Here is a 459,685-nt window from a genome sequence, read left to right as displayed (position 1 = left end):
GGCTCACGGGTGATCCCGATCAGCTTGGACCGGCGGTAGTGGCTGCCGTAGGACACATTGAAGTAGTCGGCCAGCCCGGCGTCCTCGAGCCGGCCCATCACCGCGACCACGTCGTCGGCGGTGGTGAGATTGTCGGCGCCATCCGGCGAGAGGCGCACGCCGACGACGAAGTCGGGACCGACCGCGGCACGGACGGCCTGCAGGGCCTCGACCAGGATCCGCATCCGGTTCTCCAGCGGACCGCCGTACTCGTCGGTGCGCAGGTTGGTGCCGGGGGCGAGGAACGAGCTGAACAGGTAGCTGTGGCCGCCGTGGATCTCCACGCCGTCCAGGCCGGCCTGCTGCACCCGGGACGCGGCAGCCGCGAAGCCCGCGACCACCTCGTCGATCATGGCCTTGGTCATCGGGTGCGGCACGATGCCCAGCACCGGGTCGGTGACCGCGGACGCGGCCCAGGGCGCCGAGCCGTCGTGGGCGTAGAGCGTCGGGCCGCCGTGCATCAGCTGCTGGAAGAACTTCATCCCCTCCGCCTGCACCGACGAGGCGAGATCGGCGAGACCGTCGATGACCGCGTCGCTCGACAGGTCGAGGAAGCCCGGCGAGCTCCAGTGCACCTGGCCGCCCTCGCCGAAGCTGAGCGCGACCCCGCCGCGCGCCCGCGCGAGGTGGTACTGCTTGAGCGTGTCGGTGACCATGCCGCGCGCGAAGCCGGTGCCGTGCGCGGAGCGGACGATCCGGTTGCGCAGCGTGACGTTCCTGATGGTCAGGGGCTGCCAGACCAGCTCGAGGTCCTGCTCGGCCCGGTCCTGGATGTCGACGCTCACGAGTGCTCCTCCTCTTGGGGCGACCGTCGTCAGACGATCTGGTCGCGCAGGACGTTCTTCTGGATCTTGCCGGTGACATTGCGCGGGAAGTCGTCGACGACGATCACCCGCGTGGGCACCTTGTACTTGGCGAGCCGGGCCGCGACGTGGGCGAGCACGTCGCCCTCGTCGACCAGCTGACCGGACTCGGCGACCACGACGGCGTACCCGACCTCGCCCCAGCGCTCGTGGGGCACGCCGACCACGGCTACGTCCTGGACGGCCGGGTGGCTGACGATGACCCGCTCCACCTCGGCGCAGAAGACGTTCTCGCCCCCGGACTTGTACATGTCCTTGAACCGGCCGCGCAGCGCGACATAGCCGTCGTCGTCGATCGACACCGCGTCACCGCACTTGAACCACCCGGCCTGGGTGTCCGCGTCGGTGTCGGCCTCGCGGCGCCAGTAGCCGGGCGAGATGGACGGACCGCGCACCCATGCCTCGCCGACCTCTCCCGGAGCCACGTCCTGGTTGGTCACCGGGTCGACGACCCGGATCTGCACGTGCTGCACCGGGAAGCCGACGGTGTGTGCCTTGGCGACCCGGGACGCCTTCGGCATCAGGGTCATGCTCGGCCCCATCTCGGTCGCGCCCCAGCCGGCCTGCAGCTCGAGGCCACGCTCGCTGAAGTAGGCGCCGACGTCGGCCGGGATCGCGCCGCCGCCGACCATGCCGGCGCGGATGTGGGAGAAGTCGGCGTCGGGGCCGGCCGCCTCCATGATCGCGCGATACATCACCGGAGCGGCGTTGAAGTTCGTGAACCCGTGGCTCGCGGCGCCGAGGAGAGCGGCCGCGGCGGCGGGGTCGAAGCGGCGCTGGATGCTGACCCGGCCGCCCGCGAGCAGTGTCGGGTTGGCGATCGCGTTGAGCCCGGCCGCGTGGAAGAGCGGCAGCGAGCTGAGGTAGCGGGAGGGCGGCCCGCCGATCGCCATCTCGTGCTGGACGTTCATCGCGTGCCAGGCCATCCCACCGAGCGTGATCAGCGCGCCCTTCGGGAGCCCGGTGGTGCCCGAGGTGTAGAGCATCTGGGTGTACTGGTCGCCGCGGTACTGCCCGGGTCCCCGGTACGGCGCCGCCGCGTCCAGCAGCGCGTCGAGGTCCGCCTCGGCGTCGGCGCAGGACCACGACAGGCTCGCGATCCCCTGCTGGCGCGCCAGGCCGCGGGCGGTCTCGGCCCAGGTCCCGTCGTGCAGGATCAGTGCTGGCTCGGCGTCCTTGACCAGGACCTCGATCTCGCCGGACGTCAGCCGCCAGTTGAAGGGGACGTACATCGCGCCGATCCGGATGCAGGCGAACTGCACCGCGAGGATGTGCCAGTCGTCCTCGGCGATCAGGCCGACCCGGTCGCCCTCGCCCACGCCCTGGTCCCGCAGGACGGTGCTGAGGCGGGCGACCCGGTCCGCGAAGCGGGCCCAGGTCAGCTCCTCACCGGTGTCGAGGTTGTCGACCGCGATCTCGTCGGCGAAGCGGACGGCGTTGAAGGCGACCCAGTCGGTGAGATGCGTGACCACGCGGACTCCTTGGTCTCGGGGGATCGGAGAGGGCGTCCAGCAGGTGTGGTGCCGGTCACGCCGAACAAAAACCTAACAGCATCTGGTTATCGGGTCAATGGCCTCCCGGCGGCCACCGTCGGCGCGCGTTCACACCACCCGATTCTCCCTCGTCACCAGGCAGGCCGCGACACCGACGGGAAAGGCCGGCGCCGCCGCGACCAGGCGGTCCGCGGCATCGGTGGCGGCGACGGTCTCCGTGAACCACAGCTCGAGCAGTGCGTCGTACGCCCGCGCCTCGCCTCCGCCGGGAGCGAGCCCGGGGTCGCGGTCCAGCGCCAGGCTCCACGCAGATCCGACGGCCGATCGGGTGACGTCGCCCAGGTCCGCGACGAGCGTCCGACCTGCCTGCGGGTCGAGCCGGCACTCCCCCCGGACGAAGAGCAGCAGGCTCGCACTCACCAGGTCCGGCGCGGGCGTCGGCTCCACCCACCCGTCGACGAGCAGCACCGCAGCCATGGACGCCCGGTCGACGAACTCAGCCTCGTCGACCACCGCCCGAGCCCGGTAGCCGGCGTCGGCGCGCATCCGCTCCAGTGCGTCCAGATCGGCGAACCCGGCCAGAGCGGCGCCGTCATAGCGCCATGACGCCGGGAGCCCCGCGGGCTGCAGCTCGGGCCGTGCGTGGGCCTGCACATAGCTGGTCATGCCATCGAGTGCCCTCGCGATCGCGGCGTGCTCCTCGCGCCAGTGCCGGGAGAACTCCGGCCAGTCGAGGTCGGCGCGACGGCGGACCAGTGCGACGGACCGGAGCAGGCCGGACGGCGACGAGGGGCGACGAGCGCGTGTGGTCATGGACGAACGCTGACTCGTCGAGGAAAAAACGTCAAGCCTTTGACATTTGGTTCGTCGAGTGGCACCGTCGACCTATCGCGTCGGCACGGACCGACGCGGTCGATCCAGCCGCCGTGGCCGGACCCGTACTCCCGCCATCTCCAGGAGGAGGCGCCGTGATTCACCACCTCGCCATCACGCCGAAGGACTTCGACGTGTCGCACAAGTTCTATACCGAGGTCATGGGCTTCGAGCTCGTCAAGATCGTCAAGCGCCAGGCCATGGGCGGCGCCAAGGCAGGCTGGACCAAGCACGTCTTCTACGAGACCGCGCCCGGTTCCGGCTCGTACTTCGTGCTCTGGGACCTGCACCTCAACGGCGTCGAGCTGGCCGACGACTGGGATCCGTCCATCTCCGTGGGCCTGGGCCTGCCGTGGTGGATCAACCACATCGCGTTCGAGGTCAAGGATCTCGACGAGCTCGAGACCAAGAAGCAGCACTGGCTCGCGTCCGGCCAGAAGGTCAGCGAGGTCGTGCACGAGTTCATCACCTCGATCTACACCAAGGACCCCGACGGCAACATGGTCGAGTTCACCACCAACACCCGTCCCCTCACCGAGGAGGACAAGGTCGAGGCGCTCGAGCTGCTGGCCAACGACAACCCGGCCACCGACCCCGACTACCCGGGCGTCATCTACCTCCCCGACGGCCGGATCATCGAGGCTCCCTCCTCGGAGTGAGACGTCTCGGAGAGCTCACCGGCCCGCTCACACCGAGCGGGCCGGTCCCGTACCCACGCCCCGGCCGGGGCACCCAGGAAAGGCGATGACCATGGGCTGGTCGATGTACACCGCGCGCTTCGGCGCGACGAAGCCGGCGTTCCTCCCCGCCGTCGAGGATCCGGTTGCCGTCAGCGAGTCGGTCCGCCACGGTCTCGACTGGATGTTCCCCGAGGTCGACATCACGACCGACACCGCGACCGTGCGGCTGTCGATGAACGCGCCCTCCGCCGAGGCCGCGCTCGCGCACCTCCGCGGCAGCTACAAGTCCGCGCTCTACACAGCCGGGGTGTGGCAGGTCGGCAACTGGCCGCTGCACCTGCTCAGCGTCGAGGCCGGCCTGCCGCAGGAGGTCCAGGACGCCGTCGACTCCGGCGCCGAGGTCGCCGGCGCCGCGTCGGCCGGCCTTCACCTGGTCGGCTGAGCACCGAGGCCGAGCGGTGACCAGGACCCGTCCGGCGCCCGGGTCAGGACTTGCGCCGCTTGGAGGCGCGGCGGGTCTCCTTGAGCTGCACCGCTCCCTCGACGATCGAGATCATCGAGTTGGCCATCACCTCGAACAGCTCCGTGGACGACATGCCACGCGCCTTCAGGGCCGCGTCCAGCGCAGGCGTCTCCGACTGACCGGACTCCTCGTCGGCGGCCCCGCCGGCGTTGCCGACCTCCTGCAGGGCGCTGCTGATGGCCAGCAGCTCGAGGCTCTCCATGAGCGGCACGATCATCGGCAGCGGGACGCCCTCGTCCTGCAGGCGGGTCACGCTCGCCTCGACCTCCGCCGAGCCGATGCCCAGGGGCGCGCGCCGCAGCATGATCGGGATCAGCTCGGGATGGGAGACCAGCGCCTCACGAGTGCGATAGGCGTTCAGCGGCAGCCAGACCCGCCAGCTCTCGCCCTCCGTCCGCGGGGCGGCCACGTCGGCGAGCGCGAGGTGCGTGACGCCGACGAGGATCTCCTCCTTGTTGCGGAAGTGGTGGTACAGCGAGGCGCCGTTGACGTTCAGCGCCTCGCCGAGGCGCCGGATGCTCAACGCGTTCAGCCCCTCGGTGTCAGCGATCTCGAGCGCAGCCTCGAGCGCCTTGCGGCGCGAGATCAGCGGGACCTTCGGTCGTGCCATCTGCGACTCTCCTTCCTCCGAGGACGACGACGTCGTCGGCGTACCTTATTCGATCGGCGTTGGTTGGCGCCCGTCCGGCGCGCCGATCGCCCCTACCGACGACAGGGAGTGCGATGACCGCCGCCGAGACCCCGCTCACCGGACTCACCACGCCGGCGGGGCACCGTACGGCCCCGGTGCTGGCCGTGGTCGCCACCTTGATGGCACTGGCGCCGTTCAGCATGGACATGTACCTGCCGGCCCTGCCGCGGATGGCAGCCGACCTGGGCACCACCCCCTCGCACGTGCAGCTCTCGCTCACCGGGATGCTCGTCGGACTGGCGGTCGGACAGCTGCTGGTGGGTCCGCTCGCCGACGTCGTGGGGCGGCGCACGCCCGTCCTGGTCGGCCTGAGCTGTCACGTCGGCGCCTCCCTGCTCTGCTACCTGGCCGCCGACGCGACCGTGCTCGCCGGCGTCCGCGTGCTCCAGGGGCTGTCCTGCGCGGCCGTGACGGTGGTGTCGATGGCGACCGTGCGCGACCTGTTCGCCGGTGGCGACTACGCCCGGGTGATGTCGCGGATGTTCCTCGTCATCGGCGTCGCCCCCGTCATCGCGCCCGCGGCCGGCGGGATCGTGATCGCGCACGCGGACTGGCCGAACGTCTTCCTGGTGCTCGCCGCGCTCGGCGTGGCCCTGCTCGCCCTCGCGCTGATGGCCTTCCCCGAGACGCTGCCCACGTCGCGGCGGGCGCCGGCGGGACTGACCGCCACCCGCGCGTCGTACGGCGAGCTGTTGCGCGACCGCGGCTACCTGAGCCTGATCCTGGTCGGCGGGCTGATGTTCAGCACGCTGTTCTGCTACGTCAGCGGCGCCTCCTTCCTGTTCCAGGACCGCTTCGGCCTGAGCGAGCAGCAGTCCGGGCTGATGTTCGCGGCCAACGCCGTCGGGCTGACCGTGCTCGCCCAGCTCAACCCGCGGCTGATCCGGGCCTTCGGACCGGCCCGGGTCCTCATCGTGGCCACGAGCGCGGGCGTGCTCAGCGCCGGCACCCTGCTCGTCCTGCTGTCGGCCGACGCCCCCTTCGGCTGGGTGGTCGCCGCGCTCGGCGTCTCCGTCGCCGGCTACGGACTGAGCATGCCCAACAGCCAGGCCCTGGCCCTGGCCCGCCAGGGCCACCGAGCGGGGACCGCCGCCGCGCTGATGGGGTTCACCCAGTTCGTCATCGGCAGCGCGGTCGCGCCGGCGGTCGGCCTCGGCGGGGCCGACGGTGTCGCGATGGCCGTGGTGATGCTCGCCGCCACGGCAGGCGCCGCCATCTTGATGTGGGCCGTCGTACGGCGCGACGAGGGCACCATGGCGGTGCGCTGACCGCGACCGGCTCGCGCCCAGCCTCGGGCCGAGGTTTACGGCTCAACCAATCATTGTTAAGTTTAGCGCCATGTCAGCTGCCCCAGACCCGCGTCCCCTGGTCGTCGGCATCGGCGGCACGATGCGGGCCGCGTCGAGCTCGGAGACCGGCCTGCGCGCCGCCCTCGCCGCGGCCGAGGCCGCCGGCGCCCGCACGCTCTGCCTGTCCGCGCACGACATCACCATCCCGTTCTACGAGCAGCACACGACCCGGACGGCCCAGGCCGCCCGGCTGGTCGACGCGCTGCGCGCCGCCGACGGCGTCATCGTCGCCAGTCCCGGCTACCACGGCTCGATCTCGGGCCTGGTCAAGAACGCGCTGGACTACGCCGAGGACCTCGCCGGCGACCCGCGGCCCTATCTCGACGGCCTCCCGGTGGGCTGCATCTCGGTGGCCTACGGCAACCAGGCCGCCGTGGCCGTGCTCGACCAGCTGCGCACCGTCGCGCACGCGCTGCGCGGGTTCCCGACGCCGTACGGCGCCGCCGTGGTGGCCCGACGCGGCATCTTCCACGAGGGCCGGTGCATCGACCCCGACGTGCTCGGCCAGTTCGCCATGGTCGGCACCCAGGTCGCCGGCTTCGCGGCACGCACCCGCGACCACGCGACCTTCGAGCCGGTCGCGTGAGCGGTTTCGCCCCCGGCGCCCGATCGGTCGGCGTCTGGGCCGGGCACTTCCGCCTCGACCCGGCGCCGGTCGCCGACGCCGCGGCCGAGCTGGAGCAGCTCGGGTACGCCGCCCTGTGGTATCCCGGCGGCCTGCGCCGGGTCTTCGAGCCCGCCGAGGTGCTGCTCAACGCCACCCGGTCCCTGACCGTCGCGACCGGGATCGCCAGCATCTGGGTGAGCACGGCAGCGCAGGCCGCGGCCGCCTGGTCCGGGCTCGAGGAGCGCCACCCCGGCCGCTTCGTGCTCGGCCTCGGTGTCAGCCACGGCCCCGCGGTCGAGCGCTACGCCCTCGGCCACTACGACCGGCCGCTGCAGCGGATGCGCGGCTACCTCGACGAGCTCGACGCAGCCGGCGCGCCGCCCGCCGGCGCCCGGGTCCTCGGCGCGCTCGGCCCCCGGATGCTGCAACTGGCCGAGGAGCGCACCTTGGGCTCGCACCCCTACCTGGTCACGCCCGACCAGACCGGCGTCCTGCGCTGGCAGCTCGGCCCCGACGCCCGGCTGCTGCCCGAGCAGGGCGTGGTCCTGGAGACCGACCCGGCCCGCGCCCGCGAGCTCGCGCGGGCCGCGCTGGCGCCGTACCTGGCCCTGCCGAACTACGTGAACAGCTGGCTGCGCGCGGGATTCACCGACGCGGACGTCAGCGACGACGGCAGCGACCGCCTGGTCGACGCCCTGGTCGCCTGGGGCGAGCCGGAGCAGATCGCCGCCCGGGTCCGCGCCCACCACGACGCGGGAGCGGACCACGTCTGCGTCCAGGTCCTCGGGGCCGACCCGCAGGTCCCACCGCTCGCGCAGTGGCGCCGGGTGGCCGCGGCGCTCGAGCTCTGAGCCGAGCGGCCGGGCCTCAGCGGTTCCGGTACGACGCCGGCCGTTTCTCGAGGAAGGCGGCGACCGCCTCCCGGTGGTCCTCGGTGTAGGCCGCCGCCACCTGGGTGCGGTTCTCCAGGTCGAGACCGGCGGCCTGGCTGGGGATCTCCAGCTCCGACCACATCACCTGCTTGGTCATCCGCACGCCGAACGGCGTGTGCTCGGCGATCGCACGGGCGACCTCCATCGCCGCGTCGAGCAGCTCGGCACGCGGCACCACGCGCGACACCAGGCCGATCCGGTCGGCCTCCTCGGCCGGGACGAAGCGACCGGTGAGCATGATCTCGAAGGCCCGGCTGGCGCCGACCAGCCGCGGCAGCACCCAGCTGACGCCGACGTCGCAGGCGGACAGGCCGATCTTGACGAATGCGGCGTTGAACCGCGCGTCGTCGCTGCAGACCCGGATGTCGCTGGCGAGGGCCAGCGCGAAGCCGCCGCCGGTCGCCGCGCCCTGGACGGCCGCGATCACGGGCATCCGCAGCGACCGGAGCCGGGTCACCAGCGAGGCGATGTGCTCCTGCACGGACATCCAGTCCGGCACCGCTCGTGAGCCGTCGCCACCCGGGGCGGCACCGTGGCCGTGCAAGTTCGCCCCGGCGCAGAAGTGCTTCCCGGCCCCGGTGAGCACCACGACCCGGACGTCGGTCCGCGCGGCGAGCTCGCCGAGGACGGCATGCAGGTCCTCGACCAGCACCGCCTCGAGCGTGTTGAACCGGTCCGGCTCGTCGAGGCGCACCTCGGCGATGCCCTCCCCGAGGTCGTGGACCGACACCGACGTCCGGCTGGCCGGCAGGCTCGTGCTCATCGGGCGGTCTCCTGTCGATCGGGGGTGCGGCCGGACGCGCGGTCCAGGGCAGAGAACTCGTCGCCACCCAGCAGGGCGCCGCCGTCGACGGTGAGGACCTGGCCGGTGATCCACGAGCCGCCCGGGCCCACGAGCAGCTCCGCGGCGGCGGCGATGTCCTCCGGCTGGCCGAAGCGCGGCACCGGCCAACTGCCGTACACCTGGACGCCGTGGGCCACCAGGGGCGCCGCGAAGCTCGTGTCGACGACGCCGGGGGCGATCCCGTTGACCCGGACCCGCGGCGCGAGCTCGACGGCGAGCTGGGAGGTGAGGTAGTCGAGGGCCGCCTTGCTCATGCCGTAGACGCCGGAGGGGCTGCCGGGGGTCTGGGCCAGGTTCGACGACACCATCAGCACGGCGCCCGGCCGCTCGGCCCCGAGTCCCGCCTCGACGGCGAGCTGGGTCCAGCGCAACGGCGCCCAGAGGTTGACGTCGAGGATCTTCTGCCACCGGCCGCGGTCGACGCCGGCCGTCGGGCCGAAGTGCGGGTTGGCGGCGGCGTTGTTGACCAGCACGTCGAGACCGCCGAACTGCTCGCGCACCCGCGCGAGGAGCGCGGCCGCGGCGTCCTCGTCGGAGACGTGCACCGCCGCGCCGATCGCCGTGGCGCCGGTCGGGTCGAGCTCGCGGGCCGCGGCCGCGACGGCGTCCGCCGACCGCGCGCACAGCACGACAGCGGCGCCGCGCTCGTGGAGGCGGCGGGCGATGCCCAGCCCGATCCCGCGGGAGGCTCCGGTGACCACCGCGACCCGTCCGTCCAGCGACTCCATCTGCGTCTCCTGTCCGGCCGGCATCGTTGACACGGTCACCCGGCCTGCCTAGCATCCTAAAACAAATGTTGATTGGTTTTCCAGCCTCCGAGCGCAGGGCGGTGCGATGACAGCCGAGATGTTCGACCACACCACGCAGGCCCATGCCGCGCGCTGGCGCGAGATCTACGCCGACGCTCGACGGGACCAGCCGGTGATCCGCTCCGAGCGGCACGGCGGCTACTACGTGCTGACCCGCCACGCCGACGTCACGGCCGCGCTGCGCAACCACCAGGCGTTCTCCTCCGAGCGCTCCTGGCACGAGGACGGCACCGACCGCGGCCTCGGCGTGGCCATCCCGCACCAGCCGGTCCGCGTCGGCATCTTGGAGATGGACCCACCCGAGCACCTCAAGTACCGCCGGCTGCTGACTCCGTGGTTCACCCGCCAGGCGATCGAGCGCGGCCGGGAGCGGATCGGCCAGATCGCGACCTGGGCCATCGATCGCGTCATCGAGAAGGGCGAGTGCGACATCGTCGCCGACCTCGCCGGCCCGTTCCAGGCGATCGTGATCCTCGACCTGCTCGGCATCCCGCTCGAGCGATGGGCGGCGTACGCCGACGTCGCGGAGCGGATGGTGCGCCAGACCGAGGACCGGGCCGAGGGCGCGCTGTGGATGCGCGAGGACGTCCGCGCCGAGGTGGAGCGACAGCGCCGGGAGCCCCTGTCCGGCCTGATCGCCGGGCTCAACGAGGCCGTCGTCGACGGTGAGCGACTGAGCGTGGACTGGGCGACCGAGCTGGCCAACATGCTGCTGCTCGGCGGCGAGGGCACCACGATCGCCACCATCGCGCACATGCTGCAGCACCTCCACGAGCACCCCGGGGACCGCGCCCGGGTGGCCGCCGACCCGGCCCTGCTGCCCACGGCGGTCGACGAGATGATGCGCTTCCACGCGCCCTCGCCCGGCCTGGCGCGCACCGTCGTCCAGGAGGTCGAGGTGGGCGGACACCGCTTCGTGCCGGGCGACCGGGTGCTGCTGTCCTATGCGTCGGCCAACTACGACGAGGCCGTGTTCCCCGACGCCGGCGTCGCGGACGTGACCCGCTCCCCCAACCCGCACCTCGCGTTCGGCGGCGGCGTCCACCGGTGCCCGGGCGCGCTGCTCGCCGCCGCGAACGCCGAGATGTTCCTCGGTGAGGTGCTGCGCCGGACCCCGGAGTACGCCATCACGGGCCAGCACGCCTACGAGCGGATCCCGCTCACCAACGGCTTCTACTCCATGACCATGACCTACCCACCGGGTCCGCGCGAAGGCACCGACCTCGGCGATCTGCCGCAGCTCACCGCGCCGCGCGTGCGCCCCGCGGACTGACCGAACCACGAGAGACGAGAGCCCCATGATCCAGCCCTCCCCGACGCCGATCGAGCCTCCGGGCGCCGAGCCCTTCGACCACCACACCCCCGAGTTCGCGGAGCACTGGCCCGAGGTCTACCGGGCGATGCGCGAGGGCGGCTGCCCGGTGGTCCACTCGCCCCGGCACGGCGGCTTCCACGCCGTCGCCGGGTACGACGACATCCGGCGGATCCTGCAGGAGCCGGAGACCTTCGCCTCCGGTCGCGAGCTCGAGTTCGACGGCCAGGTGGTCGGCGGCGCGACGGTTCCCGTCACGGCGTCCCGGCTCGGGATGATGGAGATGGACCCGCCCCGGTCGCTCGACTACCGGCGGCTGATCGCGCCGTACTTCTCCGCCCGGACGGTGCGGGAGTACCAGCCCCGCCTCGACCACATCGTCGACTGGGTCCTCGACCGGGTGATCGAGTCCGGCCGGATGGACGTGGTCGGCGACCTCGGCGCGATGCTGCCGCCGCTGGTGATCGTCGACCTGCTCGGCCTGCCGCTGGAGCGCTGGGAGCACTACGCGCACGCCCTGCACCTCGGCGTGAGCCACCAGAAGGGCTCCGCACGCGCGATCGTCGCCGTCATGCAGGAGATGCGCGACCTCGTCGGGCAGTGGCGCGCAGCCGGCAGCGGGCCGGCCGGCGTCTGCACGGCGCTCCTCGAGGCCGAGGTCGACGGCGCCCCGATCGACGACGACCTGGTCGCCGAGCTGGTCTTCATGCTCCTCACCGGCGGCGTCGACACGACGACCGCCCAGATCAGCAATGTCGTCGTCCACCTCGACGGCGACCCGGACCTGCGCCGCCTGCTCCTCGACGACCCCGACGCGATCGACCCCGTGACCGACGAGCTGCTCCGGCTCTACACCCCCGGCACCGGCGCCGCCCGCACCGTGGTCGCCCCGACCGAGATCGCCGGCAGCCCGCTGCGACCCGGCGACCGGGTCTTCCTCGGGATCGGCTCCGGCAACCGCGACGAGAGCGTCTTCCCTGACGCCGAGCGGGTCGACCCGGCCCGCGCCAACACCCACAGGCACCTGGCGTTCGGGTACGGCATCCACCGCTGCGTCGGCGCCTACCTCGCGAAGGCCGAGCTGGTCACGGTCACTCGTGCGCTGCTCGACCGGATGCCCGACTTCGCCGTCGACCGCGCCGGCCTCACGCATCGTCCGACCATCCCGCTGGTCAACGGCTGGACCACGGTGCCGGTCCGCTTCACCCCCGGCCCCCGGGCGGCCGACGGACTGGCCACGGCCCTCCCGTCGGCCTAGCTCGGCGTACCGGTCAGGCCCGGGCGGCCTTCAGCGCCGGCAGCGAGGCCGCGGTCACCTCGAGCAGTCCGATCGCCTCGTCCATCATCCGCTCGAGCAGCACCGCCACGGGGACGATGTCGTGGATCGCGGCGGAGACCTGGCCGGCCACGACGATGCCGTTCTCGACATCGCCCTCCATCTGGGCGTCGTAGCCGCGGTCCTCCTTCCACTGGTTGAGCTCGTCGATGCTGACGCCCGAGGCCTTCTTGGCCGGCAGGTCCTCGAGGAGGGCCTTGTTCTTCAGGCCACGGCTCGGCGCGTAGTAGCCGGGGTAGGTCATGTCCTGCCACTCGCCGGCGTCGACGATGAACTGCTTGTAGTTGTGGTGCCACTCGTGCTCCTCGGTGGCGATGAAGCGGGTGCCCATCGCCACCCCGGCCGCACCCATCGCGAGCATCGCGGCCAGGCCGTAGCCGTCGTGGATGCCGCCGGAGACGATGACCGGCACGTCGAGCTCCTTGACCGCCTGCGCGGCCAGGACCATGGTCGAGACCGGGTTCAGGTGGGTGTGCCCGCCCATCTCGTAGCCGGACGCGATCACGACGTCGACGCCGGCCTCGGCGGCCTTGACCGCGTGCCGGACCGAGCCTGCCTTGTGGATGTGCAGCAGGCCGGCCTCCTTGATCCGCTCGGTGAACGCGCCCGGGAAGCCCGCGCTGGTCGTGATCGCCCGGAAGTGGTCACTGGTCGGGCCGCCCGCCAGCTTCACCCGGATCGCCTCGTCGATGCACGCCTCGGAGGCCGGGAGCATCTCGCCGGACTCGAGCGTGCCGACGGGCACGTTGACGGCGAAGGAGCCGGCGCCGTTGACCGCGACCTGCTCCATCCGGTCACGCAGCTTCTTGCGCAGCTCCGCCTCGGGCGTGAGCAGCCCGGGCGTCGACACCGATCCGAGGCCGCCGGCGGCGGAGACCGCCGTCGCGAGCGACGTCGTCGGCGACGGCCCCATCCCGTCCTGCATGATCGGGTACTTCGTCCCCAGACGGGCGCACAGCTGCTGCCAGGTCGCTTCCACGTCGATCCCTTCCTCGCGGTTCCCGCCCGTGGTTCGCTCGGGCGGCGCCTCACTCTAACGCTGTTGGATTAGTGGGACAAGGGACTTGGAGCCGGTCGTCGAAAGCCATGGGAAAGAGAATCAAACTCTGTTAGGTTTATCCCACTGCCGTTTCCCCGTGAGGTGAACCATGACGAGCACCACCACTCCCCCGGCCCACGACTCACGCCACTTCCGCGACGTGCTCGGCCGGTTCCCCACCGGCGTCGCGGTCGTGACCGCGCTCGACGAGAGCGGCACCCCGGTCGGGATGGCCGTCGGCTCGTTCGGGTCGGTGTCGCTCGACCCTCCGCTGGTCGAGTTCATGCCGGCCCGCAGCTCCAGCACCTACCCCGCGATCGCGCGGGCCGGCCGGTTCTGCGTCAGCATCCTGGGCGCCGACCAGGAGGACGTCTGCCGGACGATGGCGACCAAGGGCGCCGACAAGTTCGCCGAGATCGACTGGCATCCGGCCCCGTCGGGTGCGCCGATCATCGCGGGCGCACTGGCCTGGATCGACTGCACCACCGTGCAGGAGCACGAGGCCGGCGACCACCTGATCGTGATCGGGCAGGTCGAGCAGCTCTCGGAGCTGCGCCCCACCACCCCGCTGGTCTTCTTCCGCGGTGGGTACGGCGGCTTCAGCGCCCCGTCCCTCGTCGCCGCGCCCGAGCGCGACCTGATCGAGCCGATCCGGCTCGCCGGACTGGCCAGGCACGCCATGGAGCAGCTGGCCCAGGAGGTCCGGGCCGAGGTGATCGCGGTCGGCGACGTGGCCGGTCACACGGTCAGCCTCGCCGTCGCCGACAGCCCGGGCGGCGACTACGTGCCGACCGTGGTCGGCTACCGCACCCCCTTCGTGTTCCCGGTCGGCTCGGTCTTCATCGCCTGGGACGAGGCGGCGACCGACGCCTGGCTGCCGGCTGCCGAGCCAGCCCGCGGCCAGGGCATCGCAGCGCTCGACCGGGTCCGCCGGCGGGGCTGGGCGATCGCCATCGGCGACGTTCACTACGACCAGCTGGAGCGCTCGGTGAGCCGGCTGTTCGCCCACGACGAGCAGGCGTCGATCGCGACCGCGATGCAGCGCCTGGACGGCGGACTGTTCGACCTCGAGCTCGAGCGCGGCGCGACGTACGACGTGCGGATGCTGATGGCGCCCGTCTTCGGCGCGGACGGCGGGGTGGCGCTCGGACTGATGCTCCGCGGCTTCACCCAGCACCTCGACAGCACCGAGATCCTGGCGATCGCGGACACCCTGACGGCGACGGCCGACGAGGTGTCCCGCGCCATCGGCGGCGGCGCCCACGTGCCACCGCCGTCGCGGGGCGGCGTGGAGGAGGTCGGTCGTGGCTGAGCGGGTAGGCGTCGACACCGCCCTGCCCCTGCGGGGCGGGGATCCGAGCCTCGCGGCCAGTGTCGCGGAGGCGGCCGGCTACGACCGGATCTGGGCCAGCGAGATCGGGCACGACCCATTCCTCCAGCTCACCGCGGCCGCGCTCGCCACCCGGTCGATCGGACTCGGCACCGGCATCGCCGTGGCCTTCGCCCGCAACCCGATGAACACCGCCCACCTGGCCCACGACCTGCAGGCCCTCTCGCACGGACGGTTCGCCCTGGGCCTCGGCACCCAGGTCAAGGCGCACGTCACCCGGCGGTTCTCGATGCCCTGGAGCCGACCGGCCGCGCGGATGCGGGAGTACGTGCTGGCCCTGCGCGCGATCTGGGACGCCTGGGAGACCGGCGGCCGACTGTCCTTCGACGGCGAGTTCTACACCCACACGCTGATGACCCCGATGTTCGTCCCCGACGACCACGGCCACGGTGCCCCGCCGGTGGTCGTCGCCGCCGTCGGCGACGTGATGGCCGAGACCGCGGGCGAGGTCGGGGACGGCATGCTCTGCCACAGCTTCCTCACCGAGAGATACCTGCGCGAGGCCACTCTGCCCGCGATCGAACGTGGCCGCGCCCGCTCCGACGTGGCGGCCTTCGAGATCGTCGGCGGTCCGTTCGTGGCGACCGGCGGCTCGCCCGAGCAGATCGAGGCGGCGACGGCCGCGGTCCGGGCGCAGGTCGCGTTCTACGCCTCCACGCCGGCGTACCGGCCGGTGCTGGAGTGCCACGGCTGGGGCGACCTGGGCGGCCGTCTGCACGAGCTGTCCCGCGCCGGCGACTGGGCCGCCATGGCGGCCGCGGTGCCCGACGAGGTGCTGCACGAGTTCGCCGCAGTCGGCGAGCCGGACCAGGCCGCCGACCTGCTCTGGCAGCGGTACGGCGACCTGGTCGACCGGTTCGCGATCGTGACGCCGTACGAGCTGGACGACGCCGCCCGGCTCCGGGTGGCGCAACGGCTGCGGACCCACGCCGACGACTCCTTGTCGGCGTGACCGGCGCCACAGTAGACTAACGATGTTTGATTCCTGCTAGCGACGAGGACACGATGACCCAGACCCAAGCCGCCGGGCGGCACCCGGAGCACTCCTACTTCCTGGACAACACCGACCCGACGCTGGCACCGCACCTGTTCGCCACCCTCAAGCAGGTCCAGGAGACCGAGCCGGTCGCCTGGAGCGACGCCGTCGGCGGCTTCTGGATGCTGACCAAGTACACCGACATCACCGCCGCCGCCAACGACTGGGAGACCTACACCGTCGAGGAGGGACACACCATCCCGTCGACCGGGAAGTCGGTGATGCTGCCGCTCGCCGAGGTCGACCCGCCGATGCACACCACCTGGCGCCGGTTCCTGGTCCCGTACTTCACTCCCAAGACGGTCGCGACCTACCGCCCGATCGTCGAGCGGATCGTCACCGAGGCGTTCGCCGACCTCGCCGAGCGCGGCTCCGGCGACCTCTCCGAGGTCGCCCGCCGGATCCCCACCTCCGTCATCTCCGCGGTGCTCGGCTTCACCCAGGACTGGGCCTACATCTCCTCGATCACCGAGGAGTGGATGGCCTCGACCGGCGACACTGCCCACCCCGAGCGGGCCCAGCGGGCCGCGAAGGCGGTCGAGGACGTCGTGCGCGAGGAGGTCGCCGCTCGCCGCGGCAAGCCCGCCACCGACGTGCTCGGCGAGATCATGCAGGCCGAGGTCGACGGGCGTCCCCTCAGCGACGACGAGCTGCTCGGCCTGTGCATCGTGTTCATCGTCGCCGGCCACGGCACCACCGTCGACGGGATCACCAACACCGTGCACCGGCTGCTCGCCGAGCCCGGTCTCCTCGCCTCGCTCCAGGACGACCGCGACCGGGTCGGCGCCGTCATCGACGAGTCGCTGCGGATCAACCCGCCGGTGTGGAACATGGGTCGCACCGCCCGCCGGCCCGCCGAGGTCCGGGGCGTGGCGATCTCGCCCGGCGAGAAGGTCATGCTGACCTTCGGCGCGGGCAACTACGACCCGGAGAAGTTCGCCGACCCCGACGTGTTCGACCCGGACCGTCCCGGCGTGCACGGGCACCTCACCTTCGGCTTCGGCCGGCACCGCTGCATCGGCGAGGCACTGGCCAAGCTGGAGATGACCGTGGCCGTGGACTACATCCTCGACCACTTCCCCGACCTGGAGCTGGCCGACGGCGTCACCCCGCGGACCCACTTCACGACGTACGGGCTCACCAACCTGCCGGTGCGTCGCGGCGCCTGACCGCTCGCCTACGAAGCACGGGAGCCGGTGTCCCGTTCGGGACACCGGCTCCCGTGCTTCGGGGGCCGATCGCTCAGAGCGTGCTGCCGGAGTTGTAGGCGGCCAGGTCCATCCGCTCCGCGAACCGCCAGGCGCCGTCGACATCACGCACGATGACGTCCTCGTAGCGGCCGAACTGGTGGATCGCGCCGTCCGGCGACAGGACCACGAAGTACGCCGACCCGAGCGCCCGGTCTCCCTCGTAGGACGACACGTGCGCGTTCATCGTCAGGTGGCGGTAGAGCGGCTGGCCGGGCCGCTTGGTCGCCACCGCCGTCAGGTTCGCCCGGCCCCGCACCTTCCCCGTCTCGTCCAGGCAGTTCAGCCCACGCTCCCGGAAGGACGCGGCGGTGTGCCCGAAGGAGGAGATGTCGGTCCAGCCGTCCTCGGTGAAGCAGGAGGCGTACGCCGCGCCGTCCTCGAGGTCGGCCGCCTGCGCGTACCGCGCGTAGAGCTCGTAGATCGCGAGCCGGTCAGCGACCTCGCGCGGGCTCCGCTCGGTCGGCGCGCTCACGCCGGCGCCGCCACGCCGACGGCGGTCCGCGCCGCCACCCGGCCGAAGACCAGGGCGTTGCCGATCGAGGTGCCGCCGCCGGCGTACACGTCGGCGTCCAGGCCGCCGGCGACCTCACCGGCCGCGTGCAGCCCCGGGATCGGGCGTCCCGCGGTGTCCAGGACCCGCGCGGCGTCGTCGATCCGGAGCCCGCCGAAGGTGATCCCGATGATGGCGGGGCGCAGCTCCACGGCGTAGAACGGGCCGCTCTCGACGGCGACCAGCTCGCCGCTCTTGTCGAAGACGCTGTCGCGCCCGGCGGCGACGTCGGCGTTCCAGAGCTCGACCGTCGCGGCGAGGCCGTCCGCGGCGATCCCCGTGCCCTCCGCGAGCTCGGCCAGGGTCGCGCCGGTCCTCACGACGCCCGCGTCGATCTGGCGGCGCAGCATCGCACCGGTCCAGTTCGACTCGAGGTCGACGCCGAGACCGTACGGGTCGACGTGCCCGCCGTCGGCCACCTTGCGCAGCGCGGCGTCGTCGAAGACCGCCCAGCACACGCCGCCGGGCTGCCGCGCGATCACGTGCGGCATCACGCAGTAGGTGTCGGTCTCGTCCACGAACCGATGGCCGCGCTGGTTGACGTAGATCAGCCACGGGGGTGTGAAGGCGTCGTTGAGCCGGCCGAAGTTGGGCGTCTCCAGCAGCGTCCCGCCGTAGCCCCGGAGCTCGGCGCCGGCGGCGAGGCCCATCCGCAGGCCGTCACCGACATTCGTGTCGGGGCCGAGGTACCAGTGCCAGTCGCCGTGCCGGGTGGCCTCCGGCCAGTGCGCGGCCAGCATCTCCGCGCCGGCGCCGAACCCGCCGGAGGCGAGGACGACGGCGTCGGCCCGCTCCTCGGTGCCGTCGGCCAGGCGCACACCGGCGACCCGGCCGTCCTCGACCAGCAGGTCCGCCACCCGGGTGCGGGTGCGGATCTCCACCTCGGGGCGCTCCTCGACCGCGGTCAGCAGCGCGGCGACGATCATCGCGCCGCCGGCCGGGCCCAGCCCCCGGGTGTCGCCCGAGGGCAGGTGTCCGCGCGGGTCGAACTCCAGCCCGGCGACATACAGCCGCTCGGGCTCCCAGCTGATCCCGAGCTCCTCGAGCCAGCCGATCACCTCGCGGGTGCCCTCGGCCGAGCGGCGCATCAGCCGCGGCTCCAGCTCGTGTCGGCTCACCGTGGCGTAGTAGTTCACCAGGCGGTCGACCGAGTCCTCGATGCCGCGTGCCTTCTGCACGGGGGTGTCGGCCGCGTAGACCACGCCGCCCGCCCGCGCGGTGGCGCCGCCGACCTGGTCGCCCGCCTCCAGGAGCAGGACCCGGGCGCCGGCCCGGGCCGCCTCGAGACCGGCCGCCAGGCCGGCGCCGCCGGCGCCGACCACGATGACGCGCCGACCCGTGTCAGCCGGAGAACGCATCGAAGAAGTCCCCGTCGGGCACGATCTGGCCGTCGACGACGGCGCTGGTGCCGACCTGGAAGGACGCGACCCGCGGGTACTCCGCGACCGGCGGCGGGTCCTGGATGCCCGGGTAGTCGGGGTAGGCGCCGCCGAGGCTGATCGGCTGGTCGATGTCGGCGAGGGCGTCGATCACCGAGGCGCCGTCGGAGATGTCATGGTCCTTGGCCACGGCGGCGAAGAGCTTGACGGAGAGCCAGCCGTTGAGGCCGATGTCGTCGATGTTGACCTTCGGATCGGCGGCCCGCATGGCGTCGTTGAACGCCTTGATCTCGGCGTTCGAGGTGTCCGACGGCGCGAGGCCGCGCGAGGTGAGCACGATGTCGCCCGCCTTGTCGCCGAGCGACTCGAGGACGCCCGGGGTGACGATCGAGGAGGGTCCGGTGATCAGGCCGTCGTAGCCCGCGTCGCGCAGTGAGAGCACGACCCGGCCCATGTCGGTGCCCGAGCCCTGGAGCGTCACGGCGTCCGGCTCGGCGTCGATCGCCTTGGCGGCCACCGCGGCGTAGTCGGGGGCGCCGAGCGGCGCCGCGACCATGGTCGCCTTGCCACCGGCCTCGTCGATGCCCATCTTGGCCCACTCGCCACCGGCCCGGGCCGTGTCGTTGTCGCCGTGGACGATGACCACGTTCGGGCCGCCCCGGTCGACGGCCAGGCGTCCGGCTCCGACGCCGAAGCCGACCGGCGTGGCGTTGATCGGGTACGACATCTCGTTGGTGGTCTCGTTGGCGCCGTCGGCGCCACCGGGACCGATGATCGGGATGTGCGCCTGCTTCATCACGGCGGCGATCGGCCCGATATTCGGCGAGAGCGGGCCGACGATCGCGACCACCTTCTCGGAGACGGCACGCTGCGCGCAGGCGGTCGCCTCGTTGGGGTCGAACTTGTCGTTGCAGGTGAGGAGCTCGACCTTGCGGCCGTCGATGCCCCCGTCGGCGTTCAGCTTGGCGACCGCCTCGGTGACCGCGGTCTTCAGCCATGGGACCGAGTAGACCGGGCTCTCGAAGGACGCGATGGTCATGATCTTGATCGGGCCGTCGCTGCTGCCGGCGGCCTTGCTGTCGTCGCCGCACGCGGCGAGCGACAGCGGCAGGGCCAGGACGGCGATCGCACCGACCGCCTTGCGCAGGGGGCTGAGTCGCATGGACATGGATGGTCTCTTCTCTGTCAGGCCCGAGCCGTGTGGACGACTTGCTGTTCGGTGAAGGAGCGAAGCCCGTCCTCACCGTTCGCGACCCCGAGGCCGCTGTGCTTGGCGCCGGAGAACGGCGCGTGGGAGGGCAGCAGGGCATGGCAGTTGACCCACGCCGTACCGCACTCCAGCTGCCCGGCGATGCCCCGGGCACGGTCCTCGTCGGCCGACCAGACCGACCCCGAGAGCCCGTAGCAGGTCGCATTGGCGCGCTGCACCGCCTCCTCGACGGTGTCGTAGCGCAGCAGCGGGACGGCCGGCCCGAACTGCTCCTCGTCGACGATCCGGACTCCCTCGGCGACATCGGCCAGGACCGTGGCACCGAAGAAGTACCCGTCGCCGTCGAGGGCCTTGCCGCCCGCGACGACCCGCGCCCCGGACGAGATCGCGTCGTCGACCAGCGCGCTGACGCGCTCGTACTGCGGCCGCGTGGTCAGCGGCCCCATGCCGGTGGCCGGGTCCATCGGGTCACCGACGACGAGCGAGCGGGCGGCGACGCCGAAGGCCTCCACGAACTCCTCGTAGCGCCCCGAGGGCACGAAGATCCGCTTCGGGATGCAGCAGATCTGCCCGCAGTTGAACATCGAGAACGCGAACAGCGTGCCGACCGTGCGCTCGAGGTCCGCGTCGTCGAGGACGATGGCGGCGTCGTTGCCGCCGAGCTCGAGGGTGACCCGCTTGAGGTCCTGGGCTGCGTTCACCGCGACCGAGCGGCCGGCGCCGATCGAGCCGGTGAAGCTGACCTTGCGCGGCGTCGGGTGCGCGGTCATCGCCTTGCCGAGCTCGTCGCCGCCGGTGACGACGTTGATGACGCCCGGCGGCAGCACCTCGGCACCGATCTCCCCGAGGAGAAGGGTGGCCAGCGGCGTGAACGGCGACGGTTTGAGCACGACCGTGTTCCCGCCGCGCAGCGCCGGGGCGATCTTCCAGCTCCACATCCCGACCGGACCGTTCCACGGGGTGATCGCGGCGACCACGCCGAGCGGGCGGTGCTCCACCTCGATCAGCGCGCTGGGGTCGTCCTGGACCACCCGGCGCGGCCACTCGAGGTCGGCGTAGTAGCGGATCCACGGCGCGGCCGACGCGACCTCGCCGGCGGCGACGCCGAGCGGCTTCCCGGTCTCCTGGACGAGGAGCTCGGTCAGCTCGCCCTGGCGCGCGTCCACGGCGTCGGCGAGCGCGTGCATCGCCGTACGACGCGCGTCGTCGTCGCGCCGCCATTCCCCGAACGCGGTCTGGGCGCTGGCCATCGCCCGGTCGAGCTGCTCCGGCGCGCACTCCGGGGCCTGGGCCTCCACCTGGCCCGTGGCCGGATTGACGACGTCGAAGGCGTCGATGGTGTCGACGGGCTTGCCGTCGATGGTCATGCTCAGCATGCGCACTGCCTTCCGGCTCGAGTCGGCGCGGATCGGGGACCGATCCGGGAACGTGACGCGGCACACATTATTCTGACAGTGATTGGTTTACAAGCCCTGGGCGACCCGAGTCGCCTCCCGAGTTCCCGCGACCACGCCGCGCGGCGCGACGACGTCGCCGACGAGATGCACCGCCAGCCCCTCCTCGCGGAGCGCGGCCGCCAGACCGTCGACGGGGATCGGGTGGACGGCGGCCACGACGGTGGCGACAGGGATCCGCTCCTGGTTCACTCCGTCGGGGTCGACCAGCGTGGCGACACCGTCGGCCACCCCGCCCAGGTCCCGCAACACATGGACAGTGACCCGCTCCGAGCGCCGGAACAGGTCGACGAGGTCGAGGCGGTGCGTGTAGCCGGCGTTCGTGACCACGCGCTCGAAGGTGGTGGCGTAGTGCACATCCACACCCGCATCCGCCAGCCGCTCGACCAGGAGGCCCGCGGCGTTGTCCCCGATCCGGTCGACGACCAGCACCGGTCCGGTCAGCTCGGCGTCGATGGCCTCGTCGACGGAGAGCAGCCCATCGAGGCCGTGGTGGCTCACGTCGGGAGCCGCGCCCGTGGCGAGGATGACCTCGTCGGGAGCCAGCGCGGCGACCGCGGCGACCGACGCCGGCTCGCCGAGCCGCACCTCCACCCCGAGCCGCTCGAGCTCGGCGGCCAGGAAGTCGACGGTGTGCAGGAGCCGGCGGGCCGAGGTGCCGGCGACCAGCCGCAGCCGGCCGCCCAGCTCGGGCCTCGCCTCCAGGAGCGTCACCCGGTGACCACGGGTCGCCGCCACCTGCGCGGCCTGGAGGCCGGCAGGACCACCTCCGACCACGACGACCCGCCTGCTTCGGACCGCAGGCGCCAGCAGGGCGAACGCCCCCTCGCGGGCGTACTCCGGGTTGTGCCAGCAGGCCATCGGCTTGGCGTCCACCCGGCGGTTGACACACTCGTTCGCGCGCACGCACCGGCGCACCAGCCCGGTCTCGCCCCGCATGATCTTCAGGCCGAGATCGGGGTCGGAGATGTAGGCACGGGTCATCCCGACCAGGTCACACACGCCGCCGGCCAGCGCCCGCTCGGCCATCGCCGGGTCGGTGACACCACCCAGCCCGACCACCGGGATTCGGGCGCCGATCGCCTCGCGCAGCGCGGCGGCGTACTGCAGCTCGTAGCCGTCGGGATAGCGGTACGACGCCACCGCCGGCTGCGAGTAGGCCGGCGCCTTGGTGCCGATGCTCGAGTCGAGGAAGTCGACCTCCCCGGTGTCCACGATCTCGGCGGCGACGGCGCGCAGCGCCTCGTCGCTCAACCCGCCCTCGTCCGGTCGGAGCAGGTCGGCAGCGCAGACCCGGTAGCCGAGGATGCCGTCGCCGAGCCCGGCGCGGGTCGCGTCGATGACGGCCCGGACGAACCGCAGGTGCTCGCCCCACTCGTCCTCGCGGCGGTTGCCCCACGGACTGTGCGACTGCTGCAGCAGATAGCCATGGGCGCCGTGCAGCTCCACCCCGTCCAGCCCGGCCTCCATGACGACCTGCGCAAGCCGGCCGTGCGCGTCGACCATCTGCTGCACCTCGGCCGTGGTCATCCGGTGCGACGCCTCACCGAACTCGTCCTGCCGGCCGTCGAAGGACCACATCGCCCGTTCGTCGAGGTGCACCGCCGAGCCGATCTGACCACCGAAGCTGACCACCTGGATGACACAGGTGCCGCCCTCGCCGTGGATGGCGTCGGCGAGCGCTCGCAGCCGATCGAAGACGGGGCGCGGCCAGTCGTGGAAGGGCTCGACGATCAGCGGCTGCACGATCTGCATGCCGACGCCCCCGCGCGCCCGGCGGCGGCAGTACTCGATGTAGGGATCGGCCGACATCCCCGGAGTCCAGGGCGCCATGATGCTGTGCCCCGTCGTCACGGTGCGGTTGCGCAGCACCCGCCCCCGGATCTCGAAGGCCTGGTTCAGGAGCGGGAGGACCGCAGGTGCGGTGGATCCGGGCGCGGAGAGGGTGGTCATGGAACTCCTTGAAAGGGACCGGGGATGTGAGGCGCGACACACGCGCTACCATCCTTAGCCCATCATTGTTTGGTTTACAAGGAGTGGTCCATGCCCACAGCAGAGATGACCGGTCGGGTCGTCGTCATCACCGGCGGCGCCAATGGTATGGGCGAGGCGACCGCGCACACCTTCGCCCGCGCGGGCGCGACCGTCGTGATCGCCGACATCGACACCGAGCGCTCGCCCCTGGTCGAGGCCGAGGTCCGCGAGCGCGGCGGCGACGCGCACGCGATCGTCACCGACGTCCGCGAGCCGGAGCAGGTGGCCGACCTGATCGCCCGGGTCCGCGCGCGCTGGGGCCGGGTCGACGTCCTGCACAACAACGCCGCCTCGCTCGAGCTCACCGCGCACGATCGGACCGTGCTCGACACCGAGCCCGGACTCTTCCTCGAGACCTTGCGCGGCAACCTCTACTCGATCTTCCTGACGACCCGAGCCGTGCTGCCCACCATGCTCGAACAGGGCAGCGGCAGCATCGTCAACATCGCCTCGGCCTCCGCCCTGGCCGGCGAGGTCCAGCTGACGTCGTACGGCGTCTCGAAGGCCGCCGTCGTCCAGCTGACCCGGGCGACCGCGGTCCAGTACGGCAAGCAGGGGGTGCGCTGCAACGCGATCGCGCCGGCCGTCGTGAAGACCCGCAACGTCGAGACCTACGGCACCCCGCAGGGCGAGATCATCTACCGGCGCGCGATGGCCACGCCGGACGTCGCCCAGCCCCAGGACGTCGCCGATGCGGTGTACTTCCTCGGCTCCGACGCCTCGCGGATGATCACCGGTCAGGTACTGGCGGTCGACGGCGGCCTGCACGCCTCGCAGCCGATCAACGCCGACTACCGAGCCTGGCTCACGGAGGGCCGCGAGCCGGTGGCCTGAGCCAGATGCGGTTCGTCAAACCCTTGACATCTGAAACCCAACTTTGTTCCATTGGCTCCTCGGGCGTCACTGTGAGGGGAGTCACACATGAAGACCAAGGCCGCCATCCTCTGGGAGACGGGTCAGCCCTGGAGCGTCGAGGAGATCGAGCTCGACCCGCCCCTGGAGAACGAGGTCCTGGTCCGCATCGAGGCGGCCGGGATGTGTCACTCCGACGACCACGTCCGGCTCGGTGACGGGTACGCCGCACTGCCGACCATCGGCGGCCACGAGGGTGCCGGCGTGATCGAGCAGGTCGGCCCGGGGATCACCGACCTCGCTGTCGGCGACCACGTCGTCTTCTCCTTCACGCCCGCCTGCGGCCGCTGTCGTTGGTGCGTGAACGGCCGGTCGAACCTGTGCGACTACGGCCAGTTCCTGATGGAGGGCTCGATGATCAGCGGGGGCTACCGGGCCCACGCTCGCGGCCGCGACGTCGGCACGCTGTCGCTGGTCGGCACCTTCGCCGAGCGCACCGTCGTCCACGAGACCTCGGTGATCAGGGTCGACCCCGAGCTGCCCTTCGAGGTCGCCTGCCTGCTGGGCTGCGGAGTCCCGACCGGCTGGGGATCGGCCGTCAACATCGGCCGGGTGCAGCCCGGCGACACCGTCGTCGTGGTCGGCATCGGCGGGATCGGCGCCAACGCCGTCCAGGGCGCCCTGCTGTGCGGCGCGCAGAACGTCGTCGCGGTGGACCCCGTCCCGTTCAAGCTCGAGCAGGCCAAGCTCCTCGGGGCGACGCACACCGCGGCCTCGATGGAGGAGGCGCTCCCGCTGGTCACCGACCTCACCCGGGGCGTGATGGCCGAGGTCGGCGTGTGCACGATCGGCGTCGTCGAGGGCCGGATGATCCAGCCCTTCGTCAACCTGGTCTCCAAGGGCGGACGCGCGGTGCTCACCGGCATGGCCCGCAATGTCGACGACAAGCCGGTCCTGGGACTGCAGATGTTCTCGCTCTTCGAGAAGTCCCTGCTCGGCACCGTGTACGGCGGCTGCAACCCGCGCTCGGACATCCCGCGCCTCGGCGCGCTCTACAAGGCCGGCCGGCTCCGCCTCGACGAGCTGGTCACCCGCACCTACGCCCTCGACGAGATCAACCAGGGCTACGCCGACATGCTCGCCGGCAAGAACATCCGCGGCGTCATCGTCAACAGCTTCTGACCAGCCCAGCGCGAACCGAGAGGTGATCCCGTGACCACGACCCACGACCGGCTCCGCCACTTCAACTACTTCGACCCCGCCGACACCGCCGACAAGTGGGCGCTGTTCGACCACGCGCGCAGCCACGCGCCGGTCGTCCGCACCGACCACGAGGCCAGCGGCGGGCCGTTCTACCTGCTCACCCGGTACGACGACGTACGCCGGGTCATGGAGGACTGGGAGACCTTCTCCTCGACCCAATCCCCGCTGGTTGCGACCGGCGTGCCGTCGCTGAGCCCGATCGACGACGACCCGCCCTTCCAGGGGGAGGTGCGCAAGCTGCTCAACCCGCTGTTCTCGCGCAGCGCGCTGGCGCCGTACGAACAGGCGATGCACGACACCGCCCGTTCGCTCATCGAGGAGTGGCTCGACGACGGCCAGGTCGAGATCCTCAACAGGTACGCCGGCCCCTACATCGGCCGGATGCTGATCAAGGTCATCTTCAACGACCTCACCCGAGAGGAGCTCGACGTCGCGCAGGAGATCGCCCTCGAGGTCGCCGAGGCCGCGAACCCTGAGGTCTTCGCGCGACTGTTCGGCATCTGCTCGGAGTACCTCGAGCGCGCCAAGCGGCGCGGGATCAACGGCGACGGCGTCCTCGCGCGACTGGTCAACGCCCGCATCGACGGTGCGCCGATCCCCACCGAGAAGCAGATCGGCTGCCTCGGCATCCTGGTCCTCGGCGGCCTCGACACCACCAGGGCGGCGATCGGCAACATCACCTACCGGCTCACCCAGCAGCCCGAGCTCGAGCAGCGGCTGCGCGACCCGCGCTGGGTCCGCCGCGACATGGACGAGTTCCTGCGCCTCGACTCGCCCGTCGGCGCGATGGCGCGCGTCGCCACCCGGGACGTGGAGCTCAACGGCGTCCTGATCCGCAAGGGCGAACGGGTCCAGGCCCGCTTCGACGCCGCCAACCGCGACCCGGAGAAGTTCACGGACCCGGGCTCGCTGCACTTCGACGAGGCTCGCAGCGGGCACGCGGCGTTCGGCATGGGCGTGCACCGGTGCCTCGGCTCCAACATGGCGCGGATGCAGATCGAGATCGCCTTCCAGGAGCTGCTGGCCCGGATCACGCGGCTGCGCCTGGCCCCTGGCGCCGAGGTGGCGTGGGCGCCGGGCCAGAGCAACTGCCTCCACGCCGTCGACATCGAGTTCGACCGAGTCTGACCCGGCCGCCGACCAGGAGGACCGAGATGCAGGTGCAGGCGGATGTCGAGCGCTGCCAGGGACACGGCCGGTGCGCGCTGCTCGCGCCCGACGTGTTCGACGTCGACGACCTCGGCAAGGTGCTGGTGCTGCGCAAGGAGGTCGGCGACGAGCTCGCCGGCGACGTCGACGAGGCGGTCACCAGCTGTCCCGAGGCCGCGCTCGGCGTCAGTCGGGGCTGAGGCGTCCCCCGAGCGGTCAGCCGGCGGCGGGATCGCCGATCCAGCCACCGGTGGCCCACAGGGTGGTCGCGTGACGCTCCTGGAAGCGCCAGCCGGCGGCGGTGCGGACGTAGCTGTCGTCGTACCAGGCGAAGTACTCCGTGGTCCGGGCCGGGCCGTCACCCTCACGCAGCTGGAACTGGTGCAGGTAGACCCGACCGGTCGCCAGGTCGCCGTCGATGTCGAAGAGGTGGTTCGACATCCGGTGCAGGGTGCGCAGCGGCGCCTGGATCCGGCGCATCGCGTCGATCATCGCCTCGGGCGTCTCGTAGCTGAGGTCGCCGCGGTCGACGCCCGCATTGCCGGTGCCATAGCTGGTCCGGGCGGTGGCGGTGAAGCAGGTCCGCAGGAGCGCGTAGTCCTTGTCGTCGAGCCCGCGCGCGTAGCGCGCCGACAGCGCGGTGAGCTCGCGCCAGTCGCTGTCGAGTTCCATGCCGGTCTCCTCCTCGGTCGCCGTGCTCAGGGGGTGTCGTCGGTGATGCCGTAGCGCGGATAGGCGCCGAGCAGGCTGGCGTCCACGTGGCAGGTGCCGCCGTCGACGGTCTCCCCGCGCGGGGTGCGCACGGTGACATGGCAGGTGAGCACGGTCCCGGTCTCGGGCCGGTCGGCCGCGGAGCGCATCGCAAACCGGTCCTCGCCGGGCTCCAGCGCCACATTGGTCAGCGCCGGCATCGGCTGTACCGAGATGTCGACCGGTTCGTCCCACTCCAGCGCGAGGTCGGTCGCGCCGTGGAAGGAGTGGAAGTTGCCGCCGTCGCGCCAACCGCCCGGCGAGTAGCCCAGCGTCCGGGCCGACCACGGCATCATCGCCCGGACGAAGTCGATCGACCAGACCTCGTCGTTCTCGTCGACCAGGCGGAACCGGGCCTCGCGCAGCAGTCGGGTCCCGGGCTCGAAGGTCATCTCGTGCTCGTACGTCGACAGCCGGACCCCCGGGTCGTCGTACCCCTGGTGGATGCGGCCCTCGAACGGGCTGCTGAACACGTCGAGCATCCCGGCCTCGGTGCCGTCGGACAGCTCGTTGACCTGGAAGAACCCGCTCGGCCCGGCGCCGGGGGTCGAGAAGATGGTCCAGAAGCGCAGCGCCCGCCTCCGCTGCGGGGGTGCGGCCGGCGGCAGCCAGCGCGGGTCCGGCGCGAACGGCGGGCGCTGGACGTAGATCCCCCACGAGTGGTCCCGCGCCGCGCCCCACACGTCGGGCGTGAGCTCCACCCGGTCCCCCCGGAAGTCGATGGCGCCGGAGGCACGGCCGGCCTGGTTGTAGCGCGACTGGTCGGTCATCACCCGGCCGCGCTGGTGGACCAGATGGTGGGCCTCCAGGATCGGGGGCGAGGCACCCTGCCAGCACACGTCGAAGGCCAGCCCGGAGTCGTTCTCCTCCAGCCGCAGCCGCCAGGACCGCAGCGGCTCCAGCACCTCCAGCGACAGCGGCCCGATGCGCAAGGCGAAGTCGTCGCGCCAGACCCGGTTCAGGCGCAGCACGAACTGCCGGTCGCCGCGCACGAAGACCGCGGCACCGCCGACCATGTCGGTGTTCGGGTTCACCCGGAAGTTCACGTCGAGGAACATCCGGTCCCGCGCGTTCATCATCCCGAAGTAATAGCCGTCGTCCCAGCCGTAGTCGGTCGACGGGATCATGCTGAACGGGCGCGAGCTCTGGTGCACGGGGAACTCGTCGTAGGGCGTCAACACGCGCGCAGTCAAGCAGCACTCGGCCTAAAATGCAACGCCGTTTGGAACAGGATCGGCTGCCCCTGCCCAACACTGCTAGATTGATCGCGGCCGGCGCCTGCCGACCTGGAAGGAGGCCGGCGTGACATCGCGGACCCGGCGAGGCAGCCCCGCACTCACGCTGAGCGTCCTCACTGTCGCGGTGTTCGCGTTCTCCGCGCTCCAGTCCCTCTTCGTGCCCGTGCTGCCCCAGATCCAGCAGCAGTACGACGTCGGCCAGCGCGGCGCCACCTGGATCCTCACTGCCTACCTGCTCTCCGCATCGGTGTGCACGCCGCTGCTGGGCCGGGTCGGCGACATCGTCGGCAAGCGGCGGGTGCTCCTGCTCGCCCTGGCTGCGCTCACCCTGGGCTCCCTGCTCGCCGCGCTCGCGCCCAGCTTCGCGGTCCTCGTTGCCGCCCGCGTCGTGCAGGGCATCGGCGGCGGCGTGATGCCCCTCGCCTTCGGTATCGTGCGCGACGAGATCGCCGGCCACCGGGTCGGCCGCGCCATCGGCATCCTGGCGGCGCTCGGCTCCCTCGGCTACGGCGCCGGCCTCGTCGCCGCCGGACCGGTCGTCGACCACCTCGGCTTCCACTGGCTGTTCTGGCTGCCGATGATCGTGACCGCGCTCGCCGCTGCCGCGACCCTGTTCGTCCCCGAGTCCCCTCGGGGTGCTCCCAGCGGACTGCCCTACGGACCGGCCCTGCTCCTCGCGCTGTGGCTGGTGCTGCTGCTCCTCGCACTCAGCCAGGGCAACGTCTGGGGCTGGACCTCCGCCGAGGTCCTCGGGCTGCTGGCGGCCGCGCTCGTGATCGCGGCACTCTGGGCGCTGCTCGAGACCCGGGTCGCCACACCCATGATCGACCTCGCCCTGATGCGCCGGCGCGGGGTCTGGACGTCCAACCTGGTCGCGACCATGCTCGGCTTCTGCATGTTCGCGGGCTATGGGTTCATCCCGCAGCTGGTGCAGACACCTCCCGAGGCGGGCTACGGCTTCGGCTCCACCCTCACCGAGTCCGGCCGGATGCTGCTGCCCTCGACCTTCGCCATGTTCGCCGTGGGCTTCGCCACCTCCTGGCTGGTGCGCACCTTCGGCTCCCGGACCGCGACCGCCGCCGGCTGCGTGATCGGCGCGCTCTCCTTCGTCGCCCTGGCCGCGCTCCACGACCACCCGTGGCAGGTCACCGTCTTCATGACGACGCTCGGTGCCGGACTCGGGACGGTCTTCGCGACGCTGGCCGGCGTGGTCGTCGAGGCGGTCCCTCCCGACCAGACCGGCGTCGCCAGCGGCATGAACGCGAACGTCCGCACCATCGGCGGATCCCTCGGGGCCGCCGTCATGGCGGGCCTGGTCACCGCGCGCCACGGGACGAGCGGTTACCCCGTCGAGTCCGGGTACGTCGCCGGCCTGGTCGTTCTCGCCGCCGCGCTCTGCCTGGCCGCCGTCGCGGCACTGTGGGTTCCCGACAGCCACCACCAGGCCACCGGCGGGCGGCTGCTCGACGCCGACAACGCCGAGCTCGGGCTGCTCCCGATGAGCCACACCCGCTGAGCGGCTGTCAGACGCGGTCGCGGACCTCGGGACGCGCGGCGAAGCGGAGCAGCGAGTCCGACCAGCTCGTCCGGCGCCTCCAGGGCCGGGAAGTGCCCACCCCGGCGCGGCTCGTCCCACTGCACGACGGCGAAGCTTCGCTCGACCAGCGAGCGCGGCGGAACCAGCGCGAGCGGATCCGGGAAGGCCGCGGCACCGACCGGCACGCGCAGGCCCGAGCCCGGGTAGGACGCGGGATCGCGGCCGGCAGCGAGGTACATCCAGGTCGAGGTGACCAGGGTCGAGGTCGTCAGGTAGAGCATCGCGATGTCGACCAGCAGGTCCGCGCCGAACGTCTCCAGAACGTCGTCGACGCTCGGCCAGCGCGCGCCGGGTGGGCGCGCCAGGCCCGCCCACTCGGCGTACTTCTCCCAGATCCAGGCCGCGGCCCCGACCGGGCTGTCGGCGAGGGCGAAGCCGAGCGTCTGCGGCCTGGTGCGCTGGATGGCCTGGTAGCCGCCGGCCCGGTCCAGGCCGGCGCGGAACCGCTCCCGCCACGCCTGCTCCTCGGCAGTCTCCACTCGGGCGTCCTCGGCCCGCGACGTCAGCATCGACAGGTGTACCCCGGCGCAGGCGTCGGCGTGGTCGATGCCGAGCCAACCGGCGACGCGCGAGCCCCAGTCGGTGCCGTGCACGACGTACGCCGGATGGCCCAGGCCGTCGGTGACGACCCGGTGCACGAGGTGCGCGACCTCGCGTGGCGACACCGGCCGCGGCAGGGGCGAGGCGAACCCGTAGCCCGGCAGCGACAAGACGATCACCTCGTGACCGGCGGTGAGCAGCGGGTCGAGGACCCGCTCGAACTCGAAGACCGTGCCGGGCCAGCCATGGAGCAGCACTATCGGCAGGCCGTCGGCCCCGGGTCGCCGGCGCTCGTGGATCAGGTGGACCGGCAGATCCCCCGCGCGCCCGGCCACCTGGCGGCGACGGCGCAGCCGTGCGACCCAGGCGTCGGGGTCCCAGCGGTCGCACCAATGCGCACACAGCCGGCTGACCAGGTCGCGGTCGATGCCGCCCTGCCAACCGGTCAGGTCCGGCATGGCCGCCCAGTCGAATTCCCGCACCCGGCCGCGGATCCGGTCCACCCGGTCGCGCTCGACGACGGGCTCGAACTCCTCGAGCAGCAGCTCCGACATCCGGCTCACCCCTTCAGCGGGCCGAGGGAGAGTCCCGCGGCGAGGAACGGCCCGACCGCCTCGCCCGCCGTCCTGTGCCCGTCGCCCGCGCCGGCGCCCGCCCGGAAGCGGTGGTCGATCCCGGCCGCGATCACGGCCACCTTGTAATAGCCGAGTGCGCGGTGGACCGTCCAGTCCCGCAGGGGCGCGCCGTCGGCGGCCTCGTAGGCAGCGGCGATTCCGTCGGGGCCGGGCAGGAGCGGGCTGGTCCAGGCGCACGGCTCCCCACGATGAGGTCGAACGCGGGGTCGCGGTAGGCGCACATCATCGCCACGTCGGCGACGGGATCGCCGATCGTGGACAGCTCCCAGTCGAGCACCGCGGCGACCTGCACGTCGCCGGGCTCGATCTGCAGGATGGTGTTGTCGATCCGGTAGTCGCCATGCACCACCGCAGCCGCGTGCTGCTCGGGAAGCGCTCCGGACAGCCGGTCCTCGAGCTCTGCGGCGGCCGCGCGGGCACCCGGATCCGCGGGCGCCACCAGGTCCCACTGACCGCTCCACCGCCGCAGCTGGCGCGCGGCGTACCCGTCGGGACGGCCGAATCCGCTCAGGCCGACGGCCGCGTGGTCGACCGCGTGCAGCGCGGCGAGGGCGGAGACGAGGGCCTCGACGGTGCGCCCCAGCCGATCGGGGCCGAGCCTGTCGAGCTCCTCCCGGCTCTGCACGCTCGCACCCGCGACGTGCTCCGCCACGACATAGGGGCCGCCCAGGTCGGCGTCGTCCTCGACCGACATCACCTGGCGCGGCACCGGGACCGCCGTGTCCTCCAGTGCCCGGCAGACGCGGAACTCGCGGCCGACGTCGTGGGCGGACGGCGTCCGGCCGGCCCGGGGTGGCGTCCGCAGCACCCAGCGGGTGGTGCCGTCGGTCAGCAGGAAGGTGAGGTTGGACCGGCCGCCGGCGATCCGGTCGGCACGCAGCGGCCCGGCGAGGTCGATGCCCGTGGACACGAGCCGGCGGGAGACCGCGGCCAGCTCGGCGGCGGTCAGGTCCACGGAGGTGGTGGTGCTCGCTTTCATGTCCGGCTCACCCCGCGTACGGCCGGTCGGCGCGCAGCTCGGCGCGTGCGATGGTGCGCCGATGGACGGCGTCCGGCCCGTCCACGATTCGCAGCACCCGCGCCCAGGCGTAGAAGTAGGCGAGCGGCGTGTCGTCGCTGACGCCCGCGGCGCCGTGAACCTCGATCGCCCGGTCGATCACGCGCAGCGCCGCGGCGGGCGCGGCGATCTTGATCTGGGAGATCTCGGTGCGGGCGCCCTGCGCGCCGCGCTCGTCGATGAGGGCCGCGGTGTGCTGCACCAGCAGCCGGGCCTGGTCGATGTCCATCCGGGAGTCCGCGATGTGCTGCTGCACGACCGGGTTGTCGGCCAGGGGCGCACCGAAGGCGACCCGCTGCTGGGCCCGCCGCACCATCAGCGCCAGCGCTCGCTCCGCCATGCCGATGGCGCGCATGGCGTGGTGGATCCGGCCGGGGCCGAGACGCGCCTGGGCGATCGTGAAGCCGTCGCCCTCCGCCGCGAGCAGGTTGGCCGCGGGCACCCGGACGTCGTCGAAGACCAGCTCGGAGTGCCCGTGCTGGTCCTGGTAGCCGAAGATCGGCAGGTGCCGCTCGATGGACAGCCCGGGCGTGTCCCGGGGCACCAACAGCATCGACTGCTGGCGGTGCGGCGCGGCGTCCGGATCGGTCTTGCCCATCACGATGAAGATCTCGCACCGCTCGTCGGCGACGCCGGTGATCCACCACTTGCGGCCGTTGACGACGTACTCGTCGCCGTCGCGACGCATGGTCATCGCGATATTGGTGGCGTCCGACGACGCGACATCGGGCTCGGTCATCGCGAACGCCGAGCGGATCCGGCCCTCCAGCAGGGGCTCCAGCCAGCGCCTACGCTGCTCGTCGGTCGCGAACAGCGCGAGCGTCTCCATGTTGCCGGTGTCGGGAGCCTGGCAGTTGATCGCCTCGGGTGCGATCACCGGCGACCAGCCGGTGATCTCCGCGATCGGCGCGTACGCCGCGTTGCCGAGCCCCGAGGCCGACGGCAGGAAGAGGTTCCACAGGCCGCGCTCGCGCGCCGACGCCTTGAGGTCCTCCATCACGTCGGGGTAGCTGTGCGCGCCGTGCTCACGCAGGTGCGCGGCCCAGACCGGCTCCGCGGGGAAGACCTCCTCCCGCATGAACGCCCACATCCGCTCCTGCAGCTCGGTGTCGCCCACCGGCTGTGCCTGCTCGCCCATCGTCTGCTGACCTCCTGGTCGCGGTCCATTGCGGATTAAATCTACCGACGTTAGATTGCTGGGGTCGTTGTCTCGCGATTCGAGTCAGGAGTTCCCCATGGACAAGCTCACCGTCGACGTCGTCTGCGTCGGGTCCGGCGTCGGAGGCTGTGCCGCGGCCGCCACGGCGGCGCACGCCGGCGCGAGCGTGCTGCTGGTCGAGAAGGCCTCCCTGGTGGGCGGCGTGACGGCGTACTCCGGCGGGCAGGTGTGGATCCCCGGGACCCGCCAGCAGGCCGAGCTCGGGATCACCGACACCGTCGAGGACGGCATCGCCTATCTCGAGGAGCTCGCGGGCGGCTGGGGCGACCCCGAGCGCACCGCCAACCTGGTCCGCGCCGCGAAGGAGGCGCTGGAGTACTTCGAGGCCGAGCACGGCTTCGCGGCCCGCGTCATCAAGGACCTCCCGGACTACTACTACCCGCACTTCCCTCACGCCGCCGCCGACGGGCGGTACGTCGAGCCCGAGGAGATCGACCTCGAGACGCTCGGCGAGCTGGGCCCGCTGCTGCGCCGCTCTCCCATCGGGTCCAGCGGCGGCGGCCTCGGCAAGGACGGCGTCGACGGCAGCGTCGGCGGCCGATTCGTGCAGATGGGCGAGGGACTCGCCGCCCACTTCCTGCACGCCGCACAGCGGGCCGGCGTCGAGATCTGGACCCGCAGCCCCGCCCGGGAGCTGGTCATCGAGGACGGCCGGGTCACGGGCGTGGTCGTCTCGCGCGACGGCGAGGACGTCGTCGTGGCGGCGCGCAAGGGTGTCGTCCTGGCCACCGGTGGCTACGACTGGAACCCGGACCTGGTGCATCGGTTCGAGGGCGTCCTGGACGCGCACGGCAGCGCCGCGCCGGCCGGGATCGAGGGCGACCACCTGGTCATGGCCGCGCCCGCGGGGGCCGCCATCTCCTACCAGCCGGCCTCCCGCAACGTGATGCAGGTCGGTTTCCCGACCGGAATCATCGACGAGGACGGCCACGACCTGCACTCGTCGTACCGGGCCGTCAACCCGCACGAGATCATCGTCAACCGCTCCGGGCGCCGGTTCGCCAACGAGTCCTTCTATCCCGCGCTGTCGGCGGCGATGCAGACCCTCGACGGCGCCGACCACAGCCTGCCGAACTGGCCGTGCTGGCTGGTGTTCGACGCCGCCTACCTCGAGGTCGGCGCCGCCCGGGCGCCGTCCCTCGAACTGGCGGTCAGCGGCGACACCATCGCCGAGGTGGCCGAGGCGGCGGGCATCGACCCGGTCGCGCTCGAGGAGACAGTGACCCGCTACAACGCGATGTGCGCGGAGGGGCGCGACTCCGAGTGGGGCCGCGGCGAGCAGCCGTGGTCGATGGAGCTGTTCACCGACTCCGAGACCACCGCCGACCACAACCCGAGCCTCGGCCCCATCAGCCGGCCGCCGTTCTACGCCGCCCGGATGTCGCGGGTGCAGTTCGGCATCGGCTCCGCGGGGCTCTCGGTCAACAAGGACGCTCAGGTGACGACGTACGCCGGCGACCCGATCGAGGGCCTGTACGCCGTCGGGAACTCGGCCGGGCGCGACGACCTCGGCGCCGCCCTGCAGAGCGGCGTCGCCAACATGAGGGGTCTGGCCTACGGCTATCTGGCCGGTCGGCACGCCGCGTCGCGATGAGCGCGCCGGAGCACATCGTCGTCGTCGGTGCCTCCCTCGCCGGCCTGCGGGTGGTCGAGGCGCTGCGTCGCCAGGGCCACGAGGGGCGGGTCACGCTCATCGGCGACGAGACCCACCTCCCCTACGACCGACCGCCATTGTCCAAGCAGGTGCTGCTCGGCAGCTGGGAGCCGGAGCGGACGGCGCTCACCACGCCCGAGCGGCTCGCCGAGGCCGATGTCGACCTGGTCCTCGGCCGTCGCGCGGTGGCCGCCCATGCCGAGGCGATCCGGCTCGAGGACGGGGCGATCATCCCCTACTCCCACCTGGTCGTCGCGACCGGCGCCCGGGCCCGGTCCTGGCCGGGCATGGCGACCCACGACCGGGTCCACGGACTCCGCACCCTCGACGACGCCCTGCGCCTGCGCGCGGCCCTCGCCGCCGATCCCGGCTGTCCCGTCGTCGTGGTGGGCGGCGGGTTCATCGGCCTCGAGGTGGCTGCCGCCGCCCGCGCCGGCGGCCACGAGGTCACCGTCGTCGAGGCCGCCAGCCGCCCCCTCGAGCGAGCCGTCGGCCCCCTCGTCGGCGATCACTTCGTCCGCCTGCACGCGGCCGCGGGCGTCGTACTGCGCTGCGGGACGGCGATCTCCGCGATCACGCCCGACCCGGACGGCGTCTCCGTGTGGCGCGACGACGGCAGTGAGCTGCGCGCCCGGCACGCCGTGGTCGGCATCGGCTCGGTCCCCAACACCGAGTGGACGGCCGGCCTCGGCCTGGACACGACCGACGGCATCGCCTGCGACGAGGGCGGCCGGGCCGCGCCCCGGGTGTGGGCGGTGGGCGACGTCGCGCGGTGGCGTCAGCGGCCGTTCGGCGACCTCGCGCGCCATGAGCATTGGACGAGTGCCGCCGAGCAGGCCGCCGTCGTCGCCGCCGGGCTCCTCGGCCACGAGCCGAACGCGCCGTGCGACGTGCCGTACTTCTGGAGCACCCAGTACGACGTCAACTTCCAGCTGGCCGGCCGCCCCGACCTCGCCGACAGCGTCGACGTGACCGAGCCCGGTGACCCACAGACAGGCCGCGGCACGCTGTTCACCTACCGCCGTGCGGGTCGGACGGTCGCGGTCGCGGCATTCCACCAGCCGGGCCGATTCCTGAGGCTGCGCCGGACCCTGCAAGAGGAGCTCGCGGCGCCGGCGGCGATCGCGCCTTGAGCGCATCGGACCGCCCGAGAAGGCGGTCTCAGCCCTGCAACCACCGATTCGTCGCATAGCGAGCGAAACGGTGAATCCAAGCGCAGCCTGAGTCCATCGATGTCCGGCTGGTTCGACGCCTCAACGCACGCGGCGAGCTCTGAGACAACGCGGGTCGCGCCGCGTGAGCGCGCCCCACCACAGGCCGGCGCCGTAGGCGAGGTCGTCGAGCCGGCGGGCGAGGAGTGCGGTGCCGGGGTCGACGCCCGGGCGCTCGTGGAGGAAGCAGGCGAGGTCGACGAGGACGGCGGTGAGCAGCGCCCGGCGGACGGGCCGGCTGAAGGGGCGGCCAGGGCGGCGGCCGGCCACCAGTGGCGGAGCAGCAGAGCGCTCTCCTGACGCACGGCCCACCACAGGCCGCGGCCGGCGAGCCGGACCGCGACCCGGGTGGTGTCGGCGGTGTCGTCCTCGGCGGGGAGGTGGCGGCGGAGGGCGCGGGCGGCGGAGGCCGTCACGGCGGCGGCGACGGGGGCGGACCACCAGCGGCGCTGGAGGACGGCCGCGGCGCCGAGGGCCATGGGGAGGGAGAGGACGGCGGGGGCGACCTTGTCACCGTGACGGGCGGCGAGGTCGGCGCCACCCGTGCCGTAGACGAGCTTGCGGCCGAGCCAGCCGCGCAGGGTCGGCCGGACGTCGTGGCGCACCTCGACCGACGGGTCGTAGCGCACGACGTGGCCGGCATCGACGAGCCGCCAGACCAGGTCGACGTCCTCGGCGACGCGCCAGTCGTCCTCGAACCCTCCGATGTCACCGATGTCACCGTTCAGCAGGGCCGTGCGGCCGACGAGACAGGCAGAGGGCAGCCAGCCGATCGCGGCGCCGGGGCGGACCTGGCCGCCGACCCGGCCGAGGTCGAGCGAGGAGGCGACGGCGTCGTACCGCTCGAACCAGCGTGGCCGCTCGCTGCGCGCGAATCCCACGACACGGGGGCCGGCGAGGGCGACGCGGGGGTCGGCGCAGTGGCGGGCCAGGTCGAGCAGTGCGCCGGAGTCGGCCTCCACATCGGAGTCGACGAAGGCGACCAGGGGCGTGCGCACCCGCGCGAGTCCGGCGTTGCGGGCGCCGGCGGGTCCGCGGTTGCGGGCCAGCGGGAGCAGGGCGGCGCCGTGGCGGCGGGCCACCTCGGCGACGGCGGCCGGGTCGTGGGAGGCGTCGTCGACGACGATCACCGGCAGCGGGGCCAGGGCGGCGAGGCAGCGGTCGAGCTGGTCGGGCCGGTCGCGAACGGGTACGACGACGGTGAGGTCGGCCGGCGGCGCGTCGATCCGGTCGAGCACGGGCTCGGCGAGGTTGCCGTCCAGCAGGCGCGCGGCGAGGGCGGCGGTGGCGGGCCCGTCGACCTCCAGCCGGCCGCCGGCGAGCAGCCGCCGCGCCTGCGGGCTCAGCCGGACCACCCGCACCGGCGAGCCGCCGACGAGCACCCGGCCCCGGTCGGCGGTGAGCAGGTCGTCGCGGAGCCGGACCACGAAGCCGTCGGGCAGGGACCGCGCCACGACGTCGGCGACGGTCATGCCGAGAAGCCGCCGTCGGCCTGGACGACGGAGCCGTTGAGGGCGGCGGCCTCGCGGCTGCAGCAGAACGCGAGGGTGGCGGCGATGTCCTCGGGCTCGAGGATCCGCCGCAGGAGCTGGTGGTCGGCGAATCCCTCGACGTCGGCCAGGTCGTACAGCTGCGCGGTGGCGTCGAGCATCGGCGTCCGGGTGGAGCCGGGCGAGACCGCGCAGGCGGTGACGCCGGTGCCGACCAGGTCGGCGGCGAGGCCCTTCACGATGCCGACGACCGCGTGCTTGGCGGCGTTGTAGGCCGCTAGGTGGTACAGACCGTGGTGGGCGGCGGCCGAGCCGACCGCCACGAACCGGCATCCTGCCGGGTCGGGGCCGGCGAGCATCGCCGGCACGCAGGCGGCGGCGGTGTTCCAGACCCCTTTGACGTCGACGTCCCAGAGCAGGTCGAGGTCGGCCTCGGGGGTCTCCCACAGCGGGCGGCCGCCGGCGATGACCGCGGCGGCCGCGACGGCCGCGTCGAGCCGGCCCCAGCGGTCGAGGGCCGTGTCGACGGCTGCCGCCAACGCACGGCGGTCCCGTACGTCGGCCCGGTGCACGAGGACGTCCTCGCCATCGGCGACCCCATCGGCGACGCTGTCGGCGATCTCGAGCTCGTCGACCGCCACCACCTTCTCGCCGCGCGCGACGAGGGCGCGGACCGTCGCGGCGCCGATCCCGCGGGCGGCGCCGGTGACGAGCACGACCCGGCTCACGGCGTACCGCCTCCACCGCCCAGGGCCGCGACGACGTCGCCCACCATCGCGGCGAGCACGGCCGCGCCCTCCTCGGCGCTGGCCCCGGCGGGATCGCCGAGGACGCCGTTGGGCGAGACCGCCTTGACCCCGCCGGCCATCATCAGCGGCAGCAGCTCCCCGAGACTGCCGGTGTTGCCGGGCTCCGCGCGGTCGAGCCGGACGGCGGCGGGTCGCAGGTGCAGCATGAGAGAAGTCTCGGTCCGGCCGGCATGCAGGTCCACCTCCTCGGTCGCGCAGGCGACCCAGGCCACGTCGTGCCCCTCGTCGACCAGCTGGCGCACGGCGCCGCGCAGGGCCGCGACATTGCCGCCGTGGGCGTTGACGAGCACGACCCGGGACGCCCAGGTCCGCATCGACCGGGTGAGCTCGACGACGACGTCGTGGAGCACGCTCGTGCCGATCGAGCTGGTGCCGGGGAAGTCCTGGTGCTCGCCGCTCGACCCGTAGGAGAGCGCGGGTGCGACGAGCACCGAGGCTCCCTCCGCGACCAGGGTCTCGGCCGCGCGGGTCGCCACCTCCGTCGCGATCACCGTGTCGGTGTCGAGCGGCAGGTGCGGCCCGTGCTGCTCGATCGAGCCGACCGGCACCAGCACCGTCGGCCCGGCCGGCAGGCTCGGCGAGGTGGCCGCGGCGAGGTCGGCAGTCATCGCGGTCAGCCCCGCAGGACAGCCGTCTCGGGTACGCCGAGGGCGCGGTCGAAGCCGTCGGGGATCAGCAGGTGCTCGGGCCGCAGCTCGGCGGTCGAGGAGAGCGCGAGCCCGCGCAGGGCGGAGTCGATGCCGCCGGAGAGGACGTCGAGGACGTTCTCCACGCCGGCCTGGCCGTTGGCCGCGAGACCCCAGAGGTACGCGCGGCCGATCAGCACCGCCTTCGCACCGAGCGCGAGCGCCTTGACGACGTCCGAGCCGCGGCGCACGCCGCCGTCCATGACCACGTCGATCTGCTCGCCCACCGCGTCGGCGATCGGGCGGACCATCCGGATCGCGGCCGGCGTACCGTCGAGGTTGTTGCCGCCGTGGTTGGACACCGAGATCCCCGCGACCCCGGCGTCCACCGCCCGCAGTGCGTCGTCGACACGGCACACGCCCTTGAGCACGAACGGCGTCCCGGAGATCTGCGCCCACGTCCGGCGCATCCACGCCACGTCCTCCCACGACGGCGGTGGCGTGGTCATCCACTCGTAGTAGGCGCCGAAGAAGGTCGGCGCCTCCCCCATCTGCCCGTTCTCGCCCGGCGGCGCGAGGTTCGGGGCGGTCAGGTCCGGGAGCCTGCCGGTCGCGCGGAACTCCTTGCCGAACTGCCACAGCCAGCGGCCCTTGGTCGCCACCTTGGGCGCGAGCCGGACCATCGCCTTGAGGTCGACCTTCTCCGGGATCTCGGGGCTGCCCCAGTCCCGGCCCATCGAGAACGACCAGTCCAGGGTGGCGATCAGTCCCTTCGCGCCGGCGTCGTGGGCCCGCGTCATCCGCTGGATCATCGTGTCGCGATCGCCGGTCCAGTACATCTGGAAGAAGGTCGTCGCCCCGGTGGCGGTGACCTCCTCGACGCTCTTGGAGGCGAAGTTCGACAGCCCCATGATCGTGCCCCGCGCGGCCGCGGCGCGGGCGACGGCGACCTCGCCGTCGGGGTGCACCGCCTGGACGCCGGTCGGGCTGATGATCACCGGGCTCCCGATCTGCTGGCCGAACACCGTCGTGGCCTGGGACCGCTCGGGGAGCTGGCCGACGACGTGCGGCGCGAGGCCGAGCTCGGCGAACGCGGCCTGGTTGTCCGCGACCGACTGGCCGCGCTCGGAGCCCGCCACCAGCGCGCCGTACACGGGCTGCGGGAGCCTCTTGCGCGCCCGCTCCTGGGCGACCGCGACGGACTCGAACCAGGGGTTCTGCTTCCAGGGGTTCTCGAGCTTCATCACGGGTCCGTTCAGGTCTGGTCGGGGTCGAAGCCGGCGAGCGGGCTCTCGGCACAGGCCGACACCGGCGGCCCGGACGGTCGATGGGTGAGGAGCTGCAGCATGACCGGCTGGTTGCGGGTGGGCGCGGTCTTGGAGTGGTCCTGGCTCGCGGCGGGAACGACCCGGTCACCGGCCAGGGCGGACTCGCCGTACCCCTGCACGCACTCGGGATCCGGGCCGTCGAGGGGCAGGCCGGTGAAGAACTTCGCGGCCATGCACCCACCCCGGCAGGAGTCGAAGAACTGGCACTTCGCGCACGCACCACCGGTCTGCGGCGAGCGCAGCTCCTGGAAGAGCGCCGAGTCCTGCCAGACCCGCTGGAAGCCGCCGTCGGCCAGCAGGTTGCCGGCGAGGAAGTTGTCGTGGATCGCGAACGGGCACGCGTAGACGTCGCCGACCGGGTCGATCAGGCAGACCACGCGGCCGGCGCCGCACAGGTTGAGGCCGGGCAACGACTCGCCGAACGCGGCGAGATGGAAGAACGAGTCGCCCGTGAGCACGTCCTCGCCGTGGGCCATCAGCCAGTCGTAGAGCTCGCGCTGCTGCTCCGGGAGCGGGTGCAGCTCGTCCCACACATCGGCGCCGCGTCCGCTGGGGCGCAGCCGGGTCAGGCGCAGTGTGGCGCCGTACCGGTCGGCGAGCGCCTTGAACTCGTCGAGCTGGCCGATGTTCTCGCGGGTGCAGACCACCGAGATCTTCGCGTCGGCGAACCCGGCGTCCTGGAGGTTCCGCAGGGCGCGCAGGGCGGTGTCGTACGAGCCCGGGCCGCGCACGTAGTCGTTGACCTCGGCGGTCGCGCCGTCGAGGGAGATCTGGACGTCGACGTAGTCGGTGGAGGCCAGGAAGCGGGCTCGCTCGGGGGTGATCCGCACCCCGTTGGTGGAGAACTTCACGCCGACCTGGTGGTCGACGGCGTACTCCAGCAGCTCCCAGAAGTCCGGGCGGATGGTCGGCTCACCGCCGCCGATGTTGACGTAGAACACCTGCATCCGCTGCAGCTCGTCGATGACCGCCTTGCACTGCTCGGTCGACAGCTCGCGCGGGTCCCGGCGTCCCGAGGACGACAGGCAGTGCGCGCACTCGAGGTTGCAGGCGTAGGTCAGCTCCCAGGTCAGGCAGATCGGCGCGTCCAGGCCGTACTCGAACTGCTGCACCAGGCTCCCGGCCTCCGGGCGCTGGACGGGTCGTTCGGGCGCCCGATCGATCAAGGCGGTCATGCGGCCACGTCCTTCCGGGGACGGATCATGGCGGTCGCGGCCAGCCCGCGCAGGGCCGCCGCGTAGGCGGCGTGCTGGGAGGCCGGGACGCCCGCGTCCTCGAGCGCGGTCCGTACGTCAGGGGCCGAGGCCAGCGCCCGGACGACGGCGACCAGCTCGGGCCGCTTGAGGAAGGTCAGCTTCCGGTTGCCGAAGTGGTAGGCCAGCGCCCCGAACGGCTCCGGGCGCAGCGCCACCGACGGCGAGAGCGTCCACGGCTCCCCCAGCAGTTCATCCATCAGCTCATCCACCGCAGAGTCCTGTGCAGCCTCAGTAGACGCCGCACATGCCGTCGATCGAGACCTCCTCGATGAGGTCCTCGGCGACCAACTCGACCGGGGCGTCCGTGTCGTTCTCGAGCTCGGGGTTCATGGCGATCCTCCTGGGTGTGTGTGGTCCGGCACACACTAATGGCACTCATGGCCAAAAAGGAAGGGGTGGCGCGTGCTAACTTGCGACGCCATGGCCGAACCCACGCGGACGTCGGCGCGTGGCCGCCCCGTCGCCACCAGCCACGCCGCCATCGAGCAGGCAGCCTTCCGGCTGTTCAGCGAGCGCGGGTTCGCGGCCACGACGCTCGACGACATCGCCCGCGAGACCGGCGTCGGACGGCGGACCCTGTTCCGCTACTACCAGTCGAAGAACGACATCCCCTGGGGACAGTTCGACCGCACCCTCGACCACTTCCGGGCGCTGCTCGACGAGCAGCCGGCCGACCTGCCCGTGCACGAGGCGGTCCACCGCGCCGTCGTCGAGTTCAACCGCTTCCCCGCCGACGCCCACCCGCCCCACCGCGAGCGGATGCGGCTGATCCTCACCACGCCCGAGCTCGAGGCCCACTCCGTGCTGAGGTACGCCGAGTGGCGCCAGGTCATCGCCGAACACGTCGCCGCGCGCACCGGCGCCCGGCCCGACGACCTGGTCCCCCAGGTGGCCGGCCACGTGTCGCTGGCCATCTCGCTCTCGGCGTACGACGCCTGGCTGGGCCGGCCCGACGCCGGCGCCGGCGAGCTCCTCGAGCTCATCGACGCTGCCATGGCCGCGCTGCGGTCCTACCTCGACGGGTAGTCCGAAGCGGGCTCGGTGCAGCCGGCAGCGTGGCGGACGGCGGCGCGGCCGCATCGACCGAAGCCCGTGGTCCGAGCGCAGCGAGCGGCCGGGCGGCGAGGTCGATATCCGACACGCTCGGCCCCGTGAGCTCCGTGGCCGGCAGCGTGGCGGACGGCGGCGCGGCCGCATCGACCGAAGCCCGTGGTCCGAGCGCAGCGAGCGGCCGGGCGGCGAGGTCGATATCCGACACGCTCGGCCCCGTGAGCTCCGTGGCCGGCAGCGTGGCGGACGGCGGCGCGGCCGCATCGACCGAAGCCCGTGGCCCGAGCGCAGCGAGCGGCCGGGCGGCGAGGTCGATATCCGACACGCTCGGCCCCGTGAGCTCCGTGGCCGGCAGCGTGGCGGACGGCGGCGCGGCCGCATCGACCGAAGCCCGTGGCCCGAGCGCAGCGAGCGGCCGGGCGGCGAGGTCGATATCCGACACGCTCGGCCCAGTGAGTCAGTGCAGGACGACCGGCGTCCCGCCCGACTCCTCGTCGTCGAGCAGGTGGGACTCCTCGCGCCTGCGCGGCAGGAACGCGACGGGGATCAGGGTGAGGACCAGCGCGATCGCGGCGAGGAGGTACGGCGCCCGGAAGGAGCCGGCGAGGTCGGCCGACGCCTTCTGCTGGTTGGTGAGCACGACCGACATCACCGCGACGCCCACCGAGCTCGCGACCTGCTGGAGCACGTTGATCAGCGTGGAGCCGCGGGCGACCTGGTGGGTCCGCAGCGTCTTCAGGGCGGAGGTGAAGACCGGCATCATCGTGCCGCCCATGCCGAGGCCCATGATGAACAGGAACACGATGATCTGCCAGTACGGCGTGTCCACCGAGGTGCTGAACGCCAGGCCGCCCACGCCGACGATGATCCCGATGAACCCGAACGGCACGATCCGGCCGACCGGCACCTTGTCGGCGAGGGTGCCCGCCAACGGCATCGTCAGCATGGCCCCGATGCCCTGCGGCGCCACCAGGAGACCGGCCTTGAGCACGCTCTCGCCGCGGACCTGCTGGAAGTACGTCGGCACCAGCAGCAGCGCGCCGAAGAACGAGGCAGCGAACAGGAACATGACGATGGTCGCGACGGTGAGGTTGCGGTCCTGGAACAGCCGCAGGTCGAGCAGTGGGTGCTCGGGCCGGAACGCCCAGAACACGAACCCGATGACCAGCGCCAGTCCGATGAGGCCGGGCACGAGCACCTTCGTCGCCGCCACGGTCCCCTCATCGGGGATGCTCGAGACGCCGTACAGGAAGAGCGCGAGACCGGGTGACATCAGCAGCATGCCGATGACGTCGAAGGACTCGCTCGGCTCGGGGGCGTCGCCCGGCAGCGCCCACAGGGCGTAGACGATCGCCGCGATGCCCAGCGGCAGGTTGATCAGGAAGATCCAGTGCCACGAGGCGGCGTCGATCAGCCAGCCGCCGACGATCGGCCCCAGGATCGGTCCCAGCAGCATCGGGATGCCGAGGATCGCCATCAGCCGCCCGATCCGGTGCGGCCCCGCCGCCTTGGTCATGATCGTCATGCCGAGCGGCATCAGCATGCCGCCGCCGAGGCCCTGCAGCACCCGGAACAGGATGAGCGACTCGATGCTCCACGCCGTCGCGCACAGCACCGAGCCGAGCGTGAACAGCGTCAGCGCCGCGATATAGAGCCGCTTCGTGCCGAACCGGTCGGCCGCCCAGCCCGTGGCCGGGATGACCGCCGCGAGCGCCAGCGTGTAGCCGGTGATCGTCCACGCGACCGTGGAGTACGCGTCGACCTCGAACTCGGTGATGAAGGTCGGCAGCGCGACGTTCACGACCGTCGTGTCGAGGATCGCCATGATCGACCCGAGGACGACGACGCCGGCGACCTTGAGGATCTCCGGGGTGATCCGGTCGTCGTCGGCGTTGCCGAGCGACTCGGGACTGGCTGGCGCGGACATGGGCCCTCCATGGGGGTCGAGTGAACCTTCTCCAGAAGGTACAGGGAGGCCCGGACAGCCCTCGGGGCGAGGGTCCACCAGGCCCCGGCGGTCCCCGGAGCTCGCGTACAGAGATTCCGCCAGTAGGTGGCGGCGTCGCGAGCGTCGCGAGGCGCGTGCGATGGCAAAGGCCACTTCGTTCAGACCTGGACGCGAAGGCAGGCTGGATCGCCTTCCGAGAGGCCGCAACGCCGCCAGTGTGCGTGCGTCGCGGCGCGCAGCAGGCGGCACCTGCTGGCGGAATCTCTCAGTCGGACCGCGCGGACGCCACCATCGTCGCGGCCGCCCGAACCAGTCGGGCACGGTGCAGACCGGTGGCGGTCTCGGCGATCACCAGCAGCGCCATGACGACCTCGAGCAGGCCGGCGCAGAGCTCCTCGAAGCCTCGCGGCAGCTCGTCGGCTCCCTGGGTGATCGTGCGCGCGAAGAGCTCCGCGTCGGCGTCCGCCGCGCCCCCCAGCGCCAGGGCGGTCACGACGCGCATCGCCGCGTCGACACTGGCGTCTGACGACACGCGCGGCTCCCTTCGGTCACGGCCGGCCACCGGGCGCGGACTTCGCGGCATCGGGCCCTCCGGGTGTTTAGTATAGCTGAACACCCCCCGATGGCCCCGGCGTCGCCGGGGAGAGGAGCACATCCATGGCCATGGTCCCCCTCACCGCGGACGACGACTTCGCCGCGGCCGACCGCCCGGTGCTGGACGCGGGCGTGAGCGCCTACGGGCAGATCCTCCACACCTGGTCCGCGATCGGGAACAGCCCCGGCCTGCTCTCGGCGTACCTGCCCTTCGTACGTCGCGTCGCGGGCCCCGGACGCCTCGACCAGCGCATCAAGGAGCTGACGGCCGTTCGCGTCGCCGTCCTCAACCACTGCCGCTACACCGCGAGCCACCGCTGCACCTCCGCGGTCAAGGCGGGGGTGCGGGAGGACGAGCTGGTCGCTGTCGCGCGAGGCTCGTTCGACCGGTTCGACGAGCGTGAGCAGGTCGCCCTCATGCTGGCCGAGGAGATGACGATCGCGCCCCCTGTCGTCCCGTGGGAGATCAGTGCGAGTGGCATCACGGCGGACCTGCGCACCCGGGCGCAGCAGCTGTTCGACCCTGCCGAGCTGGTCGAGCTCGCCATGGGCATCGGCCTGTGGAACGCCCTGGCCCGGTTCCATCGCTTGATGGAGTTCGAGCTCGACCTGCCGGACGCACCTGCGGGTGTCGTCGAGCACCTCTGACCCTCAGGGCGAGCGCGGCGTCACCCCGGGCCCGCCCGCCCGAGGCGCTCCGGTCTCAGACCGATGACGAGACCGGCGCTGCACCGCGGATCCGCCGCACGCCGAGCGCAGCAAGCACCACGACGCCCAGCCCTGCCACCGCTGCCGGAATGGCGGCGGTGCCGATGATCGCGTTCACCTCGAGCCCTGAGGCGACGAGGAGCCCGCTGAGGGTCGGCCCCACGATCGACCCGACCCGGCCGATCGCGTACGCCCAGCCGACGCCCGCACCGCGGACCCGCGGCGGGTAGAGCGCGACAGCCAGCGCGCTGATTCCCGTCTGGCCCCCGACCACGCCGACGCCCGCCAGGACGATCCCGAGCATGAGCAGCGCCGTCCGGTCCGCGGTGGCGACGGTCGCGATGCCGATCAACCCGAGCACGTAGGCGAGGACCAGGATGGCGTGGGGCCGACCGAGTCGGTCCATGAGAAGGCCGATGACGACGCCCCCGGCGAAACCGCCGAGCGCGAACAGGGAGCCGCCGATGGTCGCGGTCCCCTCGGAGTGCCCCGCCTTCACGAACAACGTGGGCAGCCAGTTGAGCAGCGCGTACATGACGAGCAGGTTCGCGAAGAAGACCGTCCACAGGACCAGCGTGCTGCCACCGCGACCGGATCGGAAGAGCTCAGCGGGCGACGACGATCCTGCGGTGGCGCCTTCCTTCGGCACCGAGGTCTCCAGACGCCGGAGCCCGACCATCATCACCACGACGAGGACCAGTGGAACGACCCCACCGACGACGAAGATCGAGCGCCAGCCATGGGCGGGGATCATCCAGCGCGCGACGATGCCGCCGAAGAAGGCGCCCAGGGAGAGACAACCCACGGCGGCCGTGACCGACATCGAGCGCGAGCGGAGCGGCGTGTTCTCGGCGATCATCGCGATCAAGCTCGGCGTCACGCCCCCAAGCCCGATTCCGGCGAGGAATCGGATCACCATGAACGAGGAGATGCTGTCGGCGTACGCCGGGATGAGCAGTGTGGCGAAGGCGAAGGTCGACGTCGCGACGACCATGACCGGCTTGCGACCGATGCGGTCGGCCAGCATGCCGAAGACGACGCTGCCGAGCGCCATCCCGAGCAGACTGGAGGAGAACACGACCCCGAAGGAGGCCGGCCCGAAACCGAACTCCTTGACGATCGACGGCGCCGCATAGGCGATGAGCTGCGCATCGAGTCCATCGAGCACGGCGATGAGCAGGCAGATGCCGACGGCGACGACCTGCGCGCGCGACATCCGGTCGACGACGGTTGACGATGTGGTGACGGGTTGCACCATCGGAGAACCTCCGGGACGGGCGCCGCCGACTCGGTGAGGGCGGCGAGGGGACGAGGATCCGCGGAAGTTAGCAACCTGGCCGACCCGCGACAGGCCACGAAGCGAACCGCGACAGGCCAGATGACGAAGCGCGCTTCCGGTCGACCGTTCAGCCCCGGCGGTTGAGCGTCTGCGAAGGCAGCACGCCGAAGTGCTGCTGGTAGAGACCGGCGAACCGGCCGACGTTCGAGAAGCCCCAGCGGACGGCCACCGCGGTCACCGTCGTCCCCGGGTTCCCACCGGCCGCCAGCAGCTCCTGTCGCGCCTTCTCGAGGCGCACGCGCTGGAGGAACGCATGCGGCGTCGTACCCAGATCTCGCCTGAACGCGACCTCGAGTGCCCGCACTCCGACCCCGGCCGCCGTTGCCAGGGCGCTCACCGTGTACGTCGCCTCGGTCTCGGCCGCGACCAGGTCCAGCACGCGGCGGACAGAGGAGCGCAGGCCGGGAGTCTGGTCGAGGAGCTGCTCGGTGCTGGAGTTCGGAACGGCCAGGAGGATCGCGACCAGCGCCTGTTCACCCAGATGGCGCCTGATCAGGCCCGGCATCGCCTCGGGTGGCCCGCAGGCCTGACAGAGGTGGACCAGCAACTCGGTGAGTCCGGCCAGCACGGCAGCCTCGGATCCCACCACCCTCGACGGCCTGAAGGTGAGCGCATCGTGCCTGCCGTACGGTGCGATCCGGTCAGCCAGCGCGCGCAGCGCGCCGGTCTGCGCACGCAGGACGAGCGCCTGGCTGTCAGCGCTCCACCGCATGTGGAGGTTCGGCTCGCTCGCCACGGCGGCGAAGGAGCCCCCGTTCGTCGCGACGACCTCCTGACCGGCCTGTCGGACGACGACGGACCCGCTGAGCGGCACCACGACACCCACATAGTCCTGGCTTCCTCCCCGGTCGATCACGACCTCGGTGCCGTAGGAGACATACGCGAGGGACACGGCGCCGAGCTCGACGTGGTCGCCGACCGCGCGGAAGCGCTCCCGGCCCTCGGCCACGGTGAGGTGATGAGGCGCGAGGAAGGTCGAGACGATGTCACGGGCCACCCGGGGGTCCGTGGTCTCGTGATGCCGGCTCAGTGGAGCAGCAGCGGAGAAGCCCCGGAACGAACCCCCGCGCACGACCGCCATGCCGGCCACCCCTCACCTGAGACGAGGACGAACGGCCTCCAGCCGCCATCCGACGCAGCGCCGCCCCGAGCCCCGACAAGTTCAGTGTCACTGTACGTCGCCATGGACAAGCGCTCCACCCTCCGGTGCTGCGCTCCGAGCCGACCGCGTACCGGTCGGGGCTGCGCGCACCCGGTCGAGGAACGCACCGAGCAGGTCCCGACCGCGCGGCGTCAGGATCGACTCCGGGTGGAACTGGATGCCTTCGATCGGCCGGTCGCGATGTCGGACCCCCATCACCAGACCTGACGGTGTGCGCGCGGTGACCTCGAGCGCGGTGCCGACGAGAGACCCCTCGTCGATCACCAGCGAGTGGTAGCGACCCGCCAGGATCGGGCCGTCCGTGCCGGCGAACACCCCTGAACCGTCGTGGTGAACGAGCGACCGGCAACCGTGCGCCGGTCGCGGAGCACGCACGATCCGCGCACCGAAAGCGGCTCCGATCGCCTGGTGGCCCAGGCACACCCCGAGGAGCGGCAGAGCAGGAGGCAGCCTGCGGATCAGCTCCACACACGCTCCCGCGTCGCTCGGATCGCCGGGGCCGGGCGACACCACCACCCCGTCCCACCGCTCGCCCGTCGACCGGGCGAGCGCGTCGACGTCGAGCCGATCGTTGCGGACCACCTCCACGAGGGCACCCAGCTCGAGGAGACACTGAGCCACGTTGAACACGAAGGAGTCGTAGTTGTCCACGAGCAGGATCCTGCTCGTCCGACCGGCGACACCTCGGTGCGGCGGCGGGTCGGTCGGCGCGGCGCGAGCGACGGCGTCCTCCAGCCAGCGCTGGAGCGGTCCGGCCGCCGCCAGCCGGGAGCGCACCTCCGGCACGGCCGAGCGACCGAGCAGCTCGAAGCCGAACTCCTCGCTCACCCGCGACCTCTCGCCGGCCGCCAGCGGGCGGATCTCCACGGGGAGGCCGGAGCGCCGGAGCAGGTCCACGATGCGTACGCCGCCGGATGGGGGACGGCGACCCCAGTCGACGACGACATGCTCGTCGAGGACGTGGATCCGGCCCTCGCCCCGATCACCGACGTCGTCCAGGAGCCGCGGCGCGCCCACCGTCCGCGATCCCACCGGCGCAGGCCCGGCAGAAGACCTCAGCCCGGCGAATGCTCGCTGCGCGTCGGGTGCCAACCTCGCGCCGACGGCATCGAGGAGAGGGGCCGCCTTGACGAGGCACTCGTCGACCTCTCCGTCAGGAACCGAGTCGGCAACGATGCCTGCACCGACTCCGAGAACGGCCCGACCGGCGCCGAACTCGAAGGTGCGGATCGCCACGTTGAACTCCATGCCCGTGGGACCGGACCAGCCGATGGCGCCGGTGTACACCTCGCGAGCGGCCGTCTCGACCGAGCCGATCACCTCCATCGCCCGGATCTTCGGAGCGCCGGTGACCGAACCGGGCGGGAAGGTGGCCTCGATGATGGCTCGGTCGTCCACGCCGTCCGCGATCTCGCCCCGGATCCGAGAGACCAGGTGCCAGACGCCGGCCTGCGCGCGGACCTCGGCCACGTCCTCCACCTCGACCGTGCCCGGGGCACAGATCCTGCCGAGATCGTTGCGCATGAGGTCCACGATCATGACGTTCTCCGCCCGCTCCTTCCGCGAGCTCTCCAGGTCGGCCGGGTCGGAGGCGATCGACGCGGTCCCCTTGATCGGGGCCGTTCGCACCTCGCGGCCACGGCGCCGCAGGTAGAGCTCGGGGAGAGGCTGGCGACCGCTCCGTCGTCCGCGTCCACGAAGGCGGCATAGGCCGGGCGGAGCGCCTCGGCTCCCGAGATGAAGACCTCCAGCGGATCACCGGCGAAGGATGCGTCGAGCCGCAGGCACGCATTGGCCTGGAAGATGTCGCCGGCCGCGATGTGCTCGATGACCCGGGAGACGGCCTCCCGATGCGCTGCGACGGAGGGAGTCGTGTGGAAATCCCCGAAGACGTACCCCCGTCGCGCACGCGCTGGTCGCGCGGTCAGCGCCTCCACGACCGCCGCGTACTGACGCCGCAGGCGACCTTCGTCCTCCAGCACGAGCGCCTCGAAGTACCACTCGCCCGTCTTGGCGACGTACCTCAGCACCTGGTCGTAGAACGCCAGATCGCATTCCGCCCGTGGGGCGTCACGCTCGGGCTTCGCGGGGAGGTCCTCGAGCACCGCGCCGAGCTGGTAGCCCAGGATCCCGAACCAGCCTCCGGCCACGACGCCGGTGGAGGCGCCGCTCACCGGCTGCGCCGGACGCTGGCCGATGTGCCTGCCGTCCGGCAGCGTTCCGAGAACGGCAGGCGATCGCGACCGACGCAGAGGGTCGAAGGCGATCACGGCTCCACCCGACGCCCAATCGCCGAACAGCGCCACGAGCCGATCACGGGGACCGAGCGCACGCAACACCTCGGTGGGCTTCAGCCCGACGTCCAGTGGCCACCGCACGACATCCGGATCCGTCATCGAGCCGGGTCTCCGATCAGCCGGTCGACCACCCGCAGCGCGAGGACCGTCGACGCGACGTCGTGGACCCGGAGGTACGACGCGTGCGCCGCGACCAGGGCGGCGAGGAGCGCTGACGCCTGGTCGCGCTCGGCCAGGTCGAGGTCGTCGCCGATCGCTCGGAGGAGCGACTTCCGCGAGACGCCGACCATGAGGGGGTGGCCCAGGCCACGGAGGGAAGGCAACGCGCCCAGCAGTGTCCAGCTCTGCTCGCTCGTCTTGGCGAACCCGATCCCGGGATCGAGGACGACCAGATCCGGCTCCACACCCTGGGCCACGATCGCGTCCCTGCGCATCCGGAGCTCGTTCCGCACCTCGGCGACGACATCGCTGTACCGCGCGCGCCGCAGCATCCGCTCACTGTGCCCCCTCCAGTGAGTCACGACGAAGAGCACCTCGCCGTCTCGCACGACGCTCGCCATGCGCCGGTCGGCGAGTCCCCCACTCACGTCGTTCACGACGGCTGCCCCGGCCTCGATGGCGAGCTCGGCGACTCGGGACCGCATGGTGTCGATGCTGACCTTCACTCCTGCGCGGGCAAGCTCGCCCACCACCGGGATGACCCTGCTCAGCTCGACCTCCTCGGGAACGCGCGCCGCTCCCGGGCGCGTCGACTCGCCACCGATGTCGACGATGTCCGCCCCCTCTGCGACGAGCCGCAGGGCGTGCGCTACCGCGTTCTCCCGATCGACGTAGAGGCCGCCGTCCGAGAAGGAGTCCGTCGTCACGTTGACGATCCCCACGATCTGCGGGCGGATTGCCAGGGCGCGCATGGCGGCGTCAGCCGCCAGCGCGGCGTTCCGCCGCCGTCACCGTCTGCTCGAGCAGCATGGCGATGGTCATCGGACCGACCCCGCCGGGGACGGGCGACAGCCATCCGGCAACCTCGCGGGCGGCCGGCTGCTCCACGTCACCGCGGTCGCCGGCGCTGTATCCGGCGTCGACGACCACCGCTCCCGGCTTGAGCCAGCGGGCACGAACCAGCTCGGGCGTTCCCACCGCTGCGACCACGACGTCGGCACGACCGAGGATCTCGGCCAGCCCGCGAGTACGGGAATGGCAGTACGTGACCGTCGCGTCCCTCCCGAGGAGAAGCATCCCCATCGGCAGTCCGAGGATGTGGCTGCGTCCCACCACCACCGCATGCCTCCCTTCGAGCGGTATCTCGTACGCGTCGAGCAGACGGAGGATCCCGCCCGGCGTGCAGGACTGGAAGCCCGGGTTGCCCAGCGCCATCGCAGCGAACGACGTCCGCGTCACGCCGTCGACGTCCTTGGCTGGATCGATCGCCTCGAATGCGGCGCGCTCGTCGATGTGGCCGGGCACGGGATGCTGGAGCAGAATGCCGTCGATCGCGGGATCGGCCGACAGCGCCTCGATCTGCGCCACGAGAACAGGCGTCGAGATCTCCGCGTCGAGGTCGATCCGGACGGACTCGATCCCTACCTCGGAGCACCTGTTGACCTTCATCCGCACATAGGTCTTCGACGCGTCGTCATCTCCGACCAGCACCGTCGCCAAGCGCGGCGCCCGACCCGCGTCCCGCAGGACCGAGGCCCGACGGGACACCCCCTTCAGGATCTCCTTCGCGACCGCAACGCCGTCGAGGACCTGGCTGGTCACATCCATCTCCTTCTTCCTCAACCGTCAGCCGAGTGCACGGACGATGTCCTCCACGCGGGCCGTGGTGCCGCCCGTGACACCTCGATGCCGGCGCCACAGGCGGGCTGGCTCAGTCGAATGCTTCGGGCGTCTTGAGGTACGCCTTGCCGTTCGGGTACGACACCAGCTCGCAGTTGAGGCCCCAGGGCGACACGAAGTACACCCAGCGCTGGCCCTCGTGCGGTCCCTTGCTCGCGGTCGGACCCGCGAGCACCCGCACGCCGCGCGCCCGCAGCTCGTCGGCCGCAGCGTCGAGGTCGTCGACATAGAACGCGATGTGGTGGCCACCGACGTCGCTGTTCAGCGGGACGTCGCGCCGCTGCGCAGGGGCCTGGTACTCGAAGACCTCGAGCATCGCCTGCTCCCCCACCCGGAAGAAGTAGATGCGGGGGGCGACGGCATCGTCCGGCACGTTGAGGTGGTCACTCATCCAGGTGCCGTCGCCGCGGAGCGGCCCGAGCCGGTAGAGGTACTCGAAGCCGAGGACCTGCTCGAAGAACTCACGAGCCTGCTCGAGGTCGGGAACGGTGATGCCGATGTGATCGACGCGCTTGATGCCGAACGTGGGCATGGCGTCTCCCTTCTCAGTGGTTGTGGTCGACGCAGCCGCCGGCAGCGGCGGGCGGGAAGAAGACGACCGATGGTTGGGCGTTCTCATCGAGACGGAGGCTGTGATACATCGTCAGCGTGTGGTTGACGCCCAGGGTGTCCACACCTCCGAGGCGACCGAGCCACTTGTCGAGGACCGGCTTCGCAGCCTCCGCCGCCGCGGCCTCGTACATGGTCTTGAAGTAGCGGTAGATGTGCTCGGTCCCCACCTCCGCGCGGGCGACGTCGCGCTTCTCCGCGGTGATCTCCAGCGCATGCTGTGCGGCGTCACGGACGTCGTGCATGTACTCGCGTTGGATCTCGACGTCCTCACGCGTGCCGAGCCGCGTGAGGTGTCCGGTGATCATGGTGTCGAAGTCGAACTCGAGCGCGTGGTCGTGGTGCGCCATGAACCCTGGGATGTTCTTCGACTGCGCGATGTTGGTGAACGGCACCCAACCCGGGTAGATGACGTCGACGAGCATCAGCACGCGGTGCTGCGGTGCGTGGATGAAGATGTTGCCCGGTGCATGGTTGTCGCCGCGGTAGACGAGGTCCAGGACCTGCCCACCGACCTCGAGGCGGTGTGAGTCCCCGAACGTCACGTCCGGGAGCCTTCGCGCCGGGTCACCGGCCTCCTTCAGCTTCCCCCACGTGTCCTGGTGCGCGACCCGGACAGCCCCGCTCGGGAACTGGTCGACCGCGCCGATGTGGTCGCCGTGGAAGTGCGAGTAGACGACGTGGGTGATCGGCTTGTCCGTCACGTCCCGGATCGCTCGCGTGACCAGGCTCCCGAGGCATGGGGGCGCGTCGATCGCCACGACACCGTGGTCGTGCACGACGAACGCGCACTGGTAGCCGCCGTCGGTGATCCAATGGATGCCACCGGTCACCTCGTCGACCAGGTAGCCCGAGGCGGGGACCTCCGGCCCGCGGGCGCCATCGGGAACCAACGGCAGGTCGAATCCTCCAGGAACGTTCATCTCTGTCTCCTCGTGGCGCGGCCCGGCGGGCCGCGATGGATGGTGGACCCGCGTCGCGCGCGGCAGACGCGGGCCGTCGATGGCAGACCCTGGGACGCGAAGGGATGGTGCGTCCAGGGTCGGGCGATCTCGGCTCTCCTCAGCTCGCCTCGGGAGCCGCGCGCCGCTATCGGGGACAGGAAGGCATGGTCTGCTCGCCTGTCATCGTGCGGCAGCTGTCGAGTCACGGACGATGAGACTGGGTTGGAGGGTCGTGACCACCGGAGGGTCATTGTGAAGGAGCTTCGACAGCAGCGTGTCCGCGGCGGTACGGCCGGTCTGGACGAACGGCAGCGAGATCGTCGTGAGGGAGGGTGCGAGATGCTGGCTGAGCGGGTTGTCGTTGTAGCCGACGACCGAGACATCGTCGGGACAGCGCATCCCTGCCCGCCGGATCGCCTGCAGGGCGCCGATGGCCATCAGGTCGTTGTGGGCGAACACCGACGTGAACGCGGGGCCGGCCGCGAGGGCTGCGGACATGACTCGATCGGCTTCGTCGACCGTCGGCTGGTCGACGACATGACTGTGGAGTGCGACGGAATCGCCCGACCTCTCCACGACCGCCTGCGCCCCTTCCGCCCTGCTCTTGAAGGGGCCCACGGAACCAGGACCGCAGATCTGGACGATGCTCCGATGTCCACGCTGGACCAGGTGGGAGACGGCCAGCTCGCCGCCCCTGACGTCATCGACGAGCACCTTCGGCACGTCCAGGCCGGGCAGGTCACGACCGGCGAGGACGGTCGGTGTCCTGGCGACGAAAGCAGTCAGCCGCTTCTTGTCGGTGAGCCGCACCGCCGCGTTGATCATGCCGTCCACCCGTCGATCCGTCAGGATCTCCAGAGCACGATCGAACCGTCGTCGATCGTCCTTGGTCTCGATGATCACCGGCGTGTAGTCGCGCTCCTGCAGGGTCTCGCCGAGGCCGGCCAGGAGCGACGCCCAGATGGGGTTGCTGAAGTCGGGGATCACCACGCCGATCGTCATGGTTCTGCCCGTCCGCAGACTCGCCGCTGTCAGGTCCGGCGTGTACCCCAACTCACGTGCGGCCGCCAGGACACGCTCCCGCGTCTTGGCGCCGATCCGCCCGGACTGCTCCTGGCTGAGACTTCGGGACGCGGTGGAAGGGTGAACTCCCGCCAACCGAGCCACGTCCTCGAGTCTCGGTACACGTCCCGAAGCCATCAGGGCAACTCCTAGGGTTGAGGGTCTTCGTAGGCCACAGCGGCCCTACTCAGTGTGCTCTGGCAGGTCGCGCCAGTTGTCGGGGAAGTAGAACGCGTCCGAGACCGGCGGGACGGGCGACTGGACCTCGATCCACCGTGCGTCGACCTCGTTCTCATCATTCACGAAGCCATGCGTGCTGCCGGTGCCGACCCACACGAGGTCCCCGGTCGTCATTCGCTCGTGATTTCCGTCAAGCCAGCCGTGCATCCCACCCTGGGTGTAGAAGTAGATCTCCTCGAACGGGTGGTAGTGCACCGACGCGGCGCGTCCGGGTCCCATGCCCTGGGCGATCTTCGCCATGAAGACCGTGTGCTGATGGGCCCCGAGAAGTTGATCGACCATCATGCGGATCGAGATGTTCTTGATGCAGGGGCCGTGGTAGCCGGGCATGTTCAGATCACCGACCGGCGCCATGTCGGCGTCATCGAAGTGGCCGGCCCAGCGGTGGCGTGGATCGGTCTCCGACGGACGTCCCAGCTTCTCTCCGATGATCGGCGGGCCGCTGATGAAGTTCCGAGCGCCGTCATAGCCCGGTGGCCTCGGAGACTTCACCCAGAAGAGCTCCAGGCCGTCGTCACCCGCGGTGAGCGTGTGCGGCAGCGCCGGCGGCGCGACCGCGTAGTCGTCGACGGCGATGTCGTACTCCAGACCGACGATCGAGACGGTGCCCGAGCCTCCACGAACCACGAACGACTCCTCGAAAGGGCTCCGGTACCACGGCATGGACGCTCCGGGCGCCAGCTTCCGCAACGACACCTCCATGTGGTGGGACCCGTGCTCCTCCCCCACCATCACGGCCTCGCTGAGCCCTGGGAACTCCTTGACCTCGTGAAAGACCCGTTCCGCTGCGCGGGAGATGTGATACGTCATTCCGCTCGTTTCCTCCTGAGCGCTCAGTGCGCTCGACTTGTGCATTCGATTGCGCAATTATTGCGCCCCGGATCCAGGTGTGTCAAGGGTTCATTTCGCCTCTCCACGCCCAGTTCGGGCAAACGACCCGATTCCGCGCGGCTTTACGCATCCTCTTCGCCGAGAACAGAGGGCGCAGGTCCCTCCGGTGTTTGCGCAGTCGATTGCGCAAGTAGGCGCTTTTTCAGCGCCGGAGCTGGGTGACCAGTCGGCGCACCTCTGCCGACGGCGCCACGCCGAGTCCACGCATGGCCGAGACGTAGCGTTGGTAGAGGGCGAGGACCGCGTCGTCGCTTCCGCTGGCATGGGCGAGCGAGATGGCGAGCTGCCAGGCCTGCTCCCGATGCGGGCTCTCTCGGAGGACGGTCTCGACCAACTGCCGGCCCTCCCGATAGCGGCTGAGCCGGAAGGCGAGCCTGGCGGCGTCGATCCGTCCGCTCGTGACGCGCTCGCCGATCTCGACTCGCCGTGCCTCGACCCACTGGCTGTTCAGGGTCGCCAAATAGGGGCCGCGAGCGGCGTGGGTCAGTACCTCGACCATCCTGCGAAGACGCACCTCGTCGTCCTGCCGATCCGCCTGGACGAGCGAGTCCAGCACGACCTGCGTCGTGCCGCAGACCAGGTCCGGGTTCTTCATCGAGAGGATCTCGCCTTCCTGACGGGGCATCAGCTCCTCGGGCAGCACCTCCCGCAAGCGGTAGAGGGCCTGTCGGAGATAGCTTCGGCCGGCCGCGTCGTTGCTGCTCTCGAAGAGCTGGCCCAACAGCTCCCGCCGACTCACCTCCCGCCGGGCATCGATCAGATAGCTGAGCAGCTCGATGCTCTTGCTCAGCCGAATCAGTACCGGCTCACCGTCGACGGTGAGGACGGGGTCGCCGAACTCCTCGAGCAGCAACCGCGGCGCGCGCGCCGTCACGCGGAGCGACCCCTGGTCCGACAACATCGCCGTCAGCTCGTGCCACCGGGACAGGCGCGTGGGCGACGCATCGGCAGCCCGGACGGCCACCGCCGGCACATCGTGCAGCGCGGTGAGGAGCAGGTGCTGCGAGCCGCCGGTCGTCGCCTCGGCCAGCGCCATCTCGGCAGCCGCGTCGGATGCCTCCTCGTCGCCGATCCGCCAGCACGCCTCGGCGAGGTAGATGGCGGCCGTGGCCAACTCGAGTCGACGGTCGCCGGACTGCATCGAGTCGACGCACGCAGCCAGCTCCGCGCGTGCCTCGACGTCGCGATCCTCCAACAGATAGGAGAAGCCACGCCAGAGCTGGGAGAGCTCGCGGCTGAACGCGTGCTCCAAGGCACCGTCGTCCTCGGCGTCGGCCAGTGCTCGACGAGCTGCCTCGGCGTCGCGATGCAGGCGCAGGCTCAGCTTCGCCTCGTTGAGGTGTCCGATGATCCGGTACATCTTCGAGCCGGTCTCGGCGATCAGACGACTTCCCCTGGTCAGGGCGGCCCAGGCCTCGTCGCGTCGGCCGAGGTCGATCATGAGGTCGACGGCGTCGAACGCATGCAGCCAGGGGGGCTGCCATGAGCCGCGAAGCACGTCGTAGAGCTCCATGGCCTCGTCGAGTCGGCCCTTGGCCCTGAGGCCGGCGATGACCCACGGGACGCCGAGCGCCGGGGTCCCGTCGCCGGTGGTCGACCTTCGTTCGAGCTCGCGCAGGCGACCTCGGTAGTAGCCGATCCGCATCAACAGCGTGTCCACGGTCTCGGAACGGGTCGAGGAGAAGTCGGGGAACGGCGGAGCACTTCCGTCCGAGAGTGCGATCAGGTTCTCGGCGGTCTCCCGAGCACGACCAGGCGGCAGCCTGTCCGCCAGAGCACGCGCCTCGGCCAGCTCTCCCGCGTGCCACCGGCACCATGCTGCGAGCAGCAGCGCTTCCTCGGCGAACGGGGCGCCGGGTCCCGGAAGCCAGTCGAAACCGTGGGCCTCGAGCAGCGCGTTGCCGCGGCCACACTGCTCGAGCGCGAACGAGACGCGCAGCACCACCGCACCGACCTCCGCCGTCGGCGTCCGGCTGACGACGTCCAGCTCGTCGAGCCACCGCGCAGCCGACGTGAAGTCCATCCGCGCCACCAGGCTGGGCAGCGCCTGGGCCGCGCGCTGCCAGGCGAGCTCGGTCTCGCCGAGCTCGAGCAGTGCGTCGACCGCCTCCTCCAGCCTGCCCTCGCGGGCAAGCAGGTCAGCGTGCGCGCGCCGGACCCGGCGAACAGACTCGGCCGGCTCGGTCCTGACGAGCTCGACCTCGAGGAACTCGCGAACCTGCGGATACATGACGAATCGGCTGCGGTCCGCCGACCACCACGCCGGGAGGTGGATCTCCTCGAGCGCCGCCAGCATGCGCGGCGCCTCCTCCTCCCCCAAGGCCAGGGCGCTGGACGTCGAGACCTCCGGGAGGATGCTGGTCCGGGCGAGAAAGCCCCTCAAGGGCGCCGATGCCGGGCCGAGGACCTCCGCAGAGAGGTAGCTCTCGAACTCGACGGACCGCCCCGCGTCCGGGCGCTCCGCCCGCTCGCCCTCGAACAGGACGCCGGCCACCCAGCCATGCGTCAGCCCGAGCAGGACGTCGAGGTCTCCCGGGACGTCGCCCCGGCGGCGCAGGGCCTGCTCGGCCTCGTCCCGGTCGAAGTCGAGAACGTCCTGGCCGACCTCGACGACTCTCCGATCGAGCAACGCGGTCGCGTCGACGGGTAGCCGGATGCGGGAGATCAGGACGAGGCTCACGTCGGCCGGCAGGTAGCTGACCAAGGACGACAGAGTGGCCCACGAGCCAGCGTCGCGGGCCACCTTCTCGACGTTGTCGCAGACGAGGACCAGGCCCGTGCCGGACCAGCTCTCGGCCAGCACGCCGGCCACCTCGGCCGGGAGCAGCCCGTCTTCCAGGGCGCCGGCGACCATACGGGGCGCGCTGGTCAGCGGGATGGTCACCGCCTCCTCGAGGTAGGCCAGGAGGCGTCCCGGTGCCAGCTCCGTCCCATCGAACGACAACCAGGCCACCGGGCGCTCGAGGCGCCGGGTCGCCATGGCCACCGCCGTGGTCTTCCCGCTGCCCGCCGCCGCCTGCACGAGCACGACATGCCGTTCGGCCAGGAGGTCGTCGAGGTGCGAGACCACCCGAGCGCGGTCGGCAACGCTGTCGCCCAACCGCGGAGACATGATCTTCCGGCGGATCACGTACGGTCCGCTCGGCTTCCGATCGTCCATCGTCATGACCTGCCTGTCCCCGGTAGAGGATATGCCGCCCACCGCGAGGATCGTCCCGGTCTCGCTGCTGGGTCACCGCGGCGACGGAGATGCTCCGCCCCGCAGGGCGGCCTCGATCACGGGAAGACCACGGTCCTGCTGCCGTCCAGCAACACACGGTTCTCGGTGTGCCAGCGAACGGCCCGAGACAGGGCGAGGCACTCGACGTCCCGGCCCAGGGTGCGCACCTGCGCCGCGGTCATCCCGTGATCGACCCGAGCCACCTCCTGCTCGATGATCGGGCCTTCATCGAGGTCGGCAGTCACGTAGTGCGCGGTCGCGCCGATCAGCTTCACGCCCCGGGCATGGGCCTGGTCATAGGGTCGAGCCCCTTTGAAGCTCGGCAGCATCGAGTGGTGGATGTTGATCACCCTCCCTTCGAGTGCCTTGCACAGGTCGCCGGACAGCACCTGCATGTACCGCGCCAGGACCACGAGGTCGACATCGAGATCGACCACGAGGTCGAGCAGCTCGCGCTCCGCCTGCACCTTGGTCTGCGCGTCCACCGGGATGTGGTGGTACGGCACTCCGTAGGTGTCGGCGAGGTAGCGGAGCTCGTCGTGGTTGGACACGACAGCGGAGATCTCGACGTCCAGGCCACCGTTGAAGGTCCGGAAGAGGAGATCGTTCAAGCAGTGGCCCGCCGTGCTCGCCATCACCAGGACCCGCTGTCGCCGGGCAGCGTCGAGGAACTGGTCCTCCATCGAGTACGCCCGGCGGACGGTGGCGAAGCCCTCTCGAAGGGACTCGGCGCTGACGGCGTCGTCGAGTACCTCGAGCTCGACCCGCATGAAGAAGTTGCCCGACTGCCGGTCGAGGAACTGCTGGCTCTCGACGATCGAACAGCCGCTCTCGTGGAGGAACCGCGAGACCGCGTACACGATGCCCGGCTGGTCGGGACAGGTGAGGGTCAAGACGACCTTCGCATCAGTCATGGCCGACACATCCCGTGCTCGCACTCGTCACCGCTGTCACACCAACGGACTGGTTCGGAGCGTCGCGCGGATCGCTCGCTGTACGTGGCGTTCGACCGTCGGCTTGGCGGAGCCGCCGTTCTCCTCACCGATCAGGACGGTGACCTCCCGCCCGTCGACGGCGTCATCCTCGGCAACCATCCCGTGCGAGGACCAGCCCCCGACGTTGACCGTGTATCCCGAGCTGGCCGAGAAGCCGATCAGCCGGCCGTCCGCGAGGACCTGGTCGTAGGAGTTGGTGCCATAGTTCGAGACCGGCATCTCGAGGTACTTGGTGTGCGGGCCCGAGCCGAAGAGGCTGTCCGCGATGAGGTCCGCGACGTCGCGGTCGTTCCACCGCAGCCAGACCTTCTGCCGATGCGGCTGGTCGACCATCTTCTCGAGCGCCGCACGGCCGATGAAGTCGTGGTCGAACCGGATCACCCGGCCGTAGCCGAGGTCCCACGGCGTCACGTAGTAGTCCTCGATGTCGTCGGACACGAAGCTGCCGGCGATCGACGCGTTGGCCTCGAACCCGTTGCCGGGGAGCCACTCACGGAAGGCCCGCATCGCGTCGCCGGTGTAGATGGCAGGCACCGGCGCCGCGATCCAGCCCGACTCGATCGCGGTCGAGGGATACGCCCGGGCGCCACCCAGCCGGAGGCCGAACTCCTCCCCCGCCGCGATCAGTGCCTCGCGCACGCGCTCAGCACCGTCCGAGGGGCCGACCAGCTCGAGCCCGGTGAACTCCAGGCCGGGCACACCGGCCATCGTGTGGTTGAGGGCACGGATCGGGACGCCGGCGATCTCGATCTCGCCCATCGCGAAGAATCTGATCGTGGGCAGCGGGGAGCCCACGGCCCGCTCCACGATCTTGTGCGTGGCCGGACCGTTCAGCTGGAAGCGGAAGGAGAGCCGCCGACCGTCGTTCGCGACCGAGCGCTCGTCGCGGGTCACCTCGACGTCGTAGTCGCCGGTCTCCGCCTGGAACGCCGCCCAGTTCGGTGCGACCGGGCGGCCGACCAGACTGTAGTGGTCCTCCTCGAACGCGAACAGGATCGCATCGCCCAGGAAGTACCCGTCGTAGTTGCAGGCGATCAGCTGCTTGGCCTTGTTCCGTCCGAAGTTCTTGAATCCGTTCACACCGATGTCGGACATCAGTCGCAATACGTCGGGGCCTTTGAAATGGATATCGGTCATATGCAGCGACTGGTCGAACATGACCGCGGTCTCGCTCCACGCCCTCTGCTCGTCGCGCCAGTTGGTGTATTCCGACTGCATCGGAAAGACATAGGGTCCCTGCGGCGCGTTCCGGAGCATCCGGGCGACATTTCCGGCCTGCTTGATCTTGTCTTCGAGGTTCATTTCGTTCGCACGTGCTTTCTGATGTCGTTGGTCAGTTGATGGCGATGCTGGAGTCGTCGGGCGCATCCGGATCGCAGAGCTCGCCGGCGCGGGAGAGCCACCCGAGGGTCGGCTCGACCTGGTTGAACGAGAAGAGGTGCAGGCCCTCGACACCGTCCTGGGCGAAGGAGATCTCGCGGCTCAGCTCGGTGACGAGGTCGAGGGGCTCGTAGGCACGCCCGAGGAGGAGGTTCCCGACGATGCCGTGCTGCTTCGAGAGGAACCGAACCGATTGGCCGACCCCGATCCTCAGGGAGAGCTCGATCAGCTTCCGCGTCTGCAACGGAGCGGCGACGCCGAGCCGCAGGGGCAGCCTGACACCGCCCGCGCGGGCGGATCTGAGCCAGCGGGCCACAGCCCCGGAGTCGAAGCAGAGCTGGCTGACCATGTAGTCGGCGTGCTCCTGCTTCCGGAGCAGGGCCTCGTGCAGCACGCCGTCGTCGATCTTCGGGTGGCCCTCGGGATAGCACCCGACACCGAGGCGGCGCAGGCCGTGGTCGAACTCGGCGAGGTCCTGCAGGATCCCGAGCGCGTCGCCGTAGGGACCGACCGGCAGGTCGCCGTCACCGCCGACGACGTACAGGTCGTCCACACCCAGGTCGACGACCTGGCGCACGAACGACCTCAGCTCCTGACGGCCCCCGACCATGCGAGCGGCGAGATGGGGGACGACGCGGTGGCCGGCCCGCCGCGCGCGGGCGACGTGCTGCAGGGTGCGCTCCAGGCCGAACCTCGGCGAGCACGTGATCGTCAGCGGCCGGTCGACCGGCAGGTCGGCGACCACCTGGTCGGCGCCCTTCAGCGGAATGATCTCGATGCTGGAATTCCTGATGACTGCGTTGAGCTCCGCACTTTGTGCACCTGGTCGTGCCATACGTGATCCCCACTCGCTTGAAGGCGGCCGTGCCGCGTCGGTATCGCCGTCGGTCGGGCTCGTCGTGTGCCCGAACTCGCCGTTGCCGGAGTGTTCTATGTCACCTCGAGTTAGGCGGTCGTTAATCCGGCGGCGGCGCAGTTAGAAGCCCGTTAATGACCTTTGCGGCGCCGGCGGTGCCTCTTCACACTGGCTCGGGAAGCGATGCCGGCCGCGGCGTCGGAGCACACGCGTGAAGGACGTACAGCAATGACATTGGGAATTCGCCTCGACGGACGCACCGCACTGGTCACGGGCGGTGGCAGCGGCCTGGGGCTCGCGATCGCGCACGCCCTGCACGAGCAGGGAGCGTCGGTCGCCATCCTGGGTAGGACCGAGCAGAAGCTGAAGGACGCCGCCCGTCAGATCTCGCCCGACTCGGACCGCGTCCTGACGCTGGTCGCCGACGTCACGGACGATGCCGCCGTCGCCGGCGCCTTCGACGCGGTCGCTGCGTGGACCGGCGGCCTGGACGTACTCGTCAACAGCGCCGCGCCGTTGCTCGTCAACAGCGCACTCAGCGAGGCAGAGGAATCGGCTCTCACCGATGCTCTCGAGGGCAAGGCCACGGGCTACCTGCGCGTCTCCCGTGCGGCGCTGCCGCTGCTGCAGAAGAGTGGGGCCGGGCGGATCGTCAACATCGCGGGCATGGCCGCGCATGTCCTCGTGCCCGGCATCGGCATCGCCGCCGCCGTGAACGCCGCGGTGGTCGCCATGACGAGCTACCTCGCCGCGGAGGCCGCCCCGCACGGCGTTCTCGTCAACGGCATCTCGCCCGGCATGACCCTCACCCAGGTCTGGAAGGATCGCCACGCCGCGGCGGCCGAGCAGAACGGCTCCACCGCCGAGGCCGTGCGCGACGGCATGGTCGAGCGCCTCGGCATCCGGCTGGGACGGTGGGCCGACCCCGCCGAGATCGCCGCCACCGCCCTGTTCCTGGCGTCGGACCTCTCGTCGTACGTCACGGGCCAGGTGCTCCAGGTCGACGGGGGGCTCGGCAAGTCGGTGATCTGACAGCCATCGCCCACGACGACCCCGGCCCGCATCCACGGGCCGAGCAACACGAACGAGAGAGGAAGCACCGTCATGGCACTGATTCCGTTGGCGACCCGGGAGGAGGTCTCCCCCGTCGACCTGCCCGCGCTGGAGGCGGGCGAGGCCGGTTTCGGCACCCTGCTGAACACCTGGCTGGCGATCGCGACCCGTCCCGGGATGCTGTCGACCTACCTGCCGTTCATCCGACACGTGTCCGGGCCGGGGTCGATCGAGCCGAGGATCAAGGAGCTCACAGCGGTCTACGTGGCGCTCCTGAACCACTGTCGCTATACGACGAGCCACCGCTGCTACTCGGCCCTGGCGAAGGGGGTCGACGAGAGCGACCTGGGACGCCTGGCATCCGGCGACCACAGCATGTTCTCGAGCACGGAACGAGTCGCTCTCGAGTTCACCAGGGCCCTGACACTGGACCTGGCGGTGACCGAGATCGCAACCTGTCCGCAGGGCGTCGCACCGGACTTGCTCGAGAAGGTCCGCGCCGCCTTCGCTCCCGACGAGCTCGTCGAGCTCACGATGTCCATCTCGCTGTGGAACGCACTCAGCCGATTCCACCGGGTCCTGGGCCTGGATCTCGATCTCGGTGAGCCACCGGCCGGGGTCGACCCCCATGTCTGACCGAACACGGCGCACGCGAGGCGATGCGTTCGCGAGGCTGGTGCGGCGGGTCCAGCGCGCCTACGTGCTCGGCGCGACGGCTCTGTGGGCCCCCGACGTGGTCCGGGCCGATGCGCTCGATCGCGGACGCACGGCTCCCCTGAACGCTCGCGAACCCGACCGGAATCACATGATCGTGTGATGTGACCCACGCGACTCCCGGTCCACGATGGCCTGGCACGCGACGCCCCCTCGGCGATCGCTTCCGGTTCCGGACGATCAGGAGACACCCGTGACTGCCCTCGGACTCATCGACGAAGCCGTCGCCTTCCGCGCCACGATGTCCCGCCTGCCGTCGGGCGTGTCGATCATCACCACCCGGGTCGCCGACGCGCCGGTCGGCATGACGGCGAGCTCGGTGACTCCCCTGTCCCTGGACCCGCTGCAGCTGCTCGTCTGCGTCGGGAACCACCTGTTCACCCGCTCGGCCATCTCCGAGCACGGTCGCTTCGGCGTCAACGTGCTCGGCGAGGAGCACCAGGACCTGGCGCGGCAGTTCGCCTCTCGGGGGGACCGGTTCGCCGGCGTCTCGTACGACGAGGAGCAGGGTGTCCCCGTCCTCCACGACGCCATCGCGTCCATCGTCTGCGACGTCGCGGAGGAACTCCCCGGCGGGGACCACACGATCTTCATCGGCACCGTCGTGTCCTACGAGCACATCGACCGGGTGCGGCCGTTGATCCACTGTGGCGGCGAGTTCGGCCGCATCGCTTGAGCGATGATGCGGCGCCCCTCTCCGCTGCGTCCGCACCCTCCCGCGCACGGACGTGGGGCCGAGCTCCTCAGGCGTCTCGACGACGAGGACCGCCGGGTCGTCGTCGTCAGCGGCCCGCCCGGCTCGGGCAAGACGACGCTCGTCGCCGCGTGGGCGAGGAACCGCTCGGAGGCGAGACGGGTCGACCTGACCCGGCGCGACGACACCCCGATCGCCCTGGCCCGGACGATCCTGGCGCATCTGGAACCCGGCGCCGTCGAGCCCGGGGCCGAGCCGGTGGACCCCGACGGCTGCGGCCGGCTCGTCCTCCAGGCCCTCGAGGCGGTGGCGAGGAGCGGACCGTGCTGCCTCGTCCTCGACGGCGCGGACCTGATCACCGCACCGGAGGCCCAGCAGCTCCTGGCCGATCTGGTCGAGTGCGGTCCGGCCGGAGTCCGTTGGGTGATCGCGACGCGTCATCGCTGCCTTCCCTGGTTGATCAGGAGTCACCAGGACGGCCTCGTCGCCACGACGATCCGCGCGGACGACCTGAGGATGAGCGACGCCGAGGTCGAGGCGAGACTGGGGTACCCGGCGCCCGAGCTCGCCGGCTGGGCGATCGGCGTGCAGGCCTACGCCGACCTCGGTCCGGCCGCGGGCGAGGAGGCGCTGCGCGACTACGTGCACGGGGAGGTCATGCAGAAGGTCACCACGGAGCTGCACCGCGTGCTCCACGCCGTGGCGATCGCGGGCTCGGCCGGTCCGGCGCTCGCACTGCACCTGACGGCGAACCCGGCGTGCGGCCGGCTCCTGGCCGGCTTCGCGGCGTCGACGCAGCTGGCGACGACGTCCGCCGGTGCCGTCGTCACCCTCCACCCGGTGCTGGCGCGGCACCTCCACGACGAGCTCCGGGCCGAGAACTGGTCGAGGTACGGCCACCTGAAGGAGCGGTACGCCGCCTGGCTGGCCGCCAACGGCCGGCTCGACGAGGCGGTGGGCGCGTACGCCGACCTGGAGCTCTACGACGCCGCCGCGGCCGCCCTGCTCGACGGCTGGCAGCGCACGGTGCTGTCGGGCCGGTGCGATCAGGTGCTCGCCGCCGTCGGCCTGATCCCGGAGCACCGCATCATCGCGGATCCACGGCTCTGCCTGATCGTGGCCATGGCCAACCTCGCCGCGGGCGACCATGTCCGGTGGCGCCGTTGGAGCGATGTCGCCCGGGTCCAGGGCGACCCCGGGCTGATGGTCGAGCCGGGCGTCACCCTCGAGCACGCGCTGCGTGCGTCCCGGCGTCTCACCGAGGCCCTGCTCGACGACGTCCTCAGCCCGCCGCCCCCGATCGCCGGGCTCCGCGGCGCATGGCTCGCCATCGACCAGGTGGCGACCGGCCTCGACCTCCTGCGGGCCGGCCGGGCATGCGAGGCGGCCGCGAGCTTCGGCATCGCCGAGGTGTCCTCGCGCGCGTCCGGGGACCAGCTCGCCCTGGTGCACGCCCTGGCCGGCGGCGCCCTCGCTGCCGCGGCCCGGGGACTTCCGGCCGCGGCCGCGGCCGCGGAGGAGGCCATCGCCACGGCCGGCGGCCTGTGCGTCAGGAGTCGCTGGGTGGTGGCGAACGCGCACCTCGCGCTCGCCGAGCTGAGCAGCGCGGCCGGAGACGTCCGCGCTGCTCACGCGGCGGCGCAGGCGGTGCTCGACGTACTCGACACGACAGCGGCCGGGCTGGAGCCGAGGGCCCGTCGGCGGGCCGAGCAGCTCCGCGCGGCGTGCGACATCGGTCGGTCGCGGCGGGCGGTCACGCCGACGCCCGGGCTCTCCGAGCGGGAGCGCCGCATCCTGCGCGCCCTCAGCGGCCCGCTGACACTGCGGGAGATCGCCGCGGAGCTCCACGTGTCGCACAACACCGTCAAGACCCAGGTGAGCTCGATCTTCAGGAAGCTCGAGGTCCACGACCGGGCGACGGCTGTCGCCGCCGCCCGGTCGCGCAGCCTGATGACCGGTTGACCCGACGGACGCCGTCCGTCAGCGCCCGGCCGCGCTGTCCTGGAGGCGCGCGTACTCCGCCTGGGCGAGGTACTCCGTCTGCTCGGGACGCTCGGGGTTCTCGATCCCGCAGATGGAGCGTGCGAGATCGGCGATCGGTCCGGCGGCGGAGATCTCGGCACGCCGGATCGTGAGCTCCCGGATGAGCAGGATCGGGGTCCCGTTGAACCCCTCGAACGCCGCCATCCGGTCGCCCCAGTCGGACATGAAGTAGTCCCGGATCACCCGGCTGATCTTCAGGCGGTCGTGGGGCCGCCCGACCGGGCCCGACTGCAGCGCCTCCAGCCACGGCCTGAACTCGGGGTTCTGCCACTGCCCCTCGGTGGGGAACACCAGCGACGCGCGACCGCACAGGTCGAGGAGCTCCGCGGTCAGCCGGCTGATGTTCTCCAGGTAGAACACCCGGCCGAAGTCGAACATGAGCACGTTCGGCTTGTAGGTGCCTCCAGGAGTCATGAACCCGTCCTCCTCCGAGGCGACGACGTGCGCCTTCAGGGTCTGCATGAAGCCCACGAACTGGGACACCCGGGCCCGCACCGGCGGGATCGCGTAGGTGCCCGTGTGCTCGGTGATCAGCAGAGCGAGGCCCAGCATCAGCTCGGCCCGCACCATCTCCCGTACGACGGCCTGGTAGTGCACCCAGTCGAAGACCCGCTGCGGGTAGTAGCTGGCGTGCTCGGGGTTGCCGAGGTGGAACACCCGCTCCCAAGGGATGAAGACGTTGTCGAAGATGATCGTGGTGTCGAGCTCGTCGCCCTGGGAGGACATCGGGTGCTCGGTCTCCTCGCCGTCCCGTCCGTTGGCCTCGCGGTTGATCATGGTCACGCCCGGGGCGTTGGCGGGCACGCCGGCGAACACGATCTGCTCCGAGGTCACGCCGGGCTTGTAGAACGTGCCCAGGTTGATGTAGTCGGCGAAGACCGCGCCGGTCGCGACCGACTTCACCCCCGACACGACGATGCCGTCGTCGTTCGTCGAGACGACGTGCACGTTCGGCGACTCGGCCTGAGCGGAATCGCGCGACCGGTCGGTCTGCGGGTCGACGAACGCGATCGCGGCGTTGAGGTCCCCCTCGCGCAGCAGGTCGCAGAACTCGAGGATGCCCGGGACCAGGTCGCGGCCGTCGGTCCCGACGGACTGGTCGCTCCACGGACGCGGGTCGTCGACGTAGGTCCGGAACACCGAGTTGTTCACGTCGGGGGACCTCGGCGCGGCGCCCGCGCCGAGGTTGCGCAGCACGGTCTCGTGGTAGCGACGCTTGCGCCGCAGCGACTCCTTGTCGGTCGGCTTGAACCACATCATCGACCGGCGGACCCCGTCCTCGTCCACGAACGTCATGACGTCCTCGAGCTCGGGGCGGTGGTGCAGGTCGTAGAAGTCGGCGGTGAGCTTCGCGAACGCGCGCGTCTTGGGGTGCGTGGCGACGTTGTCGATGAACTCGTCCCCCACCCAGACCCGTCGGCCGTCGTTCAGTGCCTCGAGGTACTCCTTGCCAGTACGCATGGTCTTCCTTCTCTGTCGGCGTTGTCCGGTCCTCGCACAGTGGCGGTCGACGGGGTGAGCGCCGGCCGCGTCCCCTTCCGATCACCTGGGTGAAAATCCCCGGACCTCCGCCGGTGGACCCTGCTGTGGCTCATGCTGGGGGCATGCCTCCGGTCCCTCCTCCCAAGGTCGCCGAGGCCCTCCGGCATCTCGAGGTCGGCGCATCCGCTGCGCTCGTCGTGGAGCTCGACGAGCGCACGCGCGATGCCGACGCCTTCGACGACGTCAGAGCCGTGGCGGGCGATCTCGGCTTCGCCACCGTCAGCGTCGCCGCGGTCGAGACCGACGAGGTCTCCTCGCGCTCGAGGCTGCTGGAGGAGCTGGCGACGATCGCGACCTCCGCGCTGCACGAGGACGGCCTGCAGAGCGACCGTACGGCGGAGATGCTCGAGGCGCTCTCGCGGAGCAGGCCGGTCGTCGTCATCATCGAGGACCTACGGTGGACGGACCCGGTCACCCTCCAGTCGCTCCGGACGCTGCCCGAGCCGCTTCGGCACCTCCCCATCTGCTGGGTCGTCGGCGTCAGCCCCGGCTCACGCAGGGGCGACCGGGTGCTCTCCGTGCTCCGACGCCTGAAGACCTACACGCTTCCCCGCCACGACCCGACGGATCAGCGCGTGGTCGCCTCGATGCCGCTGGCCTTCCTGCAGGTCGCCGCCGTGGTGGGCGTCGAGTTCGACCTCGACGTGGTCGCCCGAGTCCTCGAGCGGACGGTCGGCAGCCTGCTGGGCGAGGTGGACGACGCCCTGCAGAGCGGTGTTCTCGCCGACGCCGGACCGCGCCTGCGCTTCGCCGACCCGAGCCTCCGCACCGACATCTACGCCGGCCTGTCGGACCCGGTCCGTCGCGCCCTCCATCACGACGTCGCCCGTGAGCTCCGGCGCCCGGGCTCGGAGTCCGACGCCGTCTGGCACCTGATCCGCTCGACCCGGCATCTCAGCGAGGACGAGCTGGCCCTGATCCGCGCCGCGATCGCCCGCCTGTCTCCGGTGGCGCCCGAGGACGCCGCCGAGCTCGCGCTCCGGGTCAGTCGGCTCTTCGACCCCTACGACCCGCACCACATCGAGTTCGTCACGTCGGCCGCGCGCGACCTCGGGAACACCAGTCGTGTGGGCGAGGCGCTCGCCCTCGTGGAGCAGCGTCGTACGGCGGGCCTGAGCGACCAGGACGAGGCGAGACTGCGACTCGTCGCCGCCCACCTGCACCAGGCGGCCGGCGACGACGCGGATGCGATGGATCATGTCGACCGGGCGCTCGCACTGCCCGGAACCGACGACCAGCTGCGGATCGCGCTCCTGAAGACCCGGGCCGTCGGCCACGTGAACCTGGGCGAGGTCGACGCGGCCACGCGACTGTCGGAGGTGCTGGCCGAGTCCATCGAGCTCAGCGACGATCCGGCCGTCGAGCTCAGCGCCGGGCTCTTCAGGTCCCAGCTCGCGTTCAGCAAGGGCCAGGTGAGTACGGCGCTCGAGCTGGCCGAGCGCGCCGCTCACTCCTTCGAGGTGTCCGCCGCCCGCCCCCTGCCGGCTCCTCGCATCCCGGAGCTGTGGCTCGCCACGGTCATGCTGTCGAGCGACCGGGCGTCGGAGGCATCGGAGCTCCTCCTCGCCGGCCAGCGCCAGGCGGAACGGCGGGGCTTCGTCTGGTCGGTGCCGTACTGGCACACCGTGCGGGCCATCGAGCGGTGGCTGCTCGAGGAGCTCGACGACGCGGCCGCGGAGGCCGAGACGGCGATCCACGTCGCCGATGCCCTCGAGATCGCCAGGTACGTCCCGATGAGCCGGTCGGTCCTCAGCATCGTCGAGGCGGACCGGGGGAACGTCAGTCGCGCGCGCCGGCTGATGGCGGACGCGACCCTGCCCGCACGACCGCGGACCTACGACATCTGGACCGCCGCCGCGCTGATCCGGCTCGGTGGCAGCGAGGCGCAGGCCGGCCGCCCCTGGCTGCATCGGTACGCCAACACCGCACGGATCATGTCCCTGCCGCCACGACTGTGGCCGATGCTGGTCGCGGACGGCCCCGAGAGCGGGCCGCTCCGTCGCGCGTTCGACGAGATCGCGCACGTGGCGAGCGACCAGGCCGTGGTGGTCGAGGCGCTGAAGGCCACGACGAGACAGCAGGCGCACCGGCCACAGGCCCGCGGCGCCGGCGGTGCCCCGGCCACCGGATGGGACAGCCTGACGGCGTCGGAGCTCAGGGTCGCCTCGCTCGTCGTGGCCGGACACACCAACCGGGCGATCGCGTCCCTGCTCCAGGTCTCGATCCACACCGTCGGCACCCACTTGCGCCACGTCTTCACCAAGCTCGACATCAACACCCGCGTCGAGCTGACCAGGCTGGCCCTGCAACGGAACGAGACCGGACGCGGCCTGCTGGAGGAGTGAGCTCCTCGCGGACGACGACGGTCCCGATCCGTCAGCAGGCGGACCTCAGCCTGCATTCACCGATCTGCGGCTACTGCGCGCCACCACATGGGCGCGCTGGCTGCGTTGCAGACGCTCGATGGTGCAACCAGACCGCCGTCGCGCCTACGCCTTGCCATCGCACCCATCTGGTGACGCTCGCTACGCCGCAGATCGGTGAATACAGGCTCAGCCTGCATTCACCGACTCAGTCGAACAGTGCCAGGAACCGCGGCACGGACGCATCCAGCGCGTCGTCGTACGACATGTCCGCGAACTCGTAGAGGGACGGTCGCCCGTCGCGGGCGGCACCTGGGGCGCGCGAGGCGCTCTCCAGCCAGGCCAGGGCCGCAGCGACCTCGTCGCCCGCGGCCACGACCTGCTGGACCAGGCCCAGCTCCCGCGCGCGGGCCGCGGTGAACGGCTCACCCGAGCCGACGTTCTCGATCGCGCGGCGCGCGCCGAGCCGATGGATGACGGGCACCTGGGCGATCATCGGCCACAGGCCGGCACTGACCTCCACGGTGCCGATCCGCGCGTGCTCCGCGGCGACGGCGTAGTCGGAGGCCGCCACCAAGGACGCGCCGGACGCGAGGCCGTCGCCGTTGACCGCCGACGCGACCGGCACGCCCAGCCTGGGGATGGTCCGCAGCAGCTCCGCGAGCGTGAGGGCGAAGTCGCGGGGGTCGGCGCCCTGCTTGATCGCGGCGATGTCCAGCCCGCCGCAGTAGGTGTCCCCGGCGCCGGTGAGCAGGATCGCATGGACCTGCTCATCCGTGTCCGCCTCCAGCAGCAGCGATCGCAGCTGGTCCATCAACGGCGGGTCGAGGAGGTTCCTCTCGCCGTTGTCGATCGTGAGGACGCGGGTCGCGCCCTCCGTCCGTACCTCGATCCTCGCGCTCATCGCATTCCTCTCCGTCCGGTCGCGGTCATGGTCGTGGCGAAGGACGGGCCGAGCATCGCCGCCGCCCCGTCGAGTCGGCCCGCGCCGATGGCGGCCCTGATCCTGGTGGAGGAGATGGCGTCCTCGCCGTGCAGCGCGAGCTCCGGGCAGACCACGTCGAACCCGCGGCCCGGGCCCAGCGCCCGCAGCGTCGACGGATCGCCCGTCGCTCCCCGGCCGAACCTGAAGTTGGTCCCGACCACGACCGCCGCCACGTCCAGGGTGCCGGAGAGCACGTCGTCGACGAACTCCCGCGGCTCGGTCGCGAGCAGCGCGTGCCCCACCTCGAGGACGACGACGAGGTCGAGGCCCGCGTCGAGCAGGAGCGCGATCCTCTCGTCGAGCGAGGTCAGCTCGACAGGTGCCGCTCCGGGCGCGAGCACCTGCAGCGGATGGCGATCGAAGGTGACCGCCCCTGCCGGGGCGCCGATCGCGGTCGCACGCCGCCTCGCCTCGTCGAGCAGGAGCCGATGGCCCAGGTGGACGCCGTCGAACTGCCCGATCGCGACCACCGGCCGGCCGGACGCCTCGGCACCGGGCCGGCGGTACGACCTACCGCGCAGCCCGGCGGGGGTGACGAACGCCGTGCCGGAAGCGGAGCCCATGGCCACCGTCCTCTCGTTCGTCCCGCCGGTCGATCCGCCGGTCACCGCATCGTCGCCGGAGCCGGCCCGGCCCCACATCACGCGAACGCGTGATCTTCCGCTCCGCCGCGGATCGTCGTCCCGGATCTCATCCGGGGATGCCGCCGCGCCCCGCCTCGGTGTTCAGGTGGGACTGGGCGTCGCGCAGGGTGGGCAGCTCGCCGCCCACGGCGTAGTACTTGCGGCCGGCGACGATGAGGTCCTCGGCGGGGAACTTGGTGATCACCTTGCACCCGTCCGCCGTGACGACGACCTCCTCCTCGATGCGGGCGGCGCCGACGCCGTCCGCCGAGGGCCAGTAGGTCTCCAGGGCGAAGACCATGCCCTCCTCGAGCACCTCCGGGTGGTCGAGGGAGACGAGGCGGGAGAAGATCGGCTTCTCCCAGATCGACAGCCCGACGCCGTGGCCGTACTGGAGGGCGAACGCCGCCTCCTCGTCGGGGAAGCCGAACTCCTGGGCGGTCGGCCAGACCGAGACGATGTCGGCCGTGGTGGCGCCGGGGCGCACCAGCGCGATGGCGTGGTCCATGTACTCGCGCGCCCGCTTGTACGCGTCGTGCTGCGCCCGGCTCGCCGAGCCGACGGCGAAGGTCCGGTAGTAGCAGGTGCGGTAGCCGTTGAAGCTGTGCAGGATGTCGAAGAAGGCGGGGTCGCCGGGCCGGATCAGCCGGTCGGAGAAGACATGCGGGTGCGGCGAGCACCGCTCGCCGCTGATGGCGTTGACGCCCTCGACGTACTCCGAGCCCAGGTCGTAGAGGGTCTTGGCGACCAGGCCGACGCACTCGTTCTCCCTGACCCCGGGGCGGAGGAACCGGTAGAGGTCCTCGTACGCCGCGTCCACCATCGAGGCGGCCTGGGTGAGCAGCGCGATCTCGTCGTGGGTCTTGACGCGGCGGGCCTCCATGAAGATCTGCTGGGCGTCGACCACCTCGATGCCCTCGTCCTGGAGGGCGAACAGGACCGGCATCTCGATGACGTCGACGCCGAGCGGCTCGTTCTGGAGGCCGAACTTCTCCAGCTCCCGCTTGATCTTCCGGGCGACCGAGCGGGCGATCTCCGCGTCGGGGCTGAAGGCGCCGCGCAGGGTGGAGATGCCGGCGCGGGCGCCGGTCTCGAGGCGGGGCCGGACGGCGCCGTGGTGCGGGGCGTGCGGGTCGGCGTCCGCCTCCGCCGTGGTCTCGGACAGCCAGGGGTTGTACAGCAGGTGGTGCTTGGCCGCCGACCCGAAGTCCCACACCACGGGGTCGGTGCGCCGGGTGAGCAGGCTGAACCGGATCAGCTTGTCCATCGCCCAGGTGCCGATGTGGGTGGCGCTCATGTAGCGGATGTTGGAGAAGTCGAACGCGAGGACGGCACCGCACTCCGAGGCCTCGAGCTCGGCCTTGAGCCGCGCCAGGCGCTCGCTGCGCAGCCGGTCGAAGTCGATGCGCTCCTCCCAGTCGACGGCGTTCGTTCCGGTGCTCGCGGTGCTGCTCAACATCTGGTGCTCCTCTGGATGCTCCCCGTCGCCCGGTTGCGCGGAGAGGGTGGGTTGCTGCCGAAGCGGTGGGTCACCGCCCGTCGACCGGGAAGGGTGAGGACCGGTCGACGGGCGGAGGTCAGGGCCCCTCGGGCGGGGTGCGGGTGACCTCGGCGATCGCCGACCAGTCCGCGCCCGGAGGTACGACGTCCCGGAGGGCGTCCGCGAAGACGGAGCGGAGGACGTCGACCGAGGGGAGCTCGACGCCGGCCTCCTCGGCCGTCACGGCGGCGAGCTCCAGGTCCTTGAGCCCCAGCTCGAGGGTGAACCCCGCGGGCCAGTAGCTCCTCTCGGCGATGATGCGGCCGTACACCTGGTGCACGACCCCGCCGAACATCGTGCTGCTGAGCAGCTCGGTGAACTCGGCCGCCGAGCCGCCGTGCCGCTCGACGAGCGACACCGACTCACCCAGCGCGTGGAGCGCGTGGATGATGTTGTAGTTCACCGCCACCTTGACCACGTTCGCGGTCCGGGGCACCTCGCCGACGCGCCAGGTCCGGCAGCCGACGACGTCGAGCACGGGCTGCACCTGGTCGATCACGTCCGCGGGACCGGCGGCGACGACGTTGAGGTCGCCGCGGGCGGCCACCTCCGGGCGTCCCAGCACCGGCGCCGCCACGTACGAGACGCCCCGCTCGCGGCAGATCTGCTCGAGCCGGTCCGACGCCCGGGGCTGATGGACGCGGTGCAGAGGTGGATGCAGCCCGCGGCGGCCGTCAGCGCGTCGGGGGTCAGCACCTGGTCGACCGCGTCGTCGTTGGCGAGCATCGAGATGGACACCGGCTGCCGCAGCGCCTCCTCGGCCGAGTCCGCGGCCCGCGCGCCGAGGGCGACGAGCGGCGCCACCCGCTCCGGGGAGCGGTTCCAGACGACGACGTCGATGCCCTGCCGGAGCAGGTTCGACGCGATGGCGCTCCCCATCGACCCCAGCCCGAGGAACCCGATCGCCGTCATGACGCGGTCCAGACGGTCTTCAGGTTGCAGAACTCCCTGATCCCCTCGGCGGCGAGCTCGCGGCCGATGCCCGAGTCCTTGATGCCGCCGAACGGCAGCTCGGGATAGGAGATCGTCATCCCGTTCACGAACACGGCCCCGGCCTCGAGCCCGGCGATGAAGCGGTCCGCCTCCTCCTGGTCCGAGGTCCACACCGAGGAGCTCAGCCCGAACGAGGTGTCGTTGGCGATCGCGAGCGCATGATCGGCGTCGGTCGCCCGGAGCACCGTCGCCACCGGCCCGAACGTCTCCTCCCGGTAGACCCGCATCCGGTCGGTGACGTCCTCGAGGACCGTCGGTGGGTAGTACCAGCCGTCGCCCGGCACGGTCTGGCCGACCGTGGCGGTCGCGCCGGCCTCGATCGCGTCGGCCACCAGCTCGACCAGGTCGCGGCGCCCCGCCTCGGTGGCGATCGGGCCGACGTCCGTGGCCTCGTCGAGGGGGTCGCCGACGCGCAGCCCGCCCATCTGCTTGACGAAGGCCGCGACGAACTCGTCGTAGACGTCCTGGTGCACGATGAACCGCTTCGCGGCGATGCACGACTGCCCGTTGTTGACCACCCGGGCCGCGACGGCGGTCGCCGCGGCCCGGTCCAGGTCGGCGCTGGGCAGGACGATGAAGGGATCGGCTCCGCCCAGCTCGAGGACGACCTTCTTGACCTCCGCGCCGGCGGCCGCCGCCACCGAGCGGCCGGCCGGCTCGGACCCGGTGAGGGTCACCGCCCGGACCCGGTGGTCCCGGATGACCCCGTCCACCCGCGCCGCGCCGATCATCAGCGTCTGGAACGCACCCGAGGGGAAGCCGGAGCGCTCGAACAGGGAGTCGAGGTACAGCGCGGCCTGGGGGACGTTGGACGCGTGCTTGAGCAGGCCCGCGTTACCGGCCATCAGGGCCGGTGCGGCGAACCGGACGACCTGCCACAACGGGTAGTTCCAGGGCATCACGGCGAGCACCGGCCCCAATGGCTCGTACCGCGTCCACGCCCGCTCGGCGCCGACGACGCTCGCGTCGTCCAACGGCGAGTCGGCCAGCATCGCCGCGCCGTGGTCGGCGTAGAACCGCAGTCCCTTGGCGCACTTCGCGACCTCGGCACGGGCCTGGGAGATGGTCTTGCCCATCTCCGTCGTCAGGATCCGCGCCGTCTGCTCCGCCTCCTCCTCGAGCAGGCCGGCGGCGGCGTGCAGCCAGGCCGAGCGCTGCGCGTACGAGGTACGGCGCAGCTCCCAGCTCGCCTGCTCGGCGAGCTGGAGCCGCCGCTCGACCTCGGCCGCGTCGTGCTCCTCGAAGGTGCGCTCGACGCGTCCCGTCGCGGGGTTGGTGGTGGCGATCGCCATCGTCGGTGTTCCTCGATCTGCTTGCTGTTGCTGGTACGGGTGAGCTGATGCGCGAGGTGACGAGCGGTCCGGGTCTCGTCACCTCGCGCGCCGCACGACATCGTGCGGTGGACGGGAGCGCACAGGAGCTCCCGTCGGTCCTCAGGCGTCGAGCGCGGGGTAGTCGATGTAGCCCCGGCTGTCGCCGCCGTAGAAGGTGTCCGGGTCCGGCTGGTTCAGCGGGTGGCCGCCCTTGAGCCGGACGGCGAGGTCCGGGTTCGCGATGTGCAGGGCGCCCAGCGACAGGATGTCCGCCAGACCGTTCGCCAGGTCGTCCAGGCGCGGCTCCAGTGGCTGGCGGGCGTGGTTGACGATCAGCGGGTTCGGCCACGCCGCGCGGATCGCCTTGACGAAGTCGTCGTCGGCCGGGCGGACCAGGTGCAGGTAGGCGAGGTCGAGGCCGGCGAGCTGCTCGACCAGGTGGAGGTAGAGGGACCGCGGGTCGGTCTCCTGGATGTCGTTGAACGGGTTGCCGGGCGCGATGCGGAACCCGGTGCGCTCCGCACCGATCTCGGCGGCGACGGCCTGGGCCACCTCGAGCGCGAACCGTGCCTTGTTCTCGTCGGACCCGCCGTACTCGTCGGTGCGCAGGTTGGTGTTCGGCGCCAGGAACTGGTGGATCAGGTAGCCGTTGGCTCCGTGGATCTCGACGCCGTCGGCGCCGGCCTCCATGGCCGCGGCCGCGGCGCGGCGGTAGTCGTCGACCACGCCGGGGATCTCGGCGGTGTCGATCTCGCGCGGGACCGGGAGCTCGAGCGGTCCGTCGTAGGTGACGATCGTGCCGGCCGCCCGGACCGGGGACGGCGCGATGGGCGTGCGGCCGTGCGGGGTGTTGACCGGGTGCCCGACGCGTCCGACGTGCATGAGCTGGATGAAGATCCGGCCCCCGGCGTCGTGGACGGCGTCGGTGACCTTGCGCCAGCCGTTGATCTGGGCGGCGGTGTAGATGCCGGGGGTCAGCAGGTAGCCCTGGCCGTCGTCCGACGGCTGCGTCCCCTCGGTGATGATCAGCGCCGTCGCTCCCGCGCGCTGCGCGTAGTACTCGACGTTCATCGGGTTCGGGACGCCCTCCGGCGTCGACCGGTTGCGGGTCATCGGCGCCATGACGATCCGGTGGTCGAGGTCCAGGCCGCCGACCTTGATCGGCTGCCACAGGCTGTCGTGCATGCTCTCCAGCTCCTTGCGAGTCATTCCGCCGCGGACCCCGCAGCGTTCAGTGGGTATTCATGATGTTGAGTGCTACTTCACACTTTGTCAAGAGAATCTGCGACGCCGTGTGCCTTGCCCGCCCTTGGCGGACGGAGGAAGAGGAGCGCATCCTCGGCAGAGGTCCTGCGCTAGTGTTTTCCAGTGCTGAACAGCGCGGCCTCATCGACCGTCGCGCAGACCGGAGGAAGGTGCCGATGACCAGCAGCGAGCCCGTCGACGGAGCAGCGCCCGTCGACCTGATCGGCCCGAACGTCCGCGCCGCACGCGAGGCGCAGGGGATGTCGCTGCGCGAGCTCGCGCGCCGCATCGGCGTGTCGCCCAGCTTCATCTCCCAGCTCGAGCGCAACAAGGCCAACGCCAGCGTCGGCACGCTCTACGCGCTGGTCGACGTGCTGGGCCTCTCGATCGACCAGCTGATGGCCGAGCAGGGCCCGGGGACCGAGCAGCCGGCGGGCGGACGGGCCTCGGGCGCCCCCGCGCGCGGGTTCCGGGTGGACCAGCCGCTGCAGCCCGCGGAGGGACGGGCGCGGATCCAGTTCCCCGGCGTGGTGTGGGAGCGGCTGACCCAGGCGGCCGACCCGCAGGTCGACTTCCTGCACGTCACCTACGCGCCCGGCAGCGCATCGTGCCCGGAGGAGGACATGATGCGCCACGGCGGGCACGAGTACGGCTTCGTGGTCTCCGGCAGCCTGACCGTGCAGGTCGGGTTCGAGAGCTACGCGATGACGGCCGGCGACGCGATCACCTTCGACTCGATGACGCCGCACCGGCTGAGCAACGACGGCACCGGGGACTGCGTCGCGATCTGGGTCGTCGTCGGGCGCCGCGACGACGTCCGCGGGCACGACGTCCCCGTCCCGCCGGGCTCGGTGACGCACCTGCCGTCGTTGAGCTCCTGACCGCGGGAGCGGCCCGCGCACGCCGCTCACGCGTCCTGCTCCCTCAGCCCCATGGCGATACCGACGGTCGCATTGCCCCACGGCACCGCATAGGTCAGGAAGACCTTGACGGCGAGACCGACCGTGAAGGGCTCCGCGACCAGACGGCCGCCGAGGTTCGCGATCAGCAGCGTCGTGCCGACCACCCCCGCGGCGATCGCCGAGCGCTTCAGCGAGGGCGGACGCATCGCCTCGCGGAGCGCACTGCCCCACGAGCGCCGGGCGGCGACCGAGGAGGCCGGGGTCACCACGGCGCGCCCCGCTCGACGTACCGGAGGACGACGTCACGGCCGGCCGAGCGCAGCACCCAGGAGACGACGTCCGGCGGCGGGGTCGCGGCGGCGCGCGGCAACGTGACCTCCAGCCTCCCCCTCGCGTTGGGCACCAGGAGCCCGCGGACCTCGTACGGCCGGCCGAGCATCGCGGCGACCGCACGCATCGCTCCGTCGTCGATCGCCGCGCGCACGGCGCTGGACGACACCGCGTCGCCGCCACGCGTGACCAAGGCAGGGACCCGTACGTCGAAGCCGTGGGCGGCGCCGTACTCCCGCAGGACGGCGACATCGCCGGTGGCCCGGTGACCGAACCGGAAGTTCGGGCCGACGACGACGCCGCGGGCGCCCAGCGCCCCGAGCAGCACGTCCTCGACGAACTCCCCCGGGCGCATCCGCAGGAGCGGCGCGGTGGCCGTCAGCACCGCGACGAAGGCGGCGCCGTGGTGGAGCAGGAGCTGCACCTTGTCGTCGGCCCTGGTCAGGAAGCGCGGCGCCTGGGCGGCGTCGAGGACCGACCTCGGATGCCGGTCGAAGGTGACCGCGCCGGGGAGCACGCCCAGCCGCGCCGCCTCCTCCGCCGCCAGGCCCAGCAGGTGCTGGTGCCCGCGGTGCACCCCGTCGAACTGCCCGATGGTGAGCGCCGCGCCGCCGCCGGTCCACGGCTCCGAGCGGCGGGTGTAGACCGAGCCGACGCGAGCCCCGCCGACGACGAGCGGAGTGCCGCGGAGATCGCGGGCGGCCGACGATCCGGGGTGCAGCCGGTCCAGCGGCTCGGGGAGCGTGGCGGGCTCCGACAGCGTGGTCACGAGGTCAGGGGTCGCGTTGCTCAGAGCGAGGCCGCGAGCTGCCACTCGAAGGCCATGCGGGCGTGCGACTCGGGGTCGCAGAGGCTGTTGAACCGGCCGCCGAAGTAGACGAGCGGGTCGGACTCGGCGTCGTAGGCGCAGCTGACGACCTCGCCGATGAAGATGGTGTGGTCGCCCCCGGCCACCTCCTCGTGGACCGTGCAGGCGAAGTGCGCGACGGCGCCGTCGACGACCGGCAGCCCGTGGTCGGACCGGAAGTCGACGCCGGCGAACTTGTCGTCGCACCGGCTCGCGAACCGCAGCGCGGTGCGCTCCTGGCCGTTCGCGAGGACGCTCACCGCGAACGCGCCCGCCTCGGAGATGGCGTCCCTGCTCGCCAGGTCGTTGCCGACGCAGATCAGCAGCATCAGCGGGTCCAGCGAGACCGAGGCCACGGCGCTGGCGGTCATCCCCGCCGGGCCGTCCGGCGTGCGGGTGGTGATGATGGTGACGCCCGTGGTGAAGCGAGCCATCGCGCCGCGATAGGTCGCCTGCCTGTCCTGGGCGAAGGTCGTGTGCATGGATGCCCTCCGTACGGCTCGACACTGGGAGTCCGAGTGTGAGGAGGGACATGTTTATGGAGGCGAAATCGGCACGGTCCTCACCGGCGGAACTGCGTCACCAGGCGTCGTACGTCGTCCGACGGCGGGACGCCCAGCTCCCGCATCCGTGCGGCGTAGCGCTGGTACAGCGCGAGCACGGCGTCGTCGCTCCCGGTCCCCTGGGCGAGCCTGATCGCCAGCTGCCAGGCCTGCTCGCGGTAGGGATCCTCCTGCAGGACCTCGTCGATCCATCCCTTCGCCTCCCGGTACCGGCTGAGCTGGTAGGCGATCGTCGCCGCGTCGACCCGGGCGGCGAGGAGCGCCTCCCGCAGGTCCTCGCGCCGCTGGTTCAGCCACTCCCCCGACATCGACTTCAGGAACGGCCCGGACCGGGTCGCGGCGATGGCCCGCTCGAGCGTCGCCAGACGGGTCGTGCCGTCCTGCCGACCGGCCTGGGCGATGAGGTCGACGGTGAGCTGGGCCGTTCCCAGTGCGAGGTCCGGGCCGGCCAGGCTGAAGACGTCGCCGTCCTGGGCGGGCGACAGCTCCTCGGGCAGCACCTCCCGCAGGCGGTAGAGGGCCTGTCGCAGGTAGCTGCGCCCGGCACCGTCGTTGCGACCGCCGAACAGGGCGCCGAGCAGCTCCACGCGGCTGGCCCGGCGCGCGGGCGCGCCCAGCAGGTAGCTGAGGAGCTCCACGCTCTTCGTCAGCCGGGGCTGCACCACGGCGCCGTCGACGGTCAGGACGGGGTCGCCGAACTCCTCCAGCACGAGCCGGGGGGCCTCGACGTGGACGCTGACATGGCTCTGTCCCGAGAGGACCGCGAGGGCGCGGTGCCACGGCGACGTGCGGGTCGCGACATTGTCGGCCGACCGGGTGGCGACGGCCGGCATGTCGGCGAGGGCGGTCAGCAGCAGGTGCTGCGACCCGAGCTGGGTGGCGCACTCCATCGCGAACTCCGCGGTCTCGTCCGACTCGTCCTCGAGGCCCAGGCGCCACTGTGCCTCGGCCAGGTAGACGGCGGCCGCCGGCAGGTCGAGCTGCCGGTCGCCGCGTCTCATGCTGCCGAGGCAGGCGGCGAGCAGGTCGTGCGCCTCGGTGTCGCGGTCCTGGTGGAGCAGCGACAGGCCGGACCACAGCCGCCAGGCGTCGCGGGTGAAGGCGTAGTCGAGCGCTCCGCCGGACGCCGCGTCGGCGAGGACCCGGTCCGCTGCCGGGGCGTTCCGCTCCAGGCGGAGGAGGAGCTTCGCCTCCGCCAGCAGGCTCATGTTGTGGAACACCACCGAGCCGGTCGTGGCGATCAGCTCCCTGCCGTGCCGGAGCAGCGCCCAGGCCTCGTCGGCCCGGCCGACGTCCAGCATCAGGTCGACGGCGTCGATCGCGTGGAGCCAGACGGGCTGGTCGGCGCCGCTGCGCTCGGCGTACTTCGTCATGGCCTCGTCGAGGCGCCCGGTCGCGCGCAGCGCGGCGACCACCCAGGGACCGCCCAGGATGGTCCGCCAGGGGTCGAACGAGCCCGGCTCGTCGAGCCCGTCGAAGCGGCCCCGCATGTAGGCCAGGCGCATCAGGAGGCCGTCGAGCGGGCCCGACGGCATCGTCGACAGCTGGGGGAGCTCGGGCGGGCGCTCGTCGGCGGCGAGCCCGATCAGGGTCTGGACGATCTCGCGGTTGCGCCCCTCGGGCACCCGGCCGGCGATCACCCGGGCCTCGGACAGCCGGCCGGAGTGCCACAGGCACCACGCGGCGAGCACGTGCGCCTCCTCGAAGCCCGGCTCGCCCGGCGCGGGGAGCCAGGCGTCGCCGTACCGGTCGATGAGGTCGACGCCCCGGCCGCACTGCTCGAGGGCGAACGCCACGCGCAGGACGACGGACCCGATGACGGGATTCGGAGGCTGTGACGTCGCGCCGAGGGTGTCCAGCCATCGCGCCGCCAGCGAGAAGTCCATCCGCGCCACGAGATGGGGCAGGGCGTCCGCGGCCAGGCGGCCGGCCGCATCCAGGTCGCCGAGCCGCAGCAGCTCGTCGACGGCCTCCTCGCGCTCGCCACGCGCGATCAGCACCTCGGCGTACCGGCGCCGCACCTGGTCGCGCGTCGTCGCGTCCTCGCTGTCGAGCGTCGCGCGCAGGAAGTCCCGGAAGACGGGGTGCGGGGTCAGCCGCTGGCGGTCCGCCGACCAGGTCACGGGGAGATGCCGCTGGCGCAGGCGGGCGACGAGCTGCGCGGCGTTCGCCTGGCCGAGCGACCGGGCGCCGTCGATCGTCACCTCGCCGAGGAGACTGGTGTGGACGAGGAAGGTCTGCTCGGCCGGCGTGAGCGAGCCGAAGATGTTGGCCGACACGTAGGCACGCACGGAGTCCGGATCGGTCGGGCCGGCCTCGGGGCGCGCCCAGCCCTCGAAGAGCACGCCGGTCACCCACCCGCCGGTGGCGGCGAGCACGCGGTCCGGGTCGGCGTCCTCGCGGCCGACCGAGACGAGCGCGGAACGGGCCTCCTCGCGGTCGAAGGCCAGGTCCTCCTCGGTGAGCCGGCCGACCAGCCGGTGCTCACCGGACGATCCGAGGTCGAGGTGCAGGTCCTCGCGCGAGACCAGCACCAGGTTCACCTCGGGCGGCAGGTACTTCGCGAACGAGGAGAGGACCGCGAGGCAGCCCTCGTCGGCGGCCACCCGCTCGACGTTGTCGCACACTACGACCATGCCGCTGCCCTGGAGGCTCTCGGCGAGCAGCCCGGCGGCCTCGCCGATCTGGAGGTTGCTGCTCAGCGCGTCCGAGGCGACGTCCGCGGCGCCGGGCACGTGCGCACCGACCGCGGCCTCCAGATAGACCAGGAGGCGGCCGGCGGCCTGCTCGGTCCCGTCCAGCGTCAGCCAGGCGACCGGGCGGTCCAGGCCGCGGAGGGCGAGGACGACCGCCGTGGTCTTGCCGGCGCCGGCGGTGCCCAGCACCTCGACGACCCGGTGGTCCCCGAGGAGGTCGCGCAGCCGGACCGTGAGCCGGTCGCGGACCACGACGTCGTGGGCGGGCTCGGGACGCTGGAGCTTGCGCCGGATGATGAAGCGGTGCGCGCGATCCGGGGCGGGGCACCCGCAGGCCTGGTCTCGTCACGGCTATCCACCACGCGCACGCCTCCGACCATCGGACCGACTGCCCCACGATCCGGGACACAGTACTGGAGCGGGATCCCGCCCGCCGCCGACCCCGAGAACGCGGCCCGGTACGGCGACGGGCGACCCCGGGACGAGACCCGGTGGCCGCCCGTGCCGGACCGGCTCAGCGAGCGGCAGCGTTGTCGAGGGCCCGGGCATAGTCCGCCTGCGCGGTGTAGTCCGTCTCCTCGACCGTCTCCTTGCCGATGCCGCACACCTTGCGCGCGAGGTCCGCGAACGGGCCCGACGGCGCGAGCTCGGCGCGCTTCATGGTGAGCATGCGCGTGCTCAGCATGGGCGTGCCGTTGAACTGCTCGAAGGTGCTGATCCGGTCGCCCCAGTCGGAGAGGAAGAGGTCGCGGATGACCCGCGAGATCTTGACCCGGTCGTGGGGCTCTCCGACGGCACCCCGCTGCAGCGGCTCCAGCCAGTCGTGGAGCTCGGGGTTGTTCCACTGCTCCTCGGTGGGGAAGAGGAGCGAGGCCCGGCCGGCGAGGTCGACCACCTCGTTGCGCATCTCGGCGAACCGCTCGAGGTAGTACGAGCGGCCGAAGTCGAACAGCAGCACGTTCGGCTTGTAGAGGCCGGCCGGCGAGACGAAGCCCTCGGTCTCCGAGGCGACGACATGCGCCTTGAGGGTCTGGTGGAACTCGACCAGGCGCGCGATCCGGGCCTGGACGGGCGGCAGCTGGTAGGTGCCGATGTGCTCGGTCATCAGCAGCGCGAGCCCGACCATCAGCTCGGCCCGGACCATCTTCCGCACGAGCGCCTCGTAGTGCACCCAGTCGAAGATGCGCTGCGGGTAGAGCGCGGCGTGGTCGGGGTTGCCGATGTGGAAGACCCGCTTCCAGGGGATGAAGACGTTGTCGAACAGGACGATGCAGTCCAGCTCGTCGCCGCTGGAGGCCAGCGGGTGGTTCTCCGGGTCCCCGTCCCGCACGGTGCTCTCCCGGGCGACGATCGTGACGCCGGCCTCGTTGGCCGGCACCGCGGCGTAGATGACCTGCTCCGACGGCATGCCGGGGCGGAAGAAGACGCCGAGGTGGATGTAGTCGGCGAAGGGCGTGCCGGTGCTGACGGCCTTGACGCCGGAGACGACGATGCCGTCGTCGCGGGTCTCGACGATCCGCAGCATGGTCGAGTTCTTGGCGGCGTCGGGGTCCGACCGGTTCAGCTGGGGGTCGATGAACGCGAAGCAGGCGTTCAGGTCGCCGGCCTCGACCTCCGCGAGGAACTCCCGGATGCCGACGGTGAGATCGCGGCCGTCGGTGCCCACCGACGTGTCGCTCCACGGCTGCGGGTCCTCCTCGTAGGTGATGAGGCACATGGCGTTCGCCGCGGGCGTGCGCGGCGCCGAGCCGGCGCCGAGCTCGCGGATCACGGTCTCGAGGTACGCACGGCGGCGGCGCAGCCCCTCGAGGTCGGTGTGCTTGAACCACATCATCGACTTCCGCTCGCCGTCGGCGTCGACGAAGGTCACCACGTCCTGGAGGTCCGGCCGGTGGTGGAGGTCGTAGAACTGCGCCGTCCGCCGCGCGAAGGCGCGCGTCGACGGGTGCGTCGTGACGTCGTCGACGCGCTCGCCGCCGACCCAAAGGACCCGGCCGTCCCGCAGGGACTCCAGGTACTGCTCTCCAGTTCGCATGGACAATTCCTCTTCCGAATCAACGGCGAGCACACTGTGTGCCCGCTCCTGCGGCGCTCTCGGGATCCCGACCGCCGGCCCGCGCCGGCCCGTCCCGGACCGTGGGATGTGACGCTAGGCACGTCGTGTTAGCGCCGGCGTAATCGCTCGGCCGCCCTCGTGGGGCCGGATACGCCGACAGCACCGCTTCACGACGGTGACCGTGCGGGCGCGGCCCGTCCCCGGCGGCCGGGAGCCGCCTGTTAGCCGGGCTGTTAAGCGTCCTTGCCCCCGCGCTCGGCTGTGACTTAGATCATGCCGTCTCGGAAGTGTCACTTAACGCCAACAGCAATCCTTAACACGCAAGGAGACAGCGCGTGATCAGCTCATCCCAGCCCGGCTCACCGCCGGCGACCGGCCTCCCCGACGCCGTACCCGGTCCCGTCCCCACGACGATCGGGGGAGGTCATGGCTGACTCCCGGCGCGCCGGCGCCCGAGCGCCGTGGGTCGTGGTCGCCCTCGGCTTCTCCGCGGTCGTCTTCGACGGCTACGACCTCATCGTCTACGGCTCGGCCGTGCCGTCGCTGCTCGGCCACCCCACGTGGGACCTGAACCCGACCCAGGTCGGGAGCATCGGCAGCATGGCGCTGGTCGGCATGTTCTTCGGCGCGGTCGGCATCGGAGCGGTCACCAACCGCATCGGGAGCCGGCGCGCTTTCATCGGGTGCCTGATCTGGTTCTCGGTCATGATGCTCGCGGTCTCCGCGGCGCCGACGCCGCTCCTGCTGGGGCTCACCCGCTTCCTCGCGGGCCTGGGCTTCGGGGGCATCGCGCCGGTGGCGATCGCGCTGGTGACCGAGGTGGCGCCGGCCCACCGCCGCGGACTCTTCAACGCCATCATGCTCAGCGGCTTCCCGATCGGCGGCGTGTTCGCGGCCATCGCGGGCATCACGATGCTGGAGCCCTTCGGGTTCCGGACCCTGTTCGCCCTCGGCGGCCTGCCCCTGGTCACCCTGGTGCCGATCGCCCTGCTGTACCTGCCGGAGTCGCCGCGGTTCCAGGAGCAGGACCGGGCGACGGCCTCGACCCAGGGCCTGCTCCGCGGCCGCTCGGCCGTCGCCCTGGCGCTGCTGGCGGTCGCCAATGTCGCCGGCTTCCTCCTGGTGTTCGGGCTCAACACGTGGCTGCCGCAGCTGATGCGGGAGGCCGGCTACCCGCTCCAGTCCGCGATCGGCTTCCTGCTGGTGTTCAACGTGGGGGCCGTGGGCGGCGGGCTGCTCGGCAGCGCCCTGGCCGACCGCCGCGGCCCGCGCGGCGTGGCCACCGTCGCCTTCCTCGTCGGCGTGGTCTCCATCGGGCTGCTCGCCGTCGAGCTGCCGACGGCCGTGCTGTACCTCCTGATCGGGATCGCCGGCGCCGCCTCGGTGGGGACACAGATGGTCGTGTTCGGGTACGTCGCCGTGCACTTCCCGGCCGATCACCGCCCGGCGGCCCTCGGCATCGCGACCGGGTTCGGCCGGCTGGGCTCCGTCGCCGGCCCCATCGTCGGCGGCGTCCTGGTCAGCTCGGGCGTGAGCTTCGGGTGGAACTTCGCGGCCTTCGCCTCCGTGGCGCTCGTCGGCGCCGTGGCGGCCGCCGCCGTCCCGACGCTGGCCGCTCGCGAGGACCGCGTCGAGGCCGCCGTCGGCGTGGCGGACGCACCCGCCGTGGGCTGACCCGGCGTACGCACATCGGCCCTGGGACCGCGTGGCACCCCACGCGGTCCCAGGGCCGATCGTCGTCGACGGCCGGACGCGGCCGGTCAGCCGAGCGGCGTCAGGTCCGCCCAGTCGTTGTGGAACGTGAAGCCGTTGGCGGCCGGCGGCAGCGGCGACTGGGCCTCGATCCAGCAGACCGGCTCGTCGCCGATCGGCGTGAAGCCGTGCGAGGCGCCGGTGGGCGCGAAGATGAGGTCGCCCGCCTGGACCGGCGTCGTCACACCGTCGAAGGAGGCCATCGCCTTCCCGCCGATGAGGTAGTAGAGCTCCTCGAAGGTGTGGAAGTGCTCCTTCGCCGTCACCGGGATCGCGTCGGACGGCGTGAACTGGACCATGAACATGGTGTGCTGCCGGGCACCCAGCAGGTCGTCGACCATCATCCTGATCTGCACGTTCTGGATGTTCGCCCCGTGGTAGCCGGGCATCGAGATCGACCCGGGAGGCGCCATGTCGGACTCCTCGAAGTGGCCGACGTACGGGTTCAGCGGGCTGAGCTCCACGACGGCGCGGCCGGAGGTCGGCGGCTCGACGTCGGGGGCGGCGTACACGCCCCACGGCGCGCGGCCGTTCATCGGGCGGGGCTGCGGGGCGTAGAGCCGGAGCAGGCGGACCGGCTCGTCGGAGAGGTTCGCCCAGGCGTGTCCGTGGGCGAACGGCACCAGGCCGAAGTCCCGCTCGGTGAGCTGGTAGTGCGTGCCCGCGAGGTTCAGCAGCGGCGTGCCCTGCAGGACGAAGAAGGACTCCTCGAACGGGTGCAGGTGGCCCTGCACGTGGCCGCCCGGCGCGATCTCGACGATCGCCACCGCGATGTGGGTCGCCGCGTTCGCGTGCCCGAGCACCTCCGTCACCGTCACCCCCGTCCCCGGCTCACTGGGGTGGTCGGTGGCCGGCGTGGTGTCCTCGGGCCGGATGATCGTCGATGCTCGTGGTGCTGCGGGCGTTGCCATGGTTGCGGTCCCTACTTCCGGTGGGTGGGTCGGGCGCAGGGAACGGCCCCCTGCGCACGTCGGGCGATCGTCGTCGACCACCCGTTAGCGGGCGGTGAGACGAACCGCCCCGGCTCGGGCGGGCTCATCCGTGGGCATGCAGCGGCCGGCCCGCCAGGGCCATCGCCGCCTCGCCCAGCGCCTCGTTCTGCGTGGGATGGGCGTGGATGTACAGCGCGAGGTCCTCCGCGGTCGCCTCCCAGCCCACGGCCAGCGCGGCCTCGCCGACCTGCTCCCCCATCCGGGCGCCGATCATGTGCACGCCGAGGATCGGTCCGCCGGCGAGCGCCACCAGCTTGACGGTGCCGGCTGTCTCCAGGATCTGGCTCCGGCCGTTGCCCGCCAGGTCGTACTCGACGACCTCGACCCCGTCGCCGTACCGCTCCCGGGCCTGGGGCTCGGTCAGGCCGACCGAGGCGAGCTCCGGGGTGCAGTAGGTGACCCGCGGGATCTGGCTGTCGACCACGACCGCGGGTGCGAGTCCCGCGATCTCCTCGGCGACGAAGATGCCGTGCGCGAAGCCGCGGTGGGCGAGCTGCAGCCCCCGGACCACGTCGCCGACGGCCCACACCCCGGGCACGCCGGTCGCGAGCCGCTCCGTGGTCTCGACCCAGCCGCGGTCGGTCCGGATCCCGGCGTCCTCCAGCCCGAGGCCCGCGGTGTTCGGGCCGCGGCCGACCGCGACGAGGACGACATCGGCCTCCAGCCGCGTGCCGTCGCCCAGGGTGACCGTGGCGTCCGCGCCCTCGCGGTCGACGCCGGTCACGGCCGTGCCGGTCCGGACGTCGATGCCGCGCCGCCGGAAGGCCCGCTCGAGCTGCCTGCCCAGGGTCGGGTCCTCCAGCGGGACCAGGCCCGCGAGCGCCTCGACGACGGTGACCTCGGCACCCAGCGAGCGCCAGGCCGAGGCGAACTCGACGCCGATCACGCTGCCGCCGATCACCACCGCGCGGCGGGGGACCCGGGTCAGCGCGAGGGCCTCGCGGCTGGTGACCACCGGCCCGCCCACCTCGATCCCCGGGAGTGAGCGCGCGACGGACCCGGTGGCGATCACCAGGTGGCTGCCGTCGTACCGCACGCCGTCGACGTCGACCGCATGCGACGAGACGAGCCGGCCCTCGCCCCGGATGACGACCACCCCGCTCGAGCGCAGGAGACCGGAGAGGCCCTTGTGGAGCCGGCCGACCACGCCGTCCTTGAACCGGTTGACCGCGGCGGCGTCGATGCCGCCGAGCGTGGCGTCCACGCCCACGCTGCCCGCCTCGCGGACGACGTCGGCGACCTCCGCGGCGTGCAGCACCGCCTTGGTGGGCACGCACCCCTGGTGGAGGCAGGTGCCGCCGACCTCGTCGCGCTCGACGAGCCCGACGGTCAGGCCGAGCTGTGCGGCGCGCAGCGCGCAGGCGTACCCGGCGCTGCCCGCTCCGAGGATCAGGACGTCGAAGGACGTCGTGGTGTCCTGGCTCATCGGCGTTCTCCTTCGTCCGCGCCGCTCAGACGAGCAGCCGGTAGGGGTTCTCCAGCGCCTCGACGAGGGCGCCCATCCAGCGGGCCGCGAGCGCGCCGTCGATCGCCCGGTGGTCGACCGAGAGCACGAGCGACACGACGGTGCCGACCTCCAGCGCCCCGTCGACGACGACGGGCTGGGGCGTCGCGGCCCCCACGGCGAGGATCGCGGAGTGCGGCGGGTTGATGATCGCGCTGAACTCGTCGACGCCGAACATGCCGAGGTTGGTGACGCTGATCGTGCCGCCCTCGAGCTCGTGCTGCTTCAGCGCTCCCGCGTTCGCCCGCTCGACGAGCGCGCGGACCTCGGTGGACACGGCGCCGAGGGCCATCCGCTCCACCGAGCGCAGCACGGGCGTGACCAGTCCGCGCTCCGAGGCCACGGCCACCGCGATGTCGGCCGTGTCGTAGCGGAGCATCGCGTCGTCGGACCACACGACATTGGCCTCGGGCACGGCGACGAGGGCCTCGGCCACCGCGCGCAGGACGAAGTCGTTGACCGAGATCCTGTGCCCGGTGCGCTCGTTCAGCTCCGCACGGAGCGCCAGGAGGGTGTCCAGGCGCGCGGTCCGCTTGAGGTAGAAGTGCGGGACCGTCTGCTTGCTCTCCGACAGGCGGCGGGCGACCGTGCGGCGGAGCCGGCTGTGCTCGATCGTCTCGACGGGCTCGCCGGCGGCGGGGCGGTCCGCGCGGCCGGTGGGCGCCGGCGCGGGGGCGTCCTGCGCGGGGGCGTCGGGCGCTGCCTGCGCCGCGATGTGCTGCTCCACGTCACGGCGTACGACGCGGCCACCGGGCCCGGTGCCGCTGATCCCCGCACCGTCGAGCCCGGCCTCGCGCAGCAGGCGCCGGGCGATCGGGCTGATGAACGGGCGCGATGTCGCCGGAGCAGGCGCGGCGGCGGGGACCGGTGCCTCCGCCGCCGGAGGTGCGGGGCGCGCGGGTGGCGCGGGCGGCCCGGCGGGGATGGCCGGGGCGGGCTCGGGGACGTCGCGCCGCTCCGGGGCGGGGACGCCGGCGCCCGACCCGGCGTCGACGCCCAGCCCGCGGAGCAGCTCGTCCGGGTCGCCGGCGAGCTCCGCGCGCGACCCGAGGAGCGCGATCGGGGAGCCGACCTCCACCTGACGGGACTCCTCGACCAGGAGCCGGATCACGACGCCCTCGGTCTCGGCCTCCACCTCGACCTGGGCCTTGTCGGTCTCGATGACGGCCACCGGATCCCCGGCCGCCACGGCGGCGCCCTGCTCGACCAGCCACTGGGACAGCACGGCCTCGGCCGCCCCGGCGGCGACCTCCGGCATTCTCATCAGTTCGGCCACGACGCTGCTCTCTTCCTGGAGGGACTCAGAGGTTGGGGAGGTCACGCAGTGCTGCGACGACCTCCTCGGTCCGGGCGATCGCCGCGCGCTCGAGCACCTTGCTGATGCTGGGCGAGGCCTCGCGGCCGGTCACGCGCCCGACCGGCGCGTCCAGCCAGTCGAAGAGGCGCCGCTGGATCTCGTCGGCCAGCCAGCCGCCGTACGACGTGCCGGTGGCGCCCTGCTCGACGATGAGGACCCGGTTGGTCTTGCGGACGCTGCGCTCGATCGTCTCCCAGTCGAGCGAGGCGCGGTCGAGCCAGCGCAGGTCGATGAGGTCCGCCCGGACGTCGGTCACGATGTCGAGCGCCTCGAGGCAGTGGTTCACCATGCTCAGGTAGGAGATGACCGTGACGTCGTCGCCCTCCCGGCGCAGGGCCGCCTTCCCGACCGGCAGGCGGTAGTCGAGGTCGTCGACCGGGCCGGGGCCGGACGACGCGTAGAGGTCGACGTGCTCGAGGACGACGACGGGGTCGGCGCAGGCGAGGGCGGTGTTCATCAGGCCGACGTAGTCGAAGGGGTTGGAGGGGGCGACCACCCGCAGCCCGGGCGCCGTGGTCAGCACCCCGGCCGGGTCCATCGAGTGCTGCGAGCCGTAGCCGGTCCCGGCCGCCAGCTTGCTGCGGAGCACGAACGGCACGGCCGCGTCGCCCCCGAACATGTGCCGTGCCTTGGCCACCTGGTTGAACAGCTGATCGGCGGCGACCCACATGAAGTCGGCGTACATGTACTCGACGACGGGCCGGAACCGCCCGTCCAGCGCCATCCCTCCGGCGAGGCCGGTGAAGGCGTTCTCGCTGATCGGCGTGCCGATCACGCGCTCCGGGAACAGCTCGAGCGGACGGCGGGTGGCGCCGTTGGTGCCGCCCTTGAGCCCGTCGACGTCCTCGCCGAGCACCACGACGGACGCATCGGTCTCCATCCGCCGGGCCATGACGTCGGAGACCACGTCGATGAACCGGCGCTCGGCGATCTCGCCGTCGAAGGCGTCGCTGTCGGCGTACCGGCTCCCCGCCAGCTCGCCGAGATCGCCCCGCACGCCGACGTCGACGAAGCCGGGGTCGGGCCAGCGGTCGGCCACGATCCGGCGCTGGCCGGGCTTCCCGTCCGGGTCCGCCTCGAGGAACGAGTCGCCGATCCGCGCCATCGCGGCGGCGATCGCCTCCTCCAGGTCGACGACGGCCTGCTCCTCGACGAGCCCCCGGTCGAGGACGTGCGCTCGCAGCTGCGCGATCGGGTCGCGTTCGCGCCAGGCCTGCTCCTCCGCCTTGTCGCGATAGCCGAACGCGCTGCCCGGGTAGGGCCCGTTCTGGTGGAAGTAGCGGTACATGTCCGCCTCGACGATCGTCGGGCCGTTGCCGGCGCGCATGTGGGCCACGGCCTCCTGCATGGCGGCGTGGACCGCGAGCGCGTCCATCCCGTCGACGCGCCAGCTGGGGATGCCGAAGCCCAGGCCCCGCGCGGACAGGCGGGTCTCTGCGGTCGACTTCCCGACCGGGGTCGAGACGGCGTACTGGTTGTTCTCGATGAAGAAGCACACCGGCAGCCGCCACGCGGCCGCCAGGTTGAAGGTCTCGAGGACGGAGCCGATGTTGACCGCGCCGTCGCCGAAGTAGGTGACGGTGACGGCATCGGTCCCGGCGTGGAGCTGGTTCCACGCGAAGCCCGCCGCCTGCGGGACACCGCCGCCCACGATGGCGTTGGTCCCCATCGCGCCCGCGTCCTTCCACTGCAGGTGCATCGAGCCGCCCCGGCCACGGCAGTAGCCCTCCGCGAGACCGCAGATCTCGGCGAGCGTGCGGCGCAGGACGTCGTCGACCGCGGGGGTGAGCGTGGGCAGCGCGCCGGGCGTGGGCTCGAGGACGTGCTCGAACGCCTTCGCCAGGAACTGGTGGTGGCCGCGGTGGGAGCCGTTGACGTAGTCGTCGGACCGGAGGCCGACGATCGAGCCGACCGCGCCGCCCTCCTGGCCGATGCTGGAGTGCGCCGGGCCGTGGACCAGGCCCTGGGCCGCCAGCTCGAGGACGTACTCCTCGAAGGTGCGGATCCACTGCGCCTCGGCGAACAGGCGGAGCAGCAGGTCGCCGTCGGCCTTCCTGCGGTCCGCGTCGGTCAGGGCCAGCTGCACCCAGGGAGCTCCGGGTCGGAGGTTGGACCGGCGTGCCATGGCGTGCTCCTTCGATCGAGTCAGCGTCAGATGCATCCATTCACTGCGGGAGTGATGGTGATTTGACGCTTAACACCGTACAGTGACGCTAAACATAGACCTCTCTTTGGATCCATTGCAACCGGAGGAACGCGATGAGCAAGCCCCCCGCCCTGCCGGCGGTCCGACGCGTCGACCACATCGGCTTCACCGTCCCGGACCTCGAGGAGGCGCACGACTTCCTGGTCGACGTGCTCGGCTGCGCGTACCTCTACCGCCTCGGGCCGTTCGCCGACGGCGGCTCGTGGATGAGCACCCACCTGCGGGTCGAGGACCGCACCGTGATGCGCGAGCTCCGCTTCTACCGCCTCGGCGGACAGGCGATCTTCGAGGTCTTCGCGTACGACGCCGCGGACCAGGCCCGCCGGGTGCCCCGCAACAGCGACGTCGGCGGGCACCACGTCGCGCTCTACGTCGACGACCTCGACGCCGCGATCGCCGTCCTGCACGCCCACGGGGTCGAGGTCATGGCCGGCCCGACGGCCAGTCGCGGGCCGAGCGAGGGGCAGCGGTGGATCTACTTCCTCGCGCCGTGGGGCATGCAGTTCGAGCTAGTCTCCTACCCCGGCGGCAAGGCGTTCGACCACGAGCCGTCCGCCTTCGAGTGAGGAGCCGAGCGAGCCCGCATGAGCGACCATGAGTGAGGCCGAGGACGCCCGCCGCGAGGTGGCGAGCGAGCGCGTCGCCAACATCCTCGCCGCCCGGATCCTGGACGGGTCGCTGCCGCCGGGGACCCGGATCCGGCAGGACGAGCTCGCCGAGGAGCTCGGCGCCAGCCGCATCCCCGTCCGGGAGGCGCTGCGCATCCTCTCCTCCCGCGGCCTGGTCACGCTGCGGGCCAACGTCGGCGCCTGGGTGTCGCAGATGACCCTGCAGGACCTCGGTCTCTCCTACAAGGTCCGCGAGCGGATCGAGCCCCTCCTCCTGGCCGAGAGCATGCCCCGGCTCACCGACGCCGACCTCGACCACATGGAGTCGCTCCAGCAGCAGATCGAGGAGAACGACGACGTCGAGGAGTTCCTCCGCCTCGACCGCGAGCTCCACTGGACGTCGTACCGCGGACACGACGCGCCCCAGCTCGCCGACATGGTCCACCGGCTCTGGGACACCACGCAGCACTACCGGCGCGCCTTCGTGCGCCTGGCCCGCTCGCAGGGCTCGTGGGTGATCAGCGCCGAGCACCGTCTGCTCCTGCAGGCCCTGCGCGCCGGCGACGAGGAGACTGCGGGCACCGTGCTGACCATGCACATCCGGCGTACCCGCCTCGCGCTCGCCGACCATCCCGAGCTGTTCGCCGCGTCCGACAGCACGCCCGGCTGAGCCTCGTCAGGGGCGCGCCGGGCGGCGAGCACGACCGGCCCGTCCCCCGGACGAGCGGCCCGAGCCTGCCACCTCGCGCGCGACATCGGCGACGACGCCGCGGACCCAGGACAGGACCGGGTCCGTGGTCCGGCTGGGGCTCCACCACAGGGTCTCCACGATCGGCGGGATCGCGACGGGCGGGTCCAGCACCCGGATGTCGGCGGTCCGCTCGACGTGCGGGAGGGCGCGCTCGAGGACCAGGGTGACGAGCTCGGTGCCCTGGAGCAGGATCGGGGCAAGTAGGAAGCTCTCCACCCGCAGCTCGACGTTCCGGCGCAGGTCGATGCTCTCGAGGTAGGCGTCCACGAGGGAGACGGGCTGGCCGGCGCCCATCGAGTACACGACGTGCGAGAGGTCGAGATAGGTCGCGAGGTCGAGGTCGTCGCCCACCCGCTCGTTGCCCTCCCAGACGCAGCACCGCCACCGGTCCTCGAACAGGCTCTCCGAGGCGAGGGTCGCCCCGTCCATCACCTCCACCGGCTCGATCACCAGGTCGACGTCGCCGCGGCGCAGCATCGCGGCGGGCTCGGCCGCGCGCGGCAGCAGCTGGACGGCGACGCCGGGCGCCTCCGCCGCCAGGCGCCGGATCAGCGGAGCGACGATCAGCAGCGCGCTGTAGTCGGAGCAGCTCACGCTGACCGTCCCGCTGTCCGTGGCCGGATCGAAGGCGACCCGGTCGTTCAGGGCCACCTCGATCACGGTCAGCGCCGTCCGCACCGGCTCGACGAGGGACCGGCCGCGGGCGGTGGGCACGAGGCCGTTCCCCTCCCGCACGAGGAGCGGGTCGCCGAGGAGCTTGCGCAGTCGGGCGAGGGCACTGCTCATGCCCGGCTGGCTGATCCCCACCCGTCGCGCGGCCCTGGTGACGTTCCGCTCCGCGAGGAGGGCGTCGAGGGCGACGAGGAGGTTCAGGTCCACGCCCGCGAGGTTCATTGCTGGAGGATACGGCGGCGCCCGGCGGCCGTCAGCGCAGGATCGCCTTCAGCTCGGTGAACTCCTCGACGCCCTCCTTGCCCATCTCCCGGCCCACGCCCGACTGCCGGAACCCGCCGAACGGCGCGAGGGGGTTGAACGCCGCCCCGTTGACGTAGACCTGGCCGGCCACCAGCCCGCGCGCGAAGGACAGCGCGCGGGCTGGGTCGCCGTACACGGCCGCCGTCAGCCCGTACGCCGTCCCGTTGGCGATGCGCAGGGCGTCGGCCTCGTCCTCGTAGGTCAGCACGCTGAGCACCGGCCCGAAGACCTCCTCCTGGGCGATGGTGGACGACGGGTCGACGTGGGTGAGGATCGTCGGCCGGACGAACGCGCCGGCCTCCAGGCCGGGGATCCGCCCGGGTCCGCCGTACGCGACGACGGCGCCCTCGGCGACGGCGGTCTCGAGGTAGCCGTTCACCCGGCTCCACTGCGCCTCCGACGCGAGCGGGCCCACGAGCGTGGACTCCTCGGCGGGGTGGCCGGGCGCGAACGCGGCGGCCGCGGCCGTGAGTCTCCGCACGACGTCGTCGTGTCGCGCCGCGGGCACGAGGAGCCGCGACCACGCGCCGCACGCCTGGCCGGCGTTGCTCCACGCGAACTGCAGCGTCTCCGCGATCGCCCGGTCGAGGTCCGCGTCGTCGAGCAGGATCGCCGCCGTCTTCCCGCCGAGCTCCAGCGCGACCTTCTTGACCGTGCGGGCGGCCGTCGCCGCGAGGTGCCTCCCGACGGCCGTCGACCCGGTGAAGGAGACCATGTCCACGTCGGGGTGCGCGGCGATCGCCTCGCCGACGACCGGGCCGTCGCCGTACACGATGTTCAGCACGCCTGCCGGCAGGCCCGCCGCGGTCGCCGCCTCGGCGAGGATCGGCCCGGTCAGCGGCGAGGTCTCGGCCGGCTTGAGGACCACGGCGTTGCCCGCGAGGAGAGCCGGGACGATCTTCGTGACGGTCTGCTGGAGGGGGAAGTTCCACGGGGTGATGGCGCCGACGACGCCCACCGGCTCGCGCACCACGAGCGCGTTGCCCCGCTCGGCCTCCCACTCGACCTCGTCGACCAGGCCGGCGGTCGCGGCCGTCACGATCGCCGGGAAGGTCGCCTGCGCGGCGCGCGAGAAGGAGATGGGCACGCCGATCTCCGTCGTGATCGCCCACGCGATCTCCTCCTGGCGGCGGGTCAGCTCGTCGGCGAGCCGGCGCAGCACCTCCGCCCTCGCCCCCGGCGCCGTCGCCGCCCAGGCGGGCAGCGCGGCCCGGGCCGCCCGCACGGCGCGGTCCACCGTCTCCGGCGTCCCGACCGGGGACCGCCCCACCACGCGCCCGTCGACCGGGCTGAGGAGCTCCCTGACGTCGCCGGGCCCGGCGACCACCGTCCCGCCGATCCAGTGTCCGGGGACCTCCAGCACGGACGTGCCGCGCTCCAGCTGCTGTTCGTGAGTGTTCGTCATGACACCACCGTGCGGCGCCCCACGGGCGGCAACCATGCCACGATCGGGCATCCCTGACCGCGCGCCCGCCGGGAGTGGGCCGGGAGTAGAACGACGGGTCCCGGCGTTGGGCCCGCGGACGGTGGAGACACCCGGGGAGGTGCGGCATGGATCGTGGTCGACTGGCGCTGTTCCTGCGCTCGCGCCGGGAGGCGACCCAGCCGGAGGACGTCGGCCTGCCCCGCACCGGCCGGCGCCGTACGCCCGGGCTGCGCCGCGAGGAGGTGGCCGCGCTCAGTGGTGTCGCGACCCACTACTACACACGGATCGAGCAGCCCCGCGGGCCGGTTCCGTCCCCGTCGGTCCTCGCCGCGATCGGCAAGGCGCTGCGCCTCTCCGACGAGGAGAGCACGTACCTGAACCTGCTCGCCGGCTACGCGCCGGGCGGCTCCGGCACCGATGAGGACAGCACGCTCGAGCACGTCGACGAGGGCCTCCTCCGGGTGTTCGACCAGGTCCGCGACGCACCGGCGATGATCGTCACCGATCTCGGCGAGACGATCGCGCAGACGCCCCTGGCAGCACGGATCCTCGGGGACGAGACGGGGTACACCGGCCTGGCCCGCGCGCGCGTGCACCGGTGGTTCACCCGACCGTCCGAGCGTGCGCTGACCCCCGCGGCGGACCACGCCGCGCACAGCCGGGCGCTCGTCGCCCAGCTCGCCTCCGTCAGCGCCGGAGCGGGCTCCGGCTCGCGTGCCGACCGCATCGTCGCCGACCTCCTGCGGTCCAGCGACGAGTTCCGGACGCTCTGGCGCGAGCATCCGGTGTCCGGGCCGCGGTGCGCCCCGAAGCGGATCCGGCACGCGGAGTCGGGCGAGATCACCCTGCGCGGGGAGACGCTGCTGGACCCCGACGGGCGGCACGCCCTGCTCCTCCTGCACATCACTGCTGACGATGGGTGACATCACTACCATCAGTCTTGCTGATATGCCGCGGCGCTCCTACCTTGAGCGACATGACACAGATCGATCGCGACGACGTGCAGGTCCTCGTCATCGGAGGAAGCCTGGTGGGGCTCACCACCGCGATGTTCCTGGCGCGCCAGGGGGTCGACGTCCTCGCCGTGGAGCGCCATCCCGGCACGGCGATCCATCCCCGGGCCGGGCATCTCCATCTCCGCACCCTCGAGCTGATGCGGTCGGTCGACCTGGAGGAGCCGCTGCGGCGCCTGTCGGCGGAGCGCTACTTCCCCAACGGGTGCGTCAACGAGGTGCGCTCCCTCAGCGGCGGTGAGATCGCGACCTTCATCCCCGACCTCAACGGGGGCGTCGACGAGTTCAGCCCGTCCCGCCGGCTGTTCGTCGCCCAGGACGCCATCGAGCCCCTGCTCCGCGCGCGGGCGCTCGAGTACGGCGCCACCCTGCTCTACGGCTCGGAGGCGTCGATCGAGAGCAGCGGGGACGACGGCGTGGTCACCGTCGTTCGTGACCTGACGACCGGCGCGGAGCGACGGGTCCGCGCCCAGTACGTCGTCGCGGCCGACGGCAACCGCAGTCCGGTCCGGTCGTCGCTGGGGATCGAGATGGTCGGCCACGGCGAGCTGTCGCGGAGCGCCACGATCTACTTCTCCGCCGACTTCCGCCACCTCCTCGGCGACCAGGAGCTCGGCGTCACCTACGTGACCAACGACGACCTGCGCGGCTTCTTCCGGTTCGAGAGGTCTGGCCGGTCCGGGTTCCTGGTCGTCAACACCCTGGGCGACCCGACCGTACCGGCGAACCTCGACGTCTGGCAGGGCCTGACGCCCGAGCGCGCCGAGGACCTGGTCCGCAGCGCGCTCGGCGACGCCTCCATCCAGATCACGGTGGACGACATCGCGCTCTGGCGGGCGACCGCCGACGTCGCGACCAGCTACGGCACGGACCGGGTCTTCCTGGTCGGGGACGCCGCCCACGTCGTCCCCCCGAACGGCGGGTTCGGCGGGAACACCGGGATCCACGACGCGCACAACCTCGCCTGGAAGCTGGCGATGGTCGTCCACGGCCAGGCGGGAGCCGCCCTCCTCGCGTCGTACGACGCCGAGCGACGCCCCATCGGCCGGTTCACGATCGACCAGGCCTACACCCGGTTCCGGCGCCGGGTGACCCCCGAGCTCATCGACGACGGTCTCCCGGCGCTCGTCGACGACTTCAGCGCGGAGATCGGCTACCGCAACTTCTCCGACGCCGTCGACGCCGAGTCCCCCACCCCGGCTCCCGCCGATCTGGCCGTCCACCCGCGCGAGGCCGCCGGCGAGCCCGGCACCCGTGCCGCCCACTTCTGGGAGGACGAGGGACTCTCCGTCCTCGACCTGTACGGCGACGGCTTCGTCCTCCTCACCGGCGAGGACGGGACGGCGTGGCACGAGGCCGCGGCCGAGCTGACGCGGCGTGCGGACGTCCCGCTGGCGGCCCACACGGCCGGCGTGCCGGCGGCCGAGCTCCAGCGGCTCTACGGCATCACGCCCGGCGGGGCCTCACTGATCCGTCCGGACGGGTTCGTCTGCTGGCGGAGCAGGGAGCGCGAGGCGGACGCGGGCAAGGCCCTGGCGACCGCACTGGGCCGGGTCCTCGCCCGCCCCTGGCCTGACCTCCCGACCGGACTCCCCTTCGCGGGGGCGCGGCGTACCTCACCGTCGGTACGCCGCGCCCCCGCGAACGGCGTTCTCGAGGGTCTCGGACGGCAGCTCGCCGAACTGCGCCTGGTAGGCCCGGGCGAACCGGCCGAGGTTCGAGAACCCCCAGCCGTAGGCGACGGTGGAGACCGTGCCCTGGCCCTGGCGGAGCTCCGCGCGAGCCCGCATCAGCCGCTCGCGCCGCAGGTACTGCATCGGGCTCATCCCGAACCGCTCCTGGAACTGCGTCTGGAGCGCACGCGCGCTCGCACAGCCGATCCGGCACAGGTCGGCCAGCGAGTAGGGACGCTCGGGGAAGGACGTGATCGCGTCGACCACCCGGTCGACCGCCGAGCTGGGCACCCGGTACTCGGCGCCCTCGAACAGGAGCTCGCTGTAGGAGTGCGGCTGGGCGAGCAGCAGCCCGCTGATCAGGCTGCGCTCGAGCAGCTCCGCGTGCCGTCGTACGGCGGGACCGCCCTCCGAGCCGCTGTTGAGGAACGCCACGAAGCCGGCCAGGGAGGCGACCCACGCGCGTCCGGGACCGGCGACCGTCGGCATGGCCATCCGGAACTGCAGCGGCTCCACGACCGGTCGGCGCAGCAGTCCCTCGAGCTCGTACTCGACGCTGCGCGGGTTCAGCTTGATCAGGAGCTGGGCGGCGTCCTTGGCCCACGCCGGCACGTAGGTGTGCCGGCGCGGCGAGAAAACGGCCGCCTGGCGCGGGCTGGCCACGGTCTCCTCGTGGCCGCAGCGGGAGACCACCTCGCCCTGCAGGGGTACGTCGACGTGGTAGCCCAGCAGGTCGCCCGCGTCGATGCTGACGGCGGTGCCGAACCGCACGTAGCCGATGGTGATGTGCTCGAGCTCGACCGCGGACAGCCGCGGGTCCTCGAGCAGGCCGCGGCCGTCGAGGGGCCGGACCCGCGCCGGGTAGTAGTGGCCCTGCAGGCGGTCGCGGAACAGGCCGAAGTCGGCGTCCGCCACCTCGTTGGGCATCCGGTCGAGGGCCCACGACCCGGAGGCACGGCCGACCGGTCCCTCCTCCACGACGGCGGGGGACTCTCCTTCATCTCTCGGCTCGCGGCTCACGCAGATCCTTACGCCACAGCCTCATCGGCGCTGAACCAGACGGTCTTACGACCCTCAGCGTAAGCGGGTTCGGGCCCCGGTGACACGACTCACAGAAGACTTTGCGCAATCCGTCCGACGGGCCGCGCAATCCGTCTCGTGGCCGGGGTCGCCGCGTTCCTACCGTGATCGGACCCCGTGACCCACCGCACGAACCGGAGGACCCGCGATGCGCATCGATCCACGAGAGCTCCGCAACTGCCTGGGCCATTTCGCGACCGGCGTCACCGTGGTGACCTGCCACACCCCGGACGGCACCGCGCACGGCGCGACCGTCAACGCCTTCACCGGCGTCTCCCTCGAGCCTCCGCTGGTCCTGGTGTGCGTCAACAACGGCTCCCGGATGAGCAGCTACCTCGACGGCGTGCCGTTCGCGGTGAACGTGCTGCACCGCGACCAGCAGGACCTCGCCCTCCACTTCGCGGGCCGGCCCCAGGTCGACGAGATCGACTGGCGCACGCGCACGCCCGGCGACGGTGCGCCGGTCCTCGCGGGGTGCCTCGCCACGATCTCGTGCACGCCGTGGCGGACCTACGACGGCGGCGACCACACCCTCTTCCTGGGCGAGGTCCAGGAGATCCACCGGGCGGCGGGCCGACCGCTGCTCTTCCACTCCGGCCAGTTCCACGACCTCCACCACGACCCGGGCCCGGCCCCGTGGGAGGGCTCGGGCGACGCGCCCGCGGCGATGGCCTGGATCGCGGAGGCCGCAGCGCTGCTGGAGCAGCGCATCTGAGACGTCCCGGGCCCTCCCGGGCGACGCACCACACCGCAAGTCACATCAACACGAAGGAGCCGAGCGATGACTCTGCAGGAGTCCGTTCCACCGTCGGCGGAGGACGTCGCGCAGCGCGTGACCCGCCCGATGACGGGAAGCGAATACATCGAGAGCCTGAGGGACGGACGGGAGGTCTACCTCTACGGCGAGCGCGTCGAGGACGTGACCACCCACCCCGCGTTCCGGAACCCGGTCCGGATGACCGCGCGGCTCTACGACGCCCTGCACGACCCGGACCGCCAGGACGTGCTGACCACCCCGACGGACACCGGGAGCAACGGATTCACGCACCCGTTCTTCCGCACGCCGCGGACCATCGAGGACCTCAAGGCCGACCAGACCGCGATCGCCGAGTGGGCGCGGATGACCTACGGCTTCATGGGCCGCAGCCCCGACTACAAGGCGAGCTTCCTCGGGACGCTCGGCGCCAACTCGGAGTTCTACGGCGAGTACGCCGGCAACGCGCAGCGCTGGTACCGGGAGTCCCAGGAGACGCTGGCGTACTGGAACCACGCCATCATCAACCCGCCCGTCGACCGGCACCGCAACCCGGACGACGTCAGCGACGTCTTCCTGCACGTCGAGAAGGAGACCGATGCCGGCCTGATCGTGAGCGGCGCGAAGGTGGTCGCCACCGGATCGGCGATCACGAACTACAACTTCATCGCGCACTACGGCCTGCCCATCAAGAAGCGCGAGTTCGCCCTGGTGTGCGCGGTTCCCGCGGGCGCGCCGGGCATGAAGCTGATCTGCCGGCCGTCGTACACGAACCAGGCCGCGGTCACCGGGTCGCCGTTCGACTACCCGCTCTCCAGCCGCCTGGACGAGAACGACACCATCTTCGTGATGGACAAGGTCCTGGTCCCGTGGGAGGACGTCCTCATCTACGGCGACACCGAGGCCGCCAGCAGCTTCCTGCCGCACTCCGGCTTCCTGCACCGGCTCACCTTCCACGGCGTCACCCGGCTGGCCGTCAAGCTCGACTTCCTGGCCGGGCTGCTGCTCAAGGGGCTCGAGGCCACCGGCACCAAGGACTTCCGCGGCGTGCAGACACGGGTCGGCGAGGTCATCAACTGGCGCAACCTGATGTGGTCGCTCTCCGACGTCCAGGTCGCCCAGCCGGCGGAGTGGAAGGACGGGGCGCTGCTCCCCAACCTGGACTACGGGATGGTCTACCGCTGGTTCATGACCCAGGGCTACCCGAAGATCCGCGAGATCATCATGCGCGACCTGGGCTCGGCGCTGGTCTACCTGCCCTCGAGCGCCGCCGACTTCAAGAACGAGAACATCCGCCCGTACCTCGACAAGTACGTCCGCGGCTCGCACGGCATGGACGCCGTCGAGCGGGTCAAGCTGATGAAGCTGATCTGGGACTCGATCGGCTCGGAGTTCGGCGGGCGTCACGAGCTCTACGAGATGAACTACGCCGGCAACCACGAGCAGATCCGGGTGGAGGCGCTGCTCAACGCCGAGCAGTCCGGCGCCGCCGACCGGATGCGCGGGTACGCCGAGCAGTGCATGGCGGAGTACGACCTCGACGGGTGGACCGTGCCGGACCTGATCGGCAACGACGACGTCTCCTTCCTCAACCGGAGGTGACCTCGCCCGGGCGTGCCTGGTCCGGAGCCGCGGTCCTACGTCGCCAGGATCTGCCGCAGGCCGCTGGTGTCCAGCGTCCCTGCCAGCTGGGCGATCGTGGTCTCCGCCAGCGACCGGCGCCAGGCACGCTCGGCGTCCGCCATCACGCGGGCGATCCCGCACGGCGTACGGCACTCCCGGGGCGGCAGCGCGAGCTCACCCTGCTGGCGGATCTCGGTGCAGCGGAAGGCGGGATCGGTGCCGTCGATCGCCTGGACGACGTCGAGGACCGTGATCCGCGTGGGCTCCCGCATCAGGACGTAGCCGCCATCCCGGCCCTCGCTCGGGCGGGCGATCCCCGCACGGGCGAGGGCCTGCAGGTGCTTGGCGAGGTAGGTCTTCGAGACGCCGTGCAGCTCCGCCAGCCGGGCACTGGGCACCGGCTGCTCGGCCTGGCTGAGCACCACGCAGCAGTGCAGGGCCCACTCCACCCCCGCCGAGAGCCTCACGCGATCACTCCCTCCGACAGCCGTCCCCGCCCGCGCAGCGGCGCGGGCAGGGACAGCATCCTCGCATCAGTCAGGCTTGGTACGTGTTGAAGAAGGTCCTGGCCTGCTGCGCGCCGCCCCGTCGGCGCCTCGCGGCGGTGCAGATGCTCGATGGTGCAACCAGACCGCCGTCGCATCTAGGGCGCGTCTGACAAATCATGTCCTGCTGCGCGCCGCCCGACACGCACGCTGGCGGCGTTGCCGACGCTCGACAGACGCCCGGTATGCCTTCGCATCGGCGCCTTGCCATCGGACGCGTCGGACGACGCTCGCGACGGACAGCATTTGCCAGACACGCCCTAGGTCTGAACGAAGTGGCCTTGGCGAGCCACTCGACGGATGCGACGCTCGCGACGATCAGGACTTCTTAAACACGTACTTGGTGCTCACGCACGGTCGCGGAGCCAGGCGGCGAGCGTCGTGGGACCGATCCAGGCGTCGACGCCCGGCGTCGGGACGAGCGCGACGTCGTCGAGCTGGGCACCGAAGTACCCGGCCGCGGCGTCCGACACGACACGCCGCTCGTCGCCGGTGGCCGCGAAGAGACGACCGACGAGCTCGTCGATCCCCTGCGCCTCCGGGCCGGCGATCTCGAGCGTGCCGTTGACCGGTGCGCCGGTGACGACCTCGGCCAGCCGGGCCACGACGTCCTGGGACGCGATCGGCTGGAGACGGCCGGGCGTGGCCCGGACCTCGCCGTCGACGGTGGTGGAGTCGGCGATGCCCGGGAGGAACTCGAAGAACTGGGTCGACCGGACGATGGTGTACGGCACCGAGCCGGCCTCGACCCCCGCCTCCTGGGCCAGCTTGGCCCGCATGTAGCCGGAGTCGGTGAGCCGGTCGGCGCCCACGATGGAGAGGATCACGTGGTGGCCGACGCCCGCCTCCGCCTCGGCGGTCACGAGCTCCCGGGTCGAGTCCCGGAAGAACGCGAGCACGTCGTCGTCGGCCCACGAGGGCGAGTTGGTCAGGTCGACCACGACGTCGGCACCGGCGACCGCGCCGGCCACGCCGGCGCCGGTGGTCGTGTCGATGCCGTCCTCACGGCCGAGCGCGACGACGTCGTGGCCGGCCGCGCCGAGCCGGTCCCGCAGCTGGCCGCCGATCAGGCCGGCACCGAAGATCACGATCTTCATCTCTTCCTCCATTTACTAAGACAGATTGAGTCTTAGTTATCTCAGACAATCAATGTCCGAGTCAAGACCGGCTCGGGATGCCGCCCCTCGGCGCCTCGCGCCGGCGGACGATCAGCCTCCGGGCGCCTCCTCGACCACCATCACCGCCGCATGGAGGCTGCGGAGCCGGACGCCGTACGCCCGCAGCTCCACCTCCTCCACGCCGGCGCGGGCCTCGGCCGAGGCCAGGCGGGCGAGCTCCAGGTCGAGCTCGGCGTGCAGGTGCTCTCGCTCCGTCATCGGTCTGCTCCTTCGGTGCGGGCCCCGGCAGGTCGCCGGGGACACACCGTCGACCGGGATCGGCGCGCACGCGTGACGGCACCGTCGTCCGGCGGCGCTGTCACGGGACCTGCCGCGCCGCGGTCGTTCCGGGCATGGACCAGCCGATCACCACACCACGCCTGTCCCTGCGGCCCTGGCGTCGCGCCGACGCGCCCGCGGCGACGCGGATCTTCGGTGATCCGCAGGTCGCGCGCTGGCTGGCGCCCGCGCTCCCGCCCGTGCCCGACGAGACGGAGATGACGCGGACGATCGTCCGCTGGCAGGCGGAGACGGGCGTGCCCGGCGAGCCGGTCGGGCACTGGGCGATCACGTCCCGCGGCGGCGACGACGTCGTGGGCGGCGTGGCCGTCCGCGACCTCGGGACCGGCGACGGCGACTACGAGCTGGCATGGCAGCTGGCACCCGCGGCCTGGGGTCGCGGGTACGCCGCCGAGGCCGCCCGGGCACTGGCCGTCGCGGTGCTCGACCGCAGCCCCGTCGACGAGCTGCTGGCCCTGGTCCGCCCCCGCAACCGGCGCGCCGCCGCGACGGCACGGCGCCTGGGCATGGAGTGGGTCGGCGAGACCGACAAGTTCCACCGGCTCCGGCTCCAGGTCTACCGCCTCAGGCGCGCCGACCTGCTGCCGTCGCTGCTGAAGGAGGCAGCGCGGTCACGCGTGCTCCGCGACGGACAGCTGGCCGTGGCGCATCCGGAAGACCTGCTGCCGGCGCTCCGCATCCCCTGACTCGCCGATCCACTCCATGCCGATCCGGCGAGCGGTGGCGGACGCGCGCTCGTTGTCGAGCTGCACGATGGCGAAGACCTCGGTCACCGGACCCTCGTGCAGCGCCCAGTCGATGAGTCCCTCGGCCGCCTCGGCGGCGTACCCGCGACCCCAGGCCGCGGGCGCCAGCGCCCAGGCGATGGTCAGGTCCCCGTCGGCCGACGGCACGAACTGGAGGGACAGGCCGCCGACGACCCGCCCGCCCTCGCTCAGCTCGACCGCCCAGTGACCCTCCGGCACCGGCCGGCCGTCCTCGGCGGACCAGCGGACCAGCGTCCTGCGGAGCGCCGCCGGAGTCGACAGGGACAGCCGCGGATCCAGCCGCGAGTGCACCGCGGGCGATCCGTAGACCCTGCTCGCGGACGGGTGGTCCACAGCCCGCCACGGCCGCAGGGTCAGCCGCGAGGTCTCGATGACGCGTGACATGTCGTGTCCTCTCACGTGGCGTGCCGCAGGACCTCGGACGAGGCCCTGCGGCACGGAGGGAAGGTGACGAGCGGGTCCAATCGCTCTCTGCTTCCGGCGTGGCGGCGTGCGCCGCCCCGGTGAAACCCGGTCGGACTCGTCCTTACCTGCGACTCGACCTTCGCTCCGGGTGCTCTCCGCCGGGCTCTCGCCGGCGGCGGTACGACGCTCGGTCAGCGGGCCGCCGTGGCGGCGGCCACGCCGGCGAGCCACTCCGCGAACGACGGGCCCACCAGGTGAGCCCCCTCCCCGGGCAGCAGGACGCCGTCCCGGACCAGGTCGCCGACCGGTCCCGCGGTCACCTCGACGGTGTCGCCCGTCGAGCGCGCGAACGCGGTCGACATCGCGGTCAGCGACTCCCGGCCCGGACCGCCCACCTCGTTCAGGTCGCCGGCGATCTCGCCGGTGGCGACGCCGAGGAGGACCTGCACCATCGCGTCGACCGCGACGGGCTGGGTCACCAGGTCGGGGACCACCGTGCGGTCGCCGTCCCTGCCCCAGCCGATGGCCTGCCGGGCGATGTCGTGGAACTGCGTCGACCGCACGACGTGCGGCGAGGGGGCGTGGGCGGCGGTGGCCTGCTCCTGCGCGTACTTCGCGCGGTAGTAGCCGTCGAAGCCGGTGCCCGCCTCCTCGTCGGTCGCGGCGATCCGGTCGACGCCGATGATCGACAGCACGACCGAGCGGCCGACGCCGGCCTGGGCGGCGGCCGTGCCGAGGTTCCGGGACGCCTCGGTGAAGAAGGCCGTGGCCTCCGCCTCGTCGAGCGTGGGACTCTGCATGACGTCGACGACGGCGTCGGCTCCTTCGAGGGCCTCGACCAGGCCGTCGGGCCGGAGGATGTCGAAGCCGGTCTCCTTGGCGAGCGGGACGACCTGGTGGCCGGCGGCTTCGGCCGCCCGGGCGAGGGACGACCCGACCAGTCCGGTCGCGCCGGCGATGGCGATGCGCATGATGTCTCCTTCGGGAGTTCGGTGACGGTCTGTGGGACTTGCGATCAACCGACCGTGGACGCACGGCGGCTGTGACAGCCCGGCGCCGTGTCCTATCACTGCGCGCCGGATGTCACGGATCGGCGGCCTGTCCGGTCGGAGCGCACGTGAGGACGCGTACTCCCCTGCACCTGCCCATGCGCGCGAGGACCACCGACGAGCGCCACCGGGTGGCGACGCCCCTGGAGCTCCTCGTCGACCTGACCTTCGTCGTCGCCGTCGCCCAGACCTCCGCGAACCTGGCCGAGCAGGTGGTCCACGGCCGGGTCGCCGGCGGGTACGCCGCCTTCACGATGGCCTTCTTCGCCATCTGGTGGGCGTGGATGAACTTCACCTGGTTCACCTCGGCGTACGACACCGACGACGTCGCCTACCGCATCGCCACCTTCGTGCAGATGGCCGGCGTGCTGGTCCTGGCGGCCGGCGTGGGCGACAGCTTCGCGTCCGGCCACCTCGTCACCGTGACGATCGGCTACGTGGTGATGCGCCTGGGCCTGGTGAGCCTCTGGCTGCGCGCCGCCGTCCAGCACCGGCCGGGCCGGCGTACCGCCCTCCGGTACGCCGCCGGGATCTCGGTGCTCCAGGGACTCTGGCTGCTCCGCCTGTTCCTGGGCGGCGGCGTCGCCGGCGACCTCGGGTCCTTCGTCGTGCTCGCCGGGCTGGAGATGGCGCTGCCGGTGTGGGCCGAGCGCGCCGGCGGCACCTCCTGGCACCCCCACCACATCGCCGAGCGCTACGGCCTCTTCGCGATCGTCCTGCTCGGCGAGAGCGTGCTGGCCGCGACCAACGCGGTGGCGGGCCTCGCCGACAGCCGGCCGCGGCTGCGGCTCGTCGCGCTCTCGGCCGCCGGCCTCACGATCCTGGTCGGACTGTGGTGGCTGTACTTCGCCGGTCCCGCGGGCGAGCTGCTGGAGGAGCGGAGGGCCTGGTCGTTCGTCTGGGGCTACGGGCACCTGGCCGTCTTCGCGGCGATCGCGGCGGTCGGCGCCGGCCTGGAGGTCGTGGTGCTGGCGACCGAGGCGGGCCACCACGACCCGCCGCCGGTCTCCGCCCACCTCGCGGCCGGCGCGGTGCTGGTCCCCCTCGCGCTCACGCTCGCGTCCCTCGCGCTGGTCCACCTGCCCGGCGGCCGCAGCCCGATCGCCGGCGCCGGTCTCGCGGTCGCCGCGACCGCGCTCGCGGCCCTCGCCTGGGCCGCCGGGACCATCGGCGCGGTACCGGCGGTCTGCGGCGCCGCACTGGTGGTGGCGGTCCTCGTGGCCGGCAGTGCGGTCGGCCGCACGGCCGGAGCGGCGTGAGCGGAGCACCGGGTGCCCGCTCACGCCGCTCGGTCCCGCCGGGCTCAGGCGGCACGCGGCGTGCGCGCCGTCTCCGGTGCGGGCATCAGGAACCAGTGGCGGTCGACGCACTGGATGCGCACGTGCTCGACCGGTCCGTCGGTCCCGATGAGGAAGCAGCGCTCGACGACCTCCGCCGGGCGCTCGCACTCCGGGCACGGCACGACCTCCAGGGAGGGCTCCCCCGAGGCCGCTCGGGCCCGTGCCTCAGGCCGCATCGGCCGCGGCCGTGGCGGACAGCGCCTCGAGGATGCTCGCGGCGACCTCCTCGGGCCGGGACACGGTGAGGGCGTGCGACGCGCCCGCCACCTCGCGGACACCGCGGGCGCCGGCCCGCTCGGCCTCGGCGCGCAGCGCGGCCGGGGGGATGTTGCGGTCCTCGTCGCCGAAGACGAACCAGGACGGCAGGGTCCGCCACGCCGGGCTGCCGGTGGGCAGCCCCTCGCTGAGCGCGAGCTCGGTGACGGGACGCTGCGTGCGTCCCATCTTGCCCGCCACCGGAAGCGGTACGTCGGCCGCGAACTGCTCGCGGAACCGGTCGAGCCGGATCGCGAACTCGTTGCCGCCGCTGCTGACCGGGTAGGCGACGAGTGCCTCGCCGAGCGTGCTGCCCGGGTGGCTGGTGGAGAGCGTCAGCGCGCTCTCGCCGGTGTCCGGCGCGAACGCGGCGACGTACACGAGACCGACGACGGCCGGGTTCTCGGCCGCGGCCTCGGTGATGACGATGCCGCCGTACGAGTGGCCGACGAGCAGGACCGGCCGGTCGAGGCCGGCGATCACGTCGCGGACGTAGGCGGCGTCGTTGGCGACGCCGCGCAGCGGGTTGGCCACGGCGATCGCCTCGACGCCCTTGCCGTAGAGCTGCTCGATCACTCCGTTCCAGCTGGCGGACTCGGCGAAGGCTCCGTGGACCAGGACGACGGTCGGGGACTGGTGGTTCATTGCGTTTTCCTCTTCTGTGTGGGTGGTGGGTCCTGCCGGTCAGGCAGGGGTGAACGCCTTGCGCAGGACGTGGACGGCCTGCTCGATCGCCGCGGTGCTGGCGGCGGACGTGCGCAGCGGGTTGAGCATCATGAAGTCGTGGATCGTCGCGTTGTAGCGGACGACGGTCGTCCGCACCCCGGCGGCGCCGAGCTTGCGCGCGTAGGCCTCGCCCTCGTCGCGGAGCACGTCGTTCTCGACCACGAGGACCAGCGCCTCGGGCAGGCCGGCGAGATCCTCCGAGGTCGCCCGCAGCGGCGACGCGGTGATCTCCGCGCGCCTCTCCTCGTCGGGGAGGTAGGCGTCCCAGAACCAGGCCATGGACTTCGCCAGCAGGAAGGGGCCCTCCGCGAACGCCGCGTAGCTCGCGGTGTCCTGGGCCGCGTCCGTCACCGGGTAGTACAGCGACTGGTGGCAGAAGGAGACGTCGCCGCGGCGCTTCGCCATGATCGTCAGCGCAGCGGCCATGTTGCCGCCCACCGAGTCGCCGGCCACGGCGATGCGGCTCCCGTCGAGGCCCTCCTCGGCGCCGTGGGAGGTGATCCACTGCGCCGCGGCGTAGGCCTGCTCGAGGGCGCGGGGGTACTGCGCCTCGGGCGAGCGGTCGTACTCCACGAAGACGACGGCCGCGCCCGCGCCGACCGCGAGCTCGCGGACCAGCCGGTCGTGGGTGCCGGCGTTGCCCAGCACCCATCCGCCGCCGTGGAGGTAGACGACCGCCGGGAGCGGCTCGGTGGCCGCCGGCGGCCGGACGATCCGGACCCGGACGTCGGCGACGGGCGACGTGACGTCGACCCACTTCTCGTCGACGTCGGGAACGGGCACGGGCTGTGCCTGGACGTCGTCGAGCACCGCGCGTGCCTGGTCCGGCGTCATCTCGTAGAAGTACGGCGGGTTCGCGGTCGCCTCCGCCATCTTCCGGGCCTCGGTCTCGAGGTGGTTGTTCATCTGTTCTCCCCTTTCCTGGGTGTCGTCGGTTTCGACAGGTCTCGGCTGCGGGTTGTGACGAGTCGCGGCGCCGGCTGTGCGCGTGCGGAGGAGCGCGGCTCCACGGCGACGACGCCGCGCAGGAGCGCCGCGTGCAGGCGTCGGCGGCGCGCCGCGCGGCCGGCGGCGGCGCGGGCGGTGGGCGTCATCGCGCTACTCGAGGAGCTTCCCCTCGGCGGAGACGTCGTGCATCAGCGCCGCGAGGTCGGTCGGGATCGGGGGGATGGCCTCCTGGCGCACGCCGGTCGACGGGGACCACACCAGGTTGACCTGCAGCTCGGGGTCGAGCTCGGGGAAGTCGGAGCGGTTGTGGCAGCCGCGGGTCTCGCGCCGCTCCAGGGCGCACAGGAGCGTCGCGCGGGCGGCGAGCAGGCCCGAGCGGAGGTCGTAGGCGTGTGCGAGGTCCTGGAACCCACTGATGTCGACATGGACGCCCACGTCGGCGGCGCGTGACTCGAGGTCCTCGAGCGCGGCCAGGCCCGCCCGCAGGCCGTCCTCGTCGCGGACGACGCCGGCGTGCTCGGTCATCAGGTTGCGCAGGGTGCGCTGCAGGGCGCGGACGTTCTGCCCGCCGTCCAGCGACAGCGTCCGGTCGACCTCGGCCTCCGCGTCCCGGACGGCGCCGAGCGAGCGGCGCTGACCGGTCAGTCCCGTCGAGTAGTCCCCGGCGGCCTGCCCGGCGAGCCGGCCGTAGACGAGCAGCTCGACCAGCGAGTTCCCGCCCAGCCGGTTGGCGCCGTGGAGCCCGCTGGCGGCCTCGCCGATCGCGTACAGCCCCTCGACGTCGGTCCCGTGGTCCTCGGGGCGGACCCAGACCCCTCCCATGGAGTAGTGCGCGGTGGGCGCGACCTCGATCGGGTCGCTGGTGATGTCCAGCATCTGCAGCTCGAGCAGCGTCTGGTGCACCCGGGGCAGCCGGGTGAGGATCGTCTCGCGCGGGAGGTGGGACAGGTCGAGCCACACCCCGCCGGCGTCGGTGCCCCGTCCCTCCTTGATCTCGGTGTACGACGCCAGCGCCACCCGGTCGCGGCTGGACAGCTCCATCCGCTCGGGGTCGTAGCGCGCCATGAAGCGCTCGCCGAGGCTGTTGAGCAGCACCCCGCCCTCGCCTCGCGCGGCCTCGCTGACGAGCGTGCCCGCGGCGTTCTCCGGCTCCAGGATCCCCGACGGGTGGAACTGGACCAGCTCGGCGTCGCGGAGCCGGGCGCCCGCCTCGACGGCGAGCCGCAGGGAGTCGCCGGTGTTCTCGTCGCGCCGCGACGACGTGCGCCGCCAGATCCGGGTGTGGCCGCCGGTCGCCAGGATCACGGCGTCCGCGTGGATGACGTACCGCGACCCGTCGACCAGGTCGAAGCCGTAGGCGCCGAACACCACGCCGTCGTCGACGAGCAGCTCGGTCACGTAGACGGTGGACAGCACCGGGATCGCGAGACGGGAGACGTGCTGCAGGAGGGCGCGCTGCACCTCGAGGCCGGTGTAGTCGCCCGCGAAGGCGGTCCGGCGGTAGGTGTGCGCGCCGAAGTACCGCTGGGCGATCCGGCCGTCCGGCTGGCGGTCGAACCGCATGCCGTACCGCTCGAGGTCGTGGATCCCCTGCGCCGCGCCCTGCGCCACGATCTGCACGGTGCGGGGGTCGGCGAGCAGGTAGCCCTCCTGCAGGGTGTCGGCCGCGTGCTGCTCCCAGGTGTCGGCGGCGTCGGTGGTCGCGAGGGCGGCGTTGATCCCGCCCGCCGCCAGCACCGTGTGGGCGTCGTCGAGCCCCCGCTTGCCCACCGCGAGCGCCGAGACGCCGGTCTCGGCGAGCTCGATGGCCGCCCGCAGGCCGGACCCTCCGGTGCCGATCACGAGGACGGACGTGGCCAGCTGGTGCTTCCGTGCGCGCATGCGGGACCTCCTGTGTGCCTGACGCGTACCTGCCGTACCGACCGCGCGGGCGCACTCCCCGTGACAGGGCGCTACCGTGCTCCTGGGACCTGCCGGGCGCCAGGTCCGCGACCGCCCCCGCAGGAGACCGATGAGCACTCCCCCGCTTCCCCACCTGGTCGGTCGGCGCCGCGAGTGCGCGGCGCTGGACGATCTGCTGGGCGCGCTGCGCGCCGGGGACTCCGCGGTCCGCGTGCTCCGGGGCGAGGCGGGCATCGGGAAGTCGGTCCTCCTCTCCTACGTCGCCGAGCAGGCGGCGGGCGTCACCGTGAGCCGGGCCCAGGGCGTCGAGGCGGACATGGAGCTCGCCTACGCGAGCCTGCACCAGCTCTGCGCGCCGTTCCTGGCCGGGATCGACGCGCTCCCCCCACCCCAGCGCGACGCCCTCCAGGTCGCGTTCGGGACGGCCGCCGGCGACCCGCCCGATCGCTTCCTCGTCGGCCTGGCGGTGCTCAGCCTCCTCACCCGGGCGTCCGAGACCCGGCCGGTGCTCCTGGTCGTCGACGACGCGCAGTGGCTGGACCAGGTGTCGCTGCAGACACTGGAGTTCGTGGCCCGCCGCCTCCTCGCCGAGGCCGTGGCCATGGTGTTCGCGGTGCGCGACCCGGAGGGGGCGGCGGTGCTGCTCGACCTCCCCCACCTGCCGGTCGGCGGCCTCGACGCGGGGGCCTCGGCCGAACTCCTCGCCGCCGTGTTCGGCGGGCGGCTCGACAAGCGGATCCGCGACCGGGTGGTCGCCGAGACCCACGGCAACCCGCTCGCCCTGCGCGAGCTCGCCCGCGGCCGGAGCGCCGCCGAGCTGGCCTACGGCGTCGAGGACGTCGAGCCGGTCTCGGTCTCCGGCCGGGTCGAGCAGGACTTCGCGCAGCGCGTCGAGGCGCTGCCGGCCCAGACCCGGAAGCTCCTCCTGCTCGCGGCCGCGGAGCCGATCGGCGACGCCCGGCTCCTGGTCCGCGCCTCCGAGGCCCTCGGCATCACCCCGGACGCCGCCCCCGCCAAGGCCGCCGGGCTGGTCGAGTTCGGCGAGTCCGTCCGGTTCCGCCACCCGCTGGCGCGCTCCGCGGTCTACCGCCACGCCGACCCGGCCGAGCGTCGCTCCGCCCACCGGGCGCTGGCGGCCGCGACGGACCCGGTGCTGGACCCGGACCGGCGCGCGTGGCACGCCGCCCAGGCCGCCGCGGGACCCGACGAGGAGGTGGCCGCCGGGCTGGTCCAGGCCGCCGGCCGCGCCCGGCAGCGTGGTGGCGTGGCCGCCGAGGCCGTGCTCCTCGAGCGCGCCGCCGTCCTCACGCCGGACGCCTGGGCGCGAGGTAGCCGGGCGCTGGCGGCGGCCGAGGCGCACTTCTCCGCGGCCTCGCTGGACCGGGCGACGGAGATGTCCGCGCTGGCCGACCTGTGCCCGCTCGAGCCGCTGGACCGGGCACGGCTGACCCGCCTGCGCGCCCGCATCCTGTTCACCCGCAGCCGCAGCGACGAGGCCGCGCCGCTGCTGCTCGACGCGGCCGCACGGTTCGACGACACCGGCTCCCCGCTCGCGCGGGAGACCTATCTCGAGGCCATCAGCGCGACCGTGTTCGCCGGCCGGGTCCACGGCCCCTCCGGCGCCCGCGCGGCGGCCGTCGCCGCCCGCTCCGCCCGGGTGACCGCCTCCGGCTCGGCCGCCTCCGACCTGCTCCTGGACGGCGTCGCGACGCTCCTCGCCGACGGACACGAGCCCGGCATCCCCGCGCTGCGCCGGGCGCTCGAGCCCTTCGTGGGCGAGGAGCTGGACGGCCGCGACGCGATCATGCGCTGGCTGCTGCTGGTCCCGGTGGCGCTGGAGGCCTTCATCCACTACGCGTGGGACCTGCCCGCGTGGGACGCCCTCTCAGGCCGGGCCGTGCGGCTGGCCCGGGACATCGGCGCGCTGGGCGTGCTGCCGCCCGCCCTCATCTACGCCGGCGGCGTCCGCATCCACCACGGCGACTTCGCCACCGCCGACGCGATGATCAACGAGGCCGACGCGATCGCCACGGCGACCGGGAACGCCCCGCACAAGTACGCCGCGCTGGTGCTGGCCGCCTGGCGGGGCGAGGCAGGCCCCGCCGCGGGCGTGATCGACGAGGCGCGGGTGAGCGCCACACAGCACGGCGAGGTCTCGCTCCTGGGGGTCACCGGCTACGTCCAGGGCGTCCTCAACAACGGTCTCGGGCGCTACGAGGAGGCGCTGGTCGCGGCACGCGCCGGCATCGAGCACGACGGCTTCAACTTCACCGGGCTGTCGCTGGTCGAGCACATCGAGGCCGCGGCGCGCTGCGGCGAGCTGGCCGAGGCCCGCGAGTCCCTGGCCCGGCTGACCGAGCTCACCGAGCCGGTCCCGTCGGGCTGGGCGCGCGGCGTCCGGGCCCGCAGCCGGGCGCTGCTCGCCGAGACCGACGACGTCGACGCGTCGTACCGGCACGGCCTGGAGCTGCTGGCCCAGGACCGGGTCGTGGTGGAGGTCGCCCGGACCCACCTGCTGTACGGCGAGTGGCTGCGCCGCAGCCAGCGGCGGGCCGAGGCGCGGACCCAGCTGCGCACGTCGTACGAGATGTTCGACGGCATGGGCGCGCGGGCCTTCGCGGAGCGGGCGCGCCGCGAGCTCGAGGCCACCGGCGAGCACATCCGCGTGCGGGAGTCGCAGCCGGCGACGCGGCTGACCCCGCAGGAGTCGCAGATCGCGGTGCTCGCGGCCGGCGGGATGACCAACCCGCAGATCGGCGCGGAGCTGTTCCTCAGCCCGCACACGATCGAGTGGCACCTCCGCAAGGTGTACACGAAGCTGGGCGTGGGCTCGCGGCGCGAGCTGCCCGCGGCGCTGGAGGCCCTGGGCCTGGCCACGCCCGCCTGACCCCGGGACCCCACGCGGCGCACCAGGGTGGTGCGTGGTCCCCGGGGTCTCGTGGCCCGGGTGGCCACGTACCGGGCCAGGGGGTCGACCACGCGACTCCGGGGCGCGGTGCGCCCCCGTGGGCGCGAAGGGTGGAGCACACGGCACCGAGAGGGCCGTTCACAGGAGGAATCCACCCATGTCTCTCCCCATCCCGAGTACGACGGCCGGGCCCGGCGCACCGGCATCCCACGAGCCGGCGCTCGCCAGCTTCCTCGCCCTGCGGCCCCACCTGTTCCGCATCGCCTACCGCGTGACCGGCGACGCCTGCGGCGCGGACGACGTGGTCCAGGAGGCATGGCTGCGCTGGCAGCGCACCGACCTGGAGGCGATCCGGAACCCGGCCGCCTTCCTGACCACGACCACGACCCGCCTCGCCATCAACGTCATCCAGTCGGCCCGGCACCGCCACGAGGTCGCCATGGACGCACCGGTCTCGGAGGTCCCCGACGGGACCCAGGACCTCACCCTCGGGGTCGAGCAGGCCGGCGACGTGGCGGACTCCCTGTGGCTGCTGATGGCGCGCCTGTCACCGGCCGAGCTGGCGGCGTACCTGCTGCGCAAGTGCTTCGACTACAGCTACCACGACATCGCCGACCTGCTCGGCACGAGCAGCCCGAACGCACGACAGCTCGTGCACCGGGCCCAGCCGCGGATCCGGACCGGGCGGGACCGCCCGGTCGACCGGCTGGCGCACCGCCGGCTGACGACGGCCTTCGCGGCGGCGGCGGGCGGCCGCGGCCTCGACGACCTGGAGCGGCTGCTCTGCCAGGGGACCTGGCAGCGGAACACGGCACAGCAGGAGCAGTCGCGAGCCGCCTGAGCGCCGCCCGGGACCCGCGCCTGCCGGTAGGCTCCCCAGCAGCCATGGAGCGAACGACTGGGGCGCACGGAGGCCTGCTCGGCCGGCGCCGCGAGTGCACCGCCCTCGACGAGCTCGTCACGAGCGCCAAGGGCGGACACGGTGCCGCCCTGCTGGTCCACGGCGACGCCGGGATCGGCAAGACCGCCCTGCTCGACCACGTCCAGGAGCACGCGTCCGGCTGCCGGGTGATGCGCATCTCCGGGGTCGAGGCCGAGGTCGAGCTGGCCTTCGGCGGGCTGCACCAGCTCTGTGCGCCGCTGCTCCGCAACCTCGACCGCCTCGCGGAGCCGCAGCGCAGCGCGCTCGAGACCGCGTTCGGGATGAGCGCCGGCGACCCGCCGGACCGCTTCCTCGTCGGCCTGGCGGTCCTCAACCTCCTCGCCGACGCCGCCGCCACGCAGCCCGTGGTGTGCCTGGTCGACGACGGTCAGTGGCTGGACCAGGTGTCGGCCCAGACCCTGGCCTTCGTGGCGCGGCGGCTGCTCGCCGAGCGGGTCGCACTCGTGTTCGCGCTCCGCGAGCCGATCGCCGGACACCCCCTCCAGGGCCTGCCCCGGATGCTCGTCGAGGGGCTCGGCGACCCCGACGCCCGCGCCCTGCTCGCCCGGACCAGCCCGGGACGCTTCGACGACCGCGTGCTCGACCGCATCCTGGCCGAGGCGCGGGGGAACCCGCTGGCCCTCCTCGAGCTCCCCCGCGGCCTCACCGCGACGGAGGAGGCCGGGGAGCCCGGCACACCCCAGGCCCTCCCGCTCGCCCACCAGATCGAGCGCGGCTTCCTGGACCGGATCGAGGAGCTGACGCCCGCCACCCAGCAGTTCCTGCTCACCGCGGCGGCCGAGCCCGCCGGCGATCCCGCCGTGCTGCGGCGGGCGGTGGCGCTGCTCGGCATCGAGTTCGAGCCCGCGGCGGCCGAGGCCGAGGCGACCGGGCTGGTCCTGGTCCGCAGCATGGTCCGCTTCCGCCATCCCCTCGTGCGCTCGGCGGCGTACGGCACGGCCTCTCCCACCCGCCGCCAGCAGGTCCACCACGCCCTCGCCGAGGCCACGGATCCCGACCACGACCCGGAGCGGCGGGCCTGGCACCTGGCGAGCGCCGTCCCCGAGGCGGACGAGGCCGTCGCGGCCGGGCTCGAGCAGGCCGCCGAGCGCGCTCGTGCCCGGGGTGGCATCGCCGCCGCGGCGGCGTTCCTCGACCGGGCCGCGCAGTTGACCCCGGACCCGGCGAGGCGCGGCTCCCGCACCGTGGCGGCCGCCCAGGCCAAGACCCAGGCCGGGGCGTTCGACCAGGCCGTCGAGCTGCTCGACCTCGCCCGGTTCGCGCCCCTCGGCGAGTACGACGCCGCCCAGGCCGACCTGGCCCGCGGGCGGATCCTGTTCGCCTCGCAGAGTGCGAGCTCCGGCCTGCCGCTGCTGCTCTCCGCCGCGCGGCGCCTGGAGCCGCTGGACCCCGCCCTCGCCACCGAGACCTACCGCGACGCCATGTACGCGGCGCTGACCGCGGGCCAGATGGCCGGGGAGGTCGGCCTGCCCGAGGTGGCGGCGGCCGTGCTCGGCATGCCCGAGCCGCTGACGCACCGCCGCGTGGACCGGCTGCTCCGGGGCATCGCACTCGTGGTCGCGGAGGGGTACGCCGCCGGCGTACCCCTCGTCCAGCAGGCCCTGACCCAGCTCGGCCAGGGACCCACGCTCGGCGCGGACGAGGGCGTCGGCTGGCTCCCGCTGGCGTGCCGGGCGGCGCACGACGCCTGGGACTTCGGCAGCTGGACGACCTTCTCCACCACGCTGGTGGAGCTGGCGCGGGAGCTCGGGGCGCTGGCGGTGCTGCCGTCCGCCCTCCTGCTGCGACTCTCGGCCCGGGTGTACGCCGGGGACCTGGTCACCGCGGAGTCGCTGGCCGCCCAGGCCGCGACCCTGGGCGAGATCACCGGGAGCAGCTTCTTCGCGCACTACGGCGCCCTGGTCGTCGCGCCGTGGCGCGGACAGGAGACGGAGACCCAGCGCGCGATCGACGCCGTGGCCCAGGACGTCCAGCTGCGCGACGACGGGAAGGCGATCACCGCCAGCGAGTGGTCCGCCGCCGTGCTGTTCAACGGGCTGGGCCGTCACGAGGAGGCGCTCGCCGCGGCCCGACGCGGTGCGGCCCATCCCGCCGAGATGGGCCTGTCCACCTGGTCGATGCTCGAGCTCGCCGAGGCCGCGGCGCGGCTGGGCCGACCCGAGGAGGCGTCCGCCGCGGTGGCCGACCTCCGCAGCCGCGCGGAGGCCGGCCGCACCGACTGGGCGGCCGGCACCGCGGCGTACGTCACGGCGCTGGTGAGCGAGCCCGACGCCGCCGAGCCGTACTACCGGGAGGCGCTCGAGCGGCTCGCGCCGGCGCAGGTCGGCATGCAGGTGGCGCGGGCGCATCTCGTCTACGGCGAGTGGCTGCGCCGGCAGGAGCGGACGCCCGAGGCGCGGCGGATGCTCGGGCGGGCCCACCACCTGCTGACCCAGATCGGCGCGACCGCCTTCGCCGAGCGTGCCCGCCGCGAGCTCGCCGCCACCGGCGCCGCCGCGCCGCGGCCGGCACCTCCCAGGGTCCCCGACGCGCTCACGACGCAGGAGGCCCAGATCGCCCGGCTGGCCGCCGACGGCCTGAAGAACGCCGAGATCGGCGCGGAGCTGTTCATCAGCTCCCACACCGTCGACTGGCACCTGCGGAAGGTGTTCGCGAAGCTCGGGGTCCGCTCGCGCCGCCAGATCGGGGCCGCTCTCGCAGCGCGGGACCAGGGCGGCCGGGACCAGGGAGAGCGTCACAGCTGAGGCCGGGCCGCGGTCGATCAGGTACGACATCCGCGACACCCGCGGCGACCGACCCCGGTGACGACTCATGCTGAACGATTGGGAAAGACGCTCCCTCGCCTCCATCGAGGACGAGCTGCGCCGCGACCGGCACCTGGCCGCGCTCCTGGAGCGCCTGGGCGAGCCGGAGGGCCGGCGCGCCGCCTTCGCGCGGCGGTTCTACCCGCTCGGCTACCTCGCCTGCGCGGTGGCCTACATGGTGGCCTCCACCGGGCTCGGCGACGGCAGCGTGCTGTGGTCGGGGCTGCTGTGCGGCCTCGGCCTGTGGGGTCTCGTCGAGTGGCGCGCCCGGCCCTGAGGACAGGACATCCCATGACCCCCACCATCGTGCTCGTCCACGGCGCCTGGTCCGACACGTCGGCCTGGGCGCCGGTGCTGCGGCGGCTCCACTCGCTGGGGTACCCCGTCCTGGCGCACCCCTGCCCGCTCCGCTCCCTGGCCGGCGACGCCGTACACCTGCAGCAGCGGCTCGAGACCATCGACGGTCCCCTCGTCCTGGTCGGGCACTCGTACGGCGCCGGCGTCGTCGCCAACGCCGTGACCGACGACCCGGACGTGCAGGCGCTCGTCTTCGTCAACGGACTGGTGCCGACCGAGGGGGAGACGATCACCGAGCTCGTCGGGCACGACTCGATCTACTCCGCCGACGCCGCGGACCGAGCGCTCGACATCGTCCCGCGCCACCACCGGCGCCGGTGGGACAGCGACTGCTACCTCCCGGAGCGCACCTTCGTCGACACCTTCGCCTCGGGACTGCGCCGGGCGCACCGCCAGGTCCTGTGGGCGGCGCAGCGGCCGATCTCGCTCGGCGCGCTCGACGAGGTGTCCGCCATGCCGGCCTCGGACCGGCTCCCGAGCTGGTTCCTCATCGGCACCGAGGACCGCGTCCTCCCGCCGGAGACTCAGGAGGCGATGGCGGCCCGCGCGGGCGGGACCGTCGTCCACCACCGGGCCGGACACCTCGGTCACCTCGCGGACCCGGACGCCGTGGTCCGTGTCGTCACCGCGGCTGTCACGGAGACCGGCCCCGTCCGGTCGGAGTGGGCATGAGGATCGTCATCGCCGGAGGAACCGGCCGACTGGGAGCACGCATCGTCGAGTCGCTGGCCGACCACGGGCACGAGGTGGTCGTCGCCAGCCCGAGCCGCGGCGTCGACGCACTGTCCGGCCGCGGGCTCGAGGACGCGCTCGCGGGCGCACAGGTGCTCGTGAACGCGGTCAACCTGCCCCGCCGGACGCCGTACCGCGAGGCGTTCGCGTTCTTCGACACGACCACGAGGAACCTGCTGACGGCCGCCGGCCGGGCCGGCGTCGAGCATCACGTCCTGCTCTCGATCGTCGGCGCGGACCGGGTCAACAGCCCGTACTTCCGCGGCAAGGAGGTCCAGGAGCAGCTGGTCCGGGCCCGCGGCGTGCCCTACACCATCGTGCGCTCCACGACCTACCTCGAGGCCCTCCGGGCATCCCTCGTCAGCGCCCCGGAGTCCGCCGCCGTCCACGTGCCCGACATCCGCGTCCAGCCGGTCGCGGGCGCGGACCTCGCCCGGATCATGGCGCACAGCGTCGCCGCGGACCCCCAGGGCGGGATCGTCCAGGTCGCCGGCCCCGAGGTCATGTCGTTCCCCCGCCTGGCCACGGAGTTCCTGCGCGCGACCGGCGACATGCGCCGGGTCGTCCCGGACACCGGCGCCGAGTACCTCGGCACCACCTTCGGCCCCGGCGAGGCCACCCTCGTCCCCGACCTCCGGGTGGGCGCGACCACGCTCCAGCAGTGGCTCGTGACCGCCGCGGCGTACGCCGCCCGCGGGGCGTGACGCGTCCGGCCGTCAGCGCAGCGGTGGGAACGGCGGCAGCTCGCTCTTCTGCACCTTGCCCGAGGCGGTCATCGGGAGTCGGTCGAGGTGGCCGACCCGCTCGGGCCACTTGGTCTTGCTCACGCCGAGCTCGGCGAGATGCCCGGTGACCTGCTCCTTGCTGAGCGGTGCGCTCCCCGGGGCGGCGACCAGGTAGATCCCGATCCGCTGGCCCAGGACGTCGTCCGGCACCGGTACGACGGCGGCCGCCGCCACCCCCTCGTGGGTCAGCACGAGCTGCTCGACCTCCATGGCGCTGATCTTCAGCCCACCTCGGTTGATCACGTCCTTGACCCGGTCGACGTAGCGGACGAAGCCCTCGGGACCGACCTCGCAGATGTCGCCACTGCGGTACCACCCGTCGGGAGCCAGGTCCCGGGAGGTGGCGTCAGGGTCGTTGAAGTAGCCCAGGAACACGTGGGGTCCGCGGGTCGCGTAGGCGCCGGTCGCGGACCGGCCGGGCCGCCAGGGCCGGCCGCCGATGGCGAGCTCGGCGCCGGGGAAGGGCCGACCGTCGTACCCCTCACGGAACCGGTCGGCGTCCTCGGGTCGGTTCAGGGTGTGGAGAGGGGCCTCGGACTGCCCGAAGCCGCGCAGCACGGACACCCCGATCTCGGCCCGGGCCCTCCTGACGACGTCGGGCGGGATCGGGGTGCCGCCGCAGACGAAGTAGGTCAGTGACCGCAACGGCTCGACGGCGCGCCTGCCCTGGTCCAGCAGACCGGTGAGGAAGGGGGTGGCGCCCACCGTGTAGTGAGCACGCTCGCGCGCCACGATCCGCAGCGCCTCCTCGACGTCCCAGCGCTCCTGCAGGACGAGCGGCGAGCCGGCGAGGAGGGAGACGAAGAGGCCCAGGACCAGGCCCGCGGTATGGGTCACCGGGCTGGGGATCCACAACGGCGTCGACTCGTCCAGGGTCAGGGCGTCCCTGAGCCAGGCGGGCGCGACGAGGTCGGTGTTGTGGGTGTGCACGACGGCCTTGGGGAGCGCCGTCGTGCCGGAGGTGAAGGTGAGGCGCGACAGGGCGTCGGGGTCGGGCCGGAGCCCCGCGGCGGCGGGGGCGTCGACGCTGCCCACGCCGCGGACGCGCTCCAGCACGGGTGCGTCGGCGGCCACGTCGTCGCCCGGCCCGACGTGCGGGCCCGCGACCCGGAGCACGGTACGGACGTGCGGGACCTCCTCGCGCACCTGCGCCACCTCGTGGCGGTAGTCGCGGCCGCCCACCCGCACCGGAAGGATCCAGGTGTCGGCACCGCTCACGCGGAGCATGTGGATCACGTCGCCGCTGGCGTACGAGTAGGCGGTCGGCACCAGGACCGCACCCCGTCGCTGCGCCGCCAGGTAGAGGGTCACGAACTCGGCCCAGTTCGGGAGTTGGAGGGCCACCCGGGACCCGGGGCCGACGCCGAGCTCGCGCAGCACACCCGCCGCCGCACCGACCTGGGCGTCGAGCTCGGCCCACGTGAGCCGCGCTCCCGTGCCGACCACCGCGAGGCCGCCGGGACGGGCGGCGACGTGCCGGCTCAGCAGGTCGGCCAGGGTGAGGTCGGCCCAGCTGCCGCCTGCCTTGTGCGCCGCGATCGTCTCCGCAGGGTAGGCGTCGCGCGCATGGACGGGTGCATCTGCCACGAGAACGTCTCTCCCGCCGGTCTAGGAGCTCATGGACAGGCCGCCGCTGACGCTGAGGGTCTGCCCGGTCACGTAGGAGGCCTCGTCGGTGGCCAGGAAGTAGAGCGCCCGCGCCTGCTCGTCGGGCGTCGAGATGCGGCGCATCGGGACGGCGCGGATGGTGCGGTCGACGACGCGGTCCTGGTCGGCCTGTGCCCGGAGCAGCGGGGTCTCGGTGGGCCCCGGAGCCGTGGCGTTGACCCGGACGCCGTGCCGCGCGACCTCGCGGGCGACGGACTTCACGAATCCGATCACGCCGGCCTTGGCGGCGGCGTACAGCGTCTCGCCCACGGTGCCGACCTTGCCGGCCTCGGACGCGGTCAGCACGATGCTGCCGCCTCCGGCCGGAACCATGACCTCGAGTGCGGCACGGGTGAGGTTGATGCTGCCCATGAGGTTCACGTCGACCACGCGACGCCAGTACTCCGGCTCCTCCTCGAGGAAGGGATGCGTCTCGGTCCAGCCGACGGTGGACACGACGGCGTCCACGCCGCCGAGGTGACGGGTCGCCGCGGCGAGCAGCTCCCGGCAGGACCGCAGATCCGTCGCGTCGAAGCCGATCACCGCCGGGTCGCCCCCGAGGGCCCGGACGGCGGCGCCGGTCTCGTCGAGGCGGTCGACGGAGAGGTCGGCGAGAGCCAGGTGATGGCCGCGCTCCGCGAACAGCGCCGCCGTGGCGGCGCCGATGCCGCTGGCGGCGCCGGCGACGAGGACCCGCGACGTCATCCCCATGACGAGAAGTCCGGCTTGCGCTTCTCCATGAAGGCGTTGGCCCCCTCGGCCTGCTCGCCCGAGGAGATGAACTCCGGGTTGACCTCCTGCAGGAGCGAGACCGAGTCGAGGCGCTCGCGCACGGGCAGCAGGCTGTCGTCGAAGGACCGCTTGACCAGCTTGAGCACGGTCGGGCTGAGGTCGATCATGTCGTCGCACCAGCGACGCACCTCGGCGTCGAGGTCGGCCAGGGGGACGACGGCGTTGACGAGTCCCCACTCGAGGGCCTGCTGGGCGGTGTACCGCCGGCAGAGCATCCAGATCTCCTTGGCCCGCTTGATGCCGATGACGGAGCGCAGGTGGGCGACGATCCAGCCCTCGGCGGGACTGCCGACCCGGGGGCCGTTCTGGCCGAAGACGGCGTGGTCCGCCGCGATGGTGAAGTCGGCCATGTAGGCGAGGTGGTTGCCGCCGCCGATCGCGTAGCCGTTGACCCGCGCGATGATCGGCTTCATGCACTCGCGGTAGACCTCGTACAGCCGCTTGTTCACCCGGGCGAACGCCGTCTCGTCCTCGGCCAGGGCCTCGTTCTCCGTCGACACGTCGCCGCCGGCGCAGAAGGATCGCTCGCCGGCGCCGGTGAGCACGATGACCCGGACCGCGGGATCCTGGCCGGCGCGCTCGATGAGGGCCGTGATGTCACGGAGCGTCTGGATCGTGAAGGCGTTCAGGACGCGGGGGCGGTTGATCGTGATCGTCGCCACCTGGCGGTCGACGTCGTACAGCAGCTCTTCGTTGTGGTCTGTCACGGACGCGATGCTCGTGGGTGGTCGTAGGGGTGGCCATAGGTGTTTCCGGCGAATGGGATGCCGGCGAGCCGATCGGCGTACTCCGCCGCCGCGTGCCGGTAGGCGTCCTCGGCGGCGTAGTCGAACGGGTCACCGAGCTGGCGCTCCTCCTCCCCGCCGGGCCGCGGCCGGTGGCGTGCGTACCACTCGGCGGTCCGCCGCAGTCCCTCGTGGGTGGGGACCGGCTCGACGTAGCCGAGCTCCCGCCGGATCCTCGAGGTGTCGAGCAGCTGGTGTCGCATCGAGGGAGCGCGGTCGGGGAGGTCGTTGAACAGCTCGCGGCCCACGCCCCAGAAGTGCCCCGGCTGCCCGGAGCGGGCCGGGAAGGTCACCAGCTCGACCTCGACCCCCAGGTGGCCGGCCAGCACGGCCACGGTGTCCGCGTCGGAGAGCACGTCGGCGTCCGCCACGTTGTACGCGCGGCCCGCGCTCGCCTCCGGATGGTCGACGACGCTGAGGACGGCGTGGGCGGCGTTGTCCACATAGGACCGGCTCTCGAGCGTGAGGCCGCCGTCGAGGACCGGGATCCACGTGCGGCCGTCGAGGAGCCGGCGGATGATGCTCCACTCGCGCGGCGCCAGCTGACGCGGCCCGTACATGGTGGCGAACCGCAGATGGGTCAGCGAGAAGTCTCCCCGCTCGTGGTGCGCGAAGACGGTCTCCTCGGTCTCGAGCATGCGACGGAACATCGTCGGCTCCGTCAACCGCTCGTGCGCCTCGCCCGCGGGACGTGAGTCCGTCCGCAGGTACGACGGCCCACCGACGCTGATCACCCGCTCCGTCCTGCCCACCAGCGCCGGGGCGAGCAGGCGGAGGCGGCCGTACATGCACACGGCGACGTCGTAGCTGCGGCCCGAGAGCGCGGACTCGATCGACTCCGCGAAGTGGGGGTCGGCGTGCAGGTGCGCGACCTCGTCGGGGAAGGGCGCCTCGTGCGTGCCTCGGTGGAAGACCGTGGTCTCGAAGCCACGCTCGACGAGTCCCGCGACGATCTGGGGTCCGGTCGGGCCGGTACCCCCGACGACCAGTGCCTTCGGCATGTCCGCTCCAGTGCTGTCAGGTCGGGCGACGACCGGGGCGGCCGGTGTTCCGACGAATGGGGTGCGGCCTTGATCCGGGCAGGCACCCGGTCGAGGCTCCGGTGCATTGGTAACCGGACCTGCTCCCGGTGTCAGCGCCGTGGCCCGGCGTGCGGAACAGGTCTCCAGCCCGTGAGGAGTCGCGTTGTCGGTGCTCGAGAGGTTCTCCCTCGCCGGGAGGGTGGCGGTGGTGACCGGCGCCTCGTCCGGGATCGGCGCCCGGGTCGCCGTCGACCTGGCGGGGGCCGGTGCCACGCTCGTCCTGGCGGCGCGTCGCCCCGACCGACTCGAACGGGTCGCGGAGGAGATCCGCGCGCTGGGCGGGGACTGCGCCGCCGTGGTGGCGGACGTATCCGTGCGGGAGGACTGCGAGCGGGTGGCGGCGGAGGCGGCGCAGCGGTTCGGCGCGATCGACGTCCTGGTCAACAACGCCGGCGTGGCGTCCGCCGTCCCGGCCCTGCGGGAGACGGAGGAGGAGTTCCGCGCGGTGGTCGACCTGAACCTGGTCGGGACCTTCTTCATGTCGCAGGCGTGCGCGAGCCGGATGCCCCGCGGCTCCTCGATCGTCAACATCGCCAGCGCCCTCGCGCTCACCACGGCGGGGCTGCCGCAGGCGGCCTACTCCTCCAGCAAGGCCGGGGTGCTGGGCCTGACCCGCGACCTGGCCCAGCAGTGGACCGGACGCCGGGGCATCCGGGTGAACGCCATCGCCCCAGGCTCGTTCCGCACCGAGATGACAGGCACCTACGACGAGAGCTACGAGTCGTACCTGGTCGAGCATCGCGTCCTCGCCGGACGGCTGGGTGAGGCCCACGAGCTGTCCGGGGCGGTGCTCTTCCTCGCGAGCGACGCCGCGGCGTACGTCACCGGCGTCGTCCTGCCGGTGGACGGCGGGCTGCTGGTGACCTGAGGGCACCGGCTCGGACCGGCGCCCCTCAGAGGTCGAGGACGAGCTCTCCGTCGGCGGCGCGGGACACGCAGAGGAACATCACGTCGTTCGCCGCCCGCTCGTCGTCGTCGAGGATCGCGTCCCGGTGGTCCACCCGTCCTCCCAGCACGGCCGTCTCGCAGGTGCCGCAGGTTCCCTCCGCGCAGGAGGACTCCACGACGACGCCGGCGGCCCGCACCGCCTCCAGGACCGACTGGTCCGCCGCGACCTGCACGCGCACGCCCGTCCGCCGGAGCTCCACCTCGAAGGGGGTCGAGGGCCGGTCGAGCGCGTCACTCCGGGGGGCGAACCGCTCCGTGCGGAGCTGGCGGGGCGACCATCCCGGCGTCAGGGCGAGGTGGTCCTCGACGGCCGCGAGCAGCGGCTCGGGCCCGCAGCAGTAGACGAGGGCGGTGGGATCCGGCTCGCCGAGCGCGGCGGGGAGGTCGATGGGACCGCTCTCGTCATGTGCGTGCAGCCGCACGCGGTCGCCGTACGTCGCCGCCTCTCCGGCGAACGCCAGCGCGTCGCGACCCCGGGCGCCGTAGGTCAGCGACCACGCGGCGCCGGCGGCGTCGGCGGCCGCGAGCATCGGGACGATCGGCGTGACGCCGATCCCGCCGGCGATGAAGACGTAGCGACCGGCGGTCTCCAGCTCGAAGTGGTTGCGGGGCGACGACGCCTCGAGGACCAGCCCCTCACGCACCTGGTCGTGCACGAACACAGAGCCGCCCCGCCCGCCCGCCTCGCGCAGCACCGCCACCCGCCACGAGGTCCGGTCGCGGGGATCCCCGCACAGCGAGTACTGCCGGACCAGGGCGCAGGGTCCCAGCACCAGATCGATGTGGGCTCCCGGAGTCCACGCCGGCAGCGGCGCTCCGTCGGCGGGTCCGAGCGTCAGCCGGACGATGTCGTCGGTCAGCCGCTCCCGCTCCCGCACGATGACCGGGAGCCGGCCCTCGGAGGTCCGGCTCATGCGTACCCGCCGTCGACCCGCAGCTGGGCGCCCGTGGTGTAGCTGCTCGCTCCCGACGCCAGGTACAGCGCGGCACCGACGATCTCGTCGACCTCGCCGCCACGCCGGGCCGCGAACTGCTGGACCTCGACCGCGATCTCGTCCATGTCCCAGTGCTTGCTGATGTCGCTGAAGAAGCGGCCGGGGATGATCGCGTTCACCCGCACCGTCGGGCCGTAGGCGTGGGCCATCGCCTCGGTGATCGACAGCACGCCGGACTTCGCGGCGGCGTACGGCAGGAGGTAGTCGCGAGGCTTGAACACCGCCGCCGTGCCGATGTTGACGATGGACCCGCCGCCCCGCTCGACCATGGTGGGAGCGACCAGCTGGCTGAGCCGGAACGGGCCCCGGAGGTTGACGTCGAAGACCTTCTGCCAGAGCTCCTCCGTGATCGACGCGAGATCCGGGTAGACCGGCGACATCCCCGCGTTGTTGACGAGGACGTCGATGCCACCCATCTCGCGGAGGACCGCGTCGACCACGTCGGCCGCCTGGTCCCAGGCGCCGGCGTGCAGCGCGATGGGGAGGGCGCGCCGGCCGGTCTCCCGCCGTACCTCCGCGGCGAGCTCCTCACAGCTCTCGAGCCGGCGGCTGGCGATCACCACGTCCGCGCCGGCCGCGGCGAAGGCCCGGACCATCTCGGCGCCGAGACCGCGACTGCCACCGGTGACCATGGCCACCTTGCCCGCGAGGCTGAACAGCCGGTCGGGCGTGCTGTAGGTCATGTCGTCTCCTGTGCTCGTCGTCCGGCGGCGACCAGACAGGGCACCGAGTCGGCCAGCTGCTCCCATGCGGCGTCCGGTCTCTTGCCGGTGCGGTGCAGGCGCAGGTTGTAGAGGGTGAGCGCGGCGAAGCGGTAGCAGGCCGCGGCACGCGCCCAGGCGAGGCCGGGCGTCCCGCCGCGGAGGGCGGCGTACCGCTCCGTGAGCGCCGCGGTGGGGACGTCGACGCGCATCCGGGCACGCTGGCCGGGCGACCAGCACGACAGGTCGGCGAAGAGCGCGAGCCAGGCGAGGTCCAGCAGCTGGGGACCCGCGCCGGCCAGCTCCCAGTCGACGATCGCCCTGAGGCGGCCGTCGGCGAACAGCAGGTTGTTGGACTGGAAGTCGCCGTGGATCAGCCCGACCTCCAGGGGTGGCGGATCCTCGAGCAGGATCCGTCCCAGCGCCTCCACCGCGGCGATGTCAGCGGGGTCCAGCGGGTCCTGCGCGTCCAGTCTGCCGAGGAGCGACTGCCATCGGCGGACCTCGGTGGTGGCATCGGCTCCTCGGCCGACCCCGTCCGGGACGGGGACCCCGTGGAGCTGTGCCAGCGCGTCCACCGCCTGGAGGAGCAGGTCCGCATGCCGGTCCGCAGGAGCGGGCACCGACAGGTCCTCCCGGAAGAAGTGGAGCGGCTTCGCCTCGACCCACTGATAGGCCACCGCGCTCGATCCGAACCAGTGGTGGTCCGCGGTGCGCCACAGCACGCCCGGGACCGGTACGTCGTGGGCGTGCACGTGCTCGACCAGCCGGGCCTGCCGCAGCACGTCGTTGGTTCCGGTCTCCGCGATGCCCGGGACCGCCAGCCGGACCGCGATCCCGAGCTCCCGGCCGCCGATCGACACCCGGGACAGGTAGCCGCGGCCGGCGTTGCCGGGCGTGGGCTCCACGGACCTGACTCGGACGCCGACGCCTGTCTCGGCGGAGAGCCATCCGGTCAGGGCCGCCTCGACGTCGGGAAGCACCGCGCTCATGACGGCGGGGCCGGCGTCGACGACCTGGCCCGGGCCGCGTCGAGGACGGTCCGGAACCTGACGGTCGCCGCCGCCCGTCGCGCCGGCACGTACTGGCTCGGCAGGGAGCCCGGGGCGAGGCCGGCGTCGCTGCGGAGGAGGCGGCGGGCGACCGACTGGCGGTGGACCTCGTCCGGGCCGTCGTAGATCCGCGCCGCCCGGGCGTCGCGGTACATCGCCTCGAGCGGCATGTCCGTGGAGTACCCCAGCGCGCCGTGCGCCTGCAGGGCCCGGTCGACCACGTCGTGCAGCACCCGCGCACCGAAGTACTTGATCATCGCGACCTCGTTGCGGGCGGCCGCTGCTCCCTGGGTGTCCATCACCCAGGCGGCCTGCAGCGTCATCAGCCTCGCGGCGTGGATCTCCGCCGCCGAGTCCGCCACCCAGTTCTGGATCGTCTGCTTCTCCGCCAGGAGGGATCCGTGGGCGTAGCGCGTGTTCGCACGCTCGCGGAGCATGTCGAAGGCGCGCCCCGCGACACCCAGCCACCTCATGCAGTGATGGATGCGGCCCGGGCCGAGGCGCTGCTGCGCGATCGCGAACCCGTCCCCCTCCTCGCCCAGGCGGTGGCTGACCGGGATCCTGACGGCGTCGTAGCGGACCTCGGCGTGGCCGCCGTGGATCCCGTGTCGCTCGAAGGGCCGCTCCATGGTGGGGACGTCGCGGACGATGGTGACCCCGGGCGTGTCGACGGGGACGACGAACATCGTCGCGCGACGATGCGCCGGCGCGTCCGGGTCCGTCACCGCCATCACGATGAGGAAGTCGGCGACCGAGCCCTCGGAGGTGAACCACTTGGTCCCGTCCAGGACGTACTCGTCGCCGGTGCGGATCGCGCGGGTCGCGAGCAGCGTCGGGTCGGAGCCGGCCGTGTCGGGCTCCGTCATGCTGAACGCCGACTTCAGCTCGCCGGCGAGGAGCGGTGCCAGCCATCGCTCCTTCTGCTCGCGGGTCCCGGCGAGCGCCAGGACCTCGCTGTTGCCGGAGTCCGGTGGGTTGCAGCCGAAGGCGCGGGGCGCCCAACGGGTGCTCGTGCCGAGGATCTCGTTCAGGAGGCCGAGCTTGACCTGGCCGAAGCCCTGCCCACCGTGCTCGGGCGGCAGGTGGGCGGCCCACAGGCCCCGTGCCTTGACCCGCTCCTGCAGTGGTGCGTAGATCGTGTCCAGCGCCTCGGCGTCGAGCTGGTCCTCGATCGTCTCGATCGGCCAGATCTCCGTCCGGACGAACTCCCGCGCCCAGGCGAGCTGCTCGGCGTACTCCTCGTCGGTGCTGAACTCCCAGCTCATGCGGTCGTCCTCCCCTCCGCGCCGGGACGTCGGCCGCGTTCGATCGTCGAGACGACCTCGGAGTTCTCGGCGAACCGTCGCTCCCGGACCTCCTTCCCGCTCGCGCCCAGCCGCCGCGTGTTGCGCAGGCAGGCGACCCGCTCGAGGAACCGGTCGAGCGGAAGGCCGCTGCGCCGCACGCAGTCCTTGACGGAGGCGAAGGTCGCCGGCGCCCGTCGCGCCACCACCGCGGCCACCGCGACGGCTCGGTCGAGGAGCTCGTCGGGCGGGCAGACCTCGAGGGCGAGGCCGAGCTCGACCAGTCGCTCCGGGGCGAGGTGCTCCCCGCTGACGAGGTGCCACAGGGCGCGTTGGGAGCCGATGCGCCGGGGAAGGGCGACGGTCGTTCCGGCCCCCGGGTGGAGGTCGAACTTCACGTGCTGGTCGAGCACGTGCGCGTCCTCCGCCACCAGGACGAAGTCACAGGCCAGGATCATCTCGAAGCCACCGCACACGGTGAGGCCGTTGACGGCCGCGATCGTGGCGAGGGGGCTGCGCCTCAGGGTCCGCACCAGCAGCTTCCACTCGCGGAGCATCGCCCAGTAGCCGAGGGCCGTCAGACCGGGACGCACCTCGGAGCCGGCGCAGAAGGCGCCGCCGTCCCCGGTGATGACGACCGCGCGGACACTACCCTCCAGCCCCCTGACGGCGGTGCGCAGGGCGGCGACGTCCTCGGGGCGCAGGGCGTTGTACGACGCGGGACGGTGCAGGGTGACGATCGCGCAGTCCCCCCGCTCGGCGAGGGAGAAGCTTTCGGTCACGGTTCGACTCCTTGGGTGAGATCGAGGACGAGCTTCCCGTCGGCGGCCCGGCCCTCGAGGAGGCCGAGCACGTCCGTGAGCCGGTCGGCGGCCAGGACGTCGACGGGGAGGCTGACGGAGCCGCACGCCAGGTCGCGCACGGCTCGCTCGAGATACGCGGTCGCCAGGTGGGGCGTGCGGCTGGACAGGGCACCGAGGGACGCGCCCACGACGGCGGTGTTGGCCGCCCGGAGCTCGGCGCCCGTCGGCGGCTCCTCGCTCCCCCGGGACGAGTTCCCGATGGCGACCAGCCTGCCGAAGGGCCGTAGGAGCGCGAAGGAGGCGGCGCGCGTCCAGCCACCCACACCGTCGATGACCACATCGACCGCGCCGCCCGGGACGGTGCCGGGCACCTCGACCGGGAACCGCGTCGCCGACACGACGTGGTCGTAGCCGTGGGCGCGGGCCAGCTCCGCCCGGTCCATGTTGCGCAGGGTGCCGGTCACCGAGCCCGCTCCCGCGCCCTTGAGCACCTGGGCGGCGACGGAGCCGATCCCCCCGCTGGCTCCGTGGACGAGGACGTGCTCGCCGGACTCCATGCGGGCCTGGTCGGCGCACAGCTGGACAGTGGCGACGACGGTCAGCCCGGCCGCCACCGCGAGTGGGTCGGCGTCGTCCGGAAGGGGGACCACGAGGTCGCGGTGGACGCTCACCCGCTCCGCCCAGCCGCCGCTGCCGACGAAGGCGCATACGCGCCGGGGTGTCTCGTCGGGGGACTGCGGGACGACGCGCCCGACGACCTCGACGCCGGGGACCAGCGGGGGGCGGCTGGCGTAGGGGTAGAGGCCGCGGGCGGCCGTGAGGTCGGCGAAGTTGACCGCGGCCCATTCGACCTGGACGACGACCTCGGCGGGACCGGGCCTGGGGTCCTCGATCTCGCGGATCCGCACCTGCGCGGCGGGACCGGGCTGGTCGACGACGAGCGCCTTCACGCCACGGACCCCCCGACCTCGGGCAGCACGTCGTCACAGATCCGGCGCAGCTGCTCACGCTCGTCGGCCCCGGCGAAGTTGAAGACGACGTCGGTCACGCCCGCCGCGACGTACGCCGCGATCCGCTCGGCCACCTCGGTGGGCGTCCCGGCGAGGGCGTAGCGCCGGACCTTGTCGTACGGCATCCGGTAGGCGGAGGCGACCTGCCGCTCGAGGACCTGATCGGCCGCTGCGCGGGACCGCTCCACGCGCGTGAACACATTCAGCCCGATCCGGAGTCCGTGGAGGCGGTGCTGCGCCTCCTGGGCCACCCGTTCCGGGCTGACCCACATCGCCAGCCAACCGTGGCCCCAGCGCGCCGCGCGCGTGATGGCGGCCTCGGAGCGCCCGCCCACCCAGAGCGGGACAGGGCGGGCGGGACGGGGCCCGATCGGGCTCTCGGGGAGCTCGCCGAAGGTCTCCGTGGGCGGGGTGGGTCGGCCCTCCCACAGCGCCGTCACCACGTCGAGGGCGTCGTCGAGACGTCGGCCGGCCCGCCCGGGCGGGATGCCCGCTGCCCGGTACTCGTCCGGGTTCTCACCGCCGACACCCACCCCCAGCTCCAGCCGGCCACCGCTCAGGTGGTCCAGGGTCGCCAGGTCCTTGGCGGCCAGGGCGGGGTGACGCAGGGGCAGGAGATAGACGCCGATCCCGAGGCCGATCCGCTCGGTTCCCCCGGCCACATGCGCCAGCGTGGGCAGCGGCGCGAGCATCTGGCGGTTCCACGTCAGGTGGTCGGCCGCCCAGACATGACGCAGTCCCGCCTGCTCGGCGTCCCTGGCCACCGCGGCGACCTCGCGGACGTCCGGGGCCTCCTCGGCATGGACGGGCAGATAGCAGCCGTACGCCGTCATGTCGCCGCCTCCACGTCGCGGGCGTCGTCGATCGCCCAGCACTCGGGCGAGACCATCTGGGTGGCCAGGCCGCCGTCCACCGGGAGCACGACCCCGCTGACGTAGCGGGACTCGTCAGACGCGAGGAAGACCGCGGCGGCGGCGATCTCCTCCGGCCGTCCCATGCGCCGCGCAGGTGCGAGGCTCTCCTGGCGGCGGCGCAGCTCCGCCGGGTCACCGCCGTACACCGGGAGCAGGCCGAGGTGGGCGGTGGGCGTGTCGATGAGTCCGGGTGCGATGACGTTGCACCGGATGCCGTACCTCGCGTGGTCGTGCGCGATGAGCCGGCTCATCTGGTTCAGCGCCGCCTTGGTGGACGCGTAGGCGACCGACGGCACGCCCCAGTAGGCGAGGCCGGCCAGCGAGGAGATGTTGATGATCGAGCCGCTGCCCTGGGCGATCATCGTGGGCAGCACGGCTCGCGTGGTGAGCAGGACGCTCTTGAGGTTGACCCGGAGGAGGAGGTCCCAGGCCTTGCGGGCCTCGGTCTCCGGCCCTCCCAGCGAGCCGATGCCCACGTTGTTGTGGAGGACGTCCACGCGCCCGAGCTCGGTGAGACAGGTGTCGACCATCGCGGCGACCTGCTCGGGCCGCGAGACGTCGGCCTGGAGGGGGAGGCAGCTGTCCCCGATCGCGGCGGCCGTCGCCTCGGCCGCCTCCAGCGACCTGTCGACGGCGACGACCCGGGCGCCCTCCTGGGCGAACCGGATCGCGACCGCGCGTCCGTTGCTCAGCTCGGCTCCGGTCGAGCCGGCGCCCGTGACGATGGCGACCTTGCCGCTGAGACGTGGGGGTGTGTTCATCGGTGGTGGGTCTCCTCGTCGGTTCTGTCGGGGTGGCGCTCCGGGGTGGCCAGGAGCGACCTGAGCTGCTGCTTGTCGACCTTCCCGGCGGCGTTGGTCGGCAGGTCGGTGAGCAGCTCGAGCCGCTCGGGCCACTTCTGGCGGGTGATCCGCTCCTTCTCGAAGTGCCGGACCAGGTCGTCGAGCTCGAGCGCCTGCCCGGGCGCCAGCACGACGCATGCGCAGGTCCGCTCGCCGAGCCTCTCGTCGGGGACGGGGACGACGGCGCAGGCGCTCACCGCCGGGTGGCGGAGCACCACGGCCTCCACCTCCGCGGCGCTGATCTTGATCCCGCCGCGGTTGACGATGTCCTTGATCCGCCCGAGGTGCTCGAAGAAGCCGTCGTCGTCCACACGGACCAGGTCGCCGCTGTAGTACCAGCCGCGCTCGTCGCGGGCCTCGGCGGTGAGGTCGGGTTCGCCGAGGTAGCCGAGGAACACGTGGGGTCCACGGGTCGCGAACTCGCCGGCCTCCCCCGGCGCCGCGTCCTGCGTCCGGTCGCCGAGACGGGCCACTCTGGCCTCCGCGCCGTCGACGACCCGGCCGTCCCGACGGGCGCGCAGCTCGGCGCGGTCCGCCGGACGGTTGACGACGTGCACGGGGGCCTCGGTCATGCCGAGGGAGCGCAGGACCCGCACGCCGAAGTCGCGCTCGGCCCGCTGGACCAGGTCGGGGGTACGGCCGATCCGCCGGCGACGAACCAGCGCAGGCTGGCCAGCCTCTCGCGTGAAGCATCGGCGGCGTCCAGCAGCTCGGAGGCGAAGATGCGGGAGGAGATCATCACCCGGACCGCGTGACGCTCGACCAGACCGGTGGCGGCGGCGGCCTCCCAGCTCTCCTGCAGGACCAGCGTGGAGCCGCACAGGGCGGTCTGGTGCACGCCGAAGGTGAGTCCGGCGACGTGCGCCAGGGGCTCCCCACCAAGACGTTGCTGTCGCGGTCGAGGCCGAGGATCCGCATCATCCAGGCCGGCGACACCAGATCGGTGTTGCCGGTGTGCACGACGCCCTTGGGGCGACCGCTGGTCCCGGAGGTGAAGGCCACCCGCGACGTCGTGTCGGGGTCGAGCGCCCGCGCGGCGACGAGCTCGTCGGTGAGGGGGACCGAGCGGGCGGCCACGTCGACGAGCGAGATCGCGCCCGGGTGCCGGCCCCCGGTCAGCAGGACGTGCTCGAGCGTCGGTACGGCGCTCGCGACCGCGACCCCCATCGAGGCGTGGTCGTGACCGCGGAAGTCGCCCGCGGTGACCAGGGCGCGGGCACCGACCTGGCCCAGCATGAACTCCAGGTCGGCCTCGCGATAGATGGTCATCAGGGTGACGACGCGGAGCCCGGCGAGCGCCGCGCCGTAGTAGGCCTCCAGGAACGCGACGCGATTGGGGAGCTGGATCCCGATGTAGTCGCCGGGCTCCAGCCCCAGCGCGACGTAGGCGCTCGCGACGGCGCGGGCACGCGCGGCGAGCTCCGACCAGGTGACCTGCTCGTCGGCGTCGACCACCGCGACGTCGTCCGGCTGCTGGGTGGCGTTGCGCAGGAGGAGCCGGCTGACGGGGGTGTCCCGCCAGTCCCCGGTGCGCCGGAAGCGCTCCCTGGTCGCGTCGTCGTAGACGTCCCTCGCGTGGATCGCGGCGCCGCTAGCCGTGGTCATCGGACGTCCTCGGGGCGCGCTCGCCGACGGTGACCTCGCCGGCGTCGGGCTCGACCCCCAGCGAGTTCACGACGTAGCCGAGCATCACGTACGCGCCGACCAGCATCGGGATCTCGATCAGCTGCTGCTCGTCGTGCCCGGCGCGGAGCCGGTCCCACGTGGTCCCGCTGATCACGCCGGTGCCGACCAGCTCGTCGACGGAGCTCAGGAGCGTCGACTCCTCCGGGGTCCACGACGGGGCGTCGGGACCGACCTGCAGCGCGTCGAGCTCGGTCGGACCGAATCCCAGCCCCCGGGAGATCGAGACGTGCGCGACCCACTCGTAGGGAACGCCCACCACGGCCGAGGTCCGCATGATGAGCAGCTCGCGCTCGCGAGGAGTGAGCGTGCTCCTCATGAGGAGCGAGCCGGCGAACGGGATCCAGTGCCGCAGCAGCCGCGGATGCCGCGCCAGGGTCGTGAACAGGTTGAGGCTGTCGCTGTTCTCGACGTCGATCCGGTCCAGCACCTCGCGCTGCGCGTCCGTCCACTCCGAGGCGGGGAGCGGTCGGACGCGGACCGTCGCGGTGCGGGGTCGGAGCGGGTCGACGGGTCGGTGGTCAGAGGGCACTGGACATCCCTCCGTCGACGGCGAGCACCTGCCCGGTGACGTAGTCGGCCGATCTCGAGGCCAGGAACGCCACGATCTCGGCGAGCTGCTCCGGATCCCCGAAGCGGCGCAGCGGGACGTCCCTCAGGACCCGGCGCCGGACGTCCTCGTCGGCCAGGGCGTCGCCGTTCATCTCGGTCAGGAAGAGACCGGGAGCGACCGCGTTGACCGTGACGCCGTGGCGTGCCCACTCCGCGGCCAGGGCCTTGGTCCAGTGCGCGACCGCCGCCTTCGAGGCGCCGTACACGGAGAGCGACGGGATGCCGACCAAGCCTCCGACGGAGGAGACGTTGATGACCTTCCCGCTCCCGCGCTCGACCATCGACCGCCCGAGCTCCCTGGTCAGCGCCATGGCGCCGAAGAGGTTGACCCGGAACACCCGCTCCACGTCCGCGTCGCTGGTCTCGAGGGTGCTCAGGTCCCATCCCGTGCCCGCGTTGTTGACGAGGACGTCGACCGGTCCGTGGTCCGCGACGACGGCCGCCGCGACGTCGCGGACCCGCTCTGGGTCGCCGAGGTCGCACGGGATGGCCGTCGCCGACCCGCCGGCGTCCGCGATCTCGGCCGCGACCGCGGTGAGCCCGGGGAGCGACCGGGCGAGCAGGACCACCGATGCGCCCCTGGCCGCCAGCTCGCGGGCCATGGCGGCGCCGAGGCCGCGGCTGGCGCCGGTGAGGACCGCCGTCCGGCCGGCGAGACCGCCGGCGCTCACACGTCGTCCCACGTGGGGGCCACGACCTGGGTGGTGATCGCTGCGTCGACGGGGAGCAGCACCCCGGTGATGTAGGAGGCGTCCTCGGACGCCAGGAACAAGGAGGCGTAGGCGACGTCCCACACCTGCCCCATCCGGCCGCTCGGCGCCATCCGGTGTCGTCGCTCGCGCATCCGCTCGGCCTCGGCCTCGTCGGTCGTGAGGCCCGCGTAGACCGTCGGGCTGTCGATCAGTCCCGGCAGGACCGCGTTGCAGCGGAGCCCGGTCGCGCCGTACTGCGCCGCGACGACCCTGGTCAGGTGATCGACGCCCGCCTTGGACGCCCCGTACGCGATCAGCGGGACCCCGCTGGTCACCTGGGAGGCGATGGAGGAGACGTTGACGATCGCGCCGCCGCGGGTCGAGCGGAGCAGGTGGGGGATCGCGTGCTTGCAGGCGAGGAAGGTACCCGTGAGGTTCACGTCCATGACCAGGTCCCAGTGCCGCTCCTGTACGTCCGCCAGCGCACCGGGAACGCCGATGCCGACGTTGTTGTGGAGCACGTCGACGCCGCCGAAGGTCGCGGCGCACTCCTCCACCGCGGCCCGGACCTGCTCCTCGACCTGGACGTCGGCCACCGCTCCGGCCGCCTCACCGCCCTCGGCCCGGATGGTCGCGACCGTGCGCCGGAGCGCGTCCGGGTCGCGGTCGACGCAGAAGACCCGGGCACCGGCGCGGGCGAACAGGATGGCCGTCGCCGCGCCGTTGCCGGGGCGGGAGCCGATCGAGCCCGCGCCGACGACCAGGGCGACCGCGTCGCGCAGCCGGCCGGTCACATCGGGCAACGTGGTCTCGTCGAGGTCGTGGTGAGGTGCCGCCAGTGCCATGAGCGGCATCCTTCGCAGCCGCTCCCCGCCCGCTCAAGGAGGTGTTCCAGTCGCTAGGCCACCCCTGCCGCCCACCGGTTCCGGACGGCGGAACCGGTCGTCGCCGTCCACCGGCGGTGTGTCGCAGAGTGCAGCGACCCCCGACGACCAGAGGAGGAACGGTGGCCAACTCCCCCGAGCTCCCGGAGGACCGACTGCGATGGCTGGTCGACCGCGAGCTGATCCGGGACGCCCTGGCGCGGTACGCGCGAGGCGTCGACCGAGTGGACCCGGAGCTGATCCGCAGCGTGTACCACCCGGACAGCTCCGATGAGCACGGCTTCGTGGTCGTCTCGGGAGACGAGTTCGCGGACCAGGAGTGGCGCAGCTCCGCACTGCGCGGACCCTCCCACCATCTGCTCGGCGAGCCCCTCATCGAGATCACCGGGGACTTCGCCGCCGTCGAGACCTACTTCATCGCGCATCAGCGCCACGGACGGCCGCTGCAGGAGGTGCTCGCCGCCCCGGAGCGCGAGGACGCGGACGGCGACCACGTCTCGCTCTTCGTCGGCCGGTACCTCGACCGGTTCGAGCGCCGCGACGGCGAGTGGCGGATCGCCCACCGCAAGGTCGTCATGGATCTCGCCGAGGAGTCGTCCGAGCGGCCCGTGCACCCGCTGGCGGGCTCCTTCCACCAGAGCGCCCGGTTCCCGGACGACGAGGCCTACCACCACCTGGTGCCGTGAGCGGCCCGACCCCGGGCGCGAGCGGTCGCGAGCTCCGCGCCGAGATGGAGGAGTTCCTCTTCCACGAGGCCGATCTCCTCGACCGGTGGCAGCTGATGGAGTGGCTGGAGCTCTTCACGCTCGACTGCCGCTATGTCGTGCCGTCGACGGACCGTCCCGACGGGGATCCGACGCGGGACCTCGTGCTCGTCCACGATGACAGGTTCATGCTGGAGCAGCGCGCGACGTCGCTCCTCACGCGGAGCGCCCACGCGGAGTACCCCCACTCCCGCACCCGCCGGCTGGTCGGCAACGTCCGGGTCGTCGAACGGCCCGGCGAGCTGGACGTGCGGGCGAACTTCATCCTCACCCGGAGCCGCAGCGGCGTCGTCGACACCTACGTCGGCCGCTACGAGCACCGGCTCGTGCGGGAAGGCGCCGAGCTGCGCTTCCGGGAGCGCCGGGCGATCCTCGACCTGGACGCGCTCAGCCCGCAGGGCAAGCTCAGCGTCATCCTATGAACGGCACCGGCCCGCTGGCGGGCAGGACGGCGCTCGTGACGGGCACCAGCCCCCATATCGGCGGCGTCCTCGCCCGAGGCCTGGCGGCCGCGGGAGCGTCGGTCGCGTGCACCGACCTGGTGCCCGGACGGGCGGAGGCCTGTGCCGAGGGCATCCGGCGCACCGGTGGCGAGGCGATCGCCTACCAGGACGACGTGACCGACCCGGAGCGCGTGCAGGGCGTCGTCGACGACCTCGCGCACCGCTGGGGCCGGATCGACGTGCTCGTCAACAACGCGGTCTGGATCCACCATCGCGGGCTTCTCGACATCACCGTCGAGGACTTCCGCCGCCAGGTCGACATCATCCTCACCGGCGCCCTGCTCTACACCCGGACGGTCGCCCGGCTGATGATCGACCGGGGCGACGGCGGATCGGTGATCAACATGCTGTCGACCGCGGCGCTGCAGGGCCAGCCCGGCAACATCGGATACACCACCGCCAAGGCCGGACTGCTCAACTTCACGAGGGCCGCGGCCGTCGAGCTGGCGCGCCACCGCATCCGGGTCAACGGCCTGACGCCGACCGCGACCCGGACGACCAGTCCGGAGGCGGCGAGGATCCAGTCCGGCCGGGCGGACGACCTCGCGCCGGCGTACGACAACGACTTCGAGGGCCTGCTGCCGATGGACCGGCTCCCGGAGCCCGACGACTACGTGGGCGCGCTCGTCTTCCTCTCCTCCGACGACTCACGCATGATGACCGGAGCGAACCTCGTCGTGGACGGAGGCGCGACCGCCAAGTACTGGCCGGTCCGCCCGCCGCGTGGGCGCGTCTGACTCCTGTTCCGTGCCGCGGAACCGGCCCTCGTCCGGCTCGCCGGGCCGCACGAGGATCGAGGGCAGATGGTCGCGCTCGAGCATCGGAGAACAGGAGACGCCCATGTCCCGGTACGTGATCGACGACAGGTCGACGCCGCGCTTCCGCGTGCACCGGTCCACCATGGTGGACCCCGAGGTGTTCGCGCAGGAGCAGGCGAAGATCTTCGAGTCCGCCTGGGTGTACGTCGGCCACGAGTCCGAGGTGCCGGCGCGCAACGACTACCGCACCCGCACCGTCGCCGGCCGCCCGGTGATCCTCGTCAGGGACCAGAAGGAGCAGGTGCGGGTGTTCCTGAACTCCTGCCCCCATCGCGGGACGCTCCTCTGCAGGTCCGACGCGGGGAACGAGCGCTTCCTCAAGTGCTTCTACCACTCCTGGACCTTCGACACGTCGGGACGGCTGCGCGCCATCCCGGACGACGAGTCGTACGGACCCGACTTCGACCGCGAGCACCTCGGCCTGGCCACTCCGCCCCGCCTGGACTCCTACCGCGGCTTCGTCTTCGTCAGCTTCGCCGCCGAGGGGCCGGACCTCCGGAGCTACCTGGGCCGGGCCCGCCACCATCTCGACGTCATCTGCGACCAGGCCCTCGACGGGCTGGAGGTGCTGGACGGCAGCCACCGGTACTCGATGCGAGCCAACTGGAAGCTGCTCGTCGAGAACAGCTTCGACGGCTACCACGCCATCTCCACCCACCAGCGCTACGTCGAGATGATGAAGGCGGGCGGCAAGGAGTTCCGCGGAGCCGGCATCGGCGAGTCCTGGGGACAGGACCTCGGCGGCGGACACGGCCTGATCCAGGGGCGGGGACCGGCCTTCGGCCGGCCGCTCGACGCCGCGGCCCAGGCCGAGCACGACGAGGTCGTCGCTCGCGTGCGCGAGGTCCACGGCGACCGCACCGACGAGATCTTCTACGGCGGCCGCAACCTGGTGATCTTCCCCAACCTGGTCGTCATCGACCTGGTCTCCGCCCTCATCGTCCGGACGATGCAGCCCGTCGCCCCGGACTTCACCGAGATCACGAGCTGGGAGCTGGTGCCCCGCAACGAGGCGGCCCACCTGCGCACGGCGCGACTGGACAACTTCCTGACCTTCTGGGACCCGGCGGCCTCGCGACGCCCGACGACGTGGAAGCCCTCGAGAGCTGTCAGCGGGGCTTCGCCGGCCACCGGGAGCTGCCCTGGTCCGACATCTCCCGCGGGATGCGGCGGGACCTCCCTGGCTCGGCCGACGAGGTGCAGATGCGCGGCTTCTGGCGCCGCTGGAACCAACTCCTCACGGGCGAGGAGCCGCTTCCGGAGCCGCACCGGCAGCCGACGGCGTTCGCGTCGAACGTGGGCTGACGACCGGCGCGAAGGCCCACGATCGTGACCCTCACCCATGGCGTCGCCCCGGACGGCACGCCGGTCACCGAGCTGGACCTCGACGGCCTGGCCTCGAGCGCGGTGGCGGTCCTCGTCGAGGCCTCGGACGAGGACGCCTTCCGGCGGCTGGCGACCCAGGCCGCCCTCAGCCTCGCCGACCGCGGCCTGGAGTGCACGGTGGCGGGGCCGGGCCGGGCCGGACCGCTCGCCTCGGCGTCCCGGGCGCTCACCCGACTCACGGACCGCGGCTGGGAGCCGGACCAGACCGGCCTGCTGTGCTTCGGACGGTCCTCCGCCGACGTGCTGACAGCGGCCGCGGAGCTCCCCGTGGCGGCCGCGGCGAGCTGGACGTCGGTCCTCGAGCTCGTGGGAGAGCCCCGGGTGCCGTGGCTCGGTCTGGTGGGTGCGGAGGGCGTCGAGCCGGAGAGCGTCCGCTCCTGGCTGAGCACGGTACGACGCCGGGCGCGCGTCCACGTCGAGATCGTCCCCTGTGCTCCGCTCCCGGCCTCGTTCCCGGACGCGGACGGCTCGCACTTCGATGCGTGGCAGCGCATCGGCGAGTGGTTCGAGAAGCGCCTCGCCCCGCGTCCCACCCCCCTCGCTGTCCGGCATGACGCCGGCAACCCCCCGCCTGCGTGACGCCGGCGGACCACAAGGAGAGAGAGCAATGACCCTGACCGAAGAAGGCATCGTGCACGTTCCCGGCATGGCGAGCCGGTGGGTACGCCTGGCCAGTGGCGCCAAGGCGCACTACATGACCTCGGGTGACACGGGCCCGGCCGTCGTCCTGCTGCACGGCGGACTTCCGGGATCGAGCGGCACCGCCGGATGGCGGCACATGGCGCCCTTCCTGGGCGCCAACGGCTTCCGTGTCTACTGCCCCGACCAGCCGGCCTTCGGTCTCTCGGACACCCGAGAGGAGTACTGGCCGGCCGGCATCGAGAGCCATGTGGACTTCCTCCACGAGTTCACGACAGCGCTGTGCCTCGACAGGTTCCATCTCGCCGGCAACTCGATGGGCGGCATCAACACGGTCAACTACGTGTGCGCCCACCCCGAGCGTGTCGCCAGCTTCGTCATCATCGCCGCCGACGTGGGCGACGTCGCCCCCGGGAACCGCCCCGAGGGCGCCGTACCGCTGCCCAAGATCGACGGCAACGCCGAGAGCATGCGCGCGGGCATGACCGCGATCACCAGCGGCACGATGAGCGAGGAGCTGATCCAGATGCGGGCCGAGGCCGCGGCCCGGCACGACCAGGCGTTCAAGGCCTTCTTCCCCTCCATGTGGGACTACGCCTTCCTCCAGCTGACGGGCGACCGCGCCGCCCGCCTGGCGACGAAGGGGCGGCTGGACCGGGTGGAGGCGCCCGGGATCTGCCTGTACGGGCAGGACGACGTGCTCCAGCCCGTCGAGTGGGGCTACCACCAGGAGGACCACCTGCCGAGGATCCAGTTCTTCTACCCGGCCGACTGCGGGCACCAGGGCCAGTCCGACCAGCCCGAGCTCTTCAACCAGGTCTTCCTGGAGTTCTTCCGCGACGGCCGAGTCTCCGGCGCCACGGCCGATGCCGCCGGGGTGTCGAGACGGCGCCCCGAGCTGTCCGACCTGGTCGCCCGGCCCTGAGGCCGGTGGCGGGGCCGGCGTGCCGACTCGGTGCGCGGCCCCGCCCGCGTCAGTCCAGGCCGAGGAAGCGCCGGGCGTTCCCGCCCAGTACGCCGGTCGGGTCCACGACGCCGAGGACTCCGTCCGCCGCGGCCGCCCGGACCAGCGCCGGCGCCTGGTCGAGCTGGCCGACGATCAACGGGTCGTCGGTGCCGAGCAGGAGGTGGTCCGCACCGAAGCGGCGCACGAGGAGACGGAGGTGCTCCGGGTCGAACACCAGGGTGTCGACCCACAGCCGCCGGACCGTCTCGGCCACGCGGACGGGGTCGTGGCCCATCGAGCGGCCGATGACCTGCAGCCGCGGCAGCATCCACGGGAGCGCGCCGCAGCCGTGGGCGAGGGCGATCCGGAGCCGCGGGAGCCGGTCCAGCACGCCGCCGAAGACGAGCGCGGTCGCCGCCATGGCCGTGTCGGTGAGCATGCCGACGCCGAAGTCGAAGGGCTGTCCCCGACGGCGGACGGCCCCGCCGTCCGTGGGGTGCACGAACACCGGGAGGTCGTGGTGGGCGACGGCCTCCCAGAACGGGACCAGCCCGTCGTCATCGAGCTCGAGTCCACCCGGCAGCGTCGAGATCTCGATCCCGGTCAGGCGGGGATCGCTCGCGATCCGGGCGACCGCCTCCGCGGCCGCGTCGTGCGAGCGCAGGTCCACGCCGAAGGGGGCGCAGCCCAGACCGAGGAGTCGCCCGTCCCCGTCGGCGACGGATCGCGCGACGGCCTCGTTCATCTCGGCGGTCCATGCGCCGGCCAGGCCGGCGTCCGCCCAGCCGACGAGTCCGACGGGAAGGGGGGAGACGACCTGTTGCTCGACGCCGGCGGCGTCCAGGGCCGCCAGTCGCGCCCCGACGTCCCAGAGAGTGTGCGGCGAGGATCGGAAGGCCGCCCCGTCCACCCGCACCTCCGACGCGTCGCGGCCGATCCTCAGGACCGGCCAGCGCGGGTCGCCGGTGCGCTCCGCGAGGTCGGGCAACCCGCGCGGGAAGACGTGCGCATGGACGTCGATCAGGCGCGGCGCGGTCACCGGAAGACCGCGAAGGCCTTGTTCGAGTTGAAGATGCTGGTCTCGACGAAGTCCGACCACTCGAGCGACAGGCCGAGCTCGGACATCGCCCCCAGGAGGCAGTGCCAGTTGAGCACCTCGTGCTGGCCGGCGTCGATGACGTCGCGGGTGGTGACCGCCCGCCAGGTGTCGTACCGTCCCTCGACCATCGCGTCGTAGAGCGCCCGATCCGCGGCCGTGTCCGGCCTGAGGTGCCACTCCTTGTCGTTCAGGAAGGCGTGCGACCAGCTGGACGAGGCGACGAGCGCCACCCGGAGGTCCGTCGCCCGGGCCCACGTCGCCACCGCCTGGCCGAGCTGGAAGCAGCGCTCGGGGCTCGGCCCCGGCGGGTCGACGTGCTTGCCGAAGTCGATCTCGTCGAAGCGCGCCATGCCACCGCGACGGCTGATGACGTGCTCGCCGTAGCAGTTCACGGCGATCGGCACGATCGGGATCGTGAAGTCCTGGCCGGCGTTGTCGTAGTCGAGGAACAGCTGGGTGTTGGCGAAGGCGTGGGGGAAGTGGATGCCCTCACGCTTCTCGTAGGAGTACGCCGCGTCGAGGCCGCTCTCCAGCAGCGAGCGGACCAGGGTCTTCGCGACGTCCGGGGCGCCCCGCATCGTGAACGCGTAGCCGTCCGGGTGCCCCCAGACGTTGGGCAGGTCGATCTTCTTGAGGATGGCGAGGGGCTCGACCTCGACGTCGCCGTACGCGAGGACGCAGAAGGACGGGATGACCTCCTCGCGGAAGTTCTCGTACTGGTCGTCCCCCCAGACCACGAGGACGTCCGGCTGGAAGTCGAGCACGGCCTGCCGGGTGCGCTCCAGACCGCGGACGAGTGCCGCGCGGTGCACGGCCGCGGAGGCGACGCCCTGGTCGTCGCCCCACTCGAGCCGGCCGTGCTCGGGCCAGACAGCAGGGTCCTTCTCGGCCTCCGGGATCCCGGTGTCGGTGAGGGTGTGCCGGAGCAGGTCGGCCATCCGCTCGTCCGTCGTGGCGAGCATCGGGTAGTGGGTCAGGCCGATGCCGATCACGTCGCCCATGGAGGGTCCTTCCGTCCACCCGGTCCCCCGGCGGGACCGACCTGGATCGATCGTGCTGCGCTCCGCGCGGTCCGGCCATGCCGGGTTTCGGTCGCCGGAACCACGCCGGGCACCCGGCGGCGCGACGGTATCGGCGAGTGGAACGAGGCATTCTGGTTCCGGCACGAGCGTGCTCGGCTGAGCACACTGGGGAGCACCCGCGGACCGAGGAGACCGACATGATCGACCAGTTGCTGAGCGAGGACCAGAAGGCGATCGACGAGGTCCTCACCGGCTTCGCCACCCGGGAGATGCGCGACCACGCGGCGGCCGCCGAGGCGGAGGGTCGCACTCCGCCCGTGGTCGCCGGGCGACTCCACGAGCTCGGGGTGACCGCGCCGCTCCCCGCGTCGGTGGGTGGCGCCGGCCCCATCGCCGCACCCGACTACCTGCTGTGCGTCCAACGGCTGGCGTGGGGCGATCCCGGGATGGCGTACGACGCGGTGGTCTCCGGCCTGCCCGCCGTCGTGGTCGGCCGGCTCGGGACCGCCGCTCAGCACACGCGTCTGCTCGGCGCCGCCCAGGACACGCCCGCCAGGGGATCCCTGCTGGTCCTCGAAGGGCACGGCCGCTCCCCCAGCGAGTACCGGACCACCGTCCGGGCAGCGGGCGAGGACGTCGTCGTGACCGGCCGGAAGCTCGCCGTCCTCCGTGCGGACTCCGCGGATCTCGTGCTGCTGGCGGCCCGCGACGACACCGGGCGCCTCCGCCTCTTCGCGCTCGACGGGCTGCCGGAGGGTGCCGTCGTGGTGTCTCCCGGCGAGGACGCCGACCGGTCCCTCGGTCTCCGTGCGGCCCCGACCCGCACGGTGATCCTGGACGACGTCCGGATCCCGGCGGCCGCGGAGCTGTCCGCCGCGCCGGCGCAGGTCGAGGCGGCGCTCGCGCTCGTCCGGCTGACGACCGCGGCGCTCGCGCTGGGTGCCGGGCGCGCGGCGATCGAGTACGCCTCGACCTACGCCACCGAGCGGATCGCCTTCGGCAAGCCGATCGCCTCCTACCAGGGTGTCGCCTTCCTGCTCGCCGAGGCGGCGATGTCCCACGCGGCCTCGCACGGCGCCGTCCTCGACCTGGCGCGGCTCCTGGACGAGAGCCCGGCGCCGCAGGACCTCGAGCAGCGCACCACGGACGTCGTCGTCCGCGCGTGCGGCCGAGCGGTCGACCAGACCCGTGCCGCCGTCCAGGTGCTGGGCGGTCACGGCTACATCGCGGACCATCCCGTCGAGCGCTGGTACCGCGACGCCATGACCCTGGCCGCCCTCGACCACGACCCGTTGGTCTCGGCGTTCCGGGCACCGTGACATGTCCGCGGCCCCGAGCCCGGCGGAGCCCCCGTCCCCCTTCCTCAGCGAGGAGCTCGTGGTCCGCGCCGTCGAACGGCTCGAGGCCGCCGCCACACGCCTGTCGCCCAGCACGCTGCTGCGCGACCTGATCGGCCAGGACGACCTCGCCCTCGCCTACGCGATCCAGCAGCGCGTGGTCGGGAAGCGGATCGAGTCCGGAGACCGGTGGGTCGGCCGCAAGGTCGGCGCCGTCCCCGGCGCCGGCCGCGCACGCCGGGGCGCGCGGTGCTTGGGGTCCGGCGTCCTCCTCGGCAGCATGCAGGTGCCCAACGACGGGCTCGCGTACACCCACACCTTCCTGCGGCCGCGGCTCAGCGCGGAGCTGATGGTGCACCTGGCGGCCGACCTCGGCCCGGACCCCGGCGATGCGGAGGTCCGCGACGCCATCGGGCACGTCGGGGTGGCCCTCGAGGTCGTCGACAACCGGTTGCGGGACGGGCAGGCCACCCTGGTCGACGCCATCGCCGACAACGGCTCGGCCGCCATCTACGTGCTGGGCGCGTCGGTGCCGCGGACCGACCTCGACCTCGACCGACTGGTCGTGCACCTCCGCGAGGACGGGCGTCCCGTCGCCGTGGGCCACGCCGCGGCCTCCCACGGCGGCCCGGTCCGGGCGCTCCAGTGGCTCGCGAGCACGGTCGCGGGCTACGGCAGTCCGCTACGACGCGGCGAGATCGTGCTGACCGGCGCCGCCGGCCCCACCGTGCCGGTGCACGCCGGTGCGCGGTACGAGGCGTCGGTCCGCCATGTCGGGACCGCCGCCGTCACGTTCTCCGACCCGTACGACGGACCCGCGACTCAGGGCTCGGCGGGGAACCATCCGCTCTGACCTCGGGCCATGGCGCCCTTGGCCTCGCGCGCGATCCGGCCCGCCGCGTCGACCAGTGCGTGCTCCGCCTTCTCCGACACGCCCTGGTCGATCGGGTAGGCGATCGACATCGCCGCCGCCGCGTAGCCGTTGATCACGATCGGGACCCCCACGCACGCGATCCCGGCCTGGGCCTCGCCGACCTCCACGGCGACACCGTCGCGACGGATCTGCCGGAGCTGCTCGACGAGCACGCGCGGGTCGGTGATGGAGCGCGGGGTCAGGCGCGGCAGCCGCTCAGGGGCGTCCTCCTCGAACGAGTCGAGGGAGTTCCAGGCGAGCAGGGCCTTCCCGATCGCCGTGCAGTTCGCCGGGACCCGCGAGCCCACCGACGTGATCGTCACCGGCGCACCCTGCCCGACCAGCTTCTCGAGATAGACGACGTCGAGATCGCGCAGCACGCCGAAGTGCACGCTGTGACGACTCCACCGGTGCAGGGCGGCGAGGTACGGCACGGCGATCTCGCGGATCGCGGCCGACGGCATGCTCGCGGTCAGCTGCAGCAGCCCCACGCCGAGCTTGTAGCCCGACCGGTGCGGCTCCACCGCACCGAGCTCGATCAGCCGCGCGAGCAGTCGGTGGACCGTCGACTTGGCCAGGCCGGACGCGCGGGACAGCTCGCTCAGCGTCATGACCCGGTCCCGGGTGTTGAAGGAGTACAGCAGGTCGAAGGCCTTGGAGAGGATCGACGGCGCCTCCGTCGCCTGGCGAACCTCCGGTTCGATGGTCACCGTTGACCTCCAGTTGCAGTGTCGACGAGCTTCCGGGAGCTGTGTCGCGGGTCACAGTATATCCGCGTTGCGGCGCGCCCGAGCGGTTCTAGCGGACGGCGTTCCGTCCCATCAGCGAGCGGCTGACCATCAGCCGCTGGATCTGCCCCGAGCCCTCGAAGATGTCCATGATCCGCACGTCGCGGAACCACTTCTCGAAGAGGTGCTGCTCGGACACGGCCTCGGGACCGACCAGCTCGATGACGCGGCGGCACACCGCCTCGCCCACGGCGGGGGCGACGGCCTTGGCCGTCGACGCCTCCCGGCGGTTCGGGACACCACGGTTGGCCAGCTCGCACGCCTGCAGCACCAGGGTGCGGGCCTCGGCGATGGCGGTGTCCATCCGCCGCAGGTCGTCCTGCGCCAGCTGCCGCCGGCGGGCGGAGTAGGCGTCGGCGTTCTCGCCGAACCACTCCCTGGCGGCGTCCAGTGCGGCCCCCGCGATCCCCAGCGCCCAGGCGCCCATCAGGGGACGGCTGGTGTTCAGCGTGCCCAGCGCGCCCATCAGTCCGTTCCCACCCGCGTCCTCGCCGCCGAGCAGGGCGTCCGCGGGCACCGCCATCTGCTCGAAGAGCAGCTCGGACGTCTCGTGGGAGCGGATGCCCAGCTTCGTCTCGTTGCGCTTGCCCACGACGTACCCGGGGGTGCCCGTCGGCACCACGAACGCCCGGATCCCGTCGGCGCCGGCCTCCTTGTCGATGGTCGCGAAGACGACGGCGTAGTCGGCGCTCGCGCCGTTCGAGCAGTACATCTTGCGTCCGTTGATCACCCAGCCGTCGCCGTCGCGCGTGGCCGTCGTGGCCACACTCGACGGGTCCGAGCCGAAGTGGGGCTCGGTGAGCGCGAAGGCGGTCCGCCGGAAGGTCCCGGAGTGGCTGCCGACCCACCTCTCCTGCTGCTCAGGGGTGCCGAGCAGCTTCACGACCTTCTCCGCGATGCCCGCGCCTCGCAGCTGGGTGAGGACCCAGCTGTCACCGTAGGGCTGGACCTCCATCATCAGCGCGCCCAGCACGTAGCCGGTCTCGCGCTCGGACGGGAACCACGGCCGGAGCTCCTCGGGCAGCGACGGCAGGGCGGCGACCGCGATCGCCGCCAGGTCGGTCGGGGCTGCCGCAAGCACGGCCTCCACGCCCGGCGGCGGCCCGTGCAGACGGTCCGCCTCACGCGCCAGCGGCCGGACGTGGGCCAGTCCCCAGGCGCGGATCTCCTCCCGCAGAGCGGTGGCCTCGGTCGAGATGGTCATCACCGGCCTCCAGCCCCTTCGGGTACGCCGCCGGTTCGGCCGACCGCCCTCGCGACCAGGTCGGTGGCGGCGGCCGCGTCGGGGGCGACGTCACCGCACCAGACGACGTGGAGGTCGGGCCTGATCAGCAGCACCGAGCAACCATAGGTCCGCGCGGCGTGCTCGTCGTCCAGGGTGACGACCTCGAAGGGGGCGCCCGCCTCGGTCAGGGCGGCCGACAGCGTCCCGGTCTCGGCGTCGGTGCGGAGCACGAGAACGGTGAAGTCCGGTCCGACCGCGTCCAGCGACGAGCGGCCGTCCGCGAGCCACAGGTGGGGCAGGCGGACGCCCGGTCGGCAGCGGCCGCTGTAGACCGTCGTGGCCCACTCGGCGTCCTCCGGGGAGGTCGACGCGATCAGCCCCGACCCCGCGTAGCTGTAGTCCAGCTCGACACCGATCATCTCGTGCACCCGGCGCTGGTGGATCGCCGCTGCGGCGCCCACGATGTCGCGGACCGCCTCCCCCTCGGGCGACTCGGCGTAGGTGTCGTCGGTCGTGAAGACCCGCCACCGGCTCATGCCGTCGGCCGCCCAGCCCGCGGCGTTCACGTTGCGGCGGCCGACCCGCCGCCGCTCGGCCTCGTAGCCGTCGAGGAGGCCGGGGCCTCCCCAGCCCCGGACGGTGCCCGCGAGCTTCCAGGAGAGGTCGATCGCGTCGCCCACGCCGGTGTTCATGCCGAGACCACCCGTGGGGATCACGAGGTGCGCCGCGTCGCCCGCGATGAAGACCCGGCCGTCGCGGTAGCGCTCGGCCAGCAGCAGGTGGAACTTCCACGGCGTCACGTTGGTGACCTCGAACGGCACGTCGAAGCCGATGCGGTCACGCACCTCCTGCTCGACATCGGCGTCGTCGGGGAGCACGGAGTTGAGCGTGAAGTGCCGCCGGCTGCCCTGGACCACGATGGCGCTGCCCTGGGGGTCCGCGAAGTAGTAGTGCCGGGCCTTGCCGATCGGTATCCGGTCGTAGAGCGCGTCGGACTCGATCGCGATCTGCTTGAGCTGCGCGATGCTTCCGTGCCCCTCCAGCGGGATGCCCAATGTCTTGCGCACCGTGCTCTGCCCGCCGTCGCAGCCGACCAGGTAGGAGACCGCGACGGTCTCCTCCCCTCCGTCCGTCCCGCGGAGCGTCGCGGTCACCTGCTCCTCGGTCTGCTCGAAGCTGACCAGCTCGGCACCGAACCGGACCACCACGTTGGGCGTGTTCTTCGCGACGTCGAGGAGAAGCGGCTCGAGGTCGTTCTGCGACACGAGCTGATAGGGCTCGAGCGGCTCCGAGCTGTCGGTCGCGGCCGCGATCATCCGGCGATGCTGGGCGACCGTCGGATAGGTCAGCGTGGCCAGCGGCGGGTCGCTGAGCCGGGTGACCACGAGGACGTCCATCGAGGCCTCGGGCGGGTAGCCCTGCTCCCGGACGCGGTCGGCGATGCCCAGCCGCCGGAAGATCTCCATGGTCCGCGCGTTCGAGCGGTCCATCTTCGGGAACTGCTTGGTCGACGGGTCACGCTCGACCAGGAGCGTGCGAACACCGCGTTGCCCGAGGTCGATGGCCAGCGTGAAGCCCGTCGGCCCGGCGCCGACGACCAGCACATCGAATGAGTTGAGGTCCATTCGCCGGATGTTGCGGGAGCCCGGGACCCGAGGCGAGGCGAGGTTCCGGACGCCAGAACATCGTTTGAGCAGACCTCCACGCTGTGGTGGCATCGGGCCCATGCTGATCCACGCGGACGTGGTGGTCCTCGGCACCGGCGTCGCCGGTCACGCAGCCGCCCTGGTCGCCGCCGACCGGGGCGCGGACGTGCTCGTCCTCGAGCGAGGCCCGACCGTGGGCGGATCGTCGCGGAAGGCCGGTGGCGGCTTCCTGTTCGCGGGCACGGACCATCAGGCGAGGGCCGGGTTCACCGATACCCCCGACGCGTTGCGGGAGGATCTCCTCGCCGCCGGGCGCGGCGACGCCGACCCCGCCACGGTCGACACCTTCGTGGCCCACCAGCTGGCGACGTACCGGTGGCTGGGCGAGCAGGGGGTCGACTTCACCCTGCTCCCGACCCCTCGGGCCGGCGTCCTGCCACGGATCCACGACACCGTCCCCGGCGCGGTGGTGGAGAAGCTGCACGAACGACTCACGGAGCACCCGTCGGTCCGGCTCATCACCGAGGTCGACGTCCAGCGCCTGGTCCGGAGGCCGGGCGGGGAGCGGCGGGTGACGGGGCTCGAGGCCGAGACGAAGGGCCGACTGGTGTCGGTGGTCGCCCGCTCGATCGTCCTGGCCACGGGCGGCTTCTCCCAGAGCCGCGACCTCGTCCGGACCTTCGCACCCGACATCGCGGACGCCGTCCCCCTCGGCGGGCCGCACAACGACGGCGGAGGGCTGCGGCTGGCCTGCTCGCTCGGCGCCCGGCTCCGCGACATGGGCAATCTCCGGGCGACCTTCGGGGCCTCGCTGCCCGGCTGGAGCGCGAGCGGCGAGCGGGTCGCGCCGCGGCTGCTCTATCCGGTCACTCGAGGAGCGGTCCTCGTGAACCGGAGGGGTGAGCGGTTCGTGAGTGAGGATCTGCACTACAAGCTGATGAGCAGCCTCTGTGCTGCGCAGCCCGGGGCCGTCGCCTTCCAGGTCTTCGACGTCAAGGTGATGCGGCGTGGGGCCGAGCTGGCGGGTCCTCTCGACTTCGCCGGCGCCCGCCGGGACGGCGCCCTCGCCGAGGAGCCCGACCTCACCCGGCTCGCCGAGCGCATCGACGTCCCGGCGGACGCTCTCGTTCGAACGATCGGCCACTACAACGACGCGATCGAGGCGGGCCGCGACCTCTTCGGGCGCGCCCACCAGGACTTCGGCGAGCCCGGTGGCGCCCGCGTCGAGGAGTCGCCCTTCTTCGCCTTCCCCTGCACGAACGCGCTGACGACGACCTTCTGTGGTGTCGCCGTCGACCGGGAGCTGCGCGTCGTGGACGTGTTCGACGAGGCGATCGAGGGGCTTCACGCGGCGGGCGAGCTCGTCGGGGGTCTCCACGGCTCGGGGTACCTGAGCGGCAGCGCGCTGAGCGCGGCGGCGACCCTGGGGCGGGCCGCGGGGCTGAGCGTGACGGCATGACGGCGAGCGACCGCGACGACGGGCTCGCCGGATCGGCGGTGGTCGTCACCGGCGGCGCACGCGGGATCGGGCGCGCGGCCGCACTGGCCCTGGCCGGAGCCGGCAGCCGGGTCGCCGTCCTGGATATCGACCTGGCCGCCTCCGTCCGGTACGGGGAGGAGCTGAGCGCCGCATCGATCGGGGAGGAGCTGGAGGCGAGGTCACCGGGTTCGATCGCCCTGACCGTCGATCTCGCGGACCCGGTGGCGTGTACGTCGGCGTTCGACGAGGTGGCCGACCGCTACGGCGGGATCGACGCCGTCGTCGCCGTCGCGGGCGGCATCGTGGCACCGTACGAGCGCAGCCAGGCGAGCGTGACGCCGGACGCGGACGTCACCGTGCTGCTGGACGCCAACCTCCGGACCCTGGTCAACACCTGCCGGGCGGCGGTCCCCCGGCTGCGTCCCGACGGACTCAGGTCGATCGTCGCGCTGTCCAGCGCGGCCGCCGTGGCGGTCGCCCCCCACGGCTACGGTGCCCTGTACGGAGCCAGCAAGGCCGCGGTCGAGCATTACGTCCGCCACCTGGCGGTCGAGCTGGGACCCGCCGGCGTTCGCGCCAACTGCGTCGCGCCGGGCGTCGTCCGGACGGCTCGCGTCCTGGCACAGTCGGCGCGCACCGGTCTCGCCTCGGCGGAGACCGCGCAGGCGGTTCCGCTGGGCCGGCACGCCGAGGTGGCCGAGGTCGTCGACGCCGCCCTGTTCCTCCTCTCCCGACGTGCGTCGTTCGTGACCGGACAGGTGCTGCGGGTCGACGGCGGGGGAACTGTCTGATCCGGCACGACGCCTGCCACGACGGCGCACGGGCCTGAAAGCAGGTGTTCCGGACACTGGCAAAGCGACCGCAGACGCGGTCCGCGTCCCCCTAGGGTCACGGTGACCACCCCCACACCCGAGGAGGAGCCCGGTGCTCGACGACGTGTTCGTGCTGCAGGTAGGAACGACGGACGCCGCGTCCCAGTGCACCCGGATCCTCGCCGACTTCGACGCCAGGGTGGCCCGGATCGAGCCCGCGGGTGGAGACCCGCGACGCGAGAGCGAACCCGGCTACTCACTGTTCCTGCACGGCCGGAAGCAGTCGATCGTGGCGCCCGACGAGGAGACGCTGGCGCGCTGGGTCTCCCGGGCGGACGTGGTCGTGACCGACGACGACGCGGCCGGCCACGTGGTCGACCGGGTCGCTGCCGGCCGGGACGACATCGTCGTGGTCCGCATCTCCGACTACGGGCGCGGAGCGGCCTGGGACCGGCCCACCAGTCCGTTCGTCCTCGAGGCGGAGAGCGGCCTCATGGCGGTGCGCGACACCGGCGACCGCCCGCCCGTGGCCACCACCACCGATCTGTCCGAGACGACGGCGGGACTCTGCGCCGCGGTCGGGGCGCTCAGCGCGATCCTCCACCGCGACCGGACGGGGCGGGGCAACGAGGTCGACGTCTCGCGGCTGGAGGCCCTCATCGCCCATGCCGGCTATCCCTGGCTGCCGCACCAGATCGAGGGACACCTGCCCGACCCGATCCCCTCCCGGTTCATCGCCACCGTCCAGCCGGCGAAGGACGGCTGGGTCTGCGTGCCGGTGGTGAGCCAGCTGCACTGGGAGATCTTCGTCGAGATGGCCGACCTGCAGGAGCTGCGCGACCCCCGGTACGCGACTCTCAGCCAGCGGTTCGCCCACGCCGACGAGCTGACCGAGCTCATCGGTGGCTACACGCGGCAGTTCACGATCGCGGAGCTGATGGACACCTCCGAGCAGCACCGTGCCTCGCTGGTCCCGGTCGTCGAGCCGGCCGATGTCCCCCGGTCCCTCCCGTTCCGCAGCCGCGGGACGTACGTCGAGGCCCCGGTCGACACCCCCGACGGTCCGGCCACCGCGCTGATCCCCCGGCCGGCGTACCGCTTCGGTCACCTGCCGGACTGGGCGCCGGGGGTGCTCGCGGACGTCGACGACCACGACCAGGACCTGTCCTCCCGTGAGCCGGCGCCCCGATCCACCGCCGGCGGCTCCGCCGCCGGCTTCCGGCCGCTCGCCGGCATGCGCGTCGTCCAGTTCGGTCTCTTCCAGGCCGGGCCGCTCGCGGCGAGCTACCTCACCTACCTCGGCGCCGACGTGATCAAGGTCGAGAGCGTGCGCCGTCCCGACCCGATCCGCTTCTCGATGGTGGACCCGCAGCTCCCACGGTTCTGGGACCGCCAGTCGCTGTTCAACCAGTGCAACATGGGCGCCCGCGGCATCACCGCGGAGCTCTCGGACGCACGCGGCGTCGAGGTGCTGCGGCGGCTGGTCGCCTCGGCGGACGTCGTCATCGACAACTACTCGCCGCGGGTGCTCGACCGGCTCGGCCTCGACGCCGCCGGCATGCAGGCCCTGAACCCGGGCGTGATCGTCGTCCGGATGCCGGCCTGGGGGCTCCGGTCCCCCTGGCGCGATCGGCCGGGGACGACCTTCACCGCAGACTCGACGTCGGGTGTCGCGGCCATGACCGGCTATGCGGACGGCCCGCCCGTCCTCACCGGATCGGCCATCGATCCCATGTCGGCGTTCACCACGGCCTCCGCCGTGCTGGCCGCGCTCCGGCGGCGGGACCGGACGGGGCGGGCGACCACGATCGAGGTGGCCCTCTGCGACGCCGCCACCCCGCTCAGCGCGCGCGCCGTGATCGCCGGCTCACTGGGCGCCGAACCCGGCCGGCTCGGCAATCGCCGGGAGGGCCTCGTCGTGCAGGACACCTTCGCCACCGGCAGCGGCGACTGGCTCGCGGTGACGATCCCCGACCGCGAGACGTGGATCTCGCTCGCCGCACTGGGGATCCGGGTCGACCGGGAGCCGTACGCCGAGCTCGCGGCGTGGTGCGCCGCGCACTCCTCGCCCGTGGTGCTGGAGGAGCTGCAGCGCTCGGGGTGGCGGCGGCTCTGGTGGGAAGGGACGCCGAGATCATCGAGCATCCGGCGCTGCAGGCGCGCCAGCGTGTGTTCACCGTGAAGCACCCCCTCAACGGCGACGTCCGGTTCATCGGCTGGCCGATGCGGTTCTCGGCCGCGCCCGCGTCGGCGATGCCCGGACCCGCGCCGATGCTCGGACAGCACAACGACGAGATCCTGGCCGACCTCGGCTTCGACGAGGACGAGCGCGCAGTGCTGCGCCGGGACGGCGTCATCGGGGACGAGTTCGCACCGCAGGCGCGATGACCGGACCCGGCTCGAACGCCCCCTTGATCGTCCACGGCGTCGAGGGCGTCCGGGCCTCGGTCGGTGCGCGTCCGGGCCCGACCCCCTGGACGCGGGTGGACCCGGGGCAGGTGGCCTCCTTCGAGGCCGCGGCGTCGGGGCTCCCAGCGCGCCCGATCCCGTCGGACCCCGCACCACCGGCCCGGCTGCCCGAGCTCCTGCTCCTGGCCCTCTGCAACCACTTCCTTCCCCGGCTCGTGCAGGTCCGGGGCATGCGCCTGGGCGTGAACTACGGGGTCGACGGCGTCACCTTCTCCGCCGTTCCCGCCCCGGCCCGGCTCCGCGGGCGCGGCGAGGTGCTGTCGTGCATCGACGTCCCCGGCGGGGTCCAGCTCGCCGTGCGCGTGGTCCTCGAGGCCGAGCGGCTCGAGCCGCCGGTGTGCACCGCGACGACGCTGAGCAGGTGGCTGGTGTAGACGCCGAGCAGGTGGCTGGTGTAGGTGACCAGACGCTCGGGCTAGGACGTCGCCGACCCGCGCTGCGCGAACGCCTGCAGGCCCTGACCGACGCCTTCGTCGGTGGCGAGCAGGTCGTGCTCCAGGCGGTCGTTGAGGGCCCACAGCTCGGTCTCCGGCAGCGCGAAGGCGCAGTCCGCCACCCGGCGGCTGACCGTGACCGCAGCCGGGCTGTGAGCGCAGACGAGCTCGGCTCGGTGCACAGCAGCGGCGACGACGTCGTCCTCGACGAGGGTGCCCACGAGGCCGAGCGTGTAGGCCCGCTGGGCATCGATCGCCTCACCGGTCAGGATCATGTCCATCGCCGCGGCGGGGCCGATCGCCCACGGCAGCCGGAACAGGCCTCCGGCACCGGCGACCAGCCCCCAGCGGACCTCGGCCAGCGCGAACGACGAGCGCGTCGTCGCGACCACCAGGTCGCAGGCGAGCACCATCTCGAGGCCGCCCGACGTCGCCAGGCCGTCCACCGCGGCGACCAGCGGCTTGGTCCGCTCGTAGCGCGTCATGCCGGCGAAACCGCCCTTCGACGTGGCCGCGAGCTCACCGCCCTCGAGCTCGCCGGGGATCGCCGTGAGGTCGTGACCCGAGCAGAAGACGGGTCGCGGCTCGGTGACGGTGGCGGCCAGGACGGCGGCGCGGATCGTGGGATCCGTCTCGACGCGGTCGAGCGCCGACGCGATGGCGTGCGCCATCCGCGCGTCGATGGCATTCCTCTTCTCGGGCCGGTTCAGGGTGATCACCGCGACCTGGCCGAGCTGCTCGTACGTCACGTTCTCCACGTGCCGAGGCTACGGCCGGGGCGCCGCGACGGTCGCGTGTCGTTTCGGCGGCCGGAACCACGCACGGGGCAGGGCGACGTCGTCATCACCCTGCCCCGCCACGCCGGCACCGCCGGTCGGGCCGCTGTCCAGCTCCTAGCCGTGGCTGGCCACGCCCGTCATCTGCCCTTGGTAGTCGTAGAGCTTGACGTCGTCGAGGATCTTGGTCGACGCGTCGTACTTCGCCATCAGCGTCGACTCGATCGCCACCTGGTCGTCGAGGCCGTCCAGCTGGATCTTCACGCCGTCGGGCATCAGCTCCGACTGGAAGTCGACGTGCGCCGCGGCCACGATGAGCCCCAGCCTGCTCAGCCCCAGCTCCGAGTCCAGGGCGTCGTCGACGGCGGCGAAGAACACGGCCGCGTCGACATATCCGGCCAGCGAGGTCTGGTTGATGGGCGCGCCGGGTTCGTACCTCTTCATGTTGTCCAGCCAGGCGAGGACGTCGGGGTCGTTGTTGTCGGGAGCACGCAACGGGTCCTTCAGGTAGCGGTTGTAGTAGACGCCGTCGGCCGCCTGGCCGGCCTGATCCAGGGCGAGCGTGGGGCAGCTCGCCGTGACGTAGATGTCGGGGTGCCATCCCTGGCTGGCCATCTCGGTCAGCGCGGGCGTGCACTGCGATGCCTGAGGCGCGAGGAACATGACGTCCGCGCCGCTGGACCGGAGGGTCGTGATCTGCGACGCCGGTGCCGCCGTCTCGGTGATCTCGACCGACTCGGTCGCCACCAGCTCGAGATCGGTCCCCTCGAGCTCCCGCTCGACGGCGGCACGATAGTCCTCGCCGGACGCGTCGTTGGAGTAGAGGAACGCGACCTTGGCGCCGTCCGGGTGGGTCTCGACGACGTGGTCCTTCCAGGCACGCACGTCCACCGCCGAGGGCAGCGTCACGACCGCCGTCCACGGGTGCGAGTCGGGACTGTTGGCCGAGACGCCGTTGGAGACCGCCGGGATGAGCGGCGTGCAGGTCTCCTCCATCACGTCCCGGACGGCGAGGACCTGGGGCGTGCCCACCTGGGAGGTGAAGGCGACGGGCTGGTCCTTGGCCACCAGCTCGCGGGAGGCGACCAGCGCCTTGTCAGGGGCGAACTGGTCGTCCTTCTGGACCAGCTCGAAGTCGTGCTCGTAGGCACCGGACTCGTTGGCGACCTCGAACCGTACCTGGACGCCGGCGCCGATCGGGCTGAGCGCGCTCGCGATGGGCCCGGACAGCGGCAGCGTCTGGCCGACCTTGACGGTGCCCTCGACCTCGTCGGTGACGCCGGCGGGGCAGTCGTCGAGGTCGATGCCGAGGTTCTTCGCGGCTGCGGACTCCGCGTCCGACAGCTCGCTCGTCCCACCCGATCCCCCGGGTGCGCCGCATCCCGTCACGACGAGCACACCTACGGCGAGCGCGGCCCCGAACCCGCGGTGCAGTCTCAGCAACTCCACAGTCGCTCTCCTTCGCTATGGCCACACGGGGTCGACGGCCGACCCCTGGTCCCGGCGACAGTGACCCACGTCACGGTGGACGCGCCAAGGCGCGTTCCGGCGGCCAGAACGGCGGGCCGCCGGTTCCGTGGGCCGGAATGCCGGACCGGGCGGCCGGCGCCGTGCTCCTACCGTTCGGCCATGAGCCATTTCGTCCTGGTGCACGGCGCCTGGCACGGCCCGTGGTGCTGGCAGCCGCTCGAGGCCGTGCTGCGCGGCATGGGACACACGACCGAGGCGGTCGAGCTCCACGGCGACGACGCCGGCTCGACCGGCGCGGCGGCCCGGCTGACGCTGGACGCGTCCGCCGGCCGAGTGGTGGCCGCCGTACGCCGCGGCGCTGACGGGGGCTCCCGAACCAGGCCGATCCTGGTGGCCCACAGCATGGGAGGCCTGGCCGCGACCCAGGCCGCGGCCCTGGTCGCCGACGAGCTGGCGGCGCTGGTGTACGTCTGCGCATTCGTGCCAGGTCCCGGCGAGAGCATGCTGGACCTCAGTGCCACCGGCTTCGAGACCTCGGCGGTGCGCGACTGCCGTGTGGTCGACGAGCGGAACGGATGCTCGGCCATCCTGCGCGAGGGCGCGGTGGAGGCCTTCTACGGCTGCTGCGAGCCGAAGGCGGCCGCATGGGCGCAGGAGCGGCTCCGGCCCGAGAGCCTCCTGGTCGAGACGCAGCCGGTGACCGCACCCTCGGTGTCCGGACGCGTTCCCCGCTTCTACGTCGAGTGCACGCGGGACCGGGCGATCCCTCTCGCCAAGCAGCGGTCGATGCACCGGGGCTTCGCCCCCGAGCACGTCCTCACCCTCGATACCGACCACTCCCCCTTCCTCTCCCGACCGGTCGAGCTGGCCGGCCTCCTCGACCGGGTCTCAGGAGACCCGGTCGGCGGCCAGCTCCCTCCGCCGGGCGGCGACCTCTCCTGAGGGATCCGGCTCCGCCGGCGCGGGAGCCACAGGGGAGAAGGTGACGAACCGGGCGGCCGCGCTCTTGGCGAGCCCGACGAGTCCGCTGGGCATGAGGAACACGAGCGCGATCACGACGGCGCCGAACAGCACGCCGGAGATCGGCCCGCCGGTCACGTCGGAGGACCAGATGGGGATGAAGTAGATCGCGAAGCCGCCCAGGATGGGGCCCCAGTAGGTCGAGCTGCCCCCGAGCACCATCGCCACGAGGAAGTAGATGGTGACGAGCAGGGAGAAGCTCTCAGGGGTCAGCAGGCCCGTCTGGACCGCGAACAGCGCTCCCGCGAGCCCGGCGATCCCCGCGGACACCCCGAAGAGGGTGGTCCGGACCAGGGTGCGGTTGACCCCCATGATGATCGCCGCGCGCTCGTTGTCGCGCAGCGCGACGATGGCGCGGCCGGTCCTGCTCCGCACGAGGTTCCAGACCACGAGGCAGCCGAGGCCGAGACAGATCATCGTCATCCAGTACTGCCACAGGATGTTCGCCGTCGGACCACCGAAGTAGGCGATGTCCGGCGGATCGACCCGGATGCCCATGAGTCCGAGCGAGCCTCCGGTCAGCTCGCTGAACCGTCGCACCAGGCTGGGGAACAGAACGCCCAGCGCCAGCGTCACCAGCGCGAGGTACATGCCCCTGACCCGCAGCGCCGGCATCCCGACGAGCACCCCCACGACGAAGCACACCACGACGCTGGCACCGAAGGCGAGGATCCAGCCGACGTCGTACGTCGCGATCAGGATGCCGGTCGTGTAGGCCCCCAGCCCGAAGAACGCCGCGTGGCCCAGGGAGATCTGGCCCCCGTAGCCGGTCAGCAGGTTGAGCCCGACCACGGCCAGGGCCATCACACAGGCGCCGCTGATCTGACTGATGCGGTAGGTGGGCAGGACGTACGGGATCAACAGCACGACGACCACGGTCGCCACGGCCGGAGCCAGCCTGAGCGCCTTGAAGAGGTGGGTGTCACGCGGGATGTCGCGCGGGAGGACAGCCATCAGATTCGCTCCACCTTCTGGGATCCGAACAGTCCCGACGGGCGGATCATGAGCACCGCCAGGAGGATGAGCAGGGTGACGCCTTGCTTCAGGTCCGACCCGACGGCCCCGACGTAGCTGGCGACGATGTTCTCCACCACGCCGAGCATCACGCCCGCGAACACCGTGCCGGCGGGGCTGTCGAACCCGCCCAGGGTCGCCGCCGCGCAGGCGTAGAGGATGAAGTGCAGCATCATCATCGTGTTGAGCGTCGTGCTGGGGGCGACGAGCGGCCCGAGCAGGGCGCCCACGCCGGCCGCGATCGCCCAGCCGAGCGAGTTGATCCGGTGGACCGGGACTCCCAGGAGCAGCGTCGAGTCCGGATTGCTGGACGACGCCCGCATCGCCAGCCCGATCCGCGTGTAGCGGAACAGCGCGTACAGGACGGCGAGGCACGCCGCCAGGAGGCCGGCGATGACCACCTTCTGATAGTGCAGCCGCTGGCCGAGGACGGCTATGTAGTCGTCGGGACCGGACGGGACGACCGTCGGGAACACCAGGGGATCACCGCCCCAGATCACCCCGGCTCCTGCGTTGAGCGCGAGGAATATGCCGACGGTGACGAGCAGGATCGGGTACTCCGCGTCGTGACCGAGGGGACGGATCAGGAACCGCTCGACGGTCGCGCCGCCGACGAACCCGATGGCGACGACCAGCAGGATGGCCAGGGGCACGGGAAGGCCGGCGCCGATGAACGCGTAGGCCAGGAACGCGCAGAACATCGCCATCTCGCCCTGGGCGAGGTTGAGGTGCCCGGTCCCGCGGTAGACGCACACGAGCGCGAGACCGAGGAATCCGTAGATGACCCCGTTGTTGAACCCGTCGAGGACGCGGGCGATCAGCAGATCCACGGTCTCAGCCTCCGAGATATGCGGTCTTGATGGCGTCGTCGCTCATCAGCTCGGCCGCATCCCGGCTGGGGGCGAGCCGCCCGGCCTCCAGCAGATAGGCGCGCGAGGCGATGGCGAGGGCGACCATGGCGTTCTGCTCGACGACCAGGATGGAGAGGTCGAGCTCCTTGTTGAGGGACGCGAGGGACGCGAAGAGCTCCGAGGTGAGGCGCGGCGAGAGGCCGAGGCTCGGCTCGTCGCAGAGCAGCACCCGGGGTCGCGTCATGAGGGTGCGCGCGATGGCCAGCATCTGCTGCTCGCCCCCCGAGAGGAACCCGGCCTTCTGCTTGCGGCGCTCGGCCAGGCGCGGGTAGACGTCGTACCAGTGGGCGAGGTCCTTGGCGACCTCCTTGTCGCGGCGGATGTACGCCCCGAGCCGGAGGTTGTCCTCGACCGAGAGGTCGGCGATGGTGCCGCGGCCCTGCGGCACCTGCACGACCCCGGCCCGCACGATCTGGTCGGGCTTCGCGCGGACCAGGTCGCGGTCTCCGAGCCGGACCGTGCCCCGCCGAGCGATGGTGCCGGAGATCGCGCGCATGAGGGTCGTCTTGCCCGCCCCGTTCGCGCCGAGGATGACCACGATCTCCCCCGGATCGACGCGGAGGCCGACGTCGCCGAGGACGTCGCCGGCGCCGTAGCCGGCGCACACGTCCTCCAGGACCAGGGCGCTCACGCCGCACCACCGAGGTAGGAGGCGATGACCTCGGGATGCTGGCGGATCTCCTCGGGAGAGCCCTCGGCGAGCTTCCTGCCGTAGCTCATCGCGACGATCTTGTCGGAGATGCCCATGACCATCGCCATCCTGTGCTCGACGAGCAGCACCGTCACCCCGAACCGCTCGGGAAGGCTGTCGATCAGCTCCGACAGTTCCCCCACCTCGCTGTCGGTGAGTCCGCCCGCCGGCTCGTCCAGGAGCAGGAGGCGGGGGCCGCTGGCGAGGGCCCGCGCGATCTCGAGGCGCTTGAGCGTCCCGAACGGCTGGTCCTTGGCGAGGCTGAACGCGTGCCGGTCCAGCTCGAGCATCTCCAGGAGGCGATGTGCGCGCGCCTCGAGCTCGCGCTCCTGGGCCGCGATACCGATCCGCAGGATGGACTTGAGGAAGCCGCCGCCGACGCTGGAGTAGGCCCCTGCCATCACGTTCTCGAGGAACGTCAGGGAGGGGAACAGGCCCAGGTTCTGGAAGGTCCGCGCGACCCCCGCGTACGCGATCCGGTGGGCGGGCAGCGCCAGCAGGTCGACGTCCCCGAGACGCACGCTTCCGGCGCTCGGCTGGTACACGCGGCCGACGCAGTTGAAGAGGGTGGTCTTCCCTGCACCGTTCGGCCCGATGAGCCCGCAGATCTGCCCGGCCTCGACGGTCATGGAGAGCGAGTCGAGCGCGGTGATGCCGCCGAACCGCATGGAGAGTTCCTCAACGACGAGGTCGGCCATGTACGCCCCTTCACGAGCTGGTGTCCCGTCGCCTGACCGACGGTGATCGTGACAGTGACGCAGGACACACCTGGCCGGCCACCCGCCGTTCCGGGTGCCGGAACCGCGGCGGGCGCTATCGGGCCGGTCGCGGGCCGGGCAGCATGCCCACCGCGGGGACCGCCAGGAGCACGACGCCGGCCAGGAGGACGAAGCACCCGCGGAAGGCCGCCTCGGAGGCGTCCCCCGCGGAGGTGGCCGAGGCCGCCAGCAGCGCCGAGGTGACGGTGATGCCGAGGGCGCCGCCGATCTGGCGCAGGTTGATGTTCATGCCTCCGGCCACCCCTGTCTGGGCCTGGGGCACGCTCAGCGTCAGATGGGACGCGACCGTCGCGAACACGAGGCCGTGGCCCGCACCCAGGACACCGGTCGCCAGGTACGCCCACCCTTCGCCCGTCCCGATCAGGGCGAGCAGCAGCATCGCCGCGGCACAGGCCGAACAGCCCCACCACAGCACGGAGCGGTTGCCGAACAGGCGACTGAAGCGCGCGGCCAGGGCACCGAAGACGAACATCGTGAAGCCCGACGGGAGGATGAGCAGACCTGCCTCCGTGGTCGTGGAGCCGAAGCCGTACCCGCCGGCGGGCGCCGCCTGGAAGTAGAGCGGCATCAGGGTCAGGGAGGCGAACATCTCGATCCCGACCAGGAAGGCGACGAGATTCAGCAGCGCCACCACCGGCATCGACATCAGCCCCAGGTCGAGGGTCGGGCTGGCGGTTCGCCGCTCGACCCGGATCCACGTGCCGAACGTGAGCGCGCACAGCGCGGCGGTGCCGAGCAGACCCGGTGACAGCCACCCCCACGCCTGGCCCTGGGTGAGCGCCAGCAGCAGGGTCACCAGCCAGGTGCCGAGGAGCAGAGCGGACGCCGGGTTCACCGGCGTCTCCGACCGCACCGGGGACGGCGGCACCACGCGGACACTGGCGACGACGAGGACGGCGAGGACCGCGCCGGGGACCCAGAAGAGCGACCGGATGCCGAGCAGCTGCTCGAGCGGGCCGGCGAGCACCACCCCGATGCCGCCGCCGACGGCGACCAGGGCCGCCAGCACGCCCGTCAGGGTCGCGACCGCATCCGCCGCGAACTCGTCGCGCGCGATGGCGTAGGTCATCGGCGTGATCCCGGCTCCCAGGCCCTGCAGCACGCGGGCCGCCACGAGCACGTGGAAGCCGGGCGCCACAGCGGCGAGCAGGGAGCCGGCCGTCAGCAGGACGAGTGAGCCGACGAGGACGCGGTGCTTGCCCACCCGGTCGCCGACGCGGCCGCTGAGGGGCGTGGCGACGGCGGCGGCGAGCAGGTTCGCGGTGACCAGCCAGGCGATGGAGGACTGGCTCACCCCGAAGCGCTCCCTCAGGAGCGGGAGCACCGGGACGATCAGTGTCTGGAGGAGGGCGAACGCGGTGACCCCGAGGGCGAGCACGACGAAGGTGCCGCCCGGGGCCGAGTCCCCGTCCGTCCGCCTCTGCACCGGCTGCGTCCTACCTGGTCGTCGGGGGGATCGCCGCCGGAGTCGTGCGGACGATGTCGCTCATCACCGGTCGCTGCGGAACCGATCCGTCGACGTCGGTGAAGTCGTAGTCGGATGCCAGGTCGGCGGTGTAGAACGCCCTGCCGGAGCGCTCGGCGATCCGGGCGTCGGTGGCCATCGCGGCGACAGCGCGACCGGAGAGCTCGGGCGTCTCCGCCGCGGAGATGTCCATGATCCCGTGCTCGGACATCCACAGTCCCATCTCGGTGCGTACCTGGCCCGGCCAGATCGACACGACCGAGACGCCGTACGGCGCCAGCTCGTGGGCCATGTCGTGGGACAGCTTGTCCAGGGCCGCCTTGGCGGACCCGTAGGCCGCCGACATGTAGTAGGTGACGGCGCCGGCGGAGGACACGTTCACGATGAGGCCCGACCGCCGGGGCACCATCAGGCGCGCGGCGTACGCACTCGCGACGTAGTGGGAGCGCAGGCCGATGTCGTGGAACTTCTCCCACTCGCCCAGGTCCTGGTCCCAGAAGCCGGGCCGGGACCGCAGCCGGTCCGCCTTGGAGTCCAGGGTCGAGGCGCTGTTGACCAGGATGTCGATCTGCCCGGACTCGTCGGCGACCCGCGCGAAGAGGGCCGCGACGCTGCTGTCGTCGTGGTGGTCGACCCGGACCGGGATGCCCACTCCGCCCCTGCGCGTCACCTCAGCAGCCGTCTCCCCGATCGTGCCCGGCAGCTCCGACGAGCCGCCGGTCACGGTGCGGCCCGTCACGTAGACGGTCGCACCGCGCTCCCCCAGCACGTGGGCCACGCCCTTGCCGATCCCACGACTCGACCCCGTGACGACGGCCACCCGGCCGGTCAGGTCGGATACGGCCCTCACGCGGTACCTCCTCCGAGATAGGCGGCCTCGATCGCCGCGGCGGCTCCCTGCAGCTCCTGCGCCGTCCCTGCGTGCTCGATGCGGCCGTCGACGAGGATGTACCCGCGGTCCGCGACGGCGAGGGCGGCGCTGACGTGCTGCTCGACGAGCAGGACGCCGGCCCCGGTGTCCTGGGCGATCCGCCGGACGGTGGGCAGCAGGCGCTCGACGATGATCGGCGCCAGGCCGAGGCTCAGCTCGTCGAGCATGATCAGGCGGGGCGCCGACAGGAGAGCGCCGGCGATGGCCACCATCTGCTGCTCTCCCCCGGAGAGGACGCCCGCCGTGCGGTCCATCACCTTCTCCAGGGCGGGGAAGTAGCCGAGCACGGACTCCACCGTGACCGGCGACCGCTTGGGATGCCGGATGCGCAGGTTCTCCCGCACGGTCAGCTGCCGGAACAGCCCGCGGCCCTCCGGGACGAGCACCGTGCCGCGCCGGGCGACCAGGTGCGCGCCCGCCTTGGCGACGCGTGCGCCCAGGACCTCGACCTCGCCCCCCAACGGCTTCAGCACGCCGGCCAGGGTCAGCAGCGTCGTGCTCTTCCCGGCGCCGTTGGGGCCGAGGAGCGAGACCACCTCGCCCTCGCGGACGTCGATCGAGACACCCCGTACGGCGGGGATGTTGCCGTAGCCGGCGACCAGTTCCCGAGTCTGCAGCAGGATGCTCACTGGACTACCTTCCTCGCGTCGGTGGTCCTGGATGGGCCGCTGATGCACCCCAGGTGCCGTCGGGTCACTGCCCTGCTCGCTCGACCCAGTGAGGTCCACGATGAGTTCTGCAGGGCCCGGCGGTCACTCGGGACGCCGTGATCGTCGACAGGGCTGAGCGCCAAGGCCGACCCCGTGGCTGGCTGGGAGCGCCGATCAGTGAGCTGACTGACAGATGCGTCCCGGCACCGAAAAGAGGGTGCCTCCCCACTGGGTCTAGCAGCGAGGAGGCTGACGTGAAGTCTGCCAGCACCACCCCGAACAACACCACAGGTAGGAAACTGCCCGACCAGCTGCCTGAGGAGCTGCCTGGGGAGCTGCCTGAGGAGCTGCCTGAGGAGCTGCCTGAGGAGCTGCCTGAGGAGCTGCCTGAGGAGCTGCCTGAGGAGCTGCCTGAGGAGCTGCCTGAGGAGCTGCCTGAGGAGCCCGTCAACAGTGTCACCGCCGGTGTGGACTGGGCCAGCGAGGACCACGCGGTCAGCATCGTCAACGACCGTGGCCTCGAGATCGCCCGCAAGAGCGTCGATCACACCAGCCCCGGACTCCGCGCCCTGGTGAAGTTCCTGGGCCAGCACGGCGTGGGCGAGGTCGCCATCGAGCGCGGCGACGGACCGGTCGTCGACGCCCTGCTCGAGGCGGACATGACCGTGGTCGTGATCAGCCCGAACCGGCTCAAGAACCTGCGCAGCCGCTACGGCTCGGCCGGCAACAAGGACGACCGGTTCGACGCCTACGTCCTGGCCGACACCCTGCGCACCGACCGGACCCGGCTCCGCCCGCTCACCCACAACAGCGAGGCCACGAAGACGCTGCGCGCCACCGTCCGCGCCCGCCGCGAACTGGTCAAGCACCGCGTCGCGCTGTGCAACCAGCTGCGGGCGCACCTGCAGGCCGCGTTCCCCGGCGCGGTCGGGCTCTTCAGTGACTTGGACTCCCAGATCAGCCTGAAGTTCCTGGCCCGCTTCGACTGCCAGGAGCGAGCCGACTGGCTCAGCGTGAAGCGACTGGCTGCCTGGCTTGGCAGTGTCGGCTACTGCGGCCGCAAGGACCCCGCCGACCTGTTCGCGCACCTGCAGGCCGCGCCCCGCGGACCGGTCGGTCCCGATGGCGCTGCGCGCGCGCACGTCACCCGCGCCATGCTGAGCGTCCTGACCGAGATCGTCGAGCAGATCGCCACTCTGGAAGCCCAGATCGCCGAGCAACTCGCCCTGCACGCCGACGCCCACATCTTCCAGTCCCTGCCCCGTGGCGGCACCGTTCGCGCCGCGCGACTGCTCGCCGAAATCGGCGACGTCCGCGGCCGCTTCCCCGACGCCGCGTCCCTGGCCTGTCTGGCCGGCGTCGCGCCCTCGACCAAACAGTCCGGCAAGCACAAGGCCGTCACCTACAGGTGGGCGGTCAACAAGGAGCTCCGCGACGCGGTCTGCGACTTCGCCGGCGACTCCCGACGCGCCAACCCCTGGGCCGCGAAGATCTACAACGACGCCATCGCCCGCGGCAAGGACCATCCCCACGCCACCCGCATCCTGGCCCGCGCCTGGCTCGGCGTCATCTGGCGCTGCTGGCAAGACGGCACCACCTACCAGCCCGACCAACACAACGCGCTCCAAGCCGTTCTCGCGGCCTGACGTTGACACAGGGCTACTCATCGGCGCTGCCCCTCGGTCGCGAGGCCGGACGTCTCGACAGCGGACGCCGCGGCCGAGCCGAGGTAGGCCTGGATGACGCGCGGGTCGCGCCTTACCTCGTCGGGCCTGCCGACGGCGATCACCTCGCCGAACTCGAGCACGTAGAGACGGTCGCAGACGTCGAGGACCAGGCCCATGTCGTGGTCGATGAGGAGGCAGCCCACGCCGGAGGAGGCGATCCGCCGGAGCGTCCCTGCGAACTCGGCGGTCTCGTAGCTGTCCAGTCCCGCCGCGGGCTCGTCGAGGCACAGCATCCGGGGCTCCATGGCGAGCGCCCGCGCGACGCCGACCAGCTTCTGCCGGCCGAGGGAGAGCGCCGTGGCCGGCTGGTCGGCGATGTCGTCCAGGGCCAGCAGCCGGAGCGCATCGGTGACACTCCGCTTGACCGGTCGCGTCGGCCTCACGGCGTCGCGGGCGAGGCCGGCGAGGCCACCCCGCTCGGTCGCCACCCGGACGTTGTCCGCCACGGAGAGATCGCCGAACAGCTCGGTGTTCTGCCAGGTCCGGGCGAGGCCCTCGTGGGCCCGCCGGGTGGGGCCGTGCCTCGAGATCTCGCGGCCGCCGAGGCTGATCGTGCCGTCCGCCTTGCAGAAGCCGGTGATGGCGTCCACGAAGCTGGTCTTGCCCGCCCCGTTCGGTCCGATGAGGCCGACGATCTCCCCGGCCCGCACCTCCAGGTCGACGGCGTCGACCGCCACCAGGCCGGAGTACCGGACGGTGACCCCGCGGGCCTCGAAGCAGGTGCCGCCGATCTCCCGGCGCAGCATCGGTTCGGGATCCGGTGCGGCGGGCGCGGACGCCGGAGGGGTCGCGGTCGCCGGCCCGACGCGACGCCCTCCGCGGAGTCGCGCGGAGAGTCGTCCCAGGTCCCTGCGGAACTGACCGGCGATGCCGCTCGGGTTCTGCAGCACGGTGACGATGAGGAGGAGGCCGCCGGCAAGTGGGTACCAGCTGGCGCCGTTGAGGTCACGGTCGATGAACACGTACAGGACGCCGAGCGGAGCGAGCACGGAGGCCACCACCGCTCCCCCGATGCTCGTGATGCCGCCGACGTAGGCGACGGCGAGGAAGGTGAGGCCGACCACCACTCCGTAGGAGCCGCCGTCGAGCTGTCCTCGGGTGTAGCTGAGGAGCGAACCGCCCAGTCCGGCCAGGAAGGAGGAGACGGCGAACGCCACGATCTTGGTGCGCGCCACGTCGATGCCGGCGAAGGCCGCCGCGCTCTCGTTGGACCGGACCGCGAGGAAGTGACGTCCGGTCTCCCCGCGCAGCACGTTGCCGACGAGGAGCGTGACCACCAGCACGACGGCGAACACGAGGAGACAGAACTCGCGCGTGGCGATCACGCTCCCGCTCTGCGGTGCGATCTCCCATCCGAACAGGGACGGGCTCGGGACGAAGTTCCCGCCCGGGTCGGTGAACGCCGAGTTGGAGAAGACGAACTTCTGGATGGCGAGCGCCGCGGCGAGGCTGACGATGGCCAGCTGCACGCCGCGGATCCGCAGCGCGGGGAGGCCCAGCAGCACGCCGAGTGCCGACGCGGCGAGCGCCGCGACGATCATCGAGATCGGGAACGGCAGGGCGTCGCCGATCTTCGAGAGCGCGAACCCCGCAGCGCCGGCGAACGCCGCCTGGGCGAGGGAGATCTGCCCCACGGCCCCCGTCAGCACGACGAACGAGAGCATGATGAGCAGCGAGGCGAGCGTCGTGACCACGCCGTACCGGTAGACCCCCTCGGTGCCGAGCACCGCGACGAGACCGAGGCCTGCGGTGAGCACGACGACGAGCAGCCGGTTGCGGGGCACGACCACGCTGGGCAGCGAGACCGTGACCTCCGCTGCGCGGCCCGGGATCCGTCGGCCCATGAGGAAGAGCGCCACGACGATGATCGCGAACGGCAGGGCGTCGCCGAGACCCTGCCGCGCCCAGGTCGGCCACCACGGCTCCACGCTGGAGAAGTAGGTGATCTGTGCGGAGGCGACGCCGATGGCGAGGCCGGCGAGGAGGGTCCAGCCGATCGAGCGGAGACGGCCGAGCAGGGCGGCGGCCAGGGCCGGGACGATCAGCATCGGCGGCGCCGTCGGCGTGAGCAGGCCGATCGTCGGACCGGCCAGCACGAACACCAGCGTGGTGGAGACCGTCGCCAGCAGGAGGCTGACGAACGCGACCTTGGCCGGCGAGATGCCGGCCAGTGCGGCGGCGCGCTCGTTCTCCGCCGAGGCCCGGACGGCGAGACCCCAGCGGGTGCGGGCGAGCCAGAGGCTGGTCGCCAGGGACAGCACCACGACGAGGCCTGCCAGCCAGAGGCGCGGCGTGTTGAGGATGGCGCCCCCGACCGTGAGCTCCGGGGACTCGGGCAGCACCGGGAGCAACGGTCGCTGCTCCGCGCCGTACCGCAGGGAGATCCCCTGCGTGATGGCCAGGAACAGGCCGATCGAGGCGACCACCCGCGCCAGCTCGGGTGCGTTGCGCAGCGGGTAGAAGATCACGAGGTGCACCAGGAGGGCGATGAGCGCGCCCTCGGTGAGACTGATGAGCACGGCGACCGGTAGTGGCGGATCCAGCGCCAGGCTGGGCAGGAAGGGCAGGGAGAGCTGTCCGTTCGCGGTCAGGTCGTTGAAGACGTAGACCGGCAGCGTGGCCATGGCCGCGCACGCGAAATTGACCACCCCGGTCCCGCGGTAGGTGACCACGATGGACACGGCCAGGCTGCTGTAGACGGCACCCAGACCCAGTCCCAGGGCCAGGAACACCAAGAAGTTCGACATCTCTCTCGATCCCAGTTGAAGATGTGGCGGCCGCGTGACGGCCGGCGAGCCGTTCCGTGCCCCGCGGACGGGCGGGGCACGGAACAGGTCACTCGGGCAGGGCCGCGTTCGCGTCGATGGGACTGAAGTCGGAGTTCAGGATGGTTCCGTCGTCCTGGACCTGTCCGTACCAGGTCAGGTTGCCGCAGGCGGAGGAGCCCGGCGCGCCGGCGGTCGCGCAGTCGTAGCTCGCGTCCTGCGCGAACAGCGCCCCCTGAGCCGACTTCAGCGCCGCCATCGTGGACACCGACGTGGTCGGGTCGTCGGCCTGGGCCAGCATGCTGGCGGCGTTGAGCGCGAGCGCGAAGCCCTGCATGCCGAACGCGTTGGCGAACTCGCCCTGGCCCTCCTGCTCCATGTAGGCGTTGAAGACCGCGAGGTCCTCCTCCACGCTCTCGGGGAGGTTGCCCACCCACTGCGGCGCGGGCAGCAGGCCGTAGACGTAGATGCCCGCGGTCTGGCTCGACGGGAACTTCTCGATGAAGTCGGAGCAGGATCCGGCCATGATCTTGCCGGCGAAGCCGGCGGCGGCCAGGGCGGGCAGGGTGCCGTCGCAGTCGGTGTCGTTGGCCGCCGGCAGGAGCACGGTGTCGGGATTCTTCGCGACGATGATGGACGCCAGGGTCCCGTAGTCGGCACTCCCCAGCTGGTAGTAGACGACGTCGGCCTTCACGTCGTTCTGGTCGGCCACCGGCTCGTACACGTCCTCCCACTGCTCGTGGTATCCGGAGGTGTCGGGGAGCGCGATGATGACGTTCTTGGAGCCCGTCTCGATCATGCCCTTGAGGGCCGCCGCATCGGTCGCGCGCCGGCTGGCGCCGTAGCTGAACACGGTCCCCTGGGCCCGCTCCACCGCCGGCGAGTCCGCGAGACTGACGATGACCGGGATGCCCGCCTTCTGCAGCGCGGGAAGGCCGGCGTCGAGCGCGATGTCGATGTTGACGAGGACCGCCGCGACACCGTCGTCGACGAACCGGTTGTCGCAGTTGATCGTGGTCTCCGGGGTCAGGTCCGTCTTGCAGCCGTCGGCCTCGAGCGGGTGGCCCTTGACGCCACCGAGGTGCTCGTTGACGTACTTCACCCCGGCCTCGAAGCCGACCCGGAACGCCGGCAGGGCGACCGCGGTCGACTCGAGGTTCTGGTAGCCGACCTTCACCGGCGGAAGGCTGGTGTCAGCCTCCTGGCCAGGCCCCAGCGAGGCGGGAGCGGCGGGACGGTTGGCACGGGGGCCGTCGCCCGCCCTGTCGTCGCCACAGGCCGCCAGAACGGTCGTGACACACAGGAGCGCGGCGAGCGCGCCGATCCGGGCGACCTGCTGGCGGTGCGGCACCGCGCCACTCCGGCGACGTGAGGTGATACGCATGAGAAGAGTTCCTTTCCTTCCCAGGCTCACGGCCTGGAGTGCCGCCCGAGAGTGTGACGGTCGTCGCAGTCGGTGGGTCGATTGTTCGTCCGCACCGTTCCGGCCGACCACCGGAGTTCCGTCGGCCGGAACCGGCACCCGCCCGCCGCCGTGATCAGCCGACGACCTCCTCCGCGAGCTCCCACAGCCGGTCCGCGGTCGCCGGGTCCAGGGCGTGCGGGGCGACGCCGTGGTCGCCGTCCGCGACGACGTCCGCCGGCTGGTTGTCCTCGAAGTAGCGGCCCGTGATCCCGCGTACGTGCGGGGATCCGGCGAGCAGGGCCGCGGTGGAGGCGCCCTGCGCGGGGTCTTGAAGTAGTCGGGCTCGACGAGGTTGCCGGCCTCGTCCATCGCCCCCATGGCGCGCATGGTGTCGTCGTCGACGTGGCGCTGGAGGCCGGTGAGGATGTAGCCGGGGTTCAGGGCGTTGGCGACGATGCCGTCGTCCGCCCAGCGGGTCCCGGCCGCCACCGCCAGCAGGATGTCCGCCGACTTGGACTGGCCGTAGGCGGTCCAGCGGTCGTAGGGCCGGCGGTCGAAGTGCAGGTCGTCGAGGTCGACCGGCGCGGACCGGTGGGCTCCCGAGCTCACGACGACGATGCGCGCGTCCTGCGCGGTGGCGAGGGAGCGGCGCAGGCCCCGCGCCAGCGCGAAGTGGCCGAGGAAGTTGGTGGCCAGCTGCAGCTCCCATCCCTCGGCGGAGAGCTCGCGGGTCGGGACGGCCATGATCCCCGCATTGGCGACCAGGACGTCGAGCGGGCCCTCCCACGTCTCGGCGAACCGGCGCACGGAGGCGAGATCGGTGAGGTCGAGGGGCAGTTGGGCGAGGCCGGGCAGCGCGATGTCCAGCGGACGGCGCACGGCCGCCGTCACCTCGGCGCCGGCGGCGAGCAGGGCGCGGGACGTCTCGAGGCCGAGCCCCGAGGCGCCGCCCGTCACCACCACCCGCTTGCCGCGGAGGTCGGCACCGGCCAGGACATCGGTCGCCGTCGCGCGGGCACCGAACGGAATCGAGGAGTTGCTCATGCTTCGACGATAGGCAGCGAGAGCCGGACGATCCATGACGTGGCGTCCACAATTCTTGCGTGATCGTCCAGAATGGAGGAATGGATCCCTTGGTGGACGTGCTCACCCTGCTCGACGCCCGCAGCCGCCTCTCGAGCCGGTTCGCCGCGGGCGCCGAGCCCTGGCGGGTCGACTTCGAACAACCCGACGGCCTGAAGTTCAACGCGGTGCTGACCGGCACCTGCCTGCTCGCCGTCGACGGACTGGAGCCGATGACGGTCGGCGCGGGCGACTGCTACCTCCTCACCCGCCCCCTGCCCTTCGCCCTCGCCAGCGACCTGTCGGCGCCGGCGGTCCCGGCCGCGGACGTCTTCGCCGGACCGGCCGACGACACCGCGGTCGTCGGCTGCACACCCGGCGAGGAGCCCGCGTTCACCGCGCTGGGCGGGAGCTTCGCCTTCTCCGGCCCGGCCGCGCGGCTGCTCGACGTCCTGCCTCCGGTGCTGCTCGTGCCGAGCGGCGCCGCGGCGTCCGACGGCCTGGCCGAGACCCTGGCGTCCATCGACCGCGAGCTGCGCCAGGACCTGCCCGGCGCGCCCGTGGTGGCCCAGCACCTGGCGATCGTGATGCTGGTACGGATGGTGCGCTGGCACCTCGCGCACGACTCCGTGCTGCCCCAGGGCTGGCTGCGCGGCCTCGCCGACCCGGTCGTGACCGCCGCGCTCTCCGCCATCCACGGTGCACCCGATCACGGCTGGACCGTCGCGGAGCTCGCCCGCGTCGGCCGCGTCTCCCGCTCCACGCTCGCGCAGCGGTTCAGCGACACGGTCGGCATGGGCCCGATCGAGTACCTCGTCGACTGGCGGATGGAGCTCGCCTCCCGCCAGCTCGCGCTGGGGGACGACAGCGTCGCCCGGGTCGGCCGGCGCCTGGGCTACGCCTCCGAGAGCGCGTTCAGCACGGCCTTCAAGCGGATCCGCGGTGTCACTCCGTCGTCCCACCGCCAGCTGCAGCGGCAGGCGGGGTAGCCGTCTCCACCACCCGGCCTGCATCCTCGGACGGTGGAAGATCCTCGGATCGAGTTCCCACCCCGGCCGCGCCCATCCGGCCAAACCGAGGTGGACGCGACGTGGGAGCGCTGTGCCGCGGAAGATCTCGTCGCACCGGGGCGCCGTAGGCGAGGATGTCGAGCCGGCGGGCGAGGAGCGCGTTCACGGCTCGCCAGCAGTGCGCCCATCTCGTTCTCGAGCTGCAGCCCTCGGATCGACGGGGCCGAGCTTGCGCACATTGATGGGCACGTTCGACATCAGAGGCTGCCCTGAGTACGGGTCGTAGACCCGATCGTTCGACAACAGCCTGTTGGCCGAGGTGCCGACCTCGCGGACCAGGTGGTCGCGGTCCGGGGTGTCGCCGAAGCCGTGCGACATCGACACGGTGCCCTCCCTCAGCTCGTCATCGCCGACGACCACCGCGGGCGTCGTGGCACGTGACGAGCTGATCTCGACGAGGTCGCCATCCGAGAGGCCGAGAGCAGCCATGTCAGCGGGGTTCATGAACGCCGGGTTGTACGGGCGGCCCTTGTCGATGGCGGGATGGTGCAGCGCGGAGTTGAGCTGGTGCATGCGCCGGCACAGCAGCCGGAAGTCGTAGCCGCCGGCAAGCTGCTGGGCGGTGTCGCCGTCGGCGAGGACCTCGGCGAGATCTCGCATCATGAGAGAGTTGCCGACGTCCAGCCGACCGGCCCACCCCTCCTGCTTCGGCTGGACCACGAACGGCTCCTCGGGAGGGAACAGCGCGCCTCCGGGGTGGCGCTTCACCTCGCTCAGCGGCACCCGCGAGCCGCGAGACATCAGATCGAGGAGGTCGTCGGTGGAGGGCTTGGTCGTCATGTCGACCTGCGTCGGGTTCGCCACCGGCGGCGCCGGCGGGCCGCTCACGAAGAAGCGCGCCGGGGTCAGGTCCAATTGGAGCCCGAGACGCTGGGCAAGCCCGTAGTAGAGCTCCCATTCCTCGATGAGGTCCGCGCCGTCGGGTGGCTCGACCAGCGCCGGGGTGTAGTGGGCGTAGGCGTCGCTGTAGCCCAGGTAGGAATTGGCGTAGTAGCTCGGTGGGAAGTCGCCCTTGGTCGAGGGCACCTCCAGCTGCATCCGGGGTGCCAGGTTGTAGTGCGCCCGCCGGGCCGTGGCCGTGAGGTGGATGTCGGTGGTCACCAAGAGCTCGAGCGACTCCAGCGCCTCGACGACCTGCAGTTGGTCGGTCACCGTCGCCGCCGGGTTGCCGTTGAGGACGAACAGCGCCCGCACCTGGCCAGGCCCCGGGGTCAACATCTCCTCGGCCATCGCAGAGACCGGAAGCCCCGCGAGGGTGTCGGTGAACCCACGGAACCGGAGCTGGGGCTCGAACCCGAACGCCGCCACCGGTGGATGTGCCTGGGCCCGGAACACGGGCCCGGGGTCAGGGTCCCGGGCGTGCGCACCACCTCGCCGGCACGTAGGTAGTGGCCACACAGGGTGTCGAGCGCCAGGACGAGATATTCGAGAACGGTGCCACGAGCGGTGCCCATGTTGGGTCCGGTGCCGGCGACGACATACCCCCGCTTGGCAGCGGCGAACGTGCGCGCCGTCCACAGCAGGTCCTCGGCCGGTAGGTCGGCCCGCAGGGACACCACCTCGGGCGTGAACGGCGCGACGGCGGCGTTGAGCGCGTCCAGCCCGTCGACGTTCGATTCGACGAACTCACGGTCGTACAGCCCTTCGATCAGGATCGTGCGCACCAGGCACGCCAGGATCGCGACGTCCTGGCCGGGCCGGGGCTGCAGGTGTCTGGTCGACCGGCGTGCTGCCTCGGTGCGCCGCGGGTCCACCATGATCAGCGTCGTACCGCGCTTCTCGCACTCCTTGAAGAAGCGGCGGGGCGAGCCCATCGGTAGCCCCATGTAGGACATCAGCGGGTTGATGCCGACCCACAGCACGACCTCGGGCTCGTCGAAGGCCTGGGGTGGCGCCAGCCAGTACCCGTGCAACCCGTGCGCGATCTGCTTGCCCGGCTGGTCGAGCGTGTTGGCACTCCAGCGTCGGGTCACCCCGATCCGATCGGCGAAGGAATGGGCCAGGGTCAGCAGCGGCTGGCACTTGCTCACCGCCATACCGGTGTACAGCGCAACCGAGTCAGGACCGTGGGTTTCGATGACGCCCTGGAGCCGCTCCGCGATCTCGTCCATCGCCTGGTCCGCGCCCACCCGTCGGCGCGTGCCATCGGGTTGCAGCGCCGTCGAGTGGAGCTGGCGCCGGGGATCGGCCATCAGCTCGGGCAGCGCCCGCCCTCGGAAGCAGGTATAGCCCCGGTAGACCGGGTTAGTCGGGTCGGCCCGCACCTTGGTGGCACGACCGTCCTCGATCCGGACCAGGATCGAGCAGCCGTTGACGCAGACTCGGCAGAACGAGTGCTGCTCGATCACGACATCAGCCCCGCGTGGGCGAGGAAGCCGTCCGCGACGGTGAGACCAGCCAGACATGACACGTGCCGAAATCTAGTTCCAACCGGTTGGCCGGTCAACAACTCTTCCCTACAGGAGCCGACGCTCGGCGAAAGTCACCCATCGACCGCTGCCGGACCAGCAGTGAGCATTTCATCCACCTCGGCCAACTCGAGCGCGGAGAGCCGCCAGGTCGCCGCGGCGGCGTTGCTGCGGACCTGCTCCGCGCTCGTCGCACCCGCGATCACCGTGCTGACCGCACCATGGGAGAGGAGCCAACCGAGCGCCAACTCGAGCAGGCTACGACCGTGCTCCACGGCGTACATCGCCAACCAGTCCACCCGTGCGAGGTTCTCCTCCGTCGCGAACCGCCTTGCCCACGGAAGGGTCGCCAGCCGCGACCCGGCGGCGTAGGGCCGACTCCGATACTTCCCCGTCAGGAGCCCTGACGCCAGTGGGAAGTACGGCACCACCCCGACCCCTCTCGCGCACGCTGTCGGCACGACGGTCCGCTCGACGTCGCGGACGAGCAGGCTCCACTCGACCTGCAGCGCGCAAAACCAGCTCGGCCGCTCGGCCGGGAGAATGCGATCAAGGTAGGGCGCGTCGGCATTCGACACCCCCGCCCGGACGATCTTTCCGGTCTCCACGAGTCGGCCGAGCGCCTCCAGCAACTCCTCGGCCGGCGCGGTGTGATCTGGGAAGTGCTGGTAGTAGAGGTCGATCCGGTCGGTCCCCAGACGCCGGAGGCTCCCATCGCACGCGTCGACCACCCGGCTCGCGAGGTCCCCTGGCCGACCTTCACCCCCGACCCGAGCCGAGAACTTGGTGGCGACGCTGACCCGGCTCCGATCGGCGCCCAGCGCCCGGCCGAGCACGGTCTCCGATACCCCGTCGCCGTACCTCTCCGCCGTGTCGAAGTGGGTGGTCCCTGCGTCGAGCGCGGCCCGCACGACCCGAGCCGAGGCCGGTTCATCGAGTTTCATCCCGAAGTTGTTGCAGCCGAGCCCGAGGGCCGAGACCCTCGGTCCGTCGGCCCCGAGGCGTCGCGCCTCCATCAGCCGACGAGCGGCTCGGTCGTCACGATCGCGAAGACGAGGTCCTCGTCGCCGGTGTTCTCAATCGCGTGGTCCACCCTGGGAGGCACGTACAGCGTGATCCCCGGCGAGAGCCGGTGCCGTACACCGCCGCTCCTCGCGGTCCCGGTGCCGGAGATGATGTAGAAGAGCTGCTCGGCCGACTCGTGCGAGTGCGACTCGTTGCGCCCGCTCACGGGGTAGCGGGAGATCCGGAAGTCGAAGCTCGCACCCGGCACAGTCTCGCGCGTCACCAGGCACTTGGAGTAGGCCCGGACGTGCATCTCGGGCTCGTCCCACCCGAAGTCCGCGGCATCCAGGACCACCATCTCGTCACTCATCGTCTCCGACCTCCCTCCTTGTGGACGACCTGCATCATCGAGCGCACGCGCTCGCCGCCGGTCACCTTGCGGTGCTCGGCCTCGTCCCGGGACATGGCACCGGAGTCGATCGCCCACATGTAGTAGCGCTGCGCGATCGCGAGGTAGCGATAGGTCGCGAAGACCCAGTAGAAGTCGAAGTGCCGTACCGACCGACCAACCAACTCCTCGTAGGTCGCCACCGTCTCGTCGTCGCTGCCGAACCCCGGCGGTCGCGGCCGAGAGTGCACCGGGTCGATCTGGCGTTCGACGTTGTACTGGTAGACGAGGAACGTGACGAGGTCGGCCTCCGGGTTGCCGAGGCCAGCCATCTCCCAGTCCAGGACTGCGGCGACCCAGTGGTCGCGGAAGACGAGGTTGGGCATCCGGACGTCCCCCCACAGCAGCCCTACCGGTTCGTCGGCGGGGCGGTGTGCACGCAGCCAAGCGGCCGCCTCCTCCGCCTCCGGCCACGCCGGTGAACCGACACGACCCGACCACAGCAGCCGCTCGTAGCTGTCGATGTCATGCTCGAGCGGGCTCCGACCGCCGGTCGGCGCCAACCACTGCAACCCTGCGCGCCGCCAGTCCGTACACCCGATCTTCGCGATCGTCTCGACGGTCGACCACCACATACGGCCCTGCTGCTCCTCCGTCGCGTCGGCGATGAGCGGTGTGGTCAGGCAGGGTGGAAAATCCGAGGGGATGTCGCCGGCCACGAAGTCCATGACGTAGAACGGCCCGCCGAACAGGGTCGGGTCCTCGCTGAACCAGCGCACCGGGGCGACGGGGACGTCGGAGTGCTCGGCCAGCGCGCGCATGAGGCGGAACTGCTTGGGAATGTCATAGTCCAAGAACAACGCCCGGGACACATCCGCCGGTCCGCACCTGACCACCAGGTCCAGTTGCCCTCCGTCGTGCGCCACGGTCGCGAAGAAGGTGTCGTTGGACTGCCCAGAGCCTCCTGTGTTCGCGGTCAGCGACAGGATCTCGACCCGACCCAACGCCGGATCCTGTCGCTCGATCCAGCGCCGGAGCGGCTCTCGCACCACAGCGAGGTCGCGCGCGTGGGGGTTCAGGATGGACACGGCGTGCACCTCGATCCGGTGCCCGGGGCCTGGAGCCTCACGTTCTGCTCGGTGAAGCCGCTGGTGACGAGGTTCTCCTGCGCGGCGCCATGGCCAATGGCGCCGTCGGACTCCCAGCGATAGAGGAGGTAGTAGATCTCCATCGCAGCGAACCACCCGACCGAGGTCCCCGAGACCGCCGTGCCGAACAGGCGGTGCAGCCGACCGCGGCAGTCGTGCACGATGAGCTCACGCGCCACAGGGACGTGGCCCACACGCGTCGAGCGCATCGACGCCTCGGTGACCTCGTGCACCTCGCCGTCGTCGAGGACGTAACCGCGGACGAACGTGTACTGCTCGTGCGGGGGGCGCGACCACTCGTAGGTGAACAGGCAGTGCATCGCGCGCTCGGGCGAGAAATGGGCACTGAGCCAGCAGCCACCGGGCCCGGTGCGCCGCTCGGGTCTTGGACCCCAGCTGTGATCCATCGTGTCCACGCAGTCGACGGCCACGACCTGTTCCCCGAGGCGGAGTGTGCCGGTGACCCGCCCGGTGAGATCGAAGTGACCCCGGAAGTGCGTGTCCAGGATGTCGGCCGGTGCCGCACCCTCCGGCGACCCGCCGGCCTGGATGTCGTGCGGCTCCATCAGTGCGGCGAACGCGAGGTCGAATTCGACCCCCTCGGAACCGTGGTAGCTCAGTTCATAGTCATACGGCGGTCGAGTGCTGCGGACCCTCAGCCCTGTCGGTAACGCGTACGACGCGAGGTCGTCCGGTGCGATCAGGTGCTGTCGCGTGTGGCTGTGCAACGAGTCCTTGCGGTCCAGGCTGAGCCGATCGAAGAGCGTGACGTCCGACATCGCGACACCGAGCCCCTGGCGTGCCACGAGATACGTCGCCCCGCACAGGTTGCGCGCAGGCACGTGGAAGCCGAAGAAGTTGGTCTCTGCCCAGTCGGGTTCACCCGGAGGCGGCGGGTGGTAGGCCACGTCGGTCGCGGTGATCAACTGCTTGCTCCAAACTGACCAGCCACCCGGTCGGACATATCGTTCACCATAGCGTCAACCGGCCAGCCGGTCTAGAGTGGCATGCGATGAATACCTCTCCCCGCAGCTTCGCGCTGGACGGCTCCCGCCAGATCACCACACCCGTCCACGGGCTCGACGAGCTGCGCGAGCGTTTCGCAGCCTGGCTCGGCCGCCGGGTCGGCGCACCGGTGTCGCTCGAGGAGTTCGCACCGCCGCGGGGCAGTGGCAGCTCGGCCGTTTCGGTCCTGGTCAGCGCGACCTGGGAGTCGGACGCGGGATCGTCGACGCTGGAGCTGGTGCTCCGCCTTCCCCCACGCGCCGAGGCCGTCCCGCTCTTCCCCACGTACCCCCTCGCCACCCAGGCCGCGGTGCTCGAAGTCCTGGGCGGGCTCGACCGGGTGCCGGTCCCCGCGGTCTACGCGTTCGAGGAGTCTCCGGAGGCGCTGGGCTCGCCGTTCCTCGTGATGGAGCGGGTCCACGGCGAGATTCCAACCGGCAACCCGTCCTACGCGATCGAGGGGTGGCTGCTGGACGCGGCACCCCACGAGCGCCGCCGGGTACAGGACGGAACCATCGGGTGTCTGGCCGCCGTCCACGCCACCCCCGATCCGGCGGCCCGGCTCCCGCACCTGGCGACGAACGGCAACGTCGACGCCCTCCGTGCGCACGTCGCGGCGCAGCAGGACCACTACGCATGGACCGTCAGCCTGGATGGAGTGCGGGTGCCGGTCATCGAGCGAGCCTTCGAGTGGATCGAGTCGCACTGGCCGAGCGATCCGGGGGAGCCGGTCCTGAGCTGGGGTGACGCCAGACTGGGCAACGTGGTTTTCCGCGAGTTCGAGCCGGTCGCGGTCCTCGACTGGGACATGGCCGCCCTCGGGCCGCGTGAGCTCGATCTCGCGTGGTTCCTTCTCTCGCACGAGGTCAACCAGGGCACGGCCGAGGCCATGGGCCTGCCTGGGCTACCGGGGTTCTGCGCGACCGAGGACGTCGTGGCGAGCTACGAGGCACGGACCGGACACCAGGTGCGCGACCTCGACTTCTATCGCGTCTACGCCGCCCTGCGGCTGAGCACCATCCGGGCCCAGGTCACGCGCCGGCTCATCCACCAGGGGCTCGAGCCGCCGGAGTCCGGCGACGACTACGCAGGTCACCCATCGATCCTCGCGACGCTGCTTGAGCAGCTCTCCTAGATCGGAGCGACCGTGCGCCCCTCACCCCTCGACGAGTACCCGATCCACCAGAGCACGCTGTCACTCGGCCGGGTCGGGACGAGCGATACCCGCTTCTACGACCGCGGATACTTCAACGGCCACGACCACGAGTCGGACACGTTCTTCGTGGCCGGCCTCGGCGTCTACCCGAACCTGGGGCTGAGCGACGCCTTCCTCATGGTCCGCCGCGACGACCGACTCCGGACTCTGTGCTTCTCGGACCAGGTCGCGACCCGACGGCTGGAACAAGCCGTCGGACCGTTCCGGGTCGAGGTCGTGGACCCCCTGCGCAGACTGAGGCTGGTCTGCGACGACGGTCCCGACGGCCTGGCCGCCGACCTCACCTGGCACAGCTCCTTCCCGGCCGTCTTCGAACCACCGCAGCTGGTGCTGGGTGACGAGGCGGCCGCCCACCACGCCGCCTACGACACGACGCGCTTCGCCCAGGTCGGCAGGTGGAGCGGTGAGCTCCAGGTGGACGGCGAGCAGATCGTGGTCGGGCGCGAGACCTGGACCGGCTTCCGGGACCGGTCCTGGGGCGTGCGTCCGATGGGTACGCCGACACCACGCGGGAGGTGCCGGAGCGGTGGGCGCATGGCTTCTGGTGGACCTACGTGCCGCTGCAGTTCGAGGACTTCTTCGTCATGGTCGTGGCCAGCGAGTCACCGGACGGGGAGCGACGGATGAACGAGGCGGTGCGAGTCCGCACGGACGGCTCCGTCGAGAATCTCGGCTGGCCGCGGTTCGACATCGCCTACCTCGCCGGTACCCGCTTGCCGGTGGCCGCACGGATCGAGCTGACTGACGCGCGCGGCGAGCCGCTCGTCATCGACATCGAGGTGGCCACGGCCGTGCCGCTGGGGATGGGCTCGGGCTACGTCACCGACTGGGAGTGGGTGCACGGCATGCCGATGGGGCCCAACTGGTCGAGACGGCGCAGCTTCGACCTGCGTGACCCGGAGATCGCCGCACTGGGCGCGATCGGGGTCACCGACCACGCCGTCCGTGCCCGGCTCGGCGACCAGGTCGGCTGGGGCATGTTCGAGCACGCCTGCGTCGGACCGCACCGGCCGTCGGGCTTCTGAGCAGCGCGAGCGTCAGACCGGACGCGGCGCGAGAGCGCCGCCGCTCCGCAACGCGGCGATCCGTGCCTCGTCGTAGCCCGCCTCGAGGAGCAGGTCGTCGGCGTCCTCCCCCAGCAGAGGGGCTCGTCGGAAGGTGTCGACCGGAGTGCCGGCGAGCTTGATCGGGCTGCCCACCACAGCGAGCTCCTGGGAGCTCCCCGGCTGTGCGAGCCGCACCAACATGTCGCGCGCCGCGAAGTGCGCGTCGTGAGTGAGCGACTCCGCGTCGTGGACGGGTCCGCACGGCACCTGTCCACCGAGCACCTCGACCACCTCGTCGCGGGTGCGTGCCGAGGCCCAGTCGGTGATCAGTGTCGCCACGGCGTCGCGGTGCTGGACCCGCGCGGCGTTGGTGGCGTAGTCAGGGTGCGAGGCGAGCTCCGGACGTCCGACGAGCCCGCAGAGCCGAGCCCAGAAGTGGTCCCGGTGCGCCGCGATCGCCACCCACCCGTCGACACACGGGAAGATGTCGAACGGGCTCAGCATCGGGTGCCCGTTGCCCTCCGGAGCTGGAACCGCGCCCGTGTAGGAGTGCTGGTAGACGATCCGCTCACACAGCGCCAACACGGCGTCGGCCATGGCAACGTCGAGGAACTGGCCCCGCCCGGTGCGCTCGGCGTCCCTCAGGGCCGCCAGGATGCCGACGGCAGCCAGCACCGCGGGGAACAGATCGCCGACCCCAGGCCCGGCCTTGGTCGGCTGGCCGGGCCGGCCGTTGATCCCGACCAGTCCGCCGACCGCCTGGGCGACCACGTCGAAGGCCGGCCACTCGCGGTAGGGGCTCGCACCGGTACGCTCGTCGCCGAAGCCACGGATCGCGGCGTAGACCAGGGCCGGATTTCGCTCGGCCAGCATCTCGTAGCCGAGCCCGAGGCGGTCCATCACTCCACTGCGGTAGTTCTCCACCACCACGTGCGCCGAGTCGATCAGGCTGAGGAACGCCTCGCGACCTGCGGGGCTCTTCAGATCCAGGGCGATGCTCCGCTTGTTGCGGTTGACGCTCTGGAAGTAGCCGCCGAACGCCCACATCGTGTCGTCGGAGGCGAAAGGGCCGAGCTCGCGGACCATGTCCCCACTGAGCGGCTCGACCTTGACCACATCGGCCCCGAGGTCGGCGAGCACCATGGTGCAGAAGGGTCCCGCCAGCATCTGGGTGAGGTCGACGACTCGGACGTCGGACAGCGCCCCCGTCCTCGGGGTCATCCGAACCGCTTGTCCACGAAGGCACCGAGCTCGTCGACGGCTTGCTGGCCCTCGGACACCTGGCTCGAGAACAGCGGCCAGTCGTGGACCATCCCCTCCCACACCGACAGGTCGACCTCGCCGCCGTTTCTCTCGATCGTCGCGGCGATCCGTGTCGAGTCGTCATGGAGCGCCTCCTCGGTGCCGACCAGGAGCAGTACCGGCGGCATGCCCGCAAAGTCCCCGAAGACGGGCGATGCGTACGGGTTGCGCAGGTCGTGCCAGCTACGGACGTAGCGAGTCGCGTAGGCGTGGCTGCCCTTGACGGAGACCAGCGGATCCCGGGCAGCCCGCTCCTGTACGGAGGCTCCGGAGTGGGCAAGGTCCCCGAGCGGAGAGATCACCGCGATGCTGGACGGCAGCGGACGACCCAGGTCGCGACAGGCCAGGCCGAGCCCGAGCGCCAGGCCCGCGCCGGCGGAGTCCCCGCTGAAGGAGACCTGCGCACCGACGTACCCCTCCACGTCGAGGAGCCAGTCGTAGGCTGCCAGTCCGTCATCGACGGCCGCGGGGAACCGGTGCTCGGGCGCCAGCCGGTAGTCGACCGACAGCACCGCCGCACGGGCGGCCCGGGAGATCCGGGCCGCCAGGTCGCGGTGAGTGTGGATCGACCCCGTGCCGTAGCCACCGCCGTGGAAGTAGAGGACCACCCGGCCCTCGCCGGCGTCGGGACTGCGCACCCACGCGGACGGGACGCCGCCTGCATCGACCTCGTCGAACGAGTGCTCCGGCGGGTCGTAGAATCGGTCGTTGAGGGCGACCACCTTGGCGCGCAAGTCGGCCATGGTCGGGTCACCGTCGGTCGACCGACCGCGTCGCCTCAAGAAGTCCAGGAGGTCCTGGAACCCTTGACTCGTCATCGTTCGGACATCCTCTCACCACAGGCGGACAAACCACTCACAGATCCTTCAGCGCCGGGATGACGTGCTTGGCGAAGAGGCTCAGGCTGTGCTCGGCCTCGTCGGTCGGCATGCCCCCATGAAGGCGTGGGCGAGGATCTGGCTGCAGTTGGTCCGCTGGTGGGCATGGGTGAGCTTCTCGATCACCTGGTCCGGGGTTCCCCAGGCGTTGCGCTCGATGAAGTCGTTGACGTGACCGTCGGGGTCCGCGGCGATCTTCGTCTCCCACTGGGTGTACCCCTCATAGCCCTTGACCTTCTCCAGCCCCGAGGCACCGAACTTGTAGTGCTTGAGCACCTCACGGTAGTAGGTGCCGAGGTACTGGTGAGCCTTCTGCTTGGCCACCTCCGCGTCCTCATGGACGAAGATGAACTGGTCGAGCAACGGCCGCGGCGCCGGCGTGTCCGGGTGCATCTCGGCCCAGTGGCCGCGGTAGATCCCGGTCTCCTCCTCGATCTGGTCCCACGACTTGCTGGGCACCAGCAGCAGGCCGGCACCGAGCCGCGCCATGATCGGCAGGGACGGGGTCGAGCCGGCCGCGGCCACCAGCCGGCCCTTGAACGACTTGAAAGGCTCGGGCCGGATGTCCCGGGGCGCCATCGGGTAGAACTTGCGTGGCTTCTCCTCGATCCGACCGGTCTCCAGCGCCTCGAGCACGATGTCGGCGATCTCGTCGAACCTCTCGCGCGACTCCTCCATCGGGATCCGCATCCCCTGGTACTCGAAGTCGCAGACCCCACGGCCGATGCCGAAGGTGAACCTGCCGTCGGCGAGGTGGTCGAGGACGGCGACCTCCTCGGCGATGCGCATCGGGTCGTGCCACGGGATGACCAGCACCATGGTGCCGATCTCGATCGAGGACGAGCGGCCGACCACCCAGGAGAGGTACTGCAGCGGATTGGGGCTCATCTCGTAGTCGGTGAAGTGGTGCTCCGTCGCCCAGACGGAGTCGAAGCCGTTGTCGATCACGAAGTCGGTGAGCCGCAGCTCGTCGCGCCAAACGTCGTAGTCGCTGCGGGCCTTGAAGCAATTCTGGAACGTCGCTGCGTAGCCGAACTTCATGCCTGTCTCCTATCGTCGTTGATGTCGGCCAGGCACCGCCTGGCCGGTGGTCACTGCGCGGGGCGAGCGTGTTGCGACGCCTGCTCCCGGCCTCCTGACACAGCCGTGCACGGTCGAGGGTCTGCTCGAAGATCCGAGCGGTGGCGGCGTCGAGCATCACACCGCCGACGCCGACGGCGCCGAGACCGTCGGCCTCGGCCCGGCGCACCATGGACACGACCTCCTCGGCCTGGGCGACCTCGTCGGCCGACGGCGAGAATGCCTTGTTGGCCAGGGGGACCTGGGCCGGGTGAATGCACCACTTGCCGACGCCCCCGATGCTCGCGAACGACGACGCCGACCGCGCGTAGCCCGCGGTGTCCCCATAGTCGGCATACGGACCGTCGACCGGTGCGAGCCCGTGAGCCCGAGCGGCGACGACCACACGCTGCCGGGCGTACTCCCAGATGTCGCCGCCGCGGCTGTCCGTGTCGCTCGGTGCCGCTCCGATGTGCGCACCCGGGACGCCCTGGCTGGCGGCGAGGTCCCCGACCCCGAGGATGAGCGCCTCGAGCCGCGGCGAGGCCGCGGCGATCGAGTGCACATTGAGGAGGGCCTGCGCCTCCTCGATCAGCACCTCGATGCCGATCGCACCGACCTCGATCCCCGCTCGGCGCTCCAGGTGGGTCAGCAGATCGTCGACGAACCACACGTCGCGGGCGGTCATCACCTTGGGCAGGACGATCAGGTCCAGGTGCCGACCAGCGCCGCCGACCACCTCGTGGAGGTCGTCGTAGAACCAGTCCGAGCCGATCGCGTTGACGCGGCAGGCGCGGATCTTGCCTCCCCAGTCGAGCTCGCCGAGCCCGGCGACGACGTTGGCTCGGGCCGCGGCCTTCGCCGACACGGCGACGGAGTCCTCGAGGTCGAGGAAGACCAGGTCCGTCTCACTCGCGGCGGCCTTTGCGATCATCTTGGTACTCGTGGCCGGAACGGCCAGCTCGGAACGTCGCAGCCTCTCGGACTTCTCGACCATCACACTCCCCAGCGATCCCTGGGCACCGCGGTGGTCGTCATGGGACGAGGGGCCAGGCGTTGTCGTGACCGTACACGTTAGTTTGTCAACAAGCAAGTAACTGGAGTGCCATCTCCACCCCGTCCCCCGAGATCCCGCGCGCGGTCCTGAGCCCGGCTCAGCCTGGGATCACCGATCTGGTGAGCGATGCATTGATTCCGGCCCATGGGAGTGGTTGAGGAACGGTCGCTGGTGGGTGGGCAGGTGCGTCCTGCCGGTCTGGCCGGCTTCTCCTGGTCCTCGGGTCGTGGTGGGCGGGTGGAGCGGCTCAGCCGCTGGCGGCGGGCAGTGCCCGGAGCCGCTGCAGGGCGGCGGTGATCTGCTGCGCCCAGGGCCATCGGCGTGGGAGTCGTAGGACGAGGCGCCGGCCGGTGCGGATCATGGTCAGGTTGTGCGCGATGGTGTTGAGGATCAGCCAGGCCGCGTTCACGCCGAAGCTCTTGGTCGAGAAGTGGTTGATCCCCATGTCGTGTTTGAGGTCGCGGATGGTGAGCTCGACCTCGGCGTGACGTCGGTGGTCGGCCTCGACATCGACCAGGTCACCGTCCCGGTCGGTGATCATGGGGTGGTAGTCGTAGATCGGGAACAGTGCCGGTTGCTCAGGGTCCTGGCCGGTCCTGGCCCCTGTCCTTGCTTGGGCGTCGGTGAGCGGGGTGCGGCGCACGATCGTCCGTACGGGGTGGATCTCGCCGCGTTCGGCCAGGAGTTTCCCGCGGGGACCGGTCGCGAACGGGGTGAACTCGAACTCCGCGAGGCCGGCGCCGGGCAGGAAGTAGTCGATCGCGGTCCAGCCGTCATCGGTGATCGCGGCGATCTTGTCCTTGACCGCGGTGCCGATCATCCGTGCGGTGATGGAGAACCTGACATTCTTGTTGCGGCAGATCCTTCTTCAAACCGTAGGTCTCACACAGCGTGGAGTCGATGTCCACGGTCACCGACCCGCTCGGATCGGAGAAGCCGTGATGCGCGCCGGCCGCGACCGCACGGGTGAGGAGTCGCCTGGTCACGGCGTCGAGTTGGCGGGCGTGGCCGTAGCCGAACGCTCGTAGGAACGTCCCGACCGTGGAGGAGGCAGCGACCCGGTGGCCGAGCACCGCGCCGGTCGAGCCCGCGCGCAGAGCGTTGACGTCCTCGATGCAGTCCCCGCCGGCCAGCAGCGAGTGGATCACCGTCAGGCACTTGCGGTCCGGGTTCGCCCCGGCGCTGCCCGGGACGGTGAGGTGCGCTCAAGCGTGCAAGACTTCGTCACCAAGAGGGTGCTCCTTTGGATCCTGCTGATCTTTGGTGTGGCAACCGTGATCGTGCAGGTCAGGAGCACCCTCTTGACTCAGCCGCGCCGCCCAGCGCCGGACCAATCGGTGATTTGAGGCTCAGGACCGATCGTCGAGGGGACGCAGCCGAGCCTCGGTGGACTCGTAGAGGTGGCGCAGGGCAGGGACGGCGGCGAAGCCGAGCGGGTCGATGATCCACTGGTAGCCGATGCCGCGCAGCCCGGAGATCACGGCGGCCGCTTCGTCCTCGACGACGATGCCCGAGCGCACGGAACCGTCCTTGATGCCGCGGCGCAGGATGTCGGCGAGGTCGGCCCGGTAGGCACGGTGCCATTCCACGAACTGCTCGCGGAGCCCCTCCTCTCGCGACTGGACCGCCTCGAACATCAGCGCGTAGAGCAGCCTCACCCCGCGCGTGTCCCGTTCGAACTCGTCGCTGATCGCCTTGATCAGCGCAAGGAAGCCGTCAAGACCGTTCTTGTCCTTGATCTCAGGCAGCCAGCGCTTGTGGCTCCAGCCCGAGGTGATCCGATCGACCACGGCGGCGAGCAGATTGGCCTTGGAGCCGAACTTGATCGTGACGATCCCCCGACTGTAGCCCGCTCGCTCGCCGACGGCCGCCAGCGTCATCCCGGCGTATCCGACCTCGGAGATGAGGTCGCCCGCCGCCTCCAGGAGCAGGCGGGTGGAGGTGTCGGATCGCTCCTGCTGCCGGTTGCGCGACACACTCTGCTCGGACAAGAGCGACTCCTTGCTGTGATATCTGGCGTCCGCGGAAGACACACGCCGACCGACACCGGCGACTCGTGCGTCAGCCCACTCGCCTTGACAGGCTCTCGGCCCAGATGTAGATGATTGCCGTCAAACAAGCATAGCTCAGTGAAGGGTGGCCCGTGGATCCGGCACAGTTCCGATCACACTCATTCTGCATGGGCGCGACGCCCTTCGACGACCAGGGACGCCTCGACGAGGACGCGTTGCGCGCCCACGTGCAATGGCTCTCGTCGGAGGGGATCAGCGTCCTGCCCGCCAGTGCCTCGTCGGGAGAGGGGCCGCTGCTGTCCGACGAGGAGGTCTTCCGGGTCTGGGAGATCGTCGTCGAGGAGGCCGCCGGACGGTTTCCCGTGGTGGTCGCCAACCGCGAGTTCCCGACCGCGGCGGAGAACATCCGGTTCGCCCGGGAGGCGGAGAGTCGCGGCCTCGACGGGATCCAGCTCTACCCGCCGACGCTCGGCCACGTCATCGCACCGACGACCGACGTACTCGAAGCCTTCTACGAGGACGTACTGCCGCACGTGCGGCTGCCCGTGCTCGTCTCGAGCAACCAAGCGACCGGCTTCGAGGTGCCGCTCGCCGTGCACGAGCGACTGCTCGCCCGCCACGAGCACATCTTCGCCTTCTACAAGAACCACTCCGACCTGATGAACTGTGCCAGCGCCTACGCCCGGATGGCACCTCGGACGACCGTTCTCACCGGCTTCGTCAGGCTGCCGATGGCGTTTCTCCTCGGCGCGACTGGCGAGCTCGACCACGTGCAGAACCTGATGCCGCGGACGGCTCGCGCGCTGCACGACGCGCTGCACACCGGAGATCTCGCGCGCGCGAGCACGGCGTATGCACGGATCGTCGAGGCGCAGGCAGCCACGACGCGGTTCGGGCAGGAGGAAGGGCTCAACCGCATGCCGGTCTACAAGGGCGTGCTCCGGGCACTGGGCCGACCGGGGACCTGGGCCACGCGCGCGCCGTACCGACCCCTGTCCGACGAGCAGCAGAGCCGACTCGCCGCGGTCGTCGACCGACTGGGGCTGGCCGAGCTCGAGGGACTGGCCTGAGCCGGGTCGACTCAGCCGCCGGTGACGGCCAGCAACTGGCCGGTCACGTACGACGAGAGGTCACCGGCGAAGAACTCCACCACCTTCGCGATGTCGTCGGGATCACCGAAACGGCGCAGCGCCACACGCTCACGGGCCTCCTCTCGGCCCGCGCCCCGATCAGCCGCCTGAGCGGCGGTGCGCGGCCCCATGACCAACCCGGGCGAAACGGCGTTCACCCTGATGCCGTACTGCCCGATCTCGTTGGCGAGGGAGACGGTGTAGGAGGTGACCGCCGCCTTGGCGGCAAGATAGTGCGCCAGCGAGCCGTCGCGGGGCACGAGGTGACCCACCCCCGAGGTGATGTTGACGACCGAGCCGGAGCCCTGTGCGCGCATTCTCGGCACGGCCGACTGGCAGAAATTGACCGTCGAGCGGTAGTTCGCTGCGAAGAGCAGCTCGAGGTCGGCGTCGGAGATCGTCGAGGCGAAACTGTCCTCGGCGGGCGTGAGGGCGCCCCCGGCGCAGTTGACCAGGACGTCGACGCGATCGAACGCACGCTCGGCCCGCGCCACGACCGACTCCACGAACGAGCGATCGGCAGCATCACCCTCGGCCACGACCACCCGCTGCCCGGCAGCCGTCACCAGCGCGGCGATCTCGGAGGCCGACGCGTGGCCGCCCCACTGGGCCGTGAACGTGAAGTCCCGGTCGACGATCGCGACATCGGCGCCGGCCTTGGCCAGCCGGGACGCGATCGCGCTGCCGATGGCACCGCCGGCGCCGGTGACGATCGCGGCACGACCGGCAAGCGTCTGGCTCTCCATGTGCTCAACGATAGTTGTTAGACAACAAGCAATCAATCGTCTAGGCTTCTGTCGTGCCTCTTGCCGACGTCGCCCCCGGTGCCTTCCCGACCATCGAACGGGGTCACAAGTACGAGGACTTCTCCGTGGGCCAGCGGTTCGACCACCACTGGGGGCGCACGCTCGACCGGTCGGACTCCACGACGTTCTGTGCAGCCACCTGCACCTGGAACCCGCTATACCTCAACCGCGAGTACGCCGTCGCGCATGGTCACCCCGACACCCCGATCCACCCCGCCTTGGTGCTCTCGGTGGTCGTCGGGCTGAGCGTCGAGGACCTCAGCGAGACGGCGGGACCCTTCCTGGGAATGCGCGACTGCGTCTTCCACCACGGGGTCTACCCGGGCGACACGCTGAGCGCCCACTCGGTCGTGCTCGAGTGCCGCACCTCGGCATCACGACCCGGGGCCGGCATCATCACGTGGCACACCGAGGGCCACAACCAGCACGGCGAGAAGGTGGTCGACCTGGTCCGGTCGAACCTGGTCGCGATGCGCGCAGGGGTGACCTCGTGAGCGGCGCGATCCGCAGCCCGGGGACCTGGTTCGAGGACTTCCGCCGGGGCCAGCGGATGCGGCACGCCCGAGGCATGACCGTCGACGCCGTGACCGGCAGCTTCCTGGCGCGCAGCGTGGTGAACACCGCCCAGGTCCACTGGAACGACCGGGCCGATCGGGACGAGGCCCTGGGTTCTGGCTTCGTGGTCTTCGGCCTGATCACGGCGTCGACCGTGCTGGGGCTGGCCAGCCAGGACGCGACCGAGCACGTGGTCGCCGAACTGGGCTACGACGACTTTCGGTTCCTGACACCCGTCTATCAGGGCGACACCCTGTACGCACTGACCGAGGTGCTCGCCGTGCACGCCGCGACCGACCGGAGCGACGCCGGGGTGGTCGAGTTCGCCCACTGGGGGCTCAACCAAGATGACACGTTGGTCTTCAAGGGTCGTCGAACCGTCCTCATCGCACGCCGCCTGCCGGCGTGACAGCGCGCGTCATGCGCACCAACAAAATTCCAAAGCCAGATGCTTCGTCGGGCTGTCGAGATCGTCTTGGTTGACGCAGCCGGGGGCAGTGACCTACGTTACATCTCGACCGGCCGGCTGGTCAGGTCATGCGGACTGAAGCCCTATCGTCCCGTCTTTCGTTTGAGCGGAGAAATCATGAAATCGATCAGAATGGGTGTGGTCGCCGCCGTTGCCGCGACCGCGTTCTTGGCTGCGTGCGGCTCGGGGGGCAACGACGGGAGCGACGGGGGTGACAAGCCCAAGACGGGCGGCACACTCACCTACCTCGCCACCAACCTCGGTCCATCGGTCGACCCGGTGGGCGCGATCCAACTCAACGCCGCGAACCAGTCCGGCTACATCTTCCAGGCCATCTACGACGTACTGCTGAACCCCACGAATGACGGGATCCAGCCCGGCCTGGCGCTCTCGGCCGAGTCCGGGGACGCGATCAACTGGACGCTGAAGCTCCGGCCGGACATCGAGTTCAGCGACGGCACACCGTTCAATGCTGAAGCGGTGAAGAAGACCTGGGAGCGCAACGACAAGCCAGGGACCACGGGCTATACGGTCATGCAGAACGTCGCGAGCCTCACCGCCACCGACGACCTCACGCTCGAGATCGCGCTCAAGTCCCCCGTCGCGGAGTTCCCGCGGCTGATCGCCAACAATCTCAACGCCGTCGGTTCGCCCACGGCGTTCGAGCAGGACCCCGACGGACTCCCCGTCGGCGCAGGCCCCTTCAAGATCGACAAGTGGGTTCCCGACGGGGAGCTGAGTCTGGTCCGCAACGACAACTACTGGGACGCACCGAAGCCGTACCTCGACCGGCTGGTCTTCAAGCCCGTTGCCGACTCCAGCCAGGCGCTGACGGCGCTCGCGACCAACGACGCGCAGGCGATGTTCGCTCTCGACTTCGCGACCCTCGACAAGGCGAAGCAGGCCAACTACACGATCGAGACCTGGCAGCCGACGATCGGATCGTGCCTGCTCTTCAACACCTCGGCCGCACCGCTGGACGATATCCGCGTGCGTGAGGCCCTCGTTCTGGCGTTGAACGCGCAGGGTGAGTCCGACACCATCGAGCAGGGGCTGGCCGTCGTTCCCACGACGCTGTTCACCGAGGACTCGCCCTACTACAACCCGGACATCGCGCTGCCCGAGTACGACAAGGAACGGGCCCAGGAACTGATCGACGAGGTCGTGGCCGAGACCGGTGAGCCGGTGAAGGTGACGCTGGCCGCCACCCCCGGGCCGACGCAGGCGATCGCCGAGTACTTCCAATCCCAGGTGATGACCGATATCGAGGACCTCGAGATCGAGATCACGGTGCCGGACCGGTCGACCTACATCGCCGACATCATGGCCGGAAAGTTCCAGGCGTTCATGTACTCGGTCAACAGTCCCGACCCCGATGCATACACGGCCTTCAGCACCAAGGCCGGGAACATGACTCGCTACGACGACCCTGCGTTCCAGCAGGCCCTGGACGTCGCGCGCTCATCCGCAGACCTCGACGAGCGGAAGGCGGCGTACGACACCATCTCCCAGACGCTCGCCGACGCCTTCCTTGGCAATTTCTACGGCCGCAAGGCCTACAGCACGGTTTACGACAGCACCAAGGTCGGCGGGCTGAAAGTCGTCGGTCAGGGCGCGCCCGACTTCTCCGGCGCGTATCTCAAGTAGTAGCCACCCACCAGTCCATCCCATGACGGGCGCTGATCGCGGTGCCCCGGACCTCATCCCGGTCCGGGCGCCGCGATCGGTCATTTCGCAGCAAGGAGCCTCCATGTCCGCGCCCCAACCCCGAATCACCGAGGCGAGCACACCCGTCGACGGGACCGACGCGGTGCAGTTCGACCAACGCAAGTTCCGCGACGTGCTCGGTCATCTGCCGTCCGGCGTCGTGGCCGTCACCGGTCTCGCCGACGACGGCAACCCCGTCGGAATGGTGGTGGGCACCTTCGCGTCGGTCTCCCTCGAGCCGGCACTCGTCGCCTTCTTCGTCGACCAGAGGTCGACCTCCTTTCCCCGCATCCGCGAGGCCGGGGTCTTCTGCGCCAATGTCCTCTCGGCTCGGCAGGAGCCGCTGTGCCGCGCGCTGGCCGCGCGCGGCGGGGACAAGTTCGCCGGTGTGGAGTGGCGACCAGCCGACTCGGGCGCACCGATGCTGGACGGGGCAGTGGCTTGGGTCGACTGCGACATCGAGTCGATCACGTCGGCCGGTGATCACCTCATCGTCATCGGCCGAGTGCGCGACCTCGGGGTGAGCACCCCCACCATTCCCCTCCTCTTTTTCCAGGGCGGCTTCGGCGGCTGGGCGCCGATGTCCCTCGCCGTCGAGGCACGCAGTGAGCTGTACGGCACGCTGCGGTGCGTGGACCGGGTACGCGCCGGCATGGAGGCGCTCGCGAGCGAGCTCGAGGTCGACTGCCTGGCCCACGCCGCGCACGGCGGCAACTCGGTCGCCGTGGCCGCGGCGTACGCCCCGCGGCGCAGCCGCACCTTCACCCGTGTCGGCTCCCACCTGCCCTTGGTCCCACCGTGGGGCGAGCCGTTCATGACCTGGGCGCCGCAGGAGGAGCTCGAGGACTGGCTGGGCCGTCTGCGTGCCGACCGGCAGGGACGGTACGACGTCGACGACGTCGCGGCGCACGTCAGTGAGATCCGCAGGCACGGATGGGCCTTCACGCTGCGGAGCGCGGCAGCCGACGATGACCGCGCCCTCGAGGACCTGGTGCGCTACGGCTACACGCCCGCAATAGAGCGGGATCTGGTCGACCTCATCAGCACGCGCGGTCGACATGGCGACCCCGCTGCCTTCGACAACCTCCCGACGGGCTCGGTGCGCAACCTCTGCGCTCCGGTCCTCGACGCCGATGGACGCCTGGTCCTCATGCTGGCTCTCCACAACCTGCCTACCGACCTGCCCACCCGGCACGCACGGCGCTACCTCGACCGACTCCTCGACCTCACCGAGGCCGCGACGCCGGCGGAGCGCGCGTAGCCCAGGCTCCCCGCCGACTCCCGCGAGCTCACGAAGGAGTCGACCGGCCGCGACCTCCGGCGCCGGCCGGAGCTGTCCGAGCCTCCTCCGTCACCTCGACCCGCCCGACTGGGAAGTGGCAGGCGACGAAGTGGCCCGCGCCCACCTCACGGACCGCCGGCTCCTCCTCGGCGCACCGCTCCTCGGCGCGCGGGCATCGGGTGCGGAACCGGCAGCCGGAGGGCGGGTTCAGGGGGACGGCAAGTCACCGGCGAGCTCCATCCGAGCGAGCTCCACCGTCGGGTCCGGCACCGGGACCGCCTCGAGCAACGCGGTCGTGTAGGGGTGCCGGGGCTCGGCGAAGAGGCGCTCTACGGGCGCGATCTCACACAGCTTGCCGAGGTACATGACCGCGACCCGGTCGCTGATGTTCTTGACGACCGCAAGGTCGTGTGCAACGAAGAGCAGCGCGATGGAACGCTGCCGTTTGATCTCCCTCAGCAGGTTGAGGATCTGGGCCTGGACCGACACGTCCAGCGCCGAGACCGGCTCGTCGAGGATGAGCAGATCCGGCTCGGCCATCAGGGCACGCGCGATCGCGACGCGCTGGCACTGTCCGCCGGAGAGCTCGTGCGGTCGGCGGTCCCAGACCACGTCGGGATCGAGACCGACCGCGCGAATGGTGGCCGCGATCTCCTCGTCGGTGGGACCGGCTCCCTGGATCACCGCGGCCTCGGCGACCAGTCGATGCACCCGTCTGCGCGGGTTCAGGGAGGAGACCGGGTCCTGCAGGATCAACTGCAGCCCCTTCCGAGCGCGACGCACCTCGCGCTTGCTCAGCGTCGCGAGGTCCTGGCCCCGGTAGTCGATAGCACCCGCCGTGGGTCGGGTGAGCATCATGATCGCGCGCGCGGTCGTGGACTTGCCGCACCCGGACTCGCCCACCAGGCCGAGGGTCTCGCCCTCGGCGATGTCGAGGCTGAGCCCGCTGACCGCCCGGACTCGCTGGAGGCGGCGGCCGTACTCCACGACCAGGTCGGAGACGCGCAGCACGATCTGCGCGACCCCGGCGCCTGCCTCCCTGAGGTGGCTGGACCCGCTACCGGCCATCGGTGTTGCCTCCCACCCGCACTGGTTCGAACTCGGTCACGTCCGGCCCTGGTTCAGGCGGCGGCGCCGGTACCGACATCGGGTGGAAGCACGCGTAGCGGTGTCCGGTACCGGCGCCCGCGGAGAATGGCGGCACCTCGGCGCGGCAGGCGTCCGTCGCGGCCACGCAGCGCGGAGCGAAGCTGCAGCCGGTGCGGGTCTGGAGCTTCGCCGGCGCGGCCGGGATGCTCGCCAGCTCGGTATTGCTCGGCACGTCGAGGCGAGGTACGGCGCGCAGCAGGGCGTCGGTGTAGCGGTGCCGCATGTCGCGGAAGACGTCCTTGGTCGCGCCCGCCTCGACCACTCGGCCGGCGTACATCACGGCGAGCTGCGAGGTACGCCCTGCGACCACACCGAGGTCGTGGCTGATCAGGATCAATGACATGCCTCGCAGCTGCTGCTGGGTCTCGAGCAGGTCGAGGATCTGTCGCTGAACGGTGACGTCCAGCGCGGTGGTCGGCTCGTCGGCGATGAGGATGTCAGGCTCGCACGCGAGCGCCATGGCGATGCAGACCCGCTGCCGCATCCCACCGGACAGCTCGTGCGGATAGGCCCGCATCCGCTGCTCCGGGCTCGGGATGCCGACCTCGCGCAACAGCTGGACCCCGCGCTCGAACGCCTCCTTCTTGGACAGTCCCATCTTCGGACGCATCGCCTCGGTGACCTGCCGGCCGATGCGGACGACGGGGTTGAGCGAGCGCATCGGGTCCTGGGACACGAGCGCGAGACTCGACCCCCACATCGCTCGGAGCTCCTTGGGCGACTTGGCCAGCACGTCCTCGCCGCCCATCGACACCGATCCCGAGACCGACATCGACGACGGGAGAAGCTGCATGATCGTCTTGGCGAGCATGGACTTGCCGGACCCCGACTCGCCGACGACGCCGAGAGTGCTGCCTGCCGGGATGTCGAGGTCCACGTCGCGGAGGATGTGGGTCGTGCGACCGGCCTGCGAGACCTCCAGGGACACGCCCTGCAGGACCAGGTCGTTGCTGCGGTCGTTCATCGAAGCGCCGACTCCTTGACGTCGAACCGCCGGCGTACTGCGTCGCCGACGATGTTGAGCGAGAGGACGGTGAGCACGAACAGCGCTCCGGGCACGAGGACCAGGTGCGGGTCGGTCGAGAGGAACTGGCGACCACCCGCGAGCTGACCTCCCCAACTCGGCGCCGGCGGCTTGATGCCCAACCCCAGAAAGCTGAGGGAGCCCTCCGCCACCACGAGGATCGCGAAGATCAGGAACGAGTAGGACAGGAGGGGGATCACCACGTTCGGGATCAGCTCCTTGAACATGATGCGCGCGGGGGAGGCACCCATCGCCTGAGCGGCAGTGACGAAGTCACGCGAGGCCAACGACATGGTGCTGGCGCGGGACAGGCGGTAGAAGGCCGGGACGGAGATGATCGCCAGCCCGAGAACGAGGGTCTTCTGATCCTGCTCGAGGACCGCGGTGATCGCCAACAGGACGAACAGCGGCGGCAGCGAGACGAGCGCGTCGGCCAGGATGTTGAGGAGACCCTCGGTCTTGCCGCGGACGTAGCCGGAGAGCGCGCCGAGGACGCCGCCCACGACGAGGCCGACGACAGCAGCACTGCCCGCGACGGTGATGGAGGTCCGCGCGCCGTTCACGAGCCTGGACAGCTGGCTGCGTCCCAGCCAGTCCCGACCGAGCGGGTCGCTCCAGTCCTGGAACGGCCCCATCCGTGGGTCCCCCACGATTGCGCCCGCCCCGTGGAGCGGGAGGAGGAAGGCGAACAGCACGGCGAAGAGCACGAGCCCCAGCCAGCCCAGGGAGAGCCAGACCATGACCGGGCGCCGGCCTCCCCGACGACTCCGTCCGGTCGGGGAGGCGTCGTCCACGACGGAGACCGACAGCAGGGGTGAGGGCGTCCCGCCGCCCACGTTGGACGTGGTCACGACACACGCACCCGGGTCCGCGGGTCCACGATGGTGTACGCCGCGTCCGTCAGCGCGTTCACCAGGACGTAGGCGGCGGCGGCGGTGATCACGACCCCTGGACGACCGGGACGTCGCTGGTGGTGACCGAGGTGATCACGAGCTGGCCGAGGCCGGGCAGCGAGAAGATCGACTCGATCACCACCGTCCCGCCGATGATGCGGGCCAGGCTGAGACCGGACAGGGTCATCAGCGGCAGAGTCGAGGGCCGGAGCGCGTGCCGGAAGAGGATGTAGGCGGGGTGCAGCCCCTTGGCCTTCGCGGTCACCACGAAGTCCTCCTGCAGGGTGCTGATGAGGTCGGCGCGGAGCACCCGTGAGAAGACGGCGATCTCGGCCAGGGAGAGCGCCAGCACCGGGAGTGCCGCCGTGCGCAGGTTGCCGCTCAGGCTGTCGCCGAGTGGGACCCAGCCCAGGAGCGGCAGCGCGTGGAGCTGGACGGCCAGGACGTAGGCGAGCACGACACCGGCGACGAACCCGGGGACCGACACGAACAGTGAGGTCGCGGTGGTCCAGGCCCGGTCGAAGAGGCGGTCGGTGCGGAACGCGCAGTAGACGGCGGCCGGGACGCTCACCACGATCGCCAGAAGGGTGGCCAGGACGGCGAGTTCGAGGGTGACCTGGAGCCTGCCGATGATGTCGTCGAAGACCGGCCTCCCGGTAACGATCGAGCTGCCCATGTCACCGTGGAGAAGGCCGTTCACCCAGTGCGTGTAGCGCTCGAAGAACGAGTCCTCCAAGCCGAGCTGCTCGCGCAGTGCGGCCACCCGATCCGGGGTCGCGGACTCGCCGAGCATGACCGCAGCCGGGTCGCCAGGCATCAGATCGAGCAGCAGCACGGTGCCGACGCTGACCAGGAACAGCACCGCCAGCGTGTGAAGCAGCCGTCCGAGGAACGGCAGGGCGAAGAAGCGCACGATACCTCTCGTCTTCATCTCATGTCGGGGACCGGGAACCGGCCGGGGCCGGGCTGCGGATCCGAGTCAGTGCCGGAAGGCCCGAGAACAGCTCGTACGACGAGCGTTTGACCTGCCGCCCCCTCCTTACCCAACCAGCCGACCGGTCATGTTGGTAAGGTACGTCACACGGGAACGACCGTCAACGTTCCGCGGCGGCAACATCGGCAAGCCCCCGCCCTCGGCGTCATAGGTCCACTGGGGCAGATGGGTGCGCTTGCCGATCCGCCACCCCTCGGCCGTCTCGACCAGCTCGTCCTCATAGCGGATGCCGCGCACCCGCACGGCGTATCCGGTGTTGACCGGGCGGGCGAGCGTGGCGACCACGTGGGAGCTCGCGGCGGCCACACCCGGGCCCGTGCTGTCGACGCGCGCATTGGCCAGCACGTGGGTGGAACGGCTCCCGGTGCGGTCGTGGACCTCGGCGATCCAGTCCGCCAGCGCGCGGCCGCCCACGAACCGGTGCGGGAGCACGTCGTAGGCGAGCTCGGCGTCGTCGGTGAAACACGCCGCCAGCCCCGCGTAGTCGCCGGCGTCGAGGCAGTACAGGTAGCGCTCGAGGACCGAGCGCACCAGCGCGGCCGGCTCGTCGGTCGTCCCCCCTTCCATCTCACAGCTCACACGAGTCATCGAGACCCAGCACGTGGGTGAGCCGGCCGAAGGCGAGGTAGCGCCCGGTGAACACGGTCAGGTCCACGATCTCGGAGTCGGAGAACTGCTCCTTGAGCCGTTCGAAGAACGCGTCGTCGAGACGGTGGTGGTCGCAGGTGAACAGCTCGGCGTACTCCACCGCCAGCCGCTCCCGCTCGCCGAACCGACCCGCGAACGCTGGCGTGCCGATACTGGCGTAGTCCTCCTCGGTGAAGCCGTCCTCCCGGGCGTCGCTGGCCCGGTAGGCCTGGCAGAGCAGGCAGCCGTTGATCTGGGCGATCCGGTAGCGCACCGCCTCCTTGGTGCGCGCCGGAAGGATGCTGTCCTCGCGGACGGCGCGGGCCAGTTGGGCCGCCGGCTCGGCATAGGCCGGCTGCAGGGCGTAGACCCGGGCGGTGATATGCGCCTCGGACGCCGAGGCTGGGATATCGACTCGCGGCATGAGCCACCTCCATCTCTCTCATGGTCCCTCGGGCCATCGCCCGCCGTGACAGACTCACGAAAGTACTCGCTTGCTTGCTGACTAGCAAGAGGCTCCGGCCAGGGGCTCACACTCTTCGTGCTCCGCTCCCCGCCAGTGGCCCGCGCAGGCGACAAGGGCACCCGCCCGCCACCTGGGCCGTGTGTTGCGAAACTCCATGGAGGCGCCAGCGACACCCCGTCACGCACGCTGGCGGCGTTGCGCCGACGCTCGAAAGACGTCCGGTCCGTCGTCGTGACGGCGCCTGGCCATCGCACGCGCTGGACGACGCTGGCATCCGCCGAGAGGTTTCGCGACACGGCCTAACCGCCCGGTGAGCCGGTCGGTCATCTATGCTCACATCCGTGACGACTGAGACCCAGGCATCCTCCGACCCGAAGCGGCCGGCGCCGCGCCGCCGCAAGAGCCGGCACACCCGCGAAGAGATGCTGACCCAGGCCGCGGAGCTCTTCGCTGAGCGCGGCTACCGCGTCACGAGCCTGAGCGACCTCGCCGACCGGATCGGTATCGCCAAGGCCACGCTCTTCCACCACTTCCGCACCAAGGAGGAGATCCTCTTCGAGCTCTACACCCAGGCGATGGAGCTCGCCACGGCCCGGATCCGAGCCGTGGACCAGAGCGACGACGAGCCGAGCGTGGTGCTGCGAGGGATGTTCCGGGAGCACACCCTGCTCATCTTGGACAACCGCACGCTGTTCACCATCTTCTTCAGCGAGGAGAGCGAGCTGACCGAGCCACACGCGGCGGCGGTCCGCACCCAGCAGGCCGACTACATCAACATCATCGCCGCGCGGGTCTCTCAACTCATCGACTCCGGCAAGATCAAGCGGTCGGTGCATCCGCGCCTGGCTGTCCAGATCTGCTTGGGCGCCGGCAGCTGGACCTACCGGTGGGTCGAGCCCGGCGCCTCGCGCCGCGACGCTGACCTGTCCTCGGAGGAGATCGCCTCCACCGTCGCGGACGTGATGCTGGACGGACTCTTCGACTAGGGCGCGACGGCCGCCGGCACGACCTCGCCGCCGAGCTGCTCGATGCGAGCCAGCTGCTCCTCGACCGAGCCGGGTAGATTGACGATCGCGTGGTCGACGCCGGCGTCTCGGAGCGCGACGAGCTTCGCGACCGCACGCTCCGGGTCGGGCGAGAGGCCGACCGACGAGCTGAGTTGTACGGCCCCTGGGGCCTTCCCGTACTCGGCGGCCAACTCGTCGAGGCGGGCACGACCGGCGGCCAGCGCCTCCACGTCACCACCCACCGCGTGCCACCCGTCGCCCGAGCGGGCCGCCCGCCTCAGGGCGGCTTCGCTCATTCCGCCCACCAGAACCGGCGGGCCACCCGACTGCACCGGCAAGGGGGTGCACGCGAGCTCGGCGAACCGGTAGTCCGGGCCGTCGTGGGCCAGGACCGGCGAGGTCCAGCAGCCACGCATCACCTCGAGCTGCTCGTCCATCCGGCGACCACGTCCCTCGAACCGCTGCCCGAGGGCCTCGAACTCCTCGCGCCACCATCCGGCGCCGACAGCCAGGACGACACGCCCCGCCGAGAGGACGTCGAGAGTCGCGATCACCTTCGCGGTCAGCAACGGCTCGCGCATCGGCAGCACCAGCACGCTGGTGCCGAGCAGCACCCGCTCCGTCGCCCCGGCGAGGCACGCGAGCGTCGTGAACGCCTCGAGGAAGCCGTCCTCGGCGGTGAACGGCACCCCGTCGGCCCGATAGGGGTAACGGCTCGAGGTCTCGGTGGGGAAGACGACGTGGTCGGCCACCCACACCGAGTCCAACCCGACGGACTCGACCCGACGCGCGATCTCGAGCACCCCGTCCCGGGAGGCCTCGCTGCCCCACTGCGGGACGTGAACACCGACCTTCATGCCGACGGTGCCGCAGATCGCTGCGGCAGCCCCACCAGGTCGCGGTACTCCCGCGGCGTCGCCACGTCGCGCCCCAGCACCTCGGCGAGCTGCTTGGCGACCCGGAACGCCTGCAGATTGCTCGCCAGCTTCTCCTGCCGGTGCGGATAGCGCCACACGGTGTCCTCCATGCCGACCCGGATGTGCAGGCCCAGCGCGGCAGCGACCGTCACCAGATAGATCGAGGCGCGGCCGGCGGCGCACACCAGGATCGTCGCCTCGGGATCGACGTCGTAGATGAGGGAGGCGAAGCGGGTCAGCCCGTCGACCATCTGCCGCGGGTTCTCCATCGGGCTGCAGCCCGGCAGGCCCGGCAGCACGCACCACAGTTGGCCGCTGCCGAGCAGTCCGCTGCGGAACAGGTACCGCTCGGCGTTGTTGACGTCGGCATCGGTGTAGGTAGCGATGATCGGCTTGGAGCCCGCCTCGAGGATCAGCCGGGTCTTCTCGAGCAGAAGAGGCACCGGCTTCGCGAACAACGAGTCACCGTTGTAGACCGCCGTCGTGTTGACCGGCACCGCGTCCAGCACACCGGCGTCGAGGCACCGCTTCATCTCGTCCCACTCCCCGGGCAGCGCGGTGACCAGGCACCCGTCGACGGACAGGTCGGGGTGCGCCTCACGGAGCGGGTGAACGACCTGCTCGAACCGGCTCTGGTCGAGCACGTTGTATCCGTTGTCACCGCGCACGTGAAGGTGGACCGCGCTCGCGCCCTCATCCGCGCAGGCCTTGGCCTCGGCGAAGATCTCCTCGGGCGTGATCGGCTGGTTCGGGTTCGCCGTACGCGTGAAGAAGGCACCGGTGATCGCGGGCTGGATCACGATCTTGTCCGGCACGTCCCACGGCGGCTGCACGTCGCCCTCGAAGAAGGCCGAGCGTTCCGGGTCGATGATCTCGGGAAGGCCGTATGGCTTCCAGATCATCCGACCCTCGGCGCGCGCGACGCCCTCGCTGACGCGGTCCCAGTAGACGCGGTCCTGACCCATCACTGTGCTCCTCTGTTCGTGGTGTCGCGGGCGGGAAGGGGGGATTCGGGAGGGCCGGCGTAGTCGCCGTCCTCGATGTAGCGGAGCGGGACTCCCTCGTTGATCTCCTCGATCACGTGGGCCATCAGGCCGGGGAGCACCGACAGCAGCGCGAAGGCCACCGTCTGGTCGGAGCTCCACCCCAGGTCGGAGCCGACAGCGGCGAGCGCTCCGTCGATGTTGATGGGGATGTTCTGCTTGCCGGTCAGCGCGACGAACGCCTGGTGCAGCGCCTCGAACTGGCGGACCCCGTCGCCAGCCAGGCCGAGCTCGTGCGCCACCTCGAAGACGATGTCGGCTCGGAAGTCGCTGGACTTGTGCACCGGGTGCCCGAAGCCAGGGAGCCGGCGCCTCTCCTGGACGTAGCCCTCGACCACGCGGTGCGCGGCACCGATGAAGTCGAGTCCCTCCGCGGCGCGCAGGTCCGCCGCGGCCCGCAGGAGTCCGTAGGAGTGCTCCGGCGAGAGCGTGTTGCTGCCGGCGGCGAGCAAGCCGCCGGCGACCGCCGGCACGAACTGCGGGTTGCCCGACGCGATGTACCGCGACGCGGTGATCGTCGAGGCGACGTAGCCGTGGTCGAGCAGGCTGTTGAGGGTCACGTCGACCAGGCGTCGCTCCGCGTCGGTCGGCAGCCGACCGATGATGCTGAGGAACGCGCCTTCGGCGTAGGTCAGCTCGCGCATGACCTCGGCAAGCGGATAGCCCCGGAGGTTGACCGAGCCCGGCCCGACCTCACTGACCCGCGTGTGGAACGTCGGCACACTACTTCCCTTCTGTCTGACGTGCGTCGTACGTCGAGCCGGACGGCCCGGCCGACCGGAGGACGTGCTTCTGGACCTTGCCGGTGGTCGTCATCGGCAGGTCGGCGACGATGTCGACGTAGCGCGGGACGGCGTAGCGCGGCATCCGCTCGCGCGCCCAGGCCCACAGCTCTGCGGCCGAGACCGAGCTCGGCTCCCGCAGCGTCACCGCCACCAGCACCTCCTCGCCGACCACCTCCGACGGCACCCCCACCGCGACGGCCTGCTGGACCGCCTCGTGGGCCTCGAAGACGTCCTCGACCTCGGAGGCCGCGATGAACTCACCGAACCGGCGGATCACGTCCTCCGTGCGGCCCTCGAACCAGAGCTCGCCGTCGTCGTCGAACCGACCACGGTCCCCGGTGTGGAACCACAGCCCCCGGAGGACCTCGACAGTCCGCGCCGGGTCGTCGTGGTAGCCCAGGAACATGCTCGCGGGCTCGCGCGGACGAACGCAGATCTCGCCGGTGGCGCCGGTCGGCACCGCACGGCCGCACTCGTCTTGCAGCTCGACCTCGAACTCCGGCACCGTCCACCCGCACGAGCCCGGGGTCGCGACGCGGTCGGTGCCGTCGTCGGACCAGGTCACGATGGTCGCCTCGGTCGATCCGTAGCAGTGCACCAGGCGCACGCCGAACCGGTCGGCGAACTGATCGTGCATCGCCTTCGAGACGGGGATGCCGTAGCCGACGCGGAGCCGGTGCGGCGGCGGCGCGAGATCCTGGCCGGCCAGCAGCGCGAGCATCGCGCCCACGAACGGGAAGGTCGTGGCGCCGGATTCGGCGATCTCGCGCCAGAAGGCCCGCCGGTCGAACCTGCCGGCCAGGTGGACCTGCGCCCCGGCGAGCAGAGCCGGTGCGACGCCGTACCCCTGGGCCATGTTGTGATGGAGTGGCAGGCAGAGGAACACCGTGTCGGCCGAGCTGATCCCGGCGGCCCGCGCCGCCTGGAAGGCGTTCATGTAGTGCTGGCCGTGCGGGACCATCGCAGCCTTGGGCGGGCCGGTCGACCCGGAGGTGTAGAGGAGCGCCGCGAGCCGGCCCGGGTCGACGGGATCCTCACCCTCCCACGGCTCGGCCAGCAGCAGGTCGTCGAACGACGTCGTGGGCAGGTGACGCGAGGCGCCCTCCCCCACCACCACGACTGCCCGCAGCTCGCTCAACCCCTCCGCCAGCTCGTCGAGCCGAGATAGGAGGTGCTCTTCGACCACCGCCACGACGGAGCCGGAGTGGGCCAGCACGTAGCGCAGCCGGTCCCCGAACAGCTCGGGGTTGACCGGCACCTCGACGGCGCCGACCACGCCGGTCGCCAACCAGGCCAACACCGCTTCGCGTGGGCGCTCGAGGAGTACGGCGACCCGCTCCCCCGGCCTCACCCCGACCTGACGCAACCCGCCGGCGACCGCGCGCACGGTCCGTCGGGTCTCGGCGAAGGTGAGCGTGCCGGACCGGTCGCGCAAGAACGGCCGGTCCCCCGAGACACCCGCCGCCCGCCGGTCGAGCAGTGCCGGCAGCGAGCGCTCCTCGACCGGGGCGAGCGTGGTCATCGCAGGTCGCCGTGTGCGTCGATCCGCGTCCGCAGGGTGTGCAGTTCCTCGGCGCTGGGTGCCGGGGTCGTCGCTACCGCCTCGTCGTGCTCGAACGCGAAGCCCGTGCTGTCGACGACCTCCTGCAGTGAGACACCCGGGTGGAGCGACTTGAGCCGCGCCCGCCGGTCCTCCGGGCCGAAGTCGAAGACGCACAACGGCGTGATGATCGACGACGGCCCCGGGTTCTGCAGGCCGAGGGACGCGCGCAGGTCGGGCTCGCCCCGGCCGTAGCCGACGGCGGAGATGAAGTCGACCTGCTCGACGAGCACCCGTGGGGTGTGCGAGGTCGTGACCAGGTGCCACCGACCACTCTGGACTGTCGCGTTGCAGGTGCCGATCGGCCCCGGCCCGCGGAACCTCAGCCGACGGTAGTCGTCACCGATGCCGATCAGGTTCGAGTTGCCGTAGGCGTCGATCTGGATCCCACCGCAGTAGAAGACGCCGTGCGCGCGGTGGCGCTGTTGATTGAGCAGCTGGTCGTGCTGATAGTAGGCCTCGGCCCACCTCATCGCCCCGACGTCGGTGATGAAGGCGAAGTCCTCGATCACCGGCTCGTCGACCAGGTAGGCCTTGGTCATGGCCAGCATCACGGTCATGTTGGGACCCCGCGTGAGGTGGGCGAGCAGCGCGCCGGCCCGCGGCACCGGGAGGTTGGCGCCGACCTCGACCCACTCGCCGTCCTCGAGGTCGTGGGCGATCACGGTGGCCATGACCTCCAGCCGCGAGGCCGGAGCGTCCAGTGCCGTGGTGTTCATGGATCCTCCTCAGAACTCATTCAGGCCGAGCAGCGCCGGGTGGCCGATCCGGTCGAGGTAGTCCGCGTGCACGACGCCCCGCACGTAGCGGTCGAGGTACTCCTCGAGCGGCTCTCGGTCGTCGGTGCGCAGCCACGTGTCGGCAGCGACCAGATAGGTCTTGATGTGGTCGGCGTCGGGGACGTAGAAGCCGTCCGCCGAGAAGGGGTGCGCACCGAACGGCGCGCGGACGACGCCGTCGGCGCCGGCGATCGAGGTGGCCAGCGGGTTGGCGCGGACCTGCTCGGTCGAGCAGATCCGCTCCACCGAGACGAACGTCTTGTCCGAGGCCGCCGACATCGCCGTGTCGCCGTACCGCGTGCCGTTGTGCTGCACGTTGCCGAACTCGTCGCTGGTCGCCGCGTGGAGCAGGCAGACGTCGATGTCGATGGCAGGCACCGCGAGCAGCAGCTCGTCGTTGATCGGGTCGCGGAACTCCTTGATGGCCGGGTTCACCACCGGGATCGAGGTCCCGACCCCCGCACGCCACGGGTTGAACGGCAACCGCTGCGCCGAGGCCCGGAGTCCGGCGTAGAAGTGAGCCTCATCGAGCTCGAAGGTCTCGATGGAGCCGTCCTGGGCGGCCTTGCGGAAGGCCGGGCCGATCCCCGCGAACCCCTCGGCGCCGACGTACGGCGAGACCACCTTCGCCACACAGCCGGCGGCGATCAGTAGATCCACCTCGAGGCCGGACGACGCGGCACCGACGACCACCAGGTCGCGCTTGCCGTCGGTGATCAGCTGGCGAACCAGTGTCATCGGATGGCCTGAGTTGATGAAACCGCCGATGCCCACGGTCATGCCGTCCGCGACGGCGGCGGAGACCGAGGCCGCGTCGGTCACCCGCGACCGGCGGACCGGCGCCGTCACCGCCAGCCCCAGCGAGCCACTCGGAGCCGTGGGCGTCCCGGTGGTCGGTGCGGAACCAGCGCGGGTGGCCGAGGATCGTCTGGCCGCCGTCGACGGGGACGCTGGCGCCGGTGATGAACGCCGCGTCGCCACTGAGCAGGAATGCGACCAGGGCGGCCACGTCGCCGGCCTCCCCCAGGCGGCCGACCGGTGTGTCGGAAAGCAAGAACCCACGATGAGCGGCGCCGTCGGGGCCCTGCAGCATCGGCGCCGTCATACCCGTCTCGATCACCCCCGGCATCACGCAGTTGACCCGGATCCGATGGCTCCCCAGCTCCGACGCCATACCGGTCGCGAGCATCCGCAGGCCCGCCTTGGTCGTGCAGTAGGCCGAGAGCAGGTCAGTGTGCTGGCGCGCGCCCGACGAGGTGTTGACGACGATCGCGCCTCCGGCGCGCGCCGCGACCATGCTCTGGGCCACCGCCTGGCAGATGTTGAAGGTGCCGGTGAGGTTGACCGCGACGTGGCGCTCCCACTCCCGTTGAGGTTGCTCGAGGAACGGCGCGAACTTCCCGTAGCCCGCGTTGGCGAAGAGCCCGTCGATGCGGCCGAACCGCTCGGCCACCGCGGAGACCCCCTCGTCGACCGCCTCACGCCGGGTCTGGTCGACGCCGAGCGCGAGCACGCCGCGGCCGCCGTTGACCTCACGGCACCGGGCGACCGTCTCATCGAGGAGCTCGGGCAGCCGGTCGAAGACGGCCACCTCGGCTCCCTCGCGCGCGACCATCACCGCGAGCTCCTGACCGATGTCTCCGGCAGCACCCGTGACCAGCACGGTGCGACCTGCGAAGCGACTCATTGCGCTGTATACCCTCCGTCGACGTGGATGATGGCGCCGGTCACGTAGCTCGACGCAGGCGAGGCCAGGAACAGCACCGCCCCGCCGATCTCGTCCGGCGCCCCGACCCGGCGCATCGGGATGCGCCGCAGCAGCGCGGTGGTGGACCGCTCGTCAGCGAGCACACTGGCCGGCATGTCGGTGCCGAAGTAGCCCGGCGCGATCGCGTTGACGCGGATGTCGTCGCGGGCCAACTCGACCGCGAGCGCGCGGGTCAGGCTCGCGACCGCACCCTTGCTCGCGACGTACGCCGCCTGGCTCCGGACGCCGGCCACCGAGACGAGGGAGGCGAGGTTGACGATGCTGCGTCCCGGTCGCGCCGGCGCCTTGAGGAACTCGCGCACGCACATGAACGAACCCCGGGCGTTGGCGTCGAGGACCGAGTCCCACTCGTGCTCGGTCACATCGACGACGGCGTGGTCGAGCGCGAACGCCGCGTTGTTGACCAGGACGTCCAGCCGACCCCGAAGGTCGGTGACCTCGGCGAAGACCTGCTCGACCGCGGCCGTGTCGGCCACGTCGAGCTGACGCCACTCCGCCGAGCCACCGGATGCGACGATCGCCGCCACCTCGGTCTCGAGCGGCTCCGGGCGGCGACCCACCACCACCACGTGGGCGCCGGCTCCCGCCAGAGCGGTTGCGGCAGCGGCGCCCAGTCCTGTGCCCCCGCCGGTGACGAGCGCCACCCGGCCGTCCAGCCGCCACGGGTCGGCGGCGATCACAACCGGAATCCCATCGAGCGGCCGATCACGATCTTCTGGATCTCCGAAGAGCCGCCACCGATCTCGAGGTACTTGCAGTCCCGGTAGTGGCGAGAGACGGGGTACTCGTCGGTGAACCCGTAGCCCCCGAAGACCTGTACCGCCTCACGGCAGGCCGAGACGTAGGCCCGTGAGGCGTGCAACTTGGCGACCGACGCGGCCGCGACAGCGGTCGGGTGGTCCGCCTCGACCAGGGCGACGACCTGCTTCACGGTCGCACGCGCGGTGTCGAGCGCCACACGCATCTCGACCAGCTTGTCCGCCACCAACTGGTGGCTCGCCAGGGGGCGACCGAAGGAGGTGCGGGTCAGCGCATGCGCGCTGCACTCCTCGACCAGGCCCCGGAGCGCACCAACGCACAACGCGGCGAGGTACATGCGCTCGAGCGCGAGGCCGGGGGTCAGCCCCTGCCAGCCACGGTCAGCCTCACCGAGTACGGCGCTCGCGGGCACCCGAGCTCCCTGCAGGAAGACCTCACAAAGGTCGAGCCCGCGGATCCCCATCTTGTCGAGCTTGCGGATCTCGACGCCCGGTGCGGTCGGGTCGACCATGACCGTGGTGATGCCGGACTGCTTGCCGCCCTCACCGGACGAGGTGCGCACCGCCGTGATGATCGTGTCGGCGATCGCCGCACCCGTGATGAACACCTTCTGGCCCTCGAGCACGAAGTCGTCCCGGTCGCGGGTGGCCCGCGTGATCAGAGCGGCCGCGTCCGAACCCGAGCCCGGCTCGGTGAGGGCGAAGGCGACGTTCGCCCCGCTCCGCGCGATCCGCGGCAGCCAGTCGGCGCGCTGCTCGGCCGTACCGAGCCGGTCGATCGCCTCGCTGCCGAGGAGCCACATCGAGAAGAAGGCCTGTCCGACTGTGAGACTGCGACGGGCGAGGGTCTCCAGCACCACCACCAGCTCGGCGGGGGAGGCTCCTGAGCCGCCGCAGTCGACCGGGACGCAGGCGCCGGCCCAGCCGGCCTCGGCCAAGGCGGCCATCACCTCGCTCGGATAGCGAGCCTCGCGGTCGGCACGGGTGAGGTAGTCCGCCGTCAGCATCCGGTCGCACAGCTCGTCCAACGCAGCGGCGATGTCGCGCTGCTCCGTGGTGAGGAGCGGGTCGGCGGTGAGCATCGGGCCATCCTTCTGACTGTTCATTGTCAGACAGCACAATGCTAGGCCACTTTGCTTTTGTCAACCGTCTGGCCGGTTTGTTTTAGGTCACCGCCGCGGAGGGAGCCTCCGGAGCGCCCGCGTCACGCGCCAGACCGCGTCGGGTGACGGCATATCCATGAGCGGCGCGGTCCCACGTTCGGACCCCGTTGCCGGTGGCGCGCAGCGTGCCCTTCTCGACCTTTCCGGTCGGGGTGAGCGGCAACTCCTCGGCGAGCTCGAAGAAGCGCGGCACCATGAAATGGGGCAGCCGGTCGACACAGAACTCGAGCAGCTCGGGGAACGCGACCCGCTCCCCGGCCCTCGGCACCACCCAGACCTTGACCTCGTCCTCGACGTCCGGCCGACGCACCGGCACACAGGCGACCTGGGCGATCTGCGGGTGGCCCAGGAGAACCGCTTCGACCTCGAAGCTGGAGATGTTCTCGCCGCGGCGCCGCACCACGTCCTTGTCGCGGTCGACGAAGAAGTAGTAGCCGTCCTCATCCTGTCGCAGGAGGTCGCCGGTGTGGAACCAGCCGTTGCGCCAGGCCTGTGCGGTGGCCACGGGCTGGCCGACGTACTCCGTGGCGATGGTCCACGGCGCGTCGGCGCGGACCACTGCCTGCCCCGGGGTGCCGCGCGGCACCTCACGATCGTGCTCGTCGACCAGCCGGACCTCGAATCCCTCGCGCACGACCCCGATCGAGCCGGCCCGGAAGGGGATCCCGGGGTGGACGTGGATGGCCGCTGGCACCTCGGTCATGCCCCACGCGGTATGCAGCTCAGCGATGCCGAAGCGCGACCGGAAGCCCTCGGAGTCCATCGGCAGCGGGACCCCGCCGACGAGGCGGATCCGGTGCTCACGCTCGGCGGCGCGGACCGGCATCGCGGTCAGCCGCGAGAACATCGAGCTGACCAGCAGGGTCGCGGTCACCCCGGCGTCGCGGGCAACCTCCCAGTAGCGGTCGAGACTCGGTCGGCCACGCACCACGATCGAGGTCCCGACGCCCAGGCTCGCGTGCACGAACCGGAACGCCGCCGCGTGGAAGAGCGGCAGGTCGACCAGGAAGCGGTCGTCGGGGCCGAGACCCCACGGGAGAGAAGAAGACGTCTCCGCCCAGGAAGCAGCCGAACTGGCTGGTGTCCACGAGCTTGGACGGCCCTGTCGTACCCGAGGTCAGCATGTAGACGGCCGAGTGCCACGGGTGCACCTCCACCTCGGCGGCCGGGTCCTCGGAGATCGGCCCGCCCAGCTCGTCATCGAAGACCACCCGTAGATCCGCCAATGCGGGTGGCCGATCCAGCAGACGGTCGACGAAACTCGCGTCGGTCACCAGGACCTTGGGAGCGGCAGGCTCAAGCAGTTGCCAGAGCAGCTCACCTCGGTAGGTCAGGTTCACCGGGACCACGACCGCCCCGAGCAGGGCGGCCCCCACCACGCTCGCAGGAAGGACGGGCCGCTCGGCAGGGCCAGTGCCACCCGGTCCCCGTGGCGCACTCCGAGCTGCCGGAGGCTCGCTGCGGCGCCGTGCGCCCACTCCAGTGACTCCTTCGCGGTCCAGGTCGTCCCATCCTCATAGATGACCGATACGCGGTCCGGGGCGAGACTGGCGTTGCGCCGCAGCAGCGAGGGCAGGGCGGTCAGCTCACGCTCGAACTGGGCAGAGCTCACTGTCGACTCCTTAATAGGCCGGCCAGCCGGTTGGTTATTCGGATCGAGGCTACCCCCGGGTCAACGGCCCGACAAGAGCCGCTACCGGACGCTGAGCGCACGGCCCGGGTTGTCGCCGCCGGGTCGGATGAAGACCGGCGCCGGCTTGTGCACGTCACCGCGGGGGTAGAGATCGGTCTCGGGCGGCGTCAGCACCTCGGCGACCCGCAGGTCGATCCGCTCCACCACCGGCGCCAGCTTGGCCAGGTCGAAGCCGAAGACCTCGGCGGCCGTGAGCCCCAGCATCGCCCGCGCCTCGCTCTCCGGCACACCCACCGCGCCGTACGTTGCCCGGAGGTAGTTCCTGGTCCCTTCGATCATGGTGCCCTCATGGTGCGGATAGTCCATACCGAACATGATCTTGTCCACGCCGAGGAGCTCACGCATGTCGATCTCCGCCTTCGAGAACGTCGACGCGCCGATGTAGCACTGGCGGGCGAAGTACTCGCTCGGCCGGAGCTTGAGGAACGAGCGGATGTCGGAGCGCGCGTAGCTCCCCTGGTAGGTGTAGTCCATGTCCTGCAGGGCACCGGCGATCCAGCCGGAGCCCAGTTCGGTGACGACGATCTTGAGCCGCGGGAACTTCTCGAGCACCCCGCCCCAGATCAGGTGGGTCAGAATGTTCTGGGCATAGAAGAACAGCTCGGGAGCCATCACTCGGGACACGCAGCCAGGGTGGGGAGGATCACCGACGAACATCGGCATGTCGGCGGTCGAGGAGATCGCGATGTGCAGATTCACGACCATGTCGAGGTCGACCAGCGTCTGCCAGACGACATCGAACCGGCTGTCGTAGAGCGGCGCCTCGCGGGAGAACTTCGGCAGCACCACGCCGGTCAGCCCGAGCTTCTTACACCGCCTGATCTCGGCGACTGCCTCATCGGGCTCACGCCAGCTGGCCAGCCCCATCCCAGCGAACCGCTCGGGAGTCTCGCTGCAGAAGTCGGCCAACCAGCTGTTGTAGGCACGGAAGCCCGCCTCCATCTGTGGGGTCGGAGCGGGCGGATGCTTGAGCACGGTCGACATGAGCGGCGAGTACAGCTCGAACGGCAGCCCGAAATCGGGGAAGACCACCTCAGCACACACGCCCTCCCGCTCCATCTCCTCCAGCCGGGCCGTCGGATTCCAGTTGCCCTCGAGCCGGCCGGTGGCGACCATCACCTCCTCCCACTGGTCCACCAACTCAGGATCGAGCCGGTGCCGCAGCGCCCGGAGGTCGAAGCTGCGCGAGCCGCGGTCCTCCCACTCGTCGAGGAAGGCGTCGAAGTCCTCGCGGAACTCCGCCTCGAGGTAGGGCCGGTAGTCACGCATCAGGGCGGTGGCGTGTCCGTCGGAGGAGATCAGTGTCAGAGGAGTCATGGGTCCGTCCAGTCGTCGGTACGGCGGGGCGAGTGCCCCGCCGGAGGTCAAGCAGCGGGGGGCGTGGGTCGCAGCCCGGAATGCTCGTCGGCGCTGCCGAGGGCGAGCAGCGTCTGCTCCACCCGCGCCCGTAGACCTGGGAAGCGCTCGGGGTGGGTGAAGATGTAGAAGCGGTCCTGCTCGACCGCACGCACCACCTGGGCAGCGACGTCGTCCGGCCGACGGAGCCCGGCGTCCGCGCGCCGAGGACCGTCGGACCCCTCCCCGGAGCGGTCGAGGTCGCGAGCGAGCCGGGTGGCCACACCCCCCGGCAGGACCACACCGACACCGATGGGCGCACCCAGGGCGTCGAGCTCCATCGCGAGGGTCTCCGAGATCGAGAGCACCGCCGCCTTGCTGGCGCTGTACGGCGCCATGCCCGGGCGCGGCTCGAAGGCGGTGGTCGAGGAGATGTTGACGACGTACGCCGGCACTCCTGCCTCGATCATGGCCGGGACGAACGCGGTGAGGCCGTGGACGACGCCCTCGACATTGGTGCGCAGTACCCGGTGCCACGCCTCCACCGGTCGCTCCCAGGTGCGTGCGGAGTCCAGCACGCCGGCGTTGTTGCACAGCAGGTGAACCGACCCCAGGCTGGCGCGCACGTCGCGAGCCAGCCTCTCGACAGAGTCCGCCTCACCCACGTCGGCCTGCAGAGCAAGGAGACGAGCCGGATCGAAGAGCCGGCCGAGGCGTCCGGCCTCGGCCCGTAGTCGCTCGGCGTCCAGGTCCGCGAGCGCGACCGTCATGCCGCGCGCGAGCAGCGCCTCCGAAAGGGCCAGACCGAGTCCGCTCGCCGCACCGGTGACAACGGCGACCTTGCCTTCGCAGAGCTCCATAGGCCACACTTTCAAGAGCCTTGACCGACCGGCCAGCCGGACGATCAGGGACGTTACTTGTGAGCGCCATCACCTGTCAACGGCCGGGGTGGCGCGGCCGAGGGCTCGCATCGACCGGCTGGCCGGTCTCAACCTAGGATCGCTCCATGACCCGTCGACACCTGGCCCTGCTGCTCATCGACCTGCAGGAGATCTTCGTGCGACCGCCGCCGGCGGTGGTCGAGGCGGCCGGGGAGCTGCCCGGGATCCATGCCGTCCTCGAGCGGACCGTGAGGCTGCGCGAGCGGGCCCGGGACCGGGGTGTGCCGGTGCTCTACACCCGACACGTGTTCCGGCCCGGCCTGGTCGACGCACCGCTCGCCGCGCGGGACGCCCTACGCGCCCGCGCGCTCGAGCGGGGGCGCCCCACCGCAGAGATCGTCGCGGAGCTCGCGCCGAGCGAGGAGGAGGCCGTGGTCGAGAAGAACCGGCACGACGGCTTCTTCGGGACCGACCTGGCCGCGCGGCTGCGCGAGCTGGGCGTACGGCGGCTCGTCGTGGCCGGCGTGGTGACGAACCTGTGTGTCGAGACGACGGTGCGCTCCGCCGTCCAGCGGGACCTGGACGTGACGGTCGCCGCCGACTGCACCAGTGCGCCGCCACAGGCGCACGCGCGGAGCCTGGCCGCGATGGCCGACGCCTTCGCGGTGGTGGCCGACAGTCCGAGCCTTCTCCTAGGGCATTCCTAGCGCACCAGCGGCGCGTCCTCAACTGCGCGCCACGCCTGTTGTCGGGCCTGGGCCGCTCTCGGGACCAGGAGGGTGGCGAGCACCGCGAGTCCCGCGCAGCAGGCCAGCAGCAGGAACCCGAGCTCGTAGCCCAGCTCGGCGGAGTAGCCCGAGGGCTGCAGGTGGCTGGTGAGCAGTGAGGTCATCAGGGCACTCCCGAGCGCGCCCCCCAGCGTGCGGATGTTGGAGTTCACTCCTGTCGCGACCCCTGTCTCGTGTGGCGCGACGGCGGCCACCACGGCGTTGGGCAGGCACGCGAAGACCAGCCCGGAGCCGAGACCGGTGATCCCACCCGCGACGTACATCTCCCAACGGGCGTCGTGCACGCACGCCGCGAAGGAGATCCCCAGCGCCGAGGTGAGGCACCCGGCACCGATCAGGAGCCGGGCGCCGACCCGCTCGGCCAGGGGCGCCGCGAACACCCCGCACAGGAACGTCATCACCGCGGCGGGCAACAGCATGTGGCCGGCCTCGGTCACGGACGCGCCGAAGCCGTAGCCGGCCGCGGACGGCGTCTGGTTGAACTGCGGGTAGAAGCCCAGCGCGCCGTACATCGCCGCGCCGATCAGCAGCCCGACGAGGTTGGCGGTCCAGACCCCGCGACGTGCCATCAGCCGCAGGTCGATCAGCGGCACGCGCTGGCGCCACTCGACGACCACCCACAGCACGAGCAGCAGGACGGCGAGCGCCAGGGCCAGCAGCACCTGCCATGAGCCCCATCCCCAGTGTGGCGCACGCGAGACCCCGAGCAGCAGCGCGGAGAGCCAACCCGCGAGGAGCGCCGCGGGCAGCACCGGGATGTGCTCGCGGGTACGGACCGGCGACTCGGGGATGAGCAGCAGCGCACCGAGCGCGGCCGCGACCGAGACCAGCATCGGGAGCAGGGCCAGCCAGTGGTAGCCGAGCACCTCGACGATCGGGCCGGCCACCACGATGCCGGCGCCGAAGCCGACGGCGAGCAGCGAGGAGATGAGGCTGATCGCGGTGGGGACCAGCCGCGGCGGCAGCTCGTCGCGCACGATCGCGTACGCCAGCGGCAGGCTGCCCCCGCCCGCCCCTGGACCACCCGGGCCGCGATCATCACGCCGATGTCGGGCGCCACGACCGCCAGGAGGCAACCCGCGGAGAGCAGCGCGAGGCTGAGCACCAGCATCCGCTTCTTGCCGTAGGAGTCACCGAGCCGGCCGACGATCGGCGTCGACACCGACGCCGAGAGGAGGAAGGCGGTGAGGATCCAGCTCGCCCCCGACTGCGAGGTGTCCAGCTCGTGCTGGATCAGCACGATGGTGGGCACGGTGAGCGACTGGAGGAACGAGTACGACGCGACGCCGAGAGCTAGGACGGCGAAGGTGATGCGGTGGTTGCGGCTTCCGGTCACCTCGTCAGGCCAGCTGACCGACGAGACGGTTCGCATCCAGCACGGCCGCAGTGATCCGCCGGGGCGCGATCGCGTCCCCGATCGCGGCGGCCGGGACACCGAGCGCGGCGAGCTCGGCCACGAGACCGTCCTGAGCGACGGGCGTGGTCAGCGCCACGACGTGGTCGGCCGACGCTCGTTCGACCTGTCCGGTGACCACGTCGCGCAGGTCGACCGTGCCGACTCCGACACGGTCCACGACGGTGAACGGCCGGTACGTCGTACCGCCCCTGCGGAGCCGGCGGTGGAGGAGCCCGAGGCTCTCCCGCGGCACGGCGCCGGCGACCGCCGGCGCCGGCGTCACGAACGTGACCTGGGCTCCCTGGGCGAGCAGCAGCTCCGCGGCGCTCACCGCGGGCCAGAAGCCGGTGCCATCGTCCGCCACGACCACGTGTCCGGCGAACGGGCGCGGCGTGCCGTCCAGGAGCTCCCAGACCGAGAGCACGGAGCCCCGGTCCGCCCCCGGCAGCGTCACCGGTGCGTGGACCGCACCGGTGGCGACGACCACCTGGTCGGGCGCCAGCGCGGCGACGTCGTCGGCGGTGGCGGTCCTCCCGGTGACCACCTCGACCCCCAGCCGGTCGAGTTCGGCGCCGAGGAAGTCGACGAAGCCCAGCAGTTGCCCGCGGCCGGGGCCGCGCGCAGCCCGCCGGAGCTGGCCGCCGAGCTCGCGGTCGCCCTCGAAGAGGGTGACGCGGCAGCCGCGCTCGGCCGCCAGGCGGGCGGCCTCGAGCCCGCCGGGACCGCCACCGACGACCACCACGCGCGCCGTCACCGGGGGCCACACCACGCGAGTGCCGAATTCGGCCTCACGGCCGGCTCCGGCGTTGACCGCGCACGCCGCGCCGCCCTGCGCGATCCGGCAGTCCTGCACGAAGCCGATGCATGGCCGGATCGCACCGTGCTTGCGCCCGCTGGCCTTGGCCACCCAGTCGGGGTCGGCGATGAGCCCCCGCCCGACCCCCACCAGGTCAGCGGCGCCGCTGGACAGCACCGACTCGGCATGCTCGGGGAGCACGATCCGGCCCGACACCAGCACCGGGACGTCGCAGACCTGCTTGATGGCGCGGGCCTCGTCCGCCGCCACGGCGTAGGGCCAGGTGTTGTCCTTGATGTAGCCGTTGCGCACCCCGCGGGTGATCGACACATAGTCGACCAGCCCTGCGGCGGTCAGCGCACGGACCATGGCCAGCGTATCCCCGAGCTGGATGCCGTCGGCCGACTCCTCGTGTGCGCTGAGCCGTACGCCGACCGGCACGCCGGACCCGGCCTCGGCGCGAACCCGCTCGAGGATCTCGCGCAGGAACGCCGTCCGCTCGACCGGGGTGTCCCCGCCGTACTCGTCGGTGCGGCGGTTGGTGTCCGGGCTGAGGAACTGTGCGACGAGATACCCGTGGGCGGCGTGCACCTCCAGGCCGTCGTACCCGGCACGCAGGTGGTGGGCGGCGCTCACCGCGAACGCGTCGACGATCTCACGCACCTCGCCGCGTGACATCTCGTGCGGGACGAACGGGTCCCGGGGTGAGCGCACGGCACTCGGCGCGACCTGGGCGAGCTCGGGCTGCCCCTCGATGGTCTCGCGACCGAGATGGAGCAGTTGCCCGAAGATCTTCGCGCCACCTGCGTGGACGGCGTCGACCCGCTCGCTCAGCCCCGGGACGCCCTCGGCCCGCCACCCGTCCAGGCCCCGGTTACCCCGGAAGACCGAGGTCGGGTGGACCGAGGTGCCGCCGGTGATGACCAGCCCCACCCCGCCGTGGGCGCGCTCGGCGTGCCACTCCAGGTCGGTGGCCGAGACCAGGCCACCGGGGGTGTGCCGGCTCCCCATCGGAGGCATCACCACGCGGTTGCGCAGGCTGACCCCTCCGATCTCGAAGGGTTGCAGGAGCAGCAGGTCAGCCACTGATCAGTCCCTCCCGTCCGACGTGGGGGAAGTGTGGGCTTGCGCCGAGCGGGTCGTACGGCGTGATCCCGAGGGAGTCGAAGTGGTGGTTGCGGGTGCCGGTGTAGATGGTGTCGGGACGGGCGTACCGGCAGGCGTAGGCCTCGCGCACCCGGTCCGAGGTGTTCGCGGCGGCGCCGTGAACGGTGAGGTCGAGGTGCACGAGCGCGTCGCCGGCACGCACGGCACGACCGCCGCCGACCGGTAGCTCGAGGAGCTCCGGGTAGGTGTCCGTCACGTCCTCGTCGGCGAACCTCCCGAGCGATCCCAGTCGATGGGATCCCTCCAGGTAGGACAGTGGCCCCATGGCCTCGGTCACGTCGACCAGGGCGACCCACAGGTTGATCGCGCCGGACCGGTCGTACGGAGAGAATGGGAAGTCCTGGTGGTACTGGGTCGGCTCGCCGCCCGGTCCCTTGGCGAAGGTCATGTCCTGGGTGAACACGACCTCGGGCAGCCGCATCAGCCGGGCCGCCACGCCAGCCACCCGACGCGACGTGGCGAGCCGCCGGAACAGCGAGCTCTTCCAGCCCAGGCTCTCGCGCTTGCGGACCGCTGTCTGCTCGGCGTGCTTGAAGATCGAGTCGGTGTGCTCCTGGCCGCGCAGCTCGTCGAGGAGCACGCCACAGGTCGTGGTGTCGAGCAGCCCGGGCAGCAGCACCCAGCCGACCTCCTGCAGCGCCTCGACCTGGGCTCCGGACAGCGGGTAGTCCTCATCGAGCCCCCACTCCTCGCTCATCTCGACGGCCACGGTGTCCTCCTCGTCAACTCGCGGGCACGAGCACCGGCTTGACGGTGCGCCCGCTGGTCAGGTCGACCTCTGCCCGGGCGACGTCGTCGAGTGCGTACGTCGTCACGAGCCGCTCGAAGGGGAAACTGCCCTCGCGCCACAGCGCGAGGAGCTCGGGGATGAAGGTCTGCGGAACCGCCTCGCCCTCCACGACGAAGCCGACCTGGCGGCCGGCGAGCGTGGACGGGTCGATGGGCACCGGTCCGGTCCCGGTGCCGACCAGTGCCAGCCGACCACCCGGCCCCAGAGCTGCCAGCGCGGCCAGGATCGCCTGTGGGGCACCGCTGGTGTCGACCGCATGGTCGACCCGCCCGAGGAGCTCCCGGCCGGTGGCCGGGGTCAGCTGGTCCCCCAGCACGCAGTGGGTGGCGCCGAGCTCGGCGGCGAGCTCGAGTCGGCCCGGGTGCAGGTCGACGGCCACGATGCGCTCGGCTCCCGCCGCCGCGGCGGCCATCACCGCCGCCATGCCCACGGCGCCCGTGCCCACCACCGCAACCGACGAACCGACCGGCACCCGGAGATGGTTGAGCACGGTGCCGGCCCCGGTCAGAAGCCCGCAGCCGAGAGGGCCGAGCAGCTCCAGGGGTAGGTCGCGGTCGACCCGCACGGCGTTGCGCGCCGTCGCTACGGCGTACGACGCGAACGACGACTGGCCGAACCAGCGCGTGCCGACCGCGCCGCCGGCGGAATCGCGCGCCGCGGCCGACCCGTCGGGCGGCGTGCCGACGGCGTTGAGCTCGCGGAAGCGCGCACAGTAGGCGGGCATCGCACGGCCGCAGGACTCACAGCCCCCGCAGGAGTCGAAGCTGAGCACCACGTGGTCGCCGGGCGCGATCGCGGACACGCCCGGACCGACGGCCTCGACCACACCGGCGCCCTCGTGGCCGAGCACCACCGGCAGCGGGACCGGCGAGCCGGTACGCCGGAACATCAGGTCGCTGTGGCAGAAGCCCACCCCAGCGATGCGCACGAGCAGCTCGCCGGGCCGTGGATCGCGCAGCTCGATCTCCTCCACGACCAGCTCGCCGGTCCGTTCGCGCGCGAGCGCCGCGGTCGCCCTCCAGCTCACGGCGCCGGGAAGATCGACTTGATGTTCCGATAGGACTGCAACCCCTCGATCCCGAGCTCCCGCCCGGTGCCGCTGCCCTTGATCCCTCCGAACGGTGCGACCGGATCGCTCCGGTAGCCGTTGATGCCGACCGTCCCGGTCCGGATCCGCCGAGCGACCGCACCGGCTCGCTCCTCGTCCTCACTCCAGACGGTTCCGCCCAGTCCGTAGTCGCTGTCGTTTGCCAGGCGTACGGCGTCGTCCGTGTCGCCGTACGGGATCACGCACAGGACGGGGCCGAACACCTCCTCGCGTGCGATGACCTGGTCGTTGTCGACGTCGCGCAACACCGTCGGCTCGACGTACCAGCCCTGCCCGGCGGTCGGTCGACCCCCACCCGTCGTGGCCGTGGCACCGTCACCACGCGCCTTCCCCAGGTAACCCTCGACGCGGTCGCGTTGCACCTCGGAGACGAGGGGGCCGACGTCGGTCGCAGCGTCCAGCGCGTCGCCGACGACCTGCGAGCCGATGAGATCGGTCACCTGGTCGACGTAGTGGTCGTAGCGGGCAGCCGGGACCAGGACACGGGTGCTCAGATGGCAGGTCTGACCGTTGTTGCGCATCGTCGCCTCGCGGAACTCCGCCACCCGGCTCGTGAGGTCGACGTCCTCGAGGACGATCGCCGCCGACTTGCCGCCCAGCTCGAGCGAGACCGGACGCAGCAGCTCCGCGCATCGTACGGCGATCGCCCGTCCGGCCGCCGTCGAGCCGGTGAACGCCACCTTGTCGACTCCCGGGTGCTCGACCAGGGCGGCACCGACGTCGCGTCCGCCGGGCAGCACGTTGACGACCCCCCGGGGCAGGCCGGACTCGGCGACCGCCTGGGCGATCAGGTAGGAGTCAAGCGAGGTCTCCTCCGCGGGCTTGAGGACGACCGTGCAACCCGCTGCCAGCAGCGGCGCCACCTTCGTGAAGGCGAGCGCCTGCGGATAGTTCCACGGCACGACCGCGGCGACCACCCCGAGGGGCTCACTCCGGACGACATTGTGCCGACCGGTGACCCCGACCCGCACCTCCTCCTCGCTGCGCTCACGAACCATCGCCGCGAAGAAGCGCAGCAGGCCGGCGCCGGCGTGGGCCTCGGAGCGCTGGCTGAGCGAGATCGGCATGCCGTTCTCCAGGCTGACCAGTCGCCCGATCTCCTCGGACTTCGCGGCCAGCCGGTCGGCCAGATCCTCCATCGCCTCGGCCCGGGCGGCCGGCGTCCATGCGGACCAGCCTCCCGGGTCGTCGAAGGCGGCGCGTGCCGCGCCGACGGCACGTGCCACGTCGGCCACGCCCAGCCGCGGGAAGCTCCCGACCGGCTCCCGGGTGCTCGCCGCGCGGACCCGGACCGGGCCGGCCGTCGGGTCCGCGTCGGCGGAGCGGACCCACTCGCCGTCGACGAACCAGGAGTCGAAGTCGTAGTCCACGTGTCTCCCACCTGTGTGCACAGCCGCGTTCTCGGCTTGCACGGACGCTAACCGATCGGTTGGCCGGTCGGCAATAGTGAGGCGTGGTTGGCAGCGCTCGCGGAGGGCGGTAGTCTACTCAATAACCAACCGGCCAGCCGGCTAGTCATCAGCGAGGAGAGACCGTGGGGGTCCAGACAGACCAGACGGCGCACGACGAAGCCTCGACCACGCCGACCGGGTGTCCGGTCTCCGGGCCGTCAGCCGCGGCGGACGTCGACCTCGCCCGTGCGCTCGACACACCGTTCCCCTGGCCCCGGGGGCGGTTCGACCCGCCGGCGGAGTACGGGGCGCTGCGCGAGAAGTGCCCGGTCGCCCGGGCGAAGCTCGCGGACGGCCGTCCGGTCTGGCTGGTCACGAGGTACGACGACGTGCGGGCGGTCCTCACTGACCCACGGGTGAGTGCCGACGAGACCGACCCCGGGTTCCCGGGGATGGGTCCGCGCGCCGGCACCTACTCCAAGATGGACGACCCGCGACATGCCGAGCTGCGCGGCCTGGTGGCGCGCAACTTCGGGATCAAGCACGTAGCGAGCATGCGACCCGCCGTCCAGGCGATGGTCGACCAGGCCATCGATGAGATGCTGGCCACCGAGGGACGACAGGTCGACCTGGTGCCGGCGCTGGCCCTCAGGATCCCGGCGAACGTCCTGGGCAACCTGCTCGGGGTGCCGGTCGAGGACCGCGACCACTTCGCGGAACAGATCCAGTCGATGCTCGACAACGGCAATCCTCTCGACACCGAGGCGCAGGAACGGTCGCGCCGGATCGCCGAGGAGGTCTACGCCTACGTCGGCGAGCTGATCGACCGCGAGCTCGCACGGGAGACGCCGAGCGATGACATCATCGGCCAGCTGGCAGCGGCCCACCGCCGCGGGGACATCTCCCACAAGGACGCGGTCAGCAGCGGGTTCCTGATCATCGGCGCCGGCTTCGACACCACGGCCAACGCTGCCGCCCTCGGCGTGCTGCTCCTCCTCACCCACCCCGACCAGCTGGCCAAGCTCAAGGCCGACCCGTCGCTGCTCGACGTGGCGATCGAGGAGGTGCTGCGCTGGCTCAGCCACGTGCACCTGATCATCGCCCGGGTGGCGACCGACGACATCGAGATCGCTGGGGTCACCATCCCGCGCGGCGAGGGCATCATGCCCCTGAACGCCTCGGCCAACCGCGACGAGTCGCACTACCCCCAGGCCGCGACCTTCGACATCGAGCGTCGTGCCCGCGACCACCTTGCCTTCGGCTTCGGCGTGCACCAGTGCCAGGGCCAGTCGCTGGCCCGGATGGAGCTCTCGGTCATCTTCGAGACGCTGTTCCGCCGGATCCCGGAGCTCCGACTCGCGGTCGACGTCGATGAGATCGAGCTGAAGACCTCGGCCAGGATCCACGGTGTGCGGGCACTTCCCGTCGCCTGGTGAGGCCGCCTGGACCAGGCCGATCCCACATCGGTGATGTGAGACTCAGTCCCAGAGCCGTCGCAGGGCCGTCGTCCGCTCAGCTCGGCTGAGGCCGCGCAGATCGGCACTCCCCCGCTCGGTGACCACGACGTCGACATCGTGAGCGGCGGTCGTCGCCGGTCGGGAGAGCTGTTCGACCAGCGTCGGGCGGCCGGCGTACGACGACGCGAGAGCGATCACGCTGAGCCCGTCCGCCGAGGAGGCCGCCGCTCCCGCGTAGTCCGGGTGCCCGCCGATCCCACCGACGGACGAGGCCGCGGTCCCCTCGACGTTGACCTGGCCGTGCACATCCACCTCGAGCGCGGTGTTGACGGCCACCAGCGCAGGGCCGTCGCCGAGCCGTCCGGCGGAGTGGGTCCACTCCACGGGATGGAGGAGCGGCCGCCCGTCGGCCCAGTCGTAGAGGCGTGCCGACCCGGCGAGGTAGGTGGCAACCGGTACGCCGAGCAGCAGCCCACGCGCCGCGAGGTCGACCACGGCGTCCGGCAGCAGCCCCGAGTCCACGTGGACCGACACCTGGCGCTCCGCGAGCTCGGCCAGCACGGCGGCGCCGAGACGGCCGGGCCCGACCTGGACGCGCGCTCCGGTCGGCACCAGCGCGGCGACCCGGCCCGCGACCGCCTGCTCCACCGGGCCGGGGGCTCGGGGGCGACTTCCCACGGCGCCTGGTCGACTTCGGCGACCACCGTGACCGTCCCGGTGGGCAGCGCCGGTCCGGCGTCAGCGCACGGCGCCGTGGAACTGACCACCGCCGCGACCGGCACGCCGGCCTCGACCAGACGCCGCATCCACGAGCACTCCGACCCGAATCGGAGCCCACCACCGCGGCGGACGAGGGTGGCGACCAGCAGGTCGGGGCGCAGCGGGCCGGCGAGCAGGCCGCCGACCGCCGACATCCGGCTCGCGACCGGCTGAACGGCTCCGGCGTCCGAGGCCTGCCGCAACCCCCACCCCGGCATGAAGGTCCGGACATCGCCGAAGGCGCGGAGCGACTCGCTCGGCACGGGCCGCGGGATCCAGCCGAGAAGCAGGTCGACGGACCCGTGTCGTGCGGCGACCTCCGCGAGCTCGGGGAGCAGCCAGACCGGCGCACCGCTGCCGTCGGCCAGGGCGATCCTGGCCCCGGGCCGGACCAACCGCGCCAGGAGCCCGATGTCGAGGTCGGTCACGAGACCGCCTCGAAGAGGGCAGCGAGCCCCTGCCCGCCCCCGATGCACATCGTCTCGAGACCGTACCGAGCGCCGCGCCGGTCCATCTCCCTCAGGAGGGTCGCCAGGATGCGACCACCGGTCGCCCCCACCGGGTGGCCCAGCGAGATGCCTGATCCGTTGACGTTGACCCTGTCGAGGTCGGCCGGGCCGAGGCCGAGCTCGCGCAGGCACGCGAGCACCTGGACCGCGAACGCCTCGTTGATCTCGATCAGGTCGACGTCAGCCAGGCTCAGTCGGTGGTCGGCCAACAGTCGTCGTACGGCGGGTACGGGGCCGAGCCCCATCAACTCGGGCTCGACGCCGGCCACGGTGGCCCCGACGAGCCGTGCCAGCGGCCGCAGCCCGAGCTCGGCGGCACGCTCCGCGTGGGTGACGATGCAGACGGCCGCACCGTCGTTCTGGCCGCTGGAGTTGCCGGCGGTCACCGTGGCGCCGGGGAAGCGCCCACCCAGGACCGCCCGGAGGGTGGCGAGCTTCTCGGCGGTGGAGTCCGGGCGGATGTGCTCGTCGGCGTCGATCAGCGCGATGCCGCCGCGCACCGGCACCTCCACGGGCACGAGCTCGTCGGCGAACCGGCCCTCCGCCACCGCCGCGCCCGCGCGCTGGTGGCTGGTCACCGCCAGCTCGTCCTGCTCCTCGCGCGAGATCCCGTAGCGCTCGCGGACATGCTCGGCGGTCTCCAGCATCCCGTCGGGGACGGGGTGGTGCCGTCCGCCAGCGGTCGTCCTGCCGCGAGCGAGGGCGTCGTGCAGCAACACGCCGCCACCGCGTCCGGCGCCGCGCCGCATCTCGGCGGAGTAGAAGGGCGCGTTCGACATCGACTCGGCGCCGCCGGCGAGCGCGAGGTCGACCATCCCCGACTGCACCTGGAGCGCGGCGATCAGGACGGCTTGGAGCCCGGAGCCGCAGCGGCGGTCGACCTGGAGCCCCGAGGCGGTCACCGGCAGCCCAGCGTCCAGGGCCGCCACGCGACCGAGCGCGGGGGCCTCCATGGTCGGGTAGCAGTTGCCGAGCAGAACGTCGTCGACCACCTCCGGCGGCAGTCCGGTACGCCGGATCAGCTCGCGGATCACGGTCGCGGCGAGCTCGTGTGCCGAGACGTCCGCGAGCGAGCCGCCGAACGCACCCACGGGCGTGCGCAGAGGCTCGCAGATCACGGCCTCACGCACGGGCGGCCACCCCCGATGCCACGGCGAGCATGAGCTCGAGGTCGGCCGACTTCACGCGCTCGGCACCGCGAGCAGCACCGGCCCGCCGCTCGTGCTCGTCGAGGAGCAGCCACCCCGGCCAGTCGACCGCGCCGGCAGGACTTGCGACCGGCCCGGTGCCGCGTGGCACGGCCACCGCGAGGTCGGCGAGCACCGACGCCGCGGTCTGGTTCGCACACGTCTTGTTGGTGGCGATGACCCCGGTGGCTCCTCGCTTGCACCACCCCGCGACGTACACCCCGGGGACGACGTCCGCTCCCGCCAGCACCCGGCCCTCGGCGTTGGGCACCACCCCGCGGGAGGCGTCGAAGGGCAGCCCTGCGAGCGGGACCGTGTCGTAGCCGATGGCCCGGACGACCAGCCCTGCGGCGAGCCGCTCGGGCGCCGCCGCTGCACCGTGGGTGCCGACGGTGTCGACCCCGACCACCCGTCCGCCCACGCCGACCAGCCGCTCGGCGCGACGGTGGAAGTGGAAGTGCACCCGGCGCGGGCTCGCGTCGGGGCCCTCGTCCTGCCATCGGGCGAACAGGGCGACGTTGCGGCGGAGCTGTTCCGCCTCGGGTCCGGGGCCCAGGTCCTCGTGGACCGGAGCGCGGAGCTCGTCGTGGACCACGCACGTCACGCCTGACATCTCGTCGAGGGTGAGCAGCTCCAGGTGGGTGAAGCGGGCCTGCGCCGGTCCGCGTCGGACCAGGACGTGCACATCGGTCACCGCGCTCGCGCCGAACGCGTCGAGCACCTGCCCGGGCACGTCGGTCGAGCGGAGCTCGCCGGGCGAGCGGGTCAGCACCCGGGCGACGTCGAGGGCGACATTGCCGCCACCCACCACGACCACGTCGCGGCCGGTGAGGTCGACCGGCGGCGCACCGGGCAGCCCGTTGTACCAACCGACGACCTGCGCCGAGCCGACGCTGCCCCGCAGCTCCTCGCCCGCCACGCCGAGCGGCCGGTCCACCTGACTGCCGGTGGCGTAGACGACGGCGTCGTAGCCAGCCACCAGCTCCTCGTGGCCGACCTGGCGGCCCACCTCGACGTTGCCGAGGAAGCGCACCCGCTGATCGGAGAACGACTTGGCGAGCACGCGCGTGACGTTCTTGATGGTGGGGTGGTCGGGGGCGACGCCGTACCGCACCAGACCGTAGGGCGCCGGCAACCGGTCGATCACGTCGATGAGCACCCCCTCATGGCCACGGAGCAGAGCCGCGACGACGTACAGCCCGGACGGGCCGGACCCCACGACCGCGACGCGAGGCGCGGGCTCAGCTGTCCCAGACATGGAACCCCTCCCCCGTCTTCTTGCCGAGCTTGCCCTCGGCGACCAGGCGGCGCAGCAGCTCGGGCGGCGCGAACCGCTCACCGAGCTCGCCCTGCAGATGCTCCGCGACGGCGAGCCGCACGTCGAGTCCGACGAGGTCGGTCAGCTCCAACGGACCCACCGGGTGCCGGTAGCCGAGCACCATGGCGCGGTCGAGGTCCCGTGCGCTGGCCACGCCGGCCTCGTACATCCGGATCGCCTCCAGGCCCAGGGCGAGACCGAGCCGGCTGGTCGCAAAGCCGGGGCTGTCGTCGACCACGATGGACTCCTTGCCCAGCGCGGCGACCAGCTCCCGGACCTGGTCGACGACGCCGGGGTCGGTCCGTGCCCCGGTGACCAGCTCGACCAGGGCCGAGGCCGGCACCGGGTTGAAGAAGTGCATGCCCAAGAAGCGCCCTGGGCGGGCGAGGCGCGACGCGAGCTCGGTGACCGAGAGCGAGCTGGTGTTGGAGGCGAGCACGGCCGTGGCGGGCACCGCCTGCTCGATCGCACCCAGGACCGCCGTCTTGAGCTCGACGAGCTCGGGCACCGCCTCCACCACCAGGTCGCTGTCGGCCGGGATCAGGGCCAGCTGGTCGACGATCCGGAGCCGCGCCAGCTGGGCCGCCGCCTCGTCCTCGTCGAGGCCGCGCTTGGCACAGGTGCGCGAGACGTCGGTGGCGATGCGCTGCTCGGCCCGCCCCGCCGTGTCCGAGTCCGGCTCCACCACGGTCACCGTGGCGCCGAGGACCACGAAGGCGTGGGCGATGCCCGCGCCCATCTGGCCGCCACCCACGACGGCAACGGTCCGCGCCCAGCTCCCGGTCACGAGGTCGACCTCGTGCTCCGCTTGTCGAGGAATGCCTGCATCCGTTCCTTCTTCTCCTCGTCCTCGAACAGCAGCGCATTCGCCAGCAGGTCGGCGTACGGGTGCACCGCGTCGGCGTCGAGGACGTACTTGGACAGCCGCAGTGCGATCGGGGACATCCTGCTCATCCGGTCGATCAGCGCCATCGCCGTTGCCTCGAGCTCCTCCGGCTCGACCACCGCGGCCACCAGCCGCGAGGACAGCGCCTCCGCCGCCTCGATCCGGTGACCGGCGAGCAGCACCAGCTTCGCGAGCGGCATGCCGACGAGCTCCGGCAGTCGCCAGGTCGCTCCGGCACCCGCCACGATGCCGAGGCCGGGCTCGGGGTTGGCGAACGACGCCCGCGTGCTCGCCACCCGGATGTCGCAGGCGTACGCCAGCTCCGCACCTCCGCCGATGGCGTAGCCGTCGACCGCTGCCACGGTCGGCATCGGCAGCCGGTGCACGCGCTCGAACAGCGAGCTGTTGATGCCGGCCAGCGCCTCGTGCCGCCCACGGCCGAGCAGCTGGCCGATGTCGGCACCGGCCGCGAAGCACCCGTCGGCGCCGGTGAGCAGCATCGGCCGGGGCGTCTCCTCGAGCCGCGCACAGACGTCGTGGAGCTCGCGGCCGAGTTCGAGGTCGATGGCGTTGCGCGCCTCGGGCCGGTTCAGCCGAACGATGGTGCGGTCGCCCAGCTCCTCGACGAGGATCCGGGTGTAGTCGGGGAGGGTCATGGCCGCGCCGCCACCAGCGCGGTGTCCGCGCCCACAGGCCCGAGCTCCGCGGCGCCCCCGGGGGACCCCAGCGGCTCGGAGCGTCCCGGCAGCACCGTCGCGAAGAAGTCGGCGTTGTCCTGGCCGAACTCGAGCTCCTCGTCCTGGGCCACCCGCAGTGACGTCACAGCGCTGACCGGACAGACCATCTCGCACGCGCCGCAGTCGATGCACTCGTCGGGCTGGATGTAGAGCTTGCGGCTGCCCTCGTAGATGCAGTCCACGGGGCACTGGTCCACGCACGAGCGATCCAGGACATCGATACAGGCAGCACCGATCATGAAGGCCACGGTCTTGTCTCTCCTCGCTCGTCGGCTCAGCGCCAGCGCACGGCTTCGAACTGCGATCCGCATGCGGCGCACTGCATCAGGGACGTGAGCAGCGAGCCGCCGAAGGCCGCGCTCAGCCGGGTCTCGCGCGAACCGCAGTGCACGCACGGCACGTCGAGCACCGTCCCGCCGTCCAGTGCGCCGGAGGCAGCGCCCCTGCTGTCACCGAGTACCACCGTCGAGTGGTCGAGCCACGGCGCGAGCCGCTTCTCGGTGTCGGTCCGCGTGCTGCGGAACCGCGCCCCGGCCGCGTCCTCCCGCGGAGCCAGCTCGAGCAGGCACCCGGTGAAGAAGTCGGCGTGGCTGCGCTCCTCGACGGCGATCTTCGCCAGGTTGCGCTGCACCTCGGGGTCACCGACGCCGCGCAGGGCCGCGGTCACCGAGGCGAGCGCGACTTCGACCGGTCCGGCGTGTCCGACCAGCGAGGGCCAGTCGGTGACCGCCGCGCCGCCGAGCACCTCGGTCGCATCGATGACGGCCTCGGCCTCTCCGGCGAGCCTGGCGAGCACCCGCGCGTGTCCCGTCTCCTCCTGCGCCATGGCGGCCAGCGCACTGCTGGCCTCCAGCGTCGGCCCGGCGACGCACCACCGCACGTACAAGGCGCGCAGCTCCACCTTGAGCGCGGCCACGTCGGCCAGCAGCGCAGGCAGGCTCGTCGGGTCCGGCGTGTTCACCGTCGTCATGCCCGCTCCTCGACCTTCTTCACCCAGATCGTCGCCGAGCGCGGCACGACCATCATCTCGATCCAGCTGTCCTCGTCGTACGTCGTCCGGGCGTACTGCCGCGCGAGCGCGACGTTCGGCGCCCGCACCGTGCCCAGATGGGCGAGAGGGTCGACGAGCTGCAGGCGCGCGAAGACCAGATAGACCTCCGAGTCCATCACCGAGTCACACCCCGATGCCGATGATCGGCAACGAACGCCGGCCGGACTCCCCGAGCCTGCTGCGGTCCCACGGCGGATCCCACACGACGTCCACCTCGACCTCCCGTACGCCGGGAACCGAGGCCGCCGCCGCGCGGACGTCGTCCACGATCAGGTCGTGGCACGGGCAGCCCATCGACGTGAGGGTCATCTCGACCTCGACCCGACTCCCGCCGTCCGTGGGCTCCTCCACGCGAATGTCGTAGACCAGGCCGAGCTCGACGACGTCGATCGGCAACTCAGGGTCCTGAACCCGTCGCAGCGCGTCGCGCACGACCTCCGGCGTCACTGCGGTGCTCATGCGGCCCCCGCACCGGACATCGCGTCCAGGCCGTGCCGACCTGCCTGCAGGAAGCCCACCAGCTTCTCGTTCCACGGACCGCGGGCCCGCCACCGCTTCAGGACGTCGTCCCACGTGCACGGCTCGTCGAAGTGCCACTGCTTGGTCTCCGCATCGAAGCGGCACGGCAGGGGGAAGTCCAGGACGTACTCGTCACGCTCGGCGTCGTGGTGGGCCGGAACCTGGAAGTCCAGCCGCTCCATCAGCGGCACGACCTGCCCCAGCCACTCCTGTCGCAGCTGGTCGTTGCTCTTGCCCTTGAGCCGGTAGCGCAACTGGTTGTTGCCCGTCTTGAGGGCATCCGGCAGCCCGAACCACTCGACGGTCATGGGGAACATCCAGTCGATCGCGCGCTGCGTGACCGCCTTCTGCTCCGGGTCCTTCGACATCGCCTCGAGGTTGCGCACCCCGAAGTTGATGTGGAAGTGCTCCTCCTTGTTCACCTTCACCAGAGCGCGCCGCCACGGCGCGTAGCTGGTGTTCTCGAAAACGTCGGAGAGCAGGATGTAGCCCGCCCGGTCCATGAACGAGCCGACGACGACCGACTCGTTGAACGACTCGTAGGGCATGTCCATCGCGTAGGGGTGTTTGAACTCCGCCGCCGTACGCCCGTAGAGCAGGTGGTCGAGGTCCTCGCCGAGGTCCTCGAGCATCCGGTAGTCGATGTGGGCGTGGCCCAGCTCGTCCTGGATGATCGCGAGGACCGCGCCCTGCATCTTCTCGGGCACTCGGCCCTCAACGAGGTTGGGGTAGTACATGACCGCCCGAGGAACTCGGTGTCCGCCGATATCAGCAGCGTCCGCTTCAGCTCCCGCAGGTAGGTCGGAGACATCTCCGAGATGTCCTCGACCATGACCCCGGCATCCAGCCGTCGGAGCATCTCCTCTTCGGTGATCACGAACTGCTTCCCTTCCTCAGGTGGCCTCGCCTCAGGCGAACCACGTGACCTTCTCCTCGGTGTACGCCGCGCGGGCCGAGCCGAGCTCACGGCCCAGCCCCGACGCCTTCATGCCGCCCCAGGGGACGGCAGGGTCGTACTGGTTGTGGGTGTTGACCCAGACGGTCCCGACCTGGAGCCCGGCCGCGACCCGCGCGGCCCGCTGTTCGTCGTCGGTGATCACGCCGGCGGCCAGCCCGTAGCGGCTGTCGTTCGCGACCGCGACCGCCTCTTCGACGTCGTCGAACGGCGCGATGCACAGGACCGGGCCGAACACCTCCTCGACCCAGATCGGCGCGTCGCGATCGGCGACCTCAACGATCGTGGGCGGGTAGAACCAGCCCGGCCTCTCGACCGGCACGCCGCCGACCACCGGTCTCGGCGTAGCGGGATCGGTGACGAACGCGTGCACCCGGGCTCGCTGCTCGGCCGAGATGAGAGGACCCATCTGGACACCGTCGGCCAGGCCGTGGTCGAGCCGCACGGATCCGGCCATCGACACCAGCAGCCCGATCACCTCGTCGTACACCGAGCGCTCGACCAGCAGCCGGGAGCCTGCGCTGCAGACCTGCCCGCTGTTGGCGAAGACCGCCCACATCGCGGTGGACACCGCGCGCTTGGCGTTGGCGCGGACCGCGTCGGAGAAGAGCAGCGAGGCACTCTTGCCGCCCAGCTCCAGTCCGACCCGGCGGAAGTCCCGGGCAGAACCGGCGAGGATCTCGTGGCCGATCTCGGTGGACCCCGTGAACGAGATCTTGTCGACGCCGGGGTGGCCGGCCAGCAGGGCGCCCGTCGTAGGACCACGCCCGGGGAGCACGGAGACCACGCCCGCCGGGACTCCCACCTCCTGCACCAGCCGGGCGAGCAGGAGCGTGGTGAGCGGGGTCTGCTCCGCCGGCTTCAGGACGACGGTGTTCCCGAAGGCCAGTGCGGGCGCGAGCTTCCAGACGGCTGTCATCAGAGGCGCGTTCCACGGGACCAGCCCGGCGACCACGCCGAGCGGCACCCGGTCGACGCGCACCCGCGGGCTGGTGCGTCGCGGGATCACCGCCTCGACCTCGTCGGGCGCGTCGAGGGCCGCCAGGTCCGCGAAGCGCCGCAACGTCGCCACGGCGTTCGCGACGTCATGGCCCAACGCGACGGCGTACGGCTTGCCGTTGTCGAGCGTCTCTACGAGGGCCAGGTCGGCCGCCCTCGCCTCGACCTGGTCGGCCAGGGCGGCGAGGAGCACCGCGCGCTCCGCACCGCCGCGGTCGCGCCAGCCCGGCCAGGCGGCGCGTGCGGCACCGACCGCCGCGTCCACGTCGCCCGCGGTGGCCTCGTCCGCCGTGCCGAGGAGCTCGCCGGTGCCGGGGTCGTGGACCGGGATCGCCGCGCCGGCGCCGCCGGCGCGGAGCCATTCGCCGCCGACGAACAGCCCGGACGGGACCAACTCCTCGACCAGGCGCGGTCCGTCGGCGGGGAGCACCGTCGCGGTCACGGGGTCACCACTGCGAGGACCACTTCGGGTCGCGCTTGCTGAGGTAGGCCTCGGCACCCTCGGCGGCATCGGCCGAGCGCAGGAGGTCGTTCTGCTGCATGCGCTCGAGGGAGAAGCCGGCGGGCAACGACATCTCGATGCCCTCGGTGAGCGCGACCTTGGTCGCACCGATCGCGAGGATCGGACCGTCGGCGATCCTCTTCGCGTAGGCGTGCACGTCGTCCCGGAACGTCTCGGCCTCGAGCACGACATCGACGAGGCCCAGCTCGAGCGCCTCGGCCACCGAGAGCGCGGTGTTGTCGAGCATCAGTTTGAGGGCCTTGTTGGGCCCGATGGCCCGACCGAGCAACTGCGAGCCGCCCTCGCCCGGCATGACGCCGAGCACCAGCTCCGGCATGCCGTACTTGTAGGGGCCGTCGCAGGCGAAGCGCAGGTCGCAGGCGAAGGCGAGCTCGAGGCCACCCCCCATGCAGTGCCCGTTGATCGCGGCGATGAAGACCTTCGGGATGCTCCGGGCCTTGAGGATGACCTCCTTGCTGGTCTGACTCAGCAACCCGGTGCGGTGCGGCTTCTCGTCGCGGATCACCGCGATGTCGGCGCCGGCGGAGAAGAACCGCTCGGTCTCGCTGGTCAGCACCACGGCCCGGACCTCGTCGTCGAACCGGACAGCGGTGAACGCCTGGTCCAGCTCGAGGATCATCTGGGTGTTGTGGGCATTGACCGGCGGCCGGTCCAGCTTGAGGTAGCCGACGCCGTCACGGACCTCGGTCTTCACGAACTCCAGGTCGAGGTCGGCGAGGGTAGGGGGCGCCCAGGTGGAAGCGGTCTGCGTCATCGTGGTGTTGTCCTCTCATTGTGACCGGCCGGCCGGTTTATTAAGGTCACAGTAGATCGTTTGCGGTCCGCGGTCAATCCGGACTCGACCCTGGTCTTTGACGTCGGTCCGAACCAAGACCTACAGTGATGAGACTACCGGTCAGCCGGTCGACTAAGCGACGCTGGCCGCCACACCTTCCGAGAGGCGGACATGGACTTCAGCCTGAGCGAGGAACAGCGCGCGATCACCCGGACGGTGCGCGCCTTCGTCGAGCGCGAGCTCTTCCCCTGGGAGGACCTGCTGCTGCGCCGCGGCATGGAGAGCGTCGTCACGAGCCCCGGGCTCACCAAGGACGAGAAGTTGCTCCTGCAGAAGAAGGCCGCGGACCACGGGTTGTGGGGGGTGTCCGCGCCCGAGGAGCTCGGCGGTGCGGACCTCGACCCGTTCACGCAGACCCTGATCAACATGGAGCTCGGCCGGACCTTCATCAGCTTCACCTTCGGCGGAGAGGCCTCGCCGATGCTCTACCGCTGCAACGAGCAGCAGCGACCCGACTACCTCCTGCCCGTCCTTCACGGCGAGAAGGAGATGTGCACCGCGATCAGCGAGCCCGGCGGTGGTTCGGACGTCCGCGCGATGCGGACCACGGCAGTGCGCGACGGGGACGACTTCGTCCTCAACGGCGAGAAGATGTGGATCTCGCGGGCCCTGGAGTCCGACTTCGCCGTGGTCTTCGCACGGACCCCGGAGGAGGGAGCGGGCGGGATCACCGGCTTCCTGGTCGATCGCGACCTGGGCTGGACGGCGCAGCACATCCCGACGATGGGGGCCGAGCAGAAGGTCGCCACCATGCACTTCGAGGACGTCCGGGTACCCGCCGCCAACGTGCTGGAGGGCGTCAACCAGGGATTCGACCAGTTGATGCGCTGGGTCTACGACAACCGCCTGTTCCGCGTCTCGGCCCGCTTGGTCGGTGCCGCCGAGCGGATGCTCGAGATGGGCACCGCGTGGGCCAGCCAGCGAGAGGTGTTCGGCAAGAAGCTGGCCGACTACTCCAACTGGGCGTTCAGCCTCGCCGAGCTGGAGATCGAGCTGCGCGCGGCTCGGCTCCTGACCCTGCAGGGCGCCTGGAAGGCGAGCGCCGGCCTGGACTACCGGCATGAGTCCTACGTCGCCAAGGTCCACACCGCGCGCCTCGCCAATCGGGTGGCCGACGAGATGATCCAGCTCCACGGCGGCATGGGCTACGCGATGGAGCTCCCGCTCGAGCGGTGGTACCGCGACCTGCGGGTGATCCGGATCTACGAGGGCTCCGACGAGGTCAACCTCGCCTCCATCGCCCGCAACCTGTTCCGCGGGAACGTCCGGCTGGGAGCCGTGACCGACTGATCGAGCGAGCGCCGTCCGAGGCGGGCGCCGGTCAGGAGACCGGCGCCTGCGCGCGGATCAGGTGGGAGCGCAGCTCGCGCACCGCCCGCGGGGAGCCGATCCCACCGACCGCGACCACCTCACCCGCCGCGGTCCACACGCCGGCGAAGCGGCGTTCGGCCAGACCGCCCTCGGTCACGGTGAACCCGTCGGCGAGCGCGGGGAACCCGTAGGCCTGCAATCGCAGGGAGTACTGGTCGCTCCAGAAGTACGGCACCGGCGCGAAGACGCGCTCGGGGCCGTGGACCAGGTTGTGGGCGACCACGAGGGCCTGCTCGGACGCGTTGAGCCGGTGCTCGACCCGGACCCGCGCGCCGCGGTCGGGATGCAGCCAGCTCGCCACGTCACCGGCGGCGTACACATCGTCGGCGGCGAGGCAGTGTTCGTCACAGTCGACCCCGTTGCTCAACTCCAGGCCACTGCCGGCCAGCCACTCGGTGTTGGGCAGCGAACCGATGCAGACCAGGACCACGTCGGCGGGATAGGAGTTCCCTTCTCGGTCGACGGCGGCGGCGACACGCCCGTCGACACCGTCGAGCCGGTCGACGAGGACGCCGTTGCGTAGCTCGACGCCCTCCGCCACGTGATGGGCGCCCAGGGCGCCGCCGACCTCGGGACCGAGCACCTCCGTCATCGGAGCGGACTCGGGGAAGAGCCAGGTGACGGCGAGACCGAGGGTGCGGGCCGACGAGACCAGCTCGGCGCCCAGGAAGCCGCCGCCCACGACCGCGACACGGGGCCGGTCGTGCAGCGCGCGGCGGATCCGCTCCGCGTCGTCGAGGGTACGCAGAACGTGCACCCCGGCGAGCTCGTGCCCCTGGCGGAGCAACCGCGGTCGCACTCCCGTCGCGATGACGAGCTGGTCGTAGGTCAGCGAGGGTCCCGGCTCGAGATCGACCCGGTGCTCGGCGAGGTCGACGGCTCGTGCACGGGCACCGAGCCGGAGCTCGACGTCGAGGTCGGCGTACGCCACGGACTCCCGCAGAAGCACGGCGGCGGGCACGTCATCGACCAGGTGCCTCTTCGAGAGCGGGGGCCGGTCGTAGGGCAGGTGCGGCTCCTCCCCGACGAGCACCACCCGCCCGACGTGGCCGGCCCGGCGCAGCGCCTCGACCGTCGAGAGGCCGGCGGCCGACGCCCCGACGACGACCGTCGCGCTAGGCGTCGACAAGGAAGATCGCCCGCGCCGGGCAGATGTCGATGGCTTCGCGGACCGCGGCCTCACCCTCGGCACCGACGGTCTCGGCGAGCATGACCACGGTGCCGTCGTCATCCTGGTCGAAGACCTCGGGCGCGACGAGCACGCACTGGCCGGCGCCGATGCACCGCTCCGAATCCGCTGTGATGCGCACTTCACATCTCCTTATTTGAACCGGCCGGCTGGTCAGTTAATCTGACTGTAGGCGGCCTCCGACCCGTCGTCAAGAACGGTCCCGTACGCCCCGCGATCGCGCAGTCAGCGCATGACCCGACCGCCGTCGACGCGGATCGTCTGGCCGTTGATCCACGCCCCGTCGTCCGAGCAGAGGAACGCCACCAGGGCGCCCACGTCCTCCGGGGTGCCGAGGCGCGGGGAGGGCAGCTCGGCCAGTTGCCGCTCCCGCGACTCCGGTGGGATCACCCGCAACGCCGACACGGTGAGCACCAGCCCCGGCGCCACCGCGTTGCACCGGACTCCCTGCTTCCCGTAGGCCGCGGCAACATGTCGAGTCAGCCCCTCGAGCGCGACCTTGGAGGTGCCGTACGCCGGCCGCTGCTGCTGGGCGAGCCAGGCCGCCGCGGACATGGTGTTCACGATCGAGCCACCACCGCGAGCCACCATCATCGGGATCGCCGACCTGGCCGCCAGCATGTAACCCGTCAGGTTCACCTCCAGGGTCCGCTGCCAGACCTCCAGCGGGAGGGAGACGACATCGTTCCTGCTGTCGACCCCCATCGTGCGTGCCGACAGGTCCGCCGCGACATTGAACAGGCAGTCCAAGCCACCCAACTCGGCGCCGACGAACGTGAACAGCTCGGAGACCGACTCGGCCGAGGAGATGTCGACCGTCCGGGCGACCGCACGCCCCCCGGCGACACAAAGCTCTTCGGCCACCTGCTCGGCGGCCTCCGCAGCAAGGTCGGCGACCACGACCTGCGCCCCCTCCGCCGCCAGCCGCGCCGCAGCCCCGGCACCGATATTGCCGGGGGCGGCACCGACCACGACACTCACCTTGTCGCGCAGTCCTCGCACCGGACCCCTCACCTCCGATCATTCGGGCATGGCCTTGACACGACCTCACCGAGGGTCCTATTTTCACTGACCGGTTAGCCGGTTTGTCAAGGAGGGGCCATGAAAGCTACCGCAGTCGAGCAGGAAGGTGCGCACGACTGGTTCCACGTGATCCGGTTCCGCTATGGCGGACCGGAGGAGCAGCGGGCCGACTGGCAGGCCTGGCTCGAGGACGTGCACATCCCGGCCGTCCTCGCGGTGCCCGGCATGCGCTCCTACACCCGCTACGGCCAGTTGGGCTCGGACCGCGACTTCCTGACGGTCTGGCAGCTCGACGGGCCGCACGTCTTCGACGAGCCGGCGTACGCCGCGGCCCGCGGCTGGGGTCCCTGGGAGGGCCAGATGGAGCACTGGACGATCAGTCTGCTGCAGAGCCAGCGGCCGCCGCGCCGATTCGGCACGGCAGGCCCGCGCAGCGCCCCGCTCTGAGTTGTCGTCGCCGCCCGCCAAGGGGTGAGCGATGGCCTCGGTCAGCGGGCGACGTGCTGGCGCAGGAACGCCAGATGCTGTCCCATCTCGCGTGCGGCCGCCTCCGGCTCTCCCTCCTGGATCGCCGCGTACAGCGCGATGTGGTGCTTGACCGCCTGCGCCCCGAGGTCATGGTCGGTGTCGATGAAAGACAGCGGTCGGGCAACGCTGTGCAGAGCGGTGATGCACGCCTCGAGCATCCGGTTGCGGCTCGCCTGGGCGATCCGCGAGTGGAACTCGGCATTGAGTTCGAGGACCGCCGGATCGTCGACAGTCGTGGCTTTCTCGGCGTCGATCACCGCATGCAGCGCGACGAGGTCGGCTTCGGTCCGGTGCTCGGCGGCGAGCCGCGCACTCGGCACCTCGAGAAGATCCCGGAAGGTCGCCACCTCGTCGTAGGCCATGGTGCCCATCTCGAGGACCCGTTCGACCCGCTCCGACAGCGCGTCCTGGATGAGCCGGTGGTCGACGTACTGCGCGAAGGTGCCCCCCGACCCCCGGGTCTTCATCACCAGCCCGGACGCGGCCAGGGACCGCAGGGCCTCCCGCACCGTCGCGCGGCTGACGCCGAAGTCCTCGGCCAGGCTGGTCTCACTGGGCAACCGCGAGCCCGCGGGGAAGACCCCGCCGAGGATGGCCTCCCGGATCTGGCGCTCGACTTGGTGCCGAGGACCTTGGACGCGCTGCGGAGCGAAAGTCGACACATCCTCGAGCGGCCCGTTCACCCCGACACCTTAACTGTTTATCGTTGAGCAATGAACGTCAGGCCAAGTACCGAGGATGTCGACCCCGTGCCGCCGGTGACGGGCGGGAGCAGCAGACCTGGTGCACTGCTCCACGGGCTCGCGGTGCTCGACATGTTCGCGATGGACCGGCAGAGCGTGACGGCCGCCGAGATCTCCCGTGAGCTCGGGATCCACAAGTCGACCGCCTTCCGGATCGCCGCGAACCTCGTCCTCGCCGGCTACCTGGTCGCCGTCAACGACGGTCCGGGGTTCCGGCTCAGCGGCAAGCTGTCGCGGCTCGGCGCGATCGCCTCGGCCGACATCGACCTGTCCACCGCCGCACTGGAGCACGTGCGGGAACTGGTCGAGGAGACGGGCGAGACCTGTCACGTCGGCGTCCTCGAGGGCCACGAGGCGGTGACCGTCGTCCTGGTCGACGGCTCCTACTCGGTCCGCCTGCACTCGTGGGTCGGCAAGCGCAGCGACGCCTACTCGACCGCGATGGGGAAGGTGCTGCTCGCCGGCCTGTCGGAGGCGACCCTGGACATGCTGCTGCCGGGCAAGAAGCTGCACGCCAAGACCGATCACACGATCGGGACCGTCGCCGAGTTGAAGGAGCAGCTGGCTCATGTGCGCCACCACGGATTCGCCCTGGACGACGAGGAACTCGAGCTGGGCCTGCGGTGCGTGGCGGCCCCCGTGGTGGATCACCGCGGCCACGTGGTCGCCGCACTGACGATCGCCGGCGCGTCCTCGCGCCTCACCATGGCGCGTATCGACAGCTATGTCGAGCAGGTGAAGGAGTACGCCGCCCGGATCAGCTCGACGCTCGGCGCGGTCGTCACGCCGCCCGAAGTCTCCTAGACCCACGCTCGTCCTTGGGCGAGGAGCCGTGCTGTGCGGCCCAGCCCGACACTCACCAGCGTGCCGTCCGCGGCCACCTCGGACCGGGCGGTCAGCCGCCCCGTCGGTCCCACCACCCCCACCTCCGCGGCGCCGCACACGTCGAGCAGCGGGTCGTGCACGAGAGTCCCATGAATCCGGCTCGCCGCGGCCAGTGCGAGCCCGGCAGTGACGGGGACCGTGTGCACAGGCTCGCCCAAAGAGACGGCGAGGATCCGGAGCTCGCTCGGCGTCGGCGCCTCGCGCGGGTGGACCAGCACCACCCTCGGCACGGCAGGCGACAGGGTGCACGCCGACATCGGGTCCGCACACAGCCCCAGCCGCACGCACACGGTGCCGCGCACGCGCTCGATCCGGGCGAGCGTCGCCGGGTCGGAGAGCCGGCGTTCACCGACGACCTCGCCGTGGCGGAGCAGCAGGTAGGGGTGCGTCACGTCCACGAGCGTCGCCTCGCACGCCAGGTCGTCGACCTCGATGACGTCGCGGACGCGACCGGTCGGCAGCATTCGGCCGAGCACGGCTCCACCCGGGTCGAGGAACTCGGTCGTGAGCCGGACCTCCGCGCCCGGCGTCTCGAGCGCGGCGACGTCGAGCACCCCGACCTCGATGAGCCCGTTCGTCGCAAGGTTGCGCAACCTCCAGGCGCCCGACGGCTCACCGGTGAGGAGCCCCGCGGCGTACCCGAAGGGCACCACCGCGGAGGTCATGTTCCCGCAGGTCCCGGACCAGTCGACGGTTGTCGCGTCCGACGACACGTTGCCGACGACATACTCCAGGTCGGCCCCGCTCGGACCTACTCCGACGGCGACGACCTTGTTGGTGACCGGCGACCCGCCGCCGAGGCCCTCGGTCGGTGGACTGCCCACCAGCCGGAGCGTCAGTTCGTCGCGAGCCGGCCCCGGCGGGGGCAGGTCGTCGAGCCGGAGCATCACGCCACGGCTGCTGCCTCCGCGGGCGATCACCACGTCCAGGGCCCGCGGGCGGACGGACATCGCTCAGGACCAGACGAGCCGGCGCGAGTTGTCCTCGAGCGGTCGCAGCTGGCCGCCTCCGGATGGCTGCACCGAGCCCTTGTCCGAGAGGACCGTGAGGACCGCCGGACCGTCCTGTGCCTTTGCCCAAGCGAACGCCGCGTCGAGCTCGGCGGGATCCGCCACGGTCCGCGCCGGGATGCCGCACCCCTGCGCGACGGCCGTGAAGTCGAGCCGGTAGTCGGGGTGCGTTCCCGACCCGTCGAAGTCGGCGAACGCCGAGCGACCCGCCGCTGCCATCTGGGTGTTGTGCACGACGCCATACGACGCGTCGTCGATGACCACGGTCAGCACCGGCAGGCGGTACTCGGCAACGGTCGGGAGCGCAGCGAGCGACATCGCCAGGCCGCCGTCGCCCAGCCAGGCGATCGTCGGCGCCTCGGGTCGGGCGAGCGCGGCGCCGATCGCGCCGGCGAGGCCGATGCCCATCGAAGCGCCGCCCATGCTGCTGATGATCTGGTCGTCCTCCCGCGCCTGGAGCTGCTGCACCACCCACTTGTGGTGCTTGCCGCAGTCGTTGACCATGTTCAGCGGTCCCGGGTACGCGGTGCGTAGCGCCTGGACCACCGCGCCGGTGCCGATCGCCCCGAACCGCCCCGGCGCTCGCGAGCGCCGCACCACCGTCGACCACGCGGTCCGCGCCTGGTCGAGGTGGGCCAGCCAGCCGTCGAGTTCCGGCGCGGACGCGTCGCCGAGCGCGGCGGCGAGGTCGTCCAGGGTGGCGGCCAGGTCACCGATCAGCACCTCCGCGACGGGATAGGCGTTGGCCACCCCGCTCAACTCGGCGTCCGCGTGGATCAGCCGGGTCCCCGGGGTGAAGGTGGCTCCCGGCACCCATGAGCTCGCGGTGGTCTCGGCGAGCCGGGCTCCGAGCACCAAGATCACATCCGCGGAGCGGGCGGCCTCGTTGGCCGTTCCCGTGCCGACCCACCCGAGCACCCCCACCGAGAGCGGGTGGTCCTCGGGGAAGGCCCCTTGCCGGTAGCGGTCGTCGCGACCGGGACACCCAGCCGCTCGGCGAGGGCTCGCAGTCCGACGCGCGCCCGCGCCAGGTTGACGCCGTTGCCGGCCAGCACGAGCGGCCGCTCGGCCTCGAGCAGCACCCGTACGGCGGACTCCACGCTCGACGCGTCTGGACGAGGCCGAGCGGCCTTGAGGAAGCCATGGGTGTTCGGGAGCCGCGAGGCCTCGATCTCCTCCGACCAGATCTCCTGCGAGACATTGAGCGCCACAGGCCCCGGTCGGCCAGTGGTCGCCTCCCTGAGCGCGGCGAGCGCGTTGTGCGCGAGGTCGCCTGCCGTGCGCGGCTGCCAGACCCGCTTCACCGCGGGTCGGATCAACTGGGTCAGGTCGTCGTTGACCTGCCGGGACAGCTCCTGGTAGCCGCCTCGCCCGATCCCCACGGACGCGGTGTTGCCGGTGACCCAGAGCATGCTCGAGTAGTCGGCATAGGCGTTGGCGACACCAGTGAGGCCGTTGGCCGCCCCGGGGAAGGCGTGGGTGAACGGCACCATCAGCCGGCCACTGATCCGGTGGTAGACGTCGGCCGCGAACGTCGCGGTCGCCTCGTGTCGGACGAGCAGGCGGGTGAACGACGCGTCGTCGGCGCCGACGGCCAGCGCGAAGTCGGTGACGGTGTGTCCCGGGATCCCGGAGACGACGGACACGCCTGCGTCCGTGAGGATCGAGGTGAGGAGCTGTGCTCCGGTGAGCTTCATCGGTGGTCGTCTCTCTTGTCTTCGGCGGTCGTTGGATCGCGGGGCGCGGGGGTCAGCCGTCTCCGTAGACGGTGAAGCCGCCGTCGAGGACGAGCTCGGTGCCGGTCGCGAACTCCGCGTCCAGCAGGAACGACACGGCGCGGGCCGCCTCCGCGGGATCGGCACCGCGGTGCAATGGGATCTGTCGAAGCCGTTGTTCGAGCAGTGCGGGCGGGAGCTCGGTACGAACGCGCTCGGTGAGCGTGGTTCCGAGCGCCAAAGTGTTCACCCTGATGCCGATTCCGGCGAGCTCGACGGCGAGTGCGCGGGTCAGAGCGTGCACCGCGCCCTTCGCCGCTGCGTACGCCGAGGTCCCGGCGACACCGGCGAGCGCGTGACTGGTCCCCAGATTCACCACCGCCCCGGACTCTCCTCGATCGCGCACCGACGCCGCGAACGCCTGGGTGAGGAGGAAGACTGACTCGACGTCGACGCGAAGCAGGCGGCGCAGCAGCTCCGGCGAGGTGTCGAAGAACGCGGCGTACTCGACGAGGCCGGCGTTGTTCACCAACGCGTCGGCGCCACCGAGCTCGACGTCCGCCACGGCCACGACCCGCCCGGCGCTGCCGTCCTCGGTCAGGTCTGCCACGCACGCGGCGACCTGGTGCCCCGCTCTGCGGAGCTGCGCGGCGAGCAGCTGGAGCGGCTCGTCGAGCCGGTCGACCACCAGGAGCGCCCGCGAGGTAGGGGCCAAGGCGCAGGCGATGGTGCGGCCGAGCCCCTGGCTCGCGCCCGTCACGATCACCGTCCGCCCGCCGTCGCGGGATCCTCCTGCGCCCATCGGCATCCTTCGCCCTTAACCCGACCGGTTGACAGGTCGGGTAGACGACTATAGAAACAGAGACGCGTATGACGCAACCTGGTCGCACATATCGCGACTGCCTGATCAAGAATCGAGAGAGGCTCGATCGTGAAGATCACCCACTTCGGCCACGCCTGCATCCTCGTGGAGAGCGGTGGCGCCCGAGTGCTGCTCGACCCCGGCACCTTCTCCACCGGCTACACGGAGCTCACCGAGCTCGACGCGGTGCTCGTCACCCACCAGCACTTCGACCACCTCGACACCGAGGCGCTCGCGCCCCTCCTCGACCGCAACCCCGCTGTCACCTTCGTCGTCGAAGCGGCCACCGCAGGCCAGCTGCCGGACGCCGTGTCGGGGCGCGCCCACGTCGTGGCACCCGGGGACCGGTTCGATGTGTCCGGCCTCGACGTGCAGGTCGTGGGCGGGACCCATGCCCTGATCCACGCCGACGTCCCGCGGATCCCGAACGTCGGGTTCTACTTCCACGACTTCGGACTGCTGCACCCCGGCGACGAGCTCACCCCGCCGAACCTGGAGGTCGAGCTGCTCGCCCTGCCCATCTCCGGCCCGTGGCAGAAACTGAGCGATACCGTCGACTACCTGCGTGCTGTCGCGCCGGCGACGGCCTTTCCGATCCACGAGGCGGTCACCTCACGACCGGGCCTGTTCCACGCCTACCTCGAGAGTCTCAAGCCCGCGTCGACGGTCTTCCGCGTCCTCGAGCACGGCGCGTCGACGGAGCTCTGACACCGGTGAGCGAGAGTCGTGCTCACCGAACCCGCCGCCGGCTCCGCGAGGCGCTCACCGAAGACCGGCTGCTCATGCTGCCCGGAGCATTCAACCCTCTGAGCGCGCGTCTCATCCAGGCCAAGGGCTTCGACGGGGTCTACGTCTCAGGAGCGGTGATGAGCGCCGAGCTGGGACTTCCCGACATCGGGCTGACGACGCTCACCGAGGTGACGTCACGAGCGCGCGAGGTCGTGCGGATCACCGACCTGCCGGTCCTGGTCGACGCCGACACCGGATTCGGCGAGGTGGTCAACCTCGGCCGCACCGTGCAGCTGCTGGAGGAGGCCGGGGTCGCGGCGTTCCACGTCGAGGACCAGGTCAACCCCAAGCGGTGCGGCCACCTCGACGGCAAGCAGGTCGTCGACCTCGACACGGCCGTGCGCCGGGTCGCGGCGTGCGTGAACGCGCGACAGGATCCCGCGACCGTGATCGTCGCCCGGACCGACGTGCGCGCGCTCGAGGGAGCGAGCGCGGCGACCGAGCGCGCCAAGGCGCTGGTCGACGCCGGCGCCGACGTGATCTTCCCCGAGGCGCTGGTCTCGCTCGAGGAGTACGGCGCGGTGCGGGCCGCGGTCGACGTGCCGATTCTCGCGAACGTCACGGAGTTCGGGAAGAACCGGCTGTTCACAGCCGCGGAGCTGCGCAGCGTCGGCGTCGACCTGGCGATCTACCCGGTCTCGCTCCTCAGGCTCGCGATGGGCGTCGCCGAGGTCGCCCTCGACCTGCTCCACGCCGAGGGCACGTTGGAGAGCGTCGTGCCCCATATGCAGACGCGGGCCCGGCTCTACGAGGTCCTCGGGTACGACGTGTGGAGGCGGTTCGACAACTCGGTTCACGACTTCAAGCTCGACAGCTGAGGCCGGGCCGGGTCACGTGGCCGACGCGGCCAGTGCCGCCGCGGTCCGACCGGCAGTACGACCGAAGACGGTGCCGGCCATGATCCCGCACCCCGTGGGGTAGTTGCCGAAGAAGAGGCCTCCCACCATCTCGCCCGCGGCGCACAGATTGCCGATCGGCTCGCCGTCCTCAGCCACGACCTGCGCGTCGGCGTCCACCCGCACGCCACCGAAGGTGAACGTGATGCCAGCCGTGACGGGGTAGGCGACGAACGGCGGCTGCACGATCGACGCCGCCCAGTTCGACTTGGGCGGGCTCACCGCGGTCGTGGCGACCCCGTCGATGGTGCGCGGGTCCACGGCAGCGCCGCTGGTCCCCGCGTTGAATCCGTCCACGGTGCGCTCGAGCGCCGCCGCGTTCACGCCGGCCTTGGCCGCGAGCTCGGCGACGGTGTCGGCCACCAGCCTGGTGGCCTGTCGAAGTGCGTACTCGGGACGCAACAACGCCGCGGCCCTGGCGTCGAAGACCTGGAAGGCGACCTGCCCCGGCTGCTCGATGATCCGTTGGCCGACCCACGAGTACGTGCGCGCCTCGAGGTCGGCACCCTCGTCCAGGAACCGCTCGCCGTCACGGTTCACGAGGACCCCGAGGTGGTAGGAGCGGCGGACGAAGGCATCGCTCAGATCGCGGTCGCCGTACAGCGGGGCGTTGAGGTCCAGCGGCGCCGCGTGACAACCGCTCCAGTGGCCGGCCGCCTGGGCACCGACGTCGCGGGCCATCCGGATCCCGTCACCGGTGTTGCCGGCCGCGCCGCGCACTCTGGCCAGGTCCCAGCTCGTCCCGAGGTAGCGCGCTCGCAGCTCCGGGTCGGACTCGAAGCCACCGCAGGCCAGCACGACCGCGCCGGCCTCGATCGTGCGCGCCACCCGACCCTCACGGACCGTCACCGCCGTGACGCGGCCGGCGTCGTCCGTCACCAGCCGGGTCGCGGCGGTGGCGTAGTGGATCGGCAAGCCGATGGACTCGGCCCGCCGGAACAGCGCACCGAGCAGCCCGGCACCACCACCGGACACCTCGACCGCGGGGTGGACGCCACGCATCCGCACCACGCCGGCCGGGTCCGGCGCATGCAGTCCCAGGGTCGGCAGGAAGTGCACCCCCTGCGTGCGCAGCCAGCGGACGCTCTCCAGACTGGCCGAGACCAGGAGGTCGACCAGATCCGGCTCGGACCGGTAGTCGCACAGCTCCGCGACATCGAGGAAGAAGTCTTCGGGCGAATAGCGTCCGACCTCCAGCAGGCGCTCCTCCTCGGCAGTGAGGTCCACCACCGAGCGCAGGTCCTCGATCCCGTCGAACGCGAAGCGCAGGAAGCCGCCGGTGAAGGCGCCGTTCCCGCCTCGGGCGTCGCGCGGCGCCTTCTCGAGGACGACCACCGACGCGCCGGCCTCGACCGCGGTGATAGCGCTGCACAGCGCAGCGTTGCCAGCACCGACCACGACCACGTCGGCACGGCGGGGCAGCGTGAGCGGGCCGCCCACGTCAGCGGTCCGCACCGTCGAAGACCAGCAGCCCACGCAGGTTGCGCCCGGCACGCATGTCGTCGTACCCGCGGTTGATGTCGGCCAGCGGGTAGCGCGCCGTCACGAGTCTCTCCAGCGGCAGCTGTCCGGCGGCATACAGGTCCACCAGGCGCGCGATGGTCCGCTTGGGACTCCCACCGCCGAGCAACACGCCCTTCACCGAGCGCAGATAGCCCCGCAGCTGGGTGACGTTGAGCTTGGCGTCGACCTCGGTCACGTCCCCGGAGGACACGGGTACGACGACTCCGAGCTTGGACGTCATCTCGAGCGCCACCTGAAGCAGTGCGCCCTCCATCCGACCGACGGTGATGATCACCTTCTCCGCCATCACACCCCATGTCTCCTCGCGGACCGCCTCGGTCGCGGTCTGCGCGTTGACGAAGAAGTGCGTGGCGCCCAGCCCGAGGGCCAATTCCCGCTTGCTCGCCACGGGATCGACCACGATCACGCGCTCGGCTCCGGCTCCTACGGCACCGAGCACGGCGGCCGCCCCCACGCCGCCCAGTCCCAGCACGACGACGGTCTCGCCCGCCCGGACCTCGGCGACGTTGACGGCCGCCCCCACCCGGTCGTCACGCCGCAGCCGAGCAGGGCCGCCAGCTCCAGCGGCACGTCCTTCTCGAGCTTGACCAGAGAGTGCTCGTGCACGGTGACATAGGGCGCGAAGGCGCCCAGGTTGCAGAACGGGGCGACCTCCTCGCCCCGCGCCGACGTACGTCGCCGGTTGTCAGCGAGCGCCTCGCCACTCACAGCTCGGTAGCCTTCGTCGCAGATCGCGCCGTAGCCCAGCAGACAGGGCCGACACTGACCACAGCTGGGGATGGCCGACAGGATCACCCGGTCCCCCACGCTGAAGCGCCGCACCCCCGGACCCACATCCACGATCTCGCCAGAACCCTCATGCCCACCGAGGATCGGCCAGTGGGGGACCGGCAGGTCCCCGGTGACGAAGTGCTCCTCGGAATGACACAGCCCGCAAGCGGCGATCCGCACCGTCACCTCGTGATCGACGGGGTCACTCAGGCGGATCTCCTCAACGGACCACTCCTCGCCCGGTCCCCACAGCAGTGCCCCTTGAGTCAGCACGCGATCCCCTCCCAGCCTTACGGCGCTCATGCACGGAGTCGGTGGCCCCGTCGCAGACAGAATAACTTGCTAGTCAACAAGCATTGCGAAAGGCGGTGCCTGCCTCTGGCCGAGCAGCGGAAGGCATGCTGCGTCACTTCGCCTCAGTCACCGCCTGTCACCGCCTGTCACCGCCTGTCACCGCCTGTCACCGCCTGTCACCGCCTGTCACCGCCTGTCACCGCCTGTCGTGTCCTGGCTCCGGACATCGGAATGGGGTGTCGCAACGACATCGGAATGGGATGTGTCGGGTCATCGGCATGGCGCGGCGCCGTGACGGGCCTGCGGCTCGACGCTGATCGGTGTCGAAGCGTCGTCTTGTCATCACTGCCGCCCTCGCCGGCGCCTCGCAGAGCGAGGTAGCCCGCACCTACCATGTCTCCCAGGGCTGGATCAGCCGGCTCATGGCCCGCTGCCGCAAAGAGGGCGAGGCTGCGTTCGAGCCGCGAGCTCCTCGCCCGCGCTCCTCGCCGAAGGCCACCTCGCCCGCGAGCGACCGTCGAACTGGCGCTACGGCTGCGCAAGGAACTGGTTGAACAAGGGCACGACGCGGGCGCAGACACCATCGGCTGGCACCTGCTCCATCATCACCAGATCCGGCCGCCGCGGGCCACCGTCCACCGGATCCTGGTCCGCAACGGCAAGGTCATCCCAGGCCCCTCGAAGCGTCCGAAGAACTCCTACATCCGGTTCGAGGCCGAGCAGCCCAACGAGACCTGGCAGTCCGACTTCGCCCACTACAGACTCACCAGCCCCGGAGACAGCCCCGGCATGGATGTGGAGATCCCGACCTGGCTCGACGACCACTCACGCTACGCGCTGCACGTCAGCGCCCACCTCCGGGTGACCGGCCCGATCGTGCTCACCGCGTTCGGCGAGACCACCCGAGACCACCGAACAGCACGGGTATCCGGCGTCGGTGCTCACCGACAACGGCCCCACAGCACAACCCCGGCCACCGCCTACACCGCCCGACCCAAGGCCGTCCCGTCCACGGACCGCTCCGCCGACGCCCACGACCGGGTCCGTACCGACAAGATCGACCACGTCGGAACCGTGACCCTGCGCCACAACGGCCGGCTGCACCACATCGGTGTCGGGCGAACCTACGCCGGAACCTACGTCCGGATGCTCGTCCACGACCTCGACATCACGATCGTCGACGCCGCCACCGGCGAGATCCTCCGCGAGCTCGTCCTCGACCCGGCCAAGGACTACCAGGGCACCGGGCGACCACCGGGACCAGCACCCCGGAAAACCAACAACGGACCTACGTTTCCGTAGGTCCGTTGTCGCTGATGTCCTGAGACATCACAATGGAGCCGCCTGTCGGAATCGAACCGACGACCTAGTCATTACGAGTGACTCGCTCTACCGACTGAGCTAAGGCGGCGCGCCGCCGGTCGTGACCGGTGACCGCGGAAGCATACCGACCGCGGTCAGCCGCGAGCGAATCGGCCCGGAGGGGTCAGGCGGCGGCAGCGGGGGCAGCGGTGGGAGCGGCGGGGGCGGCGGGGGCGTTGATGCCGGTGACCATCTCCTGCTCGGCGTCGCACCAGCAGGTGAAGTGGACGACGATGCCGTGCGCGGTCGTCTCCATGCCCGTGACCTGGCTGGGGAAGATGAGCTCGCGGCGGTGGCAGGCGGAGCAGGTGTGGGCGAACATGGCGGGCCTCCTTCGACCGTCCGATCCCTTCGGGGGACCTCGGACTGCCTCCATCCTGCGTCAGCGTCTTTCCAAGGGGTAGCCTCTCTTTCCAGTTTGACCTCTAGGAATGCCCTATGAGTACGACGGAGGCCCGCGATGCTGTCGCTGCACCAGCTGACCTGCTTCCTCGCGACCTACGAGCACCGGTCGCTGACCCGGGCGGCGGAGGAGCTGGGGTACGCGCAGCCGTCGGTGTCGGAGCAGGTCCGCGGCCTGGAGAAGTCGCTCGGCGCGCAGCTGTTCCGGCGGGTCGGCCGGGGCGTCGTACCCACGACCGTCGCCGACACCTTCCGTCCGCACGCGGAGAAGGTCCTCGCGGCAGCCGACGAGGCGCAGCGGGCGGTCGCCAGCATCCGGTCGCTCGAGACCGGCACGATCCGGTTCGGGATGTTCGGGGTCGCGCGGCTGTACGGCGGCGCGGGGTTGGTCGCCGACGTACTGGAGCGCTACCCGGGCGTGCGGGTCGAGCTCGTCGGCCGGCACTCGATGGACGTGCAGGAGAACCTGCGCCGCGGGCGGCTCGAGGCGGCGATGATCGCCGTCGCCGGCCTGTCGAGCGAGGGCATGTCGATCACGCCGATCGCCCGCGACGAGCTCGTCTACGTCTCCGCCGACCCCGGCCGCCTGACGTCGCCGGTGACGGCGAAGCGCATCGCCGAGGCGTCGCTGGTCATGCCCGAGAGCACCTATCGCGACTCCGACTCGGCGCGGATCGTGCTGCGCCGGATGCTGCACGAGGCGGGCTACAACCCCGGCACCCGGATCGAGGTCGAGGACGTCGAGACCGCGATCGAGCTGGTCGGCCGCGGCCTGGCCGACACGATCACCAACAAGGGCGCCGCCCTGCAGCTGCTGCCCCGGCTCGCGCCGGACGCCGGCTGGGTGTCCCTGCGGCCGCGCGTCTACGACACGATGGCGATCGTGCACCGGGCGGGCGCGACGCTGTCGCCGGCCGCCCGGCTGATGATCGAGCTGGCGACCCAGCGGATCCAGGGCATCCTCGAGCCCGTGTGAGACCTCAGCAGGTGAGCCCGTCCTCGGGGACGGTGCCGTCGATGAGGTAGGCGTGGACGGCGTCGTCGATGCAGCTGTTGGACTTGTTGTACGCCGTGTGGCCGTCGCCGTCGCGGGTGACGAGGACGGCGGACTCGAGCTGCTCGGCCATCGCCACGGCCTCCTCGTACGGCGTCGCCGGGTCGCGCGTCGTACCGAGGACCATGATCGGCGCGGCGCCCGAGCCGTCGATCTCCAGGTCGGGCTCGTCGGTGGCGGTGAAGGGGATGCCGTTGCAGGCGGTGAGGCCCCAGGCGAAGACGTCGCCGAACGTGGGCGAGGCCTGCTCGAACTCGGCGAAGTTGTCCGGGACCTCGTCGGGGGTGATCGACCAGGGGTCGTCGAGGCAGTTGATGACGGAGATCGCCTCGAGGCTGTTGTCGGTGTAGCGGCCGTTCTCGCGGGAGCCGTAGAAGTCGGCGAGCAGCAGCAGCGTGGAGCCGTCGCCCTTGAGCGCCTTCTGCAGGCCGTCGTCGAGATAGGGCCAGTTGTCCTCGCTGTAGAGCGGGAGGATCAGGCCGTAGAACGCCAGCCCGACGGTCAGGTCGCGCCCCTCGCGGTCGCCGGTCTCCAGCGGCTTGGCGTCGATGCCGGCGAGCAGGTCCTTGATGGTCTTCAGCCCGGCGTCGACGCTGTCGCCGAGGAAGCAGCCGCCGTCGTCGACGCAGCTCTGGATGTAGGAGCGCAGCGCGGTCTCGAAGCCCTTCGCCTGGCTGAGCGCGCCGTCGCGCGCGGACAGCGACGGGTCGACCGCGCCGTCGAGGGCCATCCGGCCGACCTTGTCGGGGAACAGCTCGGCGTACGTCGCGCCCAGGCGGGTGCCGTAGGAGAAGCCGAAGTAGTCGAGCTGGTCCTCGCCGAGCGCGGCCCGCAGGACGTCCATGTCCCGGGCGGCCTCGACGGTGCTGACGTGGCCGCCGACGGCGCCGGAGCGCGCCTCGCAGCCGGTCCAGAACCGCTCGGAGTTCTCCGTCGCCTCCTTCACCTCCTCCGGGGTGTCCGGGTCGGGGTCGGCGGCGACGTACGCGTCGAGGGCCTCGTCGGTGAGGCAGTCGACGGGAGCGGAGTCGCCGGTGCCGCGGGGGTCGAACCCGACGATGTCGTACGCCGCGCGCAGGGCGTCGGCGAAGTAGAAGTCGGCGTCCTTGGCGGTGTCGGTGCCCGGGGCGCCGGGGCCGCCGGGGTTGACGACGAGGGAGCCGATCCGGTCGCCGGTCGCCTTCGTGCGCTCGACCGCGAGCTCGATCGAGCCCTCACCCGGCTGCTGGTAGTCGATGGGGACCTCGAGGGTGCCGCACTCGTTGCTGCCGCATCGCGTCCAGGTGATCTCCTGGTCGTAGAAGTCCTCGAGGCTCCGGCCGTCCGGGCCCTTGGTGGTGACGGTGTCGCCGGCCTCCTCCGAGCCCTTCCCGTCCGAGTCGTCGCCCCTCAGCAGGACGACGCCGACGCCCACGGCGCCGGCGAGCACCAGCGCCCACACGGTGACGACCGCGACGATCAAGGTCCGCTTGCTCACCCACTGCTCCTTCACACCTGGATCCGGGTCACCGTTGTGGCGCCTTCAGTGCCACCATCATCGACTCCAGGGCCAAGGCGACGGGGACGTTGAACTCCAGCATCTGCTCCCGCGCGGCGAAGATCCAGCCGATCCGGCGCAGGTTGAGCTCAGGGGTGGAGGTGTCGACGATCGCCTCGACCTGGTCGCGGATCTCCTCGTTGACCAGATCGCCGGGTGCGTCGCTGGCCAGCGCGATGGCGTCCCGGTAGACCGACATCAGGTCGGTCAGACCCCGGTCGACGACGTCGAGGTGGCGCCGCTTGGCGCGGGTCCGCTGGCCCTTCTCGAGAGCGGCCAGCGCCGGTCCGTACTCCCGGGGACGACGGCCGCGCTCGACCACGCCGTACGCCGCGTCGAGGTCGGTCTTCTCCCGCGCGTCGAGCTCGGCGGTGATCGCGTCGGCCTCCTCCTTGGCGGTCGACGCCAGTCGGGTGGCGGCGTCCATGCACCGGCCGAGCGTGGTCAGCCGGGCCGGCATCGACACGACCTCCTGGCGGCGGTTGCGAACGGCCTCGTCGAGGGCCAGCGCGCGGGCGCGGCCGATGTGGCCCTGGCTCGCCCGGGCGGCGTACGACGCCAGCGACTCCGGCACGCCCCGCCCCATCAGGAACCCGGCGACCTCCTCGGCCGTCGGCGTGGAGAGGGTGACGAGGCGGCAGCGGGACCGGATGGTCGGGAGGACGTCCTCCACTGTGGGCGCGCAGAGCATCCAGATCGTGCGGCCGTTGGGCTCCTCGATCGCCTTGAGCAGCGCGTTGCAGGCCTGCTCGGTGAGCCGGTCGGCGTCCTCGACGATGAGGATCTGCCAACGGTCGCCCATCGGGCTCAGCGAGGCGCGGCGGACCAGGTCGCGGACCTCGTCGACGCCGATCGAGAGCTTCTCGGTGCGTACGACCGAGACGTCGGCGTGGGAGCCGGCGAGCACGGTGCGGCAGGCATGGCAGCCGTCAGGGCAGTCAGGGCCGGCCCCGCCCTGCGGGCACTGCAGCGCCGCGGCGAAGGCGATCGCGGCGTTGGAGCGGCCCGAGCCGGGCGGGCCGGTGAACAGCCAGGCATGGGTCATGCCGTGGCCGGCGACGGCCTGCTCGAGGGCCGCGATGACGGGGCGCTGCCCGACGAGGGTGTCCCAGACGGTCACGGCACACTCCTCCACGCCTGGGCCAGCAGCGGCTCGACCCGGGTCGCGATCTCCTCGGCGATCTCGTCGATCGGCCTTCGCGCGTCGACGACGGCGTAGTGGTCGGGGTTGCGGCCGGCGAGGTCGAGGAAGGACCGTCGGACCCGCTGGTGGAACTCCAGCCCCTCCCCCTCGATCCGGTCGCGCCCCTCGAACCGGCCCAGGCCGGCCTCCGGCTCCAGATCCAGGACGACGGTCAGGTGCGGCCGCAGGTCGCCGGTCGCCCAGCGCGCGACCTCCTCCAGCTCACCGAGATCGAGCGCCCGCCCGGCGCCCTGGTAGGCGAGGGTCGAGTCGACGTACCGGTCGGTGATCACGACCTCGCCCCGCGCGAGCGCCGGCCGCACGAGCGTCTCGACGTGCTCGGCCTTGTCGGCGGCGTACAGCAGGAACTCGGTCTTGTGGGCCAGCGCGCCGGTCTCGGGGCTGAGCACGATCCGGCGCAGGTCCTTGCCGACCGGGGTGTCGCCGGGCTCGTGGGTGAGCCGCACGGCGTAGCCCCCGGCGGTCAGCCGGTCGTGGAGCAGCCGCGACTGCGTCGACTTGCCGCCGCCCTCGCCGCCCTCGAAGCAGACGAAGACGCCGGTGTCGGCGTACTGGCCGGGCCAGCGCTGGTTCGAGGTCACGAGGTGAACCTACGAGACGGGCCCGACACCTGCCACGTCCGGGTGAGGCGTCGTACGCTGCCGGGTGTCATGAGGACTCGGGTCGTCGTCGTTGTCGTGCTGGTGCTGGCGGCTGCCGTGGTGGTCTGGTGGGTCGTGCGCGACAGCTCGGTGGACCACCGGCTCACCCGACCAGGCGACCTCGCCGCGGTGACCGACGCGATCGCCGGCGCCGTACCGGACGCACAGGCCGCGGCGGAGGTCGGCGGAGTCGAGGTCGGGGTCGTGGAGGACGGCGACGTGGCGTGGAGCCGCGGCTTCGGCGTGGACGGTACGACGGTCCTCCAGGCCGGCTCTATCTCCAAGACCGTCGCGGCGGCCGCGATCCTGGCGCTCGTCGACGAGGGCGTGCTCGACCTGGACACCCCGGTGGCGGCGTACCTCCGCGCGTGGCGGCTGCCTGATGACTTCACCGATCCGGACGCTGTGACACTTCGCCGGCTGCTGTCACACACCGCCGGCATCGACACTCCCGGGTACCTCGGCCGGCCCGCGGACCGACCCCTGCCCTCGACGGCGGAGGCGCTGGCCGGCGTACGACAGAGCGAGGAGGTCGGGTCCTATGCGTACTCCGGCGGCGGGTTCACCATCGCCCAGGAGGTCGTCGAGGAGGTCACCGGCGAGCCCTTCGCCGACGTCGTACGACGGACCGTGCTCGCGCCACTCGGCATGACCGCGAGCGGCTACACCTGCACCCAGGGCGGTCCGGAGGCGGGCGCCGGCTACCGGTACGCCGAGGCCGCGGCGGCCGGCCTGTGCACGACGGCGGAGGACCTGGCGCGGTTCGCGATCTGGCTCGGCTCGGACGACCCGCGGGCCGTCGCGATGCGGCGGCCGGCCGACGGGACGGGCGGGCACTACGGCCTCGGCGCCGAGATCGACGGCGACACGGTCGGGCACCTCGGCGTCAACCGCGGCTTCCACGCCGAGCTGCGCGTCGACCCGGGCGCGGGCGTCGGGGTCGTGGTGCTGACGAACGGCGACCGTGGCGGCGAGGTCGTCGACGCCGTCCTCCGCGCCTGGCACGAAGCGGACTGACTTCTTGGCCGGTTCCTTCGCTTCTTGACCGTTGCAACGGGCGAGAAGCGCAGGAATCACCTCTTCAGCGGTGATTCCTGCACCCGCCGGTCAGGCCTTCTTGGCAGCCTTCTTCGCAGCCGTCTTCTTGGCGGGAGCCTTCTTGGCGGTCTTCTTGGCGGCGGTCTTCTTCGCGCCCCGCTTGGCGGCCTTCTTGGCCGGGCCCTTGGCGCGGCGCTCGGCGAGCAGCTCGGCGGCCCGCTCGAGCGTGATGTCCTGGACCGAGTCGTCCTTGCGCAGGGTGGCGTTGTACTCGCCGTCGGTGACGTACTCCCCGAACCGCCCGGCCTTCACGACCACGGGCTGACCCGACACCGGGTCGTTGCCCAGCTCCTTGAGCGGCGGGGCCGCGGCGGCCCGGCCGCGCTGCTTCGGCTGCGCGTAGATCTTGAGCGCCTCGTCCAGGGTGATGCCGAAGATCTGGTCCTCGCTGGTGAGCGAGCGGGAGTCGGAGCCCTTCTTGAGGTACGGGCCGTAGCGGCCGTTCTGGGCGGTGATCTCCTCGCCGCTGGCCGGGTCGGCGCCGACCACGCGCGGCAGCGCGAGCAGCTTGACCGCGTCGTCGAGGGTGACCGTGTCGAGCGACATCGACTTGAACAGCGAGCCGGTCCGGGGCTTCGCGGCCCCCTTCTTTCCACGCTGTGGGGCGTCCTCGGGCAGCACCTCGGTGACGTACGGCCCGAACCGGCCGTTCTTCGCCACGACCTGCAGGCCGGTCTCCGGGTGGATGCCGAGGTCGATCTCCTCGCCAGCGGGGTTGGCGAGCAGCTCGACCGCCTTCTCGGCGGTCAGCTCGTCGGGCGGCAGGTCGTCGGGCACGTTGGCCCGCTTGGCGAAGGCCGTGCCGTCGTCGCCCGGCCCCTCGAGGTAGGGCCCGTACTTGCCCACCCGCAGCTGGATCCCGTCCTCCGGGTCACCGACCGGGAAGGTGGCCAGCTCCTTGGCGTCGATGTCGCCGAGGTCCTCGACCAGCCGCTTGAGGCCGGCCAGCTTGTCGGAGCCGTAGTAGAACTCCGTCAGCTCGGCGACCCGGCTCTTCTCGCCGCGGGCGATGTCGTCGAGGACGTCCTCCATGCCGGCGGTGAAGTCGTAGTCGACCAGCCGGGTGAAGTGCTCCTGCAGCAGCCGGATCACCGAGAAGGCGATCCAGGCCGGCACCAGGGCCGTGCCCTTCTTGTAGACGTAGCCGCGGTTGAGGATCGTCCCGATGATCGAGGCGTACGTCGAGGGCCGGCCGATCTCGCGGTCCTCGAGCTCCTTGATCAGCGTGGCCTCGGTGTAGCGGGCCGGCGGCTTCGTCTCGTGGCCGTTGGCGCTCAGCGAGGCCGCGGACACCGGGTCGCCCTCGGCCAGGTTGGGCAGCCGGGTCTCCTGGTCGTCCTTCGCGGCGTTGTCGTCGGTGCCCTCGACGTAGGCCTTGAGGAAGCCGTGGAAGGTGATGACGCGGCCGGAGGCGGAGAACACCACGTCCTCGCCCGTCGCGGCCGCGCCGCCGAGCCGGATCGTGACCGACTGGCCGACGGCGTCCTTCATCTGCGAGGCGACGGTGCGCATCCAGATCAGCTCGTAGAGCCGGAACTGGTCGCCGGTGAGCCCGGTCTGGGCGGGGGTGCGGAAGGAGTCGCCGGCGGGCCGGATCGCCTCGTGCGCCTCCTGGGCGTTCTTGACCTTGCTGGCGTAGGTGCGGGGCGCGTCGGGGAGGTACTCGCCGCCGTACAGCTCCTGCACCTGCGAGCGCGCCGCGCCGATCGCGCTGCCCGACAGCGTGGTGCTGTCGGTCCGCATGTAGGTGATGAAGCCGTTCTCGTACAGCCGCTGCGCGACCGACATGGTCACCGAGGCGCTCATGCCGAGCTTGCGGCTGGCCTCCTGCTGGAGCGTGGTGGTGCGGAAGGGCGGGTACGGCGAGCGGCGGTACGGCTTGGCCTCGACCGACCGGACGTCGTACGCCGTGTCGGCGAGGGCCGCGACGAGGCCCTGGGCGCGGCGCTGGTCCAGGTGGACGACGTCGGCGCGGGCCTTGAGCTGCCCGTCGGGCCCGAAGTTGGTGCCGGACGCGACCCGGGTGCCGTCGACGGAGTACAGCTTGGCGGGGAACATCCGCTGGTCGTGCTTGCTGCCGGCGTCGAAGGTGCCCTCGAGGTCCCAGTAGGAGGCGACCTTGAAGGCCATCCGGTCCTTCTCGCGGTCGACCACGAGCCGGGTCGCGACCGACTGCACGCGGCCCGCGGACAGGCCGGACATCACCTTGCGCCACAGCACCGGGGAGACCTCGTAGCCGTAGAGCCGGTCGAGCAGGCGGCGGGTCTCCTGGGCTTCGACGAGGTCCATGTCGAGCTCGCGCGGGTTGGCGGCGGCCTCCTGGATGGCGGCCTTGGTGATCTCGTGGAACACCATCCGCTTGACCGGGATGTTCTTCGGCTTCAGCTCGTCGAGCAGGTGCCAGGCGATCGCCTCCCCCTCGCGGTCCTCATCGGTGGCGAGGAAGAGCTCGTCGGCGTCCTTGAGCAGGCTCTTGAGCTTGGAGATGTGGCTCTTCTTGTCGCGGGGGACGACGTAGTAGGGCTCGAAGTCGTTGTCGACGTCGATCGCCAGCCGCCCCCACGGCTTGTCCTTGATCTTCGCCGGCGTGTCCGCGGCGTTGTTCGGGAGGTCACGGATGTGGCCGATGGAGGACTCGACGACGAAGCCGTCGCCGAGGTACCCGCCGATGGTGCGGGCCTTCGCCGGCGACTCGACGATCACCAACTTGTGTGCCACTTCGGACTTCCCAACTACTCGTGCGTTGCCTGATTCGGCGGTTCACGGTAGCGCGTGGTGTCCAGTCCCCCGTCCCCCGGAGTCCCCGGTGGACCCGCGTGGACCCCGGGTCAGCCCACCTCGAGCTGGTCGAGGACGGAGTCGTTGGTGCTGATCAGGTCGTCCTGGCCGATGGTGGCCATCCCGATGTAGATGCCGTACGTGCTCGGGTCGCCGGTGTCCACCACGACGACGTCCGTCACGTCGCCCTCGACGGTGACCTCGGGGTCGGTGACCCGGATCTCGGAGGTGATCCGGTACGCCGGCTTGCCGTCGACCGTGGTCTCCTCGTTGACCGTGTCCGTGCGGCCCGTGAAGCCGCGGTAGACCTTGTCGCTGCCCGTCAGGCACTGCATGACGACCTCGGCGGCGGTGGCGATGTCGTCGAAGCCGTTGGCCTTCGGCAGCCCGCCCACACCGGTGAGACTGATCCAGCTGGCCTCGACCTCGGTGTACTGAAGCACGAACGCGTTGGCGAAGGTGAAGGCCACCCGGTCGCCCGTCACGATCTCGTACGACGGCTGCCGCGGGATCGTCAGCCCGCCGCCCGTGAGCTCGGTGGCGGCGGGGTCGGGGTCCTCCGAGGGCGCCGGCGACCCGCCCGTGCACTGGATGCCAGTGGGCCGGACCGTGCTCGACGAGTCGGTCTCGTCCGACTTCCCCGTCTGCTCCGTCTGCGAGCTGTCGTCGTCGGCCTTCTTGTCGTCGTCGCCGGTCAGCGCCCGGACGCCGAAGAACCCGGCGACACCGAGCAGCACCAGCGCGACCACGGCCGCGAGCACGATCACGACCGTCTTGTTGCCGCCGCCTCCGCCCCGGGGGCCGGCGTGGGGCTCCACTGCTGCGGCTGACCGTAGCCGCCGTACCCGCCGTACCCGCCGCCCTGCTGCTGGGCGTAGGGGTTCGGGGCGGCCGGAGGCGGAGGCGGGCTCGGCACCGCGCCGTACGCCGTCGGCTCGGCCGGGGCCGGGCTCGCCGGCGCCGCGTCCGGTCGCGCGCCGCCGGACGGCTGGGTGGTGGTCATCTGGCTCCAGGCCTGACCGTCCCAGTAGCGGTAGGTGTCGGGCGCGCCAGCGGGGTCGGGGTACCAGCCTGCGTTCGTCACGCGCTCCAGTCTGCCGTATCCGTGGTGTCGGCCGGCGCGAGGAAGCCCTCCGCCACCAGCTCGGCGAGCTCGGGCAGGTACACCTCGCGCAGGCTGGCGGGGTCCCGCTCCAGCAGCTGGCCGACCGCGTCGACGAGCGAGCCCACCGGCAGGTCGCCGTCGCAGGCGCCCACGACCGCCGCGGTGACCGTGTCGACCTGCCGGGCGCGGCGGAAGCCGCGCTGCTGGCGCAGCACGATGGTCGCCGGGTCCTCGGCGCCGACCGGACCGGCCGTCTCCTGGACGACGTCCGCGCGGGTCGCCAGCCGGGTGCCGGCGTCGAGCGAGCGCGCGGCCAGCGCGGAGTCCGCCCAGGCGGCGATGGCCGGCGCGATCGGCTGCTCGACGTCGTACGGCCACTCGAGGAGGTCGGTGGTGCCGCAGCCGGTGCGACGGAGGTTGATCCAGCCGAACCCGATCCCGCCGACGCCCTGCTCCTCCAGCCAGGACAGCCAGGTGTCGTACCGCTGTGCGTACGCCGCCGGGTCCCCGCCCGTCGCGGGGTGGTGGCCGGAGTCCTTGAGCCACAGCTCGACGTACGACGCCGGGTCGAGCACCTCGCGCTGCACGACGAGCGCGTCGCACTCCTCGGGCAGCCAGGTGGCGAGCCGCTCGTCCCAGGGCCGGTCGCACTCGATCACCCAGTTGGCGAGGACCTGGCACCAGCCGCCGTCGGTGAGGTGGTCGGGCGCGGTGCGGACGATGTGCTCGACCACCTGGTCGCCGGGCAGGCCGGAGTCGCGGTAGACGAGCCGCTCGCCGGTCGCCGGGGAGATCACGAACGGCGGGTTGGTGGCGATCAGGTCGAACCGCTCCCCCGCGACCGGTGCGAAGAACGAGCCGTCGCGCACGTCGACCCTGTCGTCGATGTCGTTGAGCGCGGCGTTGAACCGGGCGATCGCCAGCGCCCTCGGGTTGACGTCGGTGGCGACGACCCGGTCGCTGTGGGTGGCCAGGTGCAGGGCCTGGACGCCGCAGCCGGTGCCGAGGTCCAGCGCCGTCCCGACGTCGTGGCGCAGGGTCAGCTGGGCCAGGCTGGAGGAGGCCGGGCTGATCCCGAGGACGTAGTCGCCGGTGACCCGCGTCGGGACGCCGTCGAGGCCGGGCGTCAGGTCGCTGACCACCCACAGGTCGCCCTCCTCGCTGGCGTACGGGCGGACGTCGAGGCGCGCGGCGACCTCGCCTACGCTCTGCGCCAGCGCCCCCGCGTTCGCCAGCCTGTCCACGAGCCCGGGCAGGGCCCGCTCGGCATCGGTGACCGGGACGGCGGTCTGGAGCAGGAACAGCCGGACCAGCGTCGCGAGCCGGCCCCCGTCTGTCGTACCGCCGTCCGTCGTACGGCGGCGGCCGGGCGTCGTCTCGTTGCGGGACAGCGCCTGGTGGGCCTCCGGACCGAGCAGGTCGCTGACCGCGTCGTAGGTGAAGTCGGCGGCGAGGAGGGCGTCGCGCAGCGGGGCGGCGAGGGAGGTCGGCAGCACGGTGCAACGGTAGAGGCTCCGAGAATCTCCCCTGGCGGCTGTCGGATCCGTGTGGTGCCGTTCGTGGTGAGGACAGGAGGCGGTCATCGGGGCCGCCCACAGTTTAAGGAAGCACTGATCAATCTCGCCTGCTACGCGCCACGATGCACGCACACTGGCGGCGTTGCCGACGCTCGACGTGCGCCCAGCATGCCTTCGCGACGGCGCCTTGCCATCGCACGCGCCTCGCGACGCTCGCGACGGCGACATTGATCAGCGCTTCCTTGAGGAGACGACATGACGAACTACCTGATGTCCGTGCACGGGCCCGCCGAGGTGACCGACGAGTTCTACGGCTACGGGTCGAAGGAGGAGATGGAGCAGTCCTTCGCCGACACCGGCGCCTTCAACGACCGGATCAAGGAGGAGGGCTACTGGGTGTTCGCCGGCGGCCTGGCCCCCGCCACGACCGCGACCGTGGTCGACGGGCAGGGCGAGGCGCCGGTCGTGACCGACGGGCCCTACCTCGAGACCAAGGAGGTCATCGGCGGCTTCTGGGTGATCGACGTGCCGGACCTCGCGACGGCGCAGGGCCTGGCCGCCGACGCGTCGAGGGCGTGCCGGGGCAAGGTCGAGGTCCGGCCGTTCGACGGCCTCGCCTGACCCCGGCGAGCCGCCGCGACTACCGGCGTACGACGACCTTCGCCTTCGCGCTCGCGGGGTGCACCGCGGCGTCGCCGGCGTAGCTCACGACGAGCTTGTGCTTGCCGGCCTTGAGCTTCCTCAGCTTCACGACGGCCTTGCCGCCGGCGAGGACACCGGTGCCGATCACCTTGCCCTTGCGCGTGACGGTGACCGTGCCGGAGGCGCCGCGGGCGGAGGAGACGGTGACCGTCAGCTTGCCCTTCCTGCCGGCCCGGAGCTTGCCCTTCGCCTTGGCCTTGACCGTCGCGCTCGCCTTGATCGCGGTCAGCGCGCCGCCGAGGGAGCTGCTGCCGGAGAGGCCCCCGGGCAGTCCACCGCCGGTGCTGCCGAGCGGACCGGTGCCGGTGGACGCGCCGCCGCCGGCGCCGGCCGTTGCGGTCGTGAAGGACTGCCAGGCGCCGTACGTCGTGGTGCCGCCGGTCGGCGTGAACCTGCCGCGCCAGTAATAGGTCGTGCCGGGGCTCAGGGTCGGGAACTCCGGCTCGTTCCAGTCGGTCCACAGGTAGACCGCGGGGTCGCCGCCGCCGTACGCCAGGGACTTCGACCACTGCGGGGTCGAGGCGTTCGTGCTCAGGTCGACGCCGATCGAGCCGCCGAGGTTGTTCGTGATCGCCTGGAAGTAGGAGATGAAGCCGTACCGGGTCGCGCCGCCGTCGGGGTCGGTCGCGGTGTTCACCGAGGACGGGTTGCTGTAGAGCACCTGGTGCGGGGAGCCGGGCTGGCCGGTGCCGCCCGCGCCGAACACGTAGATCGGCGCGCGCAGGGTGACCGTGGCGTCGTTGTTGCCGTCGATCGTCTTGACCCCGATGGTCAGGCTCGCCCCGGACAGCGGCTGGGTCGCCTTCACCGGGAACTGGAACTCCCAGTGGTGGCCCTGCGCCACGCCCCACAGGCCGGAGTCGCGGTCGTTGTAGTAGCTGCCGCCGGACATGTTGGCCCAGCCCGGGCAGTTGCCCTGGGGAGCCGCGCCGCCGCTGCCGTCGTACCCGCACCGGATCTGCTGGGAGGTGTCGAAGGTGACGCCCGCGGGCAGCGAGATCGTCGGGTGGAAGTAGGTGCCGCCGACGCACGGGTTGCCCATGCCGTAGACGGCGTAGTGGATCCAGAACGTCTGCCCGACGGCGGGCACGCCGCTGTCCGGGTCGGCCCAGTAGCCGGCGTACGCACCGATCCCGGCCTCGGTGTACGGCGTGCCCTGGATCAGCCCGAAGCAGTTGATCACCTGCGTGTAGCCGATGCCGCCGTCGTACCAGCCGCCCGGCTGGTCGGCCGCGGCGGGGGCCGGACGGAGCAGGCCGGTCCCGAGGAGGAGCGCGACGAGGACGGCGAGGACGGGGCGCCCGAGGCGCAGGGTCGTGGTCACCGTGCCATTCGGTCACGCCGGCGCGGGCGTCGCGTCAGGGTCCGACCCCAATGTTGGGGTCGTCCCGCCCGGATCCGCCGTTCCGGGGACAGGGCGGCATCGCCCGTGTCAGGGTTCTCCGGGTTCGTCGACTCATCAGCCCGCTGGCACAACCACCGCGGCCGCCGGCACCGGGAGCGCGGCGACCACGGCGGGCAGTCGTACGGCAGGAGCGGCTGGGACGCCAAGGGCCGTCGGTACGTCTGCAAGGGGAACCGGAGCCACCCGCACTGGATGCGCCCCTGATCTCTGCCCGGCCGCCGGCGGCCGGGGGTCAGCGGATGCGGGCAGCGCGGGCGATGCCGCGGCCGGCGACCTTGGTGCGGTAGCGGTGGGTGGTGCGGGCGCCGTACTCGATGGTGACGGCGGCGCCGTACTCGCCGAGCGTGGTGTCGTACCAGGCGGTCAGCGTCGGTGAGTCGGTGCCGGCCGGGTTGCCGACGCCGAGGTGGCGGCGGGGCAGCTTGAGGTTGCGGGCCAGTCGCTTCTCCCAGCCGCCGTGGCCGCCGCGGCCGATCGCGCGGAGCGGCTGGTGGATCGAGGCGATGTAGCGCGGGCGCACCTGGGCCAGGAAGTCGATCATCGCGCGGGTCTCCGGCTCGCTCGCCGGGCGCGGGCCGCCCCAGTAGCGGGTCCCGCGGCGCGCGCTCGACCAGCCGCTGGTGGGCCAGTTGCGGTTGAGGTCGACGCCGCGGGCGTTGGTGCGGGTGCCGCGGGCGTTGCCGTCGGGGTTCATCGTCGGCACCACCCACACACCGGTGCCGGGCCTGGGCCTGATGTGGTCGCGGATCCACCGTGCGGTCGCGATCCCGGCCTTCTCGTCACCGTGCATCTGGCCGAGGACCAGCAGGACGTGCGGGGCGCCCTCCTCGCCGCGGTAGAACGCCCGGATCTTGCGGCCGCGGGCGGACTTCCCGATCACAATGGAGGTCTCGACGTACGAAGCCTCCGCGGCCGTCCGGGCGGGTGCGGGCGCCGCGGCGGCAGGCGTCGCCGTGGCGGGCGACGCGGGGACGATGACGGCGGCGCCGGCGACGGCCACGAGGGCCGCCGCCAGCGCCGCCAGGAAGCGCCTCAAGCCGACTCGGCGACAGCGGGCTCCGAGGCGTCGTCGCCGATCGCGGAGGAGCGCTGCTTGGAGACGTACACCGCAGCGAAGATGCCGGCGGCGGCCGCGACGGCGATGAGGATGCGGACGAGGTCGTTCTCGTTCTCGCCGTAGGTGAGGCTGACGACCGCGCCGACGATCAGCAGCGACACCAGGTTCATCACCTTGAGCAGCGGGTTGATCGCCGGACCGGCGGTGTCCTTGAACGGGTCGCCGACGGTGTCGCCGGTGACGGTGGCGGCGTGGGCCTCGGAGCCCTTGCCGCCATGGTGGCCGTCCTCGACCAGCTTCTTCGCGTTGTCCCAGGCGCCGCCGGCGTTGGCGAGGAAGACCGCCATCAGGGTGCCGGACGCGATCGCACCGACCAGGAAGCCTGCGAGCGGGCCGACACCGAGGCCGAAGCCGACCGCGATCGGGCTCAGGATCGCGAGGATGCCGGGCGTGGCCAGCTCGCGCAGCGAGTCGCGGGTGACGATGTCGACGACCCGGCCGTACTCCGGGCGGCCGGTGCCCTCCATGATCCCAGGGATCTCCCGGAACTGGCGGCGCACCTCGAACACGACCGCGCCCGCCGCGCGGCCGACCGCGTTGATCGCCAGGCCGGAGAACAGGAACACCACGCCCGCGCCGAGCAGGGCGCCGACGATCAGCTTGGCGTCGTAGACGAGGAAGTCGTCGTACAGCACGTCGCCGGCCTCGGCGAAGGCGCTCTGGGTGTACGACGCGAACAGGGCGCTCGCCGCGAGCACGGCGGTCGCGATCGCGATGCCCTTGGTGATCGCCTTGGTGGTGTTGCCGACCGCGTCGAGCTCGGTGAGGATCTGCGCGCCCTCCTCGCTGACGTCGCCGGACATCTCCGCGATGCCCTGGGCGTTGTCGGAGACCGGGCCGAAGGTGTCCATCGCGACGATGACGCCGACGGTGGTGAGCAGGCCGCAGCCGGCGAGCGCGACCGCGAACAGCGCCAGGCCCGTCGTACCGCCGGCGAGGAGCGCGGCGCCGAAGACCGCCGCACCGATCACGACCGCGGTGTAGACCGCCGACTCCAGGCCGACCGAGAGACCGGAGAGGATGACCGTCGCGTGGCCGGTGAGGGAGGTGCGGGCGACGTCGTTGACCGGGCGGTGCTCGGTGCCGGTGAAGTAGCCGGTGAGGGCCAGGATCGCGGCGGCGAGGACGATGCCGATCGCGACCGCGCCCGCGGCGAACAGGGCCGGCGAGAGGTCGGCCTCCGCGCCGGTGCCGAGCTCGCTCCAGTCGCCGGGCAGGTAGACGAACGCGGCGATCGCGCTGGCGACCAGGCCGACGGCGGCGGAGAGGTAGAAGGCCCGGTTGATGGTCTTCAGGCCCCCCTCGCCGGCGCGCGGCTTGGTGAGGTAGACGCCCGCGATCGCGGACAGCGCGCCGATCGCCGGGACGATGAGCGGGAAGACCAGGCCCTTGTCGCCGAACGCCTGCGACCCGAGGATCAGCGCGGCGACCAGCGTGACGGCGTACGACTCGAACAGGTCGGCCGCCATGCCGGCGCAGTCGCCGACGTTGTCGCCGACGTTGTCGGCGATGGTCGCGGCGTTGCGCGGGTCGTCCTCGGGGATGTTCTGCTCGACCTTGCCGACCAGGTCGGCGCCGACGTCGGCGGCCTTGGTGAAGATGCCGCCGCCGACGCGCATGAACATCGCGAGCAGGGCGGCGCCGAAGCCGAAGCCCTCCAGCACGTTGGGTGCCGACTCCTGGAACACGATGACCACGACGCTCGCGCCGAGCAGGCCCAGGCCGACGGTGAACATGCCCACGAAGGCGCCGGTGCGGAAGCCGATGTTCATCGCCGGGTCGCGGCCCTGCTCGTTGGCCGCGGCCGCGACGCGCAGGTTGGCGCGGACGGCGAGCGACATGCCGAGGTAGCCGACGGCCCCGGAGAACCCGGCGCCGACCAGGAAGAAGACCGAGCGGAAGATCCGCACCGCCCACTCCGACTGCAGCCCGCTCCCGTCGTCCGCGGTGTGCGCTGGCAGGGCCAGCAGGACCACGAACGCGATGGCCGCGAAGATCGTCAGGGTGCGGAACTGCCGGGTGAGATAGGCGTTCGCTCCCTCCTGCACGGCCTGGGCGATGCGCTGCATGTTCGGGGTGCCCTCGCCGGCGCGGAGCACCTCCGATCTGAACAGCACGGCCATGCCCAGGGAGCCGAGAGCGATCACGGCCACGATCGCCACGAGGGCGAGATCGCCCCCGGTGACTTCGACATCGACGACGAGCGGACGGGGCATACGACTGCCTCCTGCGGGGGGTTCAGGTGCGGCCACGGGGGCCAGGTCTGAGATCGTGCCCGGAGTCTACGCAGGGTGTGGCGCGGAACACATGGAGGTTGTGACACGAGTCACAAGTTGATGGCGCGAGCGCGTCGCTCGTGCCTCGCGCCCACGCTGCCGCACAGGCGCCACGGTCAGACGGACGCGGCCTCGGGCGTCTCGTGGATGACGAACACCTTGGCCAGGCCGGTGATCTTGAAGATCTTGAGCAGCCGGGCGGCGTTGCAGACCAGCTCGAGGGAGCCGTCGTGGGCGCGGACCTTCTTCAGGCCGCCGACGAGGACGCCGAGGCCGGTGGAGTCGAGGAACTCGACCGCCTGCATGTCCACGACGATGTGGTAGGTCCCGGCCGCCACCAGCTCGGTGATGGTGTCGCGCAGCTTCGGGGCGGTGTAGACGTCGATCTCGCCACCCACGGCAACGACGGTGCGCCCACCGACCTCGCGCGTCGACAGTGTCAGATTCACGACCTCACCCCGGGATAGCTACCTATGTCTGGTGGCACTTATCAAACCATGCCGACCGCGGGCGCGTGCAAGGAGCGCGGCATCTGCTGACATCCCGTCGGTATGCCTGCGCTCCGTGTCGGGGGTTCTTGGGACAATCGGAGCATGACCGCGCAGCCCGAGCTCGACGTCGCCCCCGCGGGGCGGCGTGACCCGGAGGCGCTCCTCGACCGGCTGACCGCGCTGCCGTCCCGGGCGGACCGGCTGACCCATCGCGAGCAGGTCCCGGCGCGGGCCGCGACGACGTCCGCGTGGCCGGGGTGGGCCGATCCGGACGTGGTGGCGGCGTACTCCGCGCGTGGGGTGGTGCTCCCCTGGCGGCACCAGGTCGCGGCGGCCGAGGCCGCCCACCGGGGTGAGCATGTCGTGGTGGCCACCGGTACGGCGTCCGGCAAGTCGCTCGCCTACCTGCTGCCCGCGCTCTCCGACATCCGCGCCGCCCGCGGCCCGCGGGGCCAGCGCGGGGCGTCGGTGCTCTACCTCGCGCCGACCAAGGCGCTCGCCCACGACCAGTGGGCGGCGATCCGCGACCTCGGCCTCGACGTCCGGGTGGCGACCCACGACGGCGACAGCACGGCCGAGGAGCGGGAGTGGACCCGCGACCACGCCGAGTACGTCCTCTCCAATCCCGACATGCTCCACCGCTCGCTGCTGCCCGGGCACGAGCGGTGGACGTCGTTCTTCCGGTCGCTGCGCTATGTCGTCATCGACGAGTGCCACCACTACCGCGGCGTGTTCGGCGCCCACGTCGCCCAGGTCGTCCGGCGGCTGCGCCGGATCTGCGCGTTCCACGGCTCCTCGCCCACCTTCGTGCTCGCCTCGGCCACGGTCGCCGACCCCGACGTGGCGGCCCGCCGGATGACCGGGCTCGACGTGACCGCGGTGACCGAGGACGGCTCGCCCCGCGGCGCGCTCGCGCTCGGGCTGTGGGAGCCGCCGCTGACGTCGTACCAGGGGGAGAACGGCGCTCCCGTCCGCCGGCCCGCGACCGCCGAGACCGCGGACCTCCTCGCCGACCTCGTGATCGAGGACGTCCGCACGCTGGCGTTCGTGCGCTCCCGGCACGGCGTCGAGACCGTCGCCCGGCGGGCGGGCGAGCTGATCGCGGAGGTCGACCCGTCGCTGGCCGGGCGGATCGACTCCTACCGCGGCGGCTACCTCCCCGAGGAGCGCCGGGCCCTGGAGCAGGACCTGCGCAGCGGCCGGCTGCTCGGCATGGCGGCCACCAACGCGCTCGAGCTCGGCATCGACATCAGCGGGCTCGACGCGGTCGTCGTCACCGGCTACCCCGGCACCCGCGCCGCCTTCTGGCAGCAGGTCGGGCGCGCGGGACGCGACGGCGGGGGCGCGCTGGGGCTGTTCGTGGCCCGCGACGACCCGCTCGACACCTACCTCGTGCACCATCCGGACGCGCTGCTCGGCCGGCCGGTCGAGGGCACCCTGTTCGACACCGACAACCCCTATGTCCTCGGGCCGCACCTGTGCGCGGCGGCCCAGGAGCTGCCGGTGACGGTGGCCGACCGGGAGCTGTTCGGGCCGCGGATGCGGGAGGTGCTCGCGTCCCTGGTCGAGCGCGGGCTGCTGCGCCGCCGGACGGCCGGCTGGTACTGGACCGATCGCGCCCGGGCCGCCGACCTCGCCGACATCCGCTCCGCCGGCGGCGCGCAGGTCCAGCTCGTCGAGGCCGGCACCGGCCGCGTGGTCGGCACCGTCGACGGCGGCCGCGCCCACGGCACCGCCCACGAGGGCGCGGTCTACCTCCATCGCGGCGAGACCTGGCTGGTCGAGTCGCTCGACCTCGACGAGCATGTCGCGACCCTCCGCCGCGCCGACGTCGACCACACCACCAGCGCGCGCGAGGTCACCGACATCGAGATCGTCGAGGAGCGCGAGCACGTCGACTGGGGGCCCTGCCGGGTCACGTTCGGCACCGTCGAGGTCACCAGCCGGGTCACGTCGTACCTGCGGCGACGGACCCGCACCGGCGAGGTGATCGACGAGACCCCGCTCGACCTCCCGCCCCGGACGCTCTCCACCGCCGCGGTCTGGTGGACCGTGCCCGACGGCGTCGTCGCCGACCTGCTCACCTCCTCCGGTCTCGCCCCGGCGGACCTGCCCGGCGCGGCCCACGCCGCCGAGCACTGCTCCATCGGCCTCCTTCCTCTCTTCGCCACCTGCGACCGGTGGGACATCGGCGGGGTCTCCACCGCCCACCACCCCGACACCGGCGTCCTCACCGTGTTCGTCCACGACGGCCACCCCGGCGGGGCCGGCTTCGCCGAGCGCGGCTACCGCACCGCCGCGGCCTGGCTGCGCGCCACCCGGGCGACCATCGCCGCCTGCGAGTGCGCCACCGGCTGCCCCTCGTGCATCCAGTCGCCGAAGTGCGGCAACGGCAACGATCCGCTCGACAAGGCCGGCGCCGTCGCCCTGCTCGACGCCCTGCTCCGCGAGGCGCCTCCGGCCCGGGAGGCCGCGGAGTAGCTATCCTGCCGCCATGCTGCTGCTCGGACTGGTGGTGCTGGTCGTCGGTGTGATCGCCCTGGTGCTCAGCTTCTTCGGCGCGAGCATCGACTACAAGCACCGGTCGGCCGAGATCCTGAACTGGGACGTCGCCCCGGGCACGCTCGTCCTGTGGGGCGCTGCCTCGACCCTGCTGGTCGTCGCCGGTCTGTGGATGATGAAGGTCGGCGCCCGGCAGAGCTGGCAGCGGCGCAAGGAGCACAAGCGGCTCGGCGAGCTGTCGGAGAAGCTCGACCAGGTCGAGCTGGAGCGCCGCCGCTCCGAGCTCACTGACGACGACGGCTGAGTGGCCCGGCAACGCACGACGCATCGAGGGCGCCCGCGGTCCGACGCGAAGCGAGGACCGTGCGGTGCTCTCGATCGGGCGACACGCTCGGCCCAAGCACGTCGTGAGGCGTCTGGTCGCCACACAGGCGTGCGCTCAGCCGAGCCCGACCGCGCGGCCGGCAGCGTGGCGTCCCCGCGCGAAGCGCATCGAGGGCGCCCGCGGTCCGACGCGAAGCGAGGACCGTGCGGTGCTCTCGATCGGGCGACACGCTCGGCCCGTCCAAGTCAGCCAGGGCCGGCGCGGGCGGCGGCGACCAGGTCCTGGTCCTGGCCCAGCCACCGGGGGCCGGTGACCCGGACCTCGACGACGACCTCGCGCCCGTCGATCCGGCAGCTGACCAGCGCGGCGCCGTTGGCGGCGGCGACATCGGTGGCCTCCGTGCACGGGTCGCGACCGGGGTGGGCCACCCGTCCGGCCAGGGAGGTCGCGGCCGCGAGGGCGGACAGGTCCGCGGCGGCCTGCGCACGGCGGTGGGCGACGAGGAGCGCACCGACCAGGCCGGTGGCGGCGCCGACGAGCAGCAGCACGCCCGCCAGCGCCACGGCGAGGACAGTTGCGGCGCCGCGGTCGGCCGCGATCCGGCTCACCGTCGATCGCCTCCTTCCTGCTCGGCGGTCGCGACCGCCTCGGCGGCGAGGGTCGCACCGGGGATGGCCCGGAGCAGCCCGCCGGGTCCGCTGATCCGGCCGCGGGCGCGGACGACGACACGGTCGCCCGAGCGGGTGACGGACAGGCGGACGCCGTCCGGGGCGACCCGCTCGCCGAGGGCCACGGCGCGGGCGGTGTCGTCGCCGCGGGCGACGGCCCGCGCGGCCTCGCGGGCCGCGTCGACGGTCCGGACCTGCGCCACGGCGACCGCGAGCAGCCACACCAGGCCCGCGGTGAGGGCGAGCAGCACCGGCAGCGCGAGCGCCAGCTCGGCCGTCACGGCACCCCGCTGGTCCCGCGGCTGGTCCCGCGGCTGGTCCCGCGGCCGGTCAGCGCAGCCCGAGCAGGCCGAGGACATGGTCGAACAGGGTCTTGATGAGCTTGTCGCCGAATCCGCCGCTGAGCAGCTTGTAGAGCAGTCCGGCGAAGCCGGCGCCGGCGGCGGTCGCGACGGCGTACTCCGCTGTGGTGACGCCCCGCTCGTCGCGGCGTGAGGTGCGCAGTGCCAAGGGTCTCTCCGTTCGTCTGCAGCCGCCCGGTGCGGCTGTCGGTCCCCGATCCTGCGCGCCCCGGCCGACCTCGCCCCCTCCACGGCACCGGCCCTGTGGACAGCCACCCCTCGACCACCGGCCTGGGGACGGCCGACGGCTCCCGGTGGTACGGATGGGGCTGGTGAGCACGGTCCGACCGGTCACTGCCCGGCCACGATGCTCCCCGCGAGCGAGACCGCCAGCGGCACGATCCCGAGCAGCAGGAAGGACGGGAGCAGGCACACCCCCAGCGGTACGGCGGCACGCACCCCGACCGCCCGCGCCCGGTCCTCGACCTCCGCCCGGGCGCGGGACCCGAGCTCGTCGGCGAGTCCCTCGACGGCCGCGACCACCGGTGCCCCGGTGCGGTGCGCCCGCCCGAGGGTCCGGCCGAGCGGTCCGAGGTCCGGGTCGTCGGCGAGCCGGCCCCAGATCGTGGCGGCGTCGCCGCCGAGGCGGAGCCGCGCGGCCACGGTGGCGAGCCGGGCGGAGGCGGCACCGGGGAGGGCGCGGCAGACCAGCTCGATCGCCTCGCCCGGCGCCTGGCCCGCCCGCAGGCCGGCGGCGAGCAGGGTGACGACGTGCGGCAGGTCGCGGCGTACCTCCTCGCGGTGCTGCCGCACCGTCCGCGGCTCCAGCCGCCCGGCGACCACCCACACGGCACCGGCCGCGGCGGCGCCTGCGGGCAGCGCGAGCGGACCGCCGAGCAGGACCGCGGCGCCGCCGCCCGCGAGGAGGGCCCAGAGGGCCCGGCCGCGACGCAGCAGCCCGTCGTCGTCCGAGCCCGAGCCCGGGCCCGACGCGCGGGCAGACCGGTCCGGACCGGGGATCCAGCGCGTCCCGGCCCCGGAACCCACCAGCACCGCGCCGGCCACGAGCAGGCCGACCAGGAGCACGTCAGCCATGGCGGTCGACGTCCCGCGCCAGCGCCTCGATCCAGGCGAGCCCGGCGTACCCGGCGGCGAGACCGCCGGCCAGGCAGGCGAGTCCGGCCGGGTGGCCGAGCAGGAACCGCAGCGGATCGGCACCGGCGCCGGATCCCATCACCAGCGCGAGCACCGGCAGGCCCGCGAGGAGGCGGGCGGTGGCGCGGGCGGACGCGAGCTCGCCGCCGACGACCCGGCGGGTGCGCTCGGCGGCGCGCAGGTCGGACGCGACCCGGCCCAGGGTGTCGGCCAGGCCGTGCCCCGTCCGGTGCGCGACCTGCCAGGCCGCGGCGACCACGCGCAGGGCGTCGCCGCCCGGCGTCGCGGCGAGCCCGCGGAGCGCGGCGACCACGTCGCCGCCGGTGCGGGCGGCCCGGGCGGCGGGTGCGACGAGCGGCCACTCGGCCGCGGCGCGGTCGAGCGCACCGGCTGCGGTCTGGCCGGCGGCGAGCTCGGACCGCAGCGCGTCGCAGAGGTCGACGACGCGACGGCGCACCTCCGCCGCCGCGCGGTCCCGGCGCCGCGCGGCGAGACCGCGGACCACCGCGGCGCCGAGGGCGACCGCGAGGAGCGGCAGCACCACCCCCTGCGGGGAGCCGCGACCCGCCATGGCCACCACGGCCGCCACGACCACGGCCGGCAGGAGCCGTCCCCGAGCGGGCCGGCCGCCGTCCCGGTCCGCCGGCCCGGCGAGCCGCTGCCGCGCGGGAGCCAGCAGCACGATGCCTCCGGCGACGGTGACCGCCACGGCGGCCACGACGGTGACCGTCCCAGCGCCGGTCATCGCCTCGTCCCGTCCAGCAGCCCCAGCAGCCGCCGCGCCCCCGGGCCGCTCGTCGGCGTACCGGTGGCGCCGAAGGAGACGGCGACCTCGGTCCGCGCGAGCCCGTCGGGACCGCGGACGACGACCGCGACCTCCCCCAGGCGCCGGCGCCCCGAGCCACGGTCGCGCCGGACGTGGAGGATCGCGTCGAGGCCCGCCGCCAGCTGGCTGTGGGCGGCGTCGCGGGCGAGCCCGGCGCCGAGGGCGAGCGCCTCGACGCGGGCGGGGACGTCGGCGGCGGAGTTGGCGTGCAGGGTGCCGCAGCCGCCCTCGTGGCCGGTGTTCATCGCGGCCAGGAGGTCCACGACGGCGGCGTCGCGGACCTCGCCGACGACCAGCCGGTCGGGTCGCATCCGCAGCGCCTGGCGGACCAGGTCGCGGAGCACGACGGCACCCGTTCCCTCCAGGTTGGCCGGCCGGGCCTCGAGGCCGACGACCTGCGGGTGGTCGGGCCGGAGCTCGGCGGCATCCTCGACCACGACGATCCGCTCCCTCGGGTCGACGGCACCCAGGAGGGCGGCGAGCAGCGTGGTCTTGCCGCCGCCGGTCCCGCCGGTGACCAGGAACGCGAGCCGCGCGTCGACCACCTGCTCGACCAGCGCCAGGCCCTCGTCGGACAGGGCGCCGGCGGCCTGCAGCTCCGCGAGGGAGAAGCCGTCCCGGCGGGGCACGCGCAGCGAGATCGCCGTCCCGGGCTGGGCCAGCGGAGCGAGCAGGGCGTGGCACCGGGTCCCGTCGGGCAGTCGTACGTCGGCCCAGGGCGCGGCGTCGTCGAGCCGGCGGCCGCCGCTGGCGACCAGCCGCTGCGCCAGCCGGCGGCAGGCCTCCTCCGACGGCAGCACCACGCCGGTCTCCTCGACGCCCTCGCCACGGTCGATCCGGACCGGCCCCGGCCCGTTGACGAGGACGTCGGTGACCCCGGGCAGGGCGAGCAGCGGCTCCAGCGGGCCGGCGCCGATGATGTCGCGCCGCAGCGCCTCGTAGACCGCGAGCACGGTCGCGTCGCCGACCGGCCGGCCGGCGGCGCGGAGGGCGTCGGCCACCCGGTGCGGGCTGAGGTCGCCGGGCGTGCGGGCCAGCCGGGCACGGACGTCCTCGACCAGGACGGAGACGTCGCCGCCCGGTCCGACGGCGTCGGCTGTCGACCTCATGCCGCCAGCTCCGCGGCCGAGCCGTCGAGCACCCGCGCGACCGCGCGGGCCAGCGGGCCGCGGTAGGAGCGCAGCGGTCCGAGACCCAGGTCGACCGCCTCGGCGAGCCCCCGCTGGTCGCGCATCTGCGCGAGCACCGGCAGGCCCACCGCCCGCGCGACCTCGTCGGCCGCGAACGCCTCGCCGCGCAGGACGACCCCGGGATCGGCATGGTCGGCGAACCGGGCGCGCATCCGGGCCGCGCCCGCGACCCCGACCACGCTGCCGGCGGTCACGACGAGCAGCTGGTCGCAGCGTGCGGCGACCTCGTCGACCAGCGGGTCCGGCGAGCGTGGGAGGTCGACGACGACCACCCGGTGGCCGCGGCGCGCGGCGGACAGGGCCTCGCGGACGGCGAACGCCTGGAGGCTCTGCACCCGCCCGTCGACGTACCACGACAGCACGCCCAGGCTCCCCCGCCGCGGCAGCGCCTCCCGCAGCGAGCGGGCCGAGAGCCGCCCCGTGGTCTGGCACAGCGCGTCCCAGCGGAAGCCCTCGCACCGCTCGAGGCCGAGCATCCGGTCGAGGCCGGGACCCTGGGGGTCGCAGTCGACGACGACGGCATCGCCGGACCGGGCCGCCCACTGCCCGAGCGCGCAGGCGAAGGTGGTCGCGCCCGCGCCGCCGCTGCCGCCGATCACCCCGATCACCCGGGCGCGGCCGGGCTGGCGCTCGGTGAGGTCGGCGAGCAGCTCGACCACCCAGTCGGCGGAGCCGGGCAGCTCGATGACGCTCTCGGCGCCGAGGTCCAGGGTCGTCCGGAACAGCCGGTCGGGCGGGCGGGATCCGCTCACGACGTAGCTCCGCGGCCGGGACTCGGGGGCCACCTGGACCATCGCGGCCGCGAGGTCGGCGCCGACGAGGACGACCGGCGCGCGCGTCCACGTGACCAGGGCGGTCAGCGGGTCGCGGGCGATCGTCGGGGCCACGTCGGCCGCGGCGGCGAGCGGCAGCAGCTCGGCCAGCAGGTCGTCATCGGCGGTCACCACCAGGGGCGGCACGTCCGCGGCACGGGCGTGCGGGAGAGGGGAGGGTCGGTCGTGGGTCATGCCGAGGTTCTCGCCACCGGCCGACATCGCCATGCCCCGACCGCCGCGGCCTGTGGAGGGAGCGCGCCCGGAGCCCGCCTGTGGACGGCGGACGGCGGCGCGTGTGACGGATGGGGCCGCAGGGGCTCACCTACGATGGACGCATGGCTCCCGCGGGCACGCCGCCCACCGCCGCGTTCTTCGACCTCGACAAGACGATCATCGCCAAGTCGAGCGTGCTCGCGTTCAGCAAGCCGTTCCAGGCGGGCGGGCTGATCTCACGGCGCGCGGTGCTGCGCTCGGCGTACGCCCAGTTCGTGTTCATGATCGGCGGCGCCGACCACGACCAGGTCGAGAAGATGCGGCAGTTCATGTCGCAGCTGTGCGCCGGCTGGGACGTCGCGACGGTCCGCGAGATCGTGGCCGACACGCTGCACAATGTCGTCGACCCTCTCGTGTACGACGAGGCGGTCCGCCTCGTCGACGAGCACCATGAGGCGGGCCGGGACGTGGTCATCGTCTCCACGTCCGGCAGCGAGGTCGTCGAGCCGATCGGCGCGCTCCTCGGCGCGGACCGGGTGGTGGCGACCCGGCTCAAGGTGGAGGACGGCCGGTACACCGGGGAGATCGAGTACTACGCCTACGCGGAGGAGAAGGCGAACGCGATCCGGGCGCTGGCCGAGAGCGTCGGCTACGACCTCGAGGGGTCCTACGGGTACTCCGACTCGGTGACCGACGTACCCATGCTCGAGGCGGTCGGCCACCCGCACGCCGTCAACCCGGACAAGGAGCTGCGCAAGGTCGCGGCGGCGCGGGGCTGGCCGGTCCTGGTGTTCACCCGGCCGGTCGCGCTGCAGTCGCGGCTGCACCTGCCGCCGCCCAAGCCGACCCTCGCGGCGCTCGCCGTCGGGGGCGTCGTCGCCGTCGGCGCGGCGGTCTGGATCGGCGCCCGGCGGCGCGCGCTCAGCGCCTGAGATCCACCCGCCCGAGAGGCGGGCAAGGGGCCGGAGGAGAAACCTCCCCCCAACCCGCCAGCGTTCCCCGTCGGCGCCGAAAAGACAAGCCTTGAAGGTGGCCGGGGAGCGGCGTACAAAGGACTCCAAGAACTCAAGAGCAACACGTGATCCAGGTACCCACGCGGCGATCTACCCTTCTGAATTGGGCGCTGGCGTCCGGAAGACTTCCGGAGCAGTTGTTGATGGTGCACGCCTGGTAGCCAAGGTTCACGTGTCAGCGGTGGCACCCGAGACGATCGAAGGCTCGGGTGCCACCTGCATGTGGGGGCGGGTCAGCCCGCCTCGACCGGGAACTCCAGCACGGAGACCGGGTTCTCGAACTCGCCGAGGCGCAGGGACACCTGGAGCCGCCAGGTGCCGGCCGTGGGGATCACGACCGGGCCGGAGTAGACGCCCGGGGCGACGGAGTCCACGGGCACCGCACCGAGGTCGACGTCGGCACCGGCCAGCCGCAGCCGCGGCGCCTCGAACGCCTCGGTCGGCCGGCCGTCGACGTCGAGCAGCTCGACGCGCACCGTGCCCCGACCCGGTCGCGGCGAGGAGAGGGTCGCGCGGACCTCGATGTGGCCCATCCGAACGGACCGGACGGCGGGCTCGACCGGACCGCCGGAGCCGGCCGGCCCGCCCGCGCCGGCAGCCGAGGCGGCGGGCGCGGCCTCGGGGCTGCGGTCGACGAGGAAGCCGGTCAGCAGCAGCACCGCCACCAGGACGACCGCCTCGGCCGCGGTGGACCGGGCGAGCATCCCGGCGCCGGTACGACGGTCCCTGCGGTGCGCGGCGTCGCGCAGCCGCGGCAGCAGCACGAACCGGTTCCAGCAGGCGATCAGCACCGCCACCGCGGCCGCACCGATCTTGACGAGCAGCAGGCGCCCGTAGCCGGTCGAGAACAGCACGTCCCACGACCCGGCGATCCGCCAGGCGAGCAGGACGCCGGTGACGGCGAGCGCGGCGAGCACCCCGGCGGCGACCACGGAGAACCGGGCCAGCACCTCCGCCGCGAGGGCGCCGCGGCCGCCGAGGTCGGGCAGGACGAGGACGAGCGCGACCAGGCCGCCGAGCCAGATGCTGCCGGCGACCAGGTGCAGCATGTCGGCCCCCACAGCGAGCGCCTCGGGCGTCACGCCGCGGGTGTGGCCGGTGAGCGCGGGCGCGCAGGCCGCGAGCGCGCAGGCGGCCAGCGCGACGAGACGCCGGGTGCGATCGACCAGCCCCCGCCCGAGGAGGACGACGGCGAGGACCAGCCCGGCGGAGACGACCCCGGCGACGACGTACTCCAGGCGGTCCAGCGAGGCCCAGGTCGAGCCCTTGGCCAGGGCGCCGACGCCGGCGCCGACCTGGTAGACGGCGGTGAGCGGGACCTCGGCGAGCCAGGCGACGATCGCGATCCCGGCGCCGATCCGGGAGGAGCGGACCAGGCGGTCGCGGGCCCGGTCGGCGAGGTGGTGCTCGGGGACGAACAGGACCACGAACGCCACCAGTCCCGCGGTCAGCAGGAGCGAGACGTAGCCGGCCCAGGTGGCGATGCTGGAGACCAGGGGCGGACCGGTCGGCCCGCTGTCGGGGACCGGTACGGCGACGACCTGCTCGCTCGGCGCGCCGACACTGAACGCGAGGGACCCGCTGATCGGGTGGCCGTCGGCGGAGACGACCCGCCAGACGACGACGAGCGTCCCGGTGCCGACCTCGTCGGGGAGGTCGACCTCGAGCACCGCGTCGCGGGCGGTGGCCGACGACGCCACCGGGTCGCCTGCGGCGTCGAAGACCCGCACCCCGTCGGGGACGAGGGAGACCTTCTCGTCGAAGGTGAACCGGACCCTGTCGGGCGCGGCCGGGAGGACGGCGCCGGCGGCCGGGTCGGTCGCGATCAGGGTGGCGTGGGCGGCGGCCGGGGCGGCGGGGAGCAGCAGGAGGACGGCGAGGGCGAGGAGCAGCGCGGCCCCGGCGGCTCGTCCAGCTCGTCCCACGGCAGGAGCCTCCTCAGGCGGCGCGTTCGATGACGCGAACCAGGTTCGCGTCAGTGACCGGCGTCACGCCCACACTGAATCAGCGGGCTGAACCATTGTCAAGGACATGAACTAGCGTCCGGCTCCGCCTCGCTCTAGGCTGGCAGTTCACGATACCGAATCAAAGTCGCAGACGTGGCCCGCAGGCGCCGGCCGCACCGCGACCCCGAGAAAGGACCGACATGCCCAACATCACCGTCGAGCTGCTGGCCGGCCGCTCCCTCGAGCAGCGCCGCGCCTTCGCCAAGGCCGTCGCCGACCACGCGGTCGAGATCCTCGGCGCCCGCCGCCAGGACGTCCGCATGGTCTTCAGCGAGATCACCCCCGACATCGTCGCGAACGGCGGCGTGCTCGCCAGCGAGGACGAGAGCCGCGCCGGCGTGGTGGCCGCGCTCGCCGACGACTGACGCGACACCAGCGACCAAGGCCCGTGGGCCCGGAGGACGTCGTCCTCCGGGCCCACGTTCCTTGGCAGGTCAGCGGCTGGCTAGCGCTTGACCTTGATCTTGACCTTCTTCACCACCTTCCCGACGACCGCGCTGCCCTTGTAGACGACCTTGACGCGCAGGACGCCCGGTCGCACGAGCTTCTTCGGCAGCTTGATCACGGCCCGGCCGTCGACGATCTTCGCCTTGACCTTCTTGCCGTTGACCTTGACGACGACCTTGCCGTCCACCGTCACCGTGCCCGCGGCGGACAGGTCGACCGTGACCTTGGCCTTCTTCCCCGGCTTGGCCTTCTTCGGGGCCTTGACCGCCATGGTCGCGCTCGCCTTCTCCACGACCACCTGGACGACACCCGACGAGCCGCTGTGACCCGCGTCGCCGCCGTAGCGGACGGTGAGGGCGTGCGTCCCCGGCAGGAGCGACCCGGCCGGCAGTACGACGGCCGCCTTGCCGCCGGCGAGCGTGCCGGTGGCGACGGACCGACTGCCGTCGAGCACGCTCACCTGACCGGTGGCGGCAGCCGCGGAGACCGTCACGGAGACGCTCCCCTGCTGCCCGTACACCACCGGGCCCGCCGTCGCCGTCAGCGAGGTCGACGCCGGGTCGGGCGCGGCCTGCACGGTGATGGTCACCGTGGTGGGACCGGACTGCGCGGTGCCGTCGCTGGCGCGGTAGGTGAAGGTGTCGGTGCCGGTGAACCCGGCGTCCGGGGTGTAGCTGAACGAGCCGTCCTCGGCGAGCTCGAGCTCGCCGTGGGCGGGCTGCGTCGCCCCGACCGCCGTCAGGTCGTCGCCGTCCGCGTCGGTGTCGTTGGCCAGCACGCCGGGAGCGTCGACCTCCAGCACCTCGCCCTTGGCCGTGGTGTACGCGTCGGCCTCGCCGACGGGGGCCGCGTTCGGCGGCGGACCCTCGTACAGCTCGGTGACCTGCTCGGCGCTGAGCTCGTAGCCGTAGAGCCGGAAGTCGTCGATCGCGCCGTTGAACCGCGGGTCTCCCCAGCTGGTGCCGCCGAGGAAGTTGGCCGTGGTCTGGCCGTTCGGACCGACGTCGCCGATGCTGAGGGTGAAGTCGTTGCGCGTGCCGACGACCTCCCCGTCGAAGTACAGCGTGCCGACGTAGCCGTTCTGGCTGGCCCTCATCGTGAACACCACGTGCGTCCACTCGTTCAGCGGCAGGTCGTTGCCGCCTCCGAGCGTCAGCCGCTCCTGGGCGGTCCCGGGGGTGCCGGGTGCCTTGAACGTGGCCGCGAAACCGGTGGGTCCGTTGGCCTGCGTGGAGGACTGCAGCAGGAAGAAGGTGTCCGTGCTGTCGCCGATCTGGACGAGCGGCACCCAGTTGGGCAGGGCGCGCGGCCGGGCCCACACCGACACGGAGAACTCGTCGTCCATGCCGGCCTGGATGTTGTTCGGCAGCTTCACGTGGTTGCCCGAGCCCGAGGCACCGCCGGGCAGGTCGAGCGCCGCGCCGAACTTCCCGTTCGGGGTCCAGCCGGACTGGCCCATCAGCGTGGCGTCGCCGACCGACGAGTCCAGGCCGGTGTTCGCGGCCGTGGTGCCCTGCCCCTCGTCGAGGGTGTAGTGGACGGGGATGCCCACGCCCGGCGGCGGGCGCTCGACGGTGTGGGTGACCGTCGCGCGGGAGTCCCGCCATCCGTCGGCAGCGGTGAACCGCACCTCGATCTCGTGCTCACCGGGGCTCAGGTTGAGCGCCGGGAACGGCGCCGTGCCGTCCTCGACCTCGACCGTGTCGCCGACGCTCTTGCCGTCGACCCACAGCTCGGCCGTGCCCTGGGCGGACCCGTCGTTCTCGTCCTCGACCGAGGCGGAGACCGTGACCGGCTCCGCGAACGGCGACGGGGACTCCGGCGCGGTCGTGACCGTCGTGGTGGTCCGCAGCGCCGCCCCCTCGTCGTACAGCGCCTCCACGTCGTCCGCGCTGAGCGCCGTCGTGTAGAGCCGTACGTCGTCCATCCGGCCGTTGTACGCCGGGTCGGGGTAGCCGTTGCGCCCCAGCCAGTTGTTGGCGGTCGGACCGATGTCGGTCATGGTGAGGGTGAGGTCGGTGCGCTGGGCGATCTGCTCACCGTTGAGGTAGAGCGTGCCCGTGGCGCCGGTGCGGGTGAACACCACGTGGTTCCACTGGTTCGCGGTCACGTCCCTGGTGGGCGTGGCGTAGACCCGCTCCTGCAGCGTGCTGCCCTTCTTCTTGAAGGTCGCCGCGAGACCGCTGGCGCCCGGGTCGCGGGCCTGGGTCTGCATCTGGACCTGGAAGAAGCTGCCCGCGTCGCCGTTGCCGTCGCCGATGTGGAACATGCCGATCCAGTCGGACTTGGCGTCGGGACGGACCCAGAAGGACGTCGTGAACGTGTCCTCGCCCTGCAGCAGGTTGTCCGGCAGTCGCACCGCGTTGGCGTTGCTGCCGCCGGTCATCCGGAGCGCCTTGCCGAACACGCCGTCGTCGGACCAGCCGGCGTTGCCGACCAGGGTCGCGTCGCCCACGGACGTGTCGGTGCCGGTGTTCGCGGCCGCCGTGCCCGAGCCCTCCGAGAACTCGTAGTGCACCGGAGCCTCGTCGACGCCGGCCTGCTCGCCGATGATCACCAGGTCGTCGACCATCAGGCCCGCGTCGCCACCGGTGAGGGTGAGCGTCTCGGACCGGGCCGAGGCGGTGAAGCTCCCGACGTAGGTCTGGAACGCGTTCTGCGAGGGCGAGTCCGTCCCGGCCGTGAGCGTCGCGTCGAGGTCACCGACCACGAGCGAGGCGTTCGCGGGCGTGCTGCCCGCCGTCCTGCTGTCTCGTGCGTAGCGCAGCGACACGCGGTACTCGTGGCCCGGGGTGAGCCCGGTGAGCTTGCGCTCGATGCTGCCGGTGCTGCCCAGACCCAGCTGGTAGCCGGTCAGGCCCATGCCGCCCATGCTCGCCGAGGCGCCCCGGACCAGCTGGACGGCGCTGTTGACGACCCACGGGGACATCCGGCTGTTGCCCGGCGCCACGTCGATGATGTTCGGCGGGTTGGCCGAGCGCCACTCGACGGGGAGCTTCGGGTACTCGAACTGGTCGACGACCTTCGGCGTCCGCTGGTCCATCTTGACCGTCGGGTCGATGTCGACGATCTTCGCGACCGACGGCGTGCCGTCCGCGTCGAAGACGAAGAGCATGTACGAGCCCGGGGGCGCGTAGGTGCCGTCCTCCGGCGCGGTGATCGACAGCGAGCCGCCGGCCTGCGTGAACTCCAGGTCCTGGAAGTTCTGGTCGTTGTTGAACCCGTGCGTCACCGAGCCGTTGCGGACCAGGGTGACCCGCGAGACGGAGCCGGAGACGTCGACGCCGAAGGTGCCGTCGTACCCGATCTTCTTCGGGGCCCGGGTGATCTCCGGGCGCACGGCGAGCTCGTCGCCGTCGAAGAGGTACGACGGGGAGTAGTACTCGACGTCGGTGTAGTCGCGCGGACCGGGGGCGCCGCCGCCGCCGACCATGACCCGGCCGTCCGGCAGGAGCAGCGCGCTCGAGTGGTAGAGGCGAGCGTGCTCGTACGGCGTCTCGACCTCCGTCCACTCGCCCGTGTCCGGGTTCCAGATCTCGGCCGTGGTGACGTAGCCGCCGTTGGCCGCGTTGTCCCGGCTGCCGCCGGTGACGAGAACGTCGCCGTCCGGCAGGACCGTCGCCGTCGCCCAGTGCCGCTGGTACCTCATCGGCTGGGTGGCCTCGATCACCGGGTCGGCGGTGCCGCCGGTGATGTCGACGGTGAAGCCGGCACGGGCGCCGGCGGGACCGCCGCCGTTGCCCCACCAGCCGCCACCGACCTGCAGGATCTTGCCGGGGCGGTACATCGCGGCCGTGGAGGTCGCGCCGACCGGGTTGCCGAGGCCGCCCTGGTTGGCGATATTGCCCGGAAGCGTGCCCCGCAGGGTCAGCTCGCCGTCACCGCCGTTGCCGTCGGGGTCGAGCTCGAACATCTGCGTGCCGGTGATGTTGAACAGGTTGCCGCTGCCCGGGGCGACGAACGCCCGCGGGTACCACCAGCGGTTCTCGTCCGGGCCGAGGGCGCCGCCACCGTCGCCGTACGCCGCCGCGCTGGTCGCGCCGGTCAGCAGCGTCCAGCCGCTGCCCTGGTCGGGCCGGTACACCTCGGGGGTGAGGACGCCGGGACCACCCGGGCCGCCCTTGAGGGTGCCGCCCTGGACGACGATGTCGCCGTTGGGCATGGTCGTGCCGGTCGGGTACCAGCGCGGGTAGTTCATCGGCGCCTCGTCGCGCAGACCCGTGTTGGTCGAGTAGCTGGTCACGCCGATGGCCGCGTCGTTGGGGGCGTTGCCACCCAGCGAGTCGTCACCACCCACGGTCATCGTGGTCTTGCGGTGCGGGTTCTGCACCTGCATCGAGCAGAACAGGTCCGTGTACGTCGTGTTGGTGATGATCCCGTCGCGGAGGTTCGACAGCGTCCGCTCCTGGCTGGGGTCCCACACGTCGATCTCGGTCTGGCCGCCCTGCGTGACGCAGTTGTTGCCGCTGAAGTCGTAGGGCGCGTTGTCCGTGCACCCGGCGACCGCGACGCTGCCGAAGGACTGCACCTTGCCGTCGGAGGTGAGCGCCATGTTGATCGGCATCAGCGGCCACGGCGTGACGCCGCTCCACGAGCCGTGCTCGTCCTTGGCCGGCGGCGAGCAGTCGGCCTGGAGCAGGCCGGCGGCGTAGGCCAGGCCGCTGCGCATCTGGGTGCGCATGAACGGCTCGCTGTACGCCGTGCCCTCGTGGCCCATCCCGGTGTACCAGGACCGACCCGAGTCGATCTGCTGGCACCACGTGATCGGGTGGTTGGTGCCCTGCTTGCCGAGGGAGCTGTACGACGACTCGTCGACCGAGAGGATCGTGCGCACGTTCTGGGCGGGGTTGACCGTCCAGTCGTACCACTCGTCGCTGCGGGTGATCTCGGCCGGCAGGTCCGCGGCGAGGGGGTGCGTCGCCTCGTTGACGACGACCTTGCCCGGCCGGACGCCCGGGTTCTCCGGGTGGCCCTCGGACATGGCGCCGACGAGCTTCAGGTAGAAGGGGTTGACGTCGTGCTCGCTCTGGCCGACCGACCACCCGGCGTAGTGGAGGCCCAGGTAGCCGCCGCCACCGCGGATGTAGCCCTCGAGGGCGGCCCGCTGCTCGGTGTTGAACAGCACGCCGCCGGTCTGGGCGAAGACCACGGCGTCCTTGGTCGCCAGGTTGCTCGTGGTGAACGCGCCGGCGTCCTGGGTCTCCTGGATCTCGAGGGTCTGGTCGTACTCGTCCGCCAGCTCGGCCGCGAGCTGGTTGACCGCCTGGCGCGCCTGGACGTGCGAGGCGTGGAAGTTGTCCTTGTAGAAGAGGAGGACGCGCAGCACGCCGTCGTCCTCCGCCGCCGCGGCGGGCGCCGCCGTCGCGCCGACGAGCGGGAGCGCCACGGCCATCGCGACGACCGCCGCGAAGGAGTGGGCGACCAGTCGCCGGGAGCGATGACGCAGCCGCGAGCGGACGGACCTGCGATGCACTTTCATCTGGGATCCCCTGTCTCGGGTTCGTTGTGCGCGGGGCCCGAGGGATGGAGGGCCCCCGGCGTGACCGTATGACGCCGGTCACACAAATACAAGAACTAGAAACAGAAACGTGAATTATTGAGACGAACTGTTCACGTATCCGAACTGTGGAGGTCGGCCCGGCGGCCTCCGTGGGCTCCGCTGGCGGCCGGAGTGAGTCCCGCGGCTCAGCGGCGGGTGGCCGCGTCGCCGCCGAGGGCGAGGGCGCGGACCTCGGCGGCGGAGGCCATGGAGGTGTCGCCGGGGGTGCTCATCGCGAGCGCGCCGTGGGCGGCGCCCAGCTCGACGCAGGTCGCCAGGTCCTCGCCGGTGAGCAGGCCGTGGAGGAGGCCGGCGGCGAAGCCGTCGCCGCCGCCGACGCGGTCGAGGACGGGCAGGTGGGGGCGCAGCACGGAGGCCGCGGGACCGGCGTCGCGCGACCAGGCCAGGCCCTGCCAGTCGTTGTCGCCGGCCGAGTGGACGGTACGACGGGTGGTCGCGACGACCTGCAGCCCGGGGAGGTCGGCCGCCAGCAGGGCCGCGGCGGCCGCGAACGTCTCCCCCGACCCGGGCGGCCCGATCGGGTCGGGCGGGTCGCCGGGGAAGTCGGAGCGGTTGCCGATCAGCACGTCGACGTGCGCGGCGAGCTCGGCGTTGACCGCGCGGGCCCGGTCGGGTCCGCCGCGATCGGCCCACAGGCTGGGCCGGTAGTTGGTGTCGTAGGAGACGACGGTGCCGTGGGCGCGGGCGGAGCGCATCGCCTCGTGCGCCACCTCGGCGGTCGTCGGGGAGAGCCCGGCGAACACGCCGCCGGTGTGCAGCCAGCGCACGCCGCGCCGGCCGAAGAGGTCGTCCCAGTCGATCATGCCGGGCGCGAGCTGGCTGACGGCCGTCGCGCCGCGGTCGGAGACGCCGAGGGCCGAGCGCACGCCGTACCCGCGCTCGGTGAAGTTGAGGCCGTTGCGGGCGCGGCGGCCGATCCCGTCGAAGGGCTCCCAGCGGACCAACGAGGTGTCGACCCCGCCCTGCCGGACCAGGCTCTCGACCAGCCGGCCGATCTCGTTGTCCACGAGAGCGGTCACCACCCCGGCCCGGTGGCCGAAGACGGCGGCGAGGGCGCGGGCGACGTTGTACTCGCCCCCGCCCTCCCACACCTCGAACCGGCGGGCTGCCCGGATCCGGCTCTCCCCCGGGTCCAGCCGCAGCATCACCTCGCCGAGCGCGACGACGTCGAGCTCGCACGCGGCCGCCGGGCGGAGCTCGATCACGACGTCACCGGTACGACGACCGGGTCGGCCGCCGTTGCGGCGACCGCCGCGGCGCACAGCGCCGCGACCTCCTCCCAGCGGCCGGCCTTCAGCAGGGCCGGTGGGACCATCCAGGTCCCGCCGACCGCCGCGACGGCGGGATGGGCCAGGTAGTCGGGCGCGCGGGCGGCGGTGATGCCGCCGGTGGGGACGAAGCGCACCTGCCGGAACGCGTCGGCCAGCGCGCTGACCGCGGGCAGGCCGCCGCTCGGCTCGGCCGGGAAGAACTTCACCAGGTCGACGCCCAGCGACAGCGCCTGCATCACCTCGGTGGCGGTGCTCACCCCCGGCAGGACGGGGAGGTCCAGCTGCTGGCAGCGGCGCACGACGTCGGGGCCCAGTCCCGGGCTCACCACGAAGCGAGCACCCGACCGGTGGGCCAGGTCGACCTGCTCCGCGGTGAGCACCGTGCCGGCGCCGACCACGAGGTCCTCGCGGTCGGCCATCCGGCGCAGGACGGCCGGGGCGTCCGGCGACCGGAAGGTCACCTCCGCCACGGGGAGGCCACCCGCGGCCAGGGCCGCGCCGAGGTCGTCGGCGCGGCCCGGGTCGTCGAGGACCACGACGGGGACGACGCGGTGCGGCCCGAAGACGTCGGTCATCGGATCTCGTTCATCGCAGCTCGGCGATGACCGTCTTGAGCTCGGTGTAGTCGTCGAGGCCGAACGAGCCGAGCTCGCGACCCCAGCCGGACTGCTTGAACCCGCCGCGCGGCAGCGTGACGTCGTCGGCGTGCCAGGTGTTGAGCCAGACCGTTCCGGCGCGGAGGCGGGAGCCGACCCGGTGGGCGGTGCCGATGTCCTGCGACCACACGCCGGCGGCGAGCCCGTAGACGGTGTTGTTGGCGGCGGCGACGACCTCGTCCTCGGTGTCGAACGGGATCGCGGTGACGACCGGGCCGAAGATCTCGTCGGTCTGCACCGCCATGTCCTCGGTCACCGAGGTGATCAGGGTCGGCTGGACGAAGTAGCCGCGGTCGCCGAGGCGGTCGCCGCTGCCGGCGCTGAGCACCGCGCCGTCGGCGACGGCGCCCTGGATGTAGCCGAGCACCTTCTCGTGCTGCTCCTGCGACACCAGCGGACCCATGTCGGAGGCGGCGTCGAAGCCGCTGCCCGGCCGGATCGCGCGCGCGGCCGCGGCGACGCCCTCGATCACCTGGTCGAAGACGGCCCGCTGCACGTAGAGGCGCGAGCCGTTGACGCAGCACTGGCCCTCGTTGAAGTAGCCGCCCAGCACGGCGCCGGCGACGGCCGCGTCGAGGTCCGCGTCGGCGAAGATGATGTTGGGCGCCTTGCCGCCGAGCTCGAGCGAGACCTTCTTCAGGTTGCCGGACGCGGCCGCGGCGATCTTCTTGCCGACCTCGGTGCTGCCCGTGAAGGCGACCTTGTCGACGCCGGGGTGGTCGACGAGCGCGGCGCCCGTGTCGCCGTACCCGGGGACGACGTTGACGACGCCCGCCGGCACGCCGGCCTCGAGCAGCAGCTCGCCGAGGCGGAGCGCGGTGAGCGGCGTCTGCTCGGCCGGCTTGAGGACGACGGTGTTGCCGGCCGTGATCGCCGGGACGATCTTGAACGCGGCCATGAGCAGCGGGAAGTTCCACGGGACGATGCCGGCCACGACGCCGATCGGCTCGCGCCGGGTGTAGGCGTGGAAGTCGCGCCCGGGCACCGACATGGGGATCGTGGTGCCCTCCATCTTGGTCGCCCAGCCGGCGAAGTAGCGGAACAGCTCGGCGGCGGTGGCGACGTCGCCGTCGCGCGCCGCCTCGACCCGCTTGCCGTTGTCGAGCGCCTCGAGCTGGGCGAGCTCCTCGGCGTGGGCCTCGATCAGGTCGCCGATGCGCCACAGCAGGTGGGAGCGCTCGCGCGGGGTCATCCGCGCCCACGGCCCGGACTCGAAGGCCGCACGGGCGGCGGCGACGGCACGGTCGACGTCGGCCGCCGAGCCCTGCGCGACCTGGACGAGCTCCTCCTCGGTCGCGGGGTCGACGGTGGCGAAGGTCCGGCCGTCCTGCGCGTCGACCCACTCCCCGTCGATGAGCAGCTTCCGGGGGGAGGAGAGGAACTCGCGGACGGCGGGCAGGAGGGTGGAGCGGTCGTTGCTGACGGTGGTGGTCATGGTGCCTTTCCTTGCGGGATCAGGATCTGTCGGTGTCGTCGTGGAGGGAGGAGGGCTCGGCTACTTGATGACCATCACCTTCGACCGGTCGAGGGTGAGCGCGACCGCGGCGACGATGATCGCGCCGTAGAGGATCTGCTCGTACGCCGAGGGCACGCCGACGATCGGCAGCCCGACGCGCAGCAGGGTCACGACCAGCGCGCCGGCGACGCTGCGCCACAGCCCGCCGTGGCCGCCGGTGATGGCGGTGCCGCCGACGACGATCGCGGCGACCGCGGGCAGCAGCAGGTTGTCGGCCATCGACGGGTTCCCGCTGAAGTTGCGGGAGACCAGCATGACCGCGGCGAGCCCGGCGCAGGCGCCGGAGACGCAGAACGCGCCGATCTTCACCAGGTCCACCGGTGCGCCGGCGAGGCGGGCCGCGGACTCGGAGTAGCCGGTGGCGGTGATCCAGCTGCGCAGCGGGGTCAGCCGCACGACCAGGGCCAGCACGGCGACGACGAGCAGCGCGACGGCCACCGACATCGGGATGTAGCGGGCGACGTACAGGTTGAGCCAGCTGATCGTCGAGTCGTCGGTGACCGGCACCGTGCCGGCGTCGGAGACCACGAGCGCGACCGCCGAGAAGATGCTCATCCCGCCGAGGGTGACGATGAACGACGGGATCCGCAGGTAGACGTGGGCCACGCCCTGCACCGCGCCGAGCAGGGCCGCGACCCCGATCACCGCCGGGGTCGTGAGCGCCCCGAGGTCGGGCAGCCACAGGGCGAGGAACACCGTCGACAGCGAGGCCATCGCGGCGATGGAGAGGTCGATGCCGCCGCACAGCACGACCAGCGTCGCCCCGGCGGCGAGCACGATCAGCGGCGCCGCGGTCATCGTCGCCGCGGTGAGGCTGCGCTGGGTGAAGAAGCCGGGGTCGGCGACGGTCAGGGCCGCGAGGATGGCGGCGAGGGCGATCAGCGGCATCAGCGCGGTCAGCCGCTCCGACACGCTCCGCCCCTTCGGCTGCACGACGGACTCGGCCGCCTGCTCGACGGTGACGCTCATACCATCTCCTTCACCAGGTCCAGCGGCGTCGGCTTGGCGCCGGAGGGACAGCCCACCTCGGCGGTCACCCGCCCGTCGCTCATCACGACGATCCGGTCCGACATGCCGATCGCCTCCTCGAGGCTGTCGGCCAGGAGGACCGTGGCGACGCCGTTGCTCGCGAGCTCCCGCATCAGCCGGTAGACCTCGGAGCGGGCGCCGATGTCGAGCCCGCGGGTCGGGTGGTCGAGCAGCAGCAGGCGTACGTCGCCGCTGACCAGCCAGCGGGCGAGGACCACCTTCTGCTGGTTGCCGCCGGACAGCCGCTGGATGGCGGTGCCGCGGTGCGGCGTGCGGATCGAGAGCCGGCTGATCCAGCTGTCGACCAGCGAGGCCTGCTTGCGCGGCGAGACCAGCGGCCCCGAGCAGCGGGCCCTCTGCCGGGTCAGGGTCATGTTGTCGGCCACCGACATCGGGCCGACCATGCCCTCGATCTTGCGCTCGGCCGGGACGTAGCCGATGCCCGCGGAGCAGGCGGCCCGGGTCCCGGAGAGCTGGAGCGCGTCGCCGTCGAGGGTGACCTCGCCGGCGGTCGTCGGCTCGGCGCCGAACAGGGCGCGGCAGACGTCCTCGCGACCGGAGCCGTGGACGCCGACGATGCCGACGATCTCCCCCGCGTGGACGTCGAGGTCGACGTCGCGGAAGGTGCGCCCCGACAGGCCGCGGACGACGAGCCGTGGACGCGGCTCCTCGCCGGAGCGCTCGAAGGCGGTGTCGTGGTAGTGGTCGTCGGAGCCCGTGGAGCCGATCATCATCCGGTGCAGCTCGGCCGGGGCGGCGTCGGCGGTCGGCACGTCGCCGACCGAGCGGCCGCCGCGCAGGACCGTGACCCGGTCGCACACGTCGAGCACCTCGTCGAGCCGGTGCGAGACGAAGATGACGGAGGCGAACGCGCGCAGGCGTCGTACCTGGGCGAAGAGGGTCTCGATCTCCTTCGACTCCAGCACCGAGGTCGGCTCGTCGAGGATGATCACCGGCGGGTGCTGGCTGCGCTGCTCGATCCGCAGCACCTTCGCGATCTCGACCATCTGGCGGTCGGCGAAGGAGAGCGAGTCGGTGCGCGCGAGCGGGTCGATGGGGGAGCCGATCTTGTCCAGCTGCTCCTGGGCGAGCCGGCGCATCCGGTCCCAGCGGTAGACGCCGCCGCGGACGCCCGCTCCCTCGGAGCCGAGCACGATGTTCTCCGCGGCCGTCAGGTTGGGCACCAGCGACTGCTCCTGGAACACCATGCCGATGCCGTGGTCGGCCGCGTTGACGACGCTGCGCAGCCGGACCTTCTCGCCACGGACGTAGATGTCGCCGGCGTCCGGCTTCACCAGGCCGACGAGGGCCTTGAGCAGGGTGGACTTGCCGGCGCCGTTCTCGCCGGCCAGGCCGAGCACCTCGTTCTGGTGCACGACGAAGTCGACGCCGTCGAGCGCCTTGACGCCCGGGTAGTGCTTGACCAGGCCACGGACCTCGAGGGCGGGGACCGGTGCGGGAGGCGGGGTCACGATCTTCTCCTCCATCTCGATGCTCACTTGACCACCTGGTTCCTGCGCCGCTGCGGGATCACCGCGGCGGCGACCGCGGCGACGACGATGAGGCCCTGCACGCCGCCCTGCCAGTACGGGCTGACGCCGATCTGCACCAGCCCGTTGGTCAGCACGGTGATCAGCAGGACGCCGACGGCGGAGTGCAGCACGCCGCCCCGGCCGCCGGTGAGCAGGGTGCCGCCGACCACGGCCGCGGTGATCGCGGCGAAGTCGTAGCCCTTGCCGGCCTGGACCAGCCCGGCCCCGAGCTGGCTGGTCACCATCACGCCGCCGAGGCCGTAGAACGCGCCGGCCAGGGTGAAGACGGCGACCTTGAAGGGCGCGACCTTCACGCCGGAGAGCGCGAGCACCTCCTCGGCGCCGCCGATCGCGTAGGCGTAGCGGCCCAGCCGGGTGTAGCGCTGGATCAGCCAGCCCACGAGGACGCAGCCGAGCGCGATCCAGGCGAGCCCGGAGAACCCGAGGAACCGCCCGGTCGCCCAGCCCTCGAGCATCTCGTCGGAGATATTGGGCTGGACGCCGCTGAACATGAGGGTGGCGACGCCGAGCCCGATCGCCGAGACCCCGAGGGTCGTCATGAAGGACGGCACCTTGAGCAGCACCAGCGCCAGGCCGCTGAGGGCGCCGAGCCCGGCGGCCAGCAGCACCGCGAGCGCGATGCCGAGCAGCCCGAGGTCGTTGCCGTTGCGATTGTTCTCCACCAGCAGGGCGACCGCGAGCGCGGAGGCCCCCATCACGCCGGCGGCCGAGAGATCGATCGACCCCATCATCAGCACGAACGTGATGCCGCAGGTGACGACGGCCAGCACCGCCGCCGCGTCCATGATGTTCTGCACGTTGGCGACGCTGCGGAACTGCGGGCTCAGCGCCGCGAACACGGCGAAGATGACGACCAGGGCGATCGGGGGACCGGCGTCCCGGAGCGACACCCCCGCCGAGGGCGGGGGCGCCGGGCAACGGCCACGGTGTCACTCGTGTCCTCGGCGGGGGATGTCAGGGTCACGACAGCGGACCAGCCACGCGGTCGAAGACGTTGTCGCACTCGAAGTCGGACTCGTCCGTCTTCGGGGTGGCGAAGTCGCCGACGTTGGCGTCGGTGATCAGGAACTGCTCGGCGAAGAACGCCCGGTTGTCCGCGGGCAGGTCCTTCACGTCCAGCTCGCCGGTCGCCGCGCAGAAGCCGATGGCCAGGCCGATGCCGCCCTGCCACGGACCGTCGCTGGACACCGTGGCGGTCATCGAGCCGTCCTGGATCGCGGTCAGCGCGTCCGGGACCGCGTCGATGCCGACGACGGCCACGTCGCTGCGGCCGGCCTGCTTGAGCGCCTCGAGCGCACCGAGCGCCATGTCGTCGTTCGCGGCCCAGATGCCCTTGACCTTGTCACCGTGCTTGGTGAGCAGGGTCTTGGTCACGTCGAGGGCCTCGGCGCGGGAGAAGTTCGCGGTCTGGTCGTCGAGCAGGGTCACTCCCGGGTTCTTGGCGAGCGAGGCCTCGAGGCCCGCGAAGCGGTCCTTGGCCGCGGCGGTGTCCAGGACTCCCTGGAGGGCGATGATGCCACCCTCGCCGCCGATCGCCTCCGCGAGCGCGTCGCCGATCTGCTGACCGGACTCGACGCCGTTGTAGGTGATGTGGCTGACCCAGCGGTCGTAGTCGGCCGGGTCGAGGTCGGCGGGCTTGTTCCACTGCGTCACGAGGTAGGCACCGGCCTGGTCGGCGCCCTTGACGATCGGGGTGGTGTCGGCGTCGCCGTTGGGCAGCACGTTCATCACCAGGCAGTCGGTGTCGCCGGCGAGGAGCTGGCGGATCTGCTCCTGCTGCTTGGTGGAGTCGCCGTCGTAGGTCAGGCGCTCCTGCTTGAGCCCGACCGACTGCGCGAAGGCGTCGCCGCCGTCGAGCCAGGAGGCCTCGTAGGGGTTCGACTCGTTGCGGACCTGGCCGACGAGCTTGACGTCGGAGGCGTCGCAGGCGCCGGACTCACCGGACGCGGTCGAGCTGCCCTCGCTGCAGCCGGCGAGAGCCATCGCCGCGACGCTGAGACTGAACAACGCGGCGACGGGGCGGGACATGCGGGTCATCGTTGATCCTCGTTTCGTGGTGCCGAATGCTCCGGCGGTGGTTTTCTGGGAGGAAGAGGAGGAGGGGGTACGGCGCCCCGAGCGGCGTCCTGGGGTCCCGAGGCGGTCCTGGGCGGTCCTGGGTTCTCCTGGGTGGAGGGGTGATCTGGTTCAGCGCGCCATCCAGCCTCCGTCGACGACGAGGACGTGTCCGTTGACGTAGTCCGATGCGGAGGAGCTGAGGAAGACGGCGGCGCCCGCGATGTCGCGGGGCGAGCCCCAGCGGCCGGCCGGGATCCGGTCGAGGATCGCCCGCGAGCGGTCCTCGTCCGCACGGAGCGCGGCGGTGTTGTCGGTCGCCATGTAGCCAGGAGCGATCGCGTTGACCTGCACGCCGTGGGGCGCCCACTCGTTGGCCAGCGCCTTGGTGATGCCGGCGACGCCGTGCTTGCTGGCGGCGTACGACACCACCCGGATGCCGCCCTGGAAGGCGAGCAGGCTGGCGATGCTGACGATCTTGCCGCGGCCGCGCTCGACCATCGGGCGGCCGAGGTGCTGGCTGAGGAAGAACAGCCCGCTGAGGTTGATGTCGACGACCTTGTTCCACGACTCCGCGGTGACGTCGACGGTGTCGTGGCGGTCGATGATGCCGGCGTTGTTGACCAGGACGTCGACCTCGTGGCGGGCGTTGATGTCCGCGCAGACGCGCTCGATCGCGGCGTGGTCCGACACGTCGAGGTCGACGACCTCGACGTCGCGGCCGAGGTCGCGGACCTCCTTCTCGGTGTCGGTCTGGCTCCCCGGGAGGCCGACGAGCACCAGGTCGGCGCCCGCCTCGGCCAGGCCGAGGGCCACGCCCTGGCCGAGGCCGCGGCCGGCTCCGGTCACGACCGCGCGCCGGCCGGTCAGGTCGAAGGGCGTGCCCGGGGTGCTCACAGCTCCTCCAGCGCGACGCCGTCGAGGTCGGTGTAGACGTTGTTCTCGCCGGTCATCGCCCAGATGAAGGCGTAGGAGCCGGTGCCGGCACCGGAGTGGATGGACCACGGCGGGGAGATGACGGCCTGGCGGTTGGCGACGAGCAGGTGGCGGGTGGCACCCGGCTGGCCGAGGAAGTGGAAGACCCGGTCCTCCTCGGCGAGGTCGGCGTACAGGTAGATCTCGGTCCGCCGGTCGTGGAGGTGCGGCGGCATGGTGTTCCAGACCGAGCCGTCGGCGATCACGGTCACGCCGAACTGCAGGCCGTAGCTCTGCACGTCCTGGCCCCAGACGTAGCGGTAGAGCTGGCGGGAGCTGGCGCCCGCGTCGGTGCCGATCGCGACCGGCTCGACCTCGTCGTTCTTGAGCACCGTCGTCGGGTACGTCGTGCCCGCGGGCACCGAGACGAAGTAGAAGGCGGCCTCGTCCCCGACGAAGGACACCTCGCTGCCGCGACCGACATAGAGTCCGTCGAGATGGGCGAGCTCGAACTTCTCGCCGTCGACCAGGACGTGCCCCGTCTCGGCGACGTTGATGATCCCCAGCTCCCGCCGCTCGAGGTGGGAGCCGGTCCCGAGCACGTCCCACGCCGGCAGGTCGAGGCGACCCTCGCTCGGCACCGCACCGCCGACGACCATCCGGTCGTCGTGGGTGTAGACCCCGCGGACCTCGCCGGGGAGGAAGAGGTCCTCGATGAGGAAGTTGTCGCGGAGGTCCGCGGCGCGGGCTGTCTCCACGCTCGACGGAGAGGTCGAATAGCGGACCTGGATCACCGATGCTCCTTGGGTTTGTGAACTGCGTTCGTCTATGTGAATCGAGACGCTACACGTGACGGCGGTCACGGTCAAGGAGTTGAAGTTCGTCCACATATGTGGACAGCGGGTAGAGTGGGACCGACCGCCGGAGCGGACCGCTCCGGCACCACGAGGAGAAGCTGGCAGATGACCCAGAACACGACGAACGGCTCCGCCGCAGGACCGGTGAAGTCGGCCGCCCGCGCGCTCGACCTGCTGGACGAGATCGCCGCCCACGGCCCCGGCACCCAGCTGCAGCTGTCGACCCGGCTCGGCATCCCCAAGAGCAGCCTGCACGCGCTGCTGCGGACGATGACCGACCGCGGCTGGCTGCAGACCGACCCCACCGGCAGCGTCTACCAGCTGGGCATCCGCTCCCTCGTCGTCAGCTCGGCCTATCTCGCCGGCGACCCCGTCCTCGCCCGCGCGGCCGCCGTGATGGACGAGATCGCCGGTGCCACCGAGGAGACCGTCAACCTCGGCCGGCTCGCCGGCAACGACGTCATCTACACGGCCAAGCGCGAGTCGCTCCACCCGCTGCGGATGCACACGCCCGTCGGGCGCCGCCTGCCGGCGTACTCCACCGCGCTGGGGCGCGCCATCCTCGCCGAGCGGCCGCGCGACGCCCGCGCCGCGCTGGTGCCGGACCACATCGACCCGATCACCACCCACACGCTGACCGATCGCGACGCCGTGCTGGCGGTCATCGACGACGCCGAGCGCCTCGGGTACGCCTCCGAGAGCGACGAGTCGTGCATCGGCGTGCGCTGCTTCGGGGTCGCGCTGCCGTTCTCCCGGCCCGCCGTCGACGGCATCAGCGTCGCCGTCCCGATCAGCCGGCTGACCGACGGCCGCGAGGCCCACATCATCGAGACGCTGCTCAGCGTCCGGGCCCGGCTCTCCCTGGAGCACGACAACAGCTTCGTCCGGTGAGGTTCGGCCGGTTGTCCAGCCGAACTGGGTGACGAACCAGGTTCGAGTATGCGAACATCGCGGGCATGCTTCTCCGCGTGCCCGCCCTGCCGCTCCGCCTGTCCGTCCTGCTGCTCCTCGTGCTCGGGCTCCTCGCCGTCGCACCGGTCCAGGCGGCGGAGCCGGCGCCGCGGACCTGGGTCGTGGACGCCGTCGACGACGAGGCCGGGAACCGCTGGGAGGCCGAGACCGGCGGCAACGTGATCACGATCCGGCCGGGCGACACCGTCGAGTGGCGCTTCGAGCGGGCCGGACAGGAGCACGACCTGACCTCCGAGGACACCCGCAGCGCGTGGGCCGAGCCGGTCCAGGAGTACCGGGTCCCGGACGGCGAGCCGGTCCGCCGTACCTTCGCGACACCGGGCCAGTACGAGTACGTCTGCTCCCTCCACGGCACCGTGATGTGGGGCACCGTGATCGTCGAGGAGCCCGGCGCCAACAGCGCTCCCACCGGCACCGCGGAGGCCGCGCCCACCACGGGCACCACGCCGCTCACCGTGCAGTTCACCTCCGCGGTCACCGACCCCGACGGGGACCCGCTCACCTACGCCTGGGACTTCGGCACCGCCGACCCCGTCGCCGCGTCGCCCGACGCGGCGCACACCTACACCGAGCCGGGCCACTACACCGCGAGCCTGGAGGTCGGCGACGGGAACGGCGGGACCTTCCGGCGCTCGTTCCCGATCCACGTCGGCGCCCCGGACCAGGCGCTGCCCGCGCTGGACGCCCACGCCCACCACGGCGCGGGCGCGCGTCCGCTCCCGGTGGCGTTCTCCGCGGCGGTCACCACGGACGGCGCGTTCACGCCCTTCGCCGACGGCAGCACGACGTACCCCGACCTGGCCGGCACCGCCACGATGATCCGCTCGCGCGGGCAGACGTACGCCGCCATCGAGGTCACCGGACTGAGGCCGGGCGCCTCGCACCTGGTCCACGTGCACGAGCAGGCCTGCGGATCCGCGAACGGCGGCGCGCACTTCCGGTTCGACGAGGACCGGCCGTTCGCGGAGGAGAACGAGCTCTGGCTGCCCTTCACCAGCGACGCCGAGGGCCGCTCCACGTCGATCGTCGCCACCCATCCCGCGCGCGCGGGCTCGAAGGCCGTCTCGATCGTGGTCCACGACCCCGACAACCCGGCCCTGCGGATCGGGTGCGTCGACCTCGCGCCCGGGACCGCCGACCTCTCCTACCGCTGGGACTTCGGCGACGGGATCACCGGCGTGGGTCCCGACGCCGACCACGTCTACGCGTCGTCGGGCAGCTACACCGCGACCGTGACCATGAGCCGCGACGGGCTGCAGGCCAGCGCGACGGTGGGCGTCGTCGTACCGGAGGCGGTGGGGGTGGTGCCCGCCGACACGACCGGTCCGCGCATCCGCGGCACCAGGCCGTCGGGCACCGTACGGGACCGCACGCCCACGATCCGGGCGAAGATCGCGGACGACTCCGCGATCCGGCGCAGACACGTCCGGCTGCGGGTCGACGGGCGCAGGATCACCGGCTTCCGGTACGCCGCCCGCACCGGCCGGCTGACCTGGACGCCGCATCGCGCGCTGCGCCCCGGCCGGCACAAGGTGCGCCTGGTGGTGGTCGACCCGGCCGGCAACCGGACCGTGCGGGTCTGGCGGTTCCGGATCCGCCGCTGACCCGGCGCGTCCTGACCTCGTGGGGACACCGACCCGGCGCGTCCTGACCTCGTGGGGACACCGACCCGGCGCGTCCTGACCTTTGACGAGGTAAGGATGCGCCGGGTCGACGTGTCTCGGAGGTCAGGATGCGCCGGGTCGGGCTACTCGGCGGCGCGGACGAGCGGGCTGGCCTCGGCGGCGGCCGACCACGCCTCGACGGCGTACAGCAGCCAGGCGTGCATGCCGCCCCGGCCGCCGCTCGCCCAGCCGCGCAGGTTGGACTCGTACTGCGGGCGGAGGGCGAGGTGCGCCGCCTCCGGGACGACGAGCGACTTCTCGTCGACGCCCCGGGCCGCGGCGACCAGCCGCTCGGCGGCGCGGGCCACGATCCCGTTGTGGGAGCCGAACGGGGCGGCGGTGACGAGCTCGGCGTGGACGACCGCGGCGACGGCGAGGGCCGGCGCCTCGGTCGGAGCGGTGACCAGCTCGGCGATCCCGCGCAGCCTGGCCGCGGCCTCGCCGTCGCGGGGCCGGCCGAGCAGCTCGTCGGGCAGGCTGCCGCGGGCGGCGAGGGTGTGCATCCGCGCCAGCGCCTGGAGCGGCTGGCGTCGTACGACGGGGACGAGGGCGAGCAGCTCGGTCGCCAGCCGGACGGCGTCGGCCGCGATCTCGTCGCCCTCCCCCGCGCGCACCTCGGCGAGCGTCGAGCCCGAGCCCTCGAGGACCGCGCTCGCGTGCGCCCCGCGCAGCAGCGACTCGGCGGTCAGCTCGGGGCCGGTCCGGCGCAGGCCGCGGTCGCGGAGCACGACGTCGATGCCGTCACGGGCGCCGGCGAAGCCGGACGGGACCCCCTCGAGGGCGAGCAGCCAGGCGTGGGGGTCGGTGGTCACGACAGAGAGCCTAGGAGGGTGGAAAGGTAGAATCTGTCGGAGGTAGAAAGGTAGAGTTGGCTTAGGAGGTGCGGCAATGAGCCTGAACATCAAGAACGAGCGGGTGCACGCGCTCGCCCGCGAGGCGGCGCGGGTGACCGGGAAGACCCAGACGAGCGTCATCGAGACAGCCTTGGAGCAGTTCCTCGCCAGGCTCGGTGCCGATCCGGTGGAGACGGACCGACAGCGGCGGATCGACATGGCCAACGCGATCAGCCTCCGATGGCGGGAGCGACCTCGGATCCCGGGTGACGAACGGATCCTCGATGAGGAGGATCTCTACGATCCCGAGACCGGCCTGCCTGCATGATCGTCGACACCTCTGCTCTGATCGCCATCCTGGTCAACGAGCCGGAGCGGGAGCTGTTCAACAACATGCTCGGCAACCATCCCTCCCGCATGTCGGCCGCGAACTGGTTCGAGGCAGCCATGGTCGCCGAAGGCCGCGGCGGCCGTCGGGCGACGGTCGACCTCGACCGACTCGTCGACATCTTCGGCATCACGATCGAGCCTGTCACCGTGGAGCAGGCGACAGCGGCCCGCATCGCGTTCCGTCGCTACGGCAAGGGCTCCGGCTCCCCCGCCCGGCTCAACTTCGGCGACTGCTTCGCCTACGCCCTGTCGGCGACCTCCGGCGAGCCGCTGCTCTTCAAGGGCGACGACTTCACCCACACCGACATCCTGCGCGCTGTCTGACCCGAGCCGCCCGCAGGCGTGCCTCCGCGATCCGGGCCGCCCGCCGCCGTACGCTCGGGCCCGATGGCTACCGACTCCACCCCCGACGCACCCGGCCTCTGCTTCGGCGCCGTGGCCGAGTCCTACGACCGCGGCCGCCCGGGCTACCCGCGCGAGGCGGTGGCGTGGCTGACCGGCGAGGAGCCGTTGACGATCCTGGAGCTGGGCGCCGGCACCGGCAAGCTCACCGAGCACCTGGTCGCGCTCGGCCACGACGTGCACGCCACCGACCCGGACCCGCGGATGCTCGACCGGCTCGGCACCCGGCTGCCGGAGCTGCGGGTCTCGCAGACCGCCGCGGAGGAGATCCCGGCGGCGGACGCGACGTACGACCTGGTGGTGGCGGCGGACGCCGACGCGTGGTTCGACCCCGAGCGCGCGCTGCCGGAGATCGCGCGCGTGCTCAAGCGGGGCGGCGTCTTCGCGGTCGTGCGCAACGTGCGTGACGAGCGGATCCCGTGGGTGCGGCGGCTCGGCAACCTGATCGGCCACCACGCGACCGGCGGTGGCGTCGGCGAGGCGATCGAGTCGTCGCCGTACTTCGGGCCGGCCGACGACATGTCCTTCAAGCAGTGGCAGGTCATCGACCGCGCGTCCGTGCAGGATCTCGCCCGCTCGCTGCCCGACGTCGCCACCCTCGACCGCACCGGGCAGGACTCCAAGGTCCGCGAGGTGCTGTCGTTCTACGACGACTTCGGCCGCGGCATGGACGGCATGCAGCTGCCCTGGGTCACCGAGTGCTTCCGCGCGGTCGTCGGCATCCAGCCGAAGACGATCCGCCGGGAGCCGGCCGCCTCCGGCACCCCGGAGACGGGGCCGGCGGTCGAGGACGAGACCGACGCCGAGGTCGGCGAGGACACCGTCCCGGTCGCCCTCGCCCCCGCCGTCGAGCCGCCTGCCGACGACGACTCGGGCATGCTGCTCATCGACTTCCGCTGACGATCCGTCTCACGCGGCCCCGGCGGCCGCGTCCGCGCCCTGGAGCATCAGGCCGGCCACGGCGGTGAGCGCCTCGCTCCATGCCTCGGTCATCGCCTCGGTCCAGGCGTCGCCCCCGAGCTCCGCCATGGCGGCGACCATGCACTCCGCGACGGCGTCGTACATCGGCGGGGTGACGCCCCACCCGGCGTGCCGGGCGCCGAGCTCGCCGAGCGTGGTGGTGAGCCAGTGCGGATCGTCGAGGTGCTCGAGCACGGCCACGACGGCGGTGCGCAGCATCGCCGCCTGGGGGCGGACATCGGCGGAGAACATCGGGCGGACCGCGGGGTGCCGCTCGAAGAGCAGGTCGTAGAAGCGCTCGGTGAGGGACTCGTCCGCGTCGGCGAGCAGCAGGCTGTCGGTGAGGAGTCGCTGGTCCATGGACTCACGTTGCCGGCCGGAGATTTCGGCCGGCGTACCGGCGCGGAAGGAGGTCGTGACGCCTCGCTCACGGCCTCACAGGCGACCCGGACCGCCCGCGTACGGCACCATGACGGGGTGCGCGGTGGACGGTGGTGGCGACGGGACCACCTGGGCAGCGAGGCGGACCGGGCGGCGTTCCGGGCGCTGCACCAGGCCTCGCTGGCGTCGCCCGCGCTGCGGGAGGGCCTGACGACGGCGAGCGCGGAGCGGGCGATCCGGCACCTGCGGGCGCTCTTGGGCACGCCGGCGCTGGCGATCACCGACACCGAGGCGGTGCTGGCGTGGGACGGCGTGGGCAGCCACCACCTCGACCAGGCGGCGGTGGTCGGGCTGCTGGCGATCGAGAAGGGCAGCACCCGCACCATCGACCGCGGCCAGCTCGGCTGCGCGGTCGGGGGCTGCCCGGTGCGAACCGGCGTGGTGAGCCCGCTGGTGGTGGACGGCCGGGTGCTGGGGACGGTGCAGGCGTTCGCGCCGACCCCGACGGCCGGGCTCGTCCGCGCGACCGAGGAGGTCGCGGAGTGGGTGTCGGGGCAGCTGGAGCTGGCCGAGCTGGACGCCCACCGCAACCGGCTGATCGAGGCCGAGGTGCGCGCGCTGCGGGCCCAGATCAGCCCGCACTTCGTCTACAACTCGCTCAACGCGATCGCCAGCTTCGTCCGCACCGACCCCGACCGCGCCCGCGACCTGCTCGTCGAGTTCGCCGACTTCACGCGCTACTCCTTCCGCCGCCACGGCGAGTACACGACGCTGGCCGACGAGCTGCGCTCGATCGAGCGGTACCTCCTGCTCGAGCAGGCCCGCTTCGGGGACCGGCTCCAGGTCACGCTCAACATCGCGCCGGAGGTGCTGCCCGTCGTCGTACCGTTCCTCTGCATCCAGCCCCTCGTCGAGAACGCGGTGCGGCACGGCCTCGAGGGCGCCGACCAGGCCGGCCACCTGACCATCGTCGCCCACGACCGGGGCCACGAGGCGGTGCTCGAGGTGGAGGACAACGGCGTCGGCGAGGACCCTGAGAAGGTACGGCGAGCACTCGCCGGCGACGCCGAGCTGGACTCGGTCGGCCTGGGCAATGTGGACGCCCGGCTGCGCGCGACCTTCGGCGACGACTACGGTCTGGTCGTGGAGACCGCTCCGGGGGCCGGGACCAAGGTGATCGTGCGGGTGCCGAAGTTCGCGCCCGGAGTCACCGCATGAGTTGCCCTGTGTCAACCTCTCCCGTGTCAGGCGGCCTGTGTGGCGTGCTCGTTGAGGACGCGTTGGAGGGCGCGGTGTTGGTGGGGGTTGTAGGCGAGGTGGTTTTGCCAGCAGCGCCAGATGATGTCGACCCAGGCTCGGGCGAGGATCCGTGTGGCGTGGGGGTGGTCGTGGTTGCGGGCTCTGGCGTTGTTGTAGAGCTGGGCGGCCCATGGGTTGGCGTGTCGGGAGTCGGCGGCGAAGTCGCACAGTGCGTCTCTGAGTTCCTTGTCGGCTCCCCAACGGAAGGTCACGGCTTTGACTTTGCCGGACTGGCGTGTGGAGGGAGCGACGCCGGCCAGGCAGGCCAGAGCGTCGGCGGTGGGGAACCGGCCGCGGGCGTCGCCGATTTCTGCGAGCAGCCGGGCGGCGCGCACGGTGCCGGCGCGGGGCAGCGAGGTCACGATGTGAGCATCGGGGTGAATGTCGAGCTGGGCGGCAATCGAGTTGGCCAGGACGGCGATCTGGGTGTTCAGGGTCCGCAGGACTGCGGCGAACGCGAGGGTGGTCTGGGCGTGGAATCCGGCTTCGGGGCCGGTGGTGCCGCGGGGTGCGGCCAGCAGCCGGGCGTGCAGGATCGCGGGGTCGGTGCGGCCGGAGTAGGAGACCTTCTTCAGCCACGCGGCAAGCCGTTCGACGGTGAGCCAGTCGGCCTTGGTCTGGGTGGGGAATCGCTCCAGGAAGGCCAGGCTGATCGCGGAGTCCAGGTCGGCGAAGAGGTCCACGACACCCGGGAAGACGATCTGCAGGTGGGCGCGGAGCTGGTTGGCTGCGGCGACACGGTGCTCGACCAGATCACGACGCGCGCGGACGCTGGATCGCAGGGCCTGCGCGGCCGGGGTCGACCGGGTCAGTGGGGTGAGGCGTCGGCGGTCGGTGCGGACCACGTCGGCCAGGACGTAGGCGTCGAACCGGTCGTCCTTGTTGCCGGCGGAGCCGTATCGGGAGCGCAGGTTCTTGACCTGCGCGGGTGCGATGACCAGCACCGTCAGACCGGCGGCCAGGAGCGCGTCGATGACGGGGCCGTCGGGTCGTTCGATGCCGACCTCGACCACTCCTGCGGCCAGCAGGCGGGCGACCATGCGTCGCAGCCCGGCCGCGGTGTGGTTGACGCTGTACCGGTCGATGGCCTCGCCGTCGGCATCGACGATGCACACGACGTGGTCGTCCTTGGCCCAGTCCACGCCCGCGCACACTCGGCTCTGGGCTCGCGTCGGGGTGGGTTCAGCAGTGACACTCATAGTGGTTTCCTCGCTGTGGCAGCAGTGGGGAGCCACCCGGTGGTCCCGGGACCCCGCTGCCGGTCGCTCACTGATCGGCGCTCGCTGGCGCACAGCCCTGTAGCCGGTCCGAGGGTCCTGGGCCACCGGACCCCGCAGAACTCATGCAGGACCTTGTTGTGGGTCGAGCCGCCGTGGCGGTGGTCCGGTGGGGACCAGGGGTGCATCAGCCGGTCATCTGAACCCGCTGACGTGAGGAAGGTAGTCCAGTGAGCGGCCTGCGCGTGCTCGTCGTGGACGACGAGCGGCCGGCGCTCGACGAGCTGACGTACCTCCTCGACGCCGACGACCGGATCGGCGAGGTGATCGCCTGCCAGTCCGCCACCGACGGCCTGCGGACCCTGCGCGAGCGCGAGGTCGACTGCGTCTTCCTCGACATCCAGATGCCCGGTCTCAGCGGGCTCGAGCTCGCCGAGGTGCTCGGCCGGTTCAAGCAGCCGCCACCGGTCGTGTTCGTCACCGCCCACGAGCAGCATGCCGTCGACGCCTTCGACCTGCGCGCGGTCGACTACGTCCTCAAGCCGGTGCGGCCCGACCGCCTCGCCGAGGCGGTACGACGCGTGCTCGGCGGCGCCTCCCCCCAGCAGGCGGCGACCGACACCCCGATCGCGGTGGAGCGCGGCGGCGTCACCCGGTTCGTGGACCGCGGCGACATCACCCACGTCGAGGCGCAGGGCGACTACGCGCGGCTGCACACGACGACCGGCGACGCCTACCTGGTGCGGGTCCCGCTCACCACGCTGGAGGAGGAGTGGGCCGGGGCCGGGTTCCACCGGATCCACCGCTCGCTGCTGGTGGCGCTGGCCCACGTGACCGAGGTCCGCAGCGACGCCGGCCGCACCTCGGTGCTCGTCGGCGACACCGAGCTGCCGGTCAGCCGCCGGCACACCCGCGCGCTGCGCGACGTCCTGGTCCGGCGAGCCCGCGCGGGATCGTGACTCGGGGGCCGCGATGACCGAGCGGGTGCGAGTCACCGGTCCGCCGCGGCACACGCCCGCCGGGCGGCCGGGCAGCCGGCTCGGCGACGTGCACGAGCAGACCGCGCTCGGCGACGTCTACCTGCGCTCGCTGCTGCGGGCGCAGCTCGGCCTGGCGGTCCGGCTGCTGGCGCTGCTGGCCGTCACGCTCGGCGTACTCCCGCTCGCCTTCCGCCTGTTCCCCTCCCTGACCGGCATCGCGCCCCTGGGGATCCCGCTGCCGTGGCTGCTGCTCGGCGTGCTGGTCCACCCGTTCCTGCTGCTGCTCGCCTGGCGCTACGTACGACGGGCCGAGCGCAACGAGCGGGTCTTCGCCGAGCTCCTCCACGACGACCGCGCCGAGGATGCGTAAGTGGAGCGCGCCGACGTACCCGGCCTCGTCGCGGTCGTGCTGGTCACCGTCGCGACGCTGGCGATCGGCACGTGGGGGCTGCGGTTCTCGCGGACCACGAGCGACTTCTTCGTCGCCTCGCGCACCGTGCGGCCGGGGCTGAACGCGTCGGCGATCGGCGGGGAGTACCTCTCCGCGGCGTCCTTCCTCGGCATCGCCGGGCTGCTGCTCGTCGGCGGCGCGGACATGCTCTGGTACCCGGTCGGCTGGACCGCGGGCTACCTCGTGCTGCTGGTGTTCGTCGCCGCCCCGCTGCGCCGCTCCGGCGCCTACACGCTGCCCGACTTCGCCGAGGCACGCCTCGGCTCCCGCACCGTCCGGGCCGTCTGCTCGCTGCTCGTCGTCGGCATCGGCTGGCTCTACCTCATCCCGCAGTTCGAGGGAGCCGGCATCACCCTGCGCTCGGCGATCGGCGCGCCCGAGTGGGTCGGCGTGCTCGTCGTCGCCGCGGTCGTGCTCGCCAACGTCACATCGGGCGGGATGCGGTCGGTGACCTTCGTCCAGGCCTTCCAGTACTGGCTCAAGCTCACCGCGCTCCTCGTGCCCGCCGCCGTCCTGGTGGCGGTCTGGTGGGGCGACGGCCGGCCCGCCGGCACGGTCGGCGGGGACAGCTGGTCGACCCCGGTCGCCGGCGACGGCGGGATCGGCCTCTACACGACGTACTCCCTCATCGCCGGGCTCTTCCTCGGCACCATGGGCCTGCCCCACGTCGTCGTGCGCTTCTACACCAACCCCGACGGCCGCGCCGCCCGTCGTACGACGGTCGTGGTGCTCGCCCTGCTCGGCCTGTTCTACCTCTGGCCCCCCGTGTACGCCGCCCTCGGCCGCGTGTACGGCGAGCGGCTGGTCGCCGAGGGTCGCTCGGACGTGCTCGTCCTCGAGCTGCCGCGGGCGATGCTCGACGGCGTCGGCGGTGACGTGCTCACCGGGCTGGTCACGGCCGGCGCGTTCGCGGCCTTCCTGTCGACGTCCTCCGGGCTGGCGATCGCCGTCTCCGGCGTCATCACCCAGGACGTCACCAGCCGCCTGGTGAGCGAGCACCGCGGCGTCGCGGCCTTCCGGATGGCCGCGATGGTGGCCGTCGTGATCCCCGTGTTCGCGGCACTGCTGGTCCGCAACGTCGGCGTCGCGCAGTCGGTTGGGCTGGCCTTCGCCGTGGCCGCGTCGACGTTCTGCCCACTGCTGGTGCTCGGCATCTGGTGGCGCCGCCTCACCGACACCGGCGCGCTCGCCGGGCTGGTCGCCGGCGGGCTCGGCGCCGGTGGCGCCGCGGTCACCACCCTCGCCGGCTACTCCCCCGGCGGCTGGACCGGCGCCCTCCTCGCCCAGCCCGCCGCCTGGAGCGTGCCGCTCGCCGCCCTGGTCATGGTCGCGGTATCGCTCGCCACCGCCGACCGGGAGCCCGCGCACGCCCGGCGGTTCCTGGTCCGGCTGCACACGCCGGAGTCGCTCGGCCGCTGAGCCCGTGCCCCGGTCACGGGGCTCGGGTACTGCTTGTCGCCGCCAGGGCGTCAGGCCTTGGTGACGGTCCCGTCCTCGGTACGACGAACCGCGTAGCCGACCGCCACCGCATCCCACACCGCCCGGTCGACCCGGGCCTTCGCGACTTCTTGACCACCACGCCTTCCCATGTCTCAGCCATGCAACGAACCTAGCTTCGCTAGCCGAGCGGATCCCCGATTCCGGTGAACCTTCCCCAAGCAGGCGCCCGGCCACCTACGGTCGTGCCATGACCGAGCTCGCACCCCCTGTCCCCACGCCCCCGCCCGCTCCCAGCCGGAAGCGCCGGGTGGCCGCGGTCGCCGGCGTGGTCGGCCTGGTCGCGGTGATCGGCGCCGGCACCTGGGCCTGGCAGGACTGGCTCGCCCAGGGGCCGCAGGCGGCGGAGGCGCTGCCGGGCGACACCCTCGCCTACGTCGGCATCGACCTCGACCCGCCGGGCGGCCAGAAGCTCGAGGCGTACCAGACGCTGCGCCGCTTCCCGGGCCTGGCCGAGCGGCTCGGCGTGAAGGACCAGGACGACCTGCGCCGCTCCCTGATCGACGGGGTGACGGCGGACACCGGCTGCGACATCGGGTACGACGACTTCGCGGACTGGGCGGGCGACCGGGCCGCGCTGGCCGTGGTGCCGCAGGACGAGCCGGAGCTGGTGGCGGTGGTGCAGGTCGGGGACGCCGCCAAGGCGCGCGACGGGCTGGCCGGGGCGATCGCGGGTTGCGGCGAGGAGGTGGGGTACGCGCTCGGCGACGGGTGGGCGGTGCTCGCCCGGACCGAGGAGGTCGCCCGGCGGGTGGTCGCGGACGGCCGCCGTACGCACCTCGGGGAGGACGCCGACTTCCAGGAGCTGACCGCTGCGGCCGGTGACGCCGGCGTGCTCACGCTGTACGCCGCGCCCGAGGCCGGGCAGGCGCTGCTCGACGCCGCCGAGAAGGAGCCCTTCCTCTCCGTGTTCCTCACCATGCCGCTGGGCGTCGCCGACCCGATCGACATGCTGTTGACGTTCTCGTCGTTCGTCGGCGTCGACACCTCGTTCGACGAGGACCTGCCGCCGATCCCGGCGGAGGAGCAGGCGCTCTGGGACCGGATGGACGACATGGACCAGCTCTCGCCGGAGGAGCAGGACCAGCTCATGAAGGACATGGACGCCTACTTCGCCGCCCAGGCCGACGACCTCGACGAGGCGGACCTGCCGGAGATCTCCGAGGAGGACTTCGCGATCCCCGTGTCCGACCAGGTCCGCGAGCGGCTCGAGCACTTCACCGGGCTCGGCGGCGTCGTTCGTCTCGACGACGGGGCCCTGGAGCTCGAGATCGTCGCCGACCCGATGTTCACCGGAGCCGGCGGCCGGTACGCCGGGACGGACGCGCTCGCGGCCGTCTCCCACCTGCCCGAGGACGCGGCCCTCGCGTTCGGCGGCGGCCTCGCGGACGGCTGGGCCGAGCGTGCGATCACCGGAGGCCCGCTGGCCTTCGGCCAGGAGCCGGAGGCGCTGCTCGCCGAGTTCGAGAAGACCACCGGCCTCACCCCCGCGGACCTCGAGGATCTCGGCGGCGACACGATCGCCTTCGTCGCGGCGCCGGGCTTCGAGAAGACCGTCGGCATCGGGGACGGCACGCCCGCGCCGCCGATCGCGGCACGGATCACCGGTGACGCCGAGAAGGTCGAGGCCGCCCTGGCGAAGGTACGCGCCGCCCTCCCCCAGGACCTGCTGTCGTCGGCCCGGTCCGGCGACGCCGTGGTGATCGGCGCCGACCGCGCCTTCGTGGAGCAGCTCGCCCGGACGAAGGGGACACTGGGCGACTCGGACCGCTTCCGCGACGCCGTGCCCGACGCGGAGGGCGCGCTGACGATCGCCTACCTCGACTTCGACCGCGGCGACTGGGCCAGCACGCTCAGCGACGGGGACCTGAAGCCGGCCGACCTCGCGCCGCTCGACACCGCGAGCATCACCACGGCCGCCGACGGCGAGCGGGAGCGGGTCGTCGTCCGGGTGTCCTTCGACGACTGATCCGCCGCCCGCCCTCGGCCCGGATCAGGCGGGGACGCTGACCAACGCCGGCGCCGACCCCGGCGCCAGCGCACGCGCCCGCTCGACCACCAGGTCCACGACCCGCGGGTGCGGGCCGAGGACGTCCGCGACCACCGCGGCGCCGGCGGCGAGCGCGTCGTGGCGGGCCCTGCGGTGGAAGTGGCCGGTGGCGAGGAGGTACGGCGAGACGGCGTCGCCGCTCCGCACGACCTGGGTGACCCTCGGACCGAGCCCGGCCAGGGTGGCCAGCCGGACCGGTGCGCCCCAGGCGTGGGCGAGCAGGTGCGCGGCGGCGTCGAGGTCGTCGAGGGCGGCGGGGTCGGTGGAGCCGGCGGCGACCATGACGACCGGCTGACCGGGCGTGGCGCCGGCGGCCCGGAGCCGGTCGACCTGCGCCGAGGCCAGCAGCGGGTCGGGGCCGAGCGAGCGGCCCAGCCGGACGTCGCCGCCCGGTCCGGCCGCCGCGACGGCGCCGGGCAGGTCCCGGCGCAGGTGGTACCCGGTCGAGAGCAGCAGCGGGACCGCCACCGCGGGGACGGCGAGCCCCGCGGCGACGTCGGCGAACAGCGGCGCGCAGAGCTCGACGTACGACGTCGTCGCGTCCCACCCCAGCTCGGCCGCGGCCGCCGCGGTGAGCGCCCGCGCCACCTCGTTGCCGGCGGCGGTGCGGGTGCCGTGGGCGACCGTGACCAGGTGCGCGCTCAGCCGGTCACCGCCAGGCGGTAGCCGCGCTTGACCACGGTCTGGACGCAGCGGGTCCCGAGGGCGGCGCGGAGGCGGGCGACGGCCATCTCGACGGCGTGCTCGGAGCCGGCGGTGCCGGAGGGCAGGGCGGCGAGCAGGTCGCGGCGCGAGACGACGGTGCCGGGGTTGACGAGGAGGGCCTGGAGGACGGCGTACGGCGCGGGCGAGAGCTTCACCTCGACCCCGTCGAGCAGCACGTCGTCGCCGTGCAGCAGGAGGGTGTGGCCGGCGACGTCGAGGGTGGTGCCAGCGGCGCGCGAGGGGAGCTCGACCTCGAGCTGCTTGACCATGGCGGCCAGGCGCGAGCGGTCGGGGTAGATCGACGGCACGCCCCACATCTCGAACGCGGCGGCGGTGACCGGTCCGACGCAGGACGCGATCACGTCGGCCTGGAAGGCGCCGACCACCTCGTCGCGGTGGCCGGTGGACGCGGCCGCCTCCATCATCGCGCCGACGGCGGGCGCCGCGGTGAAGGTGACCGCGTGCACGCGACGCTCGGCGATGTCCTCGATCAGGCCGAACATCGGCTCGGGGTCGGCGGCGCCCTCGACGCGGTAGACCGCCACGGTCGTCACCTCGGCACCGAGGCGGCGCAGCGCGTGCGCGGCCATCGACAGCGACTGGCCGTGCTCCTGGACGACGATCCGCTGGTCGGCGAGGTCGCGCCCGCGCAGGTGCGCGAGCACGTCCTCGAACTCCTCCGACTCCGGCGCCCACAGCTCGCGCAGCCCGAACCGCCGCAGCGCGCCCACGCTCTTCGGCCCGCGGGCCAGGATCTCGGCCCGGCCGAGGTGGGCGGCGAGGTCGTCGAGCAGGCCCCAACGCTCGGCCGCCCCGAACCACGACTTCAGCCCGATCCCGGTGGTCGCGACGAAGATGTCGACCGGCTGGCCGAGCACGTCCTCGGTGGCCGCCCGCAGCGCCGTCTCGTCGATCCGGTTGGGGTCGACGGACAGCGCCGGCGCGTGGATCACCTCCGCGCCGCGGCGCTCCAGCAGCGCGACCTGCTCCTCGGCCCGCCGGGCGGCGGTCACGCCGATCCTGAAGCCGGACAAGGGGTGGTCGCTCACGAGTCCATGATCTCGCGTCGCGCGCCGACGACCACAACACCGTCGACGACCCGCACGTCCCAGGTGGGTACGACGACGGACGGGTCGTCCAGGCAGGCGCCCGTGCGCAGGTCGAAGCGCTGCTTGAGCAGCGGGCTCGCGACGAAGGGCACCTCGTCCTCGCCTCGCGTGCCCACGATGCCGCGGGAGAGCACGGAGGCCCGGCCGAACGGGTCGAGGTTCGACAGCGCGAACACCTCGTCGTCGTACGTCCGGAAGACCGCGACCTCCTCGCCGCCGACGAGCGCTGGTACGCCGGACTCGCGCTGGATCCGGTCGAGCGGGCACACCGCCGTCCCGAGGGTGAGCGTGGTGGCGCCGGCGGTGCGGGGCTCCTCCTGGAAGCGGATCGCCGGCTCCGGCGCATCCGGGGCGTTGACGAAGGAGACGAAGCGGGCGAGCTTCTCGGGGTCCTCGATGGTGGCCTTCCACTCGTCGAAGTACGAGTCGACGTGGCGGGCCATGCCGGCCTCCAGCTCGTCGGCGAGCCCGAGGCTGTCGTCGACGACGACCTCGCGGACCCGCTCCAGGCCGCCGATCTCGTCGAGCCAGGTGGAGGTGCGCTGGAGCCGGTCGGCGGTGCGGATGTAGTACATGAGGAACCGGTCGAGGCAGCGGATCAGCTCCTCCCGCGTCAGGTCGCCGGCGAGCAGCTGGGCGTGGGCCGGGACGGCGCCGCCGTTGCCGCCGACGTAGAGGTTCCAGCCCTTCTCGGTGGCGATGATCCCGAAGTCCTTCGAGCGCGCCTCCGCGCACTCGCGGGCGCAGCCGGACACGCCGCCCTTGATCTTGTGCGGGGAGCGCAGGCCGCGGTAGCGCAGCTCGAGCTCGATCGCCATGCCGACCGAGTCCTGCACGCCGTACCGGCACCAGGTCGAGCCGACGCAGGACTTCACGGTCCGCAGCGACTTGCCGTACGCGTGGCCCGACTCCATGCCGGCGTCGACCAGTCGCTTCCAGATCGCCGGCAGGTCCTCCATCCGGGCGCCGAAGAGGTCGATCCGCTGGCCGCCGGTGATCTTCGTGTAGAGCCCGAAGTCGCGGGCCACCTCGCCGATCACGATCAGCTTGTCGGGCGTGATCTCGCCGCCGGGGATGCGGGGGACGACGGAGTAGGTGCCGTTCTTCTGGAGGTTGGCGAGGTAGGCGTCGTTGGTGTCCTGCAGCGTCGCGTTGGCGCCGTCGAGGACGTGGTGGTTGAGCAGGCTGGCGAGGATCGAGGCGACCGCGGGCTTGCAGATGTCGCAGCCGCGGCCCCGGCCGTGGGCCTCGACGATGTCGTCGAACCGGTTGTAGCCGTGGACCGCGACGACCTCGAACAGCTCCTGCCGGGTCATCGCGAAGTGCTCGCACAGCGACCTGTCCACGACCTTGCCGGTGGCGGCGAAGTGGTCCTCGACGATCTTCTTCACCACGGTCTTGCAGGAGCCGCAGGTGGCGCCGGCCTTCGTGCACCTGGTGACGCACGCGGCGTCGTCGCAGGGACCACCCTCGTTGAGCGTGGCGTCATCGGAGACGGCGGCGACGATCTCGGCCTTGGTGACGTTGTTGCACGAGCAGACCTGCGCGTCGTCGGGCAGTCCCAGCTCGACGCCGCCGCGGGCGGCCGGGAGGATGAGCTCCTCGGGGTTGTCGGGCAGCTCCATGCCGGAGCCGACGAGCGGACGCAGCACGCCGTACGACGACGCGTCGCCGACCAGGATGCCGCCCAGCAGCTCGTAGCCGCCGTGGTCGTTCTCCCGGACGACGAGCTTCTTGTAGATGCCGGCCACCGCGTCGGCGTACACGACCTCGAGGGCGTCCTCGGTGGCCGCGAAGGCGTCGCCGAAGGAGGCGACGTCGACGCCGAGCAGCTTGAGCTTCGTCGACATGTCGGCGCCGGTGAACGAGCCGGCGCCGCCGCCGAGCAGGGTGTCGACCACGACCTCGGCCATGGTGTACCCGGGCGCGACCAGGCCGTACATCCGCCCACCGGGCGCGGCGCACTCGCCGATCGCCCAGATGTGCTCGTCGCTGGTGCGGCACTGCTCGTCGACCAGGATGCCGCCGCGCTCGGCGATGTCGAGGTCGGCGGCCCGGCCCAGCGCGTCGCGGGGCCGGATGCCGGCGGAGAAGACGACGAGGTCGACGTCGAGCGGGTTGCGGTCCTTCAGGGCCAGGCCGGTCACCTTGTCCTTGCCGAGCACGGCCTCGGTCATCGCGCCGGTGTGCACGGTGAGGCCGAGCGTCTCGATGTGCCGGTTCAGCGTGGAGCCCGCGGCGTCGTCGATCTGCACCGCCATCAGCCGCGGGGCGAGCTCGACGACGTGGGTCTCCAGGCCGAGCTGGTGCAGCGCGTTGGCCGCCTCCAGGCCGAGCAGGCCCCCGCCGATCACCGCCCCGACCCTGGCCCTCCGCGACGCCGCGCGGATCGCCTCGAGGTCCTCGATGGTGCGGTAGACGAAGACGTTCTTGAGATCCTTGCCCGGCACCGGCGGCACGAACGGGAACGCGCCCGTCGCCAGCACCAGCTCGTCGTAGGTCAGGTCCTCGCCCGTCGCGAGGGTGATCACCCGCTGGCGCGGCGAGATCGCCACGACCTCGGCCCTCAGGCGCAGGCTGACCCGCGGGTCGTCGTACCGTCCCTCGGGGAGGAAGGACAGCGCGTCCGCGCCCCGCTCGAAGAAGGAGGTCAGGGCGACGCGGTCGTACGCCGGGCGCGGCTCCTCGCCGAGGACCGTTATGTCGTAGGTCTCGGTCAGCCCGCGCTCGATGGCCGCCTGCACGAAGCGGTGGCCGACCATGCCGTGGCCGACGACGACCAGGTGCTTGCGCTGGTTCATGGGGTCAGGAGCCTTTCGTGGCGAGGGCGGGACGGCTGCTGAGCAGCTGTCGCACCGTGCTGGCGCAGCCACCGCAGCCGGTGGTCGCGCGGGTGGTGTCGCGGACCTGCTCGAGCGAGGAGCAGGCGCGGATCCGGCCGGCGGTGACGCCGGCGCAGGCGCACACCTCGGCGTCGTCGGGGAGGACCCCGACCACACCGGCGCCGTTGCCGCCGTCCTCTCTCCGCTCCGGCAGCAGGAGGTCGCCGGGCTCGCGCGGGCCGAGGACCGTCCGCCGGTCGAAGTGCTGGGTGATCAGGCCGACCCGGGACAGGTCGCCGACGAGCGTGGCGGCGACGATCCGCCGGTCGCGGACGACGATCCGCCGATGCGACCCGGACAGCGGGTTGGCCACCTCGACCACCTCGCCGCCGGCGGCCTCCTCGGCCGCGGCGTCGCCGAGCACGGCGACGTCCAGGTCGGTGGCGCGCAGCCGGGCGACGACCCGGCTGCCGTCGTACCTCACCGTCTCGCCGCACAGGACCCCGGCGAGGACGCCGGCCTGCTCCCAGGCGGGCGGCACGAAGCCGGTGGTGCGGCCGGAGTGCTCCGCGCAGTCGCCGAGGGCGTGGACGCTCGGGTCGGTGACACTGGCGAGCCGGTCGTCGACGACGATGCCGCGCCGGACCTCCAGGCCGGCGCCGCGGGCGAGCGCGGTCGACGGCCGGCCGCCGGCGGTGAGGACGACGAGGTCGGTGTCGAGGGTGTAGCCGTTGTCGAGGCGCAGCGCGGGTCCGTCGGCACCCTCGCCGAGCCGGACGGCGCGGGCACCGGTGTAGACGGCGACGCCGAGCCGCTTCAGGTCGCGAACCAGGATCCGGCCGGCGGCGGTGCCGATCTGGCGGTGCAGCAGGTGGTCGGCGCCTTCGACGATCTCGGTCGCGAGACCGCGGGTGCCCAGCGCCCGCGCCACCTGCAGCCCGAGCAGCCCGCCGCCGACCACGACCGCGCGCCGGCTCCGCGGCAGCGCGGCGACCAGCCGCTCGCAGTCGGCGAGCGAGCGGAACGCGTGGACCGCGGGGTGCAGCGAGCCGTCCATCCGCACCAGGCCTCGGATCGGCGGCAGCGTCGGGATGCTGCCGGTCGCGAGCACCAGCGCGTCGTACTCCACGCGCTCCGATCCACGGATGGGCGCCGTCGCGAGCGGCGTCGGAGTGGTGCGCTGGCAAGGCGCGGGCGCGACGGCGGTCTGGTTGCACCATCGAGCGTCCGCAACGCCGCCAGCGTGCTGCTCCGGCGTCGCGCAGCAGGCGGGCATCCGTGGATCGGAGTGCTGGGTGCCGTCGACGAGCATGACGTCCCGGCGCTCGCGGTCGATCCCGAGGACCCGGGCGCCGAGGCGCAGGTCGACGCCGTGGGCGGCGTACCACTCCGGCGAGCGCAGCGTCAGCGCGTCCGGCCGGTGCGTGCCCTCGAGCACGGCGGAGAGCAGGATCCGGTTGTACGGCGGCGCGTCCTCGTCGCCCAGGACGGTGATGTCCGTCCGGTCGGGCGCCCGGCGCGCGACGAGCTCCTCGACCAGCCGGGTGGCGGCCATCCCGGAGCCGACCACGACGATCCGCGGGCGCTGCGGGCGCGGGTGCGGTGCGTCGGGGCCGGGCGGGGTCATGGAGCCATCGAACGACACGCAGGTTTCGCATCGGGGCGCTCGTGTAACACCCCGATGTCAACGAGTCCTCACGACCTCACCAGGTCCCGCCTGAGGTCCCCCAGGAGGTGGCGTGCGTGCATCGCGGCGCGTAGCAGCCGCCACCTCCTGGGGGGATCTCGTACGGTCGGGGACATGGTGGAGCGCCGTACCCGCGTGTCGCGGGCCACGTACGGCGCCGCCCTGGTGGCCTTCGTGGCGTGGCTGCCGTTCCTGCGCACGCCGCTGGAGTCGGACGAGAGCGGCTTCCTGCTGGTGGCCCGGCAGTGGGCGCCGGGGAGCTCGCTGTACGGCGACCACTGGGTCGACCGCCCGCCCCTGCTGATCTGGATCTTCCGGCTGGCGGACCGGCTCGGCCCGGTCGACCTGGCGGAGATCGGCGCGATCGCCCCGGGGGTGAAGCTCGTGGGGGCGACCGCCAGCGCGCTGGCCGTGCTGCTGGCCGGGGTGCTCGCGGCCCAGCTGGCGACCGGCCCGTCGCGCTGGACCGTCCGGATCGTGCCGATGCTCGCGGCGGCGCTGCTCTCCAGCCCGCTGCTCGGGATGCCGGCCACGAACGGCGAGGTGCTCGCGGCGCCGTTCATCCTGCTCGGCGTGGTGTGCCTGGTCGCGGGGCTCGCCGGCCCCCTCCGGCCGCGGGCCGTGCTCCTCGCCGCCGGTGCGGGCGCGGCCGCCGCCTGCGCGGCGCTGGTGAAGCAGAACATGGTGGACGTCTTCGTCCTCGCGCTGGTCCTCCTCCCCCTGTCCGCGGGCCGGGTCCCCCAGCTCGTCCGCCGGACGCTGGCGTTCGCGGCCGGCGCGCTGGCCGCGCTGACGATCGTGCTCGCCGCGTCCGCGGCCCGGGGCACCTCGCCGGCCGCGCTCTGGGACGCCGTGGTGGTGTTCCGGTTCGAGGCCTCGGCGGTGATCAGCGCGTCGGCGTCGTCCGCGACGTCGGACCGGATGACCGTGGTGGCGCTGGCCTTCCTCGCCAGCGGAGCCGCCGTCACCCTCGCCACGACCGGCTTCCTCGCCGCGCGCACCGCCGTACTCCACGGGCCGCGGTCCGCTCCCCTCCCGGTCGCCGCGCTGGCGATGGCCGCCTGGGAGGTGCTCGGCGTCGCGGCCGGCGGCAGCTACTGGCTGCACTACCTGACCGGCCTGGTCCCCGGCGTGGTCCTGCTCGCCTGCCTGGTGCGTCCCCACGGGCGCCGGCGGATCGTCGTCACCGCCTGCCTGGTCGGCACCGCCCTCGCCTGCCTCACCGCCTGGGTGCTCCATCTCGCCGACCCCATCGAGCCCGAGCTCGCCACCGACGCCCGCGCCGCCCACTACCTGCGCACCCACGCCGACCCGTCCGACGGCGTCGTGGTCGCCTTCGGCCGCCCCGACATCGTCGCCGCCAGCGGCCTCTCCAGCCCCTACCCCCACCTGTGGAGCCTGCCCGTCCGCGTCCGCGACCCCGACCTGACCGAGCTGCAGGCCGTCCTCACCGGCCCCGACCCGCCCCGCTGGATCGTGGTGTTCGGCGACCGGGTCGACTCGTGGGGGATCGACGGCGACCGCGCGCAGGCGTACCTCGACGAGCACTACGCCGAGCAGGCGTCGTTCGACAACCTGCATGTGTGGAAGCGGGAGTGAGCCGCGGCTGTTGAGGCCGCCCTGCAACCATCGGGTTTGCGGCGTGCGGGGCGGTGGAGTCAGCCGTCGGGTGGGTCGAGTGGGTGGGTGCCCTGGTGGTCGACGCGGAAGGTGAATCCGTTGGGGCTGGTCCACTCATAGGAGCCGGGCATCAGGATGTCGTAGGACCATGCGGAGTGGGTCTTGGCGCGATGATGCCTACGACACAGCGCCACCTCGTTGCACGGACAGGTAGGCCCGCCCTCGCCGTAGGGTCGGGCGTGGTCGAGGTCGCAGCGGGTGGCTGGCCTGGTGCAGTGGGGGAAGCGGCACGTGTGGTCGCGCAGGGCGATGTGGGTGCGGTGGCGGTCGGGGATCTCGTAGGAGTCGATCGGGATGTGGTCGGCGAGGTCGATCACCGGTCGCACGATCACGGTCGAGGCGGAGCCGAGCCACTCGCGGATCTGCTCGCTCGACACGGGGACCTGCTGGTCTTCCCATCTGCCGACGGGGTTCACGCCGGTCAGGGTGGTGTCGGTGATGTGCACGTTCACGACGGCTTTGCGACCCGGGGAACCCAAGGACCCTGGTGAGCCGGGGCCGGGTCCGTCGAGGTCGAGCATCAGGTCGGCGCGGGCCAACTCGCCGAGCGCGATCGAGCGCCGCACATCGAGCGAGGACGCGTCCCCGAGGTCCCCGAGCAGACGGGCGCGGCGGGCGATCGCGGCGTCCAGATCACGCCCATCAGCGGCGTCGAGGACTCCGGAGAGGTGCACGATCCCGTGGGTGTTGCCGTGGGTGTCGGGGTCCCCGACCTCCACATAGCGCTGGTCCGCGGCCGTCGCGCGGTCGGCTTCCGCGCGTTCGGGGTCGTGGCGGAGGATCGCTTCGGCGATCAACCGGTCCAACTGCGCCCACCCCACCCCGGAGGCGTGGACGAGCTGCCGGTCCACGAATCCAGCGGCGTCGGCGTTCAGCGCGTGGGTGAGGTCCGCGATCCGCTCGGCCCGCCACGGGGTGAGCCGACCCGCGACCACGGCGGCATAGACGGTCGGGAGCCGCCAGGCGCACTCGATGACCCGCCCCACATAGGCACGTCCACCGTCCGGCGAACGCCCGAGCACCGCGACGAGCTCCATGAGCGCGAACTCCGACACCAACGGTGCCCCGTCCCCGGCGATCGGGACCCCGGTGTCCAGGTGCCCGTCGGTGATCGTCGCCGCACCCTCCGGTGTGGCGACGACGTGGTCGCCGGCCCAGGTGACGATGGCCTCCCACTCCCTGATCTGGGAGGCCTGGCGTCCTTCGACCTCGGCCCGGATCGCGGACAGCACGCCAGCCGAGCGACCAGCCGAGCGGGCTGTCGTACGGGGCGCGGTTCCGAGATCCATGACACAGATTCTCCCACCCACCCCCGACACCACGAAACGAGCAGACCCCCGCCTGTGGACAGGCGAAAGTCCCTTCCGATGGTGTGGACGAACAACGGCTCCGATCATGACGAACGAGCCTGTCGAGGCCGCGACCACAGGGGGCAGACACGGACGACCCTGGGGTCGACAGCGGCGACCAACCAACCACCGCGACCGCCGCGGACCGCAACCACGTCCTCTCGGTCGATCGGCCTTGCGTCGAGCGACCCGCAAGCCGGCGGACGTCGACGCAGATTCCCCAGGGTCAGATCAACCCCGCGGCTCGACCTACACCGATGCACCGAACTCGAACCTCGACGGCCGTCGGCACCGCTCAGACCAGCACGTCCGCCGCACACACCTTGAACTCCGGCATCCGACTGGACGGGTCGAGCGCGTCGTTGGTGAGCCGGTTGACGCCGACCCAGTGGAAGGGCACGAACACGGTGTCGGGGCGGATCGTGGTGACCACGCGGGCGGGCGCCTTCATCTCGCCGCGGCGGGTGCGGACGACGACGGGCAGGCCGTCGTGGGCGCCGATCCGGTCGGCGAGCATCGGGTGCATCTCGACGAACGCGCCGTCGTCGGCGAGGTCGCGGATCCGGCGGGTCTGGGCACCGGACTGGTACTGGGCGAGGACGCGGCCGGTCGTCAGGTGCAGGGGGTACGACGAACCGGGCTCCTCGGCGGGACCGGCGTACTCGGGTACGACGAACCGGGCGCGGCCGTCGGGCGTCGCGAAGGAGTCGGCGAACAGGCGCGGGGTGCCGGGGTGCTGTGCCTGGCCTTCGGGGACAGCGGGACAGGGCCAGAAGACGCCCTTCTCGTCGGCGATCCGGGCGTAGGTGATGCCGGAGTAGTCGGCCTTCCCGCCGGCGGACGCACGGCCGAGCTCGGCGAAGATCTCCTCCGGATCGGTCGGGAACGCCGCCGTGGCGCCCAGCCGCAGCGCCAGGCCGGCGATGACGTCGAGGTCGCTGCGCACGCCGTCGGGTGGGGTGATCGCCTGCTGTCGCAGGATGACCCGGCCCTCGAGGTTGGTCATGGTGCCGGTCTCCTCGGCCCACTGCGTGACGGGCAGGACGACGTCGGCGAGCGCGGCGGTCTCGGACATCACGATGTCGCAGACGACGAGCAGGTCGAGGGACTCCAGCCGCTGCGTGATGTGCGTGGCGTTGGGCGCCGAGACCACGATGTTCGAGCCGAGCACGAGCAGCGCCCGCGGTCCGTCGTACCGGCCGAGCGCGTCCAGCAGCTCGTACGCCGACCGGCCCTTCCCCGGCAGGGAGGACGGCGGGACGCCCCAGACCCCGGCGACGTGGGCGCGGGCGGCGGGGTCGTCGATCATCCGGTACCCCGGCAGCTGGTCGGCCTTCTGGCCGTGCTCGCGTCCGCCCTGGCCGTTGCCCTGGCCGGTGAGGCAGCCGTAGCCGGCGTACCGTCTGCCGGGCATGCCGAGGGCCAGGGCGACGTCGATCCAGGCGAGCACGGTGGCGGTGCCCTGGGCGTGCTGCTCGGCGCCGCGGGCGGTCAGCACCATCACCCGCGGGCGTCGGTCGCTCCGCTCCCCGCCGGCTGACGCCGCGGCCCCGGCGAGCATGGCGACGAGGGTGCGGAGCTCGTCGGTGGCGATGCCGGTGGTGCGCTCGACCCGCTCGGGCCACCAGGCGGCCGCGGCGCGTCGTACCTCCTCGAAGCCGGTGGTCCTCGCAGCGACATAGGACTCGTCGACCGCGCCCTGGGCGTCCAGCAGGTGCAGTACGCCGAGGCCGAGGGCGAGGTCGGTGCCGGGGACGGGCTGGAGGAAGAGGTCGGCGCGCTCGGCGGTCGGGGTGAGCCGCGGGTCGACGACGACCAGCCGGCCGCCGCGCTCGCGGAGCCGGTCGAGGTGGCGGGCGGCGGGCGGCATGGTCTCGGCGAGGTTGGAGCCGACGAGGACGACGACGTCGGCCTGCTCGACGTCGGCCAGGGGGAAGGGCAGGCCGCGGTCGACGCCGAAGGCCTGGTTGCCGGCGCTGGCGGCCGAGCTCATGCACCAGCGGCCGTTGTAGTCGATCTGGCTGGTGCCGAGGGCGACCCGGGCGAACTTCCCGAGCAGGTAGGCCTTCTCGTTGGTGAGGCCCCCTCCGCCGAAGACGGCGGCGGCGTCCTTGCCGTGGGCCTCCTGGAGCGCGCGGAGCCGGTCGGCGACCAGGTCGAGAGCCTCGTCCCAGCCCGCGGCCCGCAGCGCGCCCGTCGTACGGTCACGTACCAGGGGCGTCGTGAGCCGCTCGCGGCTGCCCCGCAGCCCGCCGGAGGTCCAGCCCTTGCGGCACATCGCGCCCTCGTTGACCGGGAACTCCTCCCAGGCGCCGACCTCGATCCCGCCACGACCCCGGCTGGAGACCGTCATGCCGCACTGCAGGCTGCAGTACGGGCAGTGGGTGCGCGTCGCCGGGGCTGCCATGGGCCCCATTCCACGGGATCCGCGTTTCGCCGTGGGGGGCTCCGGCGGCACGCCGGTGTCACGGAGTCCTCACGGTCTCACAGGACGACCCGCTGTCCGGCGGGGCCGGGCGGCAATGAGACCGTAGGAGCTTCTCGACAGAGGCCTCACCATAACCGGCGGTGGCGTCGTCGTACGTCCGAAGGAGCACCGTGAACGACCTGAACCCCACCCTGCAGCCCGTCTTCGACGAGATCCTGGCGCGGAACCCCGGCGAGACCGAGTTCCACCAGGCCGCTCGGGAGCTGCTGGACAGTCTGGGCCCGGTCGTCGCACGCCACCCGGAGTACACCGACGCGGCGATCATCCGCCGGGTGTGCGAGCCGGAGCGGCAGATCATCTTCCGCGTCCCGTGGGTCGACGACGCCGGGCAGGTGCAGCTCAACCGCGGCTTCCGGGTCGAGTTCAACTCCGCGCTCGGGCCCTACAAGGGCGGCCTGCGCTTCCACCCGTCGGTCTACCTCGGCATCGTGAAGTTCCTCGGCTTCGAGCAGATCTTCAAGAACGCGCTCACCGGCATGCCCATCGGCGGCGGCAAGGGCGGCTCCGACTTCGACCCCAAGGGCCGCAGCGACGCCGAGGTGATGCGCTTCTGCCAGTCCTTCATGACCGAGCTGTACCGCCACATCGGCGAGTACACCGACGTCCCCGCCGGTGACATCGGCGTCGGCGGCCGAGAGATCGGCTACCTGTTCGGGCAGTACAAGCGGATCACCAACCGCTACGAGTCCGGCGTCCTCACCGGCAAGGGCATCGGCTGGGGCGGCTCGCTGGTCCGCACCGAGGCCACCGGCTACGGCACCGTCTACTTCGCCAACGAGATCCTCAAGGCGCGCGGCAGCTCCTTCGAGGGCAAGACCGTGATCGTGTCGGGCTCCGGCAATGTCGCGATCTACGCCGCCGAGAAGGCCGCCGCGCTCGGCGCGTCCGTCGTCGCGTGCTCCGACTCCAGCGGGTACGTCGTCGACGAGAAGGGACTCGACCTCGACCTGCTCAAGGAGGTCAAGGAGGTGCGCCGGGAGCGCCTGTCGTCGTACGCCGAGGCGCGGGAGTCGGCCCGCTTCGTCGCCGCGGCCTCCGCCCCCGGCACCTCCGTCTGGGACGTGCCCTGCGACATCGCGCTCCCCTGCGCGACCCAGAACGAGCTGGACGGCGACCACGCGCTGGCCCTGGTCCGCAACGGCTGCACGGTCGTCGCGGAGGGCGCCAACATGCCCTGCACCCCCGCGGCCGTGAAGGTCCTCACCGAGGCCGGCGTCGCCTTCGCCCCGGGCAAGGCCGCCAACGCCGGCGGCGTGGCCACGAGCGCCCTGGAGATGCAGCAGAACGCCTCCCGCGACTCGTGGAGCTTCGCCCACACCGAGGAGCGGCTCGAGGACATCATGGTCGGCATCCACGCCCGCTGCCTCGAGACCGCCGAGACCTACGGCGCACCCGGCAACTACGTCGCCGGCGCCAACATCGCCGGATTCATCCGGGTCGCGGACGCGATGCTGGCGCTCGGCGTGATCTGACCGGGACGGCGCCCCATGCGAATTCGTCGCGGAACGGCCCGAATCGCGACGAATTCGCATGGGGCGCCCCTCAGACTCCGGCGTCGGCGTACCTCCGGCCGCGGCGGCAGTAGACCGCCCAGGTGACGGCGGCGCACACGACGTAGAACGCGGTGAAGACCGCGAAGGCGCTGCGGGTGGCGCCGAGCGGCTCGCTGACCCACGGGCTGTTGAACGTGATCGGGATGAGGAAGCCGCCGATCGCGCCGACGGCGCCGATGATGCCGACCGCGGCGGAGGACCGCTTGGTGCCGTCGAGGAGGGCGAGCTCGCGCTCGGGGTGTCGGCGGTGGTGGCGAGGACCGCGTCGGTGCGGTGGATCGCGGGGATCATCTTGTACGTCGACCCGTTGCCGATGCCCGTGCAGGCGAACACCAGCAGGAAGACGCCGAGGAACAGCGGGAAGACCGCGGCGTTGGCGTCGACGGCCGCGGTCTGCGCGGCGCCTTCGGCGGCCGGGATCGGGGTCAGCAGCGACAGGGTGCCGAGGATCCCGAGGGTGCCGAGGACCAGTCCGGCGAAGGCCGCCAGCGTGACCCGGGCGCCGCCGAACCGGTCGGCGAGGTGGCCGCCGAGCGGGCGGGTGACGGAGCCGACGAGGGCGCCGAGGAAGGCGTAGTAGGCGAAGTTGATGCCGATCCCCGGCGCCATCGGGCCGGCCTGGTGCCAGAAGTTGAGCTTGATCAGCAGCGGCATCGCGGCGGAGTAGCCGATGAACGAGCCGAAGGTGCCGATGTAGAGGAACGCCATCACCCAGGTGTGCCGGTGCTTCAGTACGCCGAGCTGCTGGCGGGTGTCGGTGCGCGCGTTGGACAGGTTGTCCATGCACAGCAGCGCTGCGAGCACGGCGACGACCGCGAGGCCGGCGTACACCCAGGCCGCCCGCTCCAGGTGGATCCCGCCCTCACTCGCCCTGACCAGGCCGAAGACGCCCGCGCCGCCGACGATCACCGGCAGGAACAGCTGGATGATCGCGACGCCGAGGTTGCCGCCCGCGGCGTTGAGGCCGAGCGCGGCGCCCTTGAGCCGGGCGGGGTAGAAGAAGTTGATGTTCGCCATCGAGCTGGCGAAGTTGCCGCCGCCGAAGCCGGCGGTCGCGGCGATCACGCAGAACATCCAGTACGGCGTGCCGGGCCGCGTGACGGCGTACGCGAAGCCGAGCGTCGGGACGAGCAGCAGCCCGGCGCTCACGATCGTCCAGTTCCGGCCGCCGAACCGGCCGACCGCCAGCGTGTACGGCACCCGGATCAGCGCACCGACGAGGTTAGGGATCGCCACCAGGAAGAACAGCTGCTGCGGCGTGAAGGCGAACCCCTGCGCGACCAGGAACGCCGAGCTCACGCTCCAGATCAGCCACACCGAGAACCCGAGGTGCTCGGCGAAGATCGACCAGACCAGGTTGCGCCGGGCGATCGGCGCGCCGGTCGACTCCCAGAACGCCGGGTCCTCGGGACGCCAGTCGTCGATCCACCGGCCCCTGCGACGGTGCGGGGTCGCTTCGGGCGCGCGGGCGGCGAGGTCGCCGCCACGTGGACTGGTCAGGGTCATCGCAGGCTCCTGGCAGGGACGGAGGTCCGGGTGGTCGTCCCTCAGCGTCGGCGGCCGCGGTTTCGGCCCGGGGCGTCCGGAGGTTTCCTCTCGTCAACTCCGCCTCACGGGCTCACGCGCCCTCACGGACTCACGGGATCACGAGGAGACCGGCGCGGAAGGCACGCGTAGCGCGTCGAGACGACCGAACCGAGGTACGCCGACCACGACCGCGCCCACCAGGCTGACCAGCAGCCCGGCCGATGCCGCGCGCAGGGCCCACTCGGTGCCGGCCGCGCCGGCGACCACGCCGGCGAGCGCGGCACCGAGGGGGCTGCCGCCCCAGGCGATCAGTCGCGCGGTCGTGTTCACCCGGGACTGGAGGTGGTCGGGAGTGACGACCTGGCGGGTGACGATGCCGTTGACGATCAACGAGGTCATCGCGAAGTTCAGGACGGCGAGCAGCACCAGGGCGAGCGGCACCGACGAGGCCGCGGAGAGGGCGAGCAGGGCGGCGAGCGCCACGGCGTACCCCGACGTGGTGATCGCACCGACGCCCCAGCGCCGCTGCACCCGCGGCAGGGCGAGGCTCGCCACGAAGGTCCCGAGGGCGCCGGCGGCGAACAGCCAGCCGAGCGCCGGGGAGTCGGAGGCGAGGCCGAGCTGCTCCACGCCGACCACGACCAGGAGGCCGGAGGCCGCGCCGCCCGCCAGGCTGGCGCCGGTGCCCAGGACCGTCAGCCAGCGCACGACCGGGACGGACCAGATGAAGCGGAGGCCGTCGCCGACCTCGCGGCGCAGGCGCCGGCCGGCGACCGGCTCCGGTGTCGTCTCGCTGCCGGCCCAGCGCAGCCGGGAGACGACGGCCGAGGCCAGCAGGTAGCCGAGGCCGTCGAGCCCGAGCACGAGCGCCGGCGAGGTGGTGGTGACGAGCACGCCGGCGATCAGCGGGCCGACCAGCCCGATCGCCGTACCCACGGTGACGAGGGTCGAGGTGGCCGAGGCGACCCGGCCGCGACCGACCATCTGCGGGACGAGTCCGAAGGACGCGGCGTCGGCGAACACGAAGAGCGTCGAGATCGCGAGGGCGACCGCCAGCAGCTGCGCGAAAGTCAGGATGCCGAGCAGGTCCGCCGCCGGGACGGTGAGCAGCCCGAGCCCGCTGAGGGCACCCGTGACGACGAGCACCCGGCGACGGTTCCACCGATCGACCAGGGCGCCCGCGGGCAGCCCGACGACGAGGTACGGCGCGGTCTCGGCGGCCGCGATCAGGGCGGTGAGCGTCGCGCTGCCGGTGAGCCGGTAGACGAGGACGGGGAGCGCCACCATCGTGAGGGCGTTGCCCGCCATGGCGACCGTCCGCGCCGCGAGGAAGCGGCGGTACGTCGGGTCGGCGAGGGCGCCGGTCCGGGGGGAGGTCACAGGCTCGGCGGGGGCAGCAGGAGCAGGGAGTCCGGGGTGGGCGGCCGCCCGGCGACCTGGCTCCAGCGCGGCAGCCCGTAGTAGGGGAAGGCCGCCGGCGCGTTGGGGACCAGGCCGCGGGCGCAGACCCGCACCACGCGCAGCGGGGTGAGCGCGATGTCGGGAGTGGTGAGGTCGCAGACGACCACCTCGTGGCCCGCGGCGGCGAGTGCCGCCCGCAGTCCCGGCTCGGTGCCGGTGGGCAGCTCGTCCAGGCCGACCGTGGCGGACGGCTCGGTGAACCGCGGCAGCAGCGCGCGCTGGACGGCGGGGTCGAGCCAGACCTGGGCCTGCGCGCCGAGGTCGCGGACCGCGGCACACTGCTCCCCGGACACCGCGAGGTAGTCGCGATCGGGGCGGTGGGGCAGGTAGAGGCCCTCGGAGAGGATCCCGGCCCGCACCGCGTCGAAGACCCAGCCGTCGGCCTCGAGCAGGCCCTGGGTGAAGACCCAGCTGTGGATCGCTTCCAGGGTCGCCTTGATCGCCGTCTCCGCGGGGTCGAGCTTGGCGGAGAAGCCGCCCGCGACGATCCCGGTCACGGCGTCGTGGACCACGGCGGCGACCACCGGTACGCCGAACCAGGCCGGCAGCGCCAGCAGGTGGAGCTCGAGTCGCGAGCCGGCCAGGTGGTCCAGCAGGCCGGGGACGGTGGCCGGGTCGATGCCGGGGGCCGGCAGCCGGAGATGCCACCACAGCGACAGGGAGTCGCGCTCGACCAGCTCGAGCAGACCCCGCCGGGTGGCGTCCTCGACGTCCTGGCCGGTCGCGATGCCGGCGTAGTTGACGTGGTGGAGGAAGGCGTCGCGGCGGCGGGAGCCGGTGCGCCAGTTGAGGTGAGCCCAGGACGCGGGCACGAGCACCGGTCCGTCGTCTCCGCGTCCCTCGACCCAGGCGATCGCGACGTCCTCGGTGAACCGGGCGAAGGGGAAGCCGGCCCGGTCGTGCTGCCAGTCCGCGAAGAAGCGCAGGTCCTCCGGCCCGAGCAGGCGGTGCCCGGCCGCCGCCAGCTCGCGCGCCGAGCCGCGGCGCACGCCGTCGGGGACGTAGTTGCCGCAGTAGCGCTCGACCGCCTCGCCGATCGCGGCGATCCGGGCACCCTCAGGGTCGCCGAAGGTGGTCCCCAGCGAGACCCGGTCGCTCGGCCAGTTGCCATGGACGCGGGAGTCGGCGACCTCGGCGGTGATGCCGACGTATGCCGGCGGCAGGCCCTCGAGCCGTTCCACGGGGTGCAGCCCGGTGACCAGGCCGAAGTGGGGATCGACGAGGGCGTCGACGGGCAGGCTGGTCATGCGGAGAGCTCCAGGCGGTGATCCGGGACCGGCAGCGGCGGCCGGTGCGGGCGGGCGTAGCGGGGGAAGTCGTCGGGGGTGACGCGGAGGGCGAGCGCGGCGCGCTCGTCGTCGGTGAGCACGACGGGACCGAGGGTGATCCGGTCGCCGAAGGCGGCGCCGTGGGCCACCTCGCGAGCGGTGCCGTCGGGGCGGCGTACGACGAGCGAGGCGCACCACTGCGCGGCCGGGCCGGTGGCGGCCAGCCGGACCGACGCCAACGCCGGCGGGGCGTCGCGGACCGCCCCGGCGCGGTCGATCGTGGTCGCGCCACTGGCCGGCGCGCCGTCGAGGACGGTGCCGAGCCAGTCGAGGATCCGACGGGCCCGGCCCGCGCCGGCCAGGCCGTGGTCCCACGGTCCGAGCACCAGCCGGGACGGACCGCCCCAGGCCGCCCACAGGTCGACGGTGTCGTGGGCGAAGTGGTCGTCGGTGCCGCCGATCACCAGCAGCGGGCACGCGACCCGGGACACGGCCGCCGCGCGCTCGGCGTCGCGGCGGCGGGCCGCGACGACCTCGGCCCACGGTCGCCTCACGTCCTGCGCCAACCACCAGCCCAGCCGGGAGGCCAGCTGCAGCACGCCGCCGCGGGTCCGGGCGGTCTCGCCGAGCCCGAGCGCGGGCACGGCGACGACGACGCCGTCCGGCGGCGTCGTCAGCGCGGTCGCGAGCGCGGTGTGCGCGCCGTACGACGTGCCCATCAGGATCACCGGGGCCGCGGCCCAGGACCGGACCCACGCCAGGAGGTCGGGTCCGTCGGAGCAGCCGTTCTCGGCGTACGGATCGAACCGGCCCGGCGAGGCGTGCCGCCCGCGGACGTCCTGCACGACGAGGCCGATGCCCCGGGAGGTCCAGCCGTGCGCCTCGCCGACGTGCTGCGCGGCGCCGTACGGCGTGCGGCAGACGAGCACCGCCCGCGGCGGCCCGTCGGGCAGCCAGGCGTAGGTGGCCAGCCCGCCGACGCGGACCTGCCGGCTCCTCATCGCGGCGCGGCCGGCACCGGCAGCACCGGGTGGCGACTGATGGTGAGCGCGACCAGGTCGACCACGACCGCCTCGTGGGCGGGGCGCTCGGCGCGGAGCAGCTCGGCGGCGACCTGGACGGCGGCCAGCTCGAGCCCGGCGCCGGTCAGGGCGCTGACGGCCGAGCGGACGCCCCGCGCACCCGGAGCGGGCACGACGCGCCGGTCGGCGTCGCGGTGCACGGTCGCCGCGCGGTGACGGGCCGCGACCTGTGCGGCCGGGACGGCGGGCGGGGACAGCACGACCCGGTGTCCGCTCGCCCAGCAGGCGGCGGTGGTGGCCGGCAGGCGGGCGAGGGGCCGGTCGTCGTCGAGGGCGGCGACGGGCGTGCCTCCGGCCTCGATGCCGGCGCCCATCCGCAGGAGCGCGGCGCGCAGCGCGGTGGCGAGCACACCGTCGCCGGCCACGTCGACCCGGACCGGCGCCGGGTCGGCCAGGCCGGCGTCGACCAGGGAGGCGAGGGCCGCGCGCGCCTGCGGCGGCCGGGGCTCGTCGCCGAGGAGCAGCGCGTCGAGCAGCGCCTGCAGGTCGGCGTCGTCGAGTCGCACGTGGTGGTGGACATCGCCGGCGAGCAGCACGTGCCCGTCGCCGGTGGCGTAGAGCGCGACGTCGGGACGCAGCCGGACCGAGGCGGGCAGCCGGTGCAGGCTCGGCGGGGTGGGGGTGGGGTTCATGGGGACCTCGTCGAAGGGGTCGGCCCCCGCGCACCTGAGACACGCGGGGGCCGACGGATGGACCGGTGGGTCAGTCGCCCTCGGTGGCCTCGACCTCGTCGAAGGGGTTCTCGACGAGGGCGTTGCTGTGACCGGCGCTGTGGGTGGACAGCTGGGCCCGCTGGCCGACCGGGGTGAAGAACTCGTTCATGGCTCTCTCCTTGCTTGCAGGGTGCGCGACCCACGGAACGGGGCCGCGGTCGGGACTGTATCTATAATGAGAATGATTCTCAATCTTATTTCGAGAGATTCTTCTCGACGGCGTCGAGCACCAGGCCGAGCGAGATCGTGCCGCGGCCGGTGGCCCAGACCGCGGCCTCGACCTCGACCACGCGGCCCGCGCGCGCCGCGCCCAGTCCCGCCCAGATCGGGTCGGCGGCGAGGCGCTCGCCCAGCGGCTCGGTGTCCACGGAGGGCGAGAACGCCTGCGCGAAGATCACGTCCGGGTCGACCGCCGCGATCTGCTCCACGGCCACGCTGGCGAACGGGTCGTCGCCCGCGGGCCACGGATAGTCGCTGACCTCGGCGAGAAGGGAGCCGACAGGGGTCTCGACCGAGTCCACGCCGAGACTTCCCGGCTCGCCGTACATGGACAGCGTCGTGAGCTCGCTACGGTTCTCCGCCGCGGCCTCGACGCGCTCGACGAAGCCGCTCGCCCTCTCCTCAGCGGCATCCTCGGTCCCCGTGAGCTCGCCGACGGTGCGCAGGAAGGCGACCGAGTCCCGCCAGGAGCGGGGCTCGACGAGGAAGAGGGGTGCGTGCGCCTCGACCGCGGCGCGCAGCCCGTCCTGGGCGCCGGCGAGCCCGATGACCAGGTCGGGCGTCGCCAGCGCGATGTCCTCGACGTTCTCCTCGCCGAAGCCGCCGGTGATCTCGCGCATGTCGGCGTCGGGCCCGGCGTACCGCTCGTCGAGGGCCAGGGCCTCGCGGTAGGCCACCGGCGTGATGCCGACCTCGGTCAGCGCGTCGACGCAGATCATGGTGAGGCAGGCGATCCGGGTCGCGGGGGCGTCGAGGGTGATCTCGGTGCCGGTGTCGTCGGTGACCGTGATCGATCCCGACGGCGGGCGGGCCGCGTCGGCGGCGTCGGCCTCGTCGGCGGCGTCCGAGGCGCCGCAGGCGGCGAGCAGCGAGGCGGCGAGCAGGGCGGCCGGCGCCAGAGCGGCGAGGCGGGTGGACTTGCGCATGGATTCTCCTCTGGGGAACGATGGAATCGAAATGATAATCATTCCCAATTCGACAGCGACCGGTCGCACCCGCCTCGTCGTCGGGATCGTCGTCTGCGTCGCAGCGTGCTGCCTCCTCGCCGCCCTGTGCCTCGGCGAGCCGGCGCTCGGCCCCGCGACCGCCGTCGCGGCCCTGATGGACCCGGAACACCCCCTGCGGGTGACGGTCACGGCGGTCCGGCTCCCTCGCGCCCTGCTGGGCCTCGTCGCCGGAGCCGGCCTCGGCGTCGCCGGACTGCTGCTGCAAGACGCCCTGCGCAATCCCATCGCCGGCCCCGAGCTGCTGGGCGTCTCCTCCGGCGCCGCCGTCGTGGTCGCGACGATCGTCGTCCTCGGCCTGGGCGTCCCGCTCGCGCTCCAGCCGTGGCTCGCGCTCGGCGGCGCCCTCGTGGCCGGCACCCTCGTGCTGCTCGCGATCGGGCGCACCCGCGACCCCGCGGGCGTGGTCCTGGTCGGCGCAGCGATGTCCGCTGCGTGCGGCGGTCTCGTGGTCGCGATCGTCGGCCTCGGCACACAGGGCAATGTGGTCGTCCTCTTCCGGTACCTGCTCGGCAGCCTGGCCGCCCGCGGCTGGCCCCACCTGCTGACCGTGCTCCCGTTCGTCGCGGCCGGCCTCGCCGTCGCCTGGCTGCTGCGCCGGCGGGTCGAGGCGCTGACCCTCGGCGACGACGTCGCCGCGGGGCTGGGCGTACCCGTGGCGCCGACCCGGGTCCTCGCAGTCGCGATCGCGGCCGTCCTCGCCGCGGCGGTCGCCGCCGTCTGCGGGCCGGTCGCCTTCGTGGCGCTGCTGGCGCCGCACATCGCCCGGCGGATGACCGGTACGACGAGCACACGGCGCGTGCTCCCGCTCGTCGCGGTGGTCGGCGGCGTGCTGCTGATGGCGGCCGACCTCGCCTCGCGCCGGCTGCTCTACCCGGTCGAGATCCCGGTCGGGATCGCCACCACACTGGTCGGCGTCCCGGCGCTCCTTCTCCTCCGCCGGCCCGCGCCGGTGCCCCGATGACGGCTGCGCGACGGGTGCGACCGGCCGGACGCGCCGGGGCCGTGGTGGCCGGCGGCGTGCTGGCCGGCGTCGCCCTCGTGCTGGCCCATCTGTTCATCGGCCGCTCCGACCTGCCGGCCGGCGAGGTCTTCCGGGCGCTGACCGGTCGCGCCAGCCATCCGGCGTACCAGGTGATCGTGCTCGACTACCGGCTCCCGCGGGTCCTGGTCGGGCTCGCCGCCGGGGCCCTGCTGGCCGTGGCCGGCGTGCTGGTCCAGGCGGTGGTCCGCAACCCGCTCGCCGAGCCCGCGACCACCGGCGTCGGCGCCGGAGCAGCGCTGGCCGTGACCGGCTCCCTCGTGCTGTGGCCGGGCCATGCCCTGGCCTATCCGGCCGCCCTGGCCGGCGCGCTGGCGACCGGCGCGATCCTGTACGCCGTGGGGCGCCGCTCGCTGGCCGTGGCCGGAGTGCTGCTCGGGCCGTGCTCTCGGCGGCGACCTCGCTGCTCCTGGTCGTCGACTCGGCACCGATGGGCGTGGTGCTGCGGTGGCTGATCGGCTCCCTCAACGCCCGCACACCGCACGACTGGGCGCAGCTGTGGCCGTGGGTGGCCGTCCTGCTGCCCCTGGCATGTGCCCTGTCCTCGCGGCTCAACGTCTGGGCCCTCGGCGATCCGGCCGCCATCGGGCTCGGCCTGCGCACGGGGCCGTTCCTGGCGGTCGTCCTGCTGGTCGCCGTGACCGCTGCGGCCGCCGCGATCGCCGCCGCGGGCGCCGTCGCCTTCGTCGGACTGGTCGCGCCCCACGTCGGCCGGCTCCTCGTCGGCACCGACCACCGGCTGCTCGTCCCGGTGAGCGCCACGCTCGGCGCCGTCCTGCTCAGCCTCGCCGACCTGGCGGCGTTCTCGGTGACCGTCCGGCTCCCCGGCCTCGCGACCGACATCGCCGGCGTGCCGGTCGGCGCGGTCACCGCGCTGGTCGGCGCACCCGTCCTGATCAGCCTCGTCCGCAGGGGGAACCGCCCGTGACCGCTCCCGTCCTGTCCGCGCACGATCTCGTGGCCGGGCACCGCCGCCGAGTCGTCGTACCCGACCTCAGCCTGGAGATCGCGCCGGGCACCATCACCGCGCTCGTCGGCCCCAACGGCTCGGGCAAGTCGACGCTGCTGATGACCCTGGCTCGGGTGCTGCCCCGCCACGGCGGCGAGGTGCTGCTCGACGGCAGGCCGATGACCACGCAGTCCTCGCGCGAGATCGCCCGTCGGCTCGGCGTCCTGCCGCAGACCGCCGTGGCGCCGGTCGGGGCGACGGTCCGCGAGCTGGTCGAGCAGGGCCGCTACCCGCAGCGCGGTCCGTGGTCCATGCTCCGGCGCCGCGACGACGAGGCGCTGCGGCGGGCCCTGGACCTGACCGGGCTCACCGCGCTCGCCGACCGCCGCCTCGACGCGCTCTCCGGCGGGGAGCGCCAGCGCGCCTGGATCGCGATGACCCTGGCCCAGGAGACCGGCGTGCTGCTCCTCGACGAGCCCACCACCTACCTCGACGTACGCCACCAGATCGATCTCATGCGCCTGGTCGGCCGGCTGCGGGACGAGCAGGACATCACCGTGGTGATGGTGCTGCACGACCTCAACCAGGCCGCGCGCTACGCCGACCGCGTCGTGGCCCTGCGGGACGGGCGGGTGCATGCCGATGGGACTCCCGCCCAGGTGCTGACGGCCGGGGTGTTGCGGGCCGTCTTCGACATCGACGCCGTCGTCCTCGACGACCCGGTCAGCGGCCGGCCCCTGTTCGTGGCGCGATGAGCGACCGCGCCCGGGTCCGCGCCGTCCACGACGCGCTCAACGCGACCGCCGTCCCTCGACAGCCCGACCCCGCGCTGCTGCCTCCGCTCGCCCCTGGCGGTACGACGCTCCGGCTGCCGCCGCCGCGACGGGTCGACCGCGGGCTCCAGGAGGTCCTGCTGGAGCGCCGTTCGCGCTACGCGTTCGGGCGGCGCCAGCCTGCGCTCACCGACCTGGCGAGCCTGCTCCTCCTCGGGGTCGGCACCGCTCCGCGGGCGGGTGGCCTGCCCTCGGTCGTCCCCTCCCTCGTCGTGCGCGGGCCGGGCGAGCTGGCGCCCGGCGTGCATCGTGCGGACCTGCGCCTGCCCCTGCCCGGGCTGGCCGCGGTACGCGCCGGCGATCCGACCGGGTACCTCGCCGCCGCACTCGACCAGCCGCCCTTCGCGGCCCGGGCTCCGGTCTGGCTCGCGCTCGGCATCGACCTCGACTCCACCCTCGTGCGCTATCCGCCCCGCCACTACCGCACCCTGCATCTCGACGCCGGGGCGGCGCTGCAGAGCACGCTCCTGGTCGCGACCTCGCTCGGGCTCGCCGCGTGTCCCGTGATGGGATACGACGACCGTGCGTGGGAGCGGCTGCTCGACCTGCCGCCCGGGGTTCTCGTGGCCGGGGTGATCGCGGTCGGCTGACCGCGACCGGTCGAGCTCGTCGGACGAGCCGGGGAGAGCGGCTCACCGCGGGGAGCCCCGCACGAGCAGCCACAGCAGGAACGGCCCACCGCAGGCGGCGGTCACCAGCCCGACCGGCAGGTTGACCGGGAAGGCCACGCGGCCGAGCAGGTCGGCGGCGAGCACGATCACGGCGCCGACGAGGCCGGCGGTCAAGGGCGACGGGCTGCCGCTGCGGGTGAGCCGCCAGGCGATCTGGGGGCCACGAAGGCGACGAAGCCAATCGGGCCGCCGACCGCGGTCGCGGCGGAGGCGGCGACGACGGCGAGCGCGATCTGGAGCAGCTGCGCGCGGGCGGGGGCGACGCCGAGCGAGCGGATGGTGACGTCGTCGAAGCGGAGCAGGCCCAGCCAGCGCTGGCTCGTGACGAGGACGGCGCTCACCACGACGACCACGACGGCGGCGGGCACGGAGACGGCGTAGTAGGACTGGCCGAGGCTGCCGGAGAGCCAGATCAGCGCGGCCGTCAGGTCCGGTACGTCGGCGCGGAGCAGCAGCCAGTAGCTCAGCGCGCCCAGGCCGGCGTTGACGCCGAGGCCGACCAGGACGACGCGGCCGGGCCGCAGGCCCGGGCGGCCGGGGTCGCGGCTCCAGGCGAGGGCGATCACCAGCACGCCGGCGAGCAGCCCGCCGGCGACGGCGGCGGTGGCCAGCGAAGCGCCGGTCGCGAAGGCGAGGCCGGAGCCACCGGCCAGGATCACCACGGCGGCGGCTCCCGCGCCGGCGGTGACGCCGATGATGTCGGGGCTGGCGAGCGGGTTGCGCAGCACGGACTGGGTGACCACGCCCGCCACGCCCAGCCCGAAGCCGGCGACGACGGCACCGAACGCACGCGGGGCGCGCACCTCCTCCACCCGGAAGCTGTCGGCGTTGGCGAGCGGGGCGACGAGGGCGTCGTACACCTCGCGAGGGGTCAGCCAGTCCTCGCCGGCGCACAGCGACAGCAGCACCAGACCGGCGGCGAGCAGCACCAGGGCGGTCGCCACGGCGGCCTCGGTGAGCTGCCGGCGACGGGCGAGCACCGCGACGGGGGTGCTGCTCACTCGTGGACCTTCCGCCGGGCGATCAGCACGAACGCGGGCGTGCCGACGAGGGCCAGCACGATCCCGACCGGCACCTCCGAGTGGGCGAGCATGACCCGGCCCGCCATGTCGGCGACCAACACGATGCAGCCGCCGACGGGGACGGAGAGGACGGCGGCCCAGGTGCGGTTCGCGCCGGCGAGGGTACGCGCGACGTGCGGCACCAGCAGCCCGAGGAAGGCCACCGACCCGCAGGCCGCGGTGGCTGCCGCGGCGAGGCAGGCCACCGACGTCAGGCCGATCAGCCGGTCCCTGCCGACATTGCGGCCGAGGCTCTGCGCGCTGACGTCGCCGAGCGCGAGCGGGTTGAGCGCGGGCAGGTTGAGCGCGGCGAGCACCAGCCCGATCGCGAGCAGCGGGGTGACCGAGCCGACGACGCCGAAGTCGCGGCCGGCGAGCGAGCCGACGGTCCAGTACCGGAAGACGTCGGCGACCGTGCGGTCGAGCAGCACCGCGATCGACGAGATCGAGCCGAGCAGCGCGGTCACGATGGAGCCGGTCAGCACCACGGTCGTGGCGGCCACGAAGACGGTGATCCGGGCGGCGATGCCGAGCACCAGGAAGGCCGCGAGCAGGGCGCCGGCGAGCGCGAACCAGAGGTACTCCCCCACCGAGGTCAGCCCGAACGCCATGATCGCCACCACGACGCCGGTCGCGGCCCCGGCGGTGACGCCGAGCAGTCCGGGGTCGGCGAGCGGGTTGCGGGTGTGCTCCTGGCTGAGCGCGCCGGCGAGGCCGAGCGCGGCGCCGAGCAGCACGCCGAGGACCGTCCGCGGCACCCGCAGCCCGTGCACGATGGCGTCCTCGTCGGACGCTCCGCTCCCGGTCAGCGAGGCCCAGACCCGCGCGGGCGACAGCGACTCGGAGCCGACGAAGAGGCTCGCCACGACGAGGCACCCGAGCAGCGCCAGCAGGCCGACGGCCCACCAGCGGTGGGCCATCGGCCTCGGGTGTGCCCTCAGGACGGGTACGACGTCGGCGGGCGCCGCGGCCGGGGCGTTCGTCGGTGCAGCGGTCATTCCTCGCCGAGCGGGCCCTCGTCCTGGCCCTCCTCGCCCTCCTCGCCCTCGTCGTCCTCGTGGTGGTCGTGGTTGGCCTCGCCGCGGCGCCAGTAGCCGTCGACGTCGTAGTCGTCGCGGTCCAGGCCGAGCTCGTTCTTGAGGAACCGGCGCAGCGGCTTGATCGACAGCGTCTCGCCGGCCACCCAGGTGAAGCCGGAGCCCTCCGGGCGGTCGAACCCGCGGACGGCCCGCTCGATCAGGTCGGTGCTGCCGGCCGGGCGGCCGCCGCGGTGCAGCCAGGTGACCTCCAGGCCGGCCGGGCTGAACAGCGGCAGCTCGGCCTCGGGGCCGTCCACCTCGACGTACACGAACGCCCGGGCCTCCGGGCGCAGCGACTCCAGCCACCGGGCGGCGGCGGGGAGGGCGGTCTCGTCGACGGCGAGGAGGTACCAGTCGAAGACGTCCTTGACCCGGAACGAGCCGCGCGGGCCCAGCGCTCCGAGGCGCATGCCCGGCTCGGCGGTGGCGGCCCACGACCCGGCGACGCCGTGGTCGTGCAGCACGAAGTCGATGTCGAGGGACAGCGTCTCCCGGTCGAAGGCGCGCACGGTGTAGTCGCGGAAGGTGAGCTCGCGCCCGCCCGCCCACCTGTCGTCCTCGACGGCAGGCAGCAGCGGCTCGCCGGCCTCGTCGGTGTCGAAGAAGAGCTTGACGTGGTCCTCGGCGGCGACGGTGACGAAGTCGGCCAGGTCGGGGCCCGTGAAGCGCACCCGCGCCATGACCGGGCTGAGCCTGGTCACCGCGGTGACGGTGAGGACCCGCGGCTTCAGCGGGTGGTGGTACAGCGCGATCCGGTCGGTCTCCTCCTCGGGAACCGGCTCGAGCACGGTGCTCTCGGTCATCGGGGCATCTCCTCCATCGTCGTCTCCGCCGGGATGCCGGCGGCAGCTTCATCGACCTCGTCGGGCTCGTCGAAGTCGTCCGGCTCGCGGGTCAGGGTGCGCAGCGGCGCCAGACCGGCCCACAGCGCGGCGGTCGCGGCCGCGCCGATCAGGCCGCCGGCCGCGATCGCGCCGCCGGCGCCGAGCGGCCGGGCGAGCAGGGACAGCGCCGGTCCGCCGAGGGTCTCGCCGACGGTGCCCTGCGCGGACCAGAGGCTGGCAACCCGGCCGCGCAGGTGGTCGGGCGTGCGCTCGGACAGGATGGTGAACCGGACCACCTCGGCGAGCACGTCCATCGCTCCCACGACGGCCATCGCGACGACCGCGACCCAGAGTGCCGGCGCCGCGCCGAAGCCCGCGACGGCCAGGCAGGCGGCGGTGAAGACGATGAACTGGACCCGCCCGATCCGTCGTACCCGGCCGGTCCAGCCGCTGAGCAGGGTGGCGACCAGCGCGCCGGCGGCCGGCGCGCTGTAGACCAGGCCGAGGGCGGTCGGGCCGCCGCCGAGGTCGTCGGTGATGAACTCCGGGATCAGCACGTACGGCGACGCGAACAGGATCTGCACGAAGCCCAGCAGCAGCACGCCGCCGACGATCCGGTCGCCCGCGGCGTAGCGGACGCCGGCGACGAGGTCGGGCCAGAGCCCGGCGGAGTCGTCGGGCCCGGACTCGTCGGCCGTCGGCACGATCGGCCGCAGCCCCAGCAGGAACACCAGGCTGAGCAGGCTGACCGCGACGACGACCCAGTAGACGAGCGCGGCGCTGCCGACCGCGAGCAGCACGCCGGCGAGCAGCGGCGCGACGACCGAGCCGACGTCGATGCTGATCGCCATCAGCGCGCCGGAGGCAGGGATCTGGCGCCGGGTCAGCACAGCGGGTACGGCGGCGGCGAGCGCTGTCGAGCTGAACCCGCCCGCGACGCCGTCCCAGAGCGCGACGACGTAGAGCACGGCCACCGAGGGCTCGGGCAGCGAGGCGTTGACGGCGAGCGCGACGAAGCCGAGCACCGCTGCAGTGCGCGACCACACGATGAGGCGGCGCCGGTCCGCGCGGTCGGCCTGGACCCCGCCGACCAGGCTGCCGGCGAAGGCCGCGACGCCGAGGGTCGCGTTGACGAGGGCCACCTGCAGCGACGAGCCGGTGAGCTCGTAGATCTGCCAGGAGAAGACGACCATCAGCATCCCGAGCCCGGCCAGGGACACCAGGCGGCCGGTGAACAGCAGCCGGAACTGGCGGTTCTCCCGCAGCGGGCGCAGGTCGATGGCCAGGGCCGACCAGTCGACGAGCCCCCGAAGCACCGAGATCAGCTTCACGGGGTGCCGCGGGCGCTCAGCGGGCGCAGGTCGCTCCAGTTCTCGTCGACCCAGGTCAGCGCCTCGGCGCGCGGGACCGGCCCGTGCACGCTGGTCCAGCCGGCCGGGACCTCCCGGAAGGTCGGCCAGAGGCTGTGCTGGTCCTCGTCGTTGCGCAGCACGTGGAACTCGGCGCTGTCGTCGTCGAACGGGTTCATCGCTGTTCTCCTTCTCGCTGCTCGAACGCGCTCCGGAGCACGGCGGCGATCCGGGACGTCGAGGCGGGGGTGGTCATCTCGTGGTGGCCGGCGTCCACGACGTGCTGGGCGATCGGCCCCACGGCGTACCGGCGCCAGCCCTCGAGCTGGCGCTCCCGGTCGCCGTCAGGGCCGTCCCAGGCCGTGAAGACGTACGTCGGGGCGGCCACCTTGGGGTAGTCGCCCGCTCCATCGGTGCCGAGCAGGCCGACGCTGTACTGGTAGGTCGCGTGGATCGCCGCCAGGTGGTCACGCTCGAAGGCCGCCCACGCGCTGGTGCCCTCGCCGAGGAACTCCAGCACGTCGTCCACGTCGTAGGGCTCCTCGAGCCACTCCGGCAGGTCGCGCCCGGAGGTGGCGAGCAGGAAGCGGAGCGCCTCCTGCTCCAGCATGCGTGCGGCCTCCGGGTCGGCCTCCGGGTCGAGCGGACCGACGGCCGGATCGACGGGTACGGCGTCGAGCAGGCTCAGCGACGCGACGCGGACCCCGCGCCGCTCGAGCTCGCCGGCCACCAGGTGCGCGACGTGGGCGCCGAACGACCAGCCCACGAGGTGCACCGCGTCGCCGACGACGGGGGCGAGCAGCCGCAGGACGTGGTCGCGGTACGCCGTGAGGTCGGCCGGCAGCCCGGTGGCGTCGGCGCCCTGGAGTCGCGGCGACTGGACCGCGTACGACGCCCGGCCGGTGCCGAGCTGGGCGGCGAGCCCCGCGAAGGACCAGCCGAGCCCGCCGGCCGGGTGCACGAGGACCAGCGGCGCGAGCGTGCTGCCGCGGGCGGCCTTGCCCAGCCGCAGGAGCGGTGCGAACGGGTCGAAGTCGTCGCCGCCGAGCCGCTCGGCGAGGAGCGCCGGGGTCGGGGCGGCGGTGAGCGTGGCGACGCTGAGCGCGACGTCGTACCGGGTGCGGATCAGGCCGACGGCGCGCATCGCGAGCAGGGAGTGCCCGCCGAGGGCGTGGAAGTCGTCGTCGATGGTGACGCTCTCGACGCCGAGCACCTGCGCGAAGATCTCGCACAGGCCGCGCTCGACGTCGGTCCTCGGCGCCCGCCCCTCACCTCGGCGGAGGTCGGGCAGCGGGAGCGCCGCGACGTCGAGCTTGGTGTTGGAGGTCAGCGGGATCTCCGGGACGGCGAGGATCGCCGTCGGCACCATGTGGTCCGGCAGCACCGCGCGCAGCCGGGAGCGCAGCGCGTCGAGGGACGCCTCGCCGGACAGGTCGGTGCCGGCCGCGGCGACGACGTAGCCGATCAGCGCGAGCGGGCCACCCGGGATCCGCCGGGCCGCGACCGCGGCCTGGGCGACGCCGTCGAGCCGGGCCAGCGCGGCCTGCACCTCGCCGGGCTCGACGCGGTAGCCGCGGATCTTCACCTGGTCGTCGCTGCGGCCGATGAAGTCGAGCTGCCCACCCTCGGCTGCCGGACGGCGGCGGACCACGTCGCCGGTGCGGTACATCCGGGAGCCGGGCGCGCCGTACGGGTCGGCGACGAAGCGGTCCGCGGTCAGCCCCGCCTGGCCGTGGTAGCCGCGGGCCAGGCCGACGCCGTTGACGTACAGCTCGCCGGGCGTGCCGTCCGCGACCGGCCGCAGGGTGGAGTCGAGGACGTAGACGTCGGTGTTCTCGATCGGCCCGCCGACGATCGGGGTCCGGCTGTCGTCGGTGCCGCCGCCGAGGGTGTTGATCGTGTACTCGGTCGGGCCGTAGAGGTTGTAGCCGAGCACGTCGGGCGCGTTGACGAGCTGCGCCCACACGTCGTCGGTGACGGCCTCGCCGCCGAGGAGCACGAGGCAGGGCCGGTGCGCGGCCGTGTCGTCGAGCAGGCCGTGCGCGAGCAGCGCGCCGCACACCGACGGAGTCACGTTGACGACGTCGATCCGGGTGTCCGCGACGTACGCCGTCATGGCGGCTGCGTCACGCCGCAGCTCCTCGTCGAGGACATGCACCTCGTGGCCGTCAGTGAGCCAGAGCAGCTCCTCCCATGACATGTCGAAGGCGAAGGAGACCGTGTGCGCCACCTTCAAGGTGCGCCACCCCTGCGACGCGATCGCGGGCTCGAAGATCCGGCGGCGGTGGTTGTGCAGCATGTTGACCAGGCCGCGGTGCTCGATCGCCACGCCCTTGGGCGCGCCGGTGGAGCCGGAGGTGAACATGACGTAGGCGAGGTCGTCGTGCCGGTAGGCGGGGTGCAGCCCCTCGGCCGAGGCGTCAGCGGCGGGGACGTCGATCTCGGAGAGCACCGTCCGTACGCCCGCCGCGTCGAGGATCGCCCGGTGCCGACCGGCGGGCTGCTGCGGGTCGAGCGGGACGTACGCCGCGCCGGCCGCGAGCACGCCGAAGAGCGCGGCCACGAAGTCGTTGCCCCGCGGCAGGGAGAGTGCCACCAGGTCGCCGGGGCCGATGCCCTGGTCGCGCAGGGCGGTCGCCACGCCGGCGACCTGGCCCCACAGCTCGCCGAAAGTACGACGGTCCGGCCCGCACACCAGCGCGGTCCGGTCCGGGTGCTGGCGGCAGGTCCGCTCCAGCAGGGCGACCAGCGACTCCGGCGGCAGGTCCCGCTGCTCGCCGCGACCCGGCGCGAGGAAGGCGTCGTAGGCCGCGGCGTCGTACCCCTCGAGGTCGGCGACGGTGCGGCCCGGCGCCCCGTCGACCAGCCCGGCCAGCAGACGCGCGGCGAGGTCGAGCAGGCCCTCGGCGCGCTCGGCGGTGCAGAGGTCGGACTGGTAGCTGAGGATCAGCCGGTACGGGTCGCCCGGGTGGACGATGAAGGTCAGCGGGTAGTGCGTCGCGTCGCCGCCGTCGATCTCGGCGAGGCCGACCGCGGTGCTCAGCTCGTCGAAGGCGGCGTCGTCCTCCGGCGTGTTCCGCATGACGTAGAGCGTGTCGAAGAGGGTGCCGACGCCCGCCCACTGCTGGACCGAGCCGAGGCCGACGTGGTGGTGGTCCATCAGGTCGGCGTGCTGGTCGTGCACGCGGCGTACCTGCTCCGCCGTACCGATCCGGTTGTCGACCTGCACCCGCCGCGGCACGGTGTTGAGGAAGAGCCCGACCATCTCCTCGACGCCGGGCAGGTCGGCGGGGCGGCCGGAGACGGTGGTGCCGAAGACGATGTCGTCGCTGCCGACGAGGGTGCGCAGCACCAGCGCCCACACGGTCTCGTAGACCGAGTTGACGGTCAGCCCGTGCCCACGCGCCCAGGCGACGACCCGCGCGGACAGCTCGGGGTCGAGGTCGCGCTCGACGACGTCGGGCAGCAGGGTGTCGTGGTCGGGCCGCTCGCCGACGAGGGTGCCCTCGGTGAGCCCGGACAGCGCTCCGCGCCAGGCCGCCTCGGCGGCGCCGGCGTCCTGGGCCTTGAGCCAGGCGAGGTAGTCGCGGAACTGCGGCGCCGGCGGCAGGCTCTCGTCGCGCCCGCCGGCGCGGTAGTGGCGCAGCAGCTCGACGACGAGCAGCGCGTCGGACCAGCCGTCGACGAGGATGTGGTGGTTGGTGACGACGAGGTACGCCGCACCGGACGGCGTCGTCACGAGCACGAACCTGATCAGCGGCGGCCGGTCCAGGTCGAAGCGCCGCTGGCGCTCCTCGCGCTGCACCGCCTCCAGCCGCCGGGTCTCCTCCTCGGGGCTCGCCGCGTCGAGGGTGACCGCCCGCCACGGCACGGTGACCGCGGTCGGGATGAACTGCACCGGCACCTCGAACCGCTCGTGGGAGAAGCCCGCGCGCAGGTTGGCGTGGCGCTCCAGCAGCGAGCCGCAGGCGCGCTCCAGCGCAGCGGCGTCGACACCGCCGGGGAAGGCGTACGTCGACTGCATCGTGTAGACGTCGAGCGCGGACTCGTCCCCCACGGCGTGGAAGAGCAGGCCGGACTGGAGCGGCGCGAGCGGCCAGACGTCGGCGATCAGGTCGTTCATCAGGGGTTCCTCAGCAGGTCCTCGAGGGCGGACGTGGGGTCGAAGTCGAGCAGCGAGCCCGGCGCCGCGGGAGCGGGGGCGGGCTCGGGTTCGGCCGGCGTGACGGTGGTGACGAGGGCGGCGAGACCGACCGGGGTGGGCGCGGAGAAGAGCGCCTTCGGCCGGACCACGAGGCCGTGCTCGCGCAGGGCCGAGACCACGCGCATGGCGACGATGCTGTCGCCGCCGAGGGCGAAGAAGTCGTCGTCGGGCGCGACGTCGGCCAGACCGAGGGCGGTGGCGAAGGCGGTGCGTACGTCGGTGAGCCGCTCCGGGTCGACGGCGCCGTCCGCGGCGGGCCCGGTCGCCGTCGCCGCGGGCAGCGTGGCGACGACCGGGGCGAGGCGGTCGCGCAGCGCGGCGGCGAGCTCGGCGACCGGGCGGTCCAGCTCGGTGACCAGCACGGTGGCGGCCTCGACGACCGCGTCGAGCACGGCCGGCGCGTGCTCGCCGAGCACCCCGGCGGCGTACTCCAGCCGGAGGGACTCGCCGGGCTCCATCGTCAGCGACAGCGGGTAGTGCGTGGCGTCCACGCCCTCGATCGCGCCGACGCTCAGGCCGGCCGCGGAGGCCGGCTGGTCGTCGGGGTCGTGGGGGTAGTTCTCGACCACGACCAGGCTGTCGAAGAGCGTCGGCACGCCGGCCACGCGGTGCAGGTCGCCGAGCGCGACCGGGCCGGCGTCGAGCCGGCCGATGGCGTCGGCGCCGGCCTGCGCGAGCAGCGCGGCGCCGGTCGTGGCGGCGTCCCAGCGGGCCCGCACCGGCAGCGTGGTGACGAACATGCCGAGTAGCTCGTCGGCGCCGGGCAGGTCGCCGGGGCGGCCGGCCACGACGGTGCCGGTGACCACGTCGTCGTGACCGGTGAGAGCGCCGAGGACGACCGTCCAGGCGGTGGTGACCAGCGTGGAGACGGTGACGTCGGCGGCGCGGGCGGCCTGCTCGACCGCCTGCCAGCCCTCGTCGAGCGGGCGTACGACGGCCGCGTCGGCGGGCTCCGCCTCGGGGCCGGCGAGCAGGGTCGGCGCGGCACCGGACAGCCGGTCCCGCCAGGCCTCGGCGTCGGCCGGGTGGGCCTGCTGCCAGGCGGCGAGCCGGGCGAGGCCGGTGCGCCGCGGGTCGGGGACGGCACTCGGCGCAGTGTCGGCGACGTAGGTCTCCAGCAGCTCGCGGACCAGCAGCGGCACCGACCAGCCGTCGAGCAGCAGGTGGTGGTTGGCGAGCACCAGGTGGTGGTGCTCGGCATCGAGCCGCACGAGGTGCGCGCGCAGCAGCGGACCCGTGAGCTCGAAGGGCTCGCGCTCGTGGGCGGTCAGCAGCTCCTGCCGCCGGGCGTCGTCGAGCGACGGCTCCTCGGTCGCGCGCCAGGCGGCGCGCAGGTCGCGGCGGGAGACCGCGACGGGTGCGCCGTCGGCGAGGGGCAGCACCCCGAGCCGGAGCTGCGGGTGCCGGGCGACGACGGCGTCGAGGGCGCGCCGCAGCCGGCCGGCGTCGAGCGGGCCGTGCAGGTCGAGGGCGACGGCGCTGGTGTACCCGTCCACCTCGTCGGTGACCGCGTGGAACCACATGCCCCGCTGCACCGGTGTGAGCGGCCAGAGCGCCTCCACGTCGGCGACCTCGGGGTGCTCGGCCAGCAGCGCCGTGATCGCGTCGGGACCGATCCCCGCGGCGTCGTACGGCGTGCGGGTGGCGGCGAGCTCGTCGGGACCGCACGCGAGGAGCTGCCTCAGCTCCTCGGCCCAGCGGTCGACCAGCGCCCGGGCGGCAGGAGCAGCGCCGGACGCGACCTGCCAGCGGGCGACGAGGCGGTCGCCGGCGACGTACGCGTTGAGCTCGAGCGGGTGGGACGCCGGGAGCCCGTCGTGCAGGCCGAGCGCGCTCTCCACGGCGGCGCTGTCGAGGCTGGGCTGCCACGGACCGGTGCCGAGGGCCTCGCGACCGAGGTAGTTGACCAGCACCTGCGGCGGGTGCGCGTCCTCGCGGGCGCCCAGCCGCTCGCGGCCCTCGGGGAGCAGGTGGCGCAGGACGCCGTACTCCGGGCCGTCGGTGACGTCGAGCGCCGCGGCGGCCGCGGCGAAGGTGCCGGCCGGGTGGGCGGCGGGGGTGACCGGGACCGGCCAGGTGGCGGTCAGCCAGCCCACGGTGTCGGCGGGGTCGGCTGCGTCGGGGAGCTCGAGGTCGCGGCCGTGGCCCTCGGCCTCGACGACGACGGTCCGGCCGGCGGCCGCGGCCAGCGCGGCGACGAGCAGGTGGTCCGGCGCCGTGCCGGCGGCGGTGTGGGCGAGGAAGCGGTCGGTCTCCTCCGCGGTCAGCTCGACGGCGACCTCGGCGGCCTCGCCGACGCTGCCCAACCGGGCCGACGGAGCCGTGCGCAGGTCGAGCGCGTCGGCGGGCAGCGCCGCCTCCCAGCGGTCGATCCGCTCGGCGAGCCGGGGAGCGGCGGCGTGCTGGGCCATCGCCCAGTCCCGGATGCCGCCGGGCTCGGGAAGGCGCTCGCCCGCGACCAGCGCGCGGAGGTCGTCGGTGAGGATCCGCCACGAGACCGCGTCCACCGCGATGTGGTGCGCGACGAGGACCAGCTGGGCGGTGTCCTCGGCGTCCTCGCTGCGGACGAGTCCGGCGCGGAGCACGACGCCCTGCTCGGGGTCGATCCCGGCTGCCAGCCGGCGGGTCAGCGCGACCGGGTCGTCGCCGGCGCCGGCGAGCACCGTGCCGGGCACGTGCTCGAGCACCTCGGCCCGGTCGCCGCGGAGCGCGAGGCGCAGGCCCGCGTGGCGGGCGGCCAGGGCGTCGAGCGCCTCGGCCCACGCCTGATCGGTGACGTCGGCGGGAACGGCGAGCACCAGGACCTGCTGGAAGCCCTGCCGCCGCGCGGGCTCGGCGTGCTGCACGAACCACGACAGCGCGGGCGTCAGCGGCAGCTCGCCCGGTCCGGAGGCGCTCGCCGGGCGGGCGGCGGTCGTGGCGAGCGCGACGATGCCGGCCGGCGTACGTCCCTCGAAGACCGCGCGCACGCCGACCACCAGGCCGGCCGAACGCAACGCGCCGACGAGGGCGATGGCGGCGATCGAGTCGCCGCCGTGGGCGAAGAAGTCGGCGTCCGGCGCGAGCTCGTCGACGCCGAGCACCCGGGCGGCCGCGCGGGCCGCTGCGTCGAGGGCGTCCGCCGCCCCGGCGTCCGCGGGGCGCTCGACGGGCGCGGTCGCGGCCGCCGGCGGGGCCAGCGGCGCCGGCCGGACGGGCAGCCGCGGCGCGGAGAGGAACTCCGGCGCCGGGACGGTCGCGTCGTCCAGCAGCGCGACCAGCGCGACCTCGAAGGCCTCCTCCAGACCGGCGAGCAGCGCGGTGGTCAGCTCGGGGTGGCGGCCCTCGACCTCCCACGCCAGGCGGTCCCCCGGCTGCACGGTGAGGGTGACGGGATAGCCGGTGCCGTCCTGCCCCGACAGCGGTACGACGGCCACGGGCCTGTCGTCGTCGGCGTCCGGGCGCGGGTAGTTCTCCACCACGACCAGGCTGTCGAAGAGGGGGCCGCCCGCGCTGCGCTGGGCGAGCCCGAGGCCGAGGTGCTGGGCGCGGTCGGTGCGCTCGGCCGACGTACGGACACTCGTGAGCAGGGTGTCGGCGGCGGCCCCGCCGCGCCGGTGGCGAGGCGGACCGGCCGGGTGGTGATGAAGAGGCCGACCATGTCGGCCGCGCCGGCGACCTCCTCGGAGCGCCCGGCGCCGGTGAGGCCGAAGCAGACGTCGTCGGTGCCGGTGGCCGCCCCCCAGGCCAGCGCCCAGGCCGCCTGGACCGCCTCGGCCCAGGTGACCCCGCGCTCGGCGAGCACGGTCCGCCAGCGCGCGGTGGTGGCGGCGTCGGCGTGGCCGGCGACCAGCAGGGCGGGCGCGACGCCGGACTGCTCCGGCAGCCGGAGCGGCACCAGGCCGGCCAGCTCGGTGCGCCACAGCGCGGCGACGGCGTCCTGCTCCTCGCGCAGCCCCGCGACCCAGCGCAGGTGCTCGGCGAAGCCGGGCCGCACCTCGACCGCCAGCTCCGCCCGCTGCTGCGGGCCGGCCGCGAGCAGGTCGGCGAGGTCGTCGGCGAGGATCGGCAGGGACCAGCCGTCGGTGAGCAGGTGGTGCATCGACACGACGAGGTACGACGTCGGGGCGCCCGTGTCGATCCAGGTCGCCCCGACCAGGCGCGCCGCGGCGAAGTCGGTGTCGCGCGCCAGCTCGGCCGCCTCGGCGGCGGCGACCCGGTCGGGACCGCCGGCGACGACGCCCAGCGGGACGGTGCGCTCGGAGGGGACGAAGGCCACCGGCTCCGGCAGGTCGTGCTGCCAGGTGCCGATCGCCAGGTTCGGGTGTCGTACCAGCCAGGCGTCGAGCGCGGCCTGCACGTCGGCCCGCGTCAGCGCGGTGGTGGCGTCGATGCGCAGGGTCGCGGTGGTGCGGTAGGGGTCGGCCGAGCCCGCGGCCAGCGCCAGCTCGGAGTCGAGCAGGATGCCCTGCTGCGTGGGCGTCAGCCAGAGGACGGCGTCGACCGCGCACCCGCGGACCTCGGCCACATGACTGGCGAGCGCGGCCTGCTGGGCGCTGGTGAGCGCGGGGCCCGACGTCGGGCCCTCACCCGGGCCGTCGCTCGGGGTGGCCGACGCGACCGGCACGACGGCGCCGGCGATGGCGAGCGGCGTGCGCAGCGAGAGCACCTGCTGGCCGCGGACCTGCCAGCCGGCCCGGCGGAGCAGCCCGCTGACCCGGATCGCGGCGATGCTGTCGCCGCCGAGGGCGAAGAAGTCGTCGTCCTCGCCGATCGCGTCCGCGGTGGTGCCGAGGGCGCGCGCGAGGCTCTCGCGGACCGCGACGAGGGCGGCGGGATCGGCGCCGGGGTCTCGTGACGCTTGCTGCGCGAGCTCCTCGACCTCCGGAGTGCTCGGCCCCCACTGCGGCAGGGGCAGCGCCCGCTTGTCGAGCTTGCCGTTGCTGGTGAGCGGCAGCCGGTCGAGGGCGACGAACCGGCTGGGGACCAGGTGCCGCGCCAGCGTGGCCGCGCAGTGCGTGGCCAGGAGGCCGGTCAGGTCAGGCGCTGCCGAGGCGGTCGGCACGACGTACCCGACCAGTCGCTTGCCCAGCCGCGGGTGCTCGACGGCGACGACCGCGGCCTCGGCGACCTCGTCGTGCGCGAGCAGCACCCGCTCGATCTCGCCCGGCTCGATCCGGTAGCCGTGGAGCGAGATCTGGTCGTCGGTACGGCCGCCGAGACGCAGCGCGCCGGAGTCCGGGTCGATCATCGCGAGGTCGCCGGTGCGGTACATCCGCTCGCCCGGCGCCCCGTCCGGCCGGGCGACGAAGCGCTCGGCGGTCCGACCGGACTGGCCGAGATAGCCCAGTGCCAGCTGGGGTCCGGCGAGGTACAGCTCGCCCCAGGTGCCGACCGGGACCGGCCGGAGCAGTGCGTCGAGCACCAGCGCGGACGTCGCGCCGATCGCGCGGCCCACGACCGGCGCGTCGTGGTCGGCGACCTCGGCCGCGAGGGTGTCGACGCAGGCCTCGGTCGGCCCGTAGAGGTTGACCACCCGCGCGCCGGACTGCTTCGCGAGCTCGCGCATCCGGGTCCAGAGCGCGGGAGGGAAGGCCTCGCCGCCGACGACGCAGGTGCGCGGCAGCGGCGCCTCGTCGACAAGACCGCCGGCCAGCAGCGCGCTCCACACGGTCGGGGTGAAGTCGAGGTAGTCGATCCGGTGGCGGGCGACGTACTCGGCCAGCGCGTGCCCGTCGAGGAAGGTGTCCTGGTCGAGGACGTGCAGCTCGTGGCCGCAGAGCAGCGCGAGGAAGGCGTCCCAGTGGGCGTCGAAGTGGAAGGACGCCGTGTGCGCGACCCGTAGCGGTCCTTCGGCCGCGGGGTAGAGGTCGTGCGCCTGCCGGTGCAGCAGGTGGGCGAGGGCGTCGTGGCCGACGGCGACCGGCTTGGGCGCGCCGGTCGAGCCGGAGGTGAAGACGATCGAGGCGACCTGGTGGCGCTGCGCGGCCTCCGCCTCCGACGCGGGTACGGCGGGCGGGTCGGCCAGGCACTGCAGCCCGGCCTCCTCCCACAGCAGCGTCGCGCCGGCGGACTCCAGCAGCTGCGCACGCCGGTCGTCCGGCGCCTTCGGGTCGATCGGGAGAACGGCGGTGCCCGCGACGAGGCCGGCCAGGATGCCGACGACCATCCGCTCGTCGCGCGGCAGGCACAGCGCCAGCACCTGCCGGCCCGGGCCGCCGGTGCGGTGGATCTCCGCAGCCGCGGCGCCGACCTCGGCGTCGAGCTCGGCGAAGGTCAGGCTCCGGGTCCCGACGACGAGCGCGACGCGGCCCGGGTGGGCGGCGACGGTCGCGGCGTAGGCGTCCGGGAGCAGGGGCGGCGGCGTGCCGCCCTCGAGGTCGGCGGCCGGCGCGGAGACCGAGCGGATCCGCTCCCGCTCGGCGTCGTCGAGCGGGTCGACCTCGGCGAGTGGCCGGTCCGGGTCGTCGGCGAACGCGCGGAGCAGCCCGGCGAGCACGCCCGCGGCCCGGTCGGCGGTCGCGGTGGCGACCCGCGCGGCGTCGTACTCGACGTCGAGGAGCCACGGCTCGCCCGGCGGACCGGCGACCACGGTGACGGCCAAGGGTAGTGGCTGCGGTCGACGGTCGCGGCGAGGGTGAAGGTGCTGCTGCCGCCCAGCGGGTGCGCGACGTCCTCGCGCGGGGCCTCGAAGGAGAACAGCGAGGTGGCCAGCTCCTCGCGGCCGAGCGCGCGGTAGCAGCCGCGGAGGCCGGTGTGCTGGTACGGCAGCGAGGCGAGCCAGTCGTCGTGGTGCGCGCGGACGACGTCGGCGAGCGGCGCGCCCGGGGTGGCCGGCACCTCGGTGAGCACGGCGTCGGCGAACAGGCCGATCATCACGTCGGCGTCGGGCACCTCCTCCGGACGCCCGGAGACGGTCGTCGCGAAGACGGCGGCGCCCCTGCCGGGCGCGATCCCGGCGAGGTGGTCGAGGGTCAATCCCCAGGCGGCACGCGCGACGGCCGCGGGCGTGGTGCCGACCGCGGCGGCCTGCTCGCGAAGACGGGCGACGGTGTCGCCGTCGACCCGGAGGGAGGTACGACGCGGGGCGCTCTCCCCCGTCGCGTCAGCCAGATCACGGCCCAGCCACGGGGCGGTGCCGGTCAGCTCCAGTCCGCCGAACCGCCCGGCCCAGTGGGCGTCGGCGGCGGCCGCGGGCTGCGCGCCCACCCACGCGAGGAACCGGCTGTAGTCCGCCGCGGCCGCCGGCGCCGGGGCACCCGCGAGGACGGCCCGGTGGTGCTCGGCCAGGGCGGCGACGAGCAGCGGCATCGACCAGCCGTCGAGCACCGCGTGGTGGGCGGTCAGGACCAGCCACGACGGCTCGTCCGGCCGCTCGTCGTGGAGCAGCAGCCAGCGCACGAGCGGCGGGTCGCCGAGGTCGAAGGGCTCGGCGAGCTCGGCCGCGGCGAGCGCCCGCGGGTCCTCGCCCGGAGCCAGCGGGTGGACCCGGAGGTCGACCGGCACGTCGTCGGCGACGAACTGCACCGGGTCGACGTCGAGGTCCATACCGAAGCCGGCGCGCAGGTTGGGGTGCGCCTCGGTCAGCGTCTCCACCGCCCGCTCCAGCGCCGCGGGGTCGGCCGGTCCGTCGATCCGCAGCAGGGACTGGCCGACGTAGGGGTCGACCTCGCCGGGCTCGCGCAGCTGGGCGAGCGCGACCAGTCCCGCCTGGAGCGGGGTGACGGGCCACAGGAGCGGCTGGGTCATAGCGAGGCCTTCCGGCGGGTACGACGGGCGAGCAGGTCGCCGAGCTGGCCCATCTGGTTCGCGTCCAGCTCGACGAGCGACTGGGGTGCGGCGGGCGCGGTCGGCGCGGCGGAGCCGGCGTCGGGGGCACGGACCGCGGCGGCCGCGATCCCGGCGACGGTGCGCAGCCGGAAGACGTCGCGCACGCTGCTCGTCCAGCCCGCGCGGCGCAGCGCGGCGACGGCGCGGATCGCGGTGATGCTGTCGCCGCCGAGCGCGAAGAAGTCGCTGTCGGCGCCGAGCTCGCCGGCCTCCGGCAGCACCTCGGCGACCGCGGCCGCGACGGCCTGCTCGGCAGGACCGGCGGGCGCGCGCCCGGCCGCGGACGGGTCGGCGGTGGGCTGCGGGAGGGCCGACGCGTCGAGCTTGCCGGTCGTGGTGACCGGGAGCGCGTCGAGGACCACGACGTGCGCCGGCACGAGGTGGGCGGGCAGCCGCTCGGCGAGCGCGGCGCGCAGGGTGGCGCCGTCGAGCGTCGTACCGGGTCCGGGGACGGCGTAGCCCAGCAGCCGTTGGTCGCCGACCACGACGGCGGCCGTGCTGACGCCGGGCAGCGCGGCGAGCGCGGCCTCGACCTCGGCGGGCTCGACCCGGAAGCCGCGGATCTTGGCCTGGCCGTCGCGGCGGCCGTGGTAGCGGACCAGGCCGTCGGGGCCGACCGAGACGACGTCGCCGGTGCGGTACATCCGGCTGCCCGGCGGGCCGTACGGGTTGGCGACGAAGCGCTCGGCGGTCAGCCCGGACTGGCCGAGGTAGCCGCGCGCCTCCTGCACGCCGGCGAGGTAGAGCTCGCCGCGCACGCCCGCCGGAACCGGCTGGAGGTGGCGGTCGAGCACCAGCGCCGTGGTGTCGGCGAGCGGCCGGCCGATGACGGCCCGGTCGGTGTCGGCGCCGGTCGCGCCGAGGGCGTCGACGGTGAACTCGGTCGGGCCGTACAGGTTGAGCACCCGCAGCCCGGGACAGGCGCGCAGCCGCTGCCAGAGGGCGGTCGAGCAGGCCTCCCCGCCGACGCTGATCCGGCTCGGTGCGGGCTGCCCGTCGTCGAGCAGGCCCTCGTCGAGGAGCGCCGCGACGAAGGACGGCATGGTGTCGATCAGGTCGATCCGCTCGGCGGCGAGGAGCGCGCGGAGGGCCGCCGGGTCGCGGCCGGTGTCGCGGTCGACGAGGTGGACCTCGTGGCCCAGCAGCACGCCTTGGAGCGTGTCCCAGCTGCCGTCGAAGGCGAGCGCGAGGGTCTGGGCGACGCGCAGCGGCCGGTCGGCCGGCGCCTCGGCGAAGAGCCCGACCCGCTCGTGGTGCGCTACGAAGTGGCCCAGTCCGGCGCGGGTGATGCCGACGGCCTTGGGGAACCCGGTCGAGCCGGAGGTGTGGATGACGTAGGCGAGCGCGTCGGCGGGCACGGGCACCGGCGCGGTCACCGGGTCACCGGCGACCTCCCCCAGCCCAGAGAGCGTGTACGACGCCCCCAGCCGGCCGAGCATCTCCCGCCGCCGGGTCTCAGGCCACTCGGCGTCCAGCGCCACGGCGACCGCGCCGAGCCGGTGCAGGGCGAGCAGCGCGACGACATAGTCCGCTCCGCGCGGCAGGTCGACCGCGACCAGGTCGCCGATCCCGGCACCGGCGGCCCGGATCCGGCCGGCCTCCGCGGCGACCCGCTCGTCGAGGGCGCGGTAGCTCCACGTCGTACCGTCGGAGACGAGGGCGGTCCGGTCGGGGTGGGCGGCGACGGACTGCGCGAAGCGCTCCGCGGGGTCGGGCCAGGCGCCCAGGGCGGGGCCTTCGATCACGGCCGGGGCCGACGCACCGATCGAGCCGACCGCCGTCGTACCGGCGGCGGCGACGAGCTCCTCGAAGAGCGCCGTCACGCCATCGAGATGTCCGCGGACCTCGTCCTCCGCCGCGCCGGCGGGCCCGGACGCGACCCAGCCGATCACGCCGTCGGGCGTGCGGCCGACGGAGAAGGAGAGGTCGTCGAGCGGGCCCTCGGCGAGGTTGCGCACGGTGACGGCGACGCCCGGCACCTCGACCGGGGCGTCGAAGAGCTTGATGTTGAGCTCGGCCAGGGTGAGCGGGTTGCCGGAGACCAGCAGGCCGAGGTCGCGCTGGAGCCGCTCGGCGCGGTAGCGGCCGCCCCGGCGCACGGCGCCCGCGGCGGCCGCGACCCGGTCGACGAGGGTGACGAGATCGGCGGCCGGGTCGACGGCGACCCGCAGCGGCAGCACGTTGGTCACCATCGCGGGGCAGCGCGCGGCCGCCGAGCCGAGCCGGTTCATGAGGGGACGCCGAGGACGACGTCCGCCGGCCCGTCACCGGACGCGGGCTGGTGCCGGGCCAGATGGAGCACGGTGGCGGCCATGGCCAGGTCGGCCCAGGTCGCGTCGAGCGCCGCGGCCGCGGCATCGACCGAGGGCCCGTCGACCCGGCTCTCGGCCCGGCAGCGCACGGCCGGCCCGCCGGGCACCGCGGAGCCCAGCAGCCGCGACGGCGTGGGCTCGCCCGCGAGCCGCTCGGCCCAGGCGGCACGGTCGCGCTCGAAGGCCGCGCTCCCGAGGTAGCGGCGCTGCTCGGCGACGACCTCGTCGGGGTGCGCCCAGCCGACGTCCTCCGGCGCCTGGTCCGTCGAGGCGTACAGCGCCAGCGTCCGGCGGATCACCTGGTGGATCGCGTAGCCGTCGAGGATGACGTGGTGCGCCCGGAACAGCCAGGTACGACGGCGCGGGCCCAGGCGCAGCACGGTCTGCTCGTACAGCGGGAAGCCGCCGAGGTCGAAGGGCTGCGCCATGGCGGCGGCGAGGTACTCCTCGGCGGCCGCGTCCGGGTCCGCCCGGTCGGACAGGTCGATCAGGCCGACGGCGACGCCCTCCGCGGACGGCGACCGGAGCGCGGCCGCCGTCCCCGTGGGGTCACCCGACAGGTCGAGCCACATGCCGGTGGCCTCGGCGCAGGCCCGGGCGATGGCGGCACGGAGCCGCTCGTCGTCCAGGTCGGTGCCGGGCCCGGCCTCCAGCACGACCGCCTCCCCCACGGTGAACGCCGCGGAGGAGGGGTCGATCAGCTGGGCGGCCAGGACGCCCTGCTGCGCCTCGGTGAGCTCGATCGGTCGGGTCGTCGTCATGGTCAGCCCTGCAGGTCCTGCAGGATCTCCTCGAGCGCCTGCAGGGTCTCCAGGCCGGTGGCGTAGCGGTCGGCGAAGAAGTACGGCACGCCGTACGCGTGGCCGGCCTTCACCGCGGTCAGCTCGGCGTACGTCGGCGCCTTCTGCAGGTCGACCGCCCCCAGGTCGAGCTCGCCGTCGACGGTCTCGGAGTAGAGGACGACGGTGGCGTCGTCGACCTGGCGCAGCTCCTCGGTGGAGAGGAAGGCGGCGTTCTCGGTGGTCTCGTCGGCGACCAGCGGGAGCGGGGTCGCTCCGGCGTCGGCGAGCACGTCGCCGATCCAGGAGATCGGCGAGAAGACCGAGACCTCGTCCTCGTAGGCGTCGAGCGCCACGAAGGTGTTCTCGGCGAGCACGTCGGCGTACTTCTCGCGGATCTCGGCGGCCTTGTCCTCGTAGGCCTGCTTCGCGGCGTCCGCGTCGTCGGCGTGGCCGAGCGCGACCTGCAGCGCGCAGCTGACGTCCTTGGTCTGGCCCGAGCCGTTGGACCGGATCAGCACGGTCGGCGCGAGCTTGCTGAGCCGCTTCCACTCGCGCACCTTGTCCTGGCTGAGCTCCTCCTCGGTGCCGCCGCGGACGAAGCCGATCATCAGGTCGGGCTCGAGCGAGGCGAGCTTGTCGAAGTCCCAGCCGTCGGGGTGAGCACGAGCGGCAGGTCCTTGACCTGGTCGTACTCCCCGGGCAGGTAGGACTCGGCGTAGTCGTCGGCGATGCCGACCGGCACCACGCCCGACTCGAGCGCCGGGCCGGCGCCGCCCTCGAGCGCCACCACCCGCTGCGGGTCGGCGGGGATCTCGACGTCGCCGAACGCGGTGGCGACGGTGCGGGTCCCCTCGCCCTCGGCCACGACGACGTCGGCGTCACACTTCGCCGCCGGGGCGATCTCGGGTACGGCGGCGTCGGCGTCGTCCTCGGTGCCGCAGCCGGCCAGCAGGGTCGAGGCCAGCGCGGCGGCGGCCAGTGCAGCACCGGTGGCGACGAACGGTCCTCGGCGGCGGACGCGCGCGTGGGTGGTCGGGGTCATCGTGTCTCCTTGATTCTCGGGATCAGCCGGCGCTGGACGCCGGCGACGGTGGGGTTCTCGGCGAGCTCGCTGAACTCGATGTCCGCGCCGGCCCCACGCCAGCGCTCCACCAGGGCCATCAGCCGGACCGAGTCGATGCCGAGGTCGAAGAGGGTGTCCTCCCCGTCGATCTCGTGGATCTCGAGACGCGCGGCGGCGGCGAGGTCCGCCAGCACGCCGTCCGCGGTGAGGGTCGTGCTCACGCAGCACCTCCGATGTCGGTCGCGGCCTCCACGGCGGCGCGGACGGCGGCCGGGCCGTGCTGGGCGCGCGGGACAACGAGCGGCGAGCCCGTCTCCGGGTCCGGTACGACGAGCGCCGCGACGCCGAACACCTCGCCCACCAGCTCCGGCGTGATCACCTCGGTCGGCGCTCCGGCGCCGACGACCTGCCCGCCGTCGACGACGATGATCCGGTCGGCGTAGCGCGCGGCGAGGTTGAGGTCGTGCAGCACGGTGACCACGGTCTTGCCGGCGGCGGTGAGCCGGACGCCGATGTCGAGCACGTCGAGGGCGTGCGAGAGGTCCAGGTGCGCGGTCGGCTCGTCGAGCAGCAGGACCGGCGAGCGCTGGGCGAGGGCCAGGGCGATCCACACCCGCTGCCGCTGACCGCCGGACAGCTCGACCATCCGGCGCTGCGCGAGCTCACGGCAGCCGGTCAGCTCCAGCGCCTCCTCGACGGCGCGGTGGTCCTCGGCGCCGAGCGGCTGCCAGAACCCGCGGTGCGGATGCCGGCCGCGGCTGACCAGCTCCCAGACCCGGATGCCCTCGGGCGCGGTGGCCTCCTGCGGCAGCAGCGCCAGCAGCCGGGCCAGCTCGCGGCCGCGCAGGCCCGCGCTGTCGCGGCCCTCGACCCGCACCACGCCGCCGCTGGGCGCCATGATCCGGGCCAGCGTCATCAGCAGGGTCGACTTGCCGGAGCCGTTCGGCCCGACGATCACCGTCAGCCGCCCGCGCGGGATCGACGTGCTGATTCCCTTGAGCACCTCGGCGTCCGCCCCGTCGCCGTACGACGCCCGGAGGTCCTCGGCCTCGATCGCACTCATCCCGCGCCGCCCGTGCGCACCGTGGCCGCCTCGCGGATCGTGTCGGCCAGCTCGCCGGCGCGGACCGCGACATTGGACAGCAGGGTCGAGGAGATGCCGTGGGTGTGGTTGGTCTGGCCGACCAGGAACAGCCGCGCGCGCGACTCGGGCGCGAGCACCGCGGAGTAGTCGCGGTTCGCCAGCGGCCGCCCGTCCTCGTCGCGCACCAGCAGCCGCTCGTGGCCGGCGACCAGGGTGCTCGGGTCGAGCGCGCGGTAGCCGGTGCCGCAGACCACGGCGTCCACGCGGACGGACACGTCGCCGCCGGTGAGCAGGCTCGAGATGCCGAGGTCGACGCCGTCGCGGTCGGCGCGGAGCTCGGTGAGCCGGGACGCCTTGTGCCAGACCAGCCGCTGCCGGCCGGCGCACCGGTCGGCGTAGTCGGCGTCGAAGATCCGGTCGATCGTGTTCGGGTTCACCGCCGAGTAGTTGGTGGTGTGGTGGCGCTCGAACAGCTCGCGGCGGTTCTCGGCCGGGGCGAAGAAGTAGTCGTCCACGGCGGAGGGGTCGAAGATCCGGTTGGCGTAGGGGGTCATGTCGGAGGTGACGTAGCCGTAGCCGGAGTGGACGCAGTGGATGGTGGCGCCGGGGTACGCCGCGTGCAGGTAGAGCACCGCCTCGGCCGCGCTCTGCCCGCCGCCGACGACGGCCAGCTCGGTGACGCCCTCGGCCGGCAGCTCGGCCACCCGGGCCAGGAACTCCGCGGTGTGCCAGACCCGCGGCCCCGGCTCGGCGCCGGCGGGCAGCTGCGGCTGGAGCCCGGCGGCGAGCACGACGTCGCGGGCGACGTACTGCTGCCGGACGCCGCGGACCTCGGCGTCGACCCGGAATCCGGTGACCACGCCGTCGTCCTCGAGCGGCTCGATGCCGACGACGGTGCTGTCGTAGCGGACGTAGTCGTCGAGCTGCGCGGCCGCCCACTGCAGGTAGGCCGAGAACTCGGTGCGCAGCGGCAGCATCGAGCCGCGGTTGAAGAAGTCGGCGATCCGGTCGTGGTCGACGAGGTACTGCAGGAAGCTGAACCGGCTCTGCGGGTTGCGGAAGGTCACCAGGTCCTTGGCGAAGGCGACCTGCATGCTCGCGTCCTCGAAGAGCATGTGCCGGTGCCAGGCCGAGGTCGGCTGCCTCTCGAGGAAGACCGCCGTCGGGCGCTCCCCGTCGGGCAGCTCGTCGAGGGCCACGGCCAGCGCCATGTTGGACGGGCCGAAGCCGATGCCGAGGACGTCGACCTGCTCGTGGTCGCCTGCGGACGGCCGGGAGCTGCGCGCGTCGGGGCGCGTGACATCGATGAGGGACACGGGAGTCCTACCTTTCGCCGTCGGCCGGCTGGAAGTACCTCGCGGCCACGCCACGGCGGCTGACCTTCCCGACACCGGTGCCGGGGAGGTGGTCGACGAGATGGAATCGTTCGGGGATCTTGTAGTCGGCGACCCGGCCGCGCAGGTGGCGCCGCAGGGCCGGGGTGGTCAGCTCGCCGGCACGGCCCGGGTGCGCGACGACGTACGCCTCGACCCGCTCACCCAGCACGTCGTCGGGCACACCGACCACGCACACGTCGTGGATCGCGTCGAGCACCAGCAGCAGGCCCTCCACCTCGGCGGGCGCGACCTTCTCGCCGCCGCGGTTGATCTGCTCCTTGCCGCGCCCGACCACCGTGAGGTTGCCGGCCTCGTCGGCCCGGACCACGTCGCCGGTGCGGTAGAAGCCGTCGTCGGTGAAGGACGCCGCATTGTGCCCGGGCGCCGCGAAGTAGCCGCGGATCGTGTACGGGCCGCGCACCAGCAGGTGCCCGGGCGTGCCGGGCGGCAGCGGCCGGTCCTCGTCGTCGACGACGCGGACCTCGTCCAGGTCGGACATCGGCCGGCCCTGGCTGCCGACCACGACGTCGTACGGATCCTCGCGGCGGGTGTAGCAGACCAGGCCCTCGGCCATGCCGTAGACCTGCTGCAGGTCGCAGCCCAGCTCGGGCCGCACCCGCTCGGCGGTGGCCTGCGCGAAGCGGGCGCCGCCGACGAGCAGCACGTCGAGGCTGGTCAGGTCGGCCGCCTCGCGCGCGGGCGAGTCGAGCCACAGCTGCGCCAGCGGGGGCACGGCCGCGACCATCGTCACCCGGTGCCGGGCGACCAGGTCGAACACCGCGCTCGGGCTGGGGTCGGTCGTCGTCACGACGGTGCCGCCGAGCGAGAGGACCGCGAGGAAGCCCGGCGAGCTCATCGTGAAGTTGTGCGACATCGGCAGCACCGCGAGGAAGACGGTCGACTCGTCGACCCGGCACAGCTCGGCGCTGCGCAGGAAGGAGTAGGCGTAGTCGCGGTGGGTGCGCGGGATCAGCTTCGGCAGGCCGGTCGTGCCGCCGGAGAGCTGGAGGAAGGCGACGTCCTCGGCCCCGCCGTCCGCCGCCGGTACGACGTCCGCCGGCTCCGGTCCCGCCGGCTCCAGCGCGGTCGAGCCGACGCCGGCCAGCGGCACCGTCGTGAGGTGGAAGCGGGCGCGGCTGCCGCGCACCAGGTGCGCCAGCTCGGTCTCGCGGTGCGCGGGCAGCGCGAAGACGGGGCGCGCGCCGAGGCCGAACAGGGCGTAGGTCGCGGCCAGGAAGTCCGCGCCGTTGGGCAGCTGCAGCACGACCGCGTCGCCGGGTACGACGCCCTGCGCGGCCAGCACCCCGCGGGTCCGCTCGATCGCCGCCGCCAGCTCGGCGTAGGTCCACCGCCGCTCGCCGTCGACGACCGCGGTGCGCTCCGGCCAGCGGGCGACGGCGTGGTGGAGCAGGTCCTCCAGCCGGTCCGCCCCCCACACGCCGGCGGCGAGATAGCGCTCGACCACGTCGTCCGGGTAGGGGACCACGTCGGGCACGGTGGTCACGGCGGCGGTCACCGGACCGGCTCCGTGCTCTGGTCGCTCTGGTCGCGCTTGCCGGTGGCCAGGCCGAGCGCGTCGGCCATGGTGCGCAGCTTGGCCGTGGTCTCGGCCAGCTCGGCGTCGGGGTCCGATCCGGCGACGATGCCCGCGCCGGCGTACATCCGGGCCCGGTCGCCGCCGATCTGCGCGCAGCGCAGCGCGAGCGCCCAGGTGCCGTTGCCGTGGCCGTCGGTCCAGCCGATCAGGCCGGCGTAGAAGCCGCGCTCCTCGGGCTCCAGCGCGCCGATCAGCGCGGCCGCCGCCTCGGTCGGGCGGCCGCAGACCGCGGCGGTCGGGTGCAGCGCCAGCGCCGCCTCGAGCGAGCCGACGCCGGGGTGCAGGCGGGCGGCGATCTCCGTGCCGAGGTGCCACATCCGGGCGGTCGCGAAGGGCCGCGGGCCGTCCGGCAGCCTGATCTCGTCGGCGACGGCCGCCAGGTTCGCGGCGACCTCGTCGACCAGCACCGCGTGCTCGACCCGGTCCTTCTCCGAGGCGAGCAGCGCGGCGGTGATCCGCTCGTCCTCGGCGGCGGTGGCGCCGCGCGGCGCGGAGCCGGCCAGCGGGTGCGAGCGGAACCGGTCGCCCTGGGTGCCGGCCACCAGCTCCGGCGAGGCGCCGACGAGGTGGTCGCCGTCGGCCAGCCGGACGCCGTAGGTGAAGCCGTCGCGGTTGGCGGCGCGCAGCCGGGCCCAGACCCGCCCGACGTCGTACCCGGTCGGGAGGAGGGCGTCGACCGTGCGGGCCAGCACCACCTTGTCGACCAGGCCCTGCTCGATCCGGGCCAGCGCCTCGGCGACCGCGGCGCGGTAGCCCGCCGCCGTGTTGTCGACGAGCTCGGCCGCGGAGGCGCCGGGATCCGGGGCGACCGGATCCCCCTCCGCGACCTCCCAGGTGGTGTGCTCCGGCACGAGCAGCCGGCTGGGCCGCCGGGGGTCGAACGGGATCGCGCCGACGACCAGCGGATGGGGGTGCCCGCTCTCGCGCTCGGTGAGCATCGCCGCCTCGACCTCGGCGAGCAGCGCCCCGCGGTCGGCGGCGGGCGTCGTGATCGTGCGGCGGCTCCCCCGGCAGGTGAGGGTGTAGGCGCCGGCGGCGAAGGTGAAGTCGGGAGCGGTCGTCGTACCGGCTGCCGGGCGGGTGTCCGTGGCCGCGGCGAGGACGTCGGTGGGGGAGTTCATGGGTGCTCCTGTCAGGTCGCGGGGTCAGCGCTGGGACGCGCCGCCGTCGACGACGATTTCCTGGAGGGTCAGGTGCCGGGCCGCGTCGGAGACGAGGAAGGCCACGACACCGGCGATGTCGTCGGGCTCGGCGACGCGCCCGAGCGGGATGCCCGTGCGGTGGGCGTCCGGGTCGCCCGCGATCGCCCGGCCCTCGAACTCGGCGCCGCCCAGCTCCTGCAGCATCGGGGTCCGGGTGGTGCCCGGGGCGACCACGTTGGCACGGATGCCGTGCTCCGCGAGCTCCAGGCCCACCGAGCGGGTGAACGCCGACGCGGCCGCCTTGGACGCGGCGTACGCCGCCATCTGCGCCCGCGGCACGCCGCCGGCGTTGGACCCGACCGTCACCACCGAGCGCCGGTTGTGGGGATCGCGGTCCAGCTGCTCGACCATCAGCGCGGTCACCGCGCGCGTCGCGAGGAAGACACCGCGGGCGTTCACGGCGAGCTGGAGGTCCCAGTCCGCGGCGGTGGTCGTCGCCACCGGGCCCGCGCGCAGCACCCCGGCCGTGTTGACCAGGGCCTGCACCTGCTCGGCGCCGACCAGGTCCGGGAGCGCCTCCAGCGCCGCCTCGTCGGTGACGTCGAGGCGGTGCCGGCGGACGGCGTCACCGGACACAGGGTCGGTCGGGCGGTCGCGCGGCTCGTCGGCCACGTCGAGGGCGAGGACGCGGTGCCCGGCCGCCGCCAGTCGCTCCACGACGGCGCGCCCGATCCCGCCTGCGGCGCCGGTGACCACGACGGTCCCCGGCTGCCGCGCAGCTGTCGTGGTCATCGACTGCCGATCACCTCGGGCGCGCCGAGCTCGGCGGCCGCCAGCTCGGCGCTCACCAGGTCGGCGCGCTTGACGTTGGCGCAGCGGGTGGCGCCGTACTCGAGGGCGGAGACGTGCTCGTCATGGCTGAAGTCCGCCATCGCGTCGGGCACCAGGAAGACCTGCACGTCGTCCATGAACGCGACGATCGCGGTGGTCAGGCAGCCGATGTGCGCGTAGACGCCGGTGATCACGAGCTGGTCGCGGCGCCGGGCGCGCATCCGCTCGCGCAGGTCGGTGCGGGTGAACGCGCTGTAGCGCCACTTGGTGAGCTCGATGTCGCCGGGCTGCGGGCCGAGCTCGGGGATGATCGCCTGACGGCCGTCGTCGGTGAGGCCGTGGCCCCAGAAGTCCGACAGCAGACCACGGTCGCCCGGGCTCTGGTCCGGCGGCTGCGCGGTGTAGACGACCGGGATGCCGAGCGCGCGGGCCTGGCTCGCCAGGCGGCCGATGGTCGCGACGGCGACATTGATCTGGGCGGCCGGGTCGGTGCGGTCGAAGGCGTCGACGAAGTACCGCTGCATGTCGTGCACCAGCAGCACCGCCCGTGCGGGGTCGACCGTCCAGTCCGTCCGGTTGGCGTCCGCCGCGGTGTCCGGGTCGAGCCGGTATCCGCCGATGGCAGGCAGGGATCGCTGGGCAGCCATGGTCAACTCCCGATAGTTTGGATGGCCTTACTTAGGAACGCCTAACCTTATGACCACGGCGCGGGGTGCTGTCCACCCTGTCCACTATGGAGACGCTCACACTCGGCGTCCGGCGCGGAGGCTGCGCACGAGGCTGAGCACGAGGCGTTCGGGGTAGCACCCGGTGATGACCACGGTGGACGACCCCGGCACGGAGTCGACGATCCCCTTCGGCCCCCTCGCCATCGGGTACGACGACACGGTGCTGCGGCCGCGCCCGTGGACCGCCGTCCAGGCCCGGTGGGCGGCGAGCCTGCTGCGCACCCTGCCTGCCGGCCCGGTGTTGGAGCTGTGCTCGGGCGCGGGCCACATCGGGCTGCTGGCGGTGCACGGCAGCGGGCGCACCCTGGTCGGCGTGGACGCGAGCCCGGCGGCCTGTCGCTGGCTGCAGCGCAACGCGCAGAGCAACGGCGTGCGGGTCGACGTACGCCGGGCGCGGCTGGACGAGGCGCTGCGGCCCGACGAGCGCTTCCCGCTCGTGGTCGCGGACCCGCCGTGGGTGCCGCACGACGAGGTCGGCCGGTACCCCGAGGACCCGCTGCTCGCCATCGACGGCGGCGCGGACGGGCTGGACCTCGCCCGCGCCTGCGTCGACGTCGCGGCCGCCCACCTCATGCCCGCGGGCGCCCTGCTGCTCCAGCTCGGCTCGGTCGAGCAGGCCGAGCGCCTCGGGCCGCACGGGCGGCGGGCCGGCCTGGGCGAGGAGGGGCGGCGCGTCGTGCCCGGCCGGGGTGTCGTGGTGTGCCTGCGGCCGGGATGAGGCCGCCCGGCGCCGACCGTTCGTCGCGCCGTACCGACCGCTGGGCGAGAACCCGGCCCCACTCGGCGCGCAGCCGGACCGCACCCCTCCCGGGGTGAGCGCCGTCACTCCTAGCGTCGGAAGCGTCCGTGACCCCGGTCACATGCACCGATCCCGAGGAGGCTCGTCGTGACGTCCGACATCTCGCCCCATGAACCCCATGACGTGGCTGCCCGCCACGATCCCGTGTACGACGAGCTCCACGCGGCGCCGGAGTTCGCGGAGCTGAAGCGCCGCTACCGGGGCTTCGTGTTCCCGGCGACCATCGCCTTCCTGGCGTGGTACCTGCTCTACGTCGTGCTCTCCAACTGGGGCGGCGACTTCATGAACCAGAAGGTCGTCGGCAATATCAACGTCGCCCTCGTCTTCGGGCTGCTCCAGTTCGTGACGACCTTCCTCATCGCCTGGCTCTACAGCCGCTACTCCAACGCCCGGCTCGACCCGCTCGCGCGCGAGCTGGACCAGCGCTTCATCGCCCTCGAGGGCAAGTCGTCCCGCGGACGGGGGAACCACTGATGGACCACCAACTCCTCACCACGCTGCTCTTCCTCGCGGTCGTCGCGCTGACCCTCGGCATCACCATCTGGGCGAGCCGGCAGACCTCGGGACGGACCGACTTCTACGCCGGCGGCCGCAGCTTCTCCGGCGTACAGAACGGCTTCGCGATCGGCGGCGACTACATGTCGGCCGCGTCCTTCCTCGGCATCTCGGGCGCGATCGCGCTGTCCGGGTACGACGGCTTCCTGTACTCGATCGGGTTCCTCGTCGCCTGGCTGGTCGCGCTGCTGCTGGTCGCGGAGATGCTGCGCAACTCCGGCCGCTACACGATGGCGGACCAGCTCGCCTACCGGATGCGGCAGACCCCCGTGCGGATGGCGGCGGCCACCTCGACCGTGGTCGTGTCGATCTTCTACCTGCTCGCCCAGATGGTCGGCGCGGGCGCGCTGGTCGCGCTGCTGCTGGGCGTCGACAGCCAGCTGCTGAAGAACCTCACCATCATCGGCGTCGGCGCGCTCATGATCCTGTACGTCACGATCGGCGGGATGAAGGGCACCACCTGGGTGCAGATCGTCAAGGCCGTGCTGCTGATGGTCGGCTCGGCGCTGATCGTCATCCTGGTGCTGGCGCACTTCCACTTCAACCTGTCCGAGCTGCTCGGCACCGCCGCGTCCAACACCGGCAAGGGCCAGGCGTTCCTCGAGCCGGGGCTGAAGTACGGCATCGACACGACCAGCAAGATCGACTTCCTCAGCCTCGGCCTGGCCCTGGTGCTCGGCACCGCCGGCCTGCCGCACATCCTGATCCGCTTCTACACCGTGCCGACGGCGCGCGACGCGCGGAAGTCGGTGCTGTGGGCGATCGGCCTGATCGGCGTGTTCTACCTGTTCACGCTGGTGCTCGGCTTCGGCGCGGCGGCGCTGCTCAAGGGCGACAAGGCCGCCGACGTGGCCTCGTCCGGCGGCAACCTGGCCTCGCCGCTGCTGGCCGAGGAGGTCGGCGGCGGCGCCGGGTCCACGGGCGGCGCGATCCTGCTGGCGTTCATCGCGGCGGTCGCCTTCGCGACCATCCTCGCGGTGGTCGCCGGGCTGACGCTGACCTCGTCGACGTCGGTCGCGCACGACATCTACAACAGCGTGCTGCGCAAGGGGCGGGCGACCGAGCAGGAGGAGATCCGGGTGACCCGGTTCGCCGCCGCCGGCATCGGCATCATCTCGATCGCGCTGGCCATCCCGGCCCAGAGCCTCAACATCGCGTTCCTGGTGGCCCTGGCGTTCGCGGTGGCGGCCTCGGCCAACCTGCCGGCGATCGTCTACAACATGTTCTGGAAGCGCTTCAACACCCGCGGCGCGACCTGGGGCATCTACGGCGGCCTGATCTCCTCGGTGGGCCTGGTCTTCTTCTCGCCCGTGGTGTCGGGCTCGGAGACGGCGCTGTTCACCGGAGCCGACTGGTCCTGGTTCCCGCTGAGCAACCCGGGCATCATCTCGATCCCGCTCGGCTTCTTCTTCGGCTGGCTCGGGACGGTCACGTCGAGGGAACCGGCCGCGGAGGAGCGGTTCACCGAGCTCGAGGTCCGCGCCCTCACCGGCGCGGGCGCCGAGCAGGCCGTCCAGCACTGACCTACGACCTCCGGGGAGGGCCGGCCGACCCGGCCCTCCCCGGATTTCCGTTGCCACCCCGGCAACGCCCCTGCAACCCCTGGTGACCACACTTCCCGTGGGTCCTAATGTGACCTGTGGCACCCCCTTTCGATCAGGAGAGAACCGTGAGCGACCAGACAGCCGAGACCCTGGCCAACCTGCTGAAGGAGGACCGGCGGTTCGAGCCTCCGGCCGAGCTCGCCGAGGCCGCCAACGTCACCGCGGACGCGTACGCCGCGGCGGCCGAGGACCGTGAGGGCTTCTGGGCCGCGGCCGCGGAGCGACTGTCGTGGGACACCACGTGGGACCAGGTGCTCGACTGGTCGAACGCCCCGTTCGCGAAGTGGTACGTCGGCGGGCGGCTCAACGCGGCGTACAACTGCGTCGACCGGCACGTCGAGGCCGGCCGGGGCGACAAGGTCGCCATCCATTGGGTCGGCGAGCCCGAGGGGGACACCCGCGACATCACCTACGCCCAGCTCAAGGACGAGGTCTCCCAGGCCGCGAACGCGCTCACCGCGCTGGGCGTGCGGGCCGGGGACCGGGTGGCCATCTACCTGCCGATGATCCCCGAGGCCGTGGTCACCATGCTGGCCTGCGCCCGGATCGGCGCCCCGCACACGGTGGTGTTCGGCGGGTTCTCCGCCGACGCGCTCGCCTCCCGGCTCGACGACTGCCAGGCCAAGGTCGTCGTCACCGCCGACGGCGGGTACCGCCGCGGCACCGCCTCCGCGCTCAAGCCGGCCGTGGACGAGGCCCGCACCAAGACCGACGTGGTCGAGAAGGTGCTCGTGGTCCGTCGTACGGGTCAGGACCTGGGTGAGAACGGCTGGGACGACGCCGTCGACGTGTGGTGGCACGACGCCGTCGACTCCGCCTCGACCGAGCACACCCCGGAGGCGTTCGACGCCGAGCACCCGCTCTACGTCATGTACACCTCGGGCACGACCGGCAAGCCGAAGGGCATCCTGCACACCACCGGCGGCTACCTGGTGGGCTCGTCGTACACGCACTGGGCGGTGTTCGACCTCAAGCCCGAGACCGACGTGTACTGGTGCACCGCCGACATCGGCTGGGTGACCGGCCACTCGTACATCGTCTACGGGCCGCTCGCCAACGGTGTCACGCAGGTGCTCTACGAGGGCACGCCCGACAGCCCCGAGCCCGGTCGCTGGTGGAAGATCATCGCCGACTACGGCGTCACGATCTTCTACACCGCCCCGACCGCGATCCGCTCGTTCATGAAGCAGGGCCACGAGGTCCCCGACCGCTTCGACATGTCCTCGCTGCGGATCCTCGGCTCGGTGGGCGAGCCGATCAACCCCGAGGCCTACGTCTGGTACCGCCACGTGATCGGCGGCGACCGCACCCCGGTCGTGGACACCTGGTGGCAGACCGAGACCGGCGCGATCATGATCTCCCCTCTCCCCGGTGTCACCGCGGGCAAGCCGGGCTCGGCGATGACCGCGATCCCCGGCATCGAGGCCGACGTGGTCGACGACGAGGGCAACTCCGTGCCCAACGGCTCGGGCGGCTACCTCGTCGTCACCTCGCCGTGGCCGTCGATGCTGCGCACCATCTGGGGCGACGACCAGCGCTACGTCGACACGTACTGGTCGCGGTTCAAGGCGCAGGGCTACTACTTCGCCGGCGACGGCGCCAAGAAGGACGACGACGGCGACATCTGGGTGCTCGGCCGGGTCGACGACGTCATGAACGTCTCCGGCCACCGCCTGTCCACCACCGAGATCGAGTCCGCGCTCGTCTCCCACCCCAAGGTCGCCGAGTCCGCCGTGGTCGGCGCGACCGACCCCGACACCGGCCAGGCCGTGGTGGCGTACGTGATCCTCCGCGATGGGGCAGTCGGCGATGGCGACCTCGATGACAGAGCCATCGTCCGCGAGCTGTCCGACCACGTGCGCAAGGAGATCGGCCCGATCGCCAAGCCCCGGCAGATCATGATCGTCCCGGAGCTGCCCAAGACCCGCTCGGGCAAGATCATGCGCCGCCTGCTCCGCGACGTCGCCGAGGGCCGCGTCGTCGGCGACACCACCACCCTGGCCGACTCCTCGATCATGGACCTGATCTCCGCCGGGCAGGCCACGTCGACGGAGGACTGACGCTCAGGAGCCGGCGGGCCAGTCGCGCACGACGGCGGCGAACTCCTCGGGGGCGTCGGACTCGACGTACAGACCGGCGCCCTCGACGAGCACCGTCTCGTGGTCGGGGAAGACCTCCTCCAGGCGCTCGCGCTCCTTCGGGCGGAAGACCCGGTCCGCGGCACCCCACACGATCAGCGTCGGCAGGTGGGCGATGCCCGGGAGGCCGGACTCGACCTCGGCGAGGAAGGCCCGGCTGGCCGTGATCCGGCCGGGGAGGACCGCGGAGGCCTGGCGGCGGCCGGGGGTGTCCTGCGCCCGGCGGTAGTGGGCCATCTCGGCCGCCGTGGGCTTCCGCCTCCGGTGGCCGGTGGGGACGAAGGCGTTGACGACGAGGTCCAGCCTCCGGGCGAGGAAGCGCAGCGGGCCGGCGCCGCCGATGCGGGAGAAGAGCTCGAAGTAGAGGTCGCCGTTGACCGGCCAGGCCCAGGTGTTGGCGAGCACCAGGCGCTCGAAGGCCGCCGGCCGGCGCTGCACGGCGGCGAGCCCGATCGGGCCGCCCCAGTCCTGCCCGACCAGGGTGACGCCGTCGAGGCCGAGCGCGTCGACGAACCCGGTGACCACGTCGGCGTGCTCCTCGGGGTGGTAGCGGTAGCCCGGCCTTGGCGTGGACAGGCCGAAGCCCGGGTAGTCCAGCGCGACGCACCGGAAGTCGTCGCGCAGGTCGCGGATGACGTCGCGCCACAGGAACGACCAGGTCGGGTTGCCGTGCAGGAACAGCAGGGTCGGGCCGGAGCCCTCGTCGACGTAGTGGACCGTGTTCCCGTCGATCTCCACGAAGCGGCTCTCGAACGGGAACAGGTCGTCGTCGACCCAGGCGGGCCGGGTGGCGGCGGTGGCGCTCATCGGGACTCCTTCGCGTGTCGGTCCTTGAAATTCTCACTGCTACTTGATAAAGTCAAGCATGAAGAGCTACGGCCAGTACTGCGGGCTCGCCCGGTCGCTGGAGGTCGTCGGGAACAGGTGGAACCTGCTCGTCGTCCGCCAGCTCCTGATCGGCCCCGCCCGCTACCGCGACCTGCTCGACGGGCTGCCGGGCATCGCCACCAACCTGCTCGCCGACCGGCTCCGCGACCTGGAGGCCGCCGGCGTCGTCGAGCGGCGACCGGGCGGCCGGGGCAGCACGGTGGAGTACGCGCTCACCCCCTGGGGCGCGGAGCTGCGCACGCCGATCGAGGACCTGATCCGCTGGTCCACGCCGCTGATGGTCCGCGGTCCCGAGGGCGACCGGTTCCGTCCCGAGTGGCTCACCGTGGCCCTCCCCGCCCTGCTGCGGACCCGCGTCCGCCGGACGACGACGGTGGGGCTGGAGGTCGGCGAGGGACAGCTGTTCCAGCTGCGCGCCACCCGCTCCGGCGTCGCGATCGACCCCCACGACGGCCGCGACCTCGACGCCACGGTCCACACCTCCGCCCACGTCCTCCTCGGCCTCGCCTCCGGCGCCCTCACCCTCGAGGACGCCCAGGCGCTCGGCGCCATCGAGATCGAGGGCGACCCGGCCGCCGTACGGACCGTCCTCGGCGACTGATCCCGTACCTTGGGTGCTCGTGCCCTCACTCCACCCCGTCGACTGGTCCGCGCTGCCGGTGACGCTCACCGCGTTCTGGACCGAGTACCACCTCTGCACCCTGAGCACGCTCGACCGGCACGGCGCCCCGCACGCCGTACCCGTCGGCGCGACCCTCGACCCCGAGAACGGCTGCGCGTGGATCATCACGCGCCGCGGCTCGCAGAAGGTCGCCAACGTGCGCCGCGACCCCCGGCTCACCGTCACCCAGGTCGACAAGGGCCGGTGGGCGACGCTGGTCGGCACCGGCGAGGTGCTCGAGGACGCCGCGTCGATCGCCCGCGCCTGCGAGCGGTACGCCGCCCGCTACCGCACGCCCGAGCCGAACCCCGAGCGGGTGGCGATCCGGATCAGCGTGGAGCGGGTCCTCGGGTCGGCGCTGGTGCTGCCGGACTGACCTCGGGGTCGGTGGTCCGGCGGTCCTGGTGGCCCGGGGTCGCCGCGGGTGCGGCGTGCATGGATCCCCGGATGTCCGGGGATCCATGCACTTGTCAGGTGTTGCAACCCCTGACAAGCGCATGAGTTGCCCGCTCCATGTGACACCTGGGGCTCACGAGACGCCGCGGGCAGCAGACCACTCGACTGCGCACCGGCGACCCGGCACGAGCAGCGTGAGCGCTCTCGCCGCGATGCCGAACGCCGGGAGCGCGAACGCCCAGCCCTGGCGGGCGACCCGATCGAGAGCACGGCCTTCCACAGCCACATGGTGTCACCGCACCGCCGTCGCCGGTGCGGAATGCGCCGATCAGCCCTCGATCTGCGCCCGCCGCGCCGCCAGGAACGCCCGGATCGCCTCCTCGGGCAACGGCCGGTCCGGCTGGAACCGGATCGTGCCCTTGTCGACCTCGAAGCCCTCCAGCAACGGCGCCGCGGCCGCCACCGCGTCCGGGCTGAACGGGTAGACGCCGATGTGCCTCTTGGCCCGCATCACCGACACGAGCGGCTTGCCCCGATGGACCAGCGCCGCCATGCCGTAGCCCCTGCCCTGCTCCGCGTCAGGCACCATCTCCCGGGCGATCGCGTACACCCGCTCGATCGCCGCCCGGTCTCCCTCGTCGAGCCCGGCGAGGTAGTCGTCGATGCTGCCCATCACCGCATGGTGTCACGCGCTCCGGTGGCGCAGGTTCGCGCGGGCGCGGGACCTGCATGAATCCCCGGATGTCCGGGATTCATGCGCTTGTCAGGCGTTGCAACCCCTGACAAGCGCATGAGTTGCCCGCTCCATGTGACACGTGGGGCTCACGAGACACCGCCGGAAGCAGGCTCCTCGCCCGGGCGCCGGCGACCCGCCGCGAGCAGCATGAGCACACCCACCACGGCGGCGACCGCCGACGCGACCAGGATCCCGACCTTCGCCTCGGCGGTGAGCAGCGGCGAGTCCGGGAAGGACAGGCCGGCGATGAACAGCGAGACGGTGAACCCGATGCCGGCCACCGCGCCCACGCCGATCAGCTGCGACCACGACGTCCCCGCCGGCATCCGGGCGAGGCCGAGCCGGACGGCGAGGAGGCACGCGAGCGCGATGCCGAGCGGCTTGCCGAGCACCAGCCCGGCCCCGATGCCCAGCACCACCTGCGAGCGCAGCGCCTCGCCGAGCACGCCGTCGCCGAGGGCCACGCCGGCGTTGGCGAGGGCGAACACCGGCAGCACGACGTACGACGACAGCGGGTGCAGCCGCGCCTGCAGCCGTTCGACGACGGGCACGGACTCGGCGGTCAGGAAGCGCAGCCGGTCCAGCTCGTCGGCGTCGAGCGTGCGGTCGCGGAGCGACTCGACGGCGGCGGAGGTGGCGACCTCGGGCCGCAGCAGGGCGACCGCGGGGGTGAGCAGGCCGGCGGCCACGCCGGCGAGGGTCGCGTGGACGCCGGACTGCAGCAGGGCGAACCAGGCGGCCACCCCGAGCACGGCGTACACCGGGATCGCCCACACCCGCGCGGCCCGGAGCAGCGCCATCAGCGCCAGCAGGCCCAGGGCGAGAGCGAGCCAGCCGAGCGAGAGGTCGGCGGTGTAGAACAACGCGATCACGAGGATGGCGCCGATGTCGTCGACGATCGCGAGCGTCAGCAGGAACAGCCGCGCGGCCGACGGGATCCGCCGTCCCAGCAGCCCGAGCACGCCGACGGCGAAGGCGATGTCGGTCGCCATCGGGATCCCCCAGCCGGACGAACCCTCGCCGTGGCCGGCGATCGCGGCGTAGAGCAGCGCCGGCACCGCCATCCCGCCCACCGCGGCCACGATCGGCAGCGCGGCGGTCCGCGGGTCCCGGAGGTCGCCGTGGACCAGCTCGTACTTGATCTCCAGCCCCACCACGAAGAAGAAGACCGTCATCAGCCCGTCGTTGACCCAGTGCTGGAGCGACTCCTCGATCCGCCAGTCCCCGAGCTCGAGCGCAAGGGGAGTGTGCCAGAAGTGGTCGTACGCCGACGCCCAGCCGTCGAAGGGCAGGTTCACCCAGAGCAGCGCGGCCACGGTGGCCGCGAGCAGCAGCACCGATCCCGCCGACTCGATGCGGAGGAAGTCGCGCAGGGGCGGGCGACGTACCGGGCGATGGGCTTGTCGCTGGCGGTCCAGACGGGCCCTCGCGCCAGAGGCCGTCGGGAGTCTGGCGGGGCTCGGGCACCGTGGTCTTCTCCTGATGTCGTGCGGGCAGGGGCGATCAACCTGCCGACCAGACTTCCCGGCTCACCTGTGCCCAGCGTAGCGAGACTCGATAAGGTCGACCGCATGGCCATCGAACCGCTCCGCGAAGAGCCGACCATCGGACGTCTCATCAAGGACGCGCAGACCGACTTCTCCACGATCATGCGCAAGGAGATCCAGCTCGCGAAGGCGGAGCTGAAGGTCAGCGTGACGGCGGGCGGCATCGGTCTGGGCCTGATCGGCGCGGCGCTGTTCATCCTGGTGCTGGCCGTCATCATGCTCTCGGTGGCGATCGCCTACTTCATCCACTGGAACGGCCAGGGCCTCGACCTGCACTGGGCCTTCCTCATCGTCTTCGGGTTCTACGTTCTCGTCGCCCTGCTCCTGATCCTCCTGGCGATCCGCCGCTTCAAGAAGGTCAAGGCACCCGAGCGCGCGATCGAGCAGGGCCGGGAGATCCCGCGCGCCCTCAAGGGCCAGGCCTGAGGCGCGGTCCGTCCAGCGTGAGCCGATAGGGGGAGGCGATGGCGCGGCAGCCGGTCGTCGCCGGCCGGGCCGAGCAGCTGCTCGGCTCCGCCGTGGTGGCCACCGCGCCGGTGGCCGGCGGGGACATCTGCACGGCGGTCAAGCTGCGCCTCTCGAGCGGCCGGACGGCGTTCCTCAAGACGCTCAGTCCCGCGCCCCCGCACTTCTTCGAGCGTGAGGCGGCCGGCCTGCGCTGGCTCGCGGAGGCCGATCCCGGCGGCGGTGTCGCGACCCCCGAGGTGCTCGGCGTCGACACCGACTGCCTGATCCTGGAGTGGGTCGAGGCCGCGCGCCCGAACGCCGAGGCCGCGGGCGCCTTCGGCCGCGCGCTCGCCGCCACCCACGGCGCCGGCGCCGGCGCGTTCGGGGCCGGCGACGACGGCTACATCGGCCGCCTGCCGCTGCCGAACGGCCCGCTCCCGACCTGGGCGGAGTTCCACGCCGAGCGCCGGATCGCGCCGTACCTCAAGGTCCTGCGCGACAAGGGCATCGTCACCGCCGAGGACGCCGCCACCATCGAGGCGGCCGCCGCCCGTGGCGCCGCCATCGTCCCCGACGAGCCGCCCGCCCGGCTGCACGGCGACCTGTGGAACGGCAACGTGCTGTGGGCGGCCGGCGACCGCGTGGTCGTCGTCGACCCGGCGGCGTACGCCGGGCACCGCGAGGTCGACCTCGCCATGCTGGCGCTGTTCGGCCTCCCCCAGCTGCCCCAGGTGATGGCCGCCTACCACGAGGCCGCGCCGCTGGCCGAGGGCTGGGAGGAGCGGCTCGGCTTCCACCAGCTGTTCCCGCTGCTCGTGCACGCCTGCCTGTTCGGGGCCAGTACGGCGCCCGGGCGGCCCGCGCGGCGCAGCGCTACCTGTAGCGGCGCTACCTGTAGCGGCGCTCCCTGGAGCGGGCCGTACCCTCGCCTCGTGCCGGATCCGCAGGTCATCACCGTCAGCGCCGTCGTCGTCCGCGACAGGTCGGGGGCGCTGCTGGCCGGGCACGTCCTCCCGGCCCTGGAGCGCCTCTCAGCACCTGCTCAGGCCCATCGGCCATGATGGGGGCGTGTCCGCCCGTTCCACCGTCCCGCACCGCATCCTCGTCGTCGACGACGACCGGGCCGTGCGGGAGTCGCTGCGGCGCTCGCTCGCCTTCAACGGGTACGACGTCCACCTGGCCGGCGACGGCGCGGAGGCCCTGGCGGGGATCGGGGCGGTCGCGCCCGACGTGGTCGTGATGGACGTGATGATGCCCAAGCTCGACGGGCTGGAGGCCACGCGCGCACTGCGGGCCGCGGGGAACGACGTACCCATCCTGGTGCTGACCGCCCGCGACGCCGTCGGCGACCGGGTGGAGGGCCTCGACGCCGGGGCGGACGACTACCTCACGAAGCCGTTCGCGCTGGAGGAGCTGCTCGCCCGGCTGCGCGCGCTGCTGCGCCGGGTGACGCCGATCGTGGACGGCGCCGAGGAGGAGGTGCTCTCCTTCGCCGACCTCACCATGAACGTCACCACCCGCGAGGTGCGCCGCGGCAGCCGGCTGATCGAGCTGACGCGCACCGAGTTCACGCTGCTGGAGATGTTCCTGCGGCGGCCGCGGCGGGTGCTCGACCGCAGCTTCATCCTCGAGGAGGTCTGGGGCTACGACTTCCCCACCACCGCGAACTCCCTCGAGGTGTACGTCGGCTACCTCCGCCGCAAGACCGAGGCCGAAGGCGAGCCGCGGCTGATCCACACCGTCCGCGGCATCGGGTACGTCCTGCGCGCGACGGAGTCGTGACCGCGTCGTGGGCCTGGCCATGGCCCCCGGTCCGGACGGTCGCTGGCACTACCGCCGGTCCCTGGCGAGCCGGGTGATCTGGCTGACCACGATGGCGGTCGGCATGTCGGTGGCGCTGGTCGCGGTCGGCGCCTACATCACGGCCCGGGTGCAGATGCAGGACACCCTCGACAACGCGCTGCTCGAGCGCGCCGACAAGGCCGCCGCGTCCGACACGCTGCTGGCGGCGGGGGCGTCGGGCATCCCGTCGTGGGCGCTGGGCGCGGGCGACGTACGGATCGCGATCCTCGACTACAACAAGGGCACGCTGGTGATCCTCGACCGCGGGCCGACGCTGGAGCTGGGACGGGCCGAGCTCGAGGTGGCGCAGGGCAAGAAGGACCAGAGCCTGCGGACCATCGTGCTCGCCGGCGACCGGTACCGGGTCGTCGCGGTGCCCACCCAGAGCGCCGGCTCCGCGCTGATCATCGCGCAGCCGCTGGAGGACCAGGACCGCACGCTGCGCCGGCTGGGCTGGGTGACCGTGGCCTTCGGCGTCTTCGGCGTCCTCGCCGCCGCACTGGCCGGCTGGGGGGTCGCGAGCAACGGCCTGCGGCCGGTGCGGCGGCTGTCCGCGTCGGTGGAGGAGATCGCACGCACCGAGGACTTCACCCCCCTGCCGGTCGAGGGCGACGACGAGGTGGCGCGGCTGGCGACGGCGTTCAACCACCTGCTCGTCGCGCTCGACGCCAGCCGGATCCGGCAGCGCCAGCTCGTCGCCGACGCCAGCCACGAGCTGCGTACGCCGCTGACCGCGCTGCGCACCAATATCGACCTGCTCACCATGACCGCCCGCAGCCCCGACGGCTTCGGGGGACTGCCGCCGGACGCCCGCGACGAGCTGCTCGACGACGTACGCGCCCAGATCGAGGAGCTCACCACCCTCATCGGCGACCTCACCGAGCTCGCCCGCGACGAGCCGATCCCGGTGCAGGTCGAGCCGGTCGACCTGGCCGATGTCGTCGACCACGCGGTGCAGCGGGTACGCCGGCGCGCGCCCGGGCTCGAGTTCGAGGTGTTCACCCGGCCGTGGTGGGTGATCGGCGAGGACGCCGAGCTGGAGCGCGCGGTCACGAACCTGCTCGACAACGCCGCCAAGTGGAGCCCCGAAGGAGGCCAGGTGACCGTCCGGCTCAGCGACGGCGTCCTCACCGTCGACGACCAAGGGCCCGGGATCGCCGAGACCGATCGCACCCGGATCTTCGACCGGTTCTGGCGCTCCGACGACGCCCGCACCATGCCCGGCTCCGGCCTGGGCCTGGCGATCGTGCGCCAGGTCGCCGAGCGCCACTCCGGCTCGGTCCAGGCCACCGCCAACGCCAGCGGCGGCGCCCGCCTGGTCCTCAAGCTGCCCGGACGGGAGAATCCCCATGCCTGACCTGCGTCGCACTACCCCCGTCGCGGCCCTCCTCCCCGCCTTGACGCTTCTCCTCGCCGCGTGCGGCGGCGAGGAGGTCGGTGCCAAGCCGGAGCTGCCGACCGAGACGCCCGCGCTGTGGAACCCGTGCGACGCGCTCGACGCGGCGTTCGTCAAGGAGCAGTTCGGCGTGGACGCGACCGAGCACGCGGGGACGCCGACGAAGCCGGAGTGCCGGTTCACCCCCGTCGACAGCGCGTCCGGCGAGGCCGTCGTCACCTCCAACTACCTGCTCTTCCCCGGCAGTCTCGAGGACGCCTGGAAGACCATGGGCCAGCAGCCCGACGCCGACGTACGCACCCCGGAGATCGCCGGCGCCGACGACGCCCGGGTCGTGGTCAGCGCGACCGACGAGCAGCTCTACGTCACGGGATTCGTCCAGAACGGCGACCTGATCCAGCAGGTCGACGTCGTCGACCCCGCGCCGTACGACGACGGGCGGATCGTGCGCGGCGTGGAGGCCACCCTCACCCTGCTGTCGGCGCACGCCTCCGACTCGGGCGTCGGCTCCTGAGCTCCCCTGTCACGGGTCGATGGCCTGCAGCAGGCGCGCGGCCTTCCACTCCGTCTCCGCCCACTCCTCGGCGACATCGCTCGCGACCGTGATGCCGCCGCCGGTCCCGAGCACGTAGTCGCCGCCGGCCGTGGTCAGCGTCCGGATCACGACGCCGAGGTCGGCGCGGCCGTCGCCGGACACCCAGCCGAACGCGCCGGCGTACGCTCCCCGTGGGGTCGCCTCGACCTCCTCGATGATCTCCATCGTGCGCAGCTTGGGGGCGCCGGTCATCGAGCCCGCCGGGAACAGGGCGCGGAGGGCGCCGAGGGTGGTGACGTCGGCGCGCAGCCGCCCGCGGACCGTGGAGACGAGCTGGTGCACCGAGGCGTACGACTCGACCTCCATCAGCGCCGGCACCTCCACGCTGCCGACCTCGCACACGGTGGCGAGGTCGTTGCGGAGCAGGTCGACGATCATCAGGTTCTCCGAGCGGTACTTCGGGTCGCTCGCGAGGTGGGCGCGCGCGTGGTCGTCGTCAGCCGGCGTGGCGCCGCGCGGCGTCGTGCCCTTGATCGGCTTGGTCTCCAGCATGCGGTCCGCGGTGACCAGGGCGTACCGCTCGGGTGAGGAGCTCAGCAGCCACGCGCGGGCGTCGTCGACGTCGTGCTGGAGGAAGCCGGCGTACGGCGCGGGGTTGAGCGCCCGGAGCCTGAGGTACGCCGCAGCCGGGCGGAGGGGGCTGTGGGTGCGGAGGCGGTGGGTCAGGTTGACCTCGTAGGAGTTGCCTGCGTGGAGGTGCTCCTGGACGGCCGCGAACGCGGTCTCGTAGGTGGGGGGTGGGGGGCTGCATGAATCCCCGGATATCCGGGGATTCATGCACTTGTCAGGGGTTGCAACACCTGACAAGTGCATGAAATGCCCGACAAGTGGGTGGTCGTACTCGCGGATGTGGGACGGACGGAGCCAGACGGCGTCGGGCAGATCCGGGTCGGGTACGGCGGGCAGGTCGGCGCGGGCGGCGTACCCGAAGTAGCCGAACCACTGGTCCGTGGTGCGGCCGGCCGCGAGCTCGGCCTCCAGCACGGCGAACGGGTCGTCGCCCACGACGACCGACCGGCCACCGGCGTGCCGGGTGACCTCGCGCGACGCGGCGTCGTAGGTCAGCGACAGGTCGTCGTCGTCGAGCCAGCCGAGGAGGGAGCGGCGGCGCGACCAGTCGCGGGCGCCGCCGCCGTCGAGCCACACGCAGCGCGGGTGGCGGGCCTGGATCCGGGCGAACGCCTCGGCGGGGTCGCCCTGCGTGACCATCGCCTCAGCGTCCCACGCCGAGGAAGTTGGCGACCAGCCTGGCGCCGTGCTCGCTCAGCACCGACTCGGGATGGAACTGCACCCCCGTCACCGGCAGCGTCACGTGCTCGACGGCCATGGTCAGCCCGCTGTGGCGGTCGACCGCCGTGCTGCGCAGGACCTCGGGCAGGGCGACCGCCGCGAGCGAGTGGTACCGGACCGCCTCGAAGGGCGCCGGCACGCCCGCGAACAGCCCGGTCCCGTCGTGCTCCACGCTCGCCAGGACGCCGTGCCCGGGCGCGACCCGCTCCACCGTCCCGCCGTACGACGCCACGATGCCCTGCATGCCGAGGCAGACCCCGAGCACGGGGCGGGTCCCCGCGAGCACCACCTCGCGGCCGACCGCGAAGTCGCGCTCCTCGGCGGGATGCCCGGGGCCGGGCGACAGCACGACGTACTCGTGGCGCAGGACGTCGGACGCCGCCACCTCGTCGTGCTGCACGACGGCCGGCAGCACGCCGGTCACGCCGGCGATGAGGTGCACCAGGTTCCAGGTGTAGGAGTCGTGGTGGTCGACGACGACCACGTCGGGTGCGCTCACGGCGCGACCGCCGCCATCAGGCCTCCAGGTGGCGTACGATCGAAGGAAGGAAGCGGGACGGCTCAGGTGAGCGCCGAGCCGTCCCGCCCCTGCTTACGGCTTCCGACGGAAGCGGTCGATCATCTGGATGACCGCCCACACCGCTCCGGGCAATGCCAGCAGGGTTGACACGACGAGAATCATCGCGCCCTTCCTCTTCACCGGACCTTCCGGTGAAGTGGGCCGAATCCGGCAGCCCGCAGCGCCATGCCACGTCGCGGTCGCCGGAACTCATGCGGGCGTCCTGCCCGCCGGGTCCGACCCCGTGCCACCGCGCGAACGCGACCTGTGGACAACCACCCGATCAGCCCAGCAGGACGTCGCACACCAGGTCGTGCACGATGTCGAAGCCCCGCTCGGTGAGGATCGACTCGGCGTGGAACTGCACGCCGCGGTAGTGGGGGCCGGCGAGCGCGTTGACGTCGCCGGTGTCGGGGTCGGCGTCGACTCGAACCCCCGCGGGCAGCACCACCTCACCGCCAACCCGTCCGACGAAGGTGTTGTAGAAGCCGACCCGCTGGGGGCGCCCGTCGAGGAGCACGGTGGCCTGGGTGCCCTGGAAGACGATGTCCTTGTAGGCGAGCGGGATGCCGAGCTGGTGGCACAGCGCCTGGTGGCCGAGACACACGGCGAGGAAGGGCTTCTCCCGGGCCAGCAGCCAGGCGACGGCGGCGCGCAGCTGCGCCATCTTCGGGTCGGCGTCGTCGCGGGGGTCGCCCGGACCGGGGCCGACGATGACCAGGTCGAAGCCGTCGAGTACGCCGTCGGTGTACTCCTCGTGCCGCACCACCGAGCTCGTCATGCCCATCCGCGCGAGCAGGTGGCGCAGCATGTTCACGAAGTCGTCCTCGCCGTCGAGGATGACCGCGGTCTTCCCGGCCAGCCGCGGGTCGGCGGGCGTGCCGGCCTGGTCGGCGAGCCAGAAGCCGGAGAGCCGGCTGTTGCGCGCGTTGAGCGCGATCAGCACCTCCTCGTCGGCGACCAGATCCGCGACGGGGATCGAGGGGATCGGCGCGGGCGGCACCAGGCCGAAGGCGGAGAGGATGCCGCCGGCCTTGGCGTGCGTCTCGGCGACCTCGTACGCCGGATCGGAGTCCCGCACCAGGGTGGCGCCCGCGGTCACCTTCAACGAGCCGGACAGCGAGACGTCCGCCGTGCGCAGCACGATCGGGCTGTCGAGGACCGGCTCACCGGCCTCGTCGCGCCCGAAGATCGCGAGCGCGGAGGCGTAGTAGCCACGGCCCTCGGGCTCGTACTGCCGGATCAGCCGGCACGCGTTCTCGACGGGCGACCCGGTGACGGTGGCGGCGTACATCGTGTCCCGCAGCACCTCCCGCACGTCCTTCGAGGTGCGCCCGGCGAGGAGGTACTCGGTGTGGATGAGGTGGGTCATCGGCTTGAGGAACGGGCCGAGCACCTGGCCGCCCTCGGTGCAGATGTCGCACATCATCTTGAGCTCCTCGTCGACGACCATGAAGAGCTCGTAGATCTCCTTCTCGTCCTTGAGGAACTCGCCGAGACGGGCCTCGGTGCTGCGGGTCTCGCCGGCGGGCGGGCGGAGGTGGAAGGTACCGGAGATCGGGTTCATCCGGACGTCGCCGCCGTGGACCGAGACGTGCCGCTCGGGCGAGGCGCCGATGAGGAAGCGGTCGCCGGTGAAGAAGACGAAGGTCCAGTACGCGCCGCGCTCGCGCTCCAGCAGCCGGCGGAAGACGGTCAGCGCCACCTGCGGCGAGAAGTCGGCGACGACCGCGCGGTAGTTGCGGCCGACGACGAGGTTCGCGCCCTCGCCCTGGCCGATCTCGCCGTCGATGATCGCCGCGACGATCTTGGCGTAGTCCTCGTCGGAGGTCTCGAAGCCGCCGCGGTCGGTGAACTCCACCGGCACCGGGTCGATCGCCGCGACGACGTCGGCCACCGAGAACTCGTGCTCGGCCTGCACGTCGACCACGACGAGCGGGGTGCCGTCGTCGTGGGCCTCGAAGCCGCGCTCGCGCACCTGCCGGAAGGGTACGGCGACCAGCCGGTCGCAGATGTGCCCCGGCTCGGGCACGCCCGTCTCGAGCGGGATGTCCATGATCGACTCGACGATGCTGCGCGTGCCGCCGAGCACGCCCACGGTGTCGCGGTCGCCCGCGCGGGTGGAGCGCCGGATGATCGCCCAGGCCTCGTGCCCCTGGACGGCCGCGATGGCTTCCCGGGCGGTGAGGCTGGTGCTGGGCTTATCAGGCATGGCCGAAGCCTATGCGGGTGGCTCGGCGTGGTCCGCGCACCATCCATATTCGTCGCGGATCGGCCACGACAACGACAATTCTGGATGGTGCGCGGCCCCATCGGCCTCGGACTCACACCCCGAGGGTGAGGAAGGCCGCCGCCGTACCCGCCGCGACCGGGTCGCCGGCGGCCGCGCGCCGGACGTCGCGCAGCGCGGTGGCCGGGTCGCTCCCGGCGGCGAGCGCGGCGTGCAGGCCGACCATGAGGTCGGCGGTGGCGGCGTCGTTGACCTCGCCGACGCTGCAGACCAGGCCCGCACTGCCGAGCGAGAACAGCGCGGCGGCGAGCCCGAGCAGCTCCTCCGCACCCACGGGGGCGAGCACGCCGGACTCGCAGGCCGACAGCACGACGCGGTACGGCGCCCGGCGCACCCGCTCCAGGTCGTGCACCGTCAGCGGCCCGTCGGCGAGGTCGAGGGCCGAGAACAGCGGGCTGTCGGCACGGAACCGGCCGTGCGCCGCCAGGTGGACCAGGCCCGCGCCGTCGAGGTGGGCGAGGACCGCGTCGAGGGTCGCCCGCGGCCCGTCGAGGAGGACCGCGTCCGGATGCCGGGAGGCGAGGACCGGGACCTCGGCGCCACCCGACGCGAGCGCCGGGCCGGAGACGAGCACGGTGCTGCCCGGCTCGGGAGCCGACCGGGCGCGGGCGCGCAGCCACTGGCCCGCGGAGGGTACGACGCCGAACGGCCGGTCGTGCAGCAGCGGCAGCAGCGACCAGGCCAGTCCGTGCAGGCGCGCGGTCGGCGCGAGCACGACCGGGCCGTCGGGGATCAGCCGGGCCGCGTCGCCGAGCACCGCCTCCTGCAGCCGGCGGCCCACCTCGGCCATGTCCGCCGGCCGGCCGCGGGCGGCCCTGCGCAGCAGCATCGCCGCCGGCCCGAGCAGCGCGGCGACGTCCTCGGTCGCGGCGGCCACCCGCCGTCGTACCCGACCGCCGTGGACGACGAGGACGTGCAGCACGCCGTCGACCTCGACCAGCTCCACCAGGCAGCCGTCGCCGACGCCGGACACGATCTCCTCGACCCCGGCCGACGGGGGATCCGCGGCGGCCGGGCCGGCCGCGGAGAGCGTGTGGTGCTCGGCCCGCACCGCCCGCTCCAGGCGGAGCCGCTCCCGCTCCAGCCCGTCGGTCGGCTCCCCCTCCTGACGGGCCTCCGCGAGCCGGCGGCCGTTGTCGCGGAGCGCCGCCAGGGACGCGGGGATCGTGGTGGCGTCGGACGTCGCCGGCGGCTGGGCCAGGGCGGTGGCGCGGGTGCGCTCGCTCCAGCGCAGCAGGCTGCGGGCGTCGGACGCCGCGTGACGCAGTGCCACCGCGGTCAGCTCCCGGCCGTGCGTCGTGGCGAGCGCCCGGAGCTCGGACGACCCGATCAGCCGGCGGTGCTCGTCGATCGCGTCCAGCCCCGCACCCGCCGCCCGCAGCACGCCGCTCCGGTCCTCGGCCGCCGCCCGCGCCAGCGCCCGGGCGTGCCAGGCACCCGCCCGGACCAGGGCGTTCGGGTGGCGCCGGTACGACGCCGCCTGCTCCCACAGCGTCAGCCGCTCCGGGCCACGGGCGAGCCCGCCGGCCAGGGTGAGCGCGACCGGCGCCTCGTCGGCGTGGTCGGCGTGGAGCGCGACCGCGACGAGACGGGCCTCGGGGGCGAGGCCACGGCGGTCACCGAGCGCCTCGCGGGCACGGACCGCGACCAGGCGGGCCCGCAGCTCGTACCACCGCCGGTCCTGTCGGCGAAAGCCGACGCGCGCGTCCCCAGCCGCGCCCAGCGCGTCCGCCGCGTCGACCGGCCCTCCCGCGGCGAGGAGCGCGGTGGCTCGCAGCAGCGCGAATTCGGGGATCTGGTACGGATTCAACTCCGCCGTGGCCCGACTCCTGTCGAGGAGGCTCACCGCCTCCCCCGCGAGTCCCGCGGCGAGATAGGCGCCCACATGGAGCTCGACGATCTCGTGCCAGGAGCGGTGGGCGGCCTCGAACCCCGCCACCGCGTCGGCGTACAACCCGAGCCCTCCTGCCAGGTCGCCGCGAGCGACCGCGATGTCGGCCAGGCTCGCTACCGCGGTGAGCCGCTCGACGGTCGCTCCCGCCTGCTCGAGCAGTCGCTCGGCGGCGACGACCTCGCGCTCGGCATCCTCGATGTTCCCGAGGGCCAGCTCGATGTGGCCGAGCCAGATCCGGGTCCGCCCCTCCCAGACCGGGTCATCCTCGAGCTCCATCTCGTCGAGCGCGTCCCGCAGGACCGGCCTCGCCTCCCGGTGGCGTCCGAGGATCGCGAGCACTCCGGCCTTCCTCATCAGCGCCTTGGCCCGCACCTCGCCCCTGGCCGTCGCCAGGGCGCGATCGAGTTGCGCGAGTCCGAGGTGCGTGCGGCCGGCGAAGACGAGGGTCGCACCGTAGGTCGCGCGCACGTCGCTCTCGCGGTGGGCGCTCGACGACCGCCGGGCCGCGCGGAGCCCCCGCCTCAGCTCGTCCAGCGCCTCGTCGGCGTGTCCGCGGTCCCGCAGCACGATGCCGAGGCACTGGTGGGCGTAGGACCGGGCCAGCGGATCCCGCTCCTCGGCGAGCACCTGCTCGGCACGCCTGCCGGCCTCCTCGGGATCCTCGAGGGCCAGCGCGAGCAGTTCCTCCACGGGCGCCCCTCCGGCCTCGGACAGCGGCAGTGCTCTTTACGGGTGTCTGGGAGCGGGACTACGTTAGCGCCGCCCGGCGGGCCTCGGCCCGCCGCCGACCTTTCCTCCCCCAGGAGCGGCCATGACCGAGCCCGTCCGCCCGCACTTCTCCCTCCGCGAGCTGCTCGCGCAGATCCGGCGCAGCCTCCCCTGGTCCGGTCCACGGGAGCCCGAGCCGCGGGAGCCCGACGTCGATGCCGAGCGGCTCCGGGTTCAGGTCGGCGTGATCCGCCGGGCCTTCGAGGACGACGTGGCCGCCGCCCGCCGAAGGGGACCCGGCCACCACGCGACGATGCCGACGTCGCCTACCTCTACCGGCCCCGCCACGCCCTGGTGCGCGACGGCGAGGACTTCGAGCGGCTGACCCGGTTCTTCGAGGAGCGCGGCACGCAGTTCCGCGGCAACACCGACCGGGCCGGCGAGCCGACCCGCGGCCTGGTCCTGGTCACCCTGCCCTCCCGCACCGACGGCGAGGACGACGTGCTGAGGACCCTCGACGAGATCGACCGCGAGCTGGGCAGGGGTGTGGTGCGGCCCGATCACGTCGTCTACGTGACCGGAAGGGGGTTCATGTGCCCCGCGACCGAGCCCGAGGAGATCACCAAGCGACACACCGGCCCGCTCCCCGTCCGCGCGGCCGACACCGGCGCCGGCAAGGGCGTCCGCGTCGCCGTCGTCGACACCGGCCTCTGGCTGCCGGCGGTGACCAGCGCGACCACGAGCTGGCTGGACGGCGTGGTCGCCGATCCGAGCGACGTCGAGACGATCGATCCCAACGCCATCCACCCGTACGGCGGGCACGGCACGTTCGTCGCCGGCGTGGTCAAGTGCGTCGCCCCCGCCAGTCGGGTCGAGGTGGAGGGCGTGCTGACCAAGGGTGGCGCGGTCTACGAGTCCGAGATCGTGCAGCAGCTGCACGAGGCGCTGGAGGACGACGACCACCCGCAGCTGATCAGCATCTCCGCGGGCACGCACACCCGCGGCGACTTCGGCCTGCTGGCGTTCGAGATGCTCGCTGCCGCCCACGGCCTCGACGACGGCGAGGAGACGCTGGTCATCGCGGCGGCCGGCAACGACGGGAGCAGCGAGCGGTTCTGGCCGGCGGCGTTCCCGTGGGTCGTCGCCGTCGGCTCGGTCGACCCGGACGGGAAGGTGTCGGACTTCTCCAATGTCGGCGAGAGGTGGGTCGACGTCTACGCCCGCGGGCGCGACCACGTCAACGCCTTCCCGAAGGGGACCTACACCTGCTACGAGCCACCGAACGTCGGCCAGGTCCGGCAGTTCGACGGACTCGCCCAGTGGAGCGGTACGTCGTTCTCGACCCCCATCGTGACCGGGCTAGTGGCCGCGCGGATGAGCGCCACCGGGGAGAGCGCGCGGGAGGCGTGGGCGGCGGTCAAGGCCGGCGGGACGACGACCACCGACCCCCGCGGCGGGCAGATCACCATCGTCGGGCCGCTCGACTGAGCCCGGCCGAGGTCCCGGGCTACAGGGCGACCCACGGGGTCGTCAGCGACCACCCCGCCTGCTCGACGACGAGACGCACGGTGCCGGTGGCCACGCCGGAGAGCCGGAAGAACCCGGCCGCATCGGCCTCGACGACCTGCGCCTCGGCGTCCGGCCGCTCCAGGCGGACGGTCGCGGGCTCGGGGGCGGCCGCGGCCTCGCCGGTGCCGATCACCTGGCCGAGCAGGGCGTCGCCGTCGATCTCCACCTCGAGGGTGATCCCGCTGCGCCCGAACGCCAGCGTGCGCGGCTGCTCGCCGCCGGACCGCACGGCAGCGCCGGCGTCGAGGGCCGAGTCGTGCAGCAGCTCGGCCAGCTCGGCGTCCACCGAGCGCCAGGTGAAGGCCGCGCGGGCCGCCGTCCGCCGGCGCTCGCTCACGGCGGCACCGTCAGCGACGGCCTCCCCCAGCAGCGCCAGGAGCTCGTCGTCGGTCAGCCGGTCATCTCCGCTCATCAGCGGCCTCCCACGCGGTCGGGGCCGAGCCCGCGCAGGGCACGGGTACGGCGCAGCTGGTCGAGGGCCCGGGCGCGGGTCGGCCCGATGCTGCCGATCGGGATCTTGAGCCGGCGGCTGATCTCCTCGTAGCCGACGGGCGGGTCGGCCAGGAGGAGCAGGAGCAGCTCCCGGCGGGCCTCGGGCAGCTCGGTGAGCGCCTCCCGCAGCAGCTGGCGGCGCTCGGCCGCCAGCAGGTCGGCCGCGGCGACGTCCTCGGAGACCGCGTCCAGCCCGGTCGGCTCCTGGGGGTCCACGGGGCGGACCCGGCCCCGCGCCGCCAGCAGGCGCAGGCACTCGTTGCGGGTCGTCGTACGGATCCAGCCGGGGAGGGCCGCGGGCTCGCGCAGGTCGCCGAGATGCTCGACGAGGCGCAGCCACACCGTCTGGCTGACGTCGTCGCCGTCGGCCTCGGAGAGCCGGTGGCCGCGGACGATCGCGTCCACGAGGGGGAGGAAGCGGTCGACGATCGTGTCCCATGCATGCTGATCTCCATCCCGCGCCGCGGGGACGAGCATCGACAGCGGATCCGTCACGAGGTGCATCGTCCCGCACATCGGACCCGCGAGCCAGTACCGCTGATACCTCGACGATTCCGTGTATCAGCGGGCACTCCGGGCCACTCCTTCCCTCACCCCCCTCGGAAGGAACGCCCATGACCTGGAACGAGACCCACGAACGCATCCGCATCCTGCGCGTCGTCGAGGCGGTCGCCGCCGTCGACATGAGCGGCGCCCTGCCGTGGCGCGAGGAGTGGCGCGCCTACTTCGACGGTCCCACGGGGCTGGTCGCGGCACTGCGCGCCCACTGGCACCGACGGAGCCAGGCCCAGGCGGACGCGGAGATCATCGAGCTCGACGACCTCCAGGACGACCACGATGCCCACGACGCGCACGACGCGCACGGCCACCGGCGCCGTACCGAGGCCGGGGTCCTCCAGATCCTGCGCCGGTACGACGCGGGCGGCTCGGCCGCGCCCGTGCTCCTCAGCCTGGCGGGTCCGCGCCCCTCCCTCCCGGCGCGGACCCGCCGGTCACGGCGGTCGGCCCGGGTCCACGGCCGCGTGCTCCCGGACTAGGAGGCGTCGTCATGTACCCGAGAAAGGCGACCACGATCGAGCGCACCACCTTCGCCGCGGACCGGCTGGACCGGCTGACCCCGCGCGAGCGGGAGGTGCTGCAGCTCATCGCGCGCGGGCACTCCAACTCCGGCGTCGCGACGCAGCTGTGCGTGTCCCTGAAGACGGTGGAGGCGCTCTGCTCGCAGATCTTCCTCAAGCTCGACCTGATCCCGTCGCAGCACTTGAACCGCCGGGTGCTCGCGGTCCTCACCCTGCTGCAGGCGGGCGCTGCTCGGAGCGCACGGTCACCTTCTTGAGGAGCCGGTTGAGGGTGGTCAGCTCGCGCGCGGTGAGGGCACCGGCGAGATCGACCTCGGCCTCGCCGCGGATGTCCATCGCCCGGCGCCAGACGTCCATGCCGGACCGGGTGACCTCGACGATCACCCGCCGGCGGTCCTCGACCGACGGGATCCGTCGTACCCAGCCCGCCTTCTCGAGGCCGTCGAGCCGTCCGGTCATGCCGGCGCCGGAGACGCCGAGCTCGGTGGCGAGCTCGGTCGGGGAGGCGGAGCCGGGGGTGTCGCGGATCATCAGCACGTGCAGCGTGTCGTACTCGAAGTCGCTGAGCCCGACCTCGGCGACGGCGCGCTGCTTGGCGCCGCGCAGGTAGCGGTCGATCCGGTTGATCCGAACGAAGACCCCCTCGATCTCCTCGTCGAAGGCGAGGTCGAGCCAGTGGTCCTTCCAGCGCGCGACGTGGCGGTCCGTCCAGTCCTCGGCCATGGCCGAACGCTACTGCGGCTCCGGCCTCCACGCCGGTCCCGGCGTGCCCGGCCGACCCGGCTGACCCGGCCGACCCGGCCGACCCGAGCGGGCCGGATCGACCTGCCCGCGCCAGCGCCCGGCCAGGCCGGCGCCGATGAGCAGCGTCGCGACCAGCGGGAACTCGTAGGCCGCGGCGCCGAACCAGATGTACGTCGACGGCAGGTCCCGGATGACGTCGTAGAAGCTCGGGAGGTCGATCGCCAGCCACAGGAACGGGAACAGCCCCCAGACCACGCCGGCCAGGACCGGGCCGAGGCCGGAGAGCCGACCCGCGGCGGCCCCGACCAGCAGGATCCCCGCCCCGACGATCATGGTCGCGAGCTCGGTCCACGCCCCGGAGGAGTTGAAGTACGCCAAGCGCTCCTGGCTGTACTTCCCGGCGCCGTAGTCGAAGACCAGGAGGCCGATCGGCGTCGCGCCGAGGGCGACCACCGCGCTGACGACATGACGCAGTGCCATCGAGCGCCGGACGACCCGGGGCGGGAGTGCGGGAGGCTGCGGTCCCGGAGGGGGCGGGGGCGGAGCACCTGTGTCGGTCATGCGCCCGATCCTGCCCCTGCCGCGGCCGCGGCGAAACAGGTGCTTCGCTGGCGAATACTTAGTCAGCGAAGTATCTTCGTCCCATGACCGTCCCCTCCCCCTGCGCTCGCGCGACTTCCGCTACCTGGTCGGCGGGGTCACGGTGAGCGGGCTGGGCTCCGCGATGACGCCGGTGGCGCTGGCGTTCGCCGTCCTCCACCTCGGCGGCTCGGCCACCCAGCTCGGCCTCGTGGTCGCGGCCTTCGCGACGGCCGAGGTCCTCACCATGCTGTACGGCGGCGTGCTCGGCGACCGGCTCCCGCGCCAGCTCCTCATGCAGGGCTCGTCCGCGGCGACCGCGGTCAGCCAGGCGGCGTGCGCGGTCGTGCTGATCACCGGCCACGGCTCGCTCTGGCTCCTCAGCGGGATCGGCATCGTCAACGGCTGCCTCGGCGCGATCGCCCAGCCCGCGTCCAACGCGCTGACCCGCTCGACCGTCACCGCGGAGCAGCTGCCCCGCGCGGTCGTGCTCCGCAGCCTCGCCACGCAGACGGCCTTCGCGGTCGGGTTCGCGGTGGCCGGCGTGGTCGTCGCCGTCGCCGGGCCCGGCTGGGCGATCGCGGCCGACGCGGCGACGTACGCCGTGGCGGCGGGGCTGTTCGCGATGATCCGCACGCCGGCCGCGGCGCCGGCGCACCGGGAGCGGCTGCGCGCCGAGCTCGCGGAGGGCGCCCGCGAGGTGTTCCGGCACGCCTGGCTGTGGCTGCTCATCGGGCAGGCGCTGCTCTACCACCTCTGCTACGGCGGCGTGCAGGGCGTGCTCGGGCCGATCGTCGTCGGCGACGCGTGGGGCGAGGAGGCGTGGGGCTGGGCGCTGGCCGCGCTGATGGCCGGCTTCGTCGCCGGCGGTCTGGTCGCGCTGCGCTGGCGTCCGTACCACCTGCTGCGCCGGGGCGTGCTGCTGCTCTCCCTGACCGCCGCCTTCCCGCTCGCGATGGCGCTCGCCGGCGACCTGCGGTGGGTGCTGGCGGGCGCGTTCGTGCACGGGGTCGGGCTGCAACTGTTCAGCGTCAACTGGGACCTGGCGATCCAGCAGAACATCCGCGAGGACATGCTCGCGCGGGTCTACTCCTTCGACCTGGTCGGCTCGTTCGTCTGCCGGCCGCTCGGCCTCGCGCTCACCGGGCCGGTCGCCCTGCTGGTCGGGACCCGGACCTGGCTGATCGTCGTCGCCGCCGTGATCGGGCTCAGCTCGCTCGCCGCCCTCGGTGCGCCGTCGGTGCGGCAGCTGACGCGTGGTCGGCCGTACGCCGCGCCCCATGCATTCTCGTCGTGATCTTGCCGGATCCTGGACAAATTCGCATGGGGCGCCCACAACAGACCAGCCCGCTCAACCCAAGCGGGCGATGACCTCCCGGGCCGCCCGCTTGCCGGAGCGGACGGCGCCGTCCATGTACCCGGTCCAGTACGTCGAGGTCTCGGTGCCGGCCCAGTGCACCCGCCGGAAGGGCGTGCGGATGTGCCGGCCGTGGACGGACAGGACGCCGGGCGGGTAGATGGCGGTGGGGCCGCCGCCGGTCCACCGCTCGAGCGTCCAGTCGTGCTCGGTGTAGTCGATCGGGTGGAGGGCCTGCTCGCCGAACATCCTCGCGAAGCCCTCCAGGACGGCGGTACGACGTTCCGCGAGCGAGCGGGTGCCGTACTGCTGCCAGGCGGAGCCGCCGACGAAGGCGAGCAGGATGCCGTGGTCGGTGTCGGTGACGTGGTTGTCGAAGGCGACGCGGACCGCGCCGGCGTCGGCGATGCCGAAGCCGGTGAGGCCCCGGTCGCGCCAGAACGGGCGCTCGTAGACGGCGTCGCACTTCATCAGCCGGCCCATCTGCACCTGCTCCAGCAGGGCGCGGCGGCCGGCGGGGAGGCCGGGCGCGAAGTCGATGCCGAGAACCTGCTTGGGCGGTGCGGCCACGATGACCCGGCGGGCCCGCACGTTGCCGCGCTCGGTGTGCACCCGGACGCCGTGGGCGAGGTGCTCGATCCTGGTCACCGGGGCGCCGAGGGCGACCCGCTTGCCGAGCCTCTTCGCCAGCGCGAGCGGGATCCGCTGCGAGCCGCCGGCGAACCGGCTCTCCTGGGCACCGCCGACGGTGTCGGAGTTGCGCTCGAAGGTGCCGGGCGTGGACTCGTTGCCGGAGCAGGCGATGTAGTGCAGCACGAACAGCAGCGAGACCTGGTCGGGGTCGGCGCCGAAGCCGGGGTGCGTCCAGGAGCGGATCAGGTTCTCGATGCCCCTGCTGTTGAGGGTGTTGCGGCGCAGCCAGTCGCCGAGTGTGACGGCGTCCCACTCGGCGGCGCGCGGGTGGGCCCACGGCGCGTCGACCGGGACCTCCCGGGCGAACCCGTTGAGGCGCTGGAGGGCGAGCGCGGCATCGAGCAGGATGGTCGGGTCGGGCGGGACGGTGCCGGTGAACTCCAACCGGCCGAGCAGCGAGGACAGGTAGACGTTCTTGCCGGTGACGTACTCGTCGAAGGTGGCGATGCCGAGGTTGCGGGCGAGCCTCTTGATGTGGTCCTGGGTGGGGCCGACGAAGGCGCCGCCGGCCTCGACGCTCCCGCCGGCGGGCAGCGCGTGGTTGAGCACCCGGCCGCCGACCCGCTTGCGGGCCTCGACGACGAGCACGGAGTGGCCGGCGCGCTTGATCCTGCGCGCCGCGACCAGGCCGGCGAGGCCGGCGCCGACCACGACGACGTCGACCTCGCGCGGCAGCCGGCCCCTGCGGGTGCCGGCGATCACCTCCTGCTCGAGGGCGTCGAGGGCGAGGACGCCGAAGGAGGCGGCGCCGCCCGCCAGCAGGCCGCGGCGGCCGAGATGACCCAGGTGTCCGAGGTCGGTGGTGTCCACGTCGCCGCCTCCGAAGATGAATATGTGTCAGGTTCGGGTTCGGAGGCTACACTGCGCCCATGTCCTCCGCCACCGTCGGACCCAGCCGGCGCCGGCTGCCCTCCCAGGCCCGGTCCCGGGAGCGGGTCGAGCGGATCCTCGACGCGGCCGCACGCCTCGTGGTGTCCAACGGCGTCGACGGGCTGACGACACGCTCGATCGCCGAGACCGCCGGGCTGCCGGTCGCCTCGCTCTACCAGTACTTCGCCGACAAGGAGGCCGTCCTCCTCGCCCTCTGCGAGCGGGACATGGCCGAGATGGACGACCAGGTCGCCACCGACCTCGCCGCGCTCACCGATCTCACGATCGCGACCATGGTCGAGACCGCGATGCGCGCGTTCGTCGCCGTCTACCACCGCCGCCCGGCGTTCATGCAGATCTGGATGCGCGGGCGCGCCAACCCCGCGATCTACGACTACGGCCGCCACCACAACCGCCGGATCGCCGCCAACCTGCTCGCGTTCGGCGTCGACGCGGGCCTGCTCGGCACGGACCGGTACGGCGACGAGGAGATGACCGCCATCGCCGAGCTCGCCGTCGAGGTCGGCGACAGCGCCTTCCAGCTCGCCTTCGAGCACGACCCGCGCGGCGACGAGTTCCTGATCAGCCAGGCGATCGCCCTCGTCTCCGGCTATCTCGAGCGCATCACGAGCGGCCGGTGAGCGCGTCCCCGGCGAGCGCGCGTCTGCGCGAGGAGGTCGCCGACGCCGCACGTCGCCTCGCCGCGGCCGGGCTGCTGATCGGCACCGCCGGCAATGTCTCCGCCCGCGCCGGCGACCGGATCGCGATCACCGCGACCGGCGTCGCGCTCGGGTCCTGCACCGCCGCCGACGTCACCGTGGTCGCCCCCGACGGCACCGTGCTGGACGGCACGCTCGCACCGACGAGCGAGCTGTCCCTCCACCTCGGGGTGTACGCCGACCGGCCCGACCAGGCCGCCGCGGTGGTCCACACCCACGCGCCCTTCGCCACCGCGGTGGCGTGCGTGCTCGACGCCCTGCCCGTGCTCCACTACCAGCAGCTCGCGCTCGGCGGCGAGATCCGGGTGGCGCCGTACGCGACCTTCGGGACGGCCGAGCTCGCGGCCGGCGTACGGACCGCGCTGGAGGGGCGCAGCGCGGCGCTGCTCGCCAACCACGGCTCGGTCACCCTCGGCGGGACGCTCGACGCGGCGGTGGAGAGCGCCCTGCTGCTGGAGTGGCTGTGCCAGCTGCACCACCGGGCCAGCGCCCTCGGCACGCCGCGCGTGCTCACCGAGGAGCAGCAGGCCGACGTCGTCCGGGCCGCGATCGAGCGCGGCTACGGCATCCCGCGAAAGGCCTCCGGATGAGCATGGTCGTCGCCGCCGTCGGCGTCCACGTCCTCGACACCCACGTCCTCGGCATCGAGTCGATCCCGTCCGGGTCCGACGGCGCGCTGGTCGAGACGATCCGGATGTCGCCGGCGGGTACGGCGGGCGGCACCGCCGTCGTGCTCAGCCGGCTCGGCGCCACCGTCCGGTCGTACGGCGCCGTCGGCACCGATCCCGTCGGCGACACCCTGCTCGCGCTGCTGGGCCGGGAGGGCGTGGACGTGGGCGGCCTGGTCCGCAAGGACACCGCGCAGACGTCGGCCTCGGTGCTGCCCGTCCGCCCGAACGGCGACCGCCCGGCCTGGCACTGCATCGGCGCCAACGGCGCGTTCACGCTCGACGACCTGCCGGCCGGCGTGCTCGACGGGGTGACGCACCTCCACCTGGGTGGGCCGGAGTTCCTCGGCGGCGACGCCGCGGGCGAGCTGCTCGCCCGCGCCCGCGCCGCCGGGATCACCACCTCGGTCGACGTCCTCGCCCCCGGCGACCCGGACCTGCTGGCGTGGATCGCCGCCGCGCTCCCCCACACCGACCACCTGCTGCCCAACGACGAGCAGGTCCTCGGCTTCACCGGCGCCGCCTCCCTCGCCGAGGGCGCGCAGGCGCTGGTCGCCGCAGGCGCGGGCTGCGTGGCGGTCACCCAGGGCGCGCGGGGAGCGCTGGTCGCCACCGCCGACGGGGTGGCCGCGGTGCCGGCGTACGCCGTCGAGGTGGTCGACACGACCGGCTGCGGGGACGCCTTCTCCGCGGGCTACCTGCGCGGGCTCTCCCTCGGGCGGACCCCCGTCGCGGCCGCCGCCCTCGGCTGCGCCGCGGCCGCCCAGGTCGCCCGGGGGCTCGGCACCGACGCCGGGAGCTACGACCTCGCCGCGGTCGAGGCGTTCGCGCGGTCGACGGCCACGCTGGGCTGAGGGCGCCGGTCGATCTCCCGCCAGCTCGGCAGGAGCACCGGCGCCATCGTCGTGACGAGGTAGACGGCACCGAACGCCAGCAGCGTCGCGGTCAGGCCGGTGCCCCCGATCGCGAACCCGGCGAGGAGCCCGCCCAGCGGCATGAGCGACCAGGACGCCGCGAGCGACAGCGCACTGACCCGTCCCATCGACTCCTCGGGGATCCGCTCGAACTGCACCGCGCCCAGCACCGGGTTGATGAAGCCGGCGCCGATGCCCGCGACGACATGGACCGCCGCGACGACCCAGAGCGGGCAGCCGAGGGCCATCACGACCCAGCGCGGGGCGCCGGCGAGGAGGTAGCCGACGACATACGTCTGGAACCGCGGCAGCCGGGCGCCGCGCCAGGTCGCCAGCAGCGACCCGACCAGGGCCGCGCCGCCCATGCACGCGCCGAGGAGGCCGATCGCCGCCGGGCCGCTGCCCGACGCGTCCGCCCAGACCGGCAGCATCACCGCCGTGTAGCCCTGGTCGAGCAGGTTGGTGACGGCGACCATGACCATCAACCCGAGCAGGACCGGGTCGCGCCGCAGCACCTGCCAGCCGCCGCGCAGCTCCCGGGCGTACGTCGTCGACCGGTCCGGCGTCCGCGGGGTGCTCGCGACCCGGCGGGTCGACACCCACAGCACGCCGGCGCACGCGACGAACGACCCCGCGTCGACGAGCAGTGCGGTGGCCGGTCCCAGCACCGCGACGAGACCGCCACCGACCGCCGCGCCGACGAGCGCCGACAGCCGGTCGACGGTCCCGACCAGCCCGGTCACCCGCTCCGTCGGCAGCCCGAGGTGGCGGACCACCGCCGGCACCATGGCGTGGTGGGCGGCCTCCGACGGGCCGCGCAGCATCCCGGTCAGGGCGACCAGCGCGAGGAGCACGGGGAAGTGCAGCCAGCCGGCGGCGTACGCGAGGGGGACGAGCGCGACGGCGACACCCGAGGCGAGGTCGAACCCGACCGACACCCGGCGCGGCCCGACCCGGTCGATCCACGGACCGCAGAGCGCCTGCGCGAGCACGAGCGGCACCAGGCCGGCGAACGCGGCCAGTCCGGTCTGCGCCGCCGACCCCGTCGTGGTCAGCACCAGCCACGGGACCGCGATCTGCGAGAGGCGGGTGCCGGCGAGCGAGATCGCGTCGGCGGCGAGGAAGCCGCTCAGCACGCCGGCCCGCATCTCACTCACCCCGCGCGGGCTCCACGTGGCCCGGCACCGGGAACGCCTGGATCTGGAAGGCGAAGGGCACCGCGGTCTCGCCCGGCTCGTCGTCGTACGACATGAGCAGGTCCTTCATCCGCGCGACGACCTCCGCCGCCCGCGCGGCCGGCACCGTGTAGACCCAGTCGCTCACCGTCGACGCGTCCCGCCACGCGGGCGGCAGCAGCGGCCGCTCCTCCATCGCGGCCCGGATGTTCTCGGCGTACAGCACCGCCGCGGCGTGCCAGTAGGCGTCCGCGACGTCCCTCTCCTCCTGGGTCCGCGCGTCCGCAGACCGGGTGCGGGTCTCCTGGTGGGCCGCTCGCCACCACCGGTCGCGGGCGTTGCCACGCGCCTCGTCCTCGACGATGAAGCCGTGCTCGGCGAGCTGGCGCAGGTGGTACGACGTCGCGCCGCTGTTGAGGCCGAACCGGGCCGCCAGCGTGGTGGCCGTCGCGGGACCCTCGATGCGCAGGTGGCTCAGGATCCGCAGCCGGGTGGAGTGGGACAGCGCCCGCAGGCCGGCGAGGCCCGGGGTCACCGCCGTCGACTCGTCCGTCATGCACCCGACCCTACGACTACAAAGACTTCTTTGCAAAGAACTATTTGCAGTTGCTCGGGTGCCGGGTCGGCGAGGATGGCCGGGTGAGCATCGAGATCCGCGTCCAGCGCCCCGACGAGAGCGACGCCGTCCTGCGGGTGATCGGCGACGCCTTCGGGGCCGAGGGCGCCTCCGTCGTCGCCGTGTGGTCCGACGTGGTCGCGCGCGGGCTGGACCGGGCGCAGCTGGTGGCGGTCGAGGCCGACGCCGACGACGAGGTGGTGGGGCACGTCGGGCTCAGCCACGGCTGGCTCGACGCCCGGCGGTCCCTCGTCGACGTGCTCGTGCTCAGCCCGCTCAGCGTGGCCCCCTCCCGCCAGCGCGAGGGCGTCGGCGGCGCGCTCCTCGCCGCCGCGGTCGCCGAGGCCGACCGCCTCGGCGCACCGGTCGTGGTGCTCGAGGGCGACCCGGGCTACTACGGCCGGCACGGCTGGTCACCCGCCGCCGACCTCGGCATCGAGCCGCCGACCCGTCGTGTGCCCCGCCCGGCGTTCCGGGCGGTGCCCCTGGCGTCGTACGAGAGCTGGATGACGGGCCGGGTGATCTACCGCGACGTCTGGTGGGAGCACGACTCCACCGGCCTGCGCGACCCGCTCCTCGCCCGGCTCGAGGCGGGTCTCGGCAACCGGCCGGCGACCGGCGAGGGGGTCACTGGGGGATGACGCCGGCGGCCTGGACGACGGCGGTGGCGAGGTCGGCGTCGAGGGCAGCGGCGTCGTACTCGAAGTCCTCAGTGCTCACGCTGCACTCCCCATGAGAACGGCTCACCCCTGTGCCGGGCTCGCCTGTGACCGCCCAGTCCACTCGGTGACGACCGTCACGCTCTCGTGGCGACGGTCCGAAGATGGGGGCGGTGTTGTCACGCTGCACAAAGGGGTCCGCGGCGTCCTAGGGTGGGGCCGTGAGCAGCGAGTCCGTGCCGTCCGATCTGGCACCGTGGCTGCTGGCGTACGTCGCCGAGCAGGCCCAGCCCGACCGGGTGGACGCCTGGGTGGACCGGGTGACGACCGCGATCCTGCAGGAGATCCCGGAGGTCGGGGCGGCCGAGGAGCTGCCGGAGGCACTGCGGGTCACCGTGCGGGACCACTGGCTGGCCTTCCTCGGCGACTTCGCGCAACCCGAGCAGCACTTCCACCTCGTCGACGCCGCCCGCCGGCTGTCGGTGGACATCGCCGACCGCCAGCTCCCGCTGGAGATGCTGATCCGGTTCTACCGGGTCGCGCAGCAGGAGGTGTGGGCGTACGTCAGCGAGGTGATCAAGGAGCTGCCGACCGCCGACTTCGACCGGGCCGACCTGCTCATGTACTTCTGGAACCGGGCCGGCGTCTGGCTCGACCAGTCGATCACCGAGTCCATCGCGGTCTACCAGGCGGCTCGCTCCCGGGTGCTCGCGGGCGCCGCGGCGCAGCGCTACGAGTCGGTGCGCTCGATCCTGGCCGGCGAGCTGAGCGATCCCCGCGCCGCATCGGCCGCGCTCGGCGGCTACCCCATCTCGGTCCACCACACGGCCGTCGTCCTGTCGGTGGGCGACGCCGAGCAGGCCGGCGCGCTCGAGCCCCTCGCCGCCGACCTGGCCCGCCGGATCGGCGCCGCGAACCCGCTCGTGGTCAAGCCCGGCGGGCGCCAGCTGTGGATGTGGCTCGGCACCCGCGACGAGCCCGACCTCACCGGCCTCGCCGGAGCCGCCGGAGCCGCCGGGTCCGCCGGGTCCGCCGGGTCCGCCGCGGACCTGCGGCACGAGAGCGTCGTCGTCGGCGTCGGCTCCGCCACCCCCAATATCGCCGGCTTCGTCGCCTCCCACCGCGAGGCCCAGGGCACCCTGCGGGTCACCGCCCCCGACACCGACGACTGGCTCGCCGTCTACTCCGACGTCGAGCTCCCCGTCCTCCTCGGCTGCTCCCCCGAGGTCGACCGCTTCATGTCCCGCCAGCTCGGGCCGCTCGCCGGCGAGGACGAGGGGGTGCAGCGGATCCGGGAGACCCTGGCGGCGTACCTCGACAGCGGCGGCAGCGCCGAGGAGGCCGCCCGCACGCTCGTGGTCCACCGCAACACCATCCGGTACCGCCTCGGCCAGGCCGAGGAGATGCTCGGCCGCCCCATCACCCGGATCAGTCCCCAGCTCGCCGTCGCCCTGCGGCATCACGATCTGTTCCACCGGGGCTGAGCCTCCGCCTTGCATGGATCCCCGGACATCCGGGGATCCATGCGCTTGTCAGGGGTTGCAACGCCTGACAAGTGCATGCTTTCCCTGACCGCTGTGACGCATGGGACGTTCTGCACGGCACCGAAGGCGCACCCGGCAGGTGGGTGCGCCTTCGGTGGTCCGGGGTGGGACTCAGCCCTCGAGGGTCAGGGCGAGCACGGGGCAGGCCTGGACGGCGGCGTACACGTGGGCCCGGTCGGACTCCGGCGGGTTCTCGTCGATGACGTGGACCAGCTCGTCGTCCTCGTCGACCTCGAAGTAGTCGTTGGCCATGGACTCGCACATCCCCAGGCCCTCGCACTTCCTCATGTCGGCCACGATGTGCATCACGCACCGACCTTGCTGATGTCGTGGCGGCGGGGCTCGACGGCCTTGAAGTCGACCTTCTCGCGTACGCCGCAGTCGGGGCAGCACCAGTCGTCGGGGATGTCCTTCCACGCGGTGCCGGCGGCGAAGCCCTCGAGCTCGTTGCCCTCGGCGACCTCGTAGGTGTACCGGCAGCCGGGGCACTGGGCCGCGAGCACCTCGTCGGTGAACTCGTGGGCGGTGGCGTCGGCCGGCACCTCCTCCTCGGCCGCGAGGACCTCGGCGGGGACGGGGTACTTGCGCAGCAGCCGCTCCCGCTTGCTCGCCAGGATGTTCGCGTGGCGCAGGTCGCCGTTGTAGTGGGCGAGGACCCGCTTGTCCATCAGCGCCCGGAAGGCCGGCGGGAACAGGGCGACCACGATCATGCCGGTGTAGCCGGTCGGCAGCACGGGGGCGTCCTTGAAGTCGCGCAGCGTCTGGTAGCGACGGGTCGGGTTGGCGTGGTGGTCGCTGTGCCGCTGCAGGTGGTAGAGCAGCACGTTGGTGGCGATGTTGTTGGAGTTCCACGAGTGCGCCGGGGTCACCCGCTCGTAGCGCTGCTTGCCCTCCTTGCCGACCTTCTGCCGCAGCATCCCGTAGTGCTCCATGTAGTTGACGATCTCCAGCAGCGAGAAGCCGACGACCGCCTGCAGGGCGAGGTACGGCAGCAGCGCGAGCGGGTTGACGTCGTACGCGAGGCCGAGCCAGAGCATCAGCGCGCCCCACAGCGCGACGGTCATCAGCCAGGCGTTGAGGACGTCGTTGCCGAGGTGGAACGGGTGGGTGCCCTTGCGCTGGTACCGCTTCGCCTCCAGCTCCCACGAGCTCTTGAGCGAGCCGGCGACGGTGCGCGGCCAGAACCGGTAGACGCTCTCGCCCATCCGGGCGCTGGCCGGGTCCTCCGGGGTGGCGACGCGGACGTGGTGGCCACGGTTGTGCTCGATGTAGAAGTGGCCGTAGAACGTCTGCGCCAGCGCGATCTTCGACGCCCAGCGCTCGACGGACTCCCGCTTGTGGCCGAGCTCGTGGGCGGTGTTGATCGCGACGCCGCCGACCACGCCGACCGAGATCGCCAGGCCCACCTTGGCCGCGACGCTCAGGTCCGCGGTGGCGAGGTACCAGATGGCGATCACGAAGCCGACGTACTGGACCGGGAGGTAGAGGTAGGTCACCCACCGGTAGTACTTGTCGTTCTCCAGCGCCTCGATCACGTCGTCGGGCGGGTTGGTGTCGTCGTACCCGGCCATCAGGTCGATCAGCGGGATCAGCGCGAAGAACACGACCGGCGTGAGCCAGAACCACAGCGCCGTGTCGGTCGTCTCGAAGAGCGCGATGCCGACGAGGGGCGTCGCCGGGACCACCAGTCCCAGGATCCACAGATAGCGCTTCTTGTCGCGCCACGGAACGGTCGTGCCGTCTGCTCCTTGTGTTGCGTACCTGGCCATCGGATGCCTCCTTGGACGTGGCGACGGCGTCGTCGCCGAGTAGGTCTCCAACGGTCGCAGCGGAGGCGGCTCCGGCTCTCGGGCGAGGTGCACAACTTGGGCGGGGGTCGTTGGCAGGCGGCACAACGGGTACGTCGGGGGCCGCAGCTGCCGCACCTCGACCCTGCCCACCCCGCACCTCGACCCTGCAGAGCTCGCACCTCGGCCCTGCAGAGCTCACACTTCGCGGGGGAGGAGAGCGGCGAGGTCGGTCCGGTCCGCCACGCCGAGCTTGCGGAAGGCGTTGGAGAGGTGGAACTCCACGGTCCGGCGCGAGATGTAGAGCCGCTCGGCGATCTCGGGGTTGCTCCGGCCCTCGGCGGCCTCGACCACGACGGCGTACTCGCGCGGCGTCAGCCGGCCCAGCGGCGCGTCCGCCTCCCCGGTCCCGGGCGCCCCGCGGTATCGGCGGTGGCCGCAGGCGGCGAGCTCGGCGTCGGCGATGCCGACCCACGCCGGAGCGCCGAGCCGGGCGAAGGCGTCGCGCGCCTCCGAGAGCGCGCGGGTGGCGGCGGCCTTGCGCAGGTCGCGACGCAGCCGCTGGCCGTGGGCGAGCTGCGTCCGGGCGGTCTCGTACGGCGAGCCGGCGGCCCGGCAGCGCTCGACCGCGTCGTCGAAGGCCGCGTCGAGGTCGTCCGCCGTCGCGAAGGCCCCCACCAGCGCGAGCGATCGGGCGGCCAGGGCGCCCTCCAGCGGGTGCCCGGACCGCTCGGCGAAGCGCGCGTACGACGTCGCGCGCTCGACCGCCTCGGCCTCCGCCCCGGTCCGCCACAGCGCCTCGATCAGGTCGGCGGTCGCCGACGTCTGCCCCGGTACGACGCCCCCGCATGCCGTCGCGAGGGCATGCGCGCGCCGCAGGGCGGCCAGCGCGGCGTCGTGGTTGCGGTGGGCCAGCTCCTCCAGACCGCGGGCGCAGGCGTCGAGGTGCTCGAAGAAGGGCGTCATCCCGCCGCCGGCCCCGATCCGCTCCCACCGGGTCCGCGAGCCCGCGATGTCGCCGCGGCGGGCGAGCACGAGGGCGTGGTGGGCGGCGCAGAACCGGTACGGCACCACGAAGTCGGAGTCCAGCGCGGTGCGCTCCATCTCCGCCAGGCGCAGGCAGGCGGCGTCCCACTCGCCGCGGGCGAGCTCGATGGCGACGCGGTGCGGCTCGACGGCGAGCCGGTCGCCCATGGCGCGCGGCAGCGGGGCCGCCTCGAAGGTCGCCACGACCCGCTCGCTCAGGCCGACGTCGCCCCACCAGCCCAAATGTCGGAGGAAGCCGAAGATCGCCGTGACATCGGACGCAGCGGCGGTCGCCAGGGCCGGCAGCAGCCGCTCGACGGCCGCCGTCGCGACCCGGGGCGGCGGCGGGTCGCCGGCGACGACGCCCGTCAGCAGGGCATGCAGGACCGCCTCGATGCGGTCGTCCGCCAGCCCGAGCCCGGCGACCGGAGCGGCCAGGGAGGCGGCGATCCGGTACTCGCCGCGCACCATCCGGGCCGTCACCTGCGCCATCAGCAGTCGCAGGCCGGCCTCCCGGTCCCGTGCACCACCGGCCAACAGGCGCGCGACCAGGGTCCGGGCCGCCGACTCCTCGGCCTGCACCGTGGCGCTGAGCGGCTCGAGCCAGAACGCCGTCACGACGCACCTCTCCAGCCAGCCGGCCCGCTCCCGGTCGTCGCCCGCCTCGCGTACCAGCTCGCGGAACAGCGCGAGCGCCGCGCTGCCGGCGCCCGAGCCGAGGTGCGCCTCGGCCGCGGCCGCGCGCGCCGCCTGCCGTTCCGCAGGATCGCCGTGCCGGATCGCGGCGTGCCACAGCGCGGCCGCCTCCGCGAGGTCGTGCCGGTCCGCCGCCTCCGTCGCGGCCGCGCACAGCGCCCGCCCGACCGCCGGATCCGGGTCCAGCAGCGCCCGGTCCAGGTGGACGACGCGCCGCCGGCTCCCCTCCGGCAGGACGTGGGCGATCGCGGCGTGGGCCGCGCGAAGCTCGCCGTCGGTGGCGTGCTGGCGCACCCAGTACCCGGCCGTCGTACTCGTCGGCCGCGCCTCTCCCGCGACGACCCGCACCAGGCCGAGCCGCTCCGCGCGATCGAGGTCCGCCAACCCACCGCCGAGCCGTGCCAGCGCCGCCCGCAGGGCCGGCCCGGGCAGGTCCTGCAGCGCCACGACCAGCACCGCCCGCCGCTCCGCCTCCCCCAGCCCTCCCACCACCGCCCGGAAGTGGCGGTCCACCCGGTCGACGACCGGCGCACGCTGCGGAGGTGGCCGCCAGCCGTCCGGCTCGAGCGGTCCGGCGGCCAGCCCGGCCGGGATCTGCCGCAGCAGCAGGGGTACGCCGTCGGCCTCGCCGCACACCCAGTCCAGGTCCGCATGCGTGAGCCGTGGGTGCAGCGCCGCCGCCACCGCTCGCGCCTGGGCGGGCTCGAGCGGTCCGAGCTCGATCGTGTCCCCGCTGCCGACCGACGGTCCGGCAGGGTCGCCGGCCAGCACCAGCACGACCGCGTCCGCGTCGATCCGGCGCGCGGCGAACACCAGCGCCTGCCACGTGGAGCGGTCCAGCCAGTGCGCGTCGTCGACCACCAGCGCGAGGGGACCCTCCTCGGCCAGCGTCCCGATCACCGACAGGAACTCGTGGCCGATCCCGGTGTCGAGCCCGGCACCGCCCGGGCCGCCGGTCAGGCCGAGCGCCGCACCGAGCCGCGGCATCCGGCGGGCGACCTCGTGCCGGCCCCACAGCAGCTGGTGCAGCCCGGCGAACGGCAGGTCGGACTCGTTCGGGTGGCCGGCGGCCCGCAGCACGCGGGTCGTCGCCGGCAGCCGCGCGACGAACACGTCGAGCACCGCGGTCTTGCCCATCCCCGGGCCGCCCAGCACGGTGACCACCCGCGCCCGCCCGTCCGCGGCCGCCCCGGCCGCCTCCATGAGTACGGCGAGCGCGTCGTCGCGACCGAGCAGCGGCTCGGTGACCGTGGGCCCCACGGGTGCAAGGTACATCCCGGTGAGGCTCACCGATTCCTCCTCCGCCCGGCGTCCCTAGCCTCGGCCCGTGGACCGCTGGCGCCTGCACATCGTCGTCCCCGCCGTGCTGCTCGCCGTCGTGGCGAGCCTCGCCACGGCCGTACCCGGCGCGGGCACCGAGCCGCCCGCCTCGGCGTCCTGGGAGCCGACCTGGGCCCGGCAGTGGGGCACGAGCGCCGGCGACCCGATCGGCGGCGTGGCCGTCGTCGACGACGCCGTGTACGTCGCCGGGTGGACCCGCGGCACCCTCCCCGGCCAGCTCCCGGGCATCGGCGCGGACGCCTGGGTCCGCAAGATGTCGCTCACGGGCGAGCTGCTGTGGGAGCGCCAGATGTCCGAGACCGGCGACCAGACGATCACCGCGATCGCGGCCGACGCCGACCACGTCGTAGTGGTCGGGACCACCGGGCGGCTCGCGTTCCGGTGGGTGCTCACCAGCAGCGGCGTCACCCTCATGTGGCAGGGCGTGGGAGGCGACGCGCCGGCGCTGACGTCGTACGAGGGCGTGGTGCTCGCCGGCGACTGGACCTATGTCGTCGGCACCGTCAACGAGGCGCTGCCGGGCCAGACCTTCGGTGGCGGCAGCGACATCTTCCTGCGCCGCTACCCGACCACCAGCTGGGCGGCGAGCTGGACCACGCAGATCCCGGGGCCCCTCTTCGACGCCGCCGGCGGGCTGGCGCTCGGCAGCGAGGGACTCGTGGCCACCGGATCGACCAACGGGACGCTGCCCGGCACGGTCGGCAGCGCCGGGCTCTGGGACGTCGTGGTGCTCGGCGTGGCGCCGGCGACCGGCGCGGTGACGTGGGCGCGCCAGTTCGGCGGCCCCGGCAACGACTACGGGCGCGCGATCGCCGCCGACGCGACCCGGGTCTACGTCGCGGGCCAGACCCGCGGGCTGCCCGGCCAGCCGGACGGCGGCGCCGGCGACGCCTTCCTGTCGTCGTTCACCTCCGCCGGCGCCCAGCAGTGGGTCCGGACCCTCGGCACGGCCGAGGAGGACGGCGCCGAGGCGGTGACCGCGACGCCCCGGGGACCGGTCGTGGCGGGGACGACGCGGGGCGAACTGGCCGGCATCCATGGCGGGGAGGACGCCTTCTGGGCCGAGTACGACCCGGCCGGCACCCGGACCGGCGTCGACCAGTTCGGCACCGCCGACACCGACAACTACCCACGGCTCGGGTACCGGGACGCCCTCTACGTCGCCGTGCACGCGGGCGGCGCGCTCCCCGGCCCGTACGCCGGCGGCGCCGACCCGGCGCTCTTCCGGCTGGCCCGGTTCCCCGACCCGCCGGTCGCGGCCGCCCCTGCGACGCTGCGTCCCGATGCCGCCGTACGCCTGCCGGGCAAGCGCTGGAAGCGGCAGGTCTCCCGAGCCGTCCGCACGGGCCGGAGCCAGCGCGCCGTCGTCCGGGTCCGCAATGCCGGAGAGGGGCCTGCGGCGATCCGGGTCGCCGGCTGCTCGCCGAAGCAGGTGCGCGTCACCTGGCGCTCCGCCGGCCGGAAGGTGACCTCCGCCGTGCGCAAGGGCGTCTTCACCACCCCGGTCCTCGCACCCGGCAGGTCGGTCAGGCTCCGCGCGACGCTGACGGTGGCGCGCTCCGCGAAGCCCGGCAAGCGCGTCTGCGACGTCGTCGCGGAGAGTGGGACCACCCGGGACACGGTCCGGATCCGCCTGGTCGTCCGGCGCTGACCGGACCCCGGCCCGGACTCAGCCCACGGTGGTGAGGAGCTGCGTCGCGCGGGTCAGCACGACGTACAGGGTGGCCCGGCCGGTGGCGGACTCGTCCTCGATCTCCTGGGGGCGGACGACCACGATGCCGTCGAACTCCAGGCCCTTGGTGTCGAGGCCGGTGAGGACCACGACCCGGTCCTCGCCCGAGGGGGCGACGGAGGAGTCGATCGCGGCGCGGGCACCGGAGGCGTCGGCGGCGAGCTCGGGCCAGGAGGCGAGCCAGGCGTTGACCTCCGAGCGCCGGGCGACGGGTACGACGATGCCGACCGTGCCGGACACCTGGCCGGCCACGTCCAGCACGGCCCGGCGGGTCGCGGCCTCGAGCTCGGCGGCGCCGGCACCGACGGGCAGCTCGACGACCACGGGCTCCGACCCGGTGCGGCGTACGGCGTCGGGCAGGTCGGCGTCGAGGCCGACCCGCTCGGCGTACGCCGCGGCGTGGGCGTAGATCTCCGCGGAGTTGCGGTAGTTGGTCGACAGGTGGAAGGAGTGGACCTGCTTGCGCTCGAGCGCCTCCGCGCGCGCCGCCTCCGCCTCCGCGGGCCGGGGCCACGACGACTGCGCCGGGTCGCCGACGATGGTCCAGGAGGCGGTGCGGCCCCGGCGGCCGACCATCCGCCACTGCATGGGGGTGAGGTCCTGCGCCTCGTCGACGAGGACATGGGCGTAGCCGTCGTCCTCGATGCTCGAGACCGGCGGGCGCCAGGCCCGGCCGGACGGCGCGAACTCGCGGTCCGCGGCGGTCATCAGCTCCTGGATGTCGACCGCGCCCTCGATCAGGGCCAGCGGGTCGTCGCGCTCGTCGTCGGCCTTGGCCGGCACGTCGCCGAGGGCGTAGCGCAGCTCGTCGAGCAGCGGGACGTCCTCGATCGAGATCTGGCCGCTGATCGGGCGGGCCGGGTCGAGGCCGGCCCAGGTCTTGAGCAGCAGCCGCTGCTCCTCGCCGGACAGCACGCCGTCGCCGACCCGGGCGAGCAGCTCGGGATCCCGCAGCCAGCAGAGCACGGTCGCGGCGTCGAGAGGCGGCCACCAGGCGAGCGCGAAGTCGAGGAAGTCGTCGCGCGAGAGCAGCTCCTCGTTGAACCGCTCCCGCCCCTGCTCGCGGCCGCGCTCGCCGCGGACCTGCCGCCAGAGCGCGTCGAGCAGGGCGTTCGAGACCCGTGGCAGCTGCTTGTTGCGCAGCCCCTGGGACATCAGCTGGCGCCGGATCTGGCCGAGCCGGCCGCGGTCGAGGACCAGTCGCTCGTCGCGCCAGAACACGCGGTACTCCCGCGGGCTGCCGGGCGCCTGCTGGCGCGCCGTACGCCGCATCAGCTCGGCCATCCGCGCCGAGCCCTTCACGTCGGCGACGGCCGGCTCGTCGTGGCGGGTCGCCCGCACCTCGTCGACCACCTCGCCGAGGCTGCGCAGCGCGACCGCGGTCTCGCCGAGCGACGGCAGCACCCGCTCGATGTAGCGCATGAAGACGCCGGACGGGCCGACGACCAGGACGCCGCCGCGCTCGTAGCGCTGCCGGTCGGTGTAGAGGAGGTACGCCGCCCGGTGCAGCGCGACGACCGTCTTGCCGGTGCCGGGACCGCCGGAGATGCTCACGACGCCCTTGGACGGAGCGCGGATCGCCCTGTCCTGCTCGGCCTGGATGGTCGCGACGATGGAGTGCATGGAGCGGTCGCGGGCGCGGGAGAGCTGCGCCATCAGCGCGCCCTCGCCGACGATGGGCAGCGCGCGGCCGGCGGCCTCGGCGGCGGCCATGCCCTCGGCGTCGAGCAGCTCGTCCTCCACGCCCACCACCCGGCGGCCGGTGCTGCGCAGCACCCGGCGGCGGAGCACGTCGTGCGGCTCGGCCGCGGTGGCCTGGTAGAACACCGCGGCGGCCGGCGCCCGCCAGTCGATCAGCAGCGACTCGTGGTCGTCGTCGCGCAGGCCGATCCGGCCGACGTACCGCGGCTCGGGATCGACCGCCGCGTCGAGGTCGAGGCGCCCGAACACCAGGCCCTCGTGGGCGGCGTCGAGCTGGGCGATCCGCTTGGCGGCCTGGAAGACCATCGCGTCGCGCTCGACGAGGCCGCCCTCGTGGCCGAGCCGGCCGCGGGAATGCCCCTCCTTCGCCAGCTGCTGGGCGGCCTTCCCGGCCTGCTCCAGCTGCCGGTAGACCCGGTCGACGAAGGCCTGCTCTGCTGCGACCTCGCGCTCCACCAGCTCGTCTGCCACCGCCCCGATGCACCTGCCGTCCGCACTCGTTCCTGAAGGCCGCACGAAAGCGGCAAGCCACCAACTCTACAGGCGTCGGAAGTACGGATCACGAAGGCTCATCGCAGGCACTAGTGTGTGGGGATGCCGTGAGGCATCACGTGTCCGAGGGGGAACACGATGAGTACGACACCTGGGCCCACGGGCCGCAAACCGAACCGCCGCGGGGTCGCCGCGCGCGAGAAGCTGCTGTCCACCGCGGTGGCGATGCTCGGTACCGGTCGTCCCGAGACGGTGTCGATCAACATGGTCGCCAAGGAGGCCGGTCTCAGCTGGGGCTCGGTGCAGAACCTGTTCGGGGACTCCGACGGCTTCTGGTCCGCCGTGGTCGACCTGATCCTCGACGCCGGGCCCGACCTGTGGGCCCAGCCGCAGAGCACGACCATCGCCGGGCGGGTCGCCGAGGTCGCCGACCTCTACCGCGCGCTGCTCGAGTCGCCGTACGCCGTCACCGTCGAGACCATGCGCTGGGCCCTGCCCCGGCCGCTCGACGTCCTGGCGGAGACCCATCCGCGCACGGCGGCCTCGATCCGGCACCTCGACGAGCTGGCGGCGCGCGCGTTCGTGCGCTTCTTCGAGGGGATCGACGGCCCCGGGCTCGACGAGGAGCGGTCGGCCGCGATGTCCGAGGTGCTGCCCGCGATGCTGCGCAGCCTGCGCAACGAGCGGCTGCTCGGCACGGACATCGACCTCGACCGCGCGCACCGGGCGATCGTGACCATGCTGACGGCGTACCTCGAGGGCTGAGGCCCGCTCAGGCCAGGAGCGCGCGGGTCGGCGCGATGATGTCCGCGCCGTACCGCGCGATGCCGTCGAGCTTCTGCTCCAGCGACGCGTCCTGCGGGTGGTAGTACATCCACGGCATCGTCATGCACATCGTGACGCCGCCGCGGGACGCGCGGACGAAGTCCTCCGGCACGACCGCGTCGGTCAGGGCCGGTACGACGGCGAACGGCTCGTCGAGGTCCCGGCCCGCGTCGCGGCGCAGCCCGCGGAGCCGCTCGCCGATGGCGACGGCGTCGTCGACGGTCGCGAGGTCGCCGATCCAGCCGTCGTTGCGCGCGGCGCGGCGGAACGCGATCTCGGACAGCCCGCCGACCCATACCGGGATCGGGCCGGGCGGCTCCGGCCGCATGACCAGCCGCTCGCAGCTGTAGAACTCCCCGGCGAACTCGGTCCAGCCCGGCCGCCACAGCTCGCGCATCAGGTCGAGCCCCTCGTCGGTACGCCGCCCGCGCGTGGCGAAGTCCTCCTCCAGCAGCTCGAACTCCTCGCGGCACCAGCCGACGCCCACGCCGAGCGCGACCCGGCCGCCCGACAGCGCGGCCGCCGTACCGACGGCCTTGGCGACCACGAACGGGTTGCGCATCGCCGCGACGTAGATCGAGGTGAAGAACCGCAGCTCGGTGGTGACCTGCGACAGCGCCCCGATCGTGACCCACGGATCCGGCCAGTCGACGTCGGGCTTCCAGCGGCGCCCGCCGTCGCGCGTGTAGGGGTACGGCGTCGCGATCGTCTCCAGGTCGACGACGTGGTCGGCGAGGCTGAGCGCCGTGAACCCGGCCTCCTCGGCGGCCCGCGCCAGCGGCACCAGCTCGTCGATCGGGTGGTAGGCGGTGACCATGGCGAAGTCCACGGGCAGCACCCTAGGCGAGTTGCTAGAACATGTTCTAGTGCCCGATCGGGACGCTAGGGAGACACGCCCTAGACCCGCGGGCCACCGAGCACGGCGAGCTGGATGCCCCGCTCGATGGCCGCCTCACGCGAGTTCACGCCCCACTTGCGGTAGATGCTGCGCATGTGGGACTTCACGGTCTCCGGCGACAGGTGGAGCGCGGCGGCGACCTCGCTGCGCCGGGGGTGGTCGAGGGAGGCCCGCAGCACCGCGATCTCCTGGCTGGTGAGCGGCACCGCGTCGACCCCCGCGTCCAGCCCGACGGCGCGGCCGGCGGCGCCGATCGCGTCGTCGCCGAGGTACGCCGCGGCGTCGCCCCGGCGCAGGGCGAGGTCCCGCAGCGCCGCGAGATCCTCCGCCGGCACGTGCAGGAGGTGGGCCCGGACGCCGTGCTCGGCGTGCAGGGCGGCGGCCTGGTCGAGCAGCGCGCCGGCGGCCTCCGTGCATCCCGCACGCAGCGCCGCGGCGGCGCCGAGGGTCGCCGTCCCGGCGCGGGAGCGGACGGTGTGGCCGGGCTGCACCTGGAGGCGGGGCAGCAGGTCGAGGGCGCCCTGGGCGTCGCCGGCGGCCAGGCGGTCCAGCAGCAGGGCGGGGGCCAGCTGGCCCGGCCAGCGGGTCGCCGCCTGGAGCAGCGGCGCCGCGTTGCGGCCACGGCCCTGGGCCAGCAGGACGGTGGCGACGAGACCGTGCAGGGCGGTGGTCCCGAGGTTCTGGCCCACGCCCGGCGGCGCCGGCCGGGACCGGAGCGCCGTGGAGATCCGCTCCAGCTCGGCGCCGACGTCGCCCAGCCCGAGGTGGGCCTGCAGCCGGGTCCACGCGACGAACGGCCACAGCTCGCCGGTGCCGAGGAACGCGCCCTCGTCGTGCTCCGCGAGCGCGCCGGCGAAGTCGAAGCGGTCCAGCCGCAGCAGCGCGTTGCCGACGACCGCCAGTCCGTGGGCGGGGGTCTCGCCGACGGCGGCCGCGGCCGTGGCGCTCGCCGTCCGGGTCCGGCCGTCGATGGCCGCGAGCCCGAAGGCGTACGCCGCCGTGTCGGTGCGCGACCAGGGCCGCTGGGCGGCGGCGACGGCCCGGGCGGCGACGGCGTGCGCGCGCTCCACCTCGCCGGCCTGGAAGAGCGAGTAGGCGAGGTGGCGCAGCGCCCCGGCCCGCACGTCCACGAGGCGCTGGTCGTCGCCCGGCTCGAGCTCGTCGTGGGCGGCCAGCGCCGCCCGGGCGGCCGCGCCGGCGTCGGCGTACCGGGCCACGTGGCGCAGCGCCACCGACCGCGCCACCTGCTGGACGAACAGGGCCGGGCGCCCGGCGGAGCGCTCGTCGAGGGCCGGCTGGTCGACGACGCGCAGGAAGTACTCCCGGGCGCCGTGCCGCGTCGTCGGGTTGCTGGCCAGGACGAGGGCCCGGGCCAGCGCGAGCCGCGGGTTCTGCACGACCACCGAGCGCGGGATCCGGCTCAGATGGAGGTCGACCTGCGCCGCGACCCGGCTCTCCGGTACGACGGCGAGCACGCTGCACACGATCCGGCCCGCCAGCTCGTACCGACCCGCGGCCACGGCCAGCTCCAGCGCCGGCACGTGGTCGCCACGGTCGTGCAGCCAGGTCGCGGCGACGCCCGCGCTCCACCGGTAGCGCTCGGGGTCGGTGGCGACCAGCTCGGCCCGGGCGGCGTCCCGCAGCGCGTCGATCATCCGGAAGACCGGGCGCCCGGCATCATCGACGTCCCAGCGACCGAAGCCGTCCGCCTCGAGCCCGGCCATCAGCACGGCCGGATCGGGTGCCTCGCTCAGCGCGCGGGCGAGCTCCGGGTCGAGGTGCGGGGCGGCGCAGGTGTCCCGCACGAACTCCCAGGTGTCCGGGCCGGCCAGCTGGGCGCTCAGGTCGCAGGCGACGATGATCCACCAGCCCGTCGTACTCCGTCCGGGGAGGCCACGGCGTGGGCGCAGCGCCAGGCTCGCCGCCCGGACCGCCAGCGGGAAGCCGCGGGTGTCGGCGTGCACGACCCCGGCCTCGGCCCGGGTGGTGGAGCCGTCCTGGGCGAGGAAGCGCTCGGTCTCCTCGGCGGTGAACACGAGGTCGCGCTCCCCGATCACGGTCGTGGTCCCGTTCGCCCGACGGACGGGATCGGCGAGGCCGGTCGCCGCCCGGGTCGTGACGACGACGCGTACGCCCGGCCTGGTCGCGACCCGCTCCAGGATCATCGCGTCCACCTCCTGCGTGGCCGCGCCGAGGCGCTCGTAGCCGTCGAGGACGAGCAGCGGCTCGTCCGGGAGCTCGGGTACGCCGGCGGCGAGCGCCACCCAGCACGGCTCCTCGCCCGCCGCCCGCCGGGCGGCGATCCACTGCCGCAGCAGGGTGGTCTTGCCGAAGCCCGACGGCGCCTGCAGCACCGTCACGGGCGTGGCGCCGCTCGCCACCAGGTCCAGCAGCCGTGACCGGTGGAGGGTCGCGAGCGGTCGGGAGGATGCGCTGGTCGCGCCCGGAGAATGCGCCATCGGTGAGCCCCATCGTGAGTACGGCGCACGCGTTCCCCCCGGTTCGCAGTGCAGTTCGGGAAGCAAGACGCATCGGCGCTCGCGCTCATGACGGGATTTCGCGGGAGATTTCGCACAGCACCCTGGAGAGGCGGCCGGGGCCGGTCCGGCGGTAGCCTCCTTGCCACTCCCTCTCCACAACCCGCGGACCATGACGACGGAACGATTGCCCTCCGACGAGAGCGCCCTGCTGCGCCGTGCCCACGCCGGCGACGCCGTGGCGCTCGAGGCGCTGTACGCCGACAACGTCGGCTCCGCGCGGCGCCTGGCCGTGATCCTGGCCGGCCCGTCGGCGGCCGAGGACCTGGTGGCCGACGCGTTCGCCCGGGTGCTCGCGCAGATCCGGGAGGGCAACGGGCCGGCCACGAACTTCCGCGGCTACCTGTTCGCGACCATCCGCAACCGGCACCGCGACCTCCTGCGGCGCGCCGGGCGCGAGGCGCCGGTCTCCGACGAGCCGTGGCTGCTGGAGGGCCCGACCGAGACGGTGGAGGAGCTGGTCCAGGAGCTCGACGAGGGCGCCGCCGTCGCGGCGCTCGGCAGCCTGCCCGACCGCTGGCGCACGGTGCTGTGGCACCTCGAGGTCGAGGGCCACCAGGTGCCGGAGGTCGCGACGATGCTGAGCATGTCGCCGGCGGCGGTGTCGTCGATGGCCTACCGCGCCCGGGAGGGCCTGAAGGTCGCCTACCTGGAGCACCACCTCCCCTCCGGCGCCGACAGCCGGCCGTGCGCGTGGGTGCGCCAGCGGCTCGGCACGTACGTCCGCGGCGGCCTCAGCCCGCGCGCCGGCGCCAAGCTCGACGCCCACCTGGCGGGCTGCGCCGGCTGCGCCGCGGCCGCTGCCGACCTGCAGCAGGTCAACAAGAAGCTCGCCGGCCTGGTCGTGCCCGTCCTCCTGCTCGGCGGTGCGGGCGCCAGACTGCTCGACGCCGGCGGCTCCCCCGGCGGCTCCTCGACACCGGGCGCGACCGGAGCGACGGCGGCCCCGGCGGCCGCCGGGGCGGCGGTCGGGGCGACGGGAGCGGCAGCCGCCGCCAGGGGTACGCCGGCGCCCCGGCGCCCGGCCGGCCCCGGGCGCGCCCTCCGGCTGCTCACCGGCCGCGGGGTGGCCGCGACCGGCGGCGGGCTCGGCGCCGGCGGCATCGCCCTCATCGCGCTGAGCGCCGCGGCGCTCGTGCTGGCCGTGGTCCTGGTGACCTGGTGGCTCGTCGACGGCTCCGGCGACCCCGACGACATCGACGACACCGCGGCCGCGGGTCGGCCGACGGCCGCCGCCACGACCGGGCCGGGGACGCCGACCGCGGAGCCCACCCCCGGCGAGGACCCCACCGGCCGGCCGGCGCCGGTGACCGATCCGCTCGCACCCACCACCGACGCGGGCACCTCCACGGACGACGGGTCGCCGGCGTCGCCGGCGTCCGGTCAGGCCGCCGGCAGCGCGGCCGCGGCCGCCGCCGGTCCCGGCGCGCTCGGGACGACCCCCGGCCGGGTGCGGTGACCGTACGCCCGACGGCGCCGACCGCCACGGCGATCGGCGGCTGCGGCAGCTACGGCTCGCTCGCGATGCCGCAGACCGAGGGCGTCGACTACCAGCTCACCCAGGGCGACGGGCAGCAGGGCGCCTGGGAGGTGCGGGGCACGCCGCGCAGCGGCTACGTCCTCGCGTCCGGGGCCCAGGACCGGTTCAGCGGCGACCTCGGCGCCTACTACGCCTGCCCGGCCCTCGGCTCGCTGAGCGTCACCGACCTCGGCGGCGGCGACTGGCGGCTGACGGTCCCGGTCACCGCGTCCGGCGCCGCGGGCTACCAGGTCACCGCCGACCTCACGATGGGCTCCGACACGCTGGTGCCCGCCGGCGGCGTGACCGGCGCCGGCTGGACCTGCTGGGACCAGGGTGGCACGACGCAGATCGGTGCAGGCTCCGAGTACCTTCTACCCGGCCCCGACCCCGATGCCGATCCCCCGGTCGAAGCCTTCGTGCTGAGCTGCCGGTTCGACTACGCGGGGACGGCGCCGCCGGACCTCACGATCACGATGACCCCGATGGACGTCGGATCGCCGCCGACCGGCAGCGTCGCCCTCTCCTCGGACGGGACGCAGCACGACAGCGCGACGTACTGACGCCGGCTGCCAGCTTTCGGCGCCGGGATGCAACCCTCAGGGGTACGACGGCCCTTGGGGTAGTCGTGGATGAGAGGTCTCGGGAGTCTCGGGAGGGGGTGAGCGGCGCGTGGATGCCGATTTCGCCGACTTCGTCGCGGCGAAGCAGAACGGCCTCCTGCGCTACGGCATGCTCCTGACCGGAGGCGACCCGCACACGGCCGCCGACCTCGCCCAGGAGACCTTCCTGCGGCTGGGCCGGCGGTGGCGGCACGTGCGCGAGGTCGAGCACCAGGACGCCTACGCCCGCCGCACCATGACCCGGCTGTGGTGGAGCCGCAGCAAGCGCGACCGCCGCGAGGTGCTGCGCGCCGAGCCCCACGAGCGCGCGGGCGACGAGCCGCGCCCGGCCTGGGAGTCCGAACTCTGGGCCGCCCTGCAGCAGCTCCCGCCACGCCAGCGTGCCGTGCTGGTGCTGCGCTACTACGAGGACTGCTCCGAGAAGGAGATCGCCGAGGTGCTCGCCTGCCGCCCCGGCACGGTCAAGAGCCAGGCCAGCCGCGGCATGGTCACCCTGCGCCGGCTGCTCGGCGTGAGCGAGGGGACCGGGGACAGCACCGGGGACAGCACCGACGAGGGGGCCGTGGGGAGGTCGGGCGGATGAGCGACGTCGAGGAGCAGCTGCGCGCGTTCGTCCGCGGCGGCGGCGTGCCGGTCCCCCACGTGCCGGACATGGTCACCCGGGTCGAGGGCGCCTTCCGCCGGCACCGGCGGCGCCGGGCGGCCGGCCTCGCAGCGGCGGCGTGCGCCGTCGCCGGGCTCGGGGCCGCCGGCACCCTGCTGCTGCAGGATCCCGACGTCGCACCCGACCCGGCCGCGCCGACGCCCCCGCCCGCCTGCGCCGCGGCGACGCTCACCAGCATGGCCATCACCACCGTCGACGACCCCGACACCACCGCCCCGCGGTTCCTCACCCTGCTGATCGACCTGCCCGCCACCGGGGACCGGGCCTGCACCCTCGGCCCGGGCGCCCGGATCGACATCGGGACGGGCCCCGACGCCGCGACCGCCGTCGTCCCCGACGGGTTCGCCCCGGTGGCCGTCGGGCCGGGGCAGCGCGCCCTCGTCAACGCGACCTGGAGCAACTGGTGCCACCCGGCGCCTACCTCGGTCCGGGTCTCCTTCGCCGACGGGGGACGGGCGGACCTCGCGCCCGACGGCGCGACCGAGACACCGGCCTGCACCGACGCCGGCGCGCCCTCGCAGCTGACCTTCCGCACCGCCCAGGTCACCGGCGCCGAGACCGGCCCGAGCAGCGGCCCGAGCAGCGGCCCGAGCAGCGGCCCGAGCACCCCTAGCGCATCTTGACCGACTCCGCCCGGCCGCCCATCGCACCGAACGAGCCGGAGCCGGAGACCCAGCCGTACGACGCGCCGGCGTACCCGGCCTGGTCCCACACCTTGAAGTCGCACTTGCTGTAGCCGGTGCCCGAGTGGATCCGGTTGCGCCAGGCCGGGGTCAGCGTCGACCAGGCCCACTCGACACCCGGGTCGTCGTCGCAGCCGCTCGGCGCCTCCATGACCAGCGAGGCGCCGGTGCCGAACGTGCCGTCGTAGAAGATCGCCGTCACGACCGACGCGAGCGCGGCCGTGGGCCGCCCGGCGACCCGCTCGGACCGGGCCTGGCGCTCCAGGCCCGCCTCGATCGACGCGATCGTCGCCGGCTCGGCGAGGTCGGCGGTCGTGCGTCCGCTGACCGGCCGACCCGTCACCGCCTCGAGCAGGGCGTCCGCGCTCGGGTAGCACCTCATCTCGCCGGTCGCCGCGCGCAGGATGCAGGCCTCGTCCGGGGCTCCCGCCCGGGCCGTCGCCTCCGCCCCTGTCTCCGCCCGCGCCGCCGGTCCGCCCGGCAGGACGGTCGCCCCGAGGGCGAGGACGGCCACGCCGGCCGCCAGGATCGTCCGCTTCGTCTTGTCCATGTCCCCTCCACCTCCGCCCTGGCACATGCTCCGGATCGGCCCGACGCAAACCCCGTCCGGGCCGGCTCCGCGCACGGCAGGCTCGGCGGACCGGGGGCTCAGCGCCGGATCTTCACCTTCTTGGCACCGCCCGTCACGGTGACGACCGCCTTGGTGACGGCCTTCTTGCGCACCACCTTCCTCTTCGCGACCTTGACGCCCTTCTTCGGCGCCTTCACCTTCGCCCCGCCGGAGCCGACGCCGGCCGGGACGTACTTGGCGATGCCGTTCTCGAAGGGGTACAGCGTCCCGCTGACGTACAGCTCCTGGCCGGGGCCGAAGGCGAGCGCGGTGGTCTTCATGGTGAACCCGCCGCGCTTGGTGGTCGCGGTGATCGTGCCGAGGTAGCCCCCGGCCAGGGTGAACACCTGCACCCGGGAGTTCTCGCGGTCGGCCACCACGACGCTTCCGTCGGGCGCCACGTCCAGCCCCCAGGGCGACTTGAGCTTGCCGGGCGCCGTACCCGATCCGCTGGACGCCTTGTAGCGGCTGCCGTCGGCGTTGAAGACGACGACCTGGTCGCTGGTCGGGCTCGCGACGTACGAGCGGCCGTTGGGCCCGATCCCGACGCCGCCCGCGGCCTCGGTGACGTCGCAGCACGGCCGCATCGCGTAGGCGCGGAGGTACGTGCCCGCCGGCGTGAACACGTAGACGGCGGCGGGGATGTCGGCCACGATGCTGCCGGAGTAGTCGGCGATGTGGACGTTGCCCGCGGCGTCGACGGTCAGGTCGCCGATGTTGGGGAAGGGCACCTCCCAGGCCGACACCAGGCCGCCGTTGGCGTCATAGAGCCGGACGGTGGAGTTGTCGTCGCCGTAGCCCGCGTTGGACCCGATCGTGTAGACGCGCCCGGCGGCGTCGGTCGCGACCGCCGAGGGCACCTCCGCGGCCGCCGTCGAGTAGATCCACTCGGTGGCGTAGAAGACGACAGTTGCCGCGAGCGGGTACCCCTGCGCGCGGCGACCGAAACCTCGGCCGCCCGGTCAGGCCTTCTTGCGGGTCAGGAAGGCGGTCATCGCCTCCCGGGCCTCGTCGGAGCCGAACAGGCGGGCGCTGAGCTCGACCAGCTCCTCGCCCTTCGCGTCGATCCGCTCGAGGAGGTCGGCGGCGAGCAGTCGCTTGGTCTCGCGCAGGCCCTGGGCGGCGCCGGTGACGAGCTTGCCGACCACCTCGTCGACCCTCGCCTGCAGGTCCGCGGCCGGAGCCGCGAAGGTCGCGAGGCCGTAGTCGGCGGCCTCGGCGCCGCTGAAGACCTCGCCGCCGAGCGCGGTCCAGGCCAGGCCACGGGGCGTGAGGCGGGGGAAGACGGTGAGGGAGATGACGGCCGGGGTGAGGCCGAGCTTGACCTCGGTGAGCGCGAAGGTCGCGTCCTCGGCGACCACGACGACATCGGAGGCCGCCACGATGCCGATGCCGCCGGCCCGGGCCGCGCCCTCGACGACCGTCACGACAGGCTTCGGGAGGGCGACGATCTGGCGCTGGAGCGCGACGATCGCGCGCGCCCCCTCCTGCATCGGCACCGTCGACGCCTCGGACAGGTCCGCCCCGAGCAGAACACGCGCCCCGACGACCTCAGCACGACCACGCGTACGTCGGCCGCCGACTCCACCGTCGTGAGGTGGCCGACCAGCTCGGTGACCAGCTGGCGCGAGAGCGCGTTGCGGTTGTGGGGCGAGTCGAGGGTGATCGTCGCGATGCCGTCGGCGACGTCGAGGTGGACCAGCTCGGCGGGTGCGTCAGTCATGCGGGCCATCCTGCCGGATGCCGGAGCCGGTCCGTCGCGTCCGTCGCGTCAGTCCACCCGGGCGAACAGGTGGATCCAGCCGCTGACGGACGGCTCGAGCGAGAGGGAGTCCTCGTCGCACCACCAGATCGCGTCGCCCTCGATCCCGCCGTCCCAGGGGATCGGGGTCTCGCTGGAGACGCGGCCGTCGATGAGGACCCGGGTGACCGAGGTGACGCTCTGCTCGGTGACCGGCCCGACCGTGATGGCCGTGGGGCTCCGCACCTCGTACGCGAGCACCGCCGAGCCCGACGTCACCGCCTCGCCCGTCACGGTGACGCCCCGGCTCGCCGGCGCCTCGGTCGTGACGACGCTGTCCACGGCGTAGGTCATCGACGTCCCCGTGACCGTGAGCGTGTTCCGGCCGTCGACACCAGTGACGGGGAGGCCCTGGCCCGACGGCGACCAGGACCGCCACTGGGCGAGCAGGTTGTCCATGTCCTCGGCCCAGTCGCCCTGGAGACAGGCCACCGCGTCGGCGAGCGCCTCGTCGGACGGCGAGCCGGACGGCGAGCCGGACGGCGAGCCGGGCTCGGCCTCGTCGGACGCCGGCGGCGGGTCCCCGCCCCGCGCCGGCTCCGACTCCCCCTCCGGCGCGCACGCCGCGAGCAGCAGCGCCGCCGGTGCGATCCCGGAGAGCAGGCGGCGGGCGAGAGCAGGCATGGCGCCGATCCTCTCCGCCTCCGGGCCTGCCCGGGCCCGCCCGCGGTGGCGCAGATGCGCCAACGACCACCTGCGCCACGCCGCCGCTCCACCGCCGAGGAGCGGCGGCCCCCGGGCCGGGGGACAATCGGCGGGTGACCAGCAGCCCGCCGTCCGTCCCGGACCCGGCCAGCCTCGCCGCCACCCTCCACGCCGCCGCCGAGGCCGTGGCCGGCCTGCCCCGCGCGATCGAGGCGCAGCTGCTCGCCAGCCACGAGAGCGTGCCCGTCGAGATCATCCACGGCTCCGAGAGCCAGTGGGCGGCCTGGGGCCGCTACGCCGCGACGGTGCGGCCCGTCGCGCCCATCAACTGCTACCCCGACCTGACCGTCGTACGGGCCCACATCGCCGCGGAGGCGCACGCCGCGACCGAGCCCTTCCGCGAGCCGGCGCCTTTCACCAGCACGTTCGCGCCCCGGGCGATCATCGGCGCCGGCGCGGTCGCCGACGAGGACGACCACGCCGTCGTCGACCGCCTCGTCGCCGCCGGGATGGAGGTCCGGTTGCATCCCGACGTGCCGTCCTGGCTGTACGCCGACGCCGGCGTCCTGTCCGCCGTGCCGCTCGTCTGGGGCGAGCATCCCCCGACCAGCATCGCGGTGATCCGGGACGTCGCGATCAGCACGGCGCTCGCCGCACTGCTCGAGCCGACCTGGACCGCGGCGACGCCGTACCGCGCCAGCTCGCCGGACTGGGCCGACACCCTGCGCCTGGCCTCCCTGGGCCTGAGCGACAAGGCCATCGCGACCGCCCAGGGCATCTCGTACCGCACCGTGCAGCGCCGCTTCGCCGAGGCGATGGCGCACCACGGCGTGCGATCCAGGTTCGAGCTCGGTGTCGTGTGGCGGGACGCCCGGCTCGATGCCGGAGACGCCGGGGACGTCGGCGAGGCCGATCAGGCCTCGTGAATGGGCTGCTTCGGCAGCTTCTTGACCCGGGCCCGGCGGCGGGGACGGGCGGGGATCATCGAGCGCATCTCCTCCAGCTTGCCGAAGCACAGCAGCCGGTCCTCGGCCTCCAGCACGTGGTGGGGGAACGGGTTCGGGATCACGGTGGTGCCGCGGTGCAGGGTGAGCACGGTGATGTCGCGGTCGCGCAGGCCCGAGTCGCCGAGGGACTTGCCCACGAGATCGGCGTCGCCGTGGACGACGAGCTCGGCGACGCCGTACCCGGTCGAGACCGACAGTCGCTCGCGCACGTCGATCTGGGGGAAGGCGACCTGGTTGTCGATGTAGTCGATGATCGCGCCGGCGACGTCGAGCTTGGTGGCGGTCTCGACGCCCTCCAGGCCGGGCGAGGAGTTGACCTCCATGACCAGCGGGCCGTCGTTGCCCTCGAGCATGTCGACGCCGGCGACCTTGAGGCCCATGATCTGGGCGGCGCGGACGGCGACCTGCTCGTACGCCGGGTCGAGGTCGACCCGCTCGACGCTGCCGCCGCGGTGGACGTTGGAGCGGAACTCGTCGCCCTGCGCGACCCGGCGCATCGCCGCGACCACGCGGTCGCCGACGACGAGCGCCCGCACGTCCCGGCCGCGCGACTCCTTGACGAAGCGCTGGATGAGGACCTGCTGCTTGGTGCTCTGCAGGGTCTCGATGATCGCCTCGGCGACCTTGATGCTGGGTGCGAGGATGACGCCGATGCCCTGGGTCCCCTCCAGCAGCTTGATCACGACGGGGGCACCGCCGACCCGCTCGATCGCGGGGATCACGTCGGCCCGGTCCCGGACGAAGGTCGTCGCCGGCATGCCGATGTTGTGCCGCGACAGGATCTGGGTGGCGCGCAGCTTGTCGCGGGAGTTGGCGATCCCGTTGGCGGTGTTGGGCGTGTAGACGTCCATCTGCTCGAACTGCCGCACGACCGCCGTACCGAAGTAGGTGATCGAGTTCCCGATCCGCGGCAGCACGGCGTCGTAGTCCGACAGCTGCTTGCCGCGGAACTGCAGGTCCGGCTCGTCGCTCGACAGGTCGATGGCGAAGCGCAGGGTGTTGAGCACCTTCACCTGGTGCCCCCGGTCGAGGGCGGCGGTGCGCAGGCGCTGGGTGCTGTAGGACCGCGGAGCGCGGGAGAGGATCGCGAGCTTCATTCCCGACCTGATTGGATTGCGGTGTGGTCAGGGCCCATTCAATCAGTCCCCCGGTGGTGGCCGGGTGGCGCGAGTGGGTGCGCCTCCCCGGCCTCGGCGTGGGACCGGTCAAGGCCAAGCTCGACACCGGCGCCCGTACGTCGGCCCTGCACGCCTTCGACCTCGAGGAGTTCTCGCTCGACGGATCCGACCGGGTGCGGTTCTCGGTCCACCCCTGGCAGCGCTCGGCGGAGGACTCGGTCGTCGTCGAGTGCCCCGTCCACGACCGGCGGCTGGTGCGCAGCTCGACCGGGCACGCGCAGGAGCGGATCGTCGTCCTGACGGAGATCGAGCTGCTCGGCCACACCGTCACCACCGAGGTGACGCTCACCCGCCGCGACGAGATGGGCTTCCGGATGCTGGTCGGGCGCGAGGCGCTGCGCCAGGGATTCCTCGTCGACTCGGGCCGCTCCTACCTCGGCGGGCGGCCGCCGCGGAGGGTGCGCCGCAAGAACCGGGGACGCGATGGCGCTGCGTGAGTCGTTCGCGATCGGCAGCGTCCGGGTCCGCGCCGGCTCCACCAAGGAGGTCGAGCTGCCGATCACCCGGCTGGTGACCGGCGGCGACGTGAGCCTGCCGGTGCGGGTGGTCCACGGTCGCGAGCCCGGGCCGGCGGTCTGGGTGAACGCCGCCATCCACGGCGACGAGGTGATGGGCGTCGAGGTGATCCGGCAGGCGCTCGCCACGCTGTCGGCGCGCACCTTCCGCGGCACCCTGGTCGCCGTACCCGTCGTCAACGTGCTCGGCTTCATGACCGGCGACCGCTACCTGCCCGACCGCCGCGACCTCAACCGCTCCTTCCCCGGCTCCGCCCGCGGCTCGCTCGCCAGCCGGATCGCGCACCTGTTCATGACCGAGGTGGTCAGCAAGTGCGACGTCGGCATCGACCTGCACACCGGCGCCGACCGTCGTACCAACCTCCCGCAGATCCGCGCCGACCTCGACGACCCGCGGACCCGCGCGCTCGCGGAGGCCTTCGGCGCCCCGGTCATGGTCCACGCCCGGCTGCGCGACGGCTCGCTGCGCCAGGCCGGGCGGGACGCCGGCGCCGCCGTGCTGCTCTACGAGGCCGGCGAGGCGCTGCGCTTCCAGGAGGAGCCGATCGCCGTCGGCGTGGCCGGCGTACGACGGGTGCTGGCCTCGCTCGGCATGATCGACCCCGAGCCCGCCGACGCCGACCACGCCGCGCCCCTCGAGTGCCGCAGCAGCGGCTGGGTCCGGGCCCGCGGCACCGGCATCCTGCACCTCGACGTCCACCTCGGCGAGCAGGTCGAGGAGGGCCAGCGCCTCGGTGGCCTCTCCGACACCTTCGGCCGCCGGGTCCGGCTGGTCCACGCCGACCGCTCGGGGGTGGTGATCGGGCTGACCCGCGCGCCGATCGTGAACGCCGGCGACGCGCTCGTGCACATCGCCTCGCCGGTCGAGGGGTAGCCCACCGGGCGGACTTGTCAGGGATCTCATGCGCTTGTCAGGTGTTGCAACCCCTGACAAGCGCATGAATCCCCGGACATCCGGGGATTCATGCAGCCGCCAGCGGTAGGCCAGCCGGACAGGCGAGTCAGCACCGCGCCGAGGTCAGGTACGGCGGACCTGGATCCTCTTCGAGAGGTCCGGGGCGATGGACCGGGGACGGGAGCCGACGTACCGGACCTGGACGACGTTGTCGCCCGGGAGCAGCCTCTGCCGCTTCGCGGTCAGCCGGTAGCTGCCGTTGCGGGCCACCTTGACCTTCGCGACGACGACGCCGTTGACGAGCAGCTGCACCTTGCGGCCGGCGACCGGCGGCGCGCCCTTGGTGCCCTTGACGGTGCCGGTGACGACGAGCCTCCTGCCCTTCTTGATCGTCGTGTGGTTCGCCTTCGCCTTCGTCTTGGCCCCGTGGCGGCGTACCTCGACGTTGATCGTGTCGGACAAGGCGCCGCCGTGGACCGACGAGGTCGGGGCGTACTGCGCGGTGACCCGGTGCCGGCCGAGCGCCAGGCCGGTCATCTTCAGCCAGGCCCGGCCGGAGCCGTCGATCGCGATCGGGGCGCCGTGGGCGAGGCCGTCGACCCGGAACTGCACGCTGCCCTGCGGCGTCCCGGACGGGGCGGCCACGGTGGCGACCCACTTGATCCTCCCCTTGCGATGGGTGATGAGCACGTCGCCCTCGAGGCCCACCTTCGTGGCGATGGTCGCGACCTTCTGGGTGGCCGGCTCGCTCGTCGAGGGATCGAAGACCTGGTCGCCCAGATAGCCGGCCGTGATCTGGCGTTGCCCGCCGTCGGTCGGTGCGGGGAGGACCACCTCCGCGGTGCCGTCGGCGCCGAGGGTGATCGGCGCGCCGAGGGTGTTGCCGTCCGCGCGCAGCTGGACCTGGCCGCCCGGGGGGACGTCGGCGCTGCCGGTCGGGGCGACCCTGACCCGCGCGTGCGAGGTCGCGCCGACGGCGGTGGTGCCCTCGACCAGCTCCAGCGTGGTCTTCGACGGCGACCCCGAGATCGTGGTCCGGGCGACATTGCTGACGCCGCCGCTCAGGGTGCCGTCGCCGCCGTACACGGCCTCCAGGGCGTGGGTCCCGCGGGGCAGCCGCAGCCGGGTACGCACCGTCCCGTCGGGACCGAGCTCGACCGGTACGCCGATCTCGGCGTCGTTGTCGCGGATCGTCACCGTGCCGCTGGGCGGGCCGACCGAGCCGGCCGCCGACGCGGAGATGTCGACGATGGTGTCGGTGCCGGCATCGACGTCCTGGTTGAGGATCGACAGCTGCACCTGGGTGTCGCCGATCCGGGCCCGCTCCTCGGTGACCGCCGAGGTCGTGAGCGAGAGGTACTCGCGGGAGTCGAAGCGGTACTGGTTCGCGACGTCGGTGACGCCGACGAAGATGTGGTACGGCCCGAACCGGTCCATCACCTCGGGGTCGGTGATGTCGTCGTCGGTGACCAGGTAGGTGCTGCCGCGCGCGTTGTCGATCGTCTCGGCGGGCTGGGCGCCCCGCTGCCGATACCACTGGTAGCGGAAGGCGACGGGCTCGCTGCTCCCCCGCGTGTCCCACCAGGAACCGTCCGGGTCGTCGGGGTCGTCGGCCTTGACGCTGAGCACGTCCCCGATCGTCGGGGCGATGCCCGGTGCGGTGGTGTTGGTGATCTCGGGGCGCCTGCCCGGGTCGAGGACGCTCGGGGCCGCCGCCGAGCAGGCCTTCCAGTCCCACGAGTTGTAGACCGACATCAGGGTGTCCGGCTCGCCGGCGGTCGGGTCGCTGGAGTAGGGGACGTTGAGCACCGAGAACGCATCGGTCTGCCAGGGGTTGAACCCGCCCGTCTGCGTGTGGAACCTCCACGCCGCCCGCACCCGCAGCGCGGCCGTGCTGACGGTGGCACGGGCGTAGCGGTGGGGCGGCACCGTCCACGTCACGTCCTGGCTGAAGGTGTGGCTCCTGGTCCAGGTCTTGCCCCACTCGTGCGAGGTGGTCACCGTGACCTCGCCCTCGGTGATGAACGCGCTGTAGCCGGCACTGACCTCGACCGAGAGGCTGTGGGTCTCCGAGGCGCTGAACTCGTTGGTGCCGCTGCTGCCGAGCGTCGTGGTCATCGGGGCGTCGCCGCCGTTGTAGATGACCCGCGCCGAAGCCGGCGGGTCCGGCGTACCCGAGCCGTCGTCGTCGCCGTCGTCACCTCCGATCGGCTGGTCCGGGCCCGCCGCGCAGCCATTGGTGATCGTGGTGGGAGTGACCTGCTGGTTGAGCTGCAGGTTGTCGATCCGGCTCCAGTCCGAGACGCTGCCCCCGGACTCGTCGTACAGCTTGCCCGCGCAGGTGCTCCTGCCGTTCGGGGTCGCGCACACCGCGAGGGCGTGCACCAGCGCGGCGCTGAAGAAGGCGTCGGCGATCCGTCGCCGCTCGGACTCGGTGCGGTAGCGCGGATGGGTCCCGCCGTAGCTGAACAGGTTCCACTCGGCGTTCTCCTTGTCCATGCGGGAATTGGGGCCGGTGATCATGCCGATGTCGGACGGGTTCTGGCCGCACTCGAACAGCCGGCCGCCCCGGCCGGTCTGGCCGAGGATGTAGAGGCCGTCGGCCTCCGCGCCGTAGCAGAGGTCGGCCACGTCGCCGCCCCCGGCGCTGCGGAGGTAGAACTTGGTCCGCCAGCCCTCGGCCCGGGTCGGGTTCTGGTAGAGCGCCCACGGATCCCAGGCCCCCGGGGTGGTGTCGATCTCCTCTCCCTCGCGCCCGACCGGCTCGACGTACCAGCGCTGGTTGGCGATCGCCGAGCAGTCCTCCAGCGTCACGGCCTTGCTGAGGGTGATCGGGTCGGTGAGCACGGGGTGCGCCTGCAGGCACTGCTCGCCGCCGGCACCGTCGACCGTGCTGTGCTGGACGACGCGGAAGGTGCCCTGCCACGGCTGCCCGCTGTTCGACGGCGCGGCGGTGGCCATCTCGATGTCCCAGGACGGGGAGTCGTCGGTGGGCCGGTTGTTGACCGGATCCTCGTCCGGGTCGGCGTCGTCGGCGTATCCCGAGCTGAACTGGAGGCACTCCAAGACGTTGCCCGGCACGCAGTTGTCCGTCGCGCCGTCCTCCGCGTACGCCGCGGGCGCGGCGGCCAGGAGCGGCACCAGCAGACCGAGGGTGGCGACGGGAGCGAGCCACCAGGCGACCCGAGAGCGTGGGGACATGACGGTCTCCGATCAGGAGGCGGGAGCGATCGGACCCGACGTTCGAGGCCCGGAGAGGGTGTACCTGTGGCAGGTTAGGACGGGGGCTGGCGCCGTACGGCCATGACGTGAACCCGCCACGGTCGACGGCATCGACGACGGCAGATGCGAGGAACCGATGAGCACGCTCCCCTCAGGGCCCTCCGGACCGGACGACTGCGCACGCGCGCTGCCCGTGCTGTTGCGCTGGCGGCCCGTCAACACCGAGGAAGCGGCCGAGCTCCTCGGTCTGGCCGAGGCGGAGACCGAGCGCTGCCTGGCCACGCTGGCCGAGCGCGGCTACCTGGCCTGGGACGGGGAGAACCTCGGCTACCAGTCCCCGGAGCAGCGCACCATCGCGCAGGTCGGCGACCGGCTCGACGACGTACGCCGTCGACTCGACGACGTCGAGTACCTGCTGCAGGAGCTGCCCGTCCTCGTCGAGAACTGGGCGCTGCGCTCGCACCTCGACGACCCGCACACCATCGAGGTGATCCGCGGACCGGTGCCGATGGCGGAGATCTGGACCCGTCAGTTGGCGACGCAGCCACCGCAGCGGATCAGCATGTTCATGCCCGAGGTGGTGGGCATCGCGGACGTCGGCGCCGACCCGGACGAGGCCGAGGCGTATCTGGCCGAGATGGGCGTGGACGTCCGGGTGGTGGTCGCCAGCGCCGCCGTGTCGGACCCGGACCCGGCGCGCGCCTTCGCCGGGATCGCGTCCTGCGCCAAGGTCCGCATCCACCCCGGGTGCCGAGCTGGATGATGGTCTCGGAGCGGATGGTCACGCTCCCGATCCAGTGGGGGCGGGCCGACCTCGTCGACCTCGTCCTGGTCGCCAACCTCTCCATCGCGCGGGCGATGACCGACTACTTCGACCTGCTGTGGGCCGAGTCCATCCCGGCTCCCGGCCGCAGTCCCGCGGCCGACGTGGCCGAGTGGGACGCCCTGCTGGGCATGCTCGAGCACGGCGCGACCATCGAGTCGGCGGGCCGGGCGCTCGGGTTGTCGGCCCGCACGGCCCAGCGCCGGATCCGTGGTGCGATGGCGCACTACGGCGCGCAGAGCCAGTTCGCGCTCGGCGCGGCCTGGATGCGGGACATCGCTACCCGGCGGGCGGTCGGGTAGCCGGCAGCGGGCAGCCCGGCAGCCGGCAGCCGGCAGCCCGGGGGACTTGTCAGGCGATTCATGCACTTGTCAGGGGTTGCAACGCCTGACAAGTGCATGAATCCCCGGACATCCGGGGATTCATGCAGCCGATCCGACTCGCCGGCGGCAACGAACCACCCGCATGAGGATCCGACTGCTCTGGACGCTGCTCTGGGCGTGGTACGGCGTGCTGGCGACCCTGGTGGGGATCGGACTGGCGCACCTGGCGGCGGCGGTGACCGACCCGGCCGCGTCGCCGGTGCTGGCGGTGGGGTCGACGGTGATCGACCTGACGCCGACTCCGATGAAGGAGTGGGCGATCCGCACCTTCGGGAGCGCGGACAAGGCGGTTCTGGTCGGGTCGGTGCTGGTCGGGGTGCTCGCCCTGGCCGCGCTGGCCGGCGTGGTCGCCCGGCGCCGGTTCGCCGCCGGCGCCGCGGTCCTGGTCGTGCTGGTGGCGGTGGCGGCGGGTGCCGTGCTCACCCGCCCGCAGGCCGGTCCGCTCGACCTGGTGCCGTGCGTCGTGGCGGCGCTCGCCGCACCGGCCGCGCTGCGGCTGCTCGCGCGCACCCAGGACCACGCGGACGACGGGCGGAGTGACGGGCGGAGTGACGGGCGTCGTACCGTCCTGCTCGCGATCACCGCCCTCACCGCGATCGCCGCCGCCGGGGGGATCGCCGGGCGGCTGGTCTCCTCGCTCCGCGCGCGCCCCGAGGACGTCGCCCTCCCGACTCCCGCCGACCCGGCACGACCGCTGCCGCGCGGCCTCGACGACCAGGTCCCCGGCATCACCCCGTTCCGCACGCCCAAGGGCGACTTCTACCGGGTCGACACCCGACTCGACGTCCCCGTGGTCAGCGCCGACGACTGGACCCTGACCATCGACGGCGACGTGGACCGGAAGGTGACGCTGAGCTTCGACGAGCTGCTCGCGATGCCGATGGTGGAGCGCGACATCACGCTCACCTGCGTGTCCAACAGCGTCGGCGGCCCGTACGTCGGCGCGGCCCGCTGGCTCGGCGTCCCGCTCACCGACGTGCTCGACCTGGCCGGCATCGGGAGCACCCGGGCGGACCAGATCCTCTCCACCGACTTCGCCGGCATGACGATCAGCACGCCCCTGGACCTCGCCACCGACGGCCGCGACGCGCTCGTCGTGGTCGGCATGAACGGCGAGCCGCTCCCCCGCGAGCACGGCTTCCCGGTGCGGATGGTGATCCCCGGTCTGTACGGCTTCATCAGCGCCACCAAGTGGCTCACCCGCCTCACCCTGACGAGGTACGACGACCAGCAGGCCTACTGGACCGAGCGCGGTTGGGCCACCGATGCGCCGATCAAGATCTCCGCCCGCATCGACACCCCGAAGGCGCTCGCCGAGGTCGACCCCGGCGACGTCGTCGTGGGCGGCGTGGCGTGGGCGCAGGAACGCGGCGGCGTGGCCGGCGTACAGGTCCGCGTCGACGGCGGCCCGTGGGTGGACGCCCAGCTCGGACCGGACGGCGGCAACGACTACTGGCGCCAGTGGTTCCACCGTTGGTCGGCCGAGTCCGGGTCGCACCGGATCGCGGTCCGCGCGGTCGCGGGCAACGGCGAGCCGCAGACCGCCGTCCGCGCCGAGCCGTTCCCGGACGGCGCGAGCGGGCTGCACGAGCTGCTGGTCAAGGTCTCCTGATCTCGCACCCATCCGCACGCCGCCCGGCTCCGAATCACCTGCAGAACCCATCCTCTGCGGAAGGCATCACCATGAAGCTCCAGCGACTCAGCCGCACCGCCGGCGCCACCGCTGCCGTCCTCGCCCTCTCCGTCTCCCTCGCCGCGTGCGGTGACGACGGCGACGCGAGCGACGCCGACAGCACGCCGAGCGCGGACAGCGGCATGACCAGCGACGCCCCCGGCTCCGACGGTGCCGACGGTGCCGACGGGAGCCCCGCGGCGCAGACCTTCGGGCCCGGCTGCTCGCAGATCCCGACATCGGGCGCCGGCTCCTTCGACGGCATGGTCAAGGACCCGGTCGCCACCGCCGCGAGCAACAACCCGCTGCTCAGCACCCTGGTCACCGCGGTCACCAGCATCGACGGTCTCGCCGACACCCTCAACGGCGCCGCGGCGCTGACCGTGTTCGCGCCGTACAACGACGCCTTCGCGGCGATCCCCGAGGACGACCTGAACGGCATGGTCACCGAGGGCCAGGAGAAGGGCCAGGACAGCATGCTCTACAAGGTCCTCGCCCACCACGTGGTCGGCTCCAACGAGGGGCCGGACAGCGTCGGCGGCGAGCAGGAGACGCTCGCGGGCGACCAGCTCACCATCGAGGGCGACGCCGAGAGCGGCATGACCGTGTCCGACGGCACCGTCACCGCGAAGGTCCTGTGCGGCAACATCCCCACCGCCAACGCGACCGTCTACGTCATCGACCAGGTGCTGACCGGGGTGAAGTGACCGGCAACGGGCACTCACCAGACACCACCTGACCCGGAAGGATCACGTCTATGGATCCGGTCCCCGGCGACCCGGCCGGCGCTCCCCACGCGGGGGCGCCGGCCGGCGGCCACGGCACCGACCTCGGCCCGCTGCTGCAGCGGGCCGCGCGCGGCGACACCGCCGCCTTCGCCGCGCTGTACGACGCCACGGCGGCGCGGGTCCACGGCCTCGCGCTGCGCGTGGTGCGCGACCCGGCGCAGGCCGAGGAGGTCACCCAGGAGGTGTTCCTCGAGGTCTGGCGCCGGGCGAGCAGGTACGACGCGGCGCGCGGCAGCGCGCTGGCCTGGCTGATGACCATCACCCACCGCAAGGCGGTGGACCGGGTCCGCAGCGCGGAGGCCGCCACCCGGCGCGACCTGACCTACGAGCAGACCCACCGGGGCGTCGAGCACGACAGCACCGCCGAGGCCGCCCACGCCGGGCTGGAGGCCCGCCGGGTCCGGGCGGCGCTGGCGCAGCTCACCGACGTCCAGCGCGAGGCGATCGAGCTCGCGTACTTCGGCGGCTACACCCACACCGAGGTGGCCGCCCTCCTCGACCTGCCGGTCGGGACGGCGAAGACCAGGATCCGCGACGGCCTGATCCGGCTGCGCGACACGATCGGAGTAGGCCGATGAGCGATCACGACCAGACCCAGGGCTGGGATGTGCACGCGCTGTCCGGCGCGTACGCCGTCGACGCGCTCGACGACGTCGAGCGGGCCCGGTTCGAGGCCCACCTCGCCCAGTGCGCCGACTGCCGCGAGGAGGTCGACGGCCTCCGCGAGGCCGCCGCCGCGCTCGGCACCGGCGACCTGGTGGAGCCTCCGGCCGCCGTCCGGGACCAGGTGCTCGCGGGGATCGAGCGGATCCGTCCGCTGCCCCCGCTGCCGACCGGCGGGACCGTGACCGCCCTGCGCCGTCGTACGCCGCTCCTGCTGGCCGTCGCCGCCGCCGTCGTGCTCCTCCTCGGGGTCGGGCTGGCCTGGCTGCAGCCGTGGGGGAGGACGGTCCGCAGGAGCTGACCGCAGCAGAGCGGATCCTCGCCGCCGCCGACGCCCGCACGGTGGAGAAGTCGTTCCCCGACGGGTCCACGGCCGCGATCGTGATCTCGCGCAGCGAGGGCAAGGCGCTGATCCGGACGACCGACATGGCGCTCGCGCCCGACGGCAAGGTCTACGAGCTGTGGCTGCAGACGCCCGCCGGCGACATGGTGCCGGCCGGGCTGATGCCCGACGAGCCGGACACGACCTACGTCCTCGACGGCGACGCGTCCGAGGCGACCGGTGTCGGGATCACCGTCGAGCCCGACGGCGGTTCGCCCGAGCCCACCAGCGACCCGATCGCGCTCTTCGCCCTGGACTCCTGATGACCACGCCTTCTCCACGGCGGATCGCCGTGGTGGGCTCCGGCGTCGCCGGGCTCACCGCGGCCTATCTCGCCTCGCGCTCCGGCACGCAGGTCACCCTGCTCGAGGCCGACGACCGGCTCGGCGGGCATGCCGACACGCACCCGGTCACCGACCCGGCCGGCCGCACGCTGCGGATCGACAGCGGGTTCATCGTGCACAACCGGCGCACCTACCCGGTGCTCACCCGGATCCTCGACGAGCTCGGCGTCGCGACCCAGGCGTCGGAGATGTCGCTGTCCACCAGCGACGAGGCGACCGGACTGGAGTGGGCCGGGGCGCTCGGGCGACGCGGCCTGTTCCCGGCCGGATCGGGCAACCACCGCAACCCGGCGTACCTGCGGATGCTCGCCGAGATCCCCCGCTTCCACCGGGCCGCCCGGCGACTGCTCGACCACCCGACCGGCGGCGCGGAGACGACGCTGGCCGCCTTCCTCGACCGCCACGGCTTCTCGCCGTACTTCCGGCGGCACTTCCTGGAGCCGCTCGTCGCGGCGGTCTGGTCGTGCGACCCGGACACCGCGCTGGACTACCCGGCGGCGTACCTCTTCGCCTTCCTCCGGCACCACGGCATGCTCACGGTCCTCGGGTCCCCGACCTGGCGCACCGTCACGGGCGGCTCCGCGACCTATGTCGCCGCGATCGCGGGCGCGATCGAGGCCCGGGGCGGGCGGATCCGCACCGGCACGCCGGTGCTCGCCGTCGAGGAGACCGACGACGGCGTGGAGGTGACCACGCCGGCCGGCCGGGAGCGGTACGACGCCGCGGTGGTCGCCACGCATCCCGACATCGCGCTCGGGCTGCTCGCCGCGCCCACGCGGGAGCAGAAGGAGGTCCTGGACGCGATCCCGTACTCCACCAACACCGCGCTGCTGCACACCGACACCCGGCTGCTGCCGCGCTCCCGCGACGCGTGGGCGTCGTGGAACTTCCGCCGGCCGCGGGTCGCGCAGGAGCGGGTGCAGGTCACCTACGACCTGACCCGGCTGCAGCGGCTGCCCACCGACGCCCGCTACCTGGTCACCCTGGGCGGCGAGGACCTCGTCGATCCCGCGACGGTGCTGGTCCGGCGCGAGTACGCGCATCCGCTCTACACGCCGGAGTCCGTCGCCGCGCAGGCCCGGCTGCCCGAGATCGACACGGACCGGATCGTGTTCGCCGGCGCCTACCACGGCTGGGGGTTCCACGAGGACGGCGCGCGCTCGGGCCGGCGGGCGGTCGCGCGGCTCGGCCTCGGGGAGAGCCGTCCGCGGCCCGCCGCGACGACCTACGCGACCACCCTGACCCACCGCCGCCGCGAGCCGCTGCGCAACGCCTTCACCCACCGTTCGCACCTGACCGTCGTCGATCTCGACCGCGTCGCACCCGGCGGCCGCGTCGCCGGCGTGCGAGGCCGGTTCGAGGGACGTGACCACTTCGCCGGCGACACCCGCTCCGTGCGCGAGGGCCTGGACCGGTTCCTCGCCGGGCACGGCCTCGACCTGCGGGGCGGGCGGGCGCTGATGGCTGCCCAGCCCCGGGCGTTCGGGCACTGCTTCAACCCGATCTCCGTGCACTGGTGCTGGGCCGACCCGTCCGGGGAGGGAGCACCCGACGCCACGGTCGTGGAGGTGCACAACACCTACGGCGACCGGCACGCCTACCTGCTGGACACCGACGACGAAGGGCGGGGAACGGTGGCCAAGGCGATGTACGTGTCCCCCTTCCACGGCACCGACGGACACTACGAGGTGCTCGCGCCGCCGCCCGACCCGGTCACCGGGAGGCTGCGGATCGCCGTCCGCCTGGTCACCGACGACGGCGCGCGCTTCGACGCCGCCCTGACCGGCACGCCCAGCGACCCGCCGCGGCTGCCGCTCGCCGGCCTGCGCGGCGCCGCGCTGATCCGCGCCCACGGCGTCGCGCTGTGGGCCCGGCGGCTGCCGGTGCAGCCCCGCCCCACCATCCGCGACCATGACCGGCTCCGCACCGGCGGGATCGCCGCCCGGATCGCCGAGCGGCTGTTCCGCACCGCCATCGCCCGGCTCGACGTGACCGTGCGGCTGTGCCACGCCGACGGGTCCGCGGAGGTGCTCGGGCGCGGCGGCCCGGCGATCGTCGTACGACGGCCGGAGGAGCTGTTCGCCCGGCTCGGCCGGGACCAGCTCATCGGGTTCGGCGAGGCCTACCTGAGCGGCGCCTGGACCGAGGACGGCACGCCCGGCGACGGCGTGCTCGGCGACTTCCTCACCGTGCTGGCCGCCGAGCTGACCACGCTGGTGCCGCGCCCGCTGCAGCGGCTGCGCTCGCTCGTCGTCACCCGGATCCCGCGCAGCCAGCGCGGCACCCGCGAGAACACGCAGGCCAATGTCGCCCACCACTACGACCTGTCCAACGACCTGTTCGCGACCTTCCTCGACCCGACCCTGTCCTACTCCAGCGCGCTCTTCGCCGACCCCGCGACCGCCGGGCCCGACGATCTGGTCGCCGCACAGCACCTCAAGATCGACCGGCTGCTCGACCAGGCCGGCGTCGGGCCGGGCACCCGGCTGCTCGAGATCGGCACCGGCTGGGGCGAGCTCGCCATCCGCGCCGCCGCCCGCGGCGCGGTGGTCCGGTCCGTCACGCTGTCGGTCGAGCAGCAGGAGCTGGCCCGGGAGCGGATCGCCGCGGCCGGGTACGCCGACCGGGTCGAGGTCGACCTGTGCGACTACCGGGCGCTGCTCGACGAGCCGCCGGCGGCGTACGACGCGGTGGTGTCGGTGGAGATGATCGAGGCGGTGGGCCGGGAGTTCTGGCCGGCGTACTTCCGGACCCTCGACCACGTCCTCGCACCCGGCGGACGGGTCGCGCTGCAGGCGATCACGCTGCCGCACGACCGGATGCTCGCGACGGCCACGACGCACACCTTCATCACGAAGTACGTCTTCCCGGGCGGAGCGCTGCCGTCGGTGCGGGCGGTCGACGAGGTGACGCGGGCGCACACCGGACTGCGGATCGCCGACGACCTGGCGATCGGGCCGCACTACGCGACCACGCTGCGGCTGTGGGACGAGGCGTTCACCGCGGCGCGGGACCGGGTCACCGGCCTCGGCTTCGACGAGAGGTTCCTGCGGATGTGGCACTTCTACCTGGAGTACTGCCGCGCCGGGTTCGCCGCCGGCTACATCGACGACCACCAGCTGACCCTGGTGCGGGAGGAGACGCGATGACCACCGGCATCGCACCGGACCTGGCCGCCACGCTGCGGCCGTTCGTCGGCGGCGACCTCCCCGTGCGGCTGGTCGCCTGGGACGGTACGACGGCCGGCCCGGCGGACGCGCCGGTCGTCGAGCTCCGCTCCCCCGACGCGCTGCGCCGGATGCTCTGGCACCCCGGCGAGCTGGGCGCCGCCCAGGCCTACGTGACCGGCGAGCTCGACGTACCCGGCGATCTGGACGCGGCGCTCACCCACGCGTTCGCGGTCGCCGCCGAGCGCGGACTGTCCGGGCGGCGGCCGCCGCTGCGGGCGCTGGCCGGCGCCCTGCGCTCGGCGCTCGGGCTCGACCTGCTGGGACGCCCGCCCGCGCCCCCGGACACCCAGGCCCGGGTCCGGGGCCGGCTGCACAGCAGGGACCGCGACCGGCGGGCGATCAGCCACCACTACGACACCACCGCCGACTTCTACGCGCTGATCCTCGATGAGCGGACCATGGCCTACTCCTGCGGCTACCACTCCTCGCCGGAGCAGCCGCTGGCCGACGCCCAGGAGGCCAAGCTGGACCTGGTCTGCCGCAAGCTCGGCCTGGAGCCGGGGATGCGGCTGCTCGACGTCGGCTGCGGCTGGGGCTCGCTGTCGCTGCACGCCGCGGAGCGCTACGGCGCGCACGTCGTCGGGGTGACGATCTCCCACGAGCAGCAGCAGTACGCCGAGACGGCCGCGCGGCGGCGGGGACTGGCGGATCGCGTGGAGATCCGGCTGTGCGACTACCGCGACGCCGTCCCCGTCCGAGGCGCGGAGTACGACGCCGTCGCGTCGCTGGAGATGGGCGAGCACGTCGGCCGGCGCAACTACCCGGCGTACGCACGGGTGCTGCACGACGCGGTGCGGCCGGGCGGCCGGGTACTGGTGCAGCAGATGTCGCGGGGCGCGAAGCACCCGGGCGGCGGGCCGTTCATCGAGTCCTTCATCGCGCCCGACATGCACATGCGGCCGGTCGCCGCGACCGTCGGCCTGCTGGAGGAGCCGGGCCTGGAGGTGCGCGACGTGCAGGCGCTGCGCGAGCACTACGTGCTCACCGTCGCCGGCTGGCTGCGGCGGTTCGAGGAGAACCTCGACGCGATCACCGCGCTGGTCGGCGAGGAGCTGGTCCGGGTCTGGCGGCTCTACCTCGTCGGCGGCTCGATGGCTTTCCGCGACGGGCGGATGGGTGTCGACCAGATCCTGCTGGTCCGGCCGGGAGCATCGCACGGCCTTCCGTGGGTACGGGACTGGTGAGCCGGATGGCGGCCGACCTGATCCTCAGCGTCGCGCTGTCCGTCGTCGCCGCCGCGGCGGTGATGGCGGTGACCGCGCTCGTCGCCCGGCGCCAGGGCCGGGTGGCCGTGGTGGACGTGGCCTGGGGGGCCGCGTTCGCCACGGCCGCGCTCGCGTGTGGGGCGGGCGCGGCCGCGCGGGACGCCGGGTCCCCCGCCCGCAGCTGGCTGCTGGTGGCGCTGGTGGTGCTGTGGGGGACCCGGCTGGCCTGGCACATCGGGCGGCGCACGGCGCGGCACGACGGCGAGGACCCACGCTACGAGAAGCTCCTCGGCGGGAGCCTCCCCGAGGTGGGCATGGGCCGGGCGGTCCGGAAGGTGTTCGCGCTCCAGGGCGCGCTGGTCCCGCTGATCGCGCTGCCGGTGTCGGTCGGCGTCGTCCTGGAGGTGCGCTGGTGGCCGGCCGTCGCCGCGGGCGCGCTGGTGTGGCTGGTCGGGATCTACTTCGAGGCGGTCGGCGACGCCCAGCTGGCGGCGTACCGCTCCCGCCCGCGCGACCAGCGGCCCGCGGTCCTCGACACCGGCCTGTGGGCGTGGACCCGGCACCCGAACTACTTCGGCGACGCCTGCGTGTGGTGGGGGCTGTGGCTCGCCGGCGGCCTGGCCTCCGGCTGGGTGGCGGGCCTCGCCACCGTCGCCGCGCCGGCCGCGATGACCTGGTTCCTCAGCGAGGCGACCGGCGCCCGCCTGCTCGAGCAGACGATGATGCAGCGCCCCGGCTACCCGGAGTACGCCGCCCGGACGGCCCGGTTCGTCCCCCGGCCCCGCGCCGGGGCTGACCGTCCCCCCGCGAGGAACCGCCGATCAGCACGTGCCTCAACGACCACCCCGCGGCACGCGGGTGCGGGTGATCCGTCGGCGGCGGTCGTTGCGGCGCCGCAGGTCCCGTCCCAACCGCCGGTCACCGTGGTAGAGGATGCTCTGCCAGTCGACCGGCTGCGGGCCGGCGGACGCCGTCTGCGGAGCCGCCGGCTTCCGAGCGGGGACGAACAGCCAGTTCACCACGCCCATGGCCATGTCCACGCAGGAATTGCGGACGCCGATGCAGGCCCAGATCGCGCCGGCAGCGAGGACCGCGTTGAACAGCGCGAAGGCCAGATTCCCCCAGGTCTCGTGCTGGTAGCTGCGCCACGCGGTGATGAGCGAGTAGATCACGATCAGGTACGACACGAGCACGTGCAGTCCCGGAGCCGCGGTACGGTTGCGCACCTTGGGGGTTCGCGCGAACGGGATCTTCTCTCCGGTGAAGGCCTGCTGGATCGACTTCAGCACGCCGGCCAGGTTGACCGGCAGCAGGATCAGGTTGAAGCCGTAGATCCGGAACACGTCCAGGCGCCGGTGGCCGCACAGCCGCAGATCGCTGGCCATGCACAGGAAGTAGGGCAGCGCCGCACCGATGACCAGCGGGGAGAGCAGCCGCCCGTCATAGGGGTAGAAGAGCAACAGCAGCAGCGCGAAGCTCGCCCACGCGATCGAGGCCATGTAGTTGAGGCGCTGGGTGAACTCCCCCCACCGGATCGGTACGCCGGCCGCCGCTCTCGGCCGCCGCTGGGCCCAGAACTTGGGGAAGATCAACAGCCCGCCGTTGGCCCAGCGCCGGCGCTGCACGACCAGCGAGCCGTAGTCGGGCGGGGTGGCGCTGTAGCTCAGCCGCTCCGGGTAGTTGACCAGCCGCCAGCCCGCGGCAGCGAGATCGACGCTCGACTCGGTGTCCTCGATGACCGTCCGGTCCTGGATGTAGGTGCGGATCTCGAAGCCGCCGACGGTCTCGACCTGCACGATGTCCTCGAGTGCCCGACGCCGGATGACCGCATTGGCCCCGACCCAGAAGGTCGCGTCGTGATAGGTCATGCCCTGGTGCAGGATGTGCTGGATGTCGGTGGTGGCACCGGCGATCCGCTCGATCCGGGTCGGCGCACCGCGGTAGGAGGAGTACGGCGTCTGGGTGATCGCGACGTCCTGGTTCTCCGGCTGCTCCAGGAAGTAGACCAGCCGCAGGCAGTAGTCGCGCAGCAGCTGCGAGTCGGCGTCGAGGGTGAGGACGTACTCGCTGTCCGGCACGACCAGGTCGGTGTCCTCGCGCGGCGCGTCCGGCGCCAGCCGGCTCAGCAGCGTGCCCTCGGCCGACTCGCTCGGCCGCCACGTGGCACCCATCAGGCCGAGATAGGCGTTGATGTTCATCGCCTTGTTGGCCTCCTGCGACAGCGAGGCGTAGCGCTTGCGCTCGAAGCTGCCGACCTGCGCCGCGAAGATCCACACCAGGCGCCGGTGCAGCTCGCGCACCCGCTCCGACGCCATCCGGCCGCCCTGCTCCACCGCGGCCTCGATGGCGAGGAGGGAGAGTCGCAGCTCGCTGGCCAGGCCCATCAGGACCTGGTCGACGAAGAACTCCGCGACGTGGTCCGCGACGGCCTCCTGCTCGGCCATCTGCTCCAGCCACTCCGCTGCGGCGCGGTACTCCTCGGCCAGCGCGGCCAGGCTGCCCGCCGGCGCGACCGGTGCTTCGCCCAGGACACGCCGGGCCTGCTCGTAGGCGGCCGCCGCCCGGCCGTGCGGCACGGCGAGGGCGCGCTCCACGTCGCGCGCGAGAGCCCGGGTCGCGTCGAGCCGCTCCCGCACCACCGGATCGGTGGGGAACGGCGGGTCGTCGACGAGGAGCATGACCCGCAGGTCGGGGTACTCCTGCAGGGCGGCGCTCCACAGGGTCAGCCGGACGATGTCCGGCTCCTCGGCGTACGACGGGACCAGCACGGTCAGCGAGCGACCGCTGTCGGCGAAGTGCTCGTCGAGCAGGCCGCGCGGCACCCGTTGGTGCACCCGGAACCGCTTCATCGCGCCCTGCCGGGCGACCAGGTACATCAGCGCCGAGAACGTGAGGAAGGTCACGACCGTCAGATAGGAGATCGCCTCCATCGTGAACCGGAAGCCGCCGACGCCGTTGAGGAGGTGCCGCGCGATCGTCGACACGAGGTAGGCGAACCAGAACAGCACGGTCGCGGTGATCGCGATCCGGCCCCAGGTCAGCTTGGCCATGGTCGGGCGCAGGTGGACGATGGGCATCGGCTCCGACCGACGCTCCGCGCCCCATTGCCGCCGGCGCACGGGCACGGCCGTGCCGCCGCCGGTCGCGGCTCTCCCCTGCATGCGAACCCTCCCCCGGTCCGGTGCTGTCATTCGCGCCCCGCACCCGGGCCCAGCCTCGTAGGGTAGTCGCTGGCCGGGCTGCGGGAGGGCGAACGGCGAGGGAAAGCGAGTGGGGTGGACTGTGGCGCTGGTCGAGGGACGACGCCTGTCGTGGACGCGTCTGGTCGTCGTACTGCTGGTGGCGGTGGCGCTGGTCTTCGCCTCCCTGCGCGGGTGGCGCTGGTTCCAGGACGCGCGGGTGAAGGTCCCGCAGGCGTCCTGGTTCGCCGGGTACGTCGACGTGACCGCGACGCCCTCGCTGCCCTTCGAGGAGCCGGAGGCCGGGGCCGGCGCCAACGCCGTGCTGTCCTTCGTGGTCGCCGCGGCCGCCGACGACTGCACGCCGACCTGGGGCACCTACCACACCCTCCCCGAGGCGGGTGAGGAGCTCGACCTCGACCGCCGGATCGCCCGGCTGAGCCAGCTCGGCGGCACCCCGATCGTGTCCTTCGGGGGCCAGGCCAACACCGAGCTCGCCGTCGCGTGCACCGATCCCGACGACCTGTACGACGCCTACCGCGCGGTCGTGGCCCGCTACGACCTGAGCGTCATCGACCTCGACGTGGAGGGCGAGGCGCTCTCCGACACGGCGGCCAACGAGCGTCGTACCCAGGCCGTCGCACGGCTCCAGGAGAGCACCGGCGTCGAGGTCTGGCTGACCCTCCCCGTCGCCCCGGACGGTCTCACCGCCGAGGGCCGCGCGCTGGTCGACCAGATGGTGCGCGGGGGCGTCGACCTGGCGGGCGTGAACGTGATGACGATGGACTACGGCGGGAGCCGGGACGCGGGACAGTCCATGGGGGACGCCGCGGTGCAGGCCCTGGAGAGCACCCACGACCAGCTCGCCGACCTGTACGACGCCGCCGGCACGCACCGCACCAGCGCCCAGCTCTGGCGGGGGCTCGGCGCCACGCCGATGCTCGGCCAGAACGACGTGGCCGGCGAGGTGTTCACCCTGGAGGACGCCCGCGTGCTGAAGTCCTTCGCCGCCCAGCAGCGCCTCGGCCGCCTCTCCCTGTGGTCCCTCAACCGCGACCGGGAGTGCAGCAGCAACTGGCCCGACGTCACGAAGGTGTCCGACTCGTGCAGCGGCGTCGAGCAGGAGACGGGAGCGTTCGCACGGGTCCTGGGCCTGCGGCTGAAGGGCGAGCCGGCCCCGGCGGCACCCACGACCAACACCACGACCGCGGATCCCACGGCCACCACGACCGACGACCCCGCCACCAGCCCCTACCCGATCTGGGACCCTGAGAGCATCTACCTCAAGGACCAGCGCGTGGTGTGGAAGCAGAACGTCTACGTCGCCAAGTGGTGGACGAGCGGCGACGTACCCGACGACCCGACGGTCGAGGCGAGCGCCTCCGCCTGGCGGCTGATCGGACCGGTCCTGCCGGGCGAGACGCCCGAGCCGACCCCGACCGTGCCCCCGGGACCTTCGCCGACTGGAGCGCCGTCGACGTCTACAAGGCAGGCGACCGCGTCCAGCTCCGGGGCAGGGCCTATGTCGCGCAGTGGTGGAACCAGGGCGTCAGCCCGGAGGCGCCGTCCACGAAGGAGTCGCCGTCCCCGTGGCGGCCGCTGACGCAGGAGGAGATCGCCGACGGCACCACCGAGGACGGCTCCCCGTGACCACCCCGGACGACGGCGAGCGGCTCCGGCTCGCCTCCGCCGACAACTTCCGCGACGTGGCCGGTCCCGGCTACGCCACCCGGGACGGCGCCCGGCTCCGGACCGGCGTGTTCTACCGCTCCAACGACCTGCGCCTCACCGACGACGACCACGGGCGGATCGGCTCGATCGGCCTGCGCGCCGTCATCGACCTGCGCTCCCCTACCGAGGTCGACCTGCACCCGGACCCCGCCGTACCCGGCGCCGAGGCCCTGCACTTCGACGCGATCGGCATCCCGATGGAGCGGATGTCGAGCCTGCGCAGCCGCGAGGACGCCGTCGTGCTGATGGACGACGTCTACCGCACCTTCGTCACCGAGGACCGCTCCCGGACCGCGTTCGGCGGCGTCCTGCGCCAGCTCGCGATCGGCGGGCCGCAGCTCTTCCACTGCTCCGCCGGCAAGGACCGGACCGGCTGGGTGTCCGCGCTGCTGCTGCACATCGCCGGCGTCGACGACCCGACCATCGAGTCCGACTACCTGCTCACCAACGCCCGCAGCGCCGCCAGCCGGGCCCGGGTGGAGGCCGAGATCGCCCAGCACCTGGGCCCGGACCTGGTCGGCGTCTACGAGCCGACCCTCGTCGTGGCGAGCGAGTACCTCGACTCCGCCTGGACCGCGGTCGCCACCCATTTCGGCGACCGGACGTCGTACCTCCGCGACGGGCTGGGCCTCGACGACGACGTGCTCGGCCGGCTGCGCGAGCTGCTCCGGGTCACTCCGTAGCGTCGAGTCCGGCCCGCTCGGCGGCGATGGTGGTGTCCTCGCCGTGGCCGGTGTGGACGATCGTGTCGGGCGGCAGGTCGAACAGCTTGGCGCGGATGGAGGCCTCCAGGGTGGGCCGGTCGCTGTAGGAGCGACCGGTGGCGCCGGGGCCGCCATGGAAGAGGGTGTCGCCGGTGAACACGCACCCCAGGTCCGGGGCGTACAGGCACACCGCGCCCGGGGCGTGGCCCGGGGTGTGCAGCACCTGCAGGGTCGTGCCGGCGACCTCGAGGGTCTGGCCGTCGGCGAGGTCCACGTCCCACAGGTGCTCACGGTGGGTGAGCTCCCACAGCGGCCGGTCGTCGGGATGCAGCAGGATCGGCGCGACGGTGGCCTCCCGGAGGGCGGGGGCGACGCGGACGTGGTCGTCGTGGGCGTGCGTGCACACGATCGCCTTGACCCGCCGGTCCGCGACCACCTGCAGGATGTCCTCGACCGAGTGCGGGGCGTCGATCACCACGCACTCGGTGTCGTCGCCGACGACCCAGACGTTGTTGTCGACGTCGAAGGTCTCGCCGTCCAGGGAGAAGGTGCCCGAGGTGACGGCATGGTCGACCCTGGCAGACGACGGACCGGCCATCAGAGGATCACCACCGAGCGGAGTACGTCGCCGTGGTGCATCTTGTCGAACGCGGCCTCGATGTCGCCGATCCCGATCTCCTCGGTCACGAACGCGTCCAGGTCGAGCCGGCCCTGCTGGTAGAGGTCGACGAGCATCGGGAAGTCGCGTGAGGGCAGGCAGTCGCCGTACCAGGACGACTTGAGCGCCCCGCCACGGCCGAACACGTCGATCAGCGGGATCTCCGGGACCTTCATGTCCGGCGTCGGGACGCCGACCAGGACCACGGTGCCGGCCAGGTCGCGGGCGTAGAACGCCTGCTTCCAGGTCTCGGGGCGCCCGACCGCCTCGACCACGACGTCGGCGCCGTCGGCGCCCTCGTAGACCTCCGCGCAGATCCGCTTGATCTCCTCGACCGGATCGACGCCCGACGAGCCGCTCGAGTCGACGGTGTGGGTGGCGCCCATCTCCCGCGCCTTGGCGAGCTTCTTGGCGTCGATGTCGACCGCGATGATCGGCGACGCGCCGGCGAGCGCAGCGCCCGCGATGGCCGCGACCCCGACCCCGCCGCAGCCGATGACCGCGATCGACTTCCCGCGACCGACCTGGCCGGTGTTGATCGCGGCACCGATGCCGGCCATCACCCCGCAGCCCAGCAGGCCCACGGCCGCGGGACGGGCGTTGGCGTCGACCTTGGTGCACTGGCCGGCCGCGACCAGGGTCTTCTCCGCGAACGCCCCGATCCCCAGCGCCGGCGAGAGCTCGGTGCCGGCGTCCTCACCCTCGGCGAGGGTCATCCTCTGGGTGGCGTTGTGCGTGTTGAAGCAGTAGTGCAGGTCGCCCCGCTTGCAGGCCCGGCACTCACCACACACCGCGCGCCAGTTCAGCACCACGAAGTCGCCCGGCGCGACGCCGGTGACGTCCGGGCCGACCGCCTCCACGATGCCCGAGGCCTCGTGGCCCAGCAGGAACGGGAACTCGTCGTTGATCCCACCCTCGCGGTAGTGCAGGTCGGTATGACACACCCCGCACGAGAGGACCTTCACCACCGCCTCGCCCGGCCCCGGGTCCGGCACGTTGATGGTCACGACCTCCACCGGCGCACCCTTCGCCCGAGCGACGACGGCCTTCACCTGCTGACTCATGGGGAGTCCTCCTCATCCGACTGTGCGTGATGGGACCACCGTAGTCAGATGGACGGCGGGAGGTTCACCGGCTGGGTCGGCTCGTCCGCCGCCTCGGGGCGCGGCGGCCGGCCGGCGATGTGCTGCTTGTGGACCTTCTCCGTGCGGGGGTCGAGCGCGATCTCGTGGGTGTCGCCGTCACGCCCGTCGAAGCGGACGGTGACGGTCTCGAAGCCCTTGTGCCGCTGCATCTGGGCGTACATGGCGTATGCGCGGCGGTCGGCCTCGGTGAGGTCGACGGAGTCGGTGAACGGGGTGAGCAGGGCGCGCGGCCACAGCTTGCGGGCGAGGACGACGTTCACCTCGATCCCGAGCACGCCCATGATCGCGCCGATGTAGAGCAGGCCCATCAGGCCGAGGACCACGCCGAAGGTCTCGGTCATGTTGTTCCGGTTCGTGCTCGCCAGCACGTTCGTCACGTAGACGGTGCCGATGTACTGCAGGAACTGCCACAGCACCGCGATCGTGAACCCGCCCGGCGCCGCACGGATCCCCCGGTCCCGGATCGCACGGGCCGCCGCCATCCGCAGCAGCACGGTCATCATCGAGCCGAGGAGGATCACGGTCAGCAGGCGCACCAGCCAGTGGAACCATCCGTGGGTGGACAGGTCGCCGACCAGCTTGGTCTCGGTCAGCACCGCAGAGCCGACGAACACCGTGAAGATGGCGGTGCCCGCCACCCCCAGGATGAACAGGCTGTTGACCCGCGTCATCACCGGATGCGGCCGGCTGTTGCGCGGCACCGCCCACGCCGCGGACTGGACGTTCTGCAGCGCGAGGCCGAGCCCGAGCGCTCCGTACAGGGCGGTCAGCGAGCCGACGATGATGCCGCCCGTCGACCCCTGGATGCCCTCCGGCCGGCCGAGCGCGTCACCGATGATCGGGAACTGGCCGAGGGCGGAGTCGAGGACCTGCTCCTGCAGCGCCGGGCGCCCGTCGAGGATGAAGCCGAGGATCGATGTGCCGAGGAGCATGAGCGGGAAGATCGAGAGGAAGGCGTAGAAGGTCAGGATCGCCGCGAGGTAGTTCCCCTGGTCGTCGAAGAACTTGTAGACGACCGCGAGCGGGAAGCCGACGGCGGATCTCCGTCGCTGCGCCCGATCGATGTCTCCGACAACTCCCACAGGCGCAACCTATGACATCGGTGGTACCCGTCCGGCGAAGGTCGGCCCGACAGGCGGGCTACCGCGCTCCCCAGACAGTCCGCACGTCGTCGTACTCACGGATGGCGCGGTCCTCCGTCAGCAGCGTCAGACCCTCGAGCTGCGCCTGCGCGACAAGCATCCGGTCGAAGGGATCCCGGTGCTCCCAGAGCAGTCCCCCGGCACGGCTCATGTGTGCCACCGAGAGCGGCAGCTCGGTCGCCTGGAGGTTGCGGAGCAGTCGGGCCCACCCGTCGAGGACCGAGCGTCCGTGGGGAAGCTTGCCGAGCCGGGTCTTGGTGGCGATCTCGAAGGCCGACGCCGCGGAGACGTGCCGCTCGCTGGCAGACCCCAGCCGGACTCGGACCCCGTGCCCGAGCCGCGGGCTGTCCGTCGCCGCCCAGAGCAGGACGTGGGTGTCGAGGAGCAGCGTCATCCGGCCTCGGCGACCGCGTCCGCGCCCTCCCAAGCCGCCAGATCGCCCTCGTCGAGCGGCTCGAAGAAGGCGTCGCCCACCTCGACGTCGAATCCGCCGAACACCAGGTCGACCTTCCGAACCGGCCGCAGCTCCGCGATGGGGTGACCGGCTCGGGCGATGACCACGTCCTCGCCCGCCTCGACCCGCTTCAGCAACTCGGAGAGGCGAGTCTTGGCTTCCTGGACGTTGACGGTCACGCTCACCCCGCCAGCGTAGCCGCACCCCACTAGGCTGACCAGACTGACCTGGTCAACCGATGGCGAAGTCAGGCGAGCAGGGCCGAGATCAGGATCGCGACCGGCGCCGAGGCCATGGTCGAGACGAAGATGGCGTCGCGGGCGAGCAGGATGCCGCGCTCGTAGCGCATCGCCACCACGAAGACGTTCTGCGCCGTCGGCAGCGCCGAGAGCAGGGTGACGGCGAACAGCTCGGGACCGTCCAGGCCGACGCAGAAGCGCCCGACGACGTACGCCGCCACCGGCTGGACCACCATCTTCAGCGACGTCACCGTGACCAGCGCCCGCGGCGTCACCCCGCGTCCGGGCAGCGGGCCGAGGCGGAGCGCGACGCCGTACGCGATGAGCATCGCGGGCACCGCCATCCCGGCGACCAGCTCCAGCGGCGCGTGCACCGCCCTCGGCAGCTCGGTGTCCGTCGTCGCCAGCAGCAGTCCGGTGACGGAGGCGATGGTCAGCGGGTTGGTGAACGGCCGGGACAGGATCTTCGGCAGCGAGGGCCGCTCGGGGCTGGTGACCACGTCGAGCACGGTCAGCGCCAGCGGCTGGAGCACGAGCAGCTGCATCAGGAGGGCGGGGACGACGAGCGCCGCGTCGCCGAGCGCGTACGCCGCGATCGGGATGCCGAGGTTGCCCGCGTTGACGTACGCCGCGCAGAGGCTCGCGATCACGGTGGTGCCGGGGTCCAGCCGGCGTACCCGCGCCACCGCGACCATCAGCCCGGCACTGACGATCACGCCCGCGGCGGTCGCGACGAGCGGTCCCGACAGCACCCGCGAGGGCTCGGAGTCCTCCAGCACGGTGACCAGCAGGGCGGGGCTGGCGAGGTAGAACGACGCCAGCGACAGGCTGCGCTGGCCGTGCGCGTCGACGATCCCGCGGTCGGCCAGGAGCGCGCCGAGGGCGATCACGATCGCGATCGTCGCGAAGCCCTCCAGCACACCGCCCACGGGGCGATCCCATCACCCGTGACGTTCTCGTCCTGTACCCGGGGCTCCTCGGCCGGCGCGGACCGCTGGCGAGGGAACGCTCACGCCAGCAACCGCTTCCGCGAGACGCCGACGTGCAGCCCCTGAAGCCGCTCCAGCTGCCGGTCCGAACGCGCCAGCAGGTCGTCGAGCAGCGCCGCGTCCAGCCGCGGGTCGTCGTCGGCGACCGAGCGCAGCACCTCCCAACCACCCCGTTTGCCGTAGACGGCGTCGCGCAGTGCCTCCAGCTCGAGGACGTCGGTCAGCGGCGAGCGGCTGAGGACCCGGCCGTTCGGCTTCAGGCGGCCGGCCACCTCCCCGGCCCGCGCAGCGAGGGCGCCGACCCGGCTCGGGCGCACGCCGACGGCGGTCATCAGCCCCCGCAGCGTCTCGCGCTCGCCGGCCACCTCCTCGCCCAGCTCCCCGACGACCGTCGCGGCCGCCGGGTCGCCGTGGCTGCGGGCGACACGCTGGAACAGCGAGACGCCCGCGGTCGAGCCGACCCAGTGGTGCTGCAGATATCCGTGGAGTACCTCGTCGTCCATCTACGACGCGTACCCGGCCCCGACCGGCTCAGTCTCCGTCATACCGGCCTTTCGCCGCAGGATCCGCCGACAGATCCGTCGGCCCCCCGTGACAGGATCGGATGCCATGACCGAGCAGGTCCCTGCCAGCGCCGAGGGCTACGGCCCGTTCGCCTACCTCACCACGCAGAATGCTGCCCTCTATCGGCTGATCATGCGGGTGCTGATGGCCGAGAAGGAGCGCTTCACCGTCCACGCGCGTCCCGAGCAGGTCCACGCGGCGCTGGTGACGACCTACGCACGGCCCGTGACCGAGACCGCGGTGTCGGAGGCGCTCGAGCGGCTCGCCCAACCGACCTGGGGCAACCTGATCGCGATCCCCGACTCCAGCCGGGTGACCGCTCTGGAGGACTTCTATCGCCGCCGCATGCTCTACCAGCTCACGCGTCCGGGCGAGGCTGCGGAGCGGGCCCTCGCGCAGTACGACGCCGCGCTCGGCAGCCGTGGCGCCCTCCAGTCCGTGGCGCTCGCCGACATCATCGTGCTCCTCACCGCGCTGCGCGACGCCGTCCGAGCGCGGGACGCCGGCGAGGCGACCGACGCCGCCCAGATCCACCAGACGCTGCGCAGCCTGCGGGAGCGGTTCGGTGAGCTCGCCGAGAACGCGGTCGCCTTCATGGGCTCGATCCAGCGCACCATCGACCTGCACGACGCCGACGTCGACGCCTTCCTCGCCTACAAGCAGCAGCTCATCGACTATCTGGAGCGGTTCATCAACGACCTGCTCACCCGTGGTGCCGCCATCGCCGAGCTCCTTGACGCGATCGACACCGAGGGCGTGGACTTCCTGGCCGGGGTCGCCGCGGAGCGAGAGGCGGCCGACGCCGCGCCCGGGGAGAACGGCGACGCGGTCGATCTCGGGCGCGCGATCTGGCGGCGGCAGTGGTCGGGGCTGACCGACTGGTTCGTCAGCACACCCGGGCGCGAGTCCGAGGCGAGGCTGCTCCGGTCACGCGCGCGGGCGGCGATCCCGGCGCTGCTCGCCGTGGTCCGGACGCTCCACGAGCAGTCCGGCGGGCGCGCCGACCGTTCCCGCGACTTCGTCACTCTGGCCCGTTGGTTCGCGGTCCTGCCCGAGGACGGCGACCGGCACCGGCTGTGGCGTACGGCCTTCGGTCTCACCTCCGTACGCCACCTCAGCGTGCCCGGCGAGGCCCAGGAGCGGTGGGCGGCCGAACAACTGGGGAATGCAACACCCTGGTCCGAGGCACCCCCGGTCGAGATCAGCCCCCAACTGCGTCGTACCGGCTCCTACGAGCGTCGCGGCCGAGCGGCCCGCGTAGCGGACCGCTCGGCGGCCAGGACCATGCTCGTCGAGCAGGCACGGCTCGAAGCCGAGCAGACCGCCGCGGCGCGGCGGCGGATCCTGACCGGCGGCCCGAAGCCGCTGAGCGCCTTCGGTGTCCTCGACCCGGAGGCGTTCCGGCTCTTCCTCGGACTGCTCGGCGACGCACTCGGCGCGATGGGACCCGACGCGACCACCTCGCGGGTGCAGACATCCGACGGCGAGCTCGTCGTCACCTTGACCCGCGACCCCGGCGGGGGCGTCGCCGTGATCAGCACACCCGACGGCGAGCTGGTCGGACCCAACCACGTCGTCGACATCAGCTCGACCACCGAGCCCTCGGGGGAGCGCCCATGAACGGCATCGACCTCGGACCGCGGATCAACGACGCGCTGACCGACCGCGACGCCGAGTCCCGAACCCGGGCGCTGCGGGCGCTCCTGCTGCGGCCGGTGCTGCGAGCCCAGTCCGACGGCGAGCTCTTCCGCCAGGTCCGCCGGCACGCCGATCAGCTCCGGGAGTGGTTCCAGCGCGAGACCGGATGGCGGCTGGTGGTCGAGGCCCAGACCGTGCGCCTGCAGGTGTCCTCGGTGCCGCGCGGCGCAACCGCGCTCGGCGTCGCTGAGCGCCACCCGGCCCGCGCCCGCAAGGCAGATCCACCATTCACCCGCCGGCGCTATGTGCTGCTGTGCCTCGCCCTGGCCGTTCTGGAGCGCTCCGACGCGCAGGTGGCACTCGGCCGACTCGCCGAGGACGTCGTCCTCGCCGCTCGCCAGCCCGGTCTGGAGAGCGTGGAGTTCACCCTGGGCAACCGTGAGGAGCGGTCCGACCTGGTCGCGGCGATCAGGCTACTGCTGCAGCACGGCGTCCTGGTCCGGGTGGCCGGCGACGAGGAGTCCTACGCCGCCGGCCACGGCGACGCGCTCTACGACCTGGACCGCCGGGTGCTGGCGACGATGCTCTCAACGACGCACAGCCCCGCCCTGGTGGAGGCCGGGCTCGGGCCGGACCCGGACATCGCGGCGATCGAGGAGGCGCTGCACGAACCGCCGCCGGCCTACACCGACGAGGAGACCAATCGACAGCTCCGTCACGCCGTGTCCCGGCGGCTGCTGATGGATCCGGTCGTCTACTACGACGAGCTTCCCGACGCGGAGCGTGCCTATCTGCTCAACCAGCGGGTGCCGCTGACCAGGCGGCTGTGCGAGGCGACCGGCCTGATCGCCGAGCTGCGTGCCGAGGGGATCGCCCTGGTCGACCCTGATGACCAGCTCACCGACCTACGGATGCCGGAGCAGGGAACCGACGGGCACGCGACCCTGCTCGTGGCCGAGCATCTCGCCGCTCGGGGCGCCACGCCGGCCGGCGATCTGCGCAGGCTGCTGCGGCGCCTCGCCCGGGAGCACGCGTCGTACTGGCGCAAGAGCACCCGGGATCCGGGGGCGGACCACAGCCTGCTGGACGAGGCGCTGGCCCGGCTGGCCGGCTTGGGCCTGATCCGCGTCACGGGCCCGGCCGACGACCTGCTGATCGAGCCGCTGCCGGCACTCCAGCGGTTCAAGGTGACCGCTCCGACGATCCAGACGAGGAAGACCCGATGACCGAGAGCACCATCGAGGGCACCGTGCTGCCGAAGCCGTCGACCGAACGCTGGCAGCCCCAGCGCCTCGGGCTGGTCGACCTGTTCTACTACGACGACGAGCAGTTCTGGTTCCACGACGGACGGCTGTTGCTGCGCGGCAACAACGGCACCGGCAAGTCGAAGGTGCTGGCACTGACGCTGCCCTTCCTGCTGGACGGCTCTGTCCTCCCCCGTCGCGTCGAGCCGGACGCCGACCCCAAGAAGCGGATGGAGTGGAACCTCCTCCTCGGCGGTGCCCACCCGCACAGTGAGCGCACCGGCTACGCGTGGGTCGAGTTCGGACGACGAGAGGCCGACGGATCCGAGCGGTTCCTCACCCTGGGCATCGGGCTGAAGGCGGCCGCCGGCCGCGGGATCGTCAAGACGTGGTACTTCACCACCGCCCGCCGGATCGGCGATCTTCGCCTGATCGACTCGACCCGCACGGTGCTCACCGCCGAGCGACTCCGCGAGGAGATCGACGGCGCCGGCCAGGTGTACGGGACCCAGGAGGCCTACCGGCGCGCGGTCGACGAGGCGCTGTTCCGCCTGGGGGAGGAGCGATACGCAGCGCTCATCGACCTCCTCGTCCAACTGCGTCAGCCACAGCTGTCCAAGCGCCCCGACGAGAAGGCACTCTCCGCGGCACTCACCGAGGCATTGGCACCGCTCGACCAGGCAGTGGTCTCCGACGTTGCGGAGTCCTTCCGATCCCTGGAGGAGGAGCGTCTGGGACTCGCGGACATCAAGGACACCCTCGGCTCCGCCGAGGTCTTCCTTCGCCACTATCGCGCCTACGGCCAGGTCGCGACACGGCGACGCACGACGGCGCTGCGGGAGGCGAACTCCCGCTATGAGCATGTCGGGCGAACGCTGCACCGGATCGAGGCCGATCTGGGGACCGCGACAGCCGAGACGGAGCGGATCGCTGTCGCGCTCGCCGACGCCGACCAGGAGCACGAGATGCTGCGCGGACGCGAGCGGGCGCTACGGGAGAGTCCCGAGATGCGCGACGCCGACCGGCTGCACCGCGCCGACAACGCCGCCCGCGACGCCGAGAACCGCGCCATGGACGCCGAGCGCGGCGCTCACGACGCGGGCCGGCGTGCCGAGCGCGAAGCCGCGTCCTACGAGGATGCCGACGTCCGATCGGCGAGCACCGCCGCGGAGGCCCGGCGGCGCGAGAACGCGGCGCTGGCGCTCGCCCTCGAGGCCGGACTGGCGGCCGAACATCCGGCGATCCGCAGCGACGGTGACCGCGCACGCGACGCCATCGGCCGCCGTACCGAGCAGGTCCGACACGTCCGCGGGCTCCTTCGGGCGGCGGCAGCCGCTCAGGCCAGGGCGGACCAACAGCGCTCCGCGCTCGACGACAAGGAGAGCGCGCTCACGCGCACCACCGAAGCCCTGGCGGCCGCGGACGCCGATGTCGATGCCGTGGTCGGGAAGTACCGCAACGCGGTGCGCGCCTTCCTACGCGGCTTGGACGTGATCGGCGTCGAGGACGAGACCGACGAACTGACCGAGGCGGCCGCAAGCTGGGCGCGCGCGCTGGTCGACGTCTCTCCGGTCCGGCGAGCCGTGGATCACGCCGGGAGCGTCGCCCGGGAGCGTGCTGGCCGGCTCAAGGCCGAGGCCGAGCTCGCCGCGAACGGACACGACGAGCAGCTCCGCGCGCTCGAGGACCGCATAGCCGAGCTGGAGTCCGGCCAGGATCCCGCTCCGACCGCAGCGCCCGGCCGCGATCAGCGGGCGCGCGCAGGGGTCCCCGGAGCACCACTGTGGCAACTCGTCGACTTCGCTGCCGGGCTCTCCCCGACAGACCAGGCAGGGCTCGAGGCGGCGTTGCAGTCCGCCGGCCTGCTCGACGCCTGGGTGTTCGACGACGGGCGGGTGGAGGCGGACGGCGACGTCGTCCTCGGGGCCGGCGGCGCACGCTGCGAGCACGCTCATCTGGGCCAGGCGCTGACTCCAGCCGTGGCCCCGGACAGCGGAGTGGCCGACGTCGTGGTCGCCGACGTCCTCTCCCGGATCGGACTGGGTGAGGATGCCGGCGCTCACCTGTGGGTCGATCTCGGCGGCCGCTGGGGCGCCGGTCCCGCACGCGGCTCGTGGCACAAACAGCAGGCCGAGCATGTCGGCGCCGGCGCCCGCGAGGCTCACCGGCGCGATCTGATCGCTCGCCTGCGCGCCGAGGCTGAGCAGGTCGCTGCCGAGCTCGCCGCTGCTCGCGCTCGCGTCATCGAGGCCGACCGCCGACTGAACGACATCACCGCCGAACTGGCCTCGTACCCCGCCGATGTCGAGCAGGACTTGATCGCCGCCCACGCCCGCGACGCGGCTGCACGACGCGTTGTGGAGCAGGCGCAGGCCGATGTGACGATGGCGCGAGCGGTGACCGAGCGACGCTCCGTCGAGGCAGCCGAGGCGGACGGTCGTCTGCGGGAGGCCGGCACCGCGCTCGACCTGGGCACGACCGAGGAGCTGCTCGATCGGACCGGCGCAGCGGTGGCGGACTATCGGGAGGCGTTGGCGGAGCTGCGCAACGCGCTCACGGCCGCGGCTGAGGCAGAGCGGGCACGTGAGGCCGCGCGGACGCGCGCCGCCGAGGCGGCCCAGGGGCGCGACGAAGCCGACGCCGCGGCCCGCGCCCACCGCTCGGAGGCCGCCTCACTCCGAGCCGAGGCAGAGGCACTCCAGGCGACGGTCGGGGCGACGGTCGCCCAGCTCCAAGCGGAACTGGCCGCGACGGCACAAGGATTGAAGGAGGTCGTGGAAACCCAGTCCCGCCTGCGAGAAGCACGCGTCACCGCGGCGACGAACAGCGCCCGGCTCGAGCAGCAGCTGGTGGATCTCACCGAACAACGCGAGCAGGAGAGCACGGCCCGCGCCACCGTCGTCGAATCACTTCGGGTCTTCGTCGGCACCGGTCTGCTGCGCGTCGCTCTGCCGGAACTGGACACCCCCGACGTCGCCGATCCCGACGCCTGGACCGTCACGGCCTCGGTGGGGCTGGCCCGCACCGCCGAGCAGCAGCTCGGCGACGTGGACGAGTCGGCGGACGGCTGGAACGCCGTTCAACAGCGTCTCTCTGGCGCGGCCAACGAACTCGCCTCCCAGATGAGCCGCCACGGCCACACGGCCCTCCTCGAACCGCACGACGACGTGCTGATCTCCCGGGTCCGCTACCGCGGCGACGAGGTCGACATCGATCGATTGGCCGAGCGCCTGGCCGGTGATGTCGCCGAGCGTGAACGGCTGCTCAGCGCCAAGGAACGCGAGATCCTGGAGAACCACCTGGTCAACGAGGTCGCGGGTCACCTCCACGAGCTGCTGCTGGCAGCCGACAGGCAGCTGGACCGGATGAACCGCGAGCTTGCCGAGCGCAAGACCTCCACCGGCATGCAGCTTCGGGTCCGCTGGCGCGAGCGTGCGGACGGTCCGGTGGGGCTGGGCGCGGCGCGCGAGCTGATGCTCCGCTCGGACGCGACCTGGTCGGCGAAGGACCGTGAGGCGATCGGCGGCTTCCTCCAGGCACGGATCGCCGAGATCCGGCAGGCCGATCCCACCGGCGGCTGGCAGGAGCACCTGGAGCAGGCACTGGACTACCGCCAGTGGCACACCTTCGCCGTCGAGCGCTGGCAGCACGGCAGCTGGCGCTCCGCATCCGGACCGGCGTCGGGAGGCGAGAAGGTGCTGGCGGTGTCGGTCCCGCTGTTCGCCGCTGCGGCCTCCCACTACAACTCAGCCGATCCACACGCCCCGCGACTGATCCTGCTCGACGAGGCATTCGCCGGCGTCGACGACGACTCGCGCGCGAAGTCGCTCGGCCTGCTCGCCACCTTCGACCTGGACGTGGTGATGACCAGCGAACGCGAGTGGGGCTGCTATCCGGAGGTTCCCGGACTGTCGATCGCCCAGCTCTCCCGGATCGAAGGGGTCGACGCGGTCGGCGTGACCCGGTGGCGCTGGGACGGCCGGGCCCGCCGACGCGACAACGACGTGGACGCCGACGCACGCGCCACCGCACTCACCACCGCGGCGGCCACCGGTCAGGACGGGGATTCCCTGTTCGGATGACCGACCACGGCGGCGATCTCGCCGCGGTACGACGACTCCTCGGGCCGCCGGAGATGGCATGGCTCGTGGAACGGGTGCGGTCACGGATCCTCGGCGCCGGTGGAGGTGCGTTGACCGGCGTCGTCCGGCTCGACTCGCCGAACGAGCTCCAGCGCGAGGCGGCGGTCCGGCTGGTGGGTCGTCCGCGTCGGTCCGGTACGTCGCTGCGAATCGACCTCGCCGCCGTCGACGAGGTACTGCGCCGCGGGCCGTGGCCGCCCGGGCTGGCCGACGCCGTGGTCGCGCTGACCGGACCGGTCGTCGACCAGCGCGCGCTCGCGGAGCGCGAGGCCGAGGCGTGGCGGGCGGTCGAGCAGGACCTTCTCGACGATGGTCCGAGCCGGCTTGCCGAGTGGTGGTCCGGATTCTGCGCCGGCGGCGGCCTGAAGCGAGCAGCCGGAGCCGAGGCCCGCCGTACCGACCGGGCGCCTGGCCCCGACGTCGGCGCGCAACTGGTCACACAACTGCGCGCGGTCATGGACGAGCTGCCGGTCCAGGGCGAGCCGCTGGCGGTCCTCGCCCGCCGGGTGCTCGGCGATGCGCACGCCCTCGACGACTCCAGGGCGCTCGGACGCCTGGCGGTCGGTGCGGTCGCGGCTTCCTTCGCAGGCGGATCCAGCCGGGCCCGCTCAACTCGCGAGGTGTGGGCAGCTGCCGGTGTCGTGATGTCGAATGTCGCCTCCACCGTGCTGGCTCTCGGCCTGAGCGGCGCCGCGCACAGCGAGGGCACGAGCCTCGCGGCGGCGACCTCGGCATGCGCGGAGCAGATGCGCGCAGCCAGGGCGCCTCTGGTGCTCACTCTCGACCAGGTCCGGTCGGGCGGCATCGCGTCGCTGCGGTCCGACCGGGTGGTCCACGTGTGCGAGAACCCTACGGTCGTCGAGCTGGCGGCGACACGCTGGGCCGCCGTCGCGGGCAACGAGACCGCACCAACCGTCCGGCAAGACCCGGTCCTGGTGTGCACCTGGGGACAGCCCAGCACCGCCGTCGTCGAACTGCTGGCACTACTGACCGCGCACGGAGCCGAGTGTCGCTACCACGGCGACTTCGACTGGCCGGGGCTGCGCGTGGCTGCCTTCCTGCGCACCCGTGTCCCGTGGACGCCGTGGCGCTTCGTGTCGAGCGACTACCGCGCTGCCGCGAACCTCGATGTGCCCTCGATCGATCTCAGCGGCGTCCCCGCCTCCAGCCTCTGGGATCCGGCCCTGGCCGTGGCGATGTCCGAGTACGGCCGGGCGATCGAGGAGGAGGCGGTCATCGACCTGCTCGTCGACGATCTGCTCGCCTGACCGCCAACGGCGTGCGCGCTGCTGGCGCGGACCACCAGTGTCCACAGGCATCCACAAAAGGCAGGTCGTTCGAACATTTGTTCGAGTCCCGTGGTAGGATTCGACGTACGTCGACCACTCGGGAAGGTCCGGATCATGAGCCTGGCTCCGCTTGTTCAGCAGCCGTTGCTGGCGGCGGTGGAGACATGTCGCGAGGCGCTGGCCGAGGTGGCTGACGCCCAGCCGTTGTACCTGTCGACGCCCGAGAAGGAGCAACTCCTGCTCCAGGCGACCGCGTTGGTGGCGCAGGTCGAAGAGTTGCGGTTGCGGACCCTGGCCGACGCCGGTGACATCACCGTCGTGCACGGTGCCCGGGACGCGGCGGCGTGGCTCGCTCACGCCGCCCACATCGACCCCGCGCCGGCCCGTGCGGACCTCCACCTGGCCCACGGGCTCGAGACCCGGCCACGGGTGGCGCAGGCGATGCGAGCTGGGCAGGTGACCTCGACACAGGCCAGGGTGATCACCCAGGCCATCGACGCCCTACCTGACCGGCTCGGACCCGGACTGGCCGCGGATGCCGAGGCCCGGCTCGTCGAGTACGCCGCCGAGTTCGCCCCCATCGAGCTGCGGCGTCTGGGACGGCGGATCCTCGACGTCCTGGCTCCCGAGATCGCCGAAGCCGAAGAAGCGAAACGTCTCGAAGCCGAAGAGGCAGCGGCACGCGAGAAGGCTTCGTTGAAGTTCCGCGACCTCGGCGACGGCTCCTCCCGCATCACCGGGATCCTGCCCACCACCTGCGTGGAGCGACTCAAGACCTACCTCGACGCCCATACCAACCCGGCACGGCGTGAGCACGGCACTCGTGAAGCTGTGGAGGCGAATCCGGATCTGGCGCGGACCCCGTTCCACCGTCGCCGGGCGTGGGCGTTCATCGACCTGCTCGAGCTCATCGACCCCGACGCCCTACCCGTGCACGGGGGTGATGCGACCACGGTCGTTGTCACGGTGAGCATCGAGCAGCTCCGTGCCGATCTCGCCACCGCGGGGATCCTCACCGGCAGCGGCGAGGGCGAGGAGTCGATTTCGGCCACCGAGGCCCGCCGGCTGGCCTGTCAGGCCCGGATCCTCCCTGTTGTTCTCGACGGTCACGCACGGGTCCTCGACCTCGGCCGCTCCGCACGACTGTTCCAACCCGCCCAACGTGCTGCGATCCGGCTGCGTGACCACACCTGTCGCGGTGAGGGCTGCACCATCCCCGCCCGCTGGTGCCACCTCCACCACGAAGACCCCTGGTCAAACGGAGGATCGACCGACCTCGACCACGCGGTCACCCTCTGCGCACACCACCACCAACGCATCCACGACCACCACTACACCCACCAACGACTACCCAACGGCGACATCCGCTTCCACCGGCGCAACTAGGAGACTGCCCGGCGACACGAGCCCAGGCCCTAGCCAGGGGCCGCCAGCCCGGTCGATGAGGGCTTCACCAGCGCTCCGCCAGGTCGGCGGCGATCGCGTCGTGCTCGGCCACCGTGAGCCCGAGATCGACGGCGCGCAGTGATGCCCGGAGCGTAGTGGGGCGACGTGCCCCGGTCACGACCGCGACGTGGTCCCCGTGGCCGAGCAGCCAGGCGAGCAGCACGGTCTGCGTGGTGACACCACGCTCTCGCGCCGCGTCCAGCGCCGCCGGACTGAGCTCGTCGGCGCCGACCGGGGGCGTCGTACCGCCGAGCGGGGAATAGGCGAAGAAGGATGCGCCGCGCTCGGCGGCCAGGGCGAGCAGGGGCGTGTCGACGGGAGCGTACGGCGACATCCGGTTCTGCACCGCCGCCACCGGGACGATCCCGAGTGCCTCCCGGAACTGGGCCGTGGTGACATTGCACAGCCCGACCTCGCCGACCAGACCCTCGCTCCGCAGCTCAGCGAGCGCTCCCACGCTCTCGGCGAAGGGCACCTGCGGGTCCGGGAAGTGCAGATAGTAGAGGTCGATGCGATCCCGTCCCAGCGCGCCCAGGCTGCGCTCGCAGTCGCGTCTCAACGAGGCCGGCGACGCGTCGATCGGGAAGCTGTCGTCGGCTCGGTAGTGTCCGCCCTTGGTGCCGACCAGCACGTCGTCCCAGGCTCCGATGCGGTCCAGGACCCGCCTCAGCAGGCGCTCGTTGTGCGCCTCGCCGTCACGGGTCGTGTAGGCGCGGGCCGTGTCGAGGTAGGTCACGCCCGCCTCGATCGCCAGCTCCAAGAGCCTCTCGGCGGGCCCGTCGTCCTCGGGGTCGGTGATCGACCACCGCGCGCCGCCCAGCCCGACGCGGAGAATCTCCCGGTCGCCCACGCGCACCGTACGCGGATCAGAATCCACCCGACAGCCCTCCGTCGATGAGGTGTTCGGTGCCGGTGATGTAGCTGGCCTCGGCGGAGGCGAGGAACACCACCAGCCTCGTGATCTCCTCCAGCGCCGCGGGCCGCCGCAGCGGCACGCTCGCCATCCGCTCCGGCGGCACGCTGGCCGCCCGGAACATCTCGGTGTCGACGAAGCCGGGGTGCACGGAGTTGACGCGGATACCGTCGTCGGCCAACTCGGCGGCGGCGACCTTGGTCATCCCCCGCACCGCATGCTTGGCCGCGACATAGGCGATCCGGCTCCTCACCACGATGTGGATCCCTCCGATCGAGGAGATGTTCACGATCGAGCCACCGCCGGCCCGGCGCATGCTGGGGATCACCGCACGGATCCCCAGGAAGGTCCCCGTCTGGTTGACCTCCACGATGTGGCGGAACGTGTCGAGCGAGGTGTTCTCGATGGAGGCGATGTGGTCCACGCCTGCGTTGTTCACCAGGACGCCGACGGGACCGAAGTGATGCTCGGCGCGGTCGACGACCTCGGCCCAACCCGCCTCGGAGGCCACGTCGTGCGCGACGAACAGCGCTCGGTCGCCCAGCTCGGAGACGAGCGCGCGTCCCCGGTCCTCGGCGATGTCGGTGACGACCACCCGAGCGCCCTCGGCGACGAACCCACGGGCGTGCGACTCGCCCTGTCCGCCCGCGGCGCCGGTCACGATCGCGACGACGCCGTCCAAGCGGCCCGCGGCGCTCACGGGCGCGGGCCGTCGTCGGTCGGGGCCTGGCGGACCCGCTGGCGCTGGTGGCCCAGGCCCTCGATCTCCAGGTCCATCACGTCGCCGCCGGCGAGGTAGGGGAACCGGCCGGAGAGCGCGACGCCCTCCGGGGTGCCCGTGAGCACCAGGTCGCCGGGCGCCAGGTACACGTGGCGACTCAGGTGCCGGATGATCTCGGCGACGGAGAACACCATGTCGGCGGTGGTGGAGTCCTGACGGACCTCGCCGTTGACCCACGACCGCAGCCGCAGCGCCTGGGGGTCCACCTCGTCGGCCGGCCGCAGCACCGGACCGACCGGGCAGAAGGTCTCGGCGGACTTGCCCTTGGACCACTGCCCTCCGGAGTGCTCGAGCTGGCTGGCCCGCTCCGACAGGTCGTTGGCCGTGACATAGCCGGCGACGTACGCCAGGGGATCGTCGCCGTCCGCGAGATGCCGCGGCGTGTCCTTGATGACCACGCCGAGCTCGACCTCCCAGTCGCTGCGGGTCGAGCCCACCGGCAGCACGACGTCGTCGTCGGGCCCGACGACGGTACCGGGGTGCTTGTAGAACAGGACCGGCACGCTCGGCGGCGCCGCGCCGGACTCGGCCGCGTGGGCGGCGTAGTTCATGCCGATGCAGCTGACGGCCTGCGGGCGCGCGATCGGCGCGCCGATCCGCACCTCGCCCAGGTCGAATGCGGGAAGCTCGCCGGCGGCCAGCGCCGCGCGGGTCCGTTCGATGCCGTCGGCGGCGAGGAAGGCGCCGTCGATGTCGCCGGTGATGGCGCGCAGGTCGTAGGTCGTCCCGGCTTCGTCGCGGACCGCCGGCCGCTCGGCCCCGGCGGGCCGTACCTGAAGAACTCCATGATGCTCCTTGTCGTGAGGTGGGTCAGGGGATCCGGTCGGCGATCGACGCCGCGGCTCCCTGGAGGGCCTCGATGGCCTGGGCGATGAGCTCGTCGGTCTTGCGGACGTCGGGGATCGAGACACTCATCGCCGGCTGCCGATCCGCGGCACGAGCGAGCGGGACGGCGACGCAGAAGACACCCGGCGTGTACTCCGCGTGGTCCTCGGCGTAGCCCGTGCGCCGCACCTCGTGGAGTTCCGCGATCAGCGCCTCGGGTCCCGGCAGCGTGGTGGCGGTGTAGCGGGTGAACGGCTCGTCGCCGACCCGGCGCAGCACCTCGTCGTCGTCGAGCGTGCTCAACAGCGCCTTGCCTATGCCGGTCGCGTACGCCGGAAGGCGCGCCCCGACATGGGAGGCCAGTCGCAACTGGTGGTCGGGGTCGATCTTCGCGACGTAGACGTTGTCGGCGCCGTCGAGCACCGCCAGCTGGACGGTCTCGTTCAACCGGTCGCGGACCGCCTCCATGTAGGGCAACGCGAGCTTCTCGATCGAGGCGGCACTCAGGTAGCTGCGGCCGGCCTGCCAGAGCCGGATCCCGATCCGGAACCGCTTCGTCGACTGCTCCAGGTCGAGGAAGCCGCGCGACACCATCGTGTGCAGCAGGCCGTGGGTGCTGCTCTTGGGCAGCCCCATCTTCTGCTGGACCTCGACCAGGGTCAGGCCGTCGGGGTGCTCGGTGAGCAGCTCGAAGATGAGCAGCACCCGGTCCGCGGACTTGACCGGCGCGCTCATCGGGGCGCCGGCACGACGACGTGGTCCGGGAAGCGCGTGAGCTGCTCGGCGTCGTACAGGGTCAGGGCGATGTCGGCGGTACGCCGCACCCGGTCGTGCGCCGCGAGCGCCTCGTAGATGTTCTCGCAGATGCCGATGGGGTGGTCCTCGCGCAGGTTGCGCTCGGTGAAGTAGGCGTCGGTGATGGTGACGACGCCGGCCGCGGTGTCCACCTCGACGGCCATCGAGGCACGGTGGTGCGAGCCGGTCCACCAGGTGCGCAGCCCGGGGGCGATCTCGTCCTCGTCGTCGAGCAGCCGGACCCGGTCCCATGCGGGACCCGTCAGGTGGGCGACGACGTCCGGCGTCAGCGAGGTGTCGCGGTCGTCGTGCGGATGACGGTGACTGGTGTGGAAGTGCGTCCAGCCGCGGCGGGTGATGCAGACCTGCGCGTTGTCGAAGGCCAGCACGTTGGAGGTCGTGTAGAGCTGGAGCGGGGTGAGCAGCACGTGCGTGATGCTGTCGAGCGGCACCCCGAGCGCGTCGAGCTGGTCGGGCAGCCACTGCCCGGCCTCACGGCGGAACGCAGCGCGCTCGCCGAGGAAGGACGCCCAGCCCTCGTTCATGGGGGTCAGGTCCTGCGCCGGTCCGGTGCCCACCAGCGCCCGCACGCCGTCGCCCTCCACCAGGAAGGCCTGGAAGGCCAGCTCGTACCACTGGTCCCAGTCCGACATCCAGTAGACCTCGGGTCCGGGGACCTCCCCGGTGCCTAGCGGCAGGATCCGCACTCCGAACGTCATCGCTCCTCCTTCTCGCCGACCTCGCGGTCAGGGCATCAACAGTGCTTTGGTCGTCTCGGTGACGCCCGACATGAGACTGGTGAACACCGAGGCTCCCTCCGTGAGAGGGAACGAGGTGGCCCAGTCCAGCCGAACCCGGGTCGCCAGGTCGAGCGCCGCGTCGAAGTCCCGGGGTGTGTAGCAGTACGAGCCGACCACCCGCTTCTCCGCGCGCACGATCTCCTGTCCGTCGAAGCCGGCCGACGCACTGAGCAGTCCGATCCACACCGCGGTGCCGCCCGGCCGGAGGAACTCGACCGACGCCCGGTGGGTCGCCTCGGCGCCGACCGCGTCGATGACCGCGTCGTAGCGCCCCTCCAGGGCCGTGCCGGTGTGGGCCGCGCCGAGACTCGCTGCCAGCTCGAGCCGGCCGGGCGCGAGGTCGGTGACAGTCACGTCGGTGGTGTGCTCGAGCGCGACGAGGAGGCAGGCCAGGCCGATGGTGCCCGCACCGAGGATCGCGACACGGCTGTCGGGTCCCAGGTCCGCCAGCCGTACGGCGTGCACGGCGTTGGCGAGCGGTTCGACCAGCGCCGCCTCCGTGAAGGACAGCTCGTCCGGGAGCTCGCGGACCGCCCGCTCCGGGACGACGACCCGCTCGGCGAAGGCGCCCGGGGCGTCGATGCCGATGATCGCGCGCGACTCGCACAACTGCTCGTCGCCGCGGAGGCAGGCGGCGCAGGTGCCGCAGCTGAGCAGCGGGTTGACGGTGACCCGGCGTCCGTCGGATGTCGTCCCGGAGAACTCGTGTCCCATCACCAGCGGCGGCTTGCGGAACTCGGTGTGGGTGATCCCGTGCAGCTCGCTGCCGCAGATGCCGGAGGCGACGACCTGGATCTCCACCTCCCCCTCGCCCGCGACCGGCGCGGGGACGTCCTGGAGCTCGACCACGCCGGGGCCGGTGAACACCAGGGCCCTCATCGGGCGGCGTCCTCGAGGAGGGCAGCGAGCCGGGCGGCGGCGCGGACCCGCAGCTGGGGCAGCGACTCCGTCGACAGGTAGGCGATGTGAGGGTTGACCAGCACCCGGGGGTGCGCGGCGACCTGCGCTGCGACGCCGGTCGGCGGCTCGCTGGTGAGCACGTCGAGCGAGGCGAAGCCGAGCGTGCCGGCGTCGAGCGCCGCGAGCAGGGCCTCCTCGTCGACGAGCGCGCCTCGCGCGGTGTTGACCAGGTGGCCGCCCTCGCCGAGCGCGGCGAGCACGGATCCGTCGATGACGCCCGCCGTCTCGGCCGTCGACGGCATGTGCAGGGTCAGGTGGCTCACCGCGGCGGCGAGCTCGCCGAGCGTGGCGTGCCGCGTGACCGAGGCAGGTATGTCGGTCGCGAACGGGTCCCACACGTGCACCGGGAAGCCGAGCGCGGAGACCCGGTCGGCGACCGCGCGGCCGATCCGGCCGAAGCCCGCGACGCCGACCGGGTCCTGCGCGGGCGGCAGTGGCGCGGCGATCCCGGCTGTGCCCCAGCCGTGGTCGGCGACCCGGCGCGCGGCCGCGACCAGTCGCCGGCTGTGGGCGTAGATCGAGGCTGCGGCGTGGTCGGCGACCTCCGCGATGCAGTAGTCGTCCACGTTGCTGACGGCCACGCCGTGACGGGCGGCGGCGTCGAGATCGATGTTGTCGAGACCGATGCCGTAGCGCACCACCGCACGGAGTCCGGGGAGCCCGGCGAAGACCCGCTCGGTCAGCGGCGCCCACTGCACCAGCAGGCCCTCGGCCTCCTGGGCGGCCGCGATCACCTCGTCCTCGGTGAGCACCCCGGCGAGGGTCACGTGGTATCCCTCGCCGAGCTCGGCCCGCTCGTGGGAGCCGTCGCCCAGGTTGGTGTCGGTGATGACGATTCTTCGCATGGGAACTCTCTTGTCGTTGTTGGTGATGCCGGGCTCAGTCCACGCTCAGGCCGAGCCGGCGAAACTGGAGGTGTCGCCGAGCCCCTCGGGACCCATCGCCAGGTAGCCGCCGTCGACGGGCAGGTCGACGCCGGTGATGAAGCTCGCCTCCGAGGAGCACAGGAAGCCGATCGCCGCGGCCACCTCGGCGGCCTCGCCGAGTCTGCGGAGCAGATGGAAGCGGCCCCAGACCGGCTCCCAGCGCTCGCGGCCGCCGTCGGCGGCCGCGGCGGCGACCTCCGGTGTCCAGATCCAGCCAGGGGAGACCGAGTTGACCCGGATCCCGTCGGCGGACAGATCCATCGCCATGCAGCGGGTGAGGCCGACGATCGCGGCCTTCGTGGTGTTGTAGGTCCAGCGTTGCGGCTGGGCGATGTGCGCGGAGATGCTGGCCACGTTGACCACAGCGGCTCCCGCGGCACGCGCCAGGTGGGGTGGGCGGCCTGTACCACGTTGCTGATGCCGCGGACGTTGACCCGCAGCACGGCGTCCCACTCCTCCGGGGAGACGTCGATGCCGCGAGCCAGGAAGTTGGCGGCGCAGTTGACGACCACGTCGACGCCGCCGTGGGTCGCCGCCACCTGCTCGACCGCGAATCCCACCCGGTCCCGGTCGGAGACATCGACCGGGATCGGGTGGATCCGCTCGGATCCGGAAGCCTCGGCCGCCACCTGCTGCAGGCGGTCCTCGGCGATGTCGAGCGCAGCCACGGTGAACCCCCGGGCGGCGAACAGCTCGGCGGTGGCCCGGCCGATGCCCGATGCGGCACCGGTCACCAGCGCGACCCTGGGTCGCTGGTCTGCGTTCTCCATCTCGTCTTCCCCTCTCCGATCTCTCCCGCGGACGCTCAGGTCAGTCCGCGAGCCATACGTTGTTGATGGTCGGCACCGAGTACCGGAGCCGGCCCGGCTCCTCCAGATCGACGCTGTGAACCCGCTCGGAGTAGACGAAGCCCGCCGGCATGCCGGTGGTCCAGGCCCACGGGAGCTCCTCGGTGAGGATGCCGTCGGCGTCGCTCCAGAGCTGCTTGCGCTTCTCCTGGTCGTCGGTCCCTCGGGCCTCGTCGACCAGAGCGTCGAACTCCGCGTTGTCGAAGCCCATGCTGTTGAGGTCGCCGGAGGAGTGGAAGAACCGGTACGGGAGCTGGTCGGGAGCCAGGAAGCCGGCCATCGCCCAGCAGGCGGCGTCGTACTTGCCGGCGATGAAGTTGGACACCGCGGTCGTGGTCTCCTGGACGTCGACCTTCACGTCCATGCCGGCCTTGGCGAGCTGGCGCTCGATCACGTCGGTGGTGTTGACCGTGGGACGGCACATGTAGGTGAAGGAGACCTTGTTGCCGGTATCGGCCTCGTACTCCGCCACCAGGCTCTTGGCCTGCTCGAGGTCGTAGCCCGGGACCTCGTGGTCGTTGTGGAACGGGTAGGACTCGGGGAACAGGCTGACGGCGGGATCGGCGAGGCCCTCCTTGGTCAGGGCCACGATCTCGTCGCGGTCCAGGGCCATCGAGACCGCGCGCCTGACCCGGATGTCGTCGAACGGCGGCTTGGTCAGGTTGAACGCCACCGCGTCCTGGTCCTTGCCGACGCCCTGCACGAAGTTGAGCGAGGCGTCGTTCTGGGCCTGGAGCATGATCGTCGGGTTGATGGTGGGCGCGTAGTCGATATCGCCCGCCTGCAGTGCCTGGAACCGCTGCTGCTCGTCCTCGATCAGGCGGATCTGCACGCGGTCGAGGTAGGGCTCCTCCTCACCCCAGTAGTTGGGGTTGCGGACCAGCACGGTGTCCTTGCCCGGCCCCCACGACTCGAGCATGTACGGGCCGACACCGGAGGCGTGGTCGGTGTAGTCGTCGCCGTACTCCTGCAGCGCCGTCGGGGAGGCGATGTAGCCGGCGGTGCCGCTGCCGTCGTAGGAGAAGGCGTAGGGCAGCGAGGCGTCGGGCTGCTTCATCGTGAAGACGACGGTGGTGGCGTCGGGAGCCTCGACCGACTCGACCGAGGACAGCAGGGCGGCGGCCGTCGACGCGGCGTCGGGCGCGATATGGCGGTCGATGTTGAACTTGACGGCCGCGGCGTCGAACGGGGTGTCGTCGCTGAACTTCAGGCCCGAGGGCAGCTTCATCGTCCAGGTCGTGAAGTCCTCGTTGGCCTCCATAGACTCGGCGATATTGGGCGTCGGCTCGTCACCGAACTCCTCGACCTTCATCAAGGTGTCGTAGATCGCGTACCCGGTCAGGGCCATCGCGTTGGCCGAGCCCTTGGCCGGGTCGAGGGTGGTGACCTCGGAGCTCATCCCGACTCGCAACGTGCCGCCGGACTGGGGGTCACCGCCGCCTGACTCCGCTCCCGAGCAACCCGCGAGCAGAAGTGCCCCGGCGACGGACGCGGCCATGGCGGCCCGGAGGCGTCCGAGCGCGCCCGATCCGAATCTGGTCATCTCATCTCCTTGTGTTTCCTACGCACGTCGGCGTGCGTTGCAGGTGCTGGGCGCCCACAGGTCAGGCCTCCAGCGGGTGCAGGCAGGCGGCGCTGTGCGCCCCTGCCGGCAGTTCGGGACGTGCCGCGCGACAGTCCTCCTGGACCAGCGGGCACAGGCCGGCGAACCGGCATCCGGGCTCGGCCCGGCCGTCGACCGTGCCCGCGACCGACCGCATGCGCAGCCCCTCGCCGGCGTGGGCGGCGGGGGTGAGGACGGGCACCGAGTCGTGCAGGATCGCGGTGTACGGGTGTCGCGGCCGGTCCGTCGCCGCGGAGGTGTCGCCCTGCTCGACCACCGTTCCGGCGTACATCACCGCGGTGCGGTCGCAGAGGGTCGACACGACGGACAGGTCGTGCGAGATGAACAGCATCGCCAGGCCCTGCTCCGCCCGCAGCTCGGCCAGCAGCTCCAGGATCTGCGCCTGGATGGACACGTCGAGCGCCGAGACCGGCTCGTCGCAGATCAGCACCTCCGGTCGCAGCACCGTCGCCCGGGCGATCGCCGCGCGCTGGCACTGCCCGCCGGAGACCTCCGACGGACGGCGCCGGGCCATCTGGGGGGAGATGCCGACGCGCTCCAGCTCCTGCAGGGCCCGCTCCCGCCTCTCGGTGGCGTTGCCGCGCTTCCACACCCGCAGCGGCTCGGCGACCGAGTCGAGGAGGGAGCGGCGCGGGTTGAAGGAGCCGGCGGGGTTCTGGAAGATCGCCTGCACCCGCGGCGCGAGCGAGTGGCGCCGGGCAGGTACCGGCGCGCCGTCCAGCAGGATCTCGCCGGCGCTGAGTGCCTGCAGGCCCATCAAGACCCGCGCGGTCGTCGACTTGCCGCAGCCGGACTCCCCGACCAGGCCGAGGATCTCACCCCTGCGGAGCTGCAGGTCGACGTCCTCGATGGCGTGGAACTCCCTGCGGTCGGCGTCCCGGAAGGTGACGCCGCCACCGCGGATCTCCAGCACCGGCGTGAGCGCGTCGTTCATCTCGCCTCCTCGGTGCGGACCGGCCTGCTCGCGGGGTTCCAGCAGGCGTACTCATGGCTCGGAGCCTCCGGCACGGGCCGGAAGGCCGGCACCTGGTCGGCGCAGGCCTCGACGGCGTGGGCGCAGCGCGGGGCGAAGCGACAGCCGGCGGGCGGGTGGATCAGGTCGGGCGGCAGGCCTCCGATCGGGCGCGGCAGCTCCCGCCGTCCCTCGCCCATCCGCGGGATCGCGGCGAGGAGTGCGTTCGTATAGCGCATCCTCGGTGCCCGCAGCACGTCGTCGACCGGTCCGCGCTCGACGATCCGACCGGCGTACATCACGGCGACGGAGTCGGTGTGCTGGGCGACGACGCCCAGGTCGTGGCTGACCATCACCAGGCCGATGGACAGCTCACGGCACAGCTCGTCGAAGAGCTCGAGGATCCGGGCCTGGACGGTGACGTCGAGCGCGGTCGTCGGCTCGTCGGCGAACAGCAGGGACGGCCGGTTGGCGACCGCGATCGCGATCATCACCCGCTGGCGCATCCCTCCGGACAGCTCGTGCGCCCGGGCACGGAGGCGGCGCTCGGCCTGCGGGATGCCGACCATGTCGAGCAGCTCCACCGCACGAGCACGAGCGGCCCTCTTGTCCATCGCCGGATCCCGCCGCAGGGTCTCCACGATCTGGTCGCCCACCGGGGTGATCGGGTGCAGGGAGCTGAGCGGGTCCTGGAAGACCATCGCGATCTCGCGCCCCCACAGGTCGCGTCGCTGGCGATCCCCCATGTCGAGCAGCGAGCGTCCCTGGAAGGTGATCTCGCCGCTGATCCGGGCGTCCTTGCGACCCAGCAGGCCCATCGCCGTACGGGAGAGCACCGACTTGCCCGAGCCGGACTCGCCGACGATCCCGACCCGCTGGCCCTGAGCCACCTCGAGGCTCACCCCGTCCACCGCCCGGAGCGGCCCCCCGGCGGTCGGGAACTCGACGACGAGGTCGGTGATCCGCAGCAGCGGACTCTCAGCGGTCATGCGCTCGCTCCCGTCACCGGGTCGCCGTCGACCAGGAACCTGTCGGAGATCAGGTTCAGGCTGAGGATGGTCAGCAGGAGGAAGGCGGCGGGCACGAGGATGAGCAGCGGCTCGGTGGTCATGTAGATCCGGCCCTCGTTGATCATGCCGCCCCAGGTCGGCTGGGTCCGGGGGACGCCGATCCCCAGGAAGCTCAGGCTGCCCTCGATCAGGATCGCGCGGCCGATGCTCACGAAGCCGAACGCCAGGATCGCCTCGGCGATATTGGGCAGCACGTCGCGGCGCATGATCGAGAGCACCGGCGTGCCGATCACCTCGCTGGCCTCGAGGTACTCCGTCTCCAGCAGTGCCAGCGTCTGCGCGCGGGCCAGCCGGACGAAGACCGGGAACATGGGGACGGTGATCGCGATCATCACGTTGGTCACGCTCGCGCCGAGGAAGGAGGCGAGGCCGAGGGCCAGCACCAGGCCCGGGAAGGCGAGGATCACGTCGACGACGAAGGAGATCACGGCGGCGGCGATCCCGCCGAAGTACGCCGACACCATCCCCAGCGGTACGCCGATCACGGCCGCGATCAGCACCGACCCGATGCCGATCATCACCGAGACCTGCGCGCCGTCCAGGGCGCGGGCGAGCAGGTCGCGACCCAGATTGTCCGCACCCAGCCAGTGGTCGCCGCCCGGTCCGGCGAAGCGGGCGTCGGCGCCGATGTCCAGCGGGTCGATGCCGCGCAGGGGCGGCAGGAGCAGCATGCCGACCACGAGGACCAGCAGCCACGCGGCGGAGAGCCTCTCCGCGATCGTCCAGGGTCGTCCGCGGCGGGAGCGGCGCCGTCGCGCGGGTGTCGGGGTGGGGGCGGGAGCTGCGGTCACCGGGCACCTCCTCGGGTTCGGCGGGATCCCGCCTTGGCCAGACGCGGATCGATCACGGGATAGAGCACGTCCACCAGTGCGTTGACGAGGACGAAGCAGGCGGCGATGACCAGCACCAGTCCCTGGACCTCGATGTAGTCGCGTGCGGTGACCGCGCCGGCGAGCTCGTCGCCGATGCCGGGCAGGCCGAACAGCGACTCCACGACCACTGTCGAGCCGATCAGCATGCCGACGGTGACGCCGATCTGCGTGCTCAGGCCGAGCAGGCTGGGACGCAGCGCGTGGCGGAAGGTGATCCGCGCCGACGAGATGCCCTTCGCCCGGGCCACCTCGATGTAGTCCTGACGCAGGGTCTCCACGAGGTCCGCACGCAGCACCCGCTGATAGAGGGCGAAGGAGGTCCCGGCCAGCGCGATCGCCGGCATGAGCAACGAGGAGAGGTGGGCGGAGACGCCCTCGGACCAGGGCGAGTAGCCGTTGGCGGGCAGCCAGCCCAGCTGGACCGAGAAGATCCACACGAGCACGACCCCCACCACGAAGTCGGGCGTCGAGAGCGAGGTGAACACCCACAGGCTCAGTGCCCGGTCGGTGCCCGTCCGCCGGCGGTGCGCGGCCACGATCGCGGCGGGGATCGCGAGCCCGAGAGCGATGACCTGGCTGAGCAGGATCAGCTCGATGGTGACCGGCGCGCGCTCCGCCAGGATCCGGGTGACCGCCTGTCCCGTGCGATAGGAGCTGCCGAGGTCGCCGGTCACGACGCCGCCGAGCCAGTCGGTGAACCGCTGCATCATCGGCAGGTCGAGGCCGAGCTGGTCGCGCAGGGTCGCGACGGACTGGTCCGTCGCCGCGTCGCCGAGCATGAGGCGAGCCGGGTCGCCGGGAAGCAGCGCGAGGCTGAAGAAGCACAGGGTCGAGACCACCAGCAGCACCGCGACGAGTCGCAGCACCTTCAGGCCGATCCGGAGCAGGCGCGCGCGGTTCACGTGCGGCTCCGGGTCGCGACGAGGCGGTGGGTTCCGGCCGCGAGCTCGAGAGTGCCAGCGTCGCCGACCCGCCAGCCGTCCGGGACGACGAAGGTCGCACTGCCGCCCGCCGGGACGACGATCTCCTGGTCCACCCGGTCGCCGTGATGGACCCAGCGGCTGCCGATCCGGCCGAGCGCGCTGTCGTGGACGGCACCGGCCCAGCCGAGCCGCTCGGAGTACACCGGCCGTACGTCGACCCGGCCCGCGCGAAGCGCACCGCCGACGCCGATGCCGGCCACCTCCTCGAAGAGGGCGGCCCCGACCGCGCCGAGAGCGCAATGGTTGAACGAGT

At 72.7% G+C, this 459,685-nt stretch carries 409 protein-coding genes, 1 tRNA gene and 18 pseudogenes (2 of these 428 running past the window's edge); 145 read left to right on the top strand and 283 right to left on the bottom strand.

The annotated features are described in order from the left end of the window. The 3 genes from FIV44_RS18355 to FIV44_RS18345 all read right to left on the bottom strand — a co-directional run. On the bottom strand, positions 1-824 hold the beginning of the coding sequence (locus FIV44_RS18355; protein ID WP_141005704.1) for an oxidoreductase. Its footprint begins 1,225 nt before the window's first position; 824 of the gene's 2,049 nt are visible here — the first part of the coding sequence; the start codon lies at positions 822-824; the stop codon falls past the left edge of the window. 29 nt (positions 825-853) lie between these two features. Continuing rightward, a complete protein-coding gene (locus FIV44_RS18350) occupies positions 854-2,374 on the bottom strand; it encodes a class I adenylate-forming enzyme family protein (protein ID WP_141005703.1) in 1,521 nt (506 codons plus the stop codon). 129 nt (positions 2,375-2,503) lie between these two features. Continuing rightward, positions 2,504-3,208, bottom strand: coding sequence for an EthD domain-containing protein (locus tag FIV44_RS18345; RefSeq protein ID WP_141005702.1), 705 nt, complete (start codon positions 3,206-3,208; stop codon positions 2,504-2,506). A gap of 155 nt (positions 3,209-3,363) precedes the next feature. On the opposite strand from FIV44_RS18345, the gene FIV44_RS18340 reads away from it, so the two are divergent. Both FIV44_RS18340 and FIV44_RS18335 read left to right on the top strand, forming a co-directional pair. Next, entirely contained in the window at positions 3,364-3,927 is a 564-nt protein-coding gene (locus tag FIV44_RS18340) for a VOC family protein (RefSeq protein WP_219996076.1), read from the top strand. An 85-nt stretch (positions 3,928-4,012) separates the two neighbouring features. Then, entirely contained in the window at positions 4,013-4,390 is a 378-nt protein-coding gene (locus tag FIV44_RS18335; RefSeq protein WP_141005701.1) for a hypothetical protein, read from the top strand. Positions 4,391-4,433: 43 nt separating this feature from the next. Here FIV44_RS18335 and FIV44_RS18330 read toward each other — a convergent pair whose 3' ends face one another. Continuing rightward, a complete protein-coding gene (locus FIV44_RS18330; protein ID WP_141005700.1) occupies positions 4,434-5,081 on the bottom strand; it encodes a TetR/AcrR family transcriptional regulator in 648 nt (215 codons plus the stop codon). Positions 5,082-5,194: 113 nt separating this feature from the next. On the opposite strand from FIV44_RS18330, the gene FIV44_RS18325 reads away from it, so the two are divergent. The 3 genes from FIV44_RS18325 to FIV44_RS18315 all read left to right on the top strand — a co-directional run bounded on the left by FIV44_RS18325 (position 5,195) and on the right by FIV44_RS18315 (position 7,969). Continuing rightward, positions 5,195-6,430: a multidrug effflux MFS transporter gene (locus FIV44_RS18325; RefSeq protein ID WP_141005699.1), complete on the top strand. Its 1,236-nt coding sequence runs from the start codon at positions 5,195-5,197 to the stop codon at positions 6,428-6,430. Between the two features lie 70 nt (positions 6,431-6,500). Next, positions 6,501-7,097, top strand: a complete 597-nt coding sequence (locus tag FIV44_RS18320; protein WP_141005698.1) for an NADPH-dependent FMN reductase — start codon at positions 6,501-6,503, stop codon at positions 7,095-7,097. Continuing rightward, positions 7,094-7,969: a TIGR03620 family F420-dependent LLM class oxidoreductase gene (locus FIV44_RS18315; RefSeq protein ID WP_141005697.1), complete on the top strand. Its 876-nt coding sequence runs from the start codon at positions 7,094-7,096 to the stop codon at positions 7,967-7,969. The genes FIV44_RS18320 and FIV44_RS18315 overlap by 4 nt, the downstream gene beginning before the upstream one ends. A gap of 16 nt (positions 7,970-7,985) precedes the next feature. Here the strand turns inward: FIV44_RS18315 and FIV44_RS18310 are convergent, their stop codons facing one another. Continuing rightward, positions 7,986-8,813 (bottom strand): enoyl-CoA hydratase/isomerase family protein, encoded by an 828-nt coding sequence (locus FIV44_RS18310; RefSeq protein ID WP_141005696.1) that lies wholly within the window; start codon positions 8,811-8,813, stop codon positions 7,986-7,988. Next, the gene (locus FIV44_RS18305; protein WP_141005695.1) at positions 8,810-9,622 is read right to left on the bottom strand and encodes a glucose 1-dehydrogenase; all 813 of its coding nucleotides are present in this window, start codon (positions 9,620-9,622) and stop codon (positions 8,810-8,812) included. Before FIV44_RS18305 ends, FIV44_RS18310 begins: the two co-directional genes overlap by 4 nt. Before the next feature lie 106 nt (positions 9,623-9,728). Here FIV44_RS18305 and FIV44_RS18300 point away from each other — a divergent pair, with 106 nt between their 5' ends. After that, the gene (locus FIV44_RS18300) at positions 9,729-10,976 is read left to right on the top strand and encodes a cytochrome P450 (RefSeq protein ID WP_141005694.1); all 1,248 of its coding nucleotides are present in this window, start codon (positions 9,729-9,731) and stop codon (positions 10,974-10,976) included. A 25-nt stretch (positions 10,977-11,001) separates the two neighbouring features. Beyond that, on the top strand, positions 11,002-12,273 hold the full coding sequence (locus FIV44_RS18295; protein ID WP_141005693.1) for a cytochrome P450: 1,272 nt from the start codon (positions 11,002-11,004) through the stop codon (positions 12,271-12,273). A gap of 13 nt (positions 12,274-12,286) precedes the next feature. On the opposite strand, the gene FIV44_RS18290 is transcribed toward FIV44_RS18295, so the two are convergent. Continuing rightward, on the bottom strand, positions 12,287-13,330 hold the full coding sequence (locus FIV44_RS18290; RefSeq protein WP_219996075.1) for an NAD(P)H-dependent flavin oxidoreductase: 1,044 nt from the start codon (positions 13,328-13,330) through the stop codon (positions 12,287-12,289). 169 nt (positions 13,331-13,499) lie between these two features. On the opposite strand from FIV44_RS18290, the gene FIV44_RS18285 reads away from it, so the two are divergent. From FIV44_RS18285 to FIV44_RS18275, 3 genes are read left to right on the top strand one after another with little or no spacing between them, the layout of a single operon-like run. After that, entirely contained in the window at positions 13,500-14,702 is a 1,203-nt protein-coding gene (locus tag FIV44_RS18285) for a flavin reductase (protein ID WP_141005692.1), read from the top strand. Then, the gene (locus tag FIV44_RS18280) at positions 14,695-15,732 is read left to right on the top strand and encodes a TIGR03617 family F420-dependent LLM class oxidoreductase (protein ID WP_219996074.1); all 1,038 of its coding nucleotides are present in this window, start codon (positions 14,695-14,697) and stop codon (positions 15,730-15,732) included. Before FIV44_RS18285 ends, FIV44_RS18280 begins: the two co-directional genes overlap by 8 nt. 53 nt (positions 15,733-15,785) lie before the next feature. Next, positions 15,786-16,985 (top strand): cytochrome P450, encoded by a 1,200-nt coding sequence (locus FIV44_RS18275; protein ID WP_141005691.1) that lies wholly within the window; start codon positions 15,786-15,788, stop codon positions 16,983-16,985. Positions 16,986-17,058: 73 nt separating this feature from the next. Here FIV44_RS18275 and FIV44_RS18270 read toward each other — a convergent pair whose 3' ends face one another. The 5 genes from FIV44_RS18270 to FIV44_RS18250 form a co-directional block, all read right to left on the bottom strand. Then, positions 17,059-17,538: a nuclear transport factor 2 family protein gene (locus FIV44_RS18270; protein ID WP_141005690.1), complete on the bottom strand. Its 480-nt coding sequence runs from the start codon at positions 17,536-17,538 to the stop codon at positions 17,059-17,061. After that, a complete protein-coding gene (locus FIV44_RS18265) occupies positions 17,535-18,974 on the bottom strand; it encodes an FAD-dependent oxidoreductase (RefSeq protein WP_141005689.1) in 1,440 nt (479 codons plus the stop codon). Before FIV44_RS18265 ends, FIV44_RS18270 begins: the two co-directional genes overlap by 4 nt. Beyond that, entirely contained in the window at positions 18,958-20,157 is a 1,200-nt protein-coding gene (locus FIV44_RS18260) for an ABC transporter substrate-binding protein (protein ID WP_181410682.1), read from the bottom strand. Before FIV44_RS18260 ends, FIV44_RS18265 begins: the two co-directional genes overlap by 17 nt. A gap of 23 nt (positions 20,158-20,180) precedes the next feature. Continuing rightward, positions 20,181-21,581 carry an aldehyde dehydrogenase family protein gene (locus FIV44_RS18255; protein WP_141005687.1) on the bottom strand — a complete coding sequence of 467 codons (1,401 nt, stop codon included), beginning with the start codon at positions 21,579-21,581 and terminating at the stop codon, positions 20,181-20,183. A gap of 87 nt (positions 21,582-21,668) precedes the next feature. After that, entirely contained in the window at positions 21,669-23,612 is a 1,944-nt protein-coding gene (locus FIV44_RS18250; protein ID WP_141005686.1) for an oxidoreductase, read from the bottom strand. Between the two features lie 90 nt (positions 23,613-23,702). On the opposite strand from FIV44_RS18250, the gene FIV44_RS18245 reads away from it, so the two are divergent. The 4 genes from FIV44_RS18245 (at position 23,703) to FIV44_RS18230 (ending at position 27,157) form a co-directional block, all read left to right on the top strand. Further along, positions 23,703-24,527 carry an SDR family NAD(P)-dependent oxidoreductase gene (locus FIV44_RS18245; protein WP_141005685.1) on the top strand — a complete coding sequence of 275 codons (825 nt, stop codon included), beginning with the start codon at positions 23,703-23,705 and terminating at the stop codon, positions 24,525-24,527. An 87-nt stretch (positions 24,528-24,614) separates the two neighbouring features. Then, on the top strand, positions 24,615-25,727 hold the full coding sequence (locus FIV44_RS18240) for an NDMA-dependent alcohol dehydrogenase (RefSeq protein WP_141005684.1): 1,113 nt from the start codon (positions 24,615-24,617) through the stop codon (positions 25,725-25,727). Between the two features lie 30 nt (positions 25,728-25,757). Then, positions 25,758-26,936: a cytochrome P450 gene (locus tag FIV44_RS18235; RefSeq protein WP_141005683.1), complete on the top strand. Its 1,179-nt coding sequence runs from the start codon at positions 25,758-25,760 to the stop codon at positions 26,934-26,936. 26 nt (positions 26,937-26,962) lie between these two features. After that, on the top strand, positions 26,963-27,157 hold the full coding sequence (locus FIV44_RS18230; RefSeq protein ID WP_141005682.1) for a ferredoxin: 195 nt from the start codon (positions 26,963-26,965) through the stop codon (positions 27,155-27,157). 16 nt (positions 27,158-27,173) lie between these two features. Here FIV44_RS18230 and FIV44_RS18225 read toward each other — a convergent pair whose 3' ends face one another. Next, a complete protein-coding gene (locus FIV44_RS18225; protein ID WP_141005681.1) occupies positions 27,174-27,629 on the bottom strand; it encodes a nuclear transport factor 2 family protein in 456 nt (151 codons plus the stop codon). Between the two features lie 26 nt (positions 27,630-27,655). Beyond that, on the bottom strand, positions 27,656-28,888 hold the full coding sequence (locus tag FIV44_RS18220; RefSeq protein ID WP_141005680.1) for an Rv3169 family protein: 1,233 nt from the start codon (positions 28,886-28,888) through the stop codon (positions 27,656-27,658). A 121-nt stretch (positions 28,889-29,009) separates the two neighbouring features. Between FIV44_RS18220 and FIV44_RS18215 the strand changes: the two are divergent. Beyond that, positions 29,010-30,230 (top strand): annotated as a pseudogene (locus tag FIV44_RS18215) (MFS transporter); the annotation flags it as partial. Between the two features lie 56 nt (positions 30,231-30,286). Here the strand turns inward: FIV44_RS18215 and FIV44_RS32375 are convergent. From FIV44_RS32375 to FIV44_RS18200, 4 genes are read right to left on the bottom strand one after another with little or no spacing between them, the layout of a single operon-like run. Beyond that, the gene (locus tag FIV44_RS32375; protein ID WP_141005678.1) at positions 30,287-31,636 is read right to left on the bottom strand and encodes an alpha/beta fold hydrolase; all 1,350 of its coding nucleotides are present in this window, start codon (positions 31,634-31,636) and stop codon (positions 30,287-30,289) included. 5 nt (positions 31,637-31,641) lie between these two features. Continuing rightward, positions 31,642-31,776: a hypothetical protein gene (locus FIV44_RS33280; protein WP_281285742.1), complete on the bottom strand. Its 135-nt coding sequence runs from the start codon at positions 31,774-31,776 to the stop codon at positions 31,642-31,644. Further along, positions 31,767-32,696, bottom strand: a complete 930-nt coding sequence (locus tag FIV44_RS18205; protein ID WP_219996073.1) for a phosphotransferase family protein — start codon at positions 32,694-32,696, stop codon at positions 31,767-31,769. Before FIV44_RS18205 ends, FIV44_RS33280 begins: the two co-directional genes overlap by 10 nt. Positions 32,697-32,703: 7 nt before the next feature. After that, positions 32,704-33,912, bottom strand: a complete 1,209-nt coding sequence (locus FIV44_RS18200) for an acyl-CoA dehydrogenase family protein (RefSeq protein ID WP_141005677.1) — start codon at positions 33,910-33,912, stop codon at positions 32,704-32,706. Positions 33,913-34,009: 97 nt separating this feature from the next. On the opposite strand from FIV44_RS18200, the gene FIV44_RS18195 reads away from it, so the two are divergent. After that, positions 34,010-35,587: an FAD-dependent oxidoreductase gene (locus FIV44_RS18195; protein WP_141005676.1), complete on the top strand. Its 1,578-nt coding sequence runs from the start codon at positions 34,010-34,012 to the stop codon at positions 35,585-35,587. After that, positions 35,584-36,780 (top strand): NAD(P)/FAD-dependent oxidoreductase, encoded by a 1,197-nt coding sequence (locus tag FIV44_RS18190; RefSeq protein WP_141005675.1) that lies wholly within the window; start codon positions 35,584-35,586, stop codon positions 36,778-36,780. The genes FIV44_RS18195 and FIV44_RS18190 overlap by 4 nt, the downstream gene beginning before the upstream one ends. Here the strand turns inward: FIV44_RS18190 and mftF are convergent. Genes mftF through mftA form a run of 7 tightly spaced genes read right to left on the bottom strand, consistent with a single transcriptional unit; the run spans position 36,663 to position 42,697 of the window. After that, complete coding sequence (gene mftF, locus FIV44_RS18185) at positions 36,663-38,330, bottom strand: mycofactocin biosynthesis glycosyltransferase MftF (protein ID WP_246086486.1); 1,668 nt, start codon at positions 38,328-38,330, stop codon at positions 36,663-36,665. The two genes, FIV44_RS18190 and mftF, sit on opposite strands and share 118 nt — an antisense overlap. After that, positions 38,327-39,076, bottom strand: a complete 750-nt coding sequence (locus FIV44_RS18180; RefSeq protein WP_141005674.1) for a mycofactocin-coupled SDR family oxidoreductase — start codon at positions 39,074-39,076, stop codon at positions 38,327-38,329. The genes mftF and FIV44_RS18180 overlap by 4 nt, the downstream gene beginning before the upstream one ends. Further along, a complete protein-coding gene (gene mftE / locus FIV44_RS18175; RefSeq protein ID WP_141005673.1) occupies positions 39,073-39,765 on the bottom strand; it encodes a mycofactocin biosynthesis peptidyl-dipeptidase MftE in 693 nt (230 codons plus the stop codon). The genes FIV44_RS18180 and mftE overlap by 4 nt, the downstream gene beginning before the upstream one ends. Positions 39,766-39,770: 5 nt before the next feature. Beyond that, entirely contained in the window at positions 39,771-41,027 is a 1,257-nt protein-coding gene (mftD, locus tag FIV44_RS18170; RefSeq protein WP_141005672.1) for a pre-mycofactocin synthase MftD, read from the bottom strand. 11 nt (positions 41,028-41,038) lie between these two features. Further along, positions 41,039-42,286, bottom strand: a complete 1,248-nt coding sequence (mftC, locus tag FIV44_RS18165; RefSeq protein WP_141005671.1) for a mycofactocin radical SAM maturase — start codon at positions 42,284-42,286, stop codon at positions 41,039-41,041. After that, a complete protein-coding gene (gene mftB / locus FIV44_RS18160; protein ID WP_141005670.1) occupies positions 42,283-42,564 on the bottom strand; it encodes a mycofactocin biosynthesis chaperone MftB in 282 nt (93 codons plus the stop codon). The genes mftC and mftB overlap by 4 nt, the downstream gene beginning before the upstream one ends. A 31-nt stretch (positions 42,565-42,595) precedes the next feature. Next, positions 42,596-42,697 (bottom strand): mycofactocin precursor MftA, encoded by a 102-nt coding sequence (gene mftA, locus FIV44_RS18155; RefSeq protein WP_141005669.1) that lies wholly within the window; start codon positions 42,695-42,697, stop codon positions 42,596-42,598. A gap of 90 nt (positions 42,698-42,787) precedes the next feature. On the opposite strand from mftA, the gene mftR reads away from it, so the two are divergent. Next, complete coding sequence (gene mftR / locus FIV44_RS18150; protein WP_141005668.1) at positions 42,788-43,393, top strand: mycofactocin system transcriptional regulator; 606 nt, start codon at positions 42,788-42,790, stop codon at positions 43,391-43,393. Here the strand turns inward: mftR and FIV44_RS18145 are convergent. The 3 genes from FIV44_RS18145 to FIV44_RS18135 form a co-directional block, all read right to left on the bottom strand. Beyond that, a complete protein-coding gene (locus FIV44_RS18145; protein WP_141005667.1) occupies positions 43,347-43,859 on the bottom strand; it encodes a hypothetical protein in 513 nt (170 codons plus the stop codon). The two genes, mftR and FIV44_RS18145, sit on opposite strands and share 47 nt — an antisense overlap. 15 nt (positions 43,860-43,874) lie before the next feature. Further along, positions 43,875-45,344 carry a DHA2 family efflux MFS transporter permease subunit gene (locus FIV44_RS18140; protein WP_141005666.1) on the bottom strand — a complete coding sequence of 490 codons (1,470 nt, stop codon included), beginning with the start codon at positions 45,342-45,344 and terminating at the stop codon, positions 43,875-43,877. A 286-nt stretch (positions 45,345-45,630) separates the two neighbouring features. Further along, positions 45,631-45,897 carry a hypothetical protein gene (locus FIV44_RS18135; RefSeq protein WP_141005665.1) on the bottom strand — a complete coding sequence of 89 codons (267 nt, stop codon included), beginning with the start codon at positions 45,895-45,897 and terminating at the stop codon, positions 45,631-45,633. A gap of 125 nt (positions 45,898-46,022) precedes the next feature. Between FIV44_RS18135 and FIV44_RS18130 the strand changes: the two genes are divergently transcribed. After that, positions 46,023-46,607 carry a carboxymuconolactone decarboxylase family protein gene (locus FIV44_RS18130; RefSeq protein ID WP_141005664.1) on the top strand — a complete coding sequence of 195 codons (585 nt, stop codon included), beginning with the start codon at positions 46,023-46,025 and terminating at the stop codon, positions 46,605-46,607. Between the two features lie 55 nt (positions 46,608-46,662). Here the strand turns inward: FIV44_RS18130 and FIV44_RS18125 are convergent, their stop codons facing one another. The 15 genes and pseudogenes from FIV44_RS18125 to FIV44_RS18060 form a co-directional block, all read right to left on the bottom strand. Further along, the gene (locus FIV44_RS18125; protein WP_141005663.1) at positions 46,663-47,925 is read right to left on the bottom strand and encodes an MFS transporter; all 1,263 of its coding nucleotides are present in this window, start codon (positions 47,923-47,925) and stop codon (positions 46,663-46,665) included. Positions 47,926-48,073: 148 nt separating this feature from the next. Next, the gene (locus FIV44_RS18120) at positions 48,074-49,003 is read right to left on the bottom strand and encodes an AraC family transcriptional regulator (protein ID WP_181410680.1); all 930 of its coding nucleotides are present in this window, start codon (positions 49,001-49,003) and stop codon (positions 48,074-48,076) included. A 171-nt stretch (positions 49,004-49,174) separates the two neighbouring features. Next, entirely contained in the window at positions 49,175-50,797 is a 1,623-nt protein-coding gene (locus FIV44_RS33650; RefSeq protein WP_181410679.1) for a chorismate-binding protein, read from the bottom strand. Continuing rightward, positions 50,704-51,342, bottom strand: a complete 639-nt coding sequence (locus FIV44_RS33645) for a chorismate-binding protein (protein WP_181410678.1) — start codon at positions 51,340-51,342, stop codon at positions 50,704-50,706. The genes FIV44_RS33650 and FIV44_RS33645 overlap by 94 nt, the downstream gene beginning before the upstream one ends. A 218-nt stretch (positions 51,343-51,560) precedes the next feature. Next, complete coding sequence (gene folP / locus FIV44_RS18105) at positions 51,561-52,376, bottom strand: dihydropteroate synthase (RefSeq protein WP_141005659.1); 816 nt, start codon at positions 52,374-52,376, stop codon at positions 51,561-51,563. 7 nt (positions 52,377-52,383) lie between these two features. Further along, on the bottom strand, positions 52,384-53,232 hold the full coding sequence (locus FIV44_RS18100; protein ID WP_181410677.1) for a bifunctional 5,10-methylenetetrahydrofolate dehydrogenase/5,10-methenyltetrahydrofolate cyclohydrolase: 849 nt from the start codon (positions 53,230-53,232) through the stop codon (positions 52,384-52,386). A gap of 103 nt (positions 53,233-53,335) precedes the next feature. Beyond that, on the bottom strand, positions 53,336-53,836 hold the full coding sequence (locus FIV44_RS18095; RefSeq protein WP_141005657.1) for a VOC family protein: 501 nt from the start codon (positions 53,834-53,836) through the stop codon (positions 53,336-53,338). A gap of 13 nt (positions 53,837-53,849) precedes the next feature. After that, positions 53,850-54,836 carry an MBL fold metallo-hydrolase gene (locus FIV44_RS18090; protein WP_141005656.1) on the bottom strand — a complete coding sequence of 329 codons (987 nt, stop codon included), beginning with the start codon at positions 54,834-54,836 and terminating at the stop codon, positions 53,850-53,852. Between the two features lie 201 nt (positions 54,837-55,037). Continuing rightward, positions 55,038-55,859, bottom strand: a complete 822-nt coding sequence (locus FIV44_RS18085; RefSeq protein WP_246086485.1) for a LacI family DNA-binding transcriptional regulator — start codon at positions 55,857-55,859, stop codon at positions 55,038-55,040. 45 nt (positions 55,860-55,904) lie between these two features. Further along, positions 55,905-56,057, bottom strand: a pseudogene (locus FIV44_RS34145) (LacI family DNA-binding transcriptional regulator); the annotation flags it as partial. Between the two features lie 45 nt (positions 56,058-56,102). Further along, on the bottom strand, positions 56,103-57,014 hold the full coding sequence (locus FIV44_RS18080; protein ID WP_141005654.1) for a cupin domain-containing protein: 912 nt from the start codon (positions 57,012-57,014) through the stop codon (positions 56,103-56,105). A gap of 178 nt (positions 57,015-57,192) precedes the next feature. Next, the gene (locus FIV44_RS18075) at positions 57,193-60,120 is read right to left on the bottom strand and encodes an AfsR/SARP family transcriptional regulator (protein WP_219996072.1); all 2,928 of its coding nucleotides are present in this window, start codon (positions 60,118-60,120) and stop codon (positions 57,193-57,195) included. Between the two features lie 206 nt (positions 60,121-60,326). Next, positions 60,327-61,184: a formyltetrahydrofolate deformylase gene (purU, locus tag FIV44_RS18070; RefSeq protein WP_141005652.1), complete on the bottom strand. Its 858-nt coding sequence runs from the start codon at positions 61,182-61,184 to the stop codon at positions 60,327-60,329. 36 nt (positions 61,185-61,220) lie between these two features. Then, the gene (locus tag FIV44_RS18065; protein WP_219996071.1) at positions 61,221-62,633 is read right to left on the bottom strand and encodes a hypothetical protein; all 1,413 of its coding nucleotides are present in this window, start codon (positions 62,631-62,633) and stop codon (positions 61,221-61,223) included. Further along, the gene (locus tag FIV44_RS18060) at positions 62,599-63,480 is read right to left on the bottom strand and encodes a methylenetetrahydrofolate reductase (protein WP_141005651.1); all 882 of its coding nucleotides are present in this window, start codon (positions 63,478-63,480) and stop codon (positions 62,599-62,601) included. The genes FIV44_RS18065 and FIV44_RS18060 overlap by 35 nt, the downstream gene beginning before the upstream one ends. A gap of 249 nt (positions 63,481-63,729) precedes the next feature. Between FIV44_RS18060 and FIV44_RS18055 the strand changes: the two genes are divergently transcribed. From FIV44_RS18055 to FIV44_RS18040, 4 genes are all read left to right on the top strand, one after another. Next, complete coding sequence (locus tag FIV44_RS18055; protein ID WP_141005650.1) at positions 63,730-64,533, top strand: SDR family NAD(P)-dependent oxidoreductase; 804 nt, start codon at positions 63,730-63,732, stop codon at positions 64,531-64,533. A gap of 72 nt (positions 64,534-64,605) precedes the next feature. After that, entirely contained in the window at positions 64,606-65,190 is a 585-nt protein-coding gene (locus FIV44_RS18050; protein WP_141005649.1) for a carboxymuconolactone decarboxylase family protein, read from the top strand. 271 nt (positions 65,191-65,461) lie between these two features. Continuing rightward, positions 65,462-65,944, top strand: coding sequence for a flavin reductase family protein (locus tag FIV44_RS18045; protein WP_141005648.1), 483 nt, complete (start codon positions 65,462-65,464; stop codon positions 65,942-65,944). A gap of 3 nt (positions 65,945-65,947) precedes the next feature. Further along, the gene (locus FIV44_RS18040) at positions 65,948-67,924 is read left to right on the top strand and encodes a helix-turn-helix transcriptional regulator (RefSeq protein ID WP_141005647.1); all 1,977 of its coding nucleotides are present in this window, start codon (positions 65,948-65,950) and stop codon (positions 67,922-67,924) included. A gap of 18 nt (positions 67,925-67,942) precedes the next feature. Here the strand turns inward: FIV44_RS18040 and FIV44_RS18035 are convergent, their stop codons facing one another. Further along, a complete protein-coding gene (locus FIV44_RS18035; RefSeq protein WP_141005646.1) occupies positions 67,943-69,466 on the bottom strand; it encodes a 4-hydroxyphenylacetate 3-hydroxylase N-terminal domain-containing protein in 1,524 nt (507 codons plus the stop codon). A 143-nt stretch (positions 69,467-69,609) separates the two neighbouring features. On the opposite strand from FIV44_RS18035, the gene FIV44_RS18030 reads away from it, so the two are divergent. Next, on the top strand, positions 69,610-71,892 hold the full coding sequence (locus FIV44_RS18030; RefSeq protein WP_141005645.1) for a LuxR family transcriptional regulator: 2,283 nt from the start codon (positions 69,610-69,612) through the stop codon (positions 71,890-71,892). 226 nt (positions 71,893-72,118) lie between these two features. On the opposite strand, the gene FIV44_RS18025 is transcribed toward FIV44_RS18030, so the two are convergent. From FIV44_RS18025 to FIV44_RS18000, 7 genes are all read right to left on the bottom strand, one after another. Then, positions 72,119-72,814, bottom strand: coding sequence for an enoyl-CoA hydratase/isomerase family protein (locus FIV44_RS18025; protein ID WP_141005644.1), 696 nt, complete (start codon positions 72,812-72,814; stop codon positions 72,119-72,121). Further along, complete coding sequence (locus tag FIV44_RS18020; RefSeq protein ID WP_181410674.1) at positions 72,811-73,458, bottom strand: FAD synthetase family protein; 648 nt, start codon at positions 73,456-73,458, stop codon at positions 72,811-72,813. The genes FIV44_RS18025 and FIV44_RS18020 overlap by 4 nt, the downstream gene beginning before the upstream one ends. 127 nt (positions 73,459-73,585) lie before the next feature. Then, positions 73,586-74,977: a M24 family metallopeptidase gene (locus FIV44_RS18015; protein WP_141005642.1), complete on the bottom strand. Its 1,392-nt coding sequence runs from the start codon at positions 74,975-74,977 to the stop codon at positions 73,586-73,588. A 118-nt stretch (positions 74,978-75,095) separates the two neighbouring features. Then, on the bottom strand, positions 75,096-75,635 hold the full coding sequence (locus FIV44_RS31440; protein ID WP_281285740.1) for an NAD(P)-dependent oxidoreductase: 540 nt from the start codon (positions 75,633-75,635) through the stop codon (positions 75,096-75,098). Continuing rightward, positions 75,554-75,970, bottom strand: coding sequence for an NAD(P)-binding domain-containing protein (locus tag FIV44_RS31435; RefSeq protein WP_219996069.1), 417 nt, complete (start codon positions 75,968-75,970; stop codon positions 75,554-75,556). The genes FIV44_RS31440 and FIV44_RS31435 overlap by 82 nt, the downstream gene beginning before the upstream one ends. After that, positions 75,967-77,343 carry an NADP-dependent succinic semialdehyde dehydrogenase gene (locus FIV44_RS18005; protein WP_141005641.1) on the bottom strand — a complete coding sequence of 459 codons (1,377 nt, stop codon included), beginning with the start codon at positions 77,341-77,343 and terminating at the stop codon, positions 75,967-75,969. Before FIV44_RS18005 ends, FIV44_RS31435 begins: the two co-directional genes overlap by 4 nt. Before the next feature lie 141 nt (positions 77,344-77,484). Further along, complete coding sequence (locus tag FIV44_RS18000; RefSeq protein ID WP_141005640.1) at positions 77,485-78,549, bottom strand: alkene reductase; 1,065 nt, start codon at positions 78,547-78,549, stop codon at positions 77,485-77,487. A gap of 236 nt (positions 78,550-78,785) precedes the next feature. Here FIV44_RS18000 and FIV44_RS17995 point away from each other — a divergent pair, with 236 nt between their 5' ends. Further along, on the top strand, positions 78,786-79,490 hold the full coding sequence (locus FIV44_RS17995; RefSeq protein WP_141005639.1) for a helix-turn-helix domain-containing protein: 705 nt from the start codon (positions 78,786-78,788) through the stop codon (positions 79,488-79,490). Between the two features lie 26 nt (positions 79,491-79,516). Here FIV44_RS17995 and FIV44_RS17990 read toward each other — a convergent pair whose 3' ends face one another. The 5 genes from FIV44_RS17990 to FIV44_RS17970 form a co-directional block, all read right to left on the bottom strand. Next, positions 79,517-79,780, bottom strand: coding sequence for a hypothetical protein (locus FIV44_RS17990; protein ID WP_141005638.1), 264 nt, complete (start codon positions 79,778-79,780; stop codon positions 79,517-79,519). Beyond that, positions 79,774-80,610, bottom strand: coding sequence for a bifunctional riboflavin kinase/FAD synthetase (locus FIV44_RS17985; protein WP_181410673.1), 837 nt, complete (start codon positions 80,608-80,610; stop codon positions 79,774-79,776). The genes FIV44_RS17990 and FIV44_RS17985 overlap by 7 nt, the downstream gene beginning before the upstream one ends. A 20-nt stretch (positions 80,611-80,630) precedes the next feature. Continuing rightward, the gene (locus tag FIV44_RS17980) at positions 80,631-81,170 is read right to left on the bottom strand and encodes a flavin reductase family protein (protein WP_141005636.1); all 540 of its coding nucleotides are present in this window, start codon (positions 81,168-81,170) and stop codon (positions 80,631-80,633) included. An 80-nt stretch (positions 81,171-81,250) separates the two neighbouring features. After that, entirely contained in the window at positions 81,251-84,199 is a 2,949-nt protein-coding gene (locus FIV44_RS17975) for an AfsR/SARP family transcriptional regulator (RefSeq protein WP_219996068.1), read from the bottom strand. A gap of 262 nt (positions 84,200-84,461) precedes the next feature. Further along, the gene (locus FIV44_RS17970) at positions 84,462-85,982 is read right to left on the bottom strand and encodes a 4-hydroxyphenylacetate 3-hydroxylase N-terminal domain-containing protein (protein ID WP_141005634.1); all 1,521 of its coding nucleotides are present in this window, start codon (positions 85,980-85,982) and stop codon (positions 84,462-84,464) included. Positions 85,983-86,429: 447 nt separating this feature from the next. On the opposite strand from FIV44_RS17970, the gene FIV44_RS17965 reads away from it, so the two are divergent. Next, complete coding sequence (locus FIV44_RS17965) at positions 86,430-87,677, top strand: MFS transporter (protein WP_141005633.1); 1,248 nt, start codon at positions 86,430-86,432, stop codon at positions 87,675-87,677. Between the two features lie 86 nt (positions 87,678-87,763). On the opposite strand, the gene FIV44_RS17960 is transcribed toward FIV44_RS17965, so the two are convergent. From FIV44_RS17960 to FIV44_RS17945, 4 genes are all read right to left on the bottom strand, one after another. Then, positions 87,764-88,666: a cupin domain-containing protein gene (locus FIV44_RS17960; RefSeq protein ID WP_141005632.1), complete on the bottom strand. Its 903-nt coding sequence runs from the start codon at positions 88,664-88,666 to the stop codon at positions 87,764-87,766. A gap of 124 nt (positions 88,667-88,790) precedes the next feature. Beyond that, a complete protein-coding gene (gene lpdA, locus FIV44_RS17955) occupies positions 88,791-90,173 on the bottom strand; it encodes a dihydrolipoyl dehydrogenase (protein ID WP_141005631.1) in 1,383 nt (460 codons plus the stop codon). Positions 90,174-90,198: 25 nt separating this feature from the next. Next, entirely contained in the window at positions 90,199-91,527 is a 1,329-nt protein-coding gene (locus FIV44_RS17950) for a dihydrolipoamide acetyltransferase family protein (protein WP_141005630.1), read from the bottom strand. 25 nt (positions 91,528-91,552) lie between these two features. After that, positions 91,553-93,733, bottom strand: a complete 2,181-nt coding sequence (locus tag FIV44_RS17945) for an alpha-ketoacid dehydrogenase subunit alpha/beta (RefSeq protein ID WP_141005629.1) — start codon at positions 93,731-93,733, stop codon at positions 91,553-91,555. A gap of 134 nt (positions 93,734-93,867) precedes the next feature. On the opposite strand from FIV44_RS17945, the gene FIV44_RS17940 reads away from it, so the two are divergent. Beyond that, positions 93,868-94,380, top strand: a complete 513-nt coding sequence (locus tag FIV44_RS17940; protein WP_141005628.1) for a VOC family protein — start codon at positions 93,868-93,870, stop codon at positions 94,378-94,380. Between the two features lie 28 nt (positions 94,381-94,408). Further along, on the top strand, positions 94,409-95,092 hold the full coding sequence (locus FIV44_RS17935; protein ID WP_141005627.1) for a GntR family transcriptional regulator: 684 nt from the start codon (positions 94,409-94,411) through the stop codon (positions 95,090-95,092). Positions 95,093-95,098: 6 nt separating this feature from the next. Here FIV44_RS17935 and FIV44_RS17930 read toward each other — a convergent pair whose 3' ends face one another. Continuing rightward, complete coding sequence (locus FIV44_RS17930; protein ID WP_141005626.1) at positions 95,099-96,067, bottom strand: LysR family transcriptional regulator; 969 nt, start codon at positions 96,065-96,067, stop codon at positions 95,099-95,101. Positions 96,068-96,098: 31 nt separating this feature from the next. Beyond that, the gene (locus FIV44_RS17925) at positions 96,099-97,553 is read right to left on the bottom strand and encodes an aldehyde dehydrogenase family protein (protein WP_141005625.1); all 1,455 of its coding nucleotides are present in this window, start codon (positions 97,551-97,553) and stop codon (positions 96,099-96,101) included. A gap of 146 nt (positions 97,554-97,699) precedes the next feature. On the opposite strand from FIV44_RS17925, the gene FIV44_RS17920 reads away from it, so the two are divergent. Together FIV44_RS17920 and FIV44_RS34140 are read left to right on the top strand one after the other, a co-directional pair. Then, entirely contained in the window at positions 97,700-98,497 is a 798-nt protein-coding gene (locus FIV44_RS17920) for a helix-turn-helix transcriptional regulator (protein WP_141005624.1), read from the top strand. Between the two features lie 53 nt (positions 98,498-98,550). Further along, a pseudogene (locus FIV44_RS34140) lies at positions 98,551-100,095 on the top strand (FAD-dependent monooxygenase); the annotation flags it as partial. A gap of 108 nt (positions 100,096-100,203) precedes the next feature. On the opposite strand, the gene FIV44_RS17910 reads toward FIV44_RS34140, so the two are convergent. Then, positions 100,204-101,280: an AraC family transcriptional regulator gene (locus tag FIV44_RS17910; protein ID WP_141005623.1), complete on the bottom strand. Its 1,077-nt coding sequence runs from the start codon at positions 101,278-101,280 to the stop codon at positions 100,204-100,206. 208 nt (positions 101,281-101,488) lie between these two features. On the opposite strand from FIV44_RS17910, the gene FIV44_RS17905 reads away from it, so the two are divergent. Both FIV44_RS17905 and FIV44_RS17900 read left to right on the top strand, forming a co-directional pair. Next, on the top strand, positions 101,489-102,055 hold the full coding sequence (locus FIV44_RS17905; protein ID WP_246086484.1) for a flavin reductase family protein: 567 nt from the start codon (positions 101,489-101,491) through the stop codon (positions 102,053-102,055). A gap of 66 nt (positions 102,056-102,121) precedes the next feature. After that, a complete protein-coding gene (locus tag FIV44_RS17900; protein WP_141005622.1) occupies positions 102,122-103,696 on the top strand; it encodes a 4-hydroxyphenylacetate 3-hydroxylase family protein in 1,575 nt (524 codons plus the stop codon). A 35-nt stretch (positions 103,697-103,731) separates the two neighbouring features. On the opposite strand, the gene FIV44_RS17895 is transcribed toward FIV44_RS17900, so the two are convergent. From FIV44_RS17895 to FIV44_RS30645, 3 genes are all read right to left on the bottom strand, one after another. Beyond that, the gene (locus FIV44_RS17895; protein WP_141005621.1) at positions 103,732-104,184 is read right to left on the bottom strand and encodes an RrF2 family transcriptional regulator; all 453 of its coding nucleotides are present in this window, start codon (positions 104,182-104,184) and stop codon (positions 103,732-103,734) included. A 425-nt stretch (positions 104,185-104,609) separates the two neighbouring features. Then, complete coding sequence (locus FIV44_RS17890) at positions 104,610-105,359, bottom strand: SDR family oxidoreductase (RefSeq protein ID WP_141005620.1); 750 nt, start codon at positions 105,357-105,359, stop codon at positions 104,610-104,612. Positions 105,360-105,470: 111 nt separating this feature from the next. Beyond that, the gene (locus tag FIV44_RS30645; RefSeq protein ID WP_181410672.1) at positions 105,471-105,638 is read right to left on the bottom strand and encodes a hypothetical protein; all 168 of its coding nucleotides are present in this window, start codon (positions 105,636-105,638) and stop codon (positions 105,471-105,473) included. Between the two features lie 134 nt (positions 105,639-105,772). Between FIV44_RS30645 and FIV44_RS17885 the strand changes: the two genes are divergently transcribed. Next, the gene (locus FIV44_RS17885; RefSeq protein WP_141005619.1) at positions 105,773-106,405 is read left to right on the top strand and encodes a GNAT family N-acetyltransferase; all 633 of its coding nucleotides are present in this window, start codon (positions 105,773-105,775) and stop codon (positions 106,403-106,405) included. Here FIV44_RS17885 and FIV44_RS17880 read toward each other — a convergent pair. Together FIV44_RS17880 and FIV44_RS17875 are read right to left on the bottom strand one after the other, a co-directional pair. Further along, a complete protein-coding gene (locus FIV44_RS17880; RefSeq protein WP_141005618.1) occupies positions 106,331-106,870 on the bottom strand; it encodes a GNAT family N-acetyltransferase in 540 nt (179 codons plus the stop codon). The genes FIV44_RS17885 and FIV44_RS17880 overlap by 75 nt on opposite strands. Positions 106,871-107,082: 212 nt before the next feature. After that, positions 107,083-107,862, bottom strand: a complete 780-nt coding sequence (locus tag FIV44_RS17875) for an SDR family oxidoreductase (protein WP_141005617.1) — start codon at positions 107,860-107,862, stop codon at positions 107,083-107,085. Between the two features lie 146 nt (positions 107,863-108,008). Here FIV44_RS17875 and FIV44_RS17870 point away from each other — a divergent pair, with 146 nt between their 5' ends. After that, positions 108,009-109,199: a low temperature requirement protein A gene (locus tag FIV44_RS17870; RefSeq protein WP_246086483.1), complete on the top strand. Its 1,191-nt coding sequence runs from the start codon at positions 108,009-108,011 to the stop codon at positions 109,197-109,199. A gap of 44 nt (positions 109,200-109,243) precedes the next feature. On the opposite strand, the gene FIV44_RS17865 is transcribed toward FIV44_RS17870, so the two are convergent. From FIV44_RS17865 to FIV44_RS17850, 4 genes are all read right to left on the bottom strand, one after another. Continuing rightward, positions 109,244-109,456 (bottom strand): hypothetical protein, encoded by a 213-nt coding sequence (locus FIV44_RS17865; RefSeq protein WP_141005616.1) that lies wholly within the window; start codon positions 109,454-109,456, stop codon positions 109,244-109,246. After that, positions 109,446-110,180, bottom strand: a complete 735-nt coding sequence (locus FIV44_RS17860; protein ID WP_141005615.1) for an alpha/beta fold hydrolase — start codon at positions 110,178-110,180, stop codon at positions 109,446-109,448. The genes FIV44_RS17865 and FIV44_RS17860 overlap by 11 nt, the downstream gene beginning before the upstream one ends. A gap of 39 nt (positions 110,181-110,219) precedes the next feature. After that, on the bottom strand, positions 110,220-111,167 hold the full coding sequence (locus FIV44_RS17855) for an alpha/beta hydrolase (RefSeq protein WP_141005614.1): 948 nt from the start codon (positions 111,165-111,167) through the stop codon (positions 110,220-110,222). 192 nt (positions 111,168-111,359) lie between these two features. After that, complete coding sequence (locus FIV44_RS17850) at positions 111,360-113,090, bottom strand: FAD-binding protein (protein ID WP_141005613.1); 1,731 nt, start codon at positions 113,088-113,090, stop codon at positions 111,360-111,362. A 130-nt stretch (positions 113,091-113,220) separates the two neighbouring features. On the opposite strand from FIV44_RS17850, the gene FIV44_RS17845 reads away from it, so the two are divergent. From FIV44_RS17845 to FIV44_RS17820, 6 genes are all read left to right on the top strand, one after another. Beyond that, a complete protein-coding gene (locus FIV44_RS17845) occupies positions 113,221-115,998 on the top strand; it encodes a helix-turn-helix transcriptional regulator (protein ID WP_141005612.1) in 2,778 nt (925 codons plus the stop codon). 178 nt (positions 115,999-116,176) lie between these two features. Continuing rightward, complete coding sequence (locus FIV44_RS17840) at positions 116,177-116,860, top strand: sigma-70 family RNA polymerase sigma factor (protein WP_141005611.1); 684 nt, start codon at positions 116,177-116,179, stop codon at positions 116,858-116,860. 44 nt (positions 116,861-116,904) lie between these two features. Continuing rightward, positions 116,905-119,706 (top strand): helix-turn-helix transcriptional regulator, encoded by a 2,802-nt coding sequence (locus FIV44_RS17835; protein ID WP_141005610.1) that lies wholly within the window; start codon positions 116,905-116,907, stop codon positions 119,704-119,706. A 67-nt stretch (positions 119,707-119,773) separates the two neighbouring features. Beyond that, positions 119,774-120,043, top strand: coding sequence for a DUF3040 domain-containing protein (locus tag FIV44_RS17830; protein ID WP_141005609.1), 270 nt, complete (start codon positions 119,774-119,776; stop codon positions 120,041-120,043). 14 nt (positions 120,044-120,057) lie between these two features. After that, on the top strand, positions 120,058-120,795 hold the full coding sequence (locus FIV44_RS17825; RefSeq protein WP_141005608.1) for an alpha/beta fold hydrolase: 738 nt from the start codon (positions 120,058-120,060) through the stop codon (positions 120,793-120,795). After that, complete coding sequence (locus FIV44_RS17820) at positions 120,792-121,559, top strand: SDR family oxidoreductase (RefSeq protein WP_141005607.1); 768 nt, start codon at positions 120,792-120,794, stop codon at positions 121,557-121,559. Before FIV44_RS17825 ends, FIV44_RS17820 begins: the two co-directional genes overlap by 4 nt. 12 nt (positions 121,560-121,571) lie before the next feature. Here FIV44_RS17820 and FIV44_RS17815 read toward each other — a convergent pair whose 3' ends face one another. Genes FIV44_RS17815 through FIV44_RS17800 form a run of 4 tightly spaced genes read right to left on the bottom strand, consistent with a single transcriptional unit; the run spans position 121,572 to position 125,865 of the window. Then, the gene (locus FIV44_RS17815) at positions 121,572-123,227 is read right to left on the bottom strand and encodes an AMP-binding protein (RefSeq protein ID WP_141005606.1); all 1,656 of its coding nucleotides are present in this window, start codon (positions 123,225-123,227) and stop codon (positions 121,572-121,574) included. Positions 123,228-123,248: 21 nt separating this feature from the next. Then, entirely contained in the window at positions 123,249-123,992 is a 744-nt protein-coding gene (locus FIV44_RS17810; RefSeq protein ID WP_219996067.1) for an SDR family NAD(P)-dependent oxidoreductase, read from the bottom strand. Continuing rightward, positions 123,989-124,786: an enoyl-CoA hydratase-related protein gene (locus FIV44_RS17805; RefSeq protein WP_141005604.1), complete on the bottom strand. Its 798-nt coding sequence runs from the start codon at positions 124,784-124,786 to the stop codon at positions 123,989-123,991. The genes FIV44_RS17810 and FIV44_RS17805 overlap by 4 nt, the downstream gene beginning before the upstream one ends. Next, positions 124,783-125,865: an NAD-dependent epimerase/dehydratase family protein gene (locus FIV44_RS17800; protein WP_141005603.1), complete on the bottom strand. Its 1,083-nt coding sequence runs from the start codon at positions 125,863-125,865 to the stop codon at positions 124,783-124,785. The genes FIV44_RS17805 and FIV44_RS17800 overlap by 4 nt, the downstream gene beginning before the upstream one ends. A gap of 190 nt (positions 125,866-126,055) precedes the next feature. On the opposite strand from FIV44_RS17800, the gene FIV44_RS17795 reads away from it, so the two are divergent. Further along, positions 126,056-126,814, top strand: coding sequence for an SDR family NAD(P)-dependent oxidoreductase (locus tag FIV44_RS17795; RefSeq protein ID WP_246086482.1), 759 nt, complete (start codon positions 126,056-126,058; stop codon positions 126,812-126,814). 25 nt (positions 126,815-126,839) lie between these two features. On the opposite strand, the gene FIV44_RS17790 is transcribed toward FIV44_RS17795, so the two are convergent. The 14 genes and pseudogenes from FIV44_RS17790 to FIV44_RS17725 all read right to left on the bottom strand — a co-directional run bounded on the left by FIV44_RS17790 (position 126,840) and on the right by FIV44_RS17725 (position 138,326). Next, positions 126,840-127,808: a PDR/VanB family oxidoreductase gene (locus FIV44_RS17790; protein ID WP_141005601.1), complete on the bottom strand. Its 969-nt coding sequence runs from the start codon at positions 127,806-127,808 to the stop codon at positions 126,840-126,842. After that, entirely contained in the window at positions 127,805-128,572 is a 768-nt protein-coding gene (locus FIV44_RS17785) for an SDR family NAD(P)-dependent oxidoreductase (protein ID WP_141005600.1), read from the bottom strand. Before FIV44_RS17785 ends, FIV44_RS17790 begins: the two co-directional genes overlap by 4 nt. Next, on the bottom strand, positions 128,569-129,582 hold the full coding sequence (locus FIV44_RS17780; RefSeq protein ID WP_141005599.1) for a phosphotransferase family protein: 1,014 nt from the start codon (positions 129,580-129,582) through the stop codon (positions 128,569-128,571). The genes FIV44_RS17785 and FIV44_RS17780 overlap by 4 nt, the downstream gene beginning before the upstream one ends. Next, on the bottom strand, positions 129,579-130,907 hold the full coding sequence (locus FIV44_RS17775) for an acyl-CoA dehydrogenase family protein (protein WP_141005598.1): 1,329 nt from the start codon (positions 130,905-130,907) through the stop codon (positions 129,579-129,581). The genes FIV44_RS17780 and FIV44_RS17775 overlap by 4 nt, the downstream gene beginning before the upstream one ends. Then, positions 130,904-131,707 (bottom strand): enoyl-CoA hydratase/isomerase family protein, encoded by an 804-nt coding sequence (locus FIV44_RS17770; protein ID WP_181410671.1) that lies wholly within the window; start codon positions 131,705-131,707, stop codon positions 130,904-130,906. The genes FIV44_RS17775 and FIV44_RS17770 overlap by 4 nt, the downstream gene beginning before the upstream one ends. Beyond that, positions 131,704-132,678 carry a quinone oxidoreductase family protein gene (locus FIV44_RS17765; protein ID WP_141005596.1) on the bottom strand — a complete coding sequence of 325 codons (975 nt, stop codon included), beginning with the start codon at positions 132,676-132,678 and terminating at the stop codon, positions 131,704-131,706. The genes FIV44_RS17770 and FIV44_RS17765 overlap by 4 nt, the downstream gene beginning before the upstream one ends. Beyond that, the gene (locus tag FIV44_RS17760) at positions 132,675-133,571 is read right to left on the bottom strand and encodes an LLM class flavin-dependent oxidoreductase (RefSeq protein ID WP_141005595.1); all 897 of its coding nucleotides are present in this window, start codon (positions 133,569-133,571) and stop codon (positions 132,675-132,677) included. Before FIV44_RS17760 ends, FIV44_RS17765 begins: the two co-directional genes overlap by 4 nt. Next, a complete protein-coding gene (locus FIV44_RS17755; RefSeq protein WP_141005594.1) occupies positions 133,568-134,413 on the bottom strand; it encodes an SDR family NAD(P)-dependent oxidoreductase in 846 nt (281 codons plus the stop codon). The genes FIV44_RS17760 and FIV44_RS17755 overlap by 4 nt, the downstream gene beginning before the upstream one ends. Next, a complete protein-coding gene (locus FIV44_RS33635; protein WP_342778913.1) occupies positions 134,410-134,712 on the bottom strand; it encodes an AMP-binding enzyme in 303 nt (100 codons plus the stop codon). Before FIV44_RS33635 ends, FIV44_RS17755 begins: the two co-directional genes overlap by 4 nt. A gap of 222 nt (positions 134,713-134,934) precedes the next feature. Next, positions 134,935-135,332 (bottom strand): annotated as a pseudogene (locus FIV44_RS33630) (AMP-binding protein); the annotation flags it as partial. Beyond that, a complete protein-coding gene (locus FIV44_RS17740; protein WP_141005592.1) occupies positions 135,233-136,099 on the bottom strand; it encodes an AMP-binding protein in 867 nt (288 codons plus the stop codon). The pseudogene FIV44_RS33630 and the gene FIV44_RS17740, both read right to left, overlap by 100 nt. Then, a complete protein-coding gene (locus FIV44_RS17735) occupies positions 136,086-136,709 on the bottom strand; it encodes a carboxymuconolactone decarboxylase family protein (RefSeq protein ID WP_141005591.1) in 624 nt (207 codons plus the stop codon). The genes FIV44_RS17740 and FIV44_RS17735 overlap by 14 nt, the downstream gene beginning before the upstream one ends. Next, positions 136,699-137,460, bottom strand: a complete 762-nt coding sequence (locus FIV44_RS17730) for an SDR family NAD(P)-dependent oxidoreductase (protein ID WP_181410669.1) — start codon at positions 137,458-137,460, stop codon at positions 136,699-136,701. The genes FIV44_RS17735 and FIV44_RS17730 overlap by 11 nt, the downstream gene beginning before the upstream one ends. Next, positions 137,457-138,326 (bottom strand): SDR family NAD(P)-dependent oxidoreductase, encoded by an 870-nt coding sequence (locus tag FIV44_RS17725; protein ID WP_181410668.1) that lies wholly within the window; start codon positions 138,324-138,326, stop codon positions 137,457-137,459. Before FIV44_RS17725 ends, FIV44_RS17730 begins: the two co-directional genes overlap by 4 nt. A 161-nt stretch (positions 138,327-138,487) precedes the next feature. Here FIV44_RS17725 and FIV44_RS17720 point away from each other — a divergent pair, with 161 nt between their 5' ends. The 6 genes from FIV44_RS17720 (at position 138,488) to FIV44_RS17695 (ending at position 143,400) form a co-directional block, all read left to right on the top strand. Beyond that, positions 138,488-139,051 carry a nuclear transport factor 2 family protein gene (locus FIV44_RS17720; RefSeq protein WP_181410667.1) on the top strand — a complete coding sequence of 188 codons (564 nt, stop codon included), beginning with the start codon at positions 138,488-138,490 and terminating at the stop codon, positions 139,049-139,051. Continuing rightward, positions 139,048-139,551, top strand: a complete 504-nt coding sequence (locus tag FIV44_RS17715; RefSeq protein WP_219996066.1) for an aromatic-ring-hydroxylating dioxygenase subunit beta — start codon at positions 139,048-139,050, stop codon at positions 139,549-139,551. The genes FIV44_RS17720 and FIV44_RS17715 overlap by 4 nt, the downstream gene beginning before the upstream one ends. Then, complete coding sequence (locus tag FIV44_RS17710; RefSeq protein WP_141005587.1) at positions 139,548-140,369, top strand: SDR family NAD(P)-dependent oxidoreductase; 822 nt, start codon at positions 139,548-139,550, stop codon at positions 140,367-140,369. Before FIV44_RS17715 ends, FIV44_RS17710 begins: the two co-directional genes overlap by 4 nt. A 103-nt stretch (positions 140,370-140,472) precedes the next feature. Then, complete coding sequence (locus FIV44_RS17705; protein WP_219996065.1) at positions 140,473-141,783, top strand: aromatic ring-hydroxylating oxygenase subunit alpha; 1,311 nt, start codon at positions 140,473-140,475, stop codon at positions 141,781-141,783. Then, complete coding sequence (locus FIV44_RS17700; RefSeq protein WP_141005586.1) at positions 141,780-142,415, top strand: hypothetical protein; 636 nt, start codon at positions 141,780-141,782, stop codon at positions 142,413-142,415. Before FIV44_RS17705 ends, FIV44_RS17700 begins: the two co-directional genes overlap by 4 nt. A 28-nt stretch (positions 142,416-142,443) precedes the next feature. After that, positions 142,444-143,400: an alpha/beta fold hydrolase gene (locus FIV44_RS17695; RefSeq protein WP_141005585.1), complete on the top strand. Its 957-nt coding sequence runs from the start codon at positions 142,444-142,446 to the stop codon at positions 143,398-143,400. Positions 143,401-143,449: 49 nt separating this feature from the next. On the opposite strand, the gene FIV44_RS17690 is transcribed toward FIV44_RS17695, so the two are convergent. Both FIV44_RS17690 and FIV44_RS17685 read right to left on the bottom strand, forming a co-directional pair. After that, positions 143,450-144,460: an amidohydrolase family protein gene (locus tag FIV44_RS17690; protein WP_141005584.1), complete on the bottom strand. Its 1,011-nt coding sequence runs from the start codon at positions 144,458-144,460 to the stop codon at positions 143,450-143,452. After that, positions 144,457-145,521, bottom strand: coding sequence for a DODA-type extradiol aromatic ring-opening family dioxygenase (locus FIV44_RS17685; protein ID WP_141005583.1), 1,065 nt, complete (start codon positions 145,519-145,521; stop codon positions 144,457-144,459). Before FIV44_RS17685 ends, FIV44_RS17690 begins: the two co-directional genes overlap by 4 nt. Positions 145,522-145,739: 218 nt before the next feature. On the opposite strand from FIV44_RS17685, the gene FIV44_RS17680 reads away from it, so the two are divergent. Then, a complete protein-coding gene (locus tag FIV44_RS17680) occupies positions 145,740-146,861 on the top strand; it encodes an acyl-CoA dehydrogenase family protein (protein WP_181410666.1) in 1,122 nt (373 codons plus the stop codon). 1 nt (position 146,862) lies between these two features. Beyond that, positions 146,863-147,732 (top strand): 2-keto-4-pentenoate hydratase, encoded by an 870-nt coding sequence (locus FIV44_RS17675; RefSeq protein WP_141005581.1) that lies wholly within the window; start codon positions 146,863-146,865, stop codon positions 147,730-147,732. Here the strand turns inward: FIV44_RS17675 and FIV44_RS17670 are convergent. The 3 genes from FIV44_RS17670 to FIV44_RS17660 form a co-directional block, all read right to left on the bottom strand. After that, positions 147,702-148,502 (bottom strand): IclR family transcriptional regulator, encoded by an 801-nt coding sequence (locus FIV44_RS17670; protein ID WP_219996064.1) that lies wholly within the window; start codon positions 148,500-148,502, stop codon positions 147,702-147,704. The genes FIV44_RS17675 and FIV44_RS17670 overlap by 31 nt on opposite strands. 88 nt (positions 148,503-148,590) lie before the next feature. Further along, on the bottom strand, positions 148,591-149,784 hold the full coding sequence (locus FIV44_RS17665) for an acyl-CoA dehydrogenase family protein (protein ID WP_181410665.1): 1,194 nt from the start codon (positions 149,782-149,784) through the stop codon (positions 148,591-148,593). Beyond that, positions 149,784-151,430, bottom strand: coding sequence for an FAD-dependent monooxygenase (locus FIV44_RS17660; RefSeq protein WP_141005579.1), 1,647 nt, complete (start codon positions 151,428-151,430; stop codon positions 149,784-149,786). The genes FIV44_RS17665 and FIV44_RS17660 overlap by 1 nt, the downstream gene beginning before the upstream one ends. Positions 151,431-151,530: 100 nt before the next feature. Between FIV44_RS17660 and FIV44_RS17655 the strand changes: the two genes are divergently transcribed. The 5 genes from FIV44_RS17655 (at position 151,531) to FIV44_RS17635 (ending at position 156,586) form a co-directional block, all read left to right on the top strand. Further along, positions 151,531-152,910, top strand: a complete 1,380-nt coding sequence (locus FIV44_RS17655) for an FAD-dependent oxidoreductase (protein WP_181410664.1) — start codon at positions 151,531-151,533, stop codon at positions 152,908-152,910. Further along, complete coding sequence (locus tag FIV44_RS17650) at positions 152,907-153,722, top strand: SDR family NAD(P)-dependent oxidoreductase (RefSeq protein ID WP_141005577.1); 816 nt, start codon at positions 152,907-152,909, stop codon at positions 153,720-153,722. Before FIV44_RS17655 ends, FIV44_RS17650 begins: the two co-directional genes overlap by 4 nt. 133 nt (positions 153,723-153,855) lie before the next feature. Continuing rightward, complete coding sequence (locus tag FIV44_RS17645; RefSeq protein WP_141005576.1) at positions 153,856-155,925, top strand: CaiB/BaiF CoA-transferase family protein; 2,070 nt, start codon at positions 153,856-153,858, stop codon at positions 155,923-155,925. After that, positions 155,844-156,131, top strand: coding sequence for a CoA transferase (locus FIV44_RS33275; protein ID WP_342778835.1), 288 nt, complete (start codon positions 155,844-155,846; stop codon positions 156,129-156,131). The genes FIV44_RS17645 and FIV44_RS33275 overlap by 82 nt, the downstream gene beginning before the upstream one ends. After that, complete coding sequence (locus tag FIV44_RS17635; RefSeq protein ID WP_141005575.1) at positions 156,128-156,586, top strand: hotdog family protein; 459 nt, start codon at positions 156,128-156,130, stop codon at positions 156,584-156,586. The genes FIV44_RS33275 and FIV44_RS17635 overlap by 4 nt, the downstream gene beginning before the upstream one ends. Before the next feature lie 41 nt (positions 156,587-156,627). Here FIV44_RS17635 and FIV44_RS17630 read toward each other — a convergent pair whose 3' ends face one another. Together FIV44_RS17630 and FIV44_RS17625 are read right to left on the bottom strand one after the other, a co-directional pair. After that, the gene (locus FIV44_RS17630; protein WP_141005574.1) at positions 156,628-157,404 is read right to left on the bottom strand and encodes an enoyl-CoA hydratase/isomerase family protein; all 777 of its coding nucleotides are present in this window, start codon (positions 157,402-157,404) and stop codon (positions 156,628-156,630) included. A gap of 135 nt (positions 157,405-157,539) precedes the next feature. Then, entirely contained in the window at positions 157,540-158,871 is a 1,332-nt protein-coding gene (locus tag FIV44_RS17625; protein ID WP_141005573.1) for an ABC transporter substrate-binding protein, read from the bottom strand. A 180-nt stretch (positions 158,872-159,051) separates the two neighbouring features. Between FIV44_RS17625 and FIV44_RS17620 the strand changes: the two genes are divergently transcribed. Continuing rightward, positions 159,052-159,834 carry an alpha/beta fold hydrolase gene (locus FIV44_RS17620; protein ID WP_141005572.1) on the top strand — a complete coding sequence of 261 codons (783 nt, stop codon included), beginning with the start codon at positions 159,052-159,054 and terminating at the stop codon, positions 159,832-159,834. Here FIV44_RS17620 and FIV44_RS17615 read toward each other — a convergent pair. The 7 genes from FIV44_RS17615 to FIV44_RS17585 all read right to left on the bottom strand — a co-directional run bounded on the left by FIV44_RS17615 (position 159,781) and on the right by FIV44_RS17585 (position 166,332). Next, entirely contained in the window at positions 159,781-160,866 is a 1,086-nt protein-coding gene (locus tag FIV44_RS17615; RefSeq protein ID WP_141005571.1) for a branched-chain amino acid ABC transporter permease, read from the bottom strand. The two genes, FIV44_RS17620 and FIV44_RS17615, sit on opposite strands and share 54 nt — an antisense overlap. Continuing rightward, positions 160,866-161,756: a branched-chain amino acid ABC transporter permease gene (locus FIV44_RS17610; protein WP_181410662.1), complete on the bottom strand. Its 891-nt coding sequence runs from the start codon at positions 161,754-161,756 to the stop codon at positions 160,866-160,868. Before FIV44_RS17610 ends, FIV44_RS17615 begins: the two co-directional genes overlap by 1 nt. Positions 161,757-161,760: 4 nt before the next feature. Next, on the bottom strand, positions 161,761-162,468 hold the full coding sequence (locus tag FIV44_RS17605; protein WP_141005569.1) for an ABC transporter ATP-binding protein: 708 nt from the start codon (positions 162,466-162,468) through the stop codon (positions 161,761-161,763). Next, the gene (locus tag FIV44_RS17600; protein ID WP_141005568.1) at positions 162,465-163,226 is read right to left on the bottom strand and encodes an ABC transporter ATP-binding protein; all 762 of its coding nucleotides are present in this window, start codon (positions 163,224-163,226) and stop codon (positions 162,465-162,467) included. Before FIV44_RS17600 ends, FIV44_RS17605 begins: the two co-directional genes overlap by 4 nt. 115 nt (positions 163,227-163,341) lie before the next feature. Further along, a complete protein-coding gene (locus FIV44_RS17595; protein WP_141005567.1) occupies positions 163,342-164,733 on the bottom strand; it encodes an MFS transporter in 1,392 nt (463 codons plus the stop codon). 10 nt (positions 164,734-164,743) lie between these two features. Next, complete coding sequence (locus FIV44_RS17590; RefSeq protein WP_141005566.1) at positions 164,744-165,622, bottom strand: SDR family NAD(P)-dependent oxidoreductase; 879 nt, start codon at positions 165,620-165,622, stop codon at positions 164,744-164,746. Then, a complete protein-coding gene (locus FIV44_RS17585; RefSeq protein ID WP_141005565.1) occupies positions 165,619-166,332 on the bottom strand; it encodes an ABC transporter ATP-binding protein in 714 nt (237 codons plus the stop codon). Before FIV44_RS17585 ends, FIV44_RS17590 begins: the two co-directional genes overlap by 4 nt. Positions 166,333-166,607: 275 nt before the next feature. On the opposite strand from FIV44_RS17585, the gene FIV44_RS17575 reads away from it, so the two are divergent. Beyond that, complete coding sequence (locus tag FIV44_RS17575) at positions 166,608-167,999, top strand: IS110 family RNA-guided transposase (protein ID WP_219996063.1); 1,392 nt, start codon at positions 166,608-166,610, stop codon at positions 167,997-167,999. Positions 168,000-168,016: 17 nt separating this feature from the next. On the opposite strand, the gene FIV44_RS17570 is transcribed toward FIV44_RS17575, so the two are convergent. Then, a complete protein-coding gene (locus tag FIV44_RS17570; protein WP_141005564.1) occupies positions 168,017-170,827 on the bottom strand; it encodes a branched-chain amino acid ABC transporter permease/ATP-binding protein in 2,811 nt (936 codons plus the stop codon). An 88-nt stretch (positions 170,828-170,915) separates the two neighbouring features. After that, the gene (locus FIV44_RS32360; RefSeq protein ID WP_246086480.1) at positions 170,916-173,294 is read right to left on the bottom strand and encodes an SDR family NAD(P)-dependent oxidoreductase; all 2,379 of its coding nucleotides are present in this window, start codon (positions 173,292-173,294) and stop codon (positions 170,916-170,918) included. A gap of 80 nt (positions 173,295-173,374) precedes the next feature. On the opposite strand from FIV44_RS32360, the gene FIV44_RS17555 reads away from it, so the two are divergent. Then, positions 173,375-174,301: an AraC family transcriptional regulator gene (locus FIV44_RS17555; protein ID WP_141005562.1), complete on the top strand. Its 927-nt coding sequence runs from the start codon at positions 173,375-173,377 to the stop codon at positions 174,299-174,301. A 183-nt stretch (positions 174,302-174,484) separates the two neighbouring features. Here FIV44_RS17555 and FIV44_RS17550 read toward each other — a convergent pair whose 3' ends face one another. From FIV44_RS17550 to FIV44_RS30630, 6 genes are all read right to left on the bottom strand, one after another. Next, a complete protein-coding gene (locus FIV44_RS17550) occupies positions 174,485-175,612 on the bottom strand; it encodes a molybdopterin dinucleotide binding domain-containing protein (RefSeq protein ID WP_141005561.1) in 1,128 nt (375 codons plus the stop codon). Next, the gene (locus FIV44_RS17545; protein WP_181410661.1) at positions 175,594-176,730 is read right to left on the bottom strand and encodes a molybdopterin-dependent oxidoreductase; all 1,137 of its coding nucleotides are present in this window, start codon (positions 176,728-176,730) and stop codon (positions 175,594-175,596) included. Before FIV44_RS17545 ends, FIV44_RS17550 begins: the two co-directional genes overlap by 19 nt. A 134-nt stretch (positions 176,731-176,864) precedes the next feature. Beyond that, positions 176,865-177,806, bottom strand: a complete 942-nt coding sequence (locus FIV44_RS17540) for an aldo/keto reductase (protein ID WP_141005559.1) — start codon at positions 177,804-177,806, stop codon at positions 176,865-176,867. Then, complete coding sequence (locus tag FIV44_RS17535; RefSeq protein WP_141005558.1) at positions 177,806-178,165, bottom strand: cupin domain-containing protein; 360 nt, start codon at positions 178,163-178,165, stop codon at positions 177,806-177,808. Before FIV44_RS17535 ends, FIV44_RS17540 begins: the two co-directional genes overlap by 1 nt. Then, entirely contained in the window at positions 178,162-179,271 is a 1,110-nt protein-coding gene (locus FIV44_RS17530) for a phosphotransferase family protein (RefSeq protein ID WP_181410660.1), read from the bottom strand. The genes FIV44_RS17535 and FIV44_RS17530 overlap by 4 nt, the downstream gene beginning before the upstream one ends. Beyond that, positions 179,259-180,257 (bottom strand): DUF7064 domain-containing protein, encoded by a 999-nt coding sequence (locus FIV44_RS30630; RefSeq protein WP_181410659.1) that lies wholly within the window; start codon positions 180,255-180,257, stop codon positions 179,259-179,261. Before FIV44_RS30630 ends, FIV44_RS17530 begins: the two co-directional genes overlap by 13 nt. 86 nt (positions 180,258-180,343) lie before the next feature. On the opposite strand from FIV44_RS30630, the gene FIV44_RS17525 reads away from it, so the two are divergent. From FIV44_RS17525 to FIV44_RS31425, 3 genes are read left to right on the top strand one after another with little or no spacing between them, the layout of a single operon-like run. Further along, positions 180,344-181,471, top strand: coding sequence for a phosphotransferase family protein (locus tag FIV44_RS17525; RefSeq protein ID WP_141005556.1), 1,128 nt, complete (start codon positions 180,344-180,346; stop codon positions 181,469-181,471). A gap of 12 nt (positions 181,472-181,483) precedes the next feature. After that, a complete protein-coding gene (locus FIV44_RS31430) occupies positions 181,484-182,179 on the top strand; it encodes an Rv3169 family protein (RefSeq protein WP_219996062.1) in 696 nt (231 codons plus the stop codon). Continuing rightward, positions 182,176-182,577, top strand: coding sequence for a hypothetical protein (locus FIV44_RS31425; protein WP_219996061.1), 402 nt, complete (start codon positions 182,176-182,178; stop codon positions 182,575-182,577). Before FIV44_RS31430 ends, FIV44_RS31425 begins: the two co-directional genes overlap by 4 nt. 12 nt (positions 182,578-182,589) lie before the next feature. Here the strand turns inward: FIV44_RS31425 and FIV44_RS17515 are convergent, their stop codons facing one another. The 6 genes and pseudogenes from FIV44_RS17515 to FIV44_RS30625 all read right to left on the bottom strand — a co-directional run bounded on the left by FIV44_RS17515 (position 182,590) and on the right by FIV44_RS30625 (position 188,870). Continuing rightward, on the bottom strand, positions 182,590-183,819 hold the full coding sequence (locus tag FIV44_RS17515; protein WP_141005555.1) for a CaiB/BaiF CoA transferase family protein: 1,230 nt from the start codon (positions 183,817-183,819) through the stop codon (positions 182,590-182,592). Then, positions 183,816-184,643 (bottom strand): alpha/beta hydrolase fold domain-containing protein, encoded by an 828-nt coding sequence (locus FIV44_RS17510; protein WP_181410658.1) that lies wholly within the window; start codon positions 184,641-184,643, stop codon positions 183,816-183,818. The genes FIV44_RS17515 and FIV44_RS17510 overlap by 4 nt, the downstream gene beginning before the upstream one ends. Before the next feature lie 156 nt (positions 184,644-184,799). Next, complete coding sequence (locus tag FIV44_RS17505; RefSeq protein ID WP_141005553.1) at positions 184,800-185,819, bottom strand: LLM class flavin-dependent oxidoreductase; 1,020 nt, start codon at positions 185,817-185,819, stop codon at positions 184,800-184,802. A gap of 346 nt (positions 185,820-186,165) precedes the next feature. After that, positions 186,166-186,771, bottom strand: a pseudogene (locus FIV44_RS34135) (HpcH/HpaI aldolase/citrate lyase family protein); the annotation flags it as partial. A 493-nt stretch (positions 186,772-187,264) separates the two neighbouring features. Further along, positions 187,265-188,096: pseudogene (locus tag FIV44_RS17495) on the bottom strand (transposase family protein); the annotation flags it as partial. A gap of 147 nt (positions 188,097-188,243) precedes the next feature. Beyond that, on the bottom strand, positions 188,244-188,870 hold the full coding sequence (locus FIV44_RS30625) for a TetR/AcrR family transcriptional regulator (RefSeq protein WP_281285875.1): 627 nt from the start codon (positions 188,868-188,870) through the stop codon (positions 188,244-188,246). 203 nt (positions 188,871-189,073) lie between these two features. On the opposite strand from FIV44_RS30625, the gene FIV44_RS17485 reads away from it, so the two are divergent. Further along, positions 189,074-189,976, top strand: coding sequence for a dihydrodipicolinate synthase family protein (locus FIV44_RS17485; protein WP_141005552.1), 903 nt, complete (start codon positions 189,074-189,076; stop codon positions 189,974-189,976). 11 nt (positions 189,977-189,987) lie between these two features. Here the strand turns inward: FIV44_RS17485 and FIV44_RS17480 are convergent, their stop codons facing one another. Then, positions 189,988-190,818 carry an SDR family NAD(P)-dependent oxidoreductase gene (locus tag FIV44_RS17480; protein WP_141005551.1) on the bottom strand — a complete coding sequence of 277 codons (831 nt, stop codon included), beginning with the start codon at positions 190,816-190,818 and terminating at the stop codon, positions 189,988-189,990. 17 nt (positions 190,819-190,835) lie between these two features. On the opposite strand from FIV44_RS17480, the pseudogene FIV44_RS33625 reads away from it, so the two are divergent. From FIV44_RS33625 to FIV44_RS17460, 3 genes and pseudogenes are all read left to right on the top strand, one after another. Continuing rightward, positions 190,836-191,806, top strand: a pseudogene (locus FIV44_RS33625) (MaoC family dehydratase). Between the two features lie 177 nt (positions 191,807-191,983). After that, positions 191,984-193,513: an ABC transporter substrate-binding protein gene (locus tag FIV44_RS17465; RefSeq protein WP_181410656.1), complete on the top strand. Its 1,530-nt coding sequence runs from the start codon at positions 191,984-191,986 to the stop codon at positions 193,511-193,513. 103 nt (positions 193,514-193,616) lie between these two features. Continuing rightward, positions 193,617-194,834 carry a flavin reductase gene (locus tag FIV44_RS17460; protein WP_181410655.1) on the top strand — a complete coding sequence of 406 codons (1,218 nt, stop codon included), beginning with the start codon at positions 193,617-193,619 and terminating at the stop codon, positions 194,832-194,834. A gap of 28 nt (positions 194,835-194,862) precedes the next feature. Here FIV44_RS17460 and FIV44_RS34130 read toward each other — a convergent pair whose 3' ends face one another. From FIV44_RS34130 to FIV44_RS17430, 7 genes are all read right to left on the bottom strand, one after another. Beyond that, positions 194,863-195,066, bottom strand: a complete 204-nt coding sequence (locus tag FIV44_RS34130) for an oligopeptide/dipeptide ABC transporter ATP-binding protein (protein WP_219996525.1) — start codon at positions 195,064-195,066, stop codon at positions 194,863-194,865. Beyond that, positions 195,063-195,923, bottom strand: a complete 861-nt coding sequence (locus FIV44_RS17455; RefSeq protein WP_219996059.1) for an ATP-binding cassette domain-containing protein — start codon at positions 195,921-195,923, stop codon at positions 195,063-195,065. Before FIV44_RS17455 ends, FIV44_RS34130 begins: the two co-directional genes overlap by 4 nt. Beyond that, a complete protein-coding gene (locus tag FIV44_RS17450; protein WP_141005547.1) occupies positions 195,913-196,968 on the bottom strand; it encodes an ABC transporter ATP-binding protein in 1,056 nt (351 codons plus the stop codon). The genes FIV44_RS17455 and FIV44_RS17450 overlap by 11 nt, the downstream gene beginning before the upstream one ends. Further along, positions 196,965-197,879: an ABC transporter permease gene (locus FIV44_RS17445; RefSeq protein ID WP_141005546.1), complete on the bottom strand. Its 915-nt coding sequence runs from the start codon at positions 197,877-197,879 to the stop codon at positions 196,965-196,967. Before FIV44_RS17445 ends, FIV44_RS17450 begins: the two co-directional genes overlap by 4 nt. Positions 197,880-197,967: 88 nt before the next feature. Further along, positions 197,968-198,834, bottom strand: coding sequence for an ABC transporter permease (locus FIV44_RS17440; protein WP_219996058.1), 867 nt, complete (start codon positions 198,832-198,834; stop codon positions 197,968-197,970). A gap of 126 nt (positions 198,835-198,960) precedes the next feature. Further along, positions 198,961-199,503, bottom strand: a complete 543-nt coding sequence (locus FIV44_RS17435) for a nuclear transport factor 2 family protein (protein ID WP_141005545.1) — start codon at positions 199,501-199,503, stop codon at positions 198,961-198,963. Further along, positions 199,484-199,966 (bottom strand): carboxymuconolactone decarboxylase family protein, encoded by a 483-nt coding sequence (locus FIV44_RS17430; RefSeq protein ID WP_141005544.1) that lies wholly within the window; start codon positions 199,964-199,966, stop codon positions 199,484-199,486. Before FIV44_RS17430 ends, FIV44_RS17435 begins: the two co-directional genes overlap by 20 nt. Positions 199,967-200,349: 383 nt before the next feature. Between FIV44_RS17430 and FIV44_RS17425 the strand changes: the two genes are divergently transcribed. Then, entirely contained in the window at positions 200,350-200,994 is a 645-nt protein-coding gene (locus tag FIV44_RS17425) for a TetR/AcrR family transcriptional regulator (RefSeq protein ID WP_181410654.1), read from the top strand. Here the strand turns inward: FIV44_RS17425 and FIV44_RS17420 are convergent. From FIV44_RS17420 to FIV44_RS17355, 14 genes and pseudogenes are all read right to left on the bottom strand, one after another. Beyond that, positions 200,991-201,872: an LLM class F420-dependent oxidoreductase gene (locus FIV44_RS17420; RefSeq protein ID WP_141005542.1), complete on the bottom strand. Its 882-nt coding sequence runs from the start codon at positions 201,870-201,872 to the stop codon at positions 200,991-200,993. The genes FIV44_RS17425 and FIV44_RS17420 overlap by 4 nt on opposite strands. Continuing rightward, a complete protein-coding gene (locus FIV44_RS17415) occupies positions 201,869-202,897 on the bottom strand; it encodes a beta-keto acid cleavage family enzyme (protein ID WP_141005541.1) in 1,029 nt (342 codons plus the stop codon). The genes FIV44_RS17420 and FIV44_RS17415 overlap by 4 nt, the downstream gene beginning before the upstream one ends. Beyond that, on the bottom strand, positions 202,897-203,697 hold the full coding sequence (locus FIV44_RS17410; RefSeq protein ID WP_141005540.1) for a citrate/2-methylcitrate synthase: 801 nt from the start codon (positions 203,695-203,697) through the stop codon (positions 202,897-202,899). The genes FIV44_RS17415 and FIV44_RS17410 overlap by 1 nt, the downstream gene beginning before the upstream one ends. Position 203,698: 1 nt before the next feature. Then, positions 203,699-205,282 (bottom strand): AMP-binding protein, encoded by a 1,584-nt coding sequence (locus tag FIV44_RS17405; protein WP_141005539.1) that lies wholly within the window; start codon positions 205,280-205,282, stop codon positions 203,699-203,701. Next, complete coding sequence (locus FIV44_RS17400) at positions 205,279-206,079, bottom strand: CoA-transferase (RefSeq protein WP_141005538.1); 801 nt, start codon at positions 206,077-206,079, stop codon at positions 205,279-205,281. Before FIV44_RS17400 ends, FIV44_RS17405 begins: the two co-directional genes overlap by 4 nt. Positions 206,080-206,088: 9 nt before the next feature. Next, positions 206,089-206,919, bottom strand: coding sequence for a CoA transferase subunit A (locus FIV44_RS17395; RefSeq protein WP_141005537.1), 831 nt, complete (start codon positions 206,917-206,919; stop codon positions 206,089-206,091). A gap of 205 nt (positions 206,920-207,124) precedes the next feature. Further along, a pseudogene (locus FIV44_RS34125) lies at positions 207,125-207,754 on the bottom strand (SDR family NAD(P)-dependent oxidoreductase); the annotation flags it as partial. Positions 207,755-207,822: 68 nt separating this feature from the next. Further along, a complete protein-coding gene (locus FIV44_RS17385; protein WP_181410652.1) occupies positions 207,823-208,587 on the bottom strand; it encodes an SDR family NAD(P)-dependent oxidoreductase in 765 nt (254 codons plus the stop codon). Further along, a complete protein-coding gene (locus FIV44_RS17380) occupies positions 208,584-209,747 on the bottom strand; it encodes an acyl-CoA dehydrogenase family protein (protein WP_181410651.1) in 1,164 nt (387 codons plus the stop codon). The genes FIV44_RS17385 and FIV44_RS17380 overlap by 4 nt, the downstream gene beginning before the upstream one ends. Positions 209,748-209,829: 82 nt before the next feature. Next, positions 209,830-210,228 carry an AMP-binding enzyme gene (locus tag FIV44_RS32350; protein ID WP_281285874.1) on the bottom strand — a complete coding sequence of 133 codons (399 nt, stop codon included), beginning with the start codon at positions 210,226-210,228 and terminating at the stop codon, positions 209,830-209,832. A 156-nt stretch (positions 210,229-210,384) separates the two neighbouring features. Then, a pseudogene (locus FIV44_RS33270) lies at positions 210,385-210,858 on the bottom strand (AMP-binding protein); the annotation flags it as partial. A gap of 106 nt (positions 210,859-210,964) precedes the next feature. Beyond that, positions 210,965-211,440 (bottom strand): annotated as a pseudogene (locus FIV44_RS34120) (AMP-binding protein); the annotation flags it as partial. An 81-nt stretch (positions 211,441-211,521) separates the two neighbouring features. After that, on the bottom strand, positions 211,522-212,838 hold the full coding sequence (locus FIV44_RS17360) for an amidohydrolase family protein (protein ID WP_141005530.1): 1,317 nt from the start codon (positions 212,836-212,838) through the stop codon (positions 211,522-211,524). Positions 212,839-212,885: 47 nt separating this feature from the next. Continuing rightward, positions 212,886-213,716 (bottom strand): SDR family oxidoreductase, encoded by an 831-nt coding sequence (locus FIV44_RS17355; RefSeq protein ID WP_141005529.1) that lies wholly within the window; start codon positions 213,714-213,716, stop codon positions 212,886-212,888. Positions 213,717-213,862: 146 nt separating this feature from the next. On the opposite strand from FIV44_RS17355, the gene FIV44_RS17350 reads away from it, so the two are divergent. Beyond that, entirely contained in the window at positions 213,863-214,444 is a 582-nt protein-coding gene (locus FIV44_RS17350; RefSeq protein ID WP_141005528.1) for a cysteine hydrolase family protein, read from the top strand. On the opposite strand, the gene FIV44_RS17345 is transcribed toward FIV44_RS17350, so the two are convergent. From FIV44_RS17345 to FIV44_RS17325, 6 genes and pseudogenes are all read right to left on the bottom strand, one after another. Beyond that, positions 214,441-215,502 carry an MFS transporter gene (locus FIV44_RS17345; protein WP_342778834.1) on the bottom strand — a complete coding sequence of 354 codons (1,062 nt, stop codon included), beginning with the start codon at positions 215,500-215,502 and terminating at the stop codon, positions 214,441-214,443. The genes FIV44_RS17350 and FIV44_RS17345 overlap by 4 nt on opposite strands. Before the next feature lie 80 nt (positions 215,503-215,582). Then, positions 215,583-215,897, bottom strand: a pseudogene (locus FIV44_RS34115) (MFS transporter); the annotation flags it as partial. After that, positions 215,866-217,803 carry an oxidoreductase gene (locus FIV44_RS17340; RefSeq protein WP_141005527.1) on the bottom strand — a complete coding sequence of 646 codons (1,938 nt, stop codon included), beginning with the start codon at positions 217,801-217,803 and terminating at the stop codon, positions 215,866-215,868. The gene FIV44_RS17340 and the pseudogene FIV44_RS34115, both read right to left, overlap by 32 nt. Further along, positions 217,796-218,593, bottom strand: coding sequence for a phytanoyl-CoA dioxygenase family protein (locus FIV44_RS17335; protein ID WP_141005526.1), 798 nt, complete (start codon positions 218,591-218,593; stop codon positions 217,796-217,798). The genes FIV44_RS17340 and FIV44_RS17335 overlap by 8 nt, the downstream gene beginning before the upstream one ends. 13 nt (positions 218,594-218,606) lie before the next feature. Next, on the bottom strand, positions 218,607-219,701 hold the full coding sequence (locus FIV44_RS17330) for an alcohol dehydrogenase catalytic domain-containing protein (protein ID WP_141005525.1): 1,095 nt from the start codon (positions 219,699-219,701) through the stop codon (positions 218,607-218,609). Next, positions 219,698-221,152 carry an aldehyde dehydrogenase gene (locus FIV44_RS17325; RefSeq protein WP_141005524.1) on the bottom strand — a complete coding sequence of 485 codons (1,455 nt, stop codon included), beginning with the start codon at positions 221,150-221,152 and terminating at the stop codon, positions 219,698-219,700. The genes FIV44_RS17330 and FIV44_RS17325 overlap by 4 nt, the downstream gene beginning before the upstream one ends. 164 nt (positions 221,153-221,316) lie before the next feature. On the opposite strand from FIV44_RS17325, the gene FIV44_RS17320 reads away from it, so the two are divergent. Further along, complete coding sequence (locus tag FIV44_RS17320; protein WP_141005523.1) at positions 221,317-222,609, top strand: cytochrome P450; 1,293 nt, start codon at positions 221,317-221,319, stop codon at positions 222,607-222,609. Between the two features lie 42 nt (positions 222,610-222,651). Here FIV44_RS17320 and FIV44_RS31415 read toward each other — a convergent pair whose 3' ends face one another. The 12 genes from FIV44_RS31415 to FIV44_RS17260 form a co-directional block, all read right to left on the bottom strand. Then, positions 222,652-223,308 carry an acetyl-CoA hydrolase/transferase C-terminal domain-containing protein gene (locus tag FIV44_RS31415; protein ID WP_219996057.1) on the bottom strand — a complete coding sequence of 219 codons (657 nt, stop codon included), beginning with the start codon at positions 223,306-223,308 and terminating at the stop codon, positions 222,652-222,654. Between the two features lie 505 nt (positions 223,309-223,813). Further along, positions 223,814-225,028 (bottom strand): acetyl-CoA C-acetyltransferase, encoded by a 1,215-nt coding sequence (locus tag FIV44_RS17310; RefSeq protein WP_141005522.1) that lies wholly within the window; start codon positions 225,026-225,028, stop codon positions 223,814-223,816. Further along, positions 225,021-226,343 (bottom strand): FAD-dependent oxidoreductase, encoded by a 1,323-nt coding sequence (locus FIV44_RS17305; RefSeq protein WP_141005521.1) that lies wholly within the window; start codon positions 226,341-226,343, stop codon positions 225,021-225,023. Before FIV44_RS17305 ends, FIV44_RS17310 begins: the two co-directional genes overlap by 8 nt. Then, on the bottom strand, positions 226,327-227,190 hold the full coding sequence (locus tag FIV44_RS17300) for a 3-hydroxyacyl-CoA dehydrogenase family protein (protein WP_219996056.1): 864 nt from the start codon (positions 227,188-227,190) through the stop codon (positions 226,327-226,329). The genes FIV44_RS17305 and FIV44_RS17300 overlap by 17 nt, the downstream gene beginning before the upstream one ends. After that, positions 227,187-227,945 (bottom strand): enoyl-CoA hydratase/isomerase family protein, encoded by a 759-nt coding sequence (locus tag FIV44_RS17295; RefSeq protein WP_141005520.1) that lies wholly within the window; start codon positions 227,943-227,945, stop codon positions 227,187-227,189. The genes FIV44_RS17300 and FIV44_RS17295 overlap by 4 nt, the downstream gene beginning before the upstream one ends. Next, on the bottom strand, positions 227,942-228,274 hold the full coding sequence (fdxA, locus tag FIV44_RS17290; protein WP_141005519.1) for a ferredoxin: 333 nt from the start codon (positions 228,272-228,274) through the stop codon (positions 227,942-227,944). The genes FIV44_RS17295 and fdxA overlap by 4 nt, the downstream gene beginning before the upstream one ends. Before the next feature lie 26 nt (positions 228,275-228,300). Further along, entirely contained in the window at positions 228,301-228,996 is a 696-nt protein-coding gene (locus tag FIV44_RS17285; RefSeq protein WP_141005518.1) for a PaaD-like zinc ribbon domain-containing protein, read from the bottom strand. Then, the gene (locus tag FIV44_RS17280) at positions 228,993-229,193 is read right to left on the bottom strand and encodes a hypothetical protein (protein WP_141005517.1); all 201 of its coding nucleotides are present in this window, start codon (positions 229,191-229,193) and stop codon (positions 228,993-228,995) included. The genes FIV44_RS17285 and FIV44_RS17280 overlap by 4 nt, the downstream gene beginning before the upstream one ends. A 7-nt stretch (positions 229,194-229,200) precedes the next feature. Further along, a complete protein-coding gene (locus tag FIV44_RS17275) occupies positions 229,201-229,536 on the bottom strand; it encodes a metal-sulfur cluster assembly factor (protein WP_141005516.1) in 336 nt (111 codons plus the stop codon). After that, entirely contained in the window at positions 229,533-230,303 is a 771-nt protein-coding gene (locus FIV44_RS17270; protein ID WP_219996055.1) for a Phenylacetic acid catabolic protein, read from the bottom strand. The genes FIV44_RS17275 and FIV44_RS17270 overlap by 4 nt, the downstream gene beginning before the upstream one ends. 201 nt (positions 230,304-230,504) lie before the next feature. Beyond that, a complete protein-coding gene (locus FIV44_RS17265; protein ID WP_219996054.1) occupies positions 230,505-231,992 on the bottom strand; it encodes an aldehyde dehydrogenase family protein in 1,488 nt (495 codons plus the stop codon). Positions 231,993-231,996: 4 nt separating this feature from the next. Continuing rightward, positions 231,997-232,827: an enoyl-CoA hydratase/isomerase family protein gene (locus FIV44_RS17260; protein WP_141005514.1), complete on the bottom strand. Its 831-nt coding sequence runs from the start codon at positions 232,825-232,827 to the stop codon at positions 231,997-231,999. A 192-nt stretch (positions 232,828-233,019) separates the two neighbouring features. Between FIV44_RS17260 and FIV44_RS17255 the strand changes: the two genes are divergently transcribed. Further along, entirely contained in the window at positions 233,020-234,198 is a 1,179-nt protein-coding gene (locus FIV44_RS17255; RefSeq protein WP_141005513.1) for an acyl-CoA dehydrogenase family protein, read from the top strand. A 31-nt stretch (positions 234,199-234,229) separates the two neighbouring features. Here FIV44_RS17255 and FIV44_RS17250 read toward each other — a convergent pair whose 3' ends face one another. The 3 genes from FIV44_RS17250 to FIV44_RS17240 form a co-directional block, all read right to left on the bottom strand. Then, entirely contained in the window at positions 234,230-235,408 is a 1,179-nt protein-coding gene (locus FIV44_RS17250; protein WP_181411270.1) for an NAD(P)/FAD-dependent oxidoreductase, read from the bottom strand. Next, a complete protein-coding gene (locus FIV44_RS17245) occupies positions 235,395-235,589 on the bottom strand; it encodes a ferredoxin (RefSeq protein WP_141005511.1) in 195 nt (64 codons plus the stop codon). Before FIV44_RS17245 ends, FIV44_RS17250 begins: the two co-directional genes overlap by 14 nt. Before the next feature lie 104 nt (positions 235,590-235,693). Beyond that, on the bottom strand, positions 235,694-236,449 hold the full coding sequence (locus FIV44_RS17240; protein ID WP_219996053.1) for an SDR family NAD(P)-dependent oxidoreductase: 756 nt from the start codon (positions 236,447-236,449) through the stop codon (positions 235,694-235,696). 120 nt (positions 236,450-236,569) lie between these two features. Here FIV44_RS17240 and FIV44_RS17235 point away from each other — a divergent pair, with 120 nt between their 5' ends. Further along, on the top strand, positions 236,570-236,938 hold the full coding sequence (locus tag FIV44_RS17235) for a hypothetical protein (protein WP_141005510.1): 369 nt from the start codon (positions 236,570-236,572) through the stop codon (positions 236,936-236,938). Positions 236,939-236,979: 41 nt separating this feature from the next. On the opposite strand, the gene FIV44_RS17230 is transcribed toward FIV44_RS17235, so the two are convergent. Next, the gene (locus tag FIV44_RS17230) at positions 236,980-237,702 is read right to left on the bottom strand and encodes a FadR/GntR family transcriptional regulator (protein ID WP_141005509.1); all 723 of its coding nucleotides are present in this window, start codon (positions 237,700-237,702) and stop codon (positions 236,980-236,982) included. A 66-nt stretch (positions 237,703-237,768) separates the two neighbouring features. On the opposite strand from FIV44_RS17230, the gene FIV44_RS17225 reads away from it, so the two are divergent. Beyond that, complete coding sequence (locus tag FIV44_RS17225; RefSeq protein WP_181410649.1) at positions 237,769-238,566, top strand: IclR family transcriptional regulator; 798 nt, start codon at positions 237,769-237,771, stop codon at positions 238,564-238,566. On the opposite strand, the gene FIV44_RS17220 is transcribed toward FIV44_RS17225, so the two are convergent. From FIV44_RS17220 to FIV44_RS17205, 3 genes are read right to left on the bottom strand one after another with little or no spacing between them, the layout of a single operon-like run. Continuing rightward, positions 238,563-239,597: a PrpF domain-containing protein gene (locus FIV44_RS17220; protein ID WP_141005507.1), complete on the bottom strand. Its 1,035-nt coding sequence runs from the start codon at positions 239,595-239,597 to the stop codon at positions 238,563-238,565. The genes FIV44_RS17225 and FIV44_RS17220 overlap by 4 nt on opposite strands. 3 nt (positions 239,598-239,600) lie before the next feature. Then, positions 239,601-241,391 carry a thiamine pyrophosphate-dependent enzyme gene (locus FIV44_RS33620; RefSeq protein ID WP_342778912.1) on the bottom strand — a complete coding sequence of 597 codons (1,791 nt, stop codon included), beginning with the start codon at positions 241,389-241,391 and terminating at the stop codon, positions 239,601-239,603. Between the two features lie 15 nt (positions 241,392-241,406). Then, positions 241,407-242,174, bottom strand: a complete 768-nt coding sequence (locus tag FIV44_RS17205; RefSeq protein WP_181410648.1) for an SDR family NAD(P)-dependent oxidoreductase — start codon at positions 242,172-242,174, stop codon at positions 241,407-241,409. A gap of 129 nt (positions 242,175-242,303) precedes the next feature. On the opposite strand from FIV44_RS17205, the gene FIV44_RS17200 reads away from it, so the two are divergent. Continuing rightward, the gene (locus tag FIV44_RS17200) at positions 242,304-242,942 is read left to right on the top strand and encodes an MBL fold metallo-hydrolase (protein ID WP_219996052.1); all 639 of its coding nucleotides are present in this window, start codon (positions 242,304-242,306) and stop codon (positions 242,940-242,942) included. Positions 242,943-242,947: 5 nt separating this feature from the next. Further along, positions 242,948-243,841, top strand: coding sequence for a methylisocitrate lyase (prpB, locus tag FIV44_RS17195; protein WP_246086476.1), 894 nt, complete (start codon positions 242,948-242,950; stop codon positions 243,839-243,841). A 12-nt stretch (positions 243,842-243,853) separates the two neighbouring features. On the opposite strand, the gene tcuA is transcribed toward prpB, so the two are convergent. From tcuA to FIV44_RS17180, 3 genes are read right to left on the bottom strand one after another with little or no spacing between them, the layout of a single operon-like run. Beyond that, on the bottom strand, positions 243,854-245,374 hold the full coding sequence (gene tcuA, locus FIV44_RS17190) for an FAD-dependent tricarballylate dehydrogenase TcuA (protein ID WP_181410647.1): 1,521 nt from the start codon (positions 245,372-245,374) through the stop codon (positions 243,854-243,856). Next, positions 245,361-245,915, bottom strand: coding sequence for a zinc-binding dehydrogenase (locus FIV44_RS17185; protein WP_181410646.1), 555 nt, complete (start codon positions 245,913-245,915; stop codon positions 245,361-245,363). The genes tcuA and FIV44_RS17185 overlap by 14 nt, the downstream gene beginning before the upstream one ends. Beyond that, complete coding sequence (locus FIV44_RS17180) at positions 245,867-246,487, bottom strand: alcohol dehydrogenase catalytic domain-containing protein (protein WP_181410645.1); 621 nt, start codon at positions 246,485-246,487, stop codon at positions 245,867-245,869. The genes FIV44_RS17185 and FIV44_RS17180 overlap by 49 nt, the downstream gene beginning before the upstream one ends. Before the next feature lie 341 nt (positions 246,488-246,828). On the opposite strand from FIV44_RS17180, the gene FIV44_RS34110 reads away from it, so the two are divergent. Further along, positions 246,829-247,062 (top strand): helix-turn-helix domain-containing protein, encoded by a 234-nt coding sequence (locus tag FIV44_RS34110; RefSeq protein ID WP_219996051.1) that lies wholly within the window; start codon positions 246,829-246,831, stop codon positions 247,060-247,062. A 235-nt stretch (positions 247,063-247,297) separates the two neighbouring features. After that, complete coding sequence (locus FIV44_RS34105) at positions 247,298-247,810, top strand: hypothetical protein (protein WP_219996050.1); 513 nt, start codon at positions 247,298-247,300, stop codon at positions 247,808-247,810. A 33-nt stretch (positions 247,811-247,843) separates the two neighbouring features. Here FIV44_RS34105 and FIV44_RS17170 read toward each other — a convergent pair. Together FIV44_RS17170 and FIV44_RS33260 are read right to left on the bottom strand one after the other, a co-directional pair. Further along, positions 247,844-247,919 (bottom strand) — tRNA-Thr (locus FIV44_RS17170). A gap of 75 nt (positions 247,920-247,994) precedes the next feature. Next, on the bottom strand, positions 247,995-248,192 hold the full coding sequence (locus FIV44_RS33260) for a hypothetical protein (protein ID WP_141005499.1): 198 nt from the start codon (positions 248,190-248,192) through the stop codon (positions 247,995-247,997). 138 nt (positions 248,193-248,330) lie between these two features. Here FIV44_RS33260 and FIV44_RS17160 point away from each other — a divergent pair, with 138 nt between their 5' ends. Continuing rightward, positions 248,331-249,248: a LysR family transcriptional regulator gene (locus FIV44_RS17160; protein WP_141005498.1), complete on the top strand. Its 918-nt coding sequence runs from the start codon at positions 248,331-248,333 to the stop codon at positions 249,246-249,248. Between the two features lie 4 nt (positions 249,249-249,252). Here FIV44_RS17160 and FIV44_RS17155 read toward each other — a convergent pair whose 3' ends face one another. The 3 genes from FIV44_RS17155 to tmk are packed head-to-tail and all read right to left on the bottom strand — an operon-like array spanning position 249,253 to position 252,648. Beyond that, complete coding sequence (locus tag FIV44_RS17155; RefSeq protein WP_141005497.1) at positions 249,253-250,803, bottom strand: alpha/beta hydrolase; 1,551 nt, start codon at positions 250,801-250,803, stop codon at positions 249,253-249,255. A gap of 28 nt (positions 250,804-250,831) precedes the next feature. Further along, positions 250,832-251,983 (bottom strand): DNA polymerase III subunit delta', encoded by a 1,152-nt coding sequence (locus tag FIV44_RS17150; protein WP_141005496.1) that lies wholly within the window; start codon positions 251,981-251,983, stop codon positions 250,832-250,834. Continuing rightward, positions 251,980-252,648: a dTMP kinase gene (gene tmk / locus FIV44_RS17145; RefSeq protein ID WP_141005495.1), complete on the bottom strand. Its 669-nt coding sequence runs from the start codon at positions 252,646-252,648 to the stop codon at positions 251,980-251,982. Before tmk ends, FIV44_RS17150 begins: the two co-directional genes overlap by 4 nt. Before the next feature lie 69 nt (positions 252,649-252,717). Here tmk and FIV44_RS17140 point away from each other — a divergent pair, with 69 nt between their 5' ends. After that, a complete protein-coding gene (locus FIV44_RS17140; RefSeq protein WP_141005494.1) occupies positions 252,718-253,725 on the top strand; it encodes a serine hydrolase domain-containing protein in 1,008 nt (335 codons plus the stop codon). A gap of 90 nt (positions 253,726-253,815) precedes the next feature. On the opposite strand, the gene topA is transcribed toward FIV44_RS17140, so the two are convergent. The 4 genes from topA to FIV44_RS17120 form a co-directional block, all read right to left on the bottom strand. After that, the gene (topA, locus tag FIV44_RS17135; protein ID WP_141005493.1) at positions 253,816-256,524 is read right to left on the bottom strand and encodes a type I DNA topoisomerase; all 2,709 of its coding nucleotides are present in this window, start codon (positions 256,522-256,524) and stop codon (positions 253,816-253,818) included. 110 nt (positions 256,525-256,634) lie between these two features. Next, a complete protein-coding gene (locus FIV44_RS17130; protein ID WP_181410644.1) occupies positions 256,635-257,351 on the bottom strand; it encodes a hypothetical protein in 717 nt (238 codons plus the stop codon). Next, complete coding sequence (locus tag FIV44_RS17125) at positions 257,348-257,668, bottom strand: DUF2510 domain-containing protein (RefSeq protein WP_181410643.1); 321 nt, start codon at positions 257,666-257,668, stop codon at positions 257,348-257,350. Before FIV44_RS17125 ends, FIV44_RS17130 begins: the two co-directional genes overlap by 4 nt. Continuing rightward, positions 257,665-259,185 carry a DUF7059 domain-containing protein gene (locus FIV44_RS17120; RefSeq protein WP_246086474.1) on the bottom strand — a complete coding sequence of 507 codons (1,521 nt, stop codon included), beginning with the start codon at positions 259,183-259,185 and terminating at the stop codon, positions 257,665-257,667. The genes FIV44_RS17125 and FIV44_RS17120 overlap by 4 nt, the downstream gene beginning before the upstream one ends. Before the next feature lie 276 nt (positions 259,186-259,461). Here FIV44_RS17120 and FIV44_RS17115 point away from each other — a divergent pair, with 276 nt between their 5' ends. Next, positions 259,462-259,827, top strand: coding sequence for a YciI family protein (locus FIV44_RS17115; protein ID WP_141005490.1), 366 nt, complete (start codon positions 259,462-259,464; stop codon positions 259,825-259,827). A 19-nt stretch (positions 259,828-259,846) separates the two neighbouring features. On the opposite strand, the gene FIV44_RS17110 is transcribed toward FIV44_RS17115, so the two are convergent. From FIV44_RS17110 to FIV44_RS17095, 4 genes are all read right to left on the bottom strand, one after another. After that, positions 259,847-261,232 (bottom strand): Ig-like domain-containing protein, encoded by a 1,386-nt coding sequence (locus FIV44_RS17110; protein WP_141005489.1) that lies wholly within the window; start codon positions 261,230-261,232, stop codon positions 259,847-259,849. Between the two features lie 313 nt (positions 261,233-261,545). Continuing rightward, positions 261,546-262,349: a M14 family zinc carboxypeptidase gene (locus tag FIV44_RS17105; RefSeq protein ID WP_141005488.1), complete on the bottom strand. Its 804-nt coding sequence runs from the start codon at positions 262,347-262,349 to the stop codon at positions 261,546-261,548. Further along, positions 262,346-264,646 (bottom strand): sodium-translocating pyrophosphatase, encoded by a 2,301-nt coding sequence (locus FIV44_RS17100; protein ID WP_141005487.1) that lies wholly within the window; start codon positions 264,644-264,646, stop codon positions 262,346-262,348. The genes FIV44_RS17105 and FIV44_RS17100 overlap by 4 nt, the downstream gene beginning before the upstream one ends. A gap of 176 nt (positions 264,647-264,822) precedes the next feature. Continuing rightward, positions 264,823-265,155 carry an STAS domain-containing protein gene (locus tag FIV44_RS17095; RefSeq protein ID WP_141005486.1) on the bottom strand — a complete coding sequence of 111 codons (333 nt, stop codon included), beginning with the start codon at positions 265,153-265,155 and terminating at the stop codon, positions 264,823-264,825. 144 nt (positions 265,156-265,299) lie between these two features. Here FIV44_RS17095 and FIV44_RS17090 point away from each other — a divergent pair, with 144 nt between their 5' ends. Then, entirely contained in the window at positions 265,300-267,678 is a 2,379-nt protein-coding gene (locus FIV44_RS17090; RefSeq protein ID WP_141005485.1) for a DEAD/DEAH box helicase, read from the top strand. Between the two features lie 13 nt (positions 267,679-267,691). Then, complete coding sequence (locus FIV44_RS17085) at positions 267,692-268,003, top strand: hypothetical protein (protein WP_141005484.1); 312 nt, start codon at positions 267,692-267,694, stop codon at positions 268,001-268,003. A 266-nt stretch (positions 268,004-268,269) separates the two neighbouring features. Here the strand turns inward: FIV44_RS17085 and FIV44_RS17080 are convergent, their stop codons facing one another. The 7 genes from FIV44_RS17080 to ssd form a co-directional block, all read right to left on the bottom strand. Further along, the gene (locus FIV44_RS17080; protein WP_141005483.1) at positions 268,270-268,632 is read right to left on the bottom strand and encodes an Rv3654c family TadE-like protein; all 363 of its coding nucleotides are present in this window, start codon (positions 268,630-268,632) and stop codon (positions 268,270-268,272) included. Beyond that, the gene (locus FIV44_RS17075) at positions 268,629-268,973 is read right to left on the bottom strand and encodes a TadE family type IV pilus minor pilin (protein ID WP_246086473.1); all 345 of its coding nucleotides are present in this window, start codon (positions 268,971-268,973) and stop codon (positions 268,629-268,631) included. Before FIV44_RS17075 ends, FIV44_RS17080 begins: the two co-directional genes overlap by 4 nt. Positions 268,974-269,022: 49 nt before the next feature. Continuing rightward, the gene (locus tag FIV44_RS17070) at positions 269,023-269,202 is read right to left on the bottom strand and encodes a DUF4244 domain-containing protein (protein ID WP_141005481.1); all 180 of its coding nucleotides are present in this window, start codon (positions 269,200-269,202) and stop codon (positions 269,023-269,025) included. 182 nt (positions 269,203-269,384) lie between these two features. Then, a complete protein-coding gene (locus FIV44_RS17065) occupies positions 269,385-270,128 on the bottom strand; it encodes a type II secretion system F family protein (protein ID WP_141005480.1) in 744 nt (247 codons plus the stop codon). Further along, the gene (locus tag FIV44_RS17060) at positions 270,121-270,933 is read right to left on the bottom strand and encodes a type II secretion system F family protein (RefSeq protein ID WP_141005479.1); all 813 of its coding nucleotides are present in this window, start codon (positions 270,931-270,933) and stop codon (positions 270,121-270,123) included. The genes FIV44_RS17065 and FIV44_RS17060 overlap by 8 nt, the downstream gene beginning before the upstream one ends. Further along, positions 270,930-272,123 (bottom strand): TadA family conjugal transfer-associated ATPase, encoded by a 1,194-nt coding sequence (locus FIV44_RS17055; protein ID WP_141005478.1) that lies wholly within the window; start codon positions 272,121-272,123, stop codon positions 270,930-270,932. Before FIV44_RS17055 ends, FIV44_RS17060 begins: the two co-directional genes overlap by 4 nt. Beyond that, positions 272,120-273,211 carry a septum site-determining protein Ssd gene (gene ssd, locus FIV44_RS17050; protein WP_141005477.1) on the bottom strand — a complete coding sequence of 364 codons (1,092 nt, stop codon included), beginning with the start codon at positions 273,209-273,211 and terminating at the stop codon, positions 272,120-272,122. Before ssd ends, FIV44_RS17055 begins: the two co-directional genes overlap by 4 nt. Before the next feature lie 143 nt (positions 273,212-273,354). Here ssd and FIV44_RS17045 point away from each other — a divergent pair, with 143 nt between their 5' ends. After that, on the top strand, positions 273,355-274,164 hold the full coding sequence (locus FIV44_RS17045; protein WP_141005476.1) for an HAD family hydrolase: 810 nt from the start codon (positions 273,355-273,357) through the stop codon (positions 274,162-274,164). Positions 274,165-274,478: 314 nt separating this feature from the next. Here the strand turns inward: FIV44_RS17045 and FIV44_RS17040 are convergent, their stop codons facing one another. Further along, positions 274,479-276,170 carry a copper resistance CopC/CopD family protein gene (locus tag FIV44_RS17040; protein WP_141005475.1) on the bottom strand — a complete coding sequence of 564 codons (1,692 nt, stop codon included), beginning with the start codon at positions 276,168-276,170 and terminating at the stop codon, positions 274,479-274,481. A gap of 221 nt (positions 276,171-276,391) precedes the next feature. On the opposite strand from FIV44_RS17040, the gene FIV44_RS17035 reads away from it, so the two are divergent. Continuing rightward, positions 276,392-276,616 (top strand): tautomerase family protein, encoded by a 225-nt coding sequence (locus tag FIV44_RS17035; protein WP_141005474.1) that lies wholly within the window; start codon positions 276,392-276,394, stop codon positions 276,614-276,616. Positions 276,617-276,696: 80 nt separating this feature from the next. Here FIV44_RS17035 and FIV44_RS17030 read toward each other — a convergent pair whose 3' ends face one another. From FIV44_RS17030 to kduI, 10 genes are all read right to left on the bottom strand, one after another. Continuing rightward, entirely contained in the window at positions 276,697-282,177 is a 5,481-nt protein-coding gene (locus FIV44_RS17030; protein ID WP_141005473.1) for a LamG-like jellyroll fold domain-containing protein, read from the bottom strand. 206 nt (positions 282,178-282,383) lie between these two features. After that, a complete protein-coding gene (locus FIV44_RS17025; RefSeq protein WP_281285738.1) occupies positions 282,384-283,463 on the bottom strand; it encodes a sugar kinase in 1,080 nt (359 codons plus the stop codon). Next, complete coding sequence (gene eda, locus FIV44_RS17020) at positions 283,460-284,104, bottom strand: bifunctional 4-hydroxy-2-oxoglutarate aldolase/2-dehydro-3-deoxy-phosphogluconate aldolase (protein ID WP_141005472.1); 645 nt, start codon at positions 284,102-284,104, stop codon at positions 283,460-283,462. The genes FIV44_RS17025 and eda overlap by 4 nt, the downstream gene beginning before the upstream one ends. Positions 284,105-284,114: 10 nt before the next feature. After that, on the bottom strand, positions 284,115-285,620 hold the full coding sequence (locus tag FIV44_RS17015) for an aldehyde dehydrogenase family protein (RefSeq protein WP_141005471.1): 1,506 nt from the start codon (positions 285,618-285,620) through the stop codon (positions 284,115-284,117). Positions 285,621-285,680: 60 nt separating this feature from the next. Beyond that, entirely contained in the window at positions 285,681-286,670 is a 990-nt protein-coding gene (locus FIV44_RS17010; protein ID WP_141005470.1) for an ABC transporter permease, read from the bottom strand. Further along, positions 286,667-288,229: a sugar ABC transporter ATP-binding protein gene (locus FIV44_RS17005; RefSeq protein WP_141005469.1), complete on the bottom strand. Its 1,563-nt coding sequence runs from the start codon at positions 288,227-288,229 to the stop codon at positions 286,667-286,669. The genes FIV44_RS17010 and FIV44_RS17005 overlap by 4 nt, the downstream gene beginning before the upstream one ends. Then, positions 288,226-289,173 carry an ABC transporter permease gene (locus tag FIV44_RS17000; RefSeq protein WP_141005468.1) on the bottom strand — a complete coding sequence of 316 codons (948 nt, stop codon included), beginning with the start codon at positions 289,171-289,173 and terminating at the stop codon, positions 288,226-288,228. The genes FIV44_RS17005 and FIV44_RS17000 overlap by 4 nt, the downstream gene beginning before the upstream one ends. Before the next feature lie 70 nt (positions 289,174-289,243). Beyond that, entirely contained in the window at positions 289,244-290,320 is a 1,077-nt protein-coding gene (locus FIV44_RS16995; protein WP_141005467.1) for a sugar ABC transporter substrate-binding protein, read from the bottom strand. 150 nt (positions 290,321-290,470) lie between these two features. Further along, positions 290,471-291,235 carry a 2-dehydro-3-deoxy-D-gluconate 5-dehydrogenase KduD gene (gene kduD / locus FIV44_RS16990; protein ID WP_141005466.1) on the bottom strand — a complete coding sequence of 255 codons (765 nt, stop codon included), beginning with the start codon at positions 291,233-291,235 and terminating at the stop codon, positions 290,471-290,473. Continuing rightward, a complete protein-coding gene (gene kduI, locus FIV44_RS16985) occupies positions 291,232-292,047 on the bottom strand; it encodes a 5-dehydro-4-deoxy-D-glucuronate isomerase (RefSeq protein ID WP_141005465.1) in 816 nt (271 codons plus the stop codon). Before kduI ends, kduD begins: the two co-directional genes overlap by 4 nt. 168 nt (positions 292,048-292,215) lie before the next feature. Here kduI and FIV44_RS16980 point away from each other — a divergent pair, with 168 nt between their 5' ends. Both FIV44_RS16980 and FIV44_RS16975 read left to right on the top strand, forming a co-directional pair. Then, complete coding sequence (locus FIV44_RS16980; RefSeq protein WP_141005464.1) at positions 292,216-293,001, top strand: IclR family transcriptional regulator; 786 nt, start codon at positions 292,216-292,218, stop codon at positions 292,999-293,001. A 65-nt stretch (positions 293,002-293,066) separates the two neighbouring features. Continuing rightward, entirely contained in the window at positions 293,067-294,686 is a 1,620-nt protein-coding gene (locus tag FIV44_RS16975; protein ID WP_141005463.1) for a PKD domain-containing protein, read from the top strand. Positions 294,687-294,829: 143 nt separating this feature from the next. Here the strand turns inward: FIV44_RS16975 and FIV44_RS16970 are convergent, their stop codons facing one another. After that, positions 294,830-295,558: an oxidoreductase gene (locus FIV44_RS16970; RefSeq protein ID WP_141005462.1), complete on the bottom strand. Its 729-nt coding sequence runs from the start codon at positions 295,556-295,558 to the stop codon at positions 294,830-294,832. Positions 295,559-295,634: 76 nt separating this feature from the next. Here FIV44_RS16970 and FIV44_RS16965 point away from each other — a divergent pair, with 76 nt between their 5' ends. The 3 genes from FIV44_RS16965 (at position 295,635) to FIV44_RS16955 (ending at position 297,271) form a co-directional block, all read left to right on the top strand. Continuing rightward, on the top strand, positions 295,635-295,907 hold the full coding sequence (locus FIV44_RS16965; protein WP_141005461.1) for a type II toxin-antitoxin system VapB family antitoxin: 273 nt from the start codon (positions 295,635-295,637) through the stop codon (positions 295,905-295,907). Continuing rightward, positions 295,904-296,293, top strand: coding sequence for a type II toxin-antitoxin system VapC family toxin (locus FIV44_RS16960; protein ID WP_141005460.1), 390 nt, complete (start codon positions 295,904-295,906; stop codon positions 296,291-296,293). Before FIV44_RS16965 ends, FIV44_RS16960 begins: the two co-directional genes overlap by 4 nt. A gap of 63 nt (positions 296,294-296,356) precedes the next feature. After that, a complete protein-coding gene (locus FIV44_RS16955; RefSeq protein ID WP_181410641.1) occupies positions 296,357-297,271 on the top strand; it encodes a class I SAM-dependent methyltransferase in 915 nt (304 codons plus the stop codon). 9 nt (positions 297,272-297,280) lie between these two features. Here FIV44_RS16955 and FIV44_RS16950 read toward each other — a convergent pair whose 3' ends face one another. Further along, positions 297,281-297,691: a globin domain-containing protein gene (locus tag FIV44_RS16950; RefSeq protein WP_141005459.1), complete on the bottom strand. Its 411-nt coding sequence runs from the start codon at positions 297,689-297,691 to the stop codon at positions 297,281-297,283. Positions 297,692-297,808: 117 nt separating this feature from the next. Here FIV44_RS16950 and FIV44_RS16945 point away from each other — a divergent pair, with 117 nt between their 5' ends. After that, complete coding sequence (locus FIV44_RS16945; protein WP_141005458.1) at positions 297,809-298,930, top strand: sensor histidine kinase; 1,122 nt, start codon at positions 297,809-297,811, stop codon at positions 298,928-298,930. A 26-nt stretch (positions 298,931-298,956) separates the two neighbouring features. On the opposite strand, the gene FIV44_RS16940 is transcribed toward FIV44_RS16945, so the two are convergent. Beyond that, complete coding sequence (locus tag FIV44_RS16940; RefSeq protein WP_219996049.1) at positions 298,957-300,153, bottom strand: IS110 family RNA-guided transposase; 1,197 nt, start codon at positions 300,151-300,153, stop codon at positions 298,957-298,959. Between the two features lie 305 nt (positions 300,154-300,458). Here FIV44_RS16940 and FIV44_RS16935 point away from each other — a divergent pair, with 305 nt between their 5' ends. The 4 genes from FIV44_RS16935 to FIV44_RS30615 all read left to right on the top strand — a co-directional run bounded on the left by FIV44_RS16935 (position 300,459) and on the right by FIV44_RS30615 (position 305,125). Beyond that, entirely contained in the window at positions 300,459-301,187 is a 729-nt protein-coding gene (locus FIV44_RS16935) for a LytR/AlgR family response regulator transcription factor (protein ID WP_141005456.1), read from the top strand. A gap of 13 nt (positions 301,188-301,200) precedes the next feature. Then, positions 301,201-301,578, top strand: a complete 378-nt coding sequence (locus tag FIV44_RS16930) for a DUF485 domain-containing protein (protein WP_141005455.1) — start codon at positions 301,201-301,203, stop codon at positions 301,576-301,578. Then, positions 301,579-303,078 carry a sodium/solute symporter gene (locus FIV44_RS16925; protein ID WP_141005454.1) on the top strand — a complete coding sequence of 500 codons (1,500 nt, stop codon included), beginning with the start codon at positions 301,579-301,581 and terminating at the stop codon, positions 303,076-303,078. Between the two features lie 268 nt (positions 303,079-303,346). Beyond that, a complete protein-coding gene (locus FIV44_RS30615; RefSeq protein WP_181410640.1) occupies positions 303,347-305,125 on the top strand; it encodes a hypothetical protein in 1,779 nt (592 codons plus the stop codon). A gap of 24 nt (positions 305,126-305,149) precedes the next feature. Here the strand turns inward: FIV44_RS30615 and FIV44_RS30610 are convergent, their stop codons facing one another. Genes FIV44_RS30610 through FIV44_RS16900 form a run of 4 tightly spaced genes read right to left on the bottom strand, consistent with a single transcriptional unit; the run spans position 305,150 to position 311,469 of the window. After that, on the bottom strand, positions 305,150-305,839 hold the full coding sequence (locus tag FIV44_RS30610; protein ID WP_281285873.1) for a sirohydrochlorin chelatase: 690 nt from the start codon (positions 305,837-305,839) through the stop codon (positions 305,150-305,152). An 8-nt stretch (positions 305,840-305,847) separates the two neighbouring features. Next, positions 305,848-306,960 (bottom strand): uroporphyrinogen-III synthase, encoded by a 1,113-nt coding sequence (locus FIV44_RS16910; protein ID WP_141005452.1) that lies wholly within the window; start codon positions 306,958-306,960, stop codon positions 305,848-305,850. Further along, positions 306,957-309,821, bottom strand: coding sequence for a nitrite reductase large subunit NirB (gene nirB, locus FIV44_RS16905; RefSeq protein ID WP_181410638.1), 2,865 nt, complete (start codon positions 309,819-309,821; stop codon positions 306,957-306,959). The genes FIV44_RS16910 and nirB overlap by 4 nt, the downstream gene beginning before the upstream one ends. Positions 309,822-309,825: 4 nt before the next feature. Beyond that, positions 309,826-311,469 (bottom strand): FAD-dependent oxidoreductase, encoded by a 1,644-nt coding sequence (locus FIV44_RS16900; RefSeq protein WP_141005451.1) that lies wholly within the window; start codon positions 311,467-311,469, stop codon positions 309,826-309,828. Between the two features lie 174 nt (positions 311,470-311,643). On the opposite strand from FIV44_RS16900, the gene FIV44_RS16895 reads away from it, so the two are divergent. Further along, positions 311,644-313,128, top strand: a complete 1,485-nt coding sequence (locus FIV44_RS16895) for a hypothetical protein (protein WP_246086472.1) — start codon at positions 311,644-311,646, stop codon at positions 313,126-313,128. A 59-nt stretch (positions 313,129-313,187) separates the two neighbouring features. On the opposite strand, the gene FIV44_RS16890 is transcribed toward FIV44_RS16895, so the two are convergent. Together FIV44_RS16890 and FIV44_RS16885 are read right to left on the bottom strand one after the other, a co-directional pair. Next, positions 313,188-314,498, bottom strand: a complete 1,311-nt coding sequence (locus tag FIV44_RS16890; protein WP_141005450.1) for an HNH endonuclease signature motif containing protein — start codon at positions 314,496-314,498, stop codon at positions 313,188-313,190. Between the two features lie 355 nt (positions 314,499-314,853). Then, complete coding sequence (locus FIV44_RS16885) at positions 314,854-316,965, bottom strand: molybdopterin oxidoreductase family protein (RefSeq protein WP_141005449.1); 2,112 nt, start codon at positions 316,963-316,965, stop codon at positions 314,854-314,856. 200 nt (positions 316,966-317,165) lie between these two features. Between FIV44_RS16885 and gdhA the strand changes: the two genes are divergently transcribed. Then, positions 317,166-318,518 (top strand): NADP-specific glutamate dehydrogenase, encoded by a 1,353-nt coding sequence (gdhA, locus tag FIV44_RS16880; RefSeq protein WP_219996522.1) that lies wholly within the window; start codon positions 317,166-317,168, stop codon positions 318,516-318,518. A 471-nt stretch (positions 318,519-318,989) separates the two neighbouring features. Here gdhA and FIV44_RS16875 read toward each other — a convergent pair. The 7 genes and pseudogenes from FIV44_RS16875 to FIV44_RS16850 form a co-directional block, all read right to left on the bottom strand. After that, a pseudogene (locus FIV44_RS16875) lies at positions 318,990-320,105 on the bottom strand (MFS transporter); the annotation flags it as partial. A gap of 138 nt (positions 320,106-320,243) precedes the next feature. Then, complete coding sequence (locus FIV44_RS16870; protein ID WP_181410637.1) at positions 320,244-321,506, bottom strand: MFS transporter; 1,263 nt, start codon at positions 321,504-321,506, stop codon at positions 320,244-320,246. Next, the gene (locus tag FIV44_RS16865; RefSeq protein ID WP_141005446.1) at positions 321,503-322,834 is read right to left on the bottom strand and encodes a YcaO-like family protein; all 1,332 of its coding nucleotides are present in this window, start codon (positions 322,832-322,834) and stop codon (positions 321,503-321,505) included. The genes FIV44_RS16870 and FIV44_RS16865 overlap by 4 nt, the downstream gene beginning before the upstream one ends. Then, positions 322,831-323,856, bottom strand: coding sequence for a CocE/NonD family hydrolase (locus FIV44_RS16860; protein WP_141005445.1), 1,026 nt, complete (start codon positions 323,854-323,856; stop codon positions 322,831-322,833). Before FIV44_RS16860 ends, FIV44_RS16865 begins: the two co-directional genes overlap by 4 nt. Beyond that, the gene (locus FIV44_RS16855; RefSeq protein WP_141005444.1) at positions 323,853-324,569 is read right to left on the bottom strand and encodes a hypothetical protein; all 717 of its coding nucleotides are present in this window, start codon (positions 324,567-324,569) and stop codon (positions 323,853-323,855) included. Before FIV44_RS16855 ends, FIV44_RS16860 begins: the two co-directional genes overlap by 4 nt. Before the next feature lie 70 nt (positions 324,570-324,639). After that, positions 324,640-324,759, bottom strand: a complete 120-nt coding sequence (amiA, locus tag FIV44_RS32325; RefSeq protein WP_246086471.1) for a streptamidine family RiPP — start codon at positions 324,757-324,759, stop codon at positions 324,640-324,642. Between the two features lie 85 nt (positions 324,760-324,844). Beyond that, positions 324,845-325,795 (bottom strand): ABC transporter substrate-binding protein, encoded by a 951-nt coding sequence (locus tag FIV44_RS16850; protein WP_181410636.1) that lies wholly within the window; start codon positions 325,793-325,795, stop codon positions 324,845-324,847. A 31-nt stretch (positions 325,796-325,826) separates the two neighbouring features. Here FIV44_RS16850 and FIV44_RS16845 point away from each other — a divergent pair, with 31 nt between their 5' ends. The 5 genes from FIV44_RS16845 to FIV44_RS16825 are packed head-to-tail and all read left to right on the top strand — an operon-like array spanning position 325,827 to position 329,287. After that, on the top strand, positions 325,827-326,837 hold the full coding sequence (locus FIV44_RS16845; protein WP_181410635.1) for a FecCD family ABC transporter permease: 1,011 nt from the start codon (positions 325,827-325,829) through the stop codon (positions 326,835-326,837). Further along, complete coding sequence (locus FIV44_RS33255; protein ID WP_141005441.1) at positions 326,834-327,370, top strand: iron chelate uptake ABC transporter family permease subunit; 537 nt, start codon at positions 326,834-326,836, stop codon at positions 327,368-327,370. The genes FIV44_RS16845 and FIV44_RS33255 overlap by 4 nt, the downstream gene beginning before the upstream one ends. After that, on the top strand, positions 327,298-327,843 hold the full coding sequence (locus FIV44_RS33250; protein WP_181410634.1) for an iron chelate uptake ABC transporter family permease subunit: 546 nt from the start codon (positions 327,298-327,300) through the stop codon (positions 327,841-327,843). Before FIV44_RS33255 ends, FIV44_RS33250 begins: the two co-directional genes overlap by 73 nt. After that, a complete protein-coding gene (locus FIV44_RS16830; RefSeq protein WP_141005439.1) occupies positions 327,840-328,619 on the top strand; it encodes an ABC transporter ATP-binding protein in 780 nt (259 codons plus the stop codon). Before FIV44_RS33250 ends, FIV44_RS16830 begins: the two co-directional genes overlap by 4 nt. Then, entirely contained in the window at positions 328,616-329,287 is a 672-nt protein-coding gene (locus FIV44_RS16825; protein WP_141005438.1) for a nitroreductase family protein, read from the top strand. Before FIV44_RS16830 ends, FIV44_RS16825 begins: the two co-directional genes overlap by 4 nt. A 42-nt stretch (positions 329,288-329,329) precedes the next feature. Here FIV44_RS16825 and FIV44_RS16815 read toward each other — a convergent pair. The 20 genes and pseudogenes from FIV44_RS16815 to FIV44_RS16720 all read right to left on the bottom strand — a co-directional run bounded on the left by FIV44_RS16815 (position 329,330) and on the right by FIV44_RS16720 (position 356,528). Next, positions 329,330-330,228 (bottom strand): annotated as a pseudogene (locus FIV44_RS16815) (FecCD family ABC transporter permease). Between the two features lie 137 nt (positions 330,229-330,365). Further along, positions 330,366-331,427, bottom strand: coding sequence for a FecCD family ABC transporter permease (locus FIV44_RS16810; RefSeq protein ID WP_141005437.1), 1,062 nt, complete (start codon positions 331,425-331,427; stop codon positions 330,366-330,368). Further along, the gene (locus tag FIV44_RS16805; protein WP_141005436.1) at positions 331,424-332,311 is read right to left on the bottom strand and encodes a siderophore-interacting protein; all 888 of its coding nucleotides are present in this window, start codon (positions 332,309-332,311) and stop codon (positions 331,424-331,426) included. Before FIV44_RS16805 ends, FIV44_RS16810 begins: the two co-directional genes overlap by 4 nt. Next, the gene (entS, locus tag FIV44_RS16800) at positions 332,308-333,648 is read right to left on the bottom strand and encodes an enterobactin transporter EntS (RefSeq protein WP_181410632.1); all 1,341 of its coding nucleotides are present in this window, start codon (positions 333,646-333,648) and stop codon (positions 332,308-332,310) included. Before entS ends, FIV44_RS16805 begins: the two co-directional genes overlap by 4 nt. Before the next feature lie 11 nt (positions 333,649-333,659). Continuing rightward, positions 333,660-333,860 (bottom strand): MbtH family protein, encoded by a 201-nt coding sequence (locus tag FIV44_RS16795; RefSeq protein ID WP_141005434.1) that lies wholly within the window; start codon positions 333,858-333,860, stop codon positions 333,660-333,662. Beyond that, positions 333,857-337,804 (bottom strand): non-ribosomal peptide synthetase, encoded by a 3,948-nt coding sequence (locus tag FIV44_RS16790; protein WP_141005433.1) that lies wholly within the window; start codon positions 337,802-337,804, stop codon positions 333,857-333,859. The genes FIV44_RS16795 and FIV44_RS16790 overlap by 4 nt, the downstream gene beginning before the upstream one ends. After that, positions 337,804-341,343, bottom strand: coding sequence for an acyl carrier protein (locus tag FIV44_RS16785; protein ID WP_181410631.1), 3,540 nt, complete (start codon positions 341,341-341,343; stop codon positions 337,804-337,806). The genes FIV44_RS16790 and FIV44_RS16785 overlap by 1 nt, the downstream gene beginning before the upstream one ends. Before the next feature lie 149 nt (positions 341,344-341,492). After that, positions 341,493-344,144: pseudogene (locus FIV44_RS32315) on the bottom strand (AMP-binding protein); the annotation flags it as partial. After that, positions 344,141-345,613 (bottom strand): condensation domain-containing protein, encoded by a 1,473-nt coding sequence (locus tag FIV44_RS32310; protein ID WP_141005430.1) that lies wholly within the window; start codon positions 345,611-345,613, stop codon positions 344,141-344,143. The gene FIV44_RS32310 and the pseudogene FIV44_RS32315, both read right to left, overlap by 4 nt. Then, entirely contained in the window at positions 345,610-347,925 is a 2,316-nt protein-coding gene (locus tag FIV44_RS16770) for an AMP-binding protein (RefSeq protein ID WP_141005429.1), read from the bottom strand. Before FIV44_RS16770 ends, FIV44_RS32310 begins: the two co-directional genes overlap by 4 nt. Beyond that, positions 347,922-348,767: a condensation domain-containing protein gene (locus FIV44_RS16765; protein ID WP_141005428.1), complete on the bottom strand. Its 846-nt coding sequence runs from the start codon at positions 348,765-348,767 to the stop codon at positions 347,922-347,924. Before FIV44_RS16765 ends, FIV44_RS16770 begins: the two co-directional genes overlap by 4 nt. A gap of 2 nt (positions 348,768-348,769) precedes the next feature. After that, positions 348,770-349,396 (bottom strand): ABC transporter substrate-binding protein, encoded by a 627-nt coding sequence (locus FIV44_RS16760; protein ID WP_141005427.1) that lies wholly within the window; start codon positions 349,394-349,396, stop codon positions 348,770-348,772. Next, positions 349,396-349,830, bottom strand: coding sequence for a hypothetical protein (locus FIV44_RS16755; RefSeq protein WP_141005426.1), 435 nt, complete (start codon positions 349,828-349,830; stop codon positions 349,396-349,398). Before FIV44_RS16755 ends, FIV44_RS16760 begins: the two co-directional genes overlap by 1 nt. Further along, positions 349,827-350,072, bottom strand: coding sequence for a phosphopantetheine-binding protein (locus tag FIV44_RS16750; protein ID WP_141005425.1), 246 nt, complete (start codon positions 350,070-350,072; stop codon positions 349,827-349,829). Before FIV44_RS16750 ends, FIV44_RS16755 begins: the two co-directional genes overlap by 4 nt. Continuing rightward, entirely contained in the window at positions 350,069-350,914 is an 846-nt protein-coding gene (locus FIV44_RS16745) for an ABC transporter ATP-binding protein (protein WP_141005424.1), read from the bottom strand. The genes FIV44_RS16750 and FIV44_RS16745 overlap by 4 nt, the downstream gene beginning before the upstream one ends. Then, positions 350,911-352,251, bottom strand: coding sequence for a lysine N(6)-hydroxylase/L-ornithine N(5)-oxygenase family protein (locus FIV44_RS16740; protein ID WP_219996048.1), 1,341 nt, complete (start codon positions 352,249-352,251; stop codon positions 350,911-350,913). Before FIV44_RS16740 ends, FIV44_RS16745 begins: the two co-directional genes overlap by 4 nt. Positions 352,252-352,258: 7 nt before the next feature. Further along, complete coding sequence (locus tag FIV44_RS16735) at positions 352,259-353,827, bottom strand: (2,3-dihydroxybenzoyl)adenylate synthase (RefSeq protein WP_219996047.1); 1,569 nt, start codon at positions 353,825-353,827, stop codon at positions 352,259-352,261. After that, positions 353,824-355,029, bottom strand: coding sequence for an isochorismate synthase (locus FIV44_RS16730; RefSeq protein ID WP_141005423.1), 1,206 nt, complete (start codon positions 355,027-355,029; stop codon positions 353,824-353,826). Before FIV44_RS16730 ends, FIV44_RS16735 begins: the two co-directional genes overlap by 4 nt. Before the next feature lie 24 nt (positions 355,030-355,053). Further along, on the bottom strand, positions 355,054-355,842 hold the full coding sequence (locus FIV44_RS16725; RefSeq protein ID WP_141005422.1) for an SDR family oxidoreductase: 789 nt from the start codon (positions 355,840-355,842) through the stop codon (positions 355,054-355,056). Beyond that, positions 355,839-356,528, bottom strand: coding sequence for an isochorismatase family protein (locus FIV44_RS16720; RefSeq protein ID WP_141005421.1), 690 nt, complete (start codon positions 356,526-356,528; stop codon positions 355,839-355,841). Before FIV44_RS16720 ends, FIV44_RS16725 begins: the two co-directional genes overlap by 4 nt. Before the next feature lie 166 nt (positions 356,529-356,694). Between FIV44_RS16720 and FIV44_RS16715 the strand changes: the two genes are divergently transcribed. The 4 genes from FIV44_RS16715 to acs all read left to right on the top strand — a co-directional run bounded on the left by FIV44_RS16715 (position 356,695) and on the right by acs (position 361,627). After that, complete coding sequence (locus FIV44_RS16715) at positions 356,695-357,327, top strand: methyltransferase (RefSeq protein ID WP_141005420.1); 633 nt, start codon at positions 356,695-356,697, stop codon at positions 357,325-357,327. Between the two features lie 168 nt (positions 357,328-357,495). Continuing rightward, entirely contained in the window at positions 357,496-357,882 is a 387-nt protein-coding gene (locus tag FIV44_RS16710; RefSeq protein WP_246086470.1) for a DUF485 domain-containing protein, read from the top strand. Continuing rightward, positions 357,882-359,486 carry a solute symporter family protein gene (locus FIV44_RS16705; RefSeq protein ID WP_141005419.1) on the top strand — a complete coding sequence of 535 codons (1,605 nt, stop codon included), beginning with the start codon at positions 357,882-357,884 and terminating at the stop codon, positions 359,484-359,486. The genes FIV44_RS16710 and FIV44_RS16705 overlap by 1 nt, the downstream gene beginning before the upstream one ends. Before the next feature lie 146 nt (positions 359,487-359,632). Beyond that, a complete protein-coding gene (gene acs, locus FIV44_RS16700) occupies positions 359,633-361,627 on the top strand; it encodes an acetate--CoA ligase (RefSeq protein ID WP_141005418.1) in 1,995 nt (664 codons plus the stop codon). A gap of 3 nt (positions 361,628-361,630) precedes the next feature. On the opposite strand, the gene FIV44_RS16695 is transcribed toward acs, so the two are convergent. Then, positions 361,631-362,512, bottom strand: a complete 882-nt coding sequence (locus tag FIV44_RS16695) for an alpha/beta fold hydrolase (protein ID WP_141005417.1) — start codon at positions 362,510-362,512, stop codon at positions 361,631-361,633. 58 nt (positions 362,513-362,570) lie between these two features. Between FIV44_RS16695 and FIV44_RS16690 the strand changes: the two genes are divergently transcribed. Then, positions 362,571-363,194, top strand: a complete 624-nt coding sequence (locus tag FIV44_RS16690; RefSeq protein WP_141005416.1) for a winged helix-turn-helix transcriptional regulator — start codon at positions 362,571-362,573, stop codon at positions 363,192-363,194. Positions 363,195-363,213: 19 nt separating this feature from the next. After that, positions 363,214-363,630 (top strand): pyridoxamine 5'-phosphate oxidase family protein, encoded by a 417-nt coding sequence (locus FIV44_RS16685; protein ID WP_246086469.1) that lies wholly within the window; start codon positions 363,214-363,216, stop codon positions 363,628-363,630. A gap of 348 nt (positions 363,631-363,978) precedes the next feature. Here FIV44_RS16685 and FIV44_RS16680 read toward each other — a convergent pair whose 3' ends face one another. Both FIV44_RS16680 and nhaA read right to left on the bottom strand, forming a co-directional pair. Next, entirely contained in the window at positions 363,979-364,323 is a 345-nt protein-coding gene (locus FIV44_RS16680) for an iron chaperone (protein WP_141005415.1), read from the bottom strand. A 149-nt stretch (positions 364,324-364,472) separates the two neighbouring features. Then, on the bottom strand, positions 364,473-365,741 hold the full coding sequence (nhaA, locus tag FIV44_RS16675) for a Na+/H+ antiporter NhaA (RefSeq protein WP_281285872.1): 1,269 nt from the start codon (positions 365,739-365,741) through the stop codon (positions 364,473-364,475). A 216-nt stretch (positions 365,742-365,957) separates the two neighbouring features. On the opposite strand from nhaA, the gene FIV44_RS16670 reads away from it, so the two are divergent. From FIV44_RS16670 to FIV44_RS16650, 5 genes are read left to right on the top strand one after another with little or no spacing between them, the layout of a single operon-like run. Next, complete coding sequence (locus tag FIV44_RS16670; RefSeq protein WP_141005413.1) at positions 365,958-366,359, top strand: phage holin family protein; 402 nt, start codon at positions 365,958-365,960, stop codon at positions 366,357-366,359. Between the two features lie 38 nt (positions 366,360-366,397). Continuing rightward, on the top strand, positions 366,398-367,441 hold the full coding sequence (locus FIV44_RS16665; RefSeq protein ID WP_141005412.1) for a fructosamine kinase family protein: 1,044 nt from the start codon (positions 366,398-366,400) through the stop codon (positions 367,439-367,441). Between the two features lie 7 nt (positions 367,442-367,448). Beyond that, positions 367,449-368,162: a response regulator transcription factor gene (locus FIV44_RS16660; protein ID WP_141005411.1), complete on the top strand. Its 714-nt coding sequence runs from the start codon at positions 367,449-367,451 to the stop codon at positions 368,160-368,162. Positions 368,163-368,181: 19 nt separating this feature from the next. Next, on the top strand, positions 368,182-369,579 hold the full coding sequence (locus FIV44_RS16655; protein ID WP_141005410.1) for a sensor histidine kinase: 1,398 nt from the start codon (positions 368,182-368,184) through the stop codon (positions 369,577-369,579). Further along, positions 369,572-370,132: a hypothetical protein gene (locus tag FIV44_RS16650; RefSeq protein WP_141005409.1), complete on the top strand. Its 561-nt coding sequence runs from the start codon at positions 369,572-369,574 to the stop codon at positions 370,130-370,132. Before FIV44_RS16655 ends, FIV44_RS16650 begins: the two co-directional genes overlap by 8 nt. 9 nt (positions 370,133-370,141) lie before the next feature. On the opposite strand, the gene FIV44_RS16645 is transcribed toward FIV44_RS16650, so the two are convergent. The 4 genes from FIV44_RS16645 to FIV44_RS16630 form a co-directional block, all read right to left on the bottom strand. Beyond that, positions 370,142-371,422 carry an anthranilate synthase component I family protein gene (locus FIV44_RS16645; RefSeq protein ID WP_141005408.1) on the bottom strand — a complete coding sequence of 427 codons (1,281 nt, stop codon included), beginning with the start codon at positions 371,420-371,422 and terminating at the stop codon, positions 370,142-370,144. A gap of 4 nt (positions 371,423-371,426) precedes the next feature. Next, on the bottom strand, positions 371,427-372,002 hold the full coding sequence (locus FIV44_RS16640; RefSeq protein WP_141005407.1) for an anthranilate synthase component II: 576 nt from the start codon (positions 372,000-372,002) through the stop codon (positions 371,427-371,429). A 343-nt stretch (positions 372,003-372,345) separates the two neighbouring features. Then, complete coding sequence (locus FIV44_RS16635; RefSeq protein ID WP_141005406.1) at positions 372,346-374,274, bottom strand: anthranilate synthase family protein; 1,929 nt, start codon at positions 374,272-374,274, stop codon at positions 372,346-372,348. Positions 374,275-374,386: 112 nt separating this feature from the next. Beyond that, the gene (locus FIV44_RS16630) at positions 374,387-376,936 is read right to left on the bottom strand and encodes a CHAT domain-containing protein (protein WP_181410630.1); all 2,550 of its coding nucleotides are present in this window, start codon (positions 376,934-376,936) and stop codon (positions 374,387-374,389) included. Positions 376,937-377,057: 121 nt separating this feature from the next. On the opposite strand from FIV44_RS16630, the gene FIV44_RS30600 reads away from it, so the two are divergent. Both FIV44_RS30600 and FIV44_RS30595 read left to right on the top strand, forming a co-directional pair. Then, positions 377,058-377,339 carry a hypothetical protein gene (locus FIV44_RS30600; protein WP_181410629.1) on the top strand — a complete coding sequence of 94 codons (282 nt, stop codon included), beginning with the start codon at positions 377,058-377,060 and terminating at the stop codon, positions 377,337-377,339. Beyond that, positions 377,309-378,442 (top strand): S8 family peptidase, encoded by a 1,134-nt coding sequence (locus FIV44_RS30595; RefSeq protein WP_181410628.1) that lies wholly within the window; start codon positions 377,309-377,311, stop codon positions 378,440-378,442. Before FIV44_RS30600 ends, FIV44_RS30595 begins: the two co-directional genes overlap by 31 nt. 19 nt (positions 378,443-378,461) lie before the next feature. Here the strand turns inward: FIV44_RS30595 and FIV44_RS16620 are convergent, their stop codons facing one another. Together FIV44_RS16620 and FIV44_RS16615 are read right to left on the bottom strand one after the other, a co-directional pair. Beyond that, complete coding sequence (locus FIV44_RS16620) at positions 378,462-378,935, bottom strand: hypothetical protein (protein WP_141005403.1); 474 nt, start codon at positions 378,933-378,935, stop codon at positions 378,462-378,464. Beyond that, positions 378,935-379,510: an RNA polymerase sigma factor gene (locus FIV44_RS16615; protein WP_219996045.1), complete on the bottom strand. Its 576-nt coding sequence runs from the start codon at positions 379,508-379,510 to the stop codon at positions 378,935-378,937. The genes FIV44_RS16620 and FIV44_RS16615 overlap by 1 nt, the downstream gene beginning before the upstream one ends. A gap of 119 nt (positions 379,511-379,629) precedes the next feature. On the opposite strand from FIV44_RS16615, the gene FIV44_RS16610 reads away from it, so the two are divergent. Beyond that, complete coding sequence (locus FIV44_RS16610) at positions 379,630-380,052, top strand: hypothetical protein (RefSeq protein WP_141005401.1); 423 nt, start codon at positions 379,630-379,632, stop codon at positions 380,050-380,052. A gap of 11 nt (positions 380,053-380,063) precedes the next feature. Continuing rightward, positions 380,064-380,351: a response regulator transcription factor gene (locus tag FIV44_RS16605; RefSeq protein WP_141005400.1), complete on the top strand. Its 288-nt coding sequence runs from the start codon at positions 380,064-380,066 to the stop codon at positions 380,349-380,351. Here FIV44_RS16605 and FIV44_RS16600 read toward each other — a convergent pair. Both FIV44_RS16600 and FIV44_RS16595 read right to left on the bottom strand, forming a co-directional pair. Beyond that, positions 380,302-380,817, bottom strand: a complete 516-nt coding sequence (locus FIV44_RS16600; protein WP_141005399.1) for a MarR family winged helix-turn-helix transcriptional regulator — start codon at positions 380,815-380,817, stop codon at positions 380,302-380,304. The two genes, FIV44_RS16605 and FIV44_RS16600, sit on opposite strands and share 50 nt — an antisense overlap. 9 nt (positions 380,818-380,826) lie before the next feature. Then, positions 380,827-381,399 carry a hypothetical protein gene (locus FIV44_RS16595; protein WP_141005398.1) on the bottom strand — a complete coding sequence of 191 codons (573 nt, stop codon included), beginning with the start codon at positions 381,397-381,399 and terminating at the stop codon, positions 380,827-380,829. Between the two features lie 7 nt (positions 381,400-381,406). Here FIV44_RS16595 and FIV44_RS16590 point away from each other — a divergent pair, with 7 nt between their 5' ends. After that, entirely contained in the window at positions 381,407-382,714 is a 1,308-nt protein-coding gene (locus FIV44_RS16590; RefSeq protein WP_425465178.1) for an MFS transporter, read from the top strand. Between the two features lie 54 nt (positions 382,715-382,768). On the opposite strand, the gene FIV44_RS16585 is transcribed toward FIV44_RS16590, so the two are convergent. Beyond that, positions 382,769-384,277, bottom strand: coding sequence for a flavin monoamine oxidase family protein (locus tag FIV44_RS16585; RefSeq protein WP_246086467.1), 1,509 nt, complete (start codon positions 384,275-384,277; stop codon positions 382,769-382,771). 59 nt (positions 384,278-384,336) lie between these two features. On the opposite strand from FIV44_RS16585, the gene FIV44_RS16580 reads away from it, so the two are divergent. The 3 genes from FIV44_RS16580 to FIV44_RS16570 are packed head-to-tail and all read left to right on the top strand — an operon-like array spanning position 384,337 to position 386,578. After that, complete coding sequence (locus FIV44_RS16580) at positions 384,337-384,978, top strand: TetR/AcrR family transcriptional regulator (protein ID WP_141005396.1); 642 nt, start codon at positions 384,337-384,339, stop codon at positions 384,976-384,978. Then, positions 384,975-385,646, top strand: coding sequence for a class II aldolase/adducin family protein (locus tag FIV44_RS16575; RefSeq protein ID WP_141005395.1), 672 nt, complete (start codon positions 384,975-384,977; stop codon positions 385,644-385,646). Before FIV44_RS16580 ends, FIV44_RS16575 begins: the two co-directional genes overlap by 4 nt. Further along, complete coding sequence (locus FIV44_RS16570; protein WP_181410627.1) at positions 385,643-386,578, top strand: carbohydrate kinase family protein; 936 nt, start codon at positions 385,643-385,645, stop codon at positions 386,576-386,578. The genes FIV44_RS16575 and FIV44_RS16570 overlap by 4 nt, the downstream gene beginning before the upstream one ends. On the opposite strand, the gene FIV44_RS16565 is transcribed toward FIV44_RS16570, so the two are convergent. Together FIV44_RS16565 and FIV44_RS16560 are read right to left on the bottom strand one after the other, a co-directional pair. Continuing rightward, positions 386,524-387,786, bottom strand: a complete 1,263-nt coding sequence (locus FIV44_RS16565) for an MFS transporter (protein WP_141007926.1) — start codon at positions 387,784-387,786, stop codon at positions 386,524-386,526. The two genes, FIV44_RS16570 and FIV44_RS16565, sit on opposite strands and share 55 nt — an antisense overlap. Position 387,787: 1 nt before the next feature. Continuing rightward, positions 387,788-388,369 carry an ArsR/SmtB family transcription factor gene (locus tag FIV44_RS16560; RefSeq protein ID WP_141005394.1) on the bottom strand — a complete coding sequence of 194 codons (582 nt, stop codon included), beginning with the start codon at positions 388,367-388,369 and terminating at the stop codon, positions 387,788-387,790. A gap of 83 nt (positions 388,370-388,452) precedes the next feature. On the opposite strand from FIV44_RS16560, the gene FIV44_RS16555 reads away from it, so the two are divergent. Continuing rightward, complete coding sequence (locus FIV44_RS16555; RefSeq protein WP_181410626.1) at positions 388,453-389,070, top strand: GNAT family N-acetyltransferase; 618 nt, start codon at positions 388,453-388,455, stop codon at positions 389,068-389,070. Positions 389,071-389,309: 239 nt separating this feature from the next. Next, the gene (locus FIV44_RS16550; RefSeq protein ID WP_141005392.1) at positions 389,310-390,572 is read left to right on the top strand and encodes a PucR family transcriptional regulator; all 1,263 of its coding nucleotides are present in this window, start codon (positions 389,310-389,312) and stop codon (positions 390,570-390,572) included. A gap of 171 nt (positions 390,573-390,743) precedes the next feature. Here FIV44_RS16550 and FIV44_RS16545 read toward each other — a convergent pair whose 3' ends face one another. From FIV44_RS16545 to FIV44_RS16535, 3 genes are all read right to left on the bottom strand, one after another. Continuing rightward, the gene (locus FIV44_RS16545; protein WP_181410625.1) at positions 390,744-390,920 is read right to left on the bottom strand and encodes a ferredoxin; all 177 of its coding nucleotides are present in this window, start codon (positions 390,918-390,920) and stop codon (positions 390,744-390,746) included. Positions 390,921-390,937: 17 nt separating this feature from the next. Then, complete coding sequence (locus FIV44_RS34100) at positions 390,938-392,401, bottom strand: fatty acid desaturase (protein ID WP_141005390.1); 1,464 nt, start codon at positions 392,399-392,401, stop codon at positions 390,938-390,940. Between the two features lie 216 nt (positions 392,402-392,617). Then, positions 392,618-395,416: a LuxR family transcriptional regulator gene (locus FIV44_RS16535; RefSeq protein WP_141005389.1), complete on the bottom strand. Its 2,799-nt coding sequence runs from the start codon at positions 395,414-395,416 to the stop codon at positions 392,618-392,620. 52 nt (positions 395,417-395,468) lie between these two features. On the opposite strand from FIV44_RS16535, the gene FIV44_RS16530 reads away from it, so the two are divergent. After that, positions 395,469-397,133, top strand: a complete 1,665-nt coding sequence (locus FIV44_RS16530) for a hypothetical protein (protein ID WP_141005388.1) — start codon at positions 395,469-395,471, stop codon at positions 397,131-397,133. Positions 397,134-397,151: 18 nt separating this feature from the next. Here FIV44_RS16530 and FIV44_RS16525 read toward each other — a convergent pair whose 3' ends face one another. Then, positions 397,152-399,386 carry a HelD family protein gene (locus tag FIV44_RS16525; RefSeq protein WP_141005387.1) on the bottom strand — a complete coding sequence of 745 codons (2,235 nt, stop codon included), beginning with the start codon at positions 399,384-399,386 and terminating at the stop codon, positions 397,152-397,154. A 159-nt stretch (positions 399,387-399,545) separates the two neighbouring features. Here FIV44_RS16525 and FIV44_RS16520 point away from each other — a divergent pair, with 159 nt between their 5' ends. Beyond that, entirely contained in the window at positions 399,546-400,172 is a 627-nt protein-coding gene (locus FIV44_RS16520) for a TetR/AcrR family transcriptional regulator (RefSeq protein WP_141005386.1), read from the top strand. A 7-nt stretch (positions 400,173-400,179) separates the two neighbouring features. On the opposite strand, the gene FIV44_RS16515 is transcribed toward FIV44_RS16520, so the two are convergent. After that, positions 400,180-401,061 carry a TIGR03619 family F420-dependent LLM class oxidoreductase gene (locus tag FIV44_RS16515; protein WP_219996043.1) on the bottom strand — a complete coding sequence of 294 codons (882 nt, stop codon included), beginning with the start codon at positions 401,059-401,061 and terminating at the stop codon, positions 400,180-400,182. Between the two features lie 68 nt (positions 401,062-401,129). Continuing rightward, positions 401,130-403,589 carry a helix-turn-helix transcriptional regulator gene (locus tag FIV44_RS16510; protein WP_141005385.1) on the bottom strand — a complete coding sequence of 820 codons (2,460 nt, stop codon included), beginning with the start codon at positions 403,587-403,589 and terminating at the stop codon, positions 401,130-401,132. 190 nt (positions 403,590-403,779) lie between these two features. On the opposite strand from FIV44_RS16510, the gene FIV44_RS16505 reads away from it, so the two are divergent. The 4 genes from FIV44_RS16505 (at position 403,780) to FIV44_RS16490 (ending at position 407,096) form a co-directional block, all read left to right on the top strand. Beyond that, the gene (locus tag FIV44_RS16505; protein ID WP_141005384.1) at positions 403,780-405,126 is read left to right on the top strand and encodes a sigma-70 family RNA polymerase sigma factor; all 1,347 of its coding nucleotides are present in this window, start codon (positions 403,780-403,782) and stop codon (positions 405,124-405,126) included. Continuing rightward, on the top strand, positions 405,123-405,749 hold the full coding sequence (locus tag FIV44_RS16500) for a hypothetical protein (RefSeq protein WP_141005383.1): 627 nt from the start codon (positions 405,123-405,125) through the stop codon (positions 405,747-405,749). Before FIV44_RS16505 ends, FIV44_RS16500 begins: the two co-directional genes overlap by 4 nt. Before the next feature lie 109 nt (positions 405,750-405,858). After that, the gene (locus FIV44_RS16495; protein ID WP_141005382.1) at positions 405,859-406,392 is read left to right on the top strand and encodes a SigE family RNA polymerase sigma factor; all 534 of its coding nucleotides are present in this window, start codon (positions 405,859-405,861) and stop codon (positions 406,390-406,392) included. Continuing rightward, on the top strand, positions 406,389-407,096 hold the full coding sequence (locus tag FIV44_RS16490; RefSeq protein ID WP_141005381.1) for a hypothetical protein: 708 nt from the start codon (positions 406,389-406,391) through the stop codon (positions 407,094-407,096). The genes FIV44_RS16495 and FIV44_RS16490 overlap by 4 nt, the downstream gene beginning before the upstream one ends. Here FIV44_RS16490 and FIV44_RS16485 read toward each other — a convergent pair. The 4 genes and pseudogenes from FIV44_RS16485 to FIV44_RS16470 all read right to left on the bottom strand — a co-directional run bounded on the left by FIV44_RS16485 (position 407,083) and on the right by FIV44_RS16470 (position 410,191). Next, complete coding sequence (locus tag FIV44_RS16485; protein ID WP_141005380.1) at positions 407,083-407,706, bottom strand: hypothetical protein; 624 nt, start codon at positions 407,704-407,706, stop codon at positions 407,083-407,085. The two genes, FIV44_RS16490 and FIV44_RS16485, sit on opposite strands and share 14 nt — an antisense overlap. A 98-nt stretch (positions 407,707-407,804) precedes the next feature. Further along, positions 407,805-408,626, bottom strand: coding sequence for an NHL repeat-containing protein (locus FIV44_RS16480; RefSeq protein WP_141005379.1), 822 nt, complete (start codon positions 408,624-408,626; stop codon positions 407,805-407,807). Positions 408,627-408,728: 102 nt separating this feature from the next. Further along, positions 408,729-409,489: pseudogene (locus FIV44_RS16475) on the bottom strand (enoyl-CoA hydratase-related protein). Between the two features lie 48 nt (positions 409,490-409,537). Next, on the bottom strand, positions 409,538-410,191 hold the full coding sequence (locus tag FIV44_RS16470; RefSeq protein WP_141005378.1) for a hypothetical protein: 654 nt from the start codon (positions 410,189-410,191) through the stop codon (positions 409,538-409,540). A 134-nt stretch (positions 410,192-410,325) separates the two neighbouring features. On the opposite strand from FIV44_RS16470, the gene FIV44_RS16465 reads away from it, so the two are divergent. Beyond that, positions 410,326-411,138, top strand: coding sequence for a helix-turn-helix transcriptional regulator (locus FIV44_RS16465; protein ID WP_141005377.1), 813 nt, complete (start codon positions 410,326-410,328; stop codon positions 411,136-411,138). On the opposite strand, the gene FIV44_RS16460 is transcribed toward FIV44_RS16465, so the two are convergent. After that, positions 411,126-412,316 carry a RimK family alpha-L-glutamate ligase gene (locus FIV44_RS16460; protein ID WP_141005376.1) on the bottom strand — a complete coding sequence of 397 codons (1,191 nt, stop codon included), beginning with the start codon at positions 412,314-412,316 and terminating at the stop codon, positions 411,126-411,128. The genes FIV44_RS16465 and FIV44_RS16460 overlap by 13 nt on opposite strands. A 56-nt stretch (positions 412,317-412,372) precedes the next feature. On the opposite strand from FIV44_RS16460, the gene FIV44_RS16455 reads away from it, so the two are divergent. Together FIV44_RS16455 and FIV44_RS16450 are read left to right on the top strand one after the other, a co-directional pair. Next, positions 412,373-412,834: an ATP-dependent zinc protease family protein gene (locus FIV44_RS16455; protein WP_246086466.1), complete on the top strand. Its 462-nt coding sequence runs from the start codon at positions 412,373-412,375 to the stop codon at positions 412,832-412,834. Beyond that, positions 412,821-413,786, top strand: a complete 966-nt coding sequence (locus FIV44_RS16450) for a succinylglutamate desuccinylase/aspartoacylase family protein (protein ID WP_141005375.1) — start codon at positions 412,821-412,823, stop codon at positions 413,784-413,786. The genes FIV44_RS16455 and FIV44_RS16450 overlap by 14 nt, the downstream gene beginning before the upstream one ends. A 144-nt stretch (positions 413,787-413,930) precedes the next feature. Here FIV44_RS16450 and FIV44_RS16445 read toward each other — a convergent pair whose 3' ends face one another. After that, positions 413,931-417,008 carry an Ig-like domain repeat protein gene (locus tag FIV44_RS16445; RefSeq protein WP_141005374.1) on the bottom strand — a complete coding sequence of 1,026 codons (3,078 nt, stop codon included), beginning with the start codon at positions 417,006-417,008 and terminating at the stop codon, positions 413,931-413,933. A gap of 157 nt (positions 417,009-417,165) precedes the next feature. Between FIV44_RS16445 and FIV44_RS16440 the strand changes: the two genes are divergently transcribed. From FIV44_RS16440 to FIV44_RS16395, 10 genes and pseudogenes are all read left to right on the top strand, one after another. Then, a complete protein-coding gene (locus FIV44_RS16440) occupies positions 417,166-417,792 on the top strand; it encodes a helix-turn-helix domain-containing protein (RefSeq protein ID WP_141005373.1) in 627 nt (208 codons plus the stop codon). Further along, positions 417,777-418,154, top strand: a complete 378-nt coding sequence (locus FIV44_RS16435) for a hypothetical protein (RefSeq protein WP_141005372.1) — start codon at positions 417,777-417,779, stop codon at positions 418,152-418,154. The genes FIV44_RS16440 and FIV44_RS16435 overlap by 16 nt, the downstream gene beginning before the upstream one ends. A 163-nt stretch (positions 418,155-418,317) precedes the next feature. Continuing rightward, positions 418,318-419,847, top strand: a complete 1,530-nt coding sequence (locus tag FIV44_RS16430) for a molybdopterin-dependent oxidoreductase (protein ID WP_141005371.1) — start codon at positions 418,318-418,320, stop codon at positions 419,845-419,847. Positions 419,848-419,918: 71 nt separating this feature from the next. Beyond that, positions 419,919-420,614 carry a fasciclin domain-containing protein gene (locus FIV44_RS16425; RefSeq protein WP_141005370.1) on the top strand — a complete coding sequence of 232 codons (696 nt, stop codon included), beginning with the start codon at positions 419,919-419,921 and terminating at the stop codon, positions 420,612-420,614. Between the two features lie 50 nt (positions 420,615-420,664). Continuing rightward, positions 420,665-421,273 carry an ECF RNA polymerase sigma factor SigK gene (gene sigK / locus FIV44_RS16420; RefSeq protein WP_141005369.1) on the top strand — a complete coding sequence of 203 codons (609 nt, stop codon included), beginning with the start codon at positions 420,665-420,667 and terminating at the stop codon, positions 421,271-421,273. After that, positions 421,270-421,353: pseudogene (locus FIV44_RS34305) on the top strand (hypothetical protein); the annotation flags it as partial. The gene sigK and the pseudogene FIV44_RS34305, both read left to right, overlap by 4 nt. 29 nt (positions 421,354-421,382) lie before the next feature. Next, positions 421,383-422,003 (top strand): anti-sigma factor, encoded by a 621-nt coding sequence (locus FIV44_RS34300; RefSeq protein ID WP_219996042.1) that lies wholly within the window; start codon positions 421,383-421,385, stop codon positions 422,001-422,003. Further along, positions 422,003-425,233: an FAD-dependent oxidoreductase gene (locus FIV44_RS32295; RefSeq protein WP_246086465.1), complete on the top strand. Its 3,231-nt coding sequence runs from the start codon at positions 422,003-422,005 to the stop codon at positions 425,231-425,233. The genes FIV44_RS34300 and FIV44_RS32295 overlap by 1 nt, the downstream gene beginning before the upstream one ends. Continuing rightward, a complete protein-coding gene (locus tag FIV44_RS16400; protein ID WP_141005367.1) occupies positions 425,230-426,498 on the top strand; it encodes an SAM-dependent methyltransferase in 1,269 nt (422 codons plus the stop codon). The genes FIV44_RS32295 and FIV44_RS16400 overlap by 4 nt, the downstream gene beginning before the upstream one ends. A 5-nt stretch (positions 426,499-426,503) precedes the next feature. Beyond that, positions 426,504-427,268: pseudogene (locus FIV44_RS16395) on the top strand (DUF1295 domain-containing protein); the annotation flags it as partial. 84 nt (positions 427,269-427,352) lie between these two features. Here the strand turns inward: FIV44_RS16395 and FIV44_RS16390 are convergent. Beyond that, positions 427,353-429,596, bottom strand: coding sequence for a glycosyltransferase family 2 protein (locus FIV44_RS16390; protein ID WP_141005366.1), 2,244 nt, complete (start codon positions 429,594-429,596; stop codon positions 427,353-427,355). 1,404 nt (positions 429,597-431,000) lie between these two features. Between FIV44_RS16390 and FIV44_RS34085 the strand changes: the two genes are divergently transcribed. Together FIV44_RS34085 and FIV44_RS16380 are read left to right on the top strand one after the other, a co-directional pair. Further along, on the top strand, positions 431,001-431,348 hold the full coding sequence (locus FIV44_RS34085; protein WP_425465177.1) for a carbohydrate-binding protein: 348 nt from the start codon (positions 431,001-431,003) through the stop codon (positions 431,346-431,348). Next, on the top strand, positions 431,345-432,112 hold the full coding sequence (locus FIV44_RS16380) for a tyrosine-protein phosphatase (RefSeq protein ID WP_181410624.1): 768 nt from the start codon (positions 431,345-431,347) through the stop codon (positions 432,110-432,112). The genes FIV44_RS34085 and FIV44_RS16380 overlap by 4 nt, the downstream gene beginning before the upstream one ends. Here FIV44_RS16380 and FIV44_RS16375 read toward each other — a convergent pair. The 7 genes from FIV44_RS16375 to FIV44_RS16345 form a co-directional block, all read right to left on the bottom strand. Next, complete coding sequence (locus FIV44_RS16375; RefSeq protein ID WP_141005363.1) at positions 432,102-432,731, bottom strand: MBL fold metallo-hydrolase; 630 nt, start codon at positions 432,729-432,731, stop codon at positions 432,102-432,104. The two genes, FIV44_RS16380 and FIV44_RS16375, sit on opposite strands and share 11 nt — an antisense overlap. After that, positions 432,731-433,855: an S-(hydroxymethyl)mycothiol dehydrogenase gene (locus tag FIV44_RS16370; protein WP_141005362.1), complete on the bottom strand. Its 1,125-nt coding sequence runs from the start codon at positions 433,853-433,855 to the stop codon at positions 432,731-432,733. The genes FIV44_RS16375 and FIV44_RS16370 overlap by 1 nt, the downstream gene beginning before the upstream one ends. Before the next feature lie 44 nt (positions 433,856-433,899). Next, positions 433,900-435,018 carry a YihY/virulence factor BrkB family protein gene (locus tag FIV44_RS16365; protein ID WP_141005361.1) on the bottom strand — a complete coding sequence of 373 codons (1,119 nt, stop codon included), beginning with the start codon at positions 435,016-435,018 and terminating at the stop codon, positions 433,900-433,902. Positions 435,019-435,076: 58 nt separating this feature from the next. Continuing rightward, positions 435,077-435,472 carry a type II toxin-antitoxin system VapC family toxin gene (locus tag FIV44_RS16360; RefSeq protein ID WP_141005360.1) on the bottom strand — a complete coding sequence of 132 codons (396 nt, stop codon included), beginning with the start codon at positions 435,470-435,472 and terminating at the stop codon, positions 435,077-435,079. Further along, a complete protein-coding gene (locus FIV44_RS16355) occupies positions 435,469-435,717 on the bottom strand; it encodes a type II toxin-antitoxin system Phd/YefM family antitoxin (RefSeq protein WP_141005359.1) in 249 nt (82 codons plus the stop codon). Before FIV44_RS16355 ends, FIV44_RS16360 begins: the two co-directional genes overlap by 4 nt. 62 nt (positions 435,718-435,779) lie before the next feature. Beyond that, positions 435,780-436,700: an AEC family transporter gene (locus tag FIV44_RS16350; RefSeq protein WP_141005358.1), complete on the bottom strand. Its 921-nt coding sequence runs from the start codon at positions 436,698-436,700 to the stop codon at positions 435,780-435,782. 80 nt (positions 436,701-436,780) lie between these two features. After that, on the bottom strand, positions 436,781-437,263 hold the full coding sequence (locus FIV44_RS16345) for a hypothetical protein (protein WP_141005357.1): 483 nt from the start codon (positions 437,261-437,263) through the stop codon (positions 436,781-436,783). A gap of 106 nt (positions 437,264-437,369) precedes the next feature. Here FIV44_RS16345 and FIV44_RS16340 point away from each other — a divergent pair, with 106 nt between their 5' ends. The 5 genes from FIV44_RS16340 to FIV44_RS16320 all read left to right on the top strand — a co-directional run bounded on the left by FIV44_RS16340 (position 437,370) and on the right by FIV44_RS16320 (position 447,023). Next, positions 437,370-438,944 (top strand): TIGR02677 family protein, encoded by a 1,575-nt coding sequence (locus FIV44_RS16340; protein WP_141005356.1) that lies wholly within the window; start codon positions 437,370-437,372, stop codon positions 438,942-438,944. Next, positions 438,941-440,188, top strand: a complete 1,248-nt coding sequence (locus FIV44_RS16335; RefSeq protein WP_181410623.1) for a TIGR02678 family protein — start codon at positions 438,941-438,943, stop codon at positions 440,186-440,188. The genes FIV44_RS16340 and FIV44_RS16335 overlap by 4 nt, the downstream gene beginning before the upstream one ends. Further along, complete coding sequence (locus tag FIV44_RS16330; protein WP_141005355.1) at positions 440,185-444,288, top strand: TIGR02680 family protein; 4,104 nt, start codon at positions 440,185-440,187, stop codon at positions 444,286-444,288. The genes FIV44_RS16335 and FIV44_RS16330 overlap by 4 nt, the downstream gene beginning before the upstream one ends. Further along, positions 444,285-445,616: a TIGR02679 family protein gene (locus FIV44_RS16325; RefSeq protein ID WP_141005354.1), complete on the top strand. Its 1,332-nt coding sequence runs from the start codon at positions 444,285-444,287 to the stop codon at positions 445,614-445,616. The genes FIV44_RS16330 and FIV44_RS16325 overlap by 4 nt, the downstream gene beginning before the upstream one ends. A gap of 135 nt (positions 445,617-445,751) precedes the next feature. Further along, on the top strand, positions 445,752-447,023 hold the full coding sequence (locus tag FIV44_RS16320; RefSeq protein ID WP_141005353.1) for an HNH endonuclease signature motif containing protein: 1,272 nt from the start codon (positions 445,752-445,754) through the stop codon (positions 447,021-447,023). 64 nt (positions 447,024-447,087) lie between these two features. Here FIV44_RS16320 and FIV44_RS16315 read toward each other — a convergent pair whose 3' ends face one another. From FIV44_RS16315 to FIV44_RS16250, 14 genes and pseudogenes are all read right to left on the bottom strand, one after another. Further along, complete coding sequence (locus tag FIV44_RS16315; RefSeq protein WP_181410622.1) at positions 447,088-447,933, bottom strand: aldo/keto reductase; 846 nt, start codon at positions 447,931-447,933, stop codon at positions 447,088-447,090. Between the two features lie 16 nt (positions 447,934-447,949). Next, positions 447,950-448,696, bottom strand: a complete 747-nt coding sequence (locus tag FIV44_RS16310) for an SDR family NAD(P)-dependent oxidoreductase (protein WP_141005351.1) — start codon at positions 448,694-448,696, stop codon at positions 447,950-447,952. Further along, positions 448,693-449,688, bottom strand: a complete 996-nt coding sequence (locus tag FIV44_RS16305; protein WP_141005350.1) for a fumarylacetoacetate hydrolase family protein — start codon at positions 449,686-449,688, stop codon at positions 448,693-448,695. Before FIV44_RS16305 ends, FIV44_RS16310 begins: the two co-directional genes overlap by 4 nt. After that, positions 449,588-450,337, bottom strand: a complete 750-nt coding sequence (locus FIV44_RS16300; RefSeq protein WP_141005349.1) for an IclR family transcriptional regulator — start codon at positions 450,335-450,337, stop codon at positions 449,588-449,590. The genes FIV44_RS16305 and FIV44_RS16300 overlap by 101 nt, the downstream gene beginning before the upstream one ends. Then, positions 450,334-451,116 (bottom strand): MBL fold metallo-hydrolase, encoded by a 783-nt coding sequence (locus tag FIV44_RS16295; RefSeq protein ID WP_141005348.1) that lies wholly within the window; start codon positions 451,114-451,116, stop codon positions 450,334-450,336. Before FIV44_RS16295 ends, FIV44_RS16300 begins: the two co-directional genes overlap by 4 nt. A 27-nt stretch (positions 451,117-451,143) precedes the next feature. Continuing rightward, the gene (locus FIV44_RS16290; protein WP_141005347.1) at positions 451,144-452,076 is read right to left on the bottom strand and encodes a zinc-dependent alcohol dehydrogenase; all 933 of its coding nucleotides are present in this window, start codon (positions 452,074-452,076) and stop codon (positions 451,144-451,146) included. Further along, a complete protein-coding gene (locus tag FIV44_RS16285; RefSeq protein WP_141005346.1) occupies positions 452,073-453,002 on the bottom strand; it encodes an NAD(P)-dependent oxidoreductase in 930 nt (309 codons plus the stop codon). The genes FIV44_RS16290 and FIV44_RS16285 overlap by 4 nt, the downstream gene beginning before the upstream one ends. Before the next feature lie 45 nt (positions 453,003-453,047). Then, positions 453,048-453,853, bottom strand: a pseudogene (locus FIV44_RS16280) (SDR family NAD(P)-dependent oxidoreductase). A gap of 40 nt (positions 453,854-453,893) precedes the next feature. After that, positions 453,894-455,330: an ABC transporter substrate-binding protein gene (locus FIV44_RS16275; RefSeq protein WP_181410621.1), complete on the bottom strand. Its 1,437-nt coding sequence runs from the start codon at positions 455,328-455,330 to the stop codon at positions 453,894-453,896. 205 nt (positions 455,331-455,535) lie between these two features. Further along, positions 455,536-456,489 carry an ABC transporter ATP-binding protein gene (locus tag FIV44_RS16270; RefSeq protein ID WP_141005343.1) on the bottom strand — a complete coding sequence of 318 codons (954 nt, stop codon included), beginning with the start codon at positions 456,487-456,489 and terminating at the stop codon, positions 455,536-455,538. Beyond that, the gene (locus tag FIV44_RS16265; RefSeq protein ID WP_141005342.1) at positions 456,486-457,496 is read right to left on the bottom strand and encodes an ABC transporter ATP-binding protein; all 1,011 of its coding nucleotides are present in this window, start codon (positions 457,494-457,496) and stop codon (positions 456,486-456,488) included. The genes FIV44_RS16270 and FIV44_RS16265 overlap by 4 nt, the downstream gene beginning before the upstream one ends. Then, on the bottom strand, positions 457,493-458,368 hold the full coding sequence (locus FIV44_RS16260) for an ABC transporter permease (protein WP_141005341.1): 876 nt from the start codon (positions 458,366-458,368) through the stop codon (positions 457,493-457,495). The genes FIV44_RS16265 and FIV44_RS16260 overlap by 4 nt, the downstream gene beginning before the upstream one ends. Beyond that, complete coding sequence (locus tag FIV44_RS16255) at positions 458,365-459,351, bottom strand: ABC transporter permease (protein ID WP_141005340.1); 987 nt, start codon at positions 459,349-459,351, stop codon at positions 458,365-458,367. Before FIV44_RS16255 ends, FIV44_RS16260 begins: the two co-directional genes overlap by 4 nt. Beyond that, positions 459,348-459,685: the final stretch of an alpha-L-rhamnosidase gene (locus FIV44_RS16250; RefSeq protein WP_141005339.1), read on the bottom strand. The gene runs 2,368 nt beyond the window's last position; 338 of the gene's 2,706 nt are visible here — the last part of the coding sequence; the start codon falls outside the window, past its right edge — the gene reads right to left on this strand; its stop codon occupies positions 459,348-459,350. Before FIV44_RS16250 ends, FIV44_RS16255 begins: the two co-directional genes overlap by 4 nt.

The organism is Nocardioides humi (assembly GCF_006494775.1).
Classification (GTDB): domain Bacteria; phylum Actinomycetota; class Actinomycetes; order Propionibacteriales; family Nocardioidaceae; genus Nocardioides; species Nocardioides humi.
Note: the sequence above shows the minus strand (reverse complement) of the source record. Positions and strands in the feature narration are given on the sequence as shown.

Bases quoted from the DNA above. Each gene is read 5' to 3' on its own strand.
- FIV44_RS17755 (WP_141005594.1), bottom strand. From the start codon at position 134,413: ATGAACACACCCCCACGTCTCAGCGGCAAGGTCGCCATCGTCACGGGC.
- FIV44_RS17460 (WP_181410655.1), top strand. From the start codon at position 193,617: ATGTCCGCGCCCCAACCCCGAATCACCGAGGCGAGCACACCCGTCGAC.
- FIV44_RS17650 (WP_141005577.1), top strand. From the start codon at position 152,907: ATGACGGCGAGCGACCGCGACGACGGGCTCGCCGGATCGGCGGTGGTC.
- FIV44_RS18325 (WP_141005699.1), top strand. From the start codon at position 5,195: ATGACCGCCGCCGAGACCCCGCTCACCGGACTCACCACGCCGGCGGGG.
- FIV44_RS16505 (WP_141005384.1), top strand. From the start codon at position 403,780: ATGACGACGGAACGATTGCCCTCCGACGAGAGCGCCCTGCTGCGCCGT.
- FIV44_RS17045 (WP_141005476.1), top strand. From the start codon at position 273,355: ATGGCTCCCGCGGGCACGCCGCCCACCGCCGCGTTCTTCGACCTCGAC.
- FIV44_RS16580 (WP_141005396.1), top strand. From the start codon at position 384,337: ATGTCCTCCGCCACCGTCGGACCCAGCCGGCGCCGGCTGCCCTCCCAG.
- FIV44_RS17965 (WP_141005633.1), top strand. From the start codon at position 86,430: ATGGCTGACTCCCGGCGCGCCGGCGCCCGAGCGCCGTGGGTCGTGGTC.
- FIV44_RS16290 (WP_141005347.1), bottom strand. From the start codon at position 452,076: ATGAGGGCCCTGGTGTTCACCGGCCCCGGCGTGGTCGAGCTCCAGGAC.
- FIV44_RS34100 (WP_141005390.1), bottom strand. From the start codon at position 392,401: ATGGCCAGGTACGCAACACAAGGAGCAGACGGCACGACCGTTCCGTGG.
- FIV44_RS17665 (WP_181410665.1), bottom strand. From the start codon at position 149,784: ATGACCATCTCGACCGAGGCCACCGCTCTGCGGGAGGAGATCCGCGCC.
- FIV44_RS18225 (WP_141005681.1), bottom strand. From the start codon at position 27,629: ATGGAACTCGACAGCGACTGGCGCGAGCTCACCGCGCTGTCGGCGCGC.
- FIV44_RS17935 (WP_141005627.1), top strand. From the start codon at position 94,409: ATGAGTGAGGCCGAGGACGCCCGCCGCGAGGTGGCGAGCGAGCGCGTC.
- FIV44_RS18330 (WP_141005700.1), bottom strand. From the start codon at position 5,081: ATGGCACGACCGAAGGTCCCGCTGATCTCGCGCCGCAAGGCGCTCGAG.
- mftC (WP_141005671.1), bottom strand. From the start codon at position 42,286: ATGACCGCCTTGATCGATCGGGCGCCCGAACGACCCGTCCAGCGCCCG.
- FIV44_RS17485 (WP_141005552.1), top strand. From the start codon at position 189,074: ATGGGCGCGACGCCCTTCGACGACCAGGGACGCCTCGACGAGGACGCG.
- FIV44_RS17510 (WP_181410658.1), bottom strand. From the start codon at position 184,643: ATGGCCGACTTGCGCGCCAAGGTGGTCGCCCTCAACGACCGATTCTAC.
- FIV44_RS16695 (WP_141005417.1), bottom strand. From the start codon at position 362,512: ATGAGCGCCACCGCCGCCACCCGGCCCGCCTGGGTCGACGACGACCTG.
- FIV44_RS16860 (WP_141005445.1), bottom strand. From the start codon at position 323,856: ATGAGGAGCCGGCAGGTCCGCGTCGGCGGGCTGGCCACCTACGCCTGG.
- FIV44_RS17925 (WP_141005625.1), bottom strand. From the start codon at position 97,553: ATGACGAACACTCACGAACAGCAGCTGGAGCGCGGCACGTCCGTGCTG.
- FIV44_RS16725 (WP_141005422.1), bottom strand. From the start codon at position 355,842: ATGACCACGACAGCTGCGCGGCAGCCGGGGACCGTCGTGGTCACCGGC.
- FIV44_RS16900 (WP_141005451.1), bottom strand. From the start codon at position 311,469: ATGACCCCGCCCGGCCCCGACGCACCGCACCCGCGCCCGCAGCGCCCG.
- FIV44_RS16335 (WP_181410623.1), top strand. From the start codon at position 438,941: ATGAACGGCATCGACCTCGGACCGCGGATCAACGACGCGCTGACCGAC.
- FIV44_RS18265 (WP_141005689.1), bottom strand. From the start codon at position 18,974: ATGCGTTCTCCGGCTGACACGGGTCGGCGCGTCATCGTGGTCGGCGCC.
- FIV44_RS17305 (WP_141005521.1), bottom strand. From the start codon at position 226,343: ATGTCTGGGACAGCTGAGCCCGCGCCTCGCGTCGCGGTCGTGGGGTCC.
- FIV44_RS16960 (WP_141005460.1), top strand. From the start codon at position 295,904: ATGATCGTCGACACCTCTGCTCTGATCGCCATCCTGGTCAACGAGCCG.
- FIV44_RS17055 (WP_141005478.1), bottom strand. From the start codon at position 272,123: ATGAGGTCGACAGCCGACGCCGTCGGACCGGGCGGCGACGTCTCCGTC.
- FIV44_RS16765 (WP_141005428.1), bottom strand. From the start codon at position 348,767: ATGACGACGACCCGACCGATCGAGCTCACCGAGGCGCAGCAGGGCGTC.
- FIV44_RS18025 (WP_141005644.1), bottom strand. From the start codon at position 72,814: ATGAGCGCGAGGATCGAGGTACGGACGGAGGGCGCGACCCGCGTCCTC.
- FIV44_RS17865 (WP_141005616.1), bottom strand. From the start codon at position 109,456: ATGCGGCCTGAGGCACGGGCCCGAGCGGCCTCGGGGGAGCCCTCCCTG.
- mftD (WP_141005672.1), bottom strand. From the start codon at position 41,027: ATGAAGCTCGAGAACCCCTGGAAGCAGAACCCCTGGTTCGAGTCCGTC.
- FIV44_RS16955 (WP_181410641.1), top strand. From the start codon at position 296,357: ATGGCTACCGACTCCACCCCCGACGCACCCGGCCTCTGCTTCGGCGCC.
- FIV44_RS18140 (WP_141005666.1), bottom strand. From the start codon at position 45,344: ATGTCCGCGCCAGCCAGTCCCGAGTCGCTCGGCAACGCCGACGACGAC.
- FIV44_RS16795 (WP_141005434.1), bottom strand. From the start codon at position 333,860: ATGAACCCGTTCGACGACGACAGCGCCGAGTTCCACGTGCTGCGCAAC.
- FIV44_RS18190 (WP_141005675.1), top strand. From the start codon at position 35,584: ATGAGCGCGCCGGAGCACATCGTCGTCGTCGGTGCCTCCCTCGCCGGC.
- mftF (WP_246086486.1), bottom strand. From the start codon at position 38,330: ATGACCGTCGCCGACGTCGTGGCGCGGTCCCTGCCCGACGGCTTCGTG.
- FIV44_RS16770 (WP_141005429.1), bottom strand. From the start codon at position 347,925: ATGAACCGGCTCGGCTCGGCGGCCGCGCGCTGCCCCGCGATGGTGACC.
- FIV44_RS16285 (WP_141005346.1), bottom strand. From the start codon at position 453,002: ATGCGAAGAATCGTCATCACCGACACCAACCTGGGCGACGGCTCCCAC.
- FIV44_RS18255 (WP_141005687.1), bottom strand. From the start codon at position 21,581: ATGCTGAGCATGACCATCGACGGCAAGCCCGTCGACACCATCGACGCC.
- FIV44_RS17280 (WP_141005517.1), bottom strand. From the start codon at position 229,193: ATGGACTCGGAGGTCTATCTGGTCTTCGCGCGCCTGCAGCTCGTCGAC.
- FIV44_RS17680 (WP_181410666.1), top strand. From the start codon at position 145,740: ATGATCGACCAGTTGCTGAGCGAGGACCAGAAGGCGATCGACGAGGTC.
- FIV44_RS17740 (WP_141005592.1), bottom strand. From the start codon at position 136,099: ATGACCACGGCTAGCGGCGCCGCGATCCACGCGAGGGACGTCTACGAC.
- FIV44_RS18090 (WP_141005656.1), bottom strand. From the start codon at position 54,836: ATGAACGTTCCTGGAGGATTCGACCTGCCGTTGGTTCCCGATGGCGCC.
- FIV44_RS16425 (WP_141005370.1), top strand. From the start codon at position 419,919: ATGAAGCTCCAGCGACTCAGCCGCACCGCCGGCGCCACCGCTGCCGTC.
- FIV44_RS17395 (WP_141005537.1), bottom strand. From the start codon at position 206,919: ATGACCGTGGGCATCGGCGGTTTCATCAACTCAGGCCATCCGATGACA.
- FIV44_RS16845 (WP_181410635.1), top strand. From the start codon at position 325,827: ATGATAATCATTCCCAATTCGACAGCGACCGGTCGCACCCGCCTCGTC.
- FIV44_RS17920 (WP_141005624.1), top strand. From the start codon at position 97,700: ATGGATCGTGGTCGACTGGCGCTGTTCCTGCGCTCGCGCCGGGAGGCG.
- FIV44_RS17835 (WP_141005610.1), top strand. From the start codon at position 116,905: ATGGAGCGAACGACTGGGGCGCACGGAGGCCTGCTCGGCCGGCGCCGC.
- FIV44_RS17825 (WP_141005608.1), top strand. From the start codon at position 120,058: ATGACCCCCACCATCGTGCTCGTCCACGGCGCCTGGTCCGACACGTCG.
- FIV44_RS18000 (WP_141005640.1), bottom strand. From the start codon at position 78,549: ATGCACGACAGCCTGTGGCAGCCGATCAAGGTCGGCGGCCTGGACCTC.
- FIV44_RS17675 (WP_141005581.1), top strand. From the start codon at position 146,863: ATGTCCGCGGCCCCGAGCCCGGCGGAGCCCCCGTCCCCCTTCCTCAGC.
- FIV44_RS18020 (WP_181410674.1), bottom strand. From the start codon at position 73,458: ATGGGCTCCGCTTCCGGCACGGCGTTCGTCACCCCCGCCGGGCTGCGC.
- FIV44_RS17350 (WP_141005528.1), top strand. From the start codon at position 213,863: ATGACCCGTCGACACCTGGCCCTGCTGCTCATCGACCTGCAGGAGATC.
- FIV44_RS16370 (WP_141005362.1), bottom strand. From the start codon at position 433,855: ATGAGTCAGCAGGTGAAGGCCGTCGTCGCTCGGGCGAAGGGTGCGCCG.
- FIV44_RS17465 (WP_181410656.1), top strand. From the start codon at position 191,984: ATGAAATCGATCAGAATGGGTGTGGTCGCCGCCGTTGCCGCGACCGCG.
- FIV44_RS18295 (WP_141005693.1), top strand. From the start codon at position 11,002: ATGATCCAGCCCTCCCCGACGCCGATCGAGCCTCCGGGCGCCGAGCCC.
- FIV44_RS17555 (WP_141005562.1), top strand. From the start codon at position 173,375: ATGGATCCCTTGGTGGACGTGCTCACCCTGCTCGACGCCCGCAGCCGC.
- FIV44_RS17905 (WP_246086484.1), top strand. From the start codon at position 101,489: ATGCGCATCGATCCACGAGAGCTCCGCAACTGCCTGGGCCATTTCGCG.
- FIV44_RS17840 (WP_141005611.1), top strand. From the start codon at position 116,177: ATGTCTCTCCCCATCCCGAGTACGACGGCCGGGCCCGGCGCACCGGCA.
- FIV44_RS16535 (WP_141005389.1), bottom strand. From the start codon at position 395,416: ATGTACCTTGCACCCGTGGGGCCCACGGTCACCGAGCCGCTGCTCGGT.
- FIV44_RS16430 (WP_141005371.1), top strand. From the start codon at position 418,318: ATGAGGATCCGACTGCTCTGGACGCTGCTCTGGGCGTGGTACGGCGTG.
- FIV44_RS18035 (WP_141005646.1), bottom strand. From the start codon at position 69,466: ATGCGTACTGGCAAGGAGTACCTCGAGGCACTGAACGACGGCCGACGG.
- FIV44_RS16980 (WP_141005464.1), top strand. From the start codon at position 292,216: ATGACCCAGAACACGACGAACGGCTCCGCCGCAGGACCGGTGAAGTCG.
- FIV44_RS30645 (WP_181410672.1), bottom strand. From the start codon at position 105,638: ATGACGGAGCGAGAGCACCTGCACGCCGAGCTCGACCTGGAGCTCGCC.
- FIV44_RS17035 (WP_141005474.1), top strand. From the start codon at position 276,392: ATGCCCAACATCACCGTCGAGCTGCTGGCCGGCCGCTCCCTCGAGCAG.
- FIV44_RS17115 (WP_141005490.1), top strand. From the start codon at position 259,462: ATGACGAACTACCTGATGTCCGTGCACGGGCCCGCCGAGGTGACCGAC.
- FIV44_RS17220 (WP_141005507.1), bottom strand. From the start codon at position 239,597: ATGTCCGTCCGCCCGCGGGCCCTGGACGTGGTGATCGCCCGCGGAGGC.
- FIV44_RS18125 (WP_141005663.1), bottom strand. From the start codon at position 47,925: ATGGTGCAACCCGTCACCACATCGTCAACCGTCGTCGACCGGATGTCG.
- FIV44_RS16595 (WP_141005398.1), bottom strand. From the start codon at position 381,399: ATGACCGACACAGGTGCTCCGCCCCCGCCCCCTCCGGGACCGCAGCCT.
- FIV44_RS17995 (WP_141005639.1), top strand. From the start codon at position 78,786: ATGACCAGCAGCGAGCCCGTCGACGGAGCAGCGCCCGTCGACCTGATC.
- FIV44_RS16340 (WP_141005356.1), top strand. From the start codon at position 437,370: ATGACCGAGCAGGTCCCTGCCAGCGCCGAGGGCTACGGCCCGTTCGCC.
- FIV44_RS18095 (WP_141005657.1), bottom strand. From the start codon at position 53,836: ATGCCCACGTTCGGCATCAAGCGCGTCGATCACATCGGCATCACCGTT.
- FIV44_RS30615 (WP_181410640.1), top strand. From the start codon at position 303,347: ATGACCGAGCTCGCACCCCCTGTCCCCACGCCCCCGCCCGCTCCCAGC.
- FIV44_RS16460 (WP_141005376.1), bottom strand. From the start codon at position 412,316: ATGAAGCTCGCGATCCTCTCCCGCGCTCCGCGGTCCTACAGCACCCAG.
- FIV44_RS18245 (WP_141005685.1), top strand. From the start codon at position 23,703: ATGCCCACAGCAGAGATGACCGGTCGGGTCGTCGTCATCACCGGCGGC.
- FIV44_RS17235 (WP_141005510.1), top strand. From the start codon at position 236,570: ATGAAAGCTACCGCAGTCGAGCAGGAAGGTGCGCACGACTGGTTCCAC.
- FIV44_RS17505 (WP_141005553.1), bottom strand. From the start codon at position 185,819: ATGAAGTTCGGCTACGCAGCGACGTTCCAGAATTGCTTCAAGGCCCGC.
- FIV44_RS17570 (WP_141005564.1), bottom strand. From the start codon at position 170,827: ATGTCGAACTTCTTGGTGTTCCTGGCCCTGGGACTGGGTCTGGGTGCC.
- FIV44_RS17160 (WP_141005498.1), top strand. From the start codon at position 248,331: ATGCTGTCGCTGCACCAGCTGACCTGCTTCCTCGCGACCTACGAGCAC.
- FIV44_RS18205 (WP_219996073.1), bottom strand. From the start codon at position 32,696: ATGAAAGCGAGCACCACCACCTCCGTGGACCTGACCGCCGCCGAGCTG.
- FIV44_RS16265 (WP_141005342.1), bottom strand. From the start codon at position 457,496: ATGACCGCTGAGAGTCCGCTGCTGCGGATCACCGACCTCGTCGTCGAG.
- FIV44_RS16605 (WP_141005400.1), top strand. From the start codon at position 380,064: ATGTACCCGAGAAAGGCGACCACGATCGAGCGCACCACCTTCGCCGCG.
- FIV44_RS18060 (WP_141005651.1), bottom strand. From the start codon at position 63,480: ATGGCACGACCAGGTGCACAAAGTGCGGAGCTCAACGCAGTCATCAGG.
- FIV44_RS17540 (WP_141005559.1), bottom strand. From the start codon at position 177,806: ATGGAGGCGCGACGCCTCGGGGCCGACGGACCGAGGGTCTCGGCCCTC.
- lpdA (WP_141005631.1), bottom strand. From the start codon at position 90,173: ATGAGCCAGGACACCACGACGTCCTTCGACGTCCTGATCCTCGGAGCG.
- FIV44_RS17760 (WP_141005595.1), bottom strand. From the start codon at position 133,571: ATGACGGCGTACGGCTGCTATCTGCCCGTCCATGCCGAGGAGGCCCCG.
- FIV44_RS16445 (WP_141005374.1), bottom strand. From the start codon at position 417,008: ATGTCCCCACGCTCTCGGGTCGCCTGGTGGCTCGCTCCCGTCGCCACC.
- FIV44_RS17885 (WP_141005619.1), top strand. From the start codon at position 105,773: ATGGACCAGCCGATCACCACACCACGCCTGTCCCTGCGGCCCTGGCGT.
- FIV44_RS16865 (WP_141005446.1), bottom strand. From the start codon at position 322,834: ATGACCAGCCTGCCCGTCGACGCCCTCGTCGATCCCCACTTCGGCCTG.
- FIV44_RS16790 (WP_141005433.1), bottom strand. From the start codon at position 337,804: ATGAACGACCTGATCGCCGACGTCTGGCCGCTCGCGCCGCTCCAGTCC.
- FIV44_RS16600 (WP_141005399.1), bottom strand. From the start codon at position 380,817: ATGGCCGAGGACTGGACGGACCGCCACGTCGCGCGCTGGAAGGACCAC.
- FIV44_RS16690 (WP_141005416.1), top strand. From the start codon at position 362,571: ATGAAGAGCTACGGCCAGTACTGCGGGCTCGCCCGGTCGCTGGAGGTC.
- FIV44_RS18195 (WP_141005676.1), top strand. From the start codon at position 34,010: ATGGACAAGCTCACCGTCGACGTCGTCTGCGTCGGGTCCGGCGTCGGA.
- FIV44_RS32310 (WP_141005430.1), bottom strand. From the start codon at position 345,613: ATGACCCAGCCGCTCCTGTGGCCCGTCACCCCGCTCCAGGCGGGACTG.
- FIV44_RS16470 (WP_141005378.1), bottom strand. From the start codon at position 410,191: ATGCCTGCTCTCGCCCGCCGCCTGCTCTCCGGGATCGCACCGGCGGCG.
- FIV44_RS16565 (WP_141007926.1), bottom strand. From the start codon at position 387,786: ATGCGGGCCGGCGTGCTGAGCGGCTTCCTCGCCGCCGACGCGATCTCG.
- FIV44_RS18040 (WP_141005647.1), top strand. From the start codon at position 65,948: ATGATGCGGCGCCCCTCTCCGCTGCGTCCGCACCCTCCCGCGCACGGA.
- FIV44_RS17380 (WP_181410651.1), bottom strand. From the start codon at position 209,747: ATGCTCACCGCCGACCCGCTCCTCACCACGGAGCAGCGCGACATCGCC.
- FIV44_RS17800 (WP_141005603.1), bottom strand. From the start codon at position 125,865: ATGCCGAAGGCACTGGTCGTCGGGGGTACCGGCCCGACCGGACCCCAG.
- FIV44_RS18065 (WP_219996071.1), bottom strand. From the start codon at position 62,633: ATGCGCCCGACGACTCCAGCATCGCCATCAACTGACCAACGACATCAG.
- FIV44_RS18285 (WP_141005692.1), top strand. From the start codon at position 13,500: ATGACGAGCACCACCACTCCCCCGGCCCACGACTCACGCCACTTCCGC.
- FIV44_RS17205 (WP_181410648.1), bottom strand. From the start codon at position 242,174: ATGGGCGCAGGAGGATCCCGCGACGGCGGGCGGACGGTGATCGTGACG.
- FIV44_RS16655 (WP_141005410.1), top strand. From the start codon at position 368,182: ATGGCCCCCGGTCCGGACGGTCGCTGGCACTACCGCCGGTCCCTGGCG.
- FIV44_RS17980 (WP_141005636.1), bottom strand. From the start codon at position 81,170: ATGCACACGACCTTCGCCCAGGACAGGCAGGCGACCTATCGCGGCGCG.
- FIV44_RS16450 (WP_141005375.1), top strand. From the start codon at position 412,821: ATGGCGCTGCGTGAGTCGTTCGCGATCGGCAGCGTCCGGGTCCGCGCC.
- FIV44_RS16570 (WP_181410627.1), top strand. From the start codon at position 385,643: ATGAGCATGGTCGTCGCCGCCGTCGGCGTCCACGTCCTCGACACCCAC.
- FIV44_RS17360 (WP_141005530.1), bottom strand. From the start codon at position 212,838: ATGACTCCTCTGACACTGATCTCCTCCGACGGACACGCCACCGCCCTG.
- FIV44_RS16855 (WP_141005444.1), bottom strand. From the start codon at position 324,569: ATGAACCCCACCCCCACCCCGCCGAGCCTGCACCGGCTGCCCGCCTCG.
- FIV44_RS16330 (WP_141005355.1), top strand. From the start codon at position 440,185: ATGACCGAGAGCACCATCGAGGGCACCGTGCTGCCGAAGCCGTCGACC.
- FIV44_RS17085 (WP_141005484.1), top strand. From the start codon at position 267,692: ATGCTGCTGCTCGGACTGGTGGTGCTGGTCGTCGGTGTGATCGCCCTG.
- FIV44_RS16885 (WP_141005449.1), bottom strand. From the start codon at position 316,965: ATGGCAGCCCCGGCGACGCGCACCCACTGCCCGTACTGCAGCCTGCAG.
- FIV44_RS18015 (WP_141005642.1), bottom strand. From the start codon at position 74,977: ATGTTGAGCAGCACCGCGAGCACCGGAACGAACGCCGTCGACTGGGAG.
- FIV44_RS17515 (WP_141005555.1), bottom strand. From the start codon at position 183,819: ATGACCCCGAGGACGGGGGCGCTGTCCGACGTCCGAGTCGTCGACCTC.
- FIV44_RS16930 (WP_141005455.1), top strand. From the start codon at position 301,201: ATGACCGAGCGGGTGCGAGTCACCGGTCCGCCGCGGCACACGCCCGCC.
- FIV44_RS16390 (WP_141005366.1), bottom strand. From the start codon at position 429,596: ATGCCCATCGTCCACCTGCGCCCGACCATGGCCAAGCTGACCTGGGGC.
- amiA (WP_246086471.1), bottom strand. From the start codon at position 324,759: ATGAACGAGTTCTTCACCCCGGTCGGCCAGCGGGCCCAGCTGTCCACC.
- FIV44_RS18335 (WP_141005701.1), top strand. From the start codon at position 4,013: ATGACCATGGGCTGGTCGATGTACACCGCGCGCTTCGGCGCGACGAAG.
- FIV44_RS16275 (WP_181410621.1), bottom strand. From the start codon at position 455,330: ATGAGCTCCGAGGTCACCACCCTCGACCCGGCCAAGGGCTCGGCCAAC.
- FIV44_RS18250 (WP_141005686.1), bottom strand. From the start codon at position 23,612: ATGACCACCCTCTCCGCGCCCGGATCCACCGCACCTGCGGTCCTCCCG.
- purU (WP_141005652.1), bottom strand. From the start codon at position 61,184: ATGACTGATGCGAAGGTCGTCTTGACCCTCACCTGTCCCGACCAGCCG.
- FIV44_RS17430 (WP_141005544.1), bottom strand. From the start codon at position 199,966: ATGCCGCGAGTCGATATCCCAGCCTCGGCGTCCGAGGCGCATATCACC.
- FIV44_RS17860 (WP_141005615.1), bottom strand. From the start codon at position 110,180: ATGAACCACCAGTCCCCGACCGTCGTCCTGGTCCACGGAGCCTTCGCC.
- FIV44_RS17785 (WP_141005600.1), bottom strand. From the start codon at position 128,572: ATGACCTACAGCACGCCCGACCGGCTGTTCAGCCTCGCGGGCAAGGTG.
- FIV44_RS18260 (WP_181410682.1), bottom strand. From the start codon at position 20,157: ATGCGACTCAGCCCCCTGCGCAAGGCGGTCGGTGCGATCGCCGTCCTG.
- mftA (WP_141005669.1), bottom strand. From the start codon at position 42,697: ATGAACCCCGAGCTCGAGAACGACACGGACGCCCCGGTCGAGTTGGTC.
- FIV44_RS17260 (WP_141005514.1), bottom strand. From the start codon at position 232,827: ATGACGCAGACCGCTTCCACCTGGGCGCCCCCTACCCTCGCCGACCTC.
- FIV44_RS16270 (WP_141005343.1), bottom strand. From the start codon at position 456,489: ATGAACGACGCGCTCACGCCGGTGCTGGAGATCCGCGGTGGCGGCGTC.
- FIV44_RS17435 (WP_141005545.1), bottom strand. From the start codon at position 199,503: ATGACTCGTGTGAGCTGTGAGATGGAAGGGGGGACGACCGACGAGCCG.
- FIV44_RS17030 (WP_141005473.1), bottom strand. From the start codon at position 282,177: ATGAAAGTGCATCGCAGGTCCGTCCGCTCGCGGCTGCGTCATCGCTCC.
- FIV44_RS31435 (WP_219996069.1), bottom strand. From the start codon at position 75,970: ATGACGGCGATCGGGTTCCTCGGGCTGGGGTCGATGGGGAGCGCCATC.
- FIV44_RS18305 (WP_141005695.1), bottom strand. From the start codon at position 9,622: ATGGAGTCGCTGGACGGACGGGTCGCGGTGGTCACCGGAGCCTCCCGC.
- FIV44_RS17875 (WP_141005617.1), bottom strand. From the start codon at position 107,862: ATGCGCATCGCCATCGCCGGCGCGACCGGACTGGTCGGGTCGTCCCTC.
- FIV44_RS17775 (WP_141005598.1), bottom strand. From the start codon at position 130,907: ATGAGCTGGGAGTTCAGCACCGACGAGGAGTACGCCGAGCAGCTCGCC.
- FIV44_RS17275 (WP_141005516.1), bottom strand. From the start codon at position 229,536: ATGAGCACCGCAGTGACGCCGGAGGTCGTGCGCGACGCGCTGCGACGG.
- FIV44_RS16400 (WP_141005367.1), top strand. From the start codon at position 425,230: ATGACCACCGGCATCGCACCGGACCTGGCCGCCACGCTGCGGCCGTTC.
- FIV44_RS18200 (WP_141005677.1), bottom strand. From the start codon at position 33,912: ATGGGCGAGCAGGCACAGCCGGTGGGCGACACCGAGCTGCAGGAGCGG.
- FIV44_RS18275 (WP_141005691.1), top strand. From the start codon at position 15,786: ATGACCCAGACCCAAGCCGCCGGGCGGCACCCGGAGCACTCCTACTTC.
- FIV44_RS32295 (WP_246086465.1), top strand. From the start codon at position 422,003: ATGACCACGCCTTCTCCACGGCGGATCGCCGTGGTGGGCTCCGGCGTC.
- FIV44_RS16485 (WP_141005380.1), bottom strand. From the start codon at position 407,706: ATGGACAAGACGAAGCGGACGATCCTGGCGGCCGGCGTGGCCGTCCTC.
- FIV44_RS17695 (WP_141005585.1), top strand. From the start codon at position 142,444: ATGACCCTGACCGAAGAAGGCATCGTGCACGTTCCCGGCATGGCGAGC.
- FIV44_RS17455 (WP_219996059.1), bottom strand. From the start codon at position 195,923: ATGGCCGGTAGCGGGTCCAGCCACCTCAGGGAGGCAGGCGCCGGGGTC.
- FIV44_RS17930 (WP_141005626.1), bottom strand. From the start codon at position 96,067: ATGAACCTCGCGGGCGTGGACCTGAACCTCCTCGTCGCCCTCGACGCC.
- FIV44_RS16300 (WP_141005349.1), bottom strand. From the start codon at position 450,337: ATGAGCGCGCCGGTCAAGTCCGCGGACCGGGTGCTGCTCATCTTCGAG.
- FIV44_RS16755 (WP_141005426.1), bottom strand. From the start codon at position 349,830: ATGACCCCGACCACCCACGCGCGCGTCCGCCGCCGAGGACCGTTCGTC.
- FIV44_RS16670 (WP_141005413.1), top strand. From the start codon at position 365,958: ATGGCCATCGAACCGCTCCGCGAAGAGCCGACCATCGGACGTCTCATC.
- FIV44_RS16730 (WP_141005423.1), bottom strand. From the start codon at position 355,029: ATGAACTCCCCCACCGACGTCCTCGCCGCGGCCACGGACACCCGCCCG.
- FIV44_RS17855 (WP_141005614.1), bottom strand. From the start codon at position 111,167: ATGAACAACCACCTCGAGACCGAGGCCCGGAAGATGGCGGAGGCGACC.
- FIV44_RS16295 (WP_141005348.1), bottom strand. From the start codon at position 451,116: ATGACGTTCGGAGTGCGGATCCTGCCGCTAGGCACCGGGGAGGTCCCC.
- FIV44_RS32375 (WP_141005678.1), bottom strand. From the start codon at position 31,636: ATGTCGGAGCTGCTGCTCGAGGAGTTCGAGCCCGTCGTCGAGCGCGAC.
- FIV44_RS31425 (WP_219996061.1), top strand. From the start codon at position 182,176: ATGAACGAGGCGGTGCGAGTCCGCACGGACGGCTCCGTCGAGAATCTC.
- FIV44_RS17550 (WP_141005561.1), bottom strand. From the start codon at position 175,612: ATGGCCGAGGAGATGTTGACCCCGGGGCCTGGCCAGGTGCGGGCGCTG.
- FIV44_RS17285 (WP_141005518.1), bottom strand. From the start codon at position 228,996: ATGACGACGGTGAACACGCCGGACCCGACGAGCCTGCCTGCGCTGCTG.
- FIV44_RS17960 (WP_141005632.1), bottom strand. From the start codon at position 88,666: ATGGCAACGCCCGCAGCACCACGAGCATCGACGATCATCCGGCCCGAG.
- FIV44_RS17400 (WP_141005538.1), bottom strand. From the start codon at position 206,079: ATGAACACCACGGCACTGGACGCTCCGGCCTCGCGGCTGGAGGTCATG.
- FIV44_RS16895 (WP_246086472.1), top strand. From the start codon at position 311,644: ATGGTGGAGCGCCGTACCCGCGTGTCGCGGGCCACGTACGGCGCCGCC.
- FIV44_RS30600 (WP_181410629.1), top strand. From the start codon at position 377,058: ATGACCGAGCCCGTCCGCCCGCACTTCTCCCTCCGCGAGCTGCTCGCG.
- folP (WP_141005659.1), bottom strand. From the start codon at position 52,376: ATGCGCGCCCTGGCAATCCGCCCGCAGATCGTGGGGATCGTCAACGTG.
- mftE (WP_141005673.1), bottom strand. From the start codon at position 39,765: ATGACTGCCGACCTCGCCGCGGCCACCTCGCCGAGCCTGCCGGCCGGG.
- FIV44_RS16720 (WP_141005421.1), bottom strand. From the start codon at position 356,528: ATGGCTGCCCAGCGATCCCTGCCTGCCATCGGCGGATACCGGCTCGAC.
- FIV44_RS16745 (WP_141005424.1), bottom strand. From the start codon at position 350,914: ATGAGTGCGATCGAGGCCGAGGACCTCCGGGCGTCGTACGGCGACGGG.
- FIV44_RS18050 (WP_141005649.1), top strand. From the start codon at position 64,606: ATGGCACTGATTCCGTTGGCGACCCGGGAGGAGGTCTCCCCCGTCGAC.
- FIV44_RS16610 (WP_141005401.1), top strand. From the start codon at position 379,630: ATGACCTGGAACGAGACCCACGAACGCATCCGCATCCTGCGCGTCGTC.
- FIV44_RS17420 (WP_141005542.1), bottom strand. From the start codon at position 201,872: ATGAAGGTCGGTGTTCACGTCCCGCAGTGGGGCAGCGAGGCCTCCCGG.
- FIV44_RS17820 (WP_141005607.1), top strand. From the start codon at position 120,792: ATGAGGATCGTCATCGCCGGAGGAACCGGCCGACTGGGAGCACGCATC.
- FIV44_RS16665 (WP_141005412.1), top strand. From the start codon at position 366,398: ATGGCGCGGCAGCCGGTCGTCGCCGGCCGGGCCGAGCAGCTGCTCGGC.
- FIV44_RS17635 (WP_141005575.1), top strand. From the start codon at position 156,128: ATGACCGGACCCGGCTCGAACGCCCCCTTGATCGTCCACGGCGTCGAG.
- FIV44_RS17705 (WP_219996065.1), top strand. From the start codon at position 140,473: ATGTCCCGGTACGTGATCGACGACAGGTCGACGCCGCGCTTCCGCGTG.
- mftR (WP_141005668.1), top strand. From the start codon at position 42,788: ATGGCCGAACCCACGCGGACGTCGGCGCGTGGCCGCCCCGTCGCCACC.
- FIV44_RS18100 (WP_181410677.1), bottom strand. From the start codon at position 53,232: ATGGATGTGACCAGCCAGGTCCTCGACGGCGTTGCGGTCGCGAAGGAG.
- FIV44_RS17620 (WP_141005572.1), top strand. From the start codon at position 159,052: ATGAGCCATTTCGTCCTGGTGCACGGCGCCTGGCACGGCCCGTGGTGC.
- FIV44_RS17065 (WP_141005480.1), bottom strand. From the start codon at position 270,128: ATGGCTGACGTGCTCCTGGTCGGCCTGCTCGTGGCCGGCGCGGTGCTG.
- FIV44_RS16345 (WP_141005357.1), bottom strand. From the start codon at position 437,263: ATGGACGACGAGGTACTCCACGGATATCTGCAGCACCACTGGGTCGGC.
- FIV44_RS18345 (WP_141005702.1), bottom strand. From the start codon at position 3,208: ATGACCACACGCGCTCGTCGCCCCTCGTCGCCGTCCGGCCTGCTCCGG.
- FIV44_RS17140 (WP_141005494.1), top strand. From the start codon at position 252,718: ATGAGGACTCGGGTCGTCGTCGTTGTCGTGCTGGTGCTGGCGGCTGCC.
- FIV44_RS17535 (WP_141005558.1), bottom strand. From the start codon at position 178,165: ATGAGTGACGAGATGGTGGTCCTGGATGCCGCGGACTTCGGGTGGGAC.
- FIV44_RS16950 (WP_141005459.1), bottom strand. From the start codon at position 297,691: ATGGACCAGCGACTCCTCACCGACAGCCTGCTGCTCGCCGACGCGGAC.
- FIV44_RS16995 (WP_141005467.1), bottom strand. From the start codon at position 290,320: ATGACCCGCATGTCCCGCCCCGTCGCCGCGTTGTTCAGTCTCAGCGTC.
- FIV44_RS16975 (WP_141005463.1), top strand. From the start codon at position 293,067: ATGCTTCTCCGCGTGCCCGCCCTGCCGCTCCGCCTGTCCGTCCTGCTG.
- FIV44_RS16810 (WP_141005437.1), bottom strand. From the start codon at position 331,427: ATGACCGCTGCACCGACGAACGCCCCGGCCGCGGCGCCCGCCGACGTC.
- FIV44_RS16650 (WP_141005409.1), top strand. From the start codon at position 369,572: ATGCCTGACCTGCGTCGCACTACCCCCGTCGCGGCCCTCCTCCCCGCC.
- FIV44_RS16760 (WP_141005427.1), bottom strand. From the start codon at position 349,396: ATGATCGGCTTCGTCCGCGGCGGCACCGAGGAGGAGCTCAGCCAGGAC.
- FIV44_RS17405 (WP_141005539.1), bottom strand. From the start codon at position 205,282: ATGACCACGCTCGCCCCGGTCGAGGAGCGCTCGCTGCCGGCACTGCTC.
- FIV44_RS17355 (WP_141005529.1), bottom strand. From the start codon at position 213,716: ATGGAGCTCTGCGAAGGCAAGGTCGCCGTTGTCACCGGTGCGGCGAGC.
- FIV44_RS17255 (WP_141005513.1), top strand. From the start codon at position 233,020: ATGGACTTCAGCCTGAGCGAGGAACAGCGCGCGATCACCCGGACGGTG.
- FIV44_RS17685 (WP_141005583.1), bottom strand. From the start codon at position 145,521: ATGGGCGACGTGATCGGCATCGGCCTGACCCACTACCCGATGCTCGCC.
- FIV44_RS18230 (WP_141005682.1), top strand. From the start codon at position 26,963: ATGCAGGTGCAGGCGGATGTCGAGCGCTGCCAGGGACACGGCCGGTGC.
- FIV44_RS17450 (WP_141005547.1), bottom strand. From the start codon at position 196,968: ATGAACGACCGCAGCAACGACCTGGTCCTGCAGGGCGTGTCCCTGGAG.
- FIV44_RS18320 (WP_141005698.1), top strand. From the start codon at position 6,501: ATGTCAGCTGCCCCAGACCCGCGTCCCCTGGTCGTCGGCATCGGCGGC.
- FIV44_RS17010 (WP_141005470.1), bottom strand. From the start codon at position 286,670: ATGAGCGTCACCGTCGAGCAGGCGGCCGAGTCCGTCGTGCAGCCGAAG.
- FIV44_RS16715 (WP_141005420.1), top strand. From the start codon at position 356,695: ATGACCACGGTGGACGACCCCGGCACGGAGTCGACGATCCCCTTCGGC.
- FIV44_RS16510 (WP_141005385.1), bottom strand. From the start codon at position 403,589: ATGGCGCATTCTCCGGGCGCGACCAGCGCATCCTCCCGACCGCTCGCG.
- FIV44_RS33255 (WP_141005441.1), top strand. From the start codon at position 326,834: ATGACGGCTGCGCGACGGGTGCGACCGGCCGGACGCGCCGGGGCCGTG.
- FIV44_RS17845 (WP_141005612.1), top strand. From the start codon at position 113,221: ATGAGCACTCCCCCGCTTCCCCACCTGGTCGGTCGGCGCCGCGAGTGC.
- FIV44_RS16645 (WP_141005408.1), bottom strand. From the start codon at position 371,422: ATGGTCACGCAGGGCGACCCCGCCGAGGCGTTCGCCCGGATCCAGGCC.
- FIV44_RS17900 (WP_141005622.1), top strand. From the start codon at position 102,122: ATGACTCTGCAGGAGTCCGTTCCACCGTCGGCGGAGGACGTCGCGCAG.
- FIV44_RS17600 (WP_141005568.1), bottom strand. From the start codon at position 163,226: ATGGCCGACCTCGTCGTTGAGGAACTCTCCATGCGGTTCGGCGGCATC.
- FIV44_RS17940 (WP_141005628.1), top strand. From the start codon at position 93,868: ATGAGCAAGCCCCCCGCCCTGCCGGCGGTCCGACGCGTCGACCACATC.
- eda (WP_141005472.1), bottom strand. From the start codon at position 284,104: ATGACCGACGTCTTCGGGCCGCACCGCGTCGTCCCCGTCGTGGTCCTC.
- sigK (WP_141005369.1), top strand. From the start codon at position 420,665: ATGGATCCGGTCCCCGGCGACCCGGCCGGCGCTCCCCACGCGGGGGCG.
- ssd (WP_141005477.1), bottom strand. From the start codon at position 273,211: ATGACCCACGACCGACCCTCCCCTCTCCCGCACGCCCGTGCCGCGGAC.
- FIV44_RS17810 (WP_219996067.1), bottom strand. From the start codon at position 123,992: ATGACGTCGCGGGTCCTCGTCGCCGGCGCCGCCAGCGGCATCGGCGCC.
- FIV44_RS16325 (WP_141005354.1), top strand. From the start codon at position 444,285: ATGACCGACCACGGCGGCGATCTCGCCGCGGTACGACGACTCCTCGGG.
- FIV44_RS17790 (WP_141005601.1), bottom strand. From the start codon at position 127,808: ATGAGCCGGACCTCCGAGGGCCGGCTCCCGGTCATCGTGCGGGAGCGG.
- FIV44_RS16440 (WP_141005373.1), top strand. From the start codon at position 417,166: ATGAGCACGCTCCCCTCAGGGCCCTCCGGACCGGACGACTGCGCACGC.
- FIV44_RS17100 (WP_141005487.1), bottom strand. From the start codon at position 264,646: ATGCCCCGTCCGCTCGTCGTCGATGTCGAAGTCACCGGGGGCGATCTC.
- FIV44_RS17780 (WP_141005599.1), bottom strand. From the start codon at position 129,582: ATGAGCGCGGTGCTTCCCGACGTCGAGGCGGCCCTGACCGGATGGCTC.
- FIV44_RS16545 (WP_181410625.1), bottom strand. From the start codon at position 390,920: ATGAGGAAGTGCGAGGGCCTGGGGATGTGCGAGTCCATGGCCAACGAC.
- FIV44_RS34105 (WP_219996050.1), top strand. From the start codon at position 247,298: ATGGATGTGGAGATCCCGACCTGGCTCGACGACCACTCACGCTACGCG.
- FIV44_RS17015 (WP_141005471.1), bottom strand. From the start codon at position 285,620: ATGACCACCACCGTCAGCAACGACCGCTCCACCCTCCTGCCCGCCGTC.
- FIV44_RS33260 (WP_141005499.1), bottom strand. From the start codon at position 248,192: ATGTTCGCCCACACCTGCTCCGCCTGCCACCGCCGCGAGCTCATCTTC.
- FIV44_RS18085 (WP_246086485.1), bottom strand. From the start codon at position 55,859: ATGACGATCGGCGTGGTGATCCCCGACTTCAGCAACCCCATCTGGGCG.
- FIV44_RS18130 (WP_141005664.1), top strand. From the start codon at position 46,023: ATGGCCATGGTCCCCCTCACCGCGGACGACGACTTCGCCGCGGCCGAC.
- FIV44_RS18300 (WP_141005694.1), top strand. From the start codon at position 9,729: ATGACAGCCGAGATGTTCGACCACACCACGCAGGCCCATGCCGCGCGC.
- FIV44_RS17660 (WP_141005579.1), bottom strand. From the start codon at position 151,430: ATGGACCTCAACTCATTCGATGTGCTGGTCGTCGGCGCCGGGCCGACG.
- FIV44_RS17880 (WP_141005618.1), bottom strand. From the start codon at position 106,870: ATGTCACGCGTCATCGAGACCTCGCGGCTGACCCTGCGGCCGTGGCGG.
- FIV44_RS16635 (WP_141005406.1), bottom strand. From the start codon at position 374,274: ATGCCTGATAAGCCCAGCACCAGCCTCACCGCCCGGGAAGCCATCGCG.
- FIV44_RS17525 (WP_141005556.1), top strand. From the start codon at position 180,344: ATGAATACCTCTCCCCGCAGCTTCGCGCTGGACGGCTCCCGCCAGATC.
- FIV44_RS16805 (WP_141005436.1), bottom strand. From the start codon at position 332,311: ATGACCGAGAGCACCGTGCTCGAGCCGGTTCCCGAGGAGGAGACCGAC.
- FIV44_RS16825 (WP_141005438.1), top strand. From the start codon at position 328,616: ATGAGCGACCGCGCCCGGGTCCGCGCCGTCCACGACGCGCTCAACGCG.
- FIV44_RS16850 (WP_181410636.1), bottom strand. From the start codon at position 325,795: ATGCGCAAGTCCACCCGCCTCGCCGCTCTGGCGCCGGCCGCCCTGCTC.
- FIV44_RS18080 (WP_141005654.1), bottom strand. From the start codon at position 57,014: ATGCACAAGTCGAGCGCACTGAGCGCTCAGGAGGAAACGAGCGGAATG.
- FIV44_RS17850 (WP_141005613.1), bottom strand. From the start codon at position 113,090: ATGCGCGCACGGAAGCACCAGCTGGCCACGTCCGTCCTCGTGATCGGC.
- FIV44_RS17295 (WP_141005520.1), bottom strand. From the start codon at position 227,945: ATGACCCTCCCCGACTACACCCGGATCCTCGTCGAGGAGCTGGGCGAC.
- FIV44_RS17415 (WP_141005541.1), bottom strand. From the start codon at position 202,897: ATGGGTCAGGACCGCGTCTACTGGGACCGCGTCAGCGAGGGCGTCGCG.
- FIV44_RS16490 (WP_141005381.1), top strand. From the start codon at position 406,389: ATGAGCGACGTCGAGGAGCAGCTGCGCGCGTTCGTCCGCGGCGGCGGC.
- FIV44_RS17945 (WP_141005629.1), bottom strand. From the start codon at position 93,733: ATGGCACGCCGGTCCAACCTCCGACCCGGAGCTCCCTGGGTGCAGCTG.
- FIV44_RS18310 (WP_141005696.1), bottom strand. From the start codon at position 8,813: ATGAGCACGAGCCTGCCGGCCAGCCGGACGTCGGTGTCGGTCCACGAC.
- FIV44_RS16360 (WP_141005360.1), bottom strand. From the start codon at position 435,472: ATGACGCTGCTCCTCGACACCCACGTCCTGCTCTGGGCGGCGACGGAC.
- FIV44_RS16965 (WP_141005461.1), top strand. From the start codon at position 295,635: ATGAGCCTGAACATCAAGAACGAGCGGGTGCACGCGCTCGCCCGCGAG.
- FIV44_RS32360 (WP_246086480.1), bottom strand. From the start codon at position 173,294: ATGAGCAACTCCTCGATTCCGTTCGGTGCCCGCGCGACGGCGACCGAT.
- FIV44_RS17655 (WP_181410664.1), top strand. From the start codon at position 151,531: ATGCTGATCCACGCGGACGTGGTGGTCCTCGGCACCGGCGTCGCCGGT.
- FIV44_RS16620 (WP_141005403.1), bottom strand. From the start codon at position 378,935: ATGAGCGGAGATGACCGGCTGACCGACGACGAGCTCCTGGCGCTGCTG.
- FIV44_RS16560 (WP_141005394.1), bottom strand. From the start codon at position 388,369: ATGACGGACGAGTCGACGGCGGTGACCCCGGGCCTCGCCGGCCTGCGG.
- FIV44_RS18240 (WP_141005684.1), top strand. From the start codon at position 24,615: ATGAAGACCAAGGCCGCCATCCTCTGGGAGACGGGTCAGCCCTGGAGC.
- FIV44_RS16705 (WP_141005419.1), top strand. From the start codon at position 357,882: ATGGACCACCAACTCCTCACCACGCTGCTCTTCCTCGCGGTCGTCGCG.
- FIV44_RS18030 (WP_141005645.1), top strand. From the start codon at position 69,610: ATGCCTCCGGTCCCTCCTCCCAAGGTCGCCGAGGCCCTCCGGCATCTC.
- FIV44_RS17970 (WP_141005634.1), bottom strand. From the start codon at position 85,982: ATGCGAACTGGAGAGCAGTACCTGGAGTCCCTGCGGGACGGCCGGGTC.
- FIV44_RS17090 (WP_141005485.1), top strand. From the start codon at position 265,300: ATGACCGCGCAGCCCGAGCTCGACGTCGCCCCCGCGGGGCGGCGTGAC.
- FIV44_RS16680 (WP_141005415.1), bottom strand. From the start codon at position 364,323: ATGGGCAGCATCGACGACTACCTCGCCGGGCTCGACGAGGGAGACCGG.
- FIV44_RS17725 (WP_181410668.1), bottom strand. From the start codon at position 138,326: ATGGCACTGGCGGCACCTCACCACGACCTCGACGAGACCACGTTGCCC.
- FIV44_RS16890 (WP_141005450.1), bottom strand. From the start codon at position 314,498: ATGGATCTCGGAACCGCGCCCCGTACGACAGCCCGCTCGGCTGGTCGC.
- FIV44_RS16320 (WP_141005353.1), top strand. From the start codon at position 445,752: ATGAGCCTGGCTCCGCTTGTTCAGCAGCCGTTGCTGGCGGCGGTGGAG.
- FIV44_RS17710 (WP_141005587.1), top strand. From the start codon at position 139,548: ATGAACGGCACCGGCCCGCTGGCGGGCAGGACGGCGCTCGTGACGGGC.
- FIV44_RS17060 (WP_141005479.1), bottom strand. From the start codon at position 270,933: ATGACCGGCGCTGGGACGGTCACCGTCGTGGCCGCCGTGGCGGTCACC.
- FIV44_RS16375 (WP_141005363.1), bottom strand. From the start codon at position 432,731: ATGGCCGGTCCGTCGTCTGCCAGGGTCGACCATGCCGTCACCTCGGGC.
- FIV44_RS17830 (WP_141005609.1), top strand. From the start codon at position 119,774: ATGCTGAACGATTGGGAAAGACGCTCCCTCGCCTCCATCGAGGACGAG.
- mftB (WP_141005670.1), bottom strand. From the start codon at position 42,564: ATGGATGAACTGCTGGGGGAGCCGTGGACGCTCTCGCCGTCGGTGGCG.
- FIV44_RS17615 (WP_141005571.1), bottom strand. From the start codon at position 160,866: ATGGCTGTCCTCCCGCGCGACATCCCGCGTGACACCCACCTCTTCAAG.
- FIV44_RS16520 (WP_141005386.1), top strand. From the start codon at position 399,546: ATGAGTACGACACCTGGGCCCACGGGCCGCAAACCGAACCGCCGCGGG.
- FIV44_RS18055 (WP_141005650.1), top strand. From the start codon at position 63,730: ATGACATTGGGAATTCGCCTCGACGGACGCACCGCACTGGTCACGGGC.
- nirB (WP_181410638.1), bottom strand. From the start codon at position 309,821: ATGAACCAGCGCAAGCACCTGGTCGTCGTCGGCCACGGCATGGTCGGC.
- FIV44_RS18005 (WP_141005641.1), bottom strand. From the start codon at position 77,343: ATGGCGATCGCCACCACCAACCCCGCGACGGGACGCGTCGAGCGCACC.
- FIV44_RS17890 (WP_141005620.1), bottom strand. From the start codon at position 105,359: ATGAAGATCGTGATCTTCGGTGCCGGCCTGATCGGCGGCCAGCTGCGG.